The organism is Desulfogranum mediterraneum DSM 13871 (assembly GCF_000429965.1).
Lineage (GTDB): Bacteria > Desulfobacterota > Desulfobulbia > Desulfobulbales > Desulfobulbaceae > Desulfogranum > Desulfogranum mediterraneum.
The window spans coordinates 1-355,483 of record NZ_AUCW01000004.1 but is presented as its reverse complement, the minus strand read 5'-3'; the positions used below and the strand labels follow the sequence as shown (position 1 = coordinate 355,483).

The 355,483-nt window shown below is 58.1% G+C and carries 289 protein-coding genes, 2 tRNA genes and 2 pseudogenes; 146 read left to right on the top strand and 147 right to left on the bottom strand.

Going from position 1 to position 355,483, the window contains the following annotated elements; genetic code table 11:
* On the top strand, positions 1-339 hold a 339-nt coding region (locus tag G494_RS21655), incomplete at its 5' end, for a transposase (protein ID WP_161629928.1).
* Positions 340-471: 132 nt separating this feature from the next.
* On the opposite strand, the gene G494_RS0103105 is transcribed toward G494_RS21655, so the two are convergent.
* The 4 genes from G494_RS0103105 to G494_RS0103085 all read right to left on the bottom strand — a co-directional run bounded on the left by G494_RS0103105 (position 472) and on the right by G494_RS0103085 (position 6,709).
* Positions 472-1,776, bottom strand: a complete 1,305-nt coding sequence (locus G494_RS0103105; RefSeq protein WP_028583358.1) for an alpha/beta hydrolase family protein — start codon at positions 1,774-1,776, stop codon at positions 472-474.
* Between the two features lie 239 nt (positions 1,777-2,015).
* Positions 2,016-2,216 (bottom strand): hypothetical protein, encoded by a 201-nt coding sequence (locus G494_RS0103100; RefSeq protein WP_028583357.1) that lies wholly within the window; start codon positions 2,214-2,216, stop codon positions 2,016-2,018.
* 676 nt (positions 2,217-2,892) lie between these two features.
* Positions 2,893-3,405, bottom strand: a complete 513-nt coding sequence (locus tag G494_RS27535) for a PEP-CTERM sorting domain-containing protein (RefSeq protein ID WP_028583356.1) — start codon at positions 3,403-3,405, stop codon at positions 2,893-2,895.
* Positions 3,406-4,315: 910 nt separating this feature from the next.
* On the bottom strand, positions 4,316-6,709 hold the full coding sequence (locus tag G494_RS0103085; RefSeq protein ID WP_028583355.1) for a molybdopterin-containing oxidoreductase family protein: 2,394 nt from the start codon (positions 6,707-6,709) through the stop codon (positions 4,316-4,318).
* A gap of 518 nt (positions 6,710-7,227) precedes the next feature.
* Here G494_RS0103085 and G494_RS21650 point away from each other — a divergent pair.
* Together G494_RS21650 and G494_RS25035 are read left to right on the top strand one after the other, a co-directional pair.
* Positions 7,228-7,683 (top strand): MarR family winged helix-turn-helix transcriptional regulator, encoded by a 456-nt coding sequence (locus G494_RS21650; RefSeq protein WP_084456326.1) that lies wholly within the window; start codon positions 7,228-7,230, stop codon positions 7,681-7,683.
* Positions 7,684-8,469: 786 nt separating this feature from the next.
* Positions 8,470-10,566, top strand: coding sequence for a methyl-accepting chemotaxis protein (locus G494_RS25035; RefSeq protein WP_161629927.1), 2,097 nt, complete (start codon positions 8,470-8,472; stop codon positions 10,564-10,566).
* A gap of 505 nt (positions 10,567-11,071) precedes the next feature.
* On the opposite strand, the gene G494_RS0103070 is transcribed toward G494_RS25035, so the two are convergent.
* From G494_RS0103070 to G494_RS0103060, 3 genes are all read right to left on the bottom strand, one after another.
* Complete coding sequence (locus G494_RS0103070; RefSeq protein WP_028583354.1) at positions 11,072-11,650, bottom strand: class I SAM-dependent methyltransferase; 579 nt, start codon at positions 11,648-11,650, stop codon at positions 11,072-11,074.
* Between the two features lie 114 nt (positions 11,651-11,764).
* On the bottom strand, positions 11,765-12,799 hold the full coding sequence (locus G494_RS21640; protein ID WP_051305320.1) for an RDD family protein: 1,035 nt from the start codon (positions 12,797-12,799) through the stop codon (positions 11,765-11,767).
* Positions 12,800-12,990: 191 nt separating this feature from the next.
* Complete coding sequence (locus tag G494_RS0103060) at positions 12,991-14,334, bottom strand: phosphatidylserine decarboxylase family protein (RefSeq protein WP_028583353.1); 1,344 nt, start codon at positions 14,332-14,334, stop codon at positions 12,991-12,993.
* Between the two features lie 952 nt (positions 14,335-15,286).
* On the opposite strand from G494_RS0103060, the gene G494_RS26595 reads away from it, so the two are divergent.
* Both G494_RS26595 and G494_RS0103050 read left to right on the top strand, forming a co-directional pair.
* Positions 15,287-15,490, top strand: a complete 204-nt coding sequence (locus G494_RS26595) for a hypothetical protein (protein WP_153305740.1) — start codon at positions 15,287-15,289, stop codon at positions 15,488-15,490.
* A 111-nt stretch (positions 15,491-15,601) separates the two neighbouring features.
* A complete protein-coding gene (locus tag G494_RS0103050; RefSeq protein ID WP_028583351.1) occupies positions 15,602-16,348 on the top strand; it encodes an N-acyl homoserine lactonase family protein in 747 nt (248 codons plus the stop codon).
* 139 nt (positions 16,349-16,487) lie between these two features.
* Here the strand turns inward: G494_RS0103050 and phnX are convergent, their stop codons facing one another.
* The 4 genes from phnX to G494_RS0103030 all read right to left on the bottom strand — a co-directional run bounded on the left by phnX (position 16,488) and on the right by G494_RS0103030 (position 19,639).
* Positions 16,488-17,318: a phosphonoacetaldehyde hydrolase gene (gene phnX / locus G494_RS0103045; protein WP_028583350.1), complete on the bottom strand. Its 831-nt coding sequence runs from the start codon at positions 17,316-17,318 to the stop codon at positions 16,488-16,490.
* Positions 17,319-17,620: 302 nt separating this feature from the next.
* The gene (locus G494_RS0103040) at positions 17,621-18,349 is read right to left on the bottom strand and encodes a GntR family transcriptional regulator (RefSeq protein ID WP_028583349.1); all 729 of its coding nucleotides are present in this window, start codon (positions 18,347-18,349) and stop codon (positions 17,621-17,623) included.
* 86 nt (positions 18,350-18,435) lie between these two features.
* A complete protein-coding gene (locus G494_RS0103035) occupies positions 18,436-18,849 on the bottom strand; it encodes a MarR family winged helix-turn-helix transcriptional regulator (protein ID WP_028583348.1) in 414 nt (137 codons plus the stop codon).
* A gap of 19 nt (positions 18,850-18,868) precedes the next feature.
* Positions 18,869-19,639, bottom strand: a complete 771-nt coding sequence (locus tag G494_RS0103030; RefSeq protein ID WP_028583347.1) for an urease accessory protein UreH domain-containing protein — start codon at positions 19,637-19,639, stop codon at positions 18,869-18,871.
* Between the two features lie 331 nt (positions 19,640-19,970).
* Between G494_RS0103030 and G494_RS0103025 the strand changes: the two genes are divergently transcribed.
* The 5 genes from G494_RS0103025 (at position 19,971) to G494_RS0103005 (ending at position 26,363) form a co-directional block, all read left to right on the top strand.
* Entirely contained in the window at positions 19,971-20,975 is a 1,005-nt protein-coding gene (locus G494_RS0103025; RefSeq protein WP_028583346.1) for an extracellular solute-binding protein, read from the top strand.
* Positions 20,976-21,033: 58 nt separating this feature from the next.
* Positions 21,034-22,677 carry an ABC transporter permease gene (locus G494_RS0103020; RefSeq protein WP_232362464.1) on the top strand — a complete coding sequence of 548 codons (1,644 nt, stop codon included), beginning with the start codon at positions 21,034-21,036 and terminating at the stop codon, positions 22,675-22,677.
* Positions 22,678-22,679: 2 nt separating this feature from the next.
* Positions 22,680-23,741 carry an ABC transporter ATP-binding protein gene (locus G494_RS0103015; RefSeq protein ID WP_035245202.1) on the top strand — a complete coding sequence of 354 codons (1,062 nt, stop codon included), beginning with the start codon at positions 22,680-22,682 and terminating at the stop codon, positions 23,739-23,741.
* A gap of 268 nt (positions 23,742-24,009) precedes the next feature.
* Positions 24,010-25,194, top strand: a complete 1,185-nt coding sequence (locus G494_RS0103010; RefSeq protein WP_028583343.1) for a DUF2332 domain-containing protein — start codon at positions 24,010-24,012, stop codon at positions 25,192-25,194.
* 263 nt (positions 25,195-25,457) lie between these two features.
* Positions 25,458-26,363 (top strand): DMT family transporter, encoded by a 906-nt coding sequence (locus G494_RS0103005; protein WP_035245200.1) that lies wholly within the window; start codon positions 25,458-25,460, stop codon positions 26,361-26,363.
* Between the two features lie 20 nt (positions 26,364-26,383).
* Here G494_RS0103005 and G494_RS27865 read toward each other — a convergent pair whose 3' ends face one another.
* A complete protein-coding gene (locus G494_RS27865; protein WP_269746546.1) occupies positions 26,384-26,515 on the bottom strand; it encodes a hypothetical protein in 132 nt (43 codons plus the stop codon).
* 25 nt (positions 26,516-26,540) lie between these two features.
* On the opposite strand from G494_RS27865, the gene G494_RS0103000 reads away from it, so the two are divergent.
* The 5 genes from G494_RS0103000 (at position 26,541) to G494_RS0102980 (ending at position 31,409) form a co-directional block, all read left to right on the top strand.
* Positions 26,541-27,713: an exo-beta-N-acetylmuramidase NamZ family protein gene (locus tag G494_RS0103000; RefSeq protein ID WP_028583341.1), complete on the top strand. Its 1,173-nt coding sequence runs from the start codon at positions 26,541-26,543 to the stop codon at positions 27,711-27,713.
* A gap of 326 nt (positions 27,714-28,039) precedes the next feature.
* Complete coding sequence (gene lpxD / locus G494_RS0102995; protein WP_028583340.1) at positions 28,040-29,089, top strand: UDP-3-O-(3-hydroxymyristoyl)glucosamine N-acyltransferase; 1,050 nt, start codon at positions 28,040-28,042, stop codon at positions 29,087-29,089.
* A gap of 14 nt (positions 29,090-29,103) precedes the next feature.
* On the top strand, positions 29,104-29,559 hold the full coding sequence (gene fabZ, locus G494_RS0102990) for a 3-hydroxyacyl-ACP dehydratase FabZ (RefSeq protein WP_035245198.1): 456 nt from the start codon (positions 29,104-29,106) through the stop codon (positions 29,557-29,559).
* 71 nt (positions 29,560-29,630) lie between these two features.
* Complete coding sequence (gene lpxA, locus G494_RS0102985; RefSeq protein WP_028583338.1) at positions 29,631-30,428, top strand: acyl-ACP--UDP-N-acetylglucosamine O-acyltransferase; 798 nt, start codon at positions 29,631-29,633, stop codon at positions 30,426-30,428.
* Positions 30,429-30,569: 141 nt separating this feature from the next.
* On the top strand, positions 30,570-31,409 hold the full coding sequence (locus tag G494_RS0102980) for an LpxI family protein (RefSeq protein ID WP_028583337.1): 840 nt from the start codon (positions 30,570-30,572) through the stop codon (positions 31,407-31,409).
* On the opposite strand, the gene G494_RS0102975 is transcribed toward G494_RS0102980, so the two are convergent.
* From G494_RS0102975 to G494_RS0102960, 4 genes are all read right to left on the bottom strand, one after another.
* Positions 31,406-32,407 (bottom strand): protein kinase family protein, encoded by a 1,002-nt coding sequence (locus G494_RS0102975; protein ID WP_051305319.1) that lies wholly within the window; start codon positions 32,405-32,407, stop codon positions 31,406-31,408. The two genes, G494_RS0102980 and G494_RS0102975, sit on opposite strands and share 4 nt — an antisense overlap.
* Positions 32,407-32,859 (bottom strand): universal stress protein, encoded by a 453-nt coding sequence (locus tag G494_RS0102970; RefSeq protein WP_028583335.1) that lies wholly within the window; start codon positions 32,857-32,859, stop codon positions 32,407-32,409. Before G494_RS0102970 ends, G494_RS0102975 begins: the two co-directional genes overlap by 1 nt.
* A 206-nt stretch (positions 32,860-33,065) precedes the next feature.
* A complete protein-coding gene (locus tag G494_RS0102965) occupies positions 33,066-33,551 on the bottom strand; it encodes a hypothetical protein (RefSeq protein WP_028583334.1) in 486 nt (161 codons plus the stop codon).
* 382 nt (positions 33,552-33,933) lie between these two features.
* A complete protein-coding gene (locus tag G494_RS0102960; RefSeq protein WP_028583333.1) occupies positions 33,934-35,508 on the bottom strand; it encodes an imidazole glycerol phosphate synthase HisHF in 1,575 nt (524 codons plus the stop codon).
* A gap of 106 nt (positions 35,509-35,614) precedes the next feature.
* Here G494_RS0102960 and G494_RS21635 point away from each other — a divergent pair, with 106 nt between their 5' ends.
* The 3 genes from G494_RS21635 to der are packed head-to-tail and all read left to right on the top strand — an operon-like array spanning position 35,615 to position 38,896.
* Positions 35,615-36,514, top strand: coding sequence for a nucleotidyltransferase family protein (locus tag G494_RS21635; RefSeq protein ID WP_051305316.1), 900 nt, complete (start codon positions 35,615-35,617; stop codon positions 36,512-36,514).
* The gene (locus G494_RS0102950; RefSeq protein WP_035245196.1) at positions 36,501-37,556 is read left to right on the top strand and encodes an aminoglycoside phosphotransferase family protein; all 1,056 of its coding nucleotides are present in this window, start codon (positions 36,501-36,503) and stop codon (positions 37,554-37,556) included. Before G494_RS21635 ends, G494_RS0102950 begins: the two co-directional genes overlap by 14 nt.
* On the top strand, positions 37,553-38,896 hold the full coding sequence (gene der / locus G494_RS0102945) for a ribosome biogenesis GTPase Der (RefSeq protein WP_028583331.1): 1,344 nt from the start codon (positions 37,553-37,555) through the stop codon (positions 38,894-38,896). The genes G494_RS0102950 and der overlap by 4 nt, the downstream gene beginning before the upstream one ends.
* Positions 38,897-38,977: 81 nt before the next feature.
* On the opposite strand, the gene G494_RS21630 is transcribed toward der, so the two are convergent.
* Positions 38,978-40,843, bottom strand: a complete 1,866-nt coding sequence (locus G494_RS21630; protein WP_153305739.1) for a Na/Pi cotransporter family protein — start codon at positions 40,841-40,843, stop codon at positions 38,978-38,980.
* A gap of 508 nt (positions 40,844-41,351) precedes the next feature.
* Between G494_RS21630 and G494_RS0102935 the strand changes: the two genes are divergently transcribed.
* The 10 genes from G494_RS0102935 (at position 41,352) to tilS (ending at position 50,936) form a co-directional block, all read left to right on the top strand.
* On the top strand, positions 41,352-42,029 hold the full coding sequence (locus tag G494_RS0102935) for a TIGR00153 family protein (RefSeq protein WP_028583330.1): 678 nt from the start codon (positions 41,352-41,354) through the stop codon (positions 42,027-42,029).
* A 70-nt stretch (positions 42,030-42,099) separates the two neighbouring features.
* On the top strand, positions 42,100-43,413 hold the full coding sequence (locus G494_RS0102930; protein ID WP_028583329.1) for an inorganic phosphate transporter: 1,314 nt from the start codon (positions 42,100-42,102) through the stop codon (positions 43,411-43,413).
* Between the two features lie 155 nt (positions 43,414-43,568).
* Complete coding sequence (locus tag G494_RS0102925; protein ID WP_051305312.1) at positions 43,569-44,159, top strand: hypothetical protein; 591 nt, start codon at positions 43,569-43,571, stop codon at positions 44,157-44,159.
* A 160-nt stretch (positions 44,160-44,319) separates the two neighbouring features.
* Positions 44,320-44,502 (top strand): hypothetical protein, encoded by a 183-nt coding sequence (locus G494_RS27220; RefSeq protein WP_153305738.1) that lies wholly within the window; start codon positions 44,320-44,322, stop codon positions 44,500-44,502.
* The gene (locus G494_RS0102915; protein WP_028583327.1) at positions 44,499-45,995 is read left to right on the top strand and encodes a UDP-N-acetylmuramate--L-alanine ligase; all 1,497 of its coding nucleotides are present in this window, start codon (positions 44,499-44,501) and stop codon (positions 45,993-45,995) included. The genes G494_RS27220 and G494_RS0102915 overlap by 4 nt, the downstream gene beginning before the upstream one ends.
* A 236-nt stretch (positions 45,996-46,231) precedes the next feature.
* Positions 46,232-47,368, top strand: coding sequence for an NAD(P) transhydrogenase subunit alpha (locus tag G494_RS0102910; RefSeq protein WP_028583326.1), 1,137 nt, complete (start codon positions 46,232-46,234; stop codon positions 47,366-47,368).
* A gap of 8 nt (positions 47,369-47,376) precedes the next feature.
* Positions 47,377-47,670, top strand: a complete 294-nt coding sequence (locus G494_RS0102905) for an NAD(P) transhydrogenase subunit alpha (RefSeq protein WP_028583325.1) — start codon at positions 47,377-47,379, stop codon at positions 47,668-47,670.
* Entirely contained in the window at positions 47,667-49,058 is a 1,392-nt protein-coding gene (locus tag G494_RS0102900) for an NAD(P)(+) transhydrogenase (Re/Si-specific) subunit beta (RefSeq protein ID WP_028583324.1), read from the top strand. The genes G494_RS0102905 and G494_RS0102900 overlap by 4 nt, the downstream gene beginning before the upstream one ends.
* Positions 49,059-49,458: 400 nt before the next feature.
* A complete protein-coding gene (locus tag G494_RS0102895; RefSeq protein ID WP_153305737.1) occupies positions 49,459-49,689 on the top strand; it encodes a hypothetical protein in 231 nt (76 codons plus the stop codon).
* Between the two features lie 107 nt (positions 49,690-49,796).
* Positions 49,797-50,936: a tRNA lysidine(34) synthetase TilS gene (gene tilS, locus G494_RS21625; RefSeq protein ID WP_084456320.1), complete on the top strand. Its 1,140-nt coding sequence runs from the start codon at positions 49,797-49,799 to the stop codon at positions 50,934-50,936.
* A gap of 86 nt (positions 50,937-51,022) precedes the next feature.
* Here the strand turns inward: tilS and G494_RS0102885 are convergent, their stop codons facing one another.
* Entirely contained in the window at positions 51,023-51,862 is an 840-nt protein-coding gene (locus G494_RS0102885) for a DUF4405 domain-containing protein (RefSeq protein ID WP_028583322.1), read from the bottom strand.
* A 247-nt stretch (positions 51,863-52,109) separates the two neighbouring features.
* On the opposite strand from G494_RS0102885, the gene G494_RS0102880 reads away from it, so the two are divergent.
* The 4 genes from G494_RS0102880 to G494_RS0102865 all read left to right on the top strand — a co-directional run bounded on the left by G494_RS0102880 (position 52,110) and on the right by G494_RS0102865 (position 58,568).
* Positions 52,110-52,937 carry a rhodanese-like domain-containing protein gene (locus G494_RS0102880; protein WP_035245192.1) on the top strand — a complete coding sequence of 276 codons (828 nt, stop codon included), beginning with the start codon at positions 52,110-52,112 and terminating at the stop codon, positions 52,935-52,937.
* Positions 52,938-52,989: 52 nt separating this feature from the next.
* Complete coding sequence (locus tag G494_RS0102875) at positions 52,990-55,401, top strand: acetate--CoA ligase family protein (RefSeq protein WP_028583320.1); 2,412 nt, start codon at positions 52,990-52,992, stop codon at positions 55,399-55,401.
* A gap of 61 nt (positions 55,402-55,462) precedes the next feature.
* The gene (locus tag G494_RS0102870) at positions 55,463-57,853 is read left to right on the top strand and encodes an acetate--CoA ligase family protein (RefSeq protein WP_051305308.1); all 2,391 of its coding nucleotides are present in this window, start codon (positions 55,463-55,465) and stop codon (positions 57,851-57,853) included.
* A 52-nt stretch (positions 57,854-57,905) separates the two neighbouring features.
* Positions 57,906-58,568: a lipase family protein gene (locus G494_RS0102865; protein ID WP_028583318.1), complete on the top strand. Its 663-nt coding sequence runs from the start codon at positions 57,906-57,908 to the stop codon at positions 58,566-58,568.
* Positions 58,569-58,606: 38 nt separating this feature from the next.
* Here G494_RS0102865 and selB read toward each other — a convergent pair whose 3' ends face one another.
* The 3 genes from selB to G494_RS21620 all read right to left on the bottom strand — a co-directional run bounded on the left by selB (position 58,607) and on the right by G494_RS21620 (position 62,442).
* A complete protein-coding gene (gene selB / locus G494_RS0102860) occupies positions 58,607-60,532 on the bottom strand; it encodes a selenocysteine-specific translation elongation factor (RefSeq protein WP_028583317.1) in 1,926 nt (641 codons plus the stop codon).
* 127 nt (positions 60,533-60,659) lie between these two features.
* On the bottom strand, positions 60,660-61,286 hold the full coding sequence (locus tag G494_RS0102855) for an MBL fold metallo-hydrolase (protein WP_028583316.1): 627 nt from the start codon (positions 61,284-61,286) through the stop codon (positions 60,660-60,662).
* 220 nt (positions 61,287-61,506) lie between these two features.
* A complete protein-coding gene (locus tag G494_RS21620) occupies positions 61,507-62,442 on the bottom strand; it encodes an Mrp/NBP35 family ATP-binding protein (protein ID WP_035245190.1) in 936 nt (311 codons plus the stop codon).
* Positions 62,443-63,322: 880 nt separating this feature from the next.
* Here G494_RS21620 and G494_RS0102845 point away from each other — a divergent pair.
* The 5 genes from G494_RS0102845 (at position 63,323) to G494_RS0102825 (ending at position 70,072) form a co-directional block, all read left to right on the top strand.
* Positions 63,323-63,766, top strand: a complete 444-nt coding sequence (locus G494_RS0102845; protein ID WP_028583315.1) for an Hsp20/alpha crystallin family protein — start codon at positions 63,323-63,325, stop codon at positions 63,764-63,766.
* 2 nt (positions 63,767-63,768) lie between these two features.
* Entirely contained in the window at positions 63,769-66,144 is a 2,376-nt protein-coding gene (lon, locus tag G494_RS0102840) for an endopeptidase La (protein WP_028583314.1), read from the top strand.
* Complete coding sequence (gene ftsY, locus G494_RS0102835; protein ID WP_028583313.1) at positions 66,144-67,901, top strand: signal recognition particle-docking protein FtsY; 1,758 nt, start codon at positions 66,144-66,146, stop codon at positions 67,899-67,901. Before lon ends, ftsY begins: the two co-directional genes overlap by 1 nt.
* A gap of 65 nt (positions 67,902-67,966) precedes the next feature.
* Positions 67,967-68,806, top strand: a complete 840-nt coding sequence (locus G494_RS27860) for a DnaJ domain-containing protein (protein WP_028583312.1) — start codon at positions 67,967-67,969, stop codon at positions 68,804-68,806.
* Between the two features lie 75 nt (positions 68,807-68,881).
* Entirely contained in the window at positions 68,882-70,072 is a 1,191-nt protein-coding gene (locus G494_RS0102825) for a pyridoxal phosphate-dependent aminotransferase (RefSeq protein ID WP_028583311.1), read from the top strand.
* A gap of 130 nt (positions 70,073-70,202) precedes the next feature.
* On the opposite strand, the gene glmM is transcribed toward G494_RS0102825, so the two are convergent.
* The 3 genes from glmM to cdaA all read right to left on the bottom strand — a co-directional run bounded on the left by glmM (position 70,203) and on the right by cdaA (position 73,538).
* Positions 70,203-71,552 (bottom strand): phosphoglucosamine mutase, encoded by a 1,350-nt coding sequence (glmM, locus tag G494_RS0102820; protein ID WP_028583310.1) that lies wholly within the window; start codon positions 71,550-71,552, stop codon positions 70,203-70,205.
* Positions 71,553-71,781: 229 nt separating this feature from the next.
* Positions 71,782-72,729, bottom strand: coding sequence for a CdaR family protein (locus G494_RS21615; RefSeq protein ID WP_051305307.1), 948 nt, complete (start codon positions 72,727-72,729; stop codon positions 71,782-71,784).
* The gene (gene cdaA, locus G494_RS0102810; protein WP_028583309.1) at positions 72,726-73,538 is read right to left on the bottom strand and encodes a diadenylate cyclase CdaA; all 813 of its coding nucleotides are present in this window, start codon (positions 73,536-73,538) and stop codon (positions 72,726-72,728) included. The genes G494_RS21615 and cdaA overlap by 4 nt, the downstream gene beginning before the upstream one ends.
* Before the next feature lie 195 nt (positions 73,539-73,733).
* On the opposite strand from cdaA, the gene G494_RS0102805 reads away from it, so the two are divergent.
* Complete coding sequence (locus tag G494_RS0102805) at positions 73,734-74,327, top strand: nitroreductase family protein (protein WP_084456318.1); 594 nt, start codon at positions 73,734-73,736, stop codon at positions 74,325-74,327.
* Between the two features lie 9 nt (positions 74,328-74,336).
* Positions 74,337-74,744 carry a PGPGW domain-containing protein gene (locus tag G494_RS0102800; protein WP_028583307.1) on the top strand — a complete coding sequence of 136 codons (408 nt, stop codon included), beginning with the start codon at positions 74,337-74,339 and terminating at the stop codon, positions 74,742-74,744.
* Between the two features lie 3 nt (positions 74,745-74,747).
* On the opposite strand, the gene G494_RS0102795 is transcribed toward G494_RS0102800, so the two are convergent.
* On the bottom strand, positions 74,748-75,941 hold the full coding sequence (locus G494_RS0102795; protein ID WP_051305305.1) for a TIGR03790 family protein: 1,194 nt from the start codon (positions 75,939-75,941) through the stop codon (positions 74,748-74,750).
* A gap of 458 nt (positions 75,942-76,399) precedes the next feature.
* Between G494_RS0102795 and mutY the strand changes: the two genes are divergently transcribed.
* From mutY to G494_RS0102740, 10 genes are all read left to right on the top strand, one after another.
* On the top strand, positions 76,400-77,503 hold the full coding sequence (gene mutY / locus G494_RS0102790) for an A/G-specific adenine glycosylase (protein ID WP_051305304.1): 1,104 nt from the start codon (positions 76,400-76,402) through the stop codon (positions 77,501-77,503).
* Between the two features lie 314 nt (positions 77,504-77,817).
* The gene (locus tag G494_RS21610; protein ID WP_051305302.1) at positions 77,818-79,335 is read left to right on the top strand and encodes a sigma-54 interaction domain-containing protein; all 1,518 of its coding nucleotides are present in this window, start codon (positions 77,818-77,820) and stop codon (positions 79,333-79,335) included.
* A gap of 216 nt (positions 79,336-79,551) precedes the next feature.
* On the top strand, positions 79,552-80,139 hold the full coding sequence (locus G494_RS0102780; protein WP_161629926.1) for a PilZ domain-containing protein: 588 nt from the start codon (positions 79,552-79,554) through the stop codon (positions 80,137-80,139).
* A gap of 262 nt (positions 80,140-80,401) precedes the next feature.
* Positions 80,402-81,628, top strand: a complete 1,227-nt coding sequence (locus G494_RS0102775) for an AmpG family muropeptide MFS transporter (RefSeq protein ID WP_028583303.1) — start codon at positions 80,402-80,404, stop codon at positions 81,626-81,628.
* Between the two features lie 89 nt (positions 81,629-81,717).
* Positions 81,718-83,181, top strand: a complete 1,464-nt coding sequence (gene cysS, locus G494_RS0102770) for a cysteine--tRNA ligase (RefSeq protein WP_028583302.1) — start codon at positions 81,718-81,720, stop codon at positions 83,179-83,181.
* Positions 83,182-83,426: 245 nt separating this feature from the next.
* Positions 83,427-84,233: an AmmeMemoRadiSam system protein B gene (gene amrB, locus G494_RS0102765; RefSeq protein WP_028583301.1), complete on the top strand. Its 807-nt coding sequence runs from the start codon at positions 83,427-83,429 to the stop codon at positions 84,231-84,233.
* 80 nt (positions 84,234-84,313) lie between these two features.
* Positions 84,314-84,387 (top strand) — tRNA-Gln (locus G494_RS0102760).
* Positions 84,388-85,014: 627 nt separating this feature from the next.
* Positions 85,015-85,686: a GTP-binding protein gene (locus tag G494_RS0102755; RefSeq protein WP_028583300.1), complete on the top strand. Its 672-nt coding sequence runs from the start codon at positions 85,015-85,017 to the stop codon at positions 85,684-85,686.
* Positions 85,687-85,700: 14 nt separating this feature from the next.
* Positions 85,701-86,954 carry a sensor histidine kinase gene (locus G494_RS21605; RefSeq protein ID WP_084456313.1) on the top strand — a complete coding sequence of 418 codons (1,254 nt, stop codon included), beginning with the start codon at positions 85,701-85,703 and terminating at the stop codon, positions 86,952-86,954.
* A gap of 130 nt (positions 86,955-87,084) precedes the next feature.
* On the top strand, positions 87,085-89,322 hold the full coding sequence (locus G494_RS0102740; protein ID WP_028583298.1) for an ATPase, T2SS/T4P/T4SS family: 2,238 nt from the start codon (positions 87,085-87,087) through the stop codon (positions 89,320-89,322).
* Positions 89,323-89,431: 109 nt separating this feature from the next.
* Here the strand turns inward: G494_RS0102740 and G494_RS0102735 are convergent, their stop codons facing one another.
* Both G494_RS0102735 and G494_RS0102730 read right to left on the bottom strand, forming a co-directional pair.
* Positions 89,432-92,332, bottom strand: a complete 2,901-nt coding sequence (locus tag G494_RS0102735; RefSeq protein WP_028583297.1) for a response regulator — start codon at positions 92,330-92,332, stop codon at positions 89,432-89,434.
* The gene (locus tag G494_RS0102730; protein WP_028583296.1) at positions 92,329-93,501 is read right to left on the bottom strand and encodes a substrate-binding protein; all 1,173 of its coding nucleotides are present in this window, start codon (positions 93,499-93,501) and stop codon (positions 92,329-92,331) included. Before G494_RS0102730 ends, G494_RS0102735 begins: the two co-directional genes overlap by 4 nt.
* A 1,080-nt stretch (positions 93,502-94,581) precedes the next feature.
* Here G494_RS0102730 and G494_RS27855 point away from each other — a divergent pair.
* The 4 genes from G494_RS27855 to G494_RS0102710 all read left to right on the top strand — a co-directional run bounded on the left by G494_RS27855 (position 94,582) and on the right by G494_RS0102710 (position 97,861).
* The gene (locus G494_RS27855; RefSeq protein WP_269746545.1) at positions 94,582-95,328 is read left to right on the top strand and encodes a type II secretion system protein; all 747 of its coding nucleotides are present in this window, start codon (positions 94,582-94,584) and stop codon (positions 95,326-95,328) included.
* Between the two features lie 97 nt (positions 95,329-95,425).
* The gene (locus G494_RS21595; RefSeq protein WP_051305299.1) at positions 95,426-96,166 is read left to right on the top strand and encodes an ABC transporter ATP-binding protein; all 741 of its coding nucleotides are present in this window, start codon (positions 95,426-95,428) and stop codon (positions 96,164-96,166) included.
* Positions 96,150-96,971 (top strand): ABC transporter permease, encoded by an 822-nt coding sequence (locus G494_RS0102715; RefSeq protein WP_028583295.1) that lies wholly within the window; start codon positions 96,150-96,152, stop codon positions 96,969-96,971. Before G494_RS21595 ends, G494_RS0102715 begins: the two co-directional genes overlap by 17 nt.
* The gene (locus G494_RS0102710; protein WP_028583294.1) at positions 96,968-97,861 is read left to right on the top strand and encodes a tetratricopeptide repeat protein; all 894 of its coding nucleotides are present in this window, start codon (positions 96,968-96,970) and stop codon (positions 97,859-97,861) included. The genes G494_RS0102715 and G494_RS0102710 overlap by 4 nt, the downstream gene beginning before the upstream one ends.
* A gap of 376 nt (positions 97,862-98,237) precedes the next feature.
* Here the strand turns inward: G494_RS0102710 and G494_RS27515 are convergent.
* Positions 98,238-99,222, bottom strand: a pseudogene (locus tag G494_RS27515) (IS1380 family transposase); the annotation flags it as partial.
* A gap of 20 nt (positions 99,223-99,242) precedes the next feature.
* On the opposite strand from G494_RS27515, the pseudogene G494_RS25980 reads away from it, so the two are divergent.
* The 12 genes and pseudogenes from G494_RS25980 to G494_RS0102625 form a co-directional block, all read left to right on the top strand.
* A pseudogene (locus G494_RS25980) lies at positions 99,243-99,619 on the top strand (transposase); the annotation flags it as partial.
* Between the two features lie 84 nt (positions 99,620-99,703).
* A complete protein-coding gene (locus tag G494_RS25975) occupies positions 99,704-101,254 on the top strand; it encodes a sensor histidine kinase (protein WP_084456310.1) in 1,551 nt (516 codons plus the stop codon).
* Complete coding sequence (locus tag G494_RS0102675; RefSeq protein ID WP_028583288.1) at positions 101,244-102,620, top strand: sigma-54-dependent transcriptional regulator; 1,377 nt, start codon at positions 101,244-101,246, stop codon at positions 102,618-102,620. The genes G494_RS25975 and G494_RS0102675 overlap by 11 nt, the downstream gene beginning before the upstream one ends.
* Before the next feature lie 193 nt (positions 102,621-102,813).
* A complete protein-coding gene (locus tag G494_RS27510) occupies positions 102,814-103,356 on the top strand; it encodes a GspH/FimT family pseudopilin (RefSeq protein WP_051305294.1) in 543 nt (180 codons plus the stop codon).
* Positions 103,357-103,476: 120 nt separating this feature from the next.
* Positions 103,477-104,232, top strand: coding sequence for a PilW family protein (locus G494_RS0102665; protein ID WP_084456308.1), 756 nt, complete (start codon positions 103,477-103,479; stop codon positions 104,230-104,232).
* Positions 104,229-104,726 carry a prepilin-type N-terminal cleavage/methylation domain-containing protein gene (locus G494_RS25015; protein ID WP_051305292.1) on the top strand — a complete coding sequence of 166 codons (498 nt, stop codon included), beginning with the start codon at positions 104,229-104,231 and terminating at the stop codon, positions 104,724-104,726. The genes G494_RS0102665 and G494_RS25015 overlap by 4 nt, the downstream gene beginning before the upstream one ends.
* 8 nt (positions 104,727-104,734) lie before the next feature.
* Complete coding sequence (locus tag G494_RS0102655; RefSeq protein ID WP_153305736.1) at positions 104,735-105,406, top strand: pilus assembly PilX family protein; 672 nt, start codon at positions 104,735-104,737, stop codon at positions 105,404-105,406.
* Between the two features lie 14 nt (positions 105,407-105,420).
* Positions 105,421-111,732: a pilus assembly protein gene (locus G494_RS0102650; protein ID WP_028583285.1), complete on the top strand. Its 6,312-nt coding sequence runs from the start codon at positions 105,421-105,423 to the stop codon at positions 111,730-111,732.
* Positions 111,733-112,021: 289 nt separating this feature from the next.
* Positions 112,022-113,299 (top strand): sulfate adenylyltransferase, encoded by a 1,278-nt coding sequence (gene sat, locus G494_RS0102645; protein WP_028583284.1) that lies wholly within the window; start codon positions 112,022-112,024, stop codon positions 113,297-113,299.
* A 163-nt stretch (positions 113,300-113,462) separates the two neighbouring features.
* A complete protein-coding gene (gene aroB / locus G494_RS0102635; protein WP_028583283.1) occupies positions 113,463-114,548 on the top strand; it encodes a 3-dehydroquinate synthase in 1,086 nt (361 codons plus the stop codon).
* Positions 114,549-114,615: 67 nt separating this feature from the next.
* Positions 114,616-115,110, top strand: coding sequence for an FmdB family zinc ribbon protein (locus G494_RS0102630; RefSeq protein ID WP_028583282.1), 495 nt, complete (start codon positions 114,616-114,618; stop codon positions 115,108-115,110).
* A gap of 773 nt (positions 115,111-115,883) precedes the next feature.
* The gene (locus G494_RS0102625; RefSeq protein WP_028583281.1) at positions 115,884-117,107 is read left to right on the top strand and encodes a bifunctional nucleoside/nucleotide kinase/histidine phosphatase family protein; all 1,224 of its coding nucleotides are present in this window, start codon (positions 115,884-115,886) and stop codon (positions 117,105-117,107) included.
* A gap of 53 nt (positions 117,108-117,160) precedes the next feature.
* Here G494_RS0102625 and G494_RS0102620 read toward each other — a convergent pair whose 3' ends face one another.
* Positions 117,161-117,514 (bottom strand): hypothetical protein, encoded by a 354-nt coding sequence (locus G494_RS0102620; RefSeq protein WP_028583280.1) that lies wholly within the window; start codon positions 117,512-117,514, stop codon positions 117,161-117,163.
* Positions 117,515-117,752: 238 nt separating this feature from the next.
* On the opposite strand from G494_RS0102620, the gene G494_RS0102615 reads away from it, so the two are divergent.
* The 5 genes from G494_RS0102615 to G494_RS0102595 all read left to right on the top strand — a co-directional run bounded on the left by G494_RS0102615 (position 117,753) and on the right by G494_RS0102595 (position 123,178).
* Complete coding sequence (locus G494_RS0102615) at positions 117,753-118,901, top strand: SPFH domain-containing protein (protein WP_028583279.1); 1,149 nt, start codon at positions 117,753-117,755, stop codon at positions 118,899-118,901.
* Positions 118,901-120,196 carry a zinc ribbon domain-containing protein gene (locus G494_RS0102610; RefSeq protein WP_028583278.1) on the top strand — a complete coding sequence of 432 codons (1,296 nt, stop codon included), beginning with the start codon at positions 118,901-118,903 and terminating at the stop codon, positions 120,194-120,196. Before G494_RS0102615 ends, G494_RS0102610 begins: the two co-directional genes overlap by 1 nt.
* 213 nt (positions 120,197-120,409) lie before the next feature.
* Entirely contained in the window at positions 120,410-120,919 is a 510-nt protein-coding gene (locus G494_RS0102605; protein WP_028583277.1) for a nucleoside deaminase, read from the top strand.
* A 5-nt stretch (positions 120,920-120,924) separates the two neighbouring features.
* The gene (locus G494_RS0102600) at positions 120,925-121,980 is read left to right on the top strand and encodes a radical SAM protein (protein WP_035245183.1); all 1,056 of its coding nucleotides are present in this window, start codon (positions 120,925-120,927) and stop codon (positions 121,978-121,980) included.
* Complete coding sequence (locus G494_RS0102595; protein ID WP_028583275.1) at positions 121,955-123,178, top strand: tetratricopeptide repeat protein; 1,224 nt, start codon at positions 121,955-121,957, stop codon at positions 123,176-123,178. Before G494_RS0102600 ends, G494_RS0102595 begins: the two co-directional genes overlap by 26 nt.
* An 81-nt stretch (positions 123,179-123,259) precedes the next feature.
* On the opposite strand, the gene G494_RS25010 is transcribed toward G494_RS0102595, so the two are convergent.
* The 3 genes from G494_RS25010 to G494_RS25970 all read right to left on the bottom strand — a co-directional run bounded on the left by G494_RS25010 (position 123,260) and on the right by G494_RS25970 (position 126,941).
* Positions 123,260-125,308 (bottom strand): HAMP domain-containing methyl-accepting chemotaxis protein, encoded by a 2,049-nt coding sequence (locus tag G494_RS25010; protein ID WP_051305290.1) that lies wholly within the window; start codon positions 125,306-125,308, stop codon positions 123,260-123,262.
* A 446-nt stretch (positions 125,309-125,754) separates the two neighbouring features.
* Entirely contained in the window at positions 125,755-126,477 is a 723-nt protein-coding gene (gene tatC / locus G494_RS0102585; protein WP_028583274.1) for a twin-arginine translocase subunit TatC, read from the bottom strand.
* Entirely contained in the window at positions 126,474-126,941 is a 468-nt protein-coding gene (locus tag G494_RS25970) for a twin-arginine translocase TatA/TatE family subunit (RefSeq protein ID WP_084456306.1), read from the bottom strand. Before G494_RS25970 ends, tatC begins: the two co-directional genes overlap by 4 nt.
* Before the next feature lie 385 nt (positions 126,942-127,326).
* On the opposite strand from G494_RS25970, the gene G494_RS0102570 reads away from it, so the two are divergent.
* The 9 genes from G494_RS0102570 (at position 127,327) to glyS (ending at position 135,853) form a co-directional block, all read left to right on the top strand.
* The gene (locus G494_RS0102570) at positions 127,327-128,631 is read left to right on the top strand and encodes an adenylosuccinate synthase (protein WP_028583273.1); all 1,305 of its coding nucleotides are present in this window, start codon (positions 127,327-127,329) and stop codon (positions 128,629-128,631) included.
* Positions 128,632-128,806: 175 nt separating this feature from the next.
* A complete protein-coding gene (gene rpoZ, locus G494_RS0102565; protein ID WP_028583272.1) occupies positions 128,807-129,070 on the top strand; it encodes a DNA-directed RNA polymerase subunit omega in 264 nt (87 codons plus the stop codon).
* Between the two features lie 12 nt (positions 129,071-129,082).
* Positions 129,083-130,234 carry a molecular chaperone DnaJ gene (gene dnaJ, locus G494_RS0102560; protein WP_028583271.1) on the top strand — a complete coding sequence of 384 codons (1,152 nt, stop codon included), beginning with the start codon at positions 129,083-129,085 and terminating at the stop codon, positions 130,232-130,234.
* Positions 130,227-130,721 (top strand): cyclic pyranopterin monophosphate synthase MoaC, encoded by a 495-nt coding sequence (gene moaC / locus G494_RS0102555; protein ID WP_028583270.1) that lies wholly within the window; start codon positions 130,227-130,229, stop codon positions 130,719-130,721. The genes dnaJ and moaC overlap by 8 nt, the downstream gene beginning before the upstream one ends.
* 48 nt (positions 130,722-130,769) lie before the next feature.
* A complete protein-coding gene (gene dksA / locus G494_RS0102550) occupies positions 130,770-131,132 on the top strand; it encodes an RNA polymerase-binding protein DksA (RefSeq protein WP_028583269.1) in 363 nt (120 codons plus the stop codon).
* Positions 131,133-131,137: 5 nt separating this feature from the next.
* Positions 131,138-132,136 carry a galactose-1-phosphate uridylyltransferase gene (gene galT / locus G494_RS0102545; RefSeq protein WP_028583268.1) on the top strand — a complete coding sequence of 333 codons (999 nt, stop codon included), beginning with the start codon at positions 131,138-131,140 and terminating at the stop codon, positions 132,134-132,136.
* 9 nt (positions 132,137-132,145) lie between these two features.
* Entirely contained in the window at positions 132,146-132,502 is a 357-nt protein-coding gene (locus G494_RS0102540; protein WP_028583267.1) for a response regulator, read from the top strand.
* A gap of 201 nt (positions 132,503-132,703) precedes the next feature.
* Positions 132,704-133,414, top strand: a complete 711-nt coding sequence (locus G494_RS21570; RefSeq protein WP_051305288.1) for a GTP cyclohydrolase, FolE2/MptA family — start codon at positions 132,704-132,706, stop codon at positions 133,412-133,414.
* A gap of 357 nt (positions 133,415-133,771) precedes the next feature.
* A complete protein-coding gene (glyS, locus tag G494_RS0102525) occupies positions 133,772-135,853 on the top strand; it encodes a glycine--tRNA ligase subunit beta (protein WP_028583266.1) in 2,082 nt (693 codons plus the stop codon).
* 123 nt (positions 135,854-135,976) lie between these two features.
* On the opposite strand, the gene G494_RS0102520 is transcribed toward glyS, so the two are convergent.
* The 10 genes from G494_RS0102520 to hcp form a co-directional block, all read right to left on the bottom strand.
* A complete protein-coding gene (locus G494_RS0102520) occupies positions 135,977-136,375 on the bottom strand; it encodes a cytochrome c3 family protein (RefSeq protein ID WP_028583265.1) in 399 nt (132 codons plus the stop codon).
* 159 nt (positions 136,376-136,534) lie between these two features.
* Positions 136,535-137,383: a c-type cytochrome biogenesis protein CcsB gene (gene ccsB, locus G494_RS0102515; RefSeq protein ID WP_028583264.1), complete on the bottom strand. Its 849-nt coding sequence runs from the start codon at positions 137,381-137,383 to the stop codon at positions 136,535-136,537.
* 87 nt (positions 137,384-137,470) lie between these two features.
* Positions 137,471-138,820 carry a cytochrome c biogenesis protein ResB gene (resB, locus tag G494_RS0102510; protein ID WP_028583263.1) on the bottom strand — a complete coding sequence of 450 codons (1,350 nt, stop codon included), beginning with the start codon at positions 138,818-138,820 and terminating at the stop codon, positions 137,471-137,473.
* Positions 138,821-139,308: 488 nt separating this feature from the next.
* Positions 139,309-140,646 (bottom strand): lactate racemase domain-containing protein, encoded by a 1,338-nt coding sequence (locus tag G494_RS0102505; RefSeq protein WP_028583262.1) that lies wholly within the window; start codon positions 140,644-140,646, stop codon positions 139,309-139,311.
* Positions 140,643-141,893 (bottom strand): (Fe-S)-binding protein, encoded by a 1,251-nt coding sequence (locus G494_RS0102500; protein ID WP_028583261.1) that lies wholly within the window; start codon positions 141,891-141,893, stop codon positions 140,643-140,645. The genes G494_RS0102505 and G494_RS0102500 overlap by 4 nt, the downstream gene beginning before the upstream one ends.
* The gene (locus G494_RS0102495; RefSeq protein WP_028583260.1) at positions 141,890-143,296 is read right to left on the bottom strand and encodes an FAD-binding oxidoreductase; all 1,407 of its coding nucleotides are present in this window, start codon (positions 143,294-143,296) and stop codon (positions 141,890-141,892) included. The genes G494_RS0102500 and G494_RS0102495 overlap by 4 nt, the downstream gene beginning before the upstream one ends.
* A 198-nt stretch (positions 143,297-143,494) precedes the next feature.
* Positions 143,495-144,007, bottom strand: coding sequence for a shikimate kinase (locus G494_RS0102485; protein WP_028583259.1), 513 nt, complete (start codon positions 144,005-144,007; stop codon positions 143,495-143,497).
* A gap of 206 nt (positions 144,008-144,213) precedes the next feature.
* Entirely contained in the window at positions 144,214-144,963 is a 750-nt protein-coding gene (locus G494_RS0102480) for an ATP-binding protein (RefSeq protein WP_028583258.1), read from the bottom strand.
* Between the two features lie 45 nt (positions 144,964-145,008).
* Positions 145,009-145,644, bottom strand: a complete 636-nt coding sequence (locus tag G494_RS0102475; protein WP_035245180.1) for a nitrite/sulfite reductase domain-containing protein — start codon at positions 145,642-145,644, stop codon at positions 145,009-145,011.
* 92 nt (positions 145,645-145,736) lie between these two features.
* Positions 145,737-147,377 (bottom strand): hydroxylamine reductase, encoded by a 1,641-nt coding sequence (hcp, locus tag G494_RS0102470; RefSeq protein WP_028583256.1) that lies wholly within the window; start codon positions 147,375-147,377, stop codon positions 145,737-145,739.
* Positions 147,378-147,532: 155 nt separating this feature from the next.
* On the opposite strand from hcp, the gene G494_RS0102465 reads away from it, so the two are divergent.
* On the top strand, positions 147,533-148,198 hold the full coding sequence (locus tag G494_RS0102465) for a Crp/Fnr family transcriptional regulator (RefSeq protein WP_028583255.1): 666 nt from the start codon (positions 147,533-147,535) through the stop codon (positions 148,196-148,198).
* A gap of 117 nt (positions 148,199-148,315) precedes the next feature.
* On the opposite strand, the gene G494_RS25965 is transcribed toward G494_RS0102465, so the two are convergent.
* Genes G494_RS25965 through G494_RS0102450 form a run of 3 tightly spaced genes read right to left on the bottom strand, consistent with a single transcriptional unit; the run spans position 148,316 to position 150,622 of the window.
* Complete coding sequence (locus tag G494_RS25965; protein ID WP_084456304.1) at positions 148,316-148,657, bottom strand: PilZ domain-containing protein; 342 nt, start codon at positions 148,655-148,657, stop codon at positions 148,316-148,318.
* Entirely contained in the window at positions 148,576-149,442 is an 867-nt protein-coding gene (locus tag G494_RS26580) for a L,D-transpeptidase family protein (protein ID WP_051305285.1), read from the bottom strand. Before G494_RS26580 ends, G494_RS25965 begins: the two co-directional genes overlap by 82 nt.
* Before the next feature lie 16 nt (positions 149,443-149,458).
* A complete protein-coding gene (locus G494_RS0102450) occupies positions 149,459-150,622 on the bottom strand; it encodes an MBL fold metallo-hydrolase (protein WP_028583253.1) in 1,164 nt (387 codons plus the stop codon).
* Between the two features lie 426 nt (positions 150,623-151,048).
* Between G494_RS0102450 and G494_RS21560 the strand changes: the two genes are divergently transcribed.
* Positions 151,049-152,944 (top strand): hybrid sensor histidine kinase/response regulator, encoded by a 1,896-nt coding sequence (locus tag G494_RS21560; RefSeq protein WP_161629925.1) that lies wholly within the window; start codon positions 151,049-151,051, stop codon positions 152,942-152,944.
* Between the two features lie 49 nt (positions 152,945-152,993).
* Here the strand turns inward: G494_RS21560 and G494_RS21555 are convergent, their stop codons facing one another.
* From G494_RS21555 to G494_RS0102395, 9 genes are all read right to left on the bottom strand, one after another.
* A complete protein-coding gene (locus tag G494_RS21555) occupies positions 152,994-153,659 on the bottom strand; it encodes a GntR family transcriptional regulator (RefSeq protein WP_051305281.1) in 666 nt (221 codons plus the stop codon).
* A gap of 368 nt (positions 153,660-154,027) precedes the next feature.
* A complete protein-coding gene (locus tag G494_RS0102435; RefSeq protein ID WP_028583252.1) occupies positions 154,028-154,741 on the bottom strand; it encodes an aspartate/glutamate racemase family protein in 714 nt (237 codons plus the stop codon).
* An 87-nt stretch (positions 154,742-154,828) separates the two neighbouring features.
* On the bottom strand, positions 154,829-155,803 hold the full coding sequence (locus G494_RS0102430) for a Bug family tripartite tricarboxylate transporter substrate binding protein (RefSeq protein WP_051305280.1): 975 nt from the start codon (positions 155,801-155,803) through the stop codon (positions 154,829-154,831).
* A 94-nt stretch (positions 155,804-155,897) separates the two neighbouring features.
* A complete protein-coding gene (locus tag G494_RS0102425) occupies positions 155,898-157,436 on the bottom strand; it encodes a tripartite tricarboxylate transporter permease (protein ID WP_028583250.1) in 1,539 nt (512 codons plus the stop codon).
* 128 nt (positions 157,437-157,564) lie between these two features.
* The gene (locus G494_RS25005; protein WP_051305279.1) at positions 157,565-158,065 is read right to left on the bottom strand and encodes a tripartite tricarboxylate transporter TctB family protein; all 501 of its coding nucleotides are present in this window, start codon (positions 158,063-158,065) and stop codon (positions 157,565-157,567) included.
* A 178-nt stretch (positions 158,066-158,243) separates the two neighbouring features.
* The gene (locus tag G494_RS0102410; RefSeq protein ID WP_028583249.1) at positions 158,244-159,647 is read right to left on the bottom strand and encodes an FAD/NAD(P)-dependent oxidoreductase; all 1,404 of its coding nucleotides are present in this window, start codon (positions 159,645-159,647) and stop codon (positions 158,244-158,246) included.
* Positions 159,644-159,934 carry a (2Fe-2S)-binding protein gene (locus tag G494_RS0102405; protein WP_028583248.1) on the bottom strand — a complete coding sequence of 97 codons (291 nt, stop codon included), beginning with the start codon at positions 159,932-159,934 and terminating at the stop codon, positions 159,644-159,646. Before G494_RS0102405 ends, G494_RS0102410 begins: the two co-directional genes overlap by 4 nt.
* A gap of 13 nt (positions 159,935-159,947) precedes the next feature.
* Positions 159,948-161,069, bottom strand: coding sequence for an NAD(P)/FAD-dependent oxidoreductase (locus G494_RS0102400; protein ID WP_028583247.1), 1,122 nt, complete (start codon positions 161,067-161,069; stop codon positions 159,948-159,950).
* 79 nt (positions 161,070-161,148) lie between these two features.
* Positions 161,149-161,556, bottom strand: coding sequence for a RidA family protein (locus tag G494_RS0102395; protein WP_028583246.1), 408 nt, complete (start codon positions 161,554-161,556; stop codon positions 161,149-161,151).
* Positions 161,557-161,971: 415 nt separating this feature from the next.
* Between G494_RS0102395 and G494_RS0102390 the strand changes: the two genes are divergently transcribed.
* Positions 161,972-163,891, top strand: a complete 1,920-nt coding sequence (locus tag G494_RS0102390) for a sigma-54-dependent Fis family transcriptional regulator (protein WP_028583245.1) — start codon at positions 161,972-161,974, stop codon at positions 163,889-163,891.
* 34 nt (positions 163,892-163,925) lie between these two features.
* On the opposite strand, the gene G494_RS0102385 is transcribed toward G494_RS0102390, so the two are convergent.
* From G494_RS0102385 to G494_RS0102370, 4 genes are all read right to left on the bottom strand, one after another.
* Positions 163,926-164,555, bottom strand: coding sequence for a lytic transglycosylase domain-containing protein (locus G494_RS0102385; protein ID WP_028583244.1), 630 nt, complete (start codon positions 164,553-164,555; stop codon positions 163,926-163,928).
* Positions 164,552-165,886: a M18 family aminopeptidase gene (locus G494_RS0102380; protein WP_035245178.1), complete on the bottom strand. Its 1,335-nt coding sequence runs from the start codon at positions 165,884-165,886 to the stop codon at positions 164,552-164,554. The genes G494_RS0102385 and G494_RS0102380 overlap by 4 nt, the downstream gene beginning before the upstream one ends.
* Before the next feature lie 109 nt (positions 165,887-165,995).
* Positions 165,996-166,781, bottom strand: a complete 786-nt coding sequence (locus G494_RS21545; RefSeq protein WP_051305277.1) for a putative metalloprotease CJM1_0395 family protein — start codon at positions 166,779-166,781, stop codon at positions 165,996-165,998.
* Positions 166,782-166,931: 150 nt separating this feature from the next.
* Entirely contained in the window at positions 166,932-167,927 is a 996-nt protein-coding gene (locus tag G494_RS0102370; RefSeq protein ID WP_028583242.1) for a TIGR00266 family protein, read from the bottom strand.
* Between the two features lie 110 nt (positions 167,928-168,037).
* On the opposite strand from G494_RS0102370, the gene G494_RS21540 reads away from it, so the two are divergent.
* On the top strand, positions 168,038-169,192 hold the full coding sequence (locus G494_RS21540; RefSeq protein ID WP_084456300.1) for a tRNA-queuosine alpha-mannosyltransferase domain-containing protein: 1,155 nt from the start codon (positions 168,038-168,040) through the stop codon (positions 169,190-169,192).
* Here G494_RS21540 and G494_RS25000 read toward each other — a convergent pair.
* The 8 genes from G494_RS25000 to G494_RS0102325 all read right to left on the bottom strand — a co-directional run bounded on the left by G494_RS25000 (position 169,111) and on the right by G494_RS0102325 (position 175,565).
* On the bottom strand, positions 169,111-170,061 hold the full coding sequence (locus G494_RS25000; protein WP_051305276.1) for a UbiA family prenyltransferase: 951 nt from the start codon (positions 170,059-170,061) through the stop codon (positions 169,111-169,113). The genes G494_RS21540 and G494_RS25000 overlap by 82 nt on opposite strands.
* Positions 170,054-170,650: a cytochrome c oxidase subunit II gene (gene coxB, locus G494_RS21530; protein ID WP_035245176.1), complete on the bottom strand. Its 597-nt coding sequence runs from the start codon at positions 170,648-170,650 to the stop codon at positions 170,054-170,056. The genes G494_RS25000 and coxB overlap by 8 nt, the downstream gene beginning before the upstream one ends.
* Before the next feature lie 21 nt (positions 170,651-170,671).
* Complete coding sequence (locus G494_RS0102350; protein ID WP_028583241.1) at positions 170,672-170,959, bottom strand: cytochrome C oxidase subunit IV family protein; 288 nt, start codon at positions 170,957-170,959, stop codon at positions 170,672-170,674.
* Positions 170,960-171,008: 49 nt separating this feature from the next.
* Positions 171,009-171,605 carry a cytochrome c oxidase subunit 3 family protein gene (locus G494_RS0102345; protein WP_028583240.1) on the bottom strand — a complete coding sequence of 199 codons (597 nt, stop codon included), beginning with the start codon at positions 171,603-171,605 and terminating at the stop codon, positions 171,009-171,011.
* A gap of 140 nt (positions 171,606-171,745) precedes the next feature.
* Positions 171,746-173,374 carry a cytochrome c oxidase subunit I gene (locus G494_RS0102340; protein WP_028583239.1) on the bottom strand — a complete coding sequence of 543 codons (1,629 nt, stop codon included), beginning with the start codon at positions 173,372-173,374 and terminating at the stop codon, positions 171,746-171,748.
* 29 nt (positions 173,375-173,403) lie between these two features.
* Positions 173,404-174,411 carry an SCO family protein gene (locus G494_RS21525; RefSeq protein ID WP_051305275.1) on the bottom strand — a complete coding sequence of 336 codons (1,008 nt, stop codon included), beginning with the start codon at positions 174,409-174,411 and terminating at the stop codon, positions 173,404-173,406.
* Entirely contained in the window at positions 174,411-174,968 is a 558-nt protein-coding gene (locus tag G494_RS0102330; RefSeq protein ID WP_028583238.1) for a DOMON domain-containing protein, read from the bottom strand. The genes G494_RS21525 and G494_RS0102330 overlap by 1 nt, the downstream gene beginning before the upstream one ends.
* Positions 174,969-175,139: 171 nt before the next feature.
* Positions 175,140-175,565, bottom strand: coding sequence for a DUF2231 domain-containing protein (locus G494_RS0102325; RefSeq protein ID WP_028583237.1), 426 nt, complete (start codon positions 175,563-175,565; stop codon positions 175,140-175,142).
* Positions 175,566-175,887: 322 nt separating this feature from the next.
* Here G494_RS0102325 and G494_RS0102320 point away from each other — a divergent pair, with 322 nt between their 5' ends.
* The 4 genes from G494_RS0102320 (at position 175,888) to G494_RS0102305 (ending at position 179,929) form a co-directional block, all read left to right on the top strand.
* Positions 175,888-176,415 (top strand): shikimate kinase, encoded by a 528-nt coding sequence (locus G494_RS0102320; RefSeq protein ID WP_028583236.1) that lies wholly within the window; start codon positions 175,888-175,890, stop codon positions 176,413-176,415.
* Complete coding sequence (locus tag G494_RS0102315; RefSeq protein ID WP_028583235.1) at positions 176,408-178,156, top strand: ARMT1-like domain-containing protein; 1,749 nt, start codon at positions 176,408-176,410, stop codon at positions 178,154-178,156. Before G494_RS0102320 ends, G494_RS0102315 begins: the two co-directional genes overlap by 8 nt.
* A gap of 146 nt (positions 178,157-178,302) precedes the next feature.
* The gene (gene cobT, locus G494_RS0102310) at positions 178,303-179,382 is read left to right on the top strand and encodes a nicotinate-nucleotide--dimethylbenzimidazole phosphoribosyltransferase (protein ID WP_028583234.1); all 1,080 of its coding nucleotides are present in this window, start codon (positions 178,303-178,305) and stop codon (positions 179,380-179,382) included.
* A 97-nt stretch (positions 179,383-179,479) separates the two neighbouring features.
* On the top strand, positions 179,480-179,929 hold the full coding sequence (locus G494_RS0102305) for a hypothetical protein (RefSeq protein ID WP_153305735.1): 450 nt from the start codon (positions 179,480-179,482) through the stop codon (positions 179,927-179,929).
* 53 nt (positions 179,930-179,982) lie between these two features.
* Here G494_RS0102305 and xseA read toward each other — a convergent pair whose 3' ends face one another.
* Positions 179,983-181,323 (bottom strand): exodeoxyribonuclease VII large subunit, encoded by a 1,341-nt coding sequence (xseA, locus tag G494_RS0102300; protein WP_028583232.1) that lies wholly within the window; start codon positions 181,321-181,323, stop codon positions 179,983-179,985.
* A 601-nt stretch (positions 181,324-181,924) separates the two neighbouring features.
* Between xseA and G494_RS0102295 the strand changes: the two genes are divergently transcribed.
* The 3 genes from G494_RS0102295 (at position 181,925) to G494_RS0102285 (ending at position 184,918) form a co-directional block, all read left to right on the top strand.
* Positions 181,925-182,626: a tetratricopeptide repeat protein gene (locus G494_RS0102295; protein WP_153305734.1), complete on the top strand. Its 702-nt coding sequence runs from the start codon at positions 181,925-181,927 to the stop codon at positions 182,624-182,626.
* Positions 182,623-183,480, top strand: coding sequence for a pantoate--beta-alanine ligase (gene panC, locus G494_RS0102290; protein ID WP_028583230.1), 858 nt, complete (start codon positions 182,623-182,625; stop codon positions 183,478-183,480). Before G494_RS0102295 ends, panC begins: the two co-directional genes overlap by 4 nt.
* A 238-nt stretch (positions 183,481-183,718) precedes the next feature.
* Positions 183,719-184,918 (top strand): DegT/DnrJ/EryC1/StrS family aminotransferase, encoded by a 1,200-nt coding sequence (locus G494_RS0102285; protein ID WP_028583229.1) that lies wholly within the window; start codon positions 183,719-183,721, stop codon positions 184,916-184,918.
* A 39-nt stretch (positions 184,919-184,957) separates the two neighbouring features.
* Here the strand turns inward: G494_RS0102285 and G494_RS0102280 are convergent, their stop codons facing one another.
* Positions 184,958-185,794, bottom strand: coding sequence for a class I SAM-dependent methyltransferase (locus tag G494_RS0102280; protein ID WP_051305274.1), 837 nt, complete (start codon positions 185,792-185,794; stop codon positions 184,958-184,960).
* A 124-nt stretch (positions 185,795-185,918) separates the two neighbouring features.
* Here G494_RS0102280 and kdsB point away from each other — a divergent pair, with 124 nt between their 5' ends.
* The 8 genes from kdsB (at position 185,919) to G494_RS21510 (ending at position 197,917) form a co-directional block, all read left to right on the top strand.
* Complete coding sequence (kdsB, locus tag G494_RS0102275; protein WP_028583227.1) at positions 185,919-186,683, top strand: 3-deoxy-manno-octulosonate cytidylyltransferase; 765 nt, start codon at positions 185,919-185,921, stop codon at positions 186,681-186,683.
* A 78-nt stretch (positions 186,684-186,761) separates the two neighbouring features.
* The gene (locus G494_RS21520; protein ID WP_161629924.1) at positions 186,762-189,125 is read left to right on the top strand and encodes a gluconeogenesis factor YvcK family protein; all 2,364 of its coding nucleotides are present in this window, start codon (positions 186,762-186,764) and stop codon (positions 189,123-189,125) included.
* Positions 189,122-190,879: a hybrid sensor histidine kinase/response regulator gene (locus G494_RS21515; RefSeq protein WP_051305271.1), complete on the top strand. Its 1,758-nt coding sequence runs from the start codon at positions 189,122-189,124 to the stop codon at positions 190,877-190,879. The genes G494_RS21520 and G494_RS21515 overlap by 4 nt, the downstream gene beginning before the upstream one ends.
* Positions 190,876-191,247: a response regulator gene (locus G494_RS0102260; RefSeq protein WP_028583226.1), complete on the top strand. Its 372-nt coding sequence runs from the start codon at positions 190,876-190,878 to the stop codon at positions 191,245-191,247. Before G494_RS21515 ends, G494_RS0102260 begins: the two co-directional genes overlap by 4 nt.
* Positions 191,237-193,225 carry an ATP-binding response regulator gene (locus G494_RS0102255; protein WP_028583225.1) on the top strand — a complete coding sequence of 663 codons (1,989 nt, stop codon included), beginning with the start codon at positions 191,237-191,239 and terminating at the stop codon, positions 193,223-193,225. Before G494_RS0102260 ends, G494_RS0102255 begins: the two co-directional genes overlap by 11 nt.
* A 48-nt stretch (positions 193,226-193,273) precedes the next feature.
* Positions 193,274-194,284 (top strand): hypothetical protein, encoded by a 1,011-nt coding sequence (locus tag G494_RS0102250; RefSeq protein ID WP_028583224.1) that lies wholly within the window; start codon positions 193,274-193,276, stop codon positions 194,282-194,284.
* Positions 194,281-196,068 (top strand): ABC transporter ATP-binding protein, encoded by a 1,788-nt coding sequence (locus tag G494_RS0102245; RefSeq protein WP_028583223.1) that lies wholly within the window; start codon positions 194,281-194,283, stop codon positions 196,066-196,068. Before G494_RS0102250 ends, G494_RS0102245 begins: the two co-directional genes overlap by 4 nt.
* Complete coding sequence (locus G494_RS21510) at positions 196,061-197,917, top strand: ABC transporter ATP-binding protein (RefSeq protein WP_084456295.1); 1,857 nt, start codon at positions 196,061-196,063, stop codon at positions 197,915-197,917. Before G494_RS0102245 ends, G494_RS21510 begins: the two co-directional genes overlap by 8 nt.
* A 45-nt stretch (positions 197,918-197,962) precedes the next feature.
* Here G494_RS21510 and G494_RS24995 read toward each other — a convergent pair whose 3' ends face one another.
* The 12 genes from G494_RS24995 to G494_RS0102185 all read right to left on the bottom strand — a co-directional run bounded on the left by G494_RS24995 (position 197,963) and on the right by G494_RS0102185 (position 207,586).
* Positions 197,963-199,519 carry an AlbA family DNA-binding domain-containing protein gene (locus tag G494_RS24995; protein WP_028583222.1) on the bottom strand — a complete coding sequence of 519 codons (1,557 nt, stop codon included), beginning with the start codon at positions 199,517-199,519 and terminating at the stop codon, positions 197,963-197,965.
* A 50-nt stretch (positions 199,520-199,569) separates the two neighbouring features.
* A complete protein-coding gene (locus tag G494_RS0102230; RefSeq protein ID WP_028583221.1) occupies positions 199,570-200,379 on the bottom strand; it encodes an ABC transporter substrate-binding protein in 810 nt (269 codons plus the stop codon).
* A gap of 77 nt (positions 200,380-200,456) precedes the next feature.
* Positions 200,457-200,957 carry a DUF3124 domain-containing protein gene (locus G494_RS0102225; RefSeq protein ID WP_035245173.1) on the bottom strand — a complete coding sequence of 167 codons (501 nt, stop codon included), beginning with the start codon at positions 200,955-200,957 and terminating at the stop codon, positions 200,457-200,459.
* Between the two features lie 18 nt (positions 200,958-200,975).
* Entirely contained in the window at positions 200,976-201,593 is a 618-nt protein-coding gene (locus tag G494_RS0102220) for a PqiC family protein (RefSeq protein ID WP_028583219.1), read from the bottom strand.
* Positions 201,590-202,606, bottom strand: a complete 1,017-nt coding sequence (locus tag G494_RS0102215) for an MlaD family protein (RefSeq protein ID WP_028583218.1) — start codon at positions 202,604-202,606, stop codon at positions 201,590-201,592. The genes G494_RS0102220 and G494_RS0102215 overlap by 4 nt, the downstream gene beginning before the upstream one ends.
* Positions 202,603-203,370, bottom strand: coding sequence for an ABC transporter ATP-binding protein (locus G494_RS0102210; RefSeq protein ID WP_028583217.1), 768 nt, complete (start codon positions 203,368-203,370; stop codon positions 202,603-202,605). Before G494_RS0102210 ends, G494_RS0102215 begins: the two co-directional genes overlap by 4 nt.
* A 3-nt stretch (positions 203,371-203,373) precedes the next feature.
* Positions 203,374-204,366, bottom strand: coding sequence for an MlaE family ABC transporter permease (locus G494_RS0102205; RefSeq protein WP_232362463.1), 993 nt, complete (start codon positions 204,364-204,366; stop codon positions 203,374-203,376).
* 225 nt (positions 204,367-204,591) lie between these two features.
* Positions 204,592-205,296 (bottom strand): lipid-binding SYLF domain-containing protein, encoded by a 705-nt coding sequence (locus G494_RS0102200; protein WP_028583215.1) that lies wholly within the window; start codon positions 205,294-205,296, stop codon positions 204,592-204,594.
* Between the two features lie 229 nt (positions 205,297-205,525).
* Positions 205,526-206,377, bottom strand: coding sequence for a metal ABC transporter permease (locus tag G494_RS0102195; RefSeq protein ID WP_028583214.1), 852 nt, complete (start codon positions 206,375-206,377; stop codon positions 205,526-205,528).
* Entirely contained in the window at positions 206,370-207,140 is a 771-nt protein-coding gene (locus G494_RS0102190) for a metal ABC transporter ATP-binding protein (protein ID WP_028583213.1), read from the bottom strand. The genes G494_RS0102195 and G494_RS0102190 overlap by 8 nt, the downstream gene beginning before the upstream one ends.
* A 102-nt stretch (positions 207,141-207,242) precedes the next feature.
* A complete protein-coding gene (locus G494_RS26575; RefSeq protein WP_153305733.1) occupies positions 207,243-207,413 on the bottom strand; it encodes a hypothetical protein in 171 nt (56 codons plus the stop codon).
* A gap of 14 nt (positions 207,414-207,427) precedes the next feature.
* Complete coding sequence (locus tag G494_RS0102185) at positions 207,428-207,586, bottom strand: rubredoxin (protein ID WP_028583212.1); 159 nt, start codon at positions 207,584-207,586, stop codon at positions 207,428-207,430.
* A gap of 253 nt (positions 207,587-207,839) precedes the next feature.
* On the opposite strand from G494_RS0102185, the gene rplU reads away from it, so the two are divergent.
* The 9 genes from rplU to G494_RS0102135 all read left to right on the top strand — a co-directional run bounded on the left by rplU (position 207,840) and on the right by G494_RS0102135 (position 219,525).
* Positions 207,840-208,151 carry a 50S ribosomal protein L21 gene (rplU, locus tag G494_RS0102180; protein WP_028583211.1) on the top strand — a complete coding sequence of 104 codons (312 nt, stop codon included), beginning with the start codon at positions 207,840-207,842 and terminating at the stop codon, positions 208,149-208,151.
* A 27-nt stretch (positions 208,152-208,178) separates the two neighbouring features.
* A complete protein-coding gene (gene rpmA, locus G494_RS0102175; protein WP_028583210.1) occupies positions 208,179-208,433 on the top strand; it encodes a 50S ribosomal protein L27 in 255 nt (84 codons plus the stop codon).
* A gap of 264 nt (positions 208,434-208,697) precedes the next feature.
* Positions 208,698-209,726, top strand: coding sequence for a GTPase ObgE (obgE, locus tag G494_RS21500; RefSeq protein ID WP_035245171.1), 1,029 nt, complete (start codon positions 208,698-208,700; stop codon positions 209,724-209,726).
* Between the two features lie 16 nt (positions 209,727-209,742).
* Positions 209,743-210,867 carry a glutamate 5-kinase gene (proB, locus tag G494_RS0102160; RefSeq protein WP_028583209.1) on the top strand — a complete coding sequence of 375 codons (1,125 nt, stop codon included), beginning with the start codon at positions 209,743-209,745 and terminating at the stop codon, positions 210,865-210,867.
* Positions 210,868-211,016: 149 nt separating this feature from the next.
* Positions 211,017-212,282 carry a glutamate-5-semialdehyde dehydrogenase gene (locus G494_RS0102155; protein ID WP_028583208.1) on the top strand — a complete coding sequence of 422 codons (1,266 nt, stop codon included), beginning with the start codon at positions 211,017-211,019 and terminating at the stop codon, positions 212,280-212,282.
* A complete protein-coding gene (nadD, locus tag G494_RS0102150) occupies positions 212,266-212,946 on the top strand; it encodes a nicotinate (nicotinamide) nucleotide adenylyltransferase (RefSeq protein ID WP_051305269.1) in 681 nt (226 codons plus the stop codon). Before G494_RS0102155 ends, nadD begins: the two co-directional genes overlap by 17 nt.
* Before the next feature lie 4 nt (positions 212,947-212,950).
* Positions 212,951-216,304, top strand: coding sequence for a UvrD-helicase domain-containing protein (locus G494_RS0102145; protein ID WP_028583206.1), 3,354 nt, complete (start codon positions 212,951-212,953; stop codon positions 216,302-216,304).
* On the top strand, positions 216,301-218,007 hold the full coding sequence (locus G494_RS21495; RefSeq protein ID WP_051305268.1) for an ATP-binding protein: 1,707 nt from the start codon (positions 216,301-216,303) through the stop codon (positions 218,005-218,007). The genes G494_RS0102145 and G494_RS21495 overlap by 4 nt, the downstream gene beginning before the upstream one ends.
* 201 nt (positions 218,008-218,208) lie before the next feature.
* Entirely contained in the window at positions 218,209-219,525 is a 1,317-nt protein-coding gene (locus G494_RS0102135; RefSeq protein ID WP_028583205.1) for a GGDEF domain-containing response regulator, read from the top strand.
* Between the two features lie 49 nt (positions 219,526-219,574).
* Here the strand turns inward: G494_RS0102135 and G494_RS0102130 are convergent, their stop codons facing one another.
* The 3 genes from G494_RS0102130 to G494_RS0102120 form a co-directional block, all read right to left on the bottom strand.
* Complete coding sequence (locus G494_RS0102130) at positions 219,575-220,030, bottom strand: CBS domain-containing protein (protein WP_028583204.1); 456 nt, start codon at positions 220,028-220,030, stop codon at positions 219,575-219,577.
* Between the two features lie 13 nt (positions 220,031-220,043).
* Entirely contained in the window at positions 220,044-221,663 is a 1,620-nt protein-coding gene (locus tag G494_RS0102125) for a bifunctional ADP-dependent NAD(P)H-hydrate dehydratase/NAD(P)H-hydrate epimerase (RefSeq protein ID WP_028583203.1), read from the bottom strand.
* A gap of 136 nt (positions 221,664-221,799) precedes the next feature.
* Positions 221,800-223,359 (bottom strand): glycosyltransferase family 39 protein, encoded by a 1,560-nt coding sequence (locus G494_RS0102120; protein WP_028583202.1) that lies wholly within the window; start codon positions 223,357-223,359, stop codon positions 221,800-221,802.
* Between the two features lie 188 nt (positions 223,360-223,547).
* On the opposite strand from G494_RS0102120, the gene G494_RS21490 reads away from it, so the two are divergent.
* Positions 223,548-224,279 (top strand): phosphatase PAP2 family protein, encoded by a 732-nt coding sequence (locus tag G494_RS21490; RefSeq protein WP_161629923.1) that lies wholly within the window; start codon positions 223,548-223,550, stop codon positions 224,277-224,279.
* A gap of 204 nt (positions 224,280-224,483) precedes the next feature.
* Entirely contained in the window at positions 224,484-225,326 is an 843-nt protein-coding gene (locus G494_RS0102110) for a cytidylate kinase-like family protein (RefSeq protein ID WP_028583200.1), read from the top strand.
* A 313-nt stretch (positions 225,327-225,639) separates the two neighbouring features.
* Here the strand turns inward: G494_RS0102110 and G494_RS24990 are convergent, their stop codons facing one another.
* Positions 225,640-227,697, bottom strand: a complete 2,058-nt coding sequence (locus G494_RS24990; RefSeq protein ID WP_051305267.1) for an aminotransferase class I/II-fold pyridoxal phosphate-dependent enzyme — start codon at positions 227,695-227,697, stop codon at positions 225,640-225,642.
* A 354-nt stretch (positions 227,698-228,051) separates the two neighbouring features.
* Between G494_RS24990 and G494_RS21480 the strand changes: the two genes are divergently transcribed.
* From G494_RS21480 to G494_RS0102090, 3 genes are all read left to right on the top strand, one after another.
* Positions 228,052-229,539: an extracellular solute-binding protein gene (locus G494_RS21480; RefSeq protein WP_084456287.1), complete on the top strand. Its 1,488-nt coding sequence runs from the start codon at positions 228,052-228,054 to the stop codon at positions 229,537-229,539.
* 92 nt (positions 229,540-229,631) lie between these two features.
* Positions 229,632-231,935 (top strand): ATP-binding protein, encoded by a 2,304-nt coding sequence (locus tag G494_RS21475; RefSeq protein ID WP_161629922.1) that lies wholly within the window; start codon positions 229,632-229,634, stop codon positions 231,933-231,935.
* Positions 231,932-233,269, top strand: coding sequence for a diguanylate cyclase (locus G494_RS0102090; protein WP_028583199.1), 1,338 nt, complete (start codon positions 231,932-231,934; stop codon positions 233,267-233,269). Before G494_RS21475 ends, G494_RS0102090 begins: the two co-directional genes overlap by 4 nt.
* Positions 233,270-233,498: 229 nt before the next feature.
* Here G494_RS0102090 and G494_RS21470 read toward each other — a convergent pair whose 3' ends face one another.
* The 5 genes from G494_RS21470 to G494_RS0102065 form a co-directional block, all read right to left on the bottom strand.
* Entirely contained in the window at positions 233,499-234,035 is a 537-nt protein-coding gene (locus G494_RS21470; RefSeq protein WP_035245242.1) for a HyaD/HybD family hydrogenase maturation endopeptidase, read from the bottom strand.
* Positions 234,036-234,139: 104 nt separating this feature from the next.
* Positions 234,140-235,840, bottom strand: coding sequence for a nickel-dependent hydrogenase large subunit (locus G494_RS0102080; RefSeq protein ID WP_028583198.1), 1,701 nt, complete (start codon positions 235,838-235,840; stop codon positions 234,140-234,142).
* Positions 235,841-235,852: 12 nt separating this feature from the next.
* Positions 235,853-237,004 carry a Ni/Fe-hydrogenase cytochrome b subunit gene (hybB, locus tag G494_RS0102075; protein WP_028583197.1) on the bottom strand — a complete coding sequence of 384 codons (1,152 nt, stop codon included), beginning with the start codon at positions 237,002-237,004 and terminating at the stop codon, positions 235,853-235,855.
* Positions 236,997-237,995, bottom strand: coding sequence for a hydrogenase 2 operon protein HybA (gene hybA / locus G494_RS21465; RefSeq protein ID WP_035245169.1), 999 nt, complete (start codon positions 237,993-237,995; stop codon positions 236,997-236,999). The genes hybB and hybA overlap by 8 nt, the downstream gene beginning before the upstream one ends.
* The gene (locus tag G494_RS0102065; RefSeq protein ID WP_028583196.1) at positions 237,976-239,100 is read right to left on the bottom strand and encodes a hydrogenase small subunit; all 1,125 of its coding nucleotides are present in this window, start codon (positions 239,098-239,100) and stop codon (positions 237,976-237,978) included. The genes hybA and G494_RS0102065 overlap by 20 nt, the downstream gene beginning before the upstream one ends.
* 1,053 nt (positions 239,101-240,153) lie before the next feature.
* On the opposite strand from G494_RS0102065, the gene G494_RS0102055 reads away from it, so the two are divergent.
* A complete protein-coding gene (locus tag G494_RS0102055; protein ID WP_028583194.1) occupies positions 240,154-240,798 on the top strand; it encodes an OmpA family protein in 645 nt (214 codons plus the stop codon).
* A gap of 231 nt (positions 240,799-241,029) precedes the next feature.
* Here the strand turns inward: G494_RS0102055 and G494_RS0102050 are convergent, their stop codons facing one another.
* From G494_RS0102050 to G494_RS0102030, 5 genes are read right to left on the bottom strand one after another with little or no spacing between them, the layout of a single operon-like run.
* Positions 241,030-242,265: a glycosyltransferase family 9 protein gene (locus G494_RS0102050; RefSeq protein ID WP_028583193.1), complete on the bottom strand. Its 1,236-nt coding sequence runs from the start codon at positions 242,263-242,265 to the stop codon at positions 241,030-241,032.
* 38 nt (positions 242,266-242,303) lie between these two features.
* Positions 242,304-243,209 (bottom strand): lysylphosphatidylglycerol synthase transmembrane domain-containing protein, encoded by a 906-nt coding sequence (locus tag G494_RS21460; protein WP_051305262.1) that lies wholly within the window; start codon positions 243,207-243,209, stop codon positions 242,304-242,306.
* Entirely contained in the window at positions 243,206-244,645 is a 1,440-nt protein-coding gene (locus G494_RS21455; RefSeq protein WP_051305261.1) for an LptF/LptG family permease, read from the bottom strand. Before G494_RS21455 ends, G494_RS21460 begins: the two co-directional genes overlap by 4 nt.
* Positions 244,646-244,689: 44 nt before the next feature.
* On the bottom strand, positions 244,690-246,081 hold the full coding sequence (locus tag G494_RS0102035) for a M23 family metallopeptidase (RefSeq protein WP_028583192.1): 1,392 nt from the start codon (positions 246,079-246,081) through the stop codon (positions 244,690-244,692).
* Positions 246,082-246,137: 56 nt separating this feature from the next.
* On the bottom strand, positions 246,138-247,655 hold the full coding sequence (locus G494_RS0102030; RefSeq protein WP_028583191.1) for an Rne/Rng family ribonuclease: 1,518 nt from the start codon (positions 247,653-247,655) through the stop codon (positions 246,138-246,140).
* A gap of 430 nt (positions 247,656-248,085) precedes the next feature.
* Here G494_RS0102030 and G494_RS0102025 point away from each other — a divergent pair, with 430 nt between their 5' ends.
* The 6 genes from G494_RS0102025 to G494_RS21450 all read left to right on the top strand — a co-directional run bounded on the left by G494_RS0102025 (position 248,086) and on the right by G494_RS21450 (position 254,584).
* Complete coding sequence (locus G494_RS0102025) at positions 248,086-248,913, top strand: glycosyltransferase family 2 protein (protein ID WP_232362462.1); 828 nt, start codon at positions 248,086-248,088, stop codon at positions 248,911-248,913.
* Between the two features lie 14 nt (positions 248,914-248,927).
* Positions 248,928-250,052: an SPL family radical SAM protein gene (locus G494_RS0102020; protein WP_028583189.1), complete on the top strand. Its 1,125-nt coding sequence runs from the start codon at positions 248,928-248,930 to the stop codon at positions 250,050-250,052.
* A gap of 168 nt (positions 250,053-250,220) precedes the next feature.
* Entirely contained in the window at positions 250,221-250,658 is a 438-nt protein-coding gene (locus G494_RS0102015) for a single-stranded DNA-binding protein (protein WP_035245166.1), read from the top strand.
* A 276-nt stretch (positions 250,659-250,934) separates the two neighbouring features.
* Entirely contained in the window at positions 250,935-251,597 is a 663-nt protein-coding gene (locus G494_RS0102010; protein WP_028583187.1) for a Crp/Fnr family transcriptional regulator, read from the top strand.
* 184 nt (positions 251,598-251,781) lie between these two features.
* Entirely contained in the window at positions 251,782-253,671 is a 1,890-nt protein-coding gene (cooS, locus tag G494_RS0102005; RefSeq protein ID WP_028583186.1) for an anaerobic carbon-monoxide dehydrogenase catalytic subunit, read from the top strand.
* A 163-nt stretch (positions 253,672-253,834) separates the two neighbouring features.
* Positions 253,835-254,584: an ATP-binding protein gene (locus G494_RS21450; RefSeq protein ID WP_035245164.1), complete on the top strand. Its 750-nt coding sequence runs from the start codon at positions 253,835-253,837 to the stop codon at positions 254,582-254,584.
* Positions 254,585-254,670: 86 nt separating this feature from the next.
* On the opposite strand, the gene ldhH is transcribed toward G494_RS21450, so the two are convergent.
* The 11 genes from ldhH to tsaD form a co-directional block, all read right to left on the bottom strand.
* Positions 254,671-256,830, bottom strand: a complete 2,160-nt coding sequence (gene ldhH / locus G494_RS0101995) for an L-lactate dehydrogenase (quinone) large subunit LdhH (protein WP_028583185.1) — start codon at positions 256,828-256,830, stop codon at positions 254,671-254,673.
* 4 nt (positions 256,831-256,834) lie between these two features.
* Positions 256,835-257,461 carry a LutC/YkgG family protein gene (locus tag G494_RS0101990; RefSeq protein ID WP_028583184.1) on the bottom strand — a complete coding sequence of 209 codons (627 nt, stop codon included), beginning with the start codon at positions 257,459-257,461 and terminating at the stop codon, positions 256,835-256,837.
* 138 nt (positions 257,462-257,599) lie between these two features.
* Positions 257,600-258,955 carry a TRAP transporter large permease gene (locus tag G494_RS0101985; RefSeq protein WP_028583183.1) on the bottom strand — a complete coding sequence of 452 codons (1,356 nt, stop codon included), beginning with the start codon at positions 258,953-258,955 and terminating at the stop codon, positions 257,600-257,602.
* Between the two features lie 61 nt (positions 258,956-259,016).
* Entirely contained in the window at positions 259,017-259,514 is a 498-nt protein-coding gene (locus G494_RS0101980; RefSeq protein WP_028583182.1) for a TRAP transporter small permease subunit, read from the bottom strand.
* A 69-nt stretch (positions 259,515-259,583) separates the two neighbouring features.
* Positions 259,584-260,732, bottom strand: coding sequence for a TRAP transporter substrate-binding protein (locus G494_RS0101975; protein ID WP_028583181.1), 1,149 nt, complete (start codon positions 260,730-260,732; stop codon positions 259,584-259,586).
* Between the two features lie 481 nt (positions 260,733-261,213).
* Positions 261,214-262,656, bottom strand: coding sequence for a sigma-54-dependent transcriptional regulator (locus G494_RS0101970; RefSeq protein WP_028583180.1), 1,443 nt, complete (start codon positions 262,654-262,656; stop codon positions 261,214-261,216).
* A gap of 2 nt (positions 262,657-262,658) precedes the next feature.
* Positions 262,659-265,292 carry a hybrid sensor histidine kinase/response regulator gene (locus G494_RS21445; RefSeq protein ID WP_051305257.1) on the bottom strand — a complete coding sequence of 878 codons (2,634 nt, stop codon included), beginning with the start codon at positions 265,290-265,292 and terminating at the stop codon, positions 262,659-262,661.
* Positions 265,293-265,492: 200 nt separating this feature from the next.
* Entirely contained in the window at positions 265,493-266,662 is a 1,170-nt protein-coding gene (locus tag G494_RS0101960; protein WP_028583179.1) for an iron-containing alcohol dehydrogenase, read from the bottom strand.
* 5 nt (positions 266,663-266,667) lie between these two features.
* Positions 266,668-267,183 (bottom strand): DUF2062 domain-containing protein, encoded by a 516-nt coding sequence (locus G494_RS24985; protein ID WP_161629921.1) that lies wholly within the window; start codon positions 267,181-267,183, stop codon positions 266,668-266,670.
* A gap of 209 nt (positions 267,184-267,392) precedes the next feature.
* On the bottom strand, positions 267,393-268,253 hold the full coding sequence (gene rsmA / locus G494_RS0101945; protein ID WP_028583178.1) for a 16S rRNA (adenine(1518)-N(6)/adenine(1519)-N(6))-dimethyltransferase RsmA: 861 nt from the start codon (positions 268,251-268,253) through the stop codon (positions 267,393-267,395).
* Between the two features lie 256 nt (positions 268,254-268,509).
* The gene (tsaD, locus tag G494_RS0101940; RefSeq protein WP_028583177.1) at positions 268,510-269,517 is read right to left on the bottom strand and encodes a tRNA (adenosine(37)-N6)-threonylcarbamoyltransferase complex transferase subunit TsaD; all 1,008 of its coding nucleotides are present in this window, start codon (positions 269,515-269,517) and stop codon (positions 268,510-268,512) included.
* Positions 269,518-269,783: 266 nt separating this feature from the next.
* Here tsaD and moaA point away from each other — a divergent pair, with 266 nt between their 5' ends.
* Positions 269,784-270,830: a GTP 3',8-cyclase MoaA gene (gene moaA / locus G494_RS0101935; protein ID WP_028583176.1), complete on the top strand. Its 1,047-nt coding sequence runs from the start codon at positions 269,784-269,786 to the stop codon at positions 270,828-270,830.
* A gap of 37 nt (positions 270,831-270,867) precedes the next feature.
* Here the strand turns inward: moaA and G494_RS0101930 are convergent, their stop codons facing one another.
* From G494_RS0101930 to pheA, 8 genes are all read right to left on the bottom strand, one after another.
* A complete protein-coding gene (locus G494_RS0101930; RefSeq protein WP_028583175.1) occupies positions 270,868-272,052 on the bottom strand; it encodes a pyridoxal phosphate-dependent aminotransferase in 1,185 nt (394 codons plus the stop codon).
* Positions 272,049-273,464: an FAD-binding oxidoreductase gene (locus tag G494_RS0101925; protein WP_028583174.1), complete on the bottom strand. Its 1,416-nt coding sequence runs from the start codon at positions 273,462-273,464 to the stop codon at positions 272,049-272,051. Before G494_RS0101925 ends, G494_RS0101930 begins: the two co-directional genes overlap by 4 nt.
* A 53-nt stretch (positions 273,465-273,517) precedes the next feature.
* The gene (locus G494_RS0101920) at positions 273,518-274,183 is read right to left on the bottom strand and encodes an amino acid ABC transporter permease (protein WP_028583173.1); all 666 of its coding nucleotides are present in this window, start codon (positions 274,181-274,183) and stop codon (positions 273,518-273,520) included.
* 5 nt (positions 274,184-274,188) lie between these two features.
* Positions 274,189-274,947, bottom strand: a complete 759-nt coding sequence (locus tag G494_RS0101915) for an amino acid ABC transporter ATP-binding protein (protein ID WP_028583172.1) — start codon at positions 274,945-274,947, stop codon at positions 274,189-274,191.
* Complete coding sequence (locus G494_RS0101910; protein ID WP_028583171.1) at positions 274,944-275,627, bottom strand: amino acid ABC transporter permease; 684 nt, start codon at positions 275,625-275,627, stop codon at positions 274,944-274,946. The genes G494_RS0101915 and G494_RS0101910 overlap by 4 nt, the downstream gene beginning before the upstream one ends.
* Before the next feature lie 128 nt (positions 275,628-275,755).
* Positions 275,756-276,514, bottom strand: a complete 759-nt coding sequence (locus G494_RS0101905) for a transporter substrate-binding domain-containing protein (RefSeq protein WP_028583170.1) — start codon at positions 276,512-276,514, stop codon at positions 275,756-275,758.
* 121 nt (positions 276,515-276,635) lie between these two features.
* Positions 276,636-278,471, bottom strand: a complete 1,836-nt coding sequence (locus tag G494_RS0101900) for an ABC-F family ATP-binding cassette domain-containing protein (protein WP_028583169.1) — start codon at positions 278,469-278,471, stop codon at positions 276,636-276,638.
* Between the two features lie 222 nt (positions 278,472-278,693).
* Positions 278,694-279,791 (bottom strand): prephenate dehydratase, encoded by a 1,098-nt coding sequence (gene pheA / locus G494_RS0101895; RefSeq protein ID WP_028583168.1) that lies wholly within the window; start codon positions 279,789-279,791, stop codon positions 278,694-278,696.
* 299 nt (positions 279,792-280,090) lie between these two features.
* On the opposite strand from pheA, the gene G494_RS26570 reads away from it, so the two are divergent.
* The 5 genes from G494_RS26570 to G494_RS0101875 all read left to right on the top strand — a co-directional run bounded on the left by G494_RS26570 (position 280,091) and on the right by G494_RS0101875 (position 284,918).
* A complete protein-coding gene (locus G494_RS26570; RefSeq protein ID WP_153305731.1) occupies positions 280,091-280,303 on the top strand; it encodes a hypothetical protein in 213 nt (70 codons plus the stop codon).
* On the top strand, positions 280,282-281,082 hold the full coding sequence (gene larE / locus G494_RS21435; protein WP_051305254.1) for an ATP-dependent sacrificial sulfur transferase LarE: 801 nt from the start codon (positions 280,282-280,284) through the stop codon (positions 281,080-281,082). Before G494_RS26570 ends, larE begins: the two co-directional genes overlap by 22 nt.
* Before the next feature lie 181 nt (positions 281,083-281,263).
* Entirely contained in the window at positions 281,264-281,536 is a 273-nt protein-coding gene (locus tag G494_RS0101885) for an HU family DNA-binding protein (RefSeq protein WP_028583167.1), read from the top strand.
* 92 nt (positions 281,537-281,628) lie between these two features.
* A tRNA-Pro gene (locus tag G494_RS0101880) sits at positions 281,629-281,705 on the top strand.
* Positions 281,706-282,908: 1,203 nt separating this feature from the next.
* Positions 282,909-284,918 carry a cation:proton antiporter domain-containing protein gene (locus G494_RS0101875; protein ID WP_028583166.1) on the top strand — a complete coding sequence of 670 codons (2,010 nt, stop codon included), beginning with the start codon at positions 282,909-282,911 and terminating at the stop codon, positions 284,916-284,918.
* Positions 284,919-285,126: 208 nt separating this feature from the next.
* Here G494_RS0101875 and G494_RS0101870 read toward each other — a convergent pair whose 3' ends face one another.
* The 4 genes from G494_RS0101870 to G494_RS0101855 form a co-directional block, all read right to left on the bottom strand.
* A complete protein-coding gene (locus tag G494_RS0101870; protein ID WP_028583165.1) occupies positions 285,127-286,053 on the bottom strand; it encodes a flagellar brake protein in 927 nt (308 codons plus the stop codon).
* A gap of 648 nt (positions 286,054-286,701) precedes the next feature.
* Positions 286,702-288,006 carry a (Fe-S)-binding protein gene (locus tag G494_RS21430; RefSeq protein WP_051305252.1) on the bottom strand — a complete coding sequence of 435 codons (1,305 nt, stop codon included), beginning with the start codon at positions 288,004-288,006 and terminating at the stop codon, positions 286,702-286,704.
* An 11-nt stretch (positions 288,007-288,017) separates the two neighbouring features.
* On the bottom strand, positions 288,018-289,421 hold the full coding sequence (locus tag G494_RS0101860) for an FAD-binding oxidoreductase (protein ID WP_035245160.1): 1,404 nt from the start codon (positions 289,419-289,421) through the stop codon (positions 288,018-288,020).
* A 1,050-nt stretch (positions 289,422-290,471) separates the two neighbouring features.
* Positions 290,472-291,401, bottom strand: coding sequence for an ATP-binding protein (locus G494_RS0101855; RefSeq protein ID WP_051305251.1), 930 nt, complete (start codon positions 291,399-291,401; stop codon positions 290,472-290,474).
* A 666-nt stretch (positions 291,402-292,067) separates the two neighbouring features.
* Here G494_RS0101855 and G494_RS0101850 point away from each other — a divergent pair.
* Both G494_RS0101850 and ndk read left to right on the top strand, forming a co-directional pair.
* Entirely contained in the window at positions 292,068-293,225 is a 1,158-nt protein-coding gene (locus G494_RS0101850) for an ABC transporter substrate-binding protein (RefSeq protein WP_051305249.1), read from the top strand.
* Positions 293,226-293,533: 308 nt separating this feature from the next.
* Entirely contained in the window at positions 293,534-293,950 is a 417-nt protein-coding gene (gene ndk / locus G494_RS0101845) for a nucleoside-diphosphate kinase (protein WP_028583161.1), read from the top strand.
* A gap of 127 nt (positions 293,951-294,077) precedes the next feature.
* On the opposite strand, the gene G494_RS0101840 is transcribed toward ndk, so the two are convergent.
* Complete coding sequence (locus G494_RS0101840) at positions 294,078-296,945, bottom strand: FAD-binding and (Fe-S)-binding domain-containing protein (protein WP_035245159.1); 2,868 nt, start codon at positions 296,943-296,945, stop codon at positions 294,078-294,080.
* A gap of 1,087 nt (positions 296,946-298,032) precedes the next feature.
* On the bottom strand, positions 298,033-299,556 hold the full coding sequence (locus G494_RS0101830; RefSeq protein ID WP_051305247.1) for a sigma-54-dependent transcriptional regulator: 1,524 nt from the start codon (positions 299,554-299,556) through the stop codon (positions 298,033-298,035).
* Positions 299,557-299,708: 152 nt separating this feature from the next.
* Here G494_RS0101830 and G494_RS0101825 point away from each other — a divergent pair, with 152 nt between their 5' ends.
* Positions 299,709-301,373 carry a sensor histidine kinase gene (locus G494_RS0101825; protein WP_153305730.1) on the top strand — a complete coding sequence of 555 codons (1,665 nt, stop codon included), beginning with the start codon at positions 299,709-299,711 and terminating at the stop codon, positions 301,371-301,373.
* A gap of 113 nt (positions 301,374-301,486) precedes the next feature.
* Here the strand turns inward: G494_RS0101825 and G494_RS0101820 are convergent, their stop codons facing one another.
* The 9 genes from G494_RS0101820 to G494_RS0101775 all read right to left on the bottom strand — a co-directional run bounded on the left by G494_RS0101820 (position 301,487) and on the right by G494_RS0101775 (position 311,673).
* Positions 301,487-301,816, bottom strand: coding sequence for a hypothetical protein (locus tag G494_RS0101820; protein ID WP_153305729.1), 330 nt, complete (start codon positions 301,814-301,816; stop codon positions 301,487-301,489).
* Positions 301,817-302,363: 547 nt separating this feature from the next.
* Positions 302,364-302,852, bottom strand: coding sequence for a universal stress protein (locus tag G494_RS0101815; protein ID WP_028583155.1), 489 nt, complete (start codon positions 302,850-302,852; stop codon positions 302,364-302,366).
* 427 nt (positions 302,853-303,279) lie between these two features.
* Positions 303,280-304,839 (bottom strand): sigma-54 interaction domain-containing protein, encoded by a 1,560-nt coding sequence (locus G494_RS0101810; protein ID WP_232362461.1) that lies wholly within the window; start codon positions 304,837-304,839, stop codon positions 303,280-303,282.
* 351 nt (positions 304,840-305,190) lie between these two features.
* Positions 305,191-305,826: a cytochrome b/b6 domain-containing protein gene (locus G494_RS0101800; RefSeq protein WP_028583153.1), complete on the bottom strand. Its 636-nt coding sequence runs from the start codon at positions 305,824-305,826 to the stop codon at positions 305,191-305,193.
* 40 nt (positions 305,827-305,866) lie between these two features.
* A complete protein-coding gene (locus G494_RS0101795) occupies positions 305,867-306,982 on the bottom strand; it encodes a hypothetical protein (RefSeq protein ID WP_028583152.1) in 1,116 nt (371 codons plus the stop codon).
* Between the two features lie 185 nt (positions 306,983-307,167).
* Positions 307,168-307,536 carry a hypothetical protein gene (locus G494_RS0101790; RefSeq protein WP_028583151.1) on the bottom strand — a complete coding sequence of 123 codons (369 nt, stop codon included), beginning with the start codon at positions 307,534-307,536 and terminating at the stop codon, positions 307,168-307,170.
* A gap of 592 nt (positions 307,537-308,128) precedes the next feature.
* Positions 308,129-308,530 carry a hypothetical protein gene (locus G494_RS0101780; RefSeq protein ID WP_153305728.1) on the bottom strand — a complete coding sequence of 134 codons (402 nt, stop codon included), beginning with the start codon at positions 308,528-308,530 and terminating at the stop codon, positions 308,129-308,131.
* A 614-nt stretch (positions 308,531-309,144) separates the two neighbouring features.
* Positions 309,145-309,360 (bottom strand): hypothetical protein, encoded by a 216-nt coding sequence (locus tag G494_RS26565; protein WP_153305727.1) that lies wholly within the window; start codon positions 309,358-309,360, stop codon positions 309,145-309,147.
* A gap of 330 nt (positions 309,361-309,690) precedes the next feature.
* Positions 309,691-311,673 (bottom strand): sensor histidine kinase, encoded by a 1,983-nt coding sequence (locus G494_RS0101775; protein ID WP_028583149.1) that lies wholly within the window; start codon positions 311,671-311,673, stop codon positions 309,691-309,693.
* Between the two features lie 299 nt (positions 311,674-311,972).
* On the opposite strand from G494_RS0101775, the gene G494_RS0101770 reads away from it, so the two are divergent.
* From G494_RS0101770 to G494_RS0101760, 3 genes are all read left to right on the top strand, one after another.
* A complete protein-coding gene (locus G494_RS0101770) occupies positions 311,973-312,293 on the top strand; it encodes an ArsR/SmtB family transcription factor (protein ID WP_028583148.1) in 321 nt (106 codons plus the stop codon).
* Positions 312,294-312,442: 149 nt separating this feature from the next.
* The gene (locus G494_RS0101765; protein ID WP_028583147.1) at positions 312,443-312,835 is read left to right on the top strand and encodes a rhodanese-like domain-containing protein; all 393 of its coding nucleotides are present in this window, start codon (positions 312,443-312,445) and stop codon (positions 312,833-312,835) included.
* 66 nt (positions 312,836-312,901) lie between these two features.
* Complete coding sequence (locus G494_RS0101760) at positions 312,902-313,651, top strand: sulfite exporter TauE/SafE family protein (protein WP_028583146.1); 750 nt, start codon at positions 312,902-312,904, stop codon at positions 313,649-313,651.
* 164 nt (positions 313,652-313,815) lie between these two features.
* Here the strand turns inward: G494_RS0101760 and G494_RS0101755 are convergent, their stop codons facing one another.
* The 6 genes from G494_RS0101755 to G494_RS0101730 form a co-directional block, all read right to left on the bottom strand.
* Positions 313,816-315,150 carry a TRAP transporter large permease gene (locus tag G494_RS0101755; protein WP_028583145.1) on the bottom strand — a complete coding sequence of 445 codons (1,335 nt, stop codon included), beginning with the start codon at positions 315,148-315,150 and terminating at the stop codon, positions 313,816-313,818.
* Positions 315,132-315,623: a TRAP transporter small permease subunit gene (locus G494_RS0101750; RefSeq protein WP_028583144.1), complete on the bottom strand. Its 492-nt coding sequence runs from the start codon at positions 315,621-315,623 to the stop codon at positions 315,132-315,134. Before G494_RS0101750 ends, G494_RS0101755 begins: the two co-directional genes overlap by 19 nt.
* Positions 315,623-316,606 (bottom strand): TRAP transporter substrate-binding protein, encoded by a 984-nt coding sequence (locus G494_RS0101745; RefSeq protein WP_028583143.1) that lies wholly within the window; start codon positions 316,604-316,606, stop codon positions 315,623-315,625. The genes G494_RS0101750 and G494_RS0101745 overlap by 1 nt, the downstream gene beginning before the upstream one ends.
* A gap of 135 nt (positions 316,607-316,741) precedes the next feature.
* Positions 316,742-317,785, bottom strand: a complete 1,044-nt coding sequence (locus G494_RS21425; protein ID WP_051305246.1) for a 5-oxoprolinase subunit C family protein — start codon at positions 317,783-317,785, stop codon at positions 316,742-316,744.
* Entirely contained in the window at positions 317,782-318,504 is a 723-nt protein-coding gene (gene pxpB / locus G494_RS0101735) for a 5-oxoprolinase subunit PxpB (RefSeq protein ID WP_028583142.1), read from the bottom strand. Before pxpB ends, G494_RS21425 begins: the two co-directional genes overlap by 4 nt.
* The gene (locus tag G494_RS0101730; RefSeq protein ID WP_028583141.1) at positions 318,501-319,271 is read right to left on the bottom strand and encodes a LamB/YcsF family protein; all 771 of its coding nucleotides are present in this window, start codon (positions 319,269-319,271) and stop codon (positions 318,501-318,503) included. The genes pxpB and G494_RS0101730 overlap by 4 nt, the downstream gene beginning before the upstream one ends.
* Positions 319,272-319,928: 657 nt before the next feature.
* Here G494_RS0101730 and G494_RS0101725 point away from each other — a divergent pair.
* Positions 319,929-320,594, top strand: a complete 666-nt coding sequence (locus G494_RS0101725; RefSeq protein ID WP_084456281.1) for a GntR family transcriptional regulator — start codon at positions 319,929-319,931, stop codon at positions 320,592-320,594.
* Between the two features lie 46 nt (positions 320,595-320,640).
* Here the strand turns inward: G494_RS0101725 and queF are convergent, their stop codons facing one another.
* The 5 genes from queF to G494_RS0101700 form a co-directional block, all read right to left on the bottom strand.
* Positions 320,641-321,459, bottom strand: coding sequence for an NADPH-dependent 7-cyano-7-deazaguanine reductase QueF (queF, locus tag G494_RS0101720; RefSeq protein WP_028583139.1), 819 nt, complete (start codon positions 321,457-321,459; stop codon positions 320,641-320,643).
* A gap of 38 nt (positions 321,460-321,497) precedes the next feature.
* The gene (gene queC, locus G494_RS0101715) at positions 321,498-322,157 is read right to left on the bottom strand and encodes a 7-cyano-7-deazaguanine synthase QueC (RefSeq protein ID WP_028583138.1); all 660 of its coding nucleotides are present in this window, start codon (positions 322,155-322,157) and stop codon (positions 321,498-321,500) included.
* Between the two features lie 3 nt (positions 322,158-322,160).
* Positions 322,161-322,802, bottom strand: a complete 642-nt coding sequence (locus G494_RS0101710; protein ID WP_028583137.1) for a 7-carboxy-7-deazaguanine synthase QueE — start codon at positions 322,800-322,802, stop codon at positions 322,161-322,163.
* Positions 322,799-323,218: a 6-pyruvoyl trahydropterin synthase family protein gene (locus tag G494_RS0101705; RefSeq protein ID WP_028583136.1), complete on the bottom strand. Its 420-nt coding sequence runs from the start codon at positions 323,216-323,218 to the stop codon at positions 322,799-322,801. The genes G494_RS0101710 and G494_RS0101705 overlap by 4 nt, the downstream gene beginning before the upstream one ends.
* Before the next feature lie 319 nt (positions 323,219-323,537).
* On the bottom strand, positions 323,538-325,682 hold the full coding sequence (locus tag G494_RS0101700; protein WP_028583135.1) for a putative bifunctional diguanylate cyclase/phosphodiesterase: 2,145 nt from the start codon (positions 325,680-325,682) through the stop codon (positions 323,538-323,540).
* 503 nt (positions 325,683-326,185) lie between these two features.
* Here G494_RS0101700 and G494_RS0101695 point away from each other — a divergent pair.
* Together G494_RS0101695 and G494_RS0101690 are read left to right on the top strand one after the other, a co-directional pair.
* Positions 326,186-327,535, top strand: coding sequence for a cyclic 2,3-diphosphoglycerate synthase (locus G494_RS0101695; protein WP_028583134.1), 1,350 nt, complete (start codon positions 326,186-326,188; stop codon positions 327,533-327,535).
* A gap of 78 nt (positions 327,536-327,613) precedes the next feature.
* Positions 327,614-329,125 (top strand): hypothetical protein, encoded by a 1,512-nt coding sequence (locus G494_RS0101690; RefSeq protein WP_028583133.1) that lies wholly within the window; start codon positions 327,614-327,616, stop codon positions 329,123-329,125.
* Positions 329,126-329,299: 174 nt separating this feature from the next.
* Here the strand turns inward: G494_RS0101690 and G494_RS26560 are convergent, their stop codons facing one another.
* From G494_RS26560 to G494_RS24980, 4 genes are all read right to left on the bottom strand, one after another.
* On the bottom strand, positions 329,300-329,623 hold the full coding sequence (locus G494_RS26560; RefSeq protein WP_153305726.1) for a hypothetical protein: 324 nt from the start codon (positions 329,621-329,623) through the stop codon (positions 329,300-329,302).
* 765 nt (positions 329,624-330,388) lie between these two features.
* Positions 330,389-332,080 (bottom strand): L-lactate permease, encoded by a 1,692-nt coding sequence (locus G494_RS0101675; RefSeq protein ID WP_028583131.1) that lies wholly within the window; start codon positions 332,078-332,080, stop codon positions 330,389-330,391.
* Between the two features lie 1,029 nt (positions 332,081-333,109).
* Positions 333,110-333,535 carry a LysM peptidoglycan-binding domain-containing protein gene (locus G494_RS0101670; RefSeq protein WP_153305725.1) on the bottom strand — a complete coding sequence of 142 codons (426 nt, stop codon included), beginning with the start codon at positions 333,533-333,535 and terminating at the stop codon, positions 333,110-333,112.
* A gap of 107 nt (positions 333,536-333,642) precedes the next feature.
* Positions 333,643-335,604, bottom strand: coding sequence for an AAA family ATPase (locus G494_RS24980; RefSeq protein ID WP_051305244.1), 1,962 nt, complete (start codon positions 335,602-335,604; stop codon positions 333,643-333,645).
* Positions 335,605-336,145: 541 nt separating this feature from the next.
* Here G494_RS24980 and G494_RS0101660 point away from each other — a divergent pair.
* Entirely contained in the window at positions 336,146-337,756 is a 1,611-nt protein-coding gene (locus G494_RS0101660) for a mechanosensitive ion channel family protein (RefSeq protein WP_028583129.1), read from the top strand.
* Positions 337,757-338,067: 311 nt separating this feature from the next.
* On the top strand, positions 338,068-338,310 hold the full coding sequence (locus G494_RS0101655) for a VF530 family protein (protein WP_028583128.1): 243 nt from the start codon (positions 338,068-338,070) through the stop codon (positions 338,308-338,310).
* Positions 338,311-338,347: 37 nt separating this feature from the next.
* Here the strand turns inward: G494_RS0101655 and dbpA are convergent, their stop codons facing one another.
* Together dbpA and G494_RS0101645 are read right to left on the bottom strand one after the other, a co-directional pair.
* Entirely contained in the window at positions 338,348-339,721 is a 1,374-nt protein-coding gene (gene dbpA / locus G494_RS0101650; protein WP_028583127.1) for an ATP-dependent RNA helicase DbpA, read from the bottom strand.
* 161 nt (positions 339,722-339,882) lie between these two features.
* Positions 339,883-341,493: a SulP family inorganic anion transporter gene (locus tag G494_RS0101645; protein ID WP_028583126.1), complete on the bottom strand. Its 1,611-nt coding sequence runs from the start codon at positions 341,491-341,493 to the stop codon at positions 339,883-339,885.
* Positions 341,494-342,219: 726 nt separating this feature from the next.
* On the opposite strand from G494_RS0101645, the gene G494_RS0101635 reads away from it, so the two are divergent.
* The 5 genes from G494_RS0101635 (at position 342,220) to G494_RS0101615 (ending at position 349,084) form a co-directional block, all read left to right on the top strand.
* Positions 342,220-342,795 carry a hypothetical protein gene (locus G494_RS0101635; RefSeq protein WP_028583124.1) on the top strand — a complete coding sequence of 192 codons (576 nt, stop codon included), beginning with the start codon at positions 342,220-342,222 and terminating at the stop codon, positions 342,793-342,795.
* 1,203 nt (positions 342,796-343,998) lie between these two features.
* Entirely contained in the window at positions 343,999-345,306 is a 1,308-nt protein-coding gene (locus G494_RS0101630; RefSeq protein ID WP_028583123.1) for a TRAP transporter large permease, read from the top strand.
* A gap of 56 nt (positions 345,307-345,362) precedes the next feature.
* A complete protein-coding gene (locus tag G494_RS0101625; protein ID WP_028583122.1) occupies positions 345,363-345,872 on the top strand; it encodes a TRAP transporter small permease subunit in 510 nt (169 codons plus the stop codon).
* A 144-nt stretch (positions 345,873-346,016) separates the two neighbouring features.
* A complete protein-coding gene (locus tag G494_RS0101620) occupies positions 346,017-347,069 on the top strand; it encodes a TRAP transporter substrate-binding protein (RefSeq protein WP_084456277.1) in 1,053 nt (350 codons plus the stop codon).
* A gap of 476 nt (positions 347,070-347,545) precedes the next feature.
* A complete protein-coding gene (locus G494_RS0101615; RefSeq protein WP_028583120.1) occupies positions 347,546-349,084 on the top strand; it encodes an aldehyde dehydrogenase family protein in 1,539 nt (512 codons plus the stop codon).
* Between the two features lie 29 nt (positions 349,085-349,113).
* Here the strand turns inward: G494_RS0101615 and G494_RS26555 are convergent, their stop codons facing one another.
* Entirely contained in the window at positions 349,114-349,293 is a 180-nt protein-coding gene (locus tag G494_RS26555) for a hypothetical protein (protein WP_153305724.1), read from the bottom strand.
* On the opposite strand from G494_RS26555, the gene G494_RS0101610 reads away from it, so the two are divergent.
* A complete protein-coding gene (locus tag G494_RS0101610; protein ID WP_028583119.1) occupies positions 349,279-349,557 on the top strand; it encodes a DUF6506 family protein in 279 nt (92 codons plus the stop codon). The genes G494_RS26555 and G494_RS0101610 overlap by 15 nt on opposite strands.
* On the opposite strand, the gene G494_RS26550 is transcribed toward G494_RS0101610, so the two are convergent.
* A complete protein-coding gene (locus tag G494_RS26550; RefSeq protein WP_208597625.1) occupies positions 349,524-349,703 on the bottom strand; it encodes a hypothetical protein in 180 nt (59 codons plus the stop codon). The two genes, G494_RS0101610 and G494_RS26550, sit on opposite strands and share 34 nt — an antisense overlap.
* Between G494_RS26550 and G494_RS0101605 the strand changes: the two genes are divergently transcribed.
* From G494_RS0101605 to G494_RS0101585, 4 genes are all read left to right on the top strand, one after another.
* Entirely contained in the window at positions 349,702-350,367 is a 666-nt protein-coding gene (locus G494_RS0101605) for a GntR family transcriptional regulator (protein WP_028583118.1), read from the top strand. The genes G494_RS26550 and G494_RS0101605 overlap by 2 nt on opposite strands.
* Before the next feature lie 739 nt (positions 350,368-351,106).
* Entirely contained in the window at positions 351,107-352,654 is a 1,548-nt protein-coding gene (locus G494_RS0101595) for a sensor histidine kinase (RefSeq protein ID WP_051305243.1), read from the top strand.
* Complete coding sequence (locus tag G494_RS0101590) at positions 352,654-353,109, top strand: response regulator (RefSeq protein WP_028583115.1); 456 nt, start codon at positions 352,654-352,656, stop codon at positions 353,107-353,109. The genes G494_RS0101595 and G494_RS0101590 overlap by 1 nt, the downstream gene beginning before the upstream one ends.
* On the top strand, positions 353,106-355,070 hold the full coding sequence (locus G494_RS0101585; RefSeq protein WP_028583114.1) for a PAS domain S-box protein: 1,965 nt from the start codon (positions 353,106-353,108) through the stop codon (positions 355,068-355,070). Before G494_RS0101590 ends, G494_RS0101585 begins: the two co-directional genes overlap by 4 nt.
* Positions 355,071-355,483 lie beyond the last annotated feature (413 nt).

The window sequence follows — 355,483 nt, the reverse complement described above, 5'->3', positions numbered from 1 at the left end:
TGGGTGCTCAGCGATGAATTCGAACAGTTCTGGGATCTCAAAGATCAAGCAGCTGCCAAGGAATTCCTCGGCAACTGGTGCAAGACGGCAAACAGGAGCCGCCTGGAGCCTATCAAGAAGTTTGTTAAAACAGTCAAAAAGCACGAGCAGCGGCTGACACCATTCGTAGAGCTTGGCCTCACTAATGCCATCGCCGAGGGGCTCAACAGAATCATCAAAATCGTCAAAAACAGGGCCAGTGGATTTCGGAATCTGGAGGCCTTCTCAGACATGATTTTCCTGACCGTCGGGGACCTGGATATTCCTGGGCAAATTCCGCCAGGTTTCCGGACACTATAAATGTGCTGTCAAAACATGGGGCCACCGGCTGTGGCGGGAATTACCTCGTTGGGAGATTCGAATATAGCCGAAAAAAAAACCGTTCAATCGCCCTGTTAGGTTGTTGGAAAAGCATGGTGTCCCTGGAGGACTTCAGGGTATCTTTTCCAGCGCCTGATCCAGCCAGTCATAGATATGATTGGCCGAGACAGCCAAGGCCCCCATCTGACAATGTGCTTCCGCAGCCTCTTTTGCGCTAAAAAGCAAAAAGGTCTTTGGAGATTGGAGGCGATCGTAGAAGCGTCTGAAACGTTCATACCCCATGAAATGATCCCTTCTGCTTCCCACACAGAGGGTGTTGGTCCTGATCTGGCTGATCTCCTCTCTCATTCTGTATTGGGACCAGTGCAGCAGGAAATCCGCAGGCGATCTGGTGTTGGTGGAGAACATCCCGTTTTCAATAAACCAGCGAAAACCAAGATCTTTGGCCATGGCCTGTTTGAGGTAGAGGTTGCTCTGTTCCGGACTGTGCTCCAGTTCGGACAATAGAGATCGGTCCTGGACATAAAGGTCATCGGATCCCGGATTGGCTACCAGGGCTGCAAGCCGGTGCTCAAAGGCAGCGGCCCTGGGGGCAAGATAGCCGCCCATACTGATACCCATGAGGGCAATTCTCTGTTGGTCCACCTCCTTTCGGGTGAGCAGATAGTTGACCACCGGGGTAACGACATGTTCCCAGTCCGGTCGAAAGTAGAGCTGCTGCTCACGTAGGGCGCCGCCCTGGCCGGGCCCTTCAAAGAGCAAGGCATTATACCCCCGTGCCAGTGCAAAAACAGCCCTGGTGAAGTAGAGTTCTTCTGCAGTGCCGTCAAATCCGGTCTGGATGATTACGGTCTTCCGCGGCTTTAAGGACGCGTCCGGCTGTAAAAAATAACCGGGCAGTGTTGTGTTTTCATAGGGTATTGCGACGACTTCCACCGGATGGGGCATGAGTGGTGCCGCCCTGCGAAAGGCATCGCGGCTCAAGCGCCAGGTTTCCACTATTCGTGGGTCTTCACGATTTCCATGGAGAAAGAATTCGCTGGTCCGGTAGTAGTTACAGGCCCTTTGGAAATTCTCTCTGGCGCTTACCCTGTGGCCCGAACCTAGGGCGATCTCGGCCTGTTGATAGATGCGGTCTGCAAGGGCACGCCAATGCGTATACCAGGATTCGTCATCACCAGGTCGTATCTTCCGAGCCGTGGCCAGGCACTCGTTGATATCTGCTCCACCGGACAAGGTGACACCCAGTGTCCTTTGGAGCTCAAAATCATAGGTTGGGTTGTCAAAAACGACCTTCAACCGCGTTGTCTCAGCTTCCCCGGTTCTTGCCCCGATGGCACCGGGAAAAAAGAGGGAGTTGAAAAACAGGCAGAGTCCTACCCAGACGACAAAGCTCTTTGCGGAATGTCTCGTCATAACTCCAATACTCATTATCAACTCCTATAAGTGGAAGGTGTGGCAGGCATTTGAAAAGCATGCCGACATCAAATATTCCTTTTGCCATGGAGGGCGAGCATGCCCAGGGTGTTCTGTGGAGAGCTCTCCATCTCCCTTCGCCCGGCACAAGCTGTTTCCCGCTACTTCCTGCTACTTCCCGCCACCTCTTCGCCACCATCTGTCACACCGCCTTTGGCGGGGACGCCTGGGGCCTGGTGTCAGGGTGGCGAGAGCTTTTGCTGTACCTGGCAAGACTCTTCCTGGCTGCTGGTCTTGTCGTGATCCGGAACATCTTTGGCTTGGTCTGTCAGTGCTGCTCCGGTCTGCTCGTCTTCAACACAGTAGTCGGAAGAGCTGTCCATGCCGGTATGACCGCACCAGCTCTCCTCTGCCCAATCCTTTTCATGGATGTTGTTCATTGCGGCTGCTCCTGTTTGCTTTTCTTCTTGCTGGGTGTGTGTTCTCACCCTATCCCATGGTGTAGCGGCTTAATATTCCGGAGATATAAAAAAAACGGGAAAACCGTACCGAGATTGTTCGCCGTTAAGCCCTGATAGCCTGTTCCCCCTGTCTGCTGTACGGCCAGCCACTTTCTGAGCGGGGGATCGAGCTCCCCTGTGCCCTGGATACTGTTCTGACTGCAATCAGGACACCATCCAGGCGGGATGACTACAATGTGGTTGTTGTTTTTACTTTTAAATCAACGAGCTAAAGACTTACCATCGGCAGAAGGTAAATTCAAGGACCCCAGATCCGGAAAAAGGTGAAGGGCAGGATCTGCCTGCCGGAGATTGGGGGGAGGAGGGTGCGGCTCTTTCTGCTCTCGGCGGGAAGCTTCTATGGGGCAAATCACCTGCTCGGCATCAGGTGAGCAGGCTGTATTTTGGGGCTCTGTTTTGATAAGGGGTATCGCTGGGCAGAGACAGTGGATTGCCCCTCCCCTTAATAACACGAATTTGTTGTCGAAGCTAAGATGAGAGCTCAAAGAGTGGCAGCGTAGGAGCGGAAGCGAAACTCTATCCCCTCAAAGAAAAAGACCGCCTTCTGTTAAGAGAGCGGTCTGTGAAAAAAGATTATTAAAATTAACATTTATACTTATTTTCTGCGTCTTCGTCCTGCAGCGGCCAGGCCGGCAAGGCCCGTTCCCAGGAGAAGAATGGTGTTGGGTTCCGGGACCGGGCTGTCGGCGATGTATTCGCTGGTGCTCCAGCTAACGTCGTCGTAGTCGCTCCCGCCTATGAACAACACATACGAGCTGCCGGCAATCCACAGGGCATCGCCAGAAGAGGTTGTAAGGGAATCCCCTCCACCACCGGTTACGGTCCATTCGCCACCAGTAAAGCTAAAATGAGTCACCCCGGTATCACTCGGCACATCTGCAGGGGTGATTGAAACCCCTCCGATCGGATCAAGCCAACTGTAATCATGGTACTGCGAGGCAACCAGGCTCGTCTCTGTGCCGAAGATCGTGTCGTCGACAACAAACCACCCTAGTTCGCCGCTTGCAAAGGAATCTGCAGTTATCTGGAGAAGGGTAGCATTTGCCATCCCGCTGATTCCCAAAAATAACAATCCCGTTGCCAATCCCGCTAAAAGTTTCTTTTTCATTGTTCCACCTTTATCTGTTGGAGTTAACGAGCAGTTAAAGATGTTTTGCAAGCTCTGTTCCAGTAGAGTTGTTGGTGGTTCTCATTCTCAACTCTAGGGGGTGTTTCGATAAAGGCAGCTGCGCTCATGGTGCCAGGTTTCCTTATTCCATATTCTCGGAAAGTAAATACAACTTTCCGAAATAAATTGCGTGAGGCACAGTTGGGGGTGAGAGGAAAGAATGTGTTTTCTTCCAATTGCTGTTTTGTGATGAGCAAATGTTCAGAAATATCGAGGAGATATCCCTTGTGAATTTGTCCCGTGTCTTGATCTTGATCGAAAATAGAATTTCTTAGAGTCCCCTCAAGTCTGAACTAAGCTGTTTTAAGCCGGCGAGCGACAATCAACCTCTGGCAATGGTCCTTGTAGGTAATGTGTAATATTCCGGCAGCATAGAGCCTGTTTCGTTTTTCTGTAAATAGGGACAGCAAATTTTTCTGCAACCTTTGTCAGCTTGTCCGGCGTAATGCCACCCACCCCCTGATCGGGGATCGAGGGGGGCTCCTTGGATACCCTTCTGACGGCAATCGGACACCATTCAAGCGGGGTGACTGTAATGTGGCTGCTGTTTCAAACAACCGTGGTTTGAACGTAGTCAAGGGCTGCTTAGAAAAATGGTGAAGGGGCGAACCGCTCTGTTGGTAGCTCCTTGGTGAAAACCACGTTTTTGGATCGGGTGCGATGGAACCGTGGCCTGTTCGCTGATACATGGCCCCTGAGGCCCTCTCGTCGGAGTTGCCGAGCAGGGCCTTAGGGAGTTGTGGCTGTTGAAGAGAGGTATTGTCTCTCTGTAGGCAGCAGGTATCAAAACAGCTGAGGCCGGGTGTCTCGCCGCCGGATAATAAGGTAGGATCCGGTTCCGGTCCTTGCGCTATCCTTCACTTTTCCGCACCTTGCAGGGGAAGCCCCGCATGTGTACAGAACCACTTACCTTGTCGGTAAAATCGGTGTCAAAGAGCAGGTTAACATTTGCACCTCTGGCAGAGTAGACATCAGCTCCGGAGTGACCAAGCTCAGGGCAGGCCTGCCACCAGCCATGTTGGGTGCAGACGACGTCCGCGGCAATACTCCGGCTCAGCCGAGCTTGCAGGAGGATTTCTCCGTGTACTGTTGATAACGAGACCGTGTCTCCTACGCCAATTCCGAGAGATTCTGCCTTGTCATGATTGATCTCCAGAAAGGGCTGGGGGTGTTTTTTTCTTAAAAAAGGCAGGGCCCGGTGTTGCGATTGGCAGAACTCGCGCAGTTTTGCAGTGATCAAGAGAAAGGGGAACTCTTCGCTGCTGATGCCCGCATCGCTAAAGGCCGTGATCGGATCGTTCCACTCGGGCAGAGGGGCCTGGCCAATGTCTTTGAGCGGCTGTGAAAACAACTCAACTCGGCCGGTACTGCTGCTGAAGCCGTTTTCCCGGTACTTCTGATAGGCGACCGGTCCCTGGATAAACACGCCGCCCTCTTTTTCTTTGAGGGTATCGAGGGATATCTCCACATCGATCAGCATCTCCTCAAAGGCCGCTTCAAGGCTTCCGTGCCAGAAGGTATCGGAGAAGCCGAGTCGTTTGGCTATTTCAAAAATAATCCAGAGTTCATCTCTGCTTTCCCCGCGTGGGGCAGCAACAGGTTCGCGCCACTGTATCACCCATTTGTTTTTCTGAAATGCCAAGGGAGCACCAATTCTTCCCGTCTCCCAGAAACTGGCCGAGGGCAATACTATGTCTGCCAATTCCGCCGTAGGGTTCAGAAAATGGTCGATATGGACATGAAAGTCGAGCTGCTTCAAAGCTGCCGACGTCCTTTTACTGTCAGGGTTTGCCGATACCGTGTTCGCACCGAAGACCATCAACCCTTTCACCGGGTATGGGTCGCCCTTTTCGATTGCCTTGCATATCAAGTGCGGAGGAACCGACATGATCGTTCCGGCAGGTCCAAGCGGATGTTCGGCAATGGCCATGTTTTTCATGAACATCTCTGGTGTTACAAATTCAAAGCCAAAGGGGTATTTCAGTGGTGGCAGGAAGGAGTTGATATGGTTGCCTCCCTGACGGTCATAGTCCCCGGTCAGTGCGTAGAACAGGCATATGGCCCGGTTGGTTTGGGTTGCGTTGATGTTTTGCTCCACCCCATTGAACGAATACCAGCAGCAAGGGCTGTTTTCGACGATCAGGCGAACCGTGTTGATAAGGTCTTCGGCCGGTATCGTGGTTTTTTGTTCTACATAAGCTGGCGTATATTGTGCCACCGATTTCTTGAGAGCACTGAAGACGGTTTCACACCATACTGTCTCTCCATCCAACAGGGACACCTTGACGCTCCCTTCAAGCTCCGGCGAAAAATCAAGCTTCTTTCCCGGAATATAGTGTTCGACCCGGCCTGTTCTCGGGGAGATGACCGCAAAGGTGTTGTCGCCATTGTCTGAGTGGTTGAAGGCGGACACCCTGAGCAGGTCTCCTGTATCGGCTCGAAGCAATAATGGTGCGTTGGTCCAGTTGCTGACAAAATCGGCATCATACAACTCCTGTTCCAGCATCAGGTGAATCATGCCCAGGGCCAGGGCCCCGTCTGAGCCTGGTCTGACCTGGAGCCATGAGTCTGCCTTGGCTGCGATTTTTGTGCGGCGGGGGTCAACCACAATGAGTTTGGCCTTTCTTTTCAACGCTGAGTTGATCTGTTGATTATATGCATTGAAGGTGTTTGCCGGGTTGTGTCCCCATATCAGCATGCAGTGGCTATGGGTAAAGTCGGGCCATCCTGCGGTAAAGTCATCGCCTGGTTTTCCGTAGGTCAAGGCAGAGCCGTTGTCCCTATGCCAATTGCAGATATGGGTGGTGGTCATGTGGTTGGGGCTGCCGTAGATATTTGCCAGCCGACGGACAAAAGAGGTTATCTCCCATACAGGGGAGGAGACGTTGGTCTGGGAGAAGACAAATGCCTCAGCGCCATGTTCTTCTTTGATCTGTGCCATCTGCCGGGCAACGGTATCCAGGGCCTCGTTCCAGCTTATCCGTTCCCAGCCCGGATCACCCGCGCCTTTGGGCGTTGTCCGCTTGAGGGGATATCTCAGCCTCTGTTTGCTAGACACCAATTCCGGCCCGGCAAATCCCTTGGGGCAAAGGGGGCGGTGGAATCTGTGCTCTTTGTCTGCACTGATTCCAACGAACTCGCCATCGACGAGATGGGCTACAACCGGGCAGTTGCTGAAGCATTGGGCGCAGTATGTGCGTACTGTCTCCACCTTTGAATCGATAGGTTTTTCATGGGTCTTCATTGAATAGCCTCCCTGCAGTATCTACATTGTGATTTTGAAATGCCACGCTCAGTTTGAGCTCAGCTTGAGCAGTGGTCAGAGCCTCACTCGGCCTCATCCCGATCAACGATGTCCCCACCCTCTCTCTGTCTGTCAGGAGTAGGAGTGAGCGCGGGTAGGGATGTCGCCAGCTGCTCTGCTCCGGCTAAGCCTGGAGGACGCTGTTTTTCCCAGGTGTCTGCTTCGATGGATATGGCCTCGCGCTGTGAAGGTCGAGATTGGCATTTTGGTCCGGGTTGGAACACTCCCCTCCACCCAGCCGCCTATTCAACGATCTTCGCTGGCTGTCCCGCTTACCCCCATCCTTCTGTTGTTTTTATCCTTGTGGCATTGGGCTGGTGCGGCCCTGACTCTATCTGAAAACGGGTTCATGCACTCTCCTTGGCTAGAGGTCTACCCTTGTTTTTGGAACTTGTCAATCATGTTGACAATATGACATGCCGGTTGCCAAATCCGTTTGCTTGTGATATGTTCCTGATATGAAATATGCAGACGGCGAAATGATCCACAGGTTGTTCCAGGCTTTACAGGGAGCGTACAGGGAGTTGGAGGGTGTCGAGGAGACTGTGCACCGATCCAGCGGCTTGACCAGTGCGCAGAGCAAGAATATCTCGCATCTGCTCCTGGGCGGGCCCATGACGATTTCAGACCTGGCTTTCGAGCGGGGGGTCTCGCGTCAGTCTGTTCAAGTCGCAGTGAGCGCCTTGGTAGAGAGCGGTTATGTACGTTTTGAAAACAATCCCAGACATAAGCGCGCCAAACTCATACAGGTAACAGAGTTGGGCCGCTCTCGGTTCGGTGTCGCGCAGCGGCTTGAATATGAAATTCTTCAGAACGCATTCCCGGATCTGGCTGCCGCAGACGCAGATGCGGCAATTCGGGTGCTACAGCTGCTTCGAGAAAAGTTGTCGAAGTTACAGAAGCCTACGTTGTAAAGAGGGCCTCATCTGTTCCATTGTTATCTTTGAAGCGCGGAATAGAGTACAGTTTGGTTCTGCCACCCCCTTGGCATACCGGTCAGGTAGCCTGCCTGCGTCTCTCCTAACTCTTTAAGGCAAATTTTCTGAAAGCTGAGCCGTGGTGTTGCCCTGGGGTGGTGGTGTGGCCCTGGGGCCCGTTGGTCCTGCCTTGGTTGTTTAAGTAGCTGATAAAGTGATATTGAAACCAGCTTTTGTTATTTCTGATATGAATCCAAAAGGTTGGTTTAGTCCGAGCCAGGACTGACCCTGCCGACAAAGACAACTCTGTCTGCTCTCCTCCTGAGAGCGTATCGTTTTTTATTTATTTCAATTTGAGTTTATTTTTTGAAGGCTGTACCATTTGTTATGTTGCAACAGTCTTTTCGGCCCCGTTTGAGGCTATCTTTTAGCGTCGCTTTCCTCGTCTGAAAAATGTTTAGGAGTTGTGAACTTTGTCCTTGTTCTGTTGCGGATGGGGTATGGAGAGTAGCGGAACTCCAGGATGTCAGCTCTGGATCAGTAATCGATTCGTAAGAAAAACAGGGAGCTGGCTTTGTAGAGACTTCATTTTTAGTACTAAACTGGAAATTCAAAAGTAGGATACATGGCAAGATAACAGTCCACCTAAACCGCATGGAGTAAAAGATCATGATCAGTCTAAAAAAAATGACGATTGGCAAGCAATTGATCCTTACAGGGGTAGCTACAACTATGCTGGCTGCCCTGATGCTTACTGGCCTTGCCTTATGGCAGGGCAATCAGGTGGTACAAATCTCTGAGGCTGAAACCCTGCAACTTGCTAAAGACCAGCAGGAAAGCATCGTCAAGGGCATTATTGCCATGCTTGCCAGTCAACAGGAAGTGCTGAATGAAAAGGTGGGCTCTGATTTAAATGTGGCGCGGGAAGTGCTGGAGCAGACCGGGACGGTACGATTGGGTGAAGAGACGGTGGCCTGGCAGGCGATCAACCAGTTCACCCGGGCCCGGACCACAGAGCGTTTGCCAAAAATGATGGTAGGTGACATCTGGATGGGCCAGAATGCCGAGATATCGCTGCCCTCCCCTGTGGTGGATAAGGTTCGAGAACTGGTTGGCGGCACCTGCACCATATTTCAACGGATGAATGAACAGGGCGACATGCTCCGCGTTGCCACCAACGTGGAAACATTGGACAAGAAGCGGGCTATCGGTACCTACATTCCGGTCAAGAATGGTGACGGCAGCTCCAACAGGGTGCTGCAGAAGGTTCTCGCCGGGGAACGCTACCTGGGGCGGGCCTTTGTGGTCAACAGGTGGTATGTCACGGCCTATGAACCGATCCATGATACAGCTGGAAAGATCATAGGTGTCCTCTATGCGGGTATACCCGAGGAAAGCGTTACAAGTCTCCGACGGGAGATCCTGAATACCAAGGTGGGCCAGACCGGGTATGTCTATGTTCTTAATCCCAAGGGGCAGTATATTATCTCCCGTAAGGGGCAGCGGGACGGCGAAGACATCTGGGATGCCAGGGATGGTGCCGGCACCCTCTTTATCCAGGATCTCGTCAAACGAGCCATGGCTCTGGAGCCAGGCGAGTTTGCCGAGGTGCAGTATCCTTGGCAGAATCCAGGTGACTCTCAGCTCCGTCAGAAGACGGTTGCTGTCGGCTATTTTGCGCCTTGGCAATGGATTGTCTGTGCCGGTACCTGGGATGATGAGATCTTTCAACCTGTCCGCGTGATCCAGCTTGCCAACAGTCGCAGTCGAATGATCATGCTCTCTGTGCTGGGAGCGTCGTTGATTGGCGTGACCCTGTCATGGCTGGTCCTCTCCCGGGGGCTCATTCGGCCGATCAAAGACTGTATCGGCTTTACCGAACTCCTGACCCAGGGGGATTTTTCCAAGGACATTCCCGAGGATTTCCGCCAGCGGGGCGATGAAATGGGCGATTTGGCGCGTTCCTATCACACCATGGTGAACAATATCCGTGAAATGCTGAAGGGCATGGTAGAGAGCACCCAATCCCTGAGCTCCGCCTCCACTGATTTGACTGCGGTCTCGAGCCAGTTGTCCTCGGTGGCCCAGGATACCTTTGGTAAGTCATCCACGGTTGCCGCGGCCTCAGGGGAGATGAACAGCAGCTTTCAGTCAATATCCGCGGCCATGGAGGAGTCAACCAGCAATGTTAACATGATCGCCTCCTCCACCGAGGAGATGACAGCGACCGTCAATGACATTGCCGAGAGCACCGAGCAGGCGCGGGTGATCGCCGACAGTGCGGTCCAGCAGTCCCAGTCAACCGCGGTCAAGATGGCGAATCTGGGAGAATCTGCGACTAAGATAGGCCGGGTGACAGAGACGATTACCGAGATATCAGAACAGACCAATCTGCTGGCCTTGAACGCCACCATAGAGGCGGCGCGAGCCGGTGAGGCGGGTAAGGGCTTTGCAGTGGTCGCCAATGAAATCAAGGAACTTGCTCGGCAAACGGCGGCTGCCACCATTGACATCAAAGATCAGATCAGTGATATGCAGGACACCACCGCAAGCACGGTTGAAGATATAGAAAAAATATCTGCTGTGATTGTTGATATCAATAATGTCATCAACGGCATAGCTACTGCGGTGGAGGAACAGTCGGCCGCCTCCGGTGAAATTGCCGCCAATATTTCCCAGACTTCCCAGGGGATAGCTGAGGTCAACGATAATGTGGCCCAGAACACAGTCGTTATTGCTCATACCACCCGTGATATTGATGGGATCAACGAGCACTCAAATCAGGTGAAAGAGGGAAGCCACCATGTGCAACAGAATGCCGAGGAACTCGCCGTGCTGGCAGCTCAGTTAGAGGCTCTGGTGCAACGATTTAAAATATAGGAAGGTGGAACCATTGTTTTCTGATCCGGAAGCTCGGGAACAGGAGACAGGGGGCGCGTCCCCTAGAAAAGGGCTCTCCGAATCTTCCAAGGCCAGGCTCCTGGATCGAGCAGCCAGGGAGGTCGAGATCATTTGTCGCGGGGATGGGCCAAGGCCTTGTTCGTCGGAACGGACACATCAAGCCTTGAAACCAGCGGCGACAGCGACTGGTCAGGCCTTTGGGAGATTCGGAGAGAGCCGGAGGTACTGGGAAACCACGCCACGCGCGATGCGTATCTGGGAGGCCGGCCCGACAGGTCGAAGCGCATCCGGGGGTCCGGTCGGATGAGCAGCAGGGGCTGCTGGAGTTTGGTGTCAGAGCGGTTCATCCTGCTCTTTGTTTGCCCTTGTCCCCAGTCACCGGGGCAAGCATGCGGCAATGGTCTGAAGTCGGCTCCATGCCCCCCCCCCTGTTTTTTGGTCCTGACCGGGATCGGCTCATTCCGGTGCTGTGGGCCGCTATCCCTCAGCCTGCCGCTTTGGTGGCAACCACCAGAAAATGTTTTGCCAGCTCGGAGTAGCTGTGCACCTCGCTCAACCCTGCCTCCTGTAGCTGTTGAGCCACCTCTTGGGCAGTGCAGCGGATATTGGCCGGCGGTCCCTGGGCCATCTCCTCTTTTTTCCAATCCACAACAAACAGCCTGCCGCCCGGACGCAGCAAACGCTTTGCCTCGTTCAGTGTCAGGGCGGAATGGTCCAGTTCATGGTGAAGGCAGATCATGAAGACCAGGTCCGCGATTTCGTCTGCCAGGGGGATGGCCTCGTCCTTGGTCAGGACAGGGATGATCTCGGGGTGGTCGGGGACCAGTTGCTCTCTCATCCAGTCGAGCATCGGCTCAGAAATCTCACAGGCATAGAGCTGTGCGGCCTGGGTTGCTTGAAGGAAGGCTATACTGAAGAAACCGGTCCCTGCGCCGATCTCAACCAGGACCTCAGGTTGTACCAGGTTAAGCCGTTCCAGGACATAAGCCGGAGGAATATCGACCAGCCTTTGGGGATTGTTGAGTTTTTCGAGTTTTTTGGGGTCAAACTTTTTTTCTGTCAAGGTCTATCACCTTCAGGCTCGGCGGCCGGGGAGCAAGGGGGATCGCTCGGCCGCGCTATGGATGGATTTACTGGCGGGTGGGGATGCAATATACCAGGCAGTAAATAAAACTCTTCAGCTAAAGGGGCAAGGTGTTGTTCTCCTTTTTCCCGGCCCCAGGAGAGCATGGGGGGCAGGCGGCTCGGTGGAACTCGATTGAGGGGCAGTGGCCTGTTTGGCTCTGACTCGCCATTCCTCGGTGCTGAAGGCGTACTGCTTGCTCTGCCAGAAGGAGGCGATGCCGATATCGTAGCCATAGGTCAAGGTGATCCGGATCAGGTCTTTGAGCTCCGCCTCCCCATGGCTTGAGAGAATAATATCTGCTATCTCTGCTGCAAGTGGTTCATTGTCGGTCGTATTCTTGTCCAGGTAAACCTGGCAGCTTATATAGGTGGTGGTTGCTGGAGTGCCACTGAAGGGGGTAAAGGTGGTTTGTCCGTTACTGATAGAGGCGTGTGTCACCGGAGCAAGGGTCTCTGCCCGGGCTTGTACTTCAAGGAGTTGGGCGAACTGATCCCGTTGAGCTAATCTGGCGGTGAGATAAGGGAGTGCCAGCGAAGCGATGACCAAGATTCCGCAGATAGCATAGTGGACGGGCCAGACGGTCTTGGCAGGGGTATCGCTGTGCCCCTCTTTTTTCACAACATAGCTGCCGACAAGCAGGTCATGTAGGGATTGGCGGGTACGACGGTTAAAGATCAGGAGATAGACGATGGAAAAGCCGAGGCCAAAAACAGACAGGGAGAGGAGGTAGATCCAGCCGCTGTGGAGCGCATTGCCGCTTAGCCGTGCCCCGTTAAGAAAATACGGGATTCCAATGATCAGATAGCGAAGCAGGCTTTGGGGGATCGAAAGGGAGTGGGCATGGCGAGCGAGGACCTTGATCCCAAGCAATCGTTTACCAAGAGTCTGGCCATTGGTCAGGTGGCTGTTGCCCAGGCCGAAATAGAGACCCGCCAGGATAAAGCCAAAGCCCCTGCCCCAGGCCCCGAGAGCGGCCAGTTGCTCGGTTAGAAAGAGCCCGAGCAAGACGCCGCCTGCACCTAAGATGAGGCCATCGATGGAAAAAGCTCCGATCCTCCGCCAAAATCCGCAAATCTCAAAGTTCATGATGATCTTTCCTGTTTATCCTTGCCACTTAAAAGCGGCAACTCCTCAGGCTCAAAGGAGAGACACTCGCCTCCCCGTGGTCATGGGGCCAGGGCGGCGTAGAGGAAGCTGCAAAAGAGGTTACACTGTCTGGGGGCAACCAGCAGAATGGTCACCGGAACTCTTCTTAAAGAACTCCGGTGAGCGGCGGCTTAGTTGGTCACTGTGGCGATGCGTGCCCGGACCGGGATGTTCTTGGAGTGCAGCCCCGGGACCTGGCCGTGGAGGTCGAACTGCAGCTTCACCCCTGGTCGGAAGATCAGGGTATGGGTGGAGCCGCCAAAGTGGAAGGTGCCCAGCGGGTCTCCCTTGCGCACATGCTGCCCCGCAAAGACGGTGATCTCGTTGGAGGAGACCTCGGCCATGCCCACAAACATCACCGCCATCAAGCCGATCTCCGGATTGTCGGCCTGGATGAAGATCAGACCCCTGGAGGCCACCTGGGTAATATAGCCCTGGGAGTTGTTGGGGCCTGCCGGGTCATAGCCTTCGGACAGGGCCTCGGCATAGTAGGAGCCGTCAATCAGGCGGGTCTTGACGATCCGTCCGCTCACAGGGCTGTGCCAGCGGTGGTAACTGAGGGCACTGAGGAAGGCCTGGTAGACCGTGCCTCCGGCAAACTGTTCGGCCAGCGGATCTTGAGCGAGCATGTGTTGCAATGAATAGGGCTGCGCCTTGATCCAGAACCGGTCCCTAAGCTTCACCCCGCTCCGGATCCTGTAGGGGGCGGATTCACAGGCATTGGCGATGACCGCATCATCTTCAGGGCCGGCCAGCGGCCGCCGACCCGGCCGGAACTGCCTGGTGAAGAAGTCGTCCCAGGAGGAAAAGCCGTGAAAGGGGGCAGCGGGATCGCAGATAAAGTCCTCCTCAAAGCCAGGCATCGCCGCCTTGGCATCGCGCCCGAACCAGCCGTTTTCGGGATGGTCGTTTAAGACATAGCGGGACTCTGCGGAGCCCAGAAAGACGGCCCACTGGTTCAGGATCTTTTTCAGTTGGCGGTTCACCTTGTCGTTCAAAAAGACGGTGGTTCCGGCAGGGGTGGCCATGGGGCGGTCCAGGATGGCATTGATGGGAAAGCCGACCAGGCCGGTCTGGTTGAAGGCAGGCGCCATGGTCAACAGGCGGTTCATGACCTGGAGCATCTGCCGGTAGTCGCGGATCTGGGGCCTGCCGCTGGGGTCATGGCTGGAGGAGGGGGGGGCTACCACTTGGGCAAACATCTGGTTAAACAGCATGTAGAGCTCCGGGTCTTCTTCGATGAGTTCCTTGAATTCCTGAATAACAGGCAAGAGGGGGGCGTCAGGGGTGGCGGTTCCCTGGACCACCTTGCTCAGCCACTGATCAAAGAAGGCCTGATCCGTGGGCAGCCACGGGCCGACCAGGTAGGGTGCCGATGTTTCCGCTGGTGCAGCAGCTGCCGCCTGCTGGCCTGGAAAGATCCAGCCAAGGCTCAGTGTTACGGCGGTGAGAAGAATAAGGATTTTCTTTTTCATGTCGTCTGCCTCCGGAGAGTTTCGTCTGCTAGGGTGCTTGGAAGGTGCCTGGGTTTCTTCATCACGGGCTCGGGCAGCCGGGCCGCTGGGGCCTCTGTCGATGCCCTTCATGGGAATCGTTGTGCTCTTCCCTGGTGCAGATGGCCTTGCCCTTTATCCTTTCAGCCCTTGTTTTTTTAACTCTTTTTTTGTTTCAGTGGGAACGGTTGTCATTTATGGGGGATCCTTCCCGGGTTTACGCTGTTATCCAGCCCCTCGCTGGGCAACCTTGTTGAGTTTGGTGGGCGGATATTCTGTTTTCTGAAAGATGGTATTGGGGGGAGCTGGAGATATTCAAGGTTCCCTTACCTACCCGAGAAGATACTACCCTTATAGCACTAATCCCGGAGCAGAGAAAAGGAAACCTGGGCTCATCGCTGCTTCGCTTTTCATGCATGAATCCCGGGGGCAAGGCATGATAGTCGAGGGGAAGTCGAGGGAAGAGCGAGGGAAAGGCGAGCTTTGTTTCAGCCTTTACCCTTCTTCTCTGCTGTTCAACAACCTGGTTTCCCGATGGGCCTCCGGCGATTGGGCTCCTTGGATAATCTGCTGCCTGCGCCAGATGATGGGTTCAGCTGGGAATGGTACCGGCTGTCCTCTGTTTTAAATGATGAATCAGTGGCTTGTCTCTGTGGGGCTGGCTGTGGGCAAGCCCCTGGTTTTCTCTTGGCTGCGGGAGTGATCGTTGTTGGGCCTTGGGGGCATGACTGCTGTGCGGTGGCTCCTGCTTTTTTTCTGATAATAGTCTTTGCCAATTGATTCCTTTGGGGGTACAGCTGTGTATATGCACAAAATTAACTGGTGAGGGCTGCAGCATCGTGGCTTAGGGGCTGAAATGGTCCGGCTGCCATAGGGGCTGCCTCCTCCTATTTTGTGGACAACGATAACAACTCAAGGTCTAGGAGGTTTGGCTATGGAAAAGGAACAAGCTCGGGTACCGGAACAGGGAAACCCTGAAAATGAGCAGGCAGGGGGACGGCAGCAGCAACCGGGAAATCCCGCCTGTAATGGCGGAGGCGGCAGGGGGCTGGGCCGGGGCGGCGGACAGGGACGCCGGGACGGTAGCGGCGGCGGTAAGGGCCGGGGCGGTGGTGGCTTTGGCGGTCGCCGGAGATGACCCTTCCTTAACCCGGGTCGTTAAAGAGGTGGGATTTCCCCTGATTGGCGCTGGTCGTAGGCCGCGGGATGTCCCTCTGCAAACCAACCAAGAGGAGGCAGGGTCTCAGCTATGAGCAACTACACCATTCATCCCATGGTGGTGGGGAGCAAGGTCTTTGACAAGTCCATGATGACCTACCAGCATGGTCAGGGAGTGCGTTATACGATCCCCATCTATGCCTGGTACATCAAGGGCGGGGATGAGCATATCCTGGTGGATACCGGCGAGATCAGCCCGATCCAGTCCGAGGCCAGGGAGCAGGCCATCGGCGGTAGGATCTACACCCTGGAACAGGGCCTGGCCAGGTTCGGTCTCAGCCCGGAGGATATCGATATCGTCATCCACACCCATCTGCACAACGATCACTGTGAAAATGACTACAAGTGCAGCAGGGCCAGGATCTATGTCCACGAAAAGGAGCTCAACCGCATCCACGACCCCCATCCCCTGGATTTCCGCTACCTGGAGGACTACATCCTGGAGGTGGAGGAGCGGGGGCAGCTCCGGGTCATGAGCGGCGATACCCAGGTGGTGCCCGGGATTCGCTGTCTCCATACCCCGGTGCATACCGACGGCGGCATGAGTGTGGCCATCGACACGGCCCGGGGGAGGGCGGTGATCACCGGTTTCTGCGTGATCCGGGAGAACTTTGAGCCGCCCAGGGAGATCCGGGCCATGGAGATGGAGGTGATTCCCCCCGGCACCCTGGTCAATGCCTCTGAGGCCTATGATATCATGCTCAAGATCAGGGAGATGGCCGATATCCTCCTGCCCCTCCATGAACCGGCCTTTGCTGCCCTGGATAGCATTCCCTGAGTGGTGCCAGGTCCGTTGAATTTTGGGGATCCTGGATCTGGCAGCAGGGAGATGGCTACAGGCTGATCCGCTCCCCCGGCATCAGCCGGGAATCCAAAGAACTCCGAGTCAATGCAGGGGGGCCTCTGCTGCGACGGTTTTAAGGGCTGCAGCCCCGGCCAAGCTGCCCGTTGATACACTCGATCACCCCGGGGAGCTCCTCCATGGTGTCGATCACCTGGTGGGCCCCGGCCCGGAGCAGTTTTTCTCTGGCAGCGGCCACCAGGGCCTGCCGTTCCGCTGTAGGGGTACGGGCAAACTCCTCGGCCGAGAGCCCGGTCTCGTTGCCGGTGGCCGCCACCCCGATGCTCCAGACACCGGCATTGAGCCCGGACTCCACGTCCACCACCGTGTCCCCCACATTGACCACCGCTGCGGCCGGATGGATGTTGAGCTCCTCCATGATCCGGTAGATCAACCAGGGCGCAGGTCTGCCCACCGCGACCTCGCTTGAGGAGATGGCAACATCGGGTCTGTAGCCCTGGACGGCGGCAGCCGCTGCCACGGTATCGGCAGCCTCCCTGAAGTAGCCGGTGGAGGCCCCTATCCGAATTCCCTGCTCGCGCAGGCTGGCGATGGCCTCGCTGACCCCCGGGATCAGCTGGGAGTGGTCAGGCAGGATGCGCAGCAGCAGGGGGACAAAGTCGTCAAACATTTCATCGATGTCCTCTCCGCTCACCGGGCGCCCATACTGCGCCTCCCAGGCGCGGGCCACCTCGTCCATCTCGGTGATGGCCCGGATATGGGCCCGTTTTTCCCTGCCCATGGGTTCGCGGGCCTGGGCCATGCTGATCTCGATCCCTTTTTGGCGAAAGCCCTCGGCAAAGGCGACAATGGGTGCCTGGCAGCCGAAATCCACCGTGGTGCCGGCCCAGTCAAAGACCACCAGCTGAACCCTGCCGTGATAGCTTCTGGTGTAGTTGTAGTCCATGGTCTTTTACTCCTCTCTCGATATCTCGTCGCTCCGATGGTTGCAGAGCCTGATGGCATCTGTTCGCTTGTTGATAGTGATGGGAGATCCGCAGCCGACAGCTGTGTTGCTGCGGGGCCCCTGCCGCTTCCCTTTTCCGGATAACTCAGCTGCTGATGGGGCTCGCTGTCTGGGGTCAGGGTTTAATTGGTCTATACCAATTTAAGGTGGTGGCAGGGTACCCATTGGAGTTGCTGATGTCAAAGGAAATTGCGGGCAGCAGGGGGGGGCGGTGTGTCGGGGGCAATCCGGGCGGCTGGGACTCAGTCGCTGCTGGTGCTGAGGAGGAACCTGAAGCGGTCGCCACGGTAGAGGTCCTTGGCATACTCCACCGCTCGGTCGTCCTGGTCAAAGGATACCCGTCGTTCCAGGAGCAGCGGTGTCCCGGTCGGGATCTGCAACAGCCCTGCCTCATATGCAGAGGCGGCAACCGCCTCGATGGACTGTTCCGCCCGCTGAATCCGGACATCGTAGTGGGCCTCCAGCTGGGCATAGACCGAGGTGTCGGTGAGCTCAAGCTGCTCGAATCCCGGAAAAAAGGCTGTGGGCAGGTAAAATTTCTCCAGCATGCTGGGCTGGTGGTTGAGCAGGCGAAGCCGATGGCAGTAGTAGAGTTCCGAGGAGACCGGCAGCCGTAGCCTGGCGGCCAGGGAACTCGTGGCCGGCCGTTGCTCGCTGAGTACCACCTCTGCTCCAGGGTTCAGGCCGTTCTTCTCCATGCCTGCGGTAAAGGGGTTCAAGCGGCTGGTGGTCCGTTCGATCTTGGCCTGGGCGATATAGTTTCCCGAGCCCTGGCGTCGCTCCACCAGCCCTTCGGCGGTGAGGATCTGCAGGGCCTGGCGCAGGGTCATTCGGGTCACGCCCAGAGATGCACTGAGCTGGCGCTCCGCAGGGAGGCGGGTCCCGGGGGCCAGTTCGCCGGATTCGATCTGTTCGCTCAGTCCTTCGGCGATCTGTATATAGAGGGGCAGTGCCTCGCTGCTGCGGTTCATCTCGGCTGGGGAGGGATGGGTAGCTTGATGATGCTCTGCCGTTGGCTCAAGGCTTCCACCTGGCCACCTTCTCTGGAGAAGCGTGTTTACATCCCCTGGAGGACACGCCCCAGGAGGCTGGAAAAGGTTTCGATCTCTTCGCCCGAGAGGCTGTGGCAAATCTCGTGGGTAAAGGATCTGTGGAAGCGGTGGTGCTCCTCAAACATGGCCTTGCCCTGATCGGTGAGCACCACCAGGTACGATCTCCGGTCGGTTTCATGTGGCTTCCGCGCCACCAGCTGGAGTTTCTCCAGCTTGTCCACCCCCACGGTGAGGGTGCCGGTGGTCACCCCCAACCGTTCTGCCAGTTCCTTCATCCGCAGGTTCTGCTGGTGGCCGATGACCTCGATGGTATGCATCTGGGCAGGGGAGAGGCCGCTCTCCTTGACCACCGAGTGTTCCCATGAAGAAATCTTATCGTAAAACTCGATTAACTGGTGTGAAAGGTGCTCGATGGACATGATGGTCGCTTCTCCTGGATTACACGGTTACGGTCTGGAGCAGACCATACCCGGAAAAGACCAGAATGACAAACCCTGCCAGCCGCATGATCAGTGGTTCGACCCAATCTTTTTGCAGGGATGCCGCCATGGTGGTGGCCTTGAAGATCAGGAAGATCACCCCGCCCACGGCAAGGGCGGTGGAGAGGGCATAGCTCCCGAAGACCAGGAGCGCGGTGAGGACGCTGCCCGAACGGAGGGCATAACCATACATCACCGCAGCAGTGGGGCAGGGGACGATCATGTTGATAAAACCGATGACAAAGAGTATCAGCGGCAGGGATTTTCTGTTGGGGGTCAGCGCCTTGAACCCTGTTTTGATTCTGCTGAGTAAACCCGCAGGGTGGTGCTGCAGATGATGGTCATCATGGTGATGATGGTGGTGGTCGTGGTGATGGCAACCGTGCCCATGGTCGTGCCCATGGTCGTGATTGTGGAGGATCTGGGGCCGGTAGAGCAGCAGCAGGCCGATGATGATCAGGAGCACCGAGGTAACGGACTCCACCCAGAGACCAAGGGAAACCGGCAGCAGTTGGGATACCGCGCCCAGGGTAGCGCCCAGGGCCAGGCAGGCCAGGGCGGTTCCGGTGACAAAGGTGGTGGTGAGCAGGGTGACCCGCTGGCCGTTGCGTTCCCCGGATACAAAGGGCGCCAGCACCAGCCAGGAGTGGCCGCAGGGGTTGACGCCATGGAGAAGGCCCAGCAGAAAGCTGGACTGGATGGCTGCCGCCAGCAAGGTTTGTAGTTCCATGATCTTGATCTCCTCTTCTGAGACTCGCCTTTCGGCAAGGGGTAGTGGTTCTGATCCTGCCAGGGATCCTGTTTGTTCAGCTCTCCAGAGATATTCAGTCAGCTTAAGACTGGTGCAAGGATACAGGATCTGTTTCGTCTGTCAAGAAGTTTGACGGGCGAGATACTTGAGCGGCAAAATAGGAAGCAGGGAAAAAGTCTGCCACATGGTGGTATTTTGTTGACGGAAGGCAAGGTTTAAAGTTAGGGTGCCTGAACTTTAAGAGGGGCGTTTAACTGTGCGGCTCGTTGTGACCGTGCCTTGTAGCTCTACATTATTTGAGGAGAAGAATATGTTATCCCGTTTATTAATGGTCCTGTTATTGATGGGGGTTATCTTCCCTGCGGTTGGTTCGGCAGGGGGGCAGGAGATTGTGGTCTATTCTGCCCGCAAGGAGCATCTGATCAAGCCTCTGTTTGATCGATATACCCAGAAGACCGGGGTCGAGATCAAGTACATCACCGGCAAGGCAGGAGCCCTGTTGGAGCGTTTGAAGGCGGAGGGGGAGAACACTCCGGCTGATCTCTTTATCACCGTCGATGCCGGCAACCTCTGGCGTGCCGCCCGGGTGGGTGTACTCCAGCCGGTGGCCTCCAAGGTGCTGGCGGAAAATGTTCCGGCCCATCTCCGTGATCCGGGCCAGAACTGGTTTGGCCTCTCTGTGCGTGCCAGAACCCTGGTCTACAACACCAGGGCCGGAGTGCTCGATAGATTGAGCACTTACGAGGCGCTGGCAGATCCTGCCTGGAAGGGCAAGCTGGTGCTGCGGACCTCGAAAAAGGTCTACAACCAGTCCCTGGTGGCCTCCCTGATTGCCGACCATGGTCCCCAGGAGGCGGAAAACATGGTCGCCGGCTGGGTTGCCAACCTGGCCGCTGATCCCTTTGCCAACGATACCAAGGCACTCGAGGCCGTGGCCGCAGGCATTGGCGATGTGACCATCGTCAACACCTATTACTTTGGGCGTCTGCTCAAGAAACAGCCTGATCTCCCCTTGGCTATTTTCTGGCCCAATCAGGGGAGCAGCGGGGTCCATGTCAACGTCTCCGGAGCTGGCATCACCGCCCATGCCAAACATAGGCAGGCGGCTCTCCAACTCCTGGAGTGGCTCTCCGGAACCGAGGCCCAGCAGCAGTTTGCCGCTCTGAACATGGAGTATCCGGTGAATGCCCAGGTGGAGGTCGACCCCCTGGTCAAGGAGTGGGGCGGTTTTGTTGCCAACCCGATGAATGTCGCCCGCTACGGCGAACTCCAGGCCGAGGCCATCAAGTTGATGGATCGGGTCAACTATAAGTGATGCGCTCAACCCGGGTAAGGTCGACGACAACACGCCTGCAACAGCCAGGGGGGCGGTCATGGGCATGATGGCCAGGAAGATGCAGCGGTCCTTCTTCTCTTGCCTGAATCGCTGGCAGCTGGCGGCCGCTCTGTTGGCCGGGGTGGTGCTGCTGCCCCTGGCGGTGATCCTCGGTTCGGTCTTCCGGCCGGACCGGGAGATCTGGATGCACCTGGCCGGGACCATGCTGCCAAGCCTGCTGCTCAATACCTTCTGGCTGAGCAGTGGCGTGCTGGCAGGGACCGCCCTGCTGGGGGTATCCCTTGGCTGGCTCACCGGCGGTTGTTCCTTTCCCGGGCGCTCCTTTTTCTCCTGGGCCCTGACCCTGCCCATGGCGATTCCCGCCTATGTGATGGCCTTTATCTTTGTGGGGCTGATGGATTTCAGCGGACCGCTCCAGACCGGCTTACGCACCCTTCCCGGTTGGGAGCGGACCATCATCGAGGTGCGGAGCACTCCCTTTGTGGTGCTGGTGCTCAGCCTGAGCCTCTATCCTTATGTCTACCTCTTGAGCCGCACCGCCTTCCTGGGTCAGGGCAGAGTCCTGATGGAGGCAGCCCGGACCCTGGGGAGCTCCCCTTGGAGTGCCTTCTGGCGAGTGAGCCTGCCTATGGCCCGACCCTGGATTGTCAGTGGTCTGGCCCTGGTCCTGATGGAGACCCTGGCCGATTTTGGGGCAGTGTCGATTTTCAACTACGATACCTTTACCACGGCCATCTATAAGGCCTGGTTCGGCTTCTTCTCGCTCCAGGCTGCAGCGCAGCTCGCCTCGGTGCTGGTGGTCTTTGCCCTGCTCCTGGTGGTGGTCGAGGCCTCGTACCGTTCCAGGATGCGTTACTATGAAGGAGCCAAGAGCGGCGGGGTGCATGGTCGGGTCCGTCTGAGCGGAATCCCGGCCCTGGCAGCCAGCTGCTACTGTGCCCTGGTGGTGGCCCTGGCCTTTGTGGTGCCCCTTGTACAGCTTGGCCTCTGGGTGTTGGAATCGGCCGGGGCAGGGAGCCTGCCTCGTTACAGCTCCCAGTCGATGCAGACCCTCTGCCTGGGTGCCGGCGGGGCCCTGCTGACCTGCGGAGCCGCTCTGTTGCTCAGTTATGCCAAGCGGCGCTCACCCACTCGCGCCAACCTGTTGCTCTGCAAGGTCTCCACCATCGGTTACGCCCTGCCCGGTACCGTCTTGGCCGTGGGTATTTTTTTGCCCATTGCCTGGATCGACCAGACCATCCAGGGGATATTGCTGGGCATATTCAGCCTGAAAAGCGGGCCTCTGCTCCAGGGAACGCTGCTGGTGATGTTGATGGCCTATATGGTCCGCTTTCTGGCCGCAGCTTTCGGGGCCGTGGACAGCGCCATGCAGGCCATCCATCCCAGCCTGGATGAGGCAGCAGCCCTGGCCAAGGTCCAGGGGAGCCGCCTCATCTGGCTGGTCCATCTCCCCCTCTTGAAGAGGGGTTTGTTGACTGCAGCCATCCTGGTGATGGTGGATATCGTCAAGGAGATGCCCATCACCCTGATGACCCGGCCCTTTGGCTGGGATACCCTGGCAATAAAAATCTATGAACTGACCAGTGAAGGCGAGTGGGAGCGGGCCGCCCTACCGGGGCTCTATCTGGTCCTGGCCTCCATTGTGCCGGTAATCCTGCTCATTCGTCAGACGGAGAAATGATCATGTCAGACCAGAAATCCCTGTTGCAGCTAGAGGGGGTCTGTAAATCCTTTGGCCCCAACCTGGTCGCCGCAGAGGTAAGCTTTTCCCTGGAAAAGGGTGAGATCGGCTGCCTGCTCGGGCCAAGCGGCTGCGGCAAGACCACCCTGCTGCGGGTGGTTGCCGGTTTTGAGTCCATTGATCAGGGGAGGGTGATCATCGACGGGACCACGGTCTCGACCGCGACGAGTCATCTTGCCCCGGAGAAGCGGACCATTGGCATGGTTTTTCAGGACTATGCCCTCTTCCCTCACCTCAGTGTGGCGGATAATGTCGCCTTCGGCATCCGTAACCGGCCCGGCCGACAGCGGCGGCGCAAGGTGGCCGAACTCCTGGAGTTGGTGGGCTTGGCTGGGCAGAGCGGCAGGTATCCCCATGAGATCTCGGGCGGTCAGCAGCAGCGGGTCGCCCTGGCCAGGGCCCTGGCGCCCGAGCCGGAGTTGCTGCTCCTGGATGAACCCTTCTCCAACCTGGACGCCCTTCTGCGGGAACGGTTGACCGTTGAGGTGCGCGATATCCTAAAGAGTCTCCAGACCACGGCCCTGCTGGTTACCCACAACCAGCACGAGGCCTTTTCAGTGGCCGACTCCATTGGGGTGATGTTTGCAGGGGCGATCCAGCAGTGGGACCGGGCCCATGACATCTATCACCGGCCGGCGAGCCTTGCGGTGGCCACCTTTGTCGGCGACGGCACCTTGATCTCAGGAACCGTTGAGGGGCCGGGCACGGTCCGCTGTGGGCTGGGAGTCCTCCGTGGCGACCTCTCCCTGCCTTGCAGCTCGGGATCTGGGGTGGATCTGCTGCTACGCCCCGAAGACGTGCTCCACGTGGAGGATGCCGAGATCCAGGCCAGGGTCGTGCACAAATCCTTCCGTGGCCCCACCATCCTCTATCAGCTGGAGTTGACTTCCGGTGAGCAGTGCCAGGCCCTGGTCTCCAGCCATCATAATCATGGTATCGGTCAGTGGATCGGTATCGTTGCCGAGGTTGACAACCTGGTGATCTTTCCCCAGGAGCCTGCCTGAGCAGGGAAGACCAGGGATCCCCGGGGATCTCTGCTCCTCCCTGCTTGTCCCCTCCCGGCTCTCTCCAGCCCTTGTCAGGGGCTGCCCCCTTCATTTTTTCGGCAATAGTGCCCTCCCCTTTGGACCTGGTTCTTCTCTTCTGGTGCGTCCCTGGGGATGATCTCTGTTGCAGTGTGGCTCCAGGAGGAGTATGAAAGCGGGATCATGAATGCTCGGACTCTCCCCCGTTGTTGGCCATCGCCGGCAATGGCACGATCAGGAGGAGCCGATGGCTGCGACCTATAGCTTTCAGGAGCGTCTGGGCCATCGATTCCGTAAACAGCAGTCCTTCTCCCTTGAGGTCTCGCCACTCTATGCCCGTTTAAACGGCATGGTCGCGGGCTGGCTTACAGAGGCTGATCACCCTGTCAGCCGCTGGCTGGTTGCAGCTAGCAGGGGACGCAGTTCCTTTGAGGTGCCCATGCTCCTCATGGCCGGGGTGCACCGGCTGGTGCTGGCCGGACGACCAGAGGCAGGAGCCTTGGCCGGCTTCTTTCCCACAGCAGGCGGTCGTTTTTCCGCTGGCGGCGATGGAGCTGAGCTGGAGTCGCTCTTCAGCCGGACCATCCTTGATGCAGCCGAGGAGCTGACCCGCTTTATCAGCACTGCCACGGTCCAGACCAACGAGACCGGTCGGGGCCTCTGCTGGCTGGTGCCCCTGGCCTCTCTCCCCTGGGAGCAGGTCCGCCTGGTGGAGCTGGGGGCCAGTGCCGGTTTGAATCTCTTGGCAGACCAGCGCCATTACCAGCTGCGGGACATCCGCTCAGGCCAGACCTTTGCGGCCCTGGGCCGGGGGCAGGCTCCCCAGTTTCAGGTGGCCTGCTCTTCTGCCCCGGGCAACTGGGTCGGCCAGGAGCGGCTGCCGCAGATCAGCTCCCGCCTGGGATGTGATCTCGCCCCCTGGCCGCTCTCCAGCCGCGAGGACGAACTCTCCCTGGCAGCCTTTATCTGGGGCGATCAGGTGGAGCGGCTGGCCCGCCTGGAGGAGGGCATCCAGGCCTTTCGCCGATTCCAGGGCCGGCAGGGTGGGTTGAGGGTCTTGCCGGCGGATCTGCCCCGAGAGCTGACCCCTTTTCTGGAGGAACAGCTCCCTGCAGAGCCCTCCTGCCCGGTGGTGCTCTATGCCAGTTACCTGAGCCGCTATCTGGCCGATAAGGGGGCCTCCCTCCGGCCGCTGATCGCGGCTTGGGCCGGTAAGCACGCAACCGAGGTTCTCTGGCTGCAGCTGGATATTGCCCCGGCCGGCCCGGCTGGGCTGCGGCCGCCGCAGCTGGGCTGGCTGCTCTGGCAGGCCGACCTCTGGCAGCAGGGGCGCCATCACCACTGGGACCTGGGCTGGTGCCATCCCCATGGGAGCACGGTTTGGTGGTTGCCGGGGATGGAGCAGTGGCTCAGTTTCTGGACAACAGCGTGAATCAGCGGGGATCTTGAACCATGCACCCTTTGCAGGCGCCCTCGATTTTACTGAGACCAGGCTGGCATGAATAGGTGCTTTTTCTTCCAATCTCTGTGTCATGGCGAAAATTATATCCTCGGAATATCCAATAGATGCCTGGGGTACACTTTTCTTCATGCCTTGGTCTGGATCGAAAAATCTCATTTTTCCAAGTAGCCACAAGATAAACAAACAGCAGGGCCTCTCTGGCTCGTACAGCTCTTTTTGGTAGGAATATCGTTATGCACACCCAGGTCTTGGCCGTCAACCGGCTCTCCCGGCAACAGCTCCTTGGCTGGACAGCGGTCTTTGGTTCGGCCTTCTGTTTTTATCTGGCCACCCTGATCATCCGCTGGTCCCAGCCCTATGTGGCCATTGACACCTCCTTCTTTGTCTTCAGCCGTTTTCTCCTGGGCTTTGTGGCGGTCTGTCTGACCATGGCCTGGAAAAGAGAGCCCCTTCGGCCCAGCCGCTACCACTATCTTCTGGGCAGGACCGTGGCCAACTGCATCGCGGTCTTCTGCTTTTACAAGGCCGTGGAGGTGGCCTCGGTGGCCGAGGCCAACATCCTCAACATGACCTACCCCCTCTTTGTGGCCCTGTTCTCCTGGGTCCTGATCCGGGAGCAGCGCGACGGCGTGGCCGTGGGCATCGTGCTGATCGCCTTTGTCGGGGTCTGGATGGTTCTTGCCCCTTCGGGGGCGGCCTCCGGAGTGGGTACCGGCCTGCATAATATCTGGGGGTTCACCTCCGGTTTTACCGCGGCCTTTGCCATTATCTATCTCAACCTCAGCAGGAAATACCACTCTTCCCAGACCATTCTCTTCTTCATGTTCGGCCTGGGCGCCCTGATCATGGCCCTGCTCTTTCACCGCTCCCTGTTTCTGCCCAATCCAAGGGAACTCTTTTTTCTGTTCAGCTGTTCGGTTGCCGGGGTGGCAGGGCAATACCTGCTCACCTACGGTTTCCTCTATGTCACGGCCGTGGAGGGGGCGGTGATCTCCTCGACCCGTATCCTCCTGGCAGCCATTCTGGGTCCGCTCCTGGTAGCGGACCCCATGCTCTCCCTCAGCGGTTGGTTCGGTGCCCTCCTGATCTTCAGTGCCAACGTGAGCCTGGCCCGGCGCCGGGCCAGGCTTGCACATTGAGGCGGGCAAGGGATCAGGGTTCACTTGACGCACTTGACGCACTTGACGCAATGGCAGCGGTTGACTAGATTTGTCTGGCCCCTGGTGGCATCCAGGGGAGAGCCCCGGCTGGCGGCAGAGGGTTCGGCTCCTGCCGGGATCACCTGATTCATCAATCTTTATCACCTGAGGTGCGCTGTGATTACCATCGGTATTGAACGCCTCTGCCAGGATTCCCCTGACTGGCTGGAGGGGAAACGGCTGGGCCTGTTGTCCAACCAGGCGTCCACGGATCGAAACTTTGTCCACAGTCGAGACCGGCTGATCCAGGCCTTTCCCGGGCAACTGACCACCATGTTCTCGCCCCAGCATGGCTTCTTCTGCGAGAAACAGGATAATATGATCGAGTCAGACCATGCTGTCGATCCCCATACCGGTCTGCGGGTCTACTCCCTCTACGGCGAGACCCGCAAACCCTATCCCGAGATGTTCAGCGAGATTGACCTGCTCCTGGTGGATCTTGTCGACGTGGGCACCCGGGTCTATACCTTTATCTGGACCCTGGTTCACTGTCTGGAGGTGGCTGCGGCCACCGGGGTGGAGGTGGCGGTCCTGGATAGGCCCAATCCCATCAACGGTCAGGAGGTTGAGGGCAACCTCCTGGAGCCAGACTGTCGATCCTTTGTCGGTCTTTGTTCCATTCCCATGCGCCACGGCCTGACCATGGGGGAACTGGCCCGGTTCTGCAACCTGGAACTGGCGATCAATGCCCGCCTGCGGGTGGTTCCCATGCAGGGCTGGCGCCGGGAGATGTACTTTGCAGAGACCGGTTTTCCCTGGGTCTTTCCCTCGCCCAACATGCCGACAGCCGCCACGGCCCTGGTCTATCCCGGCCAGGTCCTCTGGGAGGGGACCATGGTCTCCGAGGGCAGGGGCACCACCATGCCCTTTGAGATCTTTGGTGCGCCCTATCTCAGCCACCAGGAGGTGCTGGAGCTGTTGGATCCGGCCGAGCTGCCGGGCTGCCTGCTTCGGCCCCTGGTCTTTGAGCCCACCTCTGGCAAGTGGGCCGGCCAGGGCTGTGTCGGCTTTCAGCTCCATGTCAGCGATCAGCGTCGCTTCAAACCCTACCGCACCAGCCTGATCCTGCTCCAGGCCCTGCTCAGGCTCTATCCCCAGGATTTTTCCTATAAAGAACCTCCCTATGAGTATGAGTATGAGCGGCTGCCCATGGATATGATCATCGGCAGCGAAGGGATCCGGCGGGCCTTGGAAGAGGGGGTGGCGGTGAGTGAACTGGAGCGATCCTGGCAACAGGGATTGAACGACTTTGAGCGGAAACGGGCTGCTGTTTTTCTTTACGATGGCTGAGAAATAGGCTAAGGTCGAGCCCGCTGTCAAGCGCCTGTCCCCAAAAGGCCATTCCGCTCAAGCCCGGCGTCATGCTCAAACACTCTACTCTTTAATAGTAACCAACTATTAGCCCTATGGCTGTGGCGCTCTTTGCTGTTGCTCCGGGGGAGGTCCCCCTGGGCCTGAGGGTACCTTGGCTGGAGAGCTCCTGTCGGGCAGGCACCGGCGAGCAAGGCATGGGGGGAGGTGCTGCCAGGAAGTGGAACCAACCGTTCATCGGGTTGCCCCATCCAGGGAGATGGTGTGCAGCCCAGCTACTATCAGGATATAAGGAGAATCAGGCTGTGGCACAGGTGTACACCATCCGCCAGTTGGCTGACTATGTGGAAGGCGAGGTTCACGGGGATGCAAGTGTTCAAATCAGCGCCTTAAACGGCTTTGAACTGGCTGGTCCCGGTGAAATCAGTTTTCTTCAGGACAGCAGAAAATGTGACCAACTCAGCGCCTGTAGGGCCGAGGCCTGCATCGTTCCCCAGGGCACCCCTCCCCAGGCGATCCCCACCATTGCGGTCAGACGGCCGGATATTGCTGCGGCCAGGATTCACCAGCTGCTGCTGGCCGAGCCCTACCAGGCAAAGGGAGTCCATGGCTCGGCAGTGATGGGTTCCGATTGTCAGCTGCCCGAGGCGGTCACCATCGGAGCCCTGGTCTGTCTCGGCGATCGGGTCCGGCTGGGCGAAGGGGTGACCATCCATCCCGGGGTGGTCATCGGCGACGATGTCACCATCGGCGATGACTCGGTGCTCCATGCTAACGTCACCGTTGCCGAAAAGAGTAGGATCGGCAGGCGGGTTACCATCTACCAGGGGGCGGTGATCGGCAGTGCAGGTTTTGGCTTTGCCAGCGATGAGCAGGGCACGCACTATACCAAGCCCCAGGTGGGGACGGTCCGGATCGATGATGATGTGGAGATCGGGGCCAACTCCTGCGTCGATCGGGCAGCCTTTGGCACCACCTGGATCAAGTCCGGGGTGCGGATCGACAACCTGGTGCAGGTGGCCCATAATGTGGTGATCGGGGAGAATTCGGTACTGGTCTCCCAGACCGGCATTGCCGGCAGCACCACCCTGGGACGCAGTGTGGTTCTCGGTGCCAAGGCCGGAGTCACCGGCCATGTCCATCTGGATGACGGGGTGATGGTGGCGGCCATGGGCGGAGTCCATAACAGCCAGCCCAAGGGGGCCATGATCGGCGGTATCCCGGCCATCGATGTCAAGAAGTGGGGCAGGGCGGCGGCCGCCCTGACCCGGCTTCCGGAGATGTTGAAAGAAGTTCGCCGGTTACGTAAGGAGATCGATCGCCTGCGTGGACTGGTCAAGCGAGATGAAGAATAGTGGAGAACAGCGGAATGAGTACAGAACAGGAGATCCAACTCCCCATTGACATTAAAGGCATTCTCGATCTTTTACCCCACAGGTATCCCTTTATCCTGGTGGACCGGATCATCGAATTTGAGATGAAGGAACGGGTGACCGGCCTGAAGAACGTCTCCATGGGAGAACCCTATTTCCAGGGTCATTTCCCCGGAGAACCGGTGATGCCCGGGGTCCTTATCCTGGAGGGCATGGCCCAGACAGGCGGGATCCTGGCCTACCTCTCCGACCCCAAGATGATCGGTGAGAAGCTGGTCTACTTTGCCGGCCTGGACAAGGTGCGCTTCCGCAAGATTGTCCGGCCCGGCGATCAGCTGATCTTCAAGCTGGAGATGATTAAATACAAGCCTCGGCTCACCAAGATGGCAGGTCGTGCCTATGTGGACGACGAACTGGTCGCCGAGGCGGAGATGATGGCAACCTTTGCCTGAGTGTTGACCGGAGCCTCTTCCCGGCAAGATGCCGCCGGGAAGAGGTCCCTGTTCTTTTTATAGGATAATTTATGAGTATACATGCCACAGCAGTGGTCGATCCCCAGGCCAGTGTGGACAGCTCGGCTTGCATTGATCCCTATGTCATTATCGACGGCCCGGTCAATATCGGACCCGATACCCGGGTCTGTGCCCATGCCGTTGTTTCCGGGCAGACCACCATCGGGGCCCGCAATACCATCGGTTCGTTCACCTCCATCGGTGCCCCTCCCCAGGACATGCACTATAACGGTGAGGCCACGGAGCTGATCATCGGTGATGATAACCAGATCCGTGAGTATGTCTCCATTCACCGGGGAACCGTCATGGGGAGGAAACGGACCTTTATCGGCAACCACAACATGATCATGGCCTACAGCCATATCGCCCACGACTGCACCATCGGCGATCACGTGATCATGGCCAATGTGGCGACCCTGGCCGGCCATGTCGAGATCGGCAGCCATGCCAACCTGGGTGGCCTGGTGGCGATCCATCAGTTCTGTCGGGTGGGCCAGTACACCTATATCGGCGGGATGTCAGGGATCAGCCTGGATGTGCCGCCCTATGTGATCATGGAGGGGACCCGTAATCAGATGCGGATCGCCGGGATCAACAAGATCGGCCTGCGCCGGGCCGGAATGCAGCGGGAGACCATCAAGAAACTGGATCAGGCCTTTAAGCTGCTCTTTCGTTCTCCCCAGCTGCTCCTCAAGGATGCCCTGGCCAAGATCCAGGAAGAGCTGGCAGACTGCGCCGAGGTGGAGCAGATGGTGGACTTCTTCCAATCCAGCAAGCGCGGTGTGGTCAAGCGGACCATCGATGGCTGAGGCCTTCGGCGCGGCTACTCTTAGGCTGTCTTGAAGAGTGGGGCTCAGCAAAGAAACGCACTCTTCAAGAGCGTCTCTGTCCGGCAAGGTACCTTGATCGACAGAGACGAGATCGCCTTTTCCTTTAAGAATACAAGATATATGTCAGCCATAGGGCTTATTGCAGGGGGGGGGCAGTTTCCCCTCCTCTTCGCCGAAGCAGCGAAAAAACAGGGACGTCGGGTGGTTGCCGTTGCCCATGTCAACGAGACCGAACCTACCCTGGAACAGCAGGCCGATGTGACCTGTTGGATCAAGCTGGGACAGCTGGGAAAGATCATCAAGTTTTTCCGCAAGCAGGGGGTGACGGAGACGGTCTTTGCCGGAACCATCACCAAGACCAGGATCTTCAAGGATGTCTTGCCGGACTTCAAGGGCTTGACCCTCTGGAACAAGATCGACCGGCGCCTGGATGACGCCATCCTCAGGGCCGTGGCCCAGACCCTGGAAGAGGAGGGGATCACGGTGATCGCCTCTACCTGCTACCTGGAGCACCTCTTCTTCCCCCATGGGGTCCTGACCAGGAGACAACCCAGCCCTGAACAGCTGGAGGACATCCGCTTTGGCTGGTCCATTGCCCGGGAGATCGGCAAGCTGGATATCGGCCAGTGTGTGGTGGTCCGCGATCGTACCGTGCTGGCGGTGGAGGCCATCGAAGGCACGGATGCGGCCATCCGCCGCGGCGGTACCCTGGCCGGTTCCGGAGCCGTGGTGGTCAAACTGAAAAAACCGAACCAGGATTTTCGCTTTGATCTGCCGGCCACCGGTGAGCGGACCATCACCACCCTGGAAGAGGTCAAGGGCGCGGTCCTGGCGGTGGAGGCCGGCCAGTCGCTGCTCTTTGACAGGGCGGCCATGATCCGGGCCGCCGATGCGGCCGGAGTTGTGGTGGTGGGCCTGAAGGAGGACGAAAACGGGCTGCCCCAACCTGGCCCCTTTTAAGGAATCTGGTCAAAATCCTCCACAGCTGCGGCCAGGTCGGTGTGGAGCTCTTCTGCGCTTTCGTAAAAGACGTTGCTTGCCGTGGAAAAATGGAGCAGGATGGTGTTGAGCTTTTCCGGGATATAGGGAAAGAGCTTCTTGAGGTTGACCACCCTGTTTTGGGAGAGCAGGGAGAGGTCGCTCTCTTCCAGGCTGTTTAAGGCTGCGCTGCCCAGTTCAGGACTGTCCGCGATCTCGCGGGGATGATAGTTGCCGCGGCCGATGAGATAGAGCAGGATGTTGCCCAGTTCATAGATATCCAGGGCAAAGGGTCGTTCCGGCAGATAAAAATCATAGTCAAAATCAATCCAGGAAAAGATCCCGCTGCTTCGCTCCACAAAGATATGATCCCTGCGGATATCACCGTGGCGGAAGCCCTTGGCGTGGAGCAGGCCAATGGCCTCAACCGCCTTGAGGTAACGGCGCAGCACCGAGGGCAGCAGGGTGAAGAAGTACTCCTCATGGCTGCAGCGCTGGCGGTGGATATACTTATCCAGGCGGGTGCCGTTGATGGGGACCAGCACCCGGACCAGGTTGTCGGCACTGTCCAGGAGTGCTTCCCCCTGCATGAAGTGGGGATGGCCGCTCATCTGTTCCAGGATACTGGCCTCCTTCTCCGGGGTACGGTAATAGGTGATCAGGTAGTGGCCCAGGCGGATCTCAAAGGTCTCGTAGAAGACCAGCTTGATGATATATTTGTTGCCCGAGGCCAGTTCCTCCACCCTGGGAACCCAGGGCTTGATCTGTTCGTCGACCCCGAAGCGGCCCTCCTTGGTGTAGGCGGTGATCAGGAAATAGCGGTCTTCAATCCGGATGATGTCGCCATAGTCGATGGAGGAGAAGTCCGTGGTGTCGATGAAGACCCGTGATGGTCTGCGCAGGCTGCGGCTGACCCGGTGAGCTGCGAGCCTTTCCCGGATCTCCGGGGGCAGGCTGTCAGGGGCGGCGTAGTTCTTCATCAGCCCACCACCCAGACGGCCGTGTCCTTGGCGTGGTGAATCAGGGCGCTGGAGATCGAGCCGAAGAGGAACTCCTCGGACTTGGAGATGCCCCGTTTGCCCACCACGATGGTGCCGTAACGCTCCTCCTGTTGAAGGCGGAGGATGGCCTGGCTGATGGTGGTATCTTCGGCCATCAGGCAGCGACTGTCAATGGCCTCGGCAGGCACCCCTGCCTGCTGCAGCTTATCGGTGGCCTCGGCCAAATAGGAGGCCGCCGCCTCCTCCTGCCGTTGCCGGTAGTGCTGGAGGGTGTCGCCCTGGCGGTAATAGTCAGGGGGCGGAACCGGGTAGATATGGAGCAGGCAGATGTTGACCCCGCTCAGGTTGCCGGCAATACTGGCCACATACTTGACCGCATTCACGGATACGGGCGAGTTGTCGATGGCGATGATGATCCGTTTCCAGTCCATAGGGCACCTCAAGGATTTTGAACCGTAGGGCGGTATTGACCCTCCTGATGAATGATGCTTAGTGATGGGAGTGCTGTCTGCCGTCCCTGATGGTTTAAGGGGCGCCTCCGGGGCTCAGCTGTGGCCGATCCGGCTCAGCTTCCTCCTCTGCCTCCCTGCTTGCTTTTTGTTTATAAGGCTGTGCGTCTCGGGGCTCTCCGAGCCTGTTAACTGACAAGCCCGGAGTCCTCTTGCATGGACGCACAGAAGCTCTCCCAGGCTGCGCCGGGGTTGATGATGGAGGCGCCGATTTTTTTGCCGTTGCTCCCCTGGGATTGCCAGCGAGGCTGAACGTGGAGTAAGGGGATCTGGCCCTGATCATGGGAGAAGAGGGTCAGGATCTCGGTGTCTCTGTAGAGCCGGTTGGGCAGTTCTTTCAGGCAGACCCCCTTTGAGGAGATGTTATCCAGGAGGGCCACACAGAAGATACAGCCATCGGTGACGTTGACGCTCAAGGGGCTCACCGCTATCCGGCTGCTGCGGCGCTTGTCACCTTGGCCGGCAATACCCCCTGAAGGCGGGCTGTTGTCTGAACCTCGCAGGCGGCGCAGCCGGGTGGTGAAGCCCGGCGAAAAGAAGAATGCTGCCAGGCTCAGCAGGATGGCTATCACGATCAGAAGGATACAGCCAAGGGTGATCAGGGTGGACAGCATCTTAGTTTCTCCCCATGGTGACGGCTCTCTGCTTTCTGTGATGGATCGTTCTTGAATCCTGCGTTTGCCCCAGCCCTGGCAAGGGGCGAACGGTGATGGCGTTGCTACCCCTAAAAAGAGGTGCAATGCGTTACTTTGGGCAACGGGCTTTGTGATGATTATATATCGCGCTATTTTTGGAGTAAATAGCAATGCCTCATTTTTTCCGATCTTTGCCGGCCAAAGAAGCGATGATCTCTGCCTGATACCCTCTTGAGAGAGCAGGGGGATTGGGGTGAGCGGGCGATGGGGGTGGTGGAGGCAGGCCTGCCAGGGGAGTGGTCGAGTCGTCCGGAAGGAGCAGATCGATCCTGCTCCTCCCGGACGGTAAAGGGGGGGGCTCTCAGGTGGGACGGATCTCCACCTTGTCGCTGAGATAGCGCTTCACCTGGTCGATGGGCACCTCCTTGCGGTGGAAAATGCCCGCAGCCAGGGCAGCCTCTGCCCTGGTCTGGGTAAAGACCTGGAGGAAATGTTCGCTGTTGCCGGCCCCGCTGGAGGCGATCACCGGGATCGAGACCGCCCCTCGGACCGCGTTGATCAGTTCCAGGTCAAAGCCGGAGTTGGTACCGTCACGATCGATGCAGTTGAGCAGGATCTCGCCGGCACCGAGTTGCTCGCAGACCTGGGCCAGGGTAATGGCGTCCAGCTCACGTCCCTCGCGGCCGCCCTTGATGGTACACTGGTACCAGCAGTAGCCCTGCCCTTCAGGGCCGGGGATGGTGGTGGAAATGACCCGATGGCTGACCTCCTCGGGCTGGTGGACGTAGACCCGGCGCGGATCAACGGAGATGACCACGGCCTGGTTGCCGTAGACCTTGGAGATCTGCTCGATGGAGCTGAGCCCTGAACCGCTGCCCCGGGCCAGAACATCCTCGGCGATCAGGACCGCATCAGAGCCGATGGAGATCTTGTCTGCGCCGGAGCGGAAGTAGGCTGCCGCCACCTCCAGGGCAGAGTAGTGGTGGCCGTTGCAGTCGGTAAAGTCGCGGATGCCGCCGCCGATGGTCAGGGGGACAAAGACCTTCTTGGAGGTCTCTTTCAAGACCTTGATCATGGGCATATCCTGGAGGGGAAAGTCCCGAAAGCCGGTGATGTTGAGGAAGGTGATCTCGTCGGCTCCCTGTTGGTAGTAGTCCTGGGCCAGCTGCACCGGTTTGCCCAGGTTGCGGACGCTGCCCTCTTCGCGGACGTCGTACTGGTCGCCCTTGGTCACCACCAGGTCTCCCTGGTCATTGGAGCGCACATCCAGACAGGCTATGACCCGTTTGGCCAGCTTGGTGGTCGGGCCTCCATGGCGGAGGGTGACCGGCTGGCGGTCACCTGCCAGGAAGTTTTCCAGGACCTGCAGGCCGGCACGGCCGCTTTTCTCCGGGTGAAACTGGGTGGCAATGACATTATCCTTCTGGATGGCGCTGACAAAGGAGTAGCCGTAATCGGTGCTGGTCAGGGTGTAGGCATCGGAGGCAGGCGCCGCATGAAAGGAGTGGACAAAGTAGAACTTCTCCTTACCGTCCAGGCCGTTGAAGAGCGGCGAGGGCTGATGGGCCCGGATGCCGTTCCAGCCGATATGGGGGACCGCCTCGCTGACCTTGAAGCGCTGGACCGTTCCCGGCAGCAAGCCCAGACCCGGTTGGTCCGGGGCCTCTTCACTGTATTCGTAGAGGGCCTGGAGGGCGACACAGATCCCGAAAAAGGGCTTGCCCGAGTGGAGGTAGCGGAGCAGGGGCTCCACCAGCTCTTTCTGCTGGAGGATCTGCATCATGGCGCCGAAGTTGCCTACCCCGGGGAAGACCAACCGCTCGGCCTGGTCGATGGCTGCCCCGCTGTCCACCGAGATGACGGTTTCGCCCAGGGATTCAATGGCGTTGATGACCGAACGGACATTGCCGGCACCATAATCGAGTAGAGTAATCATTGTTTTTTATGTCAAAATATTGCAAGGGATGGTTGAAAAATGTACAAAGAGAAAAACTTAGAGTGGTTTGCGCCACAAGTCAAGATCATTTCTCTTCCCTAGGATTATGCAGGCGATACTTCTTGCAGCAGGGTTCGGCACCCGGCTGGCGCCCTACAGCTCCTTTAGGCCCAAACCGCTGTTTCCGGTGCTCAATCGGCCGTTGCTCCTGATCCTGCTGGACATGCTCCGCGCAGCCGGCTGCAGCTCCATCGTGGTCAACTGTCACCATCTGGCCGACCAGGTGGAAGAGGCCGTGGCCCCCTTCAGCGATGTCCTGCTCCAGCGGGAGGCGGAGATCCTCGGCACCGGGGGCAGTCTGCGTCTGGCCATGGCCTGGCTGGCCGATGAGCCGGTCTTGGTGATGAACGGTGATATCTACCATGACCTGGATCTTGCGGCGCTCTATGCGGCCCACTGTCAGGGCCCGGGGGAGGTGACCATGGCGATCCATGACTATCCCAGGTTCAACTCGCTGAGCGTGGACCAGGGGTGGATCCGCAGTTTCACCGTTGGACCGGAGCCGGCTGGCAGCCGTGCCTTCACCGGGGTGCATGTGGTCGACCCCCATATTCTCCGCCTGATTCCGGAGCAGGGCTTCTTTCATATCATCGACCTCTATCAGGAGCTCGCCCAGGAGGGACGGGTGGCTGCCCACCGGGTGGACGGCTGTTTCTGGCGAGACATCGGCACCCCGGCCGACTACCTGGCCCTCCACGCCGACCTGCTCAGCGGGCAGGGCAGTGCCGGTCGAGAGCAAGCCTGGCACCTGGCCGCAGATGTTCAGCTGGGGGAGGGCGTCCTTCTCTCCCAGTGGGGCGCCATCGGTGCCGGTGCCCGGATCGGTGCCGGTGCCCGCCTGGAGCGGACCGTGGTCTGGGAGAACGGGGTGGTTGCAGCGGGTAGGGTGTTGAAAGATACCATTGTCATGGCACAGGCAGAGGAGGCATCCCATGTCCCCTGTTGAGCATCACCCATCGATCCTGGCCCAGCTCGGCCAACTGCTGGGCCAGGCCTGGCCGGCGCAGGAGGTGGAGCTGGTCTCCCTTTTGCCCGATGGTTCCACCCGGACCTTTCTGCGGGTGCAGGGGGCAGAGCCTCCCCTGCTCTGTGTCCTGCCTGCAGGGGAGGATGCGGGGGGGCGGGCCGAGGCTGCATCCTTTTACCGGATCGGCCGTCACCTCCGGCGGCAGCAGGTGGCGGTTCCCCGGATCTATGGCCTGATCGAAGAGAGCCAGATGGTGGTCTGTGAAGATCTGGGAGATGACCGGCTCCATGATCTGCTCCTGCGAGGGGCGGGCCAGGGGGGCGGAGCTGCAGTGATCGAAGGCCTCTACGAGCAGACGGTGCGGGCCCTGGTTCGGATGCAGGTCCACGGTGCCCGCTCCTTTGTCACCGACTGGTGCTGGGACTCCCCCTGTTATGACCAGGAGCTGATGCTCGAGCGTGAGTCGGGCTACTTTCTCCAGGCCTTTTGCCTGGATTATCTTAACCTGGATGTCGATCAGGCCCTGGTCTGGGAAGAGTTCAGGAAGTTGGCCCGGGCGGCAGCCGGAGCCCCTGCAGATTTCTTTCTCCACCGGGACCTGCAGAGTCGAAACATCATGGTCCGGGATGGGGCGATTCACTTCATCGATTTCCAGGGTGGCCGCCTGGGACCCCTGGGCTACGATCTGGCCTCCCTGTTGTTGGATCCCTATGCCGCCCTGGAGCCGCGCTTGGCTGAGCATCTTTTGAACATCTACCTGGAGGAGCTGGACCGCTACCTCAGCTATGATCATCAGCAATTTCGACTGGAGTACCAACTTCTCGGTCTGCAGCGTAATCTTCAGATCCTGGGAGCCTTTGCCTTCTTAAGCAGGGTTCGCCAAAAACCTTTTTTTCAGCATTATCTCTACCCAGCCCTCTGCTCCCTGCTCGCCCTGCTTGCCGGGTCCTGGGCTGCCGCTTATCCTGGCCTGCGCGCCCTGGCGCTGCAATGTCGCAACGAACTTGAGAAACAACTATGACAACGAGCTCGCAAACCCTGGTGGCCCTGATTGGCCGTCCCAATGTGGGGAAATCCACCCTCTTCAACCGGATCAGCAAGCGGCGTAACGCCCTGGTCGATCCGACCCCCGGGGTGACCCGGGACCGTCACTATGCCCAGGTCAGCTTTGAGGAGCACCCCTTTACCCTGGTGGACACCGGCGGGATCGATGATGAGGATGATACCATCACCAATCACATCCGCCACCAGGCCATGCTGGCCATCGAAGAGGCGGATATCATCTTCTTCCTGATGGATGGTCGCCAGGGCCTGAACCCGGTGGATGTGGAGATCGTCGACATGCTCCGCCGGGTGGACAAGGAGGTCTTTTTCATCGTCAACAAGATTGACAGCCCCGACATCGAGCATGAACTGCTGGCACCGTTCTGGGAACTGGGCGTTGAGCAGCTCTGGGCCCTGTCCGGTGATCATGGTTATGGCTTCAAGACCCTGATGGCCGGACTCTGTGAACACCTGGAGGCGACGGTGAGCGATGAACCCCAGCTGCCGGAGAACACCATCCGGATCGCCTTTGTGGGCCGTCCCAATGTGGGAAAATCATCCATGGTGAATGCCATCATCGGCCAGGAGCGGATGGTGGTCTCGGATATCTCGGGCACCACCAGGGATGCCGTGGACACCCTGCTCAGCCGGGATCAGCATAACTACCTGCTGATCGATACCGCCGGGATCCGGCGTAAGGGTAAGACCACCGATAAGCTGGAGAAATTTTCTATTCTCAAGGCCTTGAAATCACTGGGACGTTGCGACATCGCCCTGGTGATTATCGATGCCGAGGAGGGGATCACCGAGCAGGATACCAAGGTGATCGGCTATACCCAGGATCAGGGCAAGGCCCTGATCATTCTCCTCAACAAATGGGACCTCCTGGCAGGGGACAAGAAACGGCAGCAGTGGCTCTTGAACGAGGTGGAGATGGCCACCAACTTCATCCCCTTTGCCCCGGTCTTCAAGGTCTCGGCCCTCACCGGCTACGGGATCAAGCGGGTCTTCCCGGAGATCGGTAAGATCCACCGTCAGTTTCACCAGCGCTTTCCCACCAGCAGCCTCAATCGGCTCCTGGAGGCAGCGGTGAGCCACCATGAGCCGCCCATGTACCGGGGGCGACGGCTGAAGCTCTTTTATACCGCCCAGTTGGGCACGGCCCCACCTACCTTTGCGGTGGTGGCCAGCGCACCCAAGGGGATTCATTTCTCCTACCAGCGCTACCTCACCAACCGTTTTCGTGAGGGCCTTGGCCTGGATCTGGTACCGGTGCGGCTCTTTTTCAAGGAGCGCAGCGGCCGCAAGAAAAAGTAAGACCGGCTTCCGCTTCAACAAAACCCTTCAGCTCCGCCCCCGGCCGCCTGCCGTAAGTAGCTTGGCCCTGGAGGCAGGGCCTTAGGGTGCGGGAGGGGGCGTGGTGTTGAGGTCGTTGGAGTCGGCCTTCTCTGGGGAGGCGTTCCCGGTGGCTGGAGTTGCTTCCTGGCCGGAGAGGATGCCCGAGCCCATCAAGAGATCGGCGATGTCGGCGGCATGGATGCCGATTACCCGGATGGCATCCATCAACTCCACGTGCACCGAGTGGGTTTCCAGGCTCTCCGGCCGGCCGGCAAACATCCGCTGGAGGTGGGCCTGGCGATAGCCTGAGGCCATCTCGGCATAGCGGTGCTTTCTGGTCTTGACCTTCTTGGCCAGGGGGTAGGTGAGGGTGGTCATCACCTCCTGCAGCCGCTGGAGCTGTTGGCCCACCTTGCGGTGATAGACGATCAGTTCCCGCTTGCCTTCGTTGGAAAAATCCTCCCTGAGCTGCTGTTTCTTGGTGATCAGGGGGACAACGAATTTGGTGATGATGTCGCCGATGCCTTCCAGGGTGTCCAACAGAGAGATCAGGGTGGAGATTTCCAGAGACTGGGCCTGGGTCAACTCTTTACTGTTGAGCTTGAGCAGGTAGTTGCGGGTCTGCTTCTCCAGAAAGTCAATCTTCTTCTCCCGCATCTCGATACCCTCAATCAGGGAGAGGTGCGGATAGATGGCGTCCTGACGGGGCTTGGCAGAGACAAAGGGGTAGATGGCGGCCCGGTGCATCCGAAAGAGGATCTTGGCCATGCGGGCGATCTCGGCCCGGGCCAGTTCTATGGCCAGGGAGGGGGTGGCAAGCATGGCCTCATCCAGGTGCCAGGTTACCGGGACCACCCCATGTACCTGGGGCTTATCGGGGTAGATGAAGGTGATCAGCCTGGCGATCGACCCGATCACCGGCAGGAAGATAATTCCCAGAGTCACGTTGAAGATGGTGTGGGCATTGGCGATCTGGCGGGCCGCTCCGGCCCCGGTGGTGGCGGAGATCTCCCGGACCAGGGCGGCAAACTGGGGGATCCAGAAGAGGAAGGCCGCCACCCCGACCACCTCAAAGAAGACGTAGGCCATGGCCACCCGTTTGGCCTCCCTGGCGGTGCCGATGGAGGCCAGGACCGCGGTGACGCAGGTGCCGATGTTGGCCCCAAGGATCAGGGGGATGCCTGCCTCCAGGGTGATCAGCCCCTGCTGGGCCAGGATGATGATCACTCCGATGGAGGCGCTGCTGCTCTGCACCAGGGCCGTGAAGAGCATGCCCAGCAGCAGGGCCAGCAGCGGTTGGTCCAGGCCCTTCATCAGGTTGATGAACTCCTGGGAACTTCGCAGGGGCTTCATGGCATCGCTCATCACCTTCATCCCGTAAAAGAGGATGCCGAAGCCCAGGAGAACCTCGCCCAGGGATTGGAGCTTCTGGGATTTAGCGAACATCCGCATGGCAAAGCCGACGCTGACCATCACCAGGGCGATGTCGGTGAGTTTGAAAGCCACCAGCTGGGCGGTGACCGTGGTGCCGATGTTGGCCCCCAGGATCACCCCCAGGGATTGGCCAAAGGTCATCAACTGGGACTGGACAAAGCTGATCACCATCACCATGGTGGCGCTGGAGGATTGGATGATCATGGTGACCACGGCCCCGGCGATCAGACCGATCAAGGTGTTGCGGGTGAGGGTGGCCAGGATGGAGCGCATCTGCTCGCCGGCAGTCTGCTTGAGGCCGTTGCTCATCTTGTCCATGCCGTAGAGAAAGAAGGCCAGCCCGCCGATGAGGCTGATCGTCATCATCAGGACGGAGGGTTTGCTGCCGGCCGCGGCGGCATGGGCGGGGCCGGACAGCAACAGCAGTGCCGGCAGCCAGAGCAGGGGCAACAGAAAAGGACGGCAGGGGTTGAGGGGTGATCGTGTGCTCAAAGGGGGGAATCCTCATTCATGGTTCTGGGTATCGGCAAGCTCAACCAGCGTAGAGAGCGCTGCTCCGGAGCCGATGCGAGGCGATCGACGCTACCTTTTCTCCTCTTTTCAGCCGGCGAGGCAGAAAAGAGGGTTCTGTCAGCGCTATTCAGACTGTTTGGCTTATGCTTGGCGGTACGCAGTTTTTTTTAAGGGTACCTTGAAGGGCAGATATACTCTTTTTTCAAGATACCCTAAAAGAGAGGAAAGGGCGAGCAACCTCCACCCTCTCTGCTGCCACGGTGTCGGATCGTTTCAGGCCAGGGAGCTCAGCCCTGAAAATCCTCTCTGTCTTCTCCAGTGTTTTCGCAGAGTTTTAGAGGAAAAAACAGCAAGGTCCTGGAAAACGCGATGAATTATTGACATTCCAGCTGGTCTTGACTAGCTTCTTGCCGGCTTGAAGCCGTTATCCCGGCTGGGTTATCCAGGCCATATTCAAAGGGCCTGAAATTTTGTAGCGGAGGAAATCATGAAGAGTCTCATCGGTGATCTGTTTGGAACCTCACCCTTTGGACCCATTGTCGAACACAGCAAGAAGGTTCATGAGTGCGTTGAGATGCTCTGGCCACTGATGGAGGCCCTGGTCAACGAGGATTATGCCACCATTCGCCTCTTGCATTCCAAGATGTCACGCCTGGAGCATGAGGCGGATCTCATCAAGGATGAGGTCCGGACCTTCCTCTCCCAGCGGACCTTTCTGCCGGTGGATCGCAGTCAGCTGATCGCCTTTCTCTCCCGCCAGGAGCAGATAGCAGACCTGGCCGAAGATTTCACCGTGGTGCTGACCCTCAGGGATACCCGAATCCATCCGGATATCCAGGAGGAATTCTTTGATTTTCTCAACCAGGTGTTTCAGGTAAGCGGCAACTTCCTGACCGCCTCGGTGGAGTTTAAGAACCTGGCAGGCACCGCCTTTGGCGGGGCAGAGGCCAGGGCTGTGCTGGAGTATATCAAGGAGCTCAGCAACGAGGAGTGGAAGTGTGACAAGATGTCGCGCCGTCTCTCCAGGCGAATCTTTGCCCTGGAAGGAAAGGAGTCCACCTTGAACATCCTCTTTTACGAGAAGATGGTCAAGATTCTCGGTGATATTGCCGACCAGGCACAGAAGGCGGGTGAGTTGCTGGAGATGATTATAGCAAAGCCGTAAGCTGTATGCAGGAGTATGGGGATAGGGGGTACGTAATTATGAACGGATTATCGACTTATGGAAGAGTAGAATGGAGTTTTCATATCTAGTTATTATTTTTACCGCCCTCTTGGGGCTGTACATGGCCTGGAATATCGGCGCCAACGATGTGGCCAACTCCATGGCCGATGCCGTGGGCTCCGGGGCGCTCTCGGTACGTGGGGCGGTCATTGCGGCGGGTATCTGTGAATTTGCCGGTGCGGTCCTGGTCGGTGCCCATGTGACCAATACGGTGCGCAAGGGGATTGTCGATCCCGCGGTGCTGGCCAACATCCCGGGGGTTGCACCCGAGGAGGTGGCGGTGATTCTGATCATCGGCATGTCCGGGGCCCTGCTCTCGGCCGCCTTCTGGCTTAACATGTCCACCTTGGTGGGCATGCCGGTCTCCACCACCCACTCCATCGTCGGTGCGGTGGCCGGCTTCGGGGTAGTGGCTGCAGGTTGGAGTGCCGTCAACTGGGCGAAGATGGGCCAGATCGTGGCCTCCTGGTTTATCTCTCCGGTGGCCGGTGGGGTGGTTTCTTTTCTGCTCTTCACCTACATCAGCCGGGCTATCCTGGGCAAGGAGAAGCCGGTAAAGGCAGCGGTGGTTCATTTGCCGGTGATTGTCTTTATCCTGACCATGGTCGTGATCCTGGCCACCATCTACAAGGGCTTGAAGCATGTGATCGGCGATTTTCCCTGGCTGGCCGGGCAAAATGCCGTCTGGGTCTCGTTGGCAGTGGCGCTCTTCACCTCGACCATCGCCTGGGCCTTTGCCCGTAAGCGCCTGGCGGCCCGTCATAACGATCCCCTCGGGGAGCAGATCAAGGCCGTGGAAAAGGCCTTTGTTCCTCTGGTGATCATCAGCTCCTGTTCCGTGGCCTTTGCCCATGGGGCCAATGATGTGGCCAACTCCGTGGGCCCGCTGGCTGCCATCATCCATGTCCTCAAGACCGGGACCATCGACATGAAGGTACCGGTGCCGGTCTGGATTCTCGCCTTGGGCGGCGCCGGGATTGTTCTTGGCCTGGCCACCTATGGCTTCAAGGTGATGAAGACCGTGGGCTACAAGATTACCGAGATCACCCCTTCCCGCGGGGTGGCTGCCGATATTGCGGCCACGGCCACGGTGCTTGTCTGTACCCGGCTCTCGCTGCCGGTCTCCACCACCCATACCCTGGTTGGCGCTATTCTGGGAATCGGCCTGGCCCGCGGCCTGGGCGGGGTCAACTCCAGGGTGGTGACCTCCATCTTTGGTTCCTGGCTGTTTACGGTACCGGCGGCAGCCCTGATGTCGGTGGTCTTTTACCTGGCAGGAAGCTACTTCTTCTTCGATAAACTCCTGGCAATCATGAGTGGTTGAGATGGGGGCTGACTCGAAGGTAACGTCTTGTTTTGAAAATATAAATAATCTGATCTTCAGCTGCGTGTCCGGTTCTTTGCTTGACACCCCTGCCGGTGGCTGGTATCACCAGAGAGGTATTTCCCAGTGACGTTATTGGCCAACGGATTGTGGATATGAAGAAACTATACGTACTCCTGGCAGCGATGCTCCTGGTGTTGCAGTGTCATCCGAGCCAGGCCGAGGATACCGTCCTCACCACCATCGAAGAGGCGGTCAGACAGTATAAGGCCGGTGATTATGCCGAGGCAGCCTCCAACCTGGATTATGCCTCGCAACTGATTCGTCAGCAGAAGAGTGAAAAGCTGCAGCAGCTGCTGCCTGAAGCCCCACCCGGCTGGCAGGCCAAGGAGGCTACGGCCCAGTCCATCGGCTCGGCCATCCTCGGCGGTGGGATAACGGTCAGTCGCGAGTATAGCAAAGGGGGGAGCTCCCTGAGTCTGGAGATCGTCTCTGATTCACCGGTACTGCAGTCGGTGCTGATGGTGATCAATAACCCCATGTTTGCCGGCGCCGGCGGCGGAAAGCTGGAGACCCTCAAGGGCCAGCGCTCCATTGTCAAGTATGACTCCAACAAGCAGGAGGGAGAGGTCTATATCGTGGTGGGCGGTCGTTTCATGGTCACGGTAAAGGGTTCCCAGGTGGAGCGGGCAGAACTGATCCGGCTGGCCGAGGCCGTGGACTATGAGCAACTGGCTGACCATTAGCTGCTGCGTGAGGAGAAAAATTGTCGGTACAAGGTTCTCCCGGGGAGTGCTGAACAGGTTTTTTCCGTGTGAGACAGGACCCCCTGTTACATCTGGTTAAGAATTGGCCTTCTTCCGGTGACAGGGGGTTTTTTTATTCGATTAACCCAAGAGGCGTGATGTGAACGGAGAAAAGAGCAAAGGGGGGTCGTTGAATCGACCGGTCAGCGATGAGGCCATCTTCAAGGGGGCCAAGGAAATCGTGGTCAAGTTTATCGAGGTGGGCCGCCTGACTCCAGGCAACTTTGCCGAGACCTTTGATCAGGTCTATACGGCGGTCAAACGGTCGGTGCGTTCTCAATGACCTCCTCTGCAGCGACGGCCAGCCTGGAGCCGGCCCTCAACCGCTGTCCTCCCCAGCCCCGACACATCCACCTCATCGGTATCTGCGGTACCGGCATGGCAGCCCTGGCCGGGATGTTGAAGACCCAGGGCTATCGGGTGACCGGTTCCGACCAGAATGTCTATCCCCCCATGTCCGATTTTCTGGCTGAAGAGCAGATCCCTGTCCTTGAGGGCTATTCTGCCGCTCATCTGGAGCCTGCCCCTGATCTGGTCATCGTTGGCAACGTGGTGAGGGCTTCCAATCCCGAGGCCATTGGCCTGGCCGATCGTGGGCTCCCCTACCTCTCCATGCCCCAGGCCCTGGCCCACTTTTTCCTAAGCCAACATCAGCCCCTGGTGGTGACCGGCACCCACGGCAAGACCACCACCTCTTCCCTCTTAGCCTCCACCCTTCACCGTCTGGGAGCCACTCCGGGATTCATGATCGGCGGCATTGTCGAGGCCTTTGGGGCCAACTACCACCTTGCCCCTGGAGGCGAACAGGGCAGACCGGGCGGAGGGGCAGGACCGGCTTTCTTTGTGGTGGAGGGCGATGAGTATGATACCGCCTTCTTCAACAAGGTCTCCAAGTTCCAACACTATCGGCCGCAGTGCGCCATCCTGACCTCGGTCGAGTTTGACCATGCCGATATCTTTGCCGACCTCGAGGCGATCAAGGATTCCTTTCGCGAATTTATCCACCGGATCCCCGACAACGGCCTGCTGGTGGCCAATACCGATGATCCGCTGGTGGCTGAGCTGGCACAGGCCGCGAGTTGCCCGGTACTCAGCTATGGCTTTGGCCGGGAATGCTCCTGGCAGGTGAGTCGGGTCGAGGTCCGCGGCCTGGCCACCGATTTTCGGCTCAGCTGCGGTGGCCGTGACAGGGGGCGTTTTACCGTGCCCATGCCCGGGGCCCACAATGTGCTCAACGCCACTGCGGTCATTGCCCTCCTGGATCATCTGGGATTTCCCCTGGAGGCGATCGCGCCGGGAGTAGCCGCCTTTGAGGGGGTGAAGCGGCGGCAGCAGGTGCGCGGCTGCGAGGCCGGGGTGACGGTGGTGGATGATTTTGCCCATCATCCCACGGCGGTCCGGGAGACGGTCAAGGCCCTGCGGATGGCCTGGCCCGGGCAGCGACTGATCGTGGTCTTCGAGCCCAGGACCAACTCCAGCCGCAGGGCAGTGTTCCAGGAGCTGTACAGTCAGGTTTTTGACCCGGCAGACCAGGTCATTGTCCGCGAACATCTGCCCCTGGCCGATATCCCTCCCCAGGAGCAGTTTTCCTCGGTCGCACTGGTCCAAGCCCTGCGCGAGCGAGGGCTTAAGGCCGATTATCAGGCGGATACCGAAGCCATCCTCTGCCAGCTCACCAGCTCCCTCAGGCCAGGGGATGTGGTGGCCATTCTCTCCAACGGAGGTTTTGATAATATTCACCAGCGATTATTGGCTGAACTCCGTGATTTCCCTTGACAGTTCCCTTTGCAAACCGCTAGGTTTAAAAGTTTTTTAATCCATTTGAGGTAAGCTGCGGTGAGGTTGTGTTCCGCCTTGTTTGAGCGTTGCCGCATCAGCCTGAGCCTTGGTAGGTGGTATCTCCATCGGTCACCTGCGACTACAGGAGGCGTGCAGCTGCGCTCATCATCAAGACTTCAGCTCCTCATCCCATATCGCTACAATCTTCGTTCCAGAGCAAGGAGTCCAATTTTATGAAAATAGCGGTGATGAAAGAAACCCGTCCAGGCGAAACCAGAGTGCCCTTGATCCCCGCCACTGCAGGGAAACTGGTCAAACTCGGAGCCGAAGTGGTGATCGAGCAGGGCCTGGGCGAATCCTGTGCCTATAGCGATGCAGCCTACGCTGAAGTTGGGGCAAGCATTGGTTCCGGGCGGGAAGAGCTGCTCAAGGGTGGTGACATTATCCTGCGCCTGCGCAAGCCCCCCCTTGAAGAGGTCGCCCTGATGAAGGAGGGGGCCATCCATGTCAGCTATCTCGACCCCTTTAACGAGGAAGAGCTGGTTGAAGCCATGGTCACGGCCAAGGTCAGCGGGGTCAGCCTGGAGATGATTCCCCGAACCACCATTGCCCAGAAGATGGACGTGCTCAGTTCCCAGGCCAACCTGGGGGGCTATGTTGCCGTGATCCTGGGGGCCCGGCAGTTGGATAAGATCCTGCCCATGATGACCACCCCTTCCGGAACCATCAAGCCGGCCAAGGTCTTTATCATCGGGGTCGGGGTCGCCGGCCTCCAGGCCATTGCCACGGCCCGTCGCCTGGGAGCAAGGGTGGAAGCCTTTGACACCAGGGAGGTGGTCGAGGAGCAGGTCAAATCCCTGGGTGCCAAGTTTGTCAAGGTGGATCTGGGCGAGACCGGCCAGACCAAGGACGGCTATGCCGTCCAGCTGACTCCCGAGCAGCTGGAGCTTCAGAAACAGGGGATGGCCAAGGCCTGCAGCCAGGCGGATATCGTCATCACCACGGCCCAGCTCTTTGGTCGCCCAGCCCCCAGGATCATTGACCAAACCATCATCGAGCAGATGCAGCCCGGTTCGGTGATTGTTGATATGGCCGTGGAGACCGGCGGCAATGTCGAGGGCTCGGAGTTGGATCAGGTGGTGGAGAAAAACGGGGTCAAGATCGTCGGTCTGGGCAATCTCCCCGGGATGGTGGCCCTGACCGCCAGCCAGATGTATTCCGCAAACCTGGGCAACTTTATCGAACATTTCTGGGACAAGGAGCAGGGCGAGTTTGTCCTCAACCTGGAGGATGAGATCATCCAGGGGGCCCTGATCACCCACAGCGAGGCGCTCTTCAGTGAGATGTACAAATCTATTATGAATAAGTGAGGATTGGAATGGAAGCCGTATTTTTAACCTTTGTCTTTGTCCTGGCTATTTTCCTTGGCTTTGAGCTCATTTCCAAGGTGCCCTCGACCCTCCATACCCCGCTGATGTCCGGGTCCAATGCCATCTCAGGGATTACCCTGATCGGTGCCCTGGCCTCTGTGAAGACCGATAGCCTGGGCTTTGCCGCCTTTCTCGGTACCCTGGCCGTGGTTTTTGCCACCATCAACGTGGTAGGCGGCTATGCCGTCACCAACAGGATGCTGGAAATGTTCAAGAAAAAAGATCAGGGAGAGAATAAATGAACCTGGGTGTACTTGGGATTAACTTTGCATATGTAGGCTCAGCCGCGCTGTTCATCTTTGGCCTGAAGATGCTCAGCTCTCCGGCAACGGCCAGAAAGGGGAACCTGCTCTCGGCCCTGGGCATGCTCCTGGCCATCGTGGTTACCCTGCTCTCCCACGGCCTGGATTACAGGTGGATCATCATCGGGATGTGCATCGGTGGCGGGATCGGCCTGTTTGCCGCCTATAAGGTGGAGATGACCTCCATGCCGGAGATGGTGGCCCTGTTCAACGGTTTCGGCGGTATCTCCAGCCTGCTCCTGGCCTGGGGTGAGTTTCATCAGCATCCGGAGATGTCCGTCTTTCTGGCTGCCGTGGCCTTTCTCTCGGCCTTTATCGGTGGGATGACCTTTACCGGTTCCATGGTGGCCTTTGGTAAATTGAGCGGTAAGATCTCCCAGCAGGCCGTGATCTTCAAGGGCCAGCACCTGATCAACGGTGCCATCCTGGTGGCTGCCCTGGCCGCTGCGCTGATTTTCAGCCTGACCCCGGCCTCCTGGGTTGGCTACCTCTTCTTTGTGGTCATCGTCCTGGTTGCCCTGGGCTTTGGCGTCACCTCCACCATTCCCATCGGTGGTGCGGACATGCCGGTGGTGATCTCCCTGCTCAACAGCTACTCCGGACTGGCCGCCTGTGCCGCCGGTTTTGTGATCTCCAACAACATCCTGATCGTTGCCGGGGCCCTGGTCGGGGCCAGCGGGATCATCCTGACCAAGATCATGTGCAAGGCCATGAACCGCTCCCTGGCCAACGTGCTCTTCTCCGGCTTCGGCACCACCACCGCCGCTGCTACCGGCGGAGACGGACCCCAGGGTGAGATCAGGCCGGCCACTGCCGAGGATGTCTACTATATCCTGGAGGCTGCAGATTCCGTGGCCTTTGTTCCCGGCTACGGCCTGGCCGTGGCCCAGGCCCAGCACGTGGTCCGCGAACTGGGCGACCTGCTGGAGGCCAACGATACCGAGGTCTCCTACGCCATCCATCCGGTAGCCGGCCGGATGCCGGGGCACATGAACGTGCTCCTGGCCGAGGCCAACGTGCCCTATGACCAGCTGGTGGAGATGGATGATATCAATCCCAGGATGGATACCATCGACGTCTGTGTGGTCATCGGGGCCAACGATGTGGTCAACCCTGCGGCCCTGGATGATGAGAACAGCCCGATCTACGGGATGCCCATCATCGAGACCCATCGGGCCAGGACCGTGATCGTCCTGAAGCGCTCCATGAATCCCGGCTTTGCCGGCATTCAGAACGCGCTCTTCTTTGGCGAAAACTCCAGAATGTACTTTGGCGATGCCAAGGCCTCCATCCAGGCCCTGGTGGCGGAGTTCAAGGGCTCGGATTAAGAGCCCACTCTATCGGCCCCCACCAGCCGGCCGGCAGCCCAAGGCAGCCGGCCGGCCCGACCTGGCCGAGATCCCAGGCATGCCTGAACAGGGAGTTCCTGGCGCCAGGCTCTGCTCGTGCCGCTCTTCAGGCCTTTCGGGCAAGGAGCCAGCGGCAGCGGGGTTCAGGTCCAGTCTCCCTCTCTCCCGGAGCCTGGGCGAAAGGGCAAGGCTGCAAGGCGGCCTGCAATCATGATCAGAAGACGTGAAGAGTTATGGGCCTTCTTGAAAAATTGCCTTTTCTTCCAATCTTGGCGTTGCGCTTAAAATTTTATCCTCGGAATATCAAATATATGCCTGCGGAAAAATTTAGCGCGCGCCTTAACCTTGATCCCAAAATCTCATTTTTCAAGGTACCCTTATGACAAGGCTTAACAGAAAGAAAAGAATCTCCTGGCTGCGGCCGATAGTGACCGGCGTGCTGCTGCTGATCTGGCTGGTGATGAATATTCGGGTGGAGGCCGGAGTGGCCTCACCCATGGAACGCGCTTTGGACGGCCTTGCCGGTGGAGTACTGCTCCTCTGGGCGATCTTCTTTGGGCTGAGCTTTTTTAAACTTCCCAACCGTTCGGGCGGATCCGGAGAAGACTGAGCTCAACCCTCGACTCGGCATGGCCTGCAGCCTGACAGCCAGGCTGCTCCCTTCAGTGCGTTCCAGCCACCGCCTCAGCTGAGCGCTCTCCTCCTGCGGCAGTGAGGATGAGCCCATGGGGGCTTGAACACCACCGCGGCCAGATGCTGCTCCATGCCGGCAAAGAGCGCCGCTCTTTTTTCATCTGCCGTCTCTTTCCCTCCCGGTACCTTCCCATGCAACCCCTAGAACGCACCGTCTATCAGACCCTGAGCTCCGAGTCCCTGCTCCAGCCGAACAGCCGCCTGGTGGTCGCTGTCTCCGGAGGACCCGATTCCACGGCCCTGCTTCATATCCTTGCCCGCCTTGCCACCCCATTGGCCGTGGAGCTGGTTGCCGTCTATGTAGACCATGGTCTGCGTCCGGCAGAGGTTCCGGCGGAAGAGCAGCTGGTCAGGGAGTGCGCTGGCCGATTGGGCCTGCCCTGGGAGGTGGTCCGGGTGGCCACCGCAACCGAGGCGGTGGCCAGGAAGTGGTCTGTGGAGCAGGCGGCCAGGGAACTCCGCTACCAGGCCCTGGCCCGGATCCAGGAAAAATACGATGCAGCCGCCCTTGCCGTGGCCCATACGGCCGATGATCAGGTCGAGGAGCTCTTGCTGCGTCTGCTTCGCGGCAGCAGTCGTAAGGCCCTCTCAGGGATGCAGGTCTCCAGCAGGGGGATTATTCGGCCCCTGCTCAGCGTCTTTAAGCATCAAATATACGCCTATCTTGAAGAGCGGCAGATTGTCTTTTGCCAGGACTCCAGTAATCGGGATCCGGCCTACCTGCGCAACCGTATTCGTCATCAACTCCTGCCCCTGTTGGAGCAGGAGTATGACCAGGGTATCCGTAAGGCCCTCCTGAAGACGGCGGCCAACCTCAGCGAAGATGAACATTATCTGGCCGGGGTGGTGGAACAGCTCCAGGCCGAGGTCCTTGTCTCGCAACGGGACTCCTGGGGACGGCTTATCTTTCCGGTGCAGCTTGATCGGTCCTGCCTGGCCGGACACCATCCGGCCCTGCAGCGACGCTTTCTCGAGTCCCTGCTCTGGGAAATGGGTTCTGCTGCCCAGTATGAGCAGATCATGGCCCTGGTCCGGGCAGCGGCAGGGGGAAGAAACGGCTCGGAACTGCATCTCAGCAGGGGACTGCGGGTGGGGATCAGTCGGGATCGGCTGAGCTTTGAATATCCTCGCGGCAGGGTGGCCTGGCGAGGCAGTGGTCGCTAGGGCCGGGATCTGATCAGCGGTGCGGGCCGCTCCTCGCTCCTGTAACCAGGGCATGGGGTGGTTACAGAAGCTCGGGCAGCTGAGACTCAGGGCGTGACTGCGACCCCATGAAGGATCTCAAAGAGGGCGTGGGGATCGGTGTCGTTGGCAGCACCAATCTCCTTGAGGGTCTGGCCTGGATCAGCCTGCACACCCTTGGCTTCCAGGGCTGCGCTCACCTTTTCCAGGTCAAGGCCGTACTCCTGGCAGAGATCTTTGAGCACCTTTCGTCCCAGTCCCGGGAAGGGCAGCTCTGGAAAGGGCTGGCTGGCTCCGGTCTCCACCTTGGCAGGCATTGGTTTGATGATATCAAAGAGCGCCTTGGGGGTGAGCTGGTTGGCCTGGGCGATGGCCAGCAGGGTCTGGCTCTCATCTGTAAAGCGGATCTGGGCTGCGGTCAACTGGGTCCTGATGGTCTCCAGTTCCAGACCGGTGCGTTTGGCCAGCATCTTTAAGGAGGAGAGCTCGGCGTGGCCATAGGGTGGCTCGCCGTAACGATCTGCTGCCGCATCCTTAAAGGAGCTGCCGAAATCCAGGATGGTGCTGAAGGGCGGTACCATGAGGAGGGTACCGACGGTAAAAGCCGCGGTCAGCAGCAGGGCGATGGTGAAATCCGGGGTAAAGATCTTGAGCTCCCTGGCCCTGTTTTTCATATAGGCCATCAGCGGTTTCCAGTTATAGTAGAGATGGAGGAGCAGAGCCGCCAGAAAGAGAAAACCCAGGTTGATGTGGATATCTCCCCATTGGGATTTGGATAGACCCATCATCCGCCAGTCCGACCAGTAGGCCACCCGGCCCTCAGGGACGATGTAGAGAACGATACTGGTCAGGGTCAGCAGGAGAAAGGAGAGCAACAGGGTCAGTGAGGTGATATTGCGGACACTCATGGGGACCTCCGGGCGGTATTGGGGGGTGAGGTGAGTTAAGGCTAGCCTTTAAGCTGGATAAAGGCGCGAACAGGTAGCGTTTACAGCATCAGGATCGATTCTACCCTTTTTTTTTGGTTTTGGGCTAGTCTGTTTTACGGTAGGGTGGCGGAAATGAGAGGATAGCTTGCTCGCAAGGGTGTCCCGGCCTCCTTTTTTCTTTTCCGGGACTTCACAGGGCAAGGCAGTCAACAGGGAGGAGCGTATCATGGGTCAGGACTATCAGGACATCTCCGTGGAGCAGTTGCGTGTTCTGCAGCAGCAAGGTCACGAACGCGACTATCTGGTGGTGGATGTGCGCCAGGAAGACGAGTATCGGAGGGGCCATATTCCCGGCGCCCTGCTGATTCCCCTGGCTGAGTTAAGCCGGCGCGCCGCTGAACTGCCTGGGGACCGAAGCCTGATCTTTAGCTGTCGTTCCGGAAAACGTTCCCAGGCTGCAGCGCTGATGATCGCTGCTTTGCGGGAACCGGCTGCGCCGATGATCTATAACATGGTGGGGGGGATGCTGGCCTGGGAGGGGCGCGCCCCGGTCGGGATGCCTGATCTGAAGGTCTTTGATCTTGGCGGCGGCGCAACCCAGCTGCTGATCCAGGCCATGGAGCTTGAACGGGGCGCCGAACGCTTCTACCTGGAACTGCTTTCCTGGGACATGGCCCCAGAACTGGAAGCGCCCCTGCAACTCCTGGCCCAGGCAGAACAGGGTCATGCCCGGCTTCTCCATCACCAGCTGGCCTCTCTCCAGGAGTCGCCCCTCTCCTTTGCCGCCTGCTATGATGAGCTGGAGGGTGATATCATCGAGGGGGGGGTGGAGCTGGCCTCGCTCTTGGCCTCTTTTGAGGAGCAGCCGGAGTCTCCCTGTCGGCTTGCCCTGGAGTTGGCCCTGGGCATCGAGTGCTCTGCCTACGAGATGTACCGCGCCCTGGCACAGCGTTTTGTCGGCCAGGAGTTGGAACAGCTCTTGCTCCAGATCGCCCAGGCCGAGAAGGAGCATCTCCAGATCGCGGCCCAGGCCCTGGCCGGCTGTCCCGCCTAGGCCCTGTGATCTGTCCAATCCTATTCCTAACTGTATAACCGCGGAGTGAGCCATGTCCATGGACCTTGATTTTACCGGAATTTCCCAGTTGCTGGCAACCGCTGCCAGGGAGGGCAGGGCCTTTCTCTATGAGTATGAGGTCTATGACCTGCTGGCCCTCTCCGGTGCCGAGACGCCTCCCCGGTCCCTGTTTGTCCCCCGTGGTGCCAGACCGGCTGATCCGGGCTTGACGGTGCTGCCCGGTGAGCAGGTGGTACTGAAGATCGTCTCACCCACCATCACCCACAAGACCGAGGTGGGGGGGGTGCGGATCGTGGCCAATCAGCCGGACCGGATCCGCTCCGGGATGCGGCGGATGCTCTATGAGGTGCCTGAGCAGTATAGCCAGCTGCTGGAGCGCTATCCCCACTGGGCCCCGGCCAGTTATCGTCACCTCAGGGGCGAGGCCCTGGAGGCGGCCATCCGCAGGGATCTGAGCGGGGTGCTCCTGGTCCAGTTCATGCCGCCGGACTCCAGCGCCTTTGGCAATGAGTTGATCGTCGGCCTCCGCCATACCCGGGAGTTCGGGATGATCCTCAGCGCAGGTCTCGGCGGGACAGATACCGAACTCTATGCCCAGCGCTTCCGCAAGGGCCAGGCCGTGGTGGCGGCCTCCACGGTGATGCATGACGGTGATTCCTTTTTCGAACTCTTTCGGACCACCATCGCCTACAAGAAACTGGCCGGCCTGACCAGGGGGCAACGGCGGATCGTCAGCGATGAACAGCTGATCGAGTGTTTTGCCTCCTTCATCGAGATGGCCAACTACTACTCGCCCACCAATCCTGAGGCACCCTTTATCCTGGAAGAGTTGGAGATCAATCCCTTTGCCTTTACAGATTACCTGATGGTGCCCCTGGACGGGCTCTGTCGCTTTTCCCTGCCCCGGCCCCAGGTGCCCGGGCGTCCCCTGGCCAAGATCGAACAGCTCCTCCATCCCCGCTCCATAGGCATCGTCGGGGTGAGCTCCAGCCGGAGAAATTTTGGTCGGATCATCCTGGAAAACGTCCTGGCCCAGGGCTTTTCCCCGGAGCAGATGCGGATCATCGGCCCCAGCAGCTCCCCGATCGAGGGGGTGGTCAGTGTGGCGGAGCTGGCAGCCCTGCCCGAGCGGCTTGATCTTCTGATCGTGGCCGTGGGTGCCGAGCAGGTGGTGGCCCTGGTGGAGCAGATCATCGCCCTCGACTGTGCCCGGGCGGTGATGCTGATCGCCGGCGGCCTGGGGGAAACCGCAGCCAGCCGTGAGCGGGCCGAGCAGGTGATCGAAAAGATCACCGCCGCCCACGCCAGCGGCGACGGCGGCCCCGTCTTTCTGGGGGCCAACTGCATGGGGGTGATCTCCCGGCCCGGCCGTTACGATACCTGGTTTATCCCCAGGGAAAAACTGCCCCAGCAGAGTCGCCTCCAGGTGCAGCGGGCGGTGCTGATCAGCCAGAGCGGGGCCTTTATGCTTCATCGTAGCCACCAGTGTCCAGAGCTCCATCCGGCCTACATGATCTCCATGGGCAACCAGACCGATCTGACCCTGGGCGATATGGTCCACTACTTCAAGGATGCTGACCAGGTGGATGTGATTGCAGTCTATGCCGAAGGCTTCAAGGATATGGATGGACTGGCTTTTTGTCAGGCCGTGCATGCGGCGGTACTGGCCGGTAAGGAGGTGATCTTCTACAAGGCCGGTCGGACCCCTGAGGGGAAGGAGGCCACCAGTGGCCACACCGCCTCCCTGGCCGGTGACTATATGGTCTGCGAGAGCTGTGTCCGTCAGGCCGGGGCCGTGGTTGCCCGCAATTTTTCTGAATTTCAGGACCTCTTTTTTCTGGCCGAGCGGCTCCATGACTGCACGGTCCAGGGCAACCGGCTGGCCGCGGTCAGCGGGGCCGGCTTCGAGGCGGTGGGCATGGCCGACTCCCTGACCTCCGACGATTTTCAGATGGAGCTGGCCGAGTTCGGCAACGACTCCAGGGAGGCGATCCAGGCCCTGCTGGCGGTCAAAAAACTCGATAAACTGGTGAGCCTGACCAATCCCCTGGATATCAACCCGGCTGCCGATGACGAGGCCCATGCCGAGGTCGCTGCTATCCTCCTGGCCGATCCAGGGGTCGATGCCCTGGTGATCAGCCTGGATCCGCTCTCCCCGGCCATGCGTACCCTCGAGAATCCGGACAGTAATCACTATGATATGAACGCGCCGGGCAGCATCAAGAATCGGCTGATCGAGCTCTGTGGACAGGCCGAAAAACCGGTGGTCGCGGTGGTGGACGGCGGCGATCTCTATCAGCCCCTGCGCCAGTCCCTAATCGATGCCAACATCCCGGTATTTGCGGTCTGCGACCGGGCGGTGGCCGCACTTTCGCTCTATCTTCAGGGCAGGCTGGCTGCCCAGACCCTCTGCGCCGCAGAGGGCATCGATGGCTGGGATTGATGGCCGGGGTGGAGCGCAGGCCTGGCTGCAAAGATTGTCTTAACTCAAGGGTGGCAGAGATATGAACCTACGTGAGCGTCTCCTCCGGATAGAGACCAAGGTGGATTGTGACCAGCTGGAACAGATCCTAAGTGCTGCTGTCGAGGCAGGACGCTTCTCCCTGTTTGAGCATGAGGCCTATGACTTTCTCCGGGCATTGGGTTCAGAGACGGTCCCGCGCAGCCTGCTCCTGCCGGTGGGGGCCCGGATCGAGGGGCTGGATCTGGACAGCTTTCCCGGGAAATCGGTGGTGATGAAGATCGTCTCTCCCACCATTGTCCATAAGACCGAGCTCAAGGGGGTCAGGATTGTCGACAACAATCCGGATGCCATCCGTTCGGCCTGGCGGCGGATGCTCTACGAGGTTCCGGAGCAGTATTGCCGTCTGATCGAGAGCAGGCAGGTGGTCAGGCCGGAGAGTTACCGGGGGCTCCAGGGGGAGGAATTGCTGGAGGCGATCTCCGTCGACATCCAGGGGGTCTTGCTGGTCCAGTTCATGCCGCCTGATTCAGAGGCCTTTGGCAACGAGCTGATCGTCGGCCTCCGCCAGACCCGGGAGTTCGGGATGATCCTCAGTGCCGGATTGGGCGGAACCGACACCGAGCTCTATGCCAAGTTTTTCCGTAAGAATCGGGCCATCGTCTCTGCGCCTACGGCAAGCCTCAATGGGGTGGATTTTTTTGAACTCTTTCGTCAGACCGTCTCCTACCGGAAACTGATCGGCCTGACCCGTGGTCAGCAACGGATCGTCACCGATGAACAGCTGGTGGAATGTTTTGCCGCCCTGATCCAGGTGGGCAACCACTTCTCGGCCAACAATCCCGAGGCCCTGCTGCACATCAGTGAGTTTGAGGTCAATCCCTTTGCCTTTACCGATTTTCGGATGGTCCCCCTGGATGGTCTGCTCCACTTCACACCGGCAGCCCAGCCGGCACCAGGACGTCCCATCGACAAGATCGACAATCTACTCCATCCCCGCACCATCGGCATCGTCGGGGTCTCGCCCAGGCGGGTCAACTTCGGCCGGGTGATCCTGAGCAACATCCTCAAGGCCGGTTTTGATCCTGCCCAGCTGGTCCTGCTCCATCCCGAGGCCCTGGAGATCGATGGGGTTCGCTGTGTGGCAGCCCTGACAGAGCTCGAGGCCCCCCTGGACCTGCTGGTGGTGGCCGTGGGCTCGGAGCATGTACCGGCGCTGATCGATACGGTGATCGGTCAGGCCGCTGCCCAGGGCGTACTCCTGATTCCAGGCGGCCTCGGCGAGACCGAGGAGAGCCGTGGCAGGGCCGGCCGACTGCGTCAGGCCATCCAGGACTCCCGCCAGCTGCCCGGGCAGGGGCCGATCATCCTGGGGGCCAACTCCATGGGGGTCATCTCCCACCCCGGGTCGTATGATACCTGGTTTCTCCCCGAAGATAAGCTGCCCAAGCAGGCCCAGGGGGCCAGGCAACGGATCGCCTTTATCAGTCAGAGCGGTGCCTTCATGGGTACCAGGATGAGTCGTTTTCCGGACCTTAATCCCCTGTATTTGATCTCTATCGGCAACCAGACCGACCTGACCCTGGGAGACTTCATGGACTACTTCAGCAGGGCGGACAGGGTGGACGTGATCGGCATCTATGCCGAGGGCTTCAATGACCTGGATGGGGCGGTCTTTGCCGCTGCCGTGCGCCGGGCCGTGGCAGCCGGTAAGGAGGTGGTCTTCTACAAGGCCGGCCGCACTCCCGAAGGTATGGAGGCCACCAGCGGTCATACCGCCTCCCTGGCCGGCGACTATGCCATCTGTGAGGCCTGCCTCCACCAGGCAGGGGCCATCGTTGCCCAGACCATGGAACAGTTTGCCGATCTCCTGAAGCTGGCAGCCATGCTCCACAGGGTTGAGATCAGCGGCAAGCGGATCGCCGGTTTTTCCAGTGCCGGTTTTGAGGCCGTGGGCCTGGCCGACTATATCCACACCGATGACTATGCCCTGGAGCTGGCCGAGTTTTCAGCGGCAACCACCCAGACCCTGGAAGAGCTGATGCAGGCCAACCGCCTGGATAAGTTGGTCACGGTCCACAATCCCCTGGACATCAATCCCGGGGCCGATGACCGGGTCTTTGCCGAGGTGATCCGGGTGCTGGGCCAGGATCCCCGGATCGACGGCCTGGTGGCCGGCCTGATTCCCATCACCCCGGCCATGCACTCCCTTGCCGATGGCAGCGAAGGCTATCGTCGGGGCATCTATCACCACATGGAGCAGTTGCGGGGCTCGCTCACAAAGGCCCTGGTCCTGGTGGTGGACGGAGGCCGGATCTTTGATCCCTTTGTCGATGATCTGGAGGGGCTGGGTTTTCCGGTGTTTCGCAGCATGGACCGGGCGGTGATGGCCCTGGCCCTCTACCTGGAGGCCAGGCTGAAGGCCCAGGGTTGATGAGGTCTGCGTTGATCGGCAGCAGCCGCTGGAACTTCCGGGGAGGGCGGAGATGAAGGGGGATGGACGCCGCCAGGGGGTGCTGCTCCTCCATGGGCTTGCCCGCAGCCGCTACTCCATGATCCTGCTGGAGCGGTACCTGCTTGCCCGCGGTTATAGGGTGGCCAATCCGGGCTACCCCTCCCGCCAGGAGGAGATCGCTCCCCTGGCCCACCGGGTTATCCCCCAAGGCCTGGCCCAGCTCCGCCAGGCAGGGGTGGAGACCATCCATGCGGTGACCCATTCCATGGGCGGCATCCTCCTCCGGCGCTACTGGCAGGACCGGCAGATTCCCGGTTTCGGTCATGCGGTGATGCTGGCTCCGCCCAACCGGGGCTGTGAGCTGGTGGACCATTTCAGCCGTTATCGCTGGTTCCGCCTCTGGGCCGGACCGGCAGGCTGTCAGCTGGGCACGGCCAGCGATAGTCTGCCCAACGCCCTGGGACCGGTACCCTTTTCCACCGGGATCATTGCCGGCAACGAGCCGATCATTCCCTTTTTCGGCCACCTCATCCCAGGCGAGAATGACGGCAAGGTCTCGGTGGCGCGGGCCAGGGTGGAGGGGATGAAGGAACTGTTGGTCCTGCCCTGCAGCCATCCCTTTATCATGAACCATCGGGCGGTCTGGGCCCAGACCGCCCATTTCCTGGAGCATGGCTGTTTTTGTCCCAGCTGAGCCCTGCTGAGCCGTGGTTGCAGCAGGGAGCAGGAGCTTCAGGATTTCCGCAGGACCCGCTTGTCGCCGACGCGGATGGTCAGCTTGATCTTGTCAAAGTACTCCAGCAGGGGGATGGAGAATTTTCTGGTCAGGCCGGTGAGTTCCTTGAACCTGGGGGCATCGATCTCACCCTCCCTGCGGATATAGCTCTCCAACTCTGCGGCCAGTCGATCCAGGGCCTGGCTGGAGAAGAACAGGGACTCGTTGATCTTGGTCAGCACCCCCTGCTCCAGGAGCAGGTCAAAGACCTGGAGGATCTGACGCTCGGGAAACTGAGCAAAGCGGGCCAGGACATCCTTGAGGTTGGGCGGCGCCAGCTGCGCCTCTTGGTAGAGGGCGCCGATCTCTTCCTGCATGGCCTGTTCATCGATCTGCAGGGTGACGGTGAAGCCCGCGCGTTTGATCTCAGCACCCTGCTGCTCGATCTCCTCTTTTCTGGTCAGGGCAGCCAGGGTGTACTGGAGGAGCCTGGCATCCACGGGCGGCAGCAGTTGGGAGCGGAGTTCCTCCTTATCCAGTCCCGATTTGAGCGGATTGTCCTGGTGATACCGGTCCAGGAAGCGGATCACCCTCTCCTCCAGGGCGCTGAACACCGACTGGGCCATCAGTCGCTGGGATTCGGAATCGATGACCAGGATTTGGCCGCTGGAGATGGGTTGCTGGAGCATCTTCTTGAGTTTCTTGCCAAAGATGCCCACCTGGGCGGCCAGCTTTTCGCTGCTGATCCCGGCCAGACCGCTCTCCTCCAAAAAGAGCAGGATCTTTTCTTCCACTGAGCCGTCTTCCAGGGTGGCAAAGACCTGGGCGTTGCGGAGCCGGTCCTTCTCCTGGGTGCGCTTTCGTTTCCTGGGTGCCGGATTGAGGATCACGCCCCCGCCCACTGTGGTGATGGGGGAGTAGCTGCGCAGGACATAGTGATCACCGGGCCAGACCGTCACCGGTTCCTGGAGGATCAGCTGGATGTTGGCGCTCTCCCCGGGGGGGAGGCGGTCCTGCTCCAGGAGCAGCACCTTGCCGATGATCTCCCTGGTCCCCAGGTGGACCCGGACCAGGGCGCGATTCTTCAGCTCCCTTGCTGAAGAATCCAGGTAGAGGAGGTGGGCATCCAGCAGGGTGGAGGGGGAGAGGCTTCCCGGGGTGGCGGCCATGTCGCCGCGATTGATCTCCTCCCTGTCAATGCCCTGGAGGTTGATGGCGGTGCGGTGACCCGCCTCCACCACCTCCACATCTTTTCCATGGACCTGGATGCCGCGGATACGGGCAGTGAGTCCCTGGGGATAAAAGCTGAGCTCCTCGCCGTTGGTGATTCGTCCCGAGAGGGAGGTGCCGGTGATGACCGTGCCAAAGCCCTTCATGCTGAAGACCCGGTCCACGGCCATTCGAAAGGGGCCGAACTCCTCCTTGAACTCCATCTCCCTGATCTGTCGGTCCAGGAGCTCGATCACCCTGTCCAGGCCTTCGCCGGTAACCGAGGAGACCGGCACCAGCGGGGCCTCTTCCAGGAAGCTGCCCTGGAAAAAGTCGCGGATCTCCTCTTCGACCATCTCCAGCCAGTCGGGTTCAACCATATCCTTCTTGGTGAGGATAATCAGGCCGTTCTTGACCCCCAGCAGGCGGCAGATATCGAAGTGCTCCTTGGTCTGGGGCATGATGCCCTCGTCGGCGGCAATGATAAAGGCCACCAGGTCCATGCCTGCGGCTCCGGCCACCATATTGCGGATAAATTTCTCGTGACCCGGGACATCCACAATCCCCAGCCGGTGACCACAGGGCAGATCCAGGTGGGCAAAACCGAGTTCAATGGTGATGCCGCGTTGTTTTTCTTCCTTGAGTCGGTCGGTGTCGGTCCCGGTGAGTGCCTTGATGAAACTTGTCTTTCCATGGTCAACATGACCGGCGGTACCCAGTACGATTTCGCGCATAGCTCTTTAAGGGGATGGGGTTGGTGGTGCTGTGCACGGCAGCCGCGCCCGAAAGGGGGCGCGACTTCCTGGGCCATGCAGCAAGGCTGGCTGCGACCGTCCTGCAGAGCAGCCGGCCTGCGACCGCCTAAAAGTAGGGGTTGGAACGGGTTTCCTGACCAATGGTGGACTGGGAGCCTCCGTAGCCATGTCCCGGCCAGACGATGGTCTCTGCCGGCAGCTTGAGCAGCCTGGACTTGATGGAGGCGCTGAGTTCGGTCATGGAACACCTGGGGAAATCGGTGCGGCCGACGGCGCCGACAAAGAGGGTGTCCCCGGTGAAGAGATGGGGCGCAGCGTAGAAGCAGACCCCGCCGGGAGAGTGGCCCGGGGTATGGATGACTTCAAGGGTCTCTTCGCCAATGACGATGGTCTCGCCGTCTTCAATCAGGATATCCACCGGTGGTGACTCGGGGAGTCCCAGGGAGGAGAAGTAGCGTTTCAGGTCGGGATCATTGAAGTATTCAACGTCGGCCCGATGCATGACGATGAGTGCTCCGCTGGCTTCCTTGATCGGCCCGTTACCGCAGACGTGGTCAGGGTGTCCGTGGGTATTGAGGATATATTTGACCTGCAGTTCATTCTCCTTGCAGTAGTCAAGGATGCGGTTCTCATCGCCGCCCGGGTCAATGATTGCCGCTGTCTTGGTTTTTTCGCAGGAAACAATATAGGCACAGACACCCATCATGCCTACGGTGAGTTGGTGAACAAGCATAGAACAGACTCCCTTAAGATAATGCCTCTGTGCCTGTGCCTTATCAGCTCTCTTCTCCAATCTCGGCGTTATGGTTAAAAAAAACACCCTCCGGTGTCAACGCCATCTTGCGGGTGTCTTGGTGGACAAGCCCGGAGATTGAACAAGATATCTCATTTATGGACAGACCCAGGATAGTATTCCGCAGCCTGGTCTGTTCCAGGCTGCGGTTGGGTACGGATTAACTACAGCCACCGCCGCCGCAGGCGCAACCGCTGTTGACGGTGTCAAGAGAGGCCGTTGGGGTAGGGGGCAGCCGGGTTTCCACGGCCGTGACCACCTGGTCAAAGGCCTTGGTCGCCGGGGTCTCTTCCTCGGAAGAGAGATAGGGGGTGCCGCTGTCGCCGGCCACTACGACTCTGGGATCCATGGGCACCCGGCCCAGGAAGGCCAGCTCATAGTCACGGGCCGTCTGCTCACCGCCGCCGCTGCTGAAGATATCCACGGTCTCCTCACAGTGGGGGCAGATGAAGCCGGACATGTTCTCGACCACACCCACGATGGGCATCTCGACGGTCTTGCAGAAGTTGATGGATTTCCGGACATCGGCCAGGGCCACGGCCTGGGGGGTGGTAACCACCACGGCATGGACACCGGGCATGGTCTGGGCCACGGAGAGGGGCTCGTCACCGGTACCCGGAGGGGCGTCCACCACCAGGTAGTCCAACTCACCCCAGTCCATATCAGCCACGAACTGACGGATGGCCTGGATCTTCAGAGGGCCGCGCCAGATGATGGCATCGTCCCGGTCCTTCATCATGTATTCCAGAGAGACCACCTTGAGATTCTCGTTGTAGGTCAGGGGTGGAATCAGGGCATCGGGGTTGCTGGGTGCCTCCAGGGAGCCGGTGAGGTTCAGCATCCGACAGATATCAGGGCCGTGCAGGTCCACATCCATCAGGCCGACGGAATGGCCCTTCTTGGCCAGGCTCAGGGCCAGGTTGACGGCTACCGTTGATTTGCCGACACCGCCCTTGCCGCTCATTACCAGGATTTTATTTTTGATTTTTCCCAGAGATTTGTTGATGGCGATATCCTGTTGTGCCAGGTGTGCATCTGCTGAATTGCAACTGCTGTTTTGGTCGGAACTACAGGATCCGCCGCATGAACTGCTCATGTTCGCCTCCGCTAAAATAAAAAGAAAGATGTAATCTATGAGGCCGCAATAAGGTCTATACTCATCCCGGCAAGCTCTGTGCTTGAATCTGCCTGGGAAATGCCTGCTGAATAGGTACGCTACGCCAGCCTCTTACAGGGCAACGCCTTAAACGGGATCATGGCCTAGGTCACCGGAGCCGGTAGGCTTAAGGGGTTCTTGCTGGTACACGCTCTGCTCCATGCCCAGGTGTCAAAGGCAACTGCGAAGATGGACGCCACAGATGAGGCGGGCCCCATCTTCGAGCATCGTCTTCGCTCAATCAGGCGCTGAGAGGGCGAAGAGGCACCGCTTCGAGGTGCCCATACAGAGTCCCGGTTGAACCAGGAGGCATTGCCACAGCTGGCAAGAGAGGCGCCGACAAGAGTCGGAATCCACCGGCCTGCCGGTGCCTTAACGATCCTTAATGATCCCTTAACGATCACCAGTAACCAATCGGGGGTATACTTTAATTCCGGTCCATTGAAAAGCAATGAAAAAAACAACTCCTCTCTCCCGGGGCAGAGTTTTGGGGCGAGCGGCTGCTAAAGGCACCCCAACAGGTGGTTTTCCCGGAGCCTCGCCACTGGAGCTTCAGCCTTTTCCTTGATTTATAATTGTCAGAATAGTTATAGTGCTTAATTGTAGTTAATCAATTTCCAGCCATCGGCTCGGCCATGCCCTCGCTGGGGTGGCATGGCTGCTGTCAGCTGCAGACAGCGACTGTCGCCACTGGCTGGAAGAGAGGGGGGATATTTTTTCGAGTTCAATCGTGCAAGCATGCCGGATATCGTCGGGTTTGACAGCGCAGCCTTGCGGCTGTCTGCTCCGGGAACCGTTCCAGGCATGTGTGGAGGGATACATGGATCCGTTCAGTAAGAAGCTCTTTCAGGAACTGGAACAGATGCAACAGCAGACCGGTCGAATGCTGCGCAGTATGTCGATCTCACGGATGATGCCCATGGAGAGCGGCTGCTGGCAGCCTCCGGTGGATATCTATGAGGCGGAAAACGAGCTGTATGTCTATGTGGATCTTGCCGGTGTCGATCCCAGCCAGCTCCAGGTCACCGTTGATGAGCAGCACCTCCAGATAAGCGGTAAACGCCAGTTGCCGGCCCAGCAATCCATCGCCTGTATCCATCAGCTGGAGATCGAGCTGGGCGAGTTTCAACGGGTGGTGGTGCTGCCCTCCATGGTGAATGTTGAGGCGGTTGACTCAACCTATACCAACGGTATCCTGGTGGTTACCCTGCCCAAGCGGGTAAAAAAGGGTAAAGTCAATATACGGATAACTCCTGGAGAATAGATATGGAAAACGAGCAAAGCATCCAAAAGAAAAAGGTTGATCCCAGTCAACTCGAGGTTCCGGACTCTCTGCCCATTCTCCCGCTTCAGGGTTTTGTCTTCTATCCCGGGATGGGCTTTCCCTTGCAGATTGGCAGTGCCTCGTCTAAACAGCTGATCGACGATGTTCTCCTGGGTGATCGGATGTTCGCCATGGTGCCCAGCCGGAAGGAGCAGGGGACGGACAGCGACTCCCCGGGCCAGGATGATCTCTACCGGGTCGGGGTGGTGGGCTATCTCCATAAGCTGAGTAAATCCGAGCAGGGCTACTACCAGGTCCTGGTCAGCGGCACCCGCAAGGTCGCCATTGAGGAGTACCTGGAGTCTGAGCCCTACCTGCGGGCCAGGGTCAGCGAGGTGCCCATGGAGCTGGTGGAAGATAAGAAGGTGGAGGCCCTGCTCTTAAACATCCGCAGTCAGTTTCATAAACTGGTCCATGCCAGCGAGCTCCCCCAGGAACTTGTGGCCACGGTGAACACCCTGGAAAATCCTTTTTATGTGGCCTATCTGGTCAGCTCGCAGCTCAACCTCAAGATAGAAGTCGAGCAGGAGCTCCTGGAGATCGAAGATATCCAGGAGCTCCTGACCAGGGTGACCCGGGAGTTGAACGACCGGATGGAGACCGTGGAGATGAGCCAGGAGCTGCAGAAGTCCATGAAGAAAGACATGGATGAGCGGCAGCGCGAGTTTTTTCTCCGTCAGCAGCTCCAGGCCATCCGCAAGGAGCTGGGCGAGGGTGAGGAGGACAAGGTCGAGATCAAGGAGCTGCGGGAGAAGATTGGTGCCAAGGAGCTGAGTGCGCAGGCCAAGGAGGTGGCGGAAAAGGAACTGGCCAGGCTGGACAGAATCTCCCCCTCTTCTCCGGAATACACCGTCTCCAGGAATTATCTGGACTGGATCCTCGATCTGCCCTGGATGGATTCCACCACCGATACCCTGGACCTGGATCAGGCTGAAAAGGATCTGGACCAGGATCACTATGGCTTGAAAAAGATCAAGAAGCGGATTCTCGAGTTTCTGGCGGTACGGAAACTCAAGGAAGACATCCATGGGCCGATTCTCTGTCTCAGCGGTCCTCCAGGGGTGGGCAAGACCTCCCTGGGCCAGTCCATTGCCAGGACCATGAATCGGAAATTCGTTCGCATCGCCCTGGGCGGGGTCCGGGACGAGGCCGAGATCCGGGGCCACCGGCGGACCTATATCGGTGCCCTGCCGGGACGGATTATCCAGAGCCTGAAGCGGGCCGAGGCCAACAATCCGGTCTTCCTCTTTGATGAGGTGGATAAGCTGGGTAACGATTTCCGCGGTGATCCTTCCTCGGCCCTGCTCGAGGTCCTTGATCCGGAACAGAACTCCACCTTTACCGATCATTATCTGGATATCGAGTTTGACCTCTCCAAGGTGATGTTCATTGCCACGGCCAATGTCCTGGATACCATCCCCGGTCCCCTGCGTGACCGGATGGAGGTGGTGGAACTCTCCGGCTATACCCAGCAGGAGAAGGCGGCCATTGCCTGCAGGCATCTGGTGCCCAAACAGCTGGAGGCCCATGCCCTGAGCCGAGATGACCTGGAGATCCCTGAGGCCACCATCGATGCCCTGATCTCCTCCTATACCCGGGAGGCAGGGGTGCGTAACCTGGAGCGTGAGATCGCCTCCATCTGCCGGGGGGTGGCCGCCGGCATTGCCCGGGGCAAGACCGAAAAGACGGTGGTGAACCCAGAGGATCTCTACACCTTCCTGGGACCCCTGCGTTACTTTGCCGAGATGAAGGCCAGGACCTGGGGCCCGGGTTTGGCCACCGGCCTGGCCTGGACCCCGGTGGGGGGCCAGATTCTCTTTATCGAGACCTCCAGCATGAAGGGCAGGGGAGGACTGACCCTGACCGGGAAGCTGGGGGATGTGATGAAGGAGTCGGCCACCGCGGCCCTGACCTACATCAAGTCCCATGCCGCGGATCTGGCCATCGATGAGGAGCTGTTCTCCACCATCGATCTCCATGTCCATGTGCCGGAGGGGGCCATCCCCAAGGACGGCCCCTCTGCCGGGGTGGCCATGGTTTCTGCCCTGGTCTCGGTGATCACCGGAACGGCGATACGCCAGGACGTGGCCATGACCGGCGAGATTACCCTGCGCGGCGATGTCCTGCCCGTAGGTGGGATCGGCGAGAAGGTATTGGCAGCCCTCAGGGCCGGGATCAGGGAGTTGATCCTGCCTCCCCTCAACGAAAAGGATGTCTTGGAGATCCCAGAGGATATTCGTGAGGGGGTGATTTTTCACTACCCTCTCACTATTAGTGAAGCTCTTAAAATTGCAATAGAAAGAAAGGCGGATAGCTGATGCTTGGATGGTTTAAGAAGAAATTTGGCAGGAAAAAGAAGGCTGAGCCCGAACAGGCCCAGGAAGAGTCGCAGGAGATTGCCGGCGAAGCGCTGGCCGAGGCGGCTCCGGAACCCCCGGAAGCGGTTGCGGCTCCTGGGGGGGAGTCGGTCGGCGTGGACCAGGAGCCAGGAACGGCAGAGTCCGGCCCGGAGGAGGAATCGGAGCAGGTCGTAGCGGCAGCAACGGCAGCAGCGGCAGCACCTCCGGCTGCGGCGGAAGCCGTGCCGCCTGAAGAGCAGCAGCTTGAAGAGCCGCCCCAGGAGCCGGAGCCACTCCTTGCGGTGGAGGAGAAAGCCCCCCGGGTGGCGCCCGGCCTTGAGGCCGGGCAGCCGCCAGTTGCGGAGCCACCTGCCGAGGCTTCGGCCGTTTTCCGGGAAGAAGAGGGGGTAGAGGAGCAGCCTGGAGGCGAAGCCGCGGTTGCCCTGGAGAGCAGAGACGCTGTCGTGGAGCCCCATGCAGAAGACATACCTGGCCCTGCCCCAGATGCAGGGGAGCAGGAGGAGGCCCCTCCCCAGGTTGAACCGATCGCTGTTGAGCCCGAGCTTGAGACCACTCTCCCGGGCGCGCAGGAAGCACCGTCTCCGGCCATCTCTGAAGAGGAGCAGCCGGTCCAGGAGGAGCCAGCCCGTCTGCAGGTTGAAGCCGTGGAGCCTGGGGAGGAAGAATTGCCGGAACCCCCCGTGGCTGCAGAGCCGGCCCTGGCTGCCCGCGAGGAAGCTGTAGCCGAGGTGGAGTTCGAGGAGCAGGTGGATGAGGAGCCGGCCCGGGAGGTGCAAGCTTCCCCTTCCCTGTTCCGGCGTCTCCAGGAACGACTGGGCAAGACCAGGGACGCCTTTGTCCACCAACTGGACAGCCTCTTTCTTGGCCGCAAGGAGATCGATCAGGAGCTCTTTGACGAGTTGGAAGAGGTGCTGATCACCGCCGACCTGGGGGTGACCACGACCATGGATCTGCTGGAAGATGCCCGTAAGCGGGTCAAGCGTGACAAGCTCAGTGATCCCCAATCCCTGAAGGGCGTACTCAGAGAACGCATCCTTTCCTATATCGAGGAATCGGACCAGCCGGCCGAGCTGGTCATGCCCGAAAAAGGCCCCTTTGTGATCATGGTGGTCGGGGTCAACGGCGTGGGGAAGACCACCACCATCGGCAAGGTGGCAGCCAAGTTTGTCCGTTCCGGCCAGTCGGTGCTGCTGGTGGCCGGGGATACCTTTCGGGCTGCAGCCATCAATCAGCTGAAGATCTGGGGAGACCGGGTCGGGGTGAAGGTGGTTGCCCAGAAGCCGGGCTCAGATCCTGCCTCGGTGGTCTTTGACGGCATGGAATACGGGCTCGCCCACGACTATGATGTCATTCTGATCGATACCGCCGGCCGCCTCCATACCAGCGTCAACCTGATGGAAGAGCTGAAGAAGATCAAACGGGTGATCGGTAAAAAACTTGCCGGTGCCCCCCATGAGGTGATGCTGGTGCTGGACGCCACCACCGGTCAGAATGGCCTCATCCAGGCGCGGATGTTTCAAGACGCGGTCCAGGTGAGTGGTCTGGCCATGACCAAGCTTGACGGCACGGCCAAGGGCGGGATCGTGGCCAATATCTGCCGTGAGGCCCAGATCCCGGTCCGTTTCATCGGCATTGGTGAGCAGGTGGACGACCTCCGGGATTTTGATGCCCGCCAGTTTGTCGACGCCCTCTTTGCCGTCTCTGAAGAGGCCTAACCACCCATACTCCTGCCGGCGCCGGTCAACCCCCCGCCGACTTCATCCAGAACAAACCAATCTCCATGGAATACAGACAACATAATCAACCCGGCTGCGGCGGCTGCCTGCTGATCATCGGTTTGCTTTTACTGGTGACCGGCGGCGCTCCGGCCCTCTTGAACTTTCTCGGTTTTCTCTTTTTCTCCGGTATCTTTGGGGTGCTGCTCCTGGTGGCGGCCTTCTGGGGATTCTCCTACTATGTGCGCCAGCGGGTTTCCACCTATGAGGCCTCCCAGACCGAATCCCATAACCGTTTCGTCTACCTGCTGGTCCATATCCTGGTAAAAATCGCCAAGGACGACGGTCATTTCACCCGGGCCGAGCTCAACACCATCCTCAACTTCTTCCAGCATAACCTCCGCTACAACCAGGACCAGATGTACTGGGTGAAGCAGTTGGTCAAGGAGGCCAGGGATGCAGAGTATGAGATGGAACAGCTGCTGGAGGAGTTTCGCAACACCTTTGCCTACGAACCGCGGCTGATTCTGCTTGAGTTGATCTATCAGATCATCTATACCAAACAACCACCAGTAGCTGCCGAACTGGAGCTGGCCAGGCGCATTGCCGAGTATCTCCAGATTTCCAGCTATGACCAGCGTACCTGTGAGGCCAAGTATACCTACCGTCAGCGCCAGGAGGCCACCAGCGGTGCTGCCCTGGATGAACGCTGCTATGCGGTGCTGGGCCTGGAGTCAGGGGCTGATTTTGCGGCGATTAAATCGGCCTACCGCAAGCTTTCCATGCAGTACCACCCCGACAAGGTGGGACACCTCGGTGATGAGTTCAAGGGGGTGGCTGAAGAGAAGATGAAAGAGATCAACGCAGCCTATGATCACCTGAAGAAGAAGTATAAGGTACCTTGAAATAACCAATCCTGAAGAAACCCTGTGCTTAGAGCTAAGCACAGCCAACAGCGTATATTAGCAAAGGACAAGCAGATGACAGTAGCCAAAAAGATGAGTCAGTTTGCCGAACAATCCTCTTGGATTCGGAAGATGTTTGAAGAGGGGGCCAAACTGAAGGCTGAGTATGGTGATGCCAGCGTTTTTGATTTCAGCATCGGTAACCCCGACGTCCCCCCGCCGAAGCAGTTCAACGAGACCCTCAAGGAGCTGATCGATGACGAGACGGCCGGCAGCCACGGCTATATGCCCAACGGTGGTTACCCCTTTGTCCGCGAGGCCTTGGCCGCCCGACTCTCCAAGGACCAGGATGTGCAGCTGGAGCTCGGTGATATCCTGATGACCTGCGGTGCTGCCGGTGCCCTGAACGTGATCTTCAAAGCCCTGCTGGATCCCGGTGATGAGGTCATCATCATCCGGCCCTTTTTTGTTGATTATCACTTCTATGTGGATAACCACGGCGGGGTGGTCAAGGTGGTGGATGCCGATGAAAACTTTAACCTGGACCTGGGCGCCATCGAAGCGGCCCTCACCGACCGAACCAAGGTGGTGCTGATCAACAGCCCCAACAACCCCACCGGCCAGATCTACTCTGCCGAGGAACTGGGCCGCCTGGGGGCCTTGCTGGATAAGGCCGGTGAACGCTTCTGCAGCTCCATCTACCTGGTGAGCGATGAGCCCTATCGCAACATCGTCTTTGACGGCCATGAGGTCCCTGCCCTGATGACCGCCACCACCAACTCCATCGTGGCCTCTTCCTACTCCAAGGAGCTCTCCATCCCCGGGGAACGGATCGGCTATATCGCCCTTAACCCGAAGATGGCGGAAAAACAGAGTGTGATCAATGCCCTGACCCTGGCCAACCGCATCCTCGGCTTTATCAATGCCCCGGCCATGATGCAGCGGGCAGTGGCCCAGCTCCAGGATGTCTCCATCGACTCCACCATCTATGCCCGGCGCCTGGATGCCTTCTGCAAGGTCCTCGATGATGCCGGCTTCTCCTATGAGCGGCCCAAGGGCGCCTTTTACCTCTTCCCTCGGGTACCCATCGATGACGTGGAATTCTGCAGCCTGCTCCAGGAGGAGAAGATCCTGGCCGTTCCGGGACGGGGATTCGGGATGCCCGGCTATATCCGCCTGGCCTTCTGCGTGGATGAGGCGGTGATCAACAAGGCGGCCGACGGCTTTAAGAGGGCCATGGCTACGGCTCGCCAGCAGGCCGGCTGATTGCCGCTCGGAGAGGCGTGAGGCACCGGAGGCCAAGCCCTGCGAATGCAGGGCTTGGCTTTTTTTTTCAAGTTGGAGCAGATGAGCTCCGGGGGTGACTGGTGGGGAGGAGTGAGCTGGTGGGGACGGCTCAGCGGTCGGCCCTGCGGATGACGTCGCAGAGTTCCAGGGCCAGGGTCTCGATCTCCTGGTGATCTTCGCCCTCGGTCATCACCCGGATCACCGGCTCGGTCCCCGAGGGTCGGACCAGGATTCGGCCCCGCTTGCCCAGCTGCTGTTCGGCACCAGCCAGTGCCTCGGAAAAGCCTGGGATCTGCTCCGGCGCGATTTTGGAGGACATCCGTACATTCTCCAGCACCTGGGGATAGGTGGTCATGATGGTGGCCAGCTCGGAGAGCGGCTTTTTCTTTTTGATCATGATGGAGAGCAACTGCAGTCCGGCCAGGATACCGTCACCGGTGGTGTTGTGGTCGAGAAAGACCAGGTGACCGGACTGCTCGCCACCGAAGTTGTAGCCCTTGGCACGCATGGCCTCCACCACATAGCGGTCTCCCACCTGGCAGCGGATCATGGAGCCGCCCAGGCCGGTCATGGCCTGTTCCAGGCCCATGTTGGACATCACCGTGGCCACCAGGGTCTTCTTCTTGAGTTTTCTTCGGCTGAGCAGGTCGGCGGCGCAGATGGCCATGATATGGTCACCGTCAACAATCTCCCCCTTCTCGTCACAGACGATCAGACGGTCCCCGTCCCCATCCAGGGCCAGGCCGATGTCGGCACCCAGCTGGCGGACCTTTTCCGCCATCAGCTCGGGATGGAGGGCGCCGCAATCCTGGTTGATGTTCTTGCCGTTGGGCTCAACCCCCAGGGTGGTGACCTTGGCGCCGAGTTCACTGAACACATGGGGGGCAACCTTGTAGGTGGCCCCATGGGCGCAGTCCACCACGATATGGAAATCATCCAGGGTATACTTCTTGGGAAAGGTATTTTTGAGGTAGACAATGTAGCGCCCCTTGGCGTCATCTATCCTGGAGGCCTTGCCCACCTCGTCGGCCACCGGACGCAGGGCGGCCATCTTCTGGGAAAAGATCAGGTCCTCGATATCGGCCTCCGTGGCATCAGGCAGTTTGAAGCCGTCACCGGAAAAAATCTTGATGCCGTTATCCTGAAAGGGGTTGTGTGAGGCCGAGATCACCACTCCGGCATCGGCCCGCATGGAGGTGGTGATAAAGGCAATCCCCGGGGTAGGCAACGGTCCGACCACCTGGACATTGACCCCCATGGAGCAGATTCCGGCGGCCAGGGCATTTTCCAGCATATAGCCGGAGAGGCGGGTGTCCTTGCCGATGACAATGGTGTTGCCCTTGGTCCGGTTTTTGACGACAAAGGCGATGGCCCGGCCGATCTGCATGGCGATTTCCGTGGTCATGGGATAGGTGTTGGCCACCCCGCGAACACCATCGGTGCCAAAAAGTTTACGCATGGATACTCCTCAAGTATGAATAGTCGAATAAAGCTGTCCCTCTGCAGCGGAAGGCAAACGGTGGGTCATGACAGCGGGGACAGGGGGTACGTTGAAAAATCAGATTTTTCGATCAAGATCAAGGCATGGAGAAAATTTACCGCAACCATACAACGGATATTCCGAGGATGAAATTTTTGCCATAAGGCAGGGATTGGAAGAAAAAGCACCTTTTCAAGGGAGCCGGGGATTATGGTTCTGCTATGGGCAGCAGGCGGACCTGATCAGGCTTCACAGTGATCACCGAGATCGGCGGATGCCCCGGGACATTGATGCCGTTGACGTTTACCTGGACCAGCCCCTTGCTCTCTGGCAAGGATTTGGAACTGACCATGGCCCGGAAGAGCATGGCCAACTCAGGGGTGTCCCTGATCAGGTTCTCCGGGATATTGGCCTCCACCGTGACCATGCCTGGCTCGGTCTTCATGGGCTGCTCGGCATCACGGACATTCACCGGAATACCGCGTACGGTCTTGGTGAGCATGTTCTCTGCAACCTCCAGGCTGACCGTGACCACGGTCTCGCCCATGAGGCTGAGCATGTTGGGGCTGAGATCGAGCTGGACCTGCAGCTTGGTGGAACGGGCCAGGCCGTCCAGGTTGATCACCACCGTGTTGAGGGCGCTCTGTTGTTCCAGGAAGGACTTGGGCCCGGTCACGGTGAGCTGTTTCGGGTCCAGGGTGAGGGAGCGCAGGGTATAGCCGGCCCCTGGTTCCCCCTCGGTGATGGCATTGATGGTAAAGTCCTTCTCGCTGAGCTGATCCACCAGCAGGGTGAGGTTGGTGGGTTGCAGCCGTTGAACCGTTATCCCCTGGGGAAAGGGGATGGAGTCGCCGTCATTGGTGATGACGATGGCTCCTGCCTCTACCTGGGTCAGGTCCACCGGCCTGGAGATGTTGTGCTGGCGCACCTCCTGGATCATCCGACGCGGCCCCCGGATGGAGACCTCGATATCCTTTTTGAACTGATTGGCGATCACCAGGTCAGGAGGCAGGTTGTGGATCTCGATGGGAACATTGATGGTGATGTCGATCTGATCCTCACCCACTACAAAGTACCAGAGGCTGGCGCCGATGATCAGGGAGAGCAGTTTCAGGTGCCAGTGTTTGGCCAGGAGTTCAAAAAAAGGTGATCTCATCGTTCCTCTCCCGGAGTCTTCTGGAGAGAGAGCCACTGTTTCCAGCCGGTGTTGCGGGAGCTGTTGCGGCGGAGGATGGAACGAAGGGCCGAGTTCAAGGCCTTCTCGTCGTGGAGGGAGGCGATGCGGCCCTGTTTGACCAGAGAGATTTCCTGGGTCTCTTCCGAGACCACAATGATGATGGCATCGGTCTCTTCCGAGAGCCCCAGGGCTGCCCGGTGACGGGTACCGTAGCGTTTGTCGATGCGGGTATTCTGGGAGAGGGGCAGCAGGCAGCCGGCACTGTGGATGCGACTCTGGTGGATGATGACCCCGCCGTCGTGCATGGGGGAAGAGGGCAGAAAGATGGCCACCAGCAGCTCAAAACGGAGCCGGGCATCCAGCCGGAAGCCGGAGTCGATGTAGTCGCGCAGGCCGGTCTCCCGCTCGATCACCAGCAAGGCGCCGATTCTTCGTTTGGCCATATAGGTCGCGGCCCGGACGATCTCCTCGATGTCCTGGTGATCGACGTCGTCGGATTTCTGGAAGGGGGTCTTCCCCATCTGGGTCAGGGCTCGACGGATATCGGCCTGGAAGACGATGATAATCACCAGCAGGATGGAGCTGAGAAAGGTTTTAAACAGCCAGTGGAGGGTGAGGATATCGAGCTTGCCGGAGATGAAGTAGACGATGATGATGACTGCAATACCGGCAAGCATCTGCACCGCCCTGGTGCCGCGGATGAGCAGCATGATGCGATAGATGATGAAGGAGACAATCAGGATATCAACAAAATCCTGCCAGCGTAGGGAAACGAGGGTGTCGAGCATTAAAATCAAGAAGATAGAGGTGAGTTATGAATATAATAAATTTATCATGTTAGCGCCGAAATGAACAGGAGAATCGAAGGCAGGGCCAAAAATTGATTTTGTTCTGTTCTTCCCGGGAAATCCCGGTAAGATGCACCGCGTCGTCAGCCATCTTGTTCCGGCCGGCGGCCCACAATTTTTTTTCAGAGGAGTAGGATGATGCACATTTCCAGTTTGGTCGCAGCGACCAGGAGCGTTCGCCGTTTTCAGGAGCAGCGACTTATCGAAGAATCACGGCTCCGGGAGTGGGTCGATCTTGCCCGTCTGGGTGGCTCTGCCCGCAACGCTCAGGTGTTGAAGTACATGGTGGTGAGCGAATCCCGGCAACGTGAGCAGCTCTTTCCCCTGCTGGGCTGGGCCGGCTACCTCCCAGATTGGCAGGGGCCGGTGGCCGGTGAGCGGCCTTCGGCCTATATCCTCTGTCTGCTTGACCGCAGCCTGCTCAAGGGCGCCGAGCATGAGGCCCATGTTGACTGCGGTATTGCCAGCCAGAATATCTTGCTGGCTGCGGCCGAGCAGGGGGTGGCTGGCTGTCGGATCGGCGCCTTTCCCGCCAAGATCGACCGGCTCGTCCAGTTGGAGGAGCCGCTCTCGGTGCTGCTGGTGCTGGCCCTGGGCTATCCTGCGGAGAGCGTGACCCTGGAAGAGGTCGGTGTTGATGGTGATATCCGCTACTGGCGCGACCAGGAGCAGGGCCACCACGTGCCTAAGCGTTCTCTGGCTGAGGTGCTGGTGGCACCCACCTTTTAAGGGGCCGGTGTGTCTACGGCTCAGCTGTTGCAGTTGGTAGGGATAGGCTCGTTGCTCACCTTTGTGGGCAGTCTGCTGGCCGTGCCCTGGATGATCAACCGGCTGGCAGCCGACTATTTTATCCGCCACTGGCAGGATCTGGCGCAGAGGCGGCGCTGTCATCCCCTCAGGGCGAGCTGTATCCTGGTGGTGCGCAACGGTATCGGCCTGTTTTTGCTCGCTGCCGGGGTGATCATGCTGGTTTTACCGGGACAGGGGCTGTTGACCATCCTGCTGGCCATCTGTGTGATGGATTTTCCCGGGAAACAGCGCTTGATTCGTCGGTTGGTGGACCAGGAAAAGATCCGCAAGGCCCTGAATTGGATCCGTCGTCGGGGCGGCAGAGAGGAGTTCAGTTTTCCCCAGGATTCGGCATGAGGTTCAATCCTTTGGCTGAAAGGGTTGGTAGAGCGGGTCGCCGATCAGGAGCATCTGCCAGGAGAGGTAGGGCAGGCTGATCAGGTAGGCCTCGCCCAGGGAGAGGTAGCCTTCGACCAGGGTGGGGAAGAAGATGTCCGGTAGGGGGAAGGCCTGGACGTAGGGCTCATAGACCGGGCCAATGGTGGCAGCGACCCCCTCTTCTAGCATCCGTTTGCACCAGACCTGGGAGTCTGCGCGCTTGAGGGTGGAGCATTCCGCGCTGGCGATATGGTAGCCCACGCTCCCCGGGGCCCAGGTAAAGGCCGGAATATAGCGTGCCAGGCTGTACCAGCCGCAGTAGAGGGCGGCCTCCGGGGCGCTGCCCGGCTGGAACAGGGCCGGTTCCTGGTTGAGCACGACCCGGAGATCGCTCTGTTCCCGGAGGCGTCTGGCCGTGGTGTGGATGGCCGCATCGTAGAGGGCATAGCCGCTGAGTTCTTTCTGTTCCGGCCTGGGCCAGCGTGCATCCAGGTAGACGCTGCCCTTGAGGCCGTTCTTCTCGGTGTCGATCGCCTCGTCGATCAGACGGCGCACCGTCTCAGGGTCAGGGCCGTCCAGGCGGCTGACCATCAGTACCTGGTCCCGTTTCAACAGGGTGTCGAGTTTTTGAAAGCCCAGGAAGTAGGGGTTGGGTAGCCAGCCATCCAGTGGGTACTCAGGGCTGAGGACCAGGGCCAGCTCGGAGTCCACTGCGGCCTGGCTGTCTCCGCGGGCGAGGAGGGTAATGCGACGGGCGAGGGCGGCCAGGCGTTGCCGGATCGGGGCATCCTGGGGGGTATCCTGGTCGATGGCTTGCTGCTTCCGGTCGCGCTCCTCCCGCAGTTGCTGCAGCTGTTGCTGATCCTGCTGGCTGAGGAGGGGTGCCCTGATCTTCAGGGGAACGCCGTAGACGGTCACCAGACATCTGATCCGTTTTTGCTTGAGGAGCTCTTTGAGCTGCTGCCGTACCGGCTTCGCTATCTCCTCATTAAAGGCGATCCGGCTGCAGCTCTCCTGGTTGGCGGTTTGGATGGTGATCAGGTTCTCCGGCGGGATCTTGCGCTGGGTGAGATAGTAGTGTGCCAGGGAAAGACCGGCCTTGTCCTCGCTGTTGGCGATGACCACCACCTCTCCCGGGGAGAGGGCGAGCGCCTCGCCTGCGAGCAGCAGGCCCATGACCAGCAGGAGGGGGGCCAGAATCGGTGGTGCTGGGTTCGCTGAAGCTGCTGAAGCTGATGATGGTGCTGATGGTAAGGTCGGGAAAATGGGCATGGTCGTCTCTCGTGGCTGGGCCGGGGCAGCAGCAAACGTGCTGGTAGGCAGTGCGCTCTCTCTTTGTCCATACCACTAATCCGGAAGAGAACAAAATCTTTTTCCCCGGAGGGTGCTTCGAGCCAGACCCGAATGGTTCTTTTTGCTGCGTTTGCTCCCACGGCGACTCCCGGTGAGCGCAGGACCCTGTTCTCTCTGTACCGGCTAGGGCGAAGGGGGACTCTCTTCTCTTTACTCCTGTTTTACTGGCAGAACTGTCCCGGAGAGAGTAGATCTCTGTGGAGAATTTTTCAGCTGGGCCGCTGATCTGAGCGTGAACAGGGTAGAATCCCCTTACCCTTTGTCTCTGTGGTGATCCGATAATGAGTGTTGAAATAATATTTAATCATCTCGAACCATTGCAGCAGAGGCTGTTGCACTGGTTTCAACAGGCCGGTCGGCCTCTTCCCTGGCGGGAGCACTATCACCCCTATCAGGTCTGGATTTCCGAGATCATGGGACAGCAGACCCAGATGGATCGGGTGGTGGACTATTTTTGTCGCTGGATTGAACGGTTCCCCACGGTGGAGGCGGTGGCACGGGCTCCGGAGCTGGAGGTGCTCAAGGCCTGGGAGGGCTTGGGCTACTACTCCAGGGCCAGGAATCTCCAGCGTACGGCAGTGCTTCTGGTTGAGGAGTATGGAGGCGAGATCCCCGACTCCTATGGGCAGCTGCTGGAGTTGCCCGGTATCGGTCCCTATACGGCTGCGGCCATTGTCTCGATAGGGTTTAATCAGCCCAGACCCCTGTTGGATGCCAATGTGGAGCGGCTCTTTTCCAGGCTGGTCGATATCGATACCCCCCTGAAGCTGGTCAAGACCAGGAAACGGCTCGAGCAGCTGGCCAGCGGGTTGCTCCATCAGGGCGATCCGCGCAGCTGGAATCAGGCGCTTATGGAGTTCGGTGCCCTGGTCTGCACCCCGAAACGTCCTGACTGTGCTCCCTGTCCCCTGAAGCCGTGGTGCGCAGCTCATGCCAGGGGGACCGTGGAACTGCGACCAGTATCCGGAAAACGTCAGCGGCGTATTGACATCACCATGGCCTGTGGATTGCTCCAGAGGGGAGACCGTTTCTATATTCAACAGCGTTTGAGCGATGATATCTGGGGGGGGCTGTGGGAATTCCCCGGAGGCAGGTTGGAGGAGGGTGAGACTCCGGCAGAGGCGGCGGTTCGAGAGATAGGGGAGGAGACCGAGTGGGAGGTGATTGAGCCGGTTCCTTTTCAGGTCGTGGTCCACTACTATACCCGCTATCGTGTGACCCTGCACAGTTTCTGGTGCACACTGGTTGATCCGGACTCGGAGCCTGTTCTCCATGCGGCCTCCGGCCATAACTGGGTGACCAGGGCAGAACTGCTCGACTATCCCTTCCCCTCCGGGCATCGGCAGTTGGTGGAGAAACTCCTCCAGGAAGGTGATTCCGGATAATGGGTAAAAGCGCCTGCTGGGGTAAAGTGACGGTTTTTTAGTTGGTTGGAGCTCCTGTTTGTTCTGTTTTTTCGATTTGCCGGAAAAAAATTGTATGTTTGGATAAACCATGCTATCCTGAAAATGGGAGAGGTTATTAGATGGAGGCCACCTTGAAAAATTGCTTTTTCTTCCAATCTCGGCGTTGCACTCAAAATTTTATCCTTGGAATATCAAATATATGCCTGCGGTGAAATTTATCGCGCGCCTTGAACTTGATCGAAAAATCTCATTTTTTAAGGTACCCTGGAGTTAACTCATTCATTGGTGCATCCTTGACACTTGACAAACCGACGTATCTCAATACCCAGGATGAGGTGGATCGTCTGGCCACCAACTGGCGGACCCTGCTGGACACTATGCCTGAGTTGGTTTTTCTTTTGGATGAGGGCGGCTGTGTTGAATACATGAATCGAAGCGCCAAACTTCGTTTTGGCGAAAGCTGCTCAGAGCAGTTGATTGCTGACCTGCGGGCGGTGGGTACCAGCTGTTTTCGGAATCTGGGCAAAGAGGGGGAGAGGGGGGAAGATCCGGCTCAGAACAACCAGATGGAAGCGATGATCGATTCCGTGCCGGTGGAGTTTGCCGCGGTACCCTTTGTGGGCTATAGCGGCGAACAGCTCCTGATGTTGGTGCTGCGCGATATTACCGAGCGTAAGGCCCATGAGCAGGAGCTCTTGCTCTTTAATACCAACATAGAAGATATCCTCCAGAGTAAAATTACCGAACTCCAGGAAAGTGAGGAGACGCGCCAGCGACTCTCCAGGCAGGTCAACAGTCTGAAGAGCCAGCTTGGTCATCGTCACCGTGCCGATAAGATGATCGGTTCCAGCTCCAAGATGCGGGAGATGCGGGAGATGATCCATCAGGTCGCCGGCTCTGACGCCACCATCCTGATCACCGGGGAGTCGGGCACCGGTAAGGAGCTGGCCGCCAACCTGATCAAGGGGATCAGCAGTCGTGACGACAAGCCCTTTCTCAAGATCAACTGTAATGCGATCAATGATTCCATCCTGGAGTCGGATCTGTTTGGTTATGAAAAGGGCGCCTTTACCGGTGCCACCAGTCGGAAGGTAGGCAAGTTTGAGATCGTCAACCATGGCAGCATTTTTCTAGACGAAATTGGGGATATCAGTCCCAGGATGCAGGCCTCCCTGTTGCGGGTCCTCCAAAATGGCGAGATCCTGCGAGTGGGAGGCACCGAACCGGTCAAGGTTGATGTCCGGGTGATCGCTGCCACCAACGTTGACCTGGGTGCTGCGGTGAAAGAAAAGAAGTTCAGGCTGGATCTGTACTACCGCCTCAATATCATCAACATCGACATGCCCCCGCTGCGGGAACGTAAGGAAGATATTGTCGAGTTGGTCTCTCATTTTGTTAATCATTACCGTGATGCCTTTAAAAAGGATATTGATTTTGTCCCCAAATCGATCATCAATCGCCTCTTGCTCCATGACTGGCCAGGTAATGTTCGTGAACTGGAAAACCTGATCCAGCGGGCCGTGCTCATGGCCAAGGGTAAGATGATCACGGAAAAGGATCTGTTTTTTGATCAGAACCTGCAGGCAGAAGAGCCGCTCCAGGAGGCGATAAATCTGGAGAAGCAGCTGGGGAGCGAATCATTGAAGAGTATCCTGGCTGGTTTTGAGAGCGAGGTGATCACCCAGGCCCTGAAAAAGTATGGCGGAAATGTGGCCACAGCGGCTGCCAGTCTGAAGGTTGGCAAGACCGCCCTCTATGACAAGATGAAACGGTATGAGATTTCCGCTAAACAGATCAAAAAGAGTATCTAGCACCCCCTCCTTGATACCCTTGCCGGAGTCTTGCTGAGAGAGCGTTCCGGTGGTGACCGGGGTGGCTGGTTGCCGAGTCGACCTCCCCTGGGGTCGCAGCCATGGCGGTTTATGGTGTGCGGCGTCTGCGAGGCTGCAACAGGGAAGTGGGAGGAGAGAGAGGAAGCAGGATCTTTCCTTCTGTTTGTACTGGATCATATTTTGCATAGTAGTGGTATGGCTAAGCGCAAACCACCCCGTCGAACAGTCAATGCCCCTGAGGGGCAACCGCAATCCACGCCCCAGTGCGACCGCTGCCCCTACTGGTCTCAATCAACCCAGAGTTGCCTCTTTGTGAAAGATGGCCTGTTCCTGCCGTCGACAGAACATATCCTAACCTACTGTGAGACCCCGTTTTTTACCTCCTGTGCCTACTACCAGGAAAGCCTGCAACTCCAGAGAATCGAGGACTCCCTGACAGGCCAGGGCCGGAATAGGCGCCGCTACCTGCGCACTCCGTTCAGGAGTTATGTTTCTTTTTCCACAAAGGCGGAAAGTAAGTACAAGGGGGTCGTTCAGGATGAGGCTGCCTGGAGCGTTGATTTGAGCCCGGGCGGTATCCGTCTTGAAACCCGCGTACAACTCCCGATCCTCTCCGAACTCACCATCTTTTTTAAGGATCAGCACAACTCTGCAGTCTGCAATGGCAAGGTTGTCTGGGCAAAACCCTTTAAAGAAACGCCGTTTTTTTATTATGGGGTGGCCTTCACCGATGCCGATTCCTGCCGCCAGGTCAACCCCTGTCTGAGGAGAGTGATTGTCTAACAGCTGTTCTCTGCTCTCACGGCTGTCCCGGGGCAAGGTCTCTTCCGGGCAGACTCCTCCCGGGAACGAGGGGCGCCCCTTGAATGCCTCCTCACCTGCCTGAGGCCGTCGTAGCTCTCCTGCTCCCCCCTCTTCCAGGGCCGGTGCCTCCAATCTCATCCTTTGAAAAGGGCTGAACAGAGGGTGGTAATGTTTTATTGTTTTGCATAGTATCCCCAGAAGGTGTTAGCTTGGAAATCCCATTAAACATCAACTGGATGCCATGTCGATAGCCTTGTATCATCAAATTTTTTCCCCTCGCATGCTGGTCTCTTTTCTCATGGGGTTTTCCTCCGGGGTCCCGCTCCTGCTTACCCTCTCCGTGCTCCAGGCCTGGATGAAAGAGGAGGGGGTGGATCTCTCTGTAATCGGCCTCTTCTCGCTGGTCGGTTTGCCCTATACCCTGAAGTTTTTATGGGCGCCGGTGCTTGATCGTTTCACCCTGCCATTCTTGGGGCGCAGGCGAGGTTGGCTGCTCTTGTGTCAAGTTTTGCTGATGGGGGCCCTGGTCTGGCTGGGGATGGCAGACCCCGGCAAAGATCCCTGGCTGGTAGCCCTGGCAGCGCTCCTGGTCACCTTTTTCTCCGCTTCCCAGGATATCGTCGTCGATGCCTACCGCCGGGAAGACTTGGCTGATAATGAGCTGGGTCTGGGCAGTTCTCTCTATGTGAACGGCTACCGGGTGGGGATGCTCCTGGCAGGGAGCGGCGGTTTGATCCTGGCTGACCTCTTTTCCTTCCAGCAGGTCTATCTGTTGATGGCAGCCAGTTTAGGGATCGGCCTGGTCACGACTTTGAGCTGTCGCGAGCCAGAGGTTGGCGCAGGCAGCCCAAAGACCTTCAAGGAGGCTGTGCTCCAGCCCTTTGCCGAGTATTTCAGCCGCAACGGCGCCCTCCTTATCCTCCTCTTTGTGCTCCTCTATAAGGTGGGCGACCAGATGGCCTCCACCATGACCATCCCCTTTTATCTTGAGCTGGGCTTTACCAAGACCCAGATCGGTGCCGTGGCCAAGCTCTTTGGTTTTTGGGCCACGATCCTGGGGGGGCTCTTTGGGGGGATCATCATCCTCCGGGTCGGCATCATCTCCAGTCTCTGGCTCTTTGGGATCTTGCAGGCCATCTCCACTGCAGGTTTTGTCCTGCTGGCACTCCTGGGTAACAGCCTCTCCCTGCTGGCCGGGGTGATCGCCTTTGAGAATTTGAGCGGAGGGATGGGGACTGCCGCCTATGTTGCCTATATGGCCTCCTTGACCAATAAAAAATTTACCGCCACCCAGTATGCCCTGTTGTCCAGCCTGATGGGGATCCCCCGGGTGCTGGCCTCCGCTCCCACCGGTTATATGGCAGAATCCATGGGGTGGGTCATCTTCTTCGGCTGTTGCACAGTGGTTGCCATTCCCGGTCTGTTTCTGTTACATTGGGTCTCCGGACTTTCGCAACAGTCGCCTTAAGTCGGCGATCGCCTCTTTAGGGTGTTGCAATTCAGCTGGTCTGCATTACCTATAGCTTATTGATCATTTCTCAGATATCAGGATATCCCATGTCCCTACGTATATATAATACCCTCTCCCGTTCCAAAGAACTGCTCCAGCCCATCGAAGACAACCACGTCAAGCTCTATGTCTGCGGCATCACATCCTACGATTACTGCCACATCGGTCATGCCCGCTCAGCCCTGGTCTTTGATATGGTGGTACGTTATCTGCGCTACCGGGGATACCGGGTGACCTTTGTCCGTAACTTCACCGATATCGATGATAAGATCATCCGGAGGGCCAGTGAGCAGGATATGGATGCTGCGGCTCTGGCCCTGCGCTTTATCGATGAGTTCTATACGGATATGGATGCCCTGGGTACCCTCCGTCCGGATCTGGAGCCCAAGGCCACCGAACATATCCAGGAGATGGTCGAGCTGATCCAGCTCCTGGTGGACAAGGGGATGGCCTATCCCTCCGGAGGAGACGTCTACTTTCGGGTCAATCGCTATGCCGACTATGGCAGGCTTTCCGGGCGTTCCGTTGAAGATATGCAGGCCGGAGCACGGATCGAGGTCAATGAGCAGAAAGAACATCCCATGGACTTTGTTCTCTGGAAAGGGGCCAAGCCCGGGGAGCCGAAATGGACCAGCCCTTGGGGGGAGGGGAGACCAGGCTGGCATATCGAGTGCTCCGCCATGAGCAGGAAGTATTTGGGAGATACCTTTGATATCCATGGAGGGGGCAAGGATCTGATCTTTCCCCACCATGAGAATGAGATCGCCCAGAGCTGCGGGGCCTCGGGGCTGGAGTTTGCCAACCTCTGGATGCACCATGGCTTTGTGACCATCAAGGACGAGAAGATGTCCAAATCACTGGGCAACTTTTTGACCATCCGCGACGTGCTCCAGGAGTATAGCGCCGAGGAGCTGCGGCTCTTTATCTTCTCCACCCAGTATCGTAATCCCCTGGATTTCTCCCAGGCCGCCCTTGAGGATGCCCGTACGGGCTTGGACCGCATCTACGAGTGTCTGGCCCAGGTGGCTCAGCTCTCTCCGGCGGCGGAAGCCAAGGGCTCGGTTGTGAGCGGCAAGGATCGGGAAAAGCTCGAATCTCTGGAGACTCGCTTCCAGCGGGCCATGGATAATGATTTTAACACGGCCCAGGCCCTTGGTCAGTTCTTTGAGACGGTCAAGCTCGTTAACAAGATTTTACGTACTTCCGGCGCCCAGATGCATCAGGAGGACTGCATCCTCTTGGAGGAGGCTGCTGCGAAGATCCGGCAGCTAGGTGATATTGTAGGTATCCTCCAGCGTGATCCTGTCGGGGTGATGGCAGAGAAAAGGGCCCAGGTGCTGGCGAAGACGGATCTGTCCGAGGAGGATATCGCCGAACTGATCGAAAAACGGAATGCTGCCAGGGCTGCAAAGGATTGGGCCACCAGCGATCAGGTCCGAGACCAGCTGCTGGCGGTCGATATCGTCCTCCAGGACGGACCGGGTGGTACGGTCTGGGATATCAGGAAGTAGGAGCTGAAACCAGGAGACCTTGGCGCTAGCTTAAGCTAACGGTGGCTGCCTGCCCGGAGGGTCTTGCTCTTCCAACACCGGTCATGGCGCCGCTGTACCGGCTCAGCCCTGAAAGAGCGTGGGAACTGTAGAGCGGGGGAGCAGGTGAAGAAGGCGTGGTGCTGCCAGGGTGAGCAGCGCAATCAGTTCAGGCTGGCTTGGACAATCACATCGTTCATGCCGGCCTTCAGCCAAGCGGAGGGAATATGTTACGTCAACCAGCGGCTGCCGATCGATTCTACCCAGGGGACCCGGCACGCTTAGAGCAGGCTCTGGGGCAACTGATACCGCAGGTCCCGGAAAAGGTGAGGCGTCCGGCCAAGGCGATCATTCTTCCCCATGCCGGCTATGTCTATTCCGGGGCAACGGCGGGCCTGACCGTGGCTCAGGTTACCGTGCCTGAGAGCGTGGTGATCCTGGGGCCTAATCACTATGGTCAGGGAGCTGAACTGGCCCTCTCCGCTGCAGACTGGTCCATGCCCCTTGGCGAGGTGCCACGGGATCGCCCCTTGTCAGAGCGTCTGCTGGCAGCTTCATCGGCGATTGTCAGCGATGATCTGGCCCATGAGCGGGAACACTCGCTGGAGGTGCAGGTACCGTTTCTTCAGGCTCAGCAGCCTGATCTCAGGCTCGTGGCCCTGGCCGTCTCCCAGGTCTCCTACGGGCTCTGTCGGCAGGTCGGCCAAGAGCTGGCCAAGGCGATTCAGGACCATGGCGAACCGGTGCTGATGGTGGCCTCGACCGACATGACCCACTATAAGCCCAGAGCGCAGGCCAGCGAACAGGACCGACTGGCCATTGAGCGAATGTTGGCCTTTGATCCCGAGGGCCTCTATCGGGTCGTTGGAGAGCGCGGCATCACCATGTGCGGGGTGTTACCCACAACCATTGTTTTACTTGCTGCCAAGGAGCTTGGTGCCTCCAAGGTAGAGTTGGTGCACTATACCGATTCAGGCGAGGTCAGCGGGGATACCGACCAGGTCGTTGGCTATGCCGGCTTGATTGTGAGTTGAATATTTGTGAAGTGATATTTGCTGCGCATTTTCCTTGACAAGAAGCTCAAAACCATCTATTTTCGCCTTCACCTTCTTGCTGGGGGATGGTCTAAAGGCAAGACAGCGGACTCTGACTCCGCTTATCGGGGTTCGAATCCCTGTCCCCCAGCCAGTGAAAACAATCACTTAACGGAAATCAGGTAAAGGCAGGTTGTACATGTCTTGAGGTGTTTTGATACGATTTTCGATAAGGTAGAGATAGAGTAGGAGAAAAGCCCCTGGGATTACCCAGGGGCTTTTCTGTTTTCAGCTGCCGGCAAATTTTGTCCCGTTATAACTCTCCCCACCACCCCACTCATGTTGAGCCTGTCGCAAGGTATGGGAGTTCGATGCTGTTTCTTTTGTACCTTCAGTGCATTCTCTTCCTTTGTGGACCGATACAGGCTTACCAGAGCCTGCCGCCTGCTGTTTGCCTATCGATTTTTCTCTCTCCGGCTGGAAATGGCAACTGGCTGATTTGACAGGAGGGAACCAGCAGCGTACAATTTGTTGAAAGGCCTTTGAATAGGTGCCATTGAGCCCAGGTGCGACATTATACACGAAAAGTTATGCTCGAAATATCAACGGAGTGACTGGCCAAATTTTCTCGAATGCTCAGAGTCCGCGCTTGCTTGGCCATCGAACAAGGGCTCTCCATAATCAAGATTCCCGCCCTGTTCGCTGATACTATCTGCCAAGCCCACTGTTCTGCTCTGCAGCTAAGGTGCCTTTAACAGAATCCGTATTGGGTGAATGAAACGTGAGTAGTATAACTGATGATCTATCCAGACTCGTTATAAAACTTGTCTATTACGGTCCGGCCCTGAGCGGTAAAACCACCAATCTGATCTGTCTTCACGACCATCTTCAGCCTGAGCTTTCCGGAGAGCTGATGACCATGGAGACCAAAGACGACAGGACCCTTTTTTTTGATCTCTTCCCCCTTGGCTTTAGAACTCCCTCTGGCATGTTGGTGAAGATGAAACTCTTTACGGTTCCGGGACAGGTGCAGCATGATGCCACCAGAAAAGCAGTGCTCTCCAGGGCCGACGGTGTTGTTTTTGTCGCAGATTCACAGGTGGACCAAGTCATCAACAACGGCGAATCCTTTCAGAATCTCTCTGAGAATGCAGCAAGGGTTGGTTTGGATTTTCAAAGCCTGCCCATTGTTGTTCAGTTCAACAAGAGAGATCTCGACCATATCTTATCCCGTGAAGAGATCCTCTCGCGTTGGAGCAGTGCACCTTGGCCCCTGGTCTTTTCTGTTGCCCTGACCGGCCACGGTGTCCTTTCGACCTTTGAGCAACTCCTTATCCAACTCTATCCGAAACTGGATCATGAGCATGGCCTCTCCAGCAACCATGGTATGAGCGCGGAGCAATTTATTCATGCGATCATGGGGGATGTCCACTCCAGGGAAACCGAGCGCTAACAGGCGAATGCATAATGAAAAAGTCAGCCAGCCGTTTTGACCGACAATTTACCCTGAAGGAAATTTTCTCCGTCCAAAAAATGAAAAGGATTGAGCAGGCATTGTCTGCTCTTTTGGGTTGTCAGGTTGTTCTGCTTGACCTGGAGACAGTCCCAGATCCTGATGCGCAACATGTTGAGATACTCTGGGAGCTTGAGCCAATCGCTTACCTTGCATCCCCATCGGCCCAGTTGGACCAACTTCGGGCAGGTGCTGAACTTATCCTGATTCTGCTGAAGGAAGCCGTACAGTATCGTATGGCCTCTGAGCTTCATCTGGAAACCATAGCTTCTGATTATGAGGTTCTGCAGGAAAAACACAGGGAGCTGCAAAAATCCGAGCAAAGATACAGAGAACTTTCAGGGAGACTGGAAGAGAAGGTGGCGCAGCAGGTTAAAATTTTGGAAGAGGCGCAGAGAAAGATCTATCAATCGGAAAAGTTGGCCTCGGTTGGCCAGTTGGCTGCAGGGGTAGCCCATGAACTCAACTCACCTTTAGCCTTTATTCAGCATAATTTGACTGCTGCCAAGGACTATCTGCAGAGTCTGGATCTATTCTTCACTGCCGTGCTCCATGGCCGTGATCTTGAGGCCGTCCATGATGCCTGGGAAGAAGAAGATATCGACTTTATCCGAACCGACTTCCCGGTGCTGTTTGACTCCTGTCTTGATGGTGTTAAAAGACTCTCCTCCATTATCTCTGACCTGAAGGTCTTTTCCAATATTAATCGGGAGCATTTGACCAGGGATGATGTCAACAGGCGTCTGCAAACGGTCCTGGCAATGCTCAAGCCGCAGATAGGAAAAGAGGTAGAGCTCGTTGTCAAGTTTTCGGATCTTCCGGAGATCTATTGCTATCCTTCCTATCTTGGCCAGGTGTTCTACAACCTTATTCAGAATGGTATTCAGGCCATTGAAGGCAAGGGCAAGGTGACGATCACCACCTTTGCCAGCCAAGACGAGGTCTGCATTAGCGTGGGCGATACGGGTATTGGCATTAAGGAGGAGCACCTGGCGCGGATCTTTGAACCTTTTTTTACCACAAAAGAAGTAGGTCAGGGAACTGGTTTGGGGCTCAGTGTTATCCATGATATTGTCCAGGCGCACCAAGGCACCGTTGAGGTGCAAAGCGAGCCGGACAAAGGTTCTGTCTTTACGATTTCCCTCCCTGTGGATCCGGAGATCAATAACAGCAGGGGGCACAAGCAGCGGGGTGGTGGACAGCTGTAATCTACTCTGAACTATGAGATTTTTCGATCACGCTCAAGCTGGACTGTAGTCCTTTGCCAAGATGGGCAAGGCTGCCAACTGGACCCTCCCCTTTTACCTGTCGATAAACAAAAAAACGCAGATAGAGCCAATGGCTGATTACACTTCTTTTTTTACCGGAGAGACATCCCAGGGCCCGGAGCAGGGCAAGGAGTCTCCGGCCTATCGTATCCTGATAGTGGACGATGAACCCCATATCCTTGACTCTATGAGGCGAGTTTTTCGTAAAGAAAATTACAGGATAGAAACGGCTTCCAGTGCCAGGGAAGCTCTTGAGCTTATGAGGAGAAAAGAGTTTCAGCTCATTATTTCTGATCATATGATGCCCGGAATGACCGGAGCCGAATTGCTTCAGAAGGTACGGGAAGTCTATCCGGATACCATCCGGATCATGCTCACGGGTCATGCAGATACCTCAGCCATAATCGGAGCAATTAAAGATGGCGCAGTCTATCGTTTTATCCTGAAACCCGCCCAGGATGACGATCTTCGGGTTACGGTGGCGCTTGCTCTGGAGCAGTTTGACATTATCAAGAAGAACAAGGAGCTTCTCGATATCAACACCAGGCAGAGCAAGGAAATGGAAGCCCTGTCTAAACTCTCCATGATCAGTAAGAGCCAGCTGCCCTCCATGCTCCAGCAACACGGCTGCATCACCGATAATCAGGTACAGAAACTGTATCAACTCCAGACCCGTGAAAAAAATTCGATGTTACAGGTCATCCTGGAGAAAGGATGGGTAAGCGAAAAAAAGATCCACAGGATCCTGAAAGAAGAGCTCTGTCTCGAAGAGGTTGCCCTCCATGAAATTCAGGTCGATCCGCGAGTCACCGAGCTGATTCCCCGAATTTTCTGTATGCGCCATCTGGTGCTTCCGCTCAAGCTGCGTGGTAAAAAGAAACTCCTGCTTGCCGCCGCCGATCCGACAGACTTTGATATGATCAACAATCTTCGCTTTATCACTGGCTTGCAGATCGAGACCGTACTCGCAGACCTGACAACCCTGGAGAGTAAAATTACTGCTGTCTACGGAGAGGCATCAACCGCTGTTTCCTTTAAAGATATGGAAACCGTGGCCACATTTGTCGATCCCTTTGATGCGATTGAAATTATTATCGAAGAAGAGGAGGATGTTTCTCTCACCGAGCTGTTGCGCAGTACGGAAGAACCGCCGGCTATTCGCCTTGTCAATGCCATTCTTATCGAGGCCGTGCGCAACAAGGTCAGCGATATCCATATTCAACCCAAGGCGAAAAGTGTTGTGGTGCGCTACCGCTCAGATGGGATTTTGACGGACAAGATTCATATTCCCCTGGAGTTTCACAGTTCGCTGGTCTCCCGGATCAAGATTATGGCAGAGCTGGATATTGCCGAGCGGCGTAAACCTCAGGATGGCAGGATCACGGTAAAAACGCCATTGAAGATAGTGGACATGAGAATTTCCACCTTGCCCACCATGAACGGAGAGAAGGTGGTGATGCGTCTGCTTGATCGCAATGCAGCCATTCACACGGTCGATGAACTGGGTTTTTCCAAGACCAACCTGGAAAAGGTATTCAACCTCATCGATGTCCCCCAGGGGATCATCCTGGCAACCGGGCCAACTGGCAGCGGCAAGACAACTACCCTCTACTCCCTGCTTCAGCACAATGTAAGCCCCGAAAAGAATTACATAACCCTTGAAGACCCGATCGAATATTACTTTGATAGCGCCTCACAGGTACCTATCCGGGAAAAGATCGGCTTGAGCTTTGCCTCTGTTTTGCGTTCAGCGCTCAGGCAGGATCCGGATGTAATACTCCTTGGGGAGATACGGGATGCAGAGACGGCCAGCGTTGCCTTTAACGCAGCCTTGACCGGGCACCAGGTGTTTTCAACCCTCCACACAAATTCTGCCGTGGAAACTGTTGCCAGGCTTATCGATCTGGAGCTGCGGCCCTATATCATCGCCTCGGCGCTCAAAGGAATTGTCTCCCAGCGTCTGGTGCGAAAAATTTGTCCCCATTGTCGGGAGGAGGTGAAGGTCTCTCCGAGGGAACTCAGTCGACTGGGTCCCCTCTTTGCAACTCCAAAGCTGAAGACCTACCAGGGGAAAGGCTGCCGACATTGCCATGGCAACGGTTTTGAGGGGCGTCTGCCGATCCATGAACTGCTCATCATGAGCGATCTGTTCGTCGACCAACTCTCTGCGGGCCAGAGTATCGTCAATCTCCGCAAGGCAGCGGAGCAGGAAAAGATGCCTTTTTTGATTGAAGATGCCAGAAACAAGGTCCATGCAGGTCTGACCACGGTCGCTGAAGTGCATCGGGTACTTGGTCCCCAGGTATAAGCTGGGTCGCAGAGTCGAGCTTTATCTCAGGTATCGGTCTGATGTTCCGAAGATAAATTTCTGAGATCCAGGCCGAGGCTGGAAGAAGAGGCAATTTCTCAAGCTGGTCTCAATCCCTTCCGGAATGGAGCGCATCTCTGACGCCTGTACAGAGTTCTGACATGGAATAGGGTTTTTTGACCAGCCCGCTGGCACCCAGATTTAATGCGCCTTTAACGTCACTGCTCTCTGAGAATCCACTTGCGATGATGGCCCGCTGCGCGGCGTTCAGGCGAATCAGTTCTCTGTAGGTCTGGTAGCCGTTCATGCCGGGTGCCATTATCATATCCAACACCACCAGGTCGACCTGGTTTTTCCTGACATGGGCGATTGCCTCTTCACCAGAAGAGACAGCCATGACACGGTAACCAGTTTTTTCTAAAAATTTCATGGCGATATCCCGGGGGACGTCTTCGTCGTCAACCACCAGGACATGTTCACCCCTTCCCCTCGGGATCTCATCGGCCTCCTTTGGCTCCACCGGTACCTGGTCGGCAACTGCAGGAAAGAAGAGCTTAAAGGATGTTCCCTGCCCCTTGCTCTCCACAACAATGGCTCCATCATGGTCCTGGATGGTGTTCCACACGATGGTCAAGCCCAGTCCGGTGCCGCTTCTCCCCATCTCCTTTCTGGTGTAGAAGGGCTCGAAGATATGATCAAGCTGGCTCGCCTCAATTCCCGGTCCATTGTCAGCTACGGTCAAGAGGGCATATTCACCTGAGCTCAGAGATAGATCCTTTGCCTCATCCTCGTTCAGCCATATGCGGCTGATGGTGATCCTGATCTGACCCTCCTGCTGCACCGCTTCAACTCCGTTGCTTACCAGGTTCATGATGGACTTTTTGACATGAATCGGTGAGCAACAGATGGTGGCCTCTTCCCAGTGACAGCTATAATCCACTGACACCGAGGGGTAGGAGGAGGACAGCTTTCCCTTTTCAGGTGATTGCAGATATTCCCGGATCAGCGAATCAAGTTTTGCCGGCCGCTTTACACTGGCGGCTGCACGGGCAAGGGTCAACAGGTCTGCAACTATTGAGGAGGCTCTCTCTCCCGTCTCCTTGATCGTTGTGATCGGTTTCCTCAGGCTGCTCTCCGCCGGCAGGGTCTGGAGGATGAGCTCGGGGTATCCTATGATTCCGGTGAGAATGTTGTTGAGGTCATGGGCGACGCCGCTTGCCATCAGGCCTATGGCCTCCATCTTCTTGGCTCGTTGAAGTTTATCGGCAATGGCCTCTTTTTCCTGCTCTATCTCTTTTTGGTAGGTCACATCTTCAAACATGGTGTAGATAAAGGCCTCTCTGTCGATCTCCATCTGGATACTGGTAAACCTGCATGTCATGATCTTGCCATCACGCTTTACCAGTTCAGATTCCCGCCCCCTGGAAAGGTTGCTCTTTTCCAGGTCAGCAAGGATCAGGGTTCGGTCTGCAGGGTTGCTGTAGAATGTTTCCGCTTGGAGCTCTCCAAGCTCTTCCCGGCCGTATCCGAATACATCCAGGGCAGCCTTGTTGGCCTCCACGATCTCCCCTTTTCGATTAGACACGCTTATGGCAATGGGGGCGTTGTCAAACAGGAGGCGGTAGCGCTCTTTTGCGGACAGTAACTCCCTGTTTTTATCGCGCAGGGTGTCTTGGGCCAGTTGAATTTCGTCACACATGAGGTTGAAGGTATGGGCAAGCTGCCCTATCTCGTCATTTTGGCCGACCTCCAGCCGTTCATCAACGGTCCCCTTACTGATGCGTTTGGCCAGGGCTGCAATACTGTTGATGGGGCGAACGATACGTTCGCTCAGAAAGATGATGACCGCAAGCAGGAAGATGACAGAGAGAAGCAGGATCGTGATCGCTCTCTTGAACAGCCTCTTGGAGTGGAGCAGGATGTTCTCTTCTGCTATCTGTGCAGTGAGCCGATTGGCCAGTTTCGATTCCGCAGCCTCGGTCAAGTCCCTGGAATATCCGCTGGAGCCATTGTCCAAGGGGGAGGGGTGGTTGAGCAGGTTGAGTGCCTCAGCCGTGACCACCGGTGCAGAGATCAGATAGTTTTGCTCCTCATCCTGGTAGGTCATGGTCACCGACCGGCTGGCCGAGTCTTTCGCTGGGAAAGAGATCTCCCTCCTGTCCCGGCTTTCCTGGATCGTGTCGAGGGAGTCTCGGAAGTTGATCCCAACACCCGGGATGCCGCCAAAGCCTATCTCTGACTTGAGGTGATAGCAGTTATCTTCGATGACCGACCAGTCGAGAACCCCTGCAAAAAATCGCACCAGCTTGTGGTCTTTGTCGACAAGGGGTACTGCAAAAATAAAGGTCTCGCTCCGAAAGGGCAGGCCGGCGGCAATCGCCAACTCTGCGCCGCCGGTGAAGACCCGTATCGGCGGGTGGAGCGAGAGCAGTCGTGCCGTGACCAGCTTTTCCTGAATCTCCCGGTAACGGAGTGAGTTTTTTTCACCCTGTACGGTGAGCCTGGTTAAGATCTCTTGCTGGGTGTGCAGCTGTTGTCTGAAAAAGGGCAGGCCACTCTTCCAGGTATCGAATGTGGTTGTAAGTTCATCCAGCATCTCGGCGGATAAGGCGCTCTTGCCGGTCACCTCCCTGGGTAAGAGGTATTTATTGACATCGTTGGTGGCTGTCTTGAAATATTGTATCCTCCCCTGGAGGTCAGCAAGGATCAGCATGGAAAAGCCCTGGTGTTCCTTCATCAGTCCACCTATGTAACTGTCAGCATCGGGGCTGATCTCCTCCAGATCAAGAGGCGTCTGCAGGATGTCATCCAGGATCAGGTGAAAAGAACTGTTTTTCAGGCGAAGATAGTGGTTTATTTCCTTTGCCCCGTTCTCAACAGCCAGGGATACCATCTTGAGAAAGAAATCGGTTTCTGCATCCTTTTGAGCCTGATAGTTGAGGTAGATGACCGCCGTAACAGGGATCAGAAAGGGCAGGAGCAGGGTGATGATTTTTTGACGTAGGTTCATCTGGTTTCTGTTCGTTGATCTGCAGGAGAGATCAGGCCGAGCTTTTTTTGGACAAGCAGTTTGCCGTTTTTAAAGGTAGCTATAACCATGTTGAGATTCATGTGGTGATCCCGGCGCATGGTCACCTTTCCGGTTCCCACGGTGAGCTCCTGGCCCTCCATGGCGTCAATGAGCGCTTCTATGTCAGCGATGGTGCCCGCCTTCTCGATGGCCTGCGCCAATAATCGGATCAGGCCGTAGTGTGATTCCGTCGAATAGGTCACCACCGCATCATCACCGAACAGCTCTTCTATTTTTCCAGTCAAGTTCCGGGATTCCGAGCTGTCCATCGAACTCAGGAATGGTGAGATGGTGAGAATTCCTTCAAGCTCAGCCGGGCTGAGCTTCTTGCTCCAACTTTCCTCCGATGCAATGGCCACTAACTGTATCCGCTCTTTCAGGCCTGCATGGTGGAATTGTCCGGCAAAGCGCTGGCCATCCCGGCCGCACATAACGAGCATCATCACATCTGCCCCTGAGGCTGCCACCCTCTGGAGGACAGGGCTGAAATCGCTCACTCCAAAGGGGGTGAACTCTGTTGCCACCACCTCTCCACCCACCTTCTCCACCTCTCTTGCCATCAGGCGCGACATCTCATGGGGCCAGACATAGTCGTAGCCGAATATGTATAGCTTTGAACCGTGGTGTTCGGCGAGATAGGGTATTAGCGGGGTGATGACATGATCGGGAATGGGGCTGTAACAGAAGAGGTACCTGTCAAAGTGGCCTCCTTCGTAATCGATCCCATAGAGAAGGGGCGTCTTGAACTGTCTGGCGACGGTGCTCATGGCTTGTCTGGCAGGACTGCTCACCGGCCCCACGATCGCCAAGACCCCGTCTTCCTGGATAAGCTTGCGCGTCTGTTGTACCGCCAGATTCGGGTCAGATTCGTTGTCTTGAACCACCAACTCGATGGGCCTGCCGTTAAGCACTCCTCCGGACGAGTTGATCTCAGCGGCCGCCAACTTGACTCCCTGAAGACCAAGCTGGCCAAAGCTTGCAAAATCACCCGTCAATGGCAGGACAACCCCTATCTTTATAGCTTGGGTGTCCCTTGCGGGAAGAAAGTTATAGAGTAGAGCTGTTACGAGGGCAAGCAGGATGAGGAGGAGTGGGTATCTGGCGTTCATGGTTTTTCCTGTGTCTCTTGGCCGGGCTTGTGCGCCAGCAGCCATTTAAAGGGTACCTAAAGCTGTTGTTCTGCAGCCTGGCTCTGTCCACTACCGTTAGGGCTCCTGCAGGGCAACAGCTATTTCACTATCGTTATCAGCGGTAATACCACATTGTCTGGCCGTGCCTTGCTGGACTGTGGCCCGACAACTTGACCCCAGGCCCCTTGCGGGGAGATGCAAGCTGCCCCCCTTCTTTTTTTTTAGGGACGCTTCTGTTTTCACACAAAGCGTTTGAAAGGGATCACTGGGCGAGCCGTAGGGATAATGCCGTATATGACTACAGAAAATTCAGCTGAAATGATCCGGCTGCTGGGCATGATGCATCTCGTGGGCGATTGACCCTACAACATACAATTTAAAAGAACAACCTTGGCAGAAAGGCCTCGCAGAGAGGTTCGGGACCTGTTTCCCAGGGTGTTGAACCCTCTTTTTTATTTCTCTCTGATTGTCGCCTGCCTGACTCCCCAGCCTCCAGAGGATTGTCTCCCCGCCCTCTCTCTTGGAAAACCGGGTTCTGGTTCAACAACCAGTGATCGTCCAAGGGCGTTTTCCAGGGTCGATGCCCCGCGTCGCGACATCGGAGGAGGGCTGCCTGTACAGCTGCTTTTTTGGCTGTCCAGGCGTGACTCTCCCTGAGCGGGCAGAGCCTGGGGAGGAATTTGCTCCCTTGTTTTCTGTCAGACTTGAGCCACAAACCTTGGTCAACCTGTTTATGGGTGCCAAGCAATATTTGTGCCTTGTTTTTGGATCTGTCCTAACAAACGGAGCCACCTTTCCTTGATATCGACCGCAGGGGTGACGAAATTTGTCAGGTGTTGACTTTTAAGGGCAGTTTTGCGTCCATTGGAAAGGGTATCGGTGGAGAGGAATCTGGAAATATATATTGATGTTGCAATTTAACTGTTCGGTAATGTTAGTTTTTTTTTTAATTTTTAGGGGTGGTACGGAGAGTGCTTTATCAGTTGGGAATACGTGATTACAAAGTGCCAAGCACTCAAACAGGCAACCCTACAAAACCTTTTCACAAGGAGCGTAACCATGAAAATGAATCTAACTCAAAAAATTCAAAACAAAGAAGGCTTCACCCTGGTCGAGCTGATGATCGTTGTGGCGATTATCGGTATCCTGGCTGCTATTGCCATCCCGCAGTTTGCTGCCTATCGTACCCGTGCTGCTAATGCCAACGGTAAGGCTTTGATTAAATTGTTTTCTAGTGCACAGGCGAATCTTAACTCTGAGTTGGGTTCTTATGGAAACATAGACGGACAAGCTGGTGGTGCCACTCTTGCTGCACTCCCTGCTGGTGGTGCTGGTGGTGCCGCTGGTGTCTCAGCTATTGCTGATTCGCAAGCTGACCCAGTTCTTGCCACTGATGCTTCAGCTGCAGCTGCCGGAGGACGTTTAGAAGGAAGCAATGGTGCCACAGGTGCAGACTTTGCCGTTCCGATGGGGCTTGGTGCCAACGCCGTTATGCAATCTACCGTGCCGGTTGCTGTCGCTAATGTAAACTTTGCGACTTCTTATATGGTGAAAGCTCGTAGCGTTAACGGCGACACGGTTTATGCTCAGGATTCTGAATTACCTAATACCATGTTTTTCGTATCTAACCCCACTTGGCGAGGTTTAGCTGCCTTTGCTGCAGCTGCTGCTTCTCCTAACCCTGCTTTGGCTGCTAAGGTCACCGGAACTGTTCAGTTAGCAGGGGCCGATAACAATGCTATGGCCGCAGCGGATAACCTTGCTGGTGGTGGTCTTCCAACGGTAAACTACACTGTAGTACAGTAAGCAGTAACAATAATAAAAAATCAAATTATTGTTAGCATTATTTCCCCTCTTGAAGCTTTACGCTTTAAGGGGGGGTTTTTACATCTCATGGAAACAAATGATTATAGTAAACTCTCTGTCAAAGGAGTTTGGTAAAGGGAAAAAGAGACAAAAGGTTGTGGATAATCTTTCTCTTCATATTCTTCCAGGGGAGGTTTTTGGTTTTCTGGGTCCCAACGGTGCAGGGAAGTCAACTACTATTAAACTGCTGTTGGGTTTTCTGAAACCTGATGATGGAGCCATGCGGGTTAGAGACAAATTAGTGGGGCAGGACGAATATCGCAACTTTATTGGATATTTGCCGGAATTTCCCTTCTTTTACACCCATCTTACTGCCAGAGAGACCCTTTATCTTTCTGGAAGGTTAAGCGGTATGGGACGGAAATATATTCGTAAGCGCTCTGATCAACTCTTGGGGGAACTGGATTTATCCCATGCTGCCAATAAAAAGGTTGGTGGTTTTTCCAAGGGGATGAAACAGAGACTTGGTGTGGTAAATTCCCTTCTTCATGATCCTGAAATCCTGATCTTTGACGAACCCATGTCCGGGCTTGATCCTTTGGGCCGTTACCTGATTAAAGAGCTTATCGTTAAACTGAAAGAATCGGGAAAAACCATCTTTTTCAGCTCCCATATTTTAAGTGATATAGAAGAGTTATGCGACAGGATTGCAGTTGTCCACAGGGGTAGACTGCTTTATGCCGGCAATATTGGCGGTTTTGAGATAAAAGAGGGGCAAAACCTTGAATCCCGTTTTATAGAAATTATAAAGGAGGCGACCGATGCAGTGGTGGTGTAATATCAGTACGCTTGCCCTTGCTACCTGGAGGGAGGGCATGAGGCACAAGGCTTTGTGGGCAATTCTTGCTCTTGCTGTTTTGCTTACCCTTGCAAATTACACCATTACCAATATGTTTTCCTGGGATCTTGGCAAGGTAACCGTTGAGTTCGGGCTGTCGGCAGTAGCCTTTTCCGGTCTTCTGATTGTGTTCTTTCTAGGTCTTAAAATCATGGCCGATGATTTGGAGAGAAGCAGGATATATCTCTTTCTTTCCCGTCCGGTAACTATCAGGCAGTATCTCTTTGGTAAATTTTTGGGTTTGGCTCTCATTCTGTTGGCGACGACTGTTGTTTTAGGTGTTAGCGCCGCTGCTTCCATGCAAATGATTCTTATTCAATATCCAGCATTTGTTCCACCGGGATTTTCATGGACGATTTACATGATGGCTCTTTTTCTCCAGTGGTTATCTCTGCTTATGGTACTTGCATTAAGTTTTTTTTGGTTCAGTATGGCGAGCAAGTCTTTTGTTGCCCTCGTTTTTACCTCACTTTCCTACATTGTTAGTCAGAATGTAGACACACTACGTTATGTAGTAGAGCGAAATAGCAAGGCCGGAATCCTGGCCGGGCAGGAGACCTTGATAAAAATTGTTTCCTGGATATTCCCCAATCTTTCTCTGTTTGATAAAAAACATGAGGCCGCCTATGGGCTTGAGTTTCCTTTAGGTGATTTCCTCCTGATCAGCGGTTACGGATTGGCCTACATTTTTCTTCTACTCTGGATAGCAGCGCTTTTGTTCCAGAGGAAGGAGCTTGCGAAATGATGGGCTTTGCAAAGGGTAAGCGTACGATAATTTCGGTAACTGTTTGTTTGCTGCTGGTTTATACTGGATTGTTATCAGTCATTGAAAGTAGAAGGGGTGATTTTGGTTTAAGCGGTAAAGAGCATGGAATATGGGATTTGCCCCCCATGTTACTCTCCGCAATAGCCGGCGAATTCAAAGGGATGCTGGCAAGCTATATTATCCTTGATGCCGGCTCCAGGGTAGGTTCCCAGGTTGAACGAACAGTTGATGGCTCATTTGTTACAGTAAATCAACCTTATAACTGTGACACCTTGTACAGGATGATTCAGGCGAGCCAGCATCTTGATCCAGTCTTTCAGCAGTCCTACAGCCTTTCTCAGGGGTGGTTGCCATGGCAGCCTTGTCACCTGGTCGAAAAAAATATAGAAATTCTGGAAACTGCCAGGAAAAACCGGCCATGGGATCTGTTTCCAGTTCTGTATCTTGCCTTTAATAATTATTTTTTTCTAAACGATTACAAAAAAGCAGGAGAAATACTTCTTCAAGAAGCTGCAAGTCGTAAAAATGCCCCTTATTATCTTAGTATTCTTGGTTCAAGATTGAGCAAAAAAGGTGGAGATACAGGAGCTGCTATTGCTTTTTTGCAATCCATTATCAGTAATACAGATGTTGAAGAGCCAGGTTATGAGATGCTGCAGCAAAGGCTTCTTGCTCTGCAAGGAGTTATGGTGCTGGAGGCAGCTGCAAAAGAATACCAGAAAATGTTTTCTGTCTATCCTGAAGAAGTGGGGCAACTGGTTGAAAAAGAAATTCTTTCTCCGGTTCCAAAAAATCCCTACAAGCTAGAATACTGTATTAATCAGCAGGGGCAGGTATTTTTTGATCGCCCTGATTGCAGGAAGCAGTGATATACGATATTGAATCAAACTTTATTTTGTAGGAAAGAGGAAAGAGGAAAGAGGTCATTGTGTTGTGAGAACGAAATGTTGTAAGTCTATGACGTTACTTGACCTTATTTTTCCAAATAGAATTTTGTTGAATTCCTCTTTCTTCTCTGTCTGCACCCATTCCCGGGCCATTTACCTGAATCCGTGACCCAGCCGCTCACGCTTATGCGCTATATCTGAATCAATTGTTTTTTTTTACCCAGGCTACTTCATCGGTCGCCTCCCACCTGCTTAAAAGCTGCTGAAACGGGCTTGGATCTTTGACAATCTGACAAAATTACGAAGCCAGGGCGCACTTCTCTTGAAGATCGGTCCTTCTCGAGACAAGCAATCCTTCTTATCCGCCGACTAAAAGTCGGCTGTATACAGCGGCAAAAGCGGCGTAAGCTGGACAGTGTCTTCCAAAACGTAGTCGTAGGCGACGTCCATTTACAACGAGACGAGTTGCCAGGTAGATCAACTCCTGGATAACTGTCTTCAGACGCCGTCGTTTTCCTGGGCGGCCTATCGGTGAGCTCTTGCCCAGTTGTCCAATCAGTCGGAGAATATTGTACGCAAATGCACCCATGGCCATTACCGCAGCATTGGTTGCAAACTTCCAGCTTGGCAGGCGCTCTAAATCCAAATCGGTTTTAAACTCACTGTGGAACTGTTCGCTCAAACCGTGGTTCTGATAGAGGCGGATAATGTTCTCTTCTGGTAGGTCGAGGTTGGTCCCCCAGCCCTCCACCGAGATATCGGGTTCCAGCAGTACTTGCCCGCGTTTGTCGGTCTTTCGCTCAGTAACCCCTACCACATTAGTGAAAACGAATTTTTCGCCTTCATATTCCTGGTGCTTTTAATGGTGAGCAGGGCAACTTTTTTGTGCTTTCGAGGCTCTGATACAGCGCCTTCTGCGAACGCTTTCCGGCATAATGCGCCAGTAATCTCTCTGCGAGGGTTCCATTTAACGATATAGGACACTTTTTCAGCCTTGCGGGATAATCCCCTGGTTTCAATAGCATCATGGTCTGAATCTAGGCGAACCAACAATTTCTTGCTAGTGAGCGCCCTGGCCCGCTGGAGCACCTGTTCCATGAAGGGGATAAAGCCTTCCTGGCTGTGTTGGCTACCAGGGCGAAATTCGATATCCAGACACCACCCTTCCAGGCCGAGGTATGCGGCTATGGGAGCATAGCCATCGTGTCCCTTGTAGGTTCGGCTGACTTTCTCCTTTTGGTACCAGAGTTGTCCATGGGGAAAACATCGGCATCCAGTGGGATGTGTCCGGTATCAAGAGGCGAGAATTGAACCTCACCTCTTTTGAGCAGGTTCAGTGAGCATTTCCGGGCCACCTCTCATTAAGACAGCTAAGGTGCTCAACAAGTTACCAAAGTCGATGCAGCACAAGGTAAAGGTTGCGCTGCACGACATCTGGACGGCAGAGACCAAAGAGGATGCCAATACAGCCTTCTACGATTTCCCGACGGAACACTGGGTGCATATCAGGACGACCAATCCGATTGAGTCGACCTTTTCAACGGTGCGTTTGAGGACCAAGAAGAGCCGTAACTGCAGACCACGGGAACCACCCTGGCAATGGTCTTTAAGCTACTGGAAAACGCTCAGAAGCGTCGAAAATGGATAAAGGGATTCCGCAGGTTAGCAGAGGTCATAACCGGGGTGGAGTTCAGAGATGGAGTACGAGTTATCGATCAGCCTGACAGGAAAGCTGCCTGACCCTCGCACACCACATTTGACAATAACCCGGCAAAGCCGGGGCGTTGCCCAAGAAAAAATTGCTCAGACTATATAGGAGGTCCTGTGATTGGTGGGCTCAAATTTTCTTCGAGTCGGACTTTTTTCTTTTTTATCAGTATTGGGATGGTGCTGACCAATGCTATCGTTGTTCTCTTCTGGCATACTTCGGTTCTTACCACAGGGATGGAAAATGCCCGTCAACAACTTTCGTTGCTCACTCATATTTATGCCAAGGGAAAGGATCTCGATAATCAGGCTCGTTTTCATGATGCTATGCTTGCGACAATGGTACAGTTAGATGCAAGGTGTGTGTGGCTCGTCGCAGAGAAAGAAATGGTATTTGGTCAGGAGGAACACTGTCTAGCCGGCTTGGGGAAGGTCCTAGATGATGCCCAATCCTCCGGTACCTCCGTTCGTTATTTCTCACATAATCCACTGGTTTCCCTTTTTGTTCCTTCTTCATATGCCCACCTTGCTGTCCCATTTCAGGATAGTCTGCAAGAACGTGGTGTTATTGGTCTGACTATTCCCCTGTCTGTCTATTGGCTTGATCTGCTCAAGCAGGAAAGGGTGATTGCAGGATGTCTTTTGGTGCAGGCCCTTGTTATGACAACCCTTGCCTTTTTTCGTCTTTCTCACTCCATCTTTCGTCCTGTTGATCGTTTGATTCGGCTTGCCGATACCTATCAAGGGATTAATAACTACCATTTTACTGGAAGTGCTTCGGTTGGAGAACTTGGACAACTTTCCAGTGCTGTGCGCTCCATGTTGCAACGAATTGATCGTGATCGCAGTGCGCTGGAGCATACTATTCAACAGCTTGAAGGTGCCAATCGTGATCTTGAGCAAAACCGTCACGAAATGGTCCGTGCTGAAAAAATGGCTGTTACCGGAAGGCTGGCGGCAGGATTGGCCCACGAGATCGGCAACCCCTTGGGTGTGGTTGGTGGTTACCTGGAGTTATTGAAAAAGGAAAATATTGACTGGGAGGAGAAGCTGGAGTTCATCCGTCGCTCTGAGGGTGAATTGGCTCGGATCAACGGTCTGGTGCGGCAGCTGGTGGATTGCAGCAGGCCGTCGCCGGCTGCCCAGGAAGATGTCCACGCCAATCCCCTGGTCGTCTCGGTGGTGGAGACGATCCGGCAGGGGAGGAAGCCGGAGAATGTACCCTTTGACCTCCAAATAGAGGCGGGCCAGGATCTGGTTTGTATCAACAGCGATGGCCTCCGGCAGGTGCTCTACAATGTGGTGCTCAATGCCATCGACGCGGTTCTGGAACAACATGGCCAGCAGGGTGGGGAGATCTCCCTGGTCACATCCAACCAGCCTGATCCATCCCGCTGGCAGGTCACGATCAGGGATAATGGAATAGGGCTTGGCCCGGAAGAACAGGCCTCGGTCTTTGACCCCTTCTTCACCACCAAGCCCCCGGGTTCCGGTACCGGTCTGGGACTGACGGTCTCTCGTTCCCTGGTGGAGGGTATGGGGGGGCGTATGGAGTTCAGGAGTGAAGAGCACCAGGGGGCTACCGTCTGTATTACCCTCCCCCTGTGTGAAGCAGGGGGAGCTGGTTGTGAAAAAATCCGGCAGGGAGGCGCCGAGTATGAATCTTGATCCCAAAAAGTTGCTCATCGTAGATGATGAGGCCAACATGCGCCATATGCTCACCGCCATGCTGGCTCGGCACGGCTACACCGTCGAGCTCGCTCCAAATGGGATGGATGGGCTCAAAGCGTTGGAGGCGAGCGGTTGCCCTACGGTGCTCTGTGATCTGCGGATGCCCCGGATGGATGGGCTTGCCTTTTTGGCCGAGGCCAAAAAAGTCTGTCCCGAAATCACGGTGATCATGATGTCCGCCTATGGCACCATCGAGGATGCGGTCAAGGCCATGAAGCTGGGTGCCTACGATTATATCGCCAAGCCCTTTAAGGAGGACGAGATCCTCCAGGTCCTGGCAAAGGTGGAGGAGCGTAATCAGCTCCTGGAGGAGAACCGTCAGCTGCGCCTCCAGGTTGCCGGGGAGGGTGCAGGGACCGGCTTTGGCAGGATGATCGGTAAGTCGGCCGCCATGCAGCAGCTCTTTGAGCTGGCGGCAAAGGTTGCGCCCTACAGCACCACCGTCTTGGTCACCGGTGAGTCGGGAACCGGCAAGGAGCTGGTCGCCCGGGGGCTTCATCAGGCCAGTCCTCGAAAGAGTCGTCCCTTTGTGGCGGTCAACTGTGGCTCCATTCCGGAAAATCTGCTGGAGAGTGAACTCTTTGGCTACGTCCGTGGGGCCTTTACCGGGGCTGAACAGGACAAGCCCGGCCTCTTTGAGGCCGCTGATCAGGGGACCCTGTTTCTTGATGAGATCGCTGAGCTGCCCCTGGCCATGCAGGTGAAGTTGCTGCGGGTCTTGCAGGAGCAGGAGATCCGGAGGGTGGGTGGTACTGCCACCCGGCCTGTCGATGTCCGGATCGTGGCGGCAACGGCCCGCGATCTTGGAGAGATGGTCGAGAACAAACAGTTCCGGGGAGACCTCTTTTATCGGCTCAATATCGTCCAGATTCAAGTGCCGCCGCTCCGGGAACGGCGCGATGACCTGAGCCTGCTCTGTCATCACTTCCTCGCCAAGATGAACCGTCAACTTGGGCGGCAGGTAAGAGCCTTCTCTCCCCGGACCATGGAGCAGCTGCTTAAGCATGAATGGCCAGGCAATGTCCGGGAGTTGGAGAATGTGATCGAGCGGGCCGTGATCCTGGCCGAGGATGAGCTGATTGTCCCGGAAAACCTGCCCGACTACTTTGGTACCGCCTCCCAGCAGCGAAGAATCAACGATTTTTTTGGCACCTTTTCCCTGAAAAAGGCCAAGCTGATCATGGAAGAGAAGATGATCTCCAGGGCCATGGAGGCGGCAGGGGGCAACAAGAGCAAGGCGGCCAGGATGCTGGAGATCAGTTATCCGGCCCTGCTGAGCAAGCTGAAGGAGTATGGTTGTTAATTTTTTTTATAATTCAGCTGGCGGTTGTGATATTATTTAATAGGTTTTCGAGCTGGCAGGAGCACCCCTTTTGATCTGGCAGTCAGTTTTTAATTGTTATTTAAGATGAATACCGTGTTTGATCTGGGGTTGGTGTAGTAGTTGCTAGGAAAATAGTGTATCTCCCGTTTTATCTATCTCAGGTGCAGAGGCAATGAAAGAGAAACGTGATCAGAGAGGGTTTACCCTCATAGAAGTGGTGGTGGTCTTGGCTATTATAGGAGTGATGGCGGCTGTTGCCATCCCTGCCTTTATGTCCTGGCTGCCTGATATTCGATTGCGCAGCGCCACCCGAGATCTCTTCCTGGATATGCAGTTGGCCAAGCAGGAAGCGATTAAAAGAAACGAGCGGGTGGTAATACAAATTAATGATGTTGTCTGTGGTGGATTGCCCAATAGCGTGCCTGAGCCGGGCGGGGGGTATACGATATTTATCGATGATGGCAGTGGGGCTAATACCGGGAACAATACTCAGGATGGCGATGAGCCGACTTGGAGGAGTGCTGCAATGCCAAAAAATGTAGCTCTCTGTGTAACTAAAAATGATGGTACGGATGGTGTAACCTTTACCGGCGAGTGGACCGGATTTAACCCTACAGGTCTTCCTATTAGCATTGGGACCGTAACGCTCTGTAATGATCAAGGCAGGGAATCCGATGTCGTGCTGTCCTTTGTTGGTAATATTAGCATTCAGTAACGCGTTCATCCCTAAGGTGATTTCTTAGCGTCTTGCTAAGTTAAAGGCTGGCGTCTCCGTTGGGCCCTGTCGGCTAGGGGGGCTGCAAAGGATTGGTATCAGTGAGGAGTGAGGATCTGTATGGAGACTATGTTACACAACAGGAGCGGCTTTACCCTGGTTGAGTTGATGATCACCCTGGTGCTCTCTATGGTCATTATTGCAGCCATCTACTCTGCCCACCTAACCCAGCAGCGCACCCAGACGGCCCAGGATCAGGTTGTGGAGATGCAGCAGAACCTGCGTGCCTCCCTCAACCTGATAGTCAGCGAGTTGCGGATGGCTGGGTTTGACCCCAGCGGTTCGGCTAATGTCGGTATCACCGGGGCCAACCAGGGATGGATGCAGGTTACCATGGATCTCAACGGAGATGGGGATGCCGGAGATAGCAACGAAGATGTCCAGTTTGGTTTCAATGATGCAGATGATGCCACCGATGACGGGGTGGCCGATGACGGGGTGGCCTCTTTGGGGCGCAATACCGGCGGAGGCTATCAGCCGATTGCAGATAATATCGTTGCCATAGAGTTTCTCTATCACCTGGAAAACGGCAGTAAGGACCCGACAACCTACAGCTACACCAGGAACCCGACTGCGGCAGAGTTGGATACGATCCGGGCCGTTACCATCAGCCTCCTTTCCCGCGCCAGGAATCTGGATCCTAATTTTACCAGTAACCAGAGTGCCCTGCCTGCCTCGGCCCTGACGGCATCCCCTGCCGGCAACAGTGGTGACAACGCCTCCTGGAACGCATCCGGGGTGTCGTGGAACGTGGCAAGCAACTTCAGGCGTCGTTTGCTCATCATGACCGTTAAACTGAGGAATCTGGGATTATGAACAGGAAACAGCTTCTTTTCAGCCAGCAAGGTTTTACCCTGATTGAAGCCCTGGTTGCCATGTTGGTGCTGACCACTGGTATTTTTTCTCTTTATTCCATGCAGATTTCCGCGATTCAGGGCAACAGCAAGGCTCAGGTGATAACCACGGCATCCAACTGGGCAGCTATCCAGGTGGAAGACATCCTCACCCGACCCTACGAGGAGATAACAGATGCCAACGGTGACGGGAACAGCGCCAATGAGGATAGCTCCGGGAATGACGGTATCGATGACGTCCTTGGTAACGGCGCTGATTTCGGCCTGGATAATGTGACCGCAGCCACGGCGGATGGTTCTTTTAACTCGCCGGACAGCCGCTACACCATCTTTTGGAATGTGGCAGATGGCGTTCCTGTGGCTGGGTCAAAAACCGTTCGGATCCATGTGCAGGATAATAATAACATCATGAGAAGTATGGTCACCTATAACTATATCAAACAAGAAGGGGTTTAGGAGGCACTGTGACTGCTTATAAACTGCTACACCGCAGAGAGGGGCGTGGCGAACATGGTTTTGTGCTGGTGACTGCCCTGATCATGCTTCTCGTCCTGACCATCCTGGGTATCATGGCGATCCAGACCTCTGTGGTTGAACTGATGATTTCCGGTAACGATAAGACCCATAAACAGACCTTTTACCAGGCCGACGGCGGCACCGAACTAGCCCAGCAACTTATCTTTGAGAACGCGATCTGTACGACCACCAAGAATGGCTTTACCGAGACCCTCACCGGCACCAATGCTGCCCATCTCGGCAATACCATCGTTGTCGAAGTCCTGCAATTTTCCGATACCAACCCAGCTTCGTCTGTGGTTTCTGATACCAATCGCGAGTTTGTCTACTACCCCTACACCGATATCAATGACCCCTCCACTGCTGCAACCTTCAACACCCGCCAGCATACCAACTTCCTTGTCCAGTCAGCTGTGCAGGTCAACCCCGGCTCCGGTATGCAGATGGTTTCAGGCTATGAAGGCCTGGGCGCTGGCTCGGCAGGCGGGGGGACCAGCCGGCTCTATACCATAGCAGCGCAACATTTCGGCCTGGCAAATAGTCAGTCAACGATCACCGTTCGCTGGCGGTTGGATAACTTTCTCATCTCAAGTGCGGCTGCGCAAGATTGCAAATACTGATTGGAGAGACTGTCATGCACGCTTTATCTCGACTTCCTAAACACCTTCTCACCACCTTTCTGTTTACTCTGCTCTTTTGGTGCCTTGCCGGCCTTTCCCTTGTCTCGGCCAGTCAGAATTACACCATGGCGGAGTTCAATGATTTTCCCATCAACATCGTCGAGGAGGGGGCGACGCCCCGGGTGGTGATCAATGCCTCCAATGATCACCAGTTGTACTACAAGGTTTACAGTGATTACGCAGATCTGGATGGAGACGCCCTGCCGGAGACCGGCTACAAGCACGCTGTGGACTACTATGGCTACTTTGACAGCCACAAGTGCTATTACTATGATCCTGCGGATAAACGTTTTGTTGCGGATGCCATCTCTATAGACAAGTACTGCAACGATGGAGTTACCGCGGCCGACGAAAATCACCCCAAAAAGCAGTGGTCAGGAAATTTTTTAAACTGGGTGGCCATGGCCCGGATCGATGCGATCCGGAAGGTCCTCTTTGGCGGACACCGGAGGGTGGACACCGCCACCACCACGGTCCTGGAGCGTACCTACATCCCCCATGACGCCCATAGCTGGGCCAAATATTATGGAGGAAGCGACCTGGAGCAGTTGGTCCCCTTTGTTGCTGGTGTGGACTACGACTGTGACCTGGGCAACGTGACCAGCCTGGTTGGCAGTGAAACCGTGGTTAATGCGGCCTGTGCAGATCCTGCCAATGACCCCGACTATTTTGAGTGTACCGGTGGTGGCGGTGACCCCGCCGCCTGCAGCGATACTTCCGATCCCTACAACTACGATTGCGCCGATTTTACCCTTGACGACGGTTCCAACGGCTACAATGCCTGTAAGGGCCTGGTCATGGGGGACCAAGCCTATGCCCGGGATCGCTTTGACTATGACCCGAAGCTGGACTACCTCGATCAGGACGAGGATGGTACGGCCATAGATTGGAAAAAGGTGGGAGTCACCTTTGGCAATACCACCGATGTCCCTATGGCCAATTATAACAATAAGTTTTCCGAGGACTACGCAGAACCACCGCTGATCAAGGCGGTCAAGGGGAACCACTCCCTCTGGGCCAGTAATGAGCGCTGGCAGTGTACCTGGAGGAGCGGCAGCCCCTATGATAATCACGGCGCCACCAACGCCAACAACCCCTCTGAATCGAAAATCTACGCCTATACCAATAACCCGGCCTGGAGTGAGCGGCTGGGTGAGGGGAATTATGTGGCGCGGGTCCAGGTCTGCCAGGCCTCCTGGCTGGCAAAGGAAAAACTGATCCTGCCCCAGGATCAATGGAACAGTGAGCACTGCAAGCTCTATCCGGGCGCGGATGAGCTCAAGGGGACCGCAGATGATATCTATAAACCCATCGGCCTGCTCCAGGCCTATGGTGATGAAAAACAGATGCAGTTCGGGATGGTGGCCGGTTCCTACAATCAGCATGCCTCTGGCGGCGTCCTCATCCGCAACGTGGGCGATCTGGACGATGAGGTGAATGTCGACACCGATGGCACCTTTCCCAAGGTGGCCCAGTATGCAGGCGGGCCTTCAACCAACAATACCGCGGACGGTCTGATCAATGCCTGGAGCCTGTACCGGATTATCGGTTATGGCGGCAGTGACGGCACCTATAACTCCAATCAGGGTGATAACTGCTCCTGGGGCCTCTCAAAGTTCAGCGATGTCACCAAGGCCAATACCTGTAGAAACTGGGGCAACCCCTTTTCCGAGATCTACTATCAATCGATCAACTATCTTGCCGGCGGCGGGGTCATCGGTGACTACCGGGATAACTCCTCAAACATCATCCCCGGCCTCCCGGTCCCTCAAACCTTTAAAGACCCCCTGGACAAGGACAGCTACTGTGCGAAGTTGTTTATCGTCAACCTCAATGCAAGCACGATCTCCTACGACTATGACGAGTTGGATCATAACAGCTATGGGCCGCCCACGATCTGGGACGAGGCGGTGCTGCCCGGAGATAAGGATAGTGCGGCCATGACCGACACCGTCGGGGTGGGCGAACAGATCCATGGTCAAAGTTACTTCATCGGTGAGATTGATCTGGGCTCCGGAAGCGATGATCAGCTCTGTACCGAGAAGACCATCACCAGCCTCGGTGAGAGCGGCGGCATCTGTCCGGAGGCCCCACGCCTGCTGGGCTCCTATCGGATGGCCGGCCTGGCCTACTACGCCCATGTGGAGGATATTCGTCCTGATGATGCCACCGGTGGTCGTGGGCTGGAGAGTACCCAGACCGTGGACACCTTTTCCGTGGCCCTGGCCTCTGGCTTGCCGGTCATTGAGATCCCGGATCCATCCGGGGTGAGCAGTGAGCCCCTGGTGACGATTTTACCTGCCTGCCGAAACACCTCCTTGAATCCTAACGGCAACTGCGCAATTGTCGAGTTTAAGATCGTTTCCCAGACAGTGGATACGGTCAACAAGGTCGCGCGCGGCAGCTTCTACGTGAACTGGGAGGATAGTGAGCAGGGCGGCGACTATGACCAGGATATGTGGGGAACGATTAACTATGAGCTTGATCTGAATACGGGTGACAGTGGCGAGATAAAGATCACCACCCAGGTGCATGCCCAATCCACTGGATATAAAATGGGCTTTGGCTACATCCTCGGCGGGACCACAGATGATGGCTTCCATGCCCATTCCGGGATCAACGGCTTCAGCTTTGCAGAAACGGCAGATGCCGGTAGCCCCAGCTGTTCCGACAGTAACGGCTGTAACTGTCGGGGTGGCCATGGCCCCTGTAACACCTCTGATTCGGGTCCGTCCGTGAAGACCTATGGCCTGGGCACGGCTACGGCCACCCTGCTTAAGGATCCGCTCTGGTATGCCGCCAAGTGGGGCGGCTTTACCGATGCCAACGATAATAAGCTGCCGGATCTGCAGTCGGAGTGGGACAGTAAGATCAATGAGAGCGGCGATCCCGGTTCAGACGGGATTCCCGATAATTACTTCTTTGCAACCAATCCCCAGGAACTGGAGGATTCCCTTACCCGGGTCTTTGATGCCATCCTGGAAAGAACCTCTTCAGGTACCGCCGCGGCAGTGGTCTCGAGTAACGTCAGTGGTGAAGGGGCACTCTTCCAGGCCTACTATGAGCCCCTGCGCAAGGATGCCGACAAGGAGGCGCGTTGGCTGGGTACCCTCCAGGCCCTATGGCTGGACAGCTTTGGTCTGACCCGTGAAGATTGCACCCCGCCGGCTGATCTGAATATCGATGCAGATGGAAAGTGCAAGGCCGCCCAAGCCGTCTGCGTACCCAACGGCCGGCTCGACAATTACTGTGTCGATCAGGTGGTTGAGACCTACTTCGATGACCTGGAGGGAAGGACCCGGATGCGGATCTACGAGAGTGATGAGCCCTACCACTATACCTCCTACAGTATGCAGGGCGTGGTGAGTTCCTATACGGGCGGGACGGTGAACATGGTCCCGAACTCGATGGAAGGCCGTTTGAGCTATGCCTCTGAGTCGATCACCTTGTCTCCCTACCAGTTGTCCGGGGTCGTTACCGCCTATGATCCTGCCAGCGGCAGTGTTGAGATAAGCGTGGCCGCAGGGGCGTGGCAGGGGCCTGATGATGCCTCATTCAGCCTGTGGAAGATTAGCTCGGATCTGGCAGCCGGGGTCGGTTTTAGCGATGATAGTCTCACCTTTGCCGCCGGCAGCTATTCCCTGACCATCTCACCCGCCGGTCCCTGGATCGATGTGGGCCATACCCTCACCCTGGAGACCAAGAATCTGGTAGGCGCTTCAGGGCAGTCCTTTAACAGCTGGACCGTTGCCTGTCTGGAGGGAGGCGCCGCCAGCGGGATCATCACCCAGACGAGTATTCAGCTGAATAACGCCGGCGAGACCAGTTCCCCCATTATCACCCAAAGTGGTGACTTCTCCACCTGCCTCAGAGCCAGGCTTTCAACCTACAACTTAAAGGGTAAAGCAGGTGAAAGCTATGCAGATTGGGAGGTCTCGAACCTGAAGACGGTGTTGGGCAAAGGAACAAGCACCTCCACGATTACCCTGGCCAATGACGGGGTCGTCGGCTTCAGCGTCCTGCCCACCGATGATTGGCTGAGCCTGGGCGATCAGGTCTTGGTGGCCAACTATAAGGCGGTGACCAAGGAACTCTACGAAATAGGCTACCTCTGGAATGCCAGAGAAGAACTCTATCTGCCCGGGGTCAGCGATGCACTCCTGGCCACCCAGCGTGACTATGAACTGACCACCGCAGAGAAGGGGCGGCACATCATTACCTGGATAGATGCCAATGCCAATAACGAAGTGGACGCAGATGAGCAGAGGGATTTTGTCAATACCATGCTGACCGATCCAACCGATCCGGTCAGCTATACCTACTTTGATGTTGCCGACCAGGCAACGGCTTCCAACCTGATTGACTATATCCGGGGCATTGAGCAGGCAGGGAGTCGGAACAGAACCATAACCTACTCGGCCCATGACGCCGGCGAAAATGTCATGCGCCTGGGCGATATCGTCAACTCAACCCCCACGGTGGTCGGCTCGCCCCAGGAGGCCTTTGACCTGCTCTACTATGATGACAGTTATCGGGAGTTTCGACAGCAGTACATCGATCGCCGGATCGTCGTCTATGCCGGCGGCAATGACGGCCTGATCCACGCCTTTAATGGCGGCTTCTACAATATCGTAGAGGTCGATGACCGCAACTATGTCGAATACTCCACTGTCGGCTCAAAGCATGATGACACCCCGGCGCTGCAGCATCCGCTGGGCAGCGAGCTCTGGGCCTATGCGCCCCTGAACCTACTCTCCCATCTGCAGTGGTTGCAGGATCCTGATTATGCCTCCAACCACGTCAGCTACAACGACCTGAAGCCGCGGGTCTTTGATGCCAAGATCTTTGCAGATAACGATGATCATCCCAATGGCTGGGGCACGGTCCTGGTGGTCGGGATGAACCTTGGGGGCGGTGCGATGACCATTGCCGTGGATAGCGACAATGATGGGACGCTTGAGCCCGATATTACCCGCCGTTCAGCCTATGTGATCTTTGATGTCACCAATCCCGAGGTCGAACCGAAACTGCTTGGCGAGATCACCTTGCCTGACCAGAGCTTTACCTCGGTCTATCCCGCAGTGGCTGCCTTTCAGGATATTGACGGGGATACAAACTGTGATAATGATACCGAGGCATGCAACCGTTGGTATCTGGTCTTCGGCAGTGGGCCGAACATCCTCTCAACCTACGAGAGCACCCAAAATGCCCGCCTCTATTACTTTGATCTCGGCCAGCTGGTGAGCGGGACTCCTGCGCCAACAGGCGTGGCAGCAGATTTTCCTGCTGATTGCTCCTTGGGGGCGCTCACCACCGGTTCTAACATCGTAAGCTGTGACACCAAGGTTGATGACAGTTTTGTCGGTACGCCTACGGTGGTTGACTGGGACCTTGATTTTAGAGCGGATTCGCTCTACTTCGGGCTGGTCGGTGATTCGGTCAGCGAGTCAGGACGGGTGATGAAGATGGCCTACAACAATGAAGAGGCCACCACCGAGTGGTCTGATCTGGTCACCCTCCATAACAGCGGCCGGCCGATTTACGCCCAGGTGGTTCCGGCCCTTGATGATCTGGGGAATCACTGGACCTTCTTCGGATCAGGCCGCTATTTTTCAGCTGCCGACAAAACAAGTACCGCCAGCCAACGTTTATTCGGGGTCAAGGATATGGAGGCCTCGGCCAGCTACCCGGTGCTTGACAGCAAACTGCTCGATGTGACCAATGCCGAGGTCTATTCAGATGGTGTATTAGAGGCAAACAGCGTGACCAAGCTTGATGGCACGGCCTTGACGAAATTCACTGATCTGGAAGAAGAGGTGGATACGAATGCCCTGGGATGGAAGATGGATCTTCCCCTGATTGTCGGTGCAGCCGGCGATCCCTCTACCCGCAGCGTTACCCGTTCTGCCCTCTTGGGTGGGGTACTCTTCAGTACGGTCTTCCAGCCAAGTGAAGATCCCTGTGCAGGGGAAGGGCAGAGTAGGCTCTACGGCCTCTACTATAAGACCGGTACCGGCTATCCAAGTATTCCGCCTGTGTTCGGTGCCGCTGTTGAGACCGTAGGTGACGAGGTGAAGTTTCGCACCTTAAAGTTCATGGACTTGGGGTCTGGTGCCGCAACCTCACCGGCAGTCCATTCAGGGAAGGGCTCCGGAGATAGCGGCTTGAAGGTCTTTACCCAGCTTTCAACCGGGGCCATGGTCGAGTCCGAGGCTGAAACGATCAACAAGGTGCGAGCCGGCAGGACTTCCTGGCAAGACCGGTAAGCCGATGGTACCTGGTTAATCCTCCCTTTGCGGGGGAAGACCTTGGGGGCGTAATAAAGGGCAGGTGATGACATTGCCCTTTATTACGCCTTTTTTGGGCCTTTATCATTTTCACTGATCATTTCCATGAGTTTTTTTCTTGACTTCTGGTCCACTCCCATTTAAATATTAAATCCTACTGAATAGTGGTTCAGTTTGTTGCTGACCTGATTCACGGAAGTGGGACAGGGGCGACAGTTTAATTTATAGGGTTAGCTTCCTAACATAACTCAACAGAGAGGGAAAAATCATGAGTAAATTAGTTGCGCCTCACGGCGGTAAAGGTCTTGTTTGTGCCCTGCTTGAAGGAGCTGAGCTTGAGGCGGAATTGGCAAAGGCCAAAGGCCTGAAGCAGGTTGAAGTTACAGATCGTGCCAAGGGCGATCTGATTATGATGGGTATCGGTGGCTTCTCCCCTCTCGAAGGTTTTATGACCAAAGCTGACTGGAAAGGCGTGTGTGAGAACTTCCAGATGGCAGACGGAACCTTCTGGCCTGTACCCATCACCCTGGACGTTTCCGCTGCCGATGCCGGCGAGATCAAGGAAGGCGACGAGATCGCCCTGGTGAATGCCGGTGAGATCTACGCCACCATGAAGGTCAGCGAGAAGTTTGAGATGACCGACGCCGACAAGAAGTGGGAATGCGAAAAGGTATTCATGGGCGAAGGTGAAGAGTCTGTAGACGGTAAGTTCTGGGAAATCGCCCCTGACGATCATCCCGGCGTTATCATGGTTATGAACCAGAAAGAGTTCAACCTGGCCGGTCCTGTCAAGGTCCTCTCCGAAGGCGAGTACAAGGCCGAGTATCCCGGCGTATACCTGAAGCCTGCCGAGACCCGTGCCATGTTTGATGAGCGTGGCTGGGCCAACGTTGCTGCCCTGCAGCTGCGTAACCCCATGCATCGCTCCCATGAGTTCCTGGCCAAGATCGCTGTAGAGGTATGTGACGGCGTGCTGATCCACTCTCTGATCGGTAACCTGAAGCCCGGTGATATTCCTGCCGATACCCGTGTTAAGGCCATCGAGATCCTGATTGACAACTACTTTGTCAAAGAGAACGTCATCAACGCCGGTTACCCCCTGGATATGCGTTATGCCGGTCCCCGTGAAGGCCTGCTCCACGCCACCTTCCGTCAGAACTACGGGGTCAACAACATGCTGATCGGTCGTGACCACGCCGGTGTTGGTGACTTCTATGGTCTGTTCGAAGCCCAGGAGATCTTTGATCGTATCCCTGCAACCGGTGATGCTGCCAAGGATCTGCTCTGTAAGCCGATGAAGATCGACTGGACCTTCTACTGCCACAAGTGTGACGGTATGGCTTCCCTGCGTACCTGTCCCCACACCAAGGATGACCGTGTTATCCTTTCCGGTACCAAGCTGCGTAAGGCCCTGTCTGAAGGTGCTGCCATCGTTGACCACTTCGGTCGTGACGAAGTTCTGGATCACCTCAAGAAATACTATGCCGGCCTGACCGAGAAAGTTGAAGTGAAGATGCAGGGTGCCGCCTCCGGCGAATCCATGTAATCAGCACCACTTTCCTGTCATCAGTGTGAAGGAGGTACCGCCTGGCGGTACCTCCTTTTTTTTTATGGCAGCCGGAAAAATCATGATTATCATGGCTTCGACGGTCAGCGGTCCTGACCCGAGGTTTCCCCATCCTTTCAAATCATTGGCGAGGAAGAGCACCATGAACGAACAGACCCTCACGGTCGGGCTGGATGAACGCAGCTACCCCATATTCATCGGCAGCAATGTGTTGGCAAGCGTTGCCCCTCGATTGGAGGCGCATCCTGTCGGCAAACGCTACGCCATCATCAGCGACGAGACCGTGGCCGGAATCTATGGCCAGCGTCTGCTGGACGCCCTCACCAAGGCGGGTATCGGCTGCAGTCTGATCACCTTTCCCGCCGGAGAGGAGCATAAGACCAGCAGCACAGTGACCCGCCTGGCCAGTGAACTGGCCCAACAGGGCTTTGATCGGGGGGACGCCCTGATCGCCCTGGGGGGGGGCGTGGTCGGTGATATCACCGGTTTTCTGGCCTCCATCTATATGCGCGGGATCCCCTTTGTCCAGATTCCCACCACCCTGCTTTCCCAGGTGGACAGTTCGGTGGGCGGCAAGACCGGAGTGGATATCCCGGAAGGCAAGAACCTGATCGGTACCTTTTATCAGCCCAGGGCGGTGTTTATCGATATCGATGTGCTTGCGACCCTGCCGGAACAGGAGCTGCGGGGCGGGCTTGCCGAGGTGATCAAGTATGGAGTTATCCTCGATGCCGCCTTCTTCCAGCGCCTGCTGGAGCAGAGGGAGCAGATCCTGGACCTTGAACCGTCGGCTCTGATCCCCATGATCCGGACCTGCTGTGCCATCAAGGCCCAGGTGGTTGAGGAGGATGAGCGGGAAGGCGGGCTGCGCCGGATTCTCAACTTTGGCCACACCATCGGTCATGCCGTTGAGGCGGCCTCCGGTTTTGAGATCATCCACGGCTTTGCCGTGGCCATCGGCATGCAGGCGGCCGCGGAACTGGCCGGACTGGCCGATTATGGTGACGCCCGGGTGGCTGTGGCAATCCGGGAGATCCTTGAGGCCTACGGGCTACCCACCGAGATCCCTTCAAGCCTTGACCGGGCCATGATTCGCCGCTACCTGCTCAGCGACAAGAAGACGGTGGACGGCCGAATCTTTTTTGTCCTGCCCACCACGATCGGTAGGGTCACGGTCACCGACCAGGTAGCCGAGGAGGCTATTGACGCTGTACTCAACAGGGAGTAATATCCGATACATTTCGATCCACTGGATTGTTTAACCCCAACGTCTGCCAACGAGTTACTACGCCATCATGCCGATCTACGAATTCTACTGCGACAGCTGTAATGTGGTCTTCAACTTCTTCTCCAGTCGCGTCAACACGGAAAAACAACCCGACTGCCCACGTTGCGGCCGGGAAAAGATCCAGAAGATGATGTCCACCTTTGCCACCATCGGCAAGGCCAGCGAAGAGTCTGGTGATGATCCGCTGGCCGGAATCGATGAATCCCGGATGGAGCAAGCCTTTGAGGGGCTGATGCGGGACGCCGACGGCGTCAATGAGGATGATCCCCGTCAGATGGCCGCCCTGATGCGCAAGTTCTCCGAAAAGACCGGCCTGGGGCTGGGTGAACAGATGGAAGAGGCCCTGTCCCGGCTGGAGTCGGGTGATGATCCGGAGCAGGTGGAGCAGGAGATGGGGGCCTTGATGGATTCCGATGATGCCTTTACCCTGGAGGGGATGAAGAAAAAGATCCGCTCAGGTCCCCAGCCGCCGGTCTATGACGACAGGCTCTACGAGTTGTAGGGTGCTTGAGCCGCGCCGGGATCCTCCACCGGCCAGCCATGCTGGAGTGGTGTTTCGTTTTTATCAATTTTCTTTCTGGCCATAGTACAGACTGGTTCTGTCCGAATCCCCCAACAGGGGTTCACAGCGAAGCCTCCTATACAGCACGGTTGGGAGCCAAAGGGGCCTGATCCAAGATCAGAAAACTTTGAGACCCGTTTCACTGGAATACCGGGTACCACAGCTTCAGGCTCCAAAACTCTGGGGGATGTCCCTTCCGGATCGTCCCTCAGTAAGCAGGTCGCTCTCTTGTGATAGCAGCCATTATGATAGGGTGTTTCACGCTGTTGGCTTCATGGACGCGTTTTTACCGCCCGCCACCATGCGATGGAGCCGCAAGGGCGCTCCATGCACCTCTCCAAGACTGGATTCCCGCCTGTGCGGGAATGACAACCCCAAAAAATGGCTGACTGAGATGGGTGGGCCCCCGCAGCCCATGACCACCGCCCTTACTCCCCCTCGTTTCTTTCCCTGTCCAGGGCATTTCTCTCTATTTTCTGATTGCACTCCATGACCTGGCTGTTAACCTGCAATGGGAGAGAGTCGAACCTCAGGTGCCTTGAGAAATTGCTTTTTCGCCAATCTCGGCCTTGCACTCAAAATTTTATCCTCGGGATATCCCTCATCTGCCTGCGGTAAAATTGAGCGTGCGCCTTGATCTTGAACGAAATATCGTATTTTCCAAAGTAGCTGTCAATCAGTTCACCGCTGTTAAAGGGTAGGGGGCTAGGGGCATGAAAGGGAAACTGGTTATCGTGATGGTGGGGCTGCCGGCCCGGGGTAAATCGACCATGGGCCGCAAGCTGAGTCGCACCCTGGAGTTGGATGGAGTCAAGACCTCGATCTTTAACAACGGTGACCTGCGCCGCAAGATGAGCAGCGAGAATACCTCTTCATCGACCTTCTTTTCCCCGGACAATGCCGAGGGGGTGGCCTTTCGGGAAAGAGTCTCCTCCCTGAACCTGGAGAAGGCCCGTGACTTTCTGGAGCAGGGCGGGGCCGTGGCCATCCTCGACGCCAGCAACGTCACCCGCAGCCGGCGGGAGAAGATCCGGACCACCTTTCCTGAAACGCCCCACCTCTTTATAGAGTGTCTGAATGCCGATGATGAGGCCCTGGAGGCTAATCTGGAGCGAAAGGTGGAACTCAATGAGTTCAGCCACCTCTCCAAGGAGGAGGCCCTGGCCAGTTTCCTGAGGCGGATCGCCTACTACGAGTCGATCTACGAACCCCTGGACGTGGAACCCAACCGTATCCTGGTGGATTCCTTTGAATCCTGCATCCTCCAGGAGCAGGTCAGCTACGAGGTGCCCTACTATGATCGGATCCGGGATATCCTCACCACCCGGGTGGTGCGCAATCTCTTTCTGGTCCGCCATGGGGAGACCTTCTACAACCTGGAGGACCGGATCGGCGGCAACAGTGAACTCACCGACAAGGGGCAGGAGCAGGCCAGGGCCCTGGCGGAACATTTTGCCACCCAGCGCATTCCCATCATCTTCACCTCAAACTATACCCGCACCCTCCAGACCGCTGAGCCCATTGTTGCCAGGCAGAATCACTGCTCGGTGATCGCCCTCCCTGAATTCAACGAGATCCATGCCGGGCTCTGTGAGGGCATGACCTACCGTGAGATCAGTGAAAAGATGACCCATGTGGCCCGGGCCAGGCGCTTGAACAAGTACCGCTACCGCTATCCCGAAGGCGAAGGCTACAAGAGCATGGAGGAGCGGGTCCACCGGGGACTGAAGAAGGTCTTTTACCTCAATAACTATGATGAAAATATCATGATTGTCGGCCACCGCGCGGTCAACCGGGTGATTCTTTCCATGTTTCTCTCCCGTCAGGAGGAGGAGATCCCCTATATTTACATGCCCCAGAACCGCTACTATCATATCCAGATCAATCCCCATCGCCGGATCTTCGAGTTGATTCCCTTTGGCACCAGCCTGGGGTGATATCGGGGAGCGAGAGGACCGCTGTCCAGCCTGCTGCTGCGCCCGGCTGGAGGCTACTGCAGCCTGGTGGTCTCTTCGGGATCCACCAGGTGGCGCTGGCCGTGTTTTTCCTCCTTGTCTGCGATGATCGCAGCCGCCTCCTCGGTGCTTATTCCCAGTGATTGGGCCAGCTGCTCCAGGGCGTAGCAGGGAGTCCCGTCGGTATCGTAGGCCAGGGGCTTCATCTCCGGAAACTCGGCCTGGAGGGCCTGGCTGGAGGCCTGGCCGAGGATTTCCCGGATCTCTGCAGGCCCGTAGAGCAGGAGCCACTCCACGGCCTCTGCCCAGAGATCGCTGTCCACGGTGGGATGTTGGAGGACCTTCATGGCCGCCTCCAGGGTCCACTCTTGTTGGAATTGGGTAGGCATATTTTTCTCCGTCTATTGTGCTGGCTGGTTTTGAGGGTATACTATAATCCAATCAGAGAGGAGAACAAACCCGGACTATTTTGAAAAATGAGATTTTTCGATCAAGCTTAAGGCGCGCGATAGATAGTTTTCCTGGCATGTGCCTGGTATTACAGGGTAAAGTTTCGAGCGCAAGGCCAAGGTTGGAAGGAAAAGTAACTTTTCAAGGTAGCCTCTAACTCAACAGGGAGAAGCAGCCATGGCTGTCGAGACACGTATCCTGCTGGAAAACTTGGAATGGTTTGATCAGAGCGGAGAGGAGCTGCTCCATCGCCTCCCTGAAAAGGGTTCCGGCGAACTGAAGTTCGGGGCCCAGCTGACGGTGCGGCAGAGTCAGGCAGGGGTGCTCTTCTATAAGGGGCAGGCCTGTGACGCCTTTGGCCCTGGTCGCCATACCCTGAAGACAGGGAATATCCCGATCCTGACCAAGATCCTCTCTGCCCCCTGGGGAATGGTGAGCCCCCTGAGGGCCGAGGTCTACTTTGTCAACCTCAAGGTCTTTACCAACCTGAAGTGGGGCACCAGGGACCCGGTGGCCTTCCGTGACAGCCAGCTTGGGCTGGTGCGCCTGCGCGCCCATGGTGTCTTCAACCTCAGGGTGGTCCAGCCGGTCCTCTTTATCAATACCCTGGCCGGAACCATGGGCAAGTATACCACCGGCCAGATCGAAGAGTACCTGCGACGGGTGATTGTTTCCAGGTTTAATGATTACCTGGGTGAGCAGCTGGACTCGCTCTTTGACCTTCCGGGTGGTTTTGATCAGCTTGCCGCCGGCCTGCAACAGCGTCTGCAGGAAGACTTCAGCCGTTATGGCCTGGCCCTGGACAACCTCTACATCTCGTCGATCACCCCGCCGCCCGAGGTGCAGGAGGCCATCGATGATGCCGGCCGGCTGAAGCTGATTCAGGACATGGATCAGTTTGTCCGGCTCAAGGCCGGGATGGCCATGGAAAAGGCTGCCCAGGCAGGAGGGGAGGCAGGGGCCGGCCTGGGCCTGGGGCTGGGGATGATGATGCCCGCCTTTCTGGGGGCCGGAGCCGCAGGCAAGGACCCGGCTCCGGGAAAGGAGCCGATGAACAGCTGCGAGGAGTGCGCCAACACCATCCCGGTGGATGCCAGGTTCTGCCCCTACTGCGGCCACCAGCAGCTGATCCTGAAACAGTGCAGTCACTGCAGGAAAAACCTGACTCCTGGGGCCAGGTTCTGTTCCAGGTGCGGCCACAGCACCGAGGAGTCGCCCGGGAGTCTTTTTTGCAGTCAATGCGGCGGCGAGAACCTGGCCGGAGCCCTGTTCTGTAATCAGTGCGGTGAGCGACTGGCTCCCTCCCCTGGAACGGCCTCCGGCTGATGGATATCCGGGTTGAGCAGGGCTGCCCCCAGTGTGGGGCTCCAGCGGAACAGGGGGAGGACAGCCGCTGGTTGTGCTGTGCCTACTGCGGGGTGCGGACCTTGCTCAGCCCAGCGGGAGGACTCTTTCGCTACCTGCTTCCTCCGGCCACGAATTCGGCAGAGCCGGAGGACTACTATGCCGTTCCTTACCTGCGTTTCAAGGGGATGATCTTTCAGGTCTCCAGCCAGGGGATCAGCCATCGGCTCATCGACACGACCCAGGTCGCTACAGAGCTCCCCGGTCTGCCGCCCTCCCTGGGCCTACGGCCCCAGGCCATGGTCCTGCGGCCGCTGAGCGCTGCCCCGGACTGCCGATATCTCCCCCAGAGCCGGTCACCCCGGGCCGTCCTGAAGAAGGCGATCCAGGTCGGCGGCTTCAGCGCCCGACCAGGGGGCGATCTCTATCACCGGGCCTATATCGGGGAAAGCCTGAGTGTGATCTATCTGCCGCTGGTCAGGCAGGCCGGCCGGCTGCTCGATGGGGTCAGCGGCCTGCCCCTGGCCGCGATCCTCCCTCCTGCCGCCCTCCCGGGCCAGGCCGCTCCCTTTGCTCCCTCCTGGCAACTGAGCCACAGCGCCGCGATCTGTCCCCACTGTGGTTGGGATCTGGAGGCTGCGGCAGATGATCTGGTGGTTCACTGCGCCGGTTGTCACCGTGCCTGGCAGCTGGCTGGGCAGGGGTTGCGCCAGGTCGAGTGGCAACTCTGTGCAGCTGCCGCCGGAGCGGTTCGCTATCTGCCCTTCTGGCGTATTCCGGTGCAGATTCCGGCCCTGGAGCTCTCCAGTTTTAGCGATCTGGTCCAGCGGACCAACCAGCCGCTGGTGGCTCGCTCGGCCTGGAGCCGCCAGCCCCTGCAGTTCTGGATACCGGCGATGAAACTGCGGCCCAAGCTTTTTCTCCAGCTCGGGCGCCGGCTTACCCTGGGCCAGTGGCGTCTTCCGGATCCTGCTGAGCCGCATCCGGCCCACAGAGGAGGAGCCCGCTCGATCCTTGCGGCTGGAGCAACTGAAAACAGCGAACCCTATCCGGTCACCCTGGGGGCCGGCGAGGCCGGACAGGCCATCAAGGTTCTGCTCGCGGCCATGGCCGCCAGTCCACGCCGGATCCATCCTCAGCTTCCCCGGCTCTGGGTGCAGAGCGGAGTTCCCAGCCTCTGCTACCTGCCCTTTGAGGAGAGGGGGCAGGACTGGGTGCAGCTCCACTGCGGGGTGGCTCTGGCCAAGAGTGCCCTCCGTTTCGGCCGGCTGATGTAGCTTTGACAGCTTGGGTCTTCCATGGTATAGACCAAGCTGCACCAAGAGCACGATCCTTATGACCAGAGGCCACCATGAAAAATTGCTTTTTCTTCCAACTTCACCGTTGCGTTCAGAAATTTATCCTCGTAATATCAGGTATATGCCTGAGGTAGGATTCATCGAGCGCCTTGACCTTGATCGAAAAGCCTCATTTCTTTAAAGTGTCTCAGCGTGGATAATCATCGACATTTCATGGGCCAGGCCCTCCAAGAGGCCCGCTCTGCCTTGGAGCAGGGGGAGTTCCCGGTGGGGTGCGTACTGGTGGCCGGGGGTGAGATCATCGCCCGGGGCCATCGGACCAACAGCGCCCGCAACCACTGCAACGAAATCGATCACGCCGAGATGGTTACCCTGCGGACCCTGATTCGTGAACAACCTGCCAGGGATTGGTCGCGGGTAACGGTCTACTCGACCATGGAACCCTGCCTGATGTGCTATGCCACCATGCTGCTTTCCGGCATCCGAACCTTTGTCTGGGCTTATGAGGATGCCATGGGCGGCGGCACCAACCTGCCCCTGACCGAGCTCAATCCCCTCTATGCCGAGATGGAGGTCACCCTGATTGAGCGGATCTACCGCCGGGAAAGCCTCCAGCTCTTTCAGGAATTTTTCTCCACCTACTCCTACTGGCAGGACAGCCTGCTCTCCCGCTATACCCTGGCACAACCCCTTGAGGATTGACCCCGATGACCTCACAGCCCCTGGCCCGTACCGTTGGTTTTAAGAGCGGAGAACGAAATGTCTTCCTCCATCTGCTCACCGCCTGTAACCTCTCCTGCCGCCACTGCTACATCAACCCCGAGCAACATGGTACTCAGATCCTGCCCCTGGCCACGGTGCTCAGCTGGCTGCAGCTGCTGCTCGATCCGGACAAGGCCTCCAACCTGATCCTCCTGGGCGGTGAGCCCACCCTCCATCCTGATCTGGCCGCCATCATCAAGGCGGCCAAGGCGATGGGCTATGCCGTGACCGTGGATACCAACGGTCTGCTCTGTCATCAACTGCTTGACCAGGTTACTCCCCTGGAGCTCGATTACCTGAGCTTCAGCCTGGACGGGCCCGATGCAGCGGTCAATGATCCCATCAGGGGAGAGGGGGTCTTTGAGCGCTGCAGCGCCAACATTCGCAAGGCTGTGACAGCCGGCTTTGCCGTCAGTCTGATCTATACGGTTTCCGGCCTGAATATCGATCACCTTCAGCGAATGCCCGAGCTGGTAGCCCGCTTGGGGGTGCGTCGGTTTTTTATCCAGGTGATCGGTCTGCGGGGCAAGTCTGCCGGCGGAGAGGCGCCTGAGGTGCCCTGGCAGGTCGACCCGGAGCAGTGGCTGGAGATCGTGCCCCGGGTTGCCCTTGCGGCCGCGGAAAAAGGTATCCATGTGGTCTACCCCAAGGTCTATCTGGAACCCGGCGAAACCTTTGAGTGCGCGGGCCGGGTGGCGGAAAACTACTTTGTCTTTCCCAACGGCCGGGTCTACCAATGTCCCCTCTGTGAAGATCATCCCATCCACAGCATGGTGATTGAAGAGGATCAGCTGCGCAGGCGCAGCGGCCTGAACGAAGACCGCTTCTTTCAGCTGGCTATCCCGGAGGGCTGTGTGATGAACAAACTGCTCCAGCCGGAAAATATCAGCTATCTCGACGATGGCAGCCCTTCCCATCAGATCTCCTGCTGCCTGCTCAAGCAGGAGGTGCTTCCTCTAACCCCTACCAAGAGCCATGGTTCAAGAAAAGACGACTCCTGAAGACCTGCAACACCGTTATGCCCGGGCCGTGTCCCTCCATGAACAGGGAGAGCTCGCCCGGGCCATTGCCCTCTATGAAGAGCTTGTCCGGGAGGTCCCGGATGGCGATCTGATTCACTATAATCTGGGCCTGGCATACTATGACCACCAGCAGTATGGCCGGGCCGGCAGCTGTTTTTCCCGGGCTGCGGCCATCAACGACCAGGAAGCTGATTACTGGTATAACCTGGGCCTGAGCCGCAAACAGGAGGAGCGCTATCCCGAGGCGGTCTCTGCCTATGGCCGGGCCCTGCGTCTCAGGCCCGATGACCGGGAGACCCTCTATAATCTGGGCTGCTGCTGCAAAGACTGCGGCGCGCTCGACCATGCCGTGGAGGTCTATGAGCATCTCCTGGAACTGGATCCCGGCTATATCCCAGCCCTCAACAACCTGGCCTACATCGTTCACCTCCAGGGCGACCTCCGCCGGGCTGAATCCCTCTACCAGGCTATCTTGGAGTCGGCTCCGGAGCACATCAATGCCGGCTACATGGCAGCGGCCCTGGGAGGTGAGCAGCCTGCGGCACCCCCCCAGGCCTATGTGCGGGATCTCTTTGACAGCTATTCCCAGGATTTTGAGGGCAACCTGGTGGAGGATCTGGCCTACCAGGTGCCCGAGCGGCTCTGGCAGCTCTTCAACCAGGGGCCGAGGAGGGAACGCTATGACTACCTGCTCGACCTGGGCTGCGGGACCGGCCTCTGCGGAGTGCACTTTCGTCCCTGCTGTCACTATCTGGAGGGGGTGGATCTGTCCGGGCGGATGATCGCACGCGCCAGGGAAAAGGGGCTCTACGATAGCCTTGTGGAGGGGGAACTGCTCAGCCATCTCCAGCGGACAACTCCCGGTTTTGACCTGGTGATCGCCGGCGACGTCTGTATCTACCTGGGCGACCTGGCGCCCCTGATGGCGACCATCGCAGCCCGGGGCAGCCGTGAGGTGCAGTTCTGTTTTTCGGTGGAGGCGTTTCAGGTGAAGGGGCAGGGGAAGGGGCAGGGATGGGAGCTCAGGCCAAGCGGCCGTTATGGCCACTCCTATGACTATATCCTGGACCTGGCCCGGCAAAGCGGCCTCAGCCTCTGCGGCTTTGAGCAGACCTGGCTCAGGCAGGAGCGGGGCAAGGCCATCGACGGCTTTCTCTTTTTTCTGGGTCGCGCCTAGGGGGGAGCCAACAGGGCGCCGCTTTGGCGGCGCCCTGTTGGGGTGAGCAGGGGAGGGGGCAGCCCTTGCTGCCCTGGTTGTCTATACCTTGAACTTCGCCATCATTGCCTTCAGGTTTTCTGCGATGGAGGAGAGTTCGCCGGCACTGTCCTTGACCTGGTTGCTGGCCGCATTGATCTCGTTGGCAGAGCCGTTGACCTCGGCGATGTCGGCGGCGATTTCCGCAGAGACCGCCGAGCTCTGGGCCACATTCTCGTTGACCTCGTTGATGCCGCCGGATGCCTGGTGGACATTCTCCGCGATCTCCTTGGTGGTTGCGGTCTGCTCTTCCACTGCCGTGGCAATGGTGGCCACGATCTGATCCACATCAGCGATGACCGAGCTGATCTCGTTGATTTCCTTGACCGTGATCCCGGTGGCCTCCTGGATGCCCTGGATCTTGAGCTTGATGTCCAGGGTGGCCTCGGCGGTCTGTTTGGCCAGATCCTTGATCTCGTTGGCAACCACTGCAAAGCCCTTACCTGCCTCACCGGCCCTGGCAGCCTCGATGGTGGCGTTCAGCGCCAGCAGGTTGGTCTGTTCGGAGATCTCGGTGATGGCTTCGGTGACCTTGTTGATCTCGTTGGCCGCCTTACCCAGCTCATCGACCCGGTCAGAGGCGGTCTGCGATTGGTTGACCGCCTGGGTGGTGATGTCCTTGGCCCGACCTGAGTTCTGGGCGATCTCGGTGATGGTGGCATTCATCTCCTCTGCGGCCGAGGCCACCATGTTGATGTTGACCGAGGCCTGTTCCATGGCCGCGGCCACCGAGTTCTGGTTGGCGCTCATCTCCTCTGCCGCTGCGGCCACCTGGTTGGAGCGGGTGGCCGTGTCCTCGGCCCCTGAAGACATCTGATCGGAGATAGCGGCCAGTTGGTTGGAGGCCTCATCCACACTCATGACCCCCTGGTCCACATCGGTGATGATGGACCGCAGGTTGGTGGCCATATGGTTGAGTGATTTGGCCAGCACCCCGATCTCATCCTCCTGGTCCACATCCATGGTCTTGGTCATGTCGCCCTCTGCCATGGCCTTGGAGAGTTCGACTCCCTTGTTGAGCGGCCTGGTGATGAGGATGGTGAGGTAGAAGCCAAGGCCCAGGGCCAGGACAACTCCTGCTCCGATGCCGATCAGGGTGATCAGCCGGCCGGTTTGGGCAATCGCCTCTCCCTCTTTTACCACCTCTTCGGCGCCGGCAATGGCCTTGTCGACAATGGCATCCATGGCATTGAAGGTGTCGACCTGGTGACGGGCGGCCTCCTGGAGCAGGAGCACGTTCATCTGTTTGAAGCTGTCATAGGCCAGGTCGCTGACCAGCTTCATCTCGGCGACGATGGCAAAGACCTCCTTGGAGAGGGGATTGAGTCGCTGTTCCAGCAACTCCCTGGCCTCGAATACCTGGTTGGCGGCGGCCAGCTGCTTGATCCGGGCCACGGTCTGGTGGAGCTCCTGGTGAACGGGCCGCAGTTTAGCGGCCAGGCTCACCATCTGGGGGTTGCTGGTGTCCATCTTGCTCAGCCACCGGCCCAGGGAGCAGGCCGTGGCGTCATCCCCGCCTTCAAAGCTCGTCCCCTGGATCAGGAGGTCTCCCACCCGGGACAGCAGTTGGTAATGGGTGACCTCAAAGCCGACCATGTGGCGGTTCATCTGGTCCGGGTTGACCATGTCCAGGGTGATCAGGTTCTTGGAGAGTTCCACGGCCTTGTTGTTGGCCGCGACCCACTTGCCGATGGCCGTGCTCAAGTCCTGCCACTCCGGTTCGACCTGGCGGAAGATGGGCAGCTCCATGAATTTCTGTTTGGCCGCACCATAGATCTTGCGCGCGTCCAGCAGTCCCTGGTGGGCGGCCTGGCGCTGCTCGATGGTGGCGTAGGGGGTGAGCAGGGTCCGCATCAGGGCGGCAACGGTGGCGGCCTGGCTCTTGATGATCAGCATGTTCTCCACCGCAGGGATGGCGTCGTCGGCCAGGATCTCGGTCTGCTGCTGCAGTTTTCCCTGTTCGAACATGGCGGTCAGTCCCACGACCAGAACGATGAGTGCGGTAAGAATGAAACCACCAACGAGTTTCACGCCCAGTTTGAGGTTTTTCATAGTAGGTAACTCTCCTTTTGGTTTTCAGTACAGCCTGTCTCTTGGGGTGACGTTCCTGCCCAGGGTCCTCTGGCCGGGACAGGGCTCTGCCCAGACCATGGGGGTGGAGCCTGCATGGTCTGGGCAGAGATCTTCTTACGCCTCCATTCATTATCTGGAAAGGCACAGGCCAAGTCAAGCTGAATTATGGGAAAATGGGAAGGGAAAATGGGTGGCCGGAAGCTGCCTCCAGGCGATCTGCCGCTCTCCGGGGGAGGCGCCGGCTGCTTATTGGTTTGGGAGGGGGGGCGTCTTGGAGAAGAGGGTACCTTGAAGGGTTGCCTTCTCTGCCGGTTTCCTGCAGGTTTCGGCGTGGCGCTCAGGATGTTAGTCTCGGAGTAGCAACTGTATATCAGGTGGATCTCGGCGCTGAAATGGATCGCCAGCCCTGAACTTGATCGGAAAATCTACCTTTTCAGGGGAGTCAGGAGTCTGGCAACCAGGATGCCGGCCTCGTAGAGCAGGAAGAGCGGCAGGGCCAGGAGGACGGTTGCGGTCAACTCGCCGGCAGCCAGGAGAAAGGCCAGGATCAGAATGATCAGGTAGTACCAGCCGCGCCTTCTGGCAAAGTAGCCTGGAGCGATCAGCCCGGTGCGGCTGGCCATGACCATCAGGAAGGGAATCTCAAAGGCCAGGCCAAAGGTGAGCAGCATCCGGCCGACAAAGGTGAGGTAGAGGCCGAACTTGGGCATGGGGATGAGATCTGGTCCGGCATAGGCCATGAAAAAGTGCAGGATTTTCGGCAGGGCAATGAAAAAGGAGAAGGCGGTGCCGCCCAGAAAGAGCAGGCTTGCCCAGAAGACGATCAGCAGCCCGGTCTTCTTTTCCCGTTCCAGGAGCCCGGGGGCGATGAACATCCAGACCTGGAAGAGGAGGTAGGGAAAGCTGATCAGCACGCCTGCAAGCAGGGAGAGCTTGAGGTAGGTGACAAAGGCCTCGGTCAGCTTGGTGTAGACCAGGGTCTGGAGCTGGGGCGCGGCCTGGAACAGGGGAGCCATGCAGAAGGCTGTAAGCTGGTCCTTGCCCAGGTAGGCGAGCAGCGTGGCCAGGCACACCGCGCTCAGGCAGCGGATCAGACGTTTACGCAGCTCCTCGTGATGGGGACGAAAATGGTCAAAGGCGGAAATCATGGTTTCTTGTCGATGTCTTCCCCTGCCTGGGTGGGCTCCGTCGTTCCAGGAGGGTTGATCCCTGTCCGGGCATCAGGCGGGGCCGGGTGAGGGGCGATGGTGGCCTCCCCTGGCTGCTGCCTGGCATCCTCCTCCCAGGGTCTGGCCGGGTCCGGGGAGGGCTCAATCAGCCCCTCCTGCTTCTCAGGACCCTGCTCCTCGCTCCCAGGCCGTGACCAGGTCTTGGTTTCCCCGTCCAGGAGGTGTTCCTTCAGGTCGTCGGCGGTCTGGCGGAGGTTTTGCTGGACCTCGTTGAGGGTCTCGTCTTCTTCGGAGAGATTGGACTTGAGCTGTTGAACCGCCTTCTTCATCTCAAAGACGCCCTTGGCCAGGGAGCGAGCCAGTTCCGGTAACTTGTCGGGACCTACCACGATCAGGGCCACGGCAAAGATGACAATCATTTCGGGAAGACCTATGCCAAACATGAACAGGACTCACGTTAAAGGGGAGGGGGGAGATACTGCTGTTGTCGCTGCCACATTACGGGATTTAAAATGGTGTGTCAAGGCTGGGCCGGCTCAGCCCGGCCAGCAGCAGGGAGAAGATGGCTGAGCCGCCGGGAGCGCGATCTGGTATCATCGCCGATCCCCTGGTCTGCCTTTGATGGCCTCAGGCAATTCCTGGTGGTTATCAGTGGGTTTCTCTTTGTATATTCTCGTGAATACAGCTAATTGGCTTTTTGGGAGCCGTTATTTGACAATCTTCCCCTGATCTGCTATGTTTCTCCGGTTCAGGTCAGGTCGGTTTGCGCCCAGCGGTGCTGAGAGCCGTCTTTTCTTTTGTTATCAAGCTATAATTCCGGGAGATATCATGGCCAGTGTAGTAGTGGTCGGCACCCAGTGGGGTGATGAGGGTAAGGGGAAAATCGTTGATCTGCTTACCGAATATGCTGAGTATGTGGTTCGCTTTCAGGGCGGGAACAATGCCGGGCACACCCTGGTGGTAGATGGCAAGAAGTATGTCTTTCATATCATCCCCTCCGGGATCCTCTATGAAGACAAGACCTGTGTTATCGGCAATGGCGTGATCATCGACCCCAAGGTTCTGCTGGCGGAAATTGGAGAGCTCAATGACAAGGGCTTGACCGTGACTCCCCAGCGCCTCTTGATCAGCACCAATGCCCACCTGATCATGCCCTATCACCAGAGTCTGGACCTGGCCCGTGAAGCCTCGCTCTCCAAGGGGAAGAAGATCGGCACCACCGGCAGGGGGATCGGCCCCTGCTACATGGACAAGATAGGCCGGGTGGGGCTGAAGATCGGTGACCTGCTTGATCCAGGCCAGTTTGCCGACAAGTTGCAGGCCGTGGTTGAAGAGAAGAACTTCATCCTCGCCAAACAGTACAATGCGCCCACCGTGGATGTGGAGCTCATCATCGAGCAGTTCAGCCGCTATGCTGCCGAGCTTACCCCCTTTGTCGGCAATGTCTCCATGGTCCTGGATGCGGCCCGTAAGGCGGGCAAGAATATCCTCTTTGAAGGGGCCCAGGGGACCCAGCTCGATATTGACCACGGCACCTACCCCTTTGTCACCTCCTCCAACACCATTGCCGGTAATGCCTGTATTGGTTCGGGATTCGGTCCGGCCCATATCGATGAGGTCATCGGCATCCTCAAGGCCTACACCACCCGGGTGGGCGAGGGACCCTTTCCCACCGAGTTGCCCGAGGGCGATGGTGTTGGTGACGCCCTCCAGCAGAAGGGACATGAGTATGGGGCCACCACCGGTCGGAGGCGCCGCTGCGGCTGGTTTGACGGGGTGGTTGCCAACGATGCCGTTCGGCTCAACGGCCTCACCGGTTTTGCCATTACCAAACTCGATGTCCTCTCTGGTCTGGATTCCTTGAAGATCGCCACCAAGTATCAGCTCGAGGGGCGCGACTATGACCATATGCCGGAGAATCTGAGGATAGCCCAAAAGGCCCAACCCGTCTACGAAGAGATGGGTGGTTGGAGCGGAGACATTACCGCTGCCCGTTGCTACGATGACCTGCCGCGCCAGGCCAAGGAGTATCTGGCTCGCCTGGAAGAATTCACCGGGGTAGCGCCGGCAATCGTCTCGGTCGGACCGGATCGTGCCGAGACCCTGTTGTTGCGTAATCCCTTTCAGCGTTGAAGCCCCCGGGCGAGGCTGAGCCCTTGACTTGCCCGGGCTGGAAAAAGAATCTGAAAAACGACCACTGACAGGTTGGAGAAGAACCCAATCCTGATTACTATTTCAACCTGCAAAGGTAGAGACAAGCACCCGGAGAAGGAACTTTCCGGGATATATTTTTGAGGAGGCATACAGGATGGCCCGTATAACCGTGGAAGACTGTCTTGAAAAGGTAGGAGACGATAACCGATTTTCTTTGATTCACCTGGCAGTGGAGCGGATTCGTCAGCACCGTAATGGCGAACCCTTTCTCACGGCCGGCAAGAACAAGGAAGTGGTGATGACCCTCCGCGAGATTGCAGCCGGAGAGGTGACCTTTGCCAATATCCATGACCTGCCCCAACAGCGCAAGGCTGAAGCTGCAGCGTTGGAAGTTGAAAGCAGCGAAAACGAAGAGTAAAAGTGTTGTCCTATGAGTGAAAGCTACTATGACATCCTTGGTGTGGCCAGGGATGCATCTGCCGATGGCATCAAAAAGGCGTACCGGAAGAAGGCCATGAAGTATCACCCGGATCGAAATCCGGATGATGCTGCAGCCGAGGCCAAGTTCAAGGAGGCCGCCGAGGCCTATGAGGTCCTCAGCGATGCCCAGAAACGGCAGATCTATGATACCTATGGTAAGGAAGGCCTGCGCAGCAGCGGCTACAGCGGGCCCGGAAACAGTGAGGATATCTTCTCCCATATCAACGATATGTTTGGTGATATCTTCGGTTTTGGTGGGCGGAGTCGCCGCCGGGATCCCAATGCGCCTATCCAGGGTGATGACCTCCGTTACGATATCCAGATCTCCTTTATGGATGCCGTTCACGGGGTCAACCGTGAGGTCGAGATCAGCAAGCGTGAAACCTGCTGGACCTGCGACGGCTCGGGTGCCAGGCCCGGGCACCGCCCGGAGACCTGTCCCAGTTGCAACGGCCGCGGCCAGGTGGTTCGTTCCCAGGGCTTCTTTCAGGTAAGTACCACCTGTCCCCAGTGTCACGGGGCCGGCCAGGTGATCAGCGAGCCCTGCAACGACTGTCACGGTGAGGGCTTGGTCCAGAAGAGCAAGAAGGTCAATATTCGGATCCCTGCCGGTGTGGATACCGGTTCGCGGATGCGTCTCTCCGGGGAGGGCGAAGGAGGGCGCCGCAACGGCCGCTCCGGCGACCTCTATGTGATCATTCACGTCGAAGAGCATGAGTACTTCCAACGTGACGGCCAGACCATCTATCTGCAGTTGCCGGTTCCCATGGTCCAGGCGGCCCTGGGATGTGAGGTGGATGTACCCACGATTCACGGCAGCTCCACCCTGAAGATTGCTGCCGGTACCCAGGCCGGAGATCGCTTCACCCTCCGTAATGAAGGGGTGCCCAGTCTGCGCGGCGGTGGTAAGGGCGATATGGTGGTGGAGGTCCAGGTCAAGACGCCGACCAGGCTGAGCAAGCGGCAGAAGGAGCTGTTGAACGAGTTTGATGCGATCTCAAAGGAGCAGGAGGAGGAAGGTTTCTTCTCCCGCCTGTTTCGCGGCAACCTCGGTAAACAGAAGAAAAAGGCAGATTTGGCCGATAAGGTAGCCAATGGTTGAGCATAATCCCCTGACCCACTTTGACGAGGCCGGCAATGCCAGGATGGTCGATGTCGGCGCCAAACAGGCCAGCAGGCGGGTGGCAACGGCCGCAGGCCGGATCACCATGTCCAGGCAGGCCTTTGAGCTGATCCGGGACGGTCAGGTAAAAAAGGGGGATGTTCTTGGGGTTGCCAGGATTGCGGGGGTGATGGCTGCCAAGAAGGTGGATCAACTGATCCCCCTCTGTCATCCCCTGGCCATCACCGGCATCGATATCGCCTTTCGTCTGGAAGAGGGCAGTACCACCATCCATATCGAGGCAACGGTCTCCATCACCGGTCAGACCGGGGTGGAGATGGAGGCGCTGACCGCAGTCTCGGTCAGCGCCCTGACCATCTACGACATGTGTAAGGCCATCGATAAGACCATGGAGATTGGCGGGATCTGTTTACTCAAGAAAAGCGGCGGGAAAAGCGGAGTGTTTGAAAGATCGGCAGCAAGTTGATACACTGCAATAGAGAGTTCTTAAAACCAGTTCGTGGAGTTCACAGATATGGAAGAAAAAAATTTGCAGCAGTTGAAGAAGCAGCTTGAAGGAATAAAGGCGGAAATCACCTCTGACGTTGAGCAGACCCTCACCGACATGACCACGGATACCGGTAATATTCCTGACCCCAACGATCGTGCCTCTGTGGAATCTGATCGCAGTTTTGAGCTTCGCATCCGTGGCCGGGAACGTAAACTGATGGACAAGGTGGATGAGGCCATAGCCCGAATCGACGAGGGAACCTACGGGATCTGTGCCGGTTGCGGCGAAGATATTGCCCTCAAACGGCTGCAGGCCAGACCTGTGGCGACCTTCTGTATCGAATGTAAAACCAAGCAGGAACAGCGCGAAAAAGAACAGGGCCGGTAAAAACCATGCCAGAACTCAGGAAAGACCCGATCCTCGGCAGATGGATCATCATCGCCCAGGAACGGGGCAAGCGACCTACGGACTTCCTCGTTGAGGAGACCAAGGTCAAGGGGGGCTTTTGCCCACTCTGTCCAGGACACGAACGAACCACTCCGGATGAGGTTCTGGTCTACGGGCGCGACCAGGGGCAGGCCAACACCCCTGGTTGGGAACTGCGGGTGGTCCCCAACAAGTATCCTGCCCTGGTCATCGAGGGTGAACTGGATAAACAGGGCGAGGGACTCTATGACCGGATGAACGGGATCGGTGCCCACGAGGTCATCATCGAGAGCCCCTCCCATCACAAGTCCTTTACCTATCTGGAACCTGAAGAGATGATCCTGACCTTCAGGGCCTTTCGCGACCGTATTCGGGATCTTGCCAAAGATCAACGTTTTAGCTACGTGATGGTGTTTAAGAATTTCGGCAAGGCAGCCGGTGCCTCCCTGGAACATTCCCACTCCCAGCTCGTGGCCCTGCCCATTCTGCCCAGAATGGTCTCCTCGGAACTGGATGGCAGTCTTTCCTACTACCGCTATAAGGACCGTTGTGTCTTCTGTGATATTATCCGCCAGGAACTGCAGCAGGATATCCGTCTGGTCTGTGAAAACAGCGCCTTTGTCACGCTGGCCCCCTACGCCCCGCGCTCGCCCTTTGAGATGTGGATCATGCCCAGGAGGCACAGTTCCAACTATGCGGATCAGGATGAGGGGTCCCTGGAGCTGTTGACGGATATCTTTTCCCAGAGCCTGCGGCGCCTTGATGCCTGTATCCCCAATGCCCCCTTTAATTTTGTGCTTCATACCCAACCCCTGCGTTCAGGGCCGCTGGAACATTATCACTGGCATTTTGAAATAGTTCCCAAGTTGACCTCCATCGCTGGTTTTGAATGGGGCACCGGATTCTATATCAACCCAATGCCCCCGGAAGAGACCTGTACCTATCTCAAAGAAGTCAGCCTGTAGGAGGAGAGGATGGCAAAAAAACGGATCTTGATCGTTGATGATGAACAGGGGATTCAGCTCCTCTACCGAGGCGAGCTGGAAGATGAGGGCTATGATGTCGATTCCGCCTATAACGGGGAAGAGGCCCTGGAAAAATTCAGTGCCCAGCCGCCGGATCTGGTTATCCTCGATATCAACATGCCTGGTATGAACGGGATCGAGGTCTTGCGCCAGATGAAGGAGCTCAATGCCGAGCTGCCGGTTATCCTCTGCTCTGCCTATCCTGAATTTAAGCGGGATTTCGGCACCTGGGCCTCGGAAGAGTACATCGTCAAGTCCGCCAACATCGACGAGCTTAAGGCCGCTGTCCATAAGTATACCCAGTGAGTCCCCGGGATCAGGACACTCGCTGCTCTGGCTGTCCGCCGGCCTTGGTTTGTCCCCGCCGATATCCTGAAGTCTAAGGCTCCCTTGCTCCAAGAGCTGCAAAGATCCCTTTTCGCTGCGAACTCCCGCTCCCCGGGCATGGTCATCGACACACTTCTCCCCTAAGCGCAACCAAGCCGGTTGCCGGATACCCCTGCTGTAATGAAAGACATCCAAAGCCTGCACGATAGCCGCCGTATCGATATTCGGAAGGTCGGCGTTAAAAACATCTCCTATCCCATTACGGTTCTTGATCGGGCCAGGAAAACCCAGCAGACCGTGGCCAGCGTCAACATGTATGTCAATCTGCCCCACCAGTTCAAGGGCACCCACATGAGTCGCTTTGTCGAAATCCTCAATCGATTCCATGGTCGGTTTAACCTGGAAACCCTTCACCTGATCCTGGAAGAGATGAAACAACGGCTTGATGCCGAGGCAGCCCACCTGGAGATTGCCTTTCCCTATTTTTTTTCTTCAGACAGCGGCAAGGACTCCTTCTGCTCGCAACGTTATGACTGTCGGATGTCCGGTTCCCTGCAGCAGCAGCTGGATCTGGTGGTGGAGGTGGAGATCCCTGTGCCGCTGGGCGTGAGCGATCCGCTTCAGGCGGGCGTAATCCAGGCGGAAGGTGTCTGGGGCACGGTCCGGGTCTCGGTTCGGCTCAATCATTTCCTCTGGATGGAAGAGCTGATTACCCTGATTGAGGACGGTATTGCCCCGGTGGCCGGCAGCGGCAGCGCGAGCAGGGTCGAGGAACTCTGCCTCCAGATCGATGCGACCCTGGGCAGTGACGATGCCTTCTCCTGGTATAAGGTGGTGGTGGAAAATATTACCAGCGGCTACTCCATCTCGGCCAGTGTAGAAGGCCCATAAAAGAAGGCCTCTGTTATTGCTGTCATTTTCCGGTTGGAGTATGGTGATGGATACGACCTTTTTTTTGAAGCCGAGGTTATGGCTTGGAGGCGATCTCCAGGCAATCGATTTTTCGATCAGGTTCAGGCGGTGATGATGTCATCCCAGAGGGGAAAACAGGGTTTCGCTCAGGGGGAACTTCTGTGAATCACCTCTCTTCTTTGAACCGGGATCTGTTGAAGCACAATGGGGCACGATGGCCCAACAGTGCTGCATCGGCTAGTGCAACAGACCTCAAAGCCCTGAGCCAGGCTCAGCTTGCCTGGATCGTCCAGGAGTGGGGTTTATCCTTTTGGTACTTAACAGCTACGGACTTCCATGAGTGAACTATTATTTGAAATTGGGACCGAGGAGATTCCAGCCGGTTATATCCAACCGGCACTCACCTTCTTAGCATCTGAAGCAGAAAAAAAGTTACAGGCACTCGGCCTCAACTTCAGGGATGTTCAGACCTTTGGTACGCCCAGGCGTCTGACCCTGGCCATTGGCTTTGTCGAAGAGCGTCAGCCGGACAGGCGGGAGGAGCATGTCGGTCCTGCAAAGAGTGCCGGTTTTGATGCAGACGGCAACCCGACCAAGGCTGCCATGGGCTTTGCCCGATCCAAGGGGATGGAGGTCTCTGAGCTGCAGGTGGTGACCACTGCCAAGGGAGAATATCTGCTGGCGGTTGAGGATCTCAAGGGGAAGGAGACCTCAGGCCTGTTGCCTGGCTTGCTCGAGTCTCTGGTCAAGGAACTGGTTTTCCCGAAATCCATGCACTGGGCCGATAGCGCCATGACCTTTGCCCGCCCGATCCAGTGGCTGGTGGCCCTCTACGGAGGGCAACAGCTGGCGGTACGGCTGGAGGATATCCTTGCCGGCAGCACCACCCGGGGACATCGATTCCTGGCCCCCAAAGAAATTCCGGTCACAGGAATCAGCCAGTACCTCCAGGTGCTGGAGGAAAACTATGTGGTGGCTGACCTCAAAAAACGGAGGCAGATGGTGGTGAGCCAGGTGGAGCAGGCCGTGCGGGAGCGGGCCGGCATCCCTGGGGCCCAACCGGTACTCCATGAGGGCTTGATCGATACCGTAACCAACCTGGTGGAACGTCCCCATGGGATCTGCGGCAGTTTTGACGAGAAGTTCCTTCAGCTTCCCGATGAGGCCCTGATCACCTCCATGCGTGAGCATCAGAAATATTTTCCTGTGGCCGATGCAGAGGGTAGGCTCCTGCCCCGCTTTGTGGCGGTCAACAATACCGATGTTGCGGATCAGGAACTGGCGGCCAACGGCCATGAACGGGTCCTCAGGGCCCGCCTGGAAGATGGTCTCTTCTTTCTCACCGAGGATCGGAAGAGCAAACTCAGTGATCGGCTTCCCCAGCTGGATGGGATTATCTTCCAGCATAAGCTGGGGACCATGCTGGCCAAGAGTGAGCGCATGGCCCAGCTTGCCGAGCTGCTTGCCCAGGGGCTAGATCCCGCCCTGACCGCAGATGCCGTCTGTGCCGCCAGGCTGGCCAAGGCTGATCTGCTCACCGAAATGGTCGGTGAGTTCCCCTCTCTCCAAGGGGTGATGGGCTGTGCCTATGCCCTCAACGACGGTGAGAAGCCGGAGGTCGCCCAGGCGATCCTTGAGCACTATCTGCCGGTCCGTGCCGGCGGTAGCCTGCCTGAGACCCGGCTGGGGGCCATCGTCGGCCTGGCCGACCGCCTGGATACCCTGGCCGGTTGTTTTGCCATCGGCGAGCGGCCCAGCGGCACCAAGGATGCCTTTGGCCTGCGGCGACAGGCCATCGGTCTGATCAACATCATCAGAGGCCTGGAGATCAAACTCTCCCTGGGCGACTGTATTGCTGCGGCCCTGGCCAATTACGGGACCACTCTCGATGTGCCTGCGGGGACAGCCGGGGAGATCATCGACTTTATCCGGCTGCGCTTTGAAAATGAACAGAGCAGTCTGGGCTATCCCCAGGAGGTGGTGAGCGCCGCCACCGGGGTGGGCTTTGATGATATCATCGATTGTTTGGCCAGGATGGAGGCCCTCAATACCATCCGCAGTCAGGAGAGCTTCGGGGTCCTGGCCGGATCCTATAAGCGGATCCGCAATATCATCAAGGAGAACAGCGCCACCGAGGTGGATGCAAGCCTGTTGGCCGGTGGTAGCGAAGCCGAGCTCTATGCGACCCTTGAGCAGGTCCGCGAGAAGGCCCTGCCCCAACTGGCAGCCAACAACTATACCCAGGCCTTGAGCGTGATGCTGGAGATGGAGGCACCCCTGGACCGTTTCTTCACCGAGGTGATGGTCATGGCAGAGGATCTGCAGGTACGTCAGAACCGGCTCAACCTCCTGACCGGCTTAGGCGAGCTGGTCCTGCGGGTGGGCGATATCTCCAGGATGCATGGGGATGACCACTGAGTCTGCTGAGCTTGAAGATCTTTTCCAGGCTGGCAGTGATTGACCAGCCATAAAAAAAGGCTGCTCCCTCGGGAGCAGCCTTTTTTTGTGACCGTCTTCTTCAGCTTGAACAGCTGTTGTTCCCTACTTCTTCTTGGGATGGCAGACGCTACATTTGGCCAGCTTCTTATCCGTGGCCTTGTGGCAGTCTTTGCACAGGGCGTGGGCAGCGCCCTTGTAGTCGGCCAGCTTCTTGGGCATGGTCTCCTGCTTGTTGTGGCAGGTTTCACATTTCTCGATCTTCTGGCCATCCACATAGGCCACCCGTTTGCCGGCGGCATCTTTACTGTGGTGACAGTCGGCACAGGCCAGCCGTTCCTGATGGGCGCCATGGGGAAAGATGGCCGGTTTGGCCTTTTTGGCCTTGTCAATGGTGGCCTGGAGGGTCATATCTGCCGCTCCCTTGTCCGTGGCCAGGGAAAATCCTACCCCTGCCATACAGATAAGCCCCAGAGTTATTCCGCATACCAGTAGCTTTTTCATCTCAATCCTCCTTTAGATAATTGGTATATGAACATAAACCATGGTTGAACGTTCTTTGTATAGCTCGTTCACTATACCTTGTCAACTCCGGATCAGGAAAGCAAGCTGCCTGATTGTCTGATAAATTTGGGCCAACGGAACTGAATCATGGTTCAACTCTTAACTGGAACCGTAGCTATGCAGACCGGAGAGCAGGAAGTTGACCCCAAAGTAGGTGAAGAAGACTGCAACAAAACCGATGATGGCCAGCCAGGCGATCCTGGTTCCGCTCCAGCCGCGGGTAAAGCGGGCATGGAGGGTCAAGGCGTAGACAAACCAGGTGATGATGGACCAGGTCTCCTTGGGATCCCAGCTCCAGTAGGTTCCCCAGGCCTCGTTGGCCCAGATGGCGCCGGTGATGATTCCGGCGGAGAGCCACATAAAACCGAAGATAATGGTCTTATGGGTGAGGTCATCGATGATCTTCAGCTCCGGCAGCGAGGAGAAGAGCCCTTCCTGGGCCGGTTTGTCTCCGGCTGATTTCTTGAGCAGGTAGATCATGCCCAGGGAGCCGGCCACGGCAAAGGCGCCATAGCCGATGAAACAGGTCACCACATGGGCAATCAGCCAGTTGGACTGGAGGGCAGGGATAAGGGGGCTGATCTGATCATTGATCCTGTCGGAGAAGGAGGCATAGGCCAGGGCAATAAAGGCAAAGGGCATCACAAAGGCCCCGATCACCCTGGTCTTGTACTTCAACTCCATGGCCAGGTAGAACAGGGCGGTGCACCAGGAGAAAAAGACCAGTGATTCGTACATGTTGGTCAGGGGGGCGTGGCCGATTCCTATCTGGTAGGATTCATACCAGCGCAGGCCGATCCCCACGGTCTGGATAAGCAGGCCGGCGGCGGCCAGCAGCATGCCGATAAAGCCCGGGGTGCTGTTCCTGAAGATGAAGAGGGCCAGGTAAAAGGCGGATGATAGCAGGTAGGCTATCATGGTGATCCCAAAAAGTTGTGAACTATCCATATCTGTTCCGTCGGCTAGATGTGATTGAGGGGGAGAGCGGTTTGCCTCCGGCAGTACCGATGGTGGTAGCTGCTCCTGGGCTTCGAACTACCTGTTCGTACCTGCTAAGTCCTCAAATTTTTTCTCAAATCCTACTTTATTCTTGTTGGCACTACCAGCAAAAAGGATGGTGGCCGAGCTGCCGTCACTGCGCAGCATGGCGAAAAGTTTACGATGGGACATGAAAAAGGCCACATAGAGACCGATCAGCATCAGGATGCAGCCGCCATAGACCAACCAGACCCCGGGATCCTTGGTCACCTGCAGACCGGTGGCATAGAGCTGCTTGGCCTGGAAGGTGTAGCTGCCGCTCGGCCGTTCCACCAGCGCCTCCTGACCGAGATTGACCCAGAAGATCGAGGGCTCTCCCTGGCCATCGGACAACCACACCTTGACCCGCCGGGTCACCTCGCCGCGATTTTCCCGATTGATGATGCCATAGGTAATCCCGGCTTCGCTCCACTGCTGCTGCTGGGAGTGGGGGATGATCGAGCTGGTCTGCAGCTCAGCCGCACCTTTTTGCAGGGTGACCACATAGTCCTGGTAGGGTTGATAACTGGACTGGTAGAAGGTTATCCCCTTGTAGGTCAGCGGCGAGTTGACCTTGATATCGGTGGACAGAACCTCTGCCCCATCTTCCACCACCGTGACCTTGGAGAGATAGGTCTTGGGCATACCGTTTGGGTAGTATTCGATGGTGAAGTAGTCGCAGCGGACCCCAAAGCCCAGTTCTATGGGGGTTCCGCTTTTAAAGGCATAGATCACCTCGGATTGGCGGGATTCGGGAATCATGACCGAGCCCTTAAATGCAAAGGAGGGATCCCTGAGTAGTTTTTTGGCCACGGTTGAGGAGCCGATGAGCGCACCGAGGAGCACGATCAGGATGGAGAGGTGAACGATATAGACCCCGAATCGGGTCCAGGCCCCCTTCTCTGCAAAGAACAGGGTCCCATCTTTCTGTTGTCGTTGTTGGGGCTTCCAGCCCTGTTGTTGAAAGACCTTGCGGATGTGCGCTTCACCCTCCTGCGCTCCGCCGGGAAGGGTAACCCTTGCCCGCAGGCCCATCTTTTCAAGACGGTCGGCAGAGGTGTCCAGGTTGTCTCTCTTGATGATTTTAATGACCTGGGGGATGCGTTCGAGGCTGCAGACGATCAGGTTCAGCGCAAAGAGCAGGAGCAGCAGCAGGAACCAGCGGGAGTTATACATGTCCGTCAGGTTGAGTAGCTCCATGAATCTGGCCATCTTGGCCCCATACTGCTCGAGATAACGTCCCGGGGGGGCATTCTGGGGGATGATGGTGCCGATGATGGAGGTGCCGGCCATCAGAAAGAGCAGGAACAGGGCCAGTTGCACTGAGGAGAAAAAGGCCAGCAGGGGATTTTTAGATGTTTTTGTCATTTGAGTGCTTCACTGTTATCTGGGGAGAGGTAACCAGCAGCCGGTAGAGGTCCGCAGCTGTTCCGGCTTGGCAATGGGGTAAGCTGAGGAGCGTAAACCTGATCTCTGGCGACCATGAATAGGTGCTTTTTCTGCCAACCCCGGCCTTATCTGTAGATAAATATCCTCGTAATATCATTTCGATGCCTGCGGGAGCATGGTACAGATGCCTTCACCTCGACCTTGATCGAAACATTGAAATCTTCAAGCTGGTCTCAGATCTGCCCCGATCATCTGCTGACCGGTTCAGCTTGGAGAGAACTTCTCCAGAGGAGACGATCTGTCGGTTGCCCAGGAGCATTGCCGGGGCTCGTTGGTCCTTGATTGTGCTCGCCGGGGGAGGAGCTCCAGGGCCAGAGGAAACGCCTTTGTCAAGGCTATCATCTCTATCAGGTAAGGATTAAATTTACCACCAATTTTCTCCAGGCTGGTTGTTTTGGCGGCGGCTGTCAGCTCACACGCTGTGGTACCGTCCGGGCCTGCCGGCTGCAGTCGGTGTCCACCGATTCAGCAGTGTGGCCATGGGGATGGACCAGCAGGGAGGCGCAGGGAATAACGGCCATGGAGTGATTTGGCTCGCTGCCATCGATCAGGGTCTGGCTTTGCTCCGGAGATAAGGGGCTGAGCCCGCAGGCCGCGCAGTGTGCCTGGTCCAGGTCTGAGACCAGGTAGATCTTGATTCGCCTGGTTTTAGCCATCAGGGCCAGGGCGGTGCCGCCGTTGCCGGCATAGTCGTGACAGAGATGGTCGAAGGCTCCCTTCCAGCCACCCATGGTAAAGTAGGGCAGAAAGGTGGTTGAGCCCAGCTGATCAGCACATTGGGCGACCATCACCAGGCTGCCGCCATCCTTGACAAAGGCTGCGCTGTTGTGGATGGCCTTGTGGCTCTGGATAAGGTTGATGTCCTTGGGAGTGCCGCCGGCAGAGGCAAGGACCAGATCATACTGCTGCGGGTCTGCGGCCTTGAAGTGGTGATCAACGAGATCGCAGACGCGGAGAAAATCACCATAGCCGGAACCAAAGAAGTGATCGGCCACCTCTCCCCGGCTGTTGAGGAGAGCGTGGATGGAGCGATAGCTGGGCAACAGCGCGTGGATCTCTGCCAGATCTGCTGCCAGGGGGTTGTCTGAAAGCCTGCCGGGGTTGCATCCCCTGGCCAGTTGTCGCCGCTCGGCGTCAAGAAAGAGGCTGTGGTTCTGATAGATGGCCCGGCGTCCTCCCAATCCTGGAAAGAGCAGCTTACGGCCACCCCCGTAGCCGGCAAAGTAGTGGTGGGAGACGGCACCAAAGGAGATGATCAGGCCTGCTGTCAGCAGCTCGTGGTGGAGGGTCAGCTCTGTCCCTCTCCGGGTGGTGCCCAGGGAGGCCAGACTGGCCGGGTCGCTGCAGTCGTGGTGGACAAAACGGTGGAGGTGGTAACAGCGGCCATAGGTCTGGACACACTCCGCCTCACTCTGGCGCTGGTGGGTGCCGTAGGCAATATAGAAGCTGACCTGGCCAGGATCCGCTCCCCTGGCTGCCAGCCCTTCCAGCAGCCAGGGGATACCGTACTCGTAGCCGCAGCGTCTGGTCTTATCGGCAAGCACCACCGCGATGGGGCCGCTGAGTGGAGCAGGCGGCAGCAGGGTGTCGAGACCGCGGAGGAATCGTTGTTTGCTGACCCGGATCAGGGGCTCCCTGATGGACAGCTCCCTGGCTCCTGGCGGCAGCGAAAAGGGCAGCTGCCCCTGGCCATAGGCCAGGTCTATCCGGCGTGCATCCGGGGACGCAGCCTCTGCGTCCTTCATGGACGCTGTCCATCCAGGGCCTGGATGATCAACTCCAGGCTATGGACGGTCCGGACGGGAAGTCCGGCATGGTTGATGGTGTCCTGGAGCTGGATCATGCAACCCGGGCAGGCGGTGGCCAGCAGCGCAGCATTGCTGGCTGTAAGGCCGGGGAGTTTACGCCTGCCAATGGCCTGGCTGCATCCATAGTGGTGCATGGAGAAGGTGCCTCCCAGGCCGCAGCAGCGGTCGGCGCCACTCATTTCAACAAAGTCACAGTCAGGCAGGGCCTGCAACAGCCGGCGGGGTTCTTCGCTGATCCCCCTGGTGCGGAGATGACAGGGATCGTGGTAGCTGACGGTGACGGCCTGCCTGCCCCGGGGCAGGGCAGCGAGCTGGCGGTCAATCCCCTCCTGGCAGAGGAGTTGATGGATGTCCAGGACCTTGTCTGCAAAGGGAGGGGGACCATCAGGGACGCTGAGCTGGCGCAGGCCGGCGTTGCAGGAGGCGCAGGCCGTGACGATGTAGTCGACCGGTCTGCGGCTGAAGGCCCGGAGATTGGCGCTGCTCAGTTGGTCGATCAGCCGGCCGTTGCCTGCGGAGCGAGCCGGAATTCCGCAGCAGCCCTGGTCGTGGGGGAAGAAGAGGGAAAATCCCAACCGGGTCAGCAGGGTGATCATGGCCGCGCCAATGGCCGGAAAGAGGTAGCTGGTGGCGCAACCGGCAAAGATACCGACCACCGGTCTGTCCGCTTGCCCCTGGGTATACTCGGGGAAACGGGCAAAGAGGCTCTGGGAGGCGGTGGCGGGCAGGGTACGGTTGTGTTGACCCGGGAGCGGAAACCTGAGCCTGAGGCCGCTGGAGCTGGGTACCTTACGAAAGAGGGCCGGGCTGAGCAGGTCCACGGTCTTGACCAGGCGGTTGAGCAAACGTGGTGAACCGGTAAGTGCCGAGACGGCCCTGGCCGAGGGGGTAAGCCCCTGATCAGCGGTGATCAGGCGCCGCATGGCCCCGACGATCTGATCGGTGGGCACCTTGTTGGGACACTTGAGCACGCAGGAACCGCACATCAGACAGAGGCTGAGATCCTCTGCCAAGCGTTGCTCGATCTGTACCTGGCCGTTGAGCAGGGCCTTGGCCAGGGCGAGCTTGCCGCGGGCCACCGTACCCTCTGAGCGTTCCTGGTCATAGACCGGGCAGTGGGCCTGGCAGGCGCCGCAACGAACACACTGGTCAATGGCCTCTGCAAAGAGTTGGAGTTCCTTCATCTGAGCTGCTCTGTCGCCTGGTCATCGGCAAGAAAGATCTTACCGGGGTTGAGGATGTTGTCCGGGTCCAGGGCCCTCTTGATGGTCAGCATATAGGCCCGGGTAGCCTGGTCCAGCTCCAGGTGGAGATAGGGTGCCTTGGCTGTCCCGATACCATGCTCACCGCTGATGGAGCCGCCCAGGTCTACGGTGGTTTGGAAGATCTGTTCCAGGACCTGGTCCACGGTCTCCTGCATCCCCGGCTGGCTGAGATCCACCATCACGTTGACATGGATGTTGCCGTCACCGGCATGGCCGAAGTTGACGATGGGTACCTGGTAGCGTTCAGAGAGGCGATCCAGGGCCCGGATCATATCCGGTACCCGGGAGCGGGGGACCACGATATCTTCATTGAACTTGTTGGGATTGATCCGGCGCACCGCAGGGCTGACGCTGCGCCGTACCTGCCAGATGGCCTCGGACTCGGCCTCGCTCCGGGCCGTTTCGGTGTGGACCACATCCAGCTCTGCCACCAGCTTAAGTACGGTCTCGGCCTGGCGTTCCAGCATATCTTCATCGCCATCCACCTCGACGATCAACAGGGCCTGGCAGGCCTCGACAATGGGCAGCTCAGGGTTGTCGCGGATGCAGGCCAGGGTGTTGGCATCCAGGAATTCCAGGGTGGTGGGGATGATCCTGCCGGCAATGATGGCCGAGACCGCCCGGGCGGCGCCCTCGATGGAGCCAAACTGGATCAGCATGGTCTTCTTGGCCGCCGGCTTGGGCAGCAGGCGCAGGGTGATCCGGGTGACAATGCCCAGGGTCCCTTCGGAACCGATGAACAGCCGGGTCAGGTCGTAGCCCACCACATTCTTCATGGTAACGCCGCCGGTATGGATCAGGTCTCCGGTGGGGGTGACCACCTCCAACCCCAGGACATAGTCCTTGGTTACCCCATACTTGACGCAGCGGGGTCCGCCCGCGCATTCCGCCACATTACCGCCCAGGGTACAGAATTCCCTGGAGGCCGGATCCGGGGGATAGAACAGGTCCAGCTGTTCCACCTGCCGCTGGAGTTCGGCGGTGATCACCCCGGGTTCCACGGTGGCGGTCAGGTTTTCCTGGTCGATCTCAAGGATGCGGTTCATCCGGGTCAGGACCAGGACGATTCCCCCCTGCACCGGCAGGGTGCCGCCGGTAAAACCGCTGCCAGCGCCCCTGGGAATAATGGGGACCCTATGGCGGTTTGCCAGACGGACCACCTCCTGTACCTCCAGGGCAGTGGCGGCATAGACCACGGCCTCGGGCAGGTGTTCGTGCTGGGTGGCGTCGTAGCTGTGGGTAATTCGGTCGGTCCGTTCAAGGGAAACATTTTTTTTACCGACCAGGTCCTGGAGGGCCTGGTAAAGCTGGTCACTGATCATGCAGAATCCTGAGCTGAAGCCTTGGTTGTTGACGGGTAAAGGGTAGCTAAAGACATTGACCGGCCTGGGCGAGAACATAGGCAGCCTCGCTCCAGCGGCCAACGATTTTTCAGCTGCAGAATATAATGCCGATCAAGCCTGGCTGCTGCACTTTTTTCAGGAAAAGCGCTGCCAACAGGGGCGGGCAGAACCGCACCCTTAACCTGCGGGCAGAGACCGGTAGAGCTGGGCAATCTGCCGGGCCGCAGTTTCCTGGTCCAGGCCGTCACAGTCCAGGGTGATGTCGGCATACCGTCTGTAGAGGAGCTGACGTTCGTCAAAGAGATCCTGGAAGCTCTGGTGGTCGGCCTTGGCAATGCCCCGGGTCTCAAAATTCGTGATCCGGCGGTTGAGTTCTGCAAAGCTCACCTCCAGAAAGACGATGAAGGAAATACGGGCAAGGTGTTCCATGGCCCTGGGGCTGTAGGCTGCGCTGCCGCCGGTTGCGATGACATGGTTGCTGAGGTTGAGTTTGGAGATTTCATCGGCCTCTACCTGACGCAGATGGAGATAATCGCTGGCATCGATGATCTCCTGCAGGGATCGTTGCTGGTTGATCTGGATGAGTACGTCGGTGTCGATAAATCCCAGGGAGAGGTTCTTGGCCAGGATGATACCGATGGTGCTCTTGCCGGCACCGGGCATTCCGATCAGGGTCAGGTTGGTTTTCATGGGACTCCTGGGGATAATCAAGGAAGAGGAACGGGCTTGGGGGAGCAGCGCCCGGACACCCTTGCTGTGGCACCACTCTGGTGCCGCATTTGTCTGAGCTGCAGACCTGAATCAAGGAATCCACTTTACCCGGTTACGGCCTCTGAGGCAAGCCGGCCGTGGCAGGGCCGGCTTGCTTTCGGACACCAGCTTCAGGGGGAGGGCTGCTACCAGCTGCTCTCCCCGAGCACCGCGCCGCGGGTGGAGATCACCACCTGCCTGACCGGGAGCTCTGGTTGAACCGCATCATAGGCCCGTTTGATGATCTGGGTCATGGCTCCACAGCAGGGCACCTCCATGATCAGGATGGTCAGGGATTTGAGGGTGCCGCTCTGAAAGATTTCGGTGAAGCGCTCGATGTAGAGCTGCTGGTCGTCAAACTTGGGGCAGCCCATCATCACCACTCGGCCGGCAACGTAATCCTGCTGGATGTTGGGGTAGGAGACCGCGGTACAGTCGGCGGCCACCAGCAGATCGGCATCTTTCAGGAAGGGGGCTGTGGGCGGAATCAGGCGGATCTGTACCGGCCAGTGGGAGAGGGTGGAGTCGGTCTGGATGTTGGGGCTGTTGGCGCCCTGGCAGGGAGAGACCGGCTGCAGGGACTGGAGCTTGGCAGAGGGACAGCCGCCGGCTTGGGGCTGCTTGGCCTGGCTGCTGGCTTTTTTCTCTTCCAGCTCTGCCAGAAAGGCCTCAACCGCCTCCTCGTCAAACTCATCTGCCTCGCGTTCGATGATCTGGAGGGCGCCGGTGGGGCAGGAACCCAGGCAGGCGCCCAGGCCGTCGCAGAGTTTGTCGGCAACCAGTTTCGCCTTGCCGTCAATGATCTGGAGGGAGCCCTCGGCACAGTCGGGGACGCATTGGCCGCAGCCGTCGCAGAGCTCTTCGTCTATCTTGATAATCTTTCGGGTAACTTTCATGATGCTCTTCTTGCTCAGTGGTAAAGGGAGAAAATGGCGGATTCGTCAACCGAGCAGCGCCCGGCGCAGCTCGTCTGCACCGATGCGCTGGATAAAGCGGGCAGTGCGGCTCTTGAACGGGGCGGTCTTCAGGTAATAGTTGAGGGTCTTTCGGATCAGCTCCACAGCCTCGTCATCGGAGAGGCCGGCGGCGATCAAATCGCCGATCCTGGGATTGCCGGCGGCGTTGCCGCCAAAGGTAAATCGCCAGCCCTTCTTTTCGGTGGCCAGGCCCACGTCACGCATCCAGGATTCGCAGCAACACATCCTGCAACCGGAGATCCCCACCTTGACCTTGGCTGGCAGGGGGCCGTCCAAATCCAGGCCTGCGATCCGCTTACCCATGGTCAGGGCATCACCGATCCCGTACTTGCACCAGGTTTCCCCTGGACAGGCCTGGACATAGTGGACCCGGTTGCGGTGATGGGGAGGGGTCTTCGGGATCTTGAGTTCATCCTGGAGCTGGGACAGTTTCGCCTCCTCCATGCCCAGAAAGGCGACCCGCTGGGCGCCGGTGATCTTGGTCATGGGTACCTGGTACTTCTTCACCAGGGCGCTGATCTGTTCGAGTGCTTCTGGGCTGAGCATGCCGGCGTGGATGTCTGGGAGCACGATAAAGGTCTTGGGGTGTTGGTTGGTCATGATGGAAACCCGTGGTTGTGTTCCGGCCGGGAGCTGACTCCCGGCCGGGTAGGTTTTTGCTCTGGTTGGCCTATGCTGGCCTATGCTGTGGCCTATGCGACCTCACCCAGGATGGCCTTGAGGTCATCTTCCGGGTTAGCTGCAACCGGCTTGATCTCGAAGGTGTCCACCAGGAACTGGAGCACGGCCGGGGTGATAAAGGCCGGCAGGGTCGGTCCCAGGCGGATATCCTTGACCCCGAGGTAGAGCAGGGTCAGGAGGATGGCCACGGCCTTCTGCTCGTACCAGGAGAGGACCATTGACAGGGGCAGGTCATTGACATCACAGTCAAAGGCACCGGCCAGGGCCACGGCGATCTGGATGGCGGAGTAGGCATCGTTACACTGGCCCACATCCAGGAGCCGCGGGATACCGCCGATGGCGCCCAGATCCTGGTCAAAGAAACGGAATTTGCCGCAGGCCAGGGTCAGGACCATACAGTCGTCGGGCACCTGTTCGACAAACTTGGTAAAGTAGTCCCGTCCTGGCTTGGCGCCGTCACAGCCGCCCACCAGGAAGAAGTGACGGATGGCCTTGGATTTCACCGCCTCGATCACCGTGTCGGCGACCCCCAGGACCGTGTTGCGGGCAAAGCCGACCATCACCGAGCTGGTCTCAAGATCCTCGCTGAAGCCGTCCATGGCCAGGGCCATCTCAATGACCGCGCTGTAGTCCTTGTCTTCTATATGTTTGACGCCGGGCCAGCCCACCAGGCCGTTGGTGAAGACCCGGTCCCTGTACTCGTCCCTGGGCTTTTGGATACAGTTGGTGGTAAAGAGGATCGGTCCCGGGAAGTTTGGGAACTCCCTGTGCTGGTTCTGCCAGGCCGTGCCGAAGTGGCCGTGGAGATGGTCATATTTCTTCAGCTCCGGATAACCGTGGCAGGGGAGCATCTCACCGTGGGTGTAGATATCGATTCCCTTACCCTCGGTCTGCTTGAGCAGCAGTTCCAGATCACGGAGGTCATGACCGGTGATCAGGATACACTTCCCCTTACGGTGTCCCAGGGGAACCGAGGTGGGCACCGGGTGACCGTAGGTGCCGGTGTTGCCGGCATCCAGGAGTTCCATGGCCCGCAGGTTGATCTCGCCGGCCTTCATGGCCACGGGGACACACTGTTCCACGCTCAGCCCCTCAAGCATGAGGGCGCAGAGGGCCTCGTAGCAGAAGGCGGCTACCTGGTCGTCCTCTTGGCCGAGGATGGCGGCGTGATCGGCATAGGCGGCGATTCCCTTGAGCCCGTAGAGCAGGGTCTGTTTGAGGGAGCGGATGTTCTCGTCGCTGTCCAGACTCTCGATGAACTTGAGTGCTGCGCCCTGGCTGGCCAGTGCCTCCACGGAACCTCCAGGCTGGAAGCTGGCCTGGGGTTCGCTGAAGTCGGTCCGCCCGCCGGCAGCGGCAACCCTGGCCTTCATGGCCTCGCGCAGTTCAATGGTCTTGTTGATCAGGAGGACAAAGCGATCCGGATCAAAGTCCACGTTGGTCAGGGTGGAGAAGATGGCCTCATAGGTGAAGAGGTCGGTGGCAGGATCGATGATCTCGTGTTTGCGGGCCTCAGCGGCAAAGAGAGCTAACCCTTCCAGGGCGTAGACCAGCAGATCCTGGAGATCGGCGACCTCCTCGTTTTTTCCGCATACTCCGGCGATATTACATCCAATCCCTTTGGCGGTCTGCTCACATTGGTTACAGAACATGGTGGTTTCTCCTCAAATCAGTTAGGCTGGGTGGGTGATATAGGTAATCTCGGTCACAGCAGCGCTGTGGTATTGCCTTGTTTGCGTCCATAGTACAGGATAGGTCCTTTCTGCCATTGATCTAGGTCAAAAAATAATAATAAACAGTCACTACCTTGAATAAAAAAATAGCAATCCTGAAAACCAGTATGTTGTTCAGCGGCCTCTCCGACCCCCAGCTGGAGGCCCTGGCCAGAATCGCCCGGGTCAAGAGTGTTGCCCGGGGAGAGACCATCTTTTTCGAGGGAGAGCAGGCCAACGGTTTTTATATGGTGGCCCGGGGCAAGGTCAAGATTTTCAAGATGTCTCTGGGCGGCAGGGAACAGATCCTTCATATCTTCGGCGTCGGCGAACCCTTTGGTGAGGTGCCGGTCTTTCACGGTAACCCCTTTCCCGCCTCTGCCTCGACCCTGGAGGCCTCGGAGGTCCTTTTCTTTCCCAGGAGCGAATTTGTGGAGCTGGTCACCACCAATACCTCCCTGGCTTTGAGTATGTTGGCCATGCTCTCCATGCGCTTGCGTCGTTTTGCCACCCAGGTGGAGAATCTGACCCTCAAGGAGGTGCCCGGCCGGCTGGCCTCCTATCTGCTCTATCTGGTGGAAGAGCAGGGGCGGGAAGATCAGGTGATCCTGGATGTGCCCAAGGGCCAGCTGGCCAATCTCCTGGGCTCCACCCCGGAGACCCTGTCCAGGATCTTTGCCAAGATGAAAGAGGAGGGTTTGATCCAGGTCCAGGGAAAAACCATCCAGCTCCTGGACCTGGAGGGGCTTCGCCACCGTTGAAACCCGTGCCTTCTCAGGCCGGAATGATCCTGGCGTGGTATTGGAACTGCTGCGGGGCCTTGATTGGCTGGCAGCAGGGGGAGGCGGGGTTGCACTTTGGGGTGCGTCTCTTCCTGACTAGGCGTCCTGGTCCAGGGCCTGGTTGAGGGCGATCAGGTTCTGGAGGTGGGCGTAACTGTCGGGGTTGAGGTCGGTAAAGGCGATGGCCATGCCGTCGGCTTCGTGTCGACAGATGGTTCCGTTGATGGTGAAGTGGAGCATGCTGGTGGTGCCGCTCAGGTCGATATCCACGCTACAGCTGGTTCCCAGGGGGAGTTTGTGGCTGGTCTCCAGGAACACGCCCTTGAGGCTGATGTTTTTTGTCTCCAGGCTGGCGCTCAGCGGGCGCTCGGCTTGGCTGTGGACATGGGCGGTGCTGATGAAGTTGACTCGTCTGGCGCTTCTGCGTTCGTTAACCATGGCTGCTGCTCCTTGGGTATGTGCTGGCCAAGTTGAGAGAGGTGTGCAGGCGGTGGCTGATCCAGGGTGTAGCTTCCCTGGATGACGCTGACCTGGGGAACCTGTCTGTTGCTTTCAAAAAAATCATACATGGGTTGCTGGCTCTGCCAGAAGCTGCTCCAGAAAGAGCGCTTAAATTTTTTTAGGTTGGCAGGGCTGGGCACAAAGGGAAAGATGTGGACCGCTACAGAGCGCTGCCCCTGCTGCAGTGCGGCCTGCACCAGGCAATAGATTTCTTCCATGGCCGCATCTCCCATGGCAAAGCAGCCCCGGGAAGAACAGCGGCCATGGATCATGATCTGCGACCCTTGACGACCATGGATGGTATCGTAAAGGTTTGGATAGCCAATGTCAAAGGCAAGGTGATAACGGGAGTGCGGATTGAGTTGATCGAGCCGGACCTGGTAGAATCCTTCAGGACTCTGCTGGTCTCCTTCGGCCAGTTTTGGACCGAGAAATCCGGCATAGCAACAGATGGGGTAGCCCTTGAAAAGCCTGAAGCGTCCCCGGGACTCGATCCACAGTTCCAACCGTTCCGGGAGCTTGAAGATCCGGAGGTAGACCTTGCTGCCCATGGTCAGTTCTTGACGTTCCAGCTGCTGTTTAAGCCTGGTCAGGGGCCTGGTGAGCGCCTCTGCAGCGGTGGGGGGGGGCGTGATGCTCTCTGCCGAGAGGACCTGCTTCCCTGGAATGGCTGCGCCAAGCAACCCTGCCCAGAGGATAACAACCGGCACCCTGTTGCTCACTCTCTCTCCCGGGCGATCAGGGCCCTGTCTCCCTCTGGCTCTGGGCGTATGTTGATGCCGCGCATTCATTCTTCCCCAGATCCAGTTCTTCCTGCCTCTCCTCATCCGGTTCTTCCAGGTTGGCATTGACCAGCCGGATGAAGGCGTACTCCTCTGGCTGGGGACGCATGTTGTCCTTGATAAAGGAAACGAATTCAGAGAGTCGGCTTATCTCGTAGATGCCCCGATTGCGTTGCAGCACCTGTTCCAGGGCCAGGGTAAAGCAGAGCTTTTCGTCGGCCTCCTGCCAATCGATGTAATGTCCGGGCAGAACCTGGATGGCGGGGTCCAGCTGCTTGATCTGCTGGATGGTTGCATAGAGCAGCTCGGCCCACTCCTCTGCCTTGCCACCCAGGTCCGGACGTCCCACGGAGTCGATAAAGATGGTGTCACCGGAGATGATGAACTGCTCGTCAATGATGAAGCTGGTGGAGCCCGGGGTATGTCCAGGGGTGAAGAGCACCCGGATCTCGGGACCGTCTTCAGGGCAACCAAAGGTCTCGCCGTCAACCAGTTCGGTGTAGGGGTTTCTGGATCCCTTGAAGTCCTCGGCATTGGCGTGGAAGCTGGCCCCGGTGGCGGCGGCGATGGCGCGACTGCCGGCAATATAATCTGCCTGAAGATGGGTTTCAAAGGTTCTCGTGATGGTGGCTCCTTTCTCCCTGGCAAAGGCCAGGTAAAAGTCCAGGTCACGGGAGGGATCGAAGGTCATCAGTTCCTGGCCGCAGAGGAGGCCGTAACTGCAGGAGGCCTTGCCGGGCCGGATAAATTGGTAGAGCTCGTAGCGGTCGTCGCCGTGGATCAGCATGGGAACCAGGAGGTTGCCCCAGGACTTGATGCCGCCGGCCAGGTATCCCACCTGGTCGAAGCCGTGTTTTTCCAGGATTTCGGCTACATACCTGGCTGAGCCTTCCTGGGCACAGACGATTCGGATCTCCCTGTCCCTGGGAACCTGGGCAACCATCTCCTCTTCGATCTCCATGAAATCATAGTAGGAGAGGTTCAGCATCTCGAAGGGATAGGGACCTTCCACTTGAAAGCGCTGGAAATCTTTACTGTTGCGTACATCGAGTATCGCGATGTTTTCTTGCCTGATCAGCCACTGAAAAAGGTCATTAGCCTGGTACCTGAATATTGCCATCTGCTCGCTCTCCTCTCTGGCCGCGGGTCCGCCTTGGCTGGAATCCTGAAGGGTGAATTGTTCTCATCGATAGATCTTTGTCTACAGTATAACAGGAAAAAGGCAAAGGTAAACCGCCTGTCGATCGGGAAATATCGTGCCCGCTTCTTCAGCCGTTCCCAGGTCCCACCGGCCAACCGGGATTGGAGCATGGTGTGTAAGCCTGCCCTCTGTCGCCGCTGGCCGGGAGTTGTCGGCAAGCAGGCAGGATAACGGGACCTCTCTTGCGGAGACGGTCTGTTTTATTTTGACAAAAACCAAAATATCACCGTAAACTGGAGCTGTTAGACCCTTGTTTCCCACGGTCTCTTATCCATGGCTCCCTTTGCCGCCTCCAGGAGTGTTCCTTTGCCTAGACAAGTCTTGCTGAGGTGCTGCAGTGCCCTGTTGTCGGTCGCATACGCCGCCCGATCCTGGGCCTCTGCTTCATCGATTCCCGACCACGCCCCCTCCCAGGCGGAGCGGTTGGTCGAACTGGTCTGTGCCCTGCCCCAACAGCTGGGCCAGGACTCCAGTCGACTGCTCCTCTTGGCGGTGGCTCTCCTCCTGCTGGTGCTGCTTCTCTTCCACCGGCGGCAGCGAAAGATACTGAGCACCACCTCCCAGGAGTTGCTCCAGGTCGAGGCCCGTTATCGGCTCCTCTTTGAACAGTCGCCTATCTCTCTGTGGGAGGAGGACCTTTCCGCGGTCCGGTGCTACCTGGAGTATCTCCGGGATGAGGGGATCTCCAACCTGGGTGCCTACTTTGATGCCCATCCCGACGAGTTGAGGGCTTGCGCCAAGAAGATCAGAATTGTCGATGTCAATGCCAGAACCCTGCAGCTCTATGAACTCGAGGACAAGGAGGAACTCTCCACCGTGGCTGATCTGCTCCCCTTGGGGGCGGAGTGGATCATCAAGGAGGAACTCCTGGCCCTGCTTGCCCGCGGCAGTTTTGAGGTCACCGTGGCCGACCGGACCCTTTCCGGCCAGGAACTCACCATCGAGCTCCGGGTGGTGGTGGCTGCCGGCTACGAGGATACCTGGGAACGGGTCTATGTCTCGGTGCTCGACATCACCGAGCAGACTCGGCTTAAGAAGGAAAAAGAGCAGTATGAACAACAGATGCAACAGTCGAGAAAGCTGGAGGCCATCGGCAGCCTGGCCGGTGGCATAGCCCATGACTTTAACAATATCCTGGCCCCGATCATCGGTAGGGCGGAGCTGATGATCCTGGAGTCCGGAGAGGAATCCGGGGTTCGGGACCACTGTCGAAAGATCCTGGACGCCTCTAAGAGGGCCAGGGATCTGGTCAGGCAGATACTGACCTTCAGCCGTGAGGTTGACCAGGAGATCAAACCCTTGGCCATGCAGCCGATTGTGGATGAGGTGGTGGCCCTGGTTCGGCCCACCCTCCCGGCCACCATCGCCCTGCAGACCTCGCTGAAGCCTGACCTGCCCTTTATCATGGCAGATTCCACCCAGATACATCAGGTGGTCATGAATCTGGTGACCAATGCCTTTCATGCCATGGAAGAGACCTCGGGCACCCTCTCGCTTGAGCTCGACGAACAGCTGCTCACCATCGCCGAGTGCCTGGATGAACAGTTTTCCCCGGGTCGCTATCTCTGCCTGAGGGTTGCCGACAGCGGCCATGGGATGGACCGGGCGACCCTGGAAAAGATCTTTAACCCCTACTTCACGACCAAGGCCAGGGACAAGGGCACAGGATTGGGACTGTCGGTGGTCCATGGTATCCTGCGCAGCTACGGCGGCACCATTCGGGTGGAGAGCGAGGTCGGGGTCGGTACCACCTTTTCGCTCTTTTTGCCGGTGGTTGAACTCAGACCCCCTCGGCCCGGTCTCAAGCCTCGCCAGGGCCCCCTGCCCCGGGGAGACGAGCACATCCTCCTGGTCGATGACGAGCATTCCGTGGCCGAGGTCTGCAAGGGGATGCTGGAAAAACTGGGCTATAAGGTGACCATGCGGGTGAGCAGCCTGGAGGCCCTGGAGGCCTTTCGCAAGCTCAGCGATCAGATCGATCTGGTGATCACCGATTTAACCATGCCCCAGATGACCGGCCTGCAGCTGGTTGCCCAGCTCAAGCAGGTCAAGGCCGATATTCCGGGGATTATCTGTACCGGCTTCAGTGAGCAGTTGGACAGTTCCAAGCCCTCCACCGTCGGGGTGGACGCCTACCTCAACAAACCGGTGCTGATGGAAGACCTGGCCTATGATGTCCGGGCAGTACTGGATGAGGCCAGAGGCAGGAGTGCTGATAGTTCCGGGCCCTTGCCGGCATAGCCCCGGACAGGGCCGGCGGCTGCGCAGGGGTCGGGGAAGTGGTGTGTTCTTACTGATCGTTGGCGATGATGGTAAAGGCGTCCGGCGGGTCAAAGGCCCAGTGGATGTCCCGCAGGTAATCGGCCGCCTCTCTGGCTCGATTTTCCCGGATCAGCTCCACCAGGCGACTGTGCTGGTCCAGGTTCCTCTGGTTCCAGCGGCTGCCGTAATCCCGTCTGGGAAAATCATAGAGCTGTGCCTTCAGGATCTCAACATATCTGCGCATTCGTTGGTTGGTGGAGAGTTGGAGAAAGACGTTGTGAAAGGCGATGTTGGCCTGGTTATGACGGACCATGTCACCCGCCTCCATGCTGGCCTCGATCTCCTGGTTGAGGGAGATCATGGTGGCCAGGTGCTCCTGGGTGAGCTGGGGAAAGACCGAGAGCAGAATCCTGGACTCAATTCCGCTAAGAATTTCATAGATATCAGCGACGTCGTCCATGGTGAGCAGGTTAATCTTGACCCCGCGTTGGGGCTGGATAGTGACAAAGCCCTGCTCCTGAAGCAGGAGCAGGGCCTCCCGCAGGGGCGTGCGGCTGATACCCAGCTCTGCTATCAGGGTGTTGACCCGGATGGAGGAACCGGGCGACAGGGTACCCTGGCGCATCTGCTCCTGGAGGTAGTTGTAGACCTGGACCCGGAGCAGGTTGTTGCCAGGTCCGCTGGTAATCGTCATCTTTGCATCTCCTTTAACTGTGCATCTCCTTTAAAGCTGCTGTGGCTGAGGAAGGGGCGGCCGCTGCTGGAACCTTGCCGCTATCAGGTGCGCGCCTACCTTCCCTCGATGGTTGGGCTTGGTCTCACTTTGGGAGACACCCTAATGGTTCACCGGGACAGATGCGAGGGCTTAGAGCAGCTGGGGTACTTTTTTTTTTAAAAGGAGGTGTACAAAGAGAAGGCTCCTGGGCCGATGAGCCGTGGAAAATCGGCCCCCGGAGCAGTTGGCTCATGGCCGCGTCCTTGCGGCTGCTGGAAGCTACCAACGGATCAAGGGACGGTCAACAGGGTTCAGGAGGGGATTTGGCCTGGAGCAGAGGTGCCCGCTCAGTAGAGCTTACGACACACCGAGTAGTGGACATACTCGACCAGCGAGTTGATGTCGTAGATCGGGATCCTGACCTCCTCCTGGATGGCCAGGGAAAAGGCGGAGAGGTCGGTACACTCCAGTACCAGGGCATCCAGCTTCCGGCTGGTGGCCAGGGAGACGGCGGCTGCACAGATCTCTGCCTCCAGCTTCACCATATCAAAATCATGTCGCCTGCCCTCGATGATGGTCTCCCAGAACTCGGGACGTCCCTCCATCCCCTGGATAGAGACCTCGGCCATGGTCGAGCCGGTGGCGCTGAAGTGTTCTTCGCTCAGGGCAGCTCTGCTGGCCGTCAACACCCCGATTTGCGCCTCCTGGCCATGGATGAGACGGACCAGGGGGATGTTGAGCAGGCTGGAGAGGAAGACGGGAACCTGCACGGCTGCCGCGATCTGGGGCTGGAATCTGGCAAGAAAACCACAGCTGCCGGTGATGGCCCGGACCCCATCGCTCTCCAACTGGCGGGCTGCCTCGATGAAGGGCCGGACCAACTCCGCGGAGGGATCAAACAGCAGTTTGGGGATATCGACGCCCTTGACCACCGAGCAGACCACCGGGAAGTCAAAGGATCTGGGGTTGCGCAGGTGACCCCTGGGCTTTGGAAAAAGGGATTCCAGACAGAGGACTCCCACTGGTAGGTCATAGTAGAGATAGCCGCCTTGGAGGATCAACTGCTTGCTCCTTGAAGAAGAGGGCAGCGGCCGACTCGATGGAGCCGTCCGCTGCCCGGTTGGTATGGACTGAACACCCTCGGGTTATCAGTTGGCGCGAATTCCCAGCTTGTCGATAACCTTGCTCAGGTCCTGGTACTGCTGCCGGACCACTGGGCTCCACTCTTCCGGTCCCAGGTAGGAGGGGGTGGCGTGGATGTTGTCCATGGCCTTGATGAATGCAGGGTTTTTTACCATGGTCCTGGTTGCAGCAGCGATCCTGGCCATGACCTCCTTGGAGGTACCCTTGGGTGCTGCAATACCGCCCCAGCCGATGTAGGATCCCTGGTAGCCCAACTCTTCGAAACTGGGTACTCCCGGAAACTGATCGGACTTCTGGCCCAGGGCCAGCAACTTGACGTTGCCCGATTTTACCTGGGGAATATAGCTCTGCGGGAAGACAAAGGAGACATCGGTGTGCTTACCCAGCAGCGAGGTCACCGCCGGAGCAGAACCCTGGTGCTCAACGTGTTTGAGATCGAGATCCGCGTCGATCTCCCAGTGGCGCATGGCCAGGGTCAGCCAGGTGGCGGCACCCGGGCTGGCGTAGATGTACTTGCCGGGAGCGGCCTTGGCATCCTTGACAAAGTCTGCCAGGTTCTTCCAGGGGGCGTCCTTGTGGGCAATCAGGCCACAGTTGCCGATCATGATCCTGGAGATGTATTCAAAGCTGTCGACTCCGTAGGAGGTCTTGGCGGTCTGGGGGGCAATCAGGACGGCGCCGGCCTGGGCAAGGAACAGGGTGTAGCCATCGGCCTTGGCATGGGCGGCAAAGGTGGTACCGGCCACCCCGCCACCACCGGTTTTGTTGACCACAATAACCGGTTGGCCCAATTCTTTTTCAGCAAAATCGGCCCATACCCGGGCAGTGAGGTCGGCGTCACCACCCGGCGAATAGCAGACAATCAGTTTGATCGGTTTTTTGGGGTATCCCCTTTTCGCCATGGCCGGCTGCAGGGCCACCAGGCCAACGGCGATCAGGGTTAAGATGGAACAGCTCAGCAGACGTTGCACGGTTTTCATGGTTTCTCCTCTTTTTGGTCATGTTGCAGGTTGTCAGGGCTGGTGTGGCCCTGATAGTTTTCAAGGTACCCCTAAGGGTACAGGCGGCGGCCAATCAGTTGTTTGGCTGGTCCGAGGCCTTGAGTTGATCTACCTCCATGGCAAGTTTATTGGTTTTCATTCTGGTCCTGGTAATGGAGATAATGGATACCAGGGCCAGGAACAGAAAGATCGCTGGAATGGGACGGGTGAAGAAGATCGAATAACTGCCGTCAGAGATCACCATGGCCTGGTCAAAGGCCCGCTCCCAGATGGGTCCCAGGATAAAGCCGATGATAAAGGCCCCGGCACTGAAGTGGTAGCGCTTCATCAGGAAACCGACGATGGCGAAGATGATCAGGGTGAAGATGTCAAACAGGCTCTGGTTGATGGAGTAGGCACCGACAAAGCAGAACACGGTGACACAGGAAAAAATCAGGTGCTTGGGCGCCTGGGAGAGTTTGATCCAGAGGTTGAAGCCCATCTTGGCGATGAGGTAGAGAAAGAGGTCACACATCAGCAGGCCGCCGAAGATGCCGTAGATCAGATGGGTATGTTCGTAGAAGATGGTCGGCCCGGGGGTGATCCCCTGGATCAGGAAGGCACCCATCAGGATGGCGGTGACATCGTCTCCGGGAATCCCCAGGGTCAACATCGGAATCATGGCAGAACCGGTGGTGGCATTGTTGGCGGCCTCGGGTGCAGCCAGGCCGTCGATGGCGCCTCTGTTGAACTTTTCCGGTCGCTTGGAGCTGCGCTGGGCCTCGGAGTAGGCCATGAAGGCCGCCGGAGAGGCACCCAGGCCAGGGAGTGCGCCGAGAAAGGAGCCGATGAACGATGACTTGATCATGGTGGGCAGGCAGTATCTGAAATCTCTGAGGGTGAACCGGTTATCCTCCCTGTTTTGGGAGAGGGTGAGCCGTTTTTTCTTTTTTGCGGTATAGGCCTGGCCTACCTGCTGGAGTACCTCGGGCAGGCAGAGCAGACCGATGACCATGGGGATCAGGGAGATCCCCCCGATCAGTTCGGAGGAGCCGAAGACAAACCGGGTGGCGCCGGTGGTCTCGGAGATGCCGATGGTGGAGAGCCAGATACCCACCCCGGCACAGATGATTCCCTTGATGATCGAGGGACCGGAGATGGAGCCGACCACGGTCAGGGCCAGGACGATGATGCTGAACCGTTCCGCCGGACCTGCCTTGAGGGTGATGATCGACAGGGGGGCGGCCACGAAGATCAAGAGCAGGTTACTGAAGACATCGCCAAAGACCGAGGCAGAGAGGGCGGTGTTCAGGGCCTTGCCGGCCTGGCCCTTCCTGGTCAGGGGATAGCCCTCCATGGCGGTACAGACCGCCGGGGGCGCGCCCGGGGTGTTGAGCAGGATGGCGGAGATGGAGCCGCCGAAGATTCCGGCCTTGTAAATCCCGAGCAGCATGGGGATGCCGATCAGGGGGCTGACGTAAAAGGTCATGGGCAGGAGGATCGCTATGGCCATGATGCCCGATATCCCCGGGATGGCCCCGAAGATCAGCCCGGTGAGGACGCCCACGGCGATCCCGGTGAGGGGGCCCAGGGAGAAGATGGACATCAGTCCTGATAAAATTTCAGCAATCATTCTTTTGTACTCCTTGTTCCAGGAGACCCCGGGGATGCCGGCTCGCCGTGGTCACTTTTTCGAGGGGATAGCCCCCCTTATGGGGCAGGGCCTGCGGTGTGGCCCTACTTTGGGTTGAACCCGGGCTGTTATTCAAAAAGGACCCCCATGGGCAGGATAATCTTCATCAGGTGAAGGGCCAGATAGTAGAGGGCCACGCTGAAACCCACTGCCAGAGGGGTGAGGACCAGCAGGTTGCGGCCATGGAGGAGCCAGGATACCATCAGCATGACGATGGGGGTGGAGATCATGAAGCCCAGATAGTGGAGCAGGATTAGGTAGAGAAAGAGGAGGGCGAGATAGTAAAAGAGGTAGCGCGTCTGTTTCGGGTTATGATCTGTCCCTTCCTCGCCGCCTGGAGCAGAGGGGGCCACCGCGCCCTTGCCGAACCATCCTGTGATCATCAACAGCAGGCTGAGGAGGACCACGATGGAGATGATAAATCGAGGGAAGGCCAGGGGGCTGCTGGCAGAGCTCATCCCGCCGCTGACAAAATGATGCATGTTCAGCAGGAAGGGACAGCTGATCCCGAAGAGGATCAGGCCGATGAAGAGATCCGTTTTATTGGTATAGGGTGGGAAACGTACCATGGTCACACCTCTGAGGTTGGATTCAAGCGGTAATCAATCAATGGTAATCAATATAAGCAGCAGCTCAGCACCAGGCGACTCCAGAGGAGTCTATCCATGATGCTCAGCCGATTTTTCGGGCCTCGCTGCCCGGAGTGGGGCAGGGGAGGATGGCCCTCTGCCTTGCGGCCTGCACTGTTCATGGCTGCTGGTCCGGCAGCGGGTGGTGGAGGTCACAGTAGTTTTCCAGGGAGACCGGACGAAAGGGTTGCCTGATCCGGAGGCTGCCCACGCTCTCAACACCGGTGGAGCATGCGGCTGCGGTGATTTCAGCCAATGCCGGGCCACACATCCTGCCCTGGCAGGGACCCATGCCGCAGCGGCTGAAGAGTTTGACCTCGTTGACCTCGGTGCAGCCCTCTGCAACGGCCTTTCTGATCTCGCCGGCTGTCACGCACTCGCAGCGGCAGACCATGGTCTCGTCCGGGACCTTGAAGAGCTGAGGGTGGGGTGCAAAGAGATGGCGGAGGTAGCCCCGGGAGATGCGCATGGTCTGCAGTTGTTTCCGCGGAGCTGCACTGCGGTCTGCGGCCTCCTCCTTCGAGATCACCCCCAGGTAACGGGCCGCAGCCACGCCGCTCATGCTCCCTTTGAGTTGACTGGCATCTCCTCCATGGACATAGCCGGCATCCCCGGCCAGGAAGAGGCCGGCTATGCTGGTGGCACCGTCCTGATCCAGCAGCGGGTACCAGTAGCGCTGAACCCTGTCCCAGTGATGCTCGATCCTGAGAGAGTTGAGGATGTGGGTGCGGGGGATGATGCCCTCGTGACGCAGGAGGGTGGCGGCCCCCAGCAGGTACCGCTTACCCCTTTTTCGGTAGCTGACCTGCTCCAGTTGTCCCTCTCCCAAGGCCCGGATGTCGCTGACTCCCCTGATGAGCGGGATCTTGCCCTTGAGGACCTGGAGGGCCATCTTGACGCCCTTGTTCAGGTAGGCCGGGTCCAGGGCTGCTGCCGGCATCAGGGGCAGGGCGCGCAGCCGTTGTGACCAACAGCCGGTATCCAGCCAGGCCACGATCTTGACCCCGGCCTGGAGCAGGTGGCCGGCCAGGAGCAGCAGCAGCGGGCCGTTGCCTGCCAGGACCACAGGAGCAGCGGGGTCCTTGTCCAGGGTCCCGCCGGAGCGGAGCAGGATGTCGGCGCCACCGGCGCCCATGACTCCGGGCAGGGTCCAGCCGGGAAAGGGGACCGGTCGCTCCATGGCGCCCGGAGCGACGATGATGGCAGAAGCCTCCAGGGTGGCAGGGACTCCCTCGAGCGTGCAGGATACCCTGCCAGGCTCCAGTCCCCAGATGGTGGTCTTGGGGCAGTAGGCGGCACCGGAGGCCCGGAAGGCACGGACCAGCTCCATCCCCTGGGCCCGCTCCCTGGCCTGGAGCGCCTGCTGTCCAAGGGGGGATTCGATGTTGCGGAAGAGCTGGCCGCCGGGGGCGGCCTGTTCGTCGATGAGGGTTACCTCCAGTCCGCAGTCACGGGCGCTCACCGCTGCTGCCAGCCCGGCAGGTCCGGCCCCGATGACGAGGAGATCTGTACGCCTGTTCATAGTTTGATGCTCTCTGGCAGAGGTTGTCGTCTGACCTGCATCCCTTCCTCAACCGTTACCAGGCAGGATTGGACATCAGGGAGTCCGTTGATCTCCATCAGACATTCGAAACAGACGCCCATGAAACAGAATGGGGCCCGGCCGCTGCCGTCCACCGGGTGTTTGCAGGTGTGGCCGGGATGGGCGTAACCGGCAACTGCGGCGGCGACGCTGATCCCGGCAGGGACTTCAAGCTCTTGCCCCTCAAAAAGGATGCGCACGGTGGTGGTGGTGAGAGGTGTGGACATGGCTACTCCTTGTTCAAGATGCGAATCCAAAACGATTAAGCGTCATTTTCCGGGCCAGCTCCGGTAACTCCCCGCCCAGGAGGTAGTCCGCAAGCAGTCTGGTGTGGAAGGCGGCCAGGGTTACCGCACTGTGGGTGTTGACCAGGGTGACCCCAGGGTGTCCGGGCAGGCGACTGTAGATGGCCTGGCTGTCTTTGGGCATCACCCTCAGGCCGCTCCAGGTACGGATCAGCCGACGTTTTCCCAGTGCAGGCCAGACCCGGATGGCCCACTGGCCTTCGCTGGCCACTGCAGAGGGGACGACCTGGGTATCGTGGCCGACATACTCATGCCGAAAACCGATGATCACGGTGCCGCCAAAGGTCTGGGTGACCCCCAGCATGGGGATGGGCATCACCTGGGGCAGTCGTTCCACCAGCAGTACCTGGCCCTTGTCGGCATGGACCGGCAGGTCGGGGATGGCAAAGTTGGCCAGTCTGCGGTTGGCCAGGCCGGCGGCCAGGACCAGCTGTTGGCACTCCAGGGGCCCCGTGGCCGTATGCAGCCGGTAGCCGCCGCCTGCCAGGGGCTCCACCTGGTGAACCAGGGTCTTTAAGGTGGTGACCCCCACCCGGGTAAGGGCTACCTTATAGGCACGCAGCAGGGCCAGGGGGTCGATGATGCCGTCTGCCTCACACCAGGCCGCCCCTGTCACCTCGGGACCAAAGGTGATGGCCGGCAGCTTTCGTTCCAGTTGGCTGCGGCTGATCATCTCGCCCGGATACTCCTCCAGGACCTGTCGGAGCCGATCGATATAGTCGGCGCGACTGGAGTACTCCTCCTCACCCAGACAGGGGATCAGGCCGCCGCGGTAGTTGACCGGGATCTCCAGCCCTGAGACCTCGCTCAACTCGCGGCTCAGTTCGGGAAAGAGTCGGGCCGAGAGAAAGGCCAAGCTGGCGTAGTCCGGGAGGTGGGCAAATTTGGATTGGCACCAGATCAGGCCCACGTTGGTCCGGGAGGCCTTGTCGGTTGCCGTTGGTCCGTCCAGGAGGGTGATCTGCCGCCCCCTGTCAGCCAGGCCATAGGCCAGGGCTACTCCGGAGATGCCGCCGCCGACGATGATGATGTCATGTTCTCTTGCTGTTGTGCTCATTGGCCTCTGCAAAGTGGTCCGCTGAACAGGGCCAGGTATCCAGCACCTGTCAGCTGCATGGTTGTCAGTTGCTTGCCTGTCAGCTGGTGGCTTGCCTCTCTGCCTGCTTGCCTGGTTGCCTGTAGGCAATGCAGTCCACCTCTACCTTGAGGTCACTCATCATCCGGGCCTGCACCGTCACCCGTGCAGGGGCATGTTCTGTGGAAAAGAATTTGGCATAGACCCTGTTGAACTCGGCAAAGTCTCTGGGATCATCGAGCCAGACCCCCACCCGGACCACCTGGTCCAGGGTGTAGCCTGCCGACTCCAGCACCTGCTGGAGGTTGTTCAGGGTGACCAGCGCCTGTTTGCCCATGGTACCGGCGACCATCTCTCCGTCGCTGTCACGGGGTACCTGGCCGCTCACATAGAGCCAGCCATCGGCTCCGGCAGCCCGGGAAAAGGGGAGGCCGCCTCTCTGGGGGCTGCCGTAACGTTGAATGCTCATCTCACCTCTCTCTGCTCTTCTCTCTGCTATTGGCTGCAGCTGTTTCCCTGGCTGGCATTCAGCAGAGTGGAACTGCAGTGGTTGGTGTAGCACATCGGGATCAGGGGTATGGACGAACAGGATGAGTGTTGTCGCAATATGTTACAGCTGGTATACTCTCTCTCCAGGTCCCGATGCAGTGATCGTCGTATCTTCTGCAGATGGCGGGCCAAGATGAATAATTTTTTAATTGTATGATTACAATGAGTTGTCCGGTTGGTTGGGCTCGGCTGGGGAAGCTGGGGTTGTAACGAATGTTTACAGCTGCCGGGCTCTCCAGGTATCGGCCTGCCGGAATACCCCGCAGCAGGGCCCTGTTTGTGAGCCGGAGCAGGATCTGTTTCTAAATATTACAATGTAAGGTTTTGGTACAGTCATGGAAACAGAACTTCAAACACTTCCAGATCTTGAAGCGATTATCCGGCGTTCCCTGGAACGCTCGGCCAGGTATGGGGTCGACCCCCATCAGGATGGGGCTCCCGAGTCCACTCGGATCTCGGAGCAGGAGGTTCAGGTCCGCATCCAGGAGCAGTACGAGTTCTATACCCTGGCCCGGGAGCAGTTGGACAGCCTCTATCGATTGCTGAAAAACACCGGCTTCTGCATGGTCCTTGCTGATAGGGACGGCTATGTCCTCTATGTGGTGGGCGACCCGGATCTGATCGAACATTTTAAACGGCGTCGCTGTATCCCAGGCTATCGCTGGACCGAGCGGGACATGGGGACCTGCGCCATTGGCCTGGCCCTGGAGGAACGGGTGCCTATCTTTCTGCCAGGTGACAAGATGTATGCGGCCCTGGCCCAGAAGATCAGCAATGCCGGTGCCCCGGTGCTGGCCCCGGATGGTCAGGAGGTCTTGGGGGTGATCTCCCTGAGCGGCTATTCGGAAAAGATGCATGTCCACACCCTGGGCCTGGTTCGGCAGTCGGCAGAGACGGTTACTGCCCATCTGCGTGAAAGCGGCTCTATCCGCGAACTGGAGATCAAGAACCAGTATATGAGTGCCCTCCTGGAGTCAGACTCAAGGGGGATGGTGACCGTAGATCAAGGGGGGAGGATCGTTCAGACCAACCATAAGGCACGCACCCTGTTAAATATTCCCTTGGAGGCCGAAGGCAAGAAACTGAGTGAGTGTGTGGAGGCGAATCTGGATATTTCCAGCTATCTCGCCAAAGGCAAGGGCTTTCTCGCCCGGGAGCTGCTGACCAGGAAGAGCGGCAGCACCCACTTTGCCTCCCTGGATCCCATTCGGATCAAGACCGGAGAGCTGGTTGGCGGACTGCTCACCGTCTTTGAAAAGAAAGAGATGATGCGGATGGCCGCGGAGATGACCGGCACCTATGCCCACTTCACCTTTGACTCCATCCTGGGGAGTAGTGAACGACTTCGCTCGGCCGTCCATTTGGCCCATATCGCGGCCAACAGTGCGGCGCCGGTACTGCTCTCCGGTGAGACCGGTACCGGTAAGGAGCTCTTTGCCCAGGCCGTCCACAACGCGAGTGAACGTCGTAATCGTCCCTTTGTGGCCATCAACTGCGGGGCCATTCCCAAGGAGCTCCTGGAGAGCGAGCTCTTTGGTTATGAGGAGGGGGCCTTTACCGGAGCCCAGCAGGGTGGACGACCCGGTAAGTTTGAGCTGGCCGATGGCGGGACCCTGTTTTTGGATGAGATTGGTGACATGCCCTTTGATATGCAGGTCAAGCTACTCCGGGTGCTCCAGTCCGGTGAGATCCAGCGGGTGGGTGGGCTGCGCACCATTCAGGTCAACCTGCGGGTGATTTCGGCCACCAACAGGGATCTGAGGCGGGCTATCCAGGACTACACCTTTCGGGCTGATCTCTACTACCGGATCTGTACCCTCAGGATCGAGATTCCCTCCCTGCGTGAGCGGCGCGAGGATATCCTCCAGTTGAGCCGTCATTTTATCCAGCGCCATGCCCTGAAACTCAACCGCACTCCGCAGCCCCTGGCCAGGGAGACGGAGCTGGCCCTGGAGGAGTACAGCTGGCCCGGCAACATTCGCCAACTGGAGAGCGCAGTGGAACGGGCGGTGCACCTCTCCGAGGGAAATCCGCTCCAGCCTGAACACTTTGACATTGCCGAGTTCAGCGCTCCCGCCTCGCCCCCTGAGTCTTCCTGGAACGCCCCAACGAGTTTGGAGGCAATGGAACGGCAGGCCATAGCCGCTGCCATCGTCTACTTTGAAGGCAACATCTGTAAGACGGCCCGGGTCTTGGGGATCAGTCGGCCCACCATCTACCGGAAGATGAAAAAGTACGGCATAGCATCGGCTTGAGCCCTGTCCCGCCATCCCGGTTTGCCCGGCAGGATCAGTTCTTCAGGAAGTAGCTGAAGTAACCGTTGACCTTGCCGATCAGGTTCAAGGTCTCCTTATACTGGGGAGGGCGGTTGTTGCTGATGGAGTTTTCCCCGGCATTCCAGGCAGAGACCACCAGGTCGAGCTTGCCCTGGAAGGCGGCGTTATACTTGGCAATAAGATAGCAGGTCAGGAGGATGTTGACCGCCGGACTGTAGAGGTCGCGGGGCTTGAGATTGGCCAGTCGCCGTTTGGAGACATAGCGGAAGGGCAGGTTCTTTTGGGCCAGTTCCCTTGCCGCCCGTTTGCCGGTGGCAAAGGTGATCTGACAGAGTCCCTTGGCCCCCTTGCTGGAGAGGGCCTTGGGGTGGCCATTGGATTCCGCCAGCATCAGGGCCCGGATGAAGTCGGCGTTGACCCGGTGCTTGGGGCGGATATAGGCAAAGGAGCTGAAGTATTCAATCAGGTGGTTGTAGCGGGCGATCCTCTTGAGTTGCCCTGGAGAGACCGGGATGTTACGGTACTTGCTGAGATAGCCTGTCAGTGAGGCCTCAGCCGGGCTGCTCAGGGGAGCCTGGGCAGCCAGCAGCAGGAAAACCAGCAACAGCGAGGTTGCCGGGCGAAGGAGGGGGCAACGGTTCATGGCTGATCTTCCCGGCAGGTCAGGCACTCCGGTTTTTCCTGGAAAAAGGTGGCCAGGGCTCGGTAGAGGTACCAGCCATCCAGTGAACCCGCAGTTTCCCGGATGGAGTGCATGGCCAGGGAGGGGATGCCCACATCCACCGTGGCCACGCCGATGGCCGCCGCAGTCAGCGGCCCGATGGTGGAGCCGCAGGCCATGTCATTGCGCATCACGAACTCCTGGACCGGCACCTCGGCCTTGCTGCAGAGGAGTTTGAACAGGCCGCCGCTGAGGCTGTCGGTGGCATAGCGCTGGTTGGCGTTCTTCTTCAGCACGACCCCCCTGTTGAGTTGGGGCAGGTGGTTGGCCTCATACTTCTGGGGAAAGTTGGGGTGGACGGCGTGGGCATTGTCAGCGGAGATAAAGAGGGACTGGGCCAGCACCCGGAGCCGCTGCTCAGGCTCGGGGTAGAGCCGCTCCAGCACGGAGCGGAGAAAAGGTCCCTGGGCACCGGAACTGGAAACCGAGCCGGTCTCTTCGTGGTCGTTGAGGACAATCAGCAGATCCTGTTGGGCCGGTGGATCGACCGCCGCCCGGATCAGGGCATAACAGGAGAGCAGGTTATCCAGGCGCGCCCCGCTGATCAGCTCCTGGTTGAGTCCGACCCTGGAGGGGGGCTGGTGATCGTAGAAGAAGAGGTCATGGTCCAGGATGATCGCCCCCTCGGTCCCAGGGTGTTCCTGGAGCAGTTGCTCTTTGAGCAACTCTGAAAAATCAATCGCAGCCCCATCCGGGGCAAGCATCGCCACCGGGGTGAGGTCGGTCTGTTTGTTGATGCTTCTCTTTTCATTGGCTTCCCTGTCCAGGTGGATGGCCAGGCTGGGAATAACGGCCACCGGTCGTTGGAAATCAAGCAGGCTGCACTGGAGCGGGCCTCCTTCACGGTGCCAGCTCACTCTGCCTGCCAAGGAGAGGTCCCGATCAAACCAGGGGTTGAGCAGGGCCCCGCCATAGACCTCCACCCCGATCTGGATGGCGCCATGGTTGAGCTGGACGGGTTGGGGCTTGACCTTGAGGCAGGGGCTGTCGGTATGGGCACCGGCCATGCGCAAGCCCCTGCTCGCCCTGGGCGGGACGCTGAGGTGAAAGGCGATCAGGCTGGAGTTGTTGCGCTGGAGGTAGTAGGAACCTGGAGCCAGCTCCCCCCAGTCATCGCTCTCTTCCAGGCGTTGAAATCCATTCAGGGAGAGGATCTCGGCACTGCTCCGGACGGCATGGAAGGCGGTGGGGGAAGCTTGGAGGTACTCAAAGAGGCCCTGGATAAAGGGAACGGGTTGGATGGTATTTTCCATGACAAGGCGTGATTTCAACGGCAATGGTGTTGGTTAAAGAGTTGGCTGATGGGGCAGGTGGCAACAGCCGCGGCGTTCACGGCATTAACCTAGGTGGAGCAGGGCATGCTCAGGCCACTGCCGAGAAGCGTCGACCTGTACCCTGGGCTTGACTCGGGGTGGCCGGCTGGACCTCGGCTGAACCAGGTGCAGCCGGGGTTGAGGAAAGCTCCTGGGATTGACCCCCCTCTCCCGGCTCGGCCTCTGCGGCCTGCAACTCCTGGCGCGCCTGGGCCGCCTTCATGGAGGCTGCGGCAGCGATCCTTCGGTCAGCGGCCGAGGGATTTGCAGGGGCCAGGGCCGCCTGGCGAACCGTTTCCATCTTGAGCAGGGTCTCCTCGGGGCTGGGCTCTTTACTGAGGTCAATGGGTACCTCACCACCAATGGCATAGCGTCTGCCATCCGGCCCCTGCTGGTAGCTGAAACTCATCCCGCCGGCTGCGTGTTGCCCGGCCTTTGCCAGGTGGGCAAGCTCGTGGGCCCGGACTTCCTGATCACGCTCTTTGAGCTTAGCTAGCGCCTTGAGCTCTTCCTGGCTGAGCTGTTCTGCAGGGGCTTGTGCGGCCCCGCCTTGGCGGCTTTCAGCCCGGGGCTCCTCGCCACCATCCTGGTCCGCGCTCTGTCGGGCAGACTGGTCTAAGCCCTGTCTGGAGAGGCTGACCCGGTCCTTGTCGTTGGTCCTGGCGCCCTCGGTGCCTTCGGCGCCTGCCTGACCGCCTGGACGGTCAGGGGAAATGGGGGCACCCTGTTGTACCTGCCGGGCAGGCTCCGAGCGGAGGGCGTAGCCGCCTGCACGGCCCGAGGGGGCGGGCAGTTGGGTGGTTCCGGCTGCTGTGTATAGGGTCGGCTTGATCATGGCTAGGTGATCATGGCTAGGTTGTGGTGACTGACGTAATCATAGTATAAGCCAAGCCGGAGCTCTTGTACAGCCTGAAAAACCCTTGGTGCAGTCTGGCGGTGAAACCGTGAACAGTCTGGGCGCTGGGCAGCAGCTCAAACTCTCTAATCAACGCTCAAAGAGGTTGCTAATGTTGCCCAGCACCGAACCCTCTCCGCTGGTCGCTCCTGGGGTCTGGGGGGCTGCCTCCCAGATGCGCCCGGCAAGGCGGGAAAAGGGCAGGGACTGGAGCCAGACATGACCAGGTCCGCGGAGGGTGGCGAAGAAGAAGCCCTCTCCCCCGAACAGGGCGGATTTGACGTTGCCGACAAACTCGATGTCATAGTGCACCGATTGACTCAGGGCCACCAGGCAGCCGGTGTCCACCCGGATGGTCTCACCTGCAGCCAGCTCTTTTTCAACGATGGTGCCGCCGGCATGGACAAAGGCCAGACCATCGCCGTCCAGCTGCTGCATGATGAAGCCTTCGCCGCCGAACAGGGCGGTGCCGATCTTCTTTTGAAAGGCAATGCCGATGGCTACCCCCTTGGCTGCACAGAGGAAGGCATCTTTTTGGCAGATGATCCGCCTGCCGTAGGAGGAGAGGTCCAGGGGAATGATCTTGCCGGGGTAGGGAGCGGAAAAGGCCACCTTGCCCTTGCCTGTACCGGTGTAGGTGAACATGGTGATAAAGAGTCCCTCCCCGGTGACCAGTCGTTTACCGGCGCCGATCATCTTGTCGAAAAAACCACCGGACTGGGAGTCTTGGGAGCCGTCGCCGAAGATGGTCTCCATCTGGATCTGCCCGTCCATGTACATCATGGCTCCGGCTTCGGAGATCACCGATTCGTTGGGGTCCAGCTCGATTTCGACAAACTGCATCTCCTGACCAACGATCCGGTAATCAATCTCGTGGGCCTGCTGTCCTGGAAAGGGCGGCGGCGGAGCGTTGCTCCCAGGGAGAGTCAGCTCCGGAATCTGGCTGGCCGGGACCCAGTCGCTATACCCCTCCTGCCAGACCAGCAGCGAAGGCTCCAGCTGACCAGCGGCCAGGGTCTGGCGTAGCTGCTCCTGGCTGTATGGCCCTTGGGATTGTCCGTTGACGGCAATATACCAGTTTGACATAGGTGACCTCTTTATACTAGGTAAGGTGGTGCCCTGGGGGCAGCGTTTGCAGCTGCCACCATACCACAGACCCTGTTTGTCCAGATACCATTTTTTAAGGATCATCAGCCATGCAGCAAAAATCGCCCCACTACCTGATCGTCGAGCCCTATTACGGTGGATCGCACAAGAGCTTCCTCACCGGCCTGGAGCGCCATCTGGAGGCGGAGTGCACCCTCCTGACCCTGCCTGCCCGCAAGTGGAAGATGCGGATGCAGTTGGCCGCTCCCTGGATGGCTGAGCGGATCATGGCCCTGGTGGCCGCAGGGCACAGCTATGACCTGGTTCTCTGCTCCACCTTCATTGACCTGGCAGTGCTTCGTGCCCTCCTGGCCAGGGCGGGCATCGCTCTCCCTCTGGCCATCTACTTTCACGAGAACCAGTTTGCCTACCCCTCCAGGGGGCAGGATCAGACCAGGCACCAGTTTACGGCCATTAACTTCACCTCCGCCCTCTGTGCCGACGGCCTGGCCTTTAACAGCCACTATAATAGGGATTCCTTCCTGGCCGGGATTAGTCGTTACCTGAAGAAGGCCGCAGATATCTCCCTGGCCCAGGTGAGCGAAGAGCTTGAGGCCAAGTCGGTGGTGCTCTATCCCGGGATGGACTACGGCGGTATCGACCGGACCGCTGCCGGTGCTCCGGCGAAGAGAGGGCCGGTGGTCGTCTGGAACCACCGTTGGGAACATGATAAAAATCCCGAGCCCTTTTTTTCCACCCTGGCGGAGCTCTCCAGGGAGGGGCTTGGCTTTGAGCTGATCGTGGCCGGCCAATCTTTTCGGGATCAACCCGAGGTCTTTGCCCGGGCCAGGCAAGAGCTGGCTGGCCATATCCGCCACTTCGGTTACCTGCCCGCAGAGGAGGACTACTGGTCTCTGCTCCAGCAGGGAACCATTGTGGTCTCCACCGCCATCCATGAATTTTTTGGGATGGCGGTACTGGAGGCAGTCCGCGCCGGCTGCCGTCCCCTGGTTCCCGATCGCCTGGCCTACAGGGAGCTTTTTCCCGATGAGTATCGCTATAAAAGGGAGGGGTTTAAAAGAGAGCTGCGTGCCCTGCTGGAGAGCCCGGGCAAGCTCAAACCGGAACGTTCCAGGGCCTTGACCGAGCCATACAGCTGGCCGCAGCTGAGTCCCGGCTACGCTCAGTGGTTGAGGAAGGTTGCCAGGAGCTCTGTTGCCGCGATCACACCCATGGCAGCAAAGAAAATGAGGTTGAGCAGCTGAAAGAGCAGCCAATAGTTGCTGCTGGGGCGGATCAGGAGCTGGTAGGAGAAGGCCAGGAGAATGGTCAGGGCGGCCAGGATATTGCTCAGCCGGGAGAGGGGATGGAGAAAACCAGGCAGGGCGGAAAGGGCCAGGGCCACGGTGGTGTAGGCCAGGGTCCAGAGCAGGGCGAGTCTGCGTAGTCGCTCCTGGGCCAGTACCTGGGTCAGGTTGAAACCCGGGGCCGAGGCGTAGTCGCGGTGATGATGGAGGAGTACCATCAGGAAGTGGGGGATCTGCCAGAGAAAGAAGAGGCTGGCCAGGATCAGGGCTGGCGGGGCGAACAGTGGGCCTCCGGCTGCGGTCCAGCCGATGAGCGGGGGAGTGGCTCCGCTCAGGCCTCCGATCAGGAGGGCAAAGCTGCTCCGTTTTTTTAAGGGGGTGTAGAGGCCGTTGTAGAGCCCTACCCCCAGGCAGGCCAGGAAGAGAGGAACCGCGCTCTCGGCAGCAAACCGGAGCAGGAGCAGGGCAACGGAAAAGAGCAGCAGGATCAGCAGGCATGCAGCTCCGCTCCCGATGGTGCCGGTGACCAGGGGGCGTTGGCAGGTCCGCTGGTAGAGCCGGTCGGTATCGACTTCCTGGAGGCTGTTGAGGGCTGCTGCGCCACAGGCCAGGAGATAGACCCCCAGGACCAGGAGCAGGGATCTCAGGTTCAGGTAGGGGGAAAAGAGCAGGGCGCCAAACCCTGCGGACAGGGCAATGGGTAGGCAGAGCAGTCCTTTGACCAGACGGAACCAGGGCGCCAGCGAGCTGAGGCCGGAACCCGTGCCATGACGCAGGACCTGGTTGCGGCCATGGTCCCGGCCAGCTGCTGGCTGGCCTTTACTCATCTTCCTGCTCAAGCCACTCCAGGTACTCCTCCCTGGGGATGACCCGCAGCCTGGCCAGCATCTGGGAGTGGTCCAGACCGCAGTATTCGGTGCAGAGGATATCATATTCACCCGGCTCCTTGGTCCTGAACCAGACATAGGTGGGGAAGTTCTTGACCGCATCGGCTTTGACCCGAAAGGCCGGGATAAAGAGGCTGTGGATCACATCCAGGGATTCGATGTTGAGCTGAACCGGAGAGTGGGCCGGCACCACCAACTCGTTTTCCGTCTCCTTGTCGTTCTCGTAGATAAAGATCCAGGAAAACATCTGGCCCAGGGCCTCGATCTGGACGGTGCCGGCAGGGACGTTGCGCAGGCCGGTGTAGGATTGCCAGCCCACCCAGAACATGGAGAGGGCTATGATGGTGGGGATGACGGTCCAGGCCAGCTCCAGCTTCCAGTTGTCCCGGATATCTGCAGGTGTCGGGTGGTTCTTGCGACGGTACTTGATCACAAAGTAGATCATCACCAGGGTGATAGCGGTCAGGAGAACAGCTGAGACGACGAAGATGTACCAGAATGCGCGGTCTACCCCTAAAACAGGATCCATACTCTTTCCTTTTTCCTGTGGTTATCGGAATGCTACATCCCAGAAGGTAAAACTGATCATGATGGCCAGAAAAAATATGGTGCCCAGAAAGGAGACCACTATGGCCTTGCCCTCGTACTTGAGGTGCATGAAGAAGAGCAGCACCAGGCTGACCTTGGTGGCGGCAATGGTCAGGGCAATGGGCACATTAAAGATGCCCAGGTCGACATAGCTGACCCCAACTGTGACTGCGGTCAGGATCAGCAGTGTTCCCAGGACCAGGGCCAGAGTGTGATAGGGCATCAGGTGTTGGCTGGTGTGTTTGTCCATGTAGCACTCCTTTTCAGCTGCGTGACCTGCCCGCTGGCAGGGTCGAGGTTTAGAGGACCAGGTAAAAGAGCGGAAAGACAAAGATCCAGATCAGGTCCACCAGATGCCAGTAGAGGCCGGAGTTTTCCAGCCGGCCAAAGTGGAGTTGATTGACCTTGCCGTTGCTGACCCCGATAAGGCTCCAGGCCAGCAGGCTCATTCCGATGATCACATGCAGCGCATGGAGGCCGGTGATCACGTAGTAGAGGCCGAAGAAGATGTTCTGGCCCGGCGGTCCGTCCACCAGGGTCGCGGAGTTGGGATAGAGATCATGATGAAATTTGGCTCCCCATTCAAGGTATTTATTGACCAGAAACAGGGCCCCGCAGCCGCATGAAAAGGCGAGCAGGCCCTGGGCCCATCTTTTCTGCTGTCGGCGCACTGCAGTGATGGAGGCGGCCACGGTGAAGCTGGAGATCAGCAGGATGATGGTGTTGAGCGCACCGATGACCCGGTCCAGCTGTCTGCCGCCCTCGACAAAGTCGGCGGCATAGTTGTGGAAGTAGACTGCGTAGAGGACAAAAAGTCCGCCAAAGAGGATGATCTCCGAGTAGAGAAACAGCCACATGCCGATCCGTACCCCGGTCGCGTCACTGCTGTTGTCCATAAATGCTCCCTAAACTGTGGGCTGGCTTGAAACCTTGCCTCTTCTTCCAACCTCAGCGTTATGGTACGATTGTTCCCTGCCTTGATCTTGATCGAAGAAGCTCTATCCCAAGGGGCCCTTGAATCTCTGTTGTGCCTGCTCTACTTGCCCTGGGATTCTCTGGCGATGATTTCGGAAAAATCATAGGGGTAGGCCATCACCCGGGGTTCGCTGACAAAGTTATGCAGCGGAGGCGGTGAGGGCACCGACCATTCCAGGGTGCAGCCGCCCCAGGGGTTGGCGGCTGCCACCTGTCTGCTCCTCAGGCTGAGCACCAGGTTCACCAGCATCAGGATGATTCCGCTGAAGAGCAGCAGGCCACCCACTGCCGCCAGGCTGTTGCCCTGGGAAAACTGGGGCAGGTAATCGTAGTAGCGGCGGGGCATGCCCTTGAGCCCAAGGATAAACATCGGCACATAGTGGAACATGAAACCCACCGTGGCCAGGGTGGCGGCCAGGTAGGCCCGTTTGAAGTTATACATCACCCCAAACATCTTGGGCCACCAGTAGTGGAGGGCGGCAAAGAAGGCAAAGCCGGTACCGCCGAACATGGTGAAGTGGAAGTGGGCCACGACAAAATGGGTGTCATGGACGTGGATATCGGTGCCTGCGGCGCCCAGGACCAGACCGGTCAGGCCGCCCACGGAAAAGAGATAGATGAAGATCAGTCCATAGAGCAGGGGAGGGGTCATCTCGATGGAGGCCCGGTAAAGGGTGGAGACCCAGGAAAAGACCTTGACCGCCGTGGGGATGGCGACCAGGAAGGTCAACAGCGAAAAGACAAACACCGCCACGTCACTCATGCCGCTGGTGTACATGTGGTGGGCCCAGACCAGCGAACCGGCCACGGCAATGCCCAGGGAAGAGGCGACGATGGCCTTGTAGCCGAAGATCGCCTTGCGGGAGAAGGTGGGGATGATTTCAGAGATCACCCCCATCCCCGGCAGGATCATCACATAGACCGCAGGGTGGGAGTACATCCAGAAGAGGTGCTGGTAGAGGATGGGGTCCCCGCCCCTGTCCGGGTCAAACAGGCCGATTTGAAAGAAACGCTCAAAGATCACCAGTACCAGGGTGATGGAGATCACCGGGGTGGCCAGGAGCTGAACCCAGGCCGTGGCATAGAGGGACCAGGTGAACAGGGGGATCTGCATCCAGCCCATGGTCTTGATCCGCATCCGGTGGACCGTGGTGATGAAGTTGAGACCGGTGAGCATGGAGGACATCCCCAGGATAAAGGCGGCAAAGACCGTGAGGGAGACGTTGTTGTTGGTGCCTACGCTGAAGGGCACATAAAAGGTCCAGCCCGTATCCGGGAAGCCGCCTGCTGTGAACAGGGAGATCAGCGCCAGGAGGCCGCCGATCATGTAGAGGTACCAGGAGAGGAGATTGAGCCTGGGGAAGAAGACATCATCGGTACCCAGTTGGATGGGCAGAAAGAAGTTGCCGAAGATGGCCGGTATACCGGGGATCACAAAGAGGAAGATCATGATCACCCCGTGGAGGGTGAAGGCCGAGTTGTAGACCTCCGCCGACATGATGGTTCTGCCCATGGACATCAGTTCGATTCGGATGAGAAAGCCCACGGTCAAGGCCACCACAAACCAGAACAGCACGGCCCAGAGATACATCAGGCCCAGTCGTTTATGGTCATGGGTGAGCAGCCAGGCTTTGATCCCGGTGAGCCCCGGGGGGGAGGGGGTCTGAAAAAATGAGGGTGTGGCTGACATAACAATTCCTCTCGGCCCTGTTGGCGGGCCTACTGATCAGGTGTCTTTTTTTTGCGGAGCACAAAGAAGATCAGAACAAAGATCCCTGCCCCGAGCAGGGTGGCTGTGCCCAGCTTGAGCCAGGTGAAGAGCTGTTGGTTTTGTCTGGGGCTGGTGTTGAAGCAGAAGGCCAGGAAGCGGCGAATAGAGGTCGCCGGGGTACCCTTGGCCGCCTCAGCCAGGGCCAGGTCCACGTCTCCGGAGAGAAACGAGCCGTAGATGTACTTGATAATCCGACCGTCGCTGGCCAGGGCCACCATGGCCGAAGGGTGGATGAAGAGCTGGTCGCTCTGCTTCTTGAACCTGTAGCCCATGGCCTCGGTCACCTTGTAGATATTGGTGCGGTCCCCGGTTAAGAAGGCCCAGTCCTCGTCATTGAAGTCCTCGCCCAGGAGCGCGGTATAGTTGGGCTTGGCAATGGCAGCCGCCTCGGGAGGCTCCAGTTCATTGAAGCTCATGGAGATCACCCGAAAGGAACCGGCAGGTCGGCTGCTGCGGGCAACGGCCGCGGCCAGGTTGGCCAGGTCAAAGGAGCAGGCCCGGGGACAGTAGTAGTAGACCGGCAGGAGCAGGGTAGGGCGATCGATCAGCTGGCCCAGGGTAACCTGCTGACCCTTTTCGTTGAAAAAGACGGCATCCAGGGGGAGCTGTTGACCGCTCTTTTCCGTCACCCACTCTCCGGGATCCACCGTGGTTTGCAGGGGGATAGAGGCTGCAGCCTGGAGATGGGCTGCGTGATCGCTCTCCTCCTGTTGATGGTGGTGATGATCCGGCTGCTGGGTCCCCTTGGTCTGGCTCGCCTGGCTCGTTTGGCTGTTGGCAGCCAGGGCCGGGGAGTTCGCAACAGGGAGGTTTAACAGCAGGAGCAGGGCCAGGACCAAGGGGACGGGGCCCCGGCGGCGAAGCGCCGGGCTGAAGCCCCTGCCAGGCGGTATGGGCCGGGAAAGGGGGCTGCGACTCCTGGCCCTGGCAGCTGCAGTACGCGCCCAGGCGGCCATTACTTGACCGCGCCGCTTGAGAGGTTTACCACCAGGCGGGCCTGATAGACATGTTTCATCCGGGTGGAATCGCGATCAGGGCCATAGGCCAGCAGCACCACGGTATCAGCGGCCGGGTCAAGGCTGCTGTCCAGCTGGTCCCCGGAGTTGAGCGGGATGGTGAACTCCAGGGTGGTGGACTTGCCCTGCTCGCTGCCGCCGACCAGGGTGACGTTGTCCTGGCCGCCCTTTTTCTTGTCCTTGCCGTGCCTGGTGGCCTGGGTGCCGACCTCGTCAAAGATGGCAACCTTGCCCTTTTTGACGTAGCCGACCACGAAGTCGGCGTCCTTCATCTGTTTACTGGGGTTGAAACCGATCCCAAGCCAGCCCTTGGTGGGGGCCGTCAGGCGGACGGCTAAGGTCTCACCTGCAACGGACCAGTCAAAGGTCATCTTTCCTGAGCTCAGCGAGTGCTGGTAATCGGCTCCCGAGGCGGTGGCGGCCTGGGTCGCCAGGGCGATGACCAGGGAGAGGAGAAGGGCGGGGTACCTGCTTGATGAGATGAAACGCAATGGCATGAAACACTCCTTGTGGTTTAAAAGTGGTGAAAAAGCGGTGGAACGGCCTTCTGGTTACCTTGACGAGCCCCTCTTGGAGGCAAGATGCGGTCTGGGTTTTCAGACAAGCCCTGGAGTGACTCTTCCCGGGGGGAGTCAACAGTAGCGACTGTTCAAGCCTTCCTCCAGCCCTCATCCTCCATAGACCAACTCGCCGCCGGAGAATCCAAGGCCGGTGGCACAGGCCAGACAGAGGGTATAGATCAGGACCAGTTTCTTGGGATCAGCATCGGCGAGATTCATCTTGACCGAGATCCCCAGCAGCACCAGCAGGAGAGCGGCCAGGACCATCTTGACGACGATCAGGGTTTGATAGCTGCCGCCGTAAAAATATTGCCAGTCCAGGATGCCGGCCACGATGGTGGGGACGATGAAGATTAGGGCCAGGATAGAGCAGTGGAGGGCTGTGGTGAGCAGCGCTTGCTTCCTGTAGAACAGGGCGGCAAGGGCGAAGAAAAAACAGCCCATGACCATGCCCATGGGGATATGGGTTGCCGCAGGGTGGAGGGGGTGGGTAAAACCAACACGTTCCAGCAGGTCAAAAATAAATGCAGTCATACTTCACCTCGGCTCAGGTTGATAAACAGTTGTTATTTCCGGTGAGTCTAAGTATTAAAAGCTGGTTTATTTCGGAGCCCTTCTCTTGTCGTCGGTTCCTGGTGTTGAGGAGGGTAAATCTTGGTTCCCTAATAAAGACAGTACCATAACCGCGTATAAAAAGACAATAATCCATTTCCGGGCAAGGGCAATGCGTCTTTTTCTTTTATTTCCCGGGCAATAGACGTGCCGCTGTTCCCTGCCTGGATCCAGCCTGGTCTTGCCAAGGGCCATGGAGGACGTATAATGAAGAGTGAAGCACATTCCCTGCAATGAGGTGCAGATGAACAACGTTATCCTGATCGGTTTTATGGGTGTGGGCAAGGGGCGAACCGCCAGGGCACTGGCCCGGGCAACGGGTCGTTTTGCGGTGGACACCGACGACCTGATTGAATCAAAGAGCAAGCTGAAGATCCGAAAGATCTTCTCCGGGCAGGGGGAGCCGGCCTTCCGTCGACTGGAGCAGGAGGTCGCCCTCTGGCTGGAGCATCGCCTCTCTGGCACCATCGTCTCCACAGGGGGTGGTTTCTTTCAGGTAGACAACATCCAGCGGCTCGGGACGGTCATCTACCTCCACGCCGGGGTGGAGGCCATCATCCAGGCCATTAAGGAGCATCCCAAGGGGGCTGCCAAGATCAAAAAACGGCCGCTGCTGCAGGATTTGGATGCAGCCCGAAAACTCTTTGCCCAGCGATTGTCCAGCTACCGGGCAGCCGCCGATTACGAGGTGGAGGTCGAGGGGCAGACCAGGGAGCAGGTGGTGGCTGCGATCCGTTCCCTGCCGATTTTTAAGGGGGAAGACAATGGCTGAACTCGTTGCCTATCAGCGTGGCCTGGATCCTGATCAGGATGCCTGGGTGACCAACTTTTTCACGGAAAACCATCTGGCCTACGAGGCCTTTCCGGACATGGTCGCCTCACCGGAACAGTTGAACTTCATGGTTCATCTTGGCTATGATCAGCTCTACTACCCCTGTTCCGATGTCCTGTTCGGCGCCATCATCGAAAAACGTGCCGAGACCATCCTGACCTCCTCCTATACCCGGATCTGGGGTCGACTGGAACGACTGGTCAGAGAGGTGGTGGTCGACGCCTATAAACAGCAGTACCTCCTGAGTCTGCTCTCCATCAAGTACAATCATGAGATCCTCCATAAGGTCCAGCTTCCCGGCCGCCTGGAAAAGCGACTGCTGGGGATCTTTACCAACATCAGCGAGATTGATCGTCCCCTGGCAGGGGTGAAGGGGGAGCAGAATCGGCGGGTGGCCGATTTTCTGGCCTCGGCGAATTTTAAAGAGGCCTTCAACTCCCTTGAAGGTTTGGCCATCGAGCAGGAGACCACCCTGTTTGATGTCGATCTTCAACTCCACCTTCTCCGGCTCCGCCGCCTGCTGCTGCTCTCTTCTGTGCGTTCGATCTGGCAGAGCGACCGTCCTCCTGAGAAGGAGACCCTTCGGGCCCTGATGAATCAGGGGATCAAGAATCGGGAATGGGACTGGCTCTGCAACTGGTTGCGGGAGGTCCTCTCCGGCAGAAGAAGACCATGTATCCTCTGGCTGGCCGGCCGTTCGGGAGAGATCGTCTTTGATCTGGCCATTATCAAGAATCTGATGAAACTGGGCATCAAGGTGATCCTGGCGGTGAAGCAGGGCTTTTATTACCACCGGGTTTCTTTTATCGATCTCCTGGAAGATCTGACCCTGGACCGGCTGCTGGAGGGGGCCGATCTGGTCTGTGATGCCCATATCTCCAAGAATGAGCTGCTCCGTCGAATGGATAGCTCCGATCGGCTGGTGGTGGTCTCCGACGGTACCCAGGAGCCCTTTAATCCGCTGTTGAGCTCGGTTACCTTTGCCCGCGCCTTTAAAGAGGCCGACCTGGTGGTGAGCCGGAGTCCGGGCTGTCGGGAGACCATCAACAACAGTTTCAAGTTTACCCGGGACCTGATTTCTATTATCCCGGGAGACGACGGTCAGGTGGATTTTTTGCTCAAACTCCATCATCCGGCCACCATCCGTTTTCCCCAGTCGGCACTCCGCCGCAAGGCCGAGGAACTGGTGGACATGGTCAAGCGGGAGAAGGAGCAGGGCAGGAAGGTGATGTTCTATTCCGCCATTGTCGGTTCCATCCCCGGTCAACTGCAGACCGCCAAGGATGTCTTGAATGTCTTTATCGACTATCTCCGTTCCAGCCTCCACGATGTGGTGATCATCAATCCTGCCGAACATTTCGAAGAGGGGATGGATGCCGATGACATCATGTATATGTGGGAAATCTTTCAACGCTCGGGAAACATCGATATCTGGAGGTTTCAGAGCGTGGCCGATGTGGAGAAGACCTTCAACCTGATGGAGCAGAAGGTCCCTCCGGAGTGGAGCGGCAAGGATGCCACCTACTCAACCGGCTGTACCAAGGAGATGGATATTGCCATTGAGATGCAGAGGCACTACCCGGAGATGCAGTTGATCGGGCCGCCCTTGGAAAAGTTTCAACGACGCCGGGAGTATGGTGTGGGCAAGCTCTACGACCGTATCCTGGCAGAGGGTACCTAGAGAGATCTGGTGCGTCTGGTGGAGGCCATGGTGCGCCGGTATCTGCAGCCCAGGGAAAGACAGGGGAGGTCTGGCTCTGTCTTGGCTTGCAGGGTAATTATTAATGAGAACAAGAGCCAACAGGGGCTCAGATGAAGGAGAAGAAGATGGCACAGCAGGAGCAGCTCGGTTATTTGGAATCAACCATTCGCAAGATCTATCCCCAGGACCTGTCCTTCCGCAATGAGGCGACCGGGCGTTTGCAGCAGTTGACCATGCCCCGCTGGGCTCTGGGAAGACTGATGGATCTGGCCGTTGATCTGGCCGGGATGACCCGCAGCATGCAGCCCCCTGTGGCCAGGAAAACCATCGTGGTCATGGCCGGTGATCACGGGGTGACCGCCGAGGGGGTTTCTGCTTACCCGGCAGAGGTGACCACCCAGATGGTCCATAATATCATGGACAGGGGAGCCGGGATCAACGCCCTGGCCGGGCAGGCCGGGGCCGGGATCGTGGTGGTGGATATGGGGGCGAAGGACCCCTTTACCAGCCTCAGGGATAGCCCCGGCTTCATTGCCAAGAAGATCGCCCCGGGAACGGCTAACATCAGCCAGGGGCCGGCCATGTCCAGGACCCATGCGGTCATGACCGTGGAGGCAGGTATTGAGATCGCCAACCAGCTGGCCCCTGAGGTCGATGTCTTTGGCACCGGTGAGATGGGCATCGGCAACACCACCTCCAGCAGTGCCATTGCCGCGGTCCTGACCGGTAAGGCTGCGGCCGAACTCACCGGTAGCGGTACCGGGATCAGCCAGGAGCAGTTGGACCATAAGATAGCGGTTGTGCAGCAGGCACTGGAGGTCAACAAACCCGACAAGAGGGACGGTCTCGATGTCCTGGCCAAGGTCGGCGGTTACGAGATCGGCGGTATTGCCGGTTTGATCCTGGGGGCAGCGGCCCTGCAAAAACCGGTGGTTGTGGACGGCTTCATTGCTACTGCCGGAGCACTGATTGCCTATAGCCTGGAACCCTTTGTCCGGGACTATATCATCTGCGCCCATCAGAGCGTGGAGCCGGGGCATGGTTTTATGCAGGAAAAAATGCAGCTGGAGCCTCTGTTCGACCTCCAGCTCAGGCTGGGAGAGGGGACGGGCGCTGCCTTTGCCATGAACAGCCTTGAGGCTGCGGTAGCCATTCTGACCGAGGTGAAAACTTTTGCCGAGGCTGGGGTGAGCGGGAAGTCCTGAGCCCCTGCTGCTGTTGCTCTTTCCTTGACACAGCAGGGTGAAGATGCTAATTTTTACAGGAATGATTACTGTTAAAAAGCTGAGAACAGGTGTTTATGTGAATAAAGGAAAGCAGTTGCTGCTCACCGGCTGCCTGGTGCTCTTCGGGCTGGGGCAGCCCCTGGCCCAGGAGATACCCGCAGCATCCCGGGACAGCGGGTCTCCACCTGCACCATACGTCGTACCCAGCGGCTTGAGTGCCGATGAAAAGTACTGGTTTGTCAAGTTTCAGGAGGGGAATATGCTGGTGGACGGTTGGCAGGAGATCGCCACCGAGGTCCTTGCCAAAATCCCTTCAGCTAAGCAAGGTCGGCAGAGAGATCTCCTGGTCACCCTGGGTACCAAGATCGGCTTGGAGTGGTGTAAGGATAACGATATCCGGAAGGTGGACAACTCGATGCTCCAGTCATGGGGTAAACAACTGAAACAGACCGCCAAAAAAGATCCGGCCCGGCTGGAGGTGGTCCTGGTCGCCATCAATGAGAAGGTGGATGCCCTCTTGAAGTAGCCCTCTCGGCCCGGACAGGGGCCCCCGGGCCTCTGCTCCCCCTTCCCCTATCTCTATCTCCCCTCTGCCGGTTCCACCAGGCAGTCGATCTTGCCCCCGTGGACCAGCACCTCGATTTTTTCCCCTGTACGCACCTGTTCCGGTGAGGTGATCACCGTGGCCCGCGGCGCGGGCTTTCTGGCAATGGCATAGCCGCGGGCCAGGGTGGCCAGCGGGCTGACCGCGTCAAGCACGCCGGCAGCCCTGTGGAGCTGCTCTTCCCTGCGCCTGATCAGGCTCTGGATCGACCCTGAGAGCCGCAGCCCCAAGGCCTGCAGCTGCTGGCCGTGCAGGTCCAGTCTCAGCTGCGGGCTGTTGCGATCCAGGGCCGCTGCGGCTCTCTGCAGGAGCTGGTTCTTCTGGCTGATCAGGGCGCTCATCTCTGCGGCCAGGGCCGTGCTCAGGTGGTCGAGTTTGAGCGAGATGGTGTCCAGAGGGTGGGGCATGGCCTCCAGTCGGTGTTGCTGGAGACGGAGTCGGTGTTCCCCTTCGGAGATGCTGCGGCCAAGAGCGCGAAGCAGCGCCTCCCTGAGGATGGCGACCCTGTCGGCCAGCTCCCGGATGTCCGGGAGGAGGAGTTCCGCTGCCGCACTGGGCGTGGGGGCCCGGAGATCGGCGACAAAGTCGGCTATGGTGAAGTCGATTTCATGGCCCACGGCGTTGACCACCGGAATCGTGGAGGCGTGGATCACCCTGGCCAGTTGCTCGTCGTTGAAGGCCCAGAGATCCTCCATGGAGCCGCCGCCCCGGCAGAGGACGATGATTTCGGTCTGGCCCAGCCGGTTGAGCTCAGCGATGGCCTGGCTGATTTCGCCGGCAGCCTGCTCACCCTGCACCGTCACCGGATAGATCTGGATCGCGGTCAGGGGGAAACGGCGTGCCGCCACCTGGAGAAAATCGTGCACCGCAGCGCCGCTGGGCGAGGTGACCAGGGTGATCTGCTCGGGCATCCCGGGGAGAGGCCTCTTGGAGGCCGCCTCAAACAGGCCCTCCTCTGCAAGCCGTCTTTTCAGTCGCTCAAAGGCGACTTGGAGCTCACCTGCCCCGCGAAAGTCAACCCGATCAACAATCAGCTGGTAATCCCCCCTGGGTTCATAGACGGAAATGCGTCCCCGGCAGACCACCTGCATCCCCTCCCGTAACTCCTCTGAGAGGTAGCGTTGCTGCATCTTAAAGAGCACGCCCTTGATCTGGGCGTCGGCATCCTTGAGGGTGAAGTAGAGGTGGCCGGAATAGGGGCGTCTGAGGGAGGAGATCTCGCCGGCAACACTGATAAAGGGGTAGCGCCCCTCCAGAAGAGAACGGATTTCACGGTTGAGTTGGCGCACGCTGTAAACGTGTTGGCTGGTATCCATGGCGTCTGTGGGTGGCAGGGGCGTTATTCATGCTGCCCTGTACGGTTTTTTAAGGTGAGCAAGGGCTGAAGCTATGGGTAGAGATATATCCGGGTGCCCCCCCCCTGGGGGGAGTCCCGGCTGCCAGCCGTCGCAGGGGATCTGATCGTCTCGATCACTGTAAACTCCCCGGGCCGGAAGGGCAACCGTCTCGGGGCCTGGCCAGGGAAGAATATCGGCCAGGGGCAGTAGCTCGGGATATCTTTAAAGGTGAGTAGCCAGGCCCGGGCCTGGGTCTGTTTTTCTCCGCCAAGGGGCTGATTGGTTGATGCATTTTTTTTATCCTGAAGTATAATCAGCTGCCTGTGGTTCAGGCCCAGGCCCGTAGGGGGGCCGCCTCAAGAGAGGCCGGGCTCCGGGGCTGTCGCCGTCGCTAAAGCTCCATCTTAATCATCAGGGTACCTTGAAAAATGAGATTTTTCGATCAAGGTCACGGCACGAGATAAATTTTACCGCAGGCATATCTTTGATATCCTGAGGATATAATTTTTGAGCGCACGTCCAAGGTTGGAAGGAAAAACACTTTTTCAAGGTGGCCATCAGCTTTTACGAGAGAATTTTCATGGCAGAACAGAATGTCTTTGATAAGAAGACCATTGAGGTGAATACCATGGCAGAACCCGAAGGTTTGCTGGAACAGTTTAACCTGCCGCCGGGATTCATTGCCTTTGTCCGCAAACACAGCAAGCTGATCTGGTCGGCTCTGATCTGTGCCACCGCAGTGGTGGTTGCCGTTTCCCTCTATGGCTCGTACCGGAGCTACACCCTGAACAAGGCTGCCTCTGCCCTGGATCAGGCCCTCCAGGAGCCGGACCAGAAGCGCAGCCGACTGGAGACCGTGATCCGGGAGTATGGGTCGACCCCCTCCGCCCTCTGGGCAAAGGTGGAGCTGATGAAGATGCATGAACAGCACCAGGAGATGAGCCAGGCCATCACCCTCCTGGAGCAGCTGGAGAGTGAGTCCTCCCTGCCTGGTCTGCTCAAGCCGCTGGTGACCTCTAAGCTGGCCGGCCTCTATGAACGGGAAAATATGGAGGAGCAGGCCCTGGCAGCCTTTAAGGCCCTCTCTGCCATGCAGGGCTTTGAGGGCGAGGCCTACAGGGGGATGGGCCGGGTCAACGAGACCCTTGGCCGCACTGATCAGGCCGTGGCCAACTATAGGCTCTATATCCAAAAGCTGGAGGAAAACGGCGCCTCGGTTCAGGGTGATCCGACCCTGATGGTCATCAAGTCGCGCCTCCATAGCCTGGAGCAGCTCCAATGAAGATCATAACAACTCCGGAGGAGATGCGAACCTGGGCCGAGGCGCGGCTTCAGGAGGGGCGTTCCATCGGCCTGGTCCCCACCATGGGCTACTTCCATGAAGGCCACCTCAGCCTGATGAGAAGGGCGCACCAGTCTGCCGATCTGGTGGTGGTCAGCCTGTTTGTCAATCCTACCCAGTTCGGTCCCAACGAGGATCTTGACCGCTATCCGAGAAGCATGGAACGGGATGTCAGCCTGGCGGAGAAGGAGGGGGTTGCGGTGGTATTTGCCCCCAGCAACGAACAGATGTATCCCCAGGGATTTCAAACCGTGATCCGGGTCGAGCCCCTGGCCACCCATCTCTGCGGGGTCAACCGGCCGGTTCATTTTTCAGGGGTGGCCACGGTGGTCACCAAGCTCTTTAACCTGATCCGCCCGACCCTTGCCGTGTTCGGGGAAAAGGATTACCAGCAGCTGGCTATTATCCGGAGGCTGGTGGCAGACTTGAATATGACCACCAAGGTCATTGGCCACCCCATCGTCCGGGAGGCCGACGGTCTGGCCATGAGTTCCCGTAACGCCAACCTGCCCGAGGGCAGCAGAGATGCTGCCTTGAGCCTGTCCGCCTCCATCAAGCTGGCCCGTCAGGCCGTGGCCCGGGGCGTCCGCTCCACCCGGGAGTTGAATACCCTGATCCGGGAGCATATCTCCAGCTTCGCGGATACCAGAATCGATTATGTCAGTTTCGTGGACGGTGATACCCTGGAGGCGGCGGACGAGGTGGATCAGCGGACGGTCCTGGCCCTGGCCGTGCATATTGCCGAGCGGGCCCGGCTGATTGACAACGGCTTTCTGGTGAGCGGAAGCTTTTAAAGGCGCTTTTAAAGGCGCTTTTAAAGGCGTAAGGGTGTAAGGGTGTAAGGGCGTTTTGCAGGGCGGCGATGCCCTGCTCAGGATCCACCCAGCCACCAGGGTTTTTTTTAGAGGCAGCCTTTGCTCTCAGGGAGTTGTTCTCCAGCCAGACCAGCGAGGCTGACCGCAAACAACAGGCGCTATGGGGCCTGTAACGATACCTTAACAGTTTTTATATTGAAGTCAGAGGAGAAGGCAGATGCCAGGTTTTGAAGTCTTTGGTGCAGAGGAAAAGCAACACGTTCTGGAGGTCCTGGACACCGGGGTGCTCTTTCGCTATGAGTTTGGCGGCCAGCGCAACAACGTCTACAAGGTCCGGGAGTTTGAGCAGGCCTTTGCCCGCTATACCGGGGCCGGCCATGCCCAGGCGGTTACCTCGGGGACCGCTGCCCTCAAGGTAGCCCTGAGTGCACTGGGCATCGGCCTGGACGACGAGGTGATCACCCAGGGCTTTACCTTTGTGGCCACCTGGGAGGCCATCCTCGATGTGGGGGCGATACCGGTGTTCACCGAGATCGATACCACCCTGAATATGGATCCCGCTGATCTGGAAAAGAAGATCACTCCCAAGACCAAGGCCATTATCGTGGTGCATATGCTGGGGGCCCAGGCCCGGATCAGAGAGATCAAGGCCATTGCCGATGCCCATAACCTGCCCTTGATTGAAGATACGGCCCAGGCTGCGGGCGGTCGCCTCGACGGCCAACACCTTGGCACCTTTGGCACCTGTGGCACCTTCTCCTTTGATTCGGTCAAGACCATGACCACCGGTGAGGGGGGGATGTGCATCACCAGCGATGAGCAGCTCTGGCAGAGGATGTCTGAGTACCAGGACCATGGCCACGATCATGCGGTCAATCCCGGCGGACGGGGCGGAGAAGGACGTTCCTTTGTCGGCTTCAACTACCGGATGATGGAACTCCAGGGCGCCATCGGTCTCGGTCAGCTGGCCAAACTGGACGGGATGATTGCAGCCCAGAAGGCCAATAAGGCCCTGCTCAAGGAGGCCGCTGCCGCCATCCCCGGGGTGAGCTTCAGGGAGATCCTGGATGAAGAGGGGGATTCGGCCACCTTCTTTGCCTTTATGCTGCCGGACCGGGCGCGTGCCCAGGCCGTCAACCAGGTGCTCCGCGATAACGGCGCAGGTGCCATCAACTGGGGTGAAAACAGCTGGCACTTTTATCCCAGCTGGGAACATCTCCTGGGAGAGAAGACCCTCTGCGCCAATGGCTGGCCCTTCACTGCCGGCGGCAAGCGTCGATTCCACTACGATCGCCAGGCCCTGCCCGCATCTGCAGCCATCATGGATCGCACCCTCTGTTATCAGGTGCCGGTGAAGCCTGCGCCTGCCGATCAGGCCGCCCTGCTTGCCGCGCTTGCCAAGGCCGCCAAACTCTAGCACCCAGGGGCAAGGAACCCCCTGAATCGGGATCACGGATCAGGGGGCATGGGCGGCTGAGCAGGGCTGGTAGACATCAAAGCGGACTGCCTTGCCGCAGACCGTGTAGGCTGGGGCGAGCCTTGCGAGCGACTCAGCCTTGAGGGGCCGCTTGACCACGATCTTGGCCGGTCCGGCCTGCCAGGCCGCTCTGAAGAGGGCGATCTCCGCCCTGTCCGCCCCGTCCTCTGCAGCGGTCGGTTCCAGAAGCTGGAGGAGGCGTAGCTCCTGCTTGACCTTGGCGCTCTTGCTGCGCCTGGGAAACATCGGGTCGAGGTAGATCACCTCCGGGGAGGGCTGCAGGGGCAGTTGCTCCACCGCGTCTTCCTCGTGGAGGCGGATCCTGGCCGCTATCGCCGCCGTTGGCTGCTGTTCTGCTGCCCGCCGTAATCCGTCTGCCAACAGGGCGGCGATCACCGGGTTTTTCTCGTAGACCTGCACCCGGCACCCGGCCGCTGCACAGAGAAAACAGTCCCTTCCCAAGCCGCCGGTACCATCCACCAGGGTGGTCGGCAGCTTTCCTCTGATCTTGATGGCTCTGATCAGGAGTTCTTTTCCCGGTTGTCGTGAGCGGTATCCTGTTTTTCCGTCGATGAAGTCCACCCAAAAACGGGCTGGTTGTCTCTGCTGGGGCTGAAACCAGAGTAACTCAAGCCGCTGCTGCTGCAAACAGAGGATCAGCTCGTATCCCCGGCTCTCTTCCACCAGGGGGAGCTGCAGCCGCTGGGCAAGTCGGCGGGCCTCAAGGCTGGAGACGCCGGGGCCGGCAAGGAGAGCGATGGGTGGCTGAAGAGGCATGTGCTTGGCCCGGGGGGCAGGGAGAGGATGGGTAATCATGGCTGCCAATGATTGGTAATTGCCTTTTTAGGGTCCCCACTGTATCATAACTTGAGAAAATAATAAAAAATATAACCACCCCGTCTCCACTATTGAGAGAAGAAAGAGAAGATAAGGCTACTCCATGAGTGAAAAAGTATCCAAGGTCATAGCGGTTATTCCTGCTCGCTACCATTCCAACAGATTTCCAGGAAAACCGCTTGCCCTGATCGGCACCAAACCCATGATCCAGCACGTGGTGGAACGCGCCTGGAAGGTCTCCATGCTCGACCGGGTGGTGGTTGCCACCGATGATCAGCGAATCGCCGCCCAGGTCGAGGCCTTTGGCGGCGAGTATGTCCTGACCAGAGGCGATCACGCCACCGGGACCGACCGCCTGGCCGAGGCTGCTGAACTCCTTGATATCGAAGAGCATGATGTGGTGGTCAATATCCAGGGAGATCAACCGCTCTTTCCCGAAGAGATCGTTAAGCAGGTGGCTACCCCGCTCCTGGTTGATCCTGCCTTGCCCATGTCCACCCTGATCTACAAGATCATCCGGCCCGAGGAGATTGATGATCCCAATCATGTCAAGACCGTCTTTGACTGCCATTGGAATGCCCTCTATTTCTCCCGATCGCCCATCCCCTTTCAACGTAACCCCGAAGAGGGGATTCAGCCGACCTACTACAAACACCTGGGTTTTTATGCCTACCGCAAGGGCTTCCTGGTCACCTTTGTCGGTCTTCCCGAAGGTGAGTGGGAAAAGTTTGAGAAACTGGAACAGCTGAGAGCCCTTGAATTCGGTTATACCATCAGGGTGATCCTCACGGACCATGATTCCATTGAGGTGGATACACCCCGGGACATCAACAGGGTTGAGCAGCTGCTGAGTCAGGCAGCTGACTGATCAGGAAAGGACCGGGGCCGAACCGTACCCGGCGTCCATTTCAATATGGACAGCGGCAGCGGCAACGAAGAGGCAGAGATGGTCGAAGAACGTGAGATAAGCGGGCAGTGGCGCCAACTGGCGACCAAAAAATTTGCAGCCCTCGACTTCCTCCCCGGCGCAAGCTTTGCGGAAAAGGTTACTGCCCTGATTTTGGATCCGGTTGACCAGCTGCAGAATTCGGAGCTTGCGGCGGCCTACCTCACCTTCCAGGAGCAGGTGCGCACCTTTGATGTCAGCGGCCTCAAGGTCGTTGTCCTGGGCGGCGGTACCGGTTTATCCAATATCATCGGCGGCGATTCCCGGCAGCAGGGTTGGAAGGAGAACCCCTTTACCGGGATGAAGGAGCTCTTTCCCCAACTCCACTCCATCGTCTGTATCACCGATGATGGCGGCTCCACCGGCGAGCTGCTCAAGGACCTGCCGCTGATTGCCCTTGGCGACCTGCGTCACGTCCTGCTCTCTGCCGTGCGTAGGGATCTCCTGATCAAGCGCTACCAGCTGGACGACTACCTGGTGGGCAGGGTGATCGCGGCACTCCATGCCATCTTTAACTACCGCTTTATCAGCTGCCCCCCCTCAGCCGAGCACCTGCTCCGGGATACCGGTGCCGAGCTCAATGATCTGCCCGATGGGCTGTTTGCGGTCCTGCTGGACCTGACCAGGCAGCTCTATGAAGACCCGCGCCTTGCCGTCACCCTCCATCGTCCCCAGTGCCTGGGCAACCTCTTGCTGGCAGCAGCGGTGTACGCAGAGCTGGATCCGGAACTTGAGGCGGCGCAGCTCCTGGCCGCTCATCAGGTGGTGCGTACCGCAACCCTGAAGGGACTGGCTCGACTCAGTGCGGCCATGGGCACCCAGCGCAACGGGGTGCTTCCCTGTTCCACCACCCTTGCCCGGCTGCAGCTGCTCTATGAAAACGGGGTGCTGGTGACCAGTGAGTTCAAATCCAGCCATGCCAGACGAGGCTATGCCGTGGACAAGGTCCTGGTTGAGTTCAGCCGCCATCCCTTTCTCCAGCCAGAGGTGGGACAGCTGCTTTCAGCAGCCGATGTCATCGTACTTGCCCCGGGGAGTCTCTACACCTCGATTATTCCCATTCTCCAGATCCCCGGACTGGCCGATGCCATCCGCGCCAATACCAGGGCCTTGAAGCTGCTGGTGGCCAACATCTGGGTCCAGAAGGGGGAGACCGATGCCGCCTTTGAGGCCCCGGATCGAAAATTCCATGTCTCTGACTTGATCCGCGCCTATCATCGCAATATCCCGGGAGGTGTTGACGAGCTCTTTTCCACGGTTCTCTGTCTGAAGATGGAGGATATTCCCGGCTCGGTGCTCCAACGTTATGCCCTGGAGGAGAAGGAACCTATCTACCTGGACCGGGCCAAGGTGGAAGGCTTGGGCTTTCGCACCGTGGCAGCCCGTATCTTTTCCGAGGAACAGCTCCTTCGCCGGGGAGTGATCCAACATGATCCCAAGGCCCTTGCCAGGGCGATCAAGACCCTCTGGACCCTCCAGGCGGCCGGTCTGGTCGAAGAGGTTCCGGCGCTGACCAGCTTGCCGCCAGCCGATTTCAGTTCCAGGGTGCATTATCCGGAACGTCAGATTCCCTGCCTGCGTTATCAAAGAATTCAGGACCTGTTGCACTACACCAGTACCGAGTTGATCAGCGGTGGCTCCACCCTGCCCAAGAAGATGGACGAGACCCAGCGCCGCTGGCTGCTGGAACGACTGGTGGAGATTATCTGGCTCCATCCGGATATCCTCTTTGAACATCTCAAATTTTTTCGTGGTATCACCCTGATTGCCCCGGAGAACTGGAAACGCTCCCAGCAGTGGGATAATGTCTTTTCCTTCTATGATCCTGCTGATTGCAAAATAAAAATCAGGCAGGATCAGAGCGAAAATCTGAACCGCTTTGAGGCGGTTTTTCTGATTGCCCTGGGCCAGTCGCTCTTAGGCAACTATGCCTGCAGCAAGCAGATGGTCACCCTTCGCCATGGCGGTGAGGATGTCGGCAGGATGTATCAGCTCAGCCTCCGTGAGCCTCAACAGCTGCAGAGTTTCCTGACTCCGGTTCAGCTCACCACCTACCTGCAGCTCTGCAGGATGAATCCGTCCCATCGTTTGGAGCGCCTCTTTAGCAGGGTGATCAACTCCGGCGAAGGATTTACCCCTCCGGGACTGCATTTTGGTCTCTTCTATGCCTGGTATCTGGACAATCGCTTTGCCCCGAATATCGACTATACCATGTCCATCATGAAGAATGATCTCTCTGATTTTATCCCGGAGCAGATTAGGATTATGACAAACCGGCGGGCCATGATTACTTTTTTTCGCGAGCAGGTCTTTGGACAACAGTTTTCAGCCGCGGTTACCCAGAACGGAGCAGGGGGGATATGATTGTGTTACTCTGGTTGAGCCTGATATTGGCCCTGATGGTCATCGGGATGATCAGCTATTTCCTGCTGAAGATTCGACCGAGGTTGAGGCAGGGCGCGGTTGAGGCCTTTCAGGACAGGGACTCGGAGGACAGGGACTCGGAGGAGAGGGGCTCGGCAGCGCAGCCCCTGGCTGATCAGGCAACAGGCGAAGAAGGTTTTGGCCCGCTCCTGAGCGACTGGCAATATACCTTTGATGCCATTATTGAACCGGTGCTTATCCTTGATAAGGAGTTACGGGTCATCAAGGGCAACAGGGCGGCCCATAAGCTGCTGAGCCAGGGGGACACCCCGCTGGAGGGCGGCCACTGTTATCAGCTCTTTGCAGGGGAGGATTCCCCCTGCCGCTACTGTCCCCTGCCCATTGTTCAGGAGGAGCAAAAACCCTACACCCAGGAGGTACGGCACCCCTATCTGGGTAAGATTTTTCAGGTCTCTTCCTCTCCGATTCTGTCGCCAGCCGGGGTCATCGGCTACATCTATTCTGCCAGAGATATCACCCACCAGCGCCAACTGGAAACCCAACTGGTGCAGGCCCACAAGATGGACGCCGTGGCTACCCTGGCCGGCGGCATAGCCCATGATTTCAACAATATCCTGGGCGCGATCCTGGGCAATGCCGATCTGCTGCTCTATCGACTGCCAGAGAAAAAACACCCGGAAATACCTCGGCCAGGCCCGCCCCTGACCACCCCTGAGATCATTGACCATGTCTCCTCCATCAAACATGCCGGTCACCGGGCCAAAGAGCTGGTCAACCAGATCCTGGCCTTTAGCCGCCAATCCGCCAGTAAACAGGGGGTTCTGGAGATCTCGCCCCTGATCAAGGAGAGCTGCAAGTTCCTCCGGGCCTCCCTGCCTGCCACCATCGAGTTAAAGGTCTCGGTCGGCGAGGGGATTGGTGCCATCTCCGGTGATCCGGCCCAGATTCAACAGGTACTGATGAACCTCTGTAACAACGCAGCCCAGGCCCTGGAGGAGCAGAGCGGTACCATCGAGGTGAGCCTGCGGGAGATCACCGCCGGGGTGGCCGAACAGAAGCGCTACCCAGAGCTGCGACCAGGACCGTATGTAGCCCTGGGTGTGCGCGACACCGGCCGGGGGATCTCTGCAGAGGTCCTCCAGCGGATCTTTGACCCCTTCTTTACCACCCGCGAGGTCGGGGATGGCACCGGCATGGGGCTGGCAGTGCTCCACGGGATTATTCTTGCCCATAACGGGGTGGTCGATGTAAAATCAGAGGTGGGCAAGGGCACCGTCTTCACCCTCTTTTTCCCCCGGATCAAGAAAGAGGAGGGACTGGAGGAGGAGCTGGTGGTCTCCCTGCCCCGCGGTTCGGAGACTATTCTCTACGTCGACGATGAAGAGGAGATTGTCACCATGCGGACCAGGATGCTCGAGTATCTCGGCTACACTATCCTGCCGGCCACCAGCCCTGAGCAGGCCCTGGAGATTATTGCCGGAGGAGAGCAGGCCATTGACCTCCTGATAACCGATCATACCATGCCCAGAATGACCGGCCTGCAACTGGCTGCAGAGGCCTTGACCCATGACCCCTCCCTGCCGGTGATTCTCTGTTCCGGGTATAGTGATGTGGTTACCCCGGAGGAGGCAAAGCAAGCCGGGGTGCGCCGGTTTCTGGCCAAACCCCTGGATATGCGCCTCCTGGCGACAGCCATCCGTGAAATACTTCCTAAGCACAAGGACAGCCTATGAGGATATTAGTCATTGACGATGATCAGCAAATGCGAACCCTTATTCGCCAGGTCGTTGAGTGGGCCGGTGATGAGGTGGTTGAAGCGGAAGACGGTCGGGCCGGGATGCAGCAGCAGCGCCTCCATCGGGCCGACCTGGTGATTACCGACCTGATCATGCCCGAGCAGGAGGGGCTTGAAACCATCACCTCACTGAAAAAAGAATTTCCAGACACCAAGATCATCGCCATCTCCGGCGGGGGACGGATCGGACCCGAGGCCTACCTGCCGGCAGCCAAGGAGCTGGGGGCTGACCGGATCTTTACCAAACCTTTTGATGTCAAAGAGCTTGCCGACACCATCAAGGAGTTGCTCGCCAATGAAGAATAACGGTTACATCCTGGTGGTTGATAACAGTCCGGTCATCCGCAGGATCGTCAGTAGTGTTCTGGAAAAAGAGGGCTGGCTTGTGCGGACCGCAGAAAATGGCCTGGAGGCCCTGGACTGTATCGCCGCTCACCCACCGGAGGTGATCTTTACCGATCTGATCATGCCCAAGATCGATGGTGAGAAACTCACCTTTGTTGTTCGTAATACCCCGGAACTCAAACATATATTTATGGTTGTTCTTTCCGGAGTAGCCATGGAGGAGAACAGGGGTACCCTCCAGGTGGACGCCGATGTCTGCATTGCCAAAGGCCCTGCAGCCACTATGAAAACGCACATCCTGGCTGCCCTGGAGAAGTATAGGGCAGGGATCCGTAATGTCCCTCAGGTTGAGGGCTTGGGGGGCTTGTATTCCAGAGAGGTGACCCGTGAACTCCTGGTCAGTAAACAACATGGTGATATTATCCTGGCAGGGATGACCGAAGGGGTGGTGGAACTCAACCACCAGGGTCGGATCGTCATGGTCAACGCTGCAGCGGTGAAGCTGTTCGGCAAGCTGGAGGAGGAACTGCTTGGCACCAGCCTGGCGGAGCTGTTGGCAGGCAGCCAGCAGAGCCGGATGCGTCAGTGGCTGGCTGCCCTGGAACCTGCAGCTGCCCTGCAACCATTGGTCTTTGACTATGACGAACCTGTCGAACTGGCAGCACATCTGCTGACCATGAATCTGATTCCGGTGGCTGAAGAGGATGAGGTCTTCATCATCGCGATGATCAAAGATGTGACCAGGAGAAAACAGCTAGAGCAGCAGCGGAGGCAACTGGAGAAAGAGCTGCACCGGATTCAGAAGATTGATGCCATGGCCGTGATGGCCAGCGGCATAGCCCATGATTTCAACAATCTGCTGACCATCATCAGCGGCAACATGGAAATGTCACGCTACCTGATCAAGGAGAAAGATCAACAGGTGGCCGAGTTGCTCCAGGAGGCGGGCAAGGCTCTGGGGCTGACCATCGATCTGATCCGTACCTTCACCACCTTTTCAGATAATTATCTCCCCTTTAGGGAGGAGGTCAATCTGGGGCAGCTTATTCGGGAAACCCTGGAGCAGGAGCTTGCAGACACCCAGATCAGCTATAGCCTGGAGGAGAACTCGGCTCAGCAGCCCATTAATTTGGATGCCTCCCTGATGCACCAGGTCCTGACCAACCTGATCTGCAATGCGACTGAGGCCATGGAGGAGAGCGGAACCATTTCGGTCAGGCTCGATCTGGTAGATGGTGATGCAGAGGCCGAGGCGATAGGGCAACCCCTGCCCAGAGGCAAACTGGTTCGCCTCAGCTTCCAGGATTCCGGTCCCGGTATTCCGGCTGATATCATTGATCAGGTCTTTGATCCCTACTTTTCCACCAAGCAGAAGGGCGTGCAAAAGGGCATGGGGCTTGGCTTGACCATTGTTCATTCCCTGGTCAAGAAGCATGGCGGCCTGGTCTGGATCGACTCGCCCCCAGACCAGGGGTGCACGGTCTATCTCTATTTTCCGGTGCGGAGCGCAGTGGTGACAGATCAGGCCTTTTCGGCCCATGACGCTTCCCCCAAGCGGGTCCTGGTCATGGATGACGATGAGATGATGCGGATCATCAACAAGAAGATGTTTGAACACTGCGGCTGTGAGATCAGCCTGGTCGAGAGGGGTGAGGAGGCCGTGGCCAGCTACCTGGAGGCAAAGGAGCGTTGCCAAGGGTATGCGCTGGTCCTGTTGGACCTCAACGTGGATGGCGGCATGGGAGGGCTGGAGGCCTCCCGGCAAATTTTAGAGCACCATGGAGATGCCAACCTGATCGCCGTCAGCGGGGACGGGGGCAACGAGGTCATCTTACACTACGAACAGTATGGATTTATCGCGGCCCTGACCAAGCCCTTTTCCATCGATACCGTTGAAGCCGTGGTTCAACGGTTCCTCTATCCCGTGGAAGGGTGCTGATCAGGCTGAGCTGTTCTGCCCGCGGCTTGCCGCCAACCAGAGGCCTGTATGTATCTTGCTCAAAAAAACAGTCCCAGGGGAATGCGCTATATCCTCAGGGAATCTTTCCGCCAAGGGGAGGTCTTCTCCTCCCGGGATCTGCTCGACCTGGGCCACGATCCCGGTCGCTTCATTGTCTATAGCGGAGATATCAGCTATCAGCTGGATAAAGAGCTGCTGGCCAGTCTGGCCGAGCAGGGGGTGGATGGTGACGATGCCCGGTTGGAGGAACTCTTCTTTCCCTTTGTCGACCCCTATATCCGCTACAAGCTGGAGCCCTTTCGCCATCGTCATGCCTACCGCAGGTGGCAGCCCATGGCTGACGAAGAGCGCCTGCGGGTAGTGGAGTCCACCCATGTCTTTGATCGTCGTCGGCTCCATTTCCTCCGTTTTGGCCAGAGCACACCCGAGACCCTGGATAGATCAGCGCCCCTCTACCGGGTGCTGCTGGCCAAATCCAGGGATGAGATCGAGCAGCTGGTCCTGGAGCGGGAAAAGGAGCTGCAGCCCCGGGAGTACAAGAACTACCTCTTTACCATCTTTGATCTCCAGCGTTTCTTCCAGAGTTCCCTTGCCCGCCATATGGTCCATGCCCTGGACCCTGTCAAGGTGGATGAGTTCCTTCTCCAGGAGTACTGTGCCCTGGATCAGAGCCAGGCCTTCTGGGCCGGCTATGAACGGAGCCAACAGGTCCCCTGGTACCTGTTGCGCTACCTCCTGATGTACTTTGACCAGGCCGATGAGGCTGAGCTGCTCTGGAGTTCCAGGGGACAGCGTTTCCGGCGCAGCCGAAGGGCCTCTGCCCAGTCCCCGCCCCCGGCTCGTCCGAGGATGTCGCTGGCCAAGGCGGCGGAGATCTTTGGCCTCAGTCGCGGCCAACTGGCCGCCATGGGCAGGAAAGAACTTACCTCCCTCTACCGGCAAAAGGCCCACACCATGCATCCGGACAAGGGGGGAAGTCACGACCAGTTTGTCGAGCTGACATCAGCCTATGACGAGTTGCTACGCGCCCGGCCATGACCCGTCCGCTGCCCCGCCCCGACACGCCCGCAGCCGAAAGTGCCCCGCCCCGTTCTTTTCTGACCGTTCTCCAACTGATCCTGCCCCTGTTTCGGCAGTACCGCAGCCGCCTCTTGCTCGGCTTTGCCGCCCTGGTGAGCGTGGATTGTATCCAACTGCTCATCCCCAAGATTCTCCAGCACGGGGTGGACAGCCTCCAGCAGGGCAGGGCTACGCCGGCCGGACTTGGTCGCTTGAGCCTGATGATTCTGGCCGCCGCCCTGGTGGTGGTGGTCCTCCGTTTCAGCTGGCGCTACCTGATCATCGGCTTTTCCCGTATCCTGGAGCGACAGCTCAGAAATCGAATGTTTAGCCATGTTCTGACCCTGGATCAGCCCTTTTTTGAGCGCTGGACCACCGGTGAGCTGATCGCCCATGCCACCAATGACCTCAATGCCGTGCAGATGGCCTGCGGCATGGGCCTGGTGGCGGCAGCCGACGCCATGGTCATGTCCACGGCAGCCGTGGGTTTCATGCTGGCCATCAACGTCAAGCTGACCCTCTTGGCCCTGCTTCCCATGCCGCTGTTGGCCCTCTGTACAAGGATCTTGTCAGCCAGGCTGCATCAGCGCTTCAACCTGGTCCAGGAGCAGTTCGGCCTGATCACCGAATTTGTCCGCTCCACCCTGGTCTCCATCCAGCTGATTCAGGGATATACCCTGGAGGGGTTCCAGCGCAGACGGCTGGCCCGCCTGGGGGAGCGCTATGTCCGCAGTAATCTCAAGGTGGCCATGGTCCAGGGGGCGCTCTTTCCCATCTCCACCCTGGTGGGCAACATCGCCATGCTGCTGGTCCTCTACAACGGAGGGGCCCTGGTGATGAGGGAGGCGATCACCCTGGGCGAGTTTGTCGCCTTTATCACCTATATGTACATGTTGATCTGGCCCATGATGGCGGTGGGCTGGGTTGCCAATATCAGCCAGCGGGGGATGACCTCGCTGCAACGGATTCACCGTCTGCTCCAGGAGCGTCCCACCATTGCCCCCGGGGGAGGTACTCTTAACCGTGGCGACCAGGGACTCTTCTTTCAGTGCCGCAATCTCTCCTTTTCCTATCCCGGGAGTAGCCGGCCGGCACTCTCTTCCCTGAACCTGGAGATCCCGGCAGGTATCCTGGGCATCACCGGCAGAACCGGCTCCGGCAAATCCACCCTCTGTAAGCTGCTCTTACGGATCTATCCGGTTGCCCCTGGTGAGCTCTGGGTCAACGACTGTGATGTCACCACCCTGGAGGTGGATGAGCTGCGGAGACGGATCGCCTATGTGGCCCAGGAGACCGTGCTCTTTGCCGATACCCTGGCCAACAATATCGCCTTTGGCAAGCCCGAGGCCGGTCGGGAGGAAATCCACCAGGCTGCACGGCTGGCTGCGATCCATGAGGATATTCTCCGCTTTCCCCAGGGCTATGAGGCCGTGGTCGGCGAACGGGGGGTGAAACTCTCCGGAGGCCAGCGCCAACGTCTGGCCCTGGCCCGGGCCCTGCTCTGTCGGCGGCCGGTCTTGATCATCGATGACGGGCTCAATGCCATTGATGTGGAAACCGAGAAAGAGGTGATCCAGGGGATTCTGGCCTCTGCGGCCTTCAAGACCGTGATCCTGGTCTCCCACCGGATCAATGTGCTCCAGGTGACCGACCGGATCGTGATCATCGAGGCAGGGGAGATCGTTGCCCAGGGCCGCCATGAGCAGCTGCTCAATGATCCCTTTTACGGCATCATGATGGAGAAACAGCGGCTCAATGCATAACTTCGGCTACAGTGAAGACGGCCGGCCGGGCAGGGTCGGTGATCTCCATCTCTGGAGACGGATCCTTGTCTACTGCGCGTCCCATCGCCTGCCCCTGGCCGGGGCGGTTATGCTCTCCCTGCTGATCACTGCAGCCGGCCTGATGCTGCCCAAACTGATGCAGCTGGGTATTGACGGCTCCATCGTGGTCACCGGGCTCTCGCTGGAGCAGCGCCTGGGTGAGCTGGGCAGGATTGTCCTGGCCTATGGCGGCCTGGTGGTGGTGGTCTTCCTCGCCGGCTTCAGCCAGATCATCCTCCTGGAGTGGGTGGGACAGTCGATCATGGATCGGTTGCGGCAAGCGCTCTTTGCCCATCTCCTGACCCTGGATATGGGTTTTTTTCACCGGCAGCAGACCGGTCGGTTGGTGACCAGGTTGACCAATGACATTCAGAATATGCATGAAATGTTCACCTCGGTGATGGTCACCCTGTTCAACGATGCCCTCAAGTTGTTGGGGATCTTCTGCTTTCTTTTTTTTATGAACAGCTCCCTGGCCCTGGTGATGTCGCTCTTCGTCCCCCTGGCCCTGCTGACGACCATCCGGTTTTCCCGGCTGGCCAGGGGCCGATTTCGGGCGATTCGCAGTCAGCTGGCCAGGCTCAATGGTTTTCTGGCCGAATCACTGGCCAGCGTCAACCTGATCCAGGTCTTTAACCGCCAGGCCGGGATGGTTGGCCGCTACCGAGGCCAGACCGAGGAGTATCTCCAACGCAACCTCAGCCAGATCAAACTCTTTGGCCTCTTTATGCCCCTTACCGACCTGATGAGCGCAACTGCGGTGGCCCTGATCCTCTGGTGCGGTGGTGGTGAGATTATCCGCAGCCGCTTGAGTCTGGGAGAACTGGTCGCCTTTCTCTCCTATATGCGGCTCTTCTTTCAACCTCTGCGCGAGGTGTCTCAGAAGTACTCCATCGTCCAGTCGGCCATGGCCTCGGCAGAGCGAATTTTTCAGCTTCTGGATACCCCTTCTGCCATTGTTGCACCCCGGGAGTCGTCGCAGGTTCCGGAACTCAAGGGCGACCTCTGTTTTGAAGCGGTCTGGTTTGGCTACAGTCCGGACACAGCGGTACTTCAGGGGATCGACCTGAGGGTCCGCCAGGGGGAAACCCTTGCCCTGATCGGGACCACCGGCGCAGGCAAGTCCACCCTGATCAACCTGCTCTGCCGCTACTACGATCCGGATCAGGGCCGGATCCGGATCGGCAGCCACCCCCTGAAGACCATCCCCCTGGCCACCCTCCGGGCTCATATCGGGGTGATCATGCAGGATATCTTTATCCTTCCCGATACCATCCAGGCCAACATTATCCTGGATGCTCCCCTGGACAGGGGAAAGCTGGCCGGCCTGTTGCATCGAACCGGCCTGGAGGCCTTTATCCAGAGCCTGCCCCAGGGCCTGGCAACGCTCATCGGTGAAGGGGCCAAGGAGTTGTCGGTGGGCGAGAAGCAGCTCTTATCCTTTGTCCGCGCCCTGTACCGGGATCCGGCTATCCTGATCCTCGACGAGGCCACCTCCTCCATTGATGCAGAGTCGGAGCGCATCCTGGAAGAGGCCATGGCCGTTGGGCTGGAAGGCCGTACCTCCCTGGTGATTGCCCATCGGCTATCCACCATCCGAAGGGTGGATCGGATCGTGGTCCTGGATCAGGGCCGGGTCGCCGAACAGGGCAGTCATGGGGAGCTGATGGCCAGACCCTCCCTCTACCGTGAGTTGGTGAACCTGGACCTTGAGGATAACCGGCGTTCCAATGGTGCTGACGGCTCCCTGGGGCCTCGGCGGCCGCAGGGGCCAGCCGAGGCCCCCTAGCCGCCGAGTTGGACTTGGCTCGCCTCCCTGCTCGCCTTGCTCTGCTTACCTGGTCTTGGCCTGATGGTGTTGGAGGACGAAACGGATCATCTGACTGGGGGAGAGTTTGACCGAGGAGGGGCCGGAGCGAACATAAAATTCTTCACTCTTGCCGATCCGTAACACCACCGGGGTCCCTGCTGGTGAGGTTTCCACCATCAGCGCCCTGGTCTGACCGCAGTCAACCATGGCCAGGGAGATGAAGGCAGAAAACTCTGCGCCGATATGCTGGTTGATCAGGTTCTTGATGTGGAGCAGGCAGCGATCCTCACTCTCAAATCCATCGACTGCCAGCCCCACCGGGGTGCCGGCGTCGTCAACACCAAGGAGCAGGGTGCCGCCTGCACTGTTGAGAAAGGCGGTCAGGGCCTTGAGCCAGGCGAGCTCTATCTCTTTGCCTGGTTTGCCGGTTTTCAGGTTGGCCCGGATGGTTGACTTGAACTCCACGCAGGCCCCTTCTCCCTTGGCCAGGGCCTGCTGGAACCGTTCTCCGGCACTGGGCGGGAGAGGTTCGCTGAGATGGAGCAGCCCTATCTGCCAGAGGAGCAGAAAGAGCACGACCCCTGCAGTGAGGGCCACGCTCATGTCCAGCAGATCGATGCGAAACAGCGAGTTGTTGAGGGCCCCGATCAGGGCGCCCTCGGTGGATGCCACCCCGATCCAGAAGGCCTGACGTTCCTGGTTCAGGGGCTGAAAGGAGGTGATCCACTGTTCACTCTTCAGCTTCAGGGTGATAGGGGTCGCAACCGGGGAACCCTGCTCAGCCCAGCGACCGATGATGCTCGGCAGCAGCTGCTGCCGGCCGGAGAGTGGGGTGCGGATTGAAGCCGGCCACTGTTCAGGGAGTTCGGCAATATGAAAATGGCTCCCCGGGTTGACCAGGAAGAGCAGGCTGGGTTTGTCCCGGTTAACGGCATGGAGCAGCTGCCTGATGTCAGCCAGTTGGATATCAAAGCCAAAGACCTGGAGGCGCCCCTGCTGCTGCCAGGAGACCGAGGCCGAAAATCCCTGGCTGTTGCTATGGTTAAAGGTATAGATATCGGTGAAGTATACCTGGTCCTTGCCTGGGCTGGCGGTGAACCAGGGGCGGCTCCTGGGGTCATAGCTGCCGTGCTTCTGCCAGCTGCGGACCGCGGTCTCCGGCCCGTCCCATTCCTGGTACTCCTGCACGGTGGTGCTGTTCAGCTGCTGGCTGGCCCGGCTGATCAGCCGGGGTTGCTCCTGCTGGAGGAAGTATTCCCTGCCCTGATCGGTGGCCAGAAAGAGGGCGCTGATGTGGGGCTGATGCTCCAGCAGGGGCATGAACTTTTTGTTCAGGTCCTTGGGATTGGCGAGATCGAGAAGCCCGTTCTGGCCCCAGTCTCTGACGATGTTGAGTTTAGAGATGGTGCTGTCAAAGAAACTCTGGATCTCTTTGAATTCCGAGGCGCTGATGCCCTGGATAAGGGTGGTGCTCAGGTCTTTCTTCAGCTGATAGTATTGGAGGATATTGATCGCGGTCAGGACCAGGAGGAAACCGGCCACCGGGATAAAGAAGGGGAGAATTTTTCGGAAGAATTTCATAGCAAGTAAGGGTGGAGGTTAGTTGCGCCATCAGGGCCTGGAAGGCTGCTTCAGGGCTGGTTGTTGTAGAGCTGCCTGTAAAAGGGGATCCACTGTTCAATCAGCTGTCGCAGCCGGCCATCTGCCTTGATGGAGCTCAGATATCGGTTGGCCTGCTCCAGGAGCTGCTGCTGGTCACTGCCAACGGCCCAGGCCAGTTGTTCCCGGGTCATTGGTTGGATCACCGCCACCAGACCCTGGTCGGCATAGAGGGAGGCATAGTAGAGGCTGCCCGGGAGGTCATAGACCAGGGCATCGATCTCCTTGGCCAGCAGGGCTCGGACCGCCTGCTCTGAGCGGCTAAAGGTGGTCCGGACACCCCGGGCCTTATTCTGGGCCACAAAGAGATCTCCGCTGGTACCGCTTACCGTTCCCACCCTGACCCCGGGGTTCAACAGGGCCGGAAATCCATCGGAGTAGCGATTGTAATCCGGGCCACGGACCAGGGCAATCTGGCTGGTGGCCATATAGGGCTGGACAAAGCTCAGCCGGTAGGAACGGGCAGGGGTGATGGTCATTGCGGACATGATGATATCGGTTTTCCCGGCGACCAGGGCCGGGATCTGCTCTTCCCAGGGGAGGCGAACCAGCTTGAGCCGACGTCCGGAGTAATCAGCCAGGCCCCGGGCAAAGGCAATCTCCAGGCCGATGAGGCCGTCGGGACCCCTATAGACCATGGGTGGGGCATTTGCAGAGACACCGACCCGCAGCAGCTGTGTCTGGGCAGGTGGTTTTCCGGAGGACCCGTCCCCATGGCCTGCACAGCTGCAGAGCAACAGGGAGAGTAGCGGGATCAGCAGGACGGGAGACCAGCGATTCATGACAGTTCCTTTTGGCTTAGTTCGCTTCATGGCTGAGTCGTAATGGAACGACCAGGGTTCTGGTTCCCGGTTGTCTCTCAGGGGGCGGTAGTTCCCTTGATGACCCGACCGCGGGAGATAAACGATATCCCCTGCTGCATCTTGGTACCGATCATGATGGATTCGATGATGGGCTCGGTCACCTGGGCAGGGGCGTCCCAGTGGACCAGGAACTTGGCGCCTGAACCTCCCTTGGATTCGGATTCCCGGACAATGTAGCGGGTGGACCCCAGGGGGCCTATCTCCAGCGGCTTTTCCAGATATTTTTGGAGCAGCTTGCCCTGGGAATCATAGTAGTTGACCTTGCGCAGGGTAATGGTGCGTTCCGGATCGGTGTTGCGGACGGAGAGGGTGGCGGTAAGGAGAAAGGGTTTATCCTTATAGCGTTCATCGGCATAGATGTGTGAGTAGAGTGGCACATAGACGGTCTGTGCCAGCCAGTGGTTGAAGCTGGTGGTCGCTCGGCCGAAGGCTGGTGGCTGGAGGGTGGGGGCGAGCAGGGCAAGGAAGAGCAGGAGGATGAGGTAGCGCTTGTTCATGGCAGGTGATCTCATGGTTTATGGTTGACCCAGGGTCTGGAGCGCCTGGGCGATTTCCAGGCTGAGCAGGCCGGCAGTGGCAGAGCCGGCAGCAGCATAGCCCTCATAGCCTGGCTGGCTCAGAGGGATGGTATAGCTGCTGCTGGTCTGTTTGAGCTGCCGGCGTGAGGGGACATCACTGATGGTCCAGCTGGCCTCCAGGTTAAATTGATCTCTCAGGGGGGAGAAGCTGTCCAGGCGGATCTCGACCATGAGGCGTTGCCGGCCATAGCGTGGACCAGGGTAGATCGAGATATGCGGGCTCCTGAGCAGGGCCTTGAGGTTGGCGGCGATCACCCCGGCAAACTGTTCGTCCAGGGGACCGCTCCAGCGGGAGAGGGGCGAGATTCGGGTCGTGGCCGGGCTGGGCCTGCTGACGATGCCCAGATGTTGCAGCTGGGGAGCCAGCTGGACGGGCATGATCAGGGTCTGGGAGCTGTACCCCTGTTGTTCCAGTCGGACTCCGGCCGGGATGCTGGGGTGGCTGGGGTAGAGGGAGTAGAAGCTGAGCTTGGCGCTGCCAGCTGCACAGCCGGCCAGCAGCAGGCCCAGGAGCAGGAGAGTCCAGAGAGGCTGGCATGGGAGCGATCGGTTCACGGGGTCTCCTCACCGGGCCCGAAGATCAGGGCATTGGGATAGCGTTGGAGGTAATCGGTCAGGAAGCGGATGGAGCGGGCCATGGCTTCCAGTTCACGCATGGTTCTGGAAAAATCATAGGCGTATTCCTGACCATCGTCAACCAGGGATTGAATATTCTCCAGGGATTGGAGCAGGGTGGCCACCGACTGATCCACTCCCTCCAGGCTGTGGATGATCTTGGGGCCGGCCAACTCCAGGGTTGCATCTGCCGCCTTCAGCAGGGAGCTGCCCTCCCTGGCAAGTTGCTTCAAGGCGGTCAGGACCTCCGAGAGTTGTCTGGAAGAGGCGGGCAGGGTCGTTTGCAGCTCCTGTAGCAGCAGGTCCAGGTTTGCCAGGCTCGAGTAGACCTGTTCCTGGGCCTGTTTGCTCTTGTTTGAGTTGAGGATCCGGTCCAGTCCGGCCAGGACGGCCCCGGCCTGTTTGGCCAGTTGACCGATGGGAAGGTCGGCCAGGGTCTGGGTCAGCTGTTCCAGGCCCGAGGGCAGGGTGGGGATCTCCACGGTCTCGGGATCGCTGTCCGGGTGGTGGAGGGAAAGCTCGGAGCCGGGGTAAAAGGCCAGGTCGATGTAGAGCTTGCCGGTGACCAGGCTGCGCATCTTCAGTTTGCCCCGGAGGCCTTTGGCGATCATGGTCCTGGTCGTTTGGGCCAGGGCAACCTGGTCCCAGGGTTCAGCAGGGTCTTCCCGGATGCTGGAGTTGGGGCTGACCTCGATGTAGACGGCAATGGTGTAGTCGGAGCGGCGGGGATTGAAGTTGATCAAAATCCTGGAAACCGTACCGATCCGGACCCCCCTGAGGGTGACCGGGGCACCGATATCCAGACCATGGAGTGATCCCGGGAAGTAGAGTACACAGGGAAAGACCTTGTTCTCCAGTTTGATGTTGCCCAGGATGATGATGGCGGCCAGGGCCAGGCCAATGGCGACCAGGACAAAGCTACCGACCAGGGTGGGATTGGCTTTTTTACTCACAGTGTGGGTGCTCCTCTGGTTCCCTTGCCCCGGGTAAGAAAGTCGATAACCCGCTGGTCAGCGCTCTCTGCCAGCAGCTGTTCGGGGGCGCCGGCGGCCAGCATGGTCTTGGCCTCGGAGTCGAGGAAGACCGCGTTGGTGCCGATGGCAAAGATAGAGGCCAGTTCGTGACTGACGATGATCACGGTGGCACCCAGGCTGTCGCGGATCTCCAGGATCAGCTGATCAAGGTTTTTGGCGCTGATCGGGTCCAGGCCTGCGGAGGGCTCGTCAAAAAAGAGAAACTCCGGGTCCAGGGCAATGGCCCTGGCCAGGGCCGCTCTCTTGCGCATCCCGCCGGACAACTCTGCCGGATAATAGTGTTCAAAGCCGGAGAGGCCGACCAGGGCCAGCTTAAAGGCAACGATTTCCCTGATGCTGGTTCCTTTTTGACCACTGTACTGCTGGAGGGGCAGGGCAATGTTTTCTTCCAGGGTCATACCGCTCCAGAGGGCGCCGGACTGGTAGAGGATGCCGGCCCGGCGGAGGATCCGGCTCCGTTGCTCCGCCCCTGCCTGCCAGAAATCGATCCCACCGTAGAGCACCCGGCCGGCTGCCGGCTGTTTCAGGCCGATCAGGTGGCGCAGCAGGGTGGATTTGCCGCAGCCGCTGCCCCCCATGATCACAAAGATGTCGCCCTGGTTGACCGTAAAGTTGAGTTCGCGCTGGAGAAGCCTCTTCCCGTAAGCCATGGTCAGGTTCTCCACAGTCAGTACCCTTGTCATCGCTTAGCCCATCTTCAGCAGGTTGAAGATAAAGGTCATCAGGGCGTCGGAGATGATGATCAGGACAATGGCGGTGACCACGGCCGAGGTGGTGGCCTCGCCCACGGCCGCTGAACTGCGGCCGCATTGGAGGCCGCGGAAGCAGCCGGCAAATCCGACCAGCAGTCCGTATACCGTACTCTTGATTATCCCTTCGAGACATTGGTTCAGATGGATGGCCCTGCGGGTGTAAGAGAAGTATTCGCTCACCGAAAGATCCAGCATGAAGACGCCGACCAGTGAACCGCCGATGATGCCGAGCAGGTCGGCATAGATGCAGAGCAGCGGCATCATCAAGATCAGGGCAAACATCCGGGGCAGGACCAGAAAACCTATGGGCGAGATGCCCAGGGTACGCAGGGCATCGATCTCCTCGTTGACCTGCATGGTGCCGAGCTGGGCGGCGTAGCTGGCTCCGGTTCGCCCGGCCATGATCACCCCGCTCATCATGGCCCCCATCTCAAGGACCATGGCCAGGCCCACCAGGTTGGCCACATAGACCTGGGCGCCGAACATCTGCAGTTGAACCGCTCCGACAAAGGCCAGAATCACTCCAACCAGGATGGAGATCAGGGAGACAATGGGCAGGGCCTCGGCCCCGGCAGCCTGGACAAAGGACCAGAAATCACGGAGCCTGAAGGTGGTCTGTCCGCGGCTCAGGGCCCCACACTCCAGGATGATCTCGCCGCTAAAGGTGGCAAGTTCCCGCCCCCTGGCCACCGTTTCGAGGGTAAACCGGCCGAGCCGGCCCACCGGCGAGATGGCCGAGGGCTGGGGCGGTAGGTGAACGGGCGTGGACTGAGCCAGCCGCAGCAGTTGCTGCACCCCATGGGGGAGCTGGCCTGGGTCCAAGGCTATGGAGCGGGAGCGGCAGCAGGCCTCCAGTTGTTGCAGCATTACCGGCAGGAGGCTGTCCCAGTCCTGGAGTTGGTCACAGTTGAAACCCACCCTGGTCACAGGCGGAACAAGGGCTCGCCTGATTTCACTCTGGTCCGGAGCTGTTTGGTCCAGGGTCCAGCTGCCGCCGAGATGGATGATCAGGGTATCCTTACCCCTGGAGCTGGAACTGATGGTCGGTGCTGGTTTCTGGGTGTACCGGTCGATAGGTCGCCACCTTGCTGACTTTGCAGGTTTGGGCCAGGATGCAGCTGTCGCCCTCTCTTCTCCCTTGAAAGGCAGGGTTCAGCTTCCCAGGGGTTTACCCCGACGTCGGGCCTGGGGCAGGGCCTGCCTGAGTCCATCGGCCTGGGGGTTGGTGACCTTCCGGTCCATGAGGATGTTGACGGCGCGTATCGGCTGATCGTAATACTGCTGGTTCCAGTCGTTGCGGGGTGATATGATTGCGCCCTCGATACTGAGTCCGCCAAAGGCGCCCTTGGAGCGACCAAAGGCCAGGATATCGGCTGTCTGCGCCTTGGCGGAACGTCCGATGGGTCCGGCTGCAACGGCCACGTCGGCGCCAAGCTTGAACTCGGTGGAGAGCATGGCATCCAGGCCCTTATCGGTCATGACCATCAGGATGATCTCCGAGGCATCGGCCCCGATCTGCAGGCCCAGGGAAACCGAGCCCATGGTGTAGAAGGCCGGGTAGCTCCAGGCGCCGCTCTTCAGATCCTGGGAGAGCAGAACCCCGCTTCCCCCTGAACCGCCGATGATAAAACCGCCGCGCAGCATCTGGGGAACTATGAAGATGCCGCGGGCCCGGCCGATGTTGTGGTGGAACCACTCCATGTTGGGGTCTGCCATGAAACTCTTGAAGACCGCTTCGCTCTGGGAAACGAGTTCCTGGGGTTTGCTAAAGTCGCCTGCTCGGCCAGGCGTAACCACGCTTAGGAGGAGCAGCAGAAGAGGGAGCAGGATTTTCCATGATGGATAGGGTCGGTACATAGCGGACTCCTGAAAACAATGGTTAGCGGGAGAGGCCGGACAGGTGATGGCCCTGTGGGGCCAGTCAGCACACCCGGCTCACACGCCTGCAGCCGGGACTGGGAGAGCAGTACCCCAGCCCCTGGACCAGGGGCTGACCTATTCCTATAAGCTCTTGAAATGGTACATTATTAAAAAGGATAGTGCAATGCTTTCCAGGTCGCTGCAGGCAGGCCTCCCCCAACAGGGCTCAGGAGCGTGAGAAGGAGAGCAGTTTTCCTGCCAGGATGGTGAGCAGGTAGCTGAGGGCGGCGCAGAGGATGATCACCGGACCGCTGGGCAGGTCCAGGTTGTAGCTGAGGCCGATCCCCAGAAGGGTGAAGCCGGCGCAGAGGAGGATGGCCAGGAGCATCATCTGGATGATGTTGCGGGCAAAGTTGCCGGCAATGGCTGCGGGCAGGGTAAGCAGGGCAATGACCATGACGATCCCCACGATACGGACCAGGAGGACGATGGTCAGGGCGGTCAGGCAGAGCAGCAGCAGGTAGAGCCAGTGGGTGCGGATGCCCCTGAGGCGGGCATACTCCTCGTCAAAGCAGATGGCAAGAAAGGAGTTGTAGAAAAAGGAGACTATGGCGATGACCACCCCGTCAAGAAGGAGGACAAAGGAGAGGTCATCTCTGGTGATCAGGAGGATGTTGCCAAAGAGATAGCTCATGGGATCGGTATATCCCGGGGTCTTGGCAATGAAGAGCAGGCCGATGGCCATGCCCGCCGCCCAGAGCGCACCAATGACGCTGTCCTCACGCTGTTTGGCGTGGAGGCTGACCAGGGTCAGGAGAACGGCGGCCAGGATGGCCACGGTGACGGCCCCAAAGATGGGAGAGAGCCAGGGGATCCCCAAGACCTGTTGGCAGTAGATGCCGATGCCTATGCCGCCGAGGACGCAGTGGGAGATGGCCCCGGCGATGTAGCTGATTCGACGAACCACCACGTAGGTGCCGATGATTCCAAAGGGAATGGAGGCAAGCAGGCCGGTGAGCACGGCATAGCGGAGAAAGGGCAGATCCGGGTTGAGGAGGAGCTGAATAAATTCAGACAATGGTGTGGCCCTCCTCGCTGCAGACATGGTCATGACGGATCATCTGCAGGTCGCCTCCATACATGTTCTGGATGAGTTCGCCGGTGAGTTCACTGGTGGGGTGGATGATCACCTGGTTGTTCACACAGGCGATCCTGTGGAAAAAGGTGGAGGCAAAGCCCACCTCATGGGTCACCATCAGGATGGTCATCCGGTGCTTCAATCGCTGGAGCAGATCGTAGAAGTGTTCCTCTGACTCGTGGTCGATATTGGCCGTGGGTTCATCGAGGATGAGAATGGTTCCTTCAGAGGCCAGGGCCCTGGCAATCAGGACCCGTTGACGCTGCCCTCCTGAGAGGGCGGAAAAGGGGCGGCTGGCCATCTGGACCAGATCCACCTCCTTCAGGGCTGCCATGGCCTTGGCCTTGTCGCTGCGGCTGTAGCGTCGGTTGCCTCCTGGGTGACCAAGGCGCCCCATGCAGACCACCTCGCGTACCGAGATCGGAAAGTGGGGGTCATAGATGGCGTGTTGGGGAACGTAGCCAAACCGATGGTGGGCGTCCTGGGGAGCCTGGCCGAAGATCGAGACCCTGCCTGAATCAGGGGTCAGTGAGCCGATGATCAGTTTCACCAGGGTGGTCTTGCCGCCGCCGTTGGGGCCGACAATGCAGAGGGTATCCTGGGCGTGGACCGTAAGGTTGACCTCGGTCAGGACCGGGAGCTGGTCATAGGAAAAGCAGAGGTCATGGATTTCAATGGCCGCTTGGGCCGGCTGATCTGTCATCGGGTTCAGGCTTGGGGGGCTAAGGGTGAGGACGCTCTCGGTCCCGGGGGGAAGAATCGGAGTGCCTTGCTCAGGATGGGCTGATCGTTTTGTCGGTGCTCCTCAGCTGCTCCTCGCAAAGACCGCGATCTCTGCCGGCCGGTTGAGGTCTCCTGGTAGCGGTATCGCAGAGCTGAGCTGACCTGCATGACCGACTTGGTCAGCTTGAAAACAGACAGGGGGCGGGCTGAGCATGGCAAGCTCCAGCAGGGGGGCGGCTTGCCATGCTCCCATGCGCTCTGGGCGGCTCAGTCGGCGGGAAAGAAATACTCTTTTTCGGCGCCGCATTTGGGACAGACCCAATCCTCGGGAAGGTCGGAAAAGGCGGTTCCGGCAACGATTCCGGTTTCAGCGTCACCCTCTTCGGGGTCATAGACGTAGCCGCAGGGGCATTCCATTTTTTCCATGAGTCTCACCTCTAGTTGCTTGATATCCAATGATAAATAACGTATAAAAAGAATACTCTTTATCCTTCAGTATACTTTTTTTGCCAGGCCTTTTCAATAAAAAGCAGGGAGGCGGGCTTTTGCTTGTTCCAGGGGCCTGCTCGGAATTTTCCAAGGCAAGAGTAAATATAGGTGTTGACATTTTGCAGGATCTTGTGGTTAATTGTTAAATTCTGCAAAAATTTTTTATTTGAAGTTATCGAGGAGAATTCGCATGTATGCAATAGTTCGAACCGGCGGGAAACAGTATCAGGTAGAGGCCGGCGATACCCTCCGCGTTGAAAAACTTGAAGGTGAGGTCGGTGATACCGTTGAGCTGGATGATATCCTGTTGGTCGTCGATGGTGAGACGGTACAGGTAGGGCAGCCGGTTGTGGATGGAGCGAAAGTCGTTGCCAAGATTGCCGAGCAGGGAAGACACAAGAAAGTCATCGTGTTCAAAAAGAAAAAACGGAAAGGCTACAGTGTGAAGAAAGGCTTTCGCCAGCCGTTTACTGCGTTGACCATCGAAGAGATCGCAGCGTAATTTTTGAACTGAAACGGAGAGAATACCATGGCACATAAAAAAGCAGGCGGTAGTTCGAGAAACGGACGTGACAGCGCAGGTCAGCGACGGGGCGTAAAGCGTTTCGGTGGCCAGGAAGTCCGGGCCGGTAACATTCTGGTTCGTCAGCTCGGTACGAAGATTCACCCCGGTGAAAACGTGGGATGTGGTCGTGATTACACCCTCTTTGCCAAAGTTGACGGCAAGGTGCAGTACGAATCTTTTGGGAAGAATAAGAAGCGCGTTTCTGTATATCCTGACTGATCAACCGTCCTCCTCCTTGGTCGAGGGCATATAACGCAGCACCACGTTGCATACTGGATCTTGAGAAGGCTCGGCATCAATATCGATATTGGTGCCGAGTTTTTTTTTGACCATCTGGAGCAGTTTTCACCTATCGTCCCGACAGTATCTGCAGGGGCGCTTTCTCATTGTTACGGCCATGGTGCTGCGCTCCTTTGTTCCCATCTTCCCGGGGGTAAGACCTTCAGGTCGTCAAAATATCTTTTACGTATGGTTGATTGAGCTATGGGTTTTGTCGATGAAGCGAAGTTTTATGTAAAAGCCGGTGACGGCGGCAACGGCTGTGTCAGTTTCCGGCGGGAGAAGTATGTCCCCAAGGGCGGGCCCAACGGCGGTGACGGCGGCAGGGGCGGGAGTGTCTATATTGTGGCCGACAGCCAGCTGCACTCCCTGATGGACTTCAGGTACCGCTCCCACTTCAAGGCGGAACGGGGCGGCAACGGCCAGGGCCAGGATCGCCATGGCCGGGGCGGCAAGGATGAGCTGATCCGGGTACCCCTGGGCTCGGTGATCAAGGATGCAGATACCAATCAGGTGCTGGTGGATCTCACCGAGCACGATCAGGCCTTTCGGGCGGCCGAAGGCGGCAAGGGCGGTCTGGGGAATGCCCGCTTCGCCTCTTCCACCAACCGGGCCCCGCGTAAGGCCACCCCCGGTCAGCTGGGCGAGGAACACTGGCTTCGGATCGAGCTGAAGCTCCTGGCGGATATCGGCCTGATCGGCCTGCCCAATGCCGGTAAGTCCACCCTGTTGTCACGACTGTCCGCAGCCAACCCCAAGATCGCCGCCTACCCGTTCACCACCCTGGATCCCCAGCTTGGGGTACTCCACTTTCCCTGGTCTGAACCCTGTATCATTGCCGATATTCCCGGCCTGATTCAAGGGGCTCACCAGGGCGTCGGTCTGGGCCACCAGTTTCTGCGCCACATCGAACGGACCTCCATCCTCCTCCATGTGCTGGATGCCTCGGTGGGCGAGGAGCAGATGCTGGCCGATTATGCCACCATTCAGGAGGAGTTGAGCGCCTACAGCGACGAACTCAAGGATCGGAGGCAGGTCCTGGTCCTCAACAAGATCGATCTGCTCGACGAGGAGGAACTTCAGGCCAGGCTGGCCTGTTTCAGCCACCTGGGGCAGGGGGTCATGGCGATCTCAGCCGATGAGCGGATCGGCCTGGAGGAGCTGAAGAACACCCTGGGAGAACTCATAGACGAGCATCGTTCAAGGGGGAGTGATGACCTTTCAGGTGAGTAAAGAAGACGGCCTCTTTCTGCGCCAGACCCTCTTTGATCAGGCCAGACGCGTGGTGATCAAGGTGGGCAGTGCGGTGCTCACCGATGAGGCGGGCCTGAATGGGTCCATCGTGGCCAGTATTGCCCGTCAGGTGAGTTTTCTCCAGTCCACCGGCCGGGAGGTGATCCTGGTCAGTTCCGGGGCCGTTGCCGCCGGCCGGCAGCGCCTGGGAATTGCCAAACGATACCATGAAGAGCTGAAGGTCAAGCAGGCCCTGGCCGCCACCGGACAGGGCTTGTTGATGCAGGCCTATGAACAGGCCTTTTCAGGGCATGACCAGCAGGTGGCCCAGGTGCTCCTCACCCATGCCGATCTCTCCCAGCGTAACCGCTACCTCAATGTCCGCAACACCATCCTCACCCTCTTCGAGTTCGGGGTGGTGCCGATCATCAACGAGAATGACACGGTCTCCGGGGAAGAGCTGCGCTTCAGTGACAACGATACCCTGGGTGCCCTGATCACCAATATGATCGGTGCGGACATGTTCATCATCCTCACCGATGTGGACAGCCTCTACACCGCCAACCCAGGCGCTGATGAGGCGGCCCGGCCCATCTACACCGTGGCTGAGATCGATCAGGGGATTGAACAGATGGCCGGCCACTCCACCAGCTCCATGGGTACCGGTGGGATGCTGGCCAAGATCAAGGCCGCCAAGATGGTGGCCGCCTGCGGGGGCAGCTCCTTCATCGGTCCGGGGAGAAATCCCGATATTCTCCAGATCCTCTTCAGTGGTGAGGTGGTCGGTACCTTCTTTCTCCCTGCCAAGGAGCGCATCACCCGCCGCAAACACTGGATTGCCTACGTGCTTCGTCCGGAAGGCTCGCTGATCCTGGACCAGGGTGCTGCCCGGGCCCTGATGGAGCAGGGCAAGAGCCTGTTGCCCTCGGGCATCCTTGCGGTCAGGGGGGAATTTGAGGTTGGGGCGCCGGTGGAGTGTCTGGATCAGCAGGGGCGCCCGATCGCCTCGGGCCTGAGCAACTACTCTGCTGCAGAGATCCAAAAAATTAAAGGGCTGAAGAGCGCGCACATAGAGCAGGTCCTGGGCCATAAGGACAGCGACGAGGTGATCCACCGCGATAATCTGGTCCTCAGGGACTGAGGTCCCGCCGCCCGCCAGTCGGTGCCGTCGGTCTGGCCTGTCCGTCTGCGTCCAGCCGGCAAGACCCAAGATTTTTCGTGACAGCCCCGAGTTGGTGAAGATACGTTTACACATACCCTGTAGCAACTTTTGAACAGAGAGGAGAGACGATGGAGAGTGTCACACTTGAAACAGCGGTGAAAGATATTGCCCAAAAGGCCAGACAGGCCTCTCGCACCATGGCTGCCCTGCCCACTGCGGTCAAGAATCAGATCCTCCGCGATACGGCCACTGCCCTGGAGGCCAACCTGGAGCAGATCAAGGCGGAAAACAGCAAGGATGTGGCTGCAGCCAGAGAGAAACAGCTCTCCCCGGCCATGATCAACCGGCTGGAGATCAGCGAGGCGGTGATTGCAGACATGATCCGCGGCTTGCATGAGATAGCCGCCCTGGAGGATCCGGTCGGTGAGGTCGATGAGATGGCCAAACGGCCCAGCGGCATCACCGTGGGCCGGATGCGGGTCCCCCTGGGGGTGATCTCCATGATCTATGAATCCCGTCCCAACGTGACCATCGACTCGGCAGCCCTCTGTCTGAAGGCCGGTAATGTGGTCATCCTCCGAGGCGGTTCCGAGGCCATCCACTCCAACCTGGTCCTGGCCGGCATCATGCAGGGCGTCCTGAGCGCAGCCGGTGTGGATCCGGCCGTGGTCCAGGTGCTGCCCTTCACCGATCGGGCGGCGGTGGATATCCTGCTCAAGCAGGAGGAGTATATCGATCTGGTCATCCCCCGGGGCGGCGAGGGGCTGATCCGGGCGGTCACCCAAAAGTCGATGATCCCGGTGCTCAAGCACTACAAGGGGGTGTGCCATATCTTTATCGATAAGGATGCAAAGCCGGAGATGGCCATTCCCATCGTCCATAACAGCAAGGTGCAGCGACCCGGCGTCTGCAATGCCGTCGAAGGGGTGCTGGTGCATCAGGAATGCAGCGCAACCATGATTCCTGCCCTGGCCGCGGATCTGAGCGCTGCCGGGGTACGTCTCCTGGGTTGTGCCAAGAGCTGTAGCCTCGATCGACGCGTCGAGCCGGCAGCCGACGAGGATTGGGGCAGGGAATTTCTCGATCTTGCCCTGGTGGTCAAGGTGGTCTCCGGCATGGATCAGGCCATGGAGTATATCGCAGAACATGGCTCCCAGCACACCGAGGCCATCATCACCGACTCCTATGAGCGCAGCCAGCGCTTCCTCCGGGAAGTGGATGCCTCGGCCGTGATTGTCAATGCCGCCACCCGCTTCAACGATGGCGGCCAGTTCGGCCTGGGCGCGGAGATCGGTATCTCCACCACCAAGCTCCATGCCTATGGACCCATGGGCCTGAAGGAGTTGACTACCCGCAAATTTATTGTCCTTGGTCAGGGTGAAATTCGGAGCTGAGAGCCTGGGGGCAGGGCAGAGGGGTGAGCAGATAGGTCTGTTCGGCGGAACCTTTGACCCTGTCCATAACGGCCACCTCGGGGTGGCCCGTTATGTGCTCGCGCATACCGAGCTGGACCGGATCCTCTTTATCCCGGCCCCCCATCCTCCCCATAAACGTGCACCGGTCGCCTCTTTCAGGCAGCGGGTGGCCATGCTCGAACTGGCCCTTGCCGACGAGGAGCAGCTCACGGTCTCCCTGGTTGAAACCGAATACAGCGGCCTCTCCTACACCATCCGGACGGTGCGTCAACTCCGACAGCGCTATGTTCAGGATCGCCTCTTTTTGATCATTGGCGCAGATTCGCTCAAGGACCTGCCCCGCTGGCACCGGGCCGAAGAACTCCTGCAGGCGGTCAGTTTAATCGTTGCAGGCAGAGACAAAGTAGACCACAATATCATCGAGGCCTCCATCAAGGCCTTACCCGTCTCCTATCAGAGTCAGGAAGCCCCTGGGCGATGGGGCTCTGAGCCGGGGCGTTCCCTGGTTTACCTGGGAGATACCCAGTGGCCGGTCTCCTCATCGGAGGTGCGTGCTCAGTTAGAGCGCGGTCAGGCGCCCTCCATGGTGCCGGCGCCGGTGTACCGTTATATCAGGAGCAATAACCTCTACGGCTGCGGCTGAATCCATGGATTATATCGCTGATCTCCATATTCATTCTCCCTTTTCCAGGGCCACCAGCAAGGCCGGCACCCTCCAGGGGCTGGCGGCCTGGGCAGCGGTCAAGGGTATCCGGGTAATCGGTACCGGTGATTTTACCCATCCGGGCTGGTTTGCCCAGATCAGTGAGCAGCTGATGGAGGCGGAACCAGGCTTTTTTCGCCTGCGGCCCGAGTGGTCTGCGGTCCCGGATATTCTCCCCGGCGAGTTGGCCGGGAGGGTGAGCCTGGCTGAGGTCCGCTTTGTGCTCAGCGCCGAGATCAGTTCGATCTATAAGAAGGGGGAGCGGGTCCGCAAAAATCATAACCTGCTCTATGCCCCTGATCTGGCAGCGGTGCAGCGGATCAACCGACGACTGGCCGACATCGGCAACCTCCATTCCGATGGCCGGCCCATCCTGGGCCTGGATGCCCGCAATCTGTTGGAGATTGTCCTGGAAGAGGCCCCGGACGGTTTCCTCGTCCCTGCCCATATCTGGACCCCCTGGTTCTCCCTGTTTGGCTCCAAGTCTGGTTTTGATCGGTTGGAGGAGTGTTTCGAGGATCTCTCTCCCCACATCTTTGCCCTGGAGACCGGTCTTTCCTCGGATCCGGAGATGAACCGCCGGATCTCTGCCCTGGACCGCTATACCCTGATCTCCAACTCAGATTGCCACTCCCCTGCCAAGCTGGGGCGTGAGGCCAACCTGCTGGCCACCGCCTTTGATTACTACCATCTCCAGGAGGCCCTGCGGCAGCCCTGTGATTCCGACGGCAACCAGGTCTTTCGGGCCACGGTGGAGTTCTATCCGGAAGAGGGAAAGTACCACTGTGACGGTCACCGCAAGTGCGGGGTCTGTTTTGAGCCCCGACAGACCGCAGGCCACCAGGGATGCTGTCCCGAGTGCGGCAAGCCCTTGACCATCGGGGTGCTCAATCGGGTGATGGCGCTGGCTGATCGGGATGTCCCCCGTTATCCCAGCGGCTCTCCGGCGGTGCTCAGTTGCATCCCCCTGGCCGAGGTGCTCAGTGAACTGCTCGGGGTGGGCCCTGCCACCAAGAAGGTGGCCGCAGCCTATGCCAAGCTGATCACCCTCTTTGGCTCTGAGTTCGCCCTGCTGCTGGAGGTTCCGGTGGAGGAGATCAGTTCCAGGGCAACCCCCCTGATTGCTGAGGCGATCCGGAGAATCCGCAGCCAGGAGGTGATCCGTCAGCCTGGATTTGACGGTGAGTTCGGAGTGATCCGGGTCTTTGACCCGGGCGAACGTGCCTCCCTGGCCGGTCAGATGAAGCTCTTTGCCCCCCTGCCCACCAGGCGGCGCAGGAGTAGTGCCGGCAAAGCGGTCAAGGCCAAGGCAGCAGTGATAAAAGAGGCCCTGAATGCTAAGCCCCTGGCGGGAGATGCTCCTCTGCCGGTCCTGAACCGGGAACAGCAGCAGGCCGTTGACAGTCGAGCCCCGGTGATCGTGGTCAAGGCCGGGCCAGGGACCGGAAAGACCCATGCCCTGGTCCAGCGGGTGGTCCGGGTTGCGGGCGCGTCCGGAGCAGGCCGTTTGCCCCGCTGCACGGTGATCTCCTTTACCAACAAGGCAGTCGATGAGGTGAGGGAACGGATCGCAGCCCAGCTGGGCAAGAACCAACGCATCCAGGTCTGGACCTTTCATGGCTACTGCCTTCATTGGTTGAGGCGGCAGCAGCCAGGCCTGCAGGTGGTCGGCGCAGAGCGGCGTGAGCAGCTCCTGGGACAACTGCTGCCCTCCACGGCTCCACTGCAGCGGCTCCAGGCGGGACGAGAGCTCTGCCAATACCTGGAAAACCCCTCCACAGCCCCCCCCACCGGGGTGGTGAGCGACTATCTGGCACACCTGGAAGCGGAGAACGGTGTGGACATCCAGGCCATTGTCCCGGCCGGGGTGGAGCTGCTCAGTGGCGGCGGCGCCGTCGCCGAGGAGATGCGCCGGGCAACCGATCAGCTGCTGGTAGACGAATTTCAGGATATCAATCTGGCCCAATACCGGCTGGTTACAGAGCTGGCAAAGTCCTCCTCCATCTTTGTGATCGGGGACCCGGACCAGGCCATCTACGGCTTTCGTGGTGCCAATGCCCGCTGGTTTCAGGAGTTTGGGCTCGTCCAGCGGGCAGAGATCCACCAGCTGGTCAGGAATTATCGCAGCGGCTCCGTCATCCTCGGCGCGGCAGAGGCCCTGATCCGTCATAATCGGCGACCAGGGGAGACCGCTCCCATGCAATCCCTGGCCGGTCGTTCAGGTAGGGTCCATCTCCGGGAGTGCCGGAATCCGGAGGAAGAGGCCCGCTGGATCGGCGATAGGCTGGAGCAGCTCCTGGGCGGGACCAGCCACCGGAGTATCGAGCAGCTGGAACTGGCCGAAGAGAGCACCATCTCTTTAAAAGACATAGGTATTCTCTTTCGGACCAGCAGTCAGAAAAGAGCGGTGGCAGCCCTCCTGGAGCGGCGCTCCATCCCCTTTCAGGTGGTCGATCTGGAGGCCTTTTATACCAGAGGAGACACCAGGCTGCTCTACCTCTCCCTGCTGGCGCTGGCCGGGCTGGCAGAACCTGAGCAGGAGCTGCTGCTCTTCGCCCGGCAGAGCGGGGTTGGCCCGGTTATGCGCCAGCAGGTTGCAGCCGCCCTGCAGCAGGCAGCAGCCCAGGAGAGCCGCCCGCCCCAGGGCGAGCCGCCCACCCTGCTCAGCCTGGATCCGGCCAGCCTGAGCCGTCCCCGAGCCAGGGAACATCTGGCGCGTTTTCAGGGCAGCCTGGGTCGGCTCCAGGCCAGGGCCAGGCAGGCGGGCTCCGCCTTGATCCCGATCCTGGAGGAGTTGATCTGCTTCCATGGACTGGAACTCGAAGATGAGGACAACCAGCGCCTGCTCCAGCTGGCCCGGAGCTATGGTGCGTCGCTTGAAGGCTTTGCCGGCTATCTCCAGCGCTACAGTGATTCCCTGCTCTATGACCAGGGGGCCGAATGTGTGACCCTCTCCACCCTGCATGCGGCCAAGGGCTTGGAGTTCAAGGTGGTCTTCCTCACCGGTGTCGAGGAAGGTATCCTCCCCTTGGAGCCCAGGGAGACACTTGCCCAGGAGGCCCTTGAGGAGCTGATCGAAGAGGAACGCCGTCTCTGCTATGTGGGGATCACCCGGGCCATCGAATCGCTCCATCTTTCCTGGTGCCGCTCCCGCTTGGCTTATGACCACTCGTCTGGCCGCCAACAGCCCTCCCGTTTTATCGGGGAGATTCCTGCCCAGCTGCTCACCCCGCTGGCAGCCCCCCTGAGCCGCCAGCGGTCTGCCCACCGTCAACTCAGCCTCTTTCCCTCAAGATGAGCAGCAGGCAAGAGCAGACCCAGGAACAACGTATCCTCCAGCTTGAGGGTGAGGTTCAACGGCTGGAGAGGGAGAACCGGAGCCTTGCCCGACGTGCCCGAAGGGCAGACAGTGCCAGTAAGGCCAAGTCTGATTTCCTGGCCATGATCAGTCATGAGATCAGGACCCCCATGAACGGGGTCATCGGTTTGAGTGAACTGCTGCTGCGAACCGATCTGGAGGAGCGTCAGCGTAACTTTGCCCAGCTGATCCACGGCTCTGCCGGCAGTCTCCTCACCCTGATCAACAGCCTCCTCGATTTCAGCAAGATCGAGGCAGAGAAGCTGGTCCTTGAGGTGGAAAAATTCGACCTCTGCGAACTCCTTGATCAGGTCATCACCCTCTATGGCGTGAGCGGCAGGCAGAAGGGGGTCTCTGTTCAGCTGCAGAGGGACCAGGGCCTGGCGCGCTGTTACCTTGGCGATGGCTATCGCATCCGGCAGGTGATCGTTAACCTCTTGGGGAACAGTATCAAGTTTACCGAAGAGGGAGCGGTCCTGCTCAAGGTGGAGCGGGTCCTGGCTGAAACTGGCAGCGACACCCTTCGTTTTTCCGTTATTGACAGCGGCATCGGCATTGCGCCGGAGATGCTGGCCAAGCTCTTTTCTCCCTTTACCCAGCTCGATGCCTCTTCCACCCGTCGTTTTGGCGGCACCGGCCTGGGGCTTACCATCTGTGCCAAGCTGGTCCAGCTGATGGGGGGGGAGATCGGCGGGGAATCCGAGCCAGGCAAGGGCAGTACCTTCTGGTTTACGATCAGCCTTGAGCCGGCCCCGAAAGAGGGCGAGGTCGCGGTTCTCCAGCCGCTTGCGGAACCTCCGGAATGGGAGGTGACGCAAAGAGAGCCTCGGTCTGCCCCTGCTCCCGCTGTTTCGGGTGATGAACAGGGCGCGATCCTGATCGTGGATGACGATCAAACCAACCGGATCGTTATGGGCGAGTTGTTGGCGAACTCCAAGGTGCCCCTTTCCTTTGCCCGTAACGGTCAGGAGGCCCTGGACCTCTGTCGGCAGCACCATTTTGATCTTGTCTTCATGGATTGCCGGATGCCGGTGATGGATGGCTTTGCCGCCACCCAGGCCATCCTGAATACCCTGGAAACGTCCAGGGAGGAGGCGCCTGCGATAGTTGCCCTGACCGCCGATGCCACCAGTGAGACCAGGGAACGCTGTTTCAGCGTGGGTATGGTTGATTACCTGGTGAAACCTGTTGACTGTACGAAGTTGAGGCTGGTGTTGAAGCGATGGCTGCCTGGTTTGGATATGGCCGCAATCATGGCCAGCCCGGCCCAGGATGCAACACAGCCGGCCGAGCAGGAGCCCCTGGGAGGCGGCGGAGAGATCAACCGCGCGGTCCTGGCACGACTCAGGCAGCATGTCGGTGATCTGGACCGGGTCACCCTGGTCTTTGTAGCCTCGCTCCAGGAGCGGCTGACAGCCTTGGAACGTGCGCTTGAGGCCGGCCGCAAGGACACGATCGCCGACCTTGCCCACCTGCTCAAGGGCAGCTGCAGCCAGGTCGGCGCCCAGGGACTTGCTGCGCTCTTTCGGTTGGTGGAAGAGGCGGCCAAAAAGGGGAACCTCGACCAGGTGGGGCAGCTTCTTCCCAGGATCAGGGCCTCGGCCGCTGAGGTCATTGGTTTTTTTCAGGAAGAGCTTGATTAATCAGGCTCGAGTCTCCTACAATAAGACTACCCTGAACACGGACGGACAGGACGCCGGCCGGGGGAGAGTGTTTTTTTCCGGATGGTTGCGCAACCGCCAGGGTTGCGGCTGCTGCGGCGGATCATGGAGAGGAACAGAGATGGTGAAGCCTGCCCCTGGAAGAACCGTTGACGATTATTACCCCTGGTGGACGACCACATTATGAAAGCGACACTCTTTGCCGAATCTCCACCCAGGATACTGATCGTCGATGATGACCCGGTCATTCGGATTCTTCTCCGTCAATTTCTTGAGGGGGAGGGCTATCTGGTTGACGAGGAAGAGAATGGCTACGCAGCCCTGGAGCGTCTGGGAGAGCAGAGTTATGACCTGGTCATCCTTGATATCGCCATGCCCGGGATTGATGGCCCTACGGTCTGTGAAAACATCACCACCTCCCTGGTGGAGCCGCCGCCGGTGTTGATGGTCACGGCCATTGACGATGAGAAGACCGTGGATCGATCCTTTGGAGCCGGGGCTGTGGATTTCATCCGTAAGCCCATCCGCTGGCCGGTGCTCAAGAATCGTATTCGCTATATCCTGGGCTCCCACCGTTCCCGGGAGAAGATGCGCCGGCTCTCCAAAAACTATGAGATGATCCTGGATGCGGCTGCCAACGGTATCTGCGGCGTCAACCTCCAGGGAGAGATCAGCTACATTAACCCGGCCGGCCAGGAGATGCTGGGCTACTCCGAAGAGGAGATGACCGGTCATCATTACCTGGAATTTTTCCAGCTCTCCACCCCGGACCACGACGATTTCGAGGTGGACTGCTGTCCCTTTTTCCAGGAGCAGGCCAAGCTCGAACCTATCCATTTCGATGATGCCCGTCTGCTTCACCGGGATGGCACCAGTTTTCCGGTGGATTTCTCCGCCACTCCCATTCTCCAGCGCCAGAAAATCAGTGGTGGGGTGCTGGTCTTTCAGGATATCACCGAGCGCCAGGAAGCAGCGGAACTGATCCGTTACATGGCCAACCATGACACCCTGACCCAGCTGCCCAATCGGAACTATTTTCGGAGGCGTCTACCCCAGGCCATCTCCCTGGCCCGCCGCTATGCCAGGAAGCTCTGTCTGCTCTTCATTGATCTGGATCGATTCAAGCCGATCAATGATACCTATGGCCACGGCATTGGAGATCAGGTCCTGGTTCAGGTGGCCCAACGGCTGCGCACGACCCTGCGTGCCTCGGACTCGGTGTGTCGGCTCGGCGGGGATGAGTTTGTGATCCTGTTGGAGAGTACCGAGACCGCAGAGGGGGCCAGCCATGTTGCCCAGAAAGCCATCGACCTGCTGAATCAGGCCATAGAGGTGGAGAATCATATCTGCTATATCGGGGCCAGCGTGGGGATCTCGGTCTTCCCGGATGACTGTACTGATGCGGAAACCATGCTTCGCCACGCAGATATCGCCATGTACCAGGCCAAGAAGAACGGTCGAAACTGCTGGAACTTTTACTGTGAGCAGAGTGCGCTCTGAGACCGTTTTCTGCTCCTGGCCCTGGCACAGGCTCTGCTCTGCCCCTCGCTCACTCCTGCTGGGCAATGGTACGAATAATATCGGATTTGCCGATCACCCCGACCAACTCCCCCTGGTCCATCACCGGCAGGGTATGGACCTGTTTATCCGCCATCAGGGTGGCCAACTCTTCTAACTCTGTTTCCGGAGTCACGCTGACCAGTTCCTTGGAGCAGATATCCCTCACCTGACTGCCTGCAATTTTTTTCAGCTCCTGTTCCATCTTGGCAGGACGTTCCAGAAAGAGAAACGAGTCCAGGATGGCTACGGCCGTGGGGATGTGGACCTTTTTGTTCTGAAAGATCAGGTCACTCTCGGTGACCACTCCCACCACCTGGTTGCTGCTGTTCACCACCGGCGCACCGTTGATCTTATGGGTCAGCAGGGTTACAGCCAGCTCCCGGATGGAATCGGTCTCGTTGATGACGATGACCTCCTGGCTCATGATATCTTTTGCGCGTAACATAGGTTCTCCTGGGTTATCTATTCGCGGTTGTTTGCACTCTTGTCTTGCCGCCTGCAGCCAGCTCAGCCATGGTGGCAGGTAACTGGTCGGCCAACTCAGAGGCGGTGTAGCCAAAGGGGCGGGAGTCGGCCAGGTCGTCGCCGCTGCGGCCGTGGAGGTAGACTCCCAGGCAGGCGGCCTCCCAGGGGTCCAGCCCCTGGGCAAGGAATCCGCCGATGATGCCGGCCAGGACGTCGCCCATGCCGCCGGTGGCCATGCCTGGATTGCCCGAGGTGTTGATGCTCCAGCGGCCCTGGCCGTCGGCGATCACGGTTCCCGCCCCCTTGAGGATGGTGATCAGGGGCTGTGCTCTCTCTCCCTCCCGGCGGCTGAGCCACTGGGCCGCAGCCAGTCGGTCCCGCTGCACGGCTTGAACGGTGGAGGAACAGAGCCGGGCCATTTCGCCGGGATGGGGGGTCAGGATCCGCACTCCGGCCGCCCTGGAGAGGATTTCCGGGTGTCGGCCCAGGATGTTGAGCGCATCGGCATCAACCACCTGGGGACGGGGATCGTGCTGATAGAGGTGGAGTACCAGCCTGGCGGTGTCTGCTTCGGTACCCATGCCCGGGCCGAGGACCAGGCTGTCTTTATCAGCCAAGAGGGCGATAATCGTCTCCAGATCCCGGTGGCTGAGAGCGGTCGCCGAGTTGGCCAGGGGTACGGTCATGGCCTCGATCAGCCTGGCCTCGAAAATCGGGTTCAGTTCGTGGGGCACGCCCAGGGAGACCAGACCGCTGCCGCTGCGGAGGGCGCCCTGGGCAGCGAGGATAGCGGCCCCGGTTGTACCCCTGGAGCCGGCCAGGATCAGGAGGTGACCGTTGCTGCCCTTGTGGGAGTCGGAGGATCTGCCCTTCAGCCGGGGCAGGGATTCGGCGGTGAGGGCGGTTCCCGGCAGCTCCCCCTGTCGGTGCAGCTGCGGGGGGATACCTATATCCACCCGTTCCAGTCGGCCCACAGCAGGAGCGCCGTGATGGAAATGGCCCGGCTTGGCCAGGCCGTAGGTAACGGTCAGGTCGGCCTGGATCGCCTCTCCCTGTACCTGGGCGGTGTCACTGTTGAGGCCGGAGGGAATATCGACGCTGACCACCTGCATCTTCCTCTCGCGGCGGAGGCGGTTGATCAGCTGGACCGCGGCCAGGAAGCGTCCCTCCAGGGGGCGATCCAGGCCGATACCAAAGAGGGCGTCCACCAGGCTGTGCAGCGGCGCATCCCGGAGCAGGTCCAGGATCTGCTCCTCTGCCCCGGCCAGCTTCTCATCAGTGGTAAGCAGGGTGTAGGGGATCTGCAGCTTTTGAATGATCCTGAAGTTATGGCCGGCATCACCCTTGAGGGTGGCGGGGTCCACCAGGTAGAAGAGCCGGGGGTATGCCCCCTGGTTGAGCACTGTGCGGGCAATGACCGAGCCATCGCCGCCGTTGTTGCCGGGCCCTGCAAAGACGATCACCTGGCGTCCCATAAGGGGACCAAAAGAGCGGGCCATGGCCTCAACCGTGCCGCGACCGGCATTTTCCATCAGGACCATGCCTGGAAGCTGGTACTCTTCAATGGTGCGACGGTCAAGTTCCCGCATCTGAGCTGAGCTGGCAAGTTGCATAAGGTGACCTGTGGTGATGAAGGTTGTGGTTGCGGCTCTGCCGGAACCCCGGGGATCATGGCGGCCCCTGGTTACTATCTCCCCTATAGTATAGGAGCTTTTTCCGCAGCAGGCAAAGGCAAGGTGTTGATAAAAGTTATTTTTTTTCCTCTGTCTGGAGGCCGGTGGCTCGGATGTCCCCCTGGTCACGTGGTTGCCAGCGGATGCCGCCCTTGAAGCCGTGCCCTCGGAAGAGATAGAGCTTCTGGACCTCCTGGCTGCCGAACCAGGGGGAGACCCGCTTGAGGCTGATCTCCTCCAGAGGTTCCACCGAGGTGAAGCGTTCGGCCAGCAAGGGGGCCATGGGCTTCCAGGTAAAGATCCCGACCCCGTCCTGGCCCAGGAGCATCTGGTCGTCGAACCAGAAGTCATAGACATTGGGGCGCGCCCAGCGGTTGATGGAGACGGTCCTGGGTCGGCCCGGGGTGTAGAAGGCCAGTTCGCTGGCATACTGATAACGGAGGCCAAAGATAAAGGTCTCCTCCGGTCTGGGCATGGCAGCAAGGGTCCGGGCAACCTCTGTTCCCAGGGCGTCCCAGCCCGCGGTCTCCCGGGCCGTACGATCCAGGGACAGGGGCAGGGGCAGGAGGGGATAGACCACCTGGATCAGGACCGGCAGGGTGATGACCGCGGCAGTGGCCAGGGTGAGCTTCCAGGTGCGGGACCTGGCCGGGGCCAGGGGACCGCCAGGCGCCCAGAGCGCTGCCACCAGGATGATGCCGCAGGCATAGACCGGGGCCGGCCAGTTGCCATAGATCCGGACGTGGAGAGAGAGGAGCAGAAAGACGACAAAACCGGGCAAGGACATCCAGAGCAGGTAGCCGGCCTTTGCCGGAGGCAGGGCGGCGCGCAGGCGGGGCCGGCACCAGGCTGCAAGCAGGAGAAGAAAGAGCAGCGGCGAGAGCAGCAGGGCCTGGGAACCGAGAAAATCTCCGACATAGGCCAGGGTAAAGAGGGCCTTGTTTTCCAGCCCGCCCTGGTAGAGGACATGGCGGAAGGTGGCCCAGTGGTTCTCCGCATTCCAGAAGAGCACCGGGCTAAAGAAGAACGCGCTGATGAGCAGTCCAAGCCAGGGCCAGCAGGAGGCCAGGCTGGTGCGATACTCCCGGATGGCCAGGATGGCAAAGAACAGGCAGGGTAAAAAGAGCAGCATGGTATACTTGGAGAGCATGCCCAGGCCGAACCAGCAGCCGGTTAACAGCCACTGGGCTGCTGTTCTGCTGGAAACAGCGCGATAGCCATGGTAACATGCCGCGGCCCAGCAGGGCAGCAGCAGGCCATCCGGGGTGGCGATCAGGGCGGAGCCGTTGATCAGGAGCAGCAGTTGGCAGATCAGGGCGGTGTGCAGGGCGCAGCGCTGGGAAAACAACCGTCCTGCCAGGCCGCTGAGGTAGAGGGAAAAGATCGCCGATCCCAGGACCGTGGGCAAGCGGACGGCAAACTCGCTCTGGCCCAAGAGGGTGGTGGAGAGCCAGATGGTCCAGGCCAACATGGGGGGATGGTCATGGTAGCCCAGGGCCAGGTATCGGCTCCACTGCCAGTAGTTGGCCTCGTCAGGGACCAGCAGGAAGTTGGGACTGAGGAGCAGGCGGGCCAGGAGGCCGGAGAGGATGACCAACAGGGTCAGCCACTTCTGGTGGGTATCGGTGGTAATCATGGTCAGGCAACGCTGGTCGGAAAGAGTAGAGGAAATGTGGCGGATTCAGGGCACGTCCGGTCGTCGGGCGAAGGCATTGGCGGGCATGCGGCAATCTTGTCTTCAGGCTGCCCTTTGCCAAAAAATAAAGACTATATAGTGTTTACCGGGGAGAGGCAATCCCTGGGTGGACCATGCTGGGAAAAAATATGCAGAATTTCTTCTCGCTTCACCGCTGTACCCCAGGGGGGGCACCTTTGACCCTGGGCCGTAAACTCAACGAACTCTTCCTGGTGCTGCTGGTCCTGATCAGCCTCACCCTGGTGATCTGGCTGAGCGACGCTGATCGGCGGCTCTCTGCACTGGTCTTTTTTCCCCAGCAGGAGTGGCCCGGCCTGGAAGATCCCTTCTGGCAGTGGGTCTACACCTGGGGACCGCTGCCTGCCTGGATCTGCGGGCTTGCAGCCCTGGTGGTGATGGTGGCCGGTATCTGGTGGCAGCGGCTCAGAGGGCTGCGCAGACAGGGGCTCTTTCTGCTGCTCCTCCTGGTCATCGGCCCGGGACTGGTGACCAACGTCCTCCTCAAGGACAACCTGGGGCGGCCCAGGCCCAGGGAGGTGGTGGAGTTTGGCGGCGAACACCGCTTCCATCAGTTCTGGCAACCGGGCGATGCCGGGGCCAACAGCTCCTTTCCCTCGGGTCACGCCTCCATCGCCTTTGCCATGATCGGCCCCTGGTTCCTGGTCCGGGGACGCAACCGGATACCTGCTGATCGTTTTCTGGTCGTCGGCCTGGGCTGGGGCGTTTTGGTGGGCGCGGCCCGTATTCTCCAGGGCGGTCATTTCCTCAGCGATACCCTCTGGGCCGGCGGGGTGGTCTACCTCACCGCTCAGTTGCTCGCCATCTGGCTCAAACCGGAGCAGGATGATCCCCTCCCTTGAGGGGCCTCCCGCTGAGGGGGCGAGAAAAAGGTTTGCAATAAAGGCGCTGGAGGTGTAGTCAGGGAACAATCATTATTTCCAAAGAAAATGAGTAGCTCTTTTCTTCACTCTCCATAGACCATCGGCCTATCCCCTGAGTTTTCTTTTCTCCTTTTACATTTTTTTTAAACGCCCTGCACCCAGGGCCCAGTAAAGGAGGTTGGTATGTCGGTTATCACCATTTCAAGAGGTTCCTTCAGTCGCGGTAAAGAGGTTGCCGAGGCCCTGGCCAGCGAGCTTGACTACGAATGCATCTCCCGGGAGATCCTGGTCGAGGCCTCGGATCGTTTTCAGATCCCTGAACTCACCCTGGGCCGCGCCCTCCACGATGCGCCCTCGCTGTTGGAGCGTTTCAACCACGGCCAGGAACAGCTCATCGGTTACTTCAAGTCTGCCTTTCTCACCCACATGGCCAAGGACAATGTCGTCTATCATGGCCTGGCCGGCCACTTTTTTCTCCAGAATATCTCCCATGTGCTCAAGGTGCGGATCATTGCCAACCAGGATGATCGCATCCGCGAGGAGATGCAACGGGAAGGCTGTTCCCAGGCCACGGCCCGGGAGCGGATCAGCCGGGATGATGAGGCCAGGCGTCGCTGGGGCCAACAGCTCTTTGCTCAGGATAGCTGGGATTCCAGGCTGTACGACATGGTCCTGAGTGTGGATTCCCTGGGCGTGGATGATATTGTCGAGCTTCTGCTGAGGAGTGTCAAAAAAAACCAGTTCGCACCAACCCCTGAGTCGGTTGCGGCCCTCCAGCAGCGGCTGGTGCTGGCCCATGTCCAGGCCCTGCTTACGCCCATGGCTCCCAATGCCCGGGTGCAACTGGAGGAGGATCGCCGGATTTCGATCTCCAACCTGGCAGGGCCGCTGCGTTCCGACCTGGGGGTGCGCCGGGAACTGGCCCATACCCTCAAAGACCTCTGCAGCCTTGAGGAGGTCAGGTTTCGGGAACCGATCCGCCCTGAGCGGGATCATATCAACACCTTCTTCAACCTGGAGCTGTAGGGCTCCGGATCTTCAAGGCCTGCGTTCTCCCCAGGGGCGCTCGCAGGCTGTTTTCCCCTTCAGCCTCTCTGCCCCGGATCAACTCCAGCCTGGTAACATTTCCCACCGGGATGAACATGGAGCAAGCCGGGCAGGCATTTGCCTGGTCATCGCTTTAGGGCTCCTTGCAAAACGGCAACACTGCAAAACTGTCTTTTCTTCCACTCCTGGGGTCGCGTTCATCGATTGAGCATCCCATCTCAACCATCTGGCTGGCCTCAAATGTATCGTGCGCCACGAGTTTGATTCAAGAATCCAATTTGTACGCTCCCCTCTAGGATTGGAGGAAATGGTCTATGGTTTCTGGGGGCGTGTCGAGCAGTTCAGCCATGACCACCGAGATGATCAGGGCCCGGGCAGCATGGCTGCCAACGACCTCCCTGGTACAGGAGTAGCTGTTGGAGGAGGTGTGGAGGCGAGCGCCTGATAACTGCCGGTCGTGGATGATATGGGGGGACTGGCGCACGGCTGTCATGGTGTTGACAAAGGGGTCGTCTCCGATCCAGAGCAACCTCTCGGGCGGCAGTGAGGCGGCGATATGGTTGATGCCTTCGCAGATGGCGCTGTAATCCAAATGGGGATCAGCCTCCACCCCACTGACGATGAGCCAGTCCGGAGCAGCGATCTTCAGCAGGGTCTCGGCGTCCTTGAGCGAGCGAATCCCGTATTCAAGGATCAGTATTTCCGCTGTCTCTCTGTTCCGGAGGGCCTGGCCGACCAGGGAGAGGGGAAAGCGAAGTTTCTCAGCAAGGGTCTTGGGATTCTTCAGGCGGAGGATGGAAAGCGGGAGGCCCACTTCGGTATTATAGGAGAGCTGGGTCCCCCGGGTCTGTCTGCAGGTAGCGAGCAACTCGACCAGGGTCCGCTTGATCGTGGTTTTCCCCTTGATTCCGGTAATGCCGATGACCAGCACCGGGTTTCGCCGGAGATAGCGGCGACAGGCATGCGAGAGCAGCAGGCGTGCGCCTCGGCCCAGCAGCGAGGCCTCGCCTCGGTCCCGGGGGGGCGGCGACGCACCCTCCGCAGGAGCGACGGTCTGCGTCCGCTGCTTGGGATGGCGTTGGTAAAAATAATCTTCCAGCCTGTCAAAACCCTCTTTCAGATCCTCCATCTCCCTGCCGAAATTAATACGGAGATGGGACTCGCCGGAAGGACCGAAGGCTACGCCGGGTACGGTGGCGACCTTTACCCTGTCCAGGATATCGTAGGCAAGGCGGTGGCTGTCAGCGGCATATCTGACAATATCCTTTATCCGGGGAAAGACAAAGTAGGTCGCCTTGGGAAGCTGGTAATCCATGACCTGGGAGAGTCCATCCAGCCGGGTGATACAGTAGTCGCGCCGTTTTTTGAACTCGAGTCGGAACTCTTCCAGGAAATCGGCCCCGTATCGCAGGGCCCCGATGGCGGCGTATTGGGAGGGAACAGGGGCGCAGGTTACCATGGCATCATGGAATTTGACGATGCGGCTGATCCGCTCTTTATCGCCATGAACAAAGCCGACCCGCCAACCGGTCATTGCGTAGGCCTTGGAAAAAGAACAGGCGCGAATGATCCGCCCCCTGGCCTCGGGGATCTGGGCGGCAGAGAAGTGCGGTTCATCCACATAATAGAAGTCTTTATAGACCTCGTCGATCAGGATGGTCAGGTCATGTTGCTGGCAGATCCGGACCAACTCCTCGGTCTTTTGCCTGGAGAAGAGGGTGCCGGTCGGGTTATTGGGACTACAGTAGAGTAGGAGTTTTGTCTTTTTGGTGATCCCCTGCTTAATTTTCTCCACATGAAAATCAAAATTGTTCTCTTCATCCAGCTCCACATAGCGAGGTATGCAGCCGGCAATGGATATTGCCCCCAGATAGGAGGCATAGGAGGGGCTGGGCAGCAGCACCTCATCGCCAGGGGAGGTAAAGGCCAGGAGGGTGGCAGTAATACCCTCGATGGAACCCGCCGTCACCAGGATCTCACCCTCCGGGTCATAGGAGAGCCCCTCTGCCTGCAGAGCCAGGGCGATCTCCTCCCGTAATTCGGTGAGTCCGGTGGTCAGGGAGTATTTGTCACAGAGACCGGCGGCAATCTTTTCCTGGGCAAAGCGGATGACGCGTTCCGGAGTCCGAAAGCTCGGAATGCCCTGGGCCAGGGAGACCACGTCGGGCAGACGGGAGGCGGCCAGCTCCATGGCCTTAATGGGAGAGAGCTCGAACTGCTGGGAAGGAGGGGGCTTGGGCAGAATGTTCATGGAGGGTAGCTCTATTATATTCATGGTGATGGAGGCCTTGTCTTCCAGGCCTTTTTTCTTCAGCATCAACTGCAGATTGGCCCGGAACAGCTCTTCCACGGGGGCTGTATTGGCTTTTTTGCCTCTACCGACGAATCTGTGGGTAGCTCTCTGTCCAGCTGCCGGTGACTATCCTCTATGAGGACGATTCCCCTTCAAAAGGTGGACATCTGTTTGAGGGTCAAATTCATTTCCTTCGCCACTGGCACCTGCAGGTGCAGCGGGTTGGGCCTGTATTTACCACTTGCTTACTTGCTGTTAATCACGCTCCATGGTAGCGTTGTGGGTGTGCCCCATGAAAATCCTGGCAGCAATGGTCCTGTTGCCCACAGATCTTCCGGAAGAGCTTTTTTTTAGGGTCTTTGAATAGAATATTCCTTGTCAATCTCATAAATTTTATAGACATTGTCAGCAATGTACACTTCAAAAAGATTGTCCGCCCTTCTCTTTTTTCTTTTCTTCGTTCTCTTCCAGCTCATCAGCCTTTCCCCCGGGTTAAGGGCAGGGGAGCAGGCTGAAAGCGCCATTCGAGGCGTCCGCCAGCTTATTGCAGAGGGCAGGATAGAGGAGAATACCACCCTCAAAATTGTGGTCAAACAGGGCAATATCCGCAACTATTGGGGAACTGATTTTGCCTTAAAAAATGAGTGGGAGCAAAAGAGCGGTATCCTGATCGACGCCAATGTCATGCCCCAGATGCCTGTACTGAAGTTCCTCCAAGACAACAGGGATTTCGATCTTACCATAGCCCGGCAACGGGAATATCCAGACCTGGTCAGCCAGGATCTTATCCTCGATCTTACCCCCTTTGTTCGCAAGTACGGTATGCGTTTTACGAGCAACAGGCGCGATGGGTATCTCCACCCTGATGCCCAGACGGAATATGACGGCAGGATCGTCGCCATCCCCGCAGACGGGGATATTGCGGTTCTCTATTTACGCAAAGATATGCTCACCGACCCCGAACAGCAGGCATGCTTTCGGAAACAGTACCATAAGGAGTTGACACCTCCGCAGACCTGGGCCGATTATCTGCAACTGCTCCGCTTCTTCCACTCTCCTGAAGATCAGCTCTACGGCAGCTGTGAAGAACGGGATCTCCATACCGGCTGGATGTTCTGGATGCTTCGCTATGCAAGTCAGGCGAATCCGGTCCAGTACCTGTTTGACGATGAGATGCACCCCCTGATCGATTCCCCGGCCGGTATTCAGGCAACAGAACAGTATGTTGCAACTGTCCCCTACTCGCCGCCGGAGGTCTTGAAGGAGGGAAACAACTACAGCTACACCCTGCCCTTCTTTAAAAATGGTCAATGCTTTTCCCTTATCCTTACCATGTCTGCGGCAAAAGTGCTCAACACCAACCGCTCCCTGGTCAAAGACAAGTTCATGCTCTCCCCCATGCCCGGCAATCTGGTCGATGGTCAGCTGGTCCGAAAATCCTCCTTTATCTATGGCAACAATCTCGTTATTGCCAAGAACAGCAAACATCCGGAACTCGCCTTCCTCTATGCCATGTGGCTCTCTGACCCGGAGATCTCGGCTCGCTCGGTCATGGTGACTGGGGGCATGGCCGACCCCTTTCGTTATAACCACCTCTCAAACCCAGCACTTCAACAGCTCTATACCAAACAGGCGCTGGACACGGTTCTTGCCCAGGCCGAGCACACCGTGCCGGCCGGCACAGGGCTACCAGGCGACAGCGAATATATCGCCTCCCTGAACAGAAACATCTGGCGTGCCGCAAAAAAAGAGCTGAGCCCGGAAGAGGCCATGAAAAGAACGGCCCGGGAGTGGGAGCAGATTACCCAAAGACATGGCCGAAGCGAACAGATCAGCTTCTGGAAGAGCTTTAAACGGAAATACAGGCCTTCGCAATCCGGTCTGTCCAGGCTCAACTAGGGGTACCAGATTAGCACCTCGACCGTCATCTTCACCCCCTCGCCCCTGATGGGAGCCACTCGTTCACTCTATCGATGCAACCCTTCACCAAGATGAAATACGGAATTTTCTCTCAGCTCATCACCGGCTTCGGAGCCATTGGCTCCATCGTGATCATAATCTTTGCTTTGGCCAATCATACCATTGAGGCAACCACCGGTGTGCTTCAAGATACCGTCTCCTCGCAGCTGGAAATCCTTGCCAAGACCAATCTCCTCCTCTTTCAGGCCAATCAGATCCGGGTCATGGAGTCGGAACTCAATCAGCTCAATGATTTCTATGCCGTCAGCGGCATCCTGGAGCAACTCGGCGAGGTCTCAGACGCCTTTGAGGCGGAGCTCAACAGCTTCAGCACCAACGAATTTTTTGGCGACAGAGAACATGCCTCCAGATTACTGAGCAGCTGGCAGGCCTACCGCCTGGATCTCGACCGTATCATCCTGCTTGCCGGGCAGGCCATGAATAGGCAAGAGATAACCAGGATCTCAACCTACTCATCCAGTCCCCGTTTTCAGATCTTCTCCCAGCAGCTCCAGCAGATTTCCGTCAGGGTGCAATCCGAGGGAAGTGAACAGTTTCAACGCTCTATCCTGACCCTGACAACCATGCGTCATACCTTTCTGCTGATGGCCTTTGTGAGTATAACCGCCGGGATCCTTTTTGCCTTTTTCCTTGCCAAATCAATGTCCCGTCGTATTGGCGGACTCAGCAATGCAGCCCTGCTCCTTGCCGAGAACAAGCTTGGCGATCCGCTTCCGGTGGAGGGTAAGGATGAGCTTGCCGACCTGGCCTCGGTCTTCAATGTCATGCAGGACAAGATCACGCATCGGGAGTCGATGCTGAAGAGGGCTCAGGAGAAACTTGAAGAGAGGGTAGAGGGGCGGACCCGGGAGCTGGCGGAAAGGACCCGCGAACTCGAAGACCAGGCCAGGGAACTGATCAAGGCCAGAAACGAGGCCGTCTTCGCCAACCAGGCAAAAAGCAGTTTTCTCTCCAACATGAGTCATGAGTTGCGAACACCACTGAATGCAATCCTTGGCTTTGCTCAAGTTCTTCAAGAGGAGAGCAGTCTCAGCCACCAGCAGAGAGAGCAGATCCTTACCATCCACAAAAGCGGCTCGCATCTGCTCACCCTGATCTCCGACATTCTGGATATGGCCAAGATCGAGGCCAGCCGTCTGGAGCTGGTACCCTCAACCATCCCGCTTCACAACTTCCTCTGGAGTATTGTGAACATGATTGGTGTCTGTGCCACTCCAAAAGGCATTGAGCTCAACTGCACCTTTGACAGTGAGCTGCCAGGGGGCATCGTGGCCGATGAGCAGCGACTTCGGCAGGTACTCTTTAACCTGTTGGGCAATGCCGTCAAGTTCACCCATGAGGGAGAGGTCTCCTTCAGCGTATGCGTCATCGCTCACCGCAGGCAGGCACCCCATCACTATACCCTTCGCTTCGAGATTGCAGATACCGGCATCGGTATCCCGGAAGAGTCTCAGGAAGCAATATTTACCGCCTTTGAGCAGGTGGGTGGTTTAGGGGAGAAGGGCAAGGGGACCGGCCTGGGCCTGGCGATCAGTCAACGGCTTATCCAGGAGATGGAGAGCAGGATACACCTTGCAAGCAATCCTGGCCAGGGCAGTACCTTCTGGTTTGATCTTGCCGTCACCTCCATCGAGATAGAGCCCGAGGTGGTCTGCCACCAGAGTAACATCGCCGGCTATCACGGCCCCACCCGGGAGATACTCCTGGTGGATGACTGTGGTTCCAACCGCGCCCTTCTGGTGGACCTGCTTGCCCCCCTGAAGTTCCGGCTGGTCGAGGCCAGTAACGGTCAGGACGCGATTCGGGTCGTAGCTCAAAACAGACCTGATCTCATTCTCCTTGATATGGTCATGCCCGGAATGGACGGTCAGGAAGCGGCGAGAAAGATCCGTACACTTCCCGGTTGTCAGGCTCTCCCCATCATTGCCCTTTCCGCCCATGTCGATCAGGGGGACAAGGAACGCGGTCTGGCGGCAGGTTGTAGCCTCTTTCTTGAAAAACCCTTTCATCTTCAAGACCTTTTAGAGCTGATCGGCGAATCCCTTGAGCTTAAATGGAAATATCTCCAAGATCCTGCTCCGGGAGCTGAGGGTGACAGGAGGATGGCCATCCCGGATGAAGAGCGACTCGCTGAGGTCTACCGGCTTGCCCTGTACGGCAACATGCGAAAGATCCGTGACTGGGCCCGGAGCCTTGTTCAGGAGGATTCCCGATACAGCGCCTTTGCTCATCGTTTGACAGAACTTGCCGGGAGTTATCAGGAGGAGAACATTATCGCCCTCATCAGACAGCATCTACGAGAAGAGCTCCAATGACGACAAGCCAAGCAGATACCAGGGGTATCGTCCTCATAATCGATGATCAACCCGCCAACCTGGCGCTCTTGGTCGACTACCTGGAAAAGAATAAGATCGAAGTGGTGGTGGCAGAGAACGGGCAAAACGGCATTGCCAGGGCCAAGTATGTCTCTCCTGATCTTATTCTTCTCGATGTGATGATGCCGGGTATGGACGGCTTCGACACCTGCAGGCAGCTCAAAAATGATCGGCAGACAGGGGACATTCCCATCATCTTCATGACTGCTCTCACCGGTCTCGATGACGTCCTCAAGGCCTTTGAGTCGGGCGGGGTCGACTACCTGACCAAACCAATCCAGCTGGATGAGGTCTGGGCGCGGATCAATGCTCATCTGACCATTAAGCGGCTGCGTAACGACCTGGAAGAGAAAAATCGTTTGCTCCAAGAGGAGGTAGCGCAACGACTCAAGATCGAAGAAGACCTTCGTCAACACAGGGATTTCCTCCGCACCGTGATAGATGCACTCCCACATCCCTTCTATGTGATCAATGCTGAAAATTACGAGGTCGTACTGGCCAATACCAGGGCTGCGGCAGAGGGCCAGTGGCAGGGGAAAACCTGCTATGAAATCTATCACTTAAGCGATAAACCCTGCGAAGGCTCTGCTCATCCCTGCCCCCTTGAAGAGGTCCGGGCGACTGGTCAGGCGGTTATCTGCGAGCATATCCATGGGAATAGCAGGGGGCAGCAAAGCTGGGTGGAGGTCCATGCCTCGCCCATACTCTCCAAAGAGGGCAAGGTCATTCAGCTGATAGAGTATTCACTCGATATTTCGGAGCGAAAACTCCTGGAAGAACACCTCAGGAAGAGGGCCATTACCGATGAACTCACTGGTCTCTACAATCGTCGGGGCTTTTTTCTGTTAACGGAAAAGTATCTCCAGATCTCGGCAAGACAGCACTGTTCCCTCTATCTGCTCTATGCAGATCTGAATAATATGAAATGGACCAACGACACCTTTGGTCATCAGGCCGGGGATGAACTCCTTGTCGAGACGGCTCGACTCCTGCAGGATACCTTTCGCCAATCCGATGTCATCGGCCGCATGGGAGGAGACGAATTTGCAGTGCTTCTCCAGGATAACAACAATGAGTACAATGAGGAGACCATCTGCAGAAGATTCTACGACAAGGTGGGCGCAAGAAATCATTCCAAGGCAGGCTACGAGCTCTCCATCAGTATCGGGGTCGCACGTTACGATCCCCTGGCGCCTGCCACCTTTGATGAACTGCTCTCCAGGGCCGACGCCCTGATGTATGCCTGTAAGGAGAGGATGAAAAAAGAGCGGTAACGGCATTTCCCCAAGACGCTTGCCTCAACTTTCCTCTCTCTCCCGGTCCTGTTGCCGGCCCCTCGGTCAGTGGCTGTCCCCAGAAGCTTCTCCGCCAATCTCGGCATCATCCTCAAAGAAATCCCTGAACTTCTGACCCTGGCTCTGCGGGGTTTTTTCCTCTCTCTGCGCTCGAGCTTGGGTTGGGACCCCACCTGTATGGAGGGGTCCCAGCCCAGGGAGGAGATGCTCAAGCGGCTGCGTGCCCCTGGCTGGAATCTGCGTGTTCCGGCTTGGGCCTCAACTGCAGCCCGGCCCGGCTGAGTCGCTCCCGGACCATCCCGATCACTGTCCTGAGTCGATCCTGGAGCAGGGGAGAGAGCTCCATGCCGGTCTCCAGATCCTGGGGCACCACGGTGATGAATTCCACCTTTTCCGGGACCTTGCCCCGGATCCTGCAGATATCAAGGATCTCCAGCATGCCGATCTGGTGGGGCGACATCCTGGTCTGGATCTCGCCGGCCCGGACCTCCCGGTCGGTGAAGCAGTGGACCGCACCTGGCTCGTCATCCAGGTTGACCACATCGATCACGATCAGCTGATCACACTCCTCGATAAAGGGGGCCAGCAGGATGCCGGCCGTGCCGCCGTCAAAGATCAACAGCTGTTCAGGGGTCTGATAGGCTGCCTCCAGCTGCTGGACACAGTGGACCCCGAAGCCCTCGTCGTTGAGCAGGATGTTGCCGATGCCGAGGATGCCGATGGTCTGTTCAGGTTGGGTACTCATAGAGGTACTCATAGACTCTTCATGGGTTGGGGGAGCAGGCAGCCCTGCCAGTGCCTCTTGGGGCGGGCTGGCAGGGCTGGTGGCCGGGTGACTGGTATAGGGATTCACATCACCTTGATGGTGGAGAGTGGACCGCCCTCGGGTGTGAGGAGGTGAACCGCACAGGCCATGCAGGGATCAAAGGAGTGGATGGTGCGCAGGATCTCCAGGGGTTTTTCCGGATCAGCCACCGGGTTGCCCACCAGGCAGCGCTCATAGTAGCCAGGCTCGTCGTTGGTCCCCCTTGGGCAGGCCAGCCAGGTGGAGGGGACCACGGCCTGGTAGTTGCGGATCTTGCCGTTTTCAATCACGATCCAGTGGGAGAGGGTGCCCCGTGGCGCCTCGTGGATCCCCACACCCCGCTGTTCTCCTTCCGGGAAATGGGGAGGGTTGAAGGTGGTGTAGTCACCGGAGCTGATGTTGGTGATCAGCCCCTGCCACTGTTCGGCCAGCGACTCCTGGACCACGGCCGCTCGAATGGAGCGGGCGATATGGCGTCCCATGGTGGAGGGCAGGATATCCAGTTCCTGTCGGTTGCCGCTGATGGCGGCCATCTTCTCCAGCATCCAGCGGCTGTGTCTGATGGTGGGCGCATGCCTGGCCGCGTTCATGGCCAGGACGCTGGCCACCGGCCCCACCTCTGCCGGCTCGTTGAGAAAGGAGGGGGACTTGACCCAGGAGTACTTGTCGCCTCCCTTGTCGTTGAACTGGGGCTCGGTCTCCTCCACGTAGGGGTGCCTGGTCCAGTCCCCTGCATAGTAGGAGTGCTTGACGCTCTCCTTGACGTTGTCGCTGAAATAGGGATCCTGGGAGGTGGAGATGGGCCTGAAGCTGCTCAGGTCGCCGCCCTTGATATAACCGCCGGGCATGGCAAAGCGCATCCCCTTGCCGTCTGTGGGCATCTCCGGCACCGAGAGATAGTTGCCGTTCCCCTTGCCGTAGGAGCACCACTCAGGATACATGGCCCCGATGGTGGCCACATCCACCAAATAGACCTGTTGGACAAAGTCCTGGATCTCGTCGATCAGGGTCTTGATATAGTAGAGCCGTTCCATGGTCAGGGTGGCCGGGCTGTCCAGGTTGATGGGATTGGCCACCCCGCCCACGGCCAGGTTCTGGATGTGGGGGGTCTTGGAGCCGAGAATGGTCACCACCTTGTTGATCTTGCGCTGGTATTCCAGGGCCTGGAAGTAGTGGACCGCGGCGATCAGGTTGACGTCCGGGTCCAGCTGCATGGCCGGATGACCCCAGTAGCCGCTGGCAAAGGGACCCAGTTGACCGGATTCGATCAGTTTTTTGAGCTTATCCTGGGTCTCTTTAAATTCCTGGGCACTGTTATCCTTCCAGGGGGAGAGTTTCTGGGCCAGGGCAGCGGCGCTCCTGGGATCGGCCTTGAGGGCGGCCGAGGCGATGTCCACCCAGTCCACGGCAGAGAGGATGTAGAAGTGGATGATATTATCGGCCAGACAGTGGGCGCCGACGATCATGTTACGGATATACTGGGCATTGAGGGGGATCTCCAGGTCCAGGGCGTTTTCCACGGCCCGTACCGAGGCCATGGCATGGACCGTGGTGCAGACCCCGCAGATCCGCTGGACAATCAGCCAGGCCTCCCTGGGGTCCTTGCCCTTGAGGATGGTCTCAATCCCCCGCCACATGGTGCCGATGGAGCGGGCGTCCTGGACCTGGCCGTTTTCCACTGCGCACTCGATCCGGAGGTGGCCTTCAATTCTGGTGATGGGATCGATGACGATTTGTTTTGACATGGGACTATCTCCTTACTGATTGGCGTCAGCGGCATGGGAGGCGCTGAACACAGGAAAAACTTTGACAAAGAGGGTGTAGGCAGCGATCTCAAAGGCGATCAACCCGTAGGTGATCATCTGTTCCCCCACCGAGGGGAAGTATTTCCAGCCCGTACCGGGATCAAAGCCGATGATATAGGTATTGAACCGGAACAGGGAACCGCCGATGAGTACGGCCAGGGCCGCGATAAAGAGCAGCCTGGGGTTGGTGCGGTAGCGGGCCGAGGCCAGCAGGAACAGGCCGATCAGGAGCATCAGGTTTTCCAGGAGAAACATGTTGCCCAGGAAGCTGCCGGAAAAGGCGGTGCCCATCTCACCGCGCATGAAGATGTTCTGGAAACGGATCAGGAGGTAAATGGCCAGGATCCAGGACATGATCCTGCCGATCTGAGCCAGGATGGAGGTCTCGTCCCCCAGGCGGTAGACCCGGGAGGAGATGGTGGCCTCAAAGACCACCATGGCAAAGCCCATGAACAGGGCGGTCAGAAGAAAGAGCAGGGGCAGGGTGGAGGTGTGCCAGAGCGGGGAGAGCTTGTAGCCGGCCATCAGCATCATGGTGCCCAGGGAGGACTGGTGCATGGTGGGCAGGAGCACCCCCAGGGCGATCAGGGCGAAGATCACCCGATTAAGCCGCTTTTCAAAGTTCTTCAGCTGCCACCGTTCCACGAAGGCCGGGGTGAACTCCAGCCAGAGGACAAAGATATAGGTGCCGATACACATGGCCACCTCAAACATCACCGAGTGGAAGTTCATCTGCCAGGGCAGATAGAGGTTGTAGACGTTGAGGTAGCGGCCGATATCGAGAAAGACCGAGATCCCGGCCAGGGTGTAGCCGAACATGGAGGCCAGCAGCGCAGGGCGCACCAGGGGGTGGAACTCGCCCCGGTTGAGGATGTAGACCATCAGGGCCATCACATAGCCGCCGCAGGCAAAGGCGGTGCCCACCACCACGTCATAGGCGATCCACAGGCCCCAGGGAAAACCGTCGTTCATGTTGGTGACAGAGCCGATGCCGTAGAGGAACCGTTTGCCGGCAAAGTAGAGGGCGATCCCCACCACCAGCAGGCAGATCAGAAAGGTGGGGGTGCATATCCTGCCGCCCAGGGGTTTGGCGTGATCACTCATGGTGTGCTCCTTGGTCGGTTGGAGGGGTGTTCTCGTCCGCCTCTTCACTGTTCTTGTTTTTCTTGACCATAAAGACCAGGCCGGCAAGGACCACCAGTGGGTAGACCATCCCCTTGTAGATGGCGTACTGGATACCGCTGGCCATGGAGACAAAGGACTCCTTGGGAAAGCTGGGCAGGCCGAAGCGTTCAAAGGGCACGGCCGACATATACATCACCTGGGTGCCGCCGAGCTCCTCCCTGCCGTAAACCTGGCGGATGTAGCGGGGGGCCTTGAAGCGATGGCTCTTGCCCGAGTCGATGGAGGAGACCGGGAAGTCGTACTGCCTGCCCGGCTTCATCTGCAGCCGTCGTCTGGTCTCCTCCAGCAGTTCGGCCACCGGGCCGAACAGGGAGGCCCCGGTGGGGCAGACCGAGCAGCAGGCAGAGATACCACCCTTTGCCACCAGGTGGGAACAGAGTTGGCACTTGACGATCTCCGGATAGGGGTCATCCCATTCAAACTTGGGGATATTGTAGGGGCAGGCCACCTGACAGTAGCGGCAGCCGATGCAGGCATCCCTGTTGTAGCCCACGATACCGGTCTCCTTGTCCTTGGTCAGGGCCGATACCGGGCAGGCGGTGACGCAGGAGGGGTCGACACAGTGGAGGCACTGGCGCTTGATAAAGGCATAGCCGTCCTGGTCCTGATCCTTGTGGATCCCGCTGCCGCTGCTGTACTTCTTGATGATGTTGAGGGTCTGGGCCGAGAGGTCCCGGGGATTGTCCCAGAGTTTTTGACCATTGCTGGCTTCCGGCACCATCTGGTTGGCCTCCTTGCAGGCCGCCATGCAGGCGTTGCAGCCCACGCAGAGGGTGGAGTCGTAGAGAATTCCCAGGGCATGGGGCGGCAGGGCCTCCACGCTCCTGGCATCCACCACCTTGCCGTCCAGGGTCAGCAGGGCCAGGCTGCCTGCCGCGCCTTTGAGAAAATCACGCCTTTTCATCTTCATGGTCCGTTCCTTTGCTTCCAAGCTTTGCGGTGAACACGGCCCCTGCTCCCAGGGCCGCCCCTCCCAGTCCGGCCATCAGGGCGGCTGACCCTGGAGAGGCGCCCTGGCCCCGTTCCACGGTGATGGGGGCATGGGAGGCCGCCGGGGTGGCATGGAGTACTGGACTGGTGGAGAACTGGGGCAGATGAAAGCCCACCCCCTCCTGGGCGCAGCCAAAACATGGATGGCCGGTGGCCACGGGCCAGCAACCTGAACCTGCATCGCCGAACTGGCTGGTGGAGCAGTTGGCGTAGGTCACCGGTCCCTTGCAGCCCAGGTAGTAGAGGCAGTAGCCCTGACGGTGGCCCTCGTCGCCGAATTGGCGGGCGAAGCGGCCGTTATCAAAGTGGGGCCTGCGCTCACAGTGTTCATGGATCAGGCGTCCGTAGGCAAACTTGGGGCGATTCTTGCCGTCCAGGGCGGGCATCTTGTTGAAGGTGAGGAAGTGGATGATGGTGGAGAGGAGGTTGTAGGGGTTGGGGGGGCAGCCGGGGATGGAGACGACCTGGGAGTCGCCCAGGACCTGCTGAACCCCGACGCACTGGGTGGGGTTGGGATCCATGGCCGCCACCCCGCCCCAGGAGGCACAGGAGCCGACGGCGATGATGGCTCCGGCCTTGGGCCCGATCTCCCGGACCGTGTCCACAAAGTTTTTTCCCCCCACCTGGCAGTAGATGCCGCCATCCCTTAAGGGGATGGCACCCTCGATCACCAGGATGAACTTGCCGTAGTTCTCTTCTATGGCGTGGTGGAGGGCGGCCTCGGCCTGGTGGCCGGCACCGGCTGAGACGGTCTCGTGAAAATCCAGGGAGATCAGTTCAAAGATCAGTTTTTCCAGGGAGGGATGCTCGGATCGGAGCAGGGACATGCTGCAACCGGTGCACTCGGAGCCATGGAGCCAGATCACCGGTGGCCGTTGGGGGCTGGTCACGGCCTGGGCGATATCCGGGACCAGCGCTGCCGGCACGGCCATGCTGGCGGCTATCCCGGAGCAGAATTTCATAAAGTCCCTGCGGGAGACACCGCCTAATCTTGGTTGGATTCGATTAAAGTTTTTTTGCTTCATTCCTTCTCTCTTCTCTCTTGTCTCTTGGTTACCGGTTTCGGAGATGCAGCCGATGCCGCCTAAAGTTTATTCGCAAAATCACTCACAGCGCATGGCAATGTCCCGGGATGGTGCACTGAGGCATTGGGCAAGCATTGTGCGCTCTTTCTCTGACAGGTCTGCCTGCAACCTGATCATCGCATCTAAGATTCCTAGCCACTGTTTGTTAGTTTGACCAATTTTTGCACAAGTTATATCCAGGTTGTGACAGTGCAGGCATCGTGTGTCCAGGAGGAGACTACACTCTTTTTCAGGGGTGCAGCCAGCAGACAAGAGGAAGAATGCCAGGGAGGCTGCCAGGATTAAGCTCCTTGATTTGTCGTTCATCATTCAACGATACCCTGAAATGAAATTGTTCCTGCCGGTTGCCCTTGGCGCAGCAGGCAGGGGCTGGCGACGCGGTGGCTGGGGAGCCCTTTCCCCTGGATGGTGCGTTAGATTGCATAACACACTTTGCACATCATGCACATTATTTTTTTTATGCAAACTATCATTTATACTTATTCGAGCTGGGGGCAGGGGCTTTTCTCAGGCGCGGTCAGGGCCGCAGGGACGGGAAGGCAAGGGCCAGGGGGAGAACGTTCAGCTCATTTGAGTCGGTTACATCGATTACGTGGTTTACGTGGTTTAAGTGGTTTAGGTCGTTTAGGAGAAGGTGATGAGGCGGGGCCACGAGCTTTTCCGGCTGTGGGCTGCAGGCCTAATGATCACCGCCTGGATGTTCAGGAGATGAGGGTGGGCAGGAGGGTGTGGGAGTGCGCCCTGGAAGCTGCTTGAGCGACTCGAGGGGCAGGGAGAGGGAAGAACGGGGCAGAGCCGGCCAAGGTCCGGCAGGAGGGAGGGCGGTCTGCTGGCTGACTCGGTTGCAGTCGAGATCGGCCCTGGGAAGGAGGTCGTGGTAGCTCAACTAAAAGTGGACAGAAAGGCGCTTCTTTCCTATGTTGGCAGAGAGTAAGAGGGCTTTTTAGAAAAGCAAAGATGAACCTGATCCAGATAGATGAAAAGGAACACCCTATGCGTACCATTGTGCAACATTTTCTTGCCGGTTCGGCGCTCGCTGCAATGCTCACCGCCTGTGCAGGTCTTGATACCAACCAGAAGCAGGGCACCGCCATCGGTGCCGGGGTCGGTGCCGGGGTGGGCGCCATCCTTGGCCAGGCCATTGGCAAAAATACCGATTCCACCCTGATCGGTGCCTCTGTCGGCGCCCTGGTGGGTGGAGCTGCCGGTAACCAGATGGGACTCTATATGGACCGGCAGGAGCAGGAGCTGCGCAGTGTGATGGCCCGCTCTGAGGCTGCCAGTATCCGTCGCAGCCAGGATGTACTGATTGCCACCTTCAAGGGTGAGACCTTCTTTGCCCATGACTCTGCCCGGCTCCTGCCCGGCGGTCAAAATGAGGTCGCCCGGGTGGCCTCGGTGCTCAATAAGTATCCCCAGACCCAGATTGAGGTGGGCGGCCATACCGATAGCACCGGCTCTGAGCAGTACAATCAGCAACTTTCCAGGCGTCGGGCCGAGGCTGTCAAGAATGGTCTGGTGCAACAGGGGGTTGCGCCGGCACGGATCATTGCCGTGGGCTATGGTGAGAGCAGGCCGATCTCGTCGAGTCATGCCATGAATCGCAGGGTGGAGATGGTCATCATTCCCCTGGGATAGGCGGCTGCCCCTGGTTGCCGGCCAGCGTCCTGTCCTCCCTCCTGTCCTCGCAAAGGGCTGGCAGGACGCTGGCCCCTGGAGCGATTTTTCCTCTTCCTGCCCCTGTCTTCTCTGTCTGCCTCTGCCTCTCCCCCTGCCAGTCCTCCTGTCAGTCCTTCATGCTGGTTCGGTGGACCGTCTTTCCGGTTTTCTCTCCCTTTGCCAGCTCTTTTTAAGGCCCTGCCGGGCAGGTCAGCCCCTTGCCAGGCTGCCGGCGGGCGACAGCCTCTCCCGGACCAGCTGAAAGACCTGGTCCACGGTGATGGCCTGGAGGCAACGGTTATCGCTGCATGGGGTCTTGCGGTGGTTGGCCGCACTGACGCAGGGGGAGCAGGCCAGTCCTGCAAAGATGGGGGTCGAGTTGCCCAGGGAACCGTAGAGTGCCGGGGTCTCCGGGCCAAAAAGAACCAGTGTGGCCAGAGGGGTGATGGCCGAGAAGTGGCCTGGACCTGAGTCATTGGTGACCATCAGGCTGGCAAGGGTGTAGAGGGCGGGCAGCTGGCCCAGGGAGGTGGCGCCTGCAAAGTTGAGGCAACGTCTGGAGCCCACCCTGGTAGACATTGCCGCCGCCTCTGCTGCCTCGGAGCCGGCTCCGGTGAGCAGTACCAGGACATCCTGGTACTGCTCCAGAATGTGTTCGACTAGCTGCTGGTAGCGCTCCGGCATCCAGCGCCTCTGGGGGAGCAGCTCGCTGGCATTGGGGTTGATCAGGACCAAGCGGTGCTGCTCCGGGGTGTAGTCGGGATACCTGGCCCTGATCAGGGCGCGGATGGCCTCCAGTTCGTCGGGACCAGGGTTTACCTGGGGCAGGCGGATCTCGCCATCGCTGATCAGGCTCTTGGAGTGGGGCACCTCTCCCGGCTCTGCCAGGAGGGCATTGATCAGGGCAATGAAATTTTTAGCAATGTGGATATGCGGGTTGTAGGCCACCTTGTGGCTGAGCAGGTCGCCCCGGTAGAGCCCCTCGTTGTGAAAGCTGTAAAATCCGACCCGGTTGCCGGCTCCGCAGGCGCCGCTCAGCAGGGCGGTGAAGCGGGAGAACAGCTCCAGGTCCACCACGGTGTCGATGCCCTTTCTCCGGGTCCAGAGCAGGAAGCGGAGGGTATCCGTGGCCAGGGTCAAGAGATTCTCTTCCCGGATGGTGAAGATGTTGGCCTCGGGGATGGTGCGGAGCAGATCCAGGCTGGCCCTGTTTTTGGCAAAGATCACGAAAAAGAGCTCTGCCTTGAAGCGGTCCCTGGCCTTTTCCAGGGCCGGGTTGACCAGGATGGTGGAGCCCATCTCCGAGAGTTCGATAAAGAGGATGCGTTGGGGCCGTTCTTGCCGCGGGGGACGGAGACGCTCGCACAGCCTGACCAGCAGGGTGAGGACAAAGGTCAGCGGGATGCCACCCCAGCGGTCGATGGTGCGCATGGTATCAATGTTCATGGACAATTCCTAAGAGCAGAGGACAACAGGATGCATGCTTAGATCCGTTGATCCTGGGAAAGAAAGATAACAAGTCCGGGCAGGGAAGAGACCAGGGCCAGCAGGCCGTAGAGGATGGAGAAGGAGAGCACTGTGGCCTTGTCTGCACCGATCAGGAGGAAGAAACCCACCATGGCGCCTTCGCGGATGCCCCAGCCGGCCAGGGAGACGGGCAGGATGGTGAGCAGGATCACCGGAGGTACCAGGGCCAGATAGACCTGCAGGGGGTAGTGCATGCCCACGCCGTTGCCCAGGAGAAAGAAGGCGGTCATGGCCAGCAGGTGGGTGAGGACGCTGAGTCCGATCTGGAGGGCAATGGCGCCGGGCGAGGAGTAGACCTCGGCATAGCGACGGGAGAGGTTGAGCAGGTATCTGCTGAAAGGAATCCTGTCGAGTTGAGGGATCCGGTGGAGAAAAAAGAGGCTGAGCAGCCCTGCCAGGGAGAGGGCGATGAGCAGCAGCAGTCCCTGGTAGAGCTGGCCGGGCAAGAGGCTGAAGTTCTGCAGCAGGGCCAGGATGTTGAGCAGCAGCAGGCCGCCCAGGCCGATGATCCGATCGATAAAGACCCCGAAGATCGCCTTTTCCTTTGAGCGCGCCACCCGGGCTGCATCCAGGATGCGCAGGCCGTCACCACCGATACTGGTGGGCAGCCCCTGGTTGAAGAAGGCCCCCTTGAAATAACTCTTCAGGTAAAAGGAGAAGGGTTGGCTGAAACCCAGCTTTTCCATGATAATGGACCAGCGCAGACTGGCCACCGCGTTGCTGCCCAGCTGGAGCATGAGGGCCGCCAGCAGGGTGGGCAGGGTAATGGTCGAGGCCGCCTCCATGGTGGCCTTCAGGTCGATGGCACGGAAGATCAGGACAAAGAGCAGGATGGTAATGATTGCTTTGCTTAAAAATTTCACTGATCGGTTTTTTCCAACAGCTGTGCACAGAAGGGGCAGGGGCTGAAGCCCGCCTGATCGGCTATTTCCGGAGAGATGAATTCAATGGTGCAGAGAGAACAGTCGTACTCCTCGCACTGGGGCAGGTGATAGAGCAGGGTGGCCGGATTGGCGTGGAGGTGCCTGGCCGCCTGCGGTTCAGGATCCCGTTCCCGTCGTCGTCCAAGGGGCAGCTGCATCAGGAGTGAACGCAATCCTTTAAGCGCTCTGGTGAGCAGCGGTTGGAACACTCCATGGTAGCCCTTGCCGATCAGGCGCTGTACCCGTTCCGAGAGCAGGGGCTTTTCCCGGTCAACCCGGTAGAAGACATAGACGGTCAGCAGGGCAAAGAGCAGGTTGGGCAGCCACATCCCAAAGACCAGGGGCAGGACCATGTCCTCGCTGAGGACCCTGCCGGTGGTAAAGGCCACATAGTAGAAGACAAAAAAGCCTAGCCCCAGGGGAATGCCGGCGGCTCGACGGCCGGGTCCCGCCTGCAGTCCCAGGGGCAGGCCCAGCAGGCTGAGGATGAAACAGCCCACCGGCAGGACCAGCCGATGATGATACTCGCTAAGGTAGACCCGTCCCTTCTTGGAGTCCGGACCGTAGAGGGCGGCGGTCTCCAGCAGCTGCTGCTGGCTCATGGCGCCCTTGCCGATCTGGGTGACGTCATCCCCGTCGATCCGGGTGGGTGGGCGCAGGGGGATCTCCAACTGGTAGCGTTGAAAACGGACCACCTGATTGTCCGCACCCTCCGCACTGTGGAGGGTACCGTCGTTGAGGACAATGGTGACCACCATCTTCTCCACGGCCGCATGCATCCGGCCGCTCTTGGCCACCGTAATGATGGGCTGCTGGCGGTTGCGCATGTCCGAGACATAGACCCCCTCCCAGTTGTCCTGCTCATCGATGTCGTTGACATAGACCACCAGGTCGCCCAGGGCTTCGGTGAATTTCTTCTCCTTGAGGCCCTTGTCGATCTTCTCCTTGGCCAGTTGGAACATCAATCGTTTGACCCCCTGCTCTCCAGCAGGTATCAGGCGGACCGAGAAGAAGCCGGTCAGGATGGCGATGGCTGCGGCGATGAGGATGACCGGCGGCAGCATCTTGCGCAGGCTGATGCCGCAGGCCTTGAGGGCCAGAATCTCCCGGTCATTGGTCAGCCGGGTAAAGCCGATGATCACCCCGGTCATGCTGGCCATGGGGATGACGTAGAGCAGCATGTGGGGAAAGATATAGCTGGAGAGGCGGACAAAATCGGCAAAGCCGATCCGCAACTCCAGCACCACCTCCAATAGGGGGATCAGCCGGACCAGAAAGAAGACCGAGTAGAGGATGATGAAACTGGCAAAAAACGGGGCCAGCAGCTCGGCGGCAATATAGCTGTAGAGGAGCAGGGGCAGACGCGGTAGTCTCATGCGTGGGTCTTTGTAGAGAAGGGCTGGAGCAGCAGGCTCTGGGTTTAGGATTGGTTGTTGCCGATAAAGGCATCAATGTTGACCTCAATCCAGTGGCGGTCCCACCATTCGATGGGGGTGACAAAGATCCCCTGGATCAGCATGGAGAAGTGGAGGTGATCCCCGCCGGCCATGCCGGTGGCCCCGGTGTTCCCCATATACTGGTCCTTCTCCACCAGGCTGCCCACGCTGGTCTCGAGACGACTGAGATGGGAGTAGAGGCTGAAGACCCCCTGGCCATGGTCCAGGATGATCATGTAGCCGTAGATCCCCAGGTAGTCGGCAAAAACCACCTTGCCGCGGTTGGCGGCCCGGACCTCGGCCCGGGCCGTGGAGGCCAGATCGATCCCCAGGTGGGTCTGGTGGTCGATGGGCTGTCCCTGGTAAAAGTAGGTGCGCTGATCGGCAAAGTCTGCCTTTCTGGCTCCGGCCATCCGGCCGAAACGACCGCTCCACAGCCGCTCGGGTTCGCTGGTTTGGCAGATCGCTTTGATGGTCTCGGCGTTCTTTTGGCGAATGGTGTTGTTGATATAGAGGTATCTCTCCACCAGGTTGCCGCTCATCTCCGGATAGTGCTCTGCGATCTGGGGCATCTTGTTTTTCAAAAAGCCGTTGCTGACGTTGATCCGGTCCTTCTTTTCAGGGATCGGCTTGTAGCGCATGGTAAAAACCGCCTTGCCCTCATTGCCGGCCTCGTCCACGGCGATCACCTTGCTCTGGTTGGGCTCGGGACTGTCCCAGGGCAGGGCGATATAGGCGATAAACTGCTTGCCGCTCTGGCCCAGGGGAAAGCCGCGGAAAAAGTGTTCATCGATCTGCACCCCGTGACGCTCCACCGGCTCGGACAGGGTGTAGAGGATAATGCCGGAGCCGCCCGGCCGGATATACTGTTGGGCATGGTTGACCGATACCCTGGGCGGCTTGGAATCGATGATCACCGCAATGTTCTGGCTGGTCTCGTTGCCCTTGAGCATGCCGTTGAGGGAAAAGTCGCGGACCCGGATGACCAGGGCGGCCTCGCCGTCCTTGAGTCGGGCCTTGTTGGTGTCGATCAGCAGGGTCTCGGAGACGCTCTTGGGGCCGGCATCCGTGAACCAGGCCTGACGCTGGAAGGAGCGGTTGAAGAGCTGGCTGCGTTGGTCCCCCTGTTCCAGGGTGACTTCGATGGAGCGGATACCGCTCTGCTGATCGCTAACCGTTATCGGTAACTCGACATTGCCGCCTAGAAAGTGGAGCTGCTTGCCCAGGCTTAAATTTGGCGGACTGGTCTCAAAGAGGATGAAGCCGGAAACGGCTGCTGCCGCCACCATCAAAAAGAAGATGGTGAGGAAGAATTTTCGGAAAAATCCACCTTTCTGGGAGCTGGAGACAGTGCGACGTCGGTTTTTTCTGGCCATGGTATTCTGTCGGTTGGGTTGGTCGGTGTGGTGTCTGGCGGAGTAGAGGCTGTGTGCTACTGGTTCCAGATTATATTATAGCGTTTGATATGCATATCAGGAACCGAGATAATGGTAAACCGTTTTCCGGTGCTCTGTTCCAATTCTTCCACCTGATGGGCCTCTTCGTTGAGCAGCATCTCCGCCACATCGGGATGAACCTTCAGGGTGGCGCCCGAGCCGCCTATCTTGCGGGCATCGCGGCTGACTTTACGGAATATTTCATAGCAGACCGTGCGGCTGGATTTGACAAAGCCGTCTCCGCCGCAGTAGTGGCAGGGCGTACACATGGTCTGGGTGAGGCTCTCGGAGAGTCGTTTCCTGGTCATCTGGACCAGGCCGAATTCCGAGAGCTTGAGGATGTTGACCCTGCTCTTGTCGTCCTCCATCGCCTTTTTAAAGGTCGTATAGAGGTCCTCGCGGTCCTGTTCATCCTCCATGTCGATGAAGTCGATGATGATGATCCCGCCGATGTTGCGCAACCGCAACTGGTAGGCGATCTCCTTGACCGCCTCCATGTTGGTCTTGAAGATGGTCTCTGCCAGGTCATTCTTGCCCACGTACCTGCCGGTATTGACGTCGATCACGGTCAGGGCCTCGGTGGGCTCGATGATGATATAGCCGCCGGAACGGAGCCAGACCTTCTTGTCCAGGGCTGAGTTGATATCCACCTCTATGCCGCACGACTCAAAGAGCGGGGTGTCGGAATCATAGAAATTGATCTTCCGCTGGAGCTGGGGGGCAAAGGTCTTGGCATAGGCCAAGAGCTGGTTGTAGACATCGCGGTTGTCGACGACCAGCTCGTTGATGCTCTCGGTGAAAAAATCACGCACCGCCCGGAGGATGATATCCAGATCCTTGTAGATCAGGTTGGGCACGGTCGCCTTCTTCGATTTGGAGAGGATCTCGTCCCAGAGCAGGAGAAGAAACTCCATATCCGCCTCCAGTTCATCGCTGGAGATGTTTTCCGCCACGGTGCGGATGATGAAGCCGGCGCCCGAGGGACGCAGCTGCCTGATCTTGTCGCGGAGCTGTTGGCGGACCAGCTCGTCTTCGATCTTGCGGGAGATGCCGATATGGTCGGTCAGCGGCATGAAGACCAGGTTGCGACAGGGCAGGGTGATGTTGCAGGTCAGGCGGGCCCCCTTGGTGCCGATGGGCTCCTTGGCGATCTGGACCAGGACCTGTTGATTCTCCCTGAGCAGGTCACTGATTGAGATGTTCTTTTCGGGAGGAGCGGCGGCAGCGGCCTGGTTCATCTCAGGGGAGGATGCGCCGCTGGCAGAGAGGTTCGGGGTTGCCTTGTTCGGATCGATGACATCATCAACGTAGAGAAAACCGGTCCGTTCCAGGCCGATATCGACAAAGGCCGCATCAATACCCGGGAGTACCCGGACCACCCGGCCCAGATAGATGTTGCCGATCAGCCCTCGTTCCGAGAGCCGTTCAAGATGGAATTCCCGCAGGGTGCCGTTTTCCACCAGGGCAATGCGGTTTTCATAGGAGGTGGCATTGATCAGGATGTCTGTGTACATAAAGGTTGTGACCCGGGTCGGAAGGAAATATACTGTGGCAGAAGATACGTGTGGCCCCAGAAGGAGGCCCCGAGCCTGTACAAGCGGTCGGGAAGGGAGCTACCGACCGTTTCCGTGCCCTTCGCCCTGTCGGCAGGAAGCAGTCAACCAGATAGTATACTACACCGCAGGGAACTCCACACCGGAAAAGTTGGCCAAGGTTCATTAAAAAGAGTGTTGTTTCAAGAACTCCTTAGCTGCGCCCTGTCCTGGAAGCCCCTCTTGGGGCCAGGCTCGGGCCGAGCCTGGCCGTCCCGGCAGCGAATGCCGCGTGGCTTAAAGGGGAAACGCTCCATGGAAGTGGTGAGCAGCTTTTCTCCCCTTTGAACCCTCCCTGAACTCCCTGAAGCAGGGCCTATCCAGAGAAAAGATAACCCACCTTGAGATTATTTTGATATCTGTCATCGTTCCCACCTATAACCGGGCCCCGCTGCTCAGGCGCGCCCTGGAGTCTATCCTCTGCCAGCAGTTGCCGCCGGGCGAGGTCATTGTCGTCGATGACGGCTCCACCGACCAGACCGCAGAGCTGGTGGCAGCCTTGGCCCGGAGCAGCGACATCCCGTTGCACTATCATCACCAGGAGAACCAGGGGGCTGCTGCTGCCCGCAATACCGGCATCCAGGCCAGCCGCTTTCCCCTGCTCTGTTTCTTGGACTCCGATGACTGGTGGCACCCGGCAAAGCTGGCCCGCCAGTACCAGGCCATGGAGGCCGAGCCCGGATATCAGATTTCCCACACCCGTGAGGTCTGGTATCGGCGGGGGAAACGGGTTAACCAGAAGAAAAAGCATGACCCGCCCCATGGCGACATCTTTGCGCAGAGTCTGCGGATGTGCGTGGTGGGGATGTCCACGGTGATGATCAGAAAGGGCGGACTCGAGCGCTTCGGCTGCTTTGACCGGGATCTGATCTGCTGTGAAGATTATGACCTCTGGCTGCGGATGGCTTGCCAAATTCCCTTTTTGCTGGTAGGAGAGCCCTTGATTTTCAAAGATGGCGGTCGCCCTGATCAGCTTTCGGCGATCCATCGACTGGGCATGGATGTCTATCGTATCCATGCCCTCTGCAAGCTGTTGGAGGGCGGTCGGCTGGATTCTGATCAGTATGAGCTGGCGAAAGCCGAACTGGCACGGAAGTGCCGTATTTACGGGAACGGCTGTCTCAAGCATGGTCGTTTGCAGCAGGGGCAGGACTACCTGGCCCTTGCCCAGGCATATTGAATAGGATATATGACGTGAACAGAACCTCTTCCTACGGTGATCCGGCCCGATTTATCCGTCAGCTCCATGTTGCCGAAGACTGCCGTGATCACCCCTATACCCGGGAGATCATCCAACGGACCAAACTGCCGGTGAGCTATCTTAAACCCGGTCAACTGCCGGCGATTGAGGGCGACTATCCGGCAAATCTGGATCAGGGCAAGCGTCACCTCTTGCTCTGTCGCAACCGGGGGGTGATCTTCAAACCCTGCCCCGGAACCAGGGAATATACCTGCTGCGATTATCAGGTCCTCAATATCGGCATGAACTGCCCCATGGACTGTGTCTACTGCATCCTCCAGGCCTACCTCAACAATCCCTGGCTGAGCTTTTTTGTCAATGTGGATGACCTGGTTGCAGACCTGGATCGGGTGCTGCTTAAGGAGCAGGATCAGTTTTTCCGGATAGGTACCGGTGAATTCACCGACAGCCTGGCCATCGACTCCCTGACCGGTTTCAGCCCTCACCTGATCAACTATATGCGCGACAAGCCCAATGCGGTACTTGAACTCAAGACCAAGTGTGCGGTGATCGATAATCTCCGGGGCCTGGACCATAATGGTCGGACCGTGGTGGCCTGGTCGCTCAACTCCACCCCGATCATGGCCAGGGAGGAACTGCGCACCGCCAGTCTGGAGGAGCGGCTGGAGGCCGCGGCCCAGGTGGCCCAGTGGGGCTATCGCCTGGCCTTTCACTTTGATCCGATTATCTATCATCACAACTGGCAGCAGGGCTACCGGGAGACCATTGCAAAGCTCTTTGCCACGGTCCCGGCCGAGAAGATTGCCTGGATCAGCATGGGCGCGCTCCGTTATCTGCCTGCCCTGAAAAAGATCGCCACCGAGCGCTTTCCCTTTTCCAGCTTCTTCTATGAGGAGTTCATCAATGGCCTGGATAACAAGTACCGTTATTTTCGGCCCCAGCGGGTGGCCATGTACCGCTTTATCCTGGATGAGCTCAAAAAATACAGTGCAGAGCAGACCTGTATCTATTTCTGCATGGAGAGTGAAGAGATCTGGCAGGAGGTCTTTGGCTTTGTGCCCGGCGATGTCGGCGGGCTCCCGGCCATGCTTGATCGCTCGGTTGGCTGGTCCGGGTAAACTCTTTTTTGTGATTTTTGCTGCGTATTTTTGTATGTATCATTTTTCTGATGATCACCAAAGGGTGGCCTGAAACGCAGCCCGAGGCAGGACGCATACCCGGTCAGCGTATTCAAGGTTGGGGGTACTGCGTATGATTTTTTTTGAATATCAACTACAGGTGTATACATGATCAATAAGGTAATTTTAATCGGGAATCTGGGCGCAGATCCTGAAATCCGCTACACCCAGAACGGGGCGGCAGTGGCCAGCTTCAACATCGCCACCACCGAGCGCTGGAAGGGTCAGGACGGCCAGATGCAGGAGCAGACCGAGTGGCACCGCATCGTGGCCTGGCAGCGTTTGGCGGAGATCTGTGGTGAATACCTCTCCAAGGGCTCCAGGGTCTATATCGAGGGTAAGCTGCAGACCCGCAAGTGGCAGGATCAGAACGGGAATGACCGGTATACCACCGAGATTGTCGCCCGGGAGATGAAGATGCTGACCCCGCGTGGGGGCGGAGCCGGTGGAGCAGGCGGAGCAGGCGCCGGTGGCGGTTACGGCGACAGCAGTGGCTATGGCTCCATGCAGGAGCCGCCTCCCATGGGAGACGACGTTCCCTTTTAGGTTCCTTTCTCTCTTTGGCCTGCTTCCCCCTGCCTCCGGGCGGGGCGGAAGCAGGCGTTCCCTACGCTCTCCGGCTCGCTCCCTGCTCGGAGTACGCAGTTTCGTCTGCTCAGGAAAAGCTGAGCCAAGTTCCGCTGGCAGAATGGTCCCTCGGCCACGCCCTGTATATACTTTCCCCCGGCTGAGTGTCCCCGCTTTTCCTGCCCATCGTTCTGCCGCCCCTGCGGGCATTCCTGAGTCATCCTGTCTAGTTTTATCAAAAGAGGTGGTTGATCGATGAAATTTTTTGAAGAAAACCTCTTGGATCATCTCCAACAACCGGAATTCAGTTCCTTTCTCGCCGTCTTCACCACCAGGTCCTATCCGAAGAGGAGTTTTGTCTGCCAACCCGATGACCAGGAGAATCTGATCTTTATCGTCAAGTCCGGCCGGGTGCGGGTCTTTCTCGGCTTCGACGACAAGGAGTTCAACCTGGCCATCCTCGATCGGGGCGATATCTACTCCACCCATACCGGTACCTTTGTCGAGGCGCTGGAGGCCTGCGAGTTGATGGTGGTCGATGTCCGAACCTTTCGCCGCGAGATGACGGGGGATCCCGAGGTGGCCAAGGCCATGATCCGGGTTCTGGGCAACATCCTCAAGTCCTCGTTCGGCATCATCAACGGCCTGGTCTTCCACGATGCCAACTGTCGGTTGGTGGCCCTCCTGGTCAGCGAGGCCAGGCGGCACGGGCGCCCGACCCCTGAGGGGCTGCTGATCGAACTCGACCTCAGCGTCGAGCAGTTGGCCCGGTTGGTGGGAGCCAGCAGGCAGACCGTCTCCACCCAACTCAACAGCCTGATCCGTTCCGGCCTGCTCAGCCGCCAGGGCCGGGGCAGCTACCTGATCCCGGATATCGAGGGTCTGGAGCAGCGCTATGGCGAAGGGGAGTGCGGGTAGGGGCTTGCCCCCAAAAAAAAAGCAGCAACTGTCAGCCGGCTGACAGGCAATACCCTCCAGATCAGGTAGGCTTGGTTTGTTATCCATCATCTCTTATGGAACATCCGGCAGCAGGATCCTTTTTAAGGAAGGTGCTCTCTTCACCCTGGTTGTCGGTGATTCCAGCGAACCTCAGGGAGGAACCATGTCCAGGGAACAACGACCGATCGAAGAGCTGACTATTTGGGACGATGCCCGGCAGATGCTTGAAAAGGCACGCCGGGAGGGGATAGAGACGGTCTGGGACCGTTACCAGCAGCAGAGCCCGCACTGCAGCTTCTGCGAACAGGGCCTGACCTGCAAGAACTGTAACATGGGACCCTGCCGGATCAGTACCAGGAAGGGGGGACGGATGCAGCGGGGCGTCTGCGGGGCCGATGGAGATGTGATCGTGGCCCGCAACTTCGGCCGCTTCGTGGCCGGTGGAGCCGCCGGTCACTCGGACCATGGTCGCGACCTGATCGAGGTGCTGGAGGCCATTGTCCAGGGCCGGACCAGCGCATACCGGATCAGCGAGGAGGAAAAGCTCCGCCGGATCGCTGCCGAGCTTGGGATCGTCACCCAGGAGCGCAGCTGTATCGAGGTGGCCGAAGAACTGATGGAGAGCTGTTACCAGGATTTCGGCAGCCGCAGAAAGGAGGTGGGCTTCAGCTGCCGGGTGCCCGAGGTCCGCAGGGAGCGCTGGCGGGAGTTGGGGATCATGCCCCGGGGAGTGGACCGGGAGATCGCCGAGATGATGCACCGTACCCACATGGGCTGTGATAACGACGCCCCCAACACCATGCTCCATGCAGCCAGAACCGCCCTTGCCGATGGCTGGGCCGGTTCCATGATCGGTACCGAACTCTCGGATATCATCTTCGGGGTCCCCACCCCGACCCGCTCCAAGGCCAACCTGGGAGTGCTGGACCGGGCCCAGGTCAATATCCTGGTCCACGGTCATAACCCGGTGGTCTCGGAGATGGTCCTGGCCGCGGCCCGTGAACCTGCCCTGGTGGAAAAGGCGCGCCAGGCCGGTGCCAGCGGGATCAATGTCGGCGGACTCTGCTGCACCGGCAACGAACTCCTGATGCGCCAGGGTATCCCCATGGCCGGCAATCACCTGATGACCGAGCTGGCCATTGTCACCGGGGCGGTGGAGGCCGTGGTGGTGGATTACCAGTGTATCATGCCCAGCCTGGTCCAGGTTGCCGGCTGCTATCACACCCGTTTCATCACCACCGCAGACAAGGCCCGCTTCAGCGGGGCAACCCATATCCGCTTCGATCACCGGCATCCCGTGGAGCAGGCCAGGAGGGTGGTGGAGATCGCCATCCAGGCCTATGAAGAACGGGACCAGGGTCGGGTGGAGATCCCCTCTGCCCCGGTGGACATCACCACCGGTTTTTCGGTGGAATCCCTGCTGGCTGCCCTGGGCGGGAGCCTGGAGCCGCTCCTGGAGGTGGTCAAGGCCGGCAAGATCCGGGGCTTCTGCGCCATCGTCGGTTGTAATAATCCGCGGATCACCCATGATTCCGCCAATGTGGGTCTGGCCAAGGCTCTGCTCAAGAAGGATATTCTGGTCCTGGCCACCGGCTGTGTGACGACCGCTGCGGGCAAGGCCGGCCTGCTGATGCCCGAGGGGGTCTCCATGGCCGGTCCGGGCCTGGCCGAGGTCTGTTCCGGCCTGGGGATCCCGCCGGTGCTGCACATGGGGTCCTGTGTGGACAATGCCAGAATCATCCAGCTCTGCGCCGCCATTGCCGATGCCCTGGGAGTGGACATCTCGGACCTGCCGGTCTGGGGGGCCTCGCCGGAGTGGTACTCGGAGAAGGCGGTGGCCATCGGTCTCTACTGCGTGGCCAGCGGTATCCCGGTCCAGCTCGGGACTCCGCCCCATATCACCGGCTCAAGCGTGGTCACCGACCTGGCCCTGGGCGGTCTGGAGGAGTTGGTCGGCGCCTCCTTTTTGGTGGAACCGGATCCGGAGCAGGCGGCTGAGATCATGGATCAGCGGATTCAGGCCAAGCGCCTGGCCCTGGGGCTGACCCCCTAAGGGCAGCTTGAAGAGTTGCTCTTTCCCCCAATCCCGGCCTTATGCTCGGAAATGTCCCCTCGGGGGGAGGCGAAGATTTCGATAGTGACTCTATGGCTGCGCTCATTCTTTTGGATGCCTTAACCCTGAACAAAAAATCTCATTATTAAAGGGTAAATAGTCTATGAAGATTGCATTTGCAGGCAAGGGCGGGGTGGGCAAGACCACCCTGGCGGCCTGGACAGCAGATTACCTTGCCAGGCAGGGAAAGAATGTCTGGTTGGTTGATGCCGATACGGCCCTCTCCCTGGGCCAGGCCGCAGGCCTTGCCAAGGAAGAGCTCCCCCGGCCCCTGATCCAGCGAAAGGATCTGATCGAGGAGCGCATGGGCGCGGGCATCATCCAGCTCAACCCCACAGTGGAGGATCTGCCGGAACGGTTGGCCGTGGACATCCCCGGAGACGGCCCCGGTCGCCAGCGGCTGCTGGTCATGGGCACGGTGACCAATGCCGGAGGAGGCTGCGCCTGCGGGGCCAATGGTCTGCTCAAGGCCCTGCTTTCCCATATCGTCCTGGAACGGGACGAATGGGTGGTGGTGGACCTGGAGGCCGGGGTGGAGCACCTGGGACGGGGAACGGTCCAGGGGGTGGACGGGCTGGTGGTGGTCACCGAGGCCAGTCGGCGGGGCCTGGATACCGCCGCCAGCATTGGTACCATGGCCATGGAGTTGGGGCTCGAGAATCAGGCCCTGGTGCTCAATCAGGTTCCCCGAGGCGTGGGCGTCGAGGGGGTACTGGCTGAAGGGGTGAGCCTGGCCCTGCCCTCATTTCCCGGCCTGCGGGACCGTCAGCTCAACGATACCAGGGTGGTGGGGCTGCCTGAGCAGTGGGCGATCGATACCGGAGTGGAGCGGCTCCTGGCCCTGCTGAGTTGAGTCACCCGGCTGCCACAGTCTATGACGGTGGCAGCCGGGATAAGGGCTGATCCCATGGTTGGAGAAAATCACCCGGCCCTGGCGGCTTACTGCTTTTTCTTGAGGTTCCCTGCCAGGGCCTCGGCCATATGGTTGACCTGGACCTTGGAGCCCTTGGCCTTGAAGCCGCCCCTGATCTGCATGATACAACCCGGGCAGTCGGTGAGCAGGGTGGAGGCCCCGCTGGCCTCTGCATTGGCCAGCTTGTTGTTGAGCAGCTCCTTGGAGAGCTCCGGAAACTTGGCCGAGTAGGTGCCGCCGAAACCGCAGCAGACCTCTTCCTCGGCACTGGGGCGATATTCCAGGCCGGAGATCTCCATCAGCTTCCTCGGCGCTTCGTGGACATCCAGGCCGCGGCAGAGGTGACAGGGGGCATGGTAGGTCACGGACTCACCTCGGGATTCGAACTGTTCCGGCTCCACCTTGAGCACGTCATGGACAAAGGAGCTGAAGTCGATCACCTTGGCGCTGAACCGCCTCACTTCCTCGTCCATCTCCGGATATTCGGCCAGCAGCTTGGGATAGCTGTGTTTGAGGTGGGAGGCGCAGGAGGCGCAGAGGGTGACGATGTAGTCGCACTCCTCCCCGCTGAAGGCCTTGATGTTCTCCCGGGTAATGGAGAGCGAGGCCTCCTTTTCCCCCATCATCTGTACCGGCAGGCCGCAGCAGTTCTGGCCCATGGGAAAGCTCATGGCCACCTGGTTGGCGGCAAAGAGTTCGACCGCGGCCTGCATCTGCTCGGGATAGACAAAGTCCTGGACGCAGCCTGAGAACAGCGCCACCCGCAGCCGGGGCTCCGGAACCTGCGGGGCGATCTCCGGCCAGAGATCACGAAAGGGTTTGGCGGCAATGGCGGGCAGGGCCTTGAAGTCGTGCTCCTTGAAAAAGATCATCGGCAGATGACGGAGAAAGCCGTCTTTGGCGGTGACCGGTTTCTGGGCCCACTTGGCGGTTCTGAGCAGGCGGTGGAAGAGCTTCCGGTTTTTCAGGACCTTGGACATCAAGACCGCAGGCGCCGGGTGACCCAGTTCATCCATGATCCGGACCTGGACCTCCTTGATCATCCGGGGCAGATCGATGCCCGCGGCACAGATATCCCTGCAGGCCTCACAGTTGATACAGTTATGGGCCAGGTTCTTGGCCTTGTCCGTGCCATGGAAAAAGTAGGTCAGGATCAGGCCGATGGCGCCGATGTAGATGTGGCCCATCTTGTGGCCGCCCACCATCCGGTAGACCGGGCAGACATTGGCACAGGCGCCGCAGCGCACACAGCTTAAGACCTTGGAGAAGAGCGGATCTGCGGCCAGCTCGGTGCGGCCGTTATCCAGAAAGACAAAATGGATCTCCTTCTTGCCGTCCGGGTTGACCGGGCAGGTGTTGGCGCCGCTGATCCAGGTCACATAGGAGGTGATCAGCTGGCCGGTGGCATTCCTGGGCAGGACCTTGAGGATCCGCAGGGCATCGTGGAGGGTGGGCAGCAGTTTATCCAGGCCGATCAGGGCCACATGGACCCTGGGCAGGGTGGAGGCCAGGCGGGCATTGCCCTCGTTGGTCACCAGACCGATGGTGCCGGTTTCGGCCACCGCAAAGTTGGCACCGGTCACACCGATGTCGGCCTCCAGGAACTTCTGACGCAGCTCCCGCCTGGCCACCTTGACCAACTGCTCGATGTCCGGGGACTGCTGCTTGCCGGTGACGTCGGTGAAGAGCTCCTCCACCTGGAAGCGGGAGAGATGGATGGCCGGCATCACCATGTGGGAGGGACCTTCGTGGCGGAGCTGGATGATCCATTCCCCCAGATCGGTCTCGGTGACCTCGATGCCGGCGTCTTCCAGGGCGTGGTTTAAGAGGGTCTCCTCTGCGGTCATGGACTTGGCCTTGATCACCTTGGTGCTGCCGCTGTCGTCGGCGATCTGGCAGATGATCCGGTTGGCCTCGTCGGCATCCTTGGCCCAGTGAACATGGACTCCGTCGGCCTCGGCCTTGGCCTTGAACTCGAAGAAGAGTTTGCGCAGGGAACTCGGGTCAAACTCTTTGGAGGCCGCCACCTCACGGATCAGCTTCTCCAGATCCATCCCCTCGAAGGCTTTGTCCCGCCCCGCCCGGTAGGCCACGGCAAACTTGTCCAGGGTCTGGCGGAGGAACTCATTATCCAGGGCCTGCTGGCACTGACCGCGGTATTCTTTGAGATCTTTGGCGTCTTGCATGATATTAGTCCTCCAACAGTAAGATGTGTAACTCCAGGGGTCCGTGGACACCCAGGGCCAGAACCCGTTCAATATCGGCGGTCCGGCTGGCACCGGTGATAAAGGCCGTGTAGTTCCCCGGCTGCTGCATCTGACGGCTCAGCTGCCCTTCGATGTCATAGCTGTCGGCCACGACCTGGGATTTGGGCAGCACGCAGACATGGTACTCGCTGAGCATGGTGGCCAGGCGCAGATCCTCATTGGAACTGTCGATCACCAGGGTGCCGGTCTCGGCGATCCCGGCCTGGGCAAAGGTGAAGCCGATGTCCACTCCGGCACCATGCTCTCTCATCTCCCGGTCCAGGAAGAAAAAGTGTTGCTCTGCACAGCGTTTGGCCAGGGTATCCTTAAGCGCAGGCTCAAGTCCCGGGGCAGCGATGATCTTCTCTCGCTTGGTCTCGCAGAGGGCGCCGGCCCCCTCTGAGAGCGGCAGCTCACATCCTGAGACCTGGATCCGGCAGGCCTCCTTGGCGTCGCAGAGGGTCAGCAGATAGTCCAGGGCCTGGTCTTGCGAGTTGACGGTGGCCACCACTGCGGAGACCGCCTCTGCCTTGCGGGTAAACTGTTCACACAGTCTGTCTCTTTGCTTCATGGTTGTACTCCAATAGATATTCCTTAAGATAACAGGGTCTGCAGGGAAGCTGGTTCCCTCCAGACCTGGAGGGAAAACCCTCGATTCGGCTGGCTAGAGAGCAGGCACCTGCCTTTAGCAACCAATATAGCCCGGGGCTTAGTCGCTGCCAAAGAAGATTCCCGGCAGCCAGGTAACGATTTCCGGAAAGAACCAGATCAGAAAGAGGCCCACGACCTGCAAGCCCACAAAGGGGAGGATGCCCCGGTAGATATGGGTCATGCGCACGCCTTCCGGGGCCACGCCCAGGAGATAGAACAGGGCATAGCCAAAGGGCGGGGTCAGGAAAGAGGTCTGGAGGTTGACACAGACCAGCATGGAGAACCAGAGCGGGTTGAAGTCCAGTTCCATGGCAATGGGCATGAAGATGGGGACCGTGACCAGAAGAATGGCTGCCCAGTCGATGAACATCCCCATGAAGAAGATGATGCACATCATCACCACCAGGGCCATGTTGGGGGAGAGTCCTCCACCCACCAGCAGGTCGGCCACCACGTCGCCGCCGCCCATGGAGAGAAAGATGGTGCTGAAAAATTTGCCGCCGATGAAGAGCATCATCACCATACAGGAGATCCGCAGGGTGGCGACACAGGACTCCTTGATCACTTGGATGGAGAGGGCCCTGTTACAGAGGGCCAGGATACCGGAACCCACCGCACCAAGGGCTGCGGCCTCGGTTGGGGTGGCCACCCCGGCCAGGATGGTGCCCATCACGGTCAGGATCAGGGCGATGGGGGGCAGGAGGCTCTTCAGGGTCATGGACCACTTCTGGGCAGTGCTATACTTTGCCGCCTCTTCATCGCTGATGGTGGGGCCCAGCTCCGGATTGAGCAGACAGCGGATCCAGATGTAGAGGAAGTAGAGCGAGGCCAGGAGCAGACCCGGGATAATGGCGCCGGCAAAGAGCTGGCCCACCGAGGTCTCTTTCATCCCGGTGAGGCCGCCGTAGACCACCAGCATGATGGAAGGGGGGATCAGGATACCCAGGGTGCCGGCGGAACAGATGATGCCGGTGGTCAGCTCTTTCTGGTAGCCCTTGTTCAACAGGGCCGGAGCAGCCAGCAGTCCCATGGCCACCACCGAGGCGCCGATGATGCCGGTGGTGGCGGCAAAGACGGTACAGACCACCACCACGGCCAAGCCCAGGCCGCCCTTGACCCTGCCCATGACCACGTAGAGGGCCTCAAAGAGCTTTTCCGCCACCTTGGAACGGTCCAGCAACTGGGCCATCAGGATGAACAGGGGAATGGCCACCAGGGTGTAGTTGTTCATCAGCCCCCAGCAGTTGTTGGCATAGATGTTAAACAGTCCGTGGATGTCGCCATAGTTGTCGATCAGGCCGAAGATGGTGGCCACGGCGGCCAGGGTAAAGGCCAGGGGCAGGCCAAGGGTTATCAATCCGATCAGGACGATAAACATGGCAATGGTTAAAAATTCGGGGCTCATGAAATCCATCAGTTGTTCTCCCTGTTGAGCAATAGTGTCGAGTCCTGTTCCAGGTCAGTACGGAGGGGCTTCATGCCGCCCCCCTGAGGATCTGGATGTTTTTGAGCAGGGTGGAGATGCCCTGGAGAAAGAGCATGGTGAACCCCAGGCCCATGATGCCTTTCAGGGGCCAGATCGGCGGCGCCCAGCTGGTGGAGTTCAACTCCAGCATGGCGGCCGAGGTCCAGCCGTAGGAGATGGCGCCCCAGGCCATGAAGAAAAATACCGGTGCAAACAACAGCGAGTAGGTGATGATATTGAAGATGGCTCTTCCTTTCCTGCTGAAATGCGAGGTCATGATTTCAACCTTGACATGGCCTTCCTCTTTTTCGGTGAGGGCCAGGCCAAGCATGAAATGGATGCCGTAGATAAAGGCGGTGAGTTCAAATCCCCAGACCGTGGGGGCGTTGAAGGCGTAGCGCATGAGTACTTCGTAGAAGACCACACCGACCAGAGGGAGAACCAGGTAGGAGTTCCAGCGTCCTATGGTGGTGTTGACGGTGTCGATGATTCTGATCAGTGTATCCATGAGAGTAACTCCTCTTGCCCTATCCCCGAGGGGATAGGGCGGGTAAGGTCTGACCCGGTTGTCAGTACCCTAGTTAACGGTTCCGGAGATATAGGTTTCATAGGACCAGGGGGTCACGTTGGAGCGTCCCTTTCTCCAGGTCTCGAAATCCTTGATAAAGGATTCCTGTGACTCGAGGATCTTCTTGGCATTGGGGTGCTTGGCCTTGATCTCGTCGACATACTTCTTGGCAACCTTGCGGAACTCGATCAGGGTCGCTGTGTCCATCTGGACGATTTCAACCTTTTCCGCCAGCTTGTTCATGGCCTCGGCGTTGAGGTTCTGCATCCAGTTATAGGCCCAGAGCTGGGTCTCCTTGGCAGCCAGTTTGACGATCTCCTGCAGGTCCCGGGGCAGGGCATCCCAGGCATCCTTGTTGAAGAAGACAAAACACTGGGAACCAGGCTGATGGACGCCGGGCTGGATGGAGTACTTGGTGATCTCGTCAAAGCCCATGGGATAGCTCATGGCCGGTGCAGAGAACTCGGCACCATCGATGACCCCGCGCTCCAGGGCCAGGTAGACCTCGCCGCCGGGCATGGGGGTGGCAGAGGCGCCCAGCCGGTTGAGGATATCCATATACCAGCCAACGGTGCGCACCTTCATCCCCTTGAAGTCTTCCATCCTGGTGGCCTTCTTGTTGGAGAAGATTCCCATGTCCTGTCCGGACTGACCGGCAGGCAGGGGCACCAGGTTGTAGTTGCCGTAGAGTTCCTGGGCCAGTTCCAGGCCACCCTGCTCGTAGAGCCAGATGTTGTAGCCTTCACTGTCCAGACCAAAGGGCACATCTCCCAGGGCGACAAAGGCCTCATCCTTGCCCTTCCAATAGCCGGGCCAATCGTGTCCGGCCTGGACCGATCCCTTGGATACGGCGTCAAAGGTCTGCATGGCAGGCACGATCTCGCCGGCGGAAAATGGTTTGATATCCAGGCGGCCGGCTGAGGCCAGGCGCACGGAATCACAGAAGTGGACCGCCATATCGTAGAACAGGAGTCCCTTGGACCAGGGCATGGTCATCTTCCAGCGGATCTTTTTGGTTGAAGGCTTGAACTTGACCCGTTTGGCTTCTTCATGGCGTTCGTCGATCCCGAACTTTGCCCGCTTGGCAGCCAGGGATGGGCCGGCGCACAGCATGATGGCCAGAACAGCAACCAGCGATGTAAACCAGTACTTCCTCATGATCTCCTCCGATACAGAATGATGGGTAATGGTGACCGCAGAGCCGGCCCCGGTCTCACCTGATGGGGGCGGCAAGGGATAGGCTTGGCGGGCAACCGTCGTGACTCTTTCATAGCAGCTTGCATGCCAGAACAGGTTTGCGCTCGTTAATGCCGGTAAAACAGTGTGTTGGGTTGTCTGTCGGGCGCTGGACCTTTTCCGGGCAGTGGGCAGGCAGCCGTCAACAGTCCTGGAAAAAAGAAGGAGGGCGGCAGGGAAGGGGGCCGGGCTCTCTTTGGAGAGGGCCTGCTTAGGCTATAATAAGCTCCTCGACCTGCTTAATATCTTGAAATTAGGGGATATTGGAGAGGGGGCATGGTTGGGAGGCGGCCCTTGCCTGGAGCCGAGAAAAGGACAGGCCTTGTCTTAAAAATAAGAATGGGGGCAGCCGGCCGGAGGAGGAGTCCGAGGGCCGGGAAGGGTGGTCCCATCCCGGTCCTGCTCAGAGGGAGAGGTTGTTTTTCTTGAGGAGCAGATAGAAGTGGGACCTGGAGAGCTTGGAGGTGGCCAGGATTTTCCCTATATCTCCATCACTTTGCCGGATCACCTCGCTCAGGTAGACCTTCTCCGCCGTGGTCTTGAACTCCTTGATCGAGGGCAGGGCCGAGTCAAAGATGTCTGCAAAGATCTGCTGTCCTATTTTTCGGACGCCGCTGCTCGCCGCTTCAGCCGTGGTGGAGCTCAACTCCTCGCTGCCGGTCATCTCGCGGATCTGGGACTTGGCCACCTTGATCCGCAACTCCCGGGAGAGATGGACCCCATAGAGGGTCTCTTCATCTCCGGCATCGATCATGGCCCGTTCCAGGATATTGTAGAGTTCCCGGACATTGCCCGGCCAGTGGTAGCGCTTGAGAATGTCGAGGAAGTCTTCCCCGATCTTCTTGGGAGAAAGACCGAATTTTTGGCAGAGGTGTTCCATCCTGATCTTCAAGAGCTCCTCAATATCGTCGATCCGGCTGCGCAGGGGCGGCAGGTGAATACGCATGGTCTTGATCCGGAAGAGGAGGTCGCTGCGGAAGGCGCCCTGTTCGACCATGGCGCCCAGGTCCCTGTTGGTGGCAACAATCAGTCGGAAGTTACTGCTCTGCTGTCTGGCGCCTCCCACCGGCCGATAGTGCTGTTCCTGGAGGACGCGGAGAAAGACCTTTTGCATGGAGAGCGGCATTTCACCGATCTCATCGAGAAAGAGGGTGCCGCCGTCTGCCTGCTGGATCAGGCCCGGTCGATCGGCATTGGCCCCGGTAAAGGCCCCCTTGCGGTAGCCAAAGAGGGTGGATTCCACCAGGGATTCAGTGAGTGAGGCGCAGTCCACCACCACGAACTGGCCCCTGGCCCGGGGGCTGTTGGCGTGGATGGTGGTGGCAAAGAGTTCCTTGCCCGTACCGGTCTCTCCGGTAATCAGGACGTTGGCATCGGAGCGGGCCCCCTTGGCCGCCTGCTGAAGGCTGGCCCGGATGCCCTGGCTGTTGCCCACCACCTGGTTGGTTTTCAGCTGTTCCGGGTGGAGCCGGTGTATCTTCTCCTTGTGGTACTTCAGGGCCCGATCCAGGGTGAGGCGGATTTCGCGGACACTGGAAGGTTTGAGCAGGTAGTCCCAGACCCCGCCCTTGATGGCCAGTTCGGCGCCATCGGCGTCCCCCTTGCCGGTGAGGATGATCACCTCCGGCGGGTCAGGCTGGGCCATGATTGCAGGCAGGAGGTCGAGGCCGTTACCGTCGGGCAGGCAGACGTCCAGGAAGAGGACATCGTAGTTGTGCTGTTCCACCAGCTCAAGGCCTGTGGCCAGGTCATGGGCCATGTCACAGGGCATGCCCAGCCGGTTGATCAGGCTTTTCATGGTTTCGCAGGTTTCCTGGTCGTCGTCAATGATCAGCATCTGTTCCATGGTTAGCTGGCTCCCGAACATATGATGGTGAGGACCTGCTGCAGCTCATGGCGGTCATAGGGCTTGAGCAGGACCTGGATGATGTTGTCGCAGCTGCGAGCGGCCAGGACGGCGTCCTCCCGGCCAGAGACCAGCAACACCGGCAGGGGGGCCAGTTCTGCGGCCAGTTCGATCCCGCTCATGTCCGGCAGGTCATAATCCGAGATGAGCAGATCAAATGGGAGCTCGCCATCCCGGAGTATCTCCAGGGCGCTGAGCGGGTTGTCCACGGCCTGGACCCGGTGACCCATCTCCCTGAGGATGCGGGGCACGCTGTTGAGCTGGTCCTCGTTGTCTTCTACAAAGAGAACGCTCAGCGAACCGGAGGCCAATTCGATCTTCTGCTGCTGGCCGTGGCCCTCGGGCTCACCTGCCGCCGGGAGATAGACCGTGAACTCGGTCCCCTGCCCAGGTTCGCTCTCCACCTGGATGGCCCCCCGGTGCGCCTTGACGATGCCGTGGACCACGGCCAGGCCCAGGCCCGTGCCCTCGCCGATATCCTTGCTGGTAAAGAAGGGGTCAAAGATCTTGTCCTGGATCTCGTGGCGGATGCCCGGGCCATCGTCGCCCACGGTGATGGTCAGGTATTTCCCGGGTGGCAGGTTGACCCCCAGGGCAGACTCCTGCTCAAGGATGGTCTGGTCCAGGGTGATCCGCAGGGTCCCGCCCCCGTCGCGGAGGGCATGAAAGGCGTTGGTGCAGAGGTTGAGGATCACCTGATGGATCTGGGTGGGGTCGGCATGGACGAACATCTCGGCTCGCGCGATCCGGGTGACCACCTTGATGGAAGAGGGCAGGGAGACTTCCATCAGACTGAGCACCTCCCGGATGATGGCGGTGAGGTCCGAGGGACGGAATTTTTCCTGGGAGGGCCGACTGAAGGAGAGGATCTGCTTGACCACCCCGGCCCCCCGCCTGGCCGCCTTGAGGACCCGCTGCAGGTCTTTGCCGGTCTGGGAGTCGGGTTCGATATCGTCGATGGCCAACTCGGTGGAGTTGATGATCGAGGTCAGGATGTTGTTGAAATCGTGGGCAATGCCGCCGGCCATGGTGCCGATGGCCTCCATCTTCTGGGACTGGAGCAGTTGTTTCTCCAGGTTCTGTTCCTTGGTGATGTTTTCCGCGGTACTGAGGATGCCGACGATACCGTTGTTCTGATCCTTGAGCGGTACCTTGTTGACCTCAAGCCAGCCCGTGGAGCCATCCTGGCGGATGATTTTCCGCCGGACCTTGCGAAAGGCCTCCCGCCTGTTGACCACCGCCGAATCGGCGCTCACCGACCAGTGCACATAGTTGGTATCCCGGACCACATCCCGGGTATTCCTGCCCACCATGCTCTCCAGGTTGGTGATGCCGAAGAATTCGATAAAGGCCTGGTTGGCGCCCAGATACGAGCCGGAGAGGTCTTTCCAGGAGACCAGCTGGGGAATGGTATCCATCAGGGTCTCCTGAAAGGAGAGCTGCTCCAGGGCCTGACGCTCCACCTTGCGCCTGCCGATCATGGCCACGGTAAGAAAGACCAGGGCGATGAAGAGGAGCAGCAGTCCGATCATGATGGTCCAGAAGAGTTCTCTGGAGAGTTCGTAAAAGGCCCTGGGAGTATTGATGATGATGGAAGAGGGGGGCAGCAGGGTCTGCTTGATCTTGAGCCGCTGCATCACCTTGTAATCAAAGATATAGCTACCGGTTGGCTGGACCACGATGGGGATCTGCTCGATCTGTTCCCCCTTGAGCAGACGGAGGGTCATGGCTGCGGCCTCTTGACCGTGGGCATAGCCGGAGAGCATCCGTCCCCCCACGGTGCCATGGCCCAGGAGGAACTCCCAGGTGGTATAGATGGGGACCGAGGAGCGGGCGTAGATGGACTCCATCACCTCCTCGGCGGTATAAAATTTGTCCTCGATGGTCTGGTACCAGGGGGCAAAGAACAGGAAGGTGTCGGCCGGCAGGTCCTCCACCCGCTTCAGGGTTTCCTCCAGGGTGAGTTGAAACCAGAAGTCCACCTGGAAATCCTTGAGATAACGATCGGCTATGGTCACGATCTGGCGTTCGATGGCCCGCCCTGCAGTGGACTGGTCACCGACCACGATCATCCGATTCTTGCCGGGATGGAGCTGACGGGCCACCTCAATGGTGGCCAGCAGGTCAAAGGACTCGACAATGCCGGTGATGTTGCCGCTGGCGAGATCGACAGAGTCGATATCGTTGATCCCGCAGAAGACCACCGGTACTCCGGGGAAGAGGCTGGCGCGGTTATCGAGGGCGAAGTTGAGGGCATCGTTATCCGAGACCATGACGGCATCAAAGCGCTCATCCTGGAATTTTTCCCGGTAAAGCTCCAGTAACTGCCGGGTGATGGAGGGGTAGTTGTACTTCTTGGCATCCATATACTCGATCTGGAGATCCACCTTGTAGCTGCTCTTGGTCAGGACGGAGCGGACGCCGCGGAGCAGCTCGTCGGACCAGAGATAGCCGTGGTGATAGGAGTTGAGATAGAGGATATGCTTCTTCTCCCTGGCAGCCGCAGCAGAACAGGTCAGCAGGGAGATCGCCGCAAGGAGGAGCGTCAGGCGACAAAGGTAAAGCAGGAGGTTCATGGCTGCCACCAACAGGCTGGAGAGGAGGGGAATACCTTTACGATGCCTTAAAATCTATGCAAGATAAAGTCCTTTTGCAATGAAAAGTATCGGCTTGGCAGCCGGGGTGGAGGGAGGAGCAGCCGGGCAGGTGGCTGGGGCTCCTTGAAAGAGCCCATTTTGCAAGCTGGCCTTGGACCAGGGGTCTCCTGCCGGGGCGATCAGCGGCAGCCCTGGAGGATATCTTCGAAAAAGGCCGGGGAGTATTGCCGCATCCGCCAGACCTTGGCCAGGCCGCTGGTGTGGGCGGCGATCCTGGGGTGGTCCTGGCTCGGGATCTGCAACGCCTCCAGGGAGGTGGGGACCTGGATGGCCTCCAGCCAGCCAAGGAAGGCCTCGATGCAGTGGTTGAGCCGGCGTTCCCGGTCGTCCCCGGTCCCGGACCTGGGAAAGAGACCTGCGCCCAGTTGGGCCAGCCGCTCGGGTCTGCTCCGGGCAAAGTGGTGCAGCCAGCCAGGGAGGAGGGCGGCCAGTCCAGCCCCATGGGGGGTGTCGTAGAGGCCGCTCAGGGAGTGCTCCAGGAGGTGCATGACCATCTCTATTCGGCCGAGACCGGCCGCAGTCAGGCCGTTGAGGGCCAGGCAGGCGGTCCACATCAGGCTGGCCCGGGCCTCGTAGTCGCAGGGATCGGCCAGGCAGCGCTCACAGGCCTCCATGCCGTTGTTGATCAGGCCCTCCATCAGCCGGTCCTGGACCGGGGTATCCGGATCCTGGGTGGAGAGGTAGAACTCCAGGATATGGCAGATCGCATCCACGGCACCGTAGGCCGTCTGCTCGGCGGGCAGGCTGAAGGTGAGTTCCGGATCCAGGATGGCGGTCTGGGGGTGGAGCAGGCGATGGCCGAAGCCGAACTTTTCCCGGCTCTGGTCATGGGTCAGCACCATGCCATGGTTCATCTCTGAGCCCGAACCAGGGAGGGTGGAGACGGCCAGGAGGGGCAGGGTGGCCCGGACACTCTTTTTGCCGGTGAAAAATTTCCAGACATCGTGCGCGACCATGGAGCCGGCTGCGATGGCCTTGGCCGTGTCGATCACCGAGCCGCCGCCGGCGCCGATAATCACCTCGATCTCCTCTGCCCGGACCTTGAGGATGCCTTGGCGTACCTTGGAGAGCAGGGGGTTGGCCTGGATGCCGCCGAACTCGGCGCAGCTGACACCGGCCTGGTGGAGGTGGCCCTTGATCTGCGCCAGGGTGCCGGATGCGCGGAGGCTCTCTTGGCCGTAGACCAGCAGGGCCCGCTTACCCAGCAGCCGGGTCTCGGAGCCGATGGCAGCCAGGGTCTGCCTGCCGAAGAGGACCTTGGTGGGGTTGTGAAAGACGAAATTCTGCACAGCTCTTATTTCTTGGAAGGACGGTGGTGGAGGAGGTGTCGCTGCCGTTTCTTGTGGTGGAGCAGGACAAAGAAACGGAAGGAGGCCAGGTAAAAGATCAGGGCTATGGGAAGAGCCAGCAGCACCCCTCCGGTGAGCATCACCAGGGCGGTGTTCATCCCGATTTCACCCAGGGTCTGGAGACCGTGCCAGAGGCCATGACCCTGGAGCTGTTCCAGCAGGTTCTTGATCTGCTCCCAGGAGAGTCGGTTGGGCAGGATCTTGTTTCCCAGCCACCAGGCCCCGTAGTAGTGGGGGACAAAGGTCAGGGGGTTGGAGACGATGGTACTGGCCATCAGGGCGACCAGGGGATTGACCCGGAGCAGCAGGGCCCCACCCAGGATCATCACCGTGTGAAAGGGGAGGGTGGGCGTGATGCCGATGGCCGCACCCATGGCCGCGCTGGTGGCCAGGGCGCGGGGGCTGCCCTGGACCCTTTTCAAACGGAGATAAAAATATTGAGCGGTTCGTTTTAGATTCACAGATTCGTCAACCACAATACAGAGTTGAGGGTGTATGCTATACCCTTAGCCCATCGGAGGAAAAAGGTAAAGTAAACCTGCTCGCGCGGCTTTCTTGGCTGAAAGGTCATCTTACCCCTGGCTCTCTCCATGAGCAGGCTATTTTTCCTGCAGGACAGCGGAGAGCTGTCCGTGGGGAGCTACCCCGGCTCGGACAGTGCAGGCTGCCCTCAGGAGAGTGCCGGCTCAATGATTCGGCTCAGGCGGATAAAGTCTTCCACCGCCAGTTTTTCCGCCCGTATCCTGGGATCCAGGCCGGCCTGTTGGATCAGCCCGGCCAGTCGCTCCTTATCCTCTCCCAGGATGGCGCTGGAGAGGGCGTTGAGCAGGGTCTTGCGGCGCTGGCCAAAGGCGGCATTGACCACCCGACGAAAGAGTTGCGGGTTATACTCCTCCAGTTGGCGGACCCGTTCAGGCTGGGGATCAAAGGTGATCCGGATGACCAGGGAGTCTACCTTTGGTTTGGGATGGAACTCTGCCGGTTTGACCTTGAGCAGGGGCTCCACCGCAGCACAGGCCGCCAACAGTACGGTGGGTGCCCCGTAGGCCTTGGTGCCGGGTTGGGCCAGGAGTCGCTCGGCCACCTCCTTCTGGAGCATGACCACGGCCGAGGCCATGGCCTGACGGTGGGCGATGAGCTGAAAGAGGAAGGGGGAGGAGATGGAGTAGGGGAGGTTGGCAACGATCTTCAACTTTTCCCCGGTCTCCCGGGCCAGGGCGGTGAGGTCGGTCTTGAGGATATCGCCATGGCGCAGCTCCACCGTCTCCGGAAGTTGCTGCTGCTCCTGGTGCATCCGGATCAGGCCGGAATCCGCCTCTATTCCGATGACCCGGGCAGCCTGACGTGCCAGACAGTAGGTCAGCGCTCCCAGGCCCACTCCCACTTCGATGATGGTATCTCCGGCCTCTACCCCGGCTGCGTTGACAATGCGCTGGGCAGTGTGTTCATGGACGAGAAAATTCTGACCAAGCTTTTTGCTCGGTGCCAACCCCTCTTTTTTCAGGGTGGATTTGGTCTGTTGGTAGGTCATGGTTGTCTAAGTCTGGGCGTCAGGAAAAAAGAAGGCTACCCGGAACATCTGCTTTTTCTGTAAATCTCTGCGTTATGGTGAAAATTTTATCTGCGGCCTATCCCGTAGATGGCTGCGCTAAAATTTTCCCTGCCTTGATCTTGATCGAAAAATCGAACTGTTCAAAGTGCCAGGAAGGTTTGGTTCAGGTCGCTTCGCCGCCGGCGCCTCAGGCTGTATGGGCTCAAAGGGTGCCAGGGCTCGGAAAAACGGTTTCTCAGTTGAGGGGAGAGCGCGAGTAGGCATCATCATCCCACTCCACCCTCCGGCCCGCCTGATAGTGGTACCAGCCGGCCAGGGCGATCATGGCCCCGTTGTCGGTACAGTACGCAGGCCGGGGCACAAACAGGCTGAGCCCCTCGCGGTCGCAGGCTTGCTGCATCAGGGTGCGCAGCCGCTGGTTGGAGGCCACGCCGCCGCCCAGAGCGATCCTGGTATGACTGTTTGCCCGGGCCGCGTTGACGGTCTTGGTGACCAGCACCTCCACCACGGCCTCCTGGAACGAGGCGCAGATGTCTGCGATCTTCAGGGGCTCGCCCTTTTGGCGGAGTTTGTGGACATAATTCATGACTGCGGTCTTGAGGCCGCTGAAGCTGAAGTCCAGGCTGTCCTTGCCCAGCCAGGCCCGGGGGAAGGTGATGGCCTTGGGATCGCCGTCCTCGGCCAGGCGGCTGACCACCGGTCCGCCGGGATAGCCTAACTCGAGCAGTTTGGCCACCTTGTCAAAGGCTTCGCCGGCGGCATCATCCCTGGTGCGGCCCATACGGCTGTATTCGACCGCCGAGGCCACCGAGAAGAGGGAGGTGTTGCCTCCGGAGACCGTCAGCGCGGTGTAGGGATACTCTGGCCGCTCCTGTTCCAGCATAGAGGAGAGAATATGGCCGGCCATGTGATCCACACCGACACAGGGCAGGCCCCTGACCATGGCCAGGGACTTGGCAAAGGTGAAACCCACCAGCAGGGAACCCACCAGACCGGGGCCCTGGGTGGCGCTGATCAGTTGGACCTCATCCAGGCTCACCCCGGCCTGGTCCAGGGCCTCTCGGACCACCGGCCAGATCATCTCGATATGGCAACGTGAGGCCAGTTCCGGGACAATCCCGCCAAAGCGGGCATGGATTTCGTTTTGAGAACTGACCACATTGGCCAGGACGGTTTCCTCTTTCCCGTCAAACACAGCGGCAGCGGTATCGTCGCAGGAACTTTCAATGGCAAGGATGAGCATAGTAGACTGGAGATATTGCAATCAAGGGGATTCGGTGGTATCAGTTGATCGATAAGCCGTTACAGGCAACAGCGGCGTCTTGGCCGAGCTCTACACCAGGTTGTGCATGGCGGGGCACCGTCGTCTTTGCAGGGTACCTTCCGCGGCAGAAGAGCGCATAGCCCACAGGCCCGGTGAAGCCCGGTGCGTCGAGCCGTGAAGGGTATCTTGGTTTAAAGAGCACCTCGTTCAAGATACCCTCAGATAATATCTTTATAGTTTAACCCATGAATTCAGAAATAGCCAGCTCCCATCCCGCCGCCCATCAACTCGTTGATACCTTTTCCCGCTCCATCTCCTATCTGCGTCTCAGCCTGACCGATCGCTGCAACCTGCGCTGCATGTACTGTGTCACCGAAGAGGAGAGTAACCAGTGTCCTCCCAAGCTGCAACACCACGATCTGCTCAGCTACGAAGAGCTTCTCCGGGTTGTGGGGGTGGCCGTGGAGATGGGGATCACCAAGCTGCGCCTGACCGGAGGGGAACCGCTGCTCAGGCGTGGGGTGATAGATTTTATCCGTCAGCTTGGGGCCTTGGACAAACTCACCGATATCCGGCTGACCACCAACGGGGTTCTCCTGGAAAAGTATGCCGCCGATCTCCTGGCCGCAGGGGTTTCCAAGGTCAATGTCAGCCTGGACACCCTTCAGCCTCGACGTTTTGCGAAGATTACCGGGGTAGACTGTCACCGCCAGGTCTGGCGTGGCATCGAAAAGGCCCTTGAGGTGGGCTTTGCCTCGGTAAAGATCAATGTGGTGGCCATGCGCCATATCAATGATGACGAGATCAAGGACTTTGTCCGCCTCTCTCGGACCATGCCCCTCCAGATCCGCTTCATCGAGTTCATGCCCATCGGCCGCTCCACCCGCTGGAACGATGAGACCTTTATCTCCGCAGACGAGATCAGGACCAGGCTGGCACAGTTTGGCGAGCTTCTCTCCCTGGAGCGACGCCTGAGCGATGGCCCGGCCCAGGTCTTTCGTCTGGGTGAGGATGCCTTGGGCTCCATCGGCTTTATCAGCCCGGTCTCCCACCATTTCTGTGACGAGTGCAACCGGCTGCGCCTGACCTCGGCCGGGGCGCTTCGTTCCTGCCTGCTTCACGATGATGAGATCGATCTCAAGGCGATCCTCCGCGGCGGCTGTGACGACCAGGGCATCAGTCAGGCCTTCCTGGACGCCATCCGTAACAAGCCCAAGGGGCATCAGCTGGAAGAACGGCTCAGGGATTCGGGCGCCAACTGCCATGGCCAGATGTCCAGGATCGGCGGCTGATTCCCGCTTCCCGGCAGGCCGGCATTGGCTGCCCCTGCTAGTAGCTGCTGCCTAACCAGGCCCCAAGGCGATCAAAGGCCGTATTGATCGTTGCCTCGGTACCGCCAAAGGAGAGGCGGAGGTGGCCCTCGCCGCCCAGGCCGAAGGAGCCCCCCGGAACGGTGATCACCCCGGTTTCCTCCAGCAGTTGAATGGCCACCTGGTCCGAGGCCTCCTCGGACCAGAGGTAGCGGGCCATGATGTAAAAGGCCCCCCTGGGCGGGACATAGCTGAAATAGGGGTGGAGTTCGTCCAGGCGGCGGCAACAGAGCTGGCGACGCCGGTCGAGCCGGCGGCAGCACTCCTCCACCCACTGGGGCTCAGTCTCCAGGGCAGCCAGGGCAGCATACTGGCTCGGGGTGGGGGCACAGATGGTGGCTGCATCATGGACCTTCATGATATGCTCCATCCAGTGGGGCCTGGCGGCAACCCAACCCACCCGCCAGCCGGTGAGGCAGTATTTCTTGGAGAGCGAGCCGATGGAGATGACGTGGTCCCGGTAGGGGGCCATGGCCAGAGGATTGGCCGCCTGTTTTCCCCCATAGATCATATAGTCGTAGGCCTCGTCGATGATCACCACCAGACCGCGTTCCACGGCCAGGCGGCAGATGGCCTGGATCTCCTGATCGGTATAGACGTTGCCTGTGGGATTACCGGGGTTGCAGAGCAGGATCGCCCTGGTCCCCGGAGTAAGGGCCGCTTCAAGCCGGGTAAAATCCAGCTCCCATTTCGGCCCCAGGGGCACATAGACCGGTCGGCCTCCGGCCAGGAGGATCTGCTCCGAGTAGGAGGCATAGGTCGGCGAGGGCAGCAGGACCTCATCCCCCTCATCGACCACGGTGAGGATGGCGGCCAGTAAGCCCTCCATGCCCCCCACGGTGATACAGAGCTCCTCGTCCGGATCCAGCTCCACTTCCTTTTCCAGAAAGAGGTGCTGCGCCAGTCGCCGCCGAAGTTCGGGCAGGCCGTTCTGGAGGCTGTAGTTGGAACTGGCGCCATTGGTGGCAATGACCTCCTGGACTGCGGCCAGGACCTCTTCAGGCGGGGCGAAGCCGGGGACGCCCTGGCCCAGGGAGACGGTGTCGTCAATGGCCGCAGCCCGTTGGGCCATCAGCTTGGTGGCCGAGGGGGCAACGGCCTGGATGCGTCTGCTGGGTCTGGACAGGGGTGAGCGCTTGTTCATAGCTCCTCCTCTGTCGGGCCTGCAGGGGGGAAGACCTTGCCAGGGTTGAGGATCTTGTTGGGGTCAAAGAGGGCCTTGATCTCTTCCTGGAGCGCCACGCTGGCAGGGGCGATTTCCATGGGCAGGTACTGCCGTTTGGCCAGACCGATACCGTGCTCGCCGGAGATGGTGCCGCCCAGTTCCAGGCTATGGGCCAACAGGGCTTTGACCGCGGCCGTGACCTGGTTACGGCGATCCCCATCCTGGGCAGTGACGCTGAGATGGATGTTGCCGTCACCGGCATGGCCAAAGGCGAAGATCTCCACCCCGTACTCGGCCTCGTAGGCCGACAGCTGATCCACCAGGGTGGCGATGGTGCTCAAGGGTACGGCCACATCCTCCGGGTCATAGAGATTGGCATAGTCGTGGATCCGGAGGCTGACCTGGCGGCGAATGGCCCAGATCTCCTCCCGCTCCTGCTCATTGGCCGCATTGACCAGGGCCACCACTCCCTCTGCCTCCATCAGTTCGTTGATCCGCTCTTTTTCTTCGGCGATCTGAGCACCAGGTCCGTCCAACTCCAGGATCAGGAGCGACGGGGTGGTACCGGGCAGCCCAAAGGGCAGCATCTCGCCCACCAGGGAGAGGCAGCGGTGGTCCAGGAACTCGATGGCACAGGGCAGGTGGCCACCGGCCATGATCCGGGTGACGCTGCGCATGGCGCTCTGCATGTCGCTGAAGACCGCCATCATCCCGGTGATGGCCGGTGGCCTGGGGATCAGTCGCAGCCAGAGGCTGGTGATGATGCCCAGGGTGCCCTCGCTGCCGATCAGGAGGTTGGTCAGGTCATAACCCACCACCCCCTTTCTGGTCTGCACCCCGGTTTCCAGCAGCTGACCATCGGCCAGGACCGCCTCCAGTCCCAGGATATAGTCGCGGGTGGTGCCATACTTGACACAGGCCGGGCCGCCGGCATCGGTGGCGGCGTTGCCGCCGATGGTGCTCAGATCCATGCCGGCCGGGTCAGGCGGATAGTAGAGGCCCACCGAGGCGGCCGCATCCTTGACCTCCTGACTGATGGCCCCGGACTGGGCCTTGAGGATGCCGTTGACCGGGTCGATGAGGGTGATCTCCCGGAGCCGTTCGGTGGAGAGGACCAGGCCGCCCTGGTCGGCCAGACAGCCGCCGGCCAGGCCGCTGCCGCTGCCCCGGGGTGTCACCGGGAAGCGGTGGCGCTGGGCCAGCTTCATCACGGCCTGGACATCTGCCACACTCTGGGCGCAGACCACCATCTCCGGGCTGAAGCAGAGCTTGGAGGCGTCGTTGCAGTATTTCCTGAGTTCTGCCGGGTCTGTGACCACGGCACCAGGGCTGAGGGCGGCCTGGATCTCTGCTCTGATCCGGCTGCTGATGGGGGAGTAGCTGTTGGTCATGGCTGCGGACGCCGGGAGCACCGGCTGGTTGAAGGGGTATCTGTGGTACGGCCTTATTTATGACCGAATCCTGGAATGTAGAGCCGCTGCTCGATCTTCTTCAAGATCAGGACCGCGCAACTGACCAGGGCCAGGTAGTAGAGACCGATGATGGTAAAGACCTCGGTGAAACGGAAATACTCGGTGGCAATGGTCTTGCCCTCGCCGGTGAGCTCCAGGCAGGTGACGATATAGGCCAGGGAGGAGTACTTGATCAGGTAGATGATCTCGTTGCCGCAACCATGGATGGCCCGGCGGATGGCCTGGGGGATGATGATCCAGAAGATGGTCTGGAGGGTGGTAAAGCCCAGGGCCTGGGCTCCATGATACTGGCCCCGTTTGATGGAGAGCAGGGCCCCTCGGATATACTCGGACTGGTAGGCCCCGCTGCAGAGGATGAATCCGGTGACAGCGGCGGCATAGGGAGAGAGATAGAGGCCCAGGTTGGGCAGGCCGAAGTAGAGGATGAAGAGCTGGACCACCAGCGGGGTACCCCGAAAGATGGCGGCATAGGTGTTGCCCAGGGTACGTACCAGCCCATTGCCGAAGGCGCGCAGGCAACCGGCGAAGATGCCGATCAGGATCCCGCCCAGGGCCGAGGGGATGATCAGGGCCACGGACATCAGGAGGCCACGGTTGAGGCTTTCAAAGAGTTCCTGGTAAAAGGGGGAGAGTTCCACGCTGTCTACTCCCCGGAGAGTTGGTTTAAGCGATCACAGAATCCCTGGGTCTTGCTGGCACACCCAGCCCCCAGGAGTTCCGCCGGACTGCCCTGCTCCGCGATCCTGCCGTCTTCCATGAAGAGGATATGGTCGGCCAGGGTGGCGATCAGGCTGATCTGATGGGTGGCCATGATCATGGTCATGCCCTTGGCAGCCAGCTCCTTGATGACGTTGATCACCTCGCCGATCAGTTCCGGGTCCAGGGCCGAGGTGGGCTCATCCAGGAGTAAAACCTTGGGATCCATGGCCAGGGCCCTGGCTATGGCCACCCGCTGTTTCTGACCGCCGGAGAGTTGGGCCGGGTAGAGTTCGGCCTTGTCGGCCAGGCCGACCTGCTCCAACTCAAGCCGGGCCCGTTCATCGGCCTCTCTGCGGGGGAGCTTCTTGATCTTGCGCAGGGCGATGGTGATGTTGTCCCGGGCCGAGAGGTGGTCGAAGAGGTTGAACTCCTGGAAGATCATCCCCACATCCTGGCGATGCTGGTAGAGCGCCGGCCGGGAGTGGATGTCGAGTCGCTGCCGGTCAAACTCGATCTCTCCTCCATCGGGGATGGTCAGGCAGTTGATGCACTGCAGCAGGGTACTCTTGCCCCCGCCCGAGGGGCCGATCAGGACGATGATTCCACCCTTGTGCAGCTCAAAACTGACCCCCTTGAGGATGGGGTTGTTGTCAAAGGTCTTCCGGAGTGCTGCAACCTTGAGCAGCGGCTGGCGAGTGGTCATTTGTTCATACCTTGGTGACTGTAGCCGGGAATGCGGACATACTTGTGGAGTTTATCTAAAATAAGCACACCGCCCCAGGTGAGGAGGAAGTAGATGACCCCGGCAGCGATATAGAGGGCGAGGTGCTGGTAGGTCCGGGAGGCGACAAACTGGGTCCTGGCCATGATCTCCGGGGCGCCGATGACAAAGGCCAGGGCCGAATCCTTGAGGATGATGGAATACTCGTTGGACCAGGCAGGGATGGAGATCCGCAGGATCTGGGGCAGGACAATGGAGCGGATGGCCTGGCCATTACTCATCCCCAGGGCGCTGGCCGCTTTGAACTGTCCGGCAGGCAGGGAGAGGATGGCCCCCTTGAAGATGTTGGCCTGGTAGGCACCGGTGGTCAAGCCCAGGACAATGGTGACCGAGGTAAAGGCGCTGAAGTTGAGGCCCAGGAAGGCAAAGAGGCCAAAGTAAAAGAGAAAGAGCAGGACCAGCACCGGCACGCCCCGGAAGAACCAGACATAGGCGCCCACCAGGAAGCGGGTCACAGGGTTGCCGTAGACCATCCCTACGGCAGCGAGAATCCCCACGAGCAGGCCAACCAACATGGCACTGACCACAATCGCTCCGGTAAAGAGGGATCCCTGGAGGAGGTAGGGGAGGGCGTCGGCAATAACGGCAAGGCTGGTAGACATGGTCACTACCTGGAATCAGGGCTCCTGCCCTGCACCCTGCCGCAGGTGGTGCGGCGGCGGGATGCGGAGGCAGTGCTGGAAAGAAAGGGGCGGACACACCCGGGTGGGTCTATCCGCCGGCAGGGTCGCTACTTCTTCAGTTCGTACTTCTTGACCAGCTCGTCCCAGCGGGGAGAGGCCATCAACTTGGTCAGGGCTGCGTTGACCTTGGCCAGCAGTTCGCCCTCGTCCTTGCGTACGGCATAACCGAAATGCTCCTCTGCCATGCCAAAGGTGCCGACGATCTGGACCGCCTTCTTGGCAACCGCATCCTGGGCCGGGGCATCATCCATGGCAGCGGCGGCGAGCCGACCGTTGAGGACGTCTTCCACGGCCAGGGGTGAGGAGTTGTAGTAACGGAGCTTCAGGTTCCAGCCGCGCTTGGCCGCCTCTTCCTTGAGCCACTTGGCCTCAGAGGTACCCTGCTGGACGCCGACCACCTGCTTGGTGGTGAGGATCTGGTCGATGGTGAGGGCAGAGTCCTTCTTGGTGACCATGACCTGCTTGATCTCCCAGTAGGGGATGGTGAAGTCGACCTTTTTGGCCCGCTCTTCGGTGATACTCATCCCTGAGGCGATGATGTCGATCTTCTTGGTCAGCAGGCTGGTGATGATCCCGTCCCACTCGATGGGCTGGTGGCTGACCTCCATGCCGATCTCCTTGGCGATCCACTCCATGGCATCGACATCAAAGCCACTGGGGGCACCGGTCTTGTCGATATAGGCAAAGGGCGGAAAGTTGGCATCGATCCCGTTGACGATCTTTGTCTTGGCGGCAAAAGAGCTATTGGCCAGGCTCAGGGCCAGGGCACAGGCGAGGGCGACAAACGGCAGGGTTCTACGAATCATTGGTCGGTTCCTTGGTTAAGTTGTTGGGGCATGGCAGCATCTTTGCTCAGGATGGAGCATGGGCAGACCGCGCTGCCGCGCTGCATTTCCAGCCCTGATATATATGAAATGCCATGGTGTGTCAACCGAGTTTCCGTTGCTCCAGTTCATCCCAGCGGCTGTAGAGTTGTTCCACCTCGGACTGGAGTTGCTGTTGCTCCTGCCAGTACTCCTGGAGCTGTTCAGGATCCGAGGCCGCCTCGGAGGAGGCCATCAGGCCCACCAGCTCCTCCAGCCGCTCTTCCCGGAGCATGATGGTCTCTTCCATCTGCTCATATTCCCGCTGATCCAGGTAGGAGAGCTTGCCGGGCCGGGGTTTGTTCTTTTTGGCCGGAGCCGGGGCCGGCCTCTCCTCCTTACCTGCAGGCTTTTCCAGGGCCTCCAGGGCCGCGAGCCACTGCTCAAAATCGGCAAAAAAGCCGATGCCGCCCCTGCCGTCAAAGCCGAGGATGGTGTTGCAGACCTGGTCCAGGAGGAAGCGGTCATGGGAAACCAGCACCAGGGTCCCGGGAAATTCGGCAAGGCTCTCCTCCAGGACATCCAGGGAGGGGATGTCCAGGTCATTGGTCGGTTCATCCAGGAGGAGGATGTCGGCGGGCTTGAGCATCAGCCTGGCGATCAGGATCCGGGCCTGTTCACCACCGGAGAGGCGGTGGACCGGGGTGTCGAGTTGGTCGGGACGAAAGAGGAAGCGCTTGGCCCAGGAGACCACATGGATGCTGCGCTCCTGATAGGTGACCGAGTCACCGTCCGGGGCCAGGGCCCTGCGCAGGGTGACCGACTTGTCCAGCTGTTCACGGCGCTGGTCAAAGCTGACGATCCGAACCTTATCGGCGGTGGCGATGCTCCCGCTGTCCGGCCTGGGGCCGTCCTCTTCGGCTGCGGCTGCAAGCAGCTGCATCAGGGTGGATTTGCCCGTGCCGTTGCGTCCCAGCAGGCCCAGACGAACCCCGGGGGTCAGGGTAAGGTTCAGCCCCTCGAACAGAGGGCTGGCACCATACCCCTTGGAGATGGCCTTGCAGCTCAGCAGCTTCTTGGTCTTGCGGTTGGTGGCTTCAAATTTGATCCCCACGCTGCCCTGGGCCCGGTTTCTGCTGCGGACATCGGAGAGTTCATCCTGGAGTCGGCCGGCCTCGTCGATCCGGAACTTGGCCTTGGTGGTTCTGGCCTTCGGCCCCCTGCGGAGCCACTCGGTTTCCCGCCGGACCTTGTTGCTCAGCCGCTCCTCCATGGCGTGTTGCTGCTCAAGGAAGGTGGCCTTCTGCTCCAGAAAGTCGGCATAGCTGCCCTTGACCTCCAGGGAACCCTGGGGATAGATGGGACCCAGTTCGATGATCCGGTTGGCGGTGTTTTCCAGGAATCGGCGGTCATGGCTGACCATCAACAGGGCAGAGGGTGACTCGGGCAGGTTGGCCCGGAGGAGTTTCTCCAGCCAGATGATGCCCTCGATGTCCAGGTGGTTGGTCGGCTCATCCATCACCAGTACCTCGGGATGGACCACCAGGGCGCGGCAGATGGCCAGCCGCTTACGCCAGCCCCCGGAGAGATCCTTGACCGCGGCTTCCTGATCCGTGAACTCGGCGCGGCTGAGGACGGCATAGATCCGGTTGTACTGCTCGGCCTGATCGATATCCAGCTCTTTGACGCTCTCGTAGAGGTTGTCCACGCAGTTGCGTTCCTCTAGAAAGAGATCCTCCTGGGCCACGTAGCTGATCCGGGTGTGTTTTTGGAGGGTGATCTCACCGGCATCGCTGTCCGTGAGATTGCAGAGGATCTTTAAGAGGGTGGACTTACCCGAACCGTTGGGCCCGATCAGACCGGCCCGGTCGCCGGGGTGGAGGTTGAGGCTGATGTCGGAAAAGAGGGTCTGGGCGCCAAAGGCCTTGCTCAGGTTTCGGCAGCTAAGAAGTGGTGGCATGGTTGGTTCTCTGCAGGTGGAGCTGGTTGAAGGATGACATGAGGTTGGAGAAGGGGGCCTCTGCAAGAGGGCCGGTCGATGGTGCGGGTTCTGTTCAGGCTGTGCGCCGGGAAGGCCGAGGAGGGGGCCCTTGTCTCGGGGGTTCCCATGAGAACTCTCCAGCCAGTGGCAGCGGCAGCTGCAGGCCAGGGCCCGAAAGAGCCCTGGCCTGCAGCCATTGACTCAGCTGCCGTTAAAGTCGATGTTGTCGGCCCTGGGGTAGGAGCCCAGCCATTCAAAGTAGGCACAGATCTGTTTGAGGATGTTGCAGGCCTCATGGATGACCGGATCATCCATGTGACCGATCATGTCCAGGAAAAAGAGGTACTTCCACTGTTTACCCTTGGTGGGTCTGGACTCGATCTTGGCCAGGTCAATGTTCTTGGCAGAGAGGATGGTGAGGATCTCGTTGAGGGCACCCGGGCGGTTGATCAGCCCCAGGAGAACCGAGGTCTTGTCGGCACCACTCTTCTGGGGCGATTTCTTGCCCAGGACCAGGAAGCGGGTGGTGTTGCCCTGGTAATCTTCAATCCCCTTGACCACCACCTGGAGGTCATAGGTGGTAACCGCCAGGCTGGAGGCAATGGCGCCGATCTCCGGATCTTCTGCGGCCATCTCGGCGGCAGCACCGGTGGAAAAGACCGGCAGGGTAGGGGTTCCTGGCATATTTTTCGCCAGCCACTCGCGACACTGGGCCAGGCCTTGGGCATGGGAGGCCACGGTCTTGATGTCTTCGATGTTGCCGGAGCGGCAGACCAGATTGTGGGTGATGGGCAGTTGGAGCTCCCCGCAGATCTGGACATTGTAGTTGAGAAAGGAGTCCAGGCAGGAGGTGACCGCACCCTCTATGGAGTTTTCCACGGGCACGATTCCGTACTGGACGCGCTCCTTTTCCACCTCCTGAAAGACCTCGACAATGGACTCCAGGGGACGGTATGCAGCGGATTGGCCAAAGTACTTTACCCCTGCCTGGTGGGTAAAGGTGGCCTCAGGTCCCAGGTAGGCGACGATGGCCTTACGCTGGGACAGCCGACAGGTGGTGATGATCTCGTGAAAGATGGCATGCAGGGCCTTGTCGGGAAAGATTTCCTGGTTGTGCTCCCTGAGTCGTTGGTAGATTTCCAGTTCCCGTTGCGGGTCCCATTTGGCCCGTTTGGTTTCATTCTTCAGTTTGCCGATGCTCTTGGCGCACTCCAGACGCTCTTTCAACAGCTCAAGAATGGTATTGTCAATGGCATCGATGCGATTTCGTACCTGAGAGATATCTGCTCGTTGGTCCATAAAGGTCTCAGTGTAAGAGGTAGTATTAGCAGGGAAAAAGAGGGACGACTGCTTTATGGCTACTTTGAAATATGTGACGTTTCGATCAAGATCGAGGCATGGCGAAAATTTTGGCGCAGGCATTCACCGCAGGTAAATAACGGATATCCCGAGGATAAAATTTAGGTCATAGCGTAGAGATTGGAAGAAAAAGCGATTTTTCAAGGTGGCCTTATTGCCCGTGGAAACGCTGTGGTAACCCGGGTCGCTGCGAAGCCGAAAAAAGGGGCTAAGAGCGAGTCCTTAGGAATCTATAGTATTTGCTGCGCATTGAAAAGAAAAATTTGAAAATGGTTGCAGGGGTGTTAAAAGTACTGCATGGTTGCGGCTCCATCAGGCCGGTCGACAGCGTCTGGAAAGAGTCAGCCAGCGGTGGGCTTGATCAGGATCAGGCCCGGCAGCGGCAGCAGATTCTGTCAACAGCGTCAATTTCAGCGGAAGAGGTGCTTCGTTGCAACTCCATGAAAAAATAGAACAACTGCGTAGTGCTCTCCTCGGCTATGGCCGGGTGGCCGTCGCCTTTTCCGGAGGGGTGGACAGCTCGCTGCTGGTAAAGTGTGCCCTGGACACCCTGGGTGCCGGTAATGTGCTGCTCCTCTTTGGCCACTCTGCACTGCTCACCGCCCAGGAGGTTGAGCGGGCCGGAAACTGGTTAAGGGATAACGGCTACCCTCTGGGGGTGGAGATGGAGGTGGTTGAGCTGCAGCCCCTGTCCTGGAAAGAGTTTGTCGCCAACCGTGAGGATCGCTGTTACGTCTGTAAACTCCGTATCTACAAGACCTTCCGTGAGGTCATGGAGAGGAAAAATTTCTCCATCCTGATAGATGGGACCAATAGCGATGATCTTAAGAGCCATCGTCCCGGTCTGCGGGCGATCCATGAGTTGGGGGTGAAGACACCGTTCGTGGACGCAGGACTGGACAAGGCAGATATCCGGGAACAGAGTCGTCAACTCGGCCTGAGCAGCTGGGAGCTGCCTTCCGCCTCCTGTCTGGCCACGCGTATCCCCCATGGCCTGGAGCTAACTGCCGGCAGAATCGGAAAGATTGCCGCCTGGGAACAGGGGGTGGCTCACTTTGGCTTCCAGGAGTGCCGGGTAGGTATGGACAGGGACGGTAAGGATGTTGTCTATCTGCAACTGGCCCAGGCGGATCTGGCCAAGCTGGCCAACCCGGATCTGCGGATAGCGCTCCTTCGTTTTTTCAATTCCCAGGGCATAAAAAAAGTCTATCTGGATTTGGCGGGCAGATAAAATACGCTTTGGAGGAGAGGGGGCTGAAAGCCTGTTCTAATGGGGATTCGAGTCGAGAAAAAAAACTTTTTTCCTTTGACAAAGAAATGAAAGTTTATTTAACTTTCCGAGTCGTCGACGGGTGCCGGCTTGGGAATAAACTTGAGCGTTACGGCAGTGTTAAAAACATTGGGAGGGAAGAATGAACAAAAAGGAACTCGTAGAAGCCATGGCCGGAGCAGCTGACATCAGTAAGGCTGCCGCCGAAAAGGCATTAAATGGAATGCTTATGTCCATCACCGATGCCCTTGCCAAGGGCGATAAAGTCACTCTGGTCGGTTTTGGTACATTTTCCACCGTAGATCGTTCAGCGCGCAAGGCCAAAAATCCCAGAACAGGCGACATGATTGAGATTCCGGCAAAAACAGTGGCCAAGTTTAAGCCTGGCAGCAAGCTTGCGGACGCTGTAGAGTAGAAATTCGTACTGCCCAAGTGTTTTAAGAAAAGCAGCTGATGTAGACCCTGTCGGTTGTTTAGTTTTTCCTTTCTGGTAAGGTAAGATAATGTCGGGAAGTGGCTCAGTCTGGTAGAGCACGGCGTTCGGGACGCCGGGGTCGGAGGTTCAAATCCTCTCTTCCCGACCACAAATAAAAAAACCTGTAACTGTATGTGGTTAGAGGTACCGAGCATAACGTGGCGCACATAGATTGCGCATAGGTTGCGTTGATAGCAAGGTTCAGAAATAAAAAAAAGCCCCTGGGGATACACCCCCAGGGGCTTTTCTTGTTCATAGGGACTGGGCCAATTCTTACTCTGCCTCCAGGCTGCTGTTTGGTCAGGGTGGGGTTTTGCCGGCTGCGGTAGGGGTGACAGTGAACCCGGCAGACAATGGGCCAGGCGACATCAGAAATTGCTCCCCCTGTTCCTGGCGTGTGTTGCTGAGAAATAGGCTCCACCTCCACTATTTCCCTGTTTCCCTCCTGGTTATCCCTTGGGCATCCGTCCAAAAAAACCTAGTTTCGGAAAGAAATTCCACCAAAAGTCCATCTAGTCTTTGAATAAATTGTACGATGTTGTTGGCGTGTAACATTACGAACTTATATGATAAATTCTGTTTACCGCAGTGTGGCAGGTGTGCTTGTGCTTTATTCGCTGGGAAGACGTGGCGTTGCAATGGCTTCGGGGTAACCACAGCTTTTTTATCCACGGTAAAACCGAAGTTCTGGTTTAGTGGAACAATCTTGACTTTGGCAGGGTATGATTTTGTACCGTATTTTATGCAGAAACCTTAACAGGAAGAAGGTTAACAGGCATCGGCTGTTCAGTATTCAAATATTAGCATTGGCAATTGTCAGTCAGGCTACTTGGTTCCCTCCTCTCGGTTGGCTCGAGTTGCTAATATTTCGAGGTAATTAAACCGATGCCCATACACTTACTGCAAGTGGTTAAAAAAAAGACCTTTCAAACCAAAAAAAAAATTATCGTAGTCCTCCAACCTCTGCTCAACAAATTATCACCCGAACCCGAACCGGCTATATACACTGCCTTTTACGGAACACCCCGATGACGATCATTTTGCTAAGTGTCCTGCTGGCTTTATATGGCGCCTGTTTTTATGCCACGCCTCAGAAGTTCCGTAAAAAGTTATTACCGGGCGTTTCTTCAATGCCCTCACCGTTAGATGGTTTGTCTTTGCGAGGACGAGGAAATTATTGAAAATCAGATGGATAATGTTAATCTTTAAGGAGGATTGGGCTTAAAAGTGGTTCAAGATGCGAGATGCCAGACCTGTTTAGAAATTCAGATAACTACCTTGGTTAGCGATTAACATCAAATCGGGAGAAAGCATGGAAATTCTGCTGCTGACCGACATCGTAATCATCCTAGGCCTCGCAGTCATCGTCTTGCTGCTCTTTCATTTTCTACGTCTCCCTGCGATAGTGGGTTTTCTCCTGACGGGCATCATTGCCGGGCCCCACGGGTTTGGTTTTGTGGGCGCCGTTCACGAGGTAGAGGTCCTCGCCGAAGTGGGCGTCATCCTCCTGCTCTTCACCATCGGAATAGAGTTCTCGTTTCAAAGACTACTTGAAATAAAGAAGCAGGTTATCATCGGTGGCTCCTTCCAAGTCTTCTTTACCATCCTGTCCTCCTATGCCATCGCGACCAGGTTGGGCTTTCCCACGAGAGAGGCAATCTTCATCGGATTCCTCATCTCGCTCTCCAGCACGGCGATCGTGCTCAGGTTGATCCAGCAGAGGGCGGAGGTGGACGCACCTCACGGCAGGGCCGGACTCGGAATACTGCTCTTCCAGGATGTTATAATTGTCCCTATGATTATCGTCACTCCACTCCTGGCAGGGAACAATCCCGCTGGGATGGAGGGAGAATTCATTTTCTTCTTGGCGGAGGGGCTCGGGATCATCGCCCTCATCCTGATGGCAGCGAAGTGGTTCATCCCATGGCTCCTGTACCAGGTCGCCCGCACGGGCAGCAAGGAACTCTTCCTCCTCTGCGTGGTCTCCATCTGCCTTGTCATCGCCTGGCTCACCTCAAGTGTAGGGCTCTCTTTAGCTCTGGGCGCCTTCATTGCCGGGATAATTATTTCTGAATCGGAGTACAACCACCAAGCTCTGTTCAACATCCTGCCCTTTAGGGACGTCTTCACCAGCTTCTTCTTCGTCTCGATCGGGATGCTTTTAGACACCTCTTTCCTCGTGGCCAATCTCGTCGTGATCTTCCTTGTTTCAGTGGGAGTTCTGCTGCTAAAATCGGCCGTTTCCGTAGGGGCATCGATATTGTTGGGATTGCCGCTGCGGAGCGCGATATTGGCGGGCCTATCCATCTGCCAGGTAGGTGAATTCTCCTTCATCCTATCGAAGGTGGGGTTGGGGCACGGCTTGCTGAGCGACAACTATCAGCTCTTCCTGTCGGCAACCGTGGTGACCATGGCGGCTACGCCTTTCATTATCGGGCTTGCCCCGCGCATCGCGGATCTGGCCATTTGTCTGCCGCTCCCCGGAAAGCTCAAAGCCGGTCTCCTGCCCGAGCCGCCGAAGGAAATGGCAAGAAAGCTAAAGCACCATCTGGTGGTAATAGGCTACGGTTTCAATGGAAGGAACGTAGCTCATGCAGCCAAAATGACCGGTATCCCATACTTGATCATTGAGATGTTGCCCGACACGGTAAAAAGCGCGCGTAAAAATGGAGAGCCTATCTTTTACGGCGACGCCAATCACGAGGAGATCTTGCGCCATGCCTCAATCGAGGACTCAACGGTGGTAGTCATCGCCATAAACGACCCTACCTCTACCAGAAGGATCACCGAGAACGTCAGGAAGCTGGCCAAAAAGGCGCACCTGATAGTCAGGACGAGGTTCCTCAAAGAAATGGAGACCCTCTACAAGCTGGGGGCCGATGATGTAATCCCCGAAGAGTTCGAGACCTCAGTGGAGATTTTCGCGCGCGTCCTCGCCAAATATCTTGTCCCCCGTGACAAGATCGAAGAGTTGGTAGTCCAGCTCCGGGCTGACGGTTATGAAAAGTTTCGCAGCCACGACCGAAAGAGCAGCTCATTCTCGCAACTAGATCTGCACCTGCAGGAGGTTGAGGTCACCGCTATGCTTATCAAAGAAGGATCACCCTTGGCGGGTAAGTCGCTGGCTGAGCTGGAATTGAGAAAAAAGCACGGTGTCACGATTCTCGCCACCCGTCGGGAAGAGGCAACCATCACAAACCTGGAGACTGAGATGACTTTCGAAGCGGGCGACATTCTCTATATGATGGGCGCACCGGATAGGCTCGCTAAGATAGCGAGGCTCTTCAGCAAAACAGAGGATGGGGATGATGCATTTTTGTAAGTGCTAAATGAAGGGTTGTCCTGATAGATTAGGCTCGATAAAGAGCCTGAATTCAGCGAGCAACTTTATTTCGGCCTTCTTTTTTAGCACGATACAACGCTTGGTCTACGTTGTTCAACATTTGTTCAGGCGTCCGACGAGCTGAGGTCGTATCCGGGAGAGGGGGGAGCCGCCCTTCTTCTTGAGAGCAGTCGGGTGGGTCTGGGGCTTACCAGTCGCTGAGATTGATGCCGTATTGATTTTGAATCGCAGAGATTCTGCGTAGTCGTGCCCTCTGGATGGAGGCCACCAGTTGCTCGACCTCGGTGACCATGGCCTGGCTTTCCAGATCAAACTGTACCCCAAAGACGTACTGTAAGCCCTGGGCATTGCGAAGTCGGGTAACGTGACGGACTTCGGCTTCCAGGCTCATGATCAGGGCCTCCTCTTCGAAGATTTGCAGGCTCAGCCGGTCATCGATCTTCAGTGAAGTGGTCTGGCGAAGGGGATTGTTCAGCCCCATGCCGTTCATGCTGATATCCAATGCTTGGGTGGTAAACTGGAGATCCCTCTGCCGGCAGTCCACCGAGATGTTCAGGTTCATATCCCCGGGGACCTTGACCCGATACTCCCGGGCATCTTTGACCTGGCGGCCAATCAGGGGAAAGGAGAGTTGCAGCACCGGCATGTCTCCGATCCATGTTTTTTTTTGGTAGTAGCAGCAGAATTCAATGGCCTTCTTGGTGGTCACGGCGCGGACCAGCACCCGGGAGCAGTTGTTGATCCGATAGTTCCCCTCTGCAGGTTCCAGGGGGGTGATGATGAGATGCTCCATCTCATCCAGATAGTCTCCCTTGCTGTAGGCGCTCTCCTCTTCCGGTATTGTATCGCTTGACTCCTGCTCCCCGGGGAGGCCGTCGTTGTCGGCTGGGGTGGGCGGGTGGTCGATGATCCGGCAAAAGAAGACCCGCGGCATCTCGCCCAGCTTGACCTCCAGCAGGCTCTCGTCATGGAGCGCACTCTGCAGATAGGTGACAAACTGGGAGGGATTGACCAGGATCTCTCCGTTGACGATCCCTTCGGTGATCGCCTCGTTGGTGTAGCCATCCCTGGGAAAGAAGGTGTGGAGTGTGCTGATCAGTTTATCTTCAGACAAGGTCGTTTCATGGTGGTTGAATGTTTGAGCAAGGGTAAGGGCCAATACTGTGATTAGTGCAGAGCTCCATATATTTCAAGGGTATTCTTTGATCGGCTTGTTTTGCTCCGCAGCTTCCACTGTAGAGCTTCCCTGTCCCGAGCAAGAGCAGGCAACCCCCGTCTTCACAGGGTGGTAGGCCGCAGGGCGTGGGCTGAGTTCCAGCGGCTCAGCCGTGCGGATAAGGTCCAAGCTGCCTGCAAAACAGGAATGATCAGGGGGGCATGGTGATTTTTTCAAGGTACCCTTAAGATAGTTTTATCCCGTGGCGCGGAACTCAGGTCGGGCAGAGCCGGAACGAGATTTCTCACTGTTCAAGGAGTTTCTTTAACACTGTGATGGTAAAGAGGGGGCCCAACAACAGGAGTTTAGGCGGATTGTGACTGCCTGAAATACTCAGCCTGAAGAATCTACCCCTGTACCGAACAAATCCATCTGTCTCAAGAGGGTAGATTATCTCGGCTCTGCAGATAGGGGGAAGGATCGGCGGCCAGGTTCTTGGCCAGGGTGCGGCCGGGAGTGTCGTCAGCCGAGAACCCGCCCCTGTTGGTGGTCCAACAGGGGCGGTCGCCTGGAGGGAGGGCGCTTGGGGTGGGCTTCCCGGAGGTATCAGATCGTTTTGGCAGCCCTGAGCGAGTCAGCCAGCATCTCCACCACAAAGCGGGCCTTTTCCCCGGACCCATGCTGGAGCAGGTTATCCTGGATATGCATCACACAGGTCGGGCAGGCCGTGGCCAGGTAATCGACCTCTGCTGCCTGGACATTCTTGATTTTGTGGTTGTTGATCTTGATGGCGGTGTCATAGTGGCTGATACAGTAGCTGCCGGCACTGCCGCAGCAGACCGCCGCGTCCTTCATCTCTTTAAACGCCACCCCTGGAATCAGCTGCAACAGCTTCCTCGGCTGCTCGCTGATCCCCTGGCCACGAACCATATGACAGGGATCATGGTAGGTGACCCGGTAGGGGAGTGGGCCCAGTTCACCGGGCTTGAACTCGATATTCTGCTCGATAAACTCGTTGATGTCATAGACCTTGGTCGTAAACTCCTCCAGCTCAGGACAAGGGTCGATAAAGAGTTTGCTCTCTTTTTTCAGGGCCATGCCGCAGGAGGAACAGGCCACCACGATGGCGTCCAGATCATAGTCCCTGAAGAGCTCGAAGTTATGTTCCATCAGCTGCTTGGCCCCCTGGTAATCTCCGTTGGCCAGGACCGGGGTGCCGTTGCACTTCTGCCTCTTGGGGATCACCACCTCGTAGCCGTAGCTGCTGAGGATATCCACCACCGAGCTGACCACATTGGTATAGATCAGGTTGCCGGCGCAGCCGGTGAAGTAGCCGATCCTCCCCTTAGGCTGGCCGTTTTTGGCAGGGATCACCTCCGGGTAGCGGCTCTGGGCAGTGCGCAGCGCCATCTGGGGAAAGAACCTGCGCTTGGAAAAGCCAAACAGGGGAAAGAGATGGCGCACCGGATTGTTGGGGCCGATCCCGAACAGGGCCCGCTGGGCCAGTCCCACCAGCAGGGCGGCCAGGGTGATGGGCCACTTGCGCCAGATCATCTGCCTGAAGATCAGGGCCTTGAAAAAGCCGAGCCCCTGTTGGGTGGTGATGTACCAGCGGAGGCGGAGGACCACATGCTCCGGACTGACCCCGGCCGGACAGTTGGCAGAGCAGGTCTTGCAGTTGAGGCACTCGTTGACGGCATCCTTGACCCGCTGGGTGATCTCCAGGTCGCCGGAGACCAGTTTTTCGGCCAGTTTGTTCTTGCCCCGGGCAACATAGAGTTCGTTGCCTAGCTCCTTGAATACCGGACAGACCGAGCGGCATTTGCCGCACTGCATGCATTTTTGAAATTCCTTGGCAGCTTCCAACAGATGGTTCTCAGCCTCTTGTTTGACGGCAGCGTGGGTAGTCATCGTCTCCCTCCTTAAGCTGATTGGCAGGCTGTGGGTTCCGGCATGTCGAACATCTTGCCCGGGTTGAGCAGGTTGAGGGGGTCAAAGGTCTTCTTGATGTCCTGGAGCAGACGGATCCCTTCAGCACCGATCTGGTTGCGGAGAAAGGGCTTCTTTTCCAGGCCGATGCCATGTTCTCCCGAGATGGTGCCTTCCAGGTCTATGGCCAGTTGGAACAGTGCCGTCACCCCCTGTTCGGTGCGGGCCATCTCCTCCTTATCCCGCATGTCGACCAGAAAGGTGGGGTGGAGGTTGCCGTCTCCGGCATGGCCGAAGATGCCGACCTGGAGCTGATACTGTTGGGCAATATCGGTGATGCCGCGGACCATCTCCGGCAATCTGGAACGCATCACCGTGGCGTCCTCCAGGATCAGGTTGGGCTTGACGCTGGCCAGGGCGTTGAGGGCCACCCTCCGTCCCTCAAAGAGCCGGTCCCGCTCTTCGCTTGATTTGGCCCGGGAAAATTCCCGGATATCATTCTTCTTTACCTGGATCTCTACCTGGGCCATCTCGAAAACCGCAGAGTGCTCCTCGCCATCGGTCTCAATCAAGAGGACGGCGGCAGCATCCCGGGGCAGGCCGCAGTCCTTGAAGTTCTGGATGGCGTTGATGGTGGCATTATCCATGAACTCCATGGTGGAGGGAGTGACTCCAGAGGCGATGATGTCGGAGACCGCCTGGGCAGCGCCGTCAAGGCTGTTGAAGATCGCCAGGGCTGATTCCCGGTGTTTGGGGATCGGCAGCAGGGCCAGGGTAACCTCGGTCATGATGCCCAGCAGCCCCTCACTGCCGACAAAGATCCCCTCCATGTTGAAACCAGCCACATGCTTGACGCACTTGTTGCCCATGGTGACGATATCACCCTGGGGCAGGACCACCTTCATCATCTTGACGTAATCCTTGGTCACCCCGTACTTGAGGCCGCGGAGGCCGCCGGCATTCTCGGCCACGTTCCCGCCGATGGTGGAGAAAGCGACGCTGCCCGGGTCAGGCGGGTAGAAGAGGTTGGCCTCTCCAGCCACCGGATCGATATCTGCCGTGGTCAGGCCTGCTTCCACGGTGATCAGACGGTTGGCCGGATCAAATTCGATCACCCGCTTCATTCGATCCATGCAGAGCACGATTCCCCTGTTGAGAGGGACCGAACCCCCGGAGAGGCCGCTGCCCTGTCCGCGAGGCGTTACCGGCAGGTGTTCGCGATAGGCAAATTTCATCAGGGCACTGATCTGCTCCGTGGTGGTGGCAAAGACCACCGCTTCCGGCCGAATCTCCACATGGGAGGCATCGTAGCTGTAGGCGATCATATCCTCCTGGGCAGTGAGGACATTCTCTTTGCTGAAGATGGCTTCGAGTTCCTTGATCTGGCTGTTGTTCATGGTCAACTCCGTAGACTGGGATCCGGGATAAAGGCTGGGGGGCTCTGCTTTGTCTGTTTTCCCCTCTTCACAGGAGGGCAACTCAAATTCTGGAGCAGCGCATGGTCAGTTGCCAGCGAGCCCCACCCTGGCAGGGAGAATAGTTATTGCTCCTGTTTATTGGTCGTACCAATTCTAGAGCCTGCGCTCTCTGCTGTCAAGTGAAAAAATGGCTTTAGCTCTCTTAGCTGCCTGGAAATTGGGGATTAGCGCGAAGGGGCGGGGCCAACGGACAAAGGAGGATGCGGGGTAACAGCAGCCGGTTGGGGGCAAGCAAGGAGGCTTGGAAGGGGGGAAAAGGAGGAGTGCAGGACGGTTGAGCAGGGCGCACGGTGCATTGGCGGCTTGTTAGGGAGTGGCCTGGGATGGCGGGAGCGATGGCAGCGTTCAGGGATTGTTAGATGAACCAATGGTTGCTGATGGCCGATCTCTCTGATATTTAATACGAAACCGAGCTGGTGTCTGACCGTGATGTAACGGTGAAAGCTGCCTGCCTGTAGACTGACAGGGCCTGGCCAGAGCGTTCTGGGCTGAGCCTGCAGTCAGAGCACCAACCCCCGGGCCAACTGCCGATGTCTGGAGCAGAGCAGGAACCCCTGGTTTTGTGGATTTGGTTGGACCAAAATATCTCTGTCCGCTCTGCCCGGGGGCGGGATGGGCTATATTCAGACAAGGTTTCAGCGTCCACCCTTCTAATCTTCCAATGGAGGCAGGGGAGTGATTTCCCTTTTGCCATCATGCCAGCGCATGCGGGAATGACGACTGCAAAGGCACCGAGTAGGTAATCAGCGGCCAGGATTCTCTCCTGCGTGGCAATGGCAGCAAAAAAACGGTCCTCCCTCAGCGCCAAGAAATTTAACCAGTCTCCCGAGCTAGAAGAAAAATGGTTGAGTTTCATGGGTAATCAGAAAAAATGTAGCGTAGGTATTGGATCGATATTGGATCGATACTTCAAGGATATAGTCGTGCATCTGAGGCAGAGCTTGGAGGGACAGGCAGGTTCACGGTCAGCTAGAGTCGTTCCACCTCCAGGGGCACTCCCTTTTCCGGACTGAGCAGCAGAGTGATGGCAGCTGTGGGGCAGTGATCTACGCAAACCCCGCAGCCCAGGCAGCGCTGTTCATCGACCTCAACCTTCTCTGCCGTCCGGGTCAGGGCCTCAAACTGGCAGCAGGGAACGCAGCTGCCGCAACCGAGACAGCGCTCTTCATCCACCCTTGCCAGGTAGCCGGATGAGGCCAGCATGGGGGTCTTATGGTTCCAGGCCTGAATGGCGCCGCAGCAGCAACTGCAGCAGTTGCAGATGGCATAAAAGCGGTTGAGCATGGCCTGTTTGAAAAAGGCGTGATGCACATGGCCGCGTTGATGCTCCTCCTCCAGGATGATCAAGGCCTGTTTCATGGTGATGGCTCTGGAGCGCTGGGGATGATGCTCCCGGGTAAAGGAGGCAAAGGGCTCCCCGATGATCAGGCAGACATCCAGGGGCAGGCAGGGTGCGGAACGAGCCGCTCTACAGGGACAGTCCAGGACAACGATATGTTCCGGATTCTTGAGGATAAGACTTCTGGCCAGGCTGTAGGGGATGACCTGTTCCAGGTCATGGATCCGGATCTCGCGGTTGACGGTGACGATCTTCCGGGCCTGGTCCAGGGGGATAACCTTGCCGTGGTAGGTGTCGCTGAAGGTGGGGGAACTGGATACTGCCGAGCCGGGCTGGCAGCGTTTCTTCAGAACGGCCAGCGGGCGGAGCAGTGGTCGGAGCAACCGGGCCAGGGGGTGGCTGCCCGTGCCGATACCGATATAGAGATAGATCCAGCGGCCATAGACATAGCCGTGGATCCAGTTGAACAGGGAGTAGCCCGGGGTCCTACGGGCCTCCCTGATAAAGGCGCGGGTGGCGCTGCTGGGAAATCGCCTGATAAATGTGCGGCAGCCTGGCATGGAGACCTCTGCTGGAGAAGGAGGAGGGAGGAGATCGGCGAATACGCTTGAGGCGTGCTCCCTTTCTAGCACGGTTTCCCTGGTTTGTCCCTTGGTTCCAGGGTCAAGGATCCAGGACTAAAATTTTATTCTGGTCCTAAAGCTGCTGCCAGCCGAGGTTTGCACCGGGAGAGCCATCGGCGTCTGTGCCCGGCCCTTGACGACCGCCCCCATTTTTGTCATAAATGAGCTCTGCTGAGCCAGTTTTTTTGTTGTAAATTCCAAGACAAGGGGTCTCGGGCGTCAACAGGACCCCACCTTCCAAACAATTATTCATAAAGTAAGGGTACCTTGAAAGATGAGATTTTTCGATCAAGGTCAAGGCGCCGATAAATTTTACCGTAGGCATATGTTTGATATTCCGAGGATAAAATTGTTAGCGCAAGGTCGAGGTTGGAAGAAAAAGCGTTTTTTCAAGGTGGCCTAAAGAGAGGAGCAGACCTACAGCTTGTAACCAGGGTTCCGGCCAGCGGTTCGTTACCGTCTGTCCGGGGGCCTGGAAGATAGGGGAGATCGTGCTGTGTGCGGTCTTGCCGCTGTTGATTGAGCAGCAGCTTGATCAGGGTGTTTTCAGGTTGCAGAAACCATTGAGAGTAGAACCATTACAGAGGGAATGAAAGGATGGGTATGAAAAATCGAGTGTATCGGCTCATGGTCAGTTGTCTCTTGGCTGTGGCTGCGGTGGGGATGATAGGGACGCTTGCTGCGGCCGCCTCTTCCTACAAGATCGGCGCGATCCTGGCGGTCACCGGACCGGCGTCTTTTCTGGGTGGACCGGAAAAGCGCTCCCTGGAGATGCTGGTAACAGAGATCAATGAGCAGGGGGGGATCAATGGGGTCCCTGTGGAGCTGATCATCAAGGATTCGGGCGGAAGTCCGGAGAAGGCCATCTCCTTTGCCCGTCAGTTGATCGAGGAGGAAAAGGTCTTTGCCATCATCGGTCCCTCCACCAGCGGTGAGACCCTGAAGATCAAGAAGATCTGTCAGCAGGGTAAGACCCTGCTGATCTCCTGTGCCTCGGCAGAGCTGATCATCAACCCGGTGGCCTCCTATGTCTTCAAGACCGCACCCAGTGATTCCTTTGCCGCCCGCCAGATCTTCATGACCATGAACAAGATGGGGATCAGCAAGATCGCGCTCCTGGCCGGCAACACCGGTTTTGGCAAGGCCGGCAAGCGACAGCTGGAAAAGATCGCCCCGGAATATGGGATCACCCTGGTTGAGCAGGAGGTCTATGACAAGAAGACCACCGACCTGAGTGCCATCGTGGCCAAGCTCAAGGCCAACAGGGAGATCCAGGCCGTGGTCAACTGGTCCATCGTTCCGGCCCAGGCCATCCTGGCCAAGAATATCCGTCAGGCCGGCTGGGATATCCCCCTGTTCCAGAGTCACGGTTTTGCCAATATCAAGTATGTGGAGGCGGCCGGTGCCGCTGCCGAGGGGATCATCTTTCCGGCCAGTCGCCTGATGGTAGCCGAGAGCCTGCCCGAGGGGCCGCAGAAGTCCTTCCTGCTGAAGTATAAGACCGCCTATGAAGAGACCTTCAAGGAGAAGGCCTCGACCTTTGGCGGCCATACCTACGATGCCATGACCCTGTTGAAGATTGCCATCGAAAAGGGAGGGGATGATCGTGAGCAGGTCCGTGCGGCCATCGAGTCCATCAAGGACCTGATCGGCACCGCCGGGGTCTTCTCATTCTCCCCGGAGAATCACGCCGGTGTAGGCTTGGATGCCTTTGCCATGTTGACGGTCAAAGACGGCCGCTTTGTCCTCTTGAACCAGTAGGGCGGAGGAAATAGAGATCTCGCCTCTAATCTTCTAACAGGAGGCTGTTCCGGCCCTGGCAGAGGCGAGCCCCTCTGCCAGGGCCATTTTTTTGCCGCCGACATTGTCACCTGGCGGGGATCATGGTATAGCACCACCACTGGAAATTTTGTTCGTACCCCAGGTCAATTAACCATAGCCCTGCACCATCCGAGGGGGCGCCGTATGGTCCGATGCGCACCCTGGCCGGGGCTGGTATCAGGTAATCAAGCTGTACTATTGTTCAACAACGTCTTGTCGAGACGGTCAATACAGGGAGATCTTGCACCATGGAAAGAACGTTTGCCATCATCAAACCCAATGCCTTTGCTGCCGGTAATGCCGGCAAAATCATCGCTCGGATTTACAGCGAAGGCTTTGCCATCATCGGGATGAAAAAACTTTGGCTCAGTAAGAAAGAGGCTGAAGGGTTTTATTATGTCCACCAGGAGCGGCCATTTTTCGGAGAGCTGACCGACTTCATGTCCAGCGGCCCCTGCATTGTCATGGTCCTGGAGGCAGATGGGGCGATCAAGAAGTGGCGTGAGCTGATGGGGGCCACCAATCCGGCCGATGCCGCGGAAGGAACCCTGCGCAAAGAATTTGGTGATTCCCTGGAGGCCAACGCGACCCATGGCTCTGATGCCCCTGAAACTGCAGCCTTTGAGGTGAGTTATTTCTTCTCCGGTCTGGAGCTGCTGGCCTGATGCCCAGGGAGAACAGACAGCGGTAAGATCCAGCCTTTGGCAGGATAGAAAGGCGACTCCCCTGGGAGTCGCCTTTTTTCTTTGAGGCCCTGTCCTGTGCGGTTTCCTGGAGGATGCGCTGCCTCTGCTAGGTGCCTGAGCGTGGTTCGGTGACTTCATCCACCAGCTCAAGGATGGAGCGATAGGGGATCTCCCCATGGAGGGAGAGTCCTATCTCACAGGTCTTGCTGGTGGAGTAGCCTGCCGAACATCCTGCCACCTCTTCCTTGAGCCCATCCAGGGCCGAGCGGTTGAGTTGGGGAAAGGTGAAGCCCCGGTCTCCGGCAAAACCGCAGCAAAAGATATCCTCTGGCCAGACAACCTCGGTGGCACATTTTTCCGCCAACTGCCTTAAGGCCCCCTCAAGACCCATCTTACGGGTGGAGCAGGTGGGATGGACGGCTATCTTCCGTTCTTTTTGGGTGAAGCGCAAGCGCTCCATCAGAAAGAGGAGAACAAACTCGATGGGTTCATAGAGCTTGAGGTCCTGGTCCAGGGTGCTGCGCATCCGGTAGAGGCAGGGGCTGGTGTCGCAGAGGATCGGGATGGCGCCCTTGTTGCTGATCTTGAGCAGGGCCTGGTTGAGTTCTGCCGACTTGCGGTCTGCCTGGCCCAGAAAGCCTTTACTCTCAAAGGCCTGGCCGCAGCAGAGTGCAGCCAGGTTCTCTGGATAGAGTACCCTGTAGCCGGCCTTCCCGAGCAGGGAGGCGGTTTGCTGGGGCAGGGGGAGGTGATCCCGATCGCTACGGGAGGGGCCGCCCATGGCGCGGCTGGCGCAGCTGGGGAAGTAGACCACCAGGGAGTCATCTTCCTGGCTGAGCGCGCTCTGCAGCTCCTGCTGGGCCTTGTTGCGGGTGATGTCCGGGGGAGCGGTCGGCATCTCCCGGTTCCAGAGGGGGAGGGTGTCCAGGCTCCCTTTCCTGGCCACCGCGGCCATGGTTTCCATCTGGTGGCTGCCTGCTATCTTGTGGAGGATATCAACGCCGTTGAGGGTCGTGCCGACAACCCGGGACACCAGCTTGAAGTGATCGGCCACCTGGTCGGCCACCCTGTTGGCCAGGGGACCGTTGGCCTCCTGGCGGAGTGCTTTGATCATCTTACCTGTGTCTATGCCCACCGGACAGCGGCTGGAGCAGAGACTGTCGGCGGCGCAGGTATCCATCCCAGGATACTGGTAGGCCTTGATCAGTTCTTTCACCCCAGGGCTGTTCTCTCCCAGAGCCAGGCGACGACTGATCTCCCGGCGACCGACAATCCGCTGTCTGGGGCTAAAGGTGAGCTCCTTGGATGGGCAGACCGGTTCGCAGAAGCCGCACTCGATGCACTTGTCCACCAGCTCGTGGGTCGGAGGCAGCGGCTTGAGGTTCTTGATATGGGTCTCCAGGTCACTGTTGAGGATGACTCCGGGGTTGAGCAGGCCGGCCGGGTCAAAGATTTCCTTGATCTCTTTCATCAGGGTGTAGGCGGCTTCCCCCCACTCTTTTTCCACAAAGGGGGCCATGTTGCGGCCGGTGCCGTGCTCGGCCTTGAGTGAGCCGTCATACTGCTCCACCACCAACTCCACCACCTCATCCATGAATCTGCGGTAGCGGACCACCTCTTCCTGGATCGAGAAATCCTGGGTAAAGACAAAGTGGAGATTCCCGTCCAGGGCATGGCCAAAGATGATGGCCTCGTGGTAGTGGTATTTCAAGAAGAGCTGCTGCAGGTCCAGGGCGGCAGCGGCCAGGTGTTCGCCGGGGAAGGCCACATCTTCGATGATCACCGTGGTGCCGGTCTCCCGTACGGCCCCCACCGCTGGGAACAGGCCCTTGCGGATGGTCCATAATCTGTTGAACTCTTCCGGGATAGCGGTGAACTCGATGGGGCGGACGGTGGGGAAGGGGGTAAGACTCGCCTGGATCCGCTCGATCTGGCTGCTGAGCTCCTTGCTGCTGTCTGCCCTGGTCTCCACCAGCAGGGCCGTGACCGTGGGGCCCAGTTCTTCCAGGTAGTCGGGCTTTCCTGGTTTTCCGGCCACCGAGGCCAGGCCGGCCCGATCCATCAGCTCGGCTGCAGACACCGGTTGCTCGCGGAGAACGGGCACGGCCTCACAGGCGGTCCTGACGTCCGGGTAGAGGATCAGGGCGCTGGCCTTGTGGGGATGTTCTGCAACGGTCCTGTAGACCACATCGGCTATGAACCCCAGGGTCCCCTCGGAGCCGATCAGCAGGTGCTGCATGATCTCAAAGGGCTCGCTGAAATCCAGCAGGGCATTGAGGCTGTAACCGGTGGTGTTTTTGATCTTGAATTTGTACCGGATCCGCTCCGTGAGGATCGGATCGCTCAACACCTGTTCACGCAGTGCTGTAAGTCTGTTCAATATATGGCCATGACTTCGTCTGAATTTGGCCATGCTTGCCTCGTCGCCGGTGTCGACCAGGGTGCCGTCGACCATGATGATCCGCATGGACTCCAGGGTCTGATAACTGTTCTGCGCCACCCCGCAGCACATCCCGCTGGCATTGTTGGCCAGGATGCCTCCGATCTTGGCGGCATCGATGGAGGCCGGGTCAGGCCCGATTTTTCTGCCAAATTCTGCCAGGATACGATTGGCCTGGCCACCGATGATCCCGGGTTGGAGCTGGATCCTGCGGGCCTGGTCATAGACCTTGTAGAGGTTCCAGCCCTTGCCCAGCCGGACCAGGATGGAGTCGCTGATGGCCTGGCCGGAAAGACTGGTCCCAGCCGCTCGAAAGGTAACCGGAAGTCCGCGTCTGCCGGCTTCCCGCAGGATCAGCTGCACCTGCTTTTCGTGTTCTACGTTGATCACCAGTTTGGGGATCAGGCGGTAGAAGCTGGCATCGGTGCCAAAGGTGATGGTGCGCAGGGGATCGCTGATGATATTTTCCGCCGGAATCCCTGCTCTGATCTTTCGGTAAAATTCTCGGTAGAGTTGGGGCAGTTTTGCTGACATGGGCATGGCCTCCGGAAGAGTTGAGAACAGTTCTTAAATAATAGGAGGCACTTTGCTAAAAATCCAGTCCAAAAATTGAAGCTGTTGATTCCATTTTTTGGCACTGAGGTAGGGAACAGTTTTTTTGCTGCCATTGCCACGCAGGAGAGAGTCCAGGCCGCTGGTAACCTACTCGGTGCCTTTGCAGTCGTCATTCCCGCGCAGGCGGGAATCCATTCTTTGCGGGACCAGGCTGCCCCTGGCGTAATGTTCCGCCTGGAACCCGTAATCCGAGGCCTTACTGCATAGAACTGCATGCCCCCGTGTGTTGACATGACATCGAGGAATTGAAGTGCCAGCCGAGCAATCCTGAATCCTGGATGCCCGCCTGCGCGGGCATGACGGTAGAGGCAAGGGCAGGATGTAAAAGAAGAAAAAGAGAAAGAGAACCAGCGAACAGTCGAGATAGACAGCTGCTTTTGGCTGAGTACTAGCGGTAATCGGAAAATTCCAGCTGATACCCATGAAACTCAGCCCTTGCTCTTCTCCCTTGGGAGCCAGGTTGAATCTTTTGGCATCGAGCAGGGGCCAATTTTTTGCTGTCATTGCCACGCAGGAGAGAGTCAGGGCCGCTGGTAATCTACTCGGTGCCTTTGCAGTCGTCATTCCCGCGCAGGCGGGAATCCATTCTTTGCGGGACCAGGCCGCCCCTGGCGTAATGTTCCGCCTGGAACCAATAATCCGAGGCCTTACTGTATAGAACTGCATGCCCCCGTGTGTTGACATGACATCGAGGAATTGAAGTGCCAGCCGAGCAATCCTGAATCCTGGATGCCCGCCTTCGCGGGCATGACGGTAGAGGCAAGGGCAGGAGGTAAAAGAAGAAAAAGAGAAAGAGAACCAGCGAACAGTCGAGATAGACAGCTGCTTGTGGCTGAGTACTAGCGGTCATCGGAAAATTTCATCCTCGGAATAGTGTATATGCCCCCGGTAACGTGGATCGCGCGCCTCGGCCTTGATCGGAAATCGTGTTTCCCAGGTGCCTATAGGGTGCGCAGAGGGTGCGATGAGGGGGGCGATGGAGGGGGGAGGCGCTGCAGCTGAGGGCTTAGGAAGAGTGCAGGGGGCTGATCTGATAGCGTTCGAGTTTATTCTGGAGGCCGGCCCTGCTCAGGCCCAGGGCCTTGGCCGTCCTGCTCTTGTTGCCCTGGTGGGCGCCATAGCTGGCGGTGATGATATCCTTTTCAAAGGCGGCAACCATCTCGTGCAGGGTTCCCTGATACTGCCGCTCGGCTGCTGGAGTCGCCCCAGGAGAGTAGATCGGTTCAGCGAGGTGCTCCAGTTCGATGGTATCCCCCTGGTCCACCATGACCAAGGCCCGCTGGAGCGCGTTACGCAGCTCCCTGATATTTCCGGGAAAATCGTAGCGATCAAAGCATTGCCTGGCCTCTTTGGCCATGGTCACCACCGAGGGTCTGATGGAATTGTTTTCTTCCAGAAAGTACTTGATCAACAGCCCGATATCCTCTCGGCGCTCCCTGAGCGGGGGCAGCAGGACGGGAAAGACATTGAGCCGGTAGTAGAGGTCTTCCCTGAAGCGTTGTTCTTCCACTGCCTGCTGCAGGGGGCGGTTACTGGCCGAGATGATCCGCACATCCACCTGCCTGACCCGGTTGGAACCCAGGGGCTTGATCTCTCCCTCCTCCAGGACCCGGAGGAGGCTGGTCTGCATGGCCGCCGGCATATCGGTCACCTCATCGAGAAATACCGTGCCTCCTGAGGCTGTTTCAAAGAGCCCTTTCTTGTCTGCGATCGCCCCGGTGAAGGCACCTTTGACATGGCCAAAGAGCTCACTGTGGAGCAGCTCATCGGCCAGCGCTGCACAGTTCTGGACCACAAAAGGCCTGTCTGCCCGGCGGCTGTTGGCGTGAATGGCCCTGCTGAACAGTTCCTTGCCTGTGCCGGATTCGCCCTGGATAAAGACGGTGATATCGGTGCTGCTGGCCCGTTTGCAGAGCTCGATGGCCTGCTGGGTCTTGGCGCTGGTACCGACGATGCCACCAAAACGGTAGTCCAGGCTGAATTGCTGGCGCAGGACACGGTTATCCCGTCGCTGCCGATCGAGTTCAGTGACGGCCTGTTGATAGGAGTGGTTCCGGGCCAGGTGACGCTCATGGTGTGCTACGGCCTGGGCAACCAGAGTCGGCAGACGCTCGTCATCATCACCCTTGTCGATATAACCGAAGGGGGCGTAGCTGTTGATGATGGCCTTGAGGTCGTGTTCCGACTGGAAGGCGGTGTGGAAGATGATCGGCAGATGGGGGGCCCTCTTTCGGATAGCCTTGTGGACGGAAAAGCCGTCCATACCCTGCATCTTGATATCCAGGATCACGCAGTGGACAGGGTGAGCCTCCAGGGCGGTGAGTCCTGAGGGACCATCTGCACAGCAGTGGATTTGATACTGATGACTAAAGAAGCTTGCCAGACCGCGCCGCAGGGAGGGATCATCGTCGATGATCAAGAGGGCGGGCTGCTCTCGCTCTTGGCAATCGTCTTGTCGCTGCTGCTCCCGGAGAGCAGGGCCAGGAGTGTACTTGTTGATCAGATTTTTCAGGGTGGTGTCGTTAATCATTGCGATTGTCCTGCTCTCCTGCTTCCTCTTTCAGGTTAGTTCTGGTACATACCTAATCTGGAGCAGACCGATATGGCAACCCCTTTTCCCCTGAAGCAGATGGTAACCCTTCATTTTTCCCGGCCAGCCGTCAGCTGAGCCCCATGCCCTCCATGAGTAATCTGAGCCCGGCCCATCCCATGGCAAAGCAGTGCTCTGCCCTCAATACCTTCTGGCTGATCAAGTATCTCAGCCGCCATCATCCCGAGGTCAGTGTCGGCGAGATCCTTGATCAGCTGGCGCAAAAGGGGCCGCTCCTGGTGGAAAATATCCATACCGGCAGGTTGGAAGCCGTGACCCAGGACCACCTTACCAATCCTGATTATTGGTTTTCCAATGACTTTATCCTGGCCCTCTATGATGCCGTTCAACAGCGGGTACCCGACCCCCGTCTCTTTTACAGGATGGGCCGGACCTCTTACCGGGCCCAGCAGCTGATCAAGACCGCCATCGGCATTCCCCTCTTGGGGGGTGAGAAGGTGGTGGCCAAGGTGTCCCATGAGGCCAGCAAGTTTAACCGCACCAGGCGCTACGCCATCCTCAAAAATATTCCAGGTCATGCGCTTATCGAAATGAGTCATATTCCCGGCGCCGCCTTCTCCGACCCTGTTGTTCGCTGGCATCAGGGCATGTTTGCGGCCTATGCCCGACTGCTGGGAGCCACCGAGGTGGATATCGCCTACCGCTATCTGCAAAAAGAGGACTGCCCAGGGGACCGGGAGCAGGTGGTCTGCCGTTTTGATATCCGCTATACCCCGCCGAACCTGCTGCGCAGGCTCTTTCAGGTCTTTATCGGCAACATTCCCTTTGTCAAAAAAATCATTGAAGATGCCGACCTGATTCAACTGGAACAGAAGGAGCAGATCCTTAACCGTGATCAGATCATCAGGGAGCGTACCGAAAAGATCAGCCAGCTTCAGGAGGAGGTGGCTGCGGCCGAGCGACAACTCCTGGAGCAGAGTATGGGGGGGGGCTTTGCCCATGAAATGCGCAACGCCCTGGCCGGAGCCCTGTTGGAATTGAAGGCCTACCGGAATTACCGTAATCAGGATCAATCGGCTGCCCAGGTCCTGGAACAGGCGGTGGTGCAGCTCTTTACCGCCATTGACAGGCTTCAGTTGCAGTATCAGCTTCCTGCCGATGAGATTGGTCGTGAGGTCCTGCCCTGGGTGGAGACCATTGCCCGCCTGGCCAGTGAGCTAGGGGATACCATGGAGGGGGTCAGAGCAGACATAGAACGGGGCCTGGCCATAACCCGGGAGATCCAGGACTATGCCGCCCTGAACCAACGTAGCCCGGGGCAGGACGAGGTGGATCTGGTGGCGGTGCTTCACCACTATGGGCGCAAGTTTGCCGGCCAACTCAAAGAGCAGGCAACTACCTTTCGCTTGGAGGGATGTGAGCAGGCCACGGTCCTGGCGGATCAGGGGCATATCTACTCTATCTTCAGTAATCTGCTCAACAATGCCAGGGAATCCTTGGCAGGTGTTTCAGTTGGGCAGGAACGGAGGATTGTGGTGAGGGTGGAGCCGAGTACGGACAAAAAACACTACCAGATCAGGGTGAGCGACAATGGTCCCGGGATAGCGCCGGAGCAGGAGGAGATGCTCTTTCAACCCTTTTATACGACCAAACCGGCCACTGGGACGGGCCTGGGGCTGGGGGTGGTGGCAAAGCTCACCAGCCTCTATCAGGGGGAGGTGACGCTCTCCTCCTGTCCGCACCAGGAGACCACCTTTACCATCATCCTGCCTGCTGCCCCCTCAGAACTTTCCTGAGTCAGGGCAGGCGGTGGCCGTGGATTGCCGGCCGGAGCCGCTCTCGGGTCGGATGGGGTGTCGGTTTCTGCTGGGGGGCGGGCGAGCCGGTCTGTTGGGCTTTGCCTGCAGGCTTAGAGCTTAGAGGCGCTGGAGCGCAGTTTGACGGCCTGGCCCAGGAGAAAGATGGCTGGGGTATGATCGGATTCTTCCCGGTAGATATCGCGGATAACGTCCTCCACATCCGGTTCCCGGCGGGCGGCGATCAGCCGTCGGATAATGGCGGTACAGCTCTCCGATTCCAGGACGGCCAAGGCCATATCCCGTTGATAACGATCGAGCACCTGTCCGCCTTTCAGCGGACGGCTGAGCCTGATCAGTTCCTTCCTGTCCTGGTCCAGGATGAATTTTGCTCCTTCGATAATGGCTTCAATCATGCTCTCTTCTTCCTCCTCCATGTTCATGGCCTGGTTGCTCCGGGGGAAAGGCCAGGGTTCTGTACCGGCCTGCTCGTATCCCTCAAGGTTTAGCAAAATATGTACCATCGGGAGGGGGCAGGGGCCCCTTGATTCAAGGGCTTGAATGTCTGTACTTCTTGCTCTCTTCCCTGGACCATGAGTGGCCTCTTTCCTCCGCAGCTGCCAACCAGGTATGCAGGGCCGGAGCAGGGGTGGCTAGTTGCTGGGCAGTGGGCTGGTCGGGTTGTGCTCAAACCTTCTTTTGCTGCAAAGGGGGCGGACCATGGCGCTCTGCTGCAGGCTAAAGGGTAGATAAAGGGTAGAGGGAATGGGGGGAATGGGGAAGGGTGAGATTGTTCGGCAAGGGTCAAGGCTGTTGGCAGATAGCCAGCACAGGCAGAGAGCTCTCTTGGGTGGATATTTTAGAGCACAGGGCCGAGATCAGGCGAAAAAGCAGAGGAGAGGACGGCCTCCAGAAAAAAATGGGGAAGGGGTCTTTCGCCCTTCCCCACGGGATATCGTTTCTCCGGACCCAGGTCCGGAGCCTTGCCGCTTACTGTTCCGGGGTGGGAACGATGATGACCGGGATTCTTGAGCGCCGCAATACCCGTTTGGCCACACTTCCAAGAAAGGTGTGCATAAACCCCTTTTCGTGGGCTCCCATGATGATCATGTCCGCCCCGATCTCCTTGGCAACCTTGAGGATCTGCTCTTCAGGATATCCCCTGGTGACCTTGATGCTGAGGCGTTCCGGTTCAATGCAGACGCCATCCGGTGCCGGTGTCTCGCAGAGTCGCTGAACCCTGGCCTTCATCTCGTCCAGGGCCAACTTTTGCCGTTGGGCAATGAGATCCTTGCTGTCCTCTTCGGAAAAGTAGGTGGCAAAGGCGAACTGCGCCTCCTGAGACAGCTCTTCCAGGACATGCAAACTGGTGACATGGGCATTGAACTGGTTGGCGATGAACAGGGCATACTGAAAGAATTGGGGTGCAGCCTGGGAAAGATCCGTGGTGTAGAGAATTTTTTTGACCTGGTTTGCCATAGCGTTTCCTCGTGGTTGACTGGGTTTTTCTGGTACATGGTGTCTAATGTATCAGAAGTGCGCCTCTAATTCTCGAACTGATGTCCGTTTGAACCCCCATCTGAACATGGGTAAACAAAGAACCGTGCAACATGACTGTGCTCAGGATGACCCCCCCGGGAAAAACCCTTGGAAATGAGTCTGGCCAGCGATCATGGTTGCGGTGTGGTCGGCCGTTATTTCACGATCCACTGCTTGGGAAAAATTCCTGAAAGCCTCTAGTTACCTCATACAAAAGGAGCAGGGGGAAGTCAACCCCTCTTTCCTGGTCAGGCTGCAGCGCCGGTGGTGGCGGTGTACAGGGGGGGCGGTTAAAAAAACACAATATCAGGATAATAGTTTTGAGCCGCTCTTGCCGCAGGGGCAGAGCCAGACCCTGGCCGGCTGGCTATTTTTTCAGCGGATAGTGAATCTCATATTTTTTCATCTTGCGCCAGAGGGTGGTTTTATCGATATTCAGGTGGGCGGCAGTCTTTGCCCGGTGACCATCAAAGCGATGTAATGCCGCCCAGATGGTACTGGCCTCGGCATTGGAGAGGGGGTTCATCTGGGCGGGATCGTTGGCCTCGGTCATGGTTTTGGAGACCGAGGCAACCAGTTCCTCGGGGAGACACTCCACATCGATCACCTGGTCTTCGCACATCACAAAACAGTGCTCGATGATATTTTCCAACTCCCTGATATTTCCGGGATAATCATACTGCATCAGGATGTTGAGCACACTGGGGCAGATCGACTCAATATTTTTTTTCTGACTCTTTTGAAATTTTTGAAAAAAATGTTGGACCAGCAGGGGGATATCCTCCCGCCGCTCAGAGAAGGGAGGCAGGCTTATGTGGATAACATTGAGCCGAAAGTAGAGATCGCTGCGGAAGAGCCCCTGTTTGACCTGCTCTTTGAGGTTTTTGTTGGTGGCGGCAATCACCCGGGCATCGGTGCTGATGGTGGTGGTACCTCCCAGGGCTTCAAATTCCTTTTCCTGGAGTACCCGGAGGAGCTTGAGCTGGAGGGCCGGCGAAATATCACCGATCTCATCGAGAAAGATGGTGCCGTGGGCAGCCAGGGAAAAACGACCCAGCTTGTCCTTGGCTGCACCGGTGAAGGCCCCCTTCTTGTAACCGAACAACTCCGATTCGAGCAGGGCATCGGGCAGGGCGGCACAGTTCAGGGCAACAAAGGCGCCTTGCCGCTCACTCAGGTTGTGGATGGCGCGGGCAAAGAGTTCCTTGCCAGAGCCGCTGTCTCCCTCGATCAGGACCGTTGAATTACTCCGGGCAATACAGGGGAGGGTGGAAAATATTTTTTGTATTTTCTTGTTTTTACTGATGATATTTTGGAAGCTGTACTTATGGTCGATCTTTTTCTGGAAGTTGGCGCTGGTGGAGATATCGCGAAAGGTCTCCACCCCTCCGATGATCCGGCGCTGGCTGTCCCGGAGGACCGAGGTGCTGACAATGATCTTTCCGTCATCCCCATCGATATCCTTGATCGTATATTTCCGGTTGAATACATCCCTACCGGTTTCAATGGATTTTCTCAGGGCACACTCTTCCCTGCAGATGTTGGCCCGGAAGAGATCATAGCACTTCATGCCGATCGCCTCCTCCCGGTTGAAACCGGTAATTATCTCCGCAGCCCGGTTAAAGGAGGTGATCTCAAAGTTATGATTCACGGTAAAGGCCCCATCCGGGATGGAGTCAAGAATATTGCTGCTAAAGGAGTCCTGGTCGCTGTTCATGCTCCCGGAACAGGGTCTGGGGGTGCCGCGTTTACCGGCAGGGGTGGTTTTCTTTTTCAAGCGGGCCTTGGCGGAAGATGTCCCCTGGGCTCTTCCCGCTGCCTCCGCAGGTATGCGTCTCTTGCTCCCCAAGGGTTCTCTGCCAAGGGCAGGGTGACGGTTGTTGCTGCGGCCCTGTAATGATGATGAGGGGATTTCACTGTTCTGCATGGGGACTACCTCTGGGAAAAGAACCGACCAATGACCGGATAAGGGGGGCTCCCCGATATCCGGCCTGTTGATCGTATTCAAGGTGATATGACTATACTCTGTTTCTGCCCAGGGGGCAAAAATGCAGCCCATAGATATCACAAGGTTAGCTTGAATGATCGCTTTTTTTTGCCAAGCTTGGCCTTGGGGAAACTATTAAGGTGGGCTTAGGTCTTAATATCGGGCCGCTGCCTGTGGCAGAAAGGTCCGAATCCCAGGTGGTTGGCCAGAAAAGAAACAATGTTCATGATAACCACAGGAAACTGTACTGTAAGGACCTGGTTTGCGCAATATGCTCCTGCTGTTTCTCTCTCAATGGTGGTTCTCGTAACCCGTGAACATGGCTTTGAAGTGGGCCAAGGGGGTATGGCCCAGGGTTGCCAGGTAACAGTGGATAAAGAGAAACGAGGTAAAAAAGAAAAAGAGCAGCACGTGGATGGTGTCGATCACCTTGATCCCTCCCAGGAGGTTGATGTACTCCTCATATCCCTTCACCTTCCAGAGGAACAGGCCGGAAATCATCTGGGCCGGAAGCAGGACCAGCATGATTACCAGGTAGGCCTGTTGCTGGAGGGCATTGAACTTATTCTCTGCAGTCATGGTATGGGGGTTCGGTCTTCCCAGGAAAAAATCAAAGCCGTAATAGCGGGCCTGACGAATCGCCAGACCCACCACCCGGCGCAGGTCCGGGATATAGAGCTTGATCTTGCCTGAGCCCAGGTAGTAGCTCAACCAGAGGAAGTAGTTGGCAATCACCACGAAACCGACATAGTTGTGGAGGTTGATGGCATGACTGAGGGTCATGAGGTTGATACTTTCAGCGTATCGGATCTGGAACCCGGTGAGGATCAGGAAGAGGAATCCAGAGGCATTGATCCAGTGCCACACCCGAACGGGTGCCGGGTGAACATAGTCCATCTGTTGGTTGAGAGCGTGTTGGGGATGCATGGTATGGTCTCCTTGGGAGTAGATGCGGGTATTGGGCTGCTTATTTCTTTGATTTTTTACGCCTGATGGGACTGGTCAGGATTCTGCCCAGCAGGTGCAAGCCCGCCCCACAGGCTCCGCCGGCCAGGATCAGGAGGCCAATCTTGTCAAGGAGCTTTACCCTTGTTCCGCCTAACAGATAGAAATGATTGACATAGTAACTCTGTAAGACCGAGCGGTCGATGGTGCAGCGCTCGATGGAGCCGTCGGCATTGGTGAGCAGGATGGAGACGGTGTTGAAGTAGGGTGAATCTGCGGCATGACAGTTCCCGCAGTCCTTCTGGGCTGAGCCTGACCTGATGTTGTGGGCCAGAGGGTTGATCTCGGCAACCAGCTCAGCCCGGAGGGCGGCATGTACGTCTTTCTGTTTGAGCATCAGGATCAGATCATCAAACTCATCGGTATCGATCTGCTGGTTGCCATTGGTATCAACGGTGGTCATGAAGGCGTCATATTCGATGCCCAGGGTGTCGAGCAGCTGGTCTCCTGAAAGAAACTGGTTGGTGACCAGATCGTAGAATCTGAGGTTGATGGTGCGGGGAACCTCAGGGGCATGGCAGACCACGCACTCGACAAAGGCGAAGTGGGAGTCAGCCGCGGGCAGCCAATCATGGGTATGGGCTGGATTATGGCACTTCAGGCAGACCGAGTTGGCCCGCTCAGAGACCAGGGCCGCTTCCATGGGTTTGACATCATGGTAGCCGTGACAGGCATAACAAGTCATGGTGACCCCTTTTTTACGAATCTCCATGTGAACGCTGTCCTTGAACTCCTCCGCCGACTCTTCATGGCAGGAGCAGCAGCATACCGACTCCAGGGTGGCGGCATGGGGCAGTTCTTCATCCCAGTTGAGTTCTTCGATGTCGGCATGGCAGTCCACACAGGCGATCCCGTTGTCGTTGTGAATGGAGTGGTTGAACGACTCTTCATCGACATAGAGTGATTCGGTGATCTCGGTGTTGAGGATGTTGTCGGTGCTCTCCTTGGTGAGGCTTTCATCACTGTGACACTCCAGGCACTCTGCGTTTTCAACTCCCCAGGCCCAGGAGGGAGAGAGAGAACAGAGGACGAGGATGGCCAGGCCATATCGCAGGTTAAATCCGGTCAAAATGTTCATGGTTTTTCTCCTGAGCAGCTTTCGGTATCAAGCGCTCTCTTCTGGTCAGTCTTGGCTGACTTTTCGTTGCTGTACATTATCTTGTCCGGTCAATGACAACTATATTGACCGTCCTGCTTCCTCGGTTGTAACTGTCGCTGGGCTGGCCTCGTTCCCTGTCTTCGTTTGTGGTTCGGCCTGCTGACTCATCGTTTGGCCCCGGGATGAAGTGATTTCCATCGACTGACCCGGCGTTGAAAGGTCCGCAGCTTGCTGTCGCCGTATTGGCCGGGAAACTTATCCTGCAGATGCCGAAACAGAGTAATGGCCCTGAGCTCGGGGTTTTCCTCTAAAAGCGGTAGGATCTCAAGTTGCCAGACCTGGGCGAAACAGTCCGGATGGGTTCGCCAGTGGCGCCGGCGGTCACCGCCATGGCGGTATTCTCCCTTTTCAATGCGGCGCCCGGAGCGCTCGGATATTCCGGCCATGGCAGCGGCGGTTTTCTGGGTTTTTCCCTGGCTGCGCGCCATGGTGTAGACTTTGATCTGGACTGAATTTATGGGCTTGCCAGACACTGATAACCTCCCTGGTCAAGGGGAACCTCTTTTGCCGATCAGCTGATACGGAGTCGGCCATCTTAATTGCCGCTGACCGGACAGAATAATTGACGTCACCTGGGTACGAATAGAAACACCCCACTCAATCAGGGGCGCGGTCCTGCACACCTTTTGCATTTGCTGTGCCAGGATGGCGAATCGGCACCAACAGGGGCTTGGAGGGTTGGGGTGGGCTTGAACCGTTGCATGATTGCAAGGCTTCTTCCTGGGGGTGTTGCAGGAATGCAATCTTCGGGTTGGGGCAAAAGGCTGGGAGGCGGAAGGGAAAGGGAAGGCAAGGGTGGAGGGTGAGCAGGATGGGCGAGGGGGGAGACGCGTGATCTTTTGCTCAGCTGTGCTCAAGTACTGGCAGCGAGCGACCGCGACCCAGGGGGCACGGCAGAGCAATGGCGCTGGATCAGGAGAGGGGCTTGGGGCAGGAGAACGAGGGGCGGAGCGGCGGCAGCGGCAAGGGATTTGGGAGAGCGAGGCTGTCTCCCTGCGTCCTTGCGGGCCTGGGAGACAGCCAGGGGTGAGCGCTCTACCGGTCGACAGGCAGGCGCTGGAGCAATCAGGCAGCCATCACCGGTTCACCGCTCTCTTCGGCAGTGATCCGTTTGTCAATGGAGTAACCTATCAACCCGTAACAGGCGGCAAAAAGGGCTCCGTTGAGCAGGTTGATCAAGACCAGCTGGGAGGCGGTGATGGTCGTGTTCAACTCCAAGACTCCAGTCCCCAACAGGCAGAGATAGCCCACCGAACCATGGGTCAGGTTGGCGATCAGGCCGACCAGGCCCAGCAGTTTGCCAATCAGGGGGATATAGGTCATTTTCAGTAAACCAAAACTTACCGGAGCGATGACTGCGCCCATGGAAACACCGTTCCAGAGCCATCTGTTCTTGAGATGGTAATGTTTGGTCAGGTGGAAGCAGGATAAAGGCACTATTGCAAGAAAAATTAACCATTGGCTCATGAGGGCTCTCCCTTGTTGTGGTTTGAGAGCTACCAGTACTGTCAGCCAGCCGATAGGCTCTCTCTTTGTCCTCTGTTGGTTTTGAGGAAATATGGCGATTGTACCTGGAGGGTTGCATGATATGTGCCAGCTGTCTGTTGTGGTTTTTGTCCTTTTATTCCGTATTGTTATTGTCGTGGGCTGCAGGCTCTTGCCAGAGGGGCTTGCAACCTTGCAATGGTTGCATTGCACGCTTTGCACTGTCCCGGAACCGGGCTTCTGGCAAACAGGTCTATGCCTTTTCCGGTTCAGGAGGCATCGGTTGAGGGAGCAGGAAGACGACTCTGGAGCCGTGAGCCCGCCTGGGGCGGGGCGGTGATTGGTCATGGCCCAGTGAAAGATAGGGGGAGGTGGAGGTCAGGCTGAGAAGCGCGCCTGGACGAAGCAGAGTACAGACTCGAGTGAGGAGGAGAGAGGCGGGAAAGGATCCTCTCCAAGATCTCTGCTCGTCCGGCGCATCCAGCGCATCAGCCGCAGTAGCAGCTACAGAAGGGCCGGAAGGGTTCGGCAGGGCTTCCCCCAGTCGGCCCCGGTCTTTTACGTCAGGAAGCAGCAGGGGGAGCAGTTCGCTGTTTTCAGGTACCGGTAACGGCGCACCAGAATTGTCGGATCAGGGTAAGCGGTCCGTTGATGGTTAAGCCGTAAATCAGGCAAGATAGGCCCCAGATCCCGATCAGTGCCGACAGCCCCAGGCCGACATTGAGGACAAAGCGTGAACATTCGGCGCCAGGTTCAACCTGACTGCTGAGTGGAACGTGTACGCTGGAGGAAAGTTCGGTTTGTGCCTTCATTTATGCTGTCCTTGTCCGCTGCTTGTCGGATGCTGAGGTTGAATGGTGCTTGGCGGAGATCCTCCTGTCGGAGGCGTGAGCGACGTATATTGGTATTGGACTTAATCTTTGCATCAAGCGTGCCATAAAATCAGAAGGGATGCGCTGACAGGAGGAGCAGGGAGGGTGTTGGCAGGGAACTTGCCCGGCGAAGTGCTGTTCAGGCGGGCAAGCCTGGAGCGGTGGGGAAGGAGTGTCTTTGACAGGGACGGGATTGAGCGGGGAGGGGCTGCCTCGGGATCTGTTTCAGCCGTATCATTCGCTTCAGCAGCTTCAGCAGCTTCAGCAGCTTCAGCCGGGAGGGAGCACCGAGGGATCCAGGGGAATCAGCAAGCTGGTTCGGGGCAGGGTCCCTGTGGTTTCCCCCTGTTGCTGCAGTTTGCCGTTGAAGCGTGCCACCATGGCTCTACAGCTGGACAGGGATGGCCAGGGGGGAAGAGGATCTCCTGCCGGGGCTGTCTCCATATCCAGGGGCGAGATGCTAATGCACAGCTCCGGCTTGGTTCCGCTACCCGGAGCTGCGCTGAGCTCGATCCTTGCCTCATCCTCGCCTCTGGCAAGGGCGCTCAGGTTGGCTTCTGCCTGGTGGATCAGGGTAAGGAGAACCACCTGGATCTCGATCAGAGGTCCGCTCAGCCTGGGAAGATCCTGGGCAAGGGCGGTCTTCAGGACGATCCTCTTCTGCCTGAAGCGTCCCTGAACCAGGTGCTGAATGGAGGTGATCAGGCGCTCCGGGGAACAGCCTGCCACTGCAGTCGGTTCCGGGCTGACCAGTTGGTTGAAATCTGCGGCCAGCCGGGAAATTTTTCGTTCTTCGCCATGGAGTTTCTCCAGGAGCAGCAACTCGTCTTCCCGCTCCCCGCAAGCGGTGTTGAGATCGACCAGGGCCTGGGCGTAGTTGAGGCTGCCGTTGGAGAGGTTGGTTATCTCATGGGCCATGGAGCTGGAGAGTTCACCGGCTATGGCAAGACTGTAGAGCTCAGCCGGAACGGGCGCCGTTTCAGGGCGGTCCGGGGTCTGGGCCCTTGCTTGGTGCTGCCTGCGGAGCTGACCGATGTGGAGGCAGAGGAATTCGAGGGCGCTGACCTCGAGATCACTGAACGAGCCGCCTTCACTGCGGTAGACCGTGACAATGGTATCAACGTCTCCGTTGGGACCGTTGATGGGGAAGGAAGCGCTGACCACGCTCTGGCTCTCAAGGGCCAGTGCCTTGCGCAGGGAGAGAGGGATCCCGTCGTAGCTGGTCTGAACAATGGCGGTGGCCTCTGTGTCCAAGGCCTTGCGGGCGCTGTCACAGAGGCTGCCTTCCTGATGGCAGAACTCGATGAAATGTTCGATGGTCTGTCGACACTGGCTGGGAGAACTGGAGACACAGCCACAGCCGGTGATAGGGGTGGGAACGTGTCCCTGATGGGGGTACTGGCCTACCCAGACCAGGAAGTAGTCGGGATTGGTTTGCAGCACCGAGCAGAGGGTCTCCCAGTCATCCTGGTGGTCAAAGGACTCTGGCAGGGTCTGGAGGAGATTGTTGAGGCAGATCCGGAAATGGTCCAGTTGTCGCTGCCGTGCCTGTTGCCGGTGGAGGTGGCTGGTCAGCGACTGGACCGATGCCGGCAGGGTCCCGGCCTTTAAGGGGCCGTGAGCCGCCTCCTCTGCAGGAGAGACGATGGTGGTTGCCAGGCGCATGATGGGTACCGCCACGCTGCGATGGATCAGGAGGAGGACTGTACTGGTGAGGAAGAGGATCAGGGCCAGGGAGCCGATGATAACGTTATAGAGTCCCAGGAGGAGAGAGCGGGTGTGCTCATCCAGGAGGGTGTGGAATTGGAGGAGGTAGTTGCTGATATGGTTCAGGGAGGTGGTCAGCCTGCCCAACTGCTCGATGCTCAGGCTCGAGCTGGAATCGCTGATGGCCCGGAGCTGAACCACCAGGCCCATGAGATCCACCTGGGAGAGAAAGGAGATCTTGAACTCTTCGGGGATGGCGATATCGTCGCTGATACTCTTCAATTCCCGCTCAAAACCGAGGAGCTCGTCACCGGCCTTGCGGGCATTGATGGTCTTGCCGGCCACCAGGGACTCGTTGAGGTGTTCTTTGATGGAGGTGAACTGGAAGATGATCTGATCGGAGCGGGAGAGGATCTCTTCGCAGTGACCGTAACGGTGATACTGTTGGATGCCCAGGACGGTGACTGCCGCAAGCAGGACCACCACCACCAGGGTTACGGTGGGGAAGAGCTTTCTTAGTTCTACCTTGCCTAAAAAAGAATGCATACCAGTGTTCCCTCAAATACGTTACAGGGCCTGCGGCCGTCAACTTCTCTGCAATCGGCCCGCAGTCAGCAGGACGGTCCTGCCGGAGCAGAACTAGGTATTACTGGTATCGCAATAGCTGGTCAATAAATAATACCGTTTTTATCCAAAATTTCCTTGCAGGTTATGCCGATTTTTCCTGCGCAGGCTCAATGGGCCAGAGAGCATTATGCAGGGCCCTTTCTGGCATGCGTGGTGCGCCGATTTCTCTTGACAGACTCGGCTTTGTACATTAGCAGCTGAACCATCATGGAGCGGCTATGAAGGGAAAACAAAAAGCACTCATCGAGGCCAAGGCCAAGGTGCTCAAGGCCCTGGGGCATCCGACCCGGCTCTGGCTGGCGGAACAGTTGGCTGATGGTGAGAAGTGTGTCTGTGAGTTGGCAGAGCCCCTTGAGGCAGATTTTTCCACCATCTCAAAGCATCTCTCCGTCCTCAAGGAGGCCGGGGTCATTGCCGGCCAGAAACGCGGCAAGATGGTCTACTATCGCCTGAAGGTACCCTGTATTCTCAAGTATATGCCCTGTGTTGAGGCGGTGATTGAGGCCGGTATCAAGGAACAGGCAGAGTTGCTGGAGTGATTTTTTTTTGGGTTTTGTTTGGTTGTTTTGCCAAATAACCTTGTTTGCAGCGGTCTTGGGAGAGGTTGGCTGGGTCGTGCCCGTCTGCCCCATTCCTGAGGGGCCGTAGCCGTCAGGGTAGAAAATTTTTGATCAAGGAGAAGCAGAGAATGAACCAGTTGAACCAGTTGGACCAGTTGGATCGGGTAGTCGCGGCGATGGATTTTGACTTTTTAGGCAGGGGCGAACATGCAATGGGGCTTGACGGCCTTCATCGGTGCCTGGGAGATGAGCACTATTATTTTCTCGATGTCCGTTCAGACCAGGAGGCTGCCCTTGTAGCCTTCCCCTTTGCCTGCCATATCCCCCTTAAGAAGCTGCCCAGCCGTCTGGATGAGCTGCCTCAGGAGAGGTGCATTGTCGCCTTCTGCTCCTCGATCTTTCGAGCTGCCGTGGCCTACACCTATCTTAAGGCCAAGGGCTTTGCAGAGGTCAAGGGGCTGAGCGTGCCCCTGGAAGAGATGGTCCTGGCCTTTAAGCCGGGTCCCCTTGCAAAGAGGTGACCTTTTCTTCGCTCTTTGGAGAACAAGTTGTGGCCATCCCCTATCCCTTTTTTCCTGCAGGAGTCTATGGATTTCCTAACCCTTATCGTCGCCCTGCTCTCCTTTGGCCTGAGTTTTGTCTTTGCCCTGGGGGGAGTGGGCTCGGCCCTGGTCCTGATTCCGGTCCTCACCTGGTTGGGGATTCCCTTTATCCAGGCCAGGCCCATCGGCCTCTTTGTCAACGGGGTCAGCATGCTGGGCGCCACCTTTTCCAACATCAGGCAGAAGCGGCTGGATTATCGCCTGGGGCTGCCCATCATTCTTGCCTCTGCGCTCCTGGCTCCGGTTGGCGCCCTGGTGGGGCACCAGGTATCTGCCCGTGCGGTGCTGCTGGTCTTTATCGCCTTTCTCTTCTTCTCAGGGATGATGATTCTCTTTTTCAAGGGGGCCAGCCACAGCGATCGTTACCGCGAGGACCTCTCCCTGTTCGGGCGCCTGCTGGTGGGGGTGGCGGCTGGATTTTTCTCCGGTTTGCTGGGTGTGGGCGGGGGAGGGGTGATTTCGCCGCTCTTGATCATTCAGGGGGTGCATCCGAAAAAGGTGACCACGATCACCGCCTTTGCCGTGCCCTTTTCTTCGTTTTCCGCCTTTCTGACCTACCTGGCCATGGGATCGGTGTCGTGGACGATTCTGGCGGTGGCCGGACTCAGCGCCTGGTGCGGCGGCTATCTGGGAACCATGGTGATGCACCAGCGGATGCGTCCTGGAACCGTGAGAAGGATCCTGGGGGTTGTCCTCCTGCTGCTTGGCCTGCGTCTGCTCTTTCAGCTCAGCTGAGGGGAGGCGGAGAGCACCCTGATAGAGTGGCTGGCTTCCGGTGGCCGTTGTCAGGATCTTATCCCCTTTTCCGGGGAACCGGCAAAGGCGCGGGGCAGGCCAGGGAAAAGAAGAGGGACAGCGCAGCCCGGGTGAGCTGTGCTGCCCCTCACGGGCGGACCGGGCTATTCAACCATCTTGTTGGGCAGAAAGGAGACGATCTCTGGTGCGGCGGTGATCAGGATCACCATCAGGATCATGATCAGGAAAAAGGGGAAGGTGGCCTTGAGGATATTGCCCACTCTTTCTCCGGAGATCCCCTCGATTACAAAGATGCTGAATCCCACCGGCGGGGTGATCTGGGAGAGCTCCACCATGAAGACCAGAAAGATCCCGAACCAGAGGGGTTCGAAGCCTGCGGCCACGATGATGGGCAGGACAATGGGCAGGGTCATCACAACGATGGAGATTCCGTCCAGGATCATCCCCAGGATCAGGTACATCACGGCCACCACCACGATCAGCAGGTAGGGCGAGAGACCAAGCCCTGAAATATAGAGGCTCAGTGCCCGGGCAATGCCGACAAAGCCCACAACCTGGGAGAGGAAGGCGGCGCCCACGATGATAAAGGAGATCATGGAGGTGGTCTTGACCGCAGAGAGGACGGCCTCCCGGAAGTTGGCCAGGGTCAGGTTCCTGAACCAGAGCGCCAGGCCAAAGGCGCCCACCACCCCGATGGCGGCCGCCTCGGTGGGGGTGGTTATCCCCAGGTAGATACCGCCCAGGACGATGACGATCAGCAGCAGGACCGGAAAGAGCTCCCTGGAGGAGCGGAGCTTTTCCCTGAAGGTATAATGTTCCTCCTCCTCGGGCATGACCGCCGGGTTGAGCAGGGCCCGGATCACGATGTAGATCGCATAGGCCGAGGCCAGCAGCAGTCCGGGGATGATCCCGGCAATAAACAGCTTGCCGATGGAGGTGTCTGAGAGGATCCCGTAGATGATCATGATCAGGCTGGGCGGGATCAGGAAGCCCAGGGTTCCGGCACCGGCCAGGGAACCGATGGCAATCCCCCGGTCATAGCCCCGTTTGGAGAGTTCGTCCAGGGTGATCTTGCCCACCGTAGCCGTGGTTGCGGCACTGGAACCTGAGACCGCTGCAAACAGGGAACAGGCCACCACGTTGATGTGGAGCAGCCGACCCGGGATGTTGGCGAGCCAGGGCTGGAGGCCGTTGAGCAGGCGGGTGGAGATCTGGGTTCGGTAGAGGATCTCGCCCATCAGGATGAACAGCGGCAGGGCGGTCAGTGACCAGGAGTTGGTGCTGTTCCAGATGGAGTTGGCCAGGAGGCCGCCGATCTTGTCCCAGATGGAGATGGTGGGCGGCAGGTTGAGCTGGAAGAGCAACATTCCGGCAAGTCCTGAGGCCATCAGGGAGAAGCCGATCCACAGACCGGAGAGCAGCAGGAGAAACATGATCCCGAACAGGGCAATGGTCAGGATTAAGGGGTCGGAGATGATAGCAGCCTCCTCAGGAAATCGCTTGCCAGCTGCAGGATGAAGAGCAGCAGGCCCACAGGGATTACCAACTGGGGAATATAGATGGGGGTTTCAGAGATGGAGTCGGCGGTCATGCCCAGGTCCCAGACATCGTAGGTCATCAGTATGGCATGATAGAGGGCAAAGCAGGAAAGGGCCAGGGCAATGGCCAGCACCACAAGGTCCAGGTAGCGCTGTCCCTTCCTGGAGAGCCGGCCGCGGATGATGGAGATCCGGATGTGGGCCTGTTCCTTCATCGAAAAGGCCAGGCCGGCCATGACCACCACCACGAAAAAGTAGGCACTGTACTCATCGCCGATCAGGGTCGAGCTGTTGAACAGGGTGCGGGCGATGATCTCGACGACGATGAGGAGGACAATCAGGAGCATGAACAGGCCGGAGAGATAGCCTCCGGCCTGGGAACATGCCTCAATCACGGCGATCAGACGTTTCATCAGTTAAGATACCTGTTGAGTAGGGCCGCCTCAGCCTTCTTGGCCTTCTTGAGGAACTTGAGCTGAATCTTCCGGGCCGCAGCATCCAGCTCGGCGGCGAAGGCCGCGTCTTCCTGGCTCACCTTGATGCCGTTCTGCTCGATGATCTTCTGGGCCTCTTCACTGCGTGTCTGGGAGTTGGCCCACTGGGCCGCCTCGGTATCTGCAGCTGCCTTGAGCATGGCCTCCTGCTGCTCAGGGCTCAGGGCATGCCAGTAATCCAGGTTGATACAGACCATGTTCAAGGGATAGGCGTAGTTGATGGGTTTGAAGTTGTTGAGCACTTCCCAGAACTTGCCGTTTTTGGCCGACTCGGTAGAGGTCAGTACCGAGTCGATCATGCCGGTACGCAGGGAGGCATAGACCTCACCCCAGGGCATGGACAGGGGCATCCCGCCCATGGCCTTGAGGAATTCGGCACCATTCTTGTCGTAGGTACGGGTCTTGCTGCCCTGGATGTCGGCACTGCTGTTGATCATCTTCTTGGTCACCAGTCCACTGGGCGGCCAGGGGGCGGCGTAGAGGAGTTTCTGGTTCCATTTTTGGGCTGCTTTCTCATAGAGGGGCTTGGCATCCAGGTAGAGGGCGTGGGCCTCGTCATAGGACTTGACCAGGCGGGGCAGGGAGCTGATTCCAAAGACATGGGAGCTGCCGGCAACCACCCCCATGAGAATATCAGACATCGCTACCTGGCCGTCTTTCACCACCTTCAACAGTTCCGGTCCCTTGAAGCCGAGGCTGCCGCCGGGGTGAACGGTGATCAGCACCGTGCCCCTGGAGTACCCTTCAACCCGTTTGGCAAAGTCACTGGCCCCCTGGGTGTGGAAGCTGGAGGCACCGTAGACGGCATTGAGGTCCAGTTTGCTGGGACCTGTGGCCCAAACCGAGTGGGCTGCAAAAAGAATCAGGGCCGTAAGGATGGATACGCTGGGTAATCTTTTCATCGAGCTTGTGCTCCCTTGTTTAAGATGGGTGGGTGGATCTACCGTCATGGGGCCCGGGCTGGATGCGGCCAAGCCTATGGATTGTCGAGTCAGCTGTGACCGGCTCTCCCCAGGCGTGATCCGTGCCTGAGCTGTTTAGAGCTGAAACAGGTAGTGGTTGACCTTTGACCTGAATATCTCACTGTTAAAATATGCCCTTCCCATGGATGCAAATGATTGCACCGAGAGGTCCAGCTCTTTCAGCCGGGCCAGCATCGAGGCATGCCGGCGGTATATCGTATGGGCCTGCTCAACGCTGACCTGCTGAAAACGGATCCGGTCCCCGGGCATGGCCTGGGCCAGCTTGCCGATATCTGAGCTGATCACGGTGGCGATCTTGGCATAGCCGCCGACGGTCTGCTCGGAGAGCAAAATGATCGGGTCCCCGCCCTCGGGAATCTGGATGCCTCCGGGCAGGCTCGGTTCCGAGATGATGCTTGCCGGCATGCCGGGATCCAGGCGGATCTTGGTCCCTTCCAATCGATAGCCCATCCGGTTGACCTGGGGAGAGACGGTGAACTCGCTGTTAAAAAATGTCACCAGGCTCTGGCTGAAGTAGTCTTCCTGGGGCCCGGCAATGGCCCTGATGGTCCAGTTCGTCTGGTATTCCGGGATATAGGGGTCGGGGATGGCCCGCTCCACCCAGGGGGGATCGTTGCCGCGGTCAAGGATCCCCTGGGGGAGGACATCCCCCTGCCTGAGGGGGCGGCCCTCATGACCGCCAAAACCGGCCCCGGTGTAGCAGGATCTGCTGCCCATCACCAGGGGCACGTCGATCCCTCCGCCTAGGGCCAGGTAGGCCCGGCAGCCCCTGGAGGCAATGCCCATGGTGATCAGGTCTCCTGGCTGGACTGCAAAGGAGCGCCAGCCGCCAAGGTGCTGCCCGTTATGGAGCAGTTCCATCTCGGCCCCGGTGAGGGCGAGCACACAGGGGCTCAGGATTCTTATGCTGGGACCGGCAAAGGTAATCTCCAGCAGGGCCGCTTCCGCCGGGTTGCCGACCAGGAGGTTGGCCAGCTGGGCGGCATACCCATCCAGGACTCCGCAGGGGGGGACGCCGTACTGCTGATAGCCGTAGCGGCCCTGGTCCTGCACCGTGGTAAAGGCGCCGGGCTGAAGAATCTCCAGTGCCCCGCTCATTTCCGCTGCTCCCCGCGCAAACGAAGATACTCATCCCTGCTGATGGGGCTAAACCTGAGGAGATCACCGGCCTTGAGCAGGAAGGGACGGTCGTGTCCGGGGTCAAACAGGGGACAGGGGCACCTGCCGATGAGCTGCCAGCCGCCTGGACTGGCGATGGGGTAGATCCCGGTCTGACTGTTGGCAATGCCCACGGAGCCGGCCGGGACCAGGGTGCGCGGCGTGGCCAGTCTGGGGGTGTGGATCTTTTCCGAGAGCCCGCCCAGGTAGGGAAAACCAGGGGTGAAACCGATCATGTAAACCGGGTAAAGGGGTGCAGAGTGGATGGCGACGACCTCTGCCGGGCTGAGCCGGTTATGGGCCGCCACCCGGGCCAGATCCTCGCCAAATTCTCCGCCGTAACAGACCGGCAGTTCCACCACCCGTGCCTCGGGTAGAGCGGTGTGTTCCAACTCATCATAGAGGGCGAGCAGGGCCTGGCGCAGGGTCTCAGGTTTGGTCTGGAGGGGATCGTAGATCACGGCCAGGGAGCGGTAGCCGGGGATGATCTCAACCACTCCCTGAAGCCTTGTCCGCTCCAGTACCAGGCTGAGTCCGCGAATTTTTTGGTTGATCTCCGGATCGATGCCTGTGCCCAACTCCATCAGCATGCCCCGGTCGCCGGCAGGGCGAAAGATCGGTTCAGGGTAGAGGCCCCCCTGTGGGGAAGGGCGGCTCATCCCTGCTGTTCCATGGCTGGCTTCACCCGGATGCCTGCCTTTTCCAGGGACTGGCGGATGGTCTTGGCCAGGCTGCCGGCCTGGGCAGTGTCTCCATGGAGGCAGAGGGTCTCGGCCTGAATCTCGATGGCCTGGCCTTTGGTATCCACAATCCGGCCCTCCTCGGCCATCATCAGGGCCCGCTCGGCGATCTCTGCAGGGTCGTGCTTGACTGCCCCCTCCATGGAACGGGGGGCCAGGTTGCCGTCCGGCGTATAGGCACGGTCCGGAAAAGCCTCGTAGATCACCCTGAGGCCGAATTCCTTACCCACCTTTGCCATCAGTCGTCCCTTTTCGCCGGCCAGGGCAATGAAGGCGATCTGCGGGTTGACCCGGACAATCCCTTCGGCAATGGATCGGGCGATCTCCACGCTTTCAACGGCCTTGAGGTAGAGGCTGCCATGGGGTTTGACGTGGCTGACCCGGGTGTGATGCACTGCACAGAAGGCCTGGAGGGCTCCAAGCTGGTAGATGATATAGTTACGGATCTCCAGCGGGCTGAGGTGCATGGGGCGACGGCCGAAACCCATCAGGTCCGGGTAGCCGGGATGGGCACCGATGTTGACCTGGTGACTAACCGCCAGCTGAATGGTCTGGTCCATGACCATGGGGTCGCCGGCATGCCAGCCGCAGGCAATGTTGGCCGAGGTGATATGGGGCATCACCTCCTGGTCGGCACCCATCTGGTAGGCACCGTAGCTCTCACCCATGTCACAGTTGAGGTCAATGTATTTCACTCGCTCACCACGTCTCTCTTGGAGGAGCTCCGCTCAGATGAACTGGTCTTGGCAGGCAGCACGGCTCTCTGACCAATGCTGCCAGCTTGCGGACACTCTTTGTCTCGGCCTACTCTCTGTTCAGCTTCCTGCTTGCGATAACAGTCCCGGGGATCCTTACAAACGGGTTCAGCCGGCTGGCTGGTCGCTCAAGGCGAGAACCTTGTTATGTCCGGGAAAGTTGTTCGCTCTCTGATCTGCCTGGGAAGCTGCGCTCAAAGGAGCATGCAGGAAGGAATTCGATATTTAACGATATGGCTAAGGAGTAAAAAGATATGGAATATATGTCAAGTATAAACTACATATATACAAGGTGCCCGCAGGGGTGAGGAGAGGGGGGATGAGGCGGTTTCTCTGGGAGCCTCCTGGGGGCTAACTGGAGCTAACTGGAGCTAATTAAGCCGCTCCACGATTCTCCGGGTTGTGGTCTTCAGGGTACCTTGAAAAATGAGATTTTTCGATCAAGGTCAAGGGCGCGATATATTTTGCCGCAGGCATATATTTGATATTCCGAGGATAAAATTTTGAGCGCAAGGCCGAGATTGGAAGAAAAAGCAATTTTTCAAGGTGGCCTTTAGTTATTCAAGGGAGCAAAGGAGAGCGGTGCCGATGGCTAGGGTGTCTAAAGTAGAACTTGCCTACGACAAAATTTTTCACCAGATAATGACCAGCCGCTTTGAGCCTGGTCAGCAGCTTGAAGAGAAGCAGCTCATGGAGACCCTGGATATCGGCCGGACGCCCATCCGGGAGGCCCTGATGCGGCTGGAGATCAACATGATGGTGGAGTCCAGGTCTGGCAAGGGCTTTACGGTCAGGCCAGTGACCCTGCAGTCCACCCGGGCGGTTTTCGAGACCCTCTCCATCCTGGAGAATGGGGTCGCCGCGCTGGCTGTCGGGAAGGAATGTGCCCCCCAGCTCGAGGCCATGCGGGCTGCCAACCAGCAACTGCAGCAGGCTGCAGACCGGTTTGATGCCCTGGCCATGGTCCGGGAGAATTATGCCTTTCATCTGGCCTTTGCCGAATGTTCCCGTAACGAGTACCTGATCCACGGGCTGACCGCCGTCCAGTGCGAGACCCGCCGGCTGGCCTACCTCTCCTTTGGTGATCGGATCGATGAGCGGACAGAACTGGCCGAGCATTACCAGAGCGTGATCGAGGAGCATCAGCAGATCATCTCCTCTCTGGAAGGCCGCGATATCGAGCACCTCAGGGAGATCATCGACCGCCATGCAGAGGCTTTTAAAAAGAGAATCGTCGATTTTCTGCTGGGCTGATGCCCTGGGTGGAGCTGTCGGGGTTTATCCCTTTTCCAGGCAGATTCTACTGACGGAGCAGGCGATGGTTGGCAAAGCCTTGCCCCGTGCTGCTCCGACAGGGGTTGATATCCAGACCACCCCGGCGGGTGAAACGTCCCACCACCGTCAATGCGGTGGGGCCAAGCCGATGGAGGATATCGGTGAAGATCGTTTCCACACAGTTCTCATGATAGCCGCTGTGGGTCCGAAAGGAGACCAGGTAGGCAAGGAGGCCCCTCTGTTCGATTTTCCGTCCAGAGTAGCAGATCTCCACCGTTGCCCAGTCAGGCTGGCCGGTCACCGGGCAGTTGGTCCGCAGGATATGGGAGTGGAGCGTCTCCTCCTCCACCCAGCCTTCATCGTGATCCAGGAGGGTGGGCTCCACGCTGTAGACATAATGATCTGCACTGAGCTGATCGATGCAGTGACCTGCAGCCTTTCGGGTTTCCAGGCTGGCGATGTCATCACACTCATAGATGCTCACCCGGACCGGGCCTGCGGCGACCCGGGTGAGATCCGCTGTCATGATCTGTTGGACCTGGACCCTGCTCTGAAAATGGCTCATGTTGAAGGAGTTGAGATAGAGCTTCAGGGACTTGGACTCTACGATGCAGGGGCTGGAGGCCGGAAAGCGGAGCTCCGCCACTGCCGAGACCGGTCGACCGTCCGGCTCCAGCCAGGAGAGTTCCCAGGCGGTCCAGATATCTTCCCCCAGAAAGGGCAGCTTCCCCTCTCCCAGTCCCAGCTGCGCCCTGCCCAGGCTGCGTTTAACGGGGTAGAGTCGGCCCGGGTCATAGCTTGAGGGGTAGTCGGTCTGCCGACCCAATGGATTTTCGCTGCTCATCGCGGTTGTTCCTCTGTTGGTTGGTACCTGCTCCCGGCTCAAGAGAGGTAGCTGGTTGGATCTAATCCCTGGTCATGCCGGAGCGCATACTTGCGCTCATCACAGGCCCCGCAGCTGCCGCAGTGGACCAGGCCGCCCTTGTAGCAGGTCCAGGTAGCGGTGAAGTCGATCTCCAGCCTGCGGCCCAGGTCGCCGATCTCCCGTTTGTCCAGCTGGGCAAAGGGATACTCTATCCTGACCTGGTCGTCGGTGCCCAGGCGTACGGCCCGGGCCAGGGCCGCGTTGAATTCCGGACGGCAGTCCGGATAGATGTGGTGATCCCCTGCATGGGAGGCCAGCACCACCCGGGCTGCAGCCACGGATTCGGCGTAACCGGCGGCAATGGAGAGCATGATCCCGTTGCGAAAGGGGACCACGGTGCTCTTCATGGTGTCGGCGTCGTAGGCCCCGTCGGGCACCTCTTCACCGGAGCTGAGCAGGCTGGAGGCAAAGAGCTCGTTGATAAAGGGCAGGGCCACCAGGGTGTGCCCCACCTCGAGTTGGTTGCAGAGGGCTTTGGCCATGGGCAGTTCGCGGCCGTTATGTTTGGCGCCATAGTCAAAACTGATGGCCAGGCAACTTTGGCCCTGATCGAGGCAGTCGGCGAGCAGAACAGCCGAGTCCATTCCGCCGGAGAGGACCACAAGGGTATCATACATGGGTTATATTCCTTTCTTGGTGTCAAAGGCCAGGATGTGGAGACGGCTGCTCAGGCGGTAGCCCTTGCGGACGCAGTGCTCCCAGAGGATGGGGAGCAGCTGCAGCTGTTGTGCACGCTCAGCCCCCTGGGGCATGAGCCAGACCCGATCCGGTTCAAGCCCCTGGGAGCGGATGAGTTCGTCGATGCGGGGGAGGCTCTCCGGACAGGCCACCAGCTTGCAGTGGTCTGCCCTGGCCAGGGCCCCATCATCCAGCTGCCAGCGGCCGGCAAGGTATTTGGGAGAACAGACCACCTCGCCCCGGATCCCGCTGGGGATACCGGCCTTGCCGGAGGTCTCGTATTGAACCATGATGCCTGCCTGGTAGAGGGCCTGGTCCAGTGCTGCCAGGCCCTGGCTCCATTGGAGCATGGGCTCTCCGCCGGTGATTACCACAAAGGAATGACCTCCCCCCTGAACCGCTTCCATGAGACCGCTCACCCTGGTTCGAACACCCCCTTGCCAGGCCCCTTTGGTGTCGCACCAGGGGCACAGTGGGGGCACGCAGCCGGAGAGGCGGATAAAGAAGGCCGGGCGGCCGCAGTGGGGCCCCTCCCCCTGGAGCGAGCTAAAGGTCTCATGGATGTGAAGCTGCTGGGGATTCATGATGGCTGCGCGGCCGGCTCTGCGGTCATGGTTGCCCAGGAGTCCGGGGTCTCGTAGAGCCGAACCTGTACCAGGCGCAGGCCCTTCTGGCTGAGGACAGGGGAGAGGGTCGAGAAGATGTGGCGCACCATGTTTTCTGCGGTGACCGGAATCTCCGCGTACTCGGGCAGTTCGTTTAAGTTGGCGTGGTCGTAGCGGTCGAGGATGAGCGCCTTGCCCAGCTGCTTGAGTTCCGTGAAGTTGATGATCATCCCCGAGGCATCCAACTCTCCTGAGACCGTCAGTTGGAGGGTATAGGAGTGGCCGTGGAGGGAGGCACACTTGCCGTAGAGGGCCTGATTCTCCTCTGGGGAGAGCTCAGGCCGGCAGAGTCGGTGAGCTGCGTCAAAGCGAAATTCTTTGCTGATGGAAAGCATGGGTACCTTGCCTTTGCCTGCACAGCAGGAGGCGCCCTGTTACCCACCATCCGCAGCGAACTGCACAGGAGGGGGAGATGTGAAGGGCCACAGCCGGCTGGGCGGTCAGTGAGGGAGAATTTGTACTGCGGGATGCCTCTCGTCCGCACGGGGGGTTGTCTGTCTTTGCCAACCGCCCTGTTGCTCCGCTGGGTTGCCCGTCTGCGTACCTGACAGGTCCCTTTCAGAGTGTTTCAGTCAATGATCCGCCTTTGTAGCATAGAGCGTTCGTTTTGCAAATGGTTTTTCTCTGGGCTTCTTTTCTGCTTGAAGCGTTCAGTCAGGCCGGGTCGACGAGCATTGCGCTGGTCAAGAGCCGCTCTATGGCCTCCACGGGCGCCGGCTTGCTCAACAGAAATCCCTGGAGGTCGTCGCAGTCCAGCTCCTGCAAGGCTGAGCGCTGTCTCTCGGTTTCCACACCTTCGGCAACCACGCTGAGATTGAAACTCTTGGCAATGTTGATGATCGAGTGGAGCAGGGAAAGGCCGTTTTCCGAGGTATCGATATTGTGGACAAAGGATTTGTCGATTTTCAGGGTGGTGAGGGGAAAGAGTTGCAGGTGGCTCAGGGCCGAGTAGCCGGTGCCAAAGTCGTCTATGGCGATGGCGACCCCCAGCTCCTTGAGCTGCAACAGGGTTCGAACCGCCTCCTCCGGCTGCTCCATCATGACCCGTTCGGTCAGCTCCACCTCGAGGTGGCGGGGATGCAGTCCCGTCTCATGGAGGGTCTCGGTTATGGTGGCGAACAGCTCGCTGAAGTTGATATTGTTGCCGGATATGTTCACCCCGACCCTGCAGTCGTCGAAGATGCCGGCCATGACCCACTGCTGGGCCTGGCTGCATGCCTCCCGGATAACCCAGGTGTTGATGTCGTGGATGAATCCGTTTTCCTCGGCAAAGGGTAAAAAATCATTGGGGGCAATGATCCCTCTCTCCGGGTCGATCCAGCGGATCAGGGCCTCCACCCCTTTAACGGCAGCGCTGGTGTTGGAAAACTGCGGTTGGTAGTAGAGGACAAACTCTCCCTGCTCAAGGGCCCTGTGCAGGCGGTTGTTCAGGAGGAAACGTGCCTCCACCGCAGCGTTCATGCTCTGCTGATAGAACATGTAGGTGTTTCGGCCACCCTGTTTGGCCTCGTACATGGCGGTGTCGGCATGCTTGAGGAGCTCGTCAATGTCTTCTCCATCTTCGGGATAGAGACTGAGCCCAACGCTGGCGGTCAGGTTGACCAGTTGTTCTTCCAGTTCGATGGGCTTGCAGACCGTCTCCAGGATCCGTTCGGCAAGCTTTGCGGCGTTGTCAGGGGTGGATATGTTGACGGCTATCACCGTGAACTCGTCTCCGCCTACCCGGGAAATGATGGAGGTCAAGGGTTCATCTCCCTGGCGGGCAATGATATCTGAAGGACGGAAGATGGCCTTCAGGCGGTTGGCAACGGTTATCAGGATCTTGTCGCCGCTGGGGTGGCCCAGGGTATCGTTGATGCCCTTGAAGTGGTCCAGGTCAATAAAGAGGATGGCAATCCTGTTCTGCTCCCGTTGGGCCTGGTGGAGAACCCTTGACCAGTGTTCCCTGAAGAGGGAGCGATTGGCCAGGCCGGTAAGGTTATCGTAATAGGCAAGGTAACGGATCTTGTCCTCAGCCTGCTTCAACTCGGTGATATCCTGGATAATGCCGATGAGCAGATCCCTGTTGAGCGGATCGTTGACAAACTCGCCCTGGTTAAGGATGATTCTCTCTGCGCCGTCTTCCCTGCAGATACGGTAGCTGACGCTGAACGGCTCTTTCCTGGTGCAGGCCTGATCGATGGTTTTTCGGATATGATCTTTCTCCTCCCCAAGGATGGAGGCAAAGAGCATCTCATAGCTACCGCAATGGCTGAGGCCGAAGAGCTCCGGTGAGGGGGAGCTGAAGGTGAAGGTGCCTCCATCCAGGTCGTGTTCCCAGTGGCCGAGTCGGGCAATTTCCTGGGCCTTGACCAGCCTCTCCTGGCTCCTGTCCAGTTCCTGGAGGGTGGTGCCGGCGCGGAGCCAGTAGCGGACCCGGTAGCCCAGGACCAGCAGATTGATCGGCTTGCTGATAAAGTCGGTGGCGCCGGCATCAAAGGCATCCGTGATGGTCTGTTCATCTTCCAGGGCCGTGACCATGACCACCGGGATATGCTGCCCGCCAGGCAGCCGGCGTAATGCCCGGCAGGTTGCGATGCCGTCCATACCGCTCATCATCACATCCAGCAGGATCAGATTGGGCTGTCTGCTCATGCAGCTGGCTACGGCCTCTTCCCCGTTTGCCGCCTCCAGGACCGTAAAGCCCGAATTTTCGAGACTGAATTTAACCAGTAACCTGGCTGCGGAGTCATCATCGATCACCAGGATCACGTCCTGGCGCGATGGTTCGGCTGGGGGGAGGGTGTTCTCGTTCGTCATCGATCTTGGTTGGCTTTCTGGATTTTTCTGTTGTGGTAACCGAGTCAGGGTATCAGTCGGGCATACGCCCTGCATTTGGCCATGGTTGACCCTCCACAGTCTGCGCTCTCATGGGAAACCCGGGTGCCTGGTCTCTACTCTGCCGAGTTCCGTCGTCCCCTGGCCGGGAGAGGGAACAGGCGGGTGCCCCCAGGAGCGCAGGGCAGCATCTGGCTCCTGGCTTCCTGAAAAGTATTCTTTACATTTCAACTCTAAGAACAGGGTAGCATAGATGTTTTCAAGGTCAAAAAAAAGAGCAGGATTATTTTGGAAGAGTATCAGTGGTTCTCCCTTCTCTCCCCGCTGTTTAGTCCTGGCCGCCATCTTCCAGCATCGGCTTGCTGAGATCTTTCCCGAATCTGCAGCTCGCCGGGACTTGGAGGGTTAGGGTATGGTATACTAAAGATACAAACAAGAAGGGTAACCATTAATGCATGAGCTCCTGTTGGGTGTTGAAATTGGCCATGGAAAAAAAGCCTCAACCTACTCGGATCGTAATTATGGGTGCTGCCGGTCGGGATTTTCATAACTTTAATATGGTTTATCGCGATGACCCGGAGAGCCGGGTGGTCGCCTTTACCGCCAGCCAGATTCCGCAGATCTCCGGGCGTCGCTACCCGGCATCGCTTGCAGGTGCTCTCTACCCGGATGGTATTCCCATCGTAGAGGAGGCGCAACTGGCTCGTCTGTGTCAGGACGAGCAGATAGATCAGGTGGTTTTTTCCTACAGTGATGTTGGCTACGAGCTGGTGATGCAGCGCGCCGCCATCGCCCTGGCATCGGGGTGTGATTTCCTGCTGCTTGGCCCGGAGCGGACAAGCTTGCAGGCCAGGGTACCGGTCATTGCCGTCTCCGCCGTCAAGACCGGTTGCGGCAAATCACAGACCAGCCGCTGGATATCGCGGTTGCTCCGGGGAAAAGGGCTCAGGCCCGTGGTCCTTCGTCACCCCATGCCCTATGGCGACCTGGAGCGACAGGCTGTCCAACGTTTCGCCAGGCCCGCGGATCTCGATGCCGCTGACTGTACCGTTGAAGAGAGGGAGGAGTATGAACCGCACCTGGCTGATGGCAATCTGGTCTATGCAGGCGTTGATTACGCAAAGATTGTGGCTCTGGCCGAAGCTGAAGCCGATCTTCTCCTCTGGGACGGCGGCAACAATGACTTTCCCTTTGTTCGACCAGACCTTCATATTGTCCTGGTGGATCCCCTCAGGCCAGGTTTTGAGACCTCCCACCATCCGGGTGAGGCCGTGTTGCGGATGGCGGATGTCGTGGTGGTGACCAAGGTGAATACAGCGACTGCTGCAGATGTGTTCGCTGTCGGCAGGAATATTGCTGCCCTCAACCCCAGCGCCCCGGTGGTTCACGCTGCTTCGCCGGTTCAACTGGACCATCCGGAGATGGTCCTGGGGAAGCGGGTCCTGGTGGTAGAGGACGGGCCAACGATTACCCACGGAGGTATGCCCCATGGGGCAGGCTATGTTGCAGCTACCCAGGCCCAGGCTGGGAAAATTGTTGATCCACGTCGTTCGGCCGCCAGCGAGATTGCCGCCGTTTTTGCGCAGTACCCCCATATCGGTCGGGTCTTGCCTGCGCTGGGCTATCACCCCTCACAACTGCGCGCCCTGGCCGAGACCATCAACCAGGCCCAGGCCGATGTGGTGGTTGAGGCCACTCCCTGTAATCTGGGGGCGCTGATTACGATCAATAAACCGGTGGTGCGGGTCAGTTATGAGTTTGAAGAGAGCGGTGAGCCAAAGCTCAGCACCCTGATAGAGGCCTTCATCCGGGGCAGGCTGGCTGAAGTTAGCTGAGGGCAGCTAATCTCCCCCTGGCCTGGAGGCCGCTTTCCCATGCCCCTTCCCACTTCCCTCTACTCCGGCGAAAGGACTATGCGGCAAACACTCCGCTCTACCTTCTTCATCTTCCTTGTCTTCACCTTCTTGTGCGCTGCAGCCCGCTCTGAAGCGATCCCTCCGGAACCCTCGCCTCTGCCGGAATGCCTGGCAGCTGCCTTTGAGGGGCCCGGAGGAGAGGTTCGCGCCCACAGTTTTGCCATCGATTTCAACGGAAGGCCGGCCGTGGGTGACCTGGACAATGACGGCTGGCCAGACTACGTGATCTCCTCGAAAGAGAGGATCGCAGCCTACGATGTGTGCGGCAGAAAGATATGGGATATCAAGGCAGGGACCAACTGGGAGTATCCCGGCCACTTTTTTTGGAACTATACCACCTATGGCTACGTCGGGGATGCCGACGGAGATGGTGCAACTGAGTTTTTGCACATCGGCTCTGACTGGAGGACGCTCTTTGTCCGTGATGGCAGGAGCGGGAGGGTGAAATATAGCTATGCCTTAAGCCGGGATGAACGGTGGATGTATGTCTTCCTGGCCCGAAGGGGTGACGACCAAGACGGGGCTGCGACCCGCATCGTTGTTGCCAGTGCCTCCTATGATCCGACCGTGTCGCTGGCGTCCATTGATCTGCGAGGCGGCTGTCCCAGGCTAGAGTGGCAGCAGAGAAGGGCGGTCCATAGCCAGGGAATGTTTATGTATCCGCCTCCGCAAACGGCGGATCTGGACGGGAGCAGGGGCGATGAAATCTTCCATGGCGCTCTCGCCCTAAGGGGAAACGGCGAACTTCTCTGGCTGGCCGATGCCAACAGTAGAACCGACAATCGCGGTATCCACGCCTTCACGGTCCGGGATATCGATCCGAGCAGACCCGGGCTTGAAGCGGTCTACAGCCTCTATAATCCGCTTCCAGGCGAGCCCTCGATCATCGCCCATGGCTACGGTGCCGGGGGCAAAGAAATCTGGGAGAGCCATTCTCCGCATCGCAACCGCCATCCTCATCAGCATGCCGTGGGAGATTTCTATCCCGGTTCCGAGGGACAAGAAATTCTTGTCAGAAACGGAGACGGCTATAATCATTGGCTTCTAAATTGCAAAGGAGAGTTGCTGCGGCGGGGCTGGAGGGTCCATCCTGGCTGGGATGGAGATGGTGAATATGTGCAGGCCGTCGAATGGGACCATAGGGCCGGCACAGAGGTGCTCTATGTTGAGCGGCATATGAAGGTTGTCCGTCATCGGGCGGTGAGGCCACGGCTCAGGGTGGTTTCTCCCCTTGAGCAGGTGCCGCTTACCCCGATATTTGGCGGCGGCAGGATGGATGATCCCCAGGAGTGGGTTGGGGAGAGCAGGAAGGGGGATTTCAATCCATACGAAGCTGCCGTGCTGGTCATAGATCTCTTTAATGATGGCAGAGAAGAGCTGCTCACCTGGGGTGGCAACCAGGTTGCTATCTTCTATAATTCAGGGAGCATGCCCGTGCCGCGAAGATGGAACGATCAGTCCTACCGAATGTTTAAAAAGATCTCCTGTCCGATCTACAGTCCCCGTTGACGAGGGCAGCCGTTCTCCGGGGCTCAGCACCGTCTCCTCTCTTCTCCGGATTCTTCCCTTGCGATCGAGTCCCCAGCACGACCGACCCCAGGCCTTGCCCCTGTTTTAGGCCCTGGCAGGCCCTTGATCCGGGCCGGCCGGGATCGGGGTGGTCGGGGATCGGGGTGGCCGGGTTTAGGGCGGGTCTGGTTGGCGGCCGCCTGTCCCGGGCAGGGGAAGAGGGATCTCAAGGCGATGCAGGCTGCCCTGGCGGGAGTAGTCCACTGCCAGGATCGAAGGTTGGAGGATCTTTGGTAAGAAGGCGCTGCCGACCACCCGACCGCCTGCTGCGAGCTCGACCTTGTTGAGGATGCGTAAGCTAAAGGCCCGCTGGGCCGTGAGCCGTTCTTTCTGGGCCGAGACCGTTGCAGCGTTGCTGAGGAGGCCAAACAGGGACCCTCCAAAGGGGATCACCTGCCAGTTCACTCTCCACATCCGGAGGAGTTGTGATCTGTTCATAGGCTGTTGCGGAATCCAGATAGCGGCCAAAGCGGTTCAGGATCTTGATATCTTGAATGGTGCAGGCCGCAGGGTGGAGATTGTCGATGGCCAGGATATATTCACGCCAACCAGGGTCCTGGATGAGGCTCTCCCTGTGCTCTGGTCCTAGGATGTCGTGCAGGACCACCACCAGTCCGTTGGACTGGACCCGAAGCGGCTGCATCTCCGCGGGGCGGCGGGAATCCCTCTTGCCGTCCCCTGATCCTGCACAGCCGCTCATGATAAACAGCAGGACGAGGGTGAGGGCCATGGGAAGAGTACCAGCAAGGCGGTGGGACATGATAGAGACCTCCTCGAAAAAACGATCTTCCGGCCACGGTGGCCCTGGCTGCCGCCGCTGACCGGGCTACTCAAGGCCACCTTGAAAAAAGGTTTTTTCTTCCAATTTCGGCGTTGCACTCAAGATTTTAGCCTAGGAATATCAAATAGATGCCTACGATAAAATATATCTCGCGCCTTGACCCTGATCGAAAAATCTAATTTTTCAAGGTACCCTCAACTCTCATTTCAAGACAATATACACGAACCGGTTTCATGCATCCCTTGCCTCTGGGTTTCCTGCGCCTCCGGCGCATCTTGCCCTGTCTGTGGCTGGAAGAGGACCCTTGCTATGGTTGGAGAGCTGGGAGAGAATCGGGGGGAGCTGCTTGGGCGGGAGGCCGGAATCCTGGGAAAAGAGAGGGGAGGGGCAGCCACCAGATGTGGCTGCCCAGGGAGGGGGGCTTAGTTGAGCAGTGGATCGCCTATGCCGAGGATATAGATGGCGATGAGGCCAAGGACGCCGGCGGCAGAGACATAATAGATGGTGGGGAGAATCGTCATGCGCAGGGTTTTGCCTTCCTGGCCAAGCAGTCCTACGGTGGCAGAGGCTGCGACCACGTTGTGGATGGCAATCATGTTTCCGGCAGCAGCTCCGATGGCCTGGAGTGCCACCAGGATGGCACCGGAGACGCTGAGCGCCCCTGCCACCTCAAACTGGAACTGGCTGAGCATCATGTTGCTGACGGTATTGGAACCGGCAATAAAGGCCCCCAGGGCGCCGACGGTCGGGGCCAGGAGCGGGTAGACAGAGCCAAAGGACTCGGCGGCAAAGCTGGCCATGGCCACGGGCATGGAAACCAGGTCTGCACCATTGATCCCGGAGTTGATCAGGATTCGGACCATGGGGATGGTGAACACCAGGACAAACCCAGCCCCGATCAAAGTCTTGCCGGCATCGGTAGCGGCAGCGAGCAGTTGGGCAGGTTTCATTCGGTGGAGAAAGAGGGTCAGCAGGCAGACAAAGAGCAGAATCCCCCCTGGCAGATAGAGGGGTTGAACCGAGGCACTGACTCCGGCCTCGCCGAGGATGTTGGCAAAGCCGAAGGAAACCCCTTTGAGCAGACCTTTAAAGGAGGGGAAGACCCGGCTGGCGACCAGGATGACAGCCACCAGTACATATGGCGTCCAGGCAAGGGCAAGGGGGATCTTGCGCTCGTCAGCAGTGGGTGCCTTGAGCGTGAGGTTGCCCAACCATCCCTGGGGCCAATCCTTGCTCGGGGGAAAGTCCCAGCTCTCCTTGGGGACCAGGAAGCCCTGTCGTGCCGCAGGAACGACAATGGCGAGGCCTGCCAGGGCACCGACGATGGAGGGAAACTCCGGTCCCAGAAAGATGCCGGTCAGGGCGTAGGGGATCGTAAATGCCAGGCCGGTGAAGAGGGCAAAGGGGAGCATTGCCAGCCCTTCACGCCAGCTCTTGTTGCGACCGAAAAAGCGGGTGAGCATGACGACCATCAACAGGGGCATCAGGGTGCCGACAATGGCATGTCCGATGGCAACCTCGGAGGTGATGAGACGGATGAAGAGCTCCCAGGATGAACCTGCTTGGAGCAGCTGTTCACTCAAGACCGCATGATCAAGGCCGTTGTTGATCCCAATCAGGATCGGGGTGCCGACCGCACCAAAGGAAACCGGGGTAGACTGGATCATCATCCCCACCATGACCGCTGCCAGGGCTGGGAAGCCGATGGCGACCAGCAGGGGTGCAGCGATGGCGGCCGGTGTGCCGAATCCCGAGGCACCCTCGATGAAACAACCAAACAACCAGGCAATGATCAGCGCCTGTACTCGACGGTCCGGGCTGATGTTGGTAAACCCGGCCCGGATGGTTGTGATGGCTCCGGACCGCTGCAGGGTGTTGAGCAGCATGATGGCCCCAAAGATGATCCAGAGCACGGCGATGGTGACGACCATCCCCTGGAGGGTGGAGGCAAGGATCCGATTGAAGCTCATGTCCCAGAAGAAGAGGGCAATGGCCGCAGCCGTGAGATACACCACGGGCATGGCGCGACGTGCGGACCAGTGCACACCAAGAAGAAGGATAGCGGCAATTATAATGGGAGTTGCCGCAAGCAGGGCCTGGATGGTCGTTGACATAGAGTACCTCATCTGTGTTGATTTCGGTGACTGAAAAGCGGTGTCCATTGGCCTCTGTCACCAACCGCAGGGGTGCCTGCCAAGCTCCTCTGGCCGGATTTTCGGCTTCGGGTTGATAGAGCTTTACTCCCTGGTTTAGCAAACAGCCCTCAGCCTGGTTTCGCTGGCCCTGAAAATTGGTCTCCCCACTGGTCCAGTCGGCGTTTTTGTCTGCTTGCCACTCTAGTTTTGAGGCCAATGGTATCTTTAATAAATAGGTATGTCAAGGGCCCAGTGGTCGTTTTTAAGGTGGTAACATGCCGATAAATCGTAATGGTATAGGTAAGACCTGGATGATACAGTAACAAAAAAGAAGAAAAAGATATTGGTACTACCAATATGGGTCTGCTGTTTTCCAGCAGGGGAGGGACAAGCGAAAGGCGGACAGGCAGAGTACAGAAACGCAGCTCTTAAGGGGAAACCGCTCTGCAGAGGTCAGGGGGAGAGGCGTGCAGCTGTGGTGAGCAACGCTCAACGACCTTCTTGCAGGGCAAGGAGGTAAACCCAAAACATCAAGGGAAATGAGCAGAGCGCCTATTTTGGGGTTTATCAGATGCTGCCCAAGGCACGGGGAGCGAGGACCTGTCCCCTCCCTGGCTCATTCTTTCTTTGGCTGCCACTGCCGTCCAGGCGGGATTTGAGGCTGCTGCTAACTCCTTGCTGTTTTGTTGGCGTCATTCCCGCGGAGGCGGGAATCCAGTGTCGGAGGAAGGATGAATCATCCTTGAGGCTACATTTGGGCTATCCGGAAGGGGGTGCTCTCCACCGCTGTAAGCAGCGACCTTTTTAGGCGTCTCACTTACATTGACACCCAGAGGGGAACAGCAAAACTATCAGGCAGAAGGCGTTACCAAAAAAAGACCTTTCACCTCTTTGCCGGGGATCTAGGGCAAGGTTCCATATTCATGGGTCTTAAACGCAAGAATACGCGATTAAAGCTGCCAAAGCTGTCCACAGCCTGGCAGCGGGAGGCCGGGTAGAGAGGCTGCCTTACTCGATGGTCTCCAGAGCAGGGGGAATATCTTTTCTTTTGGGAGCGTTGCTCTCGCTCTGGCTATCGATTGGGCCAAAGAGTTCATCTTCCACGATTTTTGGAGACGTTTGCGGAGACGGGGCAGGTGACGGTTCCTTTTTTTGGGGAGAAACCGGCATGCGATAAGCAGCAGGCATAGGTTCCCTGTTTTTGATGAGCTCCATGGGGATGAGAATAGGCTCACCGATCTCCAGTCGTCTGTGATCAACCGTTGGGTTGGCCTCCACGATGCGTATCCAGTTTTTGCCGGAACCCGTGTACCAACGAGCGATCCGGATGAGGTTTTCCCCGGGCCAGCGAATGGTGTGGGTATAATACGCTGCCTGAGGCTCTGTCAGGGGCTCTGCCAGGGGCAATGCCTGCTCCGCTGTATCAGGCGGCATGGGGAGGGGGGCTTCTGTTGTAACAGGTTGAATCCTGCTGCAGCCGGGTGAGCAGAATATGGTGATAGCCAGTATCCAAAGGACAGCTGCCGTTCTGGTGGGATTCATTATCGGGTCTCCTTCACGCTTCCCAGGAGTTGCTTCAGGTAACTCCGGGCCTTTTGGTTATCCGGCCTGAGGATCACCGCCTTCTGCAGATTCTTCAGACACTCTTGGTGTTTGTCTTGTTTTTTTTGAATGACGGCAAGATTAAAGAGTGCCTTATCCTGATACCTGGGTTTCAACTCGACCACGCGCGCAAACAGCTTCTCGGCTTGCGCGTAGCTTCCGTTTGCTGCGTAAATAAGGCCAAGATTAAAGAAGGCGTCGGCCAGGTTTGGATTCAACCGGATCGTATTCTGGTAGGCGGCCGTTGCCAGGGCGTAGTCTTTGGATTGGGCGTAGAGTTTTCCTTGGGCAAAATGGGCCTCACTGTTACCGGGATCCACCTCTACGGCCTTGGCCAGCAAGGGTTTGGCCTCATCCGGTGATCCGGGCAAAAGTTGCCTGGCGCGGCCGAGAAGAGCTTTTGAATAGAGTCTGCCTATTGGTAGAGAAGGTTGGCCATTGCGGCCGTGCAGGCTTTCAAGCAACTCCATCGCCAGCAGAAAATTATCTTCGTCCAGCGCAGTGGTTGCCAGCTCCAGCTTTGTCGGCCGGGCCGGCGCTGGAGGGGGAGGAGGCGGAACTTCAGGCGACCTGGCCGGGCTCAAGGCTTGCCCCGGCCTTGGCCGGGATTCAGCCGGCGCTGCCTGTTCCCCTAAGGGAGCAGGGGCTGCAACCGGCTCCCTGTGCCCCATGGAGGCTTCCTTCTCCAAGGCCTTGGGGGAGCCCTGGCTGATCTCTTTTGTCTTTTTGTTCTGGATCGCTATGGGCGCTGCTGCTTGGGGGGATCTTTTCTTTGCCTGCAGCTTGTCTGGCTCTGAGACCGGCTGATTGCCTGGTTTCGGTTCAGGAGCAGGTCCGCTGCTTTCAACCCTTGCCGTCCCCTTACCTTGAAGCGGCGATTCCGGGTGCAGGGTAAGTCCCCAGGCAACCAGGACCAGGATCAATAAACCGACCAGGCCAATCGGCATTGAACTGGTTCCTGTTTTTCCGGGATCCTCACCCTTTTGCAGGTAGTTCGCAGCTGAGTTGGCCCTCTTCGCAGCTGAGCCGCTGAACAGGCTCTGTCCCCAACTCAGGCAGCTGTTCAGCCCTTGGGCGAGAGGGGACGCTCCCTTTGGGTCGAGAAAGCTGAGTTCAGCCGTGCACTCCTGAACAAGAGCAGCATCGATGGTAGGCTCTTCCTTGACATAGCCGGTTAACAGGGCGCGATCACATACTATATTGATGAGGCGTGGATAGCCTCGGGAAAAGTTCTGGATTTCGCGGACAGCGCCTGGGGTAAAGAGCTGCTCCTCGACCCCGGCAACCTTGAGGCGATGTGCTATATACTGGCCGGTCTCTTCTGCGGAAAGTGGGGCAATGTCATAGTAGAGGGTAATCCTTTGACGAAGCGCACGGCACTCGGGACAGAGCAGGAGTTCTTTAAACTCACTCTGGCCGACAAAGAAGATATTGATCAGTTTGCTGCCCTGGTCCTCAATATTGGAGAGCAGGCGGATTTCCTCGAGGATCTCCTTGGAGAGGCGATGGGCCTCGTCGATGATGAGCAGGACGATTTTGCCTTTTGCATGGGCCTTTTTGAGGAAGTCTGTAATAAAAAATAAGAATTCACTCTTGCTGGATATCGCAACCGCGGGATCGTAGGTCTTGGCAACTACATTGAAAAAATCGAGCGCGTTGTTGGTGGGGTTATTGATATTGGCAAGCAGTACCTTATCATCCAAGGTCTCAATCAGTGCGTTCACCATCGTGGTCTTGCCTGTGCCGACATCACCTGTCAGAACCACATAACCGTTGGATTCCAGCAGACCATATTCGAGGTTTGCCAGGGCCTCTTGATGTTTTTCTCCGCACCAGAGAAAGCGTGGGTCAGTGGATATTGTAAAGGGCTTCTCTGATAAGGTATAGAATGAAAGGTACATATCAGACCCTCAGCTAATGGAGATTGGCGGAGATGGTCTCTGAGAGAGATCCAGGATACGCCTTATCGATCTGGAAAAGCGCCTGCACTTGCTAAATTATACCCCCTGCGTCTTTAAAAACAAGGTCTTGGAAGGTTTTGTCCTGCCATAACAAGCAGGAACCTCGCCATCACTCTTTGCTTGACAGCAGCCTGGAAGAGATACATTATGGCTTCGCTCCATTGGCCAAAGGCCGGTCCTGCCAAGGGGAGAGAGCGAACGCTTCCCAGCACCGGTCCGGGGCAGGGGCCGACGGATTATTGTCCGGCTGAAGGTGCGCAGATGGAACCAATGGCTTGAGGCCACCTTGATACTGCCTGGATCAATACCTCTGCTCTCCTGGAGCAGCTGCGCCGGGTATTCGGGTGGAGAGCTTTTCCGGGGGTACACCGGTAGAGACCAGGGAGCTCTTTGCAGATTCTGCGGCCCGGACCGAGGCAAGCCCCCCTGTAAACGAGGCAGCAGGATTGATTACCTTTTACCCAAAACCAAGGCTCCTCTTATGATTCGAAGGCTTGTTCTTCTCCTCACACTTATGTTGGCCGCTCCTGTTACGGCAGCTGTTGATTACCCCCTGGAGCAGGCCGACACCTCAAGTCCCCGGGCGACCTTGGCAAGTTTCCTGGAATACTCCGACCGTTATGCCAGGGCCATGCGTGACCCTGATACCCGGCCCCGCGCCTTGACTGCGGCACGGGAGCGGGCCATCGACTGTTTTGATTTGAGCAAAGTCGCTCCCTCCATTGCCAACGATGTCGGCCTGGAGTCGATCTTGCGTCTGCGCGAGATCCTGGATCGTCTCACCCTGCCTGCCATGGCAGAGGTGCCGGACCGGAAGATGGTCAACAAGCAGGGCTTGGTACGCTGGCGCCTCCCCCATACCGAAATCATGATTGCCAAGGTTGCGGCCGGGCCACGGGTCGGGGCCTATCTGTTTACTCCGGAAACCCTTGCCCATCTGGATGAATACTTTCTCAAGGTGCAGCACCTGCCCTACAGGGATGGCGCTGTTCAGGGTATTTACGAGGAGTATATCTACTCCTCCGGCTGGATGATCCCGGACGGCATGATCGGTGAGTTGCCCGACTGGATGAGGCGAGGCTACCTGGGCCAGGCCATCTGGCAATGGTTTGGCATGATCTTCATTCTCCTTGCAGCTCTTTCCCTCTTGGCCCTGTTGCTACGATCCTACCTGCACTGGAAGAGAAAGGGGCAGGAGGGCGGCTGGCATCTGGGCGTAATATTCTTCCCGCTGCTGGCCATGGCGATCTGCTGGACGGCGGAATACATTATCGATACCCAGGTCAATATCACCGGTAGGGTGCTGACTGTGACGACCATGTGGCTGGGAGCGAGTTTTCTCCTCTTTCTGGCCTGGGGGATCATGGTGGCCGGCAACGTGGTGATGCATGGGATCATTGCCTCACGTCATATCAAGGAAGAGACCCTGAGTGCCGATTTTACCAAGCTGCTCTGCAGGATGGGCTCCTTTGGTCTGGTTTTTCTCCTGTTTTACCGGGCCGGCAGCTACTTTGGGCTGCCGGTGAGCGCGGTCTTTGCCTCTGCCGGTATCGCCGGGGTGGCGGTGGCCCTGGCCGCCCGTGAGACCCTGGCGAACTTTTTCGGGGGGATTTCCATCCTCATGGATCGTCCCTTCAAGGCCGGCGACTATATCGTCCTGGATAGCGGGGAACGGGGAGAGGTCAAGGCCGTAGGGATGCGTTCCACCAGACTGCTCACCCGGGACGATATCCTGATTACCATCCCCAACTCGGTGATCACCAACGTCAAGATCGTCAATCAGAGTGCCCCCTATTCGCATTTCCGGGTGCGGATTAAGATAGGGGTTGCCTATGGCTCGGATCTGGATCAGGTGGAGGCGATCCTGGTCAATACCGCCCGGAACAACCCCCTGGTCATGGCCACTCCTGCCCCCAGGGCGAGGCTGCGTCGTTTCAATGATTCTGCCATCGACTTTGAGCTGCTGGTCTGGGCCAAGCAACCCCATGAGCGCGGTAAACTGACCCATGAACTCAGCAAGCAGATCTATAAGCGCTTTAACGAGGCCGGGGTGAACATCCCCTATCCGCAACGGGAGGTGCGCCTCCTCTGAGAGGCTTTGTGCCCTCTTCCGGCGGCGGCGCTGTCGAGCAACTGCGCTAATCAGGGCTGCCAGGGGCAGGGGAGAGGGCAGCCATAGGCCGGGGGGCAGGAATTTCCCGGAATCATCAAGGCTACTGTGAAGAATGAGATTTTTCGATCAAGATGAAGGCGCGCGATAAACTTTGCCCCAGGTATATCTTCGATATTCCGAGGATAAAACTTTGAGGGCAACGCCAAGATTGGAAGGGAAGGTAAGTTTTCAAGGTAGCCTCAAACCTGAGCCACCCTGTGGGTGGACTCTTCAAGAGGCAGGCTCCAGCCATGAGTGAACAGCAACCCAAGAACCCCTTGCACGGCATTACCTTAAAACAAATCCTCAGCCAACTGGTCGATCATTACGGTTGGCAGAAGCTGGCAGCCAAGGTTCCCATCAACTGTTTCAGCAAGAATCCCACCCTCAATTCCAGCCTCAAGCTGCTCAGAAAAACCCCGTGGGCCCGGGAGAAGGTCGAACGACTCTATATCGCGACCTTTGCAGCAGCTGGTCGAGGGAAAAAAAGGTAACCGCTCGCTGCCGATCCGCTGCTGCCTGTTGCCCCTGTTATCCTAATATCCAGACCGGCAGGGACCTGCCTTTGATTCTCCCTCGGTTCAGGCGATCACAGGCCTGCTCAATCACTGCCTTGTCAATGGCCACATAGCTGTGGCGGTCGAAGATATCTATCCGGCCGACCTGTTCCCCTGGGATTTCCGCCTCACCGGTCAAGGCACCGAGCAGGTCCGCAGGTCGCATCTTATCTTTTTTTCCCGCCTCGACCACCAGGGTACCATTGGCTGCGCCCAGGGTAAAGGCCTTGGCGCTGTCTAGCTCGGCGACCTCACCAAAAAATCTGCTGTCGTTGCGGTAGGTTATGATCCGATGGTCCTCATCATCGTTATAGAGGCTGACAGCCACGCCCTCCTTTCCTGCGCGGGCGGTTCTGCCGATGCGGTGGGTGTAGGTTTCCGGGTTCTTGGGAAGATCGTAGTTGACCACCAGGGCAAGCTCGCTGATGTCAATACCCCGTGCCGCCACATCCGTGGCAACCAGTACCTTACAGCTCTCGTTGCTAAATCGTACCAGCACCTCGTTGCGTTCATACTGCTCCAGATCCCCATGGAGCGCCAGGGCCTCTATTCCTGCCTCTGCCAAGGCGGTCGCCACCTTCCGCACCTCCAGCTTGGTGTTACAGAAGACCAGGGCATTGCGGGGAGCATGGTGGGCGATGACCGCTAGCAGGCCGGCCCGCTTTTCCCCGGCAGCTACTTGGTAGAAGTATTCCCCTATCTTGTTGGCCGGTTCTGCGGAGATGGTCTGGATGCGGATGCCCTCTCTCTGAACAGAACCACTCAACTCCAGGATTTCGTCTGGGTAGGTCGCTGAAAAAAGTAAGGTCTGGCGCTTTTCAGGGGCATGGGCAATGATCCGTTCCAGCTCCTCAATAAAGCCCATGTCAAGCATTCGGTCAGCCTCATCAAGGACCAGGGTGTTGAGATCGTCCAGGCAGAGATATCCCTTGTCCAGGTGCTTGAGTACCCTGCCTGGAGTGCCGACAATGATATGGGCCCCGTGGAGTAAGGAGCCGTATTGGGGACCGAAGGCCACCCCGCCCGTGAGGGTCAGAACCTTTACATTATGGATGGCGCGGGCCAGGCGGCGGAGCTCCTTGGCCACCTGATCCGCCAACTCGCGGGTGGGACAGAGAACCAGCGACTGTATCCGGTAGTGTCGGACATCAAGGGCATGGAGCAGGCCGATGCCAAAGGCTGCGGTCTTGCCGCTGCCGGTCTTGGCCTGGGCAACGATATCCCGCTGGTTGAGGATATGGGGAAGGCTTTCCGCCTGAATCGGGGTCATGCCGGTGAAGCCCAGTTCTTTCAGGTTGTGGAGCATGGCCTGGGACAGGGGGAGAGAGGAGAAGCGTGGTTCAGTCATGGCTATTCACTGTTTGGGCACAGGTACGGGGATCTCTGCTAAAGAGAGGGAAGCGCGATTGCCCGGATCCTTGGATCCGGGCAGTCCTGCCTGAGCTGAGCGCAGGGTGAACAGGTCGCAACCAGAGGATACCTTCCTCCTGCTGTCGACTGTTCCGCCCCTTAATTAAAACTATTCGGATCAGCCACCACATGATACCTGGGATCATCGATTTTCTCCACGATGATGGTTCTATATTTTTTATCCGACTTGTTGAGGAGTTTTTTGCAATCTGTACTCAGGTGTTTCAGGGTCACCTTTTTGCCGATCTTCTCATATTTTTCCACCACCGAGGAGATGGCCTCGATGCCGGAGTAGTCGGATACCCTGGATTCGATGAAATCTATCTCAACGGCATTGGGATCACCCTTGACGTCAAATTTAGAGACAAACATCTGGGTGGAACCAAAGAACAGCGGTCCCCAGATCTCGTAGACCTTGGTGCCGTCATCCTTGAACCGTTTCCTGGCGCGGATCCTGAGAGCATTTTCCCAGGAGAAGACCAGGGCCGACATGATGATACCGATAAAGACCGCAATGGCCAGGTCGTAGACCACGGTGAGCGCGGAGACCGAGATCAGAACCAGGGCGTCGGCCCTGGGGATCTTGGGGATGATCCGAAAGCTGGACCAGGCAAAGGTGGAGATGACCACCATGAACATCACCCCGGTCAGGGCTGCGATGGGCACCATCTCGATATAGGCAGAGCCGAAGAGGATGAAACAGAGCAGGGAAAGGGCGGCAACGATCCCGGAGAGTCGTCCTCGACCGCCGGAGTTGACGTTGATGATGGATTGGCCGATCATGGCGCAGCCGCCCATGCCGCCAAAGAGGGCGGTGACGATGTTGGCGGTTCCCTGGGCGACACATTCCCGGTTGCTGTTGCCCCGGGTTTCGGTGATCTCATCCAGCAGGTTCAGGGTGAGCAGGGATTCGATGATCCCGATTCCAGCCAGGATAAAGGCATAGGGCAGAATAAAGCTGAAGGTCTCCAGGTTCCAGGGGATCATGGTGAACAACTGGCTCTGCAGTTGGGGCAATCCCCCCTTGAGCCCTTCGCCGCCGCCGTCCCGGATAAAGGAACCAACCGTGGCCACGTCCAGTTCAAGGCATAGGCTCAGGGCAGTGACAGCCAGGATGGCAGTCAGGGCTGCCGGGATCTTGCCGGTAATCCTGGGCAGGAGCACCATGATGGCCATGGTGGCCAGGACCAGGCCACCCATGGTGAGGAGTTGCGGTCCCTGCAGCCAGTGGCTGATCCCCTGGTCCATGGTCTTGAACATCCCCAACTGGGAGAGGAATATGACGATGGCCAGACCGTTGACGAAACCCAACATCACCGGGTGGGGCACCAGGCGGATGAATTTGCCCAACTCGAGCACTCCGGCCAGGGCCTGGATCATGCCCATGCAGATCACGGTGACAAAGAGGTACTGGAGGCCCATGTCGGCCACCGGCTCGGCCATGGCCAGGCCCATGGCATTGCCCTCCTGGACCAGGCTGACCATCACCACGGCCAGGGCGCCGGTGGCGCCGGAAATCATTCCGGGCCGTCCCCCAAAGATGGAGGTGATCAGGCCCACCATGAAGGCGGCGTAGAGACCGACCAGCGGGTCCACGCCGGCCACAAAGGAGAAGGCCACGGCCTCGGGGACCAGGGCCAGGGCCACCGTAATCCCGGAGGTGAGCTCGTTACGTACATTCTGGGTTCTTTTTTTGATCAATTCTACCATCTGTTCTGCTTTGTTGGCTGCTGGAAAAAAAACGGGCATGCACCTCCAGCCTGAGGTACATGCCCGTGATAGAAATAACTGCTCTCATCGGCGCCTTTGGTGCCGATTGATTTGGGGAGCGGCATCCTATATGCTCACCTCCAAAAAAGCAAGGGAAAGATCCGGAGCAGCCGGATTGGACAACCGAGACAGCTGTTTGGCCGGTGATGCCGTTCTGCTCAATGCTCTTTTGGGGGCCTGGTTCCAGCAGTCTTTTCAAGAAGGTAAGATGCAGGATGATCTGGATGCAGCTCTACTCCGTGAGCCACCACCCCTGGTGGTGGAGGGCAGTCCTGATCGCTGGTGTCAGCTCCAGTCGGCTGGGGAACCAGGGGAGAGGGGCTTGTCATTGCCAGGGGGACAGCCCCGCAGGTGGCTTTGGGCAGCACAGAGGGCTTGGATCTGGCGAAAACAACAATGAAACAGGCTGAAAGGGCTTCTTTTACTGTGGAAAAAGAACAGAAGTGATACCGTTTAGTCATGATGAGTAGGTTCTTTGCTCTCCTGAAAGAGGAGTAGAGGGACCTTTGCTGGGCAGCCACTGACAAAGGCAGGAGCTGGCTGTTGTGCGGGAACATTGTTGAGGAAGGATGATGTCGTGAACAGCAGCTTTTTTTTCAAGGTGCCATAACGCGTTATAACGCGTTTGAATACCATTAACTATCATCTATTGGAGGGCGTTGAACAATGAGTACCCATTATCTGAACTATGCGGTCTATGGCTCTGCACAAATTCCTGAAGGGCTGCGCTTTCGCATTGCAGGCACGGTGACCATCGATCCCACCTTACGCTACTATCGAGCAAACAATGTTCCAGGAGATCCGGCCGCCCCTGAACTCGAATATAGAAAATACAGCTATTTCATCCCCAGTTACTCCCTGGCGATCTTCAACTTTTTTGAAAATCTGCCTCCCGATTTCAAAAAGATCTATAGGTTTGCAGGCGCTGCAGGCTGTCTCTATATGGAGAGGGGACCTTCCGGCATCGATGACCTGCAGTGGTATCTGCTTGAGGGTACACCAGACTGGTCGGAGTGGGAGGGCAACGAGTTTGGCTGCTATGATGAAGATCTCAACAGGTTCAACCTTTATGAAGAGATGTATAGTCTGCCTCCTGTCATCCTCCTCGGACGATTTGAAACCCAGAAGGGCGGTATAGTATTCAATGAATCGAGTGGTGGCATCTGGTTGACCAAGTTGGGGCCTGTCGCCCAGGGAGCCACCGGGATTGCCCCCCCAACTCACCTGAACATCACTCAATAGCTCCATGGCCATTGCTGTTCCTTGGTGAGCTGCAGCCACTATTGGACTATCTGCAGAGGGGGCAGGGTCCCTGGGATTCAGCACGGTGAACACAAGTTTTAGGAATCTTTGCCAGGGCATGGCAAGAACCGCCTTGGGCTGAAGGGGCGAACCGCAGTCCACGGGGGGGATTGCCATGTCCAGCTGTTTTCTCTGTCCCTTGGCCATTACGACCAGGTTACAGCAAGCGCCGAGTCATGATCATGGTGCGGAAAAAAATCATGGCTTGGCCATGTGGTGAACAATGGCCAAGCCCATTCCCCCTCATCTCCTCTCAGGATGCCCAGGCCACGCTCCGGCGTACCCTAGGCAGGAAGACTAGACAGGGAGAGCCGGCCGAGCCTTTTCGCTTACCCCGCCTTCTCCCCCTGTCTTTACCCCAACCTGTTTTTCCGGCAAGCACCACTCCCCTGATGAAACCACCTGTTTCGCTCCCTCCTCCCTTGGCAAGGGAAGGGCCCGTAACTGCGTCCTTTTCCTGGTCCATGGAAAGCTTCGATCCTTCGCTGCACCCCTAGTTCGCTCCTTTGAGTGGTGACCACTTCCAGCTAACTACCTCATTTTTATTCATAAGTTAAAATTATCCCAGGTATCATTAAAAATAGACTTGACACATGGTCCCAGCTGGTTTTAGATATCAGGTATCTTATATATTAGTATTTCACGAAGGCCGTTTCGCCATGCCCGGAAATTTGGACAGGCACCTTTCCCGGCAAGCAGAAGCACCATCTGCACAGAGCAACAACACGATTAAAATATTGGCTGTTCAGCCCCTCCGGCAAGCTGCCGGCACGGCTGAACCGACGCTGGAAACAGCAGATACAAGACAGCTCCACAGTTTGAGGGTTAGCCGAGAGGGGAACTCTATCCCCGGTTCGGAAAACAGTCACAGGCTGCATCGTCTCCATGGGCGGGAACAGGGCAGCGGTCTGTGCGCCCGGAGGTTTTACCCTGTGCCGTAGGTTACATCTGTGGTGGATAGGCACTTGTCCTTCGGCGCACAGCCCGCGTTTAAGCAGTACCTGCGGATTATCATTGCTTCAAGAAATGCAGCCAGGCCACACCGGGTTGCTTTGGCCTGAGCAGGCCGTTGACAGAAGAGGGGATGCCCTCACAAGGTTGTGAGATCGCACCGGATAGAGAAGGAGTTAACAAGGAGAGACGATGAGTATTGAGCTTATAACCTTGCTGTATTTTGGCTGCCTGTTTTTAGGCCTGTTTTTAGGCCTGCCGGTAGCCCTTGGCCTGGGGGGGACGGCGGTCGCCTTTGCCCTGATATTTGAACCCAGGGCCCTGCTGGCTATACCCAGCGCCTTCTACTATACCCCCTGGAATCACGTTCTCGTCACCGTGCCCCTGTTTCTCTTCATGGGCAGCCTGATCAGATTTTCAGGCATTGCCGAGTCCGCCTATGATGCGGTCTACAAGCTGATCGGTCACATCCCGGGTGGACTGGCCATGGGAACGGTGAAGGTCTGCACCATCTTTGCGGCGATCACCGGCATTACTCCGCCTGCCACCATCACCATGGGACAGATCGCCTACCCCTCGATGATGAAGTACAAGTACAAGCGGACCATCGCCATCGGTTCCATCGGGGCAGGCGGAGCCCTGGGAGCGCTCATCCCCCCCAGCGTCCCGTTCATCTTCTATGGACTGTTGGCCAAGGTCTCCATCGGCGGCCTCTTTCTCGGCGGGGTCCTGCCCGGCCTGATGCTTGCCTCTTTCTATATCATCTACATCGGCATCCGCTGTCGCCTCCAACCCGAGATGGGGCCTGCCATCCCTGCCGATGAAAAGTTCAGTACCCGCGAAAAGATGCAGGCCGTGATCAATATCTGGCCCTTTCTGCTCCTGATCCTGATCGTGCTTGGCGCCATCTGGGGAGGCATTGCCACCCCTGCCGAGGCTGCAGCCTTTGGGGCAACCGGTTCGTGCATCATCAACGCCGTCTACCGTAAGCTTACCTGGAAGGTCTTGAAAGACTCCCTGGAAACCACCCTCAAACTCTCGGGTATGGGCCTGTGGATCCTGATCGGTGCCAACGTCTATCTCAACATCTTCAATTCTCTGGGCTGTCAGGAGCTGGTCACCTCCATGGTGCTGGGCATGCCTGGCGGAGAAAACGGAATTCTCCTGATGATGATGTTCATCATCCTCCTTCTGGGGATGGTCATGGACGACTGGGCGATCATCATGCTCTGTACCCCACTCTATATCCCGATCATCAACGAGTTGGGCATCGATAAACTCTGGTTCGGCGTCCTCTTCATCGTCAACATCCAGATTGCCTACCTGACCCCGCCCTTTGGTTTTGTGCTCTTCTGGATCAAGTCCATCCTGCCGCCGGATGTCAGCATGGGCGATGTCTATAAATCGGTAGGACCCTTTATCGCCCTGCAGGTCCTTGGTCTCATCCTGGTGTTCATGTTCCCGCAGATCGCCCTCTGGCTTCCCAGCATGATGCAGTAGCAAATGGTCCGCTGCTCTAGAGACGAACACCATCCAAAACCTTAGGGAGAAATTTTATGAAGATATGGAACATGATAGAGAAGGGTATCGACGGCTTAGTCGAGATCATGGGCAAGATAGGCTGGATTCTGGTCCTCTACTGTATGGTGCTGGGGGTGAGCGATGTCTTTCTGCGCTATGTCCTCAATGCCCCGTCGCTCTGGATCGGGACCACCATTCAGGCGGCAATGGTGCTGATGGCCTGTGTGGGCGGTGCCTATGCCCTCAACCACAATGCCTTTGTGAAACTGGACCTGTTCTATGCCAACTTTTCCCGGAAAAAGAAGGCCTTCTGTGACATCCTCACCGTGGTCTACACCCTCCTCTTTTTAGGGGTCTTGATCTGGAAGGGGATCGCCGCGGCCCAGCTCTCCATCAAATTCAAGCAGATGACACCGACCGGTGTGCCCATTCCCATTTATCCGATCAAGACCTTTATCCCCTTTGCCGGTGGGGTGGTACTGCTGGTCGTCATCAAGAAGTTGGTCAATGATATTATCACCCTGTTTTCGTCGGAGAGTAAATAGAGGAACTACGTATATAGAATATATGACTTTTAGATGCTGCAATCTGGCATCATCTAGATGGTAGGAGAAAGCGGTTGGCTGTGCAACCAGCCACCTGGTTGCCGCCATCCACCGTAAACCAAAGAGAGACAAAGGGAGAACGCAATGAGAACGTATTCGAGTCGATTGATTGCCGCGCTGTTTGCCGTCAGCCTGCTGGTGCCGACTTTAGCAACTGCAAAAGGGGAGTATGGTCCTCCCAAGAAGGTCACCAAGTGGGTTTTTCAACCCTGTTTTGACTCCTCCGATGCCGGTTGGGGCAGTGGCCTGGTGCCCTGGGTAAAGGCGGTGGAGAAGGCCACCAAGGGAACGGTTAAAATAAAGCTGGAGCCGGCCGGAGCCATCACCGCCGGTTCTGAAGCCTTTTCTGCAACCGCAGCAGGCATGATTGACGGCTATGCAGGCTGGGCCACCGTCTATGGCGGAGATATGCCGGAAGGCATGCTGGCCTTTGGGATGGCCATGGGTGCCGATAACTACCGTGATGCCTGGGTCGCCATGTTTGGTGATCCCAAATATCGGATCGGGGATATCATCCAGAAGGCTGCCCATGAGCGCAACCTGCACTGGGCAGGTTGGACCAGCCAGGGCCCCAATGCCGCCTTCACCAACTACCCTGTCAACAAGATGGAAGACTTCAAGGGGAAGAAGATGCGGGCCGGCGGCCCCCAGGCCCTGTTCCATGAGGCCATGGGTGGCTCTCCGGTATCTCTGAATGCAGGCGACATCTACACCGCCATCAAACTTGGTACCATCGACGGCACCTACTTTGATACCGGCGGAATCGATGACATGGCCTTCCATGAGGTGGTTAAGTATGCGATCATGCCAGGCTGGTGTCCCTCCCAGCATCAGGAGATCTTCATCAACCTGGATCAGTGGAATGGTCTGAACCAGTGGCAGCGTGATCGGATCAACGAAGTCTTTGAGTCCACCTACTTTGAAACCAGCCGTCTCCATGCCCAGGGCGTCAACCATGCCCTGGAGGTGTTGAAAGAGGCGGGCGGCGAAGTCATTCACCTTCCCGAGGCCGAGGTGAAGCGCATCCGGGAAAAGTCCATCAAAGAGGTCTGGCCCAAGGTTGCCAAGAAATCCGAAGGCTGCGCCAAAGGCGTTGCCCTCTGGAAAGAGTTCATGAAGGATCTCGGCCAGATGTAGCATAACTCCATGCTACGGCGGGCATCCTGACCTGCAGCTTAAGGCGCGTCTTTTCTCTGAAGCAGGGGGGAGGGCGCGCCTTTGTTGTTTGCAGGGCATGCCATGGAGGTTTTCCAGTTTCCGGTTGAGCAGCCGGTAGTGGATTCGGAGCAAAGGTTCAGTGGTGTAAGCTGCTATAGTAGTGTGGTTATCTGTCATCGATGAGCCTGGAAAAAAGAGAGGCCAGGGGAAAAAGGCTTGACAGTTCACCTCTACTAATATATTAGTATCCTAGTACTTGAGTAAAGCACGGGCAGTGAGCAGTCAGCCCGGGCTCATGCCTTCCCTGGCAAGGGACTCAGCAGCTGAGCATTGCCTGGAGGGCCGGCAGATGCATGTTTGCAGATGAATGAAGCCCGATCCCTGGGGCCAAATCTAAGTGGAGCCAGGGGTCGGGCCGCAGTATCAATATAAATATGGACAAGGAGTAGAGCATCATGAGTAATCAGGACATTATCAGGGTAAAAAACTTTATCCACGGCGAGTGGGTCGAAGAGACAGGAGTCGAGTATACGCCCCTCTACAATCCCTCCACCGGGGCTGTGATCGGCGAGGTGCCCATGACCTCGGAAAAGACCTCCCTGGCAGCCGTTGACTCTGCCCATGGGGCCTATGCTTCCTGGCGCAAGCTGTCTGTGAGCAAACGGGTCGGCTTCCTCTTTGATATGCGCCAGGCCATGGTAAATAAGGAAGAACAGCTCGCGGTGTCCATTGCCCTTGACCAGGCCAAACACATCAGCGAGGCCAGGGGAGAGGTGAGAAGGGTGATCGAGATCATCGAGGCGGCCTGCTCCATCCCCACCCTGATCCAGGGAGAGACCCTGGACGGTATTGCCAAGAATATCAATGGCCGGGTGGTCAAACAGGCCCTGGGTGTCTTCGGCGGGGTGGCCCCCTTCAACTTCCCGGCCCTGGTCTTTGGCTGGTTCATCCCCTACGCCATCGGCGTCGGTAACACCTTCATCTACAAACCCTCCACCCAGTCGCCGCTCTTCATGCAGGAGATGGGTACCATCTTCCAGGAGATCGGCCTGCCCAAGGGGGTGGTCAACATCGTTCACGGCAACCGTTCCATCCCCGGAACCTGGTACGAGAACGACAAGATCAGCGGTGTCTGCCTGGTCGGTTCCACCAACACGGCCAAGAAGATGGCAGAGGCCTGCGGCCGTGGCGGGAAACGTTCCATGCTCCTGGGCGGTGCCAAGAATTTTCTGGTGGCCATGGAAGACGTCAACTGGGACGTCTTTATCGACAACTTCATCCACTCCTGCTACGGCTCCGCGGGTCAGCGCTGCCTGGCTGGCTCCGTGGTTGCCGCAGTTCCTGAAATCTATGACGAACTGGTCGAGCGGGTCATCGAGGCCTCCAAGAAGGTCAGCGTGGGTGATGCCATGGACCCGGATGTCTATATGGGACCGGTGATCTCTGCCAAGGCCAAGGAAAATATCGAGAACTACATCGAGATCGGCATCGAGCAGGGCTCCACCCTGGCCCTGGATGGCCGTAATCCAGAAATGCCGGAGAAAAACAAGGATGGTTACTTTGTCGGGCCCACGGTATTCACCGATGTCACCCCCTGTCGCCGGATTGCCCAGGAAGAGATCTTCGGACCAGTGGCAGCGATCATGAAAATCAAGGACCTCGATGATGTGCTCCAGCTGATCAGGCAGCAGAAGTTCGGCAATGGCGCCTGCATCTTTACCCAGAACCAGTACTATACCGAGAAGTTCATCGCCGAGGCCGATGTGGGAATGGTGGGCGTGAATGTCGGTGTCTGTGCACCCCATCCCTACCTCCCCTTTGGCGGGATCAAGGACTCCCACCTCGGTACCGACAAGGTACAGGGCAAGGACGGGATCGATTTCTTCACCCAGAACAAGGTGGCCACCATCCGTTATGCGCCCCCTGCAGGGGTTAATGAAGAGGGCGAACGCACCGACAGCGATAAATCCGTGAGAAGCTGCGTCGCCCAGTAAGGAGCAGTTCGACAGGATCAGCCGGCTCCTTACTGGGGCCGGCAGTGGATTCCATCAGCGGCCTTCACCATGGTTGAACTCCAACCGATATCATCACTATTATCCATGCGCAGATCCGGTGGCCAAGCCGGGATGCGCATGAACAGACGACCGGCATACGCCCTGGAGTGGATGCCGGTCAGGAGGAAGGAAAAATGGCGCAATTTCAATACGGATATATCATCAAGGCTCCGGGTTATGCCCTCGGTGAGAAAGGGGCCACCCTGGAGTCAGATGCCTTCAAGTCCAACATCATCGGCGTCGGTTCGGTGGAAGAGGCCTGCGAGGCAGCCAGGCAGCTGGTTCAACAGGGAGTGACCCTGATCGAACTGTGCAGCGGTTTCAAGGCCCCGGATGCACAGCTTATCTTCGACGCCATCGAGGGTGGAGCCAAGGTCGGCTATATCGGTGAATTTCTGGTGAACCAGAAATAGTAATCCACTCCAGGGGAGGCCTCCACCCTGGCCCCCCTGGAGCCGGTCTTTCGCTCAACCCTCTCTCCCAGGGGGGCAAACAGCCGCGCCACCTTCACCGCAGCCTTCATCACCGGCAGCCACGACCATTTCAAGGAAAGGTACATGCTCAACGAATCTCGACCCGGGAATCACCTTCTCAGGGTGCAGGTATATGATTACCTGGAAAAACAGATGCGGGTCGGCGCATTGGAGCCAGGGGCTTCCATCAGTGTCAACACCCTGATTAAAGAACTGGGCGTCAGCCGGACCCCCTTACGTGAGGCCCTGCTGCTGCTTCAGGAGCAGGGTTTTGTGACGATCCAGCCCCAGCGAGGGGTGAAGATCAACCTGCTCACCATGGAAGATGTACAGGATATCTATGAGATCTTAGGCGGAATAGAGTCCAGGGTCCTGCTCTCTGTGTTTGACAGGATGGGTGCGGAAGAGATCAGAGAGATGAAGCGGTTGAACCTGGAGATCGAGGCAGCCCTGGCCCAGGATGATATCATTTTACACAACCAGGGGAATGTCCGGTTTCACGATGTTTTTCTGAGCCTCTCTGACAACCTCAGGATGCGGAGGTATGTCAGAAATCTGAAGATGCAGCTCTACGACTTCCCCCGGCGCAACTACGGCCTCCGCTGGAACACCCTCAACCTCCACCAACACAAGGAGTTGATCGACCTGATCGAACAGCGCAGGGCCATAGAGGCGGCGGATTACCTGCGCGACATCCACTGGGAATTTGACCCGCCCGACTCCTTCCTCATTATCTCCGGGGAACAGTGATTCCTTCCCTGAGTTCTCCCCCCCCACAAAAAAAAAAGCCCTTGGTCCTGAAGTCCAGCGGCCACCGTTTCCCCCCAATACAAAAACGGGGCTATCCGAATCTCCCAACGCCCTGATCCCGTGGTTCCTTCCTTTCTGTTCGTTTTGGCTCCACCCATGAGGCATGGTGGTATTCAGGGGGACTCAGCCCTCACTACTACCCTGGGAAACTACACTTTCCTTCAACCGTTCCTGGTAAACAGGTTCGTTCTTCAAGGTTGATCTGGAAGAGATCCTCTCTCGTTTCTGTCTGTGGGAGGTTTCTGCAACAGCACAGTGCCACACAGTTTGTATCGCCTGTCCCGACCACCTGGCACTGTTTTTCATTGCCTGTCGTTCTAAAAGTTCTGAATAGAGAGCGCCTTGACGGCAAAGATGTGGCCTTGTTGAAAATGAGATCGGCTGTTTCTACCGGTTTGTACCGATTTTGCGACGGTCAGGATCTTTATTCCAGGATGTTGCCGATGTTTGCCTGGCTAATTGTTGATTTTGTGTTGGCCAAAAGGATCACTGAGTGGTGTCTGCAGTCTTTTCCAGCCAAGCAGTATTTCAATTCTCAGCAAAAGTGGTACAGTGTCGGCCGACAAGTTTTTTTGCCTAAAAACCTCGGCTGCTTTAGCGAGGCTGCTGCAGGCAGAGATGGTTGTTCCGAATTGTTTGTATAAGCTTATTTTCTATGGCCTCATCAGGGGAAGTTTGGATGATTCAGAAACCGACATACCAGGAATTGGTGCAAAGAGTTGAGCAGCTGGAAAAAGAACAGCACAGGCGGCAGGTTGTCGAGGAGGCCCTGTTGCACAGTGAAGAGAGGTACCGGCTGATTTTCAACCATTCACCGCTGGGAATCGTCAACTTCGATCAGGACGGCATCATCTTGGATTGCAACAACCATTTTTTGGAGATCATGGGTGCTTCCAGGGAAAAGGTTCTTGGGTTCAATATGGTCAGTTCCTCGCAAGACCCTGCCATGCGGGCGGCTGTACGAACAGCACTCGATGGGCGTATGGGCACCTATGAGGGAGCGTATCGTTCTGCCACAGGCAACAAGGTCACCCAGTTGAGGGCCATCTATAACTGTCTCACCTCAGAGCAGGGCAAGTTTCTCGGGGCAGTGGCGCTCTTTGAAGACATTTCCGAAACCAGGGAGGCCGAGGCAGCCTTGAAAGAGAGCGAGCAGCGCTATCGCACCCTGGTCGAAACCATGAATGAGGGGCTGTTGATCCGCAATGAACAGGAATGTATCACCTATGTCAACGAGCGCCTCTGTCAGATGTGGGGATATGGCCGCGAGGATATTCTGGGCCACCCCTCTACCGATTTTCTGGATGAAGAGAACGAACGTATCCTCAGGGAACAGAGGATAAGGAGACGGGAAGGCAGTCACGAACCCTACGAAATTTCCTGGTCAAGAAAAGATGGAGGGGCGGTTGCCACGATCATGTCTCCGAGGCCCATTTACGATGACCAGGGGGCGTTCAGAGGCAGCTTCGGCATCATAACCGATATCAGCAAGCGCAAAGAGGCAGAGGAGGCCCTGGCAAGGCAGGCCAGGGAACTTGAACGCTCCAACGCGGAGTTACAGCAATTCGCCTATGTGGCCTCCCACGACATGCAGGAACCCCTGAGGATGATAGCCAGTTACGTGCAGTTGCTGGCCCGCCGTTATCAGGGCCGACTCGATGAGGATGCAGATGAGTTCATCGCCTTTGCCGTGGATGGGGCCAAACGGATGCAGACCATGATCAACGATCTGCTGGCCTATTCACGCGTCGGCAGGGTTGGCGGGGATATGGAGTCCACGGATTGCGAGAGGGTTCTGGACTGGGCTGTGGGCAACCTGGCCGCGGCCATTGAAGAGAACCAGGCCTTCATCAGCCACGATCCTCTTCCGTCTCTGCTTGCCGGTGAAAGCCTCTTGGGGCTGCTCTTCCAGAATCTCATCGGCAATGCCATTAAGTTTCGCGGAGAGGATCCGCCCCATATCCACATCTCGGCCGAGTTGAAGGATGATGAATGGCTGTTCACCTTCAGCGACAACGGCATCGGTTTTGATCCCCAATACACGGATCGCATCTTTATCATCTTTCAACGTCTCCATGGCGTGGGGGTGTATCCAGGCACCGGCATAGGCTTGGCCATCTGTAAGAAAATCGTTGAATATCATGGCGGTACCATCTGGGCCGAATCTGAGTTGGCAAAGGGGACCAGCTTTTATTTTACCATTCCAGCTAGCAAAGGAAATCAGTAATGCTTCAAATGAACCAAGGCACACCCGTAGAAATCCTGCTGGTCGAAGACAATCCCGGAGATGTCCGCTTGACCGTTGAAGGACTTAAGGAAGGCAAGGTTAAAAATAATCTCCACGTTGTGGCCGATGGCGTCGAGGCCCTGGCTTTTTTACGTAAAGAGGGACAGTATGGTGATGCCATCCGCCCGGACCTGATCCTGCTTGACTTGAACCTGCCTAAAAAAGATGGCCGCGAAGTCCTGACAGAGATTAAGTCTGACCCGGATTTGGCCCACATCCCGGTGGTGGTCCTTACCACCTCCAAGGCGGAGCAGGATATCCTCAAGGCCTACAGCCTGCATGCAAATTGCTACATCACCAAGCCGGTGGATCTGGACCAGTTTATATCCGTGGTGGAGTCCATCGAAGACTTCTGGTTTACCATTGTGAAGTTACCGCGGGATGCACAGGAATGAATCCCGAATCTATTAAGGTCCTCCTGATCGAGGACAACCCGGGTGATGCCCGGCTGATCAAAGAGCTCTTTTCGGAATGCCTTCCCGGTTCCTTTGACCTGAGGTGTGAAGACACCCTCGCCAAAGGCGTTGACGTTCTCGGCAGCGAGGAGATTGACATCATCCTCCTGGACCTGTCCCTACCCGATAGTCAGGGCTTTACAACCTTTACCAGGGTTCATGACCTGACCCCGGAAATTCCCATCATCGTCCTCACCGGACTCGATGATGAGACCCTGGCCATCAGGGCGGTGAAGGAGGGGGCCCAGGACTATCTCGCCAAAGGGCATGTCAGCCGTCATCTCCTGGCAAGGGCGACGCGCTATGCCATCGAGCGGAAGCGCACCGAGGAGGACCTGCGCAGGATGCGGGATGAGCTGGAGATCAGGGTCCAGGAGCGCACGGCTGAACTTGAACAGGCTAACAGGGAATTACGCGCTGAGATCAAAGAACGGCACAAGGCGGAACAGACCGTTCTGGCCAATGAAGAGAAATATCGAACCCTGTTTGAGGACTCCAGGGATGCCATTGCCGTCGTCACCCGTTCGGGTCAGTTTCTCGAGATCAATCAGGCTGGGTTGGATCTGTTCGGTTATAGCCGCAACGAATTGATGACCAAAAACATTGCTCAACTCTATGCTGACCAAAGCAAACGGGATGAGTACAAGGAGAAGATCGAGCGAGAGGGTTCCATACGGGACTATGAGGTGGTCTTTCTCAAGAAAAACGGCCAGGAGATGGATTGCCTGCTCACCTCGACGCTCAAGTATACCAAGGATGGCAACATTCTGGGATACCAAGGGGTCTTTCGGGATATCACCGCCTATAAAGGTGCAATCCAGGCCTTGAGAGAGAGTGAGGCCAGATATCGAGCCATTGTCGAGGATCAGACAGAGCTCATCTTTCGCTCCATGCCTGATCAGACCATCACCTTTGTCAACGAGGCCTTCTGTCGTTATTTTAACCGACAGGCAGAGGAGGTGATAGGCACAAACATCTTTCCCTTCCTGCTTGAAGAGGACCGGGAAAAGGCCAGGGAGCAGCTTGCCTTGCTCAACCCGGGCCAGCCTGTAGGGACCCTTGAGCTTCGGGCAGTGCAAGCCAATGGTGCCGTTCGTTGGCAGCAGTGGACCAACCACCTCATCTTTGACAGCCAGAATCGTCTTAAGGAATTTCAATGCGTGGGTCGGGATGTCAGCAGGCAAAAGCAGATGGAAGAGGCCCTGCACAGGAGTGCTGAAAAAATAAAACTGTTCGCCTACTCAGTATCCCATGACCTTAAAAGCCCGGCCATAGGGGTTCACGGCCTGACCAACCTGCTCCATAAGCAGTACTGCGACGTGCTCGATAGCAAGGGAGCATCCTACTGTGAGCAGATTCTCAAGTCCTCTGAGCAGATTATAGCCCTGGTTGAACAGATCAATCTCTATATCTCCACCAAGGAGGTCTCTCTCTTTTGGGAGAAGGTCAAGCTGGAGCGTGTGCTCCAAATAATTCAAGATGAATTTTCCGCTCGGCTCAGCATCCGCTCGATACAGTGGACCGTGCCCGATGTCTTGCCTGAGATACAGGCCGATCGACTTGCACTCTTGAGGGTGTTCAGAAATCTAGTCGACAATGCCCTCAAATATGGTGGTGATGATCTGAGCGAGATTGCGGTTAATTATGAGGAGTCCCCCCTCCATCATATCATCTCTGTGAGAGACGACGGCATAGGCATAGGAAGGGAAGACAGTCAGAAGATCTTTGACGAATTTCAGCGCAACGATGATGTCAAGGGGATCGAAGGCTCAGGCCTGGGCCTGGCCATTGTCAAGGAAATCTCCGAACAACACGGAGGCAGGGTCTGGGCACAACCGGCGTCGGAGCGGGGGAGTATCTTTTACGTTTCCATTGCCAAGGGCTGTGCTGACCGTCCATGAACAGCATACCCGGGGCAATGGGGTGAGGCATCCCCCTGCATTTGCTGAGGGGGCATGAGGCTGCATCTATGCCTGTGCCGGCCCTCGGGAATCAAGGTGCAGGACGCCAGGCAGATACCCCCTGTTAGGTGAAAATGACACGATGCGGCTCGATTCCCTGCCTGCCTCTGTGCGGTCTGTGGTTTTACAGGGAAAAACGATGATTGCCCGGTCAGCTGCTCTTCTTCTCTGTCAAGATTCCATCCCCTGATATATTGCAGATATTTTGCCATGTCGTCTGCCCTCGACGCCATCCAGGTGACCCAACTTGAGGCTACCTCCTTAATCCGTGACAAACGACCAACAAATATCACATGACCGTGCAATTAACATGTTGATTATCAAAGAATAATATTAAAGTGTTCACCTGTCCT

Coding starts and splice junctions, on each gene's coding strand:
- ccsB (WP_028583264.1), bottom strand. CDS start 137,383: ATGGATAGTTCACAACTTTTTGGGATCACCATGATAGCCTACCTGCTA.
- G494_RS0102315 (WP_028583235.1), top strand. CDS start 176,408: ATGGCTGAACTCGTTGCCTATCAGCGTGGCCTGGATCCTGATCAGGAT.
- G494_RS26560 (WP_153305726.1), bottom strand. CDS start 329,623: ATGAACAGATCACAACTCCTCCGGATGTGGAGAGTGAACTGGCAGGTG.
- G494_RS0102540 (WP_028583267.1), top strand. CDS start 132,146: ATGGCAAAAAAACGGATCTTGATCGTTGATGATGAACAGGGGATTCAG.
- G494_RS0102520 (WP_028583265.1), bottom strand. CDS start 136,375: ATGAAAAAGCTACTGGTATGCGGAATAACTCTGGGGCTTATCTGTATG.
- G494_RS0102475 (WP_035245180.1), bottom strand. CDS start 145,644: ATGACCAACCAACACCCCAAGACCTTTATCGTGCTCCCAGACATCCAC.
- G494_RS0101820 (WP_153305729.1), bottom strand. CDS start 301,816: ATGAACATGGAGGAGGAAGAAGAGAGCATGATTGAAGCCATTATCGAA.
- G494_RS24980 (WP_051305244.1), bottom strand. CDS start 335,604: ATGTACCTTTCATTCTATACCTTATCAGAGAAGCCCTTTACAATATCC.
- cobT (WP_028583234.1), top strand. CDS start 178,303: ATGGCACAGCAGGAGCAGCTCGGTTATTTGGAATCAACCATTCGCAAG.
- G494_RS21555 (WP_051305281.1), bottom strand. CDS start 153,659: ATGACGATTACCAGCGGACCTGGCAACAACCTGCTCCGGGTCCAGGTC.
- mutY (WP_051305304.1), top strand. CDS start 76,400: ATGAGTGTTGAAATAATATTTAATCATCTCGAACCATTGCAGCAGAGG.
- G494_RS0102740 (WP_028583298.1), top strand. CDS start 87,085: ATGGCTGATTACACTTCTTTTTTTACCGGAGAGACATCCCAGGGCCCG.
- G494_RS0102795 (WP_051305305.1), bottom strand. CDS start 75,941: ATGGGCCTGCTGCTCGCAGGCGAGGCGCTCGCCCTCTCCCCGGGAGAG.
- G494_RS0102485 (WP_028583259.1), bottom strand. CDS start 144,007: ATGAAAACCAACCTGACCCTGATCGGAATGCCCGGTGCCGGCAAGAGC.
- G494_RS21570 (WP_051305288.1), top strand. CDS start 132,704: ATGAAAGACATCCAAAGCCTGCACGATAGCCGCCGTATCGATATTCGG.
- G494_RS0102735 (WP_028583297.1), bottom strand. CDS start 92,332: ATGAACCTACGTCAAAAAATCATCACCCTGCTCCTGCCCTTTCTGATC.
- G494_RS21480 (WP_084456287.1), top strand. CDS start 228,052: ATGTACACTTCAAAAAGATTGTCCGCCCTTCTCTTTTTTCTTTTCTTC.
- pxpB (WP_028583142.1), bottom strand. CDS start 318,504: ATGAGCCGCCCTTCCCCACAGGGGGGCCTCTACCCTGAACCGATCTTT.
- hybB (WP_028583197.1), bottom strand. CDS start 237,004: ATGAGTGATCACGCCAAACCCCTGGGCGGCAGGATATGCACCCCCACC.
- G494_RS0101595 (WP_051305243.1), top strand. CDS start 351,107: ATGATTCAGAAACCGACATACCAGGAATTGGTGCAAAGAGTTGAGCAG.
- G494_RS21605 (WP_084456313.1), top strand. CDS start 85,701: ATGAAAAAGTCAGCCAGCCGTTTTGACCGACAATTTACCCTGAAGGAA.
- G494_RS25015 (WP_051305292.1), top strand. CDS start 104,229: ATGAACAGGAAACAGCTTCTTTTCAGCCAGCAAGGTTTTACCCTGATT.
- G494_RS0101705 (WP_028583136.1), bottom strand. CDS start 323,218: ATGCTTTCCATCAGCAAAGAATTTCGCTTTGACGCAGCTCACCGACTC.
- G494_RS0101855 (WP_051305251.1), bottom strand. CDS start 291,401: ATGCCAGGCTGCCGCACATTTATCAGGCGATTTCCCAGCAGCGCCACC.
- G494_RS26575 (WP_153305733.1), bottom strand. CDS start 207,413: ATGGGAGCATGGCAAGCCGCCCCCCTGCTGGAGCTTGCCATGCTCAGC.
- G494_RS0102595 (WP_028583275.1), top strand. CDS start 121,955: ATGGTTCAAGAAAAGACGACTCCTGAAGACCTGCAACACCGTTATGCC.
- G494_RS0101980 (WP_028583182.1), bottom strand. CDS start 259,514: ATGGATACACTGATCAGAATCATCGACACCGTCAACACCACCATAGGA.
- G494_RS0101900 (WP_028583169.1), bottom strand. CDS start 278,471: ATGCCACCACTTCTTAGCTGCCGAAACCTGAGCAAGGCCTTTGGCGCC.
- G494_RS0101675 (WP_028583131.1), bottom strand. CDS start 332,080: ATGTCAACGACCATCCAGGCCCTGCTTGCGGCAACTCCCATTATAATT.
- G494_RS0101970 (WP_028583180.1), bottom strand. CDS start 262,656: ATGGAACAGATGCTGATCATTGACGACGACCAGGAAACCTGCGAAACC.
- G494_RS0101610 (WP_028583119.1), top strand. CDS start 349,279: ATGGCGCAATTTCAATACGGATATATCATCAAGGCTCCGGGTTATGCC.
- G494_RS0102480 (WP_028583258.1), bottom strand. CDS start 144,963: ATGAAAGTTACCCGAAAGATTATCAAGATAGACGAAGAGCTCTGCGAC.
- G494_RS0102200 (WP_028583215.1), bottom strand. CDS start 205,296: ATGTACCGACCCTATCCATCATGGAAAATCCTGCTCCCTCTTCTGCTG.
- G494_RS26595 (WP_153305740.1), top strand. CDS start 15,287: ATGGAAAAGGAACAAGCTCGGGTACCGGAACAGGGAAACCCTGAAAAT.
- moaC (WP_028583270.1), top strand. CDS start 130,227: ATGGTTGAGCATAATCCCCTGACCCACTTTGACGAGGCCGGCAATGCC.
- G494_RS0103025 (WP_028583346.1), top strand. CDS start 19,971: ATGTTATCCCGTTTATTAATGGTCCTGTTATTGATGGGGGTTATCTTC.
- G494_RS0102210 (WP_028583217.1), bottom strand. CDS start 203,370: ATGACAAGGGTACTGACTGTGGAGAACCTGACCATGGCTTACGGGAAG.
- tsaD (WP_028583177.1), bottom strand. CDS start 269,517: ATGCTCATCCTTGCCATTGAAAGTTCCTGCGACGATACCGCTGCCGCT.
- tatC (WP_028583274.1), bottom strand. CDS start 126,477: ATGATTTCCGCCTTTGACCATTTTCGTCCCCATCACGAGGAGCTGCGT.
- lpxA (WP_028583338.1), top strand. CDS start 29,631: ATGAGTATACATGCCACAGCAGTGGTCGATCCCCAGGCCAGTGTGGAC.
- fabZ (WP_035245198.1), top strand. CDS start 29,104: ATGAGTACAGAACAGGAGATCCAACTCCCCATTGACATTAAAGGCATT.
- queC (WP_028583138.1), bottom strand. CDS start 322,157: ATGTATGATACCCTTGTGGTCCTCTCCGGCGGAATGGACTCGGCTGTT.
- hcp (WP_028583256.1), bottom strand. CDS start 147,377: ATGTTCTGTAACCAATGTGAGCAGACCGCCAAAGGGATTGGATGTAAT.
- G494_RS0102600 (WP_035245183.1), top strand. CDS start 120,925: ATGACCTCACAGCCCCTGGCCCGTACCGTTGGTTTTAAGAGCGGAGAA.
- dnaJ (WP_028583271.1), top strand. CDS start 129,083: ATGAGTGAAAGCTACTATGACATCCTTGGTGTGGCCAGGGATGCATCT.
- tilS (WP_084456320.1), top strand. CDS start 49,797: ATGAGCCCATGGGGGCTTGAACACCACCGCGGCCAGATGCTGCTCCAT.
- G494_RS0101930 (WP_028583175.1), bottom strand. CDS start 272,052: ATGAACAAGCGCTCACCCCTGTCCAGACCCAGCAGACGCATCCAGGCC.
- G494_RS0101800 (WP_028583153.1), bottom strand. CDS start 305,826: ATGCATCCCCAACACGCTCTCAACCAACAGATGGACTATGTTCACCCG.
- G494_RS21525 (WP_051305275.1), bottom strand. CDS start 174,411: ATGGCCGCCTGGGCGCGTACTGCAGCTGCCAGGGCCAGGAGTCGCAGC.
- G494_RS0102050 (WP_028583193.1), bottom strand. CDS start 242,265: ATGAACATTGATACCATGCGCACCATCGACCGCTGGGGTGGCATCCCG.
- kdsB (WP_028583227.1), top strand. CDS start 185,919: ATGAGTGAAAAAGTATCCAAGGTCATAGCGGTTATTCCTGCTCGCTAC.
- G494_RS0101710 (WP_028583137.1), bottom strand. CDS start 322,802: ATGAATCCCCAGCAGCTTCACATCCATGAGACCTTTAGCTCGCTCCAG.
- G494_RS0102845 (WP_028583315.1), top strand. CDS start 63,323: ATGGATCCGTTCAGTAAGAAGCTCTTTCAGGAACTGGAACAGATGCAA.
- G494_RS21545 (WP_051305277.1), bottom strand. CDS start 166,781: ATGATCAAGCCGACCCTATACACAGCAGCCGGAACCACCCAACTGCCC.
- G494_RS25005 (WP_051305279.1), bottom strand. CDS start 158,065: ATGGTACGTTTCCCACCCTATACCAATAAAACGGATCTCTTCATCGGC.
- G494_RS0102065 (WP_028583196.1), bottom strand. CDS start 239,100: ATGAAGCAAAAAAACTTTAATCGAATCCAACCAAGATTAGGCGGTGTC.
- G494_RS0101990 (WP_028583184.1), bottom strand. CDS start 257,461: ATGAAGCAAAGAGACAGACTGTGTGAACAGTTTACCCGCAAGGCAGAG.
- G494_RS0102155 (WP_028583208.1), top strand. CDS start 211,017: ATGGAGAGTGTCACACTTGAAACAGCGGTGAAAGATATTGCCCAAAAG.
- G494_RS21650 (WP_084456326.1), top strand. CDS start 7,228: ATGAAATATGCAGACGGCGAAATGATCCACAGGTTGTTCCAGGCTTTA.
- G494_RS0101750 (WP_028583144.1), bottom strand. CDS start 315,623: ATGAAACGTCTGATCGCCGTGATTGAGGCATGTTCCCAGGCCGGAGGC.
- G494_RS0101745 (WP_028583143.1), bottom strand. CDS start 316,606: ATGAAAAGATTACCCAGCGTATCCATCCTTACGGCCCTGATTCTTTTT.
- G494_RS0102950 (WP_035245196.1), top strand. CDS start 36,501: ATGTCCCCTGTTGAGCATCACCCATCGATCCTGGCCCAGCTCGGCCAA.
- G494_RS0103040 (WP_028583349.1), bottom strand. CDS start 18,349: ATGAACCGCAGCAGCGAGGCACTGCCCCTCTATATACAGATCGCCGAA.
- G494_RS0102030 (WP_028583191.1), bottom strand. CDS start 247,655: ATGTACACAGACATCCTGATCAATGCCACCTCCTATGAAAACCGCATT.
- G494_RS0102730 (WP_028583296.1), bottom strand. CDS start 93,501: ATGAACGCCAGATACCCACTCCTCCTCATCCTGCTTGCCCTCGTAACA.
- G494_RS0102080 (WP_028583198.1), bottom strand. CDS start 235,840: ATGTCAAAACAAATCGTCATCGATCCCATCACCAGAATTGAAGGCCAC.
- G494_RS0102570 (WP_028583273.1), top strand. CDS start 127,327: ATGGCCAGTGTAGTAGTGGTCGGCACCCAGTGGGGTGATGAGGGTAAG.
- xseA (WP_028583232.1), bottom strand. CDS start 181,323: ATGGATACCAGCCAACACGTTTACAGCGTGCGCCAACTCAACCGTGAA.
- G494_RS0101590 (WP_028583115.1), top strand. CDS start 352,654: ATGCTTCAAATGAACCAAGGCACACCCGTAGAAATCCTGCTGGTCGAA.
- G494_RS0102015 (WP_035245166.1), top strand. CDS start 250,221: ATGATCAATAAGGTAATTTTAATCGGGAATCTGGGCGCAGATCCTGAA.
- G494_RS27510 (WP_051305294.1), top strand. CDS start 102,814: ATGAAAGAGAAACGTGATCAGAGAGGGTTTACCCTCATAGAAGTGGTG.
- glmM (WP_028583310.1), bottom strand. CDS start 71,552: ATGCGTAAACTTTTTGGCACCGATGGTGTTCGCGGGGTGGCCAACACC.
- panC (WP_028583230.1), top strand. CDS start 182,623: ATGAAGATCATAACAACTCCGGAGGAGATGCGAACCTGGGCCGAGGCG.
- G494_RS0102450 (WP_028583253.1), bottom strand. CDS start 150,622: ATGGCAATATTCAGGTACCAGGCTAATGACCTTTTTCAGTGGCTGATC.
- G494_RS0101605 (WP_028583118.1), top strand. CDS start 349,702: ATGCTCAACGAATCTCGACCCGGGAATCACCTTCTCAGGGTGCAGGTA.
- G494_RS0101770 (WP_028583148.1), top strand. CDS start 311,973: ATGAAGGGAAAACAAAAAGCACTCATCGAGGCCAAGGCCAAGGTGCTC.
- G494_RS0101925 (WP_028583174.1), bottom strand. CDS start 273,464: ATGACCAACAGCTACTCCCCCATCAGCAGCCGGATCAGAGCAGAGATC.
- G494_RS0102035 (WP_028583192.1), bottom strand. CDS start 246,081: ATGGCCAGAAAAAACCGACGTCGCACTGTCTCCAGCTCCCAGAAAGGT.
- G494_RS0101915 (WP_028583172.1), bottom strand. CDS start 274,947: ATGACCACTCGCCAGCCGCTGCTCAAGGTTGCAGCACTCCGGAAGACC.
- G494_RS0101655 (WP_028583128.1), top strand. CDS start 338,068: ATGAGTGAACAGCAACCCAAGAACCCCTTGCACGGCATTACCTTAAAA.
- G494_RS0103020 (WP_232362464.1), top strand. CDS start 21,034: ATGGGCATGATGGCCAGGAAGATGCAGCGGTCCTTCTTCTCTTGCCTG.
- G494_RS0103105 (WP_028583358.1), bottom strand. CDS start 1,776: ATGACGAGACATTCCGCAAAGAGCTTTGTCGTCTGGGTAGGACTCTGC.
- ndk (WP_028583161.1), top strand. CDS start 293,534: ATGGAAAGAACGTTTGCCATCATCAAACCCAATGCCTTTGCTGCCGGT.
- G494_RS0102505 (WP_028583262.1), bottom strand. CDS start 140,646: ATGAAGGACGCAGAGGCTGCGTCCCCGGATGCACGCCGGATAGACCTG.
- G494_RS21450 (WP_035245164.1), top strand. CDS start 253,835: ATGAAGATTGCATTTGCAGGCAAGGGCGGGGTGGGCAAGACCACCCTG.
- G494_RS0102390 (WP_028583245.1), top strand. CDS start 161,972: ATGGAAACAGAACTTCAAACACTTCCAGATCTTGAAGCGATTATCCGG.
- G494_RS0102110 (WP_028583200.1), top strand. CDS start 224,484: ATGTCGGTTATCACCATTTCAAGAGGTTCCTTCAGTCGCGGTAAAGAG.
- G494_RS0102805 (WP_084456318.1), top strand. CDS start 73,734: ATGATGCACATTTCCAGTTTGGTCGCAGCGACCAGGAGCGTTCGCCGT.
- G494_RS0102875 (WP_028583320.1), top strand. CDS start 52,990: ATGTCCATGGACCTTGATTTTACCGGAATTTCCCAGTTGCTGGCAACC.
- G494_RS0102135 (WP_028583205.1), top strand. CDS start 218,209: ATGAAAGCGACACTCTTTGCCGAATCTCCACCCAGGATACTGATCGTC.
- G494_RS0101875 (WP_028583166.1), top strand. CDS start 282,909: ATGGAAATTCTGCTGCTGACCGACATCGTAATCATCCTAGGCCTCGCA.
- G494_RS25000 (WP_051305276.1), bottom strand. CDS start 170,061: ATGAGTAAAGGCCAGCCAGCAGCTGGCCGGGACCATGGCCGCAACCAG.
- G494_RS0101840 (WP_035245159.1), bottom strand. CDS start 296,945: ATGTCAGCAAAACTGCCCCAACTCTACCGAGAATTTTACCGAAAGATC.
- amrB (WP_028583301.1), top strand. CDS start 83,427: ATGTTACGTCAACCAGCGGCTGCCGATCGATTCTACCCAGGGGACCCG.
- G494_RS0102870 (WP_051305308.1), top strand. CDS start 55,463: ATGAACCTACGTGAGCGTCTCCTCCGGATAGAGACCAAGGTGGATTGT.
- G494_RS0102280 (WP_051305274.1), bottom strand. CDS start 185,794: ATGATTACCCATCCTCTCCCTGCCCCCCGGGCCAAGCACATGCCTCTT.
- sat (WP_028583284.1), top strand. CDS start 112,022: ATGAGTAAATTAGTTGCGCCTCACGGCGGTAAAGGTCTTGTTTGTGCC.
- G494_RS0102260 (WP_028583226.1), top strand. CDS start 190,876: ATGAGGATATTAGTCATTGACGATGATCAGCAAATGCGAACCCTTATT.
- G494_RS0102900 (WP_028583324.1), top strand. CDS start 47,667: ATGAACCTGGGTGTACTTGGGATTAACTTTGCATATGTAGGCTCAGCC.
- G494_RS0102245 (WP_028583223.1), top strand. CDS start 194,281: ATGACCCGTCCGCTGCCCCGCCCCGACACGCCCGCAGCCGAAAGTGCC.
- phnX (WP_028583350.1), bottom strand. CDS start 17,318: ATGGACTACAACTACACCAGAAGCTATCACGGCAGGGTTCAGCTGGTG.
- G494_RS0102710 (WP_028583294.1), top strand. CDS start 96,968: ATGATGGGCTTTGCAAAGGGTAAGCGTACGATAATTTCGGTAACTGTT.
- G494_RS0102320 (WP_028583236.1), top strand. CDS start 175,888: ATGAACAACGTTATCCTGATCGGTTTTATGGGTGTGGGCAAGGGGCGA.
- lon (WP_028583314.1), top strand. CDS start 63,769: ATGGAAAACGAGCAAAGCATCCAAAAGAAAAAGGTTGATCCCAGTCAA.
- G494_RS21635 (WP_051305316.1), top strand. CDS start 35,615: ATGCAGGCGATACTTCTTGCAGCAGGGTTCGGCACCCGGCTGGCGCCC.
- G494_RS0102665 (WP_084456308.1), top strand. CDS start 103,477: ATGGAGACTATGTTACACAACAGGAGCGGCTTTACCCTGGTTGAGTTG.
- G494_RS0101645 (WP_028583126.1), bottom strand. CDS start 341,493: ATGGTAGAATTGATCAAAAAAAGAACCCAGAATGTACGTAACGAGCTC.
- G494_RS21445 (WP_051305257.1), bottom strand. CDS start 265,292: ATGAACCTCCTGCTTTACCTTTGTCGCCTGACGCTCCTCCTTGCGGCG.
- G494_RS0102225 (WP_035245173.1), bottom strand. CDS start 200,957: ATGAACAAGCGCTACCTCATCCTCCTGCTCTTCCTTGCCCTGCTCGCC.
- G494_RS0102395 (WP_028583246.1), bottom strand. CDS start 161,556: ATGAGCATTCAACGTTACGGCAGCCCCCAGAGAGGCGGCCTCCCCTTT.
- G494_RS0101620 (WP_084456277.1), top strand. CDS start 346,017: ATGAGAACGTATTCGAGTCGATTGATTGCCGCGCTGTTTGCCGTCAGC.
- G494_RS0102190 (WP_028583213.1), bottom strand. CDS start 207,140: ATGACAGATCAGCCGGCCCAAGCGGCCATTGAAATCCATGACCTCTGC.
- G494_RS0101825 (WP_153305730.1), top strand. CDS start 299,709: ATGAGTAATCTGAGCCCGGCCCATCCCATGGCAAAGCAGTGCTCTGCC.
- G494_RS0103015 (WP_035245202.1), top strand. CDS start 22,680: ATGTCAGACCAGAAATCCCTGTTGCAGCTAGAGGGGGTCTGTAAATCC.
- G494_RS0102250 (WP_028583224.1), top strand. CDS start 193,274: ATGTATCTTGCTCAAAAAAACAGTCCCAGGGGAATGCGCTATATCCTC.
- G494_RS0102965 (WP_028583334.1), bottom strand. CDS start 33,551: ATGCTGTCCACCCTGATCACCCTTGGCTGTATCCTTCTGATCGTGATA.
- G494_RS21470 (WP_035245242.1), bottom strand. CDS start 234,035: ATGAGTACCCAACCTGAACAGACCATCGGCATCCTCGGCATCGGCAAC.
- G494_RS0102715 (WP_028583295.1), top strand. CDS start 96,150: ATGCAGTGGTGGTGTAATATCAGTACGCTTGCCCTTGCTACCTGGAGG.
- G494_RS0101910 (WP_028583171.1), bottom strand. CDS start 275,627: ATGTCTACCAGCCTTGCCGTTATTGCCGACGCCCTCCCCTACCTCCTC.
- G494_RS0102295 (WP_153305734.1), top strand. CDS start 181,925: ATGGCAGAACAGAATGTCTTTGATAAGAAGACCATTGAGGTGAATACC.
- G494_RS0102885 (WP_028583322.1), bottom strand. CDS start 51,862: ATGAGTGTCCGCAATATCACCTCACTGACCCTGTTGCTCTCCTTTCTC.
- ftsY (WP_028583313.1), top strand. CDS start 66,144: ATGCTTGGATGGTTTAAGAAGAAATTTGGCAGGAAAAAGAAGGCTGAG.
- G494_RS0101905 (WP_028583170.1), bottom strand. CDS start 276,514: ATGATTCGTAGAACCCTGCCGTTTGTCGCCCTCGCCTGTGCCCTGGCC.
- G494_RS0102425 (WP_028583250.1), bottom strand. CDS start 157,436: ATGATTGCTGAAATTTTATCAGGACTGATGTCCATCTTCTCCCTGGGC.
- G494_RS0102780 (WP_161629926.1), top strand. CDS start 79,552: ATGGCTAAGCGCAAACCACCCCGTCGAACAGTCAATGCCCCTGAGGGG.
- G494_RS0103005 (WP_035245200.1), top strand. CDS start 25,458: ATGCACACCCAGGTCTTGGCCGTCAACCGGCTCTCCCGGCAACAGCTC.
- G494_RS0102330 (WP_028583238.1), bottom strand. CDS start 174,968: ATGCCATTGCGTTTCATCTCATCAAGCAGGTACCCCGCCCTTCTCCTC.
- G494_RS0103100 (WP_028583357.1), bottom strand. CDS start 2,216: ATGAACAACATCCATGAAAAGGATTGGGCAGAGGAGAGCTGGTGCGGT.
- G494_RS0102620 (WP_028583280.1), bottom strand. CDS start 117,514: ATGCCTACCCAATTCCAACAAGAGTGGACCCTGGAGGCGGCCATGAAG.
- G494_RS0101815 (WP_028583155.1), bottom strand. CDS start 302,852: ATGGCAAACCAGGTCAAAAAAATTCTCTACACCACGGATCTTTCCCAG.
- G494_RS0102120 (WP_028583202.1), bottom strand. CDS start 223,359: ATGATTACCACCGATACCCACCAGAAGTGGCTGACCCTGTTGGTCATC.
- galT (WP_028583268.1), top strand. CDS start 131,138: ATGCCAGAACTCAGGAAAGACCCGATCCTCGGCAGATGGATCATCATC.
- G494_RS0102010 (WP_028583187.1), top strand. CDS start 250,935: ATGAAATTTTTTGAAGAAAACCTCTTGGATCATCTCCAACAACCGGAA.
- G494_RS0102930 (WP_028583329.1), top strand. CDS start 42,100: ATGGAGTTTTCATATCTAGTTATTATTTTTACCGCCCTCTTGGGGCTG.
- G494_RS27865 (WP_269746546.1), bottom strand. CDS start 26,515: ATGAATCAGGTGATCCCGGCAGGAGCCGAACCCTCTGCCGCCAGCCGG.
- G494_RS0101795 (WP_028583152.1), bottom strand. CDS start 306,982: ATGAACATTTTGACCGGATTTAACCTGCGATATGGCCTGGCCATCCTC.
- resB (WP_028583263.1), bottom strand. CDS start 138,820: ATGACAAAAACATCTAAAAATCCCCTGCTGGCCTTTTTCTCCTCAGTG.
- dksA (WP_028583269.1), top strand. CDS start 130,770: ATGGAAGAAAAAAATTTGCAGCAGTTGAAGAAGCAGCTTGAAGGAATA.
- selB (WP_028583317.1), bottom strand. CDS start 60,532: ATGCGCGAAATCGTACTGGGTACCGCCGGTCATGTTGACCATGGAAAG.
- G494_RS0102285 (WP_028583229.1), top strand. CDS start 183,719: ATGCCAGGTTTTGAAGTCTTTGGTGCAGAGGAAAAGCAACACGTTCTG.
- G494_RS0102370 (WP_028583242.1), bottom strand. CDS start 167,927: ATGTCAAACTGGTATATTGCCGTCAACGGACAATCCCAAGGGCCATAC.
- moaA (WP_028583176.1), top strand. CDS start 269,784: ATGAATTCAGAAATAGCCAGCTCCCATCCCGCCGCCCATCAACTCGTT.
- G494_RS0103030 (WP_028583347.1), bottom strand. CDS start 19,639: ATGGAACTACAAACCTTGCTGGCGGCAGCCATCCAGTCCAGCTTTCTG.
- G494_RS21640 (WP_051305320.1), bottom strand. CDS start 12,799: ATGAACTTTGAGATTTGCGGATTTTGGCGGAGGATCGGAGCTTTTTCC.
- G494_RS0102625 (WP_028583281.1), top strand. CDS start 115,884: ATGAAAGGGAAACTGGTTATCGTGATGGTGGGGCTGCCGGCCCGGGGT.
- G494_RS21615 (WP_051305307.1), bottom strand. CDS start 72,729: ATGAGATCACCTTTTTTTGAACTCCTGGCCAAACACTGGCACCTGAAA.
- G494_RS0101975 (WP_028583181.1), bottom strand. CDS start 260,732: ATGAGGAAGTACTGGTTTACATCGCTGGTTGCTGTTCTGGCCATCATG.
- coxB (WP_035245176.1), bottom strand. CDS start 170,650: ATGGATCCTGTTTTAGGGGTAGACCGCGCATTCTGGTACATCTTCGTC.
- G494_RS0101850 (WP_051305249.1), top strand. CDS start 292,068: ATGAAAAATCGAGTGTATCGGCTCATGGTCAGTTGTCTCTTGGCTGTG.
- G494_RS21455 (WP_051305261.1), bottom strand. CDS start 244,645: ATGAGACTACCGCGTCTGCCCCTGCTCCTCTACAGCTATATTGCCGCC.
- G494_RS21595 (WP_051305299.1), top strand. CDS start 95,426: ATGATTATAGTAAACTCTCTGTCAAAGGAGTTTGGTAAAGGGAAAAAG.
- G494_RS0101775 (WP_028583149.1), bottom strand. CDS start 311,673: ATGCATTCTTTTTTAGGCAAGGTAGAACTAAGAAAGCTCTTCCCCACC.
- G494_RS24995 (WP_028583222.1), bottom strand. CDS start 199,519: ATGAAATTCTTCCGAAAAATTCTCCCCTTCTTTATCCCGGTGGCCGGT.
- G494_RS0102125 (WP_028583203.1), bottom strand. CDS start 221,663: ATGCAACTTGCCAGCTCAGCTCAGATGCGGGAACTTGACCGTCGCACC.
- G494_RS0102340 (WP_028583239.1), bottom strand. CDS start 173,374: ATGTCAGCCACACCCTCATTTTTTCAGACCCCCTCCCCCCCGGGGCTC.
- G494_RS0101810 (WP_232362461.1), bottom strand. CDS start 304,839: ATGCAGAACAGTGAAATCCCCTCATCATCATTACAGGGCCGCAGCAAC.
- G494_RS0102775 (WP_028583303.1), top strand. CDS start 80,402: ATGTCGATAGCCTTGTATCATCAAATTTTTTCCCCTCGCATGCTGGTC.
- G494_RS25010 (WP_051305290.1), bottom strand. CDS start 125,308: ATGAAAAACCTCAAACTGGGCGTGAAACTCGTTGGTGGTTTCATTCTT.
- pheA (WP_028583168.1), bottom strand. CDS start 279,791: ATGGACCAACGAGCAGATATCTCTCAGGTACGAAATCGCATCGATGCC.
- G494_RS0102185 (WP_028583212.1), bottom strand. CDS start 207,586: ATGGAAAAAATGGAATGCCCCTGCGGCTACGTCTATGACCCCGAAGAG.
- G494_RS27855 (WP_269746545.1), top strand. CDS start 94,582: ATGAAAATGAATCTAACTCAAAAAATTCAAAACAAAGAAGGCTTCACC.
- G494_RS0101630 (WP_028583123.1), top strand. CDS start 343,999: ATGAGTATTGAGCTTATAACCTTGCTGTATTTTGGCTGCCTGTTTTTA.
- G494_RS0102675 (WP_028583288.1), top strand. CDS start 101,244: ATGAATCTTGATCCCAAAAAGTTGCTCATCGTAGATGATGAGGCCAAC.
- G494_RS0101615 (WP_028583120.1), top strand. CDS start 347,546: ATGAGTAATCAGGACATTATCAGGGTAAAAAACTTTATCCACGGCGAG.
- G494_RS0101765 (WP_028583147.1), top strand. CDS start 312,443: ATGAACCAGTTGAACCAGTTGGACCAGTTGGATCGGGTAGTCGCGGCG.
- G494_RS27860 (WP_028583312.1), top strand. CDS start 67,967: ATGGAATACAGACAACATAATCAACCCGGCTGCGGCGGCTGCCTGCTG.
- rplU (WP_028583211.1), top strand. CDS start 207,840: ATGTATGCAATAGTTCGAACCGGCGGGAAACAGTATCAGGTAGAGGCC.
- ldhH (WP_028583185.1), bottom strand. CDS start 256,830: ATGCAAGACGCCAAAGATCTCAAAGAATACCGCGGTCAGTGCCAGCAG.
- G494_RS0101625 (WP_028583122.1), top strand. CDS start 345,363: ATGAAGATATGGAACATGATAGAGAAGGGTATCGACGGCTTAGTCGAG.
- queF (WP_028583139.1), bottom strand. CDS start 321,459: ATGAGCAGCGAAAATCCATTGGGTCGGCAGACCGACTACCCCTCAAGC.
- G494_RS0101830 (WP_051305247.1), bottom strand. CDS start 299,556: ATGATTAACGACACCACCCTGAAAAATCTGATCAACAAGTACACTCCT.
- G494_RS0102960 (WP_028583333.1), bottom strand. CDS start 35,508: ATGATTACTCTACTCGATTATGGTGCCGGCAATGTCCGTTCGGTCATC.
- G494_RS0102500 (WP_028583261.1), bottom strand. CDS start 141,893: ATGAAGGAACTCCAACTCTTTGCAGAGGCCATTGACCAGTGTGTTCGT.
- G494_RS21490 (WP_161629923.1), top strand. CDS start 223,548: ATGCAGAATTTCTTCTCGCTTCACCGCTGTACCCCAGGGGGGGCACCT.
- G494_RS0103050 (WP_028583351.1), top strand. CDS start 15,602: ATGAGCAACTACACCATTCATCCCATGGTGGTGGGGAGCAAGGTCTTT.
- G494_RS0101985 (WP_028583183.1), bottom strand. CDS start 258,955: ATGGATTTCATGAGCCCCGAATTTTTAACCATTGCCATGTTTATCGTC.
- G494_RS0101780 (WP_153305728.1), bottom strand. CDS start 308,530: ATGAGCCAATGGTTAATTTTTCTTGCAATAGTGCCTTTATCCTGCTTC.
- G494_RS21495 (WP_051305268.1), top strand. CDS start 216,301: ATGAGCAGCAGGCAAGAGCAGACCCAGGAACAACGTATCCTCCAGCTT.
- G494_RS0102345 (WP_028583240.1), bottom strand. CDS start 171,605: ATGGACAACAGCAGTGACGCGACCGGGGTACGGATCGGCATGTGGCTG.
- dbpA (WP_028583127.1), bottom strand. CDS start 339,721: ATGACTGAACCACGCTTCTCCTCTCTCCCCCTGTCCCAGGCCATGCTC.
- G494_RS0102255 (WP_028583225.1), top strand. CDS start 191,237: ATGAAGAATAACGGTTACATCCTGGTGGTTGATAACAGTCCGGTCATC.
- G494_RS0102350 (WP_028583241.1), bottom strand. CDS start 170,959: ATGGACAAACACACCAGCCAACACCTGATGCCCTATCACACTCTGGCC.
- G494_RS0103060 (WP_028583353.1), bottom strand. CDS start 14,334: ATGAAAAAGAAAATCCTTATTCTTCTCACCGCCGTAACACTGAGCCTT.
- G494_RS0102970 (WP_028583335.1), bottom strand. CDS start 32,859: ATGGACTGGAAACGGATCATCATCGCCATCGACAACTCGCCCGTATCC.
- G494_RS0103085 (WP_028583355.1), bottom strand. CDS start 6,709: ATGAAGACCCATGAAAAACCTATCGATTCAAAGGTGGAGACAGTACGC.
- G494_RS0102230 (WP_028583221.1), bottom strand. CDS start 200,379: ATGAATCGCTGGTCTCCCGTCCTGCTGATCCCGCTACTCTCCCTGTTG.
- G494_RS0102130 (WP_028583204.1), bottom strand. CDS start 220,030: ATGTTACGCGCAAAAGATATCATGAGCCAGGAGGTCATCGTCATCAAC.
- rpoZ (WP_028583272.1), top strand. CDS start 128,807: ATGGCCCGTATAACCGTGGAAGACTGTCTTGAAAAGGTAGGAGACGAT.
- G494_RS27535 (WP_028583356.1), bottom strand. CDS start 3,405: ATGAAAAAGAAACTTTTAGCGGGATTGGCAACGGGATTGTTATTTTTG.
- G494_RS0102980 (WP_028583337.1), top strand. CDS start 30,570: ATGTCAGCCATAGGGCTTATTGCAGGGGGGGGGCAGTTTCCCCTCCTC.
- G494_RS0103035 (WP_028583348.1), bottom strand. CDS start 18,849: ATGTCCATCGAGCACCTTTCACACCAGTTAATCGAGTTTTACGATAAG.
- G494_RS0102895 (WP_153305737.1), top strand. CDS start 49,459: ATGACAAGGCTTAACAGAAAGAAAAGAATCTCCTGGCTGCGGCCGATA.
- G494_RS0102090 (WP_028583199.1), top strand. CDS start 231,932: ATGACGACAAGCCAAGCAGATACCAGGGGTATCGTCCTCATAATCGAT.
- G494_RS0102615 (WP_028583279.1), top strand. CDS start 117,753: ATGGCTGTCGAGACACGTATCCTGCTGGAAAACTTGGAATGGTTTGAT.
- G494_RS0102910 (WP_028583326.1), top strand. CDS start 46,232: ATGAAAATAGCGGTGATGAAAGAAACCCGTCCAGGCGAAACCAGAGTG.
- G494_RS21515 (WP_051305271.1), top strand. CDS start 189,122: ATGATTGTGTTACTCTGGTTGAGCCTGATATTGGCCCTGATGGTCATC.
- der (WP_028583331.1), top strand. CDS start 37,553: ATGACAACGAGCTCGCAAACCCTGGTGGCCCTGATTGGCCGTCCCAAT.
- rsmA (WP_028583178.1), bottom strand. CDS start 268,253: ATGACCTACCAACAGACCAAATCCACCCTGAAAAAAGAGGGGTTGGCA.
- G494_RS0101885 (WP_028583167.1), top strand. CDS start 281,264: ATGAACAAAAAGGAACTCGTAGAAGCCATGGCCGGAGCAGCTGACATC.
- G494_RS0102325 (WP_028583237.1), bottom strand. CDS start 175,565: ATGACTGCATTTATTTTTGACCTGCTGGAACGTGTTGGTTTTACCCAC.
- G494_RS0102935 (WP_028583330.1), top strand. CDS start 41,352: ATGAAGAGTCTCATCGGTGATCTGTTTGGAACCTCACCCTTTGGACCC.
- G494_RS0101635 (WP_028583124.1), top strand. CDS start 342,220: ATGAGTACCCATTATCTGAACTATGCGGTCTATGGCTCTGCACAAATT.
- cdaA (WP_028583309.1), bottom strand. CDS start 73,538: ATGCTCGACACCCTCGTTTCCCTACGCTGGCAGGATTTTGTTGATATC.
- G494_RS0102400 (WP_028583247.1), bottom strand. CDS start 161,069: ATGAGCACAACAGCAAGAGAACATGACATCATCATCGTCGGCGGCGGC.
- G494_RS0102825 (WP_028583311.1), top strand. CDS start 68,882: ATGACAGTAGCCAAAAAGATGAGTCAGTTTGCCGAACAATCCTCTTGG.
- G494_RS21430 (WP_051305252.1), bottom strand. CDS start 288,006: ATGACTACCCACGCTGCCGTCAAACAAGAGGCTGAGAACCATCTGTTG.
- G494_RS0102925 (WP_051305312.1), top strand. CDS start 43,569: ATGAAGAAACTATACGTACTCCTGGCAGCGATGCTCCTGGTGTTGCAG.
- G494_RS0102610 (WP_028583278.1), top strand. CDS start 118,901: ATGGATATCCGGGTTGAGCAGGGCTGCCCCCAGTGTGGGGCTCCAGCG.
- G494_RS25965 (WP_084456304.1), bottom strand. CDS start 148,657: ATGGTTAACGAACGCAGAAGCGCCAGACGAGTCAACTTCATCAGCACC.
- G494_RS0102855 (WP_028583316.1), bottom strand. CDS start 61,286: ATGCTTGTTCACCAACTCACCGTAGGCATGATGGGTGTCTGTGCCTAT.
- G494_RS0101690 (WP_028583133.1), top strand. CDS start 327,614: ATGCGGCAAACACTCCGCTCTACCTTCTTCATCTTCCTTGTCTTCACC.
- G494_RS0102405 (WP_028583248.1), bottom strand. CDS start 159,934: ATGTCCACACCTCTCACCACCACCACCGTGCGCATCCTTTTTGAGGGG.
- G494_RS26550 (WP_208597625.1), bottom strand. CDS start 349,703: ATGTACCTTTCCTTGAAATGGTCGTGGCTGCCGGTGATGAAGGCTGCG.
- G494_RS0101670 (WP_153305725.1), bottom strand. CDS start 333,535: ATGCCGCCTGATACAGCGGAGCAGGCATTGCCCCTGGCAGAGCCCCTG.
- G494_RS0102880 (WP_035245192.1), top strand. CDS start 52,110: ATGGGTCAGGACTATCAGGACATCTCCGTGGAGCAGTTGCGTGTTCTG.
- glyS (WP_028583266.1), top strand. CDS start 133,772: ATGAGTGAACTATTATTTGAAATTGGGACCGAGGAGATTCCAGCCGGT.
- rpmA (WP_028583210.1), top strand. CDS start 208,179: ATGGCACATAAAAAAGCAGGCGGTAGTTCGAGAAACGGACGTGACAGC.
- G494_RS0102630 (WP_028583282.1), top strand. CDS start 114,616: ATGCCGATCTACGAATTCTACTGCGACAGCTGTAATGTGGTCTTCAAC.
- aroB (WP_028583283.1), top strand. CDS start 113,463: ATGAACGAACAGACCCTCACGGTCGGGCTGGATGAACGCAGCTACCCC.
- G494_RS0102915 (WP_028583327.1), top strand. CDS start 44,499: ATGACCTCCTCTGCAGCGACGGCCAGCCTGGAGCCGGCCCTCAACCGC.
- G494_RS0102650 (WP_028583285.1), top strand. CDS start 105,421: ATGCACGCTTTATCTCGACTTCCTAAACACCTTCTCACCACCTTTCTG.
- G494_RS0101695 (WP_028583134.1), top strand. CDS start 326,186: ATGGAAAAAAAGCCTCAACCTACTCGGATCGTAATTATGGGTGCTGCC.
- G494_RS0102975 (WP_051305319.1), bottom strand. CDS start 32,407: ATGAAGAACTACGCCGCCCCTGACAGCCTGCCCCCGGAGATCCGGGAA.
- G494_RS21425 (WP_051305246.1), bottom strand. CDS start 317,785: ATGAGCGGGGCACTGGAGATTCTTCAGCCCGGCGCCTTTACCACGGTG.
- cooS (WP_028583186.1), top strand. CDS start 251,782: ATGTCCAGGGAACAACGACCGATCGAAGAGCTGACTATTTGGGACGAT.
- G494_RS0101725 (WP_084456281.1), top strand. CDS start 319,929: ATGGCTAGGGTGTCTAAAGTAGAACTTGCCTACGACAAAATTTTTCAC.
- cysS (WP_028583302.1), top strand. CDS start 81,718: ATGTCCCTACGTATATATAATACCCTCTCCCGTTCCAAAGAACTGCTC.
- G494_RS0101700 (WP_028583135.1), bottom strand. CDS start 325,682: ATGACGAACGAGAACACCCTCCCCCCAGCCGAACCATCGCGCCAGGAC.
- G494_RS21510 (WP_084456295.1), top strand. CDS start 196,061: ATGCATAACTTCGGCTACAGTGAAGACGGCCGGCCGGGCAGGGTCGGT.
- G494_RS0102055 (WP_028583194.1), top strand. CDS start 240,154: ATGCGTACCATTGTGCAACATTTTCTTGCCGGTTCGGCGCTCGCTGCA.
- G494_RS0102905 (WP_028583325.1), top strand. CDS start 47,377: ATGGAAGCCGTATTTTTAACCTTTGTCTTTGTCCTGGCTATTTTCCTT.
- G494_RS0102430 (WP_051305280.1), bottom strand. CDS start 155,803: ATGAAAACCGTGCAACGTCTGCTGAGCTGTTCCATCTTAACCCTGATC.
- G494_RS0101660 (WP_028583129.1), top strand. CDS start 336,146: ATGATTCGAAGGCTTGTTCTTCTCCTCACACTTATGTTGGCCGCTCCT.
- G494_RS21620 (WP_035245190.1), bottom strand. CDS start 62,442: ATGAGCAGTTCATGCGGCGGATCCTGTAGTTCCGACCAAAACAGCAGT.
- G494_RS0103010 (WP_028583343.1), top strand. CDS start 24,010: ATGGCTGCGACCTATAGCTTTCAGGAGCGTCTGGGCCATCGATTCCGT.
- G494_RS0102495 (WP_028583260.1), bottom strand. CDS start 143,296: ATGATCAGTGACCAGCTTTACCAGGCCCTCCAGGACCTGGTCGGTAAA.
- G494_RS0102380 (WP_035245178.1), bottom strand. CDS start 165,886: ATGGAAAATACCATCCAACCCGTTCCCTTTATCCAGGGCCTCTTTGAG.
- G494_RS0102385 (WP_028583244.1), bottom strand. CDS start 164,555: ATGAACCGTTGCCCCCTCCTTCGCCCGGCAACCTCGCTGTTGCTGGTT.
- G494_RS0101585 (WP_028583114.1), top strand. CDS start 353,106: ATGAATCCCGAATCTATTAAGGTCCTCCTGATCGAGGACAACCCGGGT.
- obgE (WP_035245171.1), top strand. CDS start 208,698: ATGGGTTTTGTCGATGAAGCGAAGTTTTATGTAAAAGCCGGTGACGGC.
- G494_RS25970 (WP_084456306.1), bottom strand. CDS start 126,941: ATGTTTGGCATAGGTCTTCCCGAAATGATTGTCATCTTTGCCGTGGCC.
- G494_RS0101860 (WP_035245160.1), bottom strand. CDS start 289,421: ATGAACAACAGCCAGATCAAGGAACTCGAAGCCATCTTCAGCAAAGAG.
- hybA (WP_035245169.1), bottom strand. CDS start 237,995: ATGAAGATGAAAAGGCGTGATTTTCTCAAAGGCGCGGCAGGCAGCCTG.
- G494_RS21520 (WP_161629924.1), top strand. CDS start 186,762: ATGGTCGAAGAACGTGAGATAAGCGGGCAGTGGCGCCAACTGGCGACC.
- G494_RS0101760 (WP_028583146.1), top strand. CDS start 312,902: ATGGATTTCCTAACCCTTATCGTCGCCCTGCTCTCCTTTGGCCTGAGT.
- G494_RS21475 (WP_161629922.1), top strand. CDS start 229,632: ATGAAATACGGAATTTTCTCTCAGCTCATCACCGGCTTCGGAGCCATT.
- G494_RS26565 (WP_153305727.1), bottom strand. CDS start 309,360: ATGAAGGCACAAACCGAACTTTCCTCCAGCGTACACGTTCCACTCAGC.
- G494_RS0102865 (WP_028583318.1), top strand. CDS start 57,906: ATGAAGGGGGATGGACGCCGCCAGGGGGTGCTGCTCCTCCATGGGCTT.
- G494_RS0102410 (WP_028583249.1), bottom strand. CDS start 159,647: ATGAACAGGCGTACAGATCTCCTCGTCATCGGGGCCGGACCTGCCGGG.
- G494_RS21540 (WP_084456300.1), top strand. CDS start 168,038: ATGCAGCAAAAATCGCCCCACTACCTGATCGTCGAGCCCTATTACGGT.
- G494_RS0102145 (WP_028583206.1), top strand. CDS start 212,951: ATGGATTATATCGCTGATCTCCATATTCATTCTCCCTTTTCCAGGGCC.